This is a genomic window from Actinomadura citrea (assembly GCF_013409045.1).
In the GTDB taxonomy this organism is placed as follows: Bacteria; Actinomycetota; Actinomycetes; order Streptosporangiales; family Streptosporangiaceae; genus Spirillospora; species Spirillospora citrea.
Genome location: NZ_JACCBT010000001.1, coordinates 4389212 through 4837072, shown reverse-complemented (window position 1 = coordinate 4837072; position 447861 = coordinate 4389212). Strand labels below are relative to the sequence as shown.

432 protein-coding genes, 2 tRNA genes, 10 pseudogenes and 3 riboswitches (2 of these 447 only partly in view) are annotated in these 447861 nt (G+C 73.7%); of the genes and pseudogenes, 230 read left to right on the top strand and 214 right to left on the bottom strand.

The features are described 5' to 3' along the window. A protein-coding gene (locus BJ999_RS22665; RefSeq protein ID WP_179835151.1) for a DEAD/DEAH box helicase crosses the window boundary here: on the top strand, positions 1–2079 show its 3' portion. Its footprint begins 690 nt before the window's first position; 2079 of the gene's 2769 nt are visible here — the last part of the coding sequence; its start codon lies beyond the left edge, outside the window; it ends in the stop codon at positions 2077–2079. On the opposite strand, the gene BJ999_RS22660 is transcribed toward BJ999_RS22665, so the two are convergent. Beyond that, positions 2076–2912: an oxygenase MpaB family protein gene (locus BJ999_RS22660; protein ID WP_229810317.1), complete on the bottom strand. Its 837-nt coding sequence runs from the start codon at positions 2910–2912 to the stop codon at positions 2076–2078. The genes BJ999_RS22665 and BJ999_RS22660 overlap by 4 nt on opposite strands. 202 nt (positions 2913–3114) lie before the next feature. Here BJ999_RS22660 and BJ999_RS22655 point away from each other — a divergent pair, with 202 nt between their 5' ends. The 6 genes from BJ999_RS22655 (at position 3115) to BJ999_RS22630 (ending at position 7078) form a co-directional block, all read left to right on the top strand. Then, positions 3115–3474 (top strand): hypothetical protein, encoded by a 360-nt coding sequence (locus tag BJ999_RS22655; protein ID WP_179835149.1) that lies wholly within the window; start codon positions 3115–3117, stop codon positions 3472–3474. Between the two features lie 178 nt (positions 3475–3652). Further along, positions 3653–4621: an ABC transporter ATP-binding protein gene (locus BJ999_RS22650; protein WP_179835148.1), complete on the top strand. Its 969-nt coding sequence runs from the start codon at positions 3653–3655 to the stop codon at positions 4619–4621. Then, entirely contained in the window at positions 4618–5451 is an 834-nt protein-coding gene (locus BJ999_RS22645) for an ABC transporter permease (protein ID WP_179835147.1), read from the top strand. Before BJ999_RS22650 ends, BJ999_RS22645 begins: the two co-directional genes overlap by 4 nt. 130 nt (positions 5452–5581) lie before the next feature. Then, positions 5582–5728, top strand: a complete 147-nt coding sequence (locus BJ999_RS22640) for a hypothetical protein (protein WP_179835146.1) — start codon at positions 5582–5584, stop codon at positions 5726–5728. Positions 5729–5792: 64 nt separating this feature from the next. After that, positions 5793–6272 carry a MarR family winged helix-turn-helix transcriptional regulator gene (locus BJ999_RS22635; RefSeq protein WP_179835145.1) on the top strand — a complete coding sequence of 160 codons (480 nt, stop codon included), beginning with the start codon at positions 5793–5795 and terminating at the stop codon, positions 6270–6272. Between the two features lie 98 nt (positions 6273–6370). Further along, a complete protein-coding gene (locus BJ999_RS22630) occupies positions 6371–7078 on the top strand; it encodes a DUF4142 domain-containing protein (protein WP_179835144.1) in 708 nt (235 codons plus the stop codon). A gap of 18 nt (positions 7079–7096) precedes the next feature. On the opposite strand, the gene BJ999_RS22625 is transcribed toward BJ999_RS22630, so the two are convergent. Continuing rightward, positions 7097–7903: an NAD-dependent protein deacetylase gene (locus BJ999_RS22625; protein WP_179838742.1), complete on the bottom strand. Its 807-nt coding sequence runs from the start codon at positions 7901–7903 to the stop codon at positions 7097–7099. Positions 7904–8086: 183 nt separating this feature from the next. Between BJ999_RS22625 and nirB the strand changes: the two genes are divergently transcribed. The 5 genes from nirB to BJ999_RS22595 all read left to right on the top strand — a co-directional run bounded on the left by nirB (position 8087) and on the right by BJ999_RS22595 (position 14292). Then, complete coding sequence (nirB, locus tag BJ999_RS22620; RefSeq protein WP_179835143.1) at positions 8087–10588, top strand: nitrite reductase large subunit NirB; 2502 nt, start codon at positions 8087–8089, stop codon at positions 10586–10588. After that, the gene (locus BJ999_RS22615) at positions 10585–12057 is read left to right on the top strand and encodes an FAD-dependent oxidoreductase (protein ID WP_229810318.1); all 1473 of its coding nucleotides are present in this window, start codon (positions 10585–10587) and stop codon (positions 12055–12057) included. Before nirB ends, BJ999_RS22615 begins: the two co-directional genes overlap by 4 nt. A 25-nt stretch (positions 12058–12082) precedes the next feature. Next, positions 12083–13282, top strand: coding sequence for an amidohydrolase family protein (locus BJ999_RS22610; RefSeq protein ID WP_218935178.1), 1200 nt, complete (start codon positions 12083–12085; stop codon positions 13280–13282). Between the two features lie 14 nt (positions 13283–13296). Then, on the top strand, positions 13297–13953 hold the full coding sequence (locus tag BJ999_RS22600) for a biliverdin-producing heme oxygenase (protein ID WP_179835142.1): 657 nt from the start codon (positions 13297–13299) through the stop codon (positions 13951–13953). A gap of 150 nt (positions 13954–14103) precedes the next feature. Beyond that, a complete protein-coding gene (locus tag BJ999_RS22595) occupies positions 14104–14292 on the top strand; it encodes a hypothetical protein (RefSeq protein ID WP_089313228.1) in 189 nt (62 codons plus the stop codon). Positions 14293–14328: 36 nt separating this feature from the next. Here the strand turns inward: BJ999_RS22595 and BJ999_RS22590 are convergent, their stop codons facing one another. The 3 genes from BJ999_RS22590 to BJ999_RS22580 form a co-directional block, all read right to left on the bottom strand. Then, a complete protein-coding gene (locus BJ999_RS22590) occupies positions 14329–15747 on the bottom strand; it encodes an RNB domain-containing ribonuclease (RefSeq protein WP_179835141.1) in 1419 nt (472 codons plus the stop codon). Between the two features lie 102 nt (positions 15748–15849). Further along, on the bottom strand, positions 15850–16575 hold the full coding sequence (locus BJ999_RS22585; protein ID WP_179835140.1) for a Crp/Fnr family transcriptional regulator: 726 nt from the start codon (positions 16573–16575) through the stop codon (positions 15850–15852). Between the two features lie 205 nt (positions 16576–16780). Further along, positions 16781–17701, bottom strand: a complete 921-nt coding sequence (locus BJ999_RS22580) for a 5'-3' exonuclease (RefSeq protein WP_179835139.1) — start codon at positions 17699–17701, stop codon at positions 16781–16783. 85 nt (positions 17702–17786) lie between these two features. Here BJ999_RS22580 and BJ999_RS22575 point away from each other — a divergent pair, with 85 nt between their 5' ends. The 5 genes from BJ999_RS22575 (at position 17787) to BJ999_RS22555 (ending at position 24104) form a co-directional block, all read left to right on the top strand. Continuing rightward, positions 17787–18908, top strand: coding sequence for a M24 family metallopeptidase (locus tag BJ999_RS22575; RefSeq protein WP_179835138.1), 1122 nt, complete (start codon positions 17787–17789; stop codon positions 18906–18908). 253 nt (positions 18909–19161) lie between these two features. Continuing rightward, positions 19162–20391 (top strand): ABC transporter ATP-binding protein, encoded by a 1230-nt coding sequence (locus BJ999_RS22570; protein WP_179835137.1) that lies wholly within the window; start codon positions 19162–19164, stop codon positions 20389–20391. Between the two features lie 86 nt (positions 20392–20477). Beyond that, on the top strand, positions 20478–21767 hold the full coding sequence (locus BJ999_RS22565; RefSeq protein ID WP_229810320.1) for an ABC transporter substrate-binding protein: 1290 nt from the start codon (positions 20478–20480) through the stop codon (positions 21765–21767). A gap of 22 nt (positions 21768–21789) precedes the next feature. After that, positions 21790–23175: an ABC transporter permease subunit gene (locus BJ999_RS22560; protein ID WP_179835135.1), complete on the top strand. Its 1386-nt coding sequence runs from the start codon at positions 21790–21792 to the stop codon at positions 23173–23175. Next, on the top strand, positions 23172–24104 hold the full coding sequence (locus tag BJ999_RS22555; protein ID WP_179835134.1) for a carbohydrate ABC transporter permease: 933 nt from the start codon (positions 23172–23174) through the stop codon (positions 24102–24104). Before BJ999_RS22560 ends, BJ999_RS22555 begins: the two co-directional genes overlap by 4 nt. A 117-nt stretch (positions 24105–24221) precedes the next feature. On the opposite strand, the gene BJ999_RS22550 is transcribed toward BJ999_RS22555, so the two are convergent. Next, the gene (locus BJ999_RS22550; RefSeq protein ID WP_179835133.1) at positions 24222–25469 is read right to left on the bottom strand and encodes an ABC transporter ATP-binding protein; all 1248 of its coding nucleotides are present in this window, start codon (positions 25467–25469) and stop codon (positions 24222–24224) included. Positions 25470–25616: 147 nt separating this feature from the next. Here BJ999_RS22550 and BJ999_RS22545 point away from each other — a divergent pair, with 147 nt between their 5' ends. Beyond that, positions 25617–26639: a LacI family DNA-binding transcriptional regulator gene (locus BJ999_RS22545; protein WP_179835132.1), complete on the top strand. Its 1023-nt coding sequence runs from the start codon at positions 25617–25619 to the stop codon at positions 26637–26639. A 101-nt stretch (positions 26640–26740) separates the two neighbouring features. Beyond that, on the top strand, positions 26741–27181 hold the full coding sequence (locus BJ999_RS22540; RefSeq protein WP_179835131.1) for an Lrp/AsnC family transcriptional regulator: 441 nt from the start codon (positions 26741–26743) through the stop codon (positions 27179–27181). On the opposite strand, the gene BJ999_RS22535 is transcribed toward BJ999_RS22540, so the two are convergent. The 12 genes from BJ999_RS22535 to BJ999_RS22480 all read right to left on the bottom strand — a co-directional run bounded on the left by BJ999_RS22535 (position 27182) and on the right by BJ999_RS22480 (position 40703). Next, entirely contained in the window at positions 27182–28099 is a 918-nt protein-coding gene (locus BJ999_RS22535) for a TIGR03619 family F420-dependent LLM class oxidoreductase (RefSeq protein ID WP_179835130.1), read from the bottom strand. A 131-nt stretch (positions 28100–28230) separates the two neighbouring features. Continuing rightward, the gene (locus tag BJ999_RS22530) at positions 28231–29208 is read right to left on the bottom strand and encodes an N-acetylglucosamine kinase (protein WP_179835129.1); all 978 of its coding nucleotides are present in this window, start codon (positions 29206–29208) and stop codon (positions 28231–28233) included. Then, positions 29208–30464: a 6-phospho-beta-glucosidase gene (locus BJ999_RS22525; RefSeq protein WP_179835128.1), complete on the bottom strand. Its 1257-nt coding sequence runs from the start codon at positions 30462–30464 to the stop codon at positions 29208–29210. The genes BJ999_RS22530 and BJ999_RS22525 overlap by 1 nt, the downstream gene beginning before the upstream one ends. Further along, a complete protein-coding gene (locus BJ999_RS22520) occupies positions 30461–31291 on the bottom strand; it encodes a carbohydrate ABC transporter permease (RefSeq protein WP_179835127.1) in 831 nt (276 codons plus the stop codon). Before BJ999_RS22520 ends, BJ999_RS22525 begins: the two co-directional genes overlap by 4 nt. Continuing rightward, on the bottom strand, positions 31288–32265 hold the full coding sequence (locus BJ999_RS22515) for a carbohydrate ABC transporter permease (RefSeq protein WP_229810321.1): 978 nt from the start codon (positions 32263–32265) through the stop codon (positions 31288–31290). Before BJ999_RS22515 ends, BJ999_RS22520 begins: the two co-directional genes overlap by 4 nt. 2 nt (positions 32266–32267) lie before the next feature. Beyond that, positions 32268–33593: an ABC transporter substrate-binding protein gene (locus tag BJ999_RS22510; RefSeq protein ID WP_229810322.1), complete on the bottom strand. Its 1326-nt coding sequence runs from the start codon at positions 33591–33593 to the stop codon at positions 32268–32270. Between the two features lie 57 nt (positions 33594–33650). Beyond that, positions 33651–34862 (bottom strand): ROK family transcriptional regulator, encoded by a 1212-nt coding sequence (locus tag BJ999_RS22505; protein ID WP_179838737.1) that lies wholly within the window; start codon positions 34860–34862, stop codon positions 33651–33653. A 95-nt stretch (positions 34863–34957) separates the two neighbouring features. Next, positions 34958–35497, bottom strand: a complete 540-nt coding sequence (locus BJ999_RS22500; protein WP_179835126.1) for a DUF1707 and FHA domain-containing protein — start codon at positions 35495–35497, stop codon at positions 34958–34960. Positions 35498–35649: 152 nt separating this feature from the next. Then, positions 35650–36873 (bottom strand): acyl-CoA dehydrogenase family protein, encoded by a 1224-nt coding sequence (locus BJ999_RS22495; protein WP_179835125.1) that lies wholly within the window; start codon positions 36871–36873, stop codon positions 35650–35652. An 82-nt stretch (positions 36874–36955) separates the two neighbouring features. Then, positions 36956–38023, bottom strand: a complete 1068-nt coding sequence (locus tag BJ999_RS22490) for a DUF3616 domain-containing protein (protein WP_179835124.1) — start codon at positions 38021–38023, stop codon at positions 36956–36958. Positions 38024–38084: 61 nt separating this feature from the next. Beyond that, positions 38085–39263: a cytochrome P450 gene (locus BJ999_RS22485; RefSeq protein ID WP_179835123.1), complete on the bottom strand. Its 1179-nt coding sequence runs from the start codon at positions 39261–39263 to the stop codon at positions 38085–38087. Between the two features lie 60 nt (positions 39264–39323). Beyond that, positions 39324–40703: a KamA family radical SAM protein gene (locus BJ999_RS22480; protein ID WP_179835122.1), complete on the bottom strand. Its 1380-nt coding sequence runs from the start codon at positions 40701–40703 to the stop codon at positions 39324–39326. Between the two features lie 136 nt (positions 40704–40839). Here BJ999_RS22480 and kdd point away from each other — a divergent pair, with 136 nt between their 5' ends. Beyond that, the gene (kdd, locus tag BJ999_RS22475) at positions 40840–41892 is read left to right on the top strand and encodes an L-erythro-3,5-diaminohexanoate dehydrogenase (protein WP_229810323.1); all 1053 of its coding nucleotides are present in this window, start codon (positions 40840–40842) and stop codon (positions 41890–41892) included. A gap of 52 nt (positions 41893–41944) precedes the next feature. Next, the gene (locus BJ999_RS22470) at positions 41945–43276 is read left to right on the top strand and encodes a DUF2252 domain-containing protein (protein ID WP_179835121.1); all 1332 of its coding nucleotides are present in this window, start codon (positions 41945–41947) and stop codon (positions 43274–43276) included. Between the two features lie 31 nt (positions 43277–43307). Here the strand turns inward: BJ999_RS22470 and BJ999_RS42285 are convergent. From BJ999_RS42285 to BJ999_RS22455, 3 genes and pseudogenes are all read right to left on the bottom strand, one after another. Beyond that, positions 43308–43598 (bottom strand): annotated as a pseudogene (locus BJ999_RS42285) (SpoIIE family protein phosphatase); the annotation flags it as partial. 92 nt (positions 43599–43690) lie between these two features. Next, on the bottom strand, positions 43691–44329 hold the full coding sequence (locus BJ999_RS42280) for a hypothetical protein (protein WP_179835120.1): 639 nt from the start codon (positions 44327–44329) through the stop codon (positions 43691–43693). After that, entirely contained in the window at positions 44329–45096 is a 768-nt protein-coding gene (locus tag BJ999_RS22455; RefSeq protein WP_179835119.1) for a bestrophin-like domain, read from the bottom strand. The genes BJ999_RS42280 and BJ999_RS22455 overlap by 1 nt, the downstream gene beginning before the upstream one ends. Positions 45097–45370: 274 nt before the next feature. Between BJ999_RS22455 and kamD the strand changes: the two genes are divergently transcribed. The 6 genes from kamD to BJ999_RS22425 all read left to right on the top strand — a co-directional run bounded on the left by kamD (position 45371) and on the right by BJ999_RS22425 (position 51831). Beyond that, the gene (kamD, locus tag BJ999_RS22450) at positions 45371–46993 is read left to right on the top strand and encodes a lysine 5,6-aminomutase subunit alpha (RefSeq protein WP_179835118.1); all 1623 of its coding nucleotides are present in this window, start codon (positions 45371–45373) and stop codon (positions 46991–46993) included. Then, positions 46990–47829 (top strand): lysine 5,6-aminomutase subunit beta, encoded by an 840-nt coding sequence (gene kamE / locus BJ999_RS22445; protein WP_179835117.1) that lies wholly within the window; start codon positions 46990–46992, stop codon positions 47827–47829. The genes kamD and kamE overlap by 4 nt, the downstream gene beginning before the upstream one ends. After that, positions 47826–48221: a 3-aminobutyryl-CoA ammonia lyase gene (gene kal, locus BJ999_RS22440; protein WP_179835116.1), complete on the top strand. Its 396-nt coding sequence runs from the start codon at positions 47826–47828 to the stop codon at positions 48219–48221. The genes kamE and kal overlap by 4 nt, the downstream gene beginning before the upstream one ends. A 545-nt stretch (positions 48222–48766) precedes the next feature. After that, entirely contained in the window at positions 48767–50446 is a 1680-nt protein-coding gene (gene lnt, locus BJ999_RS22435; protein ID WP_229810324.1) for an apolipoprotein N-acyltransferase, read from the top strand. Positions 50447–50451: 5 nt separating this feature from the next. After that, positions 50452–51198 carry a polyprenol monophosphomannose synthase gene (locus BJ999_RS22430; protein WP_179835115.1) on the top strand — a complete coding sequence of 249 codons (747 nt, stop codon included), beginning with the start codon at positions 50452–50454 and terminating at the stop codon, positions 51196–51198. A gap of 90 nt (positions 51199–51288) precedes the next feature. Next, the gene (locus tag BJ999_RS22425) at positions 51289–51831 is read left to right on the top strand and encodes an FxsA family protein (RefSeq protein ID WP_229810325.1); all 543 of its coding nucleotides are present in this window, start codon (positions 51289–51291) and stop codon (positions 51829–51831) included. 3 nt (positions 51832–51834) lie between these two features. On the opposite strand, the gene BJ999_RS22420 is transcribed toward BJ999_RS22425, so the two are convergent. Genes BJ999_RS22420 through BJ999_RS22410 form a run of 3 tightly spaced genes read right to left on the bottom strand, consistent with a single transcriptional unit; the run spans position 51835 to position 55021 of the window. After that, entirely contained in the window at positions 51835–52644 is an 810-nt protein-coding gene (locus tag BJ999_RS22420) for an ABC transporter permease subunit (RefSeq protein ID WP_179835114.1), read from the bottom strand. Next, positions 52641–54095: a DUF1349 domain-containing protein gene (locus BJ999_RS43670; protein WP_179835113.1), complete on the bottom strand. Its 1455-nt coding sequence runs from the start codon at positions 54093–54095 to the stop codon at positions 52641–52643. Before BJ999_RS43670 ends, BJ999_RS22420 begins: the two co-directional genes overlap by 4 nt. Then, on the bottom strand, positions 54092–55021 hold the full coding sequence (locus BJ999_RS22410; protein ID WP_179835112.1) for an ABC transporter ATP-binding protein: 930 nt from the start codon (positions 55019–55021) through the stop codon (positions 54092–54094). Before BJ999_RS22410 ends, BJ999_RS43670 begins: the two co-directional genes overlap by 4 nt. Positions 55022–55157: 136 nt before the next feature. Between BJ999_RS22410 and BJ999_RS42270 the strand changes: the two genes are divergently transcribed. Both BJ999_RS42270 and BJ999_RS22400 read left to right on the top strand, forming a co-directional pair. Continuing rightward, the gene (locus BJ999_RS42270; protein WP_218935177.1) at positions 55158–56168 is read left to right on the top strand and encodes a sensor histidine kinase; all 1011 of its coding nucleotides are present in this window, start codon (positions 55158–55160) and stop codon (positions 56166–56168) included. Beyond that, positions 56165–56830, top strand: coding sequence for a response regulator (locus tag BJ999_RS22400; protein ID WP_179835111.1), 666 nt, complete (start codon positions 56165–56167; stop codon positions 56828–56830). Before BJ999_RS42270 ends, BJ999_RS22400 begins: the two co-directional genes overlap by 4 nt. 90 nt (positions 56831–56920) lie before the next feature. Here BJ999_RS22400 and BJ999_RS22395 read toward each other — a convergent pair whose 3' ends face one another. The 3 genes from BJ999_RS22395 to BJ999_RS22385 form a co-directional block, all read right to left on the bottom strand. Then, a complete protein-coding gene (locus tag BJ999_RS22395) occupies positions 56921–57265 on the bottom strand; it encodes an RNA polymerase-binding protein RbpA (protein WP_179835110.1) in 345 nt (114 codons plus the stop codon). 140 nt (positions 57266–57405) lie between these two features. Next, the gene (locus BJ999_RS22390; protein ID WP_179835109.1) at positions 57406–58011 is read right to left on the bottom strand and encodes an ATP-dependent Clp protease proteolytic subunit; all 606 of its coding nucleotides are present in this window, start codon (positions 58009–58011) and stop codon (positions 57406–57408) included. After that, positions 58008–58571 carry a ClpP family protease gene (locus BJ999_RS22385; protein ID WP_179838732.1) on the bottom strand — a complete coding sequence of 188 codons (564 nt, stop codon included), beginning with the start codon at positions 58569–58571 and terminating at the stop codon, positions 58008–58010. Before BJ999_RS22385 ends, BJ999_RS22390 begins: the two co-directional genes overlap by 4 nt. 186 nt (positions 58572–58757) lie before the next feature. On the opposite strand from BJ999_RS22385, the gene BJ999_RS22380 reads away from it, so the two are divergent. Beyond that, entirely contained in the window at positions 58758–59048 is a 291-nt protein-coding gene (locus BJ999_RS22380; RefSeq protein WP_179835108.1) for a type II toxin-antitoxin system Phd/YefM family antitoxin, read from the top strand. A gap of 36 nt (positions 59049–59084) precedes the next feature. Here BJ999_RS22380 and BJ999_RS22375 read toward each other — a convergent pair whose 3' ends face one another. Next, on the bottom strand, positions 59085–59900 hold the full coding sequence (locus tag BJ999_RS22375) for a glycerophosphodiester phosphodiesterase family protein (protein ID WP_179835107.1): 816 nt from the start codon (positions 59898–59900) through the stop codon (positions 59085–59087). A gap of 114 nt (positions 59901–60014) precedes the next feature. Between BJ999_RS22375 and BJ999_RS22370 the strand changes: the two genes are divergently transcribed. Beyond that, entirely contained in the window at positions 60015–60233 is a 219-nt protein-coding gene (locus BJ999_RS22370) for an EF-hand domain-containing protein (RefSeq protein ID WP_179835106.1), read from the top strand. Between the two features lie 18 nt (positions 60234–60251). On the opposite strand, the gene BJ999_RS41405 is transcribed toward BJ999_RS22370, so the two are convergent. From BJ999_RS41405 to BJ999_RS22340, 6 genes are all read right to left on the bottom strand, one after another. Beyond that, a complete protein-coding gene (locus BJ999_RS41405; RefSeq protein WP_229810326.1) occupies positions 60252–62087 on the bottom strand; it encodes an MFS transporter in 1836 nt (611 codons plus the stop codon). A 377-nt stretch (positions 62088–62464) separates the two neighbouring features. Beyond that, positions 62465–63016 (bottom strand): TrmH family RNA methyltransferase, encoded by a 552-nt coding sequence (locus BJ999_RS22360; RefSeq protein WP_179835105.1) that lies wholly within the window; start codon positions 63014–63016, stop codon positions 62465–62467. Continuing rightward, positions 63013–63627 carry a class I SAM-dependent methyltransferase gene (locus BJ999_RS22355; RefSeq protein ID WP_179835104.1) on the bottom strand — a complete coding sequence of 205 codons (615 nt, stop codon included), beginning with the start codon at positions 63625–63627 and terminating at the stop codon, positions 63013–63015. Before BJ999_RS22355 ends, BJ999_RS22360 begins: the two co-directional genes overlap by 4 nt. A 49-nt stretch (positions 63628–63676) precedes the next feature. Continuing rightward, positions 63677–64624, bottom strand: a complete 948-nt coding sequence (locus BJ999_RS22350) for a VWA domain-containing protein (RefSeq protein WP_179835103.1) — start codon at positions 64622–64624, stop codon at positions 63677–63679. Further along, positions 64621–65634 (bottom strand): DUF58 domain-containing protein, encoded by a 1014-nt coding sequence (locus BJ999_RS22345; protein ID WP_179835102.1) that lies wholly within the window; start codon positions 65632–65634, stop codon positions 64621–64623. Before BJ999_RS22345 ends, BJ999_RS22350 begins: the two co-directional genes overlap by 4 nt. After that, positions 65631–66647: an AAA family ATPase gene (locus tag BJ999_RS22340; protein WP_179835101.1), complete on the bottom strand. Its 1017-nt coding sequence runs from the start codon at positions 66645–66647 to the stop codon at positions 65631–65633. The genes BJ999_RS22345 and BJ999_RS22340 overlap by 4 nt, the downstream gene beginning before the upstream one ends. Before the next feature lie 759 nt (positions 66648–67406). Between BJ999_RS22340 and BJ999_RS22335 the strand changes: the two genes are divergently transcribed. The 3 genes from BJ999_RS22335 to BJ999_RS22325 all read left to right on the top strand — a co-directional run bounded on the left by BJ999_RS22335 (position 67407) and on the right by BJ999_RS22325 (position 70092). After that, positions 67407–67583 carry a hypothetical protein gene (locus BJ999_RS22335; protein WP_179835100.1) on the top strand — a complete coding sequence of 59 codons (177 nt, stop codon included), beginning with the start codon at positions 67407–67409 and terminating at the stop codon, positions 67581–67583. A gap of 112 nt (positions 67584–67695) precedes the next feature. Beyond that, positions 67696–68346 carry a LysE family translocator gene (locus BJ999_RS22330; protein WP_179835099.1) on the top strand — a complete coding sequence of 217 codons (651 nt, stop codon included), beginning with the start codon at positions 67696–67698 and terminating at the stop codon, positions 68344–68346. Positions 68347–68445: 99 nt separating this feature from the next. Further along, the gene (locus BJ999_RS22325) at positions 68446–70092 is read left to right on the top strand and encodes a DUF885 domain-containing protein (RefSeq protein WP_179835098.1); all 1647 of its coding nucleotides are present in this window, start codon (positions 68446–68448) and stop codon (positions 70090–70092) included. Positions 70093–70180: 88 nt separating this feature from the next. Here BJ999_RS22325 and BJ999_RS22320 read toward each other — a convergent pair whose 3' ends face one another. The 3 genes from BJ999_RS22320 to BJ999_RS22310 all read right to left on the bottom strand — a co-directional run bounded on the left by BJ999_RS22320 (position 70181) and on the right by BJ999_RS22310 (position 73141). Beyond that, complete coding sequence (locus BJ999_RS22320) at positions 70181–70528, bottom strand: hypothetical protein (RefSeq protein ID WP_179835097.1); 348 nt, start codon at positions 70526–70528, stop codon at positions 70181–70183. A gap of 219 nt (positions 70529–70747) precedes the next feature. Then, positions 70748–71662, bottom strand: coding sequence for an alpha/beta hydrolase (locus BJ999_RS22315; RefSeq protein WP_179835096.1), 915 nt, complete (start codon positions 71660–71662; stop codon positions 70748–70750). Between the two features lie 18 nt (positions 71663–71680). Continuing rightward, positions 71681–73141 (bottom strand): benzaldehyde dehydrogenase, encoded by a 1461-nt coding sequence (locus BJ999_RS22310; RefSeq protein WP_179835095.1) that lies wholly within the window; start codon positions 73139–73141, stop codon positions 71681–71683. 346 nt (positions 73142–73487) lie between these two features. On the opposite strand from BJ999_RS22310, the gene BJ999_RS22305 reads away from it, so the two are divergent. Beyond that, positions 73488–73560 (top strand) — tRNA-Cys (locus tag BJ999_RS22305). A gap of 41 nt (positions 73561–73601) precedes the next feature. After that, positions 73602–73674, top strand: a tRNA-Arg gene (locus tag BJ999_RS22300). Between the two features lie 49 nt (positions 73675–73723). Here the strand turns inward: BJ999_RS22300 and BJ999_RS22295 are convergent. Together BJ999_RS22295 and BJ999_RS22290 are read right to left on the bottom strand one after the other, a co-directional pair. Then, entirely contained in the window at positions 73724–74182 is a 459-nt protein-coding gene (locus tag BJ999_RS22295) for a hypothetical protein (protein ID WP_179835094.1), read from the bottom strand. Positions 74183–74373: 191 nt separating this feature from the next. Then, on the bottom strand, positions 74374–75099 hold the full coding sequence (locus BJ999_RS22290; RefSeq protein WP_179835093.1) for a TetR/AcrR family transcriptional regulator: 726 nt from the start codon (positions 75097–75099) through the stop codon (positions 74374–74376). A 95-nt stretch (positions 75100–75194) separates the two neighbouring features. Between BJ999_RS22290 and BJ999_RS22285 the strand changes: the two genes are divergently transcribed. Both BJ999_RS22285 and BJ999_RS22280 read left to right on the top strand, forming a co-directional pair. Further along, on the top strand, positions 75195–76202 hold the full coding sequence (locus BJ999_RS22285) for an ATP-binding cassette domain-containing protein (RefSeq protein WP_179835092.1): 1008 nt from the start codon (positions 75195–75197) through the stop codon (positions 76200–76202). After that, positions 76199–77026, top strand: a complete 828-nt coding sequence (locus BJ999_RS22280; RefSeq protein WP_179835091.1) for an ABC transporter permease — start codon at positions 76199–76201, stop codon at positions 77024–77026. The genes BJ999_RS22285 and BJ999_RS22280 overlap by 4 nt, the downstream gene beginning before the upstream one ends. Positions 77027–77172: 146 nt before the next feature. Here the strand turns inward: BJ999_RS22280 and BJ999_RS22275 are convergent, their stop codons facing one another. Both BJ999_RS22275 and rsgA read right to left on the bottom strand, forming a co-directional pair. After that, positions 77173–77688 carry a GNAT family N-acetyltransferase gene (locus BJ999_RS22275; RefSeq protein ID WP_229810645.1) on the bottom strand — a complete coding sequence of 172 codons (516 nt, stop codon included), beginning with the start codon at positions 77686–77688 and terminating at the stop codon, positions 77173–77175. Further along, complete coding sequence (gene rsgA / locus BJ999_RS22270; protein WP_179835089.1) at positions 77685–78782, bottom strand: ribosome small subunit-dependent GTPase A; 1098 nt, start codon at positions 78780–78782, stop codon at positions 77685–77687. The genes BJ999_RS22275 and rsgA overlap by 4 nt, the downstream gene beginning before the upstream one ends. Before the next feature lie 279 nt (positions 78783–79061). Between rsgA and BJ999_RS22265 the strand changes: the two genes are divergently transcribed. The 9 genes from BJ999_RS22265 (at position 79062) to BJ999_RS22225 (ending at position 90166) form a co-directional block, all read left to right on the top strand. Further along, positions 79062–80072, top strand: coding sequence for a hypothetical protein (locus BJ999_RS22265; RefSeq protein WP_179835088.1), 1011 nt, complete (start codon positions 79062–79064; stop codon positions 80070–80072). 119 nt (positions 80073–80191) lie between these two features. Further along, positions 80192–81373 carry a hypothetical protein gene (locus BJ999_RS22260; protein WP_179835087.1) on the top strand — a complete coding sequence of 394 codons (1182 nt, stop codon included), beginning with the start codon at positions 80192–80194 and terminating at the stop codon, positions 81371–81373. Between the two features lie 85 nt (positions 81374–81458). Beyond that, the gene (locus tag BJ999_RS22255; protein ID WP_179835086.1) at positions 81459–82196 is read left to right on the top strand and encodes a response regulator transcription factor; all 738 of its coding nucleotides are present in this window, start codon (positions 81459–81461) and stop codon (positions 82194–82196) included. Beyond that, complete coding sequence (locus BJ999_RS43105; RefSeq protein ID WP_268247864.1) at positions 82193–83683, top strand: HAMP domain-containing sensor histidine kinase; 1491 nt, start codon at positions 82193–82195, stop codon at positions 83681–83683. The genes BJ999_RS22255 and BJ999_RS43105 overlap by 4 nt, the downstream gene beginning before the upstream one ends. A 91-nt stretch (positions 83684–83774) precedes the next feature. Then, positions 83775–85112 carry a bifunctional glycosyltransferase family 2/GtrA family protein gene (locus tag BJ999_RS22245; protein WP_179835085.1) on the top strand — a complete coding sequence of 446 codons (1338 nt, stop codon included), beginning with the start codon at positions 83775–83777 and terminating at the stop codon, positions 85110–85112. Then, positions 85109–87241, top strand: coding sequence for a glycosyltransferase family 39 protein (locus BJ999_RS22240; protein ID WP_179835084.1), 2133 nt, complete (start codon positions 85109–85111; stop codon positions 87239–87241). Before BJ999_RS22245 ends, BJ999_RS22240 begins: the two co-directional genes overlap by 4 nt. Before the next feature lie 15 nt (positions 87242–87256). Next, positions 87257–89323, top strand: a complete 2067-nt coding sequence (locus BJ999_RS22235) for an ArnT family glycosyltransferase (protein ID WP_179835083.1) — start codon at positions 87257–87259, stop codon at positions 89321–89323. A gap of 62 nt (positions 89324–89385) precedes the next feature. Beyond that, positions 89386–89685, top strand: a complete 300-nt coding sequence (locus BJ999_RS22230; protein ID WP_179835082.1) for a 4a-hydroxytetrahydrobiopterin dehydratase — start codon at positions 89386–89388, stop codon at positions 89683–89685. Positions 89686–89692: 7 nt separating this feature from the next. Continuing rightward, a complete protein-coding gene (locus BJ999_RS22225; protein WP_179835081.1) occupies positions 89693–90166 on the top strand; it encodes a TIGR00725 family protein in 474 nt (157 codons plus the stop codon). A gap of 70 nt (positions 90167–90236) precedes the next feature. Here the strand turns inward: BJ999_RS22225 and BJ999_RS22220 are convergent, their stop codons facing one another. Beyond that, positions 90237–90926, bottom strand: a complete 690-nt coding sequence (locus BJ999_RS22220; RefSeq protein WP_179835080.1) for a TetR/AcrR family transcriptional regulator — start codon at positions 90924–90926, stop codon at positions 90237–90239. Positions 90927–91001: 75 nt separating this feature from the next. Here BJ999_RS22220 and BJ999_RS22215 point away from each other — a divergent pair, with 75 nt between their 5' ends. Next, the gene (locus BJ999_RS22215; protein ID WP_179835079.1) at positions 91002–92585 is read left to right on the top strand and encodes an ABC-F family ATP-binding cassette domain-containing protein; all 1584 of its coding nucleotides are present in this window, start codon (positions 91002–91004) and stop codon (positions 92583–92585) included. Here BJ999_RS22215 and BJ999_RS22210 read toward each other — a convergent pair. Genes BJ999_RS22210 through BJ999_RS22200 form a run of 3 tightly spaced genes read right to left on the bottom strand, consistent with a single transcriptional unit; the run spans position 92582 to position 95414 of the window. After that, the gene (locus BJ999_RS22210; RefSeq protein WP_179835078.1) at positions 92582–93373 is read right to left on the bottom strand and encodes an SDR family NAD(P)-dependent oxidoreductase; all 792 of its coding nucleotides are present in this window, start codon (positions 93371–93373) and stop codon (positions 92582–92584) included. The genes BJ999_RS22215 and BJ999_RS22210 overlap by 4 nt on opposite strands. A gap of 11 nt (positions 93374–93384) precedes the next feature. Beyond that, a complete protein-coding gene (locus tag BJ999_RS22205; protein ID WP_179835077.1) occupies positions 93385–93540 on the bottom strand; it encodes a hypothetical protein in 156 nt (51 codons plus the stop codon). Then, positions 93537–95414, bottom strand: coding sequence for a hypothetical protein (locus BJ999_RS22200; RefSeq protein ID WP_218935174.1), 1878 nt, complete (start codon positions 95412–95414; stop codon positions 93537–93539). Before BJ999_RS22200 ends, BJ999_RS22205 begins: the two co-directional genes overlap by 4 nt. 138 nt (positions 95415–95552) lie before the next feature. Between BJ999_RS22200 and BJ999_RS22195 the strand changes: the two genes are divergently transcribed. Continuing rightward, the gene (locus BJ999_RS22195; protein ID WP_179835076.1) at positions 95553–95981 is read left to right on the top strand and encodes a cupredoxin domain-containing protein; all 429 of its coding nucleotides are present in this window, start codon (positions 95553–95555) and stop codon (positions 95979–95981) included. A 3-nt stretch (positions 95982–95984) separates the two neighbouring features. After that, positions 95985–97298 carry a hypothetical protein gene (locus BJ999_RS22190; RefSeq protein ID WP_179835075.1) on the top strand — a complete coding sequence of 438 codons (1314 nt, stop codon included), beginning with the start codon at positions 95985–95987 and terminating at the stop codon, positions 97296–97298. A gap of 833 nt (positions 97299–98131) precedes the next feature. Here the strand turns inward: BJ999_RS22190 and BJ999_RS22185 are convergent. Continuing rightward, a complete protein-coding gene (locus tag BJ999_RS22185; protein WP_179835074.1) occupies positions 98132–98656 on the bottom strand; it encodes a pyridoxamine 5'-phosphate oxidase family protein in 525 nt (174 codons plus the stop codon). A gap of 101 nt (positions 98657–98757) precedes the next feature. On the opposite strand from BJ999_RS22185, the gene BJ999_RS22180 reads away from it, so the two are divergent. Beyond that, positions 98758–99228, top strand: a complete 471-nt coding sequence (locus BJ999_RS22180) for a PPOX class F420-dependent oxidoreductase (protein ID WP_179835073.1) — start codon at positions 98758–98760, stop codon at positions 99226–99228. On the opposite strand, the gene BJ999_RS22175 is transcribed toward BJ999_RS22180, so the two are convergent. Then, positions 99225–101555, bottom strand: a complete 2331-nt coding sequence (locus BJ999_RS22175; protein WP_179835072.1) for an ATP-binding cassette domain-containing protein — start codon at positions 101553–101555, stop codon at positions 99225–99227. The two genes, BJ999_RS22180 and BJ999_RS22175, sit on opposite strands and share 4 nt — an antisense overlap. A 61-nt stretch (positions 101556–101616) precedes the next feature. Between BJ999_RS22175 and BJ999_RS22170 the strand changes: the two genes are divergently transcribed. After that, positions 101617–102570: a helix-turn-helix transcriptional regulator gene (locus BJ999_RS22170; RefSeq protein ID WP_179835071.1), complete on the top strand. Its 954-nt coding sequence runs from the start codon at positions 101617–101619 to the stop codon at positions 102568–102570. A 33-nt stretch (positions 102571–102603) separates the two neighbouring features. On the opposite strand, the gene BJ999_RS22165 is transcribed toward BJ999_RS22170, so the two are convergent. Continuing rightward, positions 102604–103035, bottom strand: coding sequence for a MarR family winged helix-turn-helix transcriptional regulator (locus BJ999_RS22165; RefSeq protein WP_179835070.1), 432 nt, complete (start codon positions 103033–103035; stop codon positions 102604–102606). 98 nt (positions 103036–103133) lie between these two features. Here BJ999_RS22165 and BJ999_RS22160 point away from each other — a divergent pair, with 98 nt between their 5' ends. Both BJ999_RS22160 and BJ999_RS22155 read left to right on the top strand, forming a co-directional pair. Continuing rightward, positions 103134–103985 carry an NAD(P)H-binding protein gene (locus BJ999_RS22160; RefSeq protein WP_179835069.1) on the top strand — a complete coding sequence of 284 codons (852 nt, stop codon included), beginning with the start codon at positions 103134–103136 and terminating at the stop codon, positions 103983–103985. A gap of 60 nt (positions 103986–104045) precedes the next feature. Then, entirely contained in the window at positions 104046–104417 is a 372-nt protein-coding gene (locus tag BJ999_RS22155; RefSeq protein ID WP_179835068.1) for a VOC family protein, read from the top strand. A gap of 12 nt (positions 104418–104429) precedes the next feature. Here BJ999_RS22155 and BJ999_RS22150 read toward each other — a convergent pair whose 3' ends face one another. Beyond that, positions 104430–105806 carry a cytochrome P450 gene (locus BJ999_RS22150; protein WP_229810644.1) on the bottom strand — a complete coding sequence of 459 codons (1377 nt, stop codon included), beginning with the start codon at positions 105804–105806 and terminating at the stop codon, positions 104430–104432. A 217-nt stretch (positions 105807–106023) separates the two neighbouring features. Continuing rightward, positions 106024–106920, bottom strand: a complete 897-nt coding sequence (locus BJ999_RS22145; RefSeq protein WP_179835067.1) for a LysR family transcriptional regulator — start codon at positions 106918–106920, stop codon at positions 106024–106026. An 84-nt stretch (positions 106921–107004) separates the two neighbouring features. On the opposite strand from BJ999_RS22145, the gene BJ999_RS22140 reads away from it, so the two are divergent. The 9 genes from BJ999_RS22140 to BJ999_RS22100 all read left to right on the top strand — a co-directional run bounded on the left by BJ999_RS22140 (position 107005) and on the right by BJ999_RS22100 (position 114889). Next, positions 107005–108063, top strand: coding sequence for an aminotransferase class V-fold PLP-dependent enzyme (locus BJ999_RS22140; protein WP_179835066.1), 1059 nt, complete (start codon positions 107005–107007; stop codon positions 108061–108063). A gap of 83 nt (positions 108064–108146) precedes the next feature. Continuing rightward, positions 108147–109172: an NAD-dependent epimerase/dehydratase family protein gene (locus BJ999_RS22135; RefSeq protein ID WP_179835065.1), complete on the top strand. Its 1026-nt coding sequence runs from the start codon at positions 108147–108149 to the stop codon at positions 109170–109172. A 37-nt stretch (positions 109173–109209) separates the two neighbouring features. Further along, on the top strand, positions 109210–109905 hold the full coding sequence (locus tag BJ999_RS22130; RefSeq protein ID WP_229810643.1) for a glycosyltransferase family 2 protein: 696 nt from the start codon (positions 109210–109212) through the stop codon (positions 109903–109905). After that, positions 109902–110561, top strand: coding sequence for a TIGR04282 family arsenosugar biosynthesis glycosyltransferase (locus BJ999_RS22125; RefSeq protein WP_179835064.1), 660 nt, complete (start codon positions 109902–109904; stop codon positions 110559–110561). Before BJ999_RS22130 ends, BJ999_RS22125 begins: the two co-directional genes overlap by 4 nt. Beyond that, a complete protein-coding gene (locus tag BJ999_RS22120; RefSeq protein ID WP_179835063.1) occupies positions 110558–111190 on the top strand; it encodes a class I SAM-dependent methyltransferase in 633 nt (210 codons plus the stop codon). The genes BJ999_RS22125 and BJ999_RS22120 overlap by 4 nt, the downstream gene beginning before the upstream one ends. Next, a complete protein-coding gene (locus BJ999_RS22115) occupies positions 111187–112341 on the top strand; it encodes a molybdopterin-dependent oxidoreductase (RefSeq protein ID WP_179835062.1) in 1155 nt (384 codons plus the stop codon). The genes BJ999_RS22120 and BJ999_RS22115 overlap by 4 nt, the downstream gene beginning before the upstream one ends. Then, positions 112338–112814 (top strand): hypothetical protein, encoded by a 477-nt coding sequence (locus BJ999_RS22110; protein WP_179835061.1) that lies wholly within the window; start codon positions 112338–112340, stop codon positions 112812–112814. Before BJ999_RS22115 ends, BJ999_RS22110 begins: the two co-directional genes overlap by 4 nt. Continuing rightward, positions 112811–114229 carry a hypothetical protein gene (locus BJ999_RS22105; protein WP_179835060.1) on the top strand — a complete coding sequence of 473 codons (1419 nt, stop codon included), beginning with the start codon at positions 112811–112813 and terminating at the stop codon, positions 114227–114229. Before BJ999_RS22110 ends, BJ999_RS22105 begins: the two co-directional genes overlap by 4 nt. Positions 114230–114286: 57 nt before the next feature. After that, entirely contained in the window at positions 114287–114889 is a 603-nt protein-coding gene (locus tag BJ999_RS22100; RefSeq protein WP_179835059.1) for a DUF6058 family natural product biosynthesis protein, read from the top strand. 28 nt (positions 114890–114917) lie between these two features. On the opposite strand, the gene BJ999_RS22095 is transcribed toward BJ999_RS22100, so the two are convergent. Beyond that, positions 114918–115712 carry an SDR family oxidoreductase gene (locus BJ999_RS22095; protein WP_179835058.1) on the bottom strand — a complete coding sequence of 265 codons (795 nt, stop codon included), beginning with the start codon at positions 115710–115712 and terminating at the stop codon, positions 114918–114920. A gap of 71 nt (positions 115713–115783) precedes the next feature. On the opposite strand from BJ999_RS22095, the gene BJ999_RS22090 reads away from it, so the two are divergent. Next, positions 115784–116641 carry a LysR family transcriptional regulator gene (locus BJ999_RS22090; RefSeq protein WP_179835057.1) on the top strand — a complete coding sequence of 286 codons (858 nt, stop codon included), beginning with the start codon at positions 115784–115786 and terminating at the stop codon, positions 116639–116641. A gap of 112 nt (positions 116642–116753) precedes the next feature. Beyond that, positions 116754–117221 carry a DoxX family protein gene (locus tag BJ999_RS22085; RefSeq protein WP_179835056.1) on the top strand — a complete coding sequence of 156 codons (468 nt, stop codon included), beginning with the start codon at positions 116754–116756 and terminating at the stop codon, positions 117219–117221. Between the two features lie 111 nt (positions 117222–117332). Here BJ999_RS22085 and BJ999_RS22080 read toward each other — a convergent pair whose 3' ends face one another. Continuing rightward, complete coding sequence (locus tag BJ999_RS22080; protein WP_179835055.1) at positions 117333–118391, bottom strand: 3-oxoacyl-ACP synthase III family protein; 1059 nt, start codon at positions 118389–118391, stop codon at positions 117333–117335. A 151-nt stretch (positions 118392–118542) separates the two neighbouring features. Between BJ999_RS22080 and BJ999_RS22075 the strand changes: the two genes are divergently transcribed. From BJ999_RS22075 to BJ999_RS22065, 3 genes are all read left to right on the top strand, one after another. Continuing rightward, entirely contained in the window at positions 118543–119574 is a 1032-nt protein-coding gene (locus BJ999_RS22075) for an ACP S-malonyltransferase (RefSeq protein ID WP_179835054.1), read from the top strand. After that, positions 119571–121385, top strand: a complete 1815-nt coding sequence (locus BJ999_RS22070) for an acyl-CoA dehydrogenase family protein (protein WP_179835053.1) — start codon at positions 119571–119573, stop codon at positions 121383–121385. The genes BJ999_RS22075 and BJ999_RS22070 overlap by 4 nt, the downstream gene beginning before the upstream one ends. A gap of 142 nt (positions 121386–121527) precedes the next feature. Then, positions 121528–122103 (top strand): TerD family protein, encoded by a 576-nt coding sequence (locus BJ999_RS22065; RefSeq protein ID WP_089313140.1) that lies wholly within the window; start codon positions 121528–121530, stop codon positions 122101–122103. 77 nt (positions 122104–122180) lie between these two features. Here the strand turns inward: BJ999_RS22065 and BJ999_RS22060 are convergent, their stop codons facing one another. Both BJ999_RS22060 and BJ999_RS22055 read right to left on the bottom strand, forming a co-directional pair. Then, complete coding sequence (locus tag BJ999_RS22060; RefSeq protein ID WP_179835052.1) at positions 122181–122603, bottom strand: RidA family protein; 423 nt, start codon at positions 122601–122603, stop codon at positions 122181–122183. Between the two features lie 4 nt (positions 122604–122607). Beyond that, on the bottom strand, positions 122608–124368 hold the full coding sequence (locus BJ999_RS22055) for a class I adenylate-forming enzyme family protein (RefSeq protein ID WP_229810642.1): 1761 nt from the start codon (positions 124366–124368) through the stop codon (positions 122608–122610). 187 nt (positions 124369–124555) lie between these two features. Here BJ999_RS22055 and BJ999_RS22050 point away from each other — a divergent pair, with 187 nt between their 5' ends. Further along, positions 124556–125335 carry an HAD-IIA family hydrolase gene (locus tag BJ999_RS22050; RefSeq protein ID WP_089313137.1) on the top strand — a complete coding sequence of 260 codons (780 nt, stop codon included), beginning with the start codon at positions 124556–124558 and terminating at the stop codon, positions 125333–125335. Positions 125336–125371: 36 nt separating this feature from the next. Continuing rightward, positions 125372–125995: an IMPACT family protein gene (locus BJ999_RS22045; protein ID WP_179835051.1), complete on the top strand. Its 624-nt coding sequence runs from the start codon at positions 125372–125374 to the stop codon at positions 125993–125995. A gap of 22 nt (positions 125996–126017) precedes the next feature. Here the strand turns inward: BJ999_RS22045 and BJ999_RS22040 are convergent, their stop codons facing one another. From BJ999_RS22040 to BJ999_RS22030, 3 genes are all read right to left on the bottom strand, one after another. Next, positions 126018–126809 (bottom strand): alpha/beta fold hydrolase, encoded by a 792-nt coding sequence (locus BJ999_RS22040; RefSeq protein WP_179835050.1) that lies wholly within the window; start codon positions 126807–126809, stop codon positions 126018–126020. A 94-nt stretch (positions 126810–126903) separates the two neighbouring features. Then, positions 126904–128196 carry an RNA polymerase sigma factor gene (locus BJ999_RS22035; RefSeq protein WP_179835049.1) on the bottom strand — a complete coding sequence of 431 codons (1293 nt, stop codon included), beginning with the start codon at positions 128194–128196 and terminating at the stop codon, positions 126904–126906. After that, complete coding sequence (locus BJ999_RS22030) at positions 128193–128543, bottom strand: YciI family protein (protein ID WP_179835048.1); 351 nt, start codon at positions 128541–128543, stop codon at positions 128193–128195. Before BJ999_RS22030 ends, BJ999_RS22035 begins: the two co-directional genes overlap by 4 nt. 227 nt (positions 128544–128770) lie before the next feature. On the opposite strand from BJ999_RS22030, the gene BJ999_RS22025 reads away from it, so the two are divergent. After that, complete coding sequence (locus BJ999_RS22025) at positions 128771–129535, top strand: sulfite exporter TauE/SafE family protein (protein ID WP_179835047.1); 765 nt, start codon at positions 128771–128773, stop codon at positions 129533–129535. Between the two features lie 55 nt (positions 129536–129590). On the opposite strand, the gene BJ999_RS22020 is transcribed toward BJ999_RS22025, so the two are convergent. Then, complete coding sequence (locus BJ999_RS22020) at positions 129591–130562, bottom strand: GlxA family transcriptional regulator (protein WP_179835046.1); 972 nt, start codon at positions 130560–130562, stop codon at positions 129591–129593. Positions 130563–130569: 7 nt separating this feature from the next. Beyond that, positions 130570–131163 carry a cysteine hydrolase family protein gene (locus BJ999_RS22015; RefSeq protein ID WP_179835045.1) on the bottom strand — a complete coding sequence of 198 codons (594 nt, stop codon included), beginning with the start codon at positions 131161–131163 and terminating at the stop codon, positions 130570–130572. A gap of 181 nt (positions 131164–131344) precedes the next feature. On the opposite strand from BJ999_RS22015, the gene BJ999_RS22010 reads away from it, so the two are divergent. The 4 genes from BJ999_RS22010 to BJ999_RS21995 all read left to right on the top strand — a co-directional run bounded on the left by BJ999_RS22010 (position 131345) and on the right by BJ999_RS21995 (position 134807). Next, positions 131345–132655, top strand: coding sequence for a carboxylate-amine ligase (locus tag BJ999_RS22010; RefSeq protein ID WP_179835044.1), 1311 nt, complete (start codon positions 131345–131347; stop codon positions 132653–132655). Positions 132656–132791: 136 nt separating this feature from the next. Continuing rightward, positions 132792–133889, top strand: a complete 1098-nt coding sequence (locus BJ999_RS22005) for an iron-containing redox enzyme family protein (RefSeq protein WP_229810651.1) — start codon at positions 132792–132794, stop codon at positions 133887–133889. 17 nt (positions 133890–133906) lie between these two features. Continuing rightward, positions 133907–134608 (top strand): HemK2/MTQ2 family protein methyltransferase, encoded by a 702-nt coding sequence (locus tag BJ999_RS22000; RefSeq protein WP_179835042.1) that lies wholly within the window; start codon positions 133907–133909, stop codon positions 134606–134608. Then, positions 134583–134807 carry a CDGSH iron-sulfur domain-containing protein gene (locus BJ999_RS21995; protein WP_179835041.1) on the top strand — a complete coding sequence of 75 codons (225 nt, stop codon included), beginning with the start codon at positions 134583–134585 and terminating at the stop codon, positions 134805–134807. Before BJ999_RS22000 ends, BJ999_RS21995 begins: the two co-directional genes overlap by 26 nt. 67 nt (positions 134808–134874) lie before the next feature. On the opposite strand, the gene BJ999_RS21990 is transcribed toward BJ999_RS21995, so the two are convergent. The 6 genes from BJ999_RS21990 to BJ999_RS21965 all read right to left on the bottom strand — a co-directional run bounded on the left by BJ999_RS21990 (position 134875) and on the right by BJ999_RS21965 (position 140162). Then, the gene (locus BJ999_RS21990) at positions 134875–135126 is read right to left on the bottom strand and encodes a hypothetical protein (protein ID WP_179835040.1); all 252 of its coding nucleotides are present in this window, start codon (positions 135124–135126) and stop codon (positions 134875–134877) included. A gap of 98 nt (positions 135127–135224) precedes the next feature. Beyond that, a complete protein-coding gene (locus tag BJ999_RS21985; RefSeq protein WP_179835039.1) occupies positions 135225–136301 on the bottom strand; it encodes an NAD-dependent epimerase/dehydratase family protein in 1077 nt (358 codons plus the stop codon). Positions 136302–136466: 165 nt separating this feature from the next. Further along, a complete protein-coding gene (locus BJ999_RS21980; RefSeq protein WP_179835038.1) occupies positions 136467–137246 on the bottom strand; it encodes a methylated-DNA--[protein]-cysteine S-methyltransferase in 780 nt (259 codons plus the stop codon). Then, positions 137243–137947, bottom strand: coding sequence for an RNA polymerase sigma factor (locus tag BJ999_RS21975; protein WP_229810640.1), 705 nt, complete (start codon positions 137945–137947; stop codon positions 137243–137245). The genes BJ999_RS21980 and BJ999_RS21975 overlap by 4 nt, the downstream gene beginning before the upstream one ends. Positions 137948–138015: 68 nt before the next feature. Further along, a complete protein-coding gene (locus tag BJ999_RS21970) occupies positions 138016–138681 on the bottom strand; it encodes a response regulator (RefSeq protein WP_179835037.1) in 666 nt (221 codons plus the stop codon). After that, a complete protein-coding gene (locus tag BJ999_RS21965) occupies positions 138678–140162 on the bottom strand; it encodes a sensor histidine kinase (protein ID WP_268247863.1) in 1485 nt (494 codons plus the stop codon). Before BJ999_RS21965 ends, BJ999_RS21970 begins: the two co-directional genes overlap by 4 nt. Positions 140163–140291: 129 nt before the next feature. Between BJ999_RS21965 and BJ999_RS21960 the strand changes: the two genes are divergently transcribed. Next, positions 140292–142049 (top strand): sensor histidine kinase, encoded by a 1758-nt coding sequence (locus BJ999_RS21960; RefSeq protein ID WP_179835036.1) that lies wholly within the window; start codon positions 140292–140294, stop codon positions 142047–142049. Beyond that, positions 142046–142714: a response regulator gene (locus tag BJ999_RS21955; protein WP_179835035.1), complete on the top strand. Its 669-nt coding sequence runs from the start codon at positions 142046–142048 to the stop codon at positions 142712–142714. Before BJ999_RS21960 ends, BJ999_RS21955 begins: the two co-directional genes overlap by 4 nt. A 31-nt stretch (positions 142715–142745) precedes the next feature. Here the strand turns inward: BJ999_RS21955 and BJ999_RS21950 are convergent, their stop codons facing one another. The 4 genes from BJ999_RS21950 to BJ999_RS21935 form a co-directional block, all read right to left on the bottom strand. Beyond that, on the bottom strand, positions 142746–143570 hold the full coding sequence (locus BJ999_RS21950; RefSeq protein ID WP_179835034.1) for an ABC transporter permease: 825 nt from the start codon (positions 143568–143570) through the stop codon (positions 142746–142748). Positions 143571–143573: 3 nt separating this feature from the next. Further along, on the bottom strand, positions 143574–144491 hold the full coding sequence (locus tag BJ999_RS21945) for an ATP-binding cassette domain-containing protein (RefSeq protein WP_179835033.1): 918 nt from the start codon (positions 144489–144491) through the stop codon (positions 143574–143576). A gap of 210 nt (positions 144492–144701) precedes the next feature. Next, positions 144702–145463: a phosphatase PAP2 family protein gene (locus BJ999_RS21940; protein ID WP_179835032.1), complete on the bottom strand. Its 762-nt coding sequence runs from the start codon at positions 145461–145463 to the stop codon at positions 144702–144704. 111 nt (positions 145464–145574) lie between these two features. Beyond that, positions 145575–146255, bottom strand: coding sequence for a DedA family protein (locus BJ999_RS21935; RefSeq protein ID WP_229810639.1), 681 nt, complete (start codon positions 146253–146255; stop codon positions 145575–145577). A gap of 232 nt (positions 146256–146487) precedes the next feature. Here BJ999_RS21935 and BJ999_RS21930 point away from each other — a divergent pair, with 232 nt between their 5' ends. From BJ999_RS21930 to BJ999_RS21920, 3 genes are all read left to right on the top strand, one after another. Beyond that, positions 146488–147126 carry an HAD family hydrolase gene (locus BJ999_RS21930; protein ID WP_179835031.1) on the top strand — a complete coding sequence of 213 codons (639 nt, stop codon included), beginning with the start codon at positions 146488–146490 and terminating at the stop codon, positions 147124–147126. A 108-nt stretch (positions 147127–147234) separates the two neighbouring features. Then, positions 147235–147717 (top strand): helix-turn-helix transcriptional regulator, encoded by a 483-nt coding sequence (locus BJ999_RS21925; protein WP_179835030.1) that lies wholly within the window; start codon positions 147235–147237, stop codon positions 147715–147717. Positions 147718–147797: 80 nt separating this feature from the next. Then, positions 147798–150188, top strand: a complete 2391-nt coding sequence (locus BJ999_RS21920; protein WP_179835029.1) for an ATP-binding cassette domain-containing protein — start codon at positions 147798–147800, stop codon at positions 150186–150188. Between the two features lie 69 nt (positions 150189–150257). On the opposite strand, the gene BJ999_RS21915 is transcribed toward BJ999_RS21920, so the two are convergent. Beyond that, the gene (locus BJ999_RS21915; RefSeq protein WP_179835028.1) at positions 150258–151328 is read right to left on the bottom strand and encodes a tyrosine-type recombinase/integrase; all 1071 of its coding nucleotides are present in this window, start codon (positions 151326–151328) and stop codon (positions 150258–150260) included. A 138-nt stretch (positions 151329–151466) separates the two neighbouring features. On the opposite strand from BJ999_RS21915, the pseudogene BJ999_RS44050 reads away from it, so the two are divergent. The 4 genes and pseudogenes from BJ999_RS44050 to BJ999_RS44040 form a co-directional block, all read left to right on the top strand. After that, positions 151467–151646: pseudogene (locus BJ999_RS44050) on the top strand (DUF4158 domain-containing protein); the annotation flags it as partial. A gap of 10 nt (positions 151647–151656) precedes the next feature. Continuing rightward, positions 151657–152331 (top strand): DUF4158 domain-containing protein, encoded by a 675-nt coding sequence (locus tag BJ999_RS41395; protein WP_244984340.1) that lies wholly within the window; start codon positions 151657–151659, stop codon positions 152329–152331. A 2-nt stretch (positions 152332–152333) separates the two neighbouring features. Continuing rightward, a pseudogene (locus BJ999_RS44045) lies at positions 152334–153716 on the top strand (Tn3 family transposase); the annotation flags it as partial. Beyond that, positions 153601–154432 (top strand): annotated as a pseudogene (locus BJ999_RS44040) (Tn3 family transposase); the annotation flags it as partial. The pseudogenes BJ999_RS44045 and BJ999_RS44040, both read left to right, overlap by 116 nt. A 254-nt stretch (positions 154433–154686) precedes the next feature. On the opposite strand, the gene BJ999_RS44035 reads toward BJ999_RS44040, so the two are convergent. The 5 genes from BJ999_RS44035 to BJ999_RS21890 form a co-directional block, all read right to left on the bottom strand. Then, complete coding sequence (locus BJ999_RS44035) at positions 154687–154845, bottom strand: ClpX C4-type zinc finger protein (RefSeq protein WP_373292874.1); 159 nt, start codon at positions 154843–154845, stop codon at positions 154687–154689. A gap of 76 nt (positions 154846–154921) precedes the next feature. After that, positions 154922–155281 carry a helix-hairpin-helix domain-containing protein gene (locus BJ999_RS41380; RefSeq protein WP_218935170.1) on the bottom strand — a complete coding sequence of 120 codons (360 nt, stop codon included), beginning with the start codon at positions 155279–155281 and terminating at the stop codon, positions 154922–154924. Next, positions 155278–156165, bottom strand: a complete 888-nt coding sequence (locus BJ999_RS21900; protein WP_179835026.1) for an LLM class flavin-dependent oxidoreductase — start codon at positions 156163–156165, stop codon at positions 155278–155280. The genes BJ999_RS41380 and BJ999_RS21900 overlap by 4 nt, the downstream gene beginning before the upstream one ends. A 152-nt stretch (positions 156166–156317) precedes the next feature. Next, positions 156318–157661 (bottom strand): FAD-binding oxidoreductase, encoded by a 1344-nt coding sequence (locus BJ999_RS21895; protein WP_179835025.1) that lies wholly within the window; start codon positions 157659–157661, stop codon positions 156318–156320. A gap of 325 nt (positions 157662–157986) precedes the next feature. Then, positions 157987–158853, bottom strand: a complete 867-nt coding sequence (locus BJ999_RS21890) for a haloalkane dehalogenase (protein WP_179835024.1) — start codon at positions 158851–158853, stop codon at positions 157987–157989. Positions 158854–158990: 137 nt separating this feature from the next. Here BJ999_RS21890 and BJ999_RS21885 point away from each other — a divergent pair, with 137 nt between their 5' ends. From BJ999_RS21885 to BJ999_RS21870, 4 genes and pseudogenes are all read left to right on the top strand, one after another. Beyond that, positions 158991–159845 (top strand): MarR family winged helix-turn-helix transcriptional regulator, encoded by an 855-nt coding sequence (locus BJ999_RS21885; protein ID WP_229810638.1) that lies wholly within the window; start codon positions 158991–158993, stop codon positions 159843–159845. Between the two features lie 84 nt (positions 159846–159929). Then, positions 159930–160454, top strand: a pseudogene (locus BJ999_RS21880) (recombinase family protein); the annotation flags it as partial. A 73-nt stretch (positions 160455–160527) separates the two neighbouring features. Then, positions 160528–160986: a hypothetical protein gene (locus BJ999_RS21875; RefSeq protein WP_179835022.1), complete on the top strand. Its 459-nt coding sequence runs from the start codon at positions 160528–160530 to the stop codon at positions 160984–160986. A gap of 36 nt (positions 160987–161022) precedes the next feature. Further along, positions 161023–161727: a DUF72 domain-containing protein gene (locus BJ999_RS21870; protein ID WP_179835021.1), complete on the top strand. Its 705-nt coding sequence runs from the start codon at positions 161023–161025 to the stop codon at positions 161725–161727. Here the strand turns inward: BJ999_RS21870 and BJ999_RS21865 are convergent. Next, on the bottom strand, positions 161717–162799 hold the full coding sequence (locus tag BJ999_RS21865; protein ID WP_179835020.1) for a serine hydrolase domain-containing protein: 1083 nt from the start codon (positions 162797–162799) through the stop codon (positions 161717–161719). The two genes, BJ999_RS21870 and BJ999_RS21865, sit on opposite strands and share 11 nt — an antisense overlap. A 6-nt stretch (positions 162800–162805) precedes the next feature. Further along, positions 162806–163327, bottom strand: a complete 522-nt coding sequence (locus tag BJ999_RS21860) for a pyridoxamine 5'-phosphate oxidase family protein (RefSeq protein ID WP_179835019.1) — start codon at positions 163325–163327, stop codon at positions 162806–162808. 311 nt (positions 163328–163638) lie between these two features. On the opposite strand from BJ999_RS21860, the gene BJ999_RS21855 reads away from it, so the two are divergent. The 9 genes from BJ999_RS21855 to cydC all read left to right on the top strand — a co-directional run bounded on the left by BJ999_RS21855 (position 163639) and on the right by cydC (position 173450). Next, on the top strand, positions 163639–164076 hold the full coding sequence (locus BJ999_RS21855) for a nuclear transport factor 2 family protein (RefSeq protein WP_179835018.1): 438 nt from the start codon (positions 163639–163641) through the stop codon (positions 164074–164076). A 50-nt stretch (positions 164077–164126) separates the two neighbouring features. After that, a complete protein-coding gene (locus BJ999_RS21850) occupies positions 164127–164651 on the top strand; it encodes a GNAT family N-acetyltransferase (RefSeq protein ID WP_179835017.1) in 525 nt (174 codons plus the stop codon). Positions 164652–164803: 152 nt separating this feature from the next. Beyond that, the gene (locus tag BJ999_RS43665; RefSeq protein ID WP_179835016.1) at positions 164804–166048 is read left to right on the top strand and encodes a cytochrome P450; all 1245 of its coding nucleotides are present in this window, start codon (positions 164804–164806) and stop codon (positions 166046–166048) included. Between the two features lie 39 nt (positions 166049–166087). Next, positions 166088–166660: a TIGR03086 family metal-binding protein gene (locus BJ999_RS21840; RefSeq protein WP_179835015.1), complete on the top strand. Its 573-nt coding sequence runs from the start codon at positions 166088–166090 to the stop codon at positions 166658–166660. Between the two features lie 200 nt (positions 166661–166860). Continuing rightward, a complete protein-coding gene (locus tag BJ999_RS21835; protein ID WP_179835014.1) occupies positions 166861–167952 on the top strand; it encodes an MFS transporter in 1092 nt (363 codons plus the stop codon). Between the two features lie 116 nt (positions 167953–168068). Further along, on the top strand, positions 168069–169325 hold the full coding sequence (locus BJ999_RS21830; RefSeq protein ID WP_308427288.1) for a cytochrome ubiquinol oxidase subunit I: 1257 nt from the start codon (positions 168069–168071) through the stop codon (positions 169323–169325). Positions 169326–169338: 13 nt separating this feature from the next. Continuing rightward, complete coding sequence (locus BJ999_RS21825; RefSeq protein WP_179835013.1) at positions 169339–170082, top strand: cytochrome d ubiquinol oxidase subunit II; 744 nt, start codon at positions 169339–169341, stop codon at positions 170080–170082. Positions 170083–170091: 9 nt separating this feature from the next. Further along, complete coding sequence (gene cydD, locus BJ999_RS21820; RefSeq protein ID WP_268247862.1) at positions 170092–171717, top strand: thiol reductant ABC exporter subunit CydD; 1626 nt, start codon at positions 170092–170094, stop codon at positions 171715–171717. Then, complete coding sequence (gene cydC, locus BJ999_RS21815) at positions 171714–173450, top strand: thiol reductant ABC exporter subunit CydC (protein ID WP_229810636.1); 1737 nt, start codon at positions 171714–171716, stop codon at positions 173448–173450. Before cydD ends, cydC begins: the two co-directional genes overlap by 4 nt. Here the strand turns inward: cydC and pdxR are convergent. Beyond that, the gene (gene pdxR, locus BJ999_RS21810; RefSeq protein ID WP_229810635.1) at positions 173396–174973 is read right to left on the bottom strand and encodes a MocR-like pyridoxine biosynthesis transcription factor PdxR; all 1578 of its coding nucleotides are present in this window, start codon (positions 174971–174973) and stop codon (positions 173396–173398) included. The two genes, cydC and pdxR, sit on opposite strands and share 55 nt — an antisense overlap. A gap of 28 nt (positions 174974–175001) precedes the next feature. Here pdxR and BJ999_RS21805 point away from each other — a divergent pair, with 28 nt between their 5' ends. Next, on the top strand, positions 175002–175835 hold the full coding sequence (locus BJ999_RS21805; RefSeq protein WP_218935169.1) for a class I SAM-dependent methyltransferase: 834 nt from the start codon (positions 175002–175004) through the stop codon (positions 175833–175835). Between the two features lie 33 nt (positions 175836–175868). On the opposite strand, the gene BJ999_RS42230 is transcribed toward BJ999_RS21805, so the two are convergent. The 9 genes from BJ999_RS42230 to BJ999_RS21760 all read right to left on the bottom strand — a co-directional run bounded on the left by BJ999_RS42230 (position 175869) and on the right by BJ999_RS21760 (position 180194). Continuing rightward, on the bottom strand, positions 175869–176390 hold the full coding sequence (locus BJ999_RS42230; protein WP_179835011.1) for a gas vesicle protein K: 522 nt from the start codon (positions 176388–176390) through the stop codon (positions 175869–175871). Then, positions 176387–176593 carry a gas vesicle protein gene (locus BJ999_RS21795; RefSeq protein WP_229810634.1) on the bottom strand — a complete coding sequence of 69 codons (207 nt, stop codon included), beginning with the start codon at positions 176591–176593 and terminating at the stop codon, positions 176387–176389. Before BJ999_RS21795 ends, BJ999_RS42230 begins: the two co-directional genes overlap by 4 nt. Beyond that, complete coding sequence (locus BJ999_RS21790; protein WP_179835010.1) at positions 176590–177474, bottom strand: GvpL/GvpF family gas vesicle protein; 885 nt, start codon at positions 177472–177474, stop codon at positions 176590–176592. The genes BJ999_RS21795 and BJ999_RS21790 overlap by 4 nt, the downstream gene beginning before the upstream one ends. Beyond that, entirely contained in the window at positions 177471–177866 is a 396-nt protein-coding gene (locus BJ999_RS21785; RefSeq protein ID WP_373292869.1) for a gas vesicle protein, read from the bottom strand. The genes BJ999_RS21790 and BJ999_RS21785 overlap by 4 nt, the downstream gene beginning before the upstream one ends. 6 nt (positions 177867–177872) lie before the next feature. After that, positions 177873–178130: a gas vesicle protein GvpO gene (gene gvpO / locus BJ999_RS21780; protein WP_179835009.1), complete on the bottom strand. Its 258-nt coding sequence runs from the start codon at positions 178128–178130 to the stop codon at positions 177873–177875. A gap of 10 nt (positions 178131–178140) precedes the next feature. Further along, entirely contained in the window at positions 178141–178392 is a 252-nt protein-coding gene (locus tag BJ999_RS21775; protein ID WP_179835008.1) for a gas vesicle protein GvpG, read from the bottom strand. A 6-nt stretch (positions 178393–178398) separates the two neighbouring features. Continuing rightward, positions 178399–179187: a GvpL/GvpF family gas vesicle protein gene (locus tag BJ999_RS21770; RefSeq protein WP_179835007.1), complete on the bottom strand. Its 789-nt coding sequence runs from the start codon at positions 179185–179187 to the stop codon at positions 178399–178401. Continuing rightward, positions 179184–179621: a gas vesicle protein GvpJ gene (gene gvpJ, locus BJ999_RS21765; protein ID WP_179835006.1), complete on the bottom strand. Its 438-nt coding sequence runs from the start codon at positions 179619–179621 to the stop codon at positions 179184–179186. The genes BJ999_RS21770 and gvpJ overlap by 4 nt, the downstream gene beginning before the upstream one ends. A 201-nt stretch (positions 179622–179822) precedes the next feature. Continuing rightward, complete coding sequence (locus BJ999_RS21760) at positions 179823–180194, bottom strand: hypothetical protein (RefSeq protein ID WP_179835005.1); 372 nt, start codon at positions 180192–180194, stop codon at positions 179823–179825. 211 nt (positions 180195–180405) lie between these two features. Between BJ999_RS21760 and BJ999_RS21755 the strand changes: the two genes are divergently transcribed. The 7 genes from BJ999_RS21755 to BJ999_RS21725 are packed head-to-tail and all read left to right on the top strand — an operon-like array spanning position 180406 to position 184963. Beyond that, positions 180406–181026, top strand: a complete 621-nt coding sequence (locus tag BJ999_RS21755; protein ID WP_179835004.1) for a hypothetical protein — start codon at positions 180406–180408, stop codon at positions 181024–181026. Next, complete coding sequence (locus BJ999_RS43095) at positions 181023–181289, top strand: monovalent cation/H+ antiporter complex subunit F (protein ID WP_218935168.1); 267 nt, start codon at positions 181023–181025, stop codon at positions 181287–181289. Before BJ999_RS21755 ends, BJ999_RS43095 begins: the two co-directional genes overlap by 4 nt. 13 nt (positions 181290–181302) lie before the next feature. Beyond that, the gene (locus BJ999_RS21745; protein WP_179835003.1) at positions 181303–181596 is read left to right on the top strand and encodes a monovalent cation/H(+) antiporter subunit G; all 294 of its coding nucleotides are present in this window, start codon (positions 181303–181305) and stop codon (positions 181594–181596) included. 7 nt (positions 181597–181603) lie between these two features. Continuing rightward, positions 181604–182041, top strand: coding sequence for a Na(+)/H(+) antiporter subunit B (locus BJ999_RS21740; RefSeq protein WP_229810633.1), 438 nt, complete (start codon positions 181604–181606; stop codon positions 182039–182041). Further along, positions 182038–182760 carry a Na(+)/H(+) antiporter subunit B gene (locus BJ999_RS43090; protein ID WP_179835002.1) on the top strand — a complete coding sequence of 241 codons (723 nt, stop codon included), beginning with the start codon at positions 182038–182040 and terminating at the stop codon, positions 182758–182760. Before BJ999_RS21740 ends, BJ999_RS43090 begins: the two co-directional genes overlap by 4 nt. Then, positions 182757–183110, top strand: coding sequence for a sodium:proton antiporter (locus BJ999_RS21730; RefSeq protein ID WP_179835001.1), 354 nt, complete (start codon positions 182757–182759; stop codon positions 183108–183110). Before BJ999_RS43090 ends, BJ999_RS21730 begins: the two co-directional genes overlap by 4 nt. Further along, on the top strand, positions 183107–184963 hold the full coding sequence (locus BJ999_RS21725; RefSeq protein ID WP_218935167.1) for a complex I subunit 5 family protein: 1857 nt from the start codon (positions 183107–183109) through the stop codon (positions 184961–184963). Before BJ999_RS21730 ends, BJ999_RS21725 begins: the two co-directional genes overlap by 4 nt. 30 nt (positions 184964–184993) lie before the next feature. On the opposite strand, the gene BJ999_RS21720 is transcribed toward BJ999_RS21725, so the two are convergent. Further along, positions 184994–185647, bottom strand: a complete 654-nt coding sequence (locus BJ999_RS21720) for a hemerythrin domain-containing protein (RefSeq protein WP_218935166.1) — start codon at positions 185645–185647, stop codon at positions 184994–184996. Positions 185648–185728: 81 nt separating this feature from the next. Continuing rightward, entirely contained in the window at positions 185729–186550 is an 822-nt protein-coding gene (locus tag BJ999_RS21715; protein WP_179835000.1) for a LysR family transcriptional regulator, read from the bottom strand. A 120-nt stretch (positions 186551–186670) separates the two neighbouring features. On the opposite strand from BJ999_RS21715, the gene BJ999_RS21710 reads away from it, so the two are divergent. Beyond that, entirely contained in the window at positions 186671–187168 is a 498-nt protein-coding gene (locus BJ999_RS21710) for a nuclear transport factor 2 family protein (protein WP_229810632.1), read from the top strand. A 3-nt stretch (positions 187169–187171) separates the two neighbouring features. Here BJ999_RS21710 and BJ999_RS21705 read toward each other — a convergent pair whose 3' ends face one another. Further along, the gene (locus BJ999_RS21705) at positions 187172–187981 is read right to left on the bottom strand and encodes a TetR/AcrR family transcriptional regulator (RefSeq protein ID WP_179834999.1); all 810 of its coding nucleotides are present in this window, start codon (positions 187979–187981) and stop codon (positions 187172–187174) included. Between the two features lie 79 nt (positions 187982–188060). Here BJ999_RS21705 and BJ999_RS21700 point away from each other — a divergent pair, with 79 nt between their 5' ends. Next, positions 188061–190370 (top strand): ATP-binding cassette domain-containing protein, encoded by a 2310-nt coding sequence (locus BJ999_RS21700; protein ID WP_179834998.1) that lies wholly within the window; start codon positions 188061–188063, stop codon positions 190368–190370. Positions 190371–190413: 43 nt separating this feature from the next. Here the strand turns inward: BJ999_RS21700 and BJ999_RS21695 are convergent, their stop codons facing one another. After that, entirely contained in the window at positions 190414–190839 is a 426-nt protein-coding gene (locus BJ999_RS21695) for a VOC family protein (protein WP_179834997.1), read from the bottom strand. 106 nt (positions 190840–190945) lie between these two features. On the opposite strand from BJ999_RS21695, the gene BJ999_RS21690 reads away from it, so the two are divergent. Continuing rightward, on the top strand, positions 190946–191935 hold the full coding sequence (locus BJ999_RS21690) for a helix-turn-helix transcriptional regulator (RefSeq protein ID WP_179834996.1): 990 nt from the start codon (positions 190946–190948) through the stop codon (positions 191933–191935). A 46-nt stretch (positions 191936–191981) separates the two neighbouring features. On the opposite strand, the gene BJ999_RS21685 is transcribed toward BJ999_RS21690, so the two are convergent. Continuing rightward, the gene (locus tag BJ999_RS21685) at positions 191982–192500 is read right to left on the bottom strand and encodes a MarR family winged helix-turn-helix transcriptional regulator (RefSeq protein ID WP_179834995.1); all 519 of its coding nucleotides are present in this window, start codon (positions 192498–192500) and stop codon (positions 191982–191984) included. 275 nt (positions 192501–192775) lie between these two features. Here BJ999_RS21685 and rox point away from each other — a divergent pair, with 275 nt between their 5' ends. After that, a complete protein-coding gene (rox, locus tag BJ999_RS21680) occupies positions 192776–194218 on the top strand; it encodes a rifampin monooxygenase (RefSeq protein ID WP_179834994.1) in 1443 nt (480 codons plus the stop codon). On the opposite strand, the gene BJ999_RS21675 is transcribed toward rox, so the two are convergent. The 5 genes from BJ999_RS21675 to BJ999_RS21655 all read right to left on the bottom strand — a co-directional run bounded on the left by BJ999_RS21675 (position 194206) and on the right by BJ999_RS21655 (position 199294). Continuing rightward, positions 194206–195255 carry a hypothetical protein gene (locus BJ999_RS21675; RefSeq protein ID WP_179834993.1) on the bottom strand — a complete coding sequence of 350 codons (1050 nt, stop codon included), beginning with the start codon at positions 195253–195255 and terminating at the stop codon, positions 194206–194208. The two genes, rox and BJ999_RS21675, sit on opposite strands and share 13 nt — an antisense overlap. 126 nt (positions 195256–195381) lie before the next feature. Next, positions 195382–196509, bottom strand: coding sequence for a sensor histidine kinase (locus BJ999_RS43085; RefSeq protein ID WP_179834992.1), 1128 nt, complete (start codon positions 196507–196509; stop codon positions 195382–195384). Between the two features lie 95 nt (positions 196510–196604). Then, positions 196605–197144 (bottom strand): DUF1062 domain-containing protein, encoded by a 540-nt coding sequence (locus BJ999_RS21665; RefSeq protein WP_229810631.1) that lies wholly within the window; start codon positions 197142–197144, stop codon positions 196605–196607. Positions 197145–197423: 279 nt separating this feature from the next. Continuing rightward, positions 197424–198161, bottom strand: coding sequence for a VOC family protein (locus BJ999_RS21660; RefSeq protein ID WP_179834990.1), 738 nt, complete (start codon positions 198159–198161; stop codon positions 197424–197426). A gap of 77 nt (positions 198162–198238) precedes the next feature. Next, positions 198239–199294 carry a helix-turn-helix transcriptional regulator gene (locus tag BJ999_RS21655; RefSeq protein WP_179834989.1) on the bottom strand — a complete coding sequence of 352 codons (1056 nt, stop codon included), beginning with the start codon at positions 199292–199294 and terminating at the stop codon, positions 198239–198241. Between the two features lie 63 nt (positions 199295–199357). On the opposite strand from BJ999_RS21655, the gene BJ999_RS21650 reads away from it, so the two are divergent. Next, entirely contained in the window at positions 199358–200494 is a 1137-nt protein-coding gene (locus BJ999_RS21650; RefSeq protein WP_179834988.1) for an epoxide hydrolase family protein, read from the top strand. A 143-nt stretch (positions 200495–200637) separates the two neighbouring features. Beyond that, positions 200638–201150: a GNAT family N-acetyltransferase gene (locus BJ999_RS21645; protein WP_179834987.1), complete on the top strand. Its 513-nt coding sequence runs from the start codon at positions 200638–200640 to the stop codon at positions 201148–201150. A gap of 101 nt (positions 201151–201251) precedes the next feature. Here the strand turns inward: BJ999_RS21645 and BJ999_RS21640 are convergent, their stop codons facing one another. Beyond that, positions 201252–202109 (bottom strand): hypothetical protein, encoded by an 858-nt coding sequence (locus BJ999_RS21640; RefSeq protein ID WP_179834986.1) that lies wholly within the window; start codon positions 202107–202109, stop codon positions 201252–201254. After that, the gene (locus BJ999_RS21635) at positions 202106–202645 is read right to left on the bottom strand and encodes a sigma-70 family RNA polymerase sigma factor (RefSeq protein WP_179834985.1); all 540 of its coding nucleotides are present in this window, start codon (positions 202643–202645) and stop codon (positions 202106–202108) included. The genes BJ999_RS21640 and BJ999_RS21635 overlap by 4 nt, the downstream gene beginning before the upstream one ends. Before the next feature lie 623 nt (positions 202646–203268). Here BJ999_RS21635 and BJ999_RS43080 point away from each other — a divergent pair. The 5 genes and pseudogenes from BJ999_RS43080 to BJ999_RS21615 all read left to right on the top strand — a co-directional run bounded on the left by BJ999_RS43080 (position 203269) and on the right by BJ999_RS21615 (position 206752). Then, entirely contained in the window at positions 203269–203394 is a 126-nt protein-coding gene (locus tag BJ999_RS43080) for a zinc-ribbon domain-containing protein (protein ID WP_268247859.1), read from the top strand. Positions 203395–203928: 534 nt separating this feature from the next. Beyond that, positions 203929–204261, top strand: coding sequence for a hypothetical protein (locus tag BJ999_RS21630; RefSeq protein WP_179834984.1), 333 nt, complete (start codon positions 203929–203931; stop codon positions 204259–204261). Then, the gene (locus BJ999_RS21625) at positions 204249–205229 is read left to right on the top strand and encodes an AraC-like ligand-binding domain-containing protein (protein ID WP_179834983.1); all 981 of its coding nucleotides are present in this window, start codon (positions 204249–204251) and stop codon (positions 205227–205229) included. Before BJ999_RS21630 ends, BJ999_RS21625 begins: the two co-directional genes overlap by 13 nt. After that, a pseudogene (locus BJ999_RS21620) lies at positions 205229–205603 on the top strand (transposase); the annotation flags it as partial. The gene BJ999_RS21625 and the pseudogene BJ999_RS21620, both read left to right, overlap by 1 nt. A 231-nt stretch (positions 205604–205834) precedes the next feature. Continuing rightward, positions 205835–206752 carry an NADP-dependent oxidoreductase gene (locus BJ999_RS21615; RefSeq protein WP_179838710.1) on the top strand — a complete coding sequence of 306 codons (918 nt, stop codon included), beginning with the start codon at positions 205835–205837 and terminating at the stop codon, positions 206750–206752. A gap of 261 nt (positions 206753–207013) precedes the next feature. Here BJ999_RS21615 and BJ999_RS43660 read toward each other — a convergent pair whose 3' ends face one another. The 4 genes from BJ999_RS43660 to BJ999_RS21595 all read right to left on the bottom strand — a co-directional run bounded on the left by BJ999_RS43660 (position 207014) and on the right by BJ999_RS21595 (position 211309). After that, positions 207014–207760: a DUF6069 family protein gene (locus tag BJ999_RS43660; protein WP_179834982.1), complete on the bottom strand. Its 747-nt coding sequence runs from the start codon at positions 207758–207760 to the stop codon at positions 207014–207016. A gap of 5 nt (positions 207761–207765) precedes the next feature. Further along, entirely contained in the window at positions 207766–208764 is a 999-nt protein-coding gene (locus tag BJ999_RS21605) for an RNA polymerase subunit sigma-70 (protein WP_179834981.1), read from the bottom strand. Between the two features lie 326 nt (positions 208765–209090). Continuing rightward, positions 209091–210464, bottom strand: a complete 1374-nt coding sequence (locus BJ999_RS21600) for an FAD-binding oxidoreductase (protein ID WP_179834980.1) — start codon at positions 210462–210464, stop codon at positions 209091–209093. Continuing rightward, complete coding sequence (locus tag BJ999_RS21595) at positions 210461–211309, bottom strand: alpha/beta hydrolase (protein WP_179834979.1); 849 nt, start codon at positions 211307–211309, stop codon at positions 210461–210463. The genes BJ999_RS21600 and BJ999_RS21595 overlap by 4 nt, the downstream gene beginning before the upstream one ends. Positions 211310–211359: 50 nt before the next feature. On the opposite strand from BJ999_RS21595, the gene BJ999_RS21590 reads away from it, so the two are divergent. Further along, on the top strand, positions 211360–211902 hold the full coding sequence (locus tag BJ999_RS21590) for a MarR family winged helix-turn-helix transcriptional regulator (protein WP_179834978.1): 543 nt from the start codon (positions 211360–211362) through the stop codon (positions 211900–211902). A gap of 76 nt (positions 211903–211978) precedes the next feature. On the opposite strand, the pseudogene BJ999_RS42205 reads toward BJ999_RS21590, so the two are convergent. Then, a pseudogene (locus BJ999_RS42205) lies at positions 211979–212080 on the bottom strand (IS5/IS1182 family transposase); the annotation flags it as partial. A gap of 150 nt (positions 212081–212230) precedes the next feature. Here BJ999_RS42205 and BJ999_RS21585 point away from each other — a divergent pair. Continuing rightward, positions 212231–213325: a TIGR03857 family LLM class F420-dependent oxidoreductase gene (locus tag BJ999_RS21585; protein ID WP_179834977.1), complete on the top strand. Its 1095-nt coding sequence runs from the start codon at positions 212231–212233 to the stop codon at positions 213323–213325. Continuing rightward, positions 213322–214353 carry an oxidoreductase family protein gene (locus BJ999_RS21580; protein ID WP_229810630.1) on the top strand — a complete coding sequence of 344 codons (1032 nt, stop codon included), beginning with the start codon at positions 213322–213324 and terminating at the stop codon, positions 214351–214353. The genes BJ999_RS21585 and BJ999_RS21580 overlap by 4 nt, the downstream gene beginning before the upstream one ends. A gap of 104 nt (positions 214354–214457) precedes the next feature. Here BJ999_RS21580 and BJ999_RS21575 read toward each other — a convergent pair. Next, positions 214458–214967, bottom strand: a pseudogene (locus BJ999_RS21575) (GNAT family N-acetyltransferase); the annotation flags it as partial. Between the two features lie 333 nt (positions 214968–215300). Between BJ999_RS21575 and BJ999_RS21570 the strand changes: the two are divergent. Continuing rightward, positions 215301–215705, top strand: a complete 405-nt coding sequence (locus tag BJ999_RS21570) for a hypothetical protein (RefSeq protein ID WP_179834975.1) — start codon at positions 215301–215303, stop codon at positions 215703–215705. A 519-nt stretch (positions 215706–216224) separates the two neighbouring features. Here the strand turns inward: BJ999_RS21570 and BJ999_RS21565 are convergent. Next, the gene (locus BJ999_RS21565; RefSeq protein WP_179834974.1) at positions 216225–216872 is read right to left on the bottom strand and encodes a nitroreductase family protein; all 648 of its coding nucleotides are present in this window, start codon (positions 216870–216872) and stop codon (positions 216225–216227) included. 8 nt (positions 216873–216880) lie between these two features. Next, positions 216881–218260 carry an MFS transporter gene (locus tag BJ999_RS21560; RefSeq protein WP_229810647.1) on the bottom strand — a complete coding sequence of 460 codons (1380 nt, stop codon included), beginning with the start codon at positions 218258–218260 and terminating at the stop codon, positions 216881–216883. Positions 218261–218398: 138 nt separating this feature from the next. Here BJ999_RS21560 and BJ999_RS21555 point away from each other — a divergent pair, with 138 nt between their 5' ends. Continuing rightward, positions 218399–218848 (top strand): MarR family winged helix-turn-helix transcriptional regulator, encoded by a 450-nt coding sequence (locus BJ999_RS21555; RefSeq protein WP_179834972.1) that lies wholly within the window; start codon positions 218399–218401, stop codon positions 218846–218848. A gap of 130 nt (positions 218849–218978) precedes the next feature. Here BJ999_RS21555 and BJ999_RS21550 read toward each other — a convergent pair whose 3' ends face one another. After that, entirely contained in the window at positions 218979–219881 is a 903-nt protein-coding gene (locus BJ999_RS21550) for a LysR family transcriptional regulator (RefSeq protein WP_179834971.1), read from the bottom strand. 91 nt (positions 219882–219972) lie between these two features. Here BJ999_RS21550 and BJ999_RS21545 point away from each other — a divergent pair, with 91 nt between their 5' ends. From BJ999_RS21545 to BJ999_RS21535, 3 genes are all read left to right on the top strand, one after another. Beyond that, complete coding sequence (locus BJ999_RS21545; protein ID WP_229810629.1) at positions 219973–220374, top strand: DUF1330 domain-containing protein; 402 nt, start codon at positions 219973–219975, stop codon at positions 220372–220374. A gap of 209 nt (positions 220375–220583) precedes the next feature. Continuing rightward, positions 220584–221465 (top strand): PhzF family phenazine biosynthesis protein, encoded by an 882-nt coding sequence (locus BJ999_RS21540; protein WP_179834970.1) that lies wholly within the window; start codon positions 220584–220586, stop codon positions 221463–221465. A 357-nt stretch (positions 221466–221822) separates the two neighbouring features. After that, positions 221823–223139: an MFS transporter gene (locus BJ999_RS21535; protein WP_229810628.1), complete on the top strand. Its 1317-nt coding sequence runs from the start codon at positions 221823–221825 to the stop codon at positions 223137–223139. 335 nt (positions 223140–223474) lie between these two features. On the opposite strand, the gene BJ999_RS21530 is transcribed toward BJ999_RS21535, so the two are convergent. Beyond that, the gene (locus BJ999_RS21530) at positions 223475–224734 is read right to left on the bottom strand and encodes a tyrosine-type recombinase/integrase (protein ID WP_179834969.1); all 1260 of its coding nucleotides are present in this window, start codon (positions 224732–224734) and stop codon (positions 223475–223477) included. A 156-nt stretch (positions 224735–224890) separates the two neighbouring features. Beyond that, positions 224891–225412 (bottom strand): MFS transporter, encoded by a 522-nt coding sequence (locus tag BJ999_RS21525; protein ID WP_338070799.1) that lies wholly within the window; start codon positions 225410–225412, stop codon positions 224891–224893. A gap of 50 nt (positions 225413–225462) precedes the next feature. On the opposite strand from BJ999_RS21525, the gene BJ999_RS21520 reads away from it, so the two are divergent. The 3 genes from BJ999_RS21520 (at position 225463) to BJ999_RS21510 (ending at position 227254) form a co-directional block, all read left to right on the top strand. Next, positions 225463–225678, top strand: coding sequence for a hypothetical protein (locus BJ999_RS21520; protein ID WP_179834967.1), 216 nt, complete (start codon positions 225463–225465; stop codon positions 225676–225678). Between the two features lie 205 nt (positions 225679–225883). Beyond that, positions 225884–226759 carry an SDR family NAD(P)-dependent oxidoreductase gene (locus BJ999_RS21515; protein ID WP_179834966.1) on the top strand — a complete coding sequence of 292 codons (876 nt, stop codon included), beginning with the start codon at positions 225884–225886 and terminating at the stop codon, positions 226757–226759. 9 nt (positions 226760–226768) lie between these two features. Further along, positions 226769–227254, top strand: coding sequence for a MerR family transcriptional regulator (locus tag BJ999_RS21510; RefSeq protein ID WP_179834965.1), 486 nt, complete (start codon positions 226769–226771; stop codon positions 227252–227254). A gap of 424 nt (positions 227255–227678) precedes the next feature. Here the strand turns inward: BJ999_RS21510 and BJ999_RS21505 are convergent, their stop codons facing one another. Beyond that, on the bottom strand, positions 227679–228602 hold the full coding sequence (locus tag BJ999_RS21505; RefSeq protein ID WP_179834964.1) for a LysR family transcriptional regulator: 924 nt from the start codon (positions 228600–228602) through the stop codon (positions 227679–227681). 117 nt (positions 228603–228719) lie between these two features. Here BJ999_RS21505 and BJ999_RS21500 point away from each other — a divergent pair, with 117 nt between their 5' ends. The 3 genes from BJ999_RS21500 (at position 228720) to BJ999_RS41365 (ending at position 233470) form a co-directional block, all read left to right on the top strand. Further along, positions 228720–229598, top strand: a complete 879-nt coding sequence (locus tag BJ999_RS21500; RefSeq protein WP_179834963.1) for an NmrA family NAD(P)-binding protein — start codon at positions 228720–228722, stop codon at positions 229596–229598. 849 nt (positions 229599–230447) lie between these two features. Further along, the gene (locus BJ999_RS41370) at positions 230448–231668 is read left to right on the top strand and encodes a DUF4158 domain-containing protein (protein WP_218935165.1); all 1221 of its coding nucleotides are present in this window, start codon (positions 230448–230450) and stop codon (positions 231666–231668) included. Continuing rightward, on the top strand, positions 231665–233470 hold the full coding sequence (locus BJ999_RS41365) for a Tn3 family transposase (RefSeq protein WP_229810627.1): 1806 nt from the start codon (positions 231665–231667) through the stop codon (positions 233468–233470). The genes BJ999_RS41370 and BJ999_RS41365 overlap by 4 nt, the downstream gene beginning before the upstream one ends. A gap of 369 nt (positions 233471–233839) precedes the next feature. On the opposite strand, the gene BJ999_RS21490 is transcribed toward BJ999_RS41365, so the two are convergent. Continuing rightward, positions 233840–234820, bottom strand: a complete 981-nt coding sequence (locus BJ999_RS21490; RefSeq protein WP_229810626.1) for a recombinase family protein — start codon at positions 234818–234820, stop codon at positions 233840–233842. Between the two features lie 223 nt (positions 234821–235043). Continuing rightward, positions 235044–236123 carry a Gfo/Idh/MocA family protein gene (locus BJ999_RS21485; protein WP_179834962.1) on the bottom strand — a complete coding sequence of 360 codons (1080 nt, stop codon included), beginning with the start codon at positions 236121–236123 and terminating at the stop codon, positions 235044–235046. A gap of 114 nt (positions 236124–236237) precedes the next feature. On the opposite strand from BJ999_RS21485, the gene BJ999_RS21480 reads away from it, so the two are divergent. The 4 genes from BJ999_RS21480 to BJ999_RS21465 all read left to right on the top strand — a co-directional run bounded on the left by BJ999_RS21480 (position 236238) and on the right by BJ999_RS21465 (position 240686). Further along, positions 236238–236816 carry a TetR/AcrR family transcriptional regulator gene (locus BJ999_RS21480; RefSeq protein ID WP_179834961.1) on the top strand — a complete coding sequence of 193 codons (579 nt, stop codon included), beginning with the start codon at positions 236238–236240 and terminating at the stop codon, positions 236814–236816. Positions 236817–237268: 452 nt separating this feature from the next. Next, positions 237269–238660, top strand: coding sequence for a coiled-coil domain-containing protein (locus tag BJ999_RS21475; protein ID WP_179834960.1), 1392 nt, complete (start codon positions 237269–237271; stop codon positions 238658–238660). 47 nt (positions 238661–238707) lie between these two features. Next, positions 238708–239022 (top strand): hypothetical protein, encoded by a 315-nt coding sequence (locus BJ999_RS21470; protein WP_179834959.1) that lies wholly within the window; start codon positions 238708–238710, stop codon positions 239020–239022. A 290-nt stretch (positions 239023–239312) separates the two neighbouring features. Next, on the top strand, positions 239313–240686 hold the full coding sequence (locus BJ999_RS21465) for an amidase family protein (RefSeq protein ID WP_218935164.1): 1374 nt from the start codon (positions 239313–239315) through the stop codon (positions 240684–240686). Positions 240687–240917: 231 nt separating this feature from the next. On the opposite strand, the gene BJ999_RS21460 is transcribed toward BJ999_RS21465, so the two are convergent. Then, positions 240918–241493 carry a TetR/AcrR family transcriptional regulator gene (locus tag BJ999_RS21460; RefSeq protein WP_179834957.1) on the bottom strand — a complete coding sequence of 192 codons (576 nt, stop codon included), beginning with the start codon at positions 241491–241493 and terminating at the stop codon, positions 240918–240920. 88 nt (positions 241494–241581) lie between these two features. Here BJ999_RS21460 and BJ999_RS21455 point away from each other — a divergent pair, with 88 nt between their 5' ends. Next, positions 241582–243018 carry a DHA2 family efflux MFS transporter permease subunit gene (locus BJ999_RS21455; protein ID WP_179834956.1) on the top strand — a complete coding sequence of 479 codons (1437 nt, stop codon included), beginning with the start codon at positions 241582–241584 and terminating at the stop codon, positions 243016–243018. A gap of 487 nt (positions 243019–243505) precedes the next feature. Here the strand turns inward: BJ999_RS21455 and BJ999_RS21450 are convergent, their stop codons facing one another. Continuing rightward, positions 243506–244432 (bottom strand): AraC family transcriptional regulator, encoded by a 927-nt coding sequence (locus BJ999_RS21450; RefSeq protein WP_179834955.1) that lies wholly within the window; start codon positions 244430–244432, stop codon positions 243506–243508. A gap of 141 nt (positions 244433–244573) precedes the next feature. On the opposite strand from BJ999_RS21450, the gene BJ999_RS21445 reads away from it, so the two are divergent. The 3 genes from BJ999_RS21445 to BJ999_RS21435 all read left to right on the top strand — a co-directional run bounded on the left by BJ999_RS21445 (position 244574) and on the right by BJ999_RS21435 (position 247087). Next, positions 244574–245626 (top strand): saccharopine dehydrogenase family protein, encoded by a 1053-nt coding sequence (locus BJ999_RS21445; RefSeq protein WP_179834954.1) that lies wholly within the window; start codon positions 244574–244576, stop codon positions 245624–245626. 135 nt (positions 245627–245761) lie between these two features. Next, the gene (locus tag BJ999_RS21440) at positions 245762–246451 is read left to right on the top strand and encodes a helix-turn-helix domain-containing protein (RefSeq protein ID WP_179834953.1); all 690 of its coding nucleotides are present in this window, start codon (positions 245762–245764) and stop codon (positions 246449–246451) included. 93 nt (positions 246452–246544) lie between these two features. Next, positions 246545–247087 carry a dihydrofolate reductase family protein gene (locus BJ999_RS21435; RefSeq protein WP_179834952.1) on the top strand — a complete coding sequence of 181 codons (543 nt, stop codon included), beginning with the start codon at positions 246545–246547 and terminating at the stop codon, positions 247085–247087. A 115-nt stretch (positions 247088–247202) separates the two neighbouring features. Here the strand turns inward: BJ999_RS21435 and BJ999_RS21430 are convergent, their stop codons facing one another. Then, positions 247203–247763 (bottom strand): TetR/AcrR family transcriptional regulator, encoded by a 561-nt coding sequence (locus BJ999_RS21430; RefSeq protein ID WP_179834951.1) that lies wholly within the window; start codon positions 247761–247763, stop codon positions 247203–247205. 114 nt (positions 247764–247877) lie between these two features. Here BJ999_RS21430 and BJ999_RS21425 point away from each other — a divergent pair, with 114 nt between their 5' ends. Beyond that, positions 247878–248417, top strand: a complete 540-nt coding sequence (locus tag BJ999_RS21425; protein ID WP_179834950.1) for a cupin domain-containing protein — start codon at positions 247878–247880, stop codon at positions 248415–248417. A 74-nt stretch (positions 248418–248491) separates the two neighbouring features. Here BJ999_RS21425 and BJ999_RS21420 read toward each other — a convergent pair whose 3' ends face one another. Together BJ999_RS21420 and BJ999_RS21415 are read right to left on the bottom strand one after the other, a co-directional pair. Then, the gene (locus BJ999_RS21420) at positions 248492–249772 is read right to left on the bottom strand and encodes an FAD-dependent monooxygenase (RefSeq protein ID WP_179834949.1); all 1281 of its coding nucleotides are present in this window, start codon (positions 249770–249772) and stop codon (positions 248492–248494) included. A 12-nt stretch (positions 249773–249784) separates the two neighbouring features. Beyond that, the gene (locus BJ999_RS21415; protein ID WP_179834948.1) at positions 249785–250630 is read right to left on the bottom strand and encodes an alpha/beta fold hydrolase; all 846 of its coding nucleotides are present in this window, start codon (positions 250628–250630) and stop codon (positions 249785–249787) included. Positions 250631–250785: 155 nt separating this feature from the next. Here BJ999_RS21415 and BJ999_RS21410 point away from each other — a divergent pair, with 155 nt between their 5' ends. The 3 genes from BJ999_RS21410 (at position 250786) to BJ999_RS21400 (ending at position 254257) form a co-directional block, all read left to right on the top strand. Then, positions 250786–251640 (top strand): AraC family transcriptional regulator, encoded by an 855-nt coding sequence (locus BJ999_RS21410; protein WP_179834947.1) that lies wholly within the window; start codon positions 250786–250788, stop codon positions 251638–251640. 88 nt (positions 251641–251728) lie between these two features. After that, on the top strand, positions 251729–253258 hold the full coding sequence (locus tag BJ999_RS21405; protein WP_218935163.1) for a carboxylesterase/lipase family protein: 1530 nt from the start codon (positions 251729–251731) through the stop codon (positions 253256–253258). A gap of 102 nt (positions 253259–253360) precedes the next feature. Then, positions 253361–254257 (top strand): LLM class F420-dependent oxidoreductase, encoded by an 897-nt coding sequence (locus BJ999_RS21400; RefSeq protein ID WP_179834946.1) that lies wholly within the window; start codon positions 253361–253363, stop codon positions 254255–254257. Between the two features lie 215 nt (positions 254258–254472). Here the strand turns inward: BJ999_RS21400 and BJ999_RS21395 are convergent, their stop codons facing one another. Next, positions 254473–255099 (bottom strand): TetR/AcrR family transcriptional regulator, encoded by a 627-nt coding sequence (locus BJ999_RS21395; RefSeq protein WP_218936465.1) that lies wholly within the window; start codon positions 255097–255099, stop codon positions 254473–254475. Positions 255100–255202: 103 nt separating this feature from the next. Between BJ999_RS21395 and BJ999_RS21390 the strand changes: the two genes are divergently transcribed. Beyond that, complete coding sequence (locus BJ999_RS21390) at positions 255203–256372, top strand: FAD-dependent oxidoreductase (RefSeq protein WP_179834944.1); 1170 nt, start codon at positions 255203–255205, stop codon at positions 256370–256372. 25 nt (positions 256373–256397) lie between these two features. On the opposite strand, the gene BJ999_RS21385 is transcribed toward BJ999_RS21390, so the two are convergent. Next, entirely contained in the window at positions 256398–257939 is a 1542-nt protein-coding gene (locus BJ999_RS21385) for an FAD-dependent monooxygenase (protein ID WP_179834943.1), read from the bottom strand. Positions 257940–258112: 173 nt separating this feature from the next. Next, positions 258113–259114, bottom strand: coding sequence for a helix-turn-helix domain-containing protein (locus tag BJ999_RS21380; RefSeq protein WP_179834942.1), 1002 nt, complete (start codon positions 259112–259114; stop codon positions 258113–258115). 101 nt (positions 259115–259215) lie between these two features. Here BJ999_RS21380 and BJ999_RS21375 point away from each other — a divergent pair, with 101 nt between their 5' ends. Beyond that, positions 259216–260247 (top strand): saccharopine dehydrogenase family protein, encoded by a 1032-nt coding sequence (locus tag BJ999_RS21375; protein ID WP_179834941.1) that lies wholly within the window; start codon positions 259216–259218, stop codon positions 260245–260247. A gap of 85 nt (positions 260248–260332) precedes the next feature. On the opposite strand, the gene rpoB is transcribed toward BJ999_RS21375, so the two are convergent. From rpoB to BJ999_RS21355, 4 genes are all read right to left on the bottom strand, one after another. Further along, positions 260333–263809, bottom strand: a complete 3477-nt coding sequence (gene rpoB / locus BJ999_RS21370; RefSeq protein WP_179834940.1) for a DNA-directed RNA polymerase subunit beta — start codon at positions 263807–263809, stop codon at positions 260333–260335. A gap of 390 nt (positions 263810–264199) precedes the next feature. Further along, a complete protein-coding gene (locus BJ999_RS21365; RefSeq protein WP_179834939.1) occupies positions 264200–264736 on the bottom strand; it encodes a DinB family protein in 537 nt (178 codons plus the stop codon). Further along, entirely contained in the window at positions 264737–265774 is a 1038-nt protein-coding gene (locus BJ999_RS21360; RefSeq protein ID WP_179834938.1) for an NADP-dependent oxidoreductase, read from the bottom strand. It abuts the gene before it with no gap. A 16-nt stretch (positions 265775–265790) separates the two neighbouring features. After that, positions 265791–266384 carry a TetR family transcriptional regulator gene (locus tag BJ999_RS21355; protein ID WP_179834937.1) on the bottom strand — a complete coding sequence of 198 codons (594 nt, stop codon included), beginning with the start codon at positions 266382–266384 and terminating at the stop codon, positions 265791–265793. A 41-nt stretch (positions 266385–266425) separates the two neighbouring features. On the opposite strand from BJ999_RS21355, the gene BJ999_RS21350 reads away from it, so the two are divergent. After that, positions 266426–266626: a hypothetical protein gene (locus tag BJ999_RS21350; RefSeq protein WP_179834936.1), complete on the top strand. Its 201-nt coding sequence runs from the start codon at positions 266426–266428 to the stop codon at positions 266624–266626. 32 nt (positions 266627–266658) lie between these two features. On the opposite strand, the gene BJ999_RS21345 is transcribed toward BJ999_RS21350, so the two are convergent. Then, positions 266659–267009, bottom strand: coding sequence for an ArsR/SmtB family transcription factor (locus BJ999_RS21345; RefSeq protein ID WP_179834935.1), 351 nt, complete (start codon positions 267007–267009; stop codon positions 266659–266661). A gap of 126 nt (positions 267010–267135) precedes the next feature. Between BJ999_RS21345 and BJ999_RS21340 the strand changes: the two genes are divergently transcribed. Next, positions 267136–268332 carry an MFS transporter gene (locus BJ999_RS21340; RefSeq protein ID WP_179834934.1) on the top strand — a complete coding sequence of 399 codons (1197 nt, stop codon included), beginning with the start codon at positions 267136–267138 and terminating at the stop codon, positions 268330–268332. Positions 268333–268410: 78 nt separating this feature from the next. Here BJ999_RS21340 and BJ999_RS21335 read toward each other — a convergent pair whose 3' ends face one another. Continuing rightward, on the bottom strand, positions 268411–268851 hold the full coding sequence (locus BJ999_RS21335) for a DUF6069 family protein (protein WP_179834933.1): 441 nt from the start codon (positions 268849–268851) through the stop codon (positions 268411–268413). A gap of 162 nt (positions 268852–269013) precedes the next feature. On the opposite strand from BJ999_RS21335, the gene BJ999_RS21330 reads away from it, so the two are divergent. From BJ999_RS21330 to BJ999_RS21305, 6 genes are all read left to right on the top strand, one after another. Further along, complete coding sequence (locus BJ999_RS21330; protein ID WP_229810565.1) at positions 269014–270174, top strand: sensor histidine kinase; 1161 nt, start codon at positions 269014–269016, stop codon at positions 270172–270174. After that, positions 270162–270824, top strand: a complete 663-nt coding sequence (locus BJ999_RS21325; protein ID WP_179834932.1) for a response regulator — start codon at positions 270162–270164, stop codon at positions 270822–270824. The genes BJ999_RS21330 and BJ999_RS21325 overlap by 13 nt, the downstream gene beginning before the upstream one ends. 99 nt (positions 270825–270923) lie before the next feature. Next, positions 270924–271517, top strand: coding sequence for a TetR/AcrR family transcriptional regulator (locus BJ999_RS21320; RefSeq protein ID WP_179834931.1), 594 nt, complete (start codon positions 270924–270926; stop codon positions 271515–271517). A 22-nt stretch (positions 271518–271539) separates the two neighbouring features. Beyond that, entirely contained in the window at positions 271540–272094 is a 555-nt protein-coding gene (locus BJ999_RS21315) for a carboxymuconolactone decarboxylase family protein (protein WP_179834930.1), read from the top strand. Positions 272095–272326: 232 nt separating this feature from the next. Beyond that, positions 272327–272737 carry a YciI family protein gene (locus BJ999_RS21310; protein ID WP_218935980.1) on the top strand — a complete coding sequence of 137 codons (411 nt, stop codon included), beginning with the start codon at positions 272327–272329 and terminating at the stop codon, positions 272735–272737. Next, a complete protein-coding gene (locus tag BJ999_RS21305; RefSeq protein ID WP_179834928.1) occupies positions 272734–274011 on the top strand; it encodes an RNA polymerase sigma factor in 1278 nt (425 codons plus the stop codon). Before BJ999_RS21310 ends, BJ999_RS21305 begins: the two co-directional genes overlap by 4 nt. On the opposite strand, the gene BJ999_RS21300 is transcribed toward BJ999_RS21305, so the two are convergent. Continuing rightward, a complete protein-coding gene (locus tag BJ999_RS21300; RefSeq protein ID WP_179834927.1) occupies positions 274008–274460 on the bottom strand; it encodes a MarR family transcriptional regulator in 453 nt (150 codons plus the stop codon). The genes BJ999_RS21305 and BJ999_RS21300 overlap by 4 nt on opposite strands. 107 nt (positions 274461–274567) lie before the next feature. Here BJ999_RS21300 and BJ999_RS21295 point away from each other — a divergent pair, with 107 nt between their 5' ends. Next, on the top strand, positions 274568–275416 hold the full coding sequence (locus BJ999_RS21295; RefSeq protein WP_179834926.1) for an alpha/beta fold hydrolase: 849 nt from the start codon (positions 274568–274570) through the stop codon (positions 275414–275416). A gap of 45 nt (positions 275417–275461) precedes the next feature. Here BJ999_RS21295 and BJ999_RS21290 read toward each other — a convergent pair whose 3' ends face one another. Continuing rightward, entirely contained in the window at positions 275462–276028 is a 567-nt protein-coding gene (locus BJ999_RS21290; RefSeq protein WP_179834925.1) for a TetR/AcrR family transcriptional regulator, read from the bottom strand. 168 nt (positions 276029–276196) lie between these two features. Between BJ999_RS21290 and BJ999_RS21285 the strand changes: the two genes are divergently transcribed. From BJ999_RS21285 to BJ999_RS21250, 8 genes are all read left to right on the top strand, one after another. Then, positions 276197–277087, top strand: coding sequence for a Vgb family protein (locus tag BJ999_RS21285; RefSeq protein WP_179834924.1), 891 nt, complete (start codon positions 276197–276199; stop codon positions 277085–277087). A 67-nt stretch (positions 277088–277154) separates the two neighbouring features. After that, the gene (locus tag BJ999_RS21280) at positions 277155–278546 is read left to right on the top strand and encodes an MFS transporter (protein WP_229810566.1); all 1392 of its coding nucleotides are present in this window, start codon (positions 277155–277157) and stop codon (positions 278544–278546) included. Between the two features lie 51 nt (positions 278547–278597). Next, positions 278598–279383, top strand: coding sequence for an RNA ligase family protein (locus BJ999_RS21275; protein WP_179834923.1), 786 nt, complete (start codon positions 278598–278600; stop codon positions 279381–279383). Continuing rightward, on the top strand, positions 279370–280494 hold the full coding sequence (locus BJ999_RS21270; protein ID WP_179834922.1) for an AAA family ATPase: 1125 nt from the start codon (positions 279370–279372) through the stop codon (positions 280492–280494). The genes BJ999_RS21275 and BJ999_RS21270 overlap by 14 nt, the downstream gene beginning before the upstream one ends. A 131-nt stretch (positions 280495–280625) precedes the next feature. Further along, entirely contained in the window at positions 280626–281114 is a 489-nt protein-coding gene (locus BJ999_RS21265; RefSeq protein WP_179834921.1) for a phage holin family protein, read from the top strand. Continuing rightward, a complete protein-coding gene (locus BJ999_RS21260; RefSeq protein ID WP_179834920.1) occupies positions 281111–281524 on the top strand; it encodes a DUF3618 domain-containing protein in 414 nt (137 codons plus the stop codon). The genes BJ999_RS21265 and BJ999_RS21260 overlap by 4 nt, the downstream gene beginning before the upstream one ends. Before the next feature lie 21 nt (positions 281525–281545). Beyond that, on the top strand, positions 281546–282550 hold the full coding sequence (locus tag BJ999_RS21255; RefSeq protein WP_179834919.1) for a YihY/virulence factor BrkB family protein: 1005 nt from the start codon (positions 281546–281548) through the stop codon (positions 282548–282550). A gap of 77 nt (positions 282551–282627) precedes the next feature. Then, positions 282628–283194: a GNAT family N-acetyltransferase gene (locus BJ999_RS21250; protein WP_179834918.1), complete on the top strand. Its 567-nt coding sequence runs from the start codon at positions 282628–282630 to the stop codon at positions 283192–283194. A 16-nt stretch (positions 283195–283210) separates the two neighbouring features. Here the strand turns inward: BJ999_RS21250 and BJ999_RS21245 are convergent, their stop codons facing one another. Continuing rightward, a complete protein-coding gene (locus BJ999_RS21245) occupies positions 283211–284173 on the bottom strand; it encodes a helix-turn-helix transcriptional regulator (RefSeq protein WP_229810567.1) in 963 nt (320 codons plus the stop codon). Between the two features lie 79 nt (positions 284174–284252). Here BJ999_RS21245 and BJ999_RS21240 point away from each other — a divergent pair, with 79 nt between their 5' ends. Further along, positions 284253–285020, top strand: a complete 768-nt coding sequence (locus BJ999_RS21240; RefSeq protein ID WP_179834917.1) for an alpha/beta fold hydrolase — start codon at positions 284253–284255, stop codon at positions 285018–285020. Between the two features lie 130 nt (positions 285021–285150). After that, positions 285151–286191, top strand: a complete 1041-nt coding sequence (locus BJ999_RS21235; protein ID WP_229810568.1) for an alpha/beta hydrolase — start codon at positions 285151–285153, stop codon at positions 286189–286191. A 106-nt stretch (positions 286192–286297) separates the two neighbouring features. Here the strand turns inward: BJ999_RS21235 and BJ999_RS21230 are convergent, their stop codons facing one another. The 7 genes from BJ999_RS21230 to BJ999_RS21200 form a co-directional block, all read right to left on the bottom strand. Further along, entirely contained in the window at positions 286298–288136 is a 1839-nt protein-coding gene (locus BJ999_RS21230; protein ID WP_179834916.1) for a glycoside hydrolase family 3 protein, read from the bottom strand. A gap of 131 nt (positions 288137–288267) precedes the next feature. Then, positions 288268–289470, bottom strand: a complete 1203-nt coding sequence (locus BJ999_RS21225; RefSeq protein ID WP_229810569.1) for an AI-2E family transporter — start codon at positions 289468–289470, stop codon at positions 288268–288270. A 107-nt stretch (positions 289471–289577) separates the two neighbouring features. After that, complete coding sequence (locus BJ999_RS21220; RefSeq protein WP_179834915.1) at positions 289578–292781, bottom strand: DUF4132 domain-containing protein; 3204 nt, start codon at positions 292779–292781, stop codon at positions 289578–289580. 166 nt (positions 292782–292947) lie between these two features. Continuing rightward, positions 292948–293355 carry a DUF2255 family protein gene (locus BJ999_RS21215; RefSeq protein ID WP_179834914.1) on the bottom strand — a complete coding sequence of 136 codons (408 nt, stop codon included), beginning with the start codon at positions 293353–293355 and terminating at the stop codon, positions 292948–292950. A 119-nt stretch (positions 293356–293474) separates the two neighbouring features. Then, positions 293475–293891, bottom strand: a complete 417-nt coding sequence (locus BJ999_RS21210) for a (R)-mandelonitrile lyase (RefSeq protein ID WP_179834913.1) — start codon at positions 293889–293891, stop codon at positions 293475–293477. Positions 293892–293920: 29 nt separating this feature from the next. Continuing rightward, positions 293921–294799 (bottom strand): aldo/keto reductase, encoded by an 879-nt coding sequence (locus BJ999_RS21205; protein WP_179834912.1) that lies wholly within the window; start codon positions 294797–294799, stop codon positions 293921–293923. A 53-nt stretch (positions 294800–294852) separates the two neighbouring features. After that, positions 294853–295887, bottom strand: coding sequence for an alcohol dehydrogenase catalytic domain-containing protein (locus tag BJ999_RS21200; protein WP_179834911.1), 1035 nt, complete (start codon positions 295885–295887; stop codon positions 294853–294855). Between the two features lie 185 nt (positions 295888–296072). Between BJ999_RS21200 and BJ999_RS21195 the strand changes: the two genes are divergently transcribed. After that, positions 296073–296978, top strand: a complete 906-nt coding sequence (locus BJ999_RS21195; RefSeq protein ID WP_373292839.1) for a helix-turn-helix transcriptional regulator — start codon at positions 296073–296075, stop codon at positions 296976–296978. 117 nt (positions 296979–297095) lie between these two features. Here the strand turns inward: BJ999_RS21195 and BJ999_RS21190 are convergent, their stop codons facing one another. Further along, positions 297096–297689, bottom strand: coding sequence for a TetR/AcrR family transcriptional regulator (locus tag BJ999_RS21190; RefSeq protein ID WP_179834910.1), 594 nt, complete (start codon positions 297687–297689; stop codon positions 297096–297098). Between the two features lie 117 nt (positions 297690–297806). On the opposite strand from BJ999_RS21190, the gene BJ999_RS21185 reads away from it, so the two are divergent. Beyond that, complete coding sequence (locus BJ999_RS21185) at positions 297807–298628, top strand: SDR family NAD(P)-dependent oxidoreductase (RefSeq protein ID WP_179834909.1); 822 nt, start codon at positions 297807–297809, stop codon at positions 298626–298628. 40 nt (positions 298629–298668) lie between these two features. After that, positions 298669–300324 carry a TlrC/CarA/OleB/SrmB family ABC-F type ribosomal protection protein gene (locus BJ999_RS21180; RefSeq protein WP_179838698.1) on the top strand — a complete coding sequence of 552 codons (1656 nt, stop codon included), beginning with the start codon at positions 298669–298671 and terminating at the stop codon, positions 300322–300324. On the opposite strand, the gene BJ999_RS21175 is transcribed toward BJ999_RS21180, so the two are convergent. Continuing rightward, positions 300296–300853 carry a TetR/AcrR family transcriptional regulator gene (locus tag BJ999_RS21175; protein ID WP_179834908.1) on the bottom strand — a complete coding sequence of 186 codons (558 nt, stop codon included), beginning with the start codon at positions 300851–300853 and terminating at the stop codon, positions 300296–300298. The two genes, BJ999_RS21180 and BJ999_RS21175, sit on opposite strands and share 29 nt — an antisense overlap. Positions 300854–300957: 104 nt before the next feature. On the opposite strand from BJ999_RS21175, the gene BJ999_RS21170 reads away from it, so the two are divergent. Then, positions 300958–301365, top strand: a complete 408-nt coding sequence (locus BJ999_RS21170; protein ID WP_179834907.1) for a nuclear transport factor 2 family protein — start codon at positions 300958–300960, stop codon at positions 301363–301365. A 184-nt stretch (positions 301366–301549) separates the two neighbouring features. Then, entirely contained in the window at positions 301550–302050 is a 501-nt protein-coding gene (locus BJ999_RS21165; RefSeq protein ID WP_179834906.1) for a DinB family protein, read from the top strand. Between the two features lie 154 nt (positions 302051–302204). Here BJ999_RS21165 and BJ999_RS21160 read toward each other — a convergent pair whose 3' ends face one another. The 3 genes from BJ999_RS21160 to BJ999_RS21150 form a co-directional block, all read right to left on the bottom strand. Continuing rightward, positions 302205–302942, bottom strand: coding sequence for a dienelactone hydrolase family protein (locus BJ999_RS21160; RefSeq protein WP_179834905.1), 738 nt, complete (start codon positions 302940–302942; stop codon positions 302205–302207). Positions 302943–303210: 268 nt separating this feature from the next. Beyond that, the gene (locus tag BJ999_RS21155; protein ID WP_179834904.1) at positions 303211–303480 is read right to left on the bottom strand and encodes a helix-hairpin-helix domain-containing protein; all 270 of its coding nucleotides are present in this window, start codon (positions 303478–303480) and stop codon (positions 303211–303213) included. A 47-nt stretch (positions 303481–303527) separates the two neighbouring features. Beyond that, positions 303528–304388 carry a sigma-70 family RNA polymerase sigma factor gene (locus tag BJ999_RS21150; RefSeq protein ID WP_179834903.1) on the bottom strand — a complete coding sequence of 287 codons (861 nt, stop codon included), beginning with the start codon at positions 304386–304388 and terminating at the stop codon, positions 303528–303530. A 69-nt stretch (positions 304389–304457) separates the two neighbouring features. Here BJ999_RS21150 and BJ999_RS21145 point away from each other — a divergent pair, with 69 nt between their 5' ends. Then, positions 304458–305600, top strand: a complete 1143-nt coding sequence (locus tag BJ999_RS21145) for an alkene reductase (protein WP_179834902.1) — start codon at positions 304458–304460, stop codon at positions 305598–305600. Here the strand turns inward: BJ999_RS21145 and BJ999_RS21140 are convergent. From BJ999_RS21140 to BJ999_RS21130, 3 genes are all read right to left on the bottom strand, one after another. After that, on the bottom strand, positions 305597–305971 hold the full coding sequence (locus BJ999_RS21140) for a YybH family protein (RefSeq protein WP_179834901.1): 375 nt from the start codon (positions 305969–305971) through the stop codon (positions 305597–305599). The genes BJ999_RS21145 and BJ999_RS21140 overlap by 4 nt on opposite strands. A 96-nt stretch (positions 305972–306067) precedes the next feature. After that, on the bottom strand, positions 306068–306445 hold the full coding sequence (locus tag BJ999_RS21135; protein WP_179834900.1) for a VOC family protein: 378 nt from the start codon (positions 306443–306445) through the stop codon (positions 306068–306070). Further along, on the bottom strand, positions 306442–307230 hold the full coding sequence (locus tag BJ999_RS21130) for an arsenate reductase/protein-tyrosine-phosphatase family protein (RefSeq protein ID WP_179834899.1): 789 nt from the start codon (positions 307228–307230) through the stop codon (positions 306442–306444). Before BJ999_RS21130 ends, BJ999_RS21135 begins: the two co-directional genes overlap by 4 nt. Positions 307231–307279: 49 nt before the next feature. On the opposite strand from BJ999_RS21130, the gene BJ999_RS21125 reads away from it, so the two are divergent. Both BJ999_RS21125 and BJ999_RS21120 read left to right on the top strand, forming a co-directional pair. After that, the gene (locus tag BJ999_RS21125; RefSeq protein WP_179834898.1) at positions 307280–308659 is read left to right on the top strand and encodes an APC family permease; all 1380 of its coding nucleotides are present in this window, start codon (positions 307280–307282) and stop codon (positions 308657–308659) included. Beyond that, positions 308652–309107 (top strand): acyl-CoA thioesterase, encoded by a 456-nt coding sequence (locus tag BJ999_RS21120; RefSeq protein ID WP_179834897.1) that lies wholly within the window; start codon positions 308652–308654, stop codon positions 309105–309107. Before BJ999_RS21125 ends, BJ999_RS21120 begins: the two co-directional genes overlap by 8 nt. A gap of 147 nt (positions 309108–309254) precedes the next feature. Here BJ999_RS21120 and BJ999_RS21115 read toward each other — a convergent pair whose 3' ends face one another. The 3 genes from BJ999_RS21115 to BJ999_RS21105 form a co-directional block, all read right to left on the bottom strand. Next, positions 309255–310265, bottom strand: coding sequence for an ARPP-1 family domain-containing protein (locus BJ999_RS21115; RefSeq protein ID WP_179834896.1), 1011 nt, complete (start codon positions 310263–310265; stop codon positions 309255–309257). Positions 310266–310348: 83 nt separating this feature from the next. After that, positions 310349–311695, bottom strand: coding sequence for a VWA domain-containing protein (locus tag BJ999_RS21110; RefSeq protein WP_179834895.1), 1347 nt, complete (start codon positions 311693–311695; stop codon positions 310349–310351). A 55-nt stretch (positions 311696–311750) separates the two neighbouring features. Continuing rightward, positions 311751–312464 carry a TetR/AcrR family transcriptional regulator gene (locus BJ999_RS21105; protein WP_179834894.1) on the bottom strand — a complete coding sequence of 238 codons (714 nt, stop codon included), beginning with the start codon at positions 312462–312464 and terminating at the stop codon, positions 311751–311753. Positions 312465–312559: 95 nt separating this feature from the next. Here BJ999_RS21105 and BJ999_RS21100 point away from each other — a divergent pair, with 95 nt between their 5' ends. After that, the gene (locus BJ999_RS21100) at positions 312560–313504 is read left to right on the top strand and encodes an ATP-binding cassette domain-containing protein (RefSeq protein WP_179834893.1); all 945 of its coding nucleotides are present in this window, start codon (positions 312560–312562) and stop codon (positions 313502–313504) included. 15 nt (positions 313505–313519) lie between these two features. Continuing rightward, complete coding sequence (locus BJ999_RS21095; protein WP_179834892.1) at positions 313520–314344, top strand: ABC transporter permease; 825 nt, start codon at positions 313520–313522, stop codon at positions 314342–314344. Between the two features lie 10 nt (positions 314345–314354). Here BJ999_RS21095 and BJ999_RS21090 read toward each other — a convergent pair whose 3' ends face one another. Next, on the bottom strand, positions 314355–315395 hold the full coding sequence (locus BJ999_RS21090; RefSeq protein WP_179834891.1) for an EamA family transporter: 1041 nt from the start codon (positions 315393–315395) through the stop codon (positions 314355–314357). A gap of 154 nt (positions 315396–315549) precedes the next feature. Here BJ999_RS21090 and BJ999_RS21085 point away from each other — a divergent pair, with 154 nt between their 5' ends. Both BJ999_RS21085 and BJ999_RS21080 read left to right on the top strand, forming a co-directional pair. Next, positions 315550–318387 (top strand): hypothetical protein, encoded by a 2838-nt coding sequence (locus BJ999_RS21085; protein ID WP_179834890.1) that lies wholly within the window; start codon positions 315550–315552, stop codon positions 318385–318387. Between the two features lie 130 nt (positions 318388–318517). After that, the gene (locus BJ999_RS21080) at positions 318518–319639 is read left to right on the top strand and encodes a helix-turn-helix transcriptional regulator (RefSeq protein WP_179834889.1); all 1122 of its coding nucleotides are present in this window, start codon (positions 318518–318520) and stop codon (positions 319637–319639) included. A 29-nt stretch (positions 319640–319668) separates the two neighbouring features. Here the strand turns inward: BJ999_RS21080 and BJ999_RS21075 are convergent, their stop codons facing one another. Then, a complete protein-coding gene (locus BJ999_RS21075; protein ID WP_229810583.1) occupies positions 319669–320169 on the bottom strand; it encodes an ATP-binding protein in 501 nt (166 codons plus the stop codon). Positions 320170–320721: 552 nt separating this feature from the next. Between BJ999_RS21075 and BJ999_RS21070 the strand changes: the two genes are divergently transcribed. Together BJ999_RS21070 and BJ999_RS21065 are read left to right on the top strand one after the other, a co-directional pair. Continuing rightward, positions 320722–321606: a metalloregulator ArsR/SmtB family transcription factor gene (locus BJ999_RS21070; RefSeq protein WP_179834887.1), complete on the top strand. Its 885-nt coding sequence runs from the start codon at positions 320722–320724 to the stop codon at positions 321604–321606. After that, entirely contained in the window at positions 321603–322202 is a 600-nt protein-coding gene (locus BJ999_RS21065; RefSeq protein WP_179834886.1) for a dihydrofolate reductase family protein, read from the top strand. The genes BJ999_RS21070 and BJ999_RS21065 overlap by 4 nt, the downstream gene beginning before the upstream one ends. A gap of 137 nt (positions 322203–322339) precedes the next feature. Here BJ999_RS21065 and BJ999_RS21060 read toward each other — a convergent pair whose 3' ends face one another. Together BJ999_RS21060 and BJ999_RS21055 are read right to left on the bottom strand one after the other, a co-directional pair. Continuing rightward, positions 322340–322540: a DUF3040 domain-containing protein gene (locus BJ999_RS21060; protein WP_179834885.1), complete on the bottom strand. Its 201-nt coding sequence runs from the start codon at positions 322538–322540 to the stop codon at positions 322340–322342. A 57-nt stretch (positions 322541–322597) separates the two neighbouring features. Further along, the gene (locus BJ999_RS21055) at positions 322598–324196 is read right to left on the bottom strand and encodes a glycoside hydrolase family 10-like protein (RefSeq protein ID WP_229810570.1); all 1599 of its coding nucleotides are present in this window, start codon (positions 324194–324196) and stop codon (positions 322598–322600) included. 190 nt (positions 324197–324386) lie between these two features. Here BJ999_RS21055 and BJ999_RS21050 point away from each other — a divergent pair, with 190 nt between their 5' ends. Then, complete coding sequence (locus BJ999_RS21050) at positions 324387–325409, top strand: Rv2578c family radical SAM protein (protein WP_229810571.1); 1023 nt, start codon at positions 324387–324389, stop codon at positions 325407–325409. Between the two features lie 7 nt (positions 325410–325416). Here BJ999_RS21050 and BJ999_RS21045 read toward each other — a convergent pair whose 3' ends face one another. Beyond that, the gene (locus tag BJ999_RS21045) at positions 325417–326196 is read right to left on the bottom strand and encodes an NAD(P)H-dependent oxidoreductase (RefSeq protein ID WP_179834882.1); all 780 of its coding nucleotides are present in this window, start codon (positions 326194–326196) and stop codon (positions 325417–325419) included. Between the two features lie 117 nt (positions 326197–326313). Here BJ999_RS21045 and BJ999_RS21040 point away from each other — a divergent pair, with 117 nt between their 5' ends. After that, positions 326314–327288, top strand: a complete 975-nt coding sequence (locus BJ999_RS21040; RefSeq protein ID WP_179834881.1) for a GlxA family transcriptional regulator — start codon at positions 326314–326316, stop codon at positions 327286–327288. 4 nt (positions 327289–327292) lie between these two features. On the opposite strand, the gene BJ999_RS21035 is transcribed toward BJ999_RS21040, so the two are convergent. After that, positions 327293–328282 carry a S1C family serine protease gene (locus tag BJ999_RS21035; RefSeq protein ID WP_179834880.1) on the bottom strand — a complete coding sequence of 330 codons (990 nt, stop codon included), beginning with the start codon at positions 328280–328282 and terminating at the stop codon, positions 327293–327295. Between the two features lie 84 nt (positions 328283–328366). Next, positions 328367–329167 (bottom strand): SDR family NAD(P)-dependent oxidoreductase, encoded by an 801-nt coding sequence (locus tag BJ999_RS21030; protein WP_179834879.1) that lies wholly within the window; start codon positions 329165–329167, stop codon positions 328367–328369. 114 nt (positions 329168–329281) lie between these two features. Between BJ999_RS21030 and BJ999_RS21025 the strand changes: the two genes are divergently transcribed. The 4 genes from BJ999_RS21025 (at position 329282) to BJ999_RS21010 (ending at position 333322) form a co-directional block, all read left to right on the top strand. Beyond that, complete coding sequence (locus BJ999_RS21025) at positions 329282–329998, top strand: spermidine synthase family protein (RefSeq protein WP_179834878.1); 717 nt, start codon at positions 329282–329284, stop codon at positions 329996–329998. A gap of 155 nt (positions 329999–330153) precedes the next feature. Next, positions 330154–330741 carry a biotin transporter BioY gene (locus tag BJ999_RS21020; RefSeq protein ID WP_179834877.1) on the top strand — a complete coding sequence of 196 codons (588 nt, stop codon included), beginning with the start codon at positions 330154–330156 and terminating at the stop codon, positions 330739–330741. A gap of 214 nt (positions 330742–330955) precedes the next feature. Continuing rightward, positions 330956–332269, top strand: a complete 1314-nt coding sequence (locus BJ999_RS21015; protein ID WP_179834876.1) for an isochorismate synthase — start codon at positions 330956–330958, stop codon at positions 332267–332269. 30 nt (positions 332270–332299) lie between these two features. After that, positions 332300–333322, top strand: a complete 1023-nt coding sequence (locus BJ999_RS21010) for a helix-turn-helix transcriptional regulator (RefSeq protein ID WP_179834875.1) — start codon at positions 332300–332302, stop codon at positions 333320–333322. Positions 333323–333354: 32 nt separating this feature from the next. Here BJ999_RS21010 and BJ999_RS21005 read toward each other — a convergent pair whose 3' ends face one another. Both BJ999_RS21005 and BJ999_RS21000 read right to left on the bottom strand, forming a co-directional pair. Further along, on the bottom strand, positions 333355–334170 hold the full coding sequence (locus BJ999_RS21005) for an Fpg/Nei family DNA glycosylase (protein ID WP_179834874.1): 816 nt from the start codon (positions 334168–334170) through the stop codon (positions 333355–333357). Between the two features lie 21 nt (positions 334171–334191). After that, positions 334192–335223 carry a fatty acid desaturase family protein gene (locus BJ999_RS21000; protein WP_179834873.1) on the bottom strand — a complete coding sequence of 344 codons (1032 nt, stop codon included), beginning with the start codon at positions 335221–335223 and terminating at the stop codon, positions 334192–334194. A gap of 227 nt (positions 335224–335450) precedes the next feature. On the opposite strand from BJ999_RS21000, the gene BJ999_RS20995 reads away from it, so the two are divergent. Next, complete coding sequence (locus BJ999_RS20995; protein WP_179834872.1) at positions 335451–336239, top strand: tyrosine-protein phosphatase; 789 nt, start codon at positions 335451–335453, stop codon at positions 336237–336239. Positions 336240–336384: 145 nt separating this feature from the next. On the opposite strand, the gene menD is transcribed toward BJ999_RS20995, so the two are convergent. The 5 genes from menD to BJ999_RS20970 form a co-directional block, all read right to left on the bottom strand. Further along, positions 336385–338052 carry a 2-succinyl-5-enolpyruvyl-6-hydroxy-3-cyclohexene-1-carboxylic-acid synthase gene (gene menD / locus BJ999_RS20990; RefSeq protein ID WP_179834871.1) on the bottom strand — a complete coding sequence of 556 codons (1668 nt, stop codon included), beginning with the start codon at positions 338050–338052 and terminating at the stop codon, positions 336385–336387. After that, a complete protein-coding gene (locus BJ999_RS20985; protein WP_179834870.1) occupies positions 338049–338999 on the bottom strand; it encodes an o-succinylbenzoate synthase in 951 nt (316 codons plus the stop codon). The genes menD and BJ999_RS20985 overlap by 4 nt, the downstream gene beginning before the upstream one ends. A 568-nt stretch (positions 339000–339567) precedes the next feature. Then, positions 339568–339915, bottom strand: a complete 348-nt coding sequence (locus BJ999_RS20980; RefSeq protein ID WP_179834869.1) for a hypothetical protein — start codon at positions 339913–339915, stop codon at positions 339568–339570. 89 nt (positions 339916–340004) lie between these two features. Further along, complete coding sequence (locus BJ999_RS20975) at positions 340005–340322, bottom strand: hypothetical protein (RefSeq protein WP_179834868.1); 318 nt, start codon at positions 340320–340322, stop codon at positions 340005–340007. 238 nt (positions 340323–340560) lie between these two features. Continuing rightward, entirely contained in the window at positions 340561–340953 is a 393-nt protein-coding gene (locus BJ999_RS20970; protein WP_179834867.1) for a hypothetical protein, read from the bottom strand. 176 nt (positions 340954–341129) lie between these two features. Here BJ999_RS20970 and BJ999_RS20965 point away from each other — a divergent pair, with 176 nt between their 5' ends. Beyond that, positions 341130–341357, top strand: coding sequence for a hypothetical protein (locus tag BJ999_RS20965; RefSeq protein ID WP_179834866.1), 228 nt, complete (start codon positions 341130–341132; stop codon positions 341355–341357). A gap of 267 nt (positions 341358–341624) precedes the next feature. Then, entirely contained in the window at positions 341625–342020 is a 396-nt protein-coding gene (locus tag BJ999_RS20960; protein WP_179834865.1) for a hypothetical protein, read from the top strand. Positions 342021–342147: 127 nt separating this feature from the next. On the opposite strand, the gene BJ999_RS20955 is transcribed toward BJ999_RS20960, so the two are convergent. Next, entirely contained in the window at positions 342148–342645 is a 498-nt protein-coding gene (locus tag BJ999_RS20955; RefSeq protein WP_373292842.1) for a UTRA domain-containing protein, read from the bottom strand. A 387-nt stretch (positions 342646–343032) separates the two neighbouring features. Here BJ999_RS20955 and BJ999_RS20950 point away from each other — a divergent pair, with 387 nt between their 5' ends. Both BJ999_RS20950 and BJ999_RS20945 read left to right on the top strand, forming a co-directional pair. Continuing rightward, complete coding sequence (locus tag BJ999_RS20950; RefSeq protein WP_179834863.1) at positions 343033–344694, top strand: TROVE domain-containing protein; 1662 nt, start codon at positions 343033–343035, stop codon at positions 344692–344694. 142 nt (positions 344695–344836) lie between these two features. Next, positions 344837–345034: pseudogene (locus BJ999_RS20945) on the top strand (SAM-dependent methyltransferase); the annotation flags it as partial. Positions 345035–345371: 337 nt separating this feature from the next. On the opposite strand, the gene BJ999_RS20940 reads toward BJ999_RS20945, so the two are convergent. Further along, complete coding sequence (locus BJ999_RS20940; RefSeq protein ID WP_179834861.1) at positions 345372–346271, bottom strand: 1,4-dihydroxy-2-naphthoyl-CoA synthase; 900 nt, start codon at positions 346269–346271, stop codon at positions 345372–345374. 111 nt (positions 346272–346382) lie between these two features. Here BJ999_RS20940 and BJ999_RS20935 point away from each other — a divergent pair, with 111 nt between their 5' ends. The 3 genes from BJ999_RS20935 (at position 346383) to BJ999_RS20925 (ending at position 350265) form a co-directional block, all read left to right on the top strand. Further along, positions 346383–347546: an AMP-binding protein gene (locus BJ999_RS20935; protein WP_179834860.1), complete on the top strand. Its 1164-nt coding sequence runs from the start codon at positions 346383–346385 to the stop codon at positions 347544–347546. A gap of 73 nt (positions 347547–347619) precedes the next feature. Continuing rightward, positions 347620–348657, top strand: a complete 1038-nt coding sequence (locus BJ999_RS20930) for a cation diffusion facilitator family transporter (protein WP_179834859.1) — start codon at positions 347620–347622, stop codon at positions 348655–348657. A gap of 255 nt (positions 348658–348912) precedes the next feature. Further along, positions 348913–350265: an RNA polymerase sigma factor gene (locus tag BJ999_RS20925; RefSeq protein WP_229810572.1), complete on the top strand. Its 1353-nt coding sequence runs from the start codon at positions 348913–348915 to the stop codon at positions 350263–350265. A 79-nt stretch (positions 350266–350344) separates the two neighbouring features. Here BJ999_RS20925 and BJ999_RS20920 read toward each other — a convergent pair whose 3' ends face one another. The 3 genes from BJ999_RS20920 to BJ999_RS20910 all read right to left on the bottom strand — a co-directional run bounded on the left by BJ999_RS20920 (position 350345) and on the right by BJ999_RS20910 (position 353500). Next, entirely contained in the window at positions 350345–351547 is a 1203-nt protein-coding gene (locus BJ999_RS20920; RefSeq protein WP_229810573.1) for an esterase-like activity of phytase family protein, read from the bottom strand. 79 nt (positions 351548–351626) lie between these two features. Further along, complete coding sequence (locus tag BJ999_RS20915; protein ID WP_179834858.1) at positions 351627–352514, bottom strand: ABC transporter permease; 888 nt, start codon at positions 352512–352514, stop codon at positions 351627–351629. 2 nt (positions 352515–352516) lie between these two features. Further along, positions 352517–353500, bottom strand: coding sequence for an ATP-binding cassette domain-containing protein (locus BJ999_RS20910; RefSeq protein WP_179834857.1), 984 nt, complete (start codon positions 353498–353500; stop codon positions 352517–352519). 117 nt (positions 353501–353617) lie between these two features. Between BJ999_RS20910 and BJ999_RS20905 the strand changes: the two genes are divergently transcribed. Beyond that, on the top strand, positions 353618–354145 hold the full coding sequence (locus BJ999_RS20905; RefSeq protein WP_179834856.1) for a MarR family winged helix-turn-helix transcriptional regulator: 528 nt from the start codon (positions 353618–353620) through the stop codon (positions 354143–354145). Here the strand turns inward: BJ999_RS20905 and BJ999_RS20900 are convergent. The 4 genes from BJ999_RS20900 to BJ999_RS20885 all read right to left on the bottom strand — a co-directional run bounded on the left by BJ999_RS20900 (position 354097) and on the right by BJ999_RS20885 (position 358618). After that, positions 354097–354828 carry a sirohydrochlorin chelatase gene (locus BJ999_RS20900; RefSeq protein ID WP_229810574.1) on the bottom strand — a complete coding sequence of 244 codons (732 nt, stop codon included), beginning with the start codon at positions 354826–354828 and terminating at the stop codon, positions 354097–354099. The two genes, BJ999_RS20905 and BJ999_RS20900, sit on opposite strands and share 49 nt — an antisense overlap. Beyond that, on the bottom strand, positions 354821–356035 hold the full coding sequence (locus BJ999_RS20895; RefSeq protein WP_179834855.1) for a uroporphyrinogen-III synthase: 1215 nt from the start codon (positions 356033–356035) through the stop codon (positions 354821–354823). Before BJ999_RS20895 ends, BJ999_RS20900 begins: the two co-directional genes overlap by 8 nt. Next, positions 356019–356411 (bottom strand): nitrite reductase small subunit NirD, encoded by a 393-nt coding sequence (nirD, locus tag BJ999_RS20890; protein WP_179834854.1) that lies wholly within the window; start codon positions 356409–356411, stop codon positions 356019–356021. The genes BJ999_RS20895 and nirD overlap by 17 nt, the downstream gene beginning before the upstream one ends. Before the next feature lie 101 nt (positions 356412–356512). Beyond that, on the bottom strand, positions 356513–358618 hold the full coding sequence (locus BJ999_RS20885; protein ID WP_179834853.1) for a molybdopterin oxidoreductase family protein: 2106 nt from the start codon (positions 358616–358618) through the stop codon (positions 356513–356515). Between the two features lie 290 nt (positions 358619–358908). Between BJ999_RS20885 and BJ999_RS20880 the strand changes: the two genes are divergently transcribed. Further along, positions 358909–359403: an NUDIX domain-containing protein gene (locus BJ999_RS20880; RefSeq protein WP_179834852.1), complete on the top strand. Its 495-nt coding sequence runs from the start codon at positions 358909–358911 to the stop codon at positions 359401–359403. A gap of 69 nt (positions 359404–359472) precedes the next feature. On the opposite strand, the gene BJ999_RS20875 is transcribed toward BJ999_RS20880, so the two are convergent. Then, positions 359473–359721 (bottom strand): hypothetical protein, encoded by a 249-nt coding sequence (locus BJ999_RS20875; RefSeq protein ID WP_179834851.1) that lies wholly within the window; start codon positions 359719–359721, stop codon positions 359473–359475. A 188-nt stretch (positions 359722–359909) separates the two neighbouring features. Here BJ999_RS20875 and BJ999_RS20870 point away from each other — a divergent pair, with 188 nt between their 5' ends. Further along, positions 359910–361283 (top strand): nitrate/nitrite transporter, encoded by a 1374-nt coding sequence (locus BJ999_RS20870; RefSeq protein WP_179834850.1) that lies wholly within the window; start codon positions 359910–359912, stop codon positions 361281–361283. On the opposite strand, the gene BJ999_RS20865 is transcribed toward BJ999_RS20870, so the two are convergent. Then, positions 361231–361956, bottom strand: a complete 726-nt coding sequence (locus tag BJ999_RS20865) for a maleylpyruvate isomerase N-terminal domain-containing protein (protein ID WP_179834849.1) — start codon at positions 361954–361956, stop codon at positions 361231–361233. The two genes, BJ999_RS20870 and BJ999_RS20865, sit on opposite strands and share 53 nt — an antisense overlap. 179 nt (positions 361957–362135) lie before the next feature. Continuing rightward, the gene (locus BJ999_RS20860) at positions 362136–362552 is read right to left on the bottom strand and encodes a plectin (protein ID WP_179834848.1); all 417 of its coding nucleotides are present in this window, start codon (positions 362550–362552) and stop codon (positions 362136–362138) included. A 117-nt stretch (positions 362553–362669) separates the two neighbouring features. Between BJ999_RS20860 and BJ999_RS20855 the strand changes: the two genes are divergently transcribed. Next, positions 362670–363269, top strand: coding sequence for a TetR/AcrR family transcriptional regulator C-terminal domain-containing protein (locus BJ999_RS20855; protein WP_179834847.1), 600 nt, complete (start codon positions 362670–362672; stop codon positions 363267–363269). Positions 363270–363275: 6 nt separating this feature from the next. On the opposite strand, the gene BJ999_RS20850 is transcribed toward BJ999_RS20855, so the two are convergent. From BJ999_RS20850 to BJ999_RS20840, 3 genes are read right to left on the bottom strand one after another with little or no spacing between them, the layout of a single operon-like run. After that, a complete protein-coding gene (locus BJ999_RS20850; RefSeq protein ID WP_179834846.1) occupies positions 363276–363917 on the bottom strand; it encodes a LutC/YkgG family protein in 642 nt (213 codons plus the stop codon). Next, a complete protein-coding gene (locus tag BJ999_RS20845) occupies positions 363914–365389 on the bottom strand; it encodes a lactate utilization protein B (protein ID WP_373292845.1) in 1476 nt (491 codons plus the stop codon). The genes BJ999_RS20850 and BJ999_RS20845 overlap by 4 nt, the downstream gene beginning before the upstream one ends. Beyond that, positions 365386–366114 carry a (Fe-S)-binding protein gene (locus BJ999_RS20840; protein WP_179834845.1) on the bottom strand — a complete coding sequence of 243 codons (729 nt, stop codon included), beginning with the start codon at positions 366112–366114 and terminating at the stop codon, positions 365386–365388. Before BJ999_RS20840 ends, BJ999_RS20845 begins: the two co-directional genes overlap by 4 nt. Before the next feature lie 279 nt (positions 366115–366393). Here BJ999_RS20840 and BJ999_RS20835 point away from each other — a divergent pair, with 279 nt between their 5' ends. Then, entirely contained in the window at positions 366394–366597 is a 204-nt protein-coding gene (locus BJ999_RS20835) for a DUF5999 family protein (protein WP_179834844.1), read from the top strand. Positions 366598–366694: 97 nt separating this feature from the next. Here BJ999_RS20835 and BJ999_RS20830 read toward each other — a convergent pair whose 3' ends face one another. Then, positions 366695–367312 carry an alpha/beta hydrolase family protein gene (locus tag BJ999_RS20830; RefSeq protein ID WP_179834843.1) on the bottom strand — a complete coding sequence of 206 codons (618 nt, stop codon included), beginning with the start codon at positions 367310–367312 and terminating at the stop codon, positions 366695–366697. A gap of 51 nt (positions 367313–367363) precedes the next feature. Between BJ999_RS20830 and BJ999_RS20825 the strand changes: the two genes are divergently transcribed. Further along, on the top strand, positions 367364–367789 hold the full coding sequence (locus tag BJ999_RS20825) for a PPOX class F420-dependent oxidoreductase (protein WP_179834842.1): 426 nt from the start codon (positions 367364–367366) through the stop codon (positions 367787–367789). Here the strand turns inward: BJ999_RS20825 and BJ999_RS20820 are convergent. Together BJ999_RS20820 and gcvP are read right to left on the bottom strand one after the other, a co-directional pair. After that, positions 367786–368901, bottom strand: a complete 1116-nt coding sequence (locus BJ999_RS20820) for a tetratricopeptide repeat protein (RefSeq protein WP_179834841.1) — start codon at positions 368899–368901, stop codon at positions 367786–367788. The genes BJ999_RS20825 and BJ999_RS20820 overlap by 4 nt on opposite strands. A gap of 320 nt (positions 368902–369221) precedes the next feature. Next, complete coding sequence (gcvP, locus tag BJ999_RS20815) at positions 369222–372092, bottom strand: aminomethyl-transferring glycine dehydrogenase (protein ID WP_179834840.1); 2871 nt, start codon at positions 372090–372092, stop codon at positions 369222–369224. Between the two features lie 60 nt (positions 372093–372152). Next, a riboswitch (glycine riboswitch) is annotated at positions 372153–372264 on the bottom strand. Further along, positions 372265–372359: riboswitch (glycine riboswitch) on the bottom strand. It abuts the riboswitch before it with no gap. Positions 372360–372630: 271 nt separating this feature from the next. Between gcvP and BJ999_RS20810 the strand changes: the two genes are divergently transcribed. Beyond that, complete coding sequence (locus tag BJ999_RS20810; protein ID WP_179834839.1) at positions 372631–375105, top strand: lysylphosphatidylglycerol synthase transmembrane domain-containing protein; 2475 nt, start codon at positions 372631–372633, stop codon at positions 375103–375105. A gap of 9 nt (positions 375106–375114) precedes the next feature. Here BJ999_RS20810 and BJ999_RS20805 read toward each other — a convergent pair whose 3' ends face one another. The 8 genes from BJ999_RS20805 to BJ999_RS20770 form a co-directional block, all read right to left on the bottom strand. After that, positions 375115–375720, bottom strand: a complete 606-nt coding sequence (locus BJ999_RS20805) for a MerR family transcriptional regulator (protein WP_179834838.1) — start codon at positions 375718–375720, stop codon at positions 375115–375117. Positions 375721–376043: 323 nt separating this feature from the next. After that, positions 376044–376514: a bifunctional nuclease family protein gene (locus BJ999_RS20800; protein WP_179834837.1), complete on the bottom strand. Its 471-nt coding sequence runs from the start codon at positions 376512–376514 to the stop codon at positions 376044–376046. Positions 376515–376656: 142 nt separating this feature from the next. Further along, positions 376657–377388 (bottom strand): transcriptional regulator FtsR, encoded by a 732-nt coding sequence (gene ftsR, locus BJ999_RS20795; RefSeq protein ID WP_218935156.1) that lies wholly within the window; start codon positions 377386–377388, stop codon positions 376657–376659. Positions 377389–377427: 39 nt separating this feature from the next. Then, a complete protein-coding gene (locus BJ999_RS20790) occupies positions 377428–377958 on the bottom strand; it encodes an FHA domain-containing protein (protein WP_179834835.1) in 531 nt (176 codons plus the stop codon). A 311-nt stretch (positions 377959–378269) separates the two neighbouring features. Beyond that, positions 378270–379124 carry a DUF881 domain-containing protein gene (locus BJ999_RS20785; RefSeq protein ID WP_179834834.1) on the bottom strand — a complete coding sequence of 285 codons (855 nt, stop codon included), beginning with the start codon at positions 379122–379124 and terminating at the stop codon, positions 378270–378272. Next, complete coding sequence (locus tag BJ999_RS20780) at positions 379121–379453, bottom strand: small basic family protein (protein WP_179834833.1); 333 nt, start codon at positions 379451–379453, stop codon at positions 379121–379123. Before BJ999_RS20780 ends, BJ999_RS20785 begins: the two co-directional genes overlap by 4 nt. 22 nt (positions 379454–379475) lie before the next feature. Next, positions 379476–380399 (bottom strand): DUF881 domain-containing protein, encoded by a 924-nt coding sequence (locus BJ999_RS20775; RefSeq protein WP_179834832.1) that lies wholly within the window; start codon positions 380397–380399, stop codon positions 379476–379478. A gap of 85 nt (positions 380400–380484) precedes the next feature. Beyond that, a complete protein-coding gene (locus BJ999_RS20770) occupies positions 380485–381120 on the bottom strand; it encodes a LysE family translocator (RefSeq protein WP_179834831.1) in 636 nt (211 codons plus the stop codon). A gap of 93 nt (positions 381121–381213) precedes the next feature. Here BJ999_RS20770 and BJ999_RS20765 point away from each other — a divergent pair, with 93 nt between their 5' ends. From BJ999_RS20765 to BJ999_RS20755, 3 genes are all read left to right on the top strand, one after another. After that, positions 381214–382554 (top strand): aminotransferase-like domain-containing protein, encoded by a 1341-nt coding sequence (locus BJ999_RS20765; RefSeq protein WP_179834830.1) that lies wholly within the window; start codon positions 381214–381216, stop codon positions 382552–382554. A gap of 72 nt (positions 382555–382626) precedes the next feature. Next, positions 382627–384219, top strand: coding sequence for an ABC transporter ATP-binding protein (locus BJ999_RS20760; RefSeq protein ID WP_179834829.1), 1593 nt, complete (start codon positions 382627–382629; stop codon positions 384217–384219). A gap of 141 nt (positions 384220–384360) precedes the next feature. Then, a complete protein-coding gene (locus BJ999_RS20755; RefSeq protein WP_229810575.1) occupies positions 384361–385740 on the top strand; it encodes an aminotransferase class V-fold PLP-dependent enzyme in 1380 nt (459 codons plus the stop codon). Positions 385741–385747: 7 nt separating this feature from the next. Here BJ999_RS20755 and BJ999_RS20750 read toward each other — a convergent pair whose 3' ends face one another. From BJ999_RS20750 to BJ999_RS20740, 3 genes are all read right to left on the bottom strand, one after another. Continuing rightward, a complete protein-coding gene (locus tag BJ999_RS20750; RefSeq protein ID WP_179834827.1) occupies positions 385748–388246 on the bottom strand; it encodes a mannose-1-phosphate guanyltransferase in 2499 nt (832 codons plus the stop codon). Then, positions 388243–388926, bottom strand: coding sequence for a cardiolipin synthase ClsA (gene clsA, locus BJ999_RS20745; protein WP_229810576.1), 684 nt, complete (start codon positions 388924–388926; stop codon positions 388243–388245). Before clsA ends, BJ999_RS20750 begins: the two co-directional genes overlap by 4 nt. A gap of 130 nt (positions 388927–389056) precedes the next feature. Continuing rightward, complete coding sequence (locus tag BJ999_RS20740; RefSeq protein WP_179834826.1) at positions 389057–390223, bottom strand: sensor histidine kinase; 1167 nt, start codon at positions 390221–390223, stop codon at positions 389057–389059. A gap of 175 nt (positions 390224–390398) precedes the next feature. Here BJ999_RS20740 and BJ999_RS20735 point away from each other — a divergent pair, with 175 nt between their 5' ends. The 3 genes from BJ999_RS20735 to BJ999_RS20725 all read left to right on the top strand — a co-directional run bounded on the left by BJ999_RS20735 (position 390399) and on the right by BJ999_RS20725 (position 394112). Beyond that, positions 390399–391394 (top strand): hypothetical protein, encoded by a 996-nt coding sequence (locus BJ999_RS20735; protein ID WP_179834825.1) that lies wholly within the window; start codon positions 390399–390401, stop codon positions 391392–391394. Positions 391395–391444: 50 nt separating this feature from the next. Continuing rightward, positions 391445–391558, top strand: a riboswitch (TPP riboswitch). Then, positions 391554–393320 carry a phosphomethylpyrimidine synthase ThiC gene (gene thiC, locus BJ999_RS20730; RefSeq protein WP_179834824.1) on the top strand — a complete coding sequence of 589 codons (1767 nt, stop codon included), beginning with the start codon at positions 391554–391556 and terminating at the stop codon, positions 393318–393320. It overlaps the preceding riboswitch by 5 nt. A gap of 210 nt (positions 393321–393530) precedes the next feature. Continuing rightward, positions 393531–394112 (top strand): TetR/AcrR family transcriptional regulator, encoded by a 582-nt coding sequence (locus tag BJ999_RS20725; RefSeq protein ID WP_229810577.1) that lies wholly within the window; start codon positions 393531–393533, stop codon positions 394110–394112. A 7-nt stretch (positions 394113–394119) separates the two neighbouring features. Here the strand turns inward: BJ999_RS20725 and BJ999_RS20720 are convergent, their stop codons facing one another. Both BJ999_RS20720 and BJ999_RS20715 read right to left on the bottom strand, forming a co-directional pair. Further along, positions 394120–394956, bottom strand: a complete 837-nt coding sequence (locus tag BJ999_RS20720) for a metallophosphoesterase family protein (protein ID WP_179834823.1) — start codon at positions 394954–394956, stop codon at positions 394120–394122. Between the two features lie 26 nt (positions 394957–394982). Beyond that, the gene (locus BJ999_RS20715) at positions 394983–395360 is read right to left on the bottom strand and encodes a hypothetical protein (RefSeq protein ID WP_179834822.1); all 378 of its coding nucleotides are present in this window, start codon (positions 395358–395360) and stop codon (positions 394983–394985) included. A gap of 252 nt (positions 395361–395612) precedes the next feature. On the opposite strand from BJ999_RS20715, the gene BJ999_RS20710 reads away from it, so the two are divergent. Beyond that, entirely contained in the window at positions 395613–396587 is a 975-nt protein-coding gene (locus tag BJ999_RS20710; protein WP_229810578.1) for a DUF1838 family protein, read from the top strand. A 60-nt stretch (positions 396588–396647) separates the two neighbouring features. Here BJ999_RS20710 and BJ999_RS20705 read toward each other — a convergent pair whose 3' ends face one another. Together BJ999_RS20705 and BJ999_RS20700 are read right to left on the bottom strand one after the other, a co-directional pair. Then, complete coding sequence (locus BJ999_RS20705; protein ID WP_179834821.1) at positions 396648–397151, bottom strand: anthrone oxygenase family protein; 504 nt, start codon at positions 397149–397151, stop codon at positions 396648–396650. 17 nt (positions 397152–397168) lie between these two features. Then, complete coding sequence (locus BJ999_RS20700; RefSeq protein WP_179834820.1) at positions 397169–398017, bottom strand: NAD(P)H-binding protein; 849 nt, start codon at positions 398015–398017, stop codon at positions 397169–397171. Positions 398018–398099: 82 nt separating this feature from the next. Here BJ999_RS20700 and BJ999_RS20695 point away from each other — a divergent pair, with 82 nt between their 5' ends. Continuing rightward, complete coding sequence (locus BJ999_RS20695; protein ID WP_179834819.1) at positions 398100–399041, top strand: AraC family transcriptional regulator; 942 nt, start codon at positions 398100–398102, stop codon at positions 399039–399041. A 211-nt stretch (positions 399042–399252) separates the two neighbouring features. Here the strand turns inward: BJ999_RS20695 and BJ999_RS20690 are convergent, their stop codons facing one another. Further along, the gene (locus BJ999_RS20690) at positions 399253–400584 is read right to left on the bottom strand and encodes a hypothetical protein (protein ID WP_179834818.1); all 1332 of its coding nucleotides are present in this window, start codon (positions 400582–400584) and stop codon (positions 399253–399255) included. A gap of 195 nt (positions 400585–400779) precedes the next feature. Between BJ999_RS20690 and BJ999_RS20685 the strand changes: the two genes are divergently transcribed. The 6 genes from BJ999_RS20685 to BJ999_RS20660 all read left to right on the top strand — a co-directional run bounded on the left by BJ999_RS20685 (position 400780) and on the right by BJ999_RS20660 (position 405014). Further along, complete coding sequence (locus tag BJ999_RS20685; protein WP_276530300.1) at positions 400780–401511, top strand: GntR family transcriptional regulator; 732 nt, start codon at positions 400780–400782, stop codon at positions 401509–401511. 102 nt (positions 401512–401613) lie between these two features. Then, positions 401614–403056, top strand: a complete 1443-nt coding sequence (locus BJ999_RS20680) for a PTS ascorbate transporter subunit IIC (protein ID WP_179834817.1) — start codon at positions 401614–401616, stop codon at positions 403054–403056. Positions 403057–403140: 84 nt separating this feature from the next. Next, positions 403141–403443, top strand: a complete 303-nt coding sequence (locus BJ999_RS20675; RefSeq protein ID WP_179834816.1) for a PTS sugar transporter subunit IIB — start codon at positions 403141–403143, stop codon at positions 403441–403443. After that, entirely contained in the window at positions 403440–403922 is a 483-nt protein-coding gene (locus BJ999_RS20670; RefSeq protein ID WP_179834815.1) for a PTS sugar transporter subunit IIA, read from the top strand. Before BJ999_RS20675 ends, BJ999_RS20670 begins: the two co-directional genes overlap by 4 nt. Then, entirely contained in the window at positions 403915–404658 is a 744-nt protein-coding gene (locus BJ999_RS20665; protein ID WP_179834814.1) for a sugar isomerase domain-containing protein, read from the top strand. The genes BJ999_RS20670 and BJ999_RS20665 overlap by 8 nt, the downstream gene beginning before the upstream one ends. Before the next feature lie 98 nt (positions 404659–404756). Beyond that, a complete protein-coding gene (locus BJ999_RS20660) occupies positions 404757–405014 on the top strand; it encodes an EF-hand domain-containing protein (RefSeq protein ID WP_179834813.1) in 258 nt (85 codons plus the stop codon). A gap of 65 nt (positions 405015–405079) precedes the next feature. Here BJ999_RS20660 and pgi read toward each other — a convergent pair whose 3' ends face one another. Next, the gene (gene pgi, locus BJ999_RS20655) at positions 405080–406708 is read right to left on the bottom strand and encodes a glucose-6-phosphate isomerase (RefSeq protein WP_179834812.1); all 1629 of its coding nucleotides are present in this window, start codon (positions 406706–406708) and stop codon (positions 405080–405082) included. A gap of 297 nt (positions 406709–407005) precedes the next feature. On the opposite strand from pgi, the gene BJ999_RS20650 reads away from it, so the two are divergent. Both BJ999_RS20650 and BJ999_RS20645 read left to right on the top strand, forming a co-directional pair. Continuing rightward, positions 407006–408025: a lactonase family protein gene (locus tag BJ999_RS20650; RefSeq protein ID WP_179834811.1), complete on the top strand. Its 1020-nt coding sequence runs from the start codon at positions 407006–407008 to the stop codon at positions 408023–408025. A gap of 84 nt (positions 408026–408109) precedes the next feature. Beyond that, positions 408110–409489, top strand: coding sequence for an NADP-dependent succinic semialdehyde dehydrogenase (locus tag BJ999_RS20645; RefSeq protein WP_179834810.1), 1380 nt, complete (start codon positions 408110–408112; stop codon positions 409487–409489). Between the two features lie 44 nt (positions 409490–409533). On the opposite strand, the gene BJ999_RS20640 is transcribed toward BJ999_RS20645, so the two are convergent. From BJ999_RS20640 to BJ999_RS20600, 10 genes and pseudogenes are all read right to left on the bottom strand, one after another. Then, complete coding sequence (locus BJ999_RS20640; RefSeq protein WP_179834809.1) at positions 409534–410934, bottom strand: aldehyde dehydrogenase (NADP(+)); 1401 nt, start codon at positions 410932–410934, stop codon at positions 409534–409536. Then, positions 410931–412430 carry an amino acid permease gene (locus tag BJ999_RS20635; protein ID WP_229810579.1) on the bottom strand — a complete coding sequence of 500 codons (1500 nt, stop codon included), beginning with the start codon at positions 412428–412430 and terminating at the stop codon, positions 410931–410933. The genes BJ999_RS20640 and BJ999_RS20635 overlap by 4 nt, the downstream gene beginning before the upstream one ends. A 96-nt stretch (positions 412431–412526) precedes the next feature. After that, the gene (locus tag BJ999_RS20630) at positions 412527–413528 is read right to left on the bottom strand and encodes a proline racemase family protein (RefSeq protein ID WP_179834808.1); all 1002 of its coding nucleotides are present in this window, start codon (positions 413526–413528) and stop codon (positions 412527–412529) included. Continuing rightward, positions 413528–414457, bottom strand: coding sequence for a dihydrodipicolinate synthase family protein (locus BJ999_RS20625; RefSeq protein ID WP_179834807.1), 930 nt, complete (start codon positions 414455–414457; stop codon positions 413528–413530). The genes BJ999_RS20630 and BJ999_RS20625 overlap by 1 nt, the downstream gene beginning before the upstream one ends. After that, positions 414454–415878: an FAD/NAD(P)-dependent oxidoreductase gene (locus BJ999_RS20620; protein WP_179834806.1), complete on the bottom strand. Its 1425-nt coding sequence runs from the start codon at positions 415876–415878 to the stop codon at positions 414454–414456. The genes BJ999_RS20625 and BJ999_RS20620 overlap by 4 nt, the downstream gene beginning before the upstream one ends. Further along, positions 415875–416003 carry a 2Fe-2S iron-sulfur cluster-binding protein gene (locus BJ999_RS43075; protein WP_229810580.1) on the bottom strand — a complete coding sequence of 43 codons (129 nt, stop codon included), beginning with the start codon at positions 416001–416003 and terminating at the stop codon, positions 415875–415877. The genes BJ999_RS20620 and BJ999_RS43075 overlap by 4 nt, the downstream gene beginning before the upstream one ends. Before the next feature lie 68 nt (positions 416004–416071). Further along, positions 416072–416182, bottom strand: a pseudogene (locus tag BJ999_RS43070) (hypothetical protein); the annotation flags it as partial. Further along, on the bottom strand, positions 416179–417339 hold the full coding sequence (locus BJ999_RS20610; RefSeq protein WP_179834805.1) for an NAD(P)/FAD-dependent oxidoreductase: 1161 nt from the start codon (positions 417337–417339) through the stop codon (positions 416179–416181). The pseudogene BJ999_RS43070 and the gene BJ999_RS20610, both read right to left, overlap by 4 nt. Positions 417340–417428: 89 nt before the next feature. Next, positions 417429–418040, bottom strand: coding sequence for a helix-turn-helix domain-containing protein (locus BJ999_RS20605; protein ID WP_179834804.1), 612 nt, complete (start codon positions 418038–418040; stop codon positions 417429–417431). A gap of 76 nt (positions 418041–418116) precedes the next feature. Then, the gene (locus BJ999_RS20600) at positions 418117–419094 is read right to left on the bottom strand and encodes an ornithine cyclodeaminase family protein (RefSeq protein ID WP_179834803.1); all 978 of its coding nucleotides are present in this window, start codon (positions 419092–419094) and stop codon (positions 418117–418119) included. 178 nt (positions 419095–419272) lie between these two features. On the opposite strand from BJ999_RS20600, the gene BJ999_RS20595 reads away from it, so the two are divergent. From BJ999_RS20595 to BJ999_RS20580, 4 genes are read left to right on the top strand one after another with little or no spacing between them, the layout of a single operon-like run. Then, positions 419273–420478, top strand: a complete 1206-nt coding sequence (locus BJ999_RS20595; RefSeq protein WP_218935155.1) for a branched-chain amino acid ABC transporter substrate-binding protein — start codon at positions 419273–419275, stop codon at positions 420476–420478. 11 nt (positions 420479–420489) lie between these two features. Beyond that, positions 420490–421389, top strand: a complete 900-nt coding sequence (locus BJ999_RS20590; protein WP_179834802.1) for a branched-chain amino acid ABC transporter permease — start codon at positions 420490–420492, stop codon at positions 421387–421389. Further along, positions 421386–423149 carry a branched-chain amino acid ABC transporter ATP-binding protein/permease gene (locus tag BJ999_RS44180; RefSeq protein ID WP_179834801.1) on the top strand — a complete coding sequence of 588 codons (1764 nt, stop codon included), beginning with the start codon at positions 421386–421388 and terminating at the stop codon, positions 423147–423149. The genes BJ999_RS20590 and BJ999_RS44180 overlap by 4 nt, the downstream gene beginning before the upstream one ends. After that, positions 423146–423880, top strand: coding sequence for an ABC transporter ATP-binding protein (locus tag BJ999_RS20580; protein ID WP_179834800.1), 735 nt, complete (start codon positions 423146–423148; stop codon positions 423878–423880). Before BJ999_RS44180 ends, BJ999_RS20580 begins: the two co-directional genes overlap by 4 nt. Here BJ999_RS20580 and BJ999_RS20575 read toward each other — a convergent pair. Beyond that, positions 423864–425990, bottom strand: coding sequence for a thiamine pyrophosphate-dependent enzyme (locus tag BJ999_RS20575; protein ID WP_179834799.1), 2127 nt, complete (start codon positions 425988–425990; stop codon positions 423864–423866). The genes BJ999_RS20580 and BJ999_RS20575 overlap by 17 nt on opposite strands. A 213-nt stretch (positions 425991–426203) precedes the next feature. Between BJ999_RS20575 and BJ999_RS20570 the strand changes: the two genes are divergently transcribed. From BJ999_RS20570 to BJ999_RS20560, 3 genes are read left to right on the top strand one after another with little or no spacing between them, the layout of a single operon-like run. Then, positions 426204–427742, top strand: a complete 1539-nt coding sequence (locus BJ999_RS20570) for an aldehyde dehydrogenase family protein (RefSeq protein WP_179834798.1) — start codon at positions 426204–426206, stop codon at positions 427740–427742. Positions 427743–427751: 9 nt separating this feature from the next. After that, positions 427752–428909, top strand: coding sequence for an NAD(P)/FAD-dependent oxidoreductase (locus tag BJ999_RS20565; RefSeq protein ID WP_229810581.1), 1158 nt, complete (start codon positions 427752–427754; stop codon positions 428907–428909). Next, positions 428902–430044 (top strand): Glu/Leu/Phe/Val family dehydrogenase, encoded by a 1143-nt coding sequence (locus BJ999_RS20560; RefSeq protein WP_179834797.1) that lies wholly within the window; start codon positions 428902–428904, stop codon positions 430042–430044. Before BJ999_RS20565 ends, BJ999_RS20560 begins: the two co-directional genes overlap by 8 nt. Here BJ999_RS20560 and BJ999_RS20555 read toward each other — a convergent pair. The 3 genes from BJ999_RS20555 to BJ999_RS20545 form a co-directional block, all read right to left on the bottom strand. After that, entirely contained in the window at positions 430022–430948 is a 927-nt protein-coding gene (locus BJ999_RS20555; protein WP_179834796.1) for a LysR family transcriptional regulator, read from the bottom strand. The two genes, BJ999_RS20560 and BJ999_RS20555, sit on opposite strands and share 23 nt — an antisense overlap. A 96-nt stretch (positions 430949–431044) precedes the next feature. Continuing rightward, positions 431045–433078, bottom strand: a complete 2034-nt coding sequence (gene paaZ / locus BJ999_RS20550; protein WP_229810582.1) for a phenylacetic acid degradation bifunctional protein PaaZ — start codon at positions 433076–433078, stop codon at positions 431045–431047. A gap of 142 nt (positions 433079–433220) precedes the next feature. Beyond that, positions 433221–436442, bottom strand: a complete 3222-nt coding sequence (locus BJ999_RS20545; protein ID WP_179834794.1) for a hypothetical protein — start codon at positions 436440–436442, stop codon at positions 433221–433223. Positions 436443–436601: 159 nt separating this feature from the next. Between BJ999_RS20545 and mgrA the strand changes: the two genes are divergently transcribed. Genes mgrA through BJ999_RS43655 form a run of 3 tightly spaced genes read left to right on the top strand, consistent with a single transcriptional unit; the run spans position 436602 to position 438503 of the window. After that, positions 436602–437627 (top strand): L-glyceraldehyde 3-phosphate reductase, encoded by a 1026-nt coding sequence (gene mgrA, locus BJ999_RS20540; RefSeq protein ID WP_179834793.1) that lies wholly within the window; start codon positions 436602–436604, stop codon positions 437625–437627. 60 nt (positions 437628–437687) lie between these two features. Further along, positions 437688–438140 (top strand): YbhB/YbcL family Raf kinase inhibitor-like protein, encoded by a 453-nt coding sequence (locus tag BJ999_RS20535; protein WP_179834792.1) that lies wholly within the window; start codon positions 437688–437690, stop codon positions 438138–438140. A gap of 3 nt (positions 438141–438143) precedes the next feature. After that, positions 438144–438503 (top strand): DUF6343 family protein, encoded by a 360-nt coding sequence (locus tag BJ999_RS43655; protein ID WP_218935154.1) that lies wholly within the window; start codon positions 438144–438146, stop codon positions 438501–438503. Positions 438504–438512: 9 nt separating this feature from the next. Here the strand turns inward: BJ999_RS43655 and BJ999_RS20525 are convergent, their stop codons facing one another. Further along, the gene (locus tag BJ999_RS20525) at positions 438513–439412 is read right to left on the bottom strand and encodes a helix-turn-helix transcriptional regulator (protein ID WP_179834791.1); all 900 of its coding nucleotides are present in this window, start codon (positions 439410–439412) and stop codon (positions 438513–438515) included. A 108-nt stretch (positions 439413–439520) separates the two neighbouring features. Between BJ999_RS20525 and BJ999_RS20520 the strand changes: the two genes are divergently transcribed. The 5 genes from BJ999_RS20520 (at position 439521) to BJ999_RS20500 (ending at position 445890) form a co-directional block, all read left to right on the top strand. Next, positions 439521–440975 (top strand): MFS transporter, encoded by a 1455-nt coding sequence (locus BJ999_RS20520; protein ID WP_218935153.1) that lies wholly within the window; start codon positions 439521–439523, stop codon positions 440973–440975. 402 nt (positions 440976–441377) lie between these two features. Then, complete coding sequence (locus BJ999_RS20515) at positions 441378–442388, top strand: glycosyltransferase family 9 protein (protein WP_179834789.1); 1011 nt, start codon at positions 441378–441380, stop codon at positions 442386–442388. Between the two features lie 120 nt (positions 442389–442508). After that, positions 442509–443726, top strand: coding sequence for a glycosyltransferase (locus tag BJ999_RS20510; protein ID WP_179834788.1), 1218 nt, complete (start codon positions 442509–442511; stop codon positions 443724–443726). Between the two features lie 92 nt (positions 443727–443818). Then, on the top strand, positions 443819–445216 hold the full coding sequence (locus BJ999_RS20505; protein ID WP_179834787.1) for a PfkB family carbohydrate kinase: 1398 nt from the start codon (positions 443819–443821) through the stop codon (positions 445214–445216). Further along, complete coding sequence (locus BJ999_RS20500; RefSeq protein WP_179834786.1) at positions 445213–445890, top strand: SDR family oxidoreductase; 678 nt, start codon at positions 445213–445215, stop codon at positions 445888–445890. The genes BJ999_RS20505 and BJ999_RS20500 overlap by 4 nt, the downstream gene beginning before the upstream one ends. Before the next feature lie 209 nt (positions 445891–446099). On the opposite strand, the gene crcB (BJ999_RS20495) is transcribed toward BJ999_RS20500, so the two are convergent. Then, positions 446100–446462 carry a fluoride efflux transporter CrcB gene (gene crcB, locus BJ999_RS20495; protein WP_179834785.1) on the bottom strand — a complete coding sequence of 121 codons (363 nt, stop codon included), beginning with the start codon at positions 446460–446462 and terminating at the stop codon, positions 446100–446102. Further along, the gene (gene crcB, locus BJ999_RS20490) at positions 446459–446974 is read right to left on the bottom strand and encodes a fluoride efflux transporter CrcB (RefSeq protein WP_179834784.1); all 516 of its coding nucleotides are present in this window, start codon (positions 446972–446974) and stop codon (positions 446459–446461) included. The genes crcB (BJ999_RS20495) and crcB (BJ999_RS20490) overlap by 4 nt, the downstream gene beginning before the upstream one ends. 220 nt (positions 446975–447194) lie before the next feature. Between crcB (BJ999_RS20490) and BJ999_RS20485 the strand changes: the two genes are divergently transcribed. Beyond that, positions 447195–447861 carry the 5' portion of a SigB/SigF/SigG family RNA polymerase sigma factor gene (locus BJ999_RS20485; protein ID WP_179834783.1) on the top strand. 122 nt of this gene lie beyond the right edge of the window, so only the first 667 of its 789 coding nucleotides appear in the window; the start codon lies at positions 447195–447197; its stop codon lies beyond the right edge, outside the window.

Genomic DNA, 447861 nt, shown 5'->3' with positions numbered 1-447861 from the left:
GACCTGTTCGTCGACACCGGCAAGGGCGGCGACCGGCAGGCCAGGCTGAACCCGCAGCTGACCCGGATGGCGGTGGAGGAGGTCCGGCGCGCCAAGGTCAACCAGGGGCGCCGCACCGGCCGCCGCCGGGCCCCGCGCCCGCAGCGGTTCCGGCCGCCCGCCCGGCCCGATGTGATCGAGCGGCTGGAGCGCGCCGGGCTGCTCCCGGCGATCACGTTCATCTTCAGCCGCGCCGGCTGCGACGCCGCCGTCCTGCAGTGCCTGCACGCCGGGATCCGGCTGACCTCCAAGGAGGAGGCCGAGGAGATCCGCGCGCACGCCGAGCTGCGCACCGCCGACATCGCGACGGAGGACCTGCGGATCCTCGGCTACGGCGACTTCCGGGAGGCCCTGGAGCGCGGCGTCGCCGCCCACCACGCCGGGATGCTCCCCACGTTCAAGGAGATCGTCGAGGAGCTGTTCACCCGCGGGCTGATCAAGGCCGTGTTCGCCACCGAGACGCTCGCGCTCGGCATCAACATGCCCGCCCGCACCGTGGTGATCGAGAAGCTGGACAAGTGGAACGGCGAGGCCCACGTCGACCTCACCCCGGGCGAGTACACCCAGCTCACCGGGCGCGCCGGACGGCGCGGCATCGACGTCGAGGGCCACGCCGTCGTGGTGTGGGGCCCGAACGTCGAGCCCGCGTCCGTGGCCGGGCTGGCCGGCACCCGCACCTACCCGCTGAACTCCAGCTTCCGGCCGTCCTACAACATGGCCGTCAACCTGGTCGGCGCCGTCGGCAACGAACGGGCCCGCACGCTCCTGGAGGAGTCGTTCGCGCAGTTCCAGGCCGACCGCGCCGTCGTCGGCCTGGCCCGGCAGGTGCACAAGAACGAGGAGGCCCTGCAGGGCTACGCCAAGGCCGCCGAGTGCCATCTCGGCGACTTCATGGAGTACGCCGCGATGCGGCGGCGGCTGTCGGACCGCGAGTCCGAGCTCTCGCGCGAGCGCGCCGGGGCCCGCCGCGCCGAGGCCGCCCGGTCCCTGGAGCGGCTGCGTCCGGGCGACGTCATCCTCGTCCCGTCCGGGCGGCGCTCGGGCCTGGCCGTCGTCCTCGACCCGGGCGTCGGCCGCCGCTCCGACGGCCCCGCGCCGCTCGTGCTGACCGTGAACCGGTCGGTGCAGCGGCTGTCGATCCAGGACTTCCCGCGCGCCGTCGAGCCCGTCGAGCGGATCCGCATCCCGAAGTCCTTCAGCCCCCGCAACCCGCAGGACCGCCGCGACCTGGCGTCCACGCTGCGCAACAAGGTCCCCGACGACGTGCGCGAGCGCAAGCGCTCGCGCGCCGACTCGCCCGCCGTCGACGACGCCGAGATCACCCGGCTGCGCGCCGAGCTGCGGCGGCACCCGGTGCACGGCTGCGACAAGCGCGAGGACCACGCCCGCTGGGCCGAGCGCTACCACCGCCTGGACCGCGAGACCGAGCAGCTCCGGCGCCGCGTCGAGGGCCGCTCGCAGGTCATCGCCCGCACGTTCGACCGCGTCTGCGCCGTCCTGCAGCAGCTCGGCTACCTCGACGGCGACTCCGTCACCGCCGAGGGCCGCCGCCTCGGCCGCATCTACAACGAGCTGGACCTGCTCACCGCCGAGAGCCTGCGCGAGGGCGTGTGGGAGAAGCTCGGCCCGGCCGAGCTGGCCGCGTGCGTGTCGGCCCTCGTCTACGAGTCGCGGCAGCCCGACGACGCCACTCCGCCCCGCACGCCCCCCGGCCCGGCGCAGGACGCGCTGGCCGCCATGGTGCGGCTCTGGGGCGTGCTGGAGGGCGTCGAGCGCGACAACCGCGTCTCCTTCCTGCGCGAGCCCGACCTCGGCTTCGCGTGGACCGCCTACCGGTGGGCCAAGGGCGACGACCTCGACGAGGTGCTGATGGAGAGCGACCTCACCGCGGGCGACTTCGTGCGGGCCGTCAAGCAGCTGCTCGACCTTCTCGGCCAGGTCACCGACGCCGCGCCGCCCAACAGCCACATCCGCAAGACCGCCCGCCGCGCCATGGACGCCATGCGCCGCGGCGTCGTCGCCTACTCCTCCGTCGCCTAGGCGGCGCGGCGCCGCGCCCGCCGGGCCGAGAGCGTCCGGTCCACGCGGAAGGTGGCCAGCCTCACCAGCAGGGGCTCCGGCGGGCGCCTCAGCCAGGCGGGGGTCAGGCGGTGGCCGAGGCGGGCCGTCCGCAGGAGCGCGCCGGCCGTCCGGCGGCGGGCGGGGGTCCACGGCAGGCCGAACTGGCCCCGCAGCTCGTCGGGCAGGAGCGCGGCCGTCAGGAGGCGGAAGATTGCGAGCGCGGGGGCCAGGGCGCGCAGGCGGCGGGGCCACAGGACCGCGTCGGCGACCTCGCGGGCGGTGGCGGTGACCTCCAGGGCGGCGAGCGTGTCGGCCATGTAGGCGCGGAACGCGGCCAGGTCGGGCGGCTGCGTCTCCAGGGGGCAGCCGAGGACCTCGGCGACGACCCGCGCCTGCCGGTAGTAGGCCTCGGCCAGGCCGGGGTCGCCGCCCCGCATGACGTGCTCGTAGACGTGCAGGGCCGAGTCGATGAGGGTCGCGTTGACCCAGAGCTGCAGGTCCGGGTCGTTGCCGGAGTAGTCATCGCCGCGGACGGTCGTGTGGATGCCGCGCACCTTCGCCGCGATGCGCGCCACCTGCTCCGGCGTGCCGAAGGTGACGATCAGCAGGAAGTCGAGGGTGCCGAACAGCCGCGCCAGGGGGCGCTCGGCGAAGTCGCTGTGCTCGGCGACGCCGCGCGCCACGGCCGGGTGGGCGAGCTGCATGAGCAGGGCCCGGCCGGCCGCGAGGCCGACCAGGGGCTCGGCGGCCAGGGCCCGCAGCACGTCGCGGTCGGCGAGGCGGTCGGGCGTGATCTGGGACGGGGCGGTCACGGCGCCTCCCGGGGTCGGATCGTGCCCGGTCATCCTCGCGCACCTATTGGCAGATGGTCAATAACGTGCCGGATTCCGGTCCGGTGGCCCGGCGCGGAGGATGAAGAGAGCATCGGTTACCAAACCTGAGAGAAATGTCGTATGTGACGGCTGTCGATGGCACAATCAGGCGTTTCATCGGAACACGAGAAAGGCCCCGATCGTGGCCATCCGCGACAAGATGGGCGCCAACGCGGCCCACGCCCTGCAGCCGGGTGAGAACATCCAGGCGGTGTTCGGCGCTCAGACCACGAGCCAGTACTTCGCCCTGCTCTCGTACTGGATCATCATCTTCAGCAACGCCTACCGGGTCGTCGTGGTGACGGACCGGCGCATCCTCGTCTGCCGGTCCGGGCGGCTGCGCATGACGCCGGTCAACGAGGTCCTGCGGGAGCTGCCCCGGGGCACCCGGATCGGCCCGCCGAGCGGGCTGTGGTGGCGCTGCGAGACTCTCGGCGAGAAGCTGTACGTGCACAAGCGGTTCCACAAGGACATCAACGCCGCCGATGGGGTCGCCGCCTGACGTTCCCCCTGACGAGGCGCCCTCCCGGCTCGGGGAGGGCGCCTCGCCGTCTGCGCCCCCGGCGCGGCGCGCCCAGCCGGTGGGTGACGGATCGGCTCCAAGGAGGATCCGTCCGGAGCGGCGGGGCGCTAGTGTGATTCCGGTCACGGATCACTCACCGAGAGACGCCGGGAGAGGCATGATCGAGGCGGAGAACCTCACCAAGCGCTACGGCGACAGGACGGCCGTGGACGACCTGTCATTCACGGTGGTCCCCGGGCGGGTCACCGGGTTCCTCGGCCCCAACGGCGCCGGGAAGTCGACCACCATGCGGCTGCTGCTCGGCCTGGACCGGCCCGACCGCGGGGACGCCCGGATCCACGGCCGCCACTACCGCGACCTGAACGCGCCGCTGCGCGTCGTCGGGGCGCTGCTGGAGGCGCGGGCCGTGCACACCGGCCGCAGCGCCTACAACCACCTGCTGTGCCTCGCCCAGACGCAGGGCATCGGCAAGAAGCGCGTCGACGAGGTGGTCGAGCTCGTCGGCCTCGCCGGCGTGGCCCGCAAGCGCGCCGGCGGCTTCTCGCTCGGCATGGGGCAGCGGCTCGGCATCGCCGCGGCGCTGCTCGGCGACCCGTCCGTGCTCGTGCTCGACGAGCCCGTCAACGGCCTCGACCCCGAGGGCATCGTCTGGATCCGCACGCTCATGCAGCGGCTCGCCGCCGAAGGGCGCACGGTGTTCGTCTCCAGCCACCTGATGAACGAGATGGCCGTCACCGCCGAGCACCTCATCGTCATCGGCCGCGGCCGGCTGATCGCGGACTGCTCCACCGAGGAGTTCATCGAGCGCAGCACCGAGAAGGCGGTGATCGTCCGCAGCCCGGACGCGGCCCGCCTCGCCGACCTCGTCACCGCCGAGGGGGGCAAGGCCTTCCCGGACGGCGAGGGGCTGCTCAACGTGACCCACATGGAGGCGCCCCGCGTCGGGGAGCTCGCCGCGGCCGGGGGCATCGTCCTGCACGAGCTCACCCCGACCCGCGGCTCGCTGGAGACGGCGTTCATGGAACTGACCCGCGAGAGCGTCGAGTACGGCGGAGGCGGCGCGCCCGTCCCGGACACGGTCCCGCCCCCGAGCGCGGTCCCCGTCGAGGAGGGGGAGACCCGATGACCACGGCCACCACCACGCCCGCCGCGGACCCCGCGGCCCACCCGCGCCCCGGCTTCGGGCGGCTGCTCCTCTCGGAGTGGACGAAGATCCGCACCGTGCGGTCCACGCTGTGGACGCTCATCCTGCTCGTCATCGTGGACCTCGGCTTCACCGCGCTGCTGGTGGGCCTCACCGTCGCGCAGTGGGACAACACCGACCCCGCCGACCGCGCCTCGGTCGTCGCGGACCCGACCGGCTTCATCCTCGGCAGCGGGTTCTTCCTCGGCCAGCTGACCATCTGCGTGCTCGGCGTGCTGGTGATCGCCTCGGAGTACTCCACCGGCATGATCCGCGCGAGCCTGCTCGCGGTGCCGCGGCGGCTGCCCGTGCTGTGGGCCAAGGCCCTGGTGTTCGGGGCGGTCGTGTTCGTCCTCGGCGTCGCGGTGTCGTTCGTCTCGTTCTTCATCGGCTCGGCGCTGATCGGGGACAAGGTGCAGGTGTCGCTGGCCGACGAGGGCGTTCTGCGCGCCGTCATCGGCGGCGGCCTGTACCTGGCGATGCTCGGTCTGTTCGCTCTCGCGATCGGCGCCATCGTCCGGCACCCCGCCGGAGGCATCACCGGCGTCATCGGGTTCGTGCTGGTGCTGGCGCCCCTCGCCACGCTCCTGCCCGGCAGCATCGGCGACCACATCCACGCCTACCTGCCGTCCGAGGCCGGCCAGCTGATCGCCAAGTCCCGCCAGGGCACCGACGACCTGCTGACCCCCTGGCAGGGGTTCGGGGTCTTCGCGCTCTGGACGGGCCTGCTGCTCGCCATCGGCGCGGTCCTGCTCAAGCGCCGCGACGCCTAGCCGCCGGGGCCGTCCGGCCCGTCCGGGCCGCCTGCGGGGCGGCCCGGACGGGTCAGGCGTAAAGAGGTCAAGACCTAACGATTCCCCCGCGGGCTCCGAGTAACGGCGGGTCCCCGGGTAGTGGGAGGGCATGCAGGTCGACCCCGTGCCCAGGACTCCCGCCCGAAGGCCCTTCACGGGACCGCTCGCCGACGGGTTCTCCTGCGGGACGCGGATCGAGGCGGGCACCGCCGGCCGCCTGCGCCATCTCGCCGACCTCCTCCCGGAGGGGCGGTGACCGGCTGCGGACCGGTCCCGGACCGCGTTGGCGGACGCGGGACCGGTCCCTGTAGAAAGTCGTCATGAACGAGCGGCACGACGACGGCGTCGATGCGGTGACCTCGGCGCTGCTGACCGCGTCCCGCCTGCTGGTGGCGGTCTCGGTGCGCTCCCTGGCCGCGGCGGAGGGCGCCGTCACGCTGCCGCAGTTCCGGCTCCTGGTGGTGCTGTCCTCGCAGGGGCCGGCCAAGCTCGTGACGCTCGCCGGGCTCCTGGAGGTCAACCCCTCGACCGCGATGCGGATGGTGGACCGGCTGGCCGCCGCCGGTCTGGTGGACCGGCAGGCCAGCCCGGACAGCGGCCGTGAGGTCCGCATCCAGCTCACTCCGGCCGGGCGCGGCATCGTCGACGACGTGACCGCCCGCCGCCGCGCCGACATCGCCGCGGTGGTGTCCCGGATGCCGGCCGGGCAGCGGCGCGCCCTCGTGGACGCCCTGCGCGCCTTCACCGAGGCCGGCGGCGAACCGCCGGTCACCTCCCTGGCCCTGCTCGGCTGGACCTGAGGCCCGGCCCGAACCGGTCCGCCCCTGGTCGAACCCGCCCGCCCGGACGTGCGTACTGCGCATCGACGCCCCTCCCCTCGACCGAAAGGCGGCGGCGGATGCGAGAACCCCGACCGGTCATCGCGGCGGCGTGCGGCCTCGCCGCGGCGCTGCTCCTCGGCGCCTGCACGCCGATCGGCCGCCAGGCCGCCGACGGCGGCGCCGTGGCGCCGCAGGCGAACGCCCAGAACGCGGGCCAGTCCACCGTCGACACCCCGTGGGGGCCGCTCGGCCCCGCCGACCGGGACCTCGTCGTGCGGGTCCGGCAGGCGGGGCTCTGGGAGATCCCCGTCGGCCGGGAGGCCGAGCGCCGCGCCGCGCGGGCCGCGACCCGCCGCAACCTCGGCGAGATCGCCCGCCAGCACGCCCGGCTGGACGAGCTGGACCGCGCCATCGCCGCGAAGCTGAACGTCCCGCTGCCGAACCAGCCCACCCCGGACCAGCAGAGCTGGATGTCGGAGATCACTGGAAAGTCGGGCAACGACTACGACCGGACGGCCGTCGCCCGGCTGCGGATGGCGCACGGGCAGATCTACCCGGCGATCGCCGCCGTCCGCGGCAGTACCCGCAACACGCTCGTGCGGAGCTTCTCCGAGCAGTGCGAGACGTTCGTCCGCACCCATATGAGGCTTCTGGAGGGCACCGGATTCGTCACCGGCGACATGCTGCCCGACCCGCCCCAGGCCACCGGCGCGCCCCCGCCCGGGGACCCCGGCCACTCCCACAGCCCGGCGCCGGCAGCGACCTCGCTGCTGGGCGGGCGGTAGGCCGGGGGCGATCCCCGGTCAGGCGGGCAGCTCGGCGATCAGTTCGCCCAGGGTCGCGCCGAGCGGGGCGTCCAGCGTGACGAGCGCGTGCGGGTCGCCCCGGGTGGCGCCGCGGTTGACGATCGCCACCGGGACGCCGTGCCGCGCCGCGTGCCGGACGAACCGGTAGCCCGACAGCACCGTCAGCGACGACCCCAGCACCAGCAGCGCCCCCGCCCGCTCCGTCAGCGCGTAGCAGTCCCCGACGCGGGCGGGCGGCACGTTCTCCCCGAAGAAGATCACGTCGGGCTTGAGCGCGCCGCCGCACCGCTCGCAGCCCACGATCCGGAACGTCTCGACGGCCTCGTCGCGCAGGACGGCGTCGCCGTCGGGGTTGATCGTCTCGGCGCGGGCCGTCCAGCCGGGGTTGGCCCCGCGCAGCCGCTCGTCCAGCCGCTCGCGCGCCGACCGCTCGCCGCAGGACAGGCAGACGACGCGGTCCAGCGCGCCGTGCAGCTCGATCACCTCGCGCGCGCCCGCGGCCTGCTGGAGCCCGTCGACGTTCTGGGTGATGATCCCCGCCAGCAGGCCGCGCCGCTGGAGCTCGGCGACCGCGCCGTGCCCGGCGTTCGGACGGGCCCGCGCGATGTACCGCCAGCCGAGGTGGCTGCGCGCCCAGTAGCGGCGCCGCGCCGCCTCGCTCCCGATGAACGCCTGGTAGGTCATCGGCGCCGCGCGCCGCCGGCGGCCCGTCTCGCCGCGGTAGTCGGGGATGCCCGACTCGGTCGACAGCCCCGCGCCGCTCAGCACCACCACGTCGCCGTCCGAGACGAGGTCGGCCAGCATCGGCAGGCCGGCACGCGTCCCGTTCCCCACAACCTCCGTCACCCTTCCATGGTGCACGACCGTGGCGGGTCCGGTGCGCCCGGCGCGTCCGGCCTCGCGGGCGGGCCGGCTGTGAGGGCCACTTAACGCGGGGGTGACAGCGAAGATCCCTCCAAGTAATACGGGCCGCCGAGGATCGGGCCCATGGGAGCCGACAGCAGACCGGACAAGCGCCTGGTCGTCGCCGGCCACGGGCCGGCCGCGCACCGACTGGTGGAGGCGGTGCGCGAGCGCGACGCCGCCGGCACGTGGACGATCACCGTGATCGGCGAGGAGCCCCGCGCCGCCTACGACCGGGTGGCGCTGACGACGCATCTGGAGGGCGCCGACCTGGCCTACCCGGCGCACGACGGCGCGGTCGCCGTGCGGACCGGGGAGCGGGTCACCGGGATCGACCGCGCCGCCCGGACGGTCGCCACCTCGGCGGGGCGCGCCGTCCCCTACGACGCGCTCGTCCTGGCCACGGGGTCCTCCCCGTTCGTCCCGCCGGTCGAGGGCGGGGACCTGCCGGGTGTCTTCGTCTACCGCACGATCGACGACCTGGACGCGATCCGCGCGTACGCGCGGGGCAGGACCACCGGCGCCGTCGTCGGCGGCGGCCTGCTCGGCCTGGAGGCGGCCCGCGCGATCCAGGGCCTCGGCCTGCGCAGCGGCGTCGTGGAGGTGGCGCCGTGGCTGATGCCGCGCCAGCTGGACGAGGGCGGCGGCGCGATGCTGCGCCGCCACATCGAGGCGCTCGGCATGGCCGTGCACGCGGGCACCCCCATGCGCGCCCTGGAGGCGGGGGAGGACGGCTCGGTCCGGCGCGTCGTCCTGGAGGACGGCACGGTGCTCGACGCCGAGGTCGTGGTGTTCTCCGCCGGGATCCGCCCGCGCGACGAACTGGCCCGCGGCTGCGGCCTGCCGGTGGGGGAGCGCGGCGGGATCGTGGTGGACGCCTCCTGCCGCACCGAGGACCCCGCCGTCTTCGCGATCGGCGAGTGCGCCCTGGTCGGCGGCATGGTCTACGGGCTGGTCGGGCCCTGCTTCTCGATGGCCGAGGTGGTCGCCGACCGGCTGCTGTCCCCCGCGAGCACGGCGGTGTTCGAGGGCGCGGACATGTCGACGAAGCTCAAGCTGATGGGCGTCGACGTCGCCAGCTTCGGCGACCCGTTCGCCGGCCCCGAGCAGGGCGCGCTCGGCGTCACCTACACCGACCCCGTCGCCGGGGTCTACAAGCGGCTCCTCGTCAGCGACGACGCGCGGACGCTGCTCGGCGGCGTCCTCGTCGGCGACGCCGAGTCCTACGGCACGCTCCGCGCCCACGTCGGCGGCAGCCTGCCCGGCGCGCCCGAGCAGATGCTCTTCGGCGGTACCGAGGCGGCGGGCGGCGACCTTCCCGGCGCGACGGTCATCTGCTCCTGCAACAACGTCACCGCCGAGGGGATCCGCTGCGCGGTCGCCGAGTGCTCCCTGACCGACGTGGCCGGCGTGAAGGACCGCACCCGGGCCGGGACGAGCTGCGGCAGCTGCGTCCCGCTGGTGAAGCGGATCCTGGACGCCGAGCTGACCGCCGCGGGCATCGAGGTCAGCAAGGCGATCTGCGAGCACTTCGACTACAGCCGCGCCGAGCTGTTCGACATCGTCCGGGCCGGGCGCGTCGCGAGCTTCACCCAGCTCGTCCAGGAGCACGGGACGGGCCGCGGCTGCGACATCTGCAAGCCCGCCGTCGCCTCCATCCTCGCCAGCCTCGGCAACGGCCACATCCTGGAGGGCGAGCAGGCGGCGCTGCAGGACACCAACGACCACTTCCTGGCCAACCTGCAGAAGAACGGCACCTACTCGGTGGTCCCGCGGGTCCCCGGCGGGGAGATCACCCCCGAGAGGCTCATCGTGATCGGGGAGGTGGCGCGCGACTTCGGCCTCTACACCAAGATCACCGGAGGCCAGCGGATCGACCTGTTCGGCGCCCGCGTCGAGCAGCTGCCCGAGATCTGGCGGCGGCTCGTCGAGGCCGGGTTCGAGTCCGGCCACGCCTATGGCAAGGCACTGCGCACGGTGAAGTCGTGCGTGGGCTCCACCTGGTGCCGCTACGGCGTCCAGGACTCGGCCGCGATGGCGATCCGGCTGGAGATGCGCTACCGGGGGCTGCGCGCCCCCCACAAGCTGAAGTCGGCCGTGTCCGGCTGCGCCCGCGAGTGCGCCGAGGCGCAGAGCAAGGACTTCGGCGTCATCGCCACCGAGAAGGGCTGGAACCTCTACCTCGGCGGGAACGGCGGCATGCGGCCCCGGCACGCGGACCTGTTCGCCACCGACCTCACCGACGAGGAGTTGCTCACCTGCATCGACCGGTTCCTGATGTTCTACATCCGCACCGCCGACCGGCTGCAGCGCACCGCCGGGTGGCTGGAGTCCCTGGACGGCGGCCTGGACTATCTGCGCGAGGTCATCGTGGACGACCGGCTCGGCATCTGCGCCGACCTCGACGCGGCCATGGACCGCCACGTCGCGTCCTACTCCGACGAGTGGCGCGACACCCTGGACGATCCCGAGCGGCTCCGCCGGTTCGTCTCGTTCGTCAACGCCCCGCAGACCCCCGACCCGAGCATCGCCTTCGAGGTCGAGCGCGACCAGATCAAGCCCCTCCCGCTGGAGGTGAAGCGGTGAACCCCGTGGACGCGGCGCGCGTGGTCGTCATCGGCAACGGCATGGCCGGCTCCCGGCTCGTGGACGAACTGCGGTCCCGGGACGCCGTGACGCCCGTGACGGTGTTCGGCGCGGAGGCGCAGCGCCCCTACAACCGGATCCTGCTCTCGAACGTCCTCGCAGGGAAGACGCGGCCCGACCACATCAGCCTGGTCGACGCCGCCTGGTACGCCTCCCACGGCGTGGACGCCCGTCTCGGCGTCGAGGTCACCCGCATCGACCGCGCGGCGCGGACGGTGCACGCCTCGGACGGGACGGTCACCCCCTACGGCACGCTCGTCCTCGCGACCGGCAGCACCGCGTTCGTCCCGCCGATGCCGGGCCTGGAGGACGGCCTGCCGCGCGGCGCGGAGGTGTTCCGCACCCTGGAGGACTGCCGCCGCATCTCCGCCCTGGCCGAGTCGGCGCGCCGCGCGGTGGTCGTCGGCGGCGGGCTGCTCGGCATCGAGGCCGCGCGCGGGCTCACGGGCCGCGGCCTGGAGGTGACCGTCCTGCACCTGGCCGGGCACCTCATGGAGCGCCAGCTCGACCCGGCCGCGGGGCGGGTCCTGGCCCGCACGCTGGCGGCCCTCGGCATCGGCACCCGGCTGCAGGCCGCCGTCACGGGGCTGCGCACCGCCGGCGGCGCGGTGACCGGCGTCGAGCTGGCCCTGCCCGGCGGCGGGACGGAGGTCGTCGACGCCGACCTGGTCGTCCTGTCCTGCGGCGTCCGGCCGGAGGTGGGCCTGGCCCGGGACGCGGGCCTGGCCGTCGGCCGGGCCGTGATCGTCGACGACGAGCTGCGGTCGGTCACCGATCCGGCCGTCCGCGCCATCGGCGAGTGCTCCGAGCACCGCGACGAGGTGTACGGGCTGGTGGCGCCCGCGTGGGAGCAGGCGGGCGTGCTCGCCGGCCTGCTCGCCGGCACCGACCCCGCGGCGCGGTTCACCGGCGCCCGCCAGATCACCCGGCTCAAGGCCGCCGGGATCGAGCTGGCGTCCATGGGGGAGACCCACTTCGGCGACGACGACGAGGACGTGGAGGTCGTCCGGTTCACCGACGCCGCGCGCGGCACCTACAAGAAGGCCGTGATCCGGGACGGGCGGCTGATCGGCGCGATCCTGCTCGGCGAGACCTCCACCGCCGGGACGCTCACCCAGCTCTACGACCGGGCCTCGCCGCTGCCCGCCGAGCGCCTCGGCCTGCTGTTCCCCGGCGTCGGAGCGGCGCCCGAGGCCGAGTCGCCGGTGCGGATGCCGGACGCGGCGACCGTCTGCCAGTGCAACAACGTCAGCAAGGGCCAGATCCGCGCCTGCTGGCAGAGCGGCGCCCGCACGGCCGACGCCGTCGCGCGGGGCACCCGGGCGAGCACCGGCTGCGGCAGCTGCCGGTCCGCCGTCGAGGGCATCGTCGCCTGGCTGGAGGAGCAGGACACCGTGGACGTCGCTTGAGGGTGCGGCGGGTAGGCTCCGCCGCATGCTCGACGGACGCCCGCTGATCGACGCGCACGTGCACGCCGCCCGGCTGCCCACGCTCCGCCCGGCCTGGCGGAGCTGGGCCGAGGAGTTCGGTTCGTCCCACCCCTGGCAGGACCTCTACGACGAGGGCGGCGCGCTCGTGCCCGAGCGGGTCGACGCCTACTTCGAGGACGAGGGCGTCGACGTCGCCCTGCTGCTGTGCGAGTACAGCCCGCGGACCACCGGCACGCAGCCCATCGAGGACCTGCGGCCCCTCCAGGAGCACAACCCGCGGCGCTTCAGGCCGATCGCCAACGTCAACCCGCACCTGCACTATCCGATCGGCGCCGAGGTCGAGCGGCAGCTCGGGTTCGGCGCCGTCGCGCTCAAGCTGCACCCGGTGCACGGCGGGTTCGGCATCGCCGATCCCGAGCTCTACCCCGCCTACGAGGTGTGCCGCGACGCCGGCGTCCCGGTCGTCGTGCACTGCGGGACGAGCTCGTTCCCCGGCTCGGCCAACCGGTACGCCGACCCCACCGCGGTCGACGACGTGCTGCGGCTGTTCCCGGGTCTGACGTTCGTCCTCGCCCACGGCGGGCGCGGATGGTGGTACGACGCCGCCGCGTTCCTGGCGCTCTCCCGCGAAAGGGTGTGGATCGAGCTGTCCGGGCTGCCGCCCCGCCGGCTCCCCGAGTACTACGCCCGGCACGACCTGCGGCGCCTGGCCCGCAAGTTCGTCTTCGGCACCGACTGGCCCGGCGTGCCCGGCATCGCCCGCAACGCCCGTGCCATCGCCGCCCTCGGCCTGGACGAGGAGACCCTCGCGCTCGTCCTGGCCGGCAACGCCCTCCAGGTCTACAAGGGCCTGACCGTCCCGCCGTCCACCCGAAAGGACCATCGCATGCCCGACGCGGGCCCCTTCACCGACGACGTCGTGCGGCAGATCACGCGGCACATGAACGAGGACCACGCCGCCGACTGCCTGACGATCTGCCGCGCGCTCGGCGGGCGCCCCGGCGCGACCGCGGCCCGGATGACGGGCCTGGACGCCGAGGGCATCGAGTTCGCCGTCGCCGACGGCGGCGTCGAGCACCCGGTCCGGATCCCATTCGGCGAGCGGCTCACCGAGCGCCCGCAGGTGCGCCGCGAGGTCGTCCGCATGACCGAGCGCGCCCGCGCCGCGCTCGCCGGCGGGCTGGACGTTCCCGACGGGCCGTAGGTAAGGTAGCCGACATGGCGTCGGAAAAAGAGCCGTTCTCCGCGCGGTTGCGCGCCGCGACCTGGAGCGACCACGGCGACAACGAGACCTCGGACTACATGAGCGCGCTCGTCGAGGGCCGGCTCGCGCGGGACGAGTACGCCGTGCTGGTGGCGCAGCTCCATCCGGTCTACGACCTGCTGGAGCGGGCGGCCGACCGGATGGCCTCCGACCCCGTCGCCGGCGCCTTCGACCTTCCCGGCCTGCGCCGCCGCGAGGCGCTGGAGGCCGACCTGGCCTACTTCTACGGGCCCGGCTGGCGCTCGCGCGTCGAGCCGAACGCCTCGACGGCGCGTTACTGCGACCGGCTGCGCGAGGTGTGCTTCGACTGGCCGGGCGGGTTCGTGGCCCACCACTACACGCGCTACCTGGGTGATCTGTCCGGCGGCCAGTACATCGGGCTCCAGGTCCGCAAGACGCTGGAGCTGTCCGCCGGGGACGACGGCGTCCGCTTCTACCGCTTCCCCGGCAAGCCCAAGGCCTACAAGGACCGCTACCGCCGGATGCTGGACGCCGCCCCGTGGGACGCCGCCGAGCAGGCCCGCGTCATCGCCGAGGTCAAGGCCGCCTACCGGCTCAACGCCGCCCTCACCGCGGAACTGGACGAGCACCTGCGCCGCGACGCCGCGTGACCGGCCGCTGACCGGCGCGAACGCCCAAAAAGGTCGCAATTCGAATATCGGTCGGCCGAAAAGGGTGCGCGGTTTCGGGGGCGGGCTGGAGGAGATCCGGTAGGCAGCCGAGGGGCCCGCTGTGGGCCCCCGACCCCCACGGAGGCCGACATGCTCGCGATCGTCGCCGCGATCGTCTTCGCACTTGCCCTGCTGTTCGACCTGGCCGACATCTCCTCGGACGCCATCAACAACAGCACCCTGACCGTCCTCGGCCTGCTGCTGATCGCCCTGCACCTCGGCGGCGTCGGCACCGGCGCCTCCACGAACTGGCGGCCGCGCCGCCGCGGCCGCCGGTGACCGCCCGCCCCGCCCGCCGGCCGCGGTGGGCGGGGCTCACGACGCACGGGAGAAGCGGACCCGGCGCCGCGCCGGGTCCGCCTCCTCCAGCCGAACCCTGACCTGCTCGCCGAGCGGCAGATCCTCCCCCTCACAGCGACCGAACACCGGCGGCGCCACCAGTTGGACGCGCCCGCCGGTGCGGTCGCCGTTCACGTCCACCACCACCGCGTCGAACACGTCCCCGACGTGGTCGCGCAGGAGCAGCGCCTCGACCAGGTCGACGCACGCGTGGTCGATGTCCGCGCCGCGGCGCAGCGCCCGCTGCATCGCCTCGGGCAGGCGGGGCAGCGCCTCCCGCGCCCATCCCGGGACGGGGCGGTCCGCCGCCAGCGCCAGGCACACCTCCGTGGCGTACCGGTCGGCCAGCCGCCGGATCGGCGCGGTGACGTGCGCGTACGGGGCGGCGACGGCGGCGTGCGCGGCCTGCTCCGGCGGCGCCCCGTCGAAGGCGGTGTAGCCGGCGCCGCGCATCAGCCCCGCCGCGTCGTGCAGGAACGCCGCGTGCCGGGGGAGCGCCGGGTCCAGGGCGCGGACGATGTCCCCGTAGGGGGCGTCACCGGGCCAGGAGACCTTGAGCGCCCGGGCCGCCAGCCGCAGCCGTTCGACCGCCTCGGCGGGCGCGGGCGCCATGGTGCGCAGCAGCCCGACGCCGCCGTCCAGCATCAGCCGGGCCGCGGCCCGCCCGGTCAGCAGCGAGATCTGCGCGTTCCACGCCTCGGTCACCAGGTCGCCGCGCAGTTTCAGCGCCCAGCCGCCGCCCGCGTGCACGACCTCCTGCTCGGGCAGCGGCAGGCTCACACCGCCCCGCGCGGCCTCCGCCGCGATCAGCCGCTCGCCGATCTCGCCGAGCAGCGCGATCCGCGGGTCGCCGTCGCCGCGGCGGGCGGTGGCGTAGTCGAGCCGGTCGCGGCTGCGCACGAGGGCGCGCCGCACGTCCACGCCGGTGATCCGCCCGGCGTCGTCGATGTCGATCGTCCACGCCACGGCGGGGCGCTCCCGGCCGGGCAGCAGGCTCGCGCTCCCCTCCGACAGGGGGCGCGGATGCAGCGGCGCGTTCGCGTCCGGCAGGTAGAGCGTCACGCCGCGGGAGCGAGCCTCGGCGTCGAGCGCGCCGCCCGGCCGGACGAACCCGGCCACGTCGGCGATCGCGTACCGCACCCGGTGCCCGGACCCGCGCCGCTCCAGGTGCATCGCCTGGTCGAGGTCGAGTGAGCCGGGCGGGTCCAGGGTGAAGAACGGGACGTCGCGCAGGTCCACACGGCCGTTGGAGGGCGGCGCGGACGCGGCGGCCTCGGCGAGGGCGGCGGGCGGGAACGCGCCGGGCACCGAGAACTCGGCGCGGATCCGGTCGAGCCCCGCGCGGACCTCGGCGTCGGCCTCGGCGGTATGCAGTCGCAGCGGTCGGCGCGGCACACCACCGAGCGTACGGGACGAAACCGGCGATCCTGCTGTGAATCTACAATGTAAAGGCGCCGGGTTCGGCACCCGGGACGGGGCCCGCCGACCGGGCCGGCCTCACTCGTCCAGGAAGTCCGCGAACGCGCGCAGCCCCGGCGGGTCCTCCACGGTGATCTTGCGCCAGCCGGTGCTGACCAGCCCCTCGCGCCGCAGCGTGGACAGCGCCCGCGCGACGGTCTCCCGTGAGGCGTCCATCCAGCTGCCGAGCTCCTCCTGGGACAGCGGCGGCCCGATCGCGATCGCCCCGCCGGCGGCGGGCGGGGCGTGCCGGGCCGACAGGTCGGCCAGGCCCGCCAGCAGGATCGCCAGCCGCCGGGCGCCCTGCGCCGACACGTGGGCCCGCAGCCTGCGGTCGGCGTCGTCCAGCCGCCGCACGAACGTGCCGCTGACCAGCCGCCACACGCGCGGGTGGGCGTCCAGGAAGGCGGTGAACCGGGCCGCCGGGACGATCAGCGCCCGGACGTGGTCGAGCGCCTGCACGGTCGCCGACCGCTCGCGGCCGCCGAGCACCGCGCTCTCGCAGACCAGGTCGCCGGGCCCGCGCACGGCGAGCACGACCGCCCGGCCGTCCTCGCCTGCGCAGGTGACCTTCGCCCAGCCCGACTCGATGACGATGATGTGGTCGGAATCGTCGCCCTGGTAGCACAGGGGCGTCCTCGGCTGGTAGCTCCGGGCCCGCCCGGCGGCCCGGAGCGCCGCGCGCTCCGATCCGTCCAGCGCGGCCCAGAATCCGCCGCCGGGGCCCGCGGCGAGGCCGCCGCGGGGTCTGGTCCGCTCGCTCACGGCACGTCCGTCTCCGGTCCGGGGCTCGGATGAACCGGTACCCACGGCAATCGGGGGGAGTGGGGCGTTGAGGCCCGAGTGCCGCGGGTACCGGTCGCCTGCATGTGCCTATGAGAACCCCTCACCGCTCCGCATGCTGCACGCCGGGGACCGCGCTGTCTGTGTCATCTGACACTCTCGGCGCAAATTGCAGTGAAATCGGCGGTCAGCGGGGGAGCGCGTTCAGGAGGCGGTTGACCGGGCCGGACAGGTTCCACGTGTCGGCGAGCCGGACGAGGGCCTCGGCGTCCCGCGGCTCGGCGGGCAGCCGGTCCTCCAGGCCCGACAGCTCGGGGGCGTCGATGTCGGTGACGACCCGCACCACCGTCTCGGCGGCGGCCAGGTACTCGCGGGCCGCCTCCATCCGGCGGCGCGCGCCCGCCGGGAACCCCTCGTCGGTGCCGGCGTCCAGGGCCGCGAGGATTCCCTCGACCGATCCGAACCGGGTGACGAGCGCGGCGGCGGTCTTGTCGCCGACCCCGGGCACGCCGGGCAGCCCGTCGCTCGGGTCGCCGCGCAGCGTGGCGTAGTCGCCGTAGCCCCGGCCAGGGATGCCGTACTTGGCCGCGACCTCCTTCTCGCCCATCACCTGCAGGTTCCGGATCCCCCGCGCGGTGTACAGGACGCAGACGGGACCGCCGTCGTCGACGAGCTGGAACAGGTCGCGGTCCCCGGTCACGATGTCGACCGGCCCGTCGGCGGCGCCGCGAACGGCGAGCGTCCCGATGACGTCGTCGGCCTCGTAGCCGGGGACGCCCGCGCGCGCCAGCCCGAAGGCGTCCAGCACCTGCTCGATGACCGGGAGCTGGGCCTCCAGCGCGTCGGGCGTCTGGTCGCCGCCGTCCTCGGCCACCCGGTGCGCCTTGTAGGAGGGCAGCGCCTCCACCCGGAACGCCGGCCGCCAGTCGGCGTCCATGCAGCACACGATCCGCTCCGGCCGCCGGTCCTGGACGAGCCGGGCGATCATGTCGACGAGCCCGCGCACCGCGTTCACCGGCGTCCCGTCGGGGGCCGTCACCGATTCGGGCACCCCGAAGAAGGCGCGGAAGTACAACGACGGCGTGTCCAGCAGCATCAGCCCGCTCATGGGGCACATGCTGCCACGCGGGCCGGGTCGGCGGCGCCCGGACGCTCCTGGGATCCTGGTACCGGCCACTGAGAGGATCGAGGATATGGAGACGGATGTGACAACGGAGTTGTATCCGCGTGAGCGTGTCGGACTGGTGCGCGAGGCGACGGCGAAGGCGGGCCTCGGGGCGGTGCTGCTGACGCCCGGCCCCGACCTGCGGTATGTCACCGGGTACGACGCCAAGCAGCTGGAGCGGCTCACCTGCCTGGTGGTCCCGGCCGGCGGCGAGCCGTTCCTGGTCGTCCCCAGGCTGGAGCTGCCCGCCGCGCAGGAGTCGCCGGCGGGGTCCCTCGGCGTCGAGCTGGTGCCGTGGGACGAGACCGACGACCCGTACGCGCTGGTGGCTCGCCGCCTCCCGCGGGACGTGGGGAGCGTCGGCGTCGCCGACCGGATGTGGGCGGTGATGGCGCTGCGGTTCCGCGGCGCGATGCCCGGCGCCGAACAGGTCGCGGCCGGGGGCGTGCTGCGGGAGCTGCGGATCCGCAAGAGCGCCGCGGAGGTGGCGGCGCTGCGCGAGGCGGGGGAGGCGATCGACCGGGTGCACCGCCGGGTCCCGGGCCTGCTGAAGGCCGGGCGCACCGAGCGCGAGGTCGGCCGCGACATCGCCGACGCGATCATCGCCGAGGGGCACGCGCAGGTCGACTTCGTCATCGTCGGCTCCGGCCCGAACGGCGCCAACCCGCACGCCGAGCTGTCGGACCGGGTCATCCGTCCCGGCGAGCCCGTGGTGGTCGACATCGGCGGGACGATGCCGAGCGGCTACTGCTCGGACTCGACCCGCAACTACTGCGTGGGCGAGCCGCCCGCCGACTACCGCGCGTACTTCGCGGTGCTGGAGGAGGCGCAGCGGGCGTCCTGCGCGGCCGTGCGGCCGGGCGTGACGCCGGAGGCGGTGGACGCGGCGGGCCGCGACATCATCGCCGCCGCCGGGCACGGCGAGCACTTCTTCCACCGCACCGGCCACGGCATCGGGCTGGAGTCGCACGAGGACCCCTACATCGTCGCCGGCAACCGCGAGCCGCTGGAGCCCGGGATGGCGTTCTCGATCGAGCCCGGCATCTACCCCGGCCCGCACGGCGCCCGCATCGAGGACATCGTCGTGTGCACCGAGGACGGCCACACGCCGATGAACGTCACCGAGCGCGGGCTGGTGATCGTGGACTGACGCAGGTCCGCAGCGCCGGGTCCGCCCGGTCGCACGTGGGCATGGACGGTTCGCGTCCATGCCCACGTGCTGTTTTCGGGCAGCGCAAATTGAGACGGAAACGGCTCGGTAACGATCTCTGTATCAAATGGGTCAGACCGTGCCCCCGCCGGTTGCGATCGGGGTGTCCGGGCCTGTACCTCCTTGTTGCACTGTTACGCGGGAGTAAGTCATGTTCTTCCGCATCGACGTGCCGTGACGAAGAGGAGACGCCGTGGCAGAGGTCGACCTGACCAGCGTCGGGAAGGTCTATCCCGACGGCACGCGGGCCGTGACCGACCTGAACCTCCACATCGCCGACGGGGAGTTCCTCGTCCTGGTGGGCCCGTCTGGCTGCGGCAAGACCACCGCGCTGCGGATGGTCGCCGGGCTGGAGGACATCTCCGAGGGCGAGGTCACGATCGGCGGGCGGGTCGTCAACCGGGTGCCGTCCCGGGACCGCGACGTCGCGATGGTGTTCCAGAGCTACGCCCTCTACCCGCACCTGTCGGTGCGCGACAACATCGGCTTCGGGCTGTCGCTGCGCAAGCTGCCGAAGGCCGAGATCCGCGAGAAGGTCGACAAGGCCGCGCGGACCCTGGGCCTGACCGACTACCTGGACAAGAAGCCCCGCAACCTGTCGGGCGGGCAGCGGCAGCGCGTCGCCATGGGCCGCGCGATCGTCCGGGAGCCGCAGGCGTTCCTGATGGACGAGCCGCTGTCCAACCTCGACGCCAAGCTGCGCGTGCAGATGCGCGCCGAGATCGCCCGCCTCCAGCGGGACCTCGGCGTCACCACCGTCTATGTCACCCACGACCAGACCGAGGCGATGACGCTCGGCGACCGGGTCGCGGTGATGAAGAAGGGGCGGCTGCAGCAGGTCGCGGCGCCGCAGGAGCTCTACGACCGGCCGGCGAACCTGTTCGTCGCCGGATTCATCGGCTCACCGGCCATGAACCTGATCCAGGGCACGCTGTCCGGCGACGCGGAGAACCCGCGCCTGGAGATCGGCGGCCAGACCCTGACGCTCCCGGCCGAGGTGCTGACCGCGCGCCCGGCCCTCGCGTCCCACCTCGGCGGCGACGTCGTCGTCGGCATCCGCCCCGAGGACATGGAGGACTCCGAGCTCGTGGAGGCGCCCGAGGGGGCCGGGCTGGCCTCCACCGCCGACCTCGTGGAGGCGATGGGCTCGGACGTGCTGGTGCACTTCGCGATCGAGGCGTCCCAGGTCGTCACCGAGGACACCAAGGAGCTCGCGCGCGACGCGGGGACCGACGTGCTGGGGAACCTGGAGAGCCCCCGCACGGACCTGGTCGCGCGGTTCAGCCCGCGCACCCGCGTGAAGGTGGGCGACCCGGTGACGATCCGCGTCGACACCGGCCGCCTGCACTTCTTCGATATCGAGTCCGGCGCGTCGATCTGGGGAACAGGCGACGCCGCTCCGGCCAGGGAGGATGAAGAATGAGGGTCAGCTTTGCCGGTGGGGGGACCTCCCCCCGCACCCCCCGACACCGCTCCGCCGGCTTCGGCAGGCGCGCGACGGGAGCCGCCGTGGCGGCGGGACTGCTCCTGTCCGCGGCGGCCGCGTGCGGCGGCGACGACAAGGACGGGGACGGGTCGTCGCCCTCCGGCGGGGGTGAGCTGAAGGGCACCACCATCGAGGTCGCGGCCAAGTGGACCGGCCCGGAGGAGACGAACTTCCGCAAGGTCCTGCAGGCGTTCGAGAAGAAGACCGGGGCGAAGGTCAACTACGCCTCCACCGGTGAGAACACCGACGCCTACCTCGGCCCGCGCATCGAGGCCAAGAACCCGCCGGACGTGGCGATCCTGCCGCAGCCGGGCCTGATGCAGCAGTACGCCGGCAAGGGGGCGCTCAAGCCCCTGGGCGACGACGTGGTCTCGCAGGTCGGCCAGAACTTCGCGCCGTACTGGAAGGAGCTCGGCTCCTCCGACGGCAAGACCTACGGCGTGATCGTCAAGGCCGCCTACAAGTCGATCCTGTGGTACCGGCCGCAGGCGCTCGACGAGGCCGGCGTCCAGCCGCCGGCGGCGTGGGCCGACCTGACCAAGGCGGCGGGCACGCTGCAGGACGCGGGCACCACCCCGTTCACCCTCGCCGCGGGGCCGCAGGACTCCTGGACACTGACCGACTGGTTCGAGAACGTCTACCTGTCGCAGGCGGGGCCGGACAACTACGACAAGCTCGCCAAGCACGAGATCAAGTGGACCGACCCGAGCGTGGGCAAGGCGCTGCAGACGCTCGCCGAGATCTGGGGCAAGCCCGACTACCTGAACGGCGGCGTCGCGACCGCGACCAAGACCAAGTTCGACGAGTCGGTCACGCAGGTGTTCGGCCAGCAGAAGGCCGCCATGGTCTACGGCGGAGACTTCGCCGCCGCCAACATCGGCACCACCAAGGCCAAGGTCGGCACGGACGCCAAGGTGTTCGCGTTCCCGAAGGCCGGCGACACCGCCCCGGCGATCCTCGGCGGCGACGTCGCGGTCGCGCTCAAGGACGGCAAGGGCGCGCAGGAGCTGATGAAGTACCTCGCCTCGCCCGAGGCGGGCACGGTGTGGGCCGGGCTCGGCGGCTACCTGACGCCGAACAAGAACGTCAAGCCCGACGCCTACTCCGACCCGATCGCCAAGCAGCTGATCACCCAGCTCCAGCAGGCCGGCGACGCCGCCCGCTACGACATGTCCGACCTGGCGCCCGCCGCGTTCGGCGCCACGCCCGGCAAGGGGGAGTGGGAGGCGCTGCGCCAGTTCGTGCAGAACCCGACCGACGTCAAGGGCACGCAGGCCAAGCTGGAGGCCGAGGCGGCCAAGGCGTACAAGTAGGGCCTAGGTAGGGAAACCCTCGATGAAGGCTCCGAATGAGGAGGTGCCGCCGGCCGCGACGGCCGGCGGCGCCGCCGCCATCGACGCCACGCCCGGCCGTCCGGGCGCCCGCGGCGCGCGCGAGCGGCTGACCCCGCCGTCGTGGCTGGCACTGATGTTCCTGCTGCCGGCGCTGCTGCTGCTCGGCTTCCTCGTCGTGTACCCGATCGTCTACTCGGTGATCCGCAGCTTCTTCGACGCCTCGGGCGGCTCGTTCGTCGGCGTCGACAACTACACCGGCGTCTTCAAGGGGCACGACAACCTCGTGGCGGTGCGCAACACCGCCATCTGGGTCGTCGTGGCGCCGACGGTGGTGACCGTCATCGGCCTGGTGTTCGCCGTGCTCACCGAGCGGATCCGGTGGGCGACGGTGTTCAAGCTCGTGGTGTTCATGCCCATGGCGATCTCGTTCCTCGCCTCCGGCGTGATCTTCCGGCTGGTGTACCAGCAGGACCCGGACAAGGGCGTGGCGAACGCGGCCATGGTCGCGGTCCACGACATGTTCCGGCGGGACACCAGCTATCCGGGCGCCGGGCCCCGCAACGGCGGGAGCGCGCCGGTCCGCCAGGACGCCGGCGCCGTGGTCTCGGTGCGGCCGTACTCGGCTGGGCAGAGCGCGCTCGTCCCGCTGCTGAAGATCAAGCCGGAGTACCTGCCGAAGGGCGCCGAGCCCGCCGCGCCGCCCCCGGCCGCCGCGCCGGGCCAGCTGACCGGCACGGTCTGGTTCGACTTCACCCGGGGCGGCGGCGGGCAGCAGAACGCCCCGAACTCGGGTGAATCCGGCCTGCCGGGCATCAGGGTGGAGGCGGTCCAGGGCGGCAAGGTCGTCGCCAAGGCCACCACGGAGGCCGACGGAACCTTCACCATGAGGAAGGTGCCCGCCGGGACGTACACGATCCGGCTGCCCAAGGACAACTTCACCACGGCCTACCAGGGCGCCGAATGGCTCGGCGACACGCTCATCACCCCGGCGATCATCGGGTCGTACCTGTGGGTGTGGTCGGGCTTCGCGATGGTGCTCATCGCCGCGGGGCTCGCCGCCATCCCGCGCGACGCCCTGGAGGCGGCGCGGGTGGACGGCGCCACCGAGTGGCAGGTGTTCCGGCGGGTGACGATCCCGCTGCTCGCGCCCGTCCTGATGGTGGTCCTGGTGACGCTGGTCATCAACGTCCTGAAGGTCTTCGACCTCGTCTACATCATCGGCGGCGGCGATCCGAACGCCAGCGTGCTGGCGCTGCAGATGTGGACCGAGTCGTTCGGCGGCGGCAACGACCAGGGCTCCGGCAGCGCCATCGCCGTGCTGCTGTTCGTGCTCGTGCTGCCCGCCATGCTGTTCAACATCCGGCGACTGCGGCAGGAGCGCAAATGAGCACCGCGGAGAAGGCCGCGCAGGCGCCCTCCGGGGCGGAGGGCGGTGCGGCGGGGGCGCCGCGCCGCGGCCTGGCCGCGCGGGCCGTCGGCCGGGCCGGCGGCGGTGCCGCGCAGGCGCTGCTGGTCCTGATCGCGCTGTTCTGGCTGGTGCCGACCCTCGGCCTGCTGGTCGCCTCGCTGCGCTCGAACGAGGACAACAACGCCGACGGCTGGTGGAACGTGTTCGCCAAGCCGGCGCAGCTGACCACCGAGTCCTACAGCGCGCTGCTGGACAAGGGCGACTTCGTCGACTCGTTCTGGAACACGGTGCTGATCACCGTCCCGGCGACGTTGCTGGTGGTCGCGATCGCCTCGCTGGCCGCCTACGCGTTCGCCTGGATGGAGTTCCCCGGCCGGGACTGGCTCTTCCTCGGCGTCGTGGCGCTGCTGGTGGTCCCGGTCCAGGTCGCGCTGATCCCGGTCGCCAAGCTGTACGGCCACATCGAGTTCGGCGGCTTCCACATGTTCGGCTCGGTCACCGGCGTGGTGCTGTTCCACGTCGCCTTCGGGCTGCCGTTCGCCGTCTTCCTGCTCCGCAACTTCTTCGCGGCGATCCCCCGGGACCTGCTGGAGGCGGCGCGGATGGACGGCGGCTCGGAGTGGACGATCTTCCGCCGGGTGATCTTCCCGCTGGGCGGCCCGGCGATCGCCTCGCTCGGCATCTTCCAGTTCCTGTGGGTGTGGAACGACCTGCTGGTCGCGCTGGTGTTCGCCGACACCGGGTCGCAGCCGATGACCAAGTGGCTGCAGTCGCAGATGCGGCAGTTCACCGGCAACATCGACATCCTCGCGCCCGGCGCGTTCCTGTCGCTGGTCGTACCGCTGGTGGTGTTCTTCGCCTTCCAGCGCTACTTCGTCCAGGGGGTCCTCGCCGGCTCGGTGAAGTGACGGTGCTCGAACGGGGCGGTGCCCACGGCCTTGCTCAGGCCGTGGGCACCGCCCCGTTCCAGCGGACCGGTCCTTGCGGGGGACGAATCCTCACGCCCCTGGTCCGCTGCCCTCAGCTCAGCCGGACTTGCGCAGGTCCGCGGCGCCGTGCCGTTCGGCGGCGTCGGAGTGCCCGATGGCCAGGCCGCTGGACGGGTCGAAGAAGTGCAGGCGGCGCGTGTCGACGGCGAGGTCCACGTCCTGCCCCGGGCGCACGTGCGACCGGGAGTTGACGCGGGCCGTCCACAGCGCCTTGTTGTCGATCAGCGGGATCGTCATGTCGGCCTCGCCCTCCGCGGCGTCCTCGGCCAGGTCCGCGGTGTCCTTGTGCTCGACCGGCGGCGCGTCGATCGTGAAGATCACGTTGATCTCGCTGCCGAGTTCCTCGGTGACGCTGCTGCGCACCGCCATCGGCGCCCAGCCGGGCTGGGCGTGCGCGGAGTCCTCGAAGTCCGACGGGCGGATGCCGAGGATGATCTTCTGGCCGAGGTAGTCGCTCAGACCCGGCTTGCCGTCCACGACCGAGGCCGGGACCGGAAGCGTGTAGCCGGCGAAGGAGACCTGTGCCCCGCCGTCGCCGGTGTCGAGGTCGGCGAGCACGAAGTTCATCGCCGGCGAGCCGATGAACCCGGCCACGAACAGGTTGACGGGGTTGTCGAACAGCCGCTGCGGGGTGTCGACCTGCTGCAGCTTGCCCTCGCGCAGCACGCACACCCGCGACCCCAGGGTCATCGCCTCGACCTGGTCGTGGGTGACGTACACGGTGGTGACGCCGAGCCGCTCGTGCAGCTGGCTGAGGGAGGCGCGCATGGACACGCGGAGCTTGGCGTCGAGGTTGGACAGCGGCTCGTCCATCAGGAACGCCTGCGGCTGGCGCACGATCGCGCGGCCCATCGCGACGCGCTGCCGCTGGCCGCCCGACAGCGCGGCCGGCTTGCGGGACAGGTACTGCTCCAGCCCGAGCATCTTGGCGGCGTCGCGGACCTTCTGCTTGATCTCCGCCTTCGGCGTGCCGCGCAGCTTGAGGCCGAACGCGAGGTTCTGCTCGACCGTCATGTGCGGGTAGAGGGCGTAGTTCTGGAACACCATCGCGATGTCGCGGTCCTTCGGCGCGAGGTCGTTGACGACCTGGTCGCCGATGGAGATCTTCCCGCCGGAGATCTCCTCCAGCCCCGCGATCATCCGCAGCGCGGTGGACTTGCCGCAGCCGGACGGCCCGACCAGCACCATGAACTCACCGTCGCGGATCTCCAGGTCGAGCCCGTCGACGGCCTTGACTCCACCGCCGTACACCTTGTCGACCCGGTCCAGCACGATCTTGGCCATCCGTACCCCTTATGGAAACGTTTCCGCTGTTCCCCCGCCGAGCAGGGGATATGTCGTATTGGCTGGAGTAAACATCATGGAATCGTTTCCAGGGGAGACGTCATCGTGAGAAGATGATCGAAACGGGCGGAAAGGGGCGGCGCGCGGATGGCGGAACGGCGGTCGGCGACGATCAAGGACGTGGCCGCGGCGGCGGGCGTCGGCATCGCCACGGTGTCGCGGGTGTTCTCCGGGACGGGCTCGGCCAGCGCCGCGACCCGCGAGCGGGTGCTGGCCGCGGCCCGCGAGCTGGACTACCGGCCGAGCGCCCTCGGGCGGGGCCTGAAGCTGCGCCGCAGCGGCGGCATCGGCCTCGTCGTCCCCGACGTCACCGACCCGTTCTGCGCCGAGGTGGTCGCGGGTGTGCTGGCCTGCGCCCGGACCCTCGGCGAGCACGTCATCGTGGACGCCGCGCACGGCGATCCCTCCCGCGAGGCCGAGATCGTCGACCGGCTCGTCGAGCAGCGGGTCGACGGGATCATCGCGCTGCCCGCCGGGGACGAGGCCGACTGGCGCGCCGCGGCCCGGATCTGCTCCAGCGTCGTGTTCGCCGACCGCGTCCTGCCCGGGCTGCCCGACATCCCGTCCGTCCTGGCCGACGACGCGGGCGGCGTGCGGTCCCTCGCCGAGTACCTCGCGGGGCTCGGTCACCGCCGCATCGGGTTCCTCGGCGGCGTGCCGGGCCGCCCCGCGGGCGTGCGCGAGCGCGCGTTCCGCGACACCCTGGCGCAGCTGGGCGTGCCCGTGGAGGAGGACCTGGTCGTGGCCGCCCGCCCCGCCCGCGACGCCGCCTACGCAGCCGCCGCCGGGCTGCTGCAGCGGCGCGCGGACGTCACCGCCGTCCTGGCCGCGGGCCACCTGCTCGGCGAGGCCGCCGTCCTGGTCGCCCGCGAGCTGGACCTGCGCGTGCCGGCGGACGTGTCCATCGCGATGGTGGACGACGTCGCCTGGGCGGAGCTGTGCGACCCGCCGCTCACCGCCGTGGCCAGGCCCGGCCACGACATCGGCTACCGCGCCTGCGAGCTGCTGCTGCGCGAGCCCGCCCGGCGCGGCAGGGGAGGGCCCGTCCTGCTGCCGACGGAGCTGGTGGTGCGCGGCAGCTGCGGTCCGCTGCGCTCCGCGCGCCGATAACGCCGCCGCCGGGTCCGGAGCGGCGACCGGCCTCCGCGGGAAGGCCGATCCGTGATCGAAGGGGGGCCCATGCACCGGCCTCGGCGCGCTAGATTTCCCGCGTGGAGGAGATCGATCGTCAGATCATGGCCCTGCTCGCCGACGACGGGCGGATGAGTTTCACCGACCTGGCCAAGGAGACGGGGCTGTCGGTGTCGGCGGTGCACCAGCGCGTCCGGCGGCTGCAGAAGCGCGGCGTCATCAAGGGCTTCGCCGCCCAGCTGGACAACGGGCAGATCGGCCTGCCGCTGACCGCCTTCGTGTCGATCAAGCCGATCGACCCGGCCGCCCCCGACGACGCTCCCGACCGGCTGGCCCACCTGCAGGCGATCGAGGCGTGCCACTCGGTGGCGGGGGAGGAGAGCTACATCCTCAAGGTCCGGGTCGCCTCCCCGAACGAGCTGGAGGACCTGCTGCAGAAGATCCGCGCCGCCGCGAACGTCGCGACCCGCACCACGGTCGTGCTCAGCACGCCCTGGGAGGCGCGGCGGCCGCCCCTGTAGTCAGGTCCCGGGCGCGAACGCCTCCAGCGCCTCCAGGGCGCGGTCCAGCGACGCCTCCGGATCGGCGTCCGGCCCGGTGATCTCGGGGTCGAAGTTCAGGTCGACGAACAGCTCGGTGACGCCCTGCCGCGCCAGCGCCCCGAAGTCGCCGCGGATCTCCTCGAAGGCGCCGGTGAGCGGGCGCCGCTCCTCCCGCCCCGCGGGGCGGACCCGGACCGCGCCCCGGCACACGAACCGCAGCGCGGACGCGTCCCGCCCGGCCTCCTCGGCCGCCGCCCGCACCACCTCGACGGAGCGGCCGATCGCGGCGAGGTCGGCGCGGCTGGAGCTGACCCAGCCCTCGGCCAGCCGCCCGGCGCGCCGCAGTGCGGGGTCGGCCCCGCCGCCCAGCAGGATCGGGGGCCCGGACGGCTGGAGCGGGCGCGGGTCCATGGTCACGGGCGGGATGTCGTAGAACTCGCCCTGGAACCGCGCGGCGTCCCCGGGCCCGCCGGCCCACAGGGCGCGCAGGGCGGCGATGAACTCCTCGGCGCGGGCCCCGCGCCGCGCCATCGGGGCGCCGACCGCGGCGAACTCCTCCCGCATCCAGCCGATCCCGAGCCCGAGGTCCAGGCGCCCGCCGCTGACGTGGTCGAGGGTGGCGGCCTGCTTGGCGAGGATCGGCGGCGCGTAGAACGGCAGGTTCACGACCGCGACGCCGAGCCGCGCCCGGGTGGTGTGGGCGGCGAGGTAGGCCAGGGTGATCAGCGGGTCGGGGACGTTGCGGTAGGTGCGGTCCGGAGACCCGGCCGGATTGAGGACCCGCTGCAGCGTCCACAGCGAGCGGTAGCCGAGCTCCTCTGCCCGCCGCGCCACCGTCACCTGGTGGCGCGGGGTCGCCCACGCCCCCGACCCCGGCACCGCGAACCCGATCTCCATGGCGGCCCCCTCCCCGCACCGGCGGAACCTTACAACGTCAAGGGCGGCGCCGGTTCAGCGGGCCGAGAGCCCTGCAGGCCGCCCGTCCATCGCCATGGTAGGTACCCGGGCGCCGGCGGCCCGACCGTGGGTCAGCGGCGGCGGAACGCGGTGCGCAGGGCCGCGTGGGCGGACGGCGGGGCGGCGACGTGGTCGAGGGCGAGGAGCGCGGCGCCGAGGAGCGGGGGGTCATCGGGGATGAGCAGGCGGGCACGCGGCGCGAGGGCGGCGTAGCGGTCCGCGACCGCGTCCATCAGCAGCGGCCGGCGGGCCGCGAGGACGCCGCCGCCGAGGACGACGTCGGCGGGGGCGTCGAGCAGGTCCAGGCGGCGCAGCGCGACCGAGCCGAGGATCGCCACCTCCTCGGCGAGCCGGAGCACCACGCCGCGGGCCACCTCGTCGGCGGCCTCGGCGATGTCGAGCAGGACGGGCGCCAGGGCGGTGAGACGGTCCTGGCCGATCTCGCCGAGGTGGAGGGCGAGGCCCACGTCGATGGCGCGGGCCACGCCGAAGTGGGCGGCGACCGCGGCGGTCAGCGCCGTCTCCGGTCCCCGGCCGTCCTCGCCGCGGATGGCGTGCCACAGGGCCGAGCGGCCCAGCTCCCCGCCGCCGCCCCAGTCGCCGGTGTGGGGGCCGAGGGACGGGAACCGCGCGGTGCGCCCGTCGGGTGCGACGCCCGCGCAGTTGATGCCGGCGCCGCAGACCACCGCGACGCCCCAGCCCTCGGTGCCGGCGCTGCGCAGCAGCGCGAACGTGTCGTTGCCGACCGTCACGCTCGGCGCGGCGCCCCGGGCGAGCAGGAGCTTCTCCAGCCGCTCCTCCTCGCCCGGCAGGTCGACGTTGGCCAGGTAGGCGGCCAGGTGGACGACGTCGCCGGTCCGGACGCCGGCGGCCCGCAGCGCCCTGCCGATGTCGGCCGTCAGCGCGTCGAGCGCGGCGTCGAGCCCGGCGGCCTGCGGGCGGAACCCGTCGCCGCGCACGGTGGCGAGCAGCTCGCCGGCGGTGGTGGCGACGGCCGCGTCGGTCTTGCTGTTCCCGCCGTCGACGGCGAGCAGCACGCCTGCGGCCATCAGGCGGCCCACGGGAGGTGGGCGCGGTTGGCGGCGACCAGGTCGCGGGCCAGGCGCTCGGCCGTGTCCAGCTGGCCCACGAGCGGATGCGCGAGCAGCGCCGCGGCGACCCGGTCCACGCCGCCTCGCAGCGCCGCCTCCAGAGCCAGCTCCTCGTACGCCGACACATGGGCGACCAGCCCGGCGAGCAGTGGCTCCAGGGGCGGGACGGGCAGCGGCACCGGCCCGGACCCGGTGATCCGCGCCGGCACCTCGATGACCGCGCGGTCGTCCAGGAACGGCAGGGTGCGGTGGTTGCGCACGTTGACGACCTGCACGTCGCCGCGACCGCCGATCAGGGACGCGGCCAGCTGCACGGCCGCCTCGGAGTAGAACGCGCCGCCGCGCTCGCCGAGCCGGGCGGGCCTGGTGTCCAGGGCGGGGTCGGCGTAGGCCTCCAGCAGGTCGCGTTCGAGCGCGGCGACCTCCTCGGCCCGCGACGGCGCGCCGCGCTGCTCCCCGACGACGCGGTCGTGCTCGTAGAAGTAGCGCAGGTAGTAGGACGGGACGGCGCCGAGCGCCTGGAGGAACGGAGCGGGAAGGCCGGAGATCGCGGCGAGGTCGCCGGGGTGCCGGTCGAGCAGGTCCGGCAGGACGTCGTGCCCGTCCAGCCGGACCGACCGCACCCAGGTGAGGTGGTTGAGCCCGGCGTGGCCGAGGCCGACCCGGGCGGGCGGGACGTCCAGCAGCGCTGCCGCGCGCCGCTGGAAGCCGATCGCGACGTTGCACAGGCCGACCGCGCGGTGCCCGGCGTCCAGCAGGGCGCGGGTGACGATGCCGACAGGGTTGGTGAAGTCGATGATCCAGGCGTGCGGGGCGCGGGCGGCGACGCGCCCGGCGATGTCCAGCACGACCGGGACGGTGCGCAGCGCCTTGGCGAGGCCGCCGGCGCCGGTCGTCTCCTGCCCGACGCAGCCGCAGGCGAGCGGCAGCGTCTCGTCGACGTGCCGGGCCGCCTGCCCGCCGACGCGCAGCTGGAGCAGGACGATCGTCGCGTCCGTGACCGCCGCGTCCAGGTCGCCGGTGGTGACGACGCGGGCGGGATGGCCGGCGCGGGCGAGCATCCGCGCGGAGAGCCCGCCGACGAGCTCCAGCCGCCGGGCGTCGGGGTCGGCGAGCACCAGCTCCGACACCGGCAGGGCCGCGTGCGCCCGCGCGAGCCCGTCGACCAGTTCGGGGGTGTAGGTGGACCCGCCCCCGATGACCGTCAGCTTCAACCCTTCACTCCCGTCAAGGTCACGCCCTGGATGAACACGCGCTGGGCGAGGAAGAACACCACCAGCACCGGCAGGATCGTCAGCAGCGTCGCGGCCATGGTGAGGTTCCACTCGACGTGGTGGGCGGCGCGGAACGTGGCGACGCCGATGGCGAGCGTCCAGTGGTCGGGGTCGGCGTACACCAGCGGCCTGAAGTAGTCGTTCCAGCAGTAGAAGAACTGGAACAGCGCCACCGCGGCCAGGGCGGGCTTCGCCATCGGCAGGACGACCCGCAGCATCGTGCGCAGCTCGCCGCAGCCGTCCACGCGGGCGGCGTCGGCGTACTCGCGGGGGATCGTCACCAGGAACTGGCGCAGCAGGAAGATCGAGAACGCGTCCCCGAACAGCTGCGGGATGATCAGGGGCCACAGCGTGCCGGTCAGCCCGAACCGGGCCCACACGATGTACAGCGGCACCATGGTGACCTGCGGCGGCAGCATCATCGCCGAGATCACCACGACGAGCGCCAGGTTGCGGCCGCGGAACCGGAACCGGGCCAGCGCGTACGCCACCGGGACGCTGGAGACCAGCATGAACAGCGTGGACAGGCCCGCGTACACGGTGCTGTTGACGGTCCAGCGGATCATGTCGCCGCTGAACACCTCGGCGAAGTTGGCGAGGTGCGGGCCGCGCGGCCACAGGTCGCCGCTCAGTGCCTGCCGGTCGGTCATCACGGCGGTCAGCAGCATGAACGCCAGGGGCGCCAGGAACATCACGCCGATCGCGACGGCGGTGGCGTGCACGGCGAGCCACAGCAGCGCCCGGCGGGCGCGCCCTCCCGGGATCATTGCGCCTCCTCTCCGGCGAACGCGCGGAACCGGCGGAGCAGGAACACGGTGAACGCCATCGCGGTGGCGAACATGACGAGCGCCAGCACGCACGCGTAGCCCATGTTGAACTGGCGGAACCCCTGGTCGTAGAGCCATTGCGGGAACGTCAGCGTCGAGCCGTCGGGGTAGCCGGGGGAGTACTGGACGCCGGGCAGGTCGGCGCGCCCGGAGGCGACCTTGCCCGCCACCATCGGCTGCGTGAAGTACTGCAGCGTCTCGATGACGCCGGTGACGGCGGAGAACGCCAGGACGGGGGACACGGTCGGCAGCGTGATGTGCCGGAACCGGGCCCAGGCGCCGGCGCCGTCGATCGCGGCCGCCTCGTACAGCGACGCGGGCACGTTCAGCAGCGCCGCCAGCATGATGATCATGACGTCGCCGACCGCCCACAGACCGAGCAGCGTCAGGCCGGGCTTGGCCCAGGCGGCGTCGTTGAAGAAGTCGGGCAGCGGGATCCCGAGCCGCGCGGAGAGGGCCGGGAAGGGGCCGGTGCCGGGGTTCAGCAGGAACACGAACGCGACCGTGGCCGAGACGGGCGGGACCAGGTACGGCAGGTAGAGGATCGAGCGCAGCACGCCCGCGCCCCGCTTGATCCTGGTGAGCAGCTGGGCGACGCCGAGGCCGAACAGCACCCGCAGCGGGACGAGCACGGCGACCAGCCACAGCGTGTTGCGCATCGCCGTCCAGGCGTCGCGGTCGTGCAGCAGGTAGGTGTAGTTGTCGAGGCCGACGTACTCCAGCGTGAACAGGTTGTAGCGGGTGAAGGAGAAGTAGACGGTGGCGGCGAGGGGGTAGACGAAGAACAGGCCGAACCCGGCGAGCCAGGGGGACAGGAACGCCAGGACCCGGAGCCGCCGTCGGCGGCGTGCCCGCGCCGCCGACGTCTTGCCCCGCGCCCCGGGGAGCGGGAGGCGCAGTGAGCCGGATGCCACGGTCAGCCTCCGGCGAGCTTGAGGGAGTCGTCGACCTCGCCGTCGAGCTTCCTCAGCGCCCGGCCGAGGTCGCTCACCCTGCCGGGCTCCCACTCCTCCTGGGTGAACTTCTCGAACCGGACGACGTAGTCGTTGCCGTTCGGCGTCGGCGGCGTGGTGGAGCTGTTGGGGTTCTTGAAGACGTCCAGGAACGTCCGGAACTGCGGCGGCAGCGTCAGCTTCGGCGACGACAGCGCCGGGATCGTGGAGGGAACGTTGGCGAGCGCGTTGGCGAAGGTGACCAGCGCCCCGGTGTCCGTGGTGAGGTACCGGACGAACTCCCAGGCCGCCGGGGCATGCTCGGCGCCGCGCGGGATCCCGACGACGGTACCGGTGATGAACCCGCCGCCGTAGGCGCTCGCGCGATCGTCGGAGACGGGGACGGGCGCCGTGCCGTAGTCGAGCCCGGGCGCCTCCTCCTGGATGAACTTGGTGCGCCACTCGCCGTCCACGGCCATCGCCGTCCTCCCCTTCTCGAAGGGGTTGGACGACTCGAACTCCTGGCCCATCGAGCGCAGGAACTTCTTGACGTTGTCGTAGCCGTACCAGTCGATGAGGCTCTTGTTCCACTTCAGGTAGGCCTGGAAGGCGGGGTCGCCGGCGAAGTTGGCCTTGCCGTCGCCGGTCAGCCACGTGACGCCGAACTGCGGGGCCAGGTGCTGGACCTGGTGCTCGTAGTACTGGACGGACGGCATGAAGCCGGCGACCTTGATGGTCCCGTCGGGGGACCGGACGGTGAGCTTCTTGGCGAGCGCGGTCAGCTCGCCCATCGTCTTCGGCGGCTGCTCGCCCTTCATCAGCTTCTTGTTGTAGTAGAGGCCGTAGGCGTCGGCCAGCAGCGGCATCGCGCAGCGGGTGCCCTTGTACTCGGTGTAGCTCCGCACCGCCCGCGGGAACTGGTTCAGGTCCAGCCCGGACTTGGCGATGTAGGGCGAGAGGTTCTGCCACGCGCCGCTCTGGCACCACTGCCCGACGCTGTCGGTGGTGAAGGACGACACCACGTCCGGCGGGTTCCCGCCGCGGATGGCGTTGGTGATGCGGTCGTCGGTCTGGCCGTTGACGAGCTTGACGGTGATGGTGGGGTGGGCCTTGTTGAAGCCGGCGACGGCGTCCTGGAAGGCCTTCACCTCGTGCGGGGCGCTCCAGCCGTGCCAGACCTCGATGGTCTGCTTCTCGCCGGACGCCGGGCCCTTGCCGGACTGGTCGCCGCCGGCCGTGCACGCGGCCGCGAGAGCGAGCCCGGCGGCGGCCATGACCGCCGCAAGCCGGCGCGTTGTGGTGGTGGGCACTCCGGTTCTCCTTCGGGGGTGGGGAACGGCGTGGTGGAGGACGGCATGCGGGGAGGGTCAGGGGACGGTGGTGGTGAAGACCTCGTCGCGGGTCTCCTGGAGCGCCTGCTGTAGGGCCCCGGCCAGGACGGGGTTGCCCTGGACGGTGCTCAGCCGCACCTCGGGGCGCGGGATCGTCAGGCTGTGCAGGTGCTGTTCGACGCGCGCGCGGAGCGGTTCGCCGCCGGCGCGCAGGACGTCGCCGGTGAGGACGACGAGCGCGGGGTCGATGACGGCCACGACCGTGGCGAGCGTGGCGCCGAGCCTGGTGGCGAGCTCGGTGAGGGCGCGTTCCGCGCGAGCGCCCGCGTCCGTGGCCGTGCGCCTGCCCGCGGTCTCCACGTCGGCCGCGGCGCGGCTGAGCGCGGTGGCGGCGTCCCGTCCGCGGAAGCCGTGCTCGCGCATCAGCCTCAGTACGGCCGCGCCGCCGGTGAGGCTGTGCACGCCGCCGGTGTGGGTGCGGCGCACGTCCCGCATGAGCGGGGCGCCCACCGCGGGCATGTAGCCGATCTCCCCGGCGCCGCCGGTCGCGCCCCGGTGCAGCGCCCCGTTCAGCACGACGGCCATGCCGACGCCGTCGGCGACCCACAGCAGGACGAAGTCCGCCGCGCCCTCGGCCCGCCCGCGGGCCCGCTCGGCGAGCGCGGCGAGGTTGACGTCGTTCTCGATCGCGACGCGCACGCCGAGCCCGCCGCTCAGGGTGTCCACCAGGTCGGGGATGTGCCAGCCGGGGATGTGCGAGGCGTAGCCGAGGCGGCCGGTGGCGGGGTCGACGGCGCCCTGGATGCCGACGACGGCCCGGTCGAGGCGGTCCCGGGTGAGGCCGGCCGCCGCGGCGGCGCCGTCGAGCGCGGCGGCCATCCGGGCCACGACGTCCACGCCGGTGCGGCCGGGCGTGGGCAGGGTGTGCTCGCCGACGACCGTCCCGGCGAGGTCGGCGACGCTGGCGCGGATCCGCGCGGGGGTGACGTCGGCGCCCGCGACGTGGGCGGCGGCGCCGTTGATCCGGTACAGCTCGGCGGTGCGTCCGGGCAGGCCCTCGCGGACGCCGTCGCGGACGACGAGCCCGGCCTGCTCCAGCCGCGCGAGCAGCTGGGAGGCGGTCGGCTTGGAGAGGCCGGTGAGGTCGGAGATCTGCGGCCGGGTCAGCGGCCCCCGGGCCAGCAGCGCCTCCAGCGCGGCGCGGTCGTTGATCGCCCGCAGCAGGCTGGGCGTTCCGGGGACGGGCATGGACACGGCGGCTCCTCCGAGTTAAGAAGGTTTCCTAACTTGGAGGTGAAAGTAAAGACTCCCGCCGATGGCGTCAAGACCCGGGACGGGACGGGTTAGGGCGCGGTGACGATGAAGGCGGAGTTGCCGAAGCCGACCTCGTCGCCGGGCCGGACGCGGGCCGGGCCGGTCAGCCGGTACCCGTTCACGCGAGTGCCGTTCATCGACCCGAGATCGGAGATCATCCAGCCCTCGTCCGCGCGGTAGATCTCGGCGTGGAACCGGGAGACGGTGAGGTCGGTGAGGATGAACTGGCAGGCGGGGGCGCGGCCGACGACGATGCGGCCGAGCTCGCGCGGCGGGAGCATGAACCGGGGCAGCCGCGGCGCCCGCCACGCCGCCTCGATCCGCGCGGTCGCCTGCGAGACCGAGGAGATGAGGCCGGTCAGCCGGTTCACGACGCGGTTGCCGGTCGGCAGGTCGTGCACGATGTCGGCCAGCTCGGCCTTGCTGCGCGCCTGCAGCACCTGGTCGACACGGCGCTCGAACGTCTCGTTCGACATCCGGCCCTCGGCCACGCGGTCGCTGAGGACGCGCAGCACCCGGTCCCGTTCCGTGTCGGACGCTCTCACCGGGAATGAGGGCTGACCGTCCATAGCTGTGAGTATCCAGTCCCCGTCGTCGGCTGTCCAGAAAGGCCCGTCGGGCCGAGGGCGGGCGATCGCCCTCACCCGCCCTCCACCTTTCGACGCCGTCCCATCCCCGGAAGTTCGCGGAGGAACGGCGCCGAACGGACGCCGCGGGGCGCTCAGCGCGACAGCAGGTCGCGGGCGATGTGGGTGACCTGGATCTCGTCGGTGCCGGCGTAGATCTGGAAGGACTTGGCGTCGCGGGCGAGCTGCTCCACGCGGTACTCGCTCATGTAGCCGTTGCCGCCGAACAGCTGCACGGCCTCCTGCGCGACCTCGCTGGCGGCCTGCGCGGCGTACAGCTTCATCGCCGACGCCTCGGCCAGGGTCGGGGTGCGCCCGGCGCGCTGCATCTCGATGTGCCGGAACACCAGGTTCTGCACGTTGAGGCGCGCGACCTCCATCTTCGCCAGCTTGAGCTGGATGAGCTGGAAGTCGCCGATGCGCTGCCCCCACAGCTCCCGGGTCTTGGCGTACTCGACCGACAGCTTCAGGCACTCCTCGATGACGCCGAGCGCCATCGCGGCGACGCCGGCGCGCTCGGTGACGAAGTTCTGGCGGGCCGACTCCTTGCCGCCCTGCGAGCCGGAGGCCAGGAGCCGGTCGGCGCCCGCGCGCACGTCGTCGAGGAACAGCTCGCCGGTGGGGGAGGAGTGCAGCCCCATCTTGCGCAGGGGCTTGCTCTGCTCCAGGCCGGGCATGCCCCGGTCGAGGACGAAGGTGAGGATCTCCCGGTCCCGCGGGGCGGCCCCGTTGTCGAGTTTGCAGTAGAAGACGATCGTGTCGGCGTAGGGGCCGTTGGTGATGAAGGTCTTGCCGCCGTTGATGACGTACTCGTCGCCGTCCTTGCGCGCGGTGGCCTGCATCCCGCCGAACGCGTCGGACCCGGAGTTCGGCTCGGTGATCGCCCAGGCGCCGACCTTCTCCATGGTGAGCAGCGGGAGCGCCCAGCGCTCCTTCTGCTCGGGCGTGCCGCGCTTCATGATCGTCCCGGCGGCGAGGCCGAGCCCGACGCCCATCGCCGAGACCAGGCCGGGCGCGACCCTGCACAGCTCGATGACCGGCAGCATCGACATCGCCGCGTTGCCGCCGCCGGGCCGGTCGTCGCCGGACTCCTCGGCACCGGCGGCGTCACCCGGGCCCCCGCGTTCCCTGGCCAGCCGGGCGTGGAAGGACGAGCGGGCCATCTCGTCCATCCCGAACGTCTTGTAGAGGCTGCGGAGCAGGTCGTAGGGCGGCAGCTCGCCCGACTCCAGCGCGTCCAGGTTCGGGCGGACCTCCGCGTCGATCCAGCCGCGCACCGCGTCCCGGATCATCAGGTCTTCCTCGGACCACTCGATCATGCTCTGTCCCGCCCTCTCGACACCCGCCGCGTACCGGGCCCATCCAAGCAGAGATTGAAAGCGAGCACTTATTCGGGGGCCGCTAGCCGAGATGGACGACGTCGGCGAGGACGCCGCCGTCCGCCGTGAGCCGGCCGGGGGCGGGGCTGTCGTAGACGACGAGAAGACGGGTGCCGGGCTCGTCCAGCACGGCGATGCCCTCGGCGTGGTCGTCGCCGTCGCCATGGGGCAGCTCGCCCAGCACCACCAGCTCGTCGGCCGTGACGATCTCACCGGCGTCGGCGCGGGCGGCGCCCGCCCAGCGCACGAGGCGCACCGGGCCGTCCAGGTCCATGCTCGGCCCTGTGAGCAGCAGCAGATCGTCGCCGTGCGGGCACAGGTCGCGGATCCCGAGGCCGCCGAGGTCCAGGAAGTGGGTGCGGTAGGGCTCGCCGTCGTCGCCGACGGGCAGCGCCCGCAGGCGCCGCGGGTCCCTCGGGTGCGGGACGGGGCGGATCTCCACCAGTACCGCCCAGCCGCGCAGCACGGGCCCGCGCAGCCCGATGTAGAGGCGGTCGCCGTGCACGGCGACGCCCTCGATGTCCAGGCCGTTGTCCTTGCTCGGGATGGGCAGGAACGGCGCGAGGTGCGGGTCGTCGGCCAGCAGGTCGGCGATGGAGTCCTTGTCCAGGCCGAGGACGGCCGCGGTGCGGTCGCCGTCCTCGGCGACGGCGCGGGGCAGCCCGTCGTCGCCGGTCACCAGGGGGATGCGGGCCAGGATGAAGCGGTTGTCCTCCCGCACGACGGTGGCGAGGCGCTTGCGCGCCTTGGCGTCGCCGTTCCCCGGCTTGATCTTCTTGCGCTTGAGGCTGTGCGAGCCGATCGCCCACAGCCACCCGTCGGCGCGGGCGAGGCCCTCGATGTCGGCCTCCTCGTCGGGCCCGGCAGGGAGCGGGACGAGGTCGGCGAGGGCGACCGTGACCTGCCCGCCGTAGCCGGTGACGAGCCCGTCCCCGCCGGTGACGGCGGTGAGCCGCTCGATGGTGGCGGTCTCGTCGCCCGCCACCCACAGGCAGCGGCCGTCCTGGCGCACGGCGGACAGGTTGACGTGCGTCTCGGCCTCAAGGCTCTCCTGGCGAAAGCGCAGCTCGACCCGGCGTTCCACGATCATTAGGGCATGCTCCCACAGCCGCGCGAACCGGGGCGTGCGCGGAACGGTCCAGAACCGGCCCTCAGACGTCCCAGAGGACGTCCAGCCGCGCGGGCTTGCGGAACACCAGCCCGTGCGGCCGGGCGGGCCGGGAGGGATCGAGCCGCAGCCCGGGCAGGCGGTCCAGCAGCGCGGTGAGCGCGGTGCGGGCCTCCATCCGGGCCAGGTGCGCGCCGAAGCAGAAGTGGGGCCCGTGCGCGAACGCCAGGTGCTCGGCGGCGTTGCGGCGCCGCACGTCGTAGCGGTCGGGGGCGGGGAACACCGAGGGGTCGCGGTTGGCGCCGGCGATCGACACCCGCACGAGGTCGCCCGCGCGGACCGCCGCCCCGCCGAGCTCGGCGTCGCGGGCGGCGTACCGGTCGACGACCGAGGCCGCGGGCTCCAGCCGCAGCGACTCCTCGATGGCGGCGGGCAGCAGTTCCGGGTCGTCCAGGACGAGCCGGAGCTGGTCCGGGTGCCCGAGCAGGTGCAGCGCGGCGTTGGCGATCATCCCTTCGGTGGTGTCGATGCCGCCGAACATCAGGATCGCGGCGTTGGCGACGACCTCGGCGGTGCCCAGGTCGGCGCGGGCGGCCTCGGCCAGCAGCGACCCGGGGCGGGCCGCGGCGATCGCCTCCTCGACCGCCGCGCGCAGCAGCCGGTACGCCTCGTCCGCGCGCGCGGGCGCCGCGCCGCCCGCGGTGATGGCGGACACGGCCTCCACGAACGCGCCGTACCAGGAGCGGACGGTCGCGGCGTCCACCCCGTGCAGCCCGAGGGCCTCGGTGACGACCGCGACGGCGAGCGGCCCGGCCAGCTCACCGCGCAGCTCGGCGTGGCCCGCCGGCGCCAGGGCGCCGACGAGCCGGTCGGTCTCGGCCTGGACGAACGCGGTGAACCGCTCCCGCGTCCGCGCCGGTCGGAACGGCCGGGCGAACGCGTCGCGGTGCCGCGTGTGGACGGGGCCGTCCAGCGACAGCATGCTCGGCCCGACGACCTGCGCGGTGGAGAAGCGCGGGTCGTCCACGGTGTAGGCGGCCGCGTCGCGCATGACCTCCAGCGCCGGGCCGCGGGCGGTCACCAGCCAGCCGCCCAGCGCGGGCAGCCAGGAGACGGGCTCGCGCTCGCGGAGGCGGGCCAGGTGCGGGTGCGGGTCGTCCTCCAGGGCGGCTGCCGTCACCGACGCGCCGAGCGGGAAACGGGAGGTCAGGTCGAGGGTCACCCGCCTCAGTCTATTCCGCCACGTTTCGGATCTACAACGTAAAGGCGCCGGGCCGGCGGCTCAGACCGTCTGCGACCGCTGCCGCCACCAGTCCTGGCCCTCCTGCGGCAGCGTGTAGATCGGGTCGTGGTACTCGTAGCGCCGGGTCAGCGCGTCGGGGTCGGACAGCTCCAGGCCGGTGCGGTAGTTCTTCGTCCAGTAGGAGATGCCGCGCTCGCGGTCGTAGTCGGCGAGCTGGTGCACCCACCGCTTGCCGACATAGGGGACGTCGCAGACGATCCGCGGGGTGGCGAAGCCGGGCAGGTAGCCCATGATCGCGTGCTGCAGCCCCTGCGCCTCCCAGACCGCGAGCCGCCAGTGCTCGCTGCTCGGGATCATGTCGCACATGTACAGGTAGTACGGCAGGATCCCGGCCTCGTCGAGCAGCGCGAACGACAGGTCGAGCAGCGCCTCGGGCGTGTCGTTCACGCCGCGCAGCAGTACGCCCTGGTTGCGCACGTCGCGGATGCCGGTGTCGAGCATCGCGCGGGCCGCCTTGGCGACCAGCGGCGTCACCGACTGGGCGGCGTTGACGTGGGTGTGGATCGCGATCTGCACGCCCCGCGCGTTCGCCTTGGTGGCCAGGCGCTCCATCCCGGCGCGGACGTCGTCCTGGAGCCAGTGCTGCGGCAGCCCCATGAGCGCCTTGCTGGCCAGGCGGACGTCGCGGATGTTGTCGATGTCCAGCAGCGAGTCGACGAACGACTCCAGCCGCGCCCACGGCATGTTGGCGACGTCGCCGCCGGAGACGACCACGTCGCGGACGCCGGGGGAGCGGCGCAGGTAGTCCAGCATGGCGCCGAGCCGGTCCGGCGGCTTGATGGTGAACTTGTGCTTGTCGACGTTCGGCGTGGAGTTGCCGACCAGGTCCATGCGGGTGCAGTGCCCGCAGTACTGCGGGCACGTCGGCAGGAGCTCGGCCAGGACCTTGGTGGGGTAGCGGTGGGTGAGGCCCTCGACGGCCCACATCTCGGCCTCGTGCAGCGAGTCGCGGGAGGCGTGCGGGTGGGACGGCCAGTCGGTGCGCCGGTCGCTGAACACCGGGAGCATGTAGCGGCGCACGGGATCGGCGTAGAACGCCTCGGTGGAGGAGACGTCCATCGTGTTCAGCATCTGCGGGGGCAGCAGCATCGACATGGTGGCGCGCTCGGCCTGGTCGCGTTCCAGGTCGGCGTAGAAGCGCTCGTCGAGCAGGTCGCCCATGACCCGGCGCAGCTGCCTCACGTTCTTGACGCAGTGGGCGCGCTGCCACTGCGCCGACTCCCACTCGGCCTCCGTGACGTCCCGCCACCCCGGCAGGCGCCGCCAGTCGGGCTCTGTCAGCGGCCGGCGCCGGTAGGCGTACGGCTGGCGCGCGGCCTCCTCGGACTGGAGGGCGTCCGGGTGCAGGGCAGTGGTCATCGGTGACCGCCTCCTCGCCTCACATTGATCGCATAAAAGTCTTGTGTGCCGCCGACGTTACGGGAAGACTTTCGATGAAACCAGTGGTGCCCTGCATATCTTACGTAACACCACCCGATGTTGGGAGAAAGGCGGCATGGCGATGACCGGAGGCGGGACGGGGACGGCGGTCGGGCTGCACCGGGTGCTGGAGCCCGCGGGCGTCCTCCCGCAGGCCGCGCTCCGGCTGGACGCGGACCCGCGGATCCGGCCGGACGAGGTGCGGATCGGCGTCGAGCGCCTCAACCTGGACGCCGCGTCCTACCGCCAGCTGCACACCGCGCACGGCGGCGACCCGGACGCGATCCGCGCCGAGGTGCTGCGGATCATCGGGGAGCGCGGCAAGATGCACAACCCGGTGACCGGGTCGGGGGGCATGCTCGTCGGCGTGGTCGAGGAGGCCGGGCCGGACTCGCCGCTCGGCCTGAAGCCCGGCGACCGCGTCGCCACCCTGGTGTCCCTCACCCTCACTCCGCTGGCCGTCACCGACGGGCTCGCGGAGTGGGACGGGCGGTCCGAGCAGGTGCCGGCGCGCGGCCACGCGATCCTGTTCGCCCGCTCCATCGCCGCCGTCCTGCCCGACGACCTGCCGGTGCCGCTGGCCCTCGCCGTGATGGACGTGTGCGGCGCCCCGGCCCTCACCCACCGCGTCGTGTCGGCGCGCGAGGACGGCCCCGTGGTGGTGGTCCTGGGCGCCGCGGGCAAGAGCGGGTGCCTGTCGCTGGCCGCCGCGCGCCGCGCCGGCGCGTCCCGGGTGATCGGGCTGGTCCCCACCGCCGAGGAGCGGGAGCGGCTGGCGGCCTCGGGCCTGGCCGACGACGTCGTGCTCGCCGACGCCCGCGACCCGGTGGCGGTCGCGGCGGCCGTCGGTGAGCCGGCCGACGTCACCGTCGTCTGCGTGGACGTGCCGGGCTGCGAGCACGGCGCGATCCTCGCGACCGCGCCCGGCGGCACCGTCGTGTTCTTCTCGATGGCGACCTCGTTCCCGGCCGCGGCGCTCGGCGCCGAGGGGCTGGCCGCCGACGTCACGATGCTCATCGGGAACGGCTACGTCCCCGGGCACGCCGAGACCGCCCTGGAGCTCGTGCGGTCGGAACCCGCGGTGCGTGCGTTGTTCACCTCCCGGACCGGCGCGGATTCGGCAGAATGACCGGGAACATCCCGGCCGCGGCGGGGACCGTCCGATCATCGAGGGAGAGAGCATGGCGAGCATCACCGAGGAGCTGCGCGGGCGGGACCCGAAGGAGCGCCAGGCGCAGATCGTCGACGTCCTGGTCGACGCGTTCTCGGACCTGATGGAGCGCAGCCCCGCCGAGTTCCGCCGCCGCTTCCGCAAGATGGCGTCCGACCCGTTCGCGTTCTACCGGGGCAGCGCCTGCCTGTTCTACGCCGACATCGAGCACGACGACGACCCGTGGGCCGACGAGCGCACGTCCCGCGTGTGGATCCAGGGCGACCTGCACGCGCAGAACTTCGGCACCTACATGAACGACGACGGCGTCTTCGTCTTCGACGTCAACGACTACGACGAGGCCTACGTCGGCCACTTCACCTGGGACGTCAAGCGGCTGGTGGCCAGCCTGGCGCTGCTGGCGTGGCAGAAGGCGATCTCCGACGCCGACATCCGCCGGCTCATCGAGACCTACGTGCGCGCCTACGTCGACCAGGTCCGCAAGTTCGCCGCGCACGCGGGCGACGAGAAGTTCGCGCTGACGCTCGACACCACCGACGGCTACGTCCGCGACGTGCTGGTCGCCGCGATGGGCGGCACCCGGACCGGGCTGCTGAAGGGCATGACCGTCGTCTCCGGTTCCGAGCGACGGTTCCGCGACCGCCCCGGCGTCCGCCGCCTCGACGACGCCGAGCGCGCCGAGGTCGAGGCCGCCTACGCGGAGTACCTGAAGACCATCCCGAAGGAGAAGCGCTTCGGCAGCCTCACCTACGTGATCAAGGACATCGTCGGCGCGTCCGGGTTCGGCATCGGCTCGGCCGGGCTGTCGGCCTACAACATCCTCGTGGAGGGCAACACCCAGGCGCTGGAGAACGACGTCATCCTGTCGATGAAGCAGGGCAACGTCGCCGCGGCCAGCCGGGTCGTCGACGATCCCCGCATCCGCGAGTACTTCCAGCACCACGGGCACCGCACCGCCGTGTCGCGGCGCGCGCTGCAGGCCAACAGCGACCCGTGGCTCGGCCACACCCGGATCGACGGCGTCGGCTACGTCGTGCAGGAGCTGTCCCCCTACGAGGAAGACCTTGACTGGAGCGGCCTCACCGAGCCCGAGGACATGCTGTCGGTCCTGGACGACCTGGGCCGCGCCACCGCCAAGGTGCACTGCGTGTCCGACACCGACTCCGACCACACCCTGGTCGGGTTCCAGGTCGAGGACGCCATCGACGCGGTGATCGGCCGGGACGAGACGGCGTTCGTGGAGGCGATGGTGGCGTTCGGCACCGAGTACGCCGAGATCGTCCGGGAGGACCACACCTACTTCGTGGACGCGTTCCGCAACCACGAGATCCCCGGCCTGTAGGACGGGTCAGGCGCCCGGGGCGGATCAGGAGCAGCGCGATGTCGTCGTGGCCCGACATCAGGGCCACGACGCCGTCGGCGGTCTCCTCCAGCGTCCCGCCCGGGGAGACGGCCAGCGCGGAGGCGAGCCGGGCGATGCCCTCGTCGAGGGTGCGCATCCGGCTCTCCACCAGGCCGTCGGTGCAGAAGGCGAGCGTCGCGCCCGGCGGGATCGCCGCCGACGCCTGCGGGTACTCGGCCGGGTGCTCGTGGCCGGGCAACCCGAGCGGCAGCCCGTGGGAGACGGCGAAGTGCCGTGCGGTGCCGCCGGGGAGGGCCGGCAGCGGCGGCAGTCGCCGCCGAACCCGACCATGCCGCCGCGCCCGCCCTCGCGGCGGGCGTGGCGGTGAGCGCCGGGTCAGGTTGTGCGCCGGGCTCAGTGCGCGAAGGCGATCGCGGTGCCGGCGCTGATGACGACGGCGATGACGACCAGCACGAGGGAGGAGCGCAGCGGGTTGGGGCGCTGCGGCGGCGCCTTCTTCGGGCGGGGCGCCGTGTGCGCCCGCACCGCTGCGGGCTTCTTGGCCTTCTTGGGCGGTGCGGGCGCAGCCGCTTCGGGCCGCGTGAGCGGGCCCGGCGCGCGTGGAGGCGGGGCCGCCGGCCGGGGTTTCGGCACGGCCACCGGCGGCTCGGGCGCCGGGGGAGGGGGCTCCGGCGGCTCCGGCGGAGACTCCGAAGGTGGTGGAGGCGACGGGGGCTCGGGAGGTTCCGAGCTCTCGGGGGGCGGTTCCGGCGGGGGCGGGGGCGGCGGGGAGATCTCCGAGGGGTCGCAGCCGTTGGTGGAGCCGATGCCGATGCCGATGCCGATCTCGATGTCGACGCACACGCTGATCCCCGGCGTCGGCGTCGGGTGGGCCTGCGCGGAGGCGGGGAACCCGAGCATGACGGCGGGCACCGTCAGGGCGGGCAGAGCGAGGCCCGGCAGCGTCCGGCTCGGCGGCCTGCGGAGCGGCCGTGCGCGGATCGGCAGCGCCCCGGCCGGGACGGCGGCGGGCGGGGCGGGGCGCGGGCGCATCAGCCGCCTCCCGCGATGCGCTGCAGGTCGGCGTGCAGGCCGGTGAACGCCTCGGGCCCGACGGCGAGGGCGCCGGTGAACACGTGGGAGATGTCGACGGTGAGGTAGGCCCCCGCGGCGAGCAGCGCCGCCATCAGCGACAGCGGCACCAGCGCCATGCCGCGCGGGCGGGCGCCGGCGAGGAACGGCAGCAACAGGACCACGACGCCGGTGACGAGGGTGACGCCGAGCAGGCCGGCGGGCGGCGTCGTCCGGGCGTCCATGGCGCGCTGCCGCCGCGCCGCGGAGACCTCGCCGAGGTGGTCCAGGACGGCGCTGCGGGCGTCCTTGGCCTCGTCGGTGCCGGCCTGGACGGCGATGACCTCGCGGCGCAGCCCGTCGAGGTCGGCCCAGCCGCGGGCGCTGAGCCGGCCGTTCTTCATCAGCCGCCACTCGGGGCCGCGCACGAGTTCGACGTAGGCGATGAGCCCGTCCTGGACGCGCCGGGCGTCGGCCGGGGGAAGGCGCTGGGCGGCCCAGTACGCCTCGGCGATCGCCTGGCTCTCGGTGTAGGTGTTGGAGCGGGCGGAGTCCGACGTCGTCCACGGCACGACGATGGCGATCGCGAACGCCAGCAGGAACAGTGCGGAGAGCATCGCGCCGGTGTGGGAGGAGGTGGGGCCGTCGGGGGCGGCGTCCTCCGCGCTCCCGCTCGCTCGTCGTACCAGCCGGCTCGCCACGATGACGACGCCGACGGCGCAGGCCGCGGCCACGAAATAAACGATCATGCCCCTCCCGGAATCGGTCCGTCCTTGACCAAGGGTGAGCATAGCTTTACCCAGCGTCGTTACGGGTGGGTTGTCGTGGACCGTCACCTGGGGGTGAGATGACCGCTCGGAGGGGGAAGATGGGGCTGGCTGCCGACGGAAGGTCGCGGGAGATGTGGTGCCAGTTCTTGTGGAATACGGTGTCCATACCGGAAGATCTCCCGTAGTGAACTCGGTATGAAGGATGATTGTTCGGACCGGCCTGAGAGGGGCGGCTGCGTGAGGGGAGACGGCAATGGCGCCGCAGGGAAAGCTGGACCTCGATCCGGAGGCGGTGCGCACCGCCCGGCGCCTGGCCGCCAGGGCCGCCGAACCCATCATCGACATGGCCCGCTCCCACACCACGGTCTCGGTCGAGCGGGCGCTGCTGCGGCTGGCGGGCCTGACCGGCGCCGACGATGAGGGGCGCCCCTGGGCCAACCATCTCGCCGACGCCGTCCGCGACCAGGTCGGCCTTGAGCACGGGCTCGCCCTGCCGGTCTGGGACGCGCTGCTGGCCGGCCCGCACGGCTCCCTGGACGACCTGGCCCGGGCCGCCGCCCGGGGGCGGGTGTCGTTCCGGCTCCCGGCGGGCACCGACGCCGAGCACGCCCGCAAGGCCGCGGGCGAGGCGGCCCGCGGCGGCATGGCGCGCATCGACCGGCGCCGCGCCGAGCGCGACCGGCTGCTGGCCGAGCTGCCCACCCCCGACCGGGCCGACCCGGCCAGGCCGCTGGTCTACCTGATCGTGGCGACCGGCGACATCTACGAGGACATCCCGCAGGCGCAGGCCGCCGCCCGCGAGGGCGCCGACGTCGTCGCGGTGATCCGCTCCACCGGGCAGTCGCTGCTGGACTTCGTGCCCGAGGGCGCCACCCGGGAGGGCTACGCCGGCACCTACGCCACCCGGGAGAACTTCCGGCTGATGCGCGCGGCCCTGGACGACGTCTCCCGCGAGCTCGGCCGGTACGTGCGGCTGACGAACTACGCCTCCGGGCTGTGCATGCCGGAGATCGCGACGCTCGCCGGGCTCGAGCGCCTGGACATGATGCTGAACGACTGCATGTACGGCATCATCTTCCGTGACATCAACCCGCGCCGCACGTTCATCGACCAGCGGTTCTCCCGGCAGATCCACGCCCGGGCCGGCATCGTCATCAACACCGGCGAGGACAACTACCTCACCACCGCCGACGCCGTCGACGCCGCGCACACCGTGGTCGTCAGCCAGCTGCTGAACGAGCGGTTCGGGCACGAGGCCGGCCTCGCCGACGACCAGCTCGGCCTCGGCCACGCCTTCGAGATCAACCCGGCGATCCCCGAGTCGTTCCGGATGGAGCTGGCGCACGCCCAGCTCGTCCGGGAGCTGTTCCCCGGCGCGCCGTTGAAGTACATGCCGCCGACCAAGCACATGACCGGCAACATCTTCGCCGGCTACCTGCTGGACGCGTTCTTCAACCTCGCCGGCGTGATGACCGGGCAGTCGATCATCCTGATCGGGATGATGACCGAGGGCATCCACACCCCCTGGCTGTCGGACCGCGACCTGGCGCTGGAGAACGTCCGCTACGTCCGCGACGCCTGCGGGAACCTCGCCGAGGACTTCATGCCCCGCCCGGACGGGATGCTCGTCCAGCGCGCCAAGCAGGTGCTGTCGGAGTCGGTGGTGCTGCTGGAGCGCATCGCCGACGACGGGCTGCTCGACGCCATCGCCGAGGGCACGTTCGGCATCACCCGCCGCCCGCCCGACGGGGGCAAGGGCCTGGAGGGCGTCGTCCCGCGCGCCGACGGGTACTTCAACCCCGCCATCGAGATCCTCGACACCGAGGACCCCCACGCCGCCCGCTCCACCGCCGCCGACCAGGAGGTGCCCGCATGACGGTCGAGAGCCCCGGAACCGGTACCGGGACCCAGGCCCCCGCCGAGCCCGCCGACACCCGGCAGGTGATCCGCCCCTACGGCGACACCACCGGCGACGGCATGGTGCAGATGTCGTTCACCCTTCCCGTCCCTGCCGGGAAGCGCGCCGAGGCGGCCGCGCTGCAGCTCGCCGGGAAGATGGGCCTGGACCCGGCCAGCGTCGTCCACGCCAAGCCGATGGGCCCCGACTTCACCTTCTTCATCGTGTACGGCAAGGTGCGGCACCTCATCGACTACGCCTCCATCCCCGTCCCGGAGGAGCGCGCCTACCCGCTGCTGTCCTCCCAGGAGGTGAACCTGGCGATCCGCGAGACGCTGAACCGGCGGCTGGTGGTGGTCGGGGCCTGCATCGGCACCGACGCCCACACCGTCGGGATCGACGCGATCCTCAACGTCAAGGGGTTCGCGGGGGAGAAGGGGCTGGAGTACTACCGGGAGATCCAGGTCGTCAACATGGGCGCCCAGGTCACGGTCGAGGAACTGGTGGAGCGCGCGAAGGCCGAGGACGCCGACGCCGTCCTCGTTTCCCAGGTCGTCACCCAGCGCAACGCCCACCTGCACAACACCAAGCAGATGGCCGCGGCGTTCCACGCCGAGTACCCGACCGCGGTGGCCGGAGGCATGGGGCGGCCCCTGCTGGTCGTCGGCGGCCCCCGCTTCGACACCGTCACCGAGGCCGACCTCGGCGTCGACCGCATCTTCGGCAAGGGCACCACGCCCGCCGAGGTCGCCAGCTACCTCGTGCACGCCCTGCTCCCCGGCGAGCACCGGCCCACGACGATGGAGGAAGAGTGAGCGACCCCCGCGAGGGACTGACCGTCACCCACCGCCGCTACATCCCCTACTCGCACGCCCACTACGCCGGCGACCTGGTCGACGGCGCCTACGTGCTGGGCCTGTTCGGGGACGTGGCCACGGAGCTGTGCGTCCGCACCGACGGCGACGAGGGCCTGTTCGCCTCCTACTCCGACGTGCAGTTCCGCGCGCCCGTCCGGGCCGGGGACGTCCTGGAGACCACCGCCGTGCTGGCCCGCGCCGGCACCCGCAGCCGCGTGATGGACTTCGAGGCCCGCGTGGTGTGCCGGGGCCGCCCGGACAAGGGAGAGTCGGCGGCCGAGGCGCTGGCCGAGCCGATCGTCGCGGTCACCGCGACCGGGACCGTCGTGGTCTCGGCCCAGGGAGGCTGACCGGCGGCTCCGCACCATCGAAACCGTGATCGATCAGGCGCCGGCGAAATCGCCGAACGCCCTGATCATGGTGTTGAGCTGGGACAACATGGAGTAGCCGCAGAACATGCGGCGGTTGACAAGGTGGCGGAAGCCGGTAGTTTTGCTGCAGTCCAGCACGGGACTCACCGATCGGCCGCCCGAGGGGCCGCCGGGCGCCGCGCCGCGACGGGGACGGGGATCACGCCAGTGGTCGGCATCGTGCCCGCCCGAGCCAGCGCGGTGATCCGGGGCCGTGTCCGGGCGGAGCCGTCCGATCGCGCGGGGGGTTGGACCCGGGAAGGGCCCGGACATCCAGTAGAAAACGGAGCCTCGTTCCCACCGCCTGTGGGACGACTCCGGACCGATGGATGTCGCGGGCCCTCCTCCGTGTCCGGCCTCCGTGCCCGGCCCGCGTCCCGCACCTGGTGGACCGGCCGCTTCCCGCCACGACCTGGGCCCCTGGTCGCCGCGGGCGCCCCGGGCCGGTAGCGTTCCGGCAGAGACCCGAATGAACGAGGTGGGACGTGGCCCAGGAGACCCTCCCGGACCGGTCGCCGGCGACGGGGCCGGGCGACGGCCCGGGCGGCGAGCCCGGCACCGGGGCACCGCGCGGGCGGCTCGGCCGCCTGCGCCGCGGCCTGCGCTCCGGCGGCCGCGCGGGCTGGCCCCGCACGCTGCTGGCCGCGGCCGCCGGGCTGGTGATGTGGCCGGCCTTCCCCCCGTTCGACCTCACGCCCCTCGCGCCGGTGGGCGTCGCGCTGCTGACCCTCGCGCTGCTCGGCCGGTCCGCCCGCACCGCCGCCTGGCTCGCCTTCGTCGGCGGCGCCGCGTTCTTCGTTCCCGCACTGGAGGGCATCTCCCGGATCGGCCCGGACGGCTGGATCATCCTCAGCCTCGTCCAGGCCGCCTACTTCCTGCCCCTCGGCGCGGGGATCGCGATGGTCACCCGGCTGCCCGGCTGGCCGGTGTGGACGGCCGCGCTGTGGGTCGGCGAGGAGCTGATCCGCGGCCGCGTCCCCTTCGGGGGGTTCCCCTGGGCGCGGCTGGCGTTCAGCCAGACCGCCACCCTCCTCACCCCGTACGCGTCCGTCGGCGGCGCGCCCCTGGTCACGTTCCTGACGGCCCTGATCGGCGGGCTCCTCGCCTGCGCCGCCGTGGCCGTCCACCGCGCCCGGTCCCAGAGTGCCCGGTCCGAGGGAGCGGACGCCGACAAGCCGCCCCGGACCCGCGGCCGGGCGCTGCTGCCGGCCGCGGTCTGCCTGGCCGCGGTCGGCGCCGTCGTCGGCGGCGGGCTGCTGATCCCCACTCCCGCCGACGGCCGCCCGGTCACCGTCGCGGTCGTCCAGGGCAACGTGCCGCGCCTCGGGCTGGACTTCCTCGGCCAGCGCAAGGCCGTGCTGGACAACCACGTCAAGGCCACCCACGAGCTGGCCGCGCGGGTCCGTGCGGGGCGGCTCGCCAGGCCGCAGCTGGTGGTCTGGCCGGAGAACGCCAGCGACCTGGACCCCTACGCCGAACCCGACGCCTACAACGCCATCGACGGCGCGGTGAAGGACATCGGCGTCCCCGTCCTCGTCGGCGCCCTCACCGACACGCCCGACGGGGAGAAGGTCGAGAACCGCGGCATCGTCTGGGACCCCCGGACCGGCCCGGGCGACTACTACGTCAAGCGGCACCCCGTCCCGTTCGGGGAGTACCTGCCGTTCCGCGACGTCCTCACCAAGCTGATCACCCGGTTCGAGCGGATCCCCCGCGACTTCGCCAAGGGCGACCGCTCGGGCGTGATGAGGCTCGGGCCGGTGGACATCGGCGACGTGATCTGCTTCGAGGTGGCCTACGACAAGGAGGTCCGCGACGTCGCGCGCGGGAACCTGCTGGTCGTGCAGACCAACAACGCCACCTACGGCAAGACCAGCCTGCCGCCCCAGCAGATCGCCATGTCGCGGCTGCGGGCGGTCGAACATGGCCGTACGATCTTGGTAGCCGCGACGAGCGGGATCAGCGCCATCGTCGCCCCCGACGGCCGGATGGTCGACCGGTCCCGGGAGTTCGTCCCCGCCGTCCAGGTCGCGGCCGTCCCGGCGCGCACGGCGCGGACGGCGTCGGACCGGCTGGGGGAGGCGCCGGAGTGGGCACTGGCGCTGCTCGGGCTCGGCGCGGTCTGCGCGGCGGCATGGACAGCCAGGAAGAACGAGGGGAATTGACGCCGATGGAGATCCCAGCCGGCCTCGGCCGGGTGCTCGTGATCATCCCGACGTACAACGAGCGGGACAACATCGAGCGCATCGCCGGGCGGGTGCGCGAGGCCGTCCCGTCGGTGGACGTCCTGGTCGTGGACGACGCGAGCCCCGACGGCACCGGCGAGGCCGCCGACGCGATGGCGGAAGCGGACGAGCAGATCAGGGTGCTGCACCGGCAGGGCAAGGAGGGCCTCGGCCCCGCCTACATCGCCGGGTTCCGGTGGGCCGCCGAGCACGGCTACGACGTCATGGTCGAGATGGACGCCGACGGCTCCCACCAGCCCGAGGAGCTGCCGCGGCTGCTGTCGGCGCTGGAGGACGCCGACCTGGTCATCGGCGCCCGCTGGGTGCCCGGCGGCCGGGTCCGCAACTGGCCGAAGCGGCGCGAGGCGCTGTCGCGCGGCGCCAACACCTACGCCCGGGTGATGCTCGGCATCCCGCTGCACGACTCCACCGGCGGCTACCGCGCGTTCCGCGCCGCGACCCTGGAGAAGATCGGGCTGGAGGGGGTCGACTCGCGCGGCTACTGCTTCCAGATCGACCTGGCGCTGCGGGCCCTGCGGCAGGGGCTGCGCGTGGTCGAGGTGCCGATCACGTTCGTCGAGCGCGTCCACGGGACCAGCAAGATGAGCCGGGACGTGATGGCCGAGGCGGCGCTGCGCATCACCCAGTGGGGGATGAGCGACCGCATCGGCAGGCTCCGCGATCCGGGCTGAGGCGCGCCCGGGGGACGCGCGGGGAAACGAACGGGGCCGTCCCGGCGTTGAACCAGGGGAGAGGCTTTCGACGACCCCGAAGATGGAGCCATGCTGCCGCTGCTGATCGTCCTGGCGTTCCTGCTGGTGCCGGTCCTGGAGATCTTCGTGCTGATCCAGGTCGGCGGGGTGATCGGCGCATGGCCCACGGTCGGCCTGCTGATCGCCGAGACCGCCCTCGGCGCGTGGATCGTCCGCAGGGAGGGCCGCCGCGCGTGGCGGGCCCTGCAGGAGACGGCGCGGCGCGGGGTGCTGCCCGACCGGGAGGTCGCGGACGCGGCGCTGGTCATGGCCGGCGGCGTGCTGCTGCTGGTCCCCGGTTTCGTCACCGACGTGGTCGGGCTCGCGTTCGTGCTGCCCTTCACCCGCCCGCTCGTCCGCCGCGTCCTGTCGGCGTTCGCGGCGCGCCGGATGCGGGCCGCCGAGGAACGCGCCGCCACCATGTTCCCGCCCGGCGCCGCAGGGTTCGACCCGTTCGGACGGGGGCCCGGGCCCGACCGCGTCGAGACCCCGCCCGGACCGGTGGTCCGAGGCGAGGTCATCCACGACGACAAGGCCGTCGACGAGAACGGCGACAGGACGTCGCGCGCCTGACCGTCAGGCGTCGCGCGCGGCGAGCGCGGCGCCGCCCGCCAGCAGCGCCGCGGCCGCGTAGGCGGCCAGCACGCCGAGGCCCTCCCACGGCCCGATCGGAAGCCGGTCCACGCCCCGCGTCGCCTGGACGGCGAGCCCCGCCGTCATCGGCGCGGCCTTCTCCAGGCGCTCCCGCCACGCCTCGTCCCCGACCAGCCGGGTGACGACCGGCACGATCCACAGCAGCGCCAGCACCGCGCTGATCGCCGCCGCGGGCTCGCGCAGCAAGGTCCCCACGCCCAGGGCCAGCAGTGCCACCAGCACGAGGTAGAGGACGGTCCCGGCGGCCGCGCGGGCGGTGGGGCCGTCGGCGAGGGACAGCGGCGGGTAGCCGTTCGCCTCCGTGAAGCCGTTGCCGGGCAGGACGCCCCGCCCCGCCGCCAGCGACGCCAGCACCCCGGCCGTCCCGCCCGCGGCGACGAGCCCCGCCACCACGGCGGCCTTGGCGGCCAGCACGGTGATCCGTCCCGGTACCGCCGCCAGGGTCGCGGCGATCGTTCCCGCGGTGTACTCGCCCCCGACCGCCAGGACGCCGAGGACCACCGCGGCCACCTGCCCCAGTTGCACGCCCGACAGCGCCAGCTTCGGCGTGTCCTCCACGCACCCGGCGGGCGTCGTGCAGTGCGAGGTGTCCACCGTCCCGGTCACCGCCGCGCCCACCGCGGCGACCAGGACCGCCAGCGCCGGTGCGAGCCACGCCGTGCTCGGCACCGTGCGCAGCTTCGTCCACTCGGCGTGCAGCGCGTGCAGGCCCGTCCACGCCGGGCCGGTCATGCGTCCCGCCTCTCGACCAGCCAGGCGGCCGCGGCCAGGGCGACCGCCGTGTACGCGCACAGCACCCCGAGCCCCGCCCACGGGTCGATCGCCCGGTCGAACCGGTCGACGGTCTGCTGGATCGCGAATCCGGCCGCCGGGGTGAGGCGCTCCAGCCACCGCGCCGCCGACAGCGGCAGCCCGGTCGCCACGATCTGCGGGACGAGCAGGAGCAGCAGCACGATCGTGATCGCGGGCGCGCCGCGCCGCACGATCACCGCGACCGCCAGCGAGAACACGGCGATCACGGCGAACAGCGCCCCCGTGCCAGCGACCGCGCGCAGCACCGCACCGTTGGTCAGGGACGGTGTCGCCAGCCCGTGCGAGCGCATCACCGGCCCGGCGAGCAGCACCGCCCCGAACGCCGCCGCCAGCCCCGCCGCCAGCGACGCCAGGCCCGCCACGACGGCCTTGGCCGCCAGCACCCGGCCGCGCCGAGGGGCGGCCGCGAACGTCGTGCGCAGCATCCCGCGCCGGTACTCGGCCGTCACGAACAGCACCGCCAGCGTCACGATCGCCACCTGCCCGATCAGCGCGCCGGTGAGGGTCGTCTTGGTGACGTCGTGGGCGAACGCGTTGGGTCCCACATCGCCCGTGCCCTTCAGCGTCATCGTCGCTCTGGACCCGGTGCGGCCGTCCAGGGAGGGGTCGGCCGCCGGACCGCCCGGGGCGCCGCGGTCCCGCCACGCGGCGCCCGGCTGCGCCGGAGCCACCGCCACCTGGTCGAACGTCGCCCGGGTGGCGGAGGGCTGCCCGGAGACGCTCTCACCGCCGAACATCCGCCGCACCTCGACCTTGTCCGGGGCGGCCACGAACACGCCCGCCAGGGCCGTGCGCGGCAGCCCCTCCAGCCGGAGGGACCCGACGCGGCGCCAGTCGCGGCCGTCGGGCGAGGCGTAGCCCGTGACGGACGTCCCGGCGCGGGTCAGCCTGAGCCAGCGCGGCACGGTGCCCGTCCCGCCGCCGGCGCCGCCCTCCTTGTAGCCGCTCTGGAGGCGGACCCCGTGCCCCGGCGTCACCACCAGCGCCGCGTACGGGGTGCCGCTCCGCGTGCTTCCCCTGACCATGAGGCCGGCCTTGGCCCACGCGCCCCCGCCCTGCTGGGAGGTGACGCGCGCGACGACCGAGCCGTCCCCCGCCAGCGGCCGGTAGGTGTAGTGGCCCAGGTCGAAGGCCTCCAGCCGCGCCGGGTCGGACGGCCCGTCCCCGTGGCCGGTGGACTGGCTGCCCGCCGCCGCCAGCAGCGCCACCAGCACGGTCAGCAGCACCGACGCCAGCAGGGCCAGCATCCAGCGGCGGACGGTGCGCAGCTTGGTCCACTCGGCGACCAGCAGCCGCCCGAATCCGTCGCGGGCCCCGTCGTGGACCGCGCTGCGGTACGGCGCCGCCGCGGTGGGCCCCGGGGCGCTCACCGGGACTCCCGCCCCTGCGCGGCCTGGAACTCCACCGCGTCCCGGGTCAGCTCCATGTAGGCCTCCTCCAGCGACGCGCGGTGCTCGCCGACGCCGCTGAACCCCACCCCGGCCCCGGTGAGGACCGCGATGACCCGCTCGGCGGCCAGTCCCGTGACAATGACGGCGTCCGGGCCGGACGCCGTCACCGTGGCGCTCGCGCGGGCCAGGGCGGTCATGGCCTCCCGGCGCTCGGCGGTGCGCACCTCGACCCGGCCGCCGGACGCGGCCTCCAGCAGGTCCTTGACCCGGGTGTCGGCGATCAGCCGGCCCCGCCCGATCACCACCAGGTGGTCGGCGCCGCCCTCCAGTTCGCCCATCAGGTGGCTGGAGACCAGCACGGCGCGTCCCTCTGCGGCGAGCGACCGCAGCAGCCCCCGGATCCAGGTGACACCCTCGGGGTCCAGGCCGTTGACCGGTTCGTCGAACATCAGCACCGGCGGGTCCCCGAGCAGCGCCGCGGCGATCCCGAGGCGCTGCCGCATGCCGAGGGAGAAGCCGCCCGCCCGGCGGCGGGCCGCGCTGGCCAGCCCGGTCAGCCCGATCACCTCGTCCACCCGCCGGGCCGGCAGCCCGTTGGCGTGCGCGAGCCACAGCAGATGGTCGCGGGCGCGGCGGGCCGGGTGGAGCGCGGACGCGTCCAACATCGCCCCGAGCCGGCACAGCGGCGCCCGCAGCGACCGGTAGGGCCGGCCGCCGACCAGCGCCGTCCCGCCGTCCGGCCGGTCCAGCCCGATGATCATCCGCATGGTGGTGGACTTGCCGGCGCCGTTCGGGCCGACGAACCCGGTGACCTGCCCGGGGCCGACGGTGAACGACAGGTCGTCCACGGCGAGGGTGGGCCCGTACCGCTTGCGCAGGCCCCGCACTTCGATGGTTGCCTCCATGGACCGGGAGGTTACGGAGCGCCGCGGCCCCGGGTCATCACGCCGGGGAGGAGTCTTGGCGGGTCCGGGCCGGGGGACCGGGCGTCCCTCGCGGGAGGGACGCCGCCGCGGCGCCGGCCGCGCCACAATGGCGTCCGTGGGCGACAGCGACGGGACCTCCGGGCGGGGGCGGTGGCCGGCGGCCGGCGGCTGTCTCGCCGTGGCCGCCGCGGCGGAGGCCGTCTACCGCACCCACGGCTCGGGGGTGGTCCTGGCGCTGGCGCTGGTGGTGGACGTGTGCGCGACGCTCCCGCTGGCGGTCGTCCGCGACCGGGGCCCGGCGGCCGCCGCCATGATCACCGCCGCGGCCGCCGCGGCGTGCGTCCTGCACGGCGGCGCCGCCGTCGCCGCCCTCACCGCCCTCGCCGCCGTCTGGACGGTCCTGGTGCGCCGCCGCGTCCTGCGGCGCCGCGCCGAGTCCGCCGCGCGCGACGCCTCCCGGCGGGCGTTCGAGACCACCCTGCTGGAGCACACCGCGCGAGGCGAGCGGGCCCGCATCGCCCGCGAGCTGCACGACGTCGTCGCGCACCACATCTCGATGATCTCCGTGCAGGCCGAGACGGCCCGGCTGGCGGTCCCCGGCATGCCGGAGGACGGGGCCAGGCGGCTGCTGGCCATCGGCGACACCGCCCGCACCGCGCTCACCGAGATGCGGAGGCTGCTCGGCGTGCTGCGCGAGGACGCCGGCGCCGAGCCGACCCGCCGCCCCCAGCCGGGCCTGCAGCAGCTCCTCGACCTGGTCGACGAGACCCGCGAGTCGGGTGCCGCGGGCGTCCGCCTGATCGTCGGCGGGCACGTCGCGGTGCTGGACCCCGGGCTGGAGCTGGCCGCCTACCGGATCGTCCAGGAGGCCCTGACCAACGCCCGCAGGCACGCGCCCGGCGCCGCCGTCGACGTGGAGCTCGACTACGCCCCGGACGCGCTGCGCGTGAGCGTCCGCGACAACGGGCCCGGCCCCGGCGGCGGGACGGGCGGCGGCCCGGCCGGGCACGGGCTGCTCGGCATGCGCGAGCGGGCCGCCGCCGTGGGCGGCGACCTGCGCACCGGCCCGGGGCCCGCCGGCGGGTTCCTGGTGGAGGCGACGTTGCCGCTGGAGGAGGAGCCGTGAGCGTCCGCGTCGCGGTGGCCGACGACCAGGAGGTGGTCCGTGCCGGGTTCGGGGCCCTGCTGGGCACCCAGCCGGACCTGGAGGTCGTGGCGACGGCGGCCGACGGCGCCGCCGCGGTCCGGGTGTGCCGCGACCACCGTCCCGACGTCGTGCTGATGGACGTGCGGATGCCGGTCATGGACGGCATCGAGGCCACCCGCCGCGTCACCGCCGAGCCCGACCCGCCGCGGGTCCTGATGCTGACCACGTTCGACCTGGACGAGCACGTCTACGACGCCCTGGTCGCGGGCGCCAGCGGGTTCCTGCTCAAGGACGTCACGGCCGAGCGGCTGTTCGACGCCGTCCGGGTCGTCGCCGCCGGGGAGGCGCTGATCGCTCCGGCCGTCACCCGCCGCCTCATCGGGGAGTTCGCGCGGCTGCGGCCGCGCCCGCCGTCGCCGGGACCGGCCCTGGACGCGCTGACCCCGCGCGAGACCGACGTGCTGCGCCTGGTCGCCGCGGGCCTGTCCAACGCCGAGATCGCCGGCCGGCTGGTCGTCGGGGAGGAGACGGTCAAGACCCACGTCAGCCGGATCCTGCGCAAGCTCGGGCTGCGCGACCGCGTCCAGGCGGTCGTCGCCGCCTACGAGAGCGGCCTGGTGCTGCCCCGCTCGGGCCGGTGAGGGGCGGCCCGAGCCCCGGCGGCCCGCGGGCATGACGAAGGCCCGCACCCCCGCTGGGTACGGGCCTTCGACTCGAGCACTGTCAGCCGCTCACGCGGACTTCTTGCGCCCCGCTCGCAAGATCTCCAGGCGTTCGGCCAGGACCTCCTCCAGGTCCTCCAGGGTCCTGCGCTCCATGAGCATGTCCCAGTGGGTCCGCGGCGGCTTTCCCTTCTTGGTTTGGGGCAGCTCACCGTCGACCCGCAGCGCCGTGGCGCCGCAGTTGCGGCATTCCCAGGTGATCGGCACCTCGGCCTCGGCTGCGAGCGTCACGGTGAACCGGTGGCCCTTGGTGCAGGTGTAGTCCACCTCTTGGCGAGGGGCCAGATCGGTGTTGCGATCGTTCTCGTAGCTCGTCGCTCCGAGTCGGGTGCCGCGAAGTGCGCGCTCGGCCATCGTCACGTGCCTCCCAGACGGCTTGCGGTCTTGCCCTGACCAACGCTGAACACCGTGACAAGATTCCCCCACCCGGGGTGATCCAACCCTGCTGTTTGAGGCCGTCCCCCGCCGCCGGCGGGGAACACGCGGCTGGCGCCCTAGTGACGGGACGTGAGCACCTCGTCGATCAGCCCGTACTCCTTGGCCTCGGCGGCGGTGAAGAAGCGGTCGCGGTCCAGGTCATGGCGGACGGTCGCGGGGTCGCGCCCGGTCGCCTCGGCGAGGATCGCCTCGGTCTGCTCGCGCAGCCGCAGCACTTCCTGCGCCTGGATCGCCAGGTCGGTGGCGTGGCCGCGGGCCACCTCGATCGCCGGCTCGTGCAGCAGGATCCGGGCGCGCGGCAGCGCCTGCCTGCGCCCGGGCGAACCGGCCGCCAGCAGGATCGCCGCGGCCGACCCGGCCTGCCCGACGCAGGTGGTCTCGATCTCGGGCCGCACGTAGCGCATCGTGTCGCAGATCGCCAGCATCGCGGTGATCGACCCGCCCGGCGAGTTGATGTAGAGGGCGATGGGCCGGTCGGCGTCCATGCCCTCCAGCGCCAGCATCTGCGCCGTGACGTCGCCCGCGCTGATGTCGTCCACCGGCGCGCCGAGGAACACGATGCGCTCCTCGAACAGCTTGCTGTAGGGGTCGGTCTCCTTGCGGCCCTGGCCGGTGCGCTCCTCGAACTGCGGGACGAGGGAGCGCCGTTCCGCGCGTGTCATGTGCCCACCCGGTCGGTGCTGTCGATGACGTGGTCGACGAAACCGTAGTCGCGGGCCTCCTCCGCTGTGAACCACGCGTCGCGGTCGCCGTCGGCCTCGATCCGCTCCAGCGGCTGCCCGGTGTGGAACGCCGTGCGCTCCGCCAGGGTCCGCTTGAGGTACAGGGACTGCTCCGCCTGGATCTTGATGTCGGACGCGGTGCCGCCGATGCCGCCGTGCGGCTGGTGCATCATCACGCGCGCGTGCCGCAGGGCGTACCGCTTGCCCCGGGCCCCCGCGCACAGCAGCGTCTGTCCCATGGAGGCCGCCATGCCCATCGCGACCGTGGATATGTCGTTCGGGACGAACTGCATCATGTCGTAGATCGCCATCCCGGCGTCCACGACGCCGCCGGGGGAGTTGATGTAGATCGTGATGTCGCGCCGGGCGTCCTGCGCCGCGAGCAGCAGCAGCTGCGCGTTGGTCCGGTTGGCGACCCCGTCGTCGATCTCGCTGCCGAGGAACACGATCCGCTGCGCCAGCAGCCGCTCGAACAGCTGCGCGTCCGCCAGTTGCGGCATCTCGGCCACGCGGGCCCGCGACCTGCCAATGAACGTCTCCGCCTGCCGTCCGTCCTGTCGCCACGGTTCGCCGTCCACGTGCCCTCCTTGATCATCTGTACAGTTCGTACGCTACGTACGGACACTATTCCAGTGCCCGGGGAAGGGCCAGAGGGGAACGGGGTGTTTCGCTATACGATGAATCACGTGGATGTTCCGGTAACCGAAGCACGCGCCCAGTTCGCGGATCTGGTGAACCGGGTCGCCTACACCGGCGAGCCGGTCAAGCTCACGCGGCGGGGCAGGGTGATGGCCGCCCTGGTCTCCCCGGAGGACCTGGAGCTCCTGGAGACGGTCCGCTCCCAGCGCGCCGACCTGCAGGTCGGCGGGACCGTCCCGCCCGGGCAGCCGTCCCGTCCCGGGGAACGGCCCCAGCAGCAGCCTCAGCCCCCGATGCGCATCGCGGCGGAGTACCGCCCGCCCGGCTTCCGGCCCTGATCCCCGGTTCGCGGCCGGTCCCTCGCAGGGCCGGCCTCAGGACGGGGCGGCGGGCGGGTTCTCCCGCGGCCACAGGCCGCGCGAGTCCATCACGTCGCGGAGGGTGACCAGCTCGTCGGTCATGATGCCGTCGATGCCGAGGTCCAGGAGGCGCTTCATGGTGGCGGCGTCGTTGACCGTCCAGGCGTGGACCTGCAGTCCGAGCCGGTGGGCGTGGTCGATGAACGCCTCGGTGACGAAGGGGACGGGGCCGAGGCCGTAGGGCACCTGGGCGCAGGCGACGCCGGTGGCGGCGAGGCGGACGAGCTTGGCGGTGGGGCCCCCGATGGACTTGGCGCGCAGCGCCATCAGGCCGCGCGGGCCGAGCGCCATGCACACCTCGCGGTCGGTGAACCCGGGGAGCCGGGCGCGCATCTGCGCCAGCCGGCGGGTGGAGAACGACGTGATGCACACGCGGTTCCACGCGCCGGTGCGGCGCAGCGTCTCGGCGAGCGGGCCGATGACGGGCGCGTCCTTCAGATCGATGTTGACGCGCGCCTCGGGGAAGGAGCCGAGGACGTCCTCCAGGCGGGGGATGGGCTCGGTGCCGCCGATGCGGGCCTTGGCGACCTCGGCGTAGGGGAGCCGGGCGATGGCGCCGGTGCGGTCGGTGACCCGGTCGAGGGTGCGGTCGTGGAAGGCGACCACGACGCCGTCGGCGGTGGCGTGGGCGTCGGTCTCCAGATAGCGGTAGCCGAGGTCGGTGGCACGCTGGAACGCGGCCATCGAGTTCTCCGGGCGTCCGGCCGCGCCGCCGCGATGGGCGAAGGGGATCGGGCCGGGATGGTCGAGGAATTCGTACGAGCGCCGCACCCGTCCGATTATGGCCGACCGCACCGCCCGTTTTGACCTTACTGCGTAAAGGGCGGGGGCCGGGGCGCCGCTGCTAACGTCGGCGCCGCAATCGATCAGCGAGGGAGCACGAGCATGGCGGACGTGAACGACTACAGGGCGACCTTCGAGCTGGTGGACGTGGACGGTGACGGCTACATCTCGACGGCGGAGCTGAAGAACCTGATGACCCGGCTCGGGCAGGACGTCACCGAGACCCGCGTCGTGGAGGTGGTCGTGGCCGCCGACGCCAACCGGGACGGCAAGATCTCCCTGGAGGAGTTCACCGCGCTGATGGAGCAGTCCTCCCGGTGACGGCGGCGGCCGCGCGGGTCACCGCGCCAGGCGGCGCAGCGTGAGGGCGTTGTCGGTGCGGGTCATCGTGCGCCCGTCGGGCGCATTCTGGACGCGTTCGTGCTCGTCGCTGCGCAGGACCTCCCAGTCGCCGTCCGGCAGGGCGAGGGACGCCAGGACCTCGTCGGGCGTGGGCAGGTGCACGCCCGGGTGGGCGTCGGGGTCCCAGGGCGGGGGCCCGGCGTGCCCGACGACGAGCAGGACCCCGCCGGGCGCGACGGCTCCGGCGGCGGCCCGCAGGACCTCCTCGCGGGGCATGTCGGCGGGGGAGTGCAGGAACTGCGCCGAGACCAGGTCGTAGGAGCCCTCGGGGAACGAGGCGGCCAGGTCGCGGCGCTGCCAGTCGACGCGGTCGGCGACGCCGGCCTGAGCGGCGTGTCCGGCGGCGCGCTCGAGCGCGACGCCGGAGATGTCGACGGCGGTGACGCGCCAGCCGCGGCGCGCGAGCCAGACGGCGTCGGCGCCCTCGCCGCATCCGAGGTCCAGGGCGGTGCCGGGCTCGAGTTCGGCGGCCTCCTGCACGAGGACGGCGTTGGGTTCGCCGCTCCACATGGCGTGGTGTTCGGAGTAGCGAGAGTCCCAGTACTGCTGGGGATCGGTGGTGTCGTCCATGCTTCGATCGTGCGCGGTGACCCCGCCTGGAGGCGAACTGCGTTGCCGTTCCGGCAAGACGAGCAGGGCGAGCGGGACCAGGACGGCCGGGGCCGCGGCGACGGCGTAGCACGCCGGGAGCGGCAGCGCGTCCAGGGCCGCGCCCGTGGCGGCGGTGCCGCCGGACGCGCCGAGGTTCAGCGCGGTGTTGACCCAGGCCACGGCGCGGGTCCGGGCGCCGGGCGGCGCGTCGGCGTCGGCGAGGAGGTAGGCGGTGGTCAGCGTCGGGCCGACGAACAGCCCGGCGGCGCACACCGCCGCGGCCAGGATCGCGACGGACGGGGCGAGTCCCGCGGCGGCGAGGCCGAGTCCGAGCGGGCAGGCGAGCACGGCGAGCCGGGCCCGGCCGGGTGCCGAGCGGCTCAGCGCGCCGTAGGCGAGGCCGCCGAGGGTACTGCCGACGGCGAGCGCGGCCTCCACCCAGGCGACGGCGGCGGGCTGGTGGTGCCGCTGGGTGAACGCGACGGCCAGCAGGCCGGTCGACCCGAGGACGGCACCGGTGGCCGCTGCCGCGATGGCCGGTGCGAGCGGGAACGACCGCACGCGGGTCGTGCGGGGGTGCGGCTCCGGCCGCGGAGCCGCCGCGGGGGAGGCCGCCATCCCGGCGGTTCCGGCGGCGATGAGGACGGCCCCGAGGGCGACCCCGAGGGACGGCGCGGCGACGGCGGCGAGCAGTCCCGCCAGGAGCGGGCCGGTGACGAAGACCAGCTCCTCCGACACGGTGTCGAGGCTGTAGGCGCGCCTCAGGAGCGGGCCGTCCGGCAGGAGGGCGCTCCACAGCGTCCGCATGACCACGCCGACCGGGGGCGCGGTGACTCCGGCGGCGACGGCCAGGACGGTGAGCAGTGGGACGGGCGCTCCCGGCCGTGAGGTCAGCACGGCGAAGGCGGCGAGGACGAGGGCATAGGCGGCGGCCATGGGGACCAGGGCGCGGCGCGGCCCGTGCCGGTCGATGAGCGCCGCGCGGACCGGTGACATGACGGAGATGGTGAGGCCGAGCAGGGCCAGCAGCCCGCCCGCGCGGGCGTAGGAGCCCGTGGACGCCGTGAGCGCCAGCGTCAGGGACAGGAAGACGGTCCCGTAGGAAAGGCGTCCCAGGAACGCGAAGGCGAAGGTGCGGGAGGCGTGGGGCGTGCGCAGCACGGCTGCGTAGGAGGATGACACTGAGCGGTTCCTCGGAAGGGGGTTGCAGGGACGCCGGAGACCGCCACCGGACCGGCGGCGGTGGGGCGTCTACCCGTAGAGGAGGAACTGCATGGCCTGATCGTAACGGGCACGCTCGCCCGGTGCGAAATCCCCGGCCGGTTGCCCCGTGCGCTACCTCGCGGCCACCGCGGACCGCGCCGTCGCCGCTTCGCGGGCAGGTGCGCCATCCGTGCCTGGTCCCGCGCGGGCCGCCGCACGATCGGCCGACGAGTGGAACAGCGCCGCCGCCCGCCCGACGTGGCCGTTCGCCGGCGAATCAATCGCTCGTTCATGATGACGGGACGCTTCGGCGATGCATCAGGGGCGGTGCGGCGTGTGCTCCGAACGTGCTCGGGTCATGTGCTCCACTCGCGGCGGCGGGCTTCGGCGAGGGCGATGGCGGTGGCGACGGCGACGTTGAGGGAGCCGACGCGTCCGATCTGGGGGATGTAGGTGACGGCGTCGGCGGCGGTCAGGAGGGCGGGGGAGCAGCCGTGGTCCTCGCTGCCGATGGCGAGGCAGACGTCCCCGTCGAGGGGTGCCTCGTGCAGGGGCACGGCGTCGGCGGTCAGCTCCACCGCGACCAGGCGCAGGCCCTCCTTGCGGACGGCGGCGGCGGCCTCGGCGGCGGTGCCGGCGTGCTCCCAGGAGACGAGGCGGTCGGTGCCGAGGGCGGTCTTGGCCACGTTGCGGTGGGTGGGGGGCGTGGCGTTGCCGGCGAGCCAGAGGTGCTCGACGCCGAACACGGCGGCGCTGCGGATGATCGAGCCCATGTTGAACGGCTGGGTGACCGATTCGACGAGCAGGTCGAGGCGGGCGCCGGTGCGGCGGCGCCAGTCGCGGTTGAGGCGCTTGACGTCGGTGGGGCGCAGCTGGCGGCGTCCCTGCGCGGGGTCGGGGGTGCTCATCGGGTGTGGCCTTCCGTGCGGGGTGCGACGCGCAGGACGCGGTAGGCGGATCGGGAGGCGATCCGTTCGGTGGGGAAGCCCTGGGCCGCGAGCCACCTCTGGAGGGAGTCGGAGCCGAGGTGCTTCTGGACGACGAGGTGGGCGAGGCCGCCTGGGGCCAGGCGGGGGAGCCAGGCGAGGAGGAGGTCGTGCAGGGCGGCCTTGCCGATGCGGATCGGGGGGTTGGACCAGATCGCCGCGAACCGCAGCTCGGCGTCGGCCTCGTCCACCAGACTGAACCTTACATTGTCAAGGTCGGCGGCCTTAGCATTGCTCTCAGCGAGAGTTATGGCTCGCTGATTCACATCAACTCCCAAAACCCTCGCCTGGGGCGAGCGCTTGCCCATGGTGATGGCGATGGGGCCGTATCCGCAGCCGAGATCGAGCAGGTCACCGGTCGCCGGTGGGGCGGGGACGGTCTCCAGCAGCACGCGGGTGCCGGGGTCGATGCGGTCGGGGGAGAACATGCCGCTGTCGGTGTCGAGCCGCAGGTGCAGGTCCGGCAGGACGAGGTCGACGGTGCGGCGGCGGCTGGCGGCGCCCGGCCGCTCCGCGAAGTAGTGTTCCCCCACGTCCGCCGACCGTATCAGCGTTCGGGGCCCGCCCGTGCCGTGCGCGCGGTCAGGGGAGGCGGGAGAACCAGGCGAGTGAGACGCCGCCGGCGGCGAAGGCGAACAGCAGCGCGATGCCGACGTAGCGGGCGGCGACGTCGCGGTGCTCGGTCCTGAAGCCGAGGGAGCTGCCGATGTTGGCGTAGACCTCGCGGAGCTGGTCGGCGTCGGCGGCCTCGTAGGCCTTGCCCTCGGTGCTCTCCGCGAGGCTCTTCAGGGTCTCCTTGTTGACCGAGACGCTGGTGGTCTCGCCTTCGATGTCGACGGTGCCGTAGGGGGTGCCGAAGGCGATGGTGGAGACCGGGACGTGGGCGAGGCGGCTGGCGTCGACGGCCTCCTGCACCGAGCGTCCGGTGGTGTTGTCCCCGTCGGACAGCAGGACGATGTGGGCGGGCGGCGGGTCCTGGCTGGCCTGGGCGTCGAAGGACCGGACGGCCTGCAGGGAGGTGAACACCGCCTCGCCGATGGCGGTGCGCTTGGCCAGGACGAGCTGGTCGAGGGAGGCGACGGCGGCGTCGCGGTCGGCGGTCGGGGCGGCGATGAGGTTGGCGTTGCCGGCGAAGGCGACGACGCCGACGTTGAAGCGGCGGGGCAGGTCGCCGATGAACCGCTTGGCGGCGGCCTTGGCGGCGTCGAGGCGGCTGGGGGAGACGTCCCTGGCCATCATGGACAGCGACACGTCGACGGCGACCACGATGGTGGCGCGGTCGCGGGGGACCTTGACGGCGGTGGCGGGGCGCGCGAACCCGAACATCATGAAGGCGATCATGATGAGGAACAGGGCGGCCGAGACGTGCCGGCGCCACCCGGGGCGGCGGGGGGCGATCTGGGACAGCAGTGCGAGGTTGGTGAACCGGACGGCGTACTGGCGGCGGCGCAGTTGCAGGAGCAGGTAGGCGGCGACCACGAGCGGCAGGAGGCCGAGGAGCCAGAGCCGTTCGGGTGACAGGAAGGTCATGGGCGCACTCCCGCGTTGGTGACGGGCCGGCCTGCGGCGCGGCGCTGGCGGAGGGAGAAGCGGGCGACGTCGGCGATCCAGTCGCGGTCGGTGCGCAGGACGAGGTGGTGGGCGCCGCTGCGGCGCAGGGCGGCGCGGGTGCGGGCGCGCTGTTCGGCGGCCGCGGCGGCGTAGCGTTCGCGGACGCGGCGGCTGAGGACGATCTCGTGGACGGTGCCGGTCTCGGGGTCGGTCATCTCGACGAGGCCGACGTCGGGCAGGTCGAGTTCGCGGGGGTCGATGATCTCGATGGCGAGGACCTGGTGGCGGGCGGTGAGGCGGCGCAGGGGGCGTTCCCAGGCGGGTTGGCCGTGGGGGCCGTCGTCGGCGGTGTCGGCGCCGTCGGGGGCGAGGAAGTCGGAGATGACGACGCGCAGGCCGCGGCGGGTCTGGCCGCGGTCGAGGGAGGCGACGGCGGCGGCGAGGTCGCGGGGCGGGGCGATGGTGCCGGCACGTGGTCCGGCGCCGTCGTCGACGGACTGGGCGTCGAGGACGGCTTGGAGGAGGGCGTACATGGCGGCCTTGCCGGTGCGGGCGGGCCAGCGGCGCATGCCGTCGTCGTGGAGGAGGTAGGCGCCGACGCGGTCGCCTAGGCGGACGGTGAGGAAGCCGACGGCGGCGAGGGCGGCGACGGCGAGGTCGCGTTTGATCATGGTGCCGGTGCCGAAGTCCATGCTGGGGGTGAGGTCGACCAGGGCCCAGGCTTCGAGTTCGTGGTCGGCGATGAGGTCGCGGACGTGCGGGATGGTGGTGCGGGCGGTGACGGCCCAGTCCATGTGGCGGACGTCGTCCTCGCCGGGCTGGTAGAGGCGGGCTTCGGCGAGTTCGGTGCCGGGGCCGGGGAGCAGGCCGAGGTGCTCGCCGTTGAGGAGGCCGTCGAGGCGGCGGGTGACCTGGAGTTCTAGGCGGCGCAGGGTGCGTTCGGGGGCGAGGTGGGCGAGTTTGCCGCTGCGCCGGCGCCGGGGGGTCATGCGCTGGTCACCGCCGCCGCGCCGTGGTTCCAGACGACGCGGGGTGGGGGGACGGCGGCGAGGATCTGGTTGATGACGTCGGCGGTGTCGATGCCGTCGGCGAGGGCGTCGAAGGTGAGGACGATGCGGTGGGCCATGACGTCGCGGGCGACGGCGCGCACGTCGTCGGGCAGGACGTAGTCGCGTCCGGCGATCAGGGCGAGGGCGCGGGCCGCGGCGGCGAGGCCGAGGGTGGCGCGGGGGCTGGCGCCGATGTCGATGACGCCGCGCAGGTCGGGGAGGCGGTACTGGTCGGGTTCGCGGGTGGCCATGACGAGCCGGACGATGTAGTCGGCGATGAGTTCGTGGACGGAGACCTCCTGGGCGGCGCGCTGGAGGCCGGCGAGGCGGTCGGTGTCGAGGATCTGGGCGGCTTCGGGCGGGTCGACGCTCATGCGCTGGAGGATTTGGAGTTCCTCGTGGGCGGCGGGGTGGTGGACGTCGACTCTCATGAGGAAGCGGTCGCGTTGTGCTTCGGGGAGGGGGTAGACGCCTTCGGACTCGATGGGGTTCTGGGTGGCGAGGACGAGGAAGGGGCGGGGGAGGGGGTAGGTGTTGCCGCCGAGGGAGACCTGGCGTTCGGCCATGACCTCCAGGAGGGCCGACTGGACTTTGGCGGGGGCGCGGTTGATCTCGTCGGCGAGGACGAAGTTGACGAAGACGGGGCCGAGTTCGACGTCGAACTGTTCGGTGGAGGGGTGGTAGATGCGGGTGCCGACGATGTCGGAGGGGACGAGGTCGGGGGTGAACTGGAGGCGGGCGAAGGTGCCGCCGACGACGCGGGCGAGGGTGCCGACGGCGAGGGTCTTGGCGACGCCGGGGACGCCTTCCAGGAGGCAGTGGCCGCGGGCGAGGAGCGCGACGATCATGCGTTCGACCATGTGCTCCTGGCCGACGATGACCTTCTTGACTTCGGCGAGGGTGTACTGCAGGAGGACTGCGGCCTCGTCGACGTCGGTGGCGGCGATGGTCATGTGGGTGTCCCTCACTTGTCCGTCGTGTGCCCTGTCCTCGTGCGTCGGATGGGGGGCCTTACGACCCTACGCGATCACTTGTACCCGTTCGCCGGGGATACGTGCGTGCGGAGAGTGATCGGTTCGGGGTGGGGTCAGGGGGTGTTCTCGGGGCTGATCGTAGGGCGTGGTTGTTAGTGTTGCGGCCATGTCGAGGCCGTTGCCGCCGGGTGATCCCGCTCAGTTGGGGCCGTTCCGTCTGTCGGCGCGTTTGTCGGAGTCCGCTGCCGGGATCGTGTTCTTGGGGGTGGACGGTGAGGGGCGGCGCGCGAGTGTGGCGGTGTTGAACCGGGGTGCGGCGGGTGATGCGGCGGCGCGGGACCGGTTCCGTGCGGCGATCAATGCGGCGGTGCCGGGGCCGGGGCGTGCGGCGGGGGTCGGGGGTTCGGAGGGGGCGCCGGTGGTGGCGGCGCAGCCGGATGGGCCGGCGCCGTGGGTGGCGACGTCGTATGAGGCGGATCGTGCGGGGGCGGAGCGGTTTCTGGAGCCGGTGGCGTTCCAGGGGTCGGCGCGTGGGTGGTGGGGTGGGCGGCGTGGTCCGCAGTTCCAGCCGTATTGGTTGGGGTCGGGTGAGCCGGCGTTGGAGGGGCCGCGGCCGGTGCCGGGTGGGGGTCCGGTTCCGGTGGGGGAGCGTGCGCCGGAGCGGAATCTGGTGGCGGCCGTGGTGGGGTTGGCGGCGGCGTTGCTGGTGTTGGCGTTGTTGATGGGGGTGTTGTTCGCGTGTCAGCCGGTGGTGAAGGAGCCGCCGCCTCCTCCGCCGGAGCCGACGCCGTCGTTTCGGGTGCCGGAGCGGTCGCCGGTTCCCACGACGCCTGCTCCGTCGCCGTCGGTGTCGCCGCGGTCGCCGGGTCCGTCGTCACCTGCTCCGTCGCCGTCGTCGGGTTCGGGTGGGGGTGACGGCGCTCCTTTGTAGGGGTTTGTGGTGGTGTGTTCGCCCGCGTGGAGAGGGACGCTTTGTGTGGGGGAATAGGCGTTGCGTGGTGGTGCGGTGGGCGGACAGCATGGGGGGATGCTGGAGAGTTTGCTCGCGTTCGCGGGCGCGGCGGTGCTGATCGCGATGGCGCCGGGCCCGAGCACGGTGGTGATCATGCGTCAGTCGATGCGGTCGGGGCGGCGTGCCGGGCTGGCGACGGTGCTGGGCAACGAGACGGGCGTGCTGTTGTGGGGGGTGGCGGCGGCGGTGGGGCTGTCGGCTCTGCTGGCGGCGTCGCGGTTGGCGTTCGAGGGTTTGCGGGTCGCCGGCGCGGTGGTGCTGGTGTGGTTCGGGGTGCGGGCGTTGTGGCATGCGCGTCGCGGCGGTCCGGCCGCGGCGGGTGCGGGTGAGGATCTGGGCGCGGGGTCGGACGCGGGGGCCGGGGGTTCGGGGTGGCGGTCCTACCGGTTGGGGCTGGTGACGAATTTCGCCAATCCGAAGGCGGGGGTGTTCGCGGTGTCGTTCCTGCCGCAGTTCGTGCCGGAGGGGTGGCCGGTCGCGGCGGTGCTGGTGGGGTTCTCGGTGCTGTGGGCGCTGATCGACCTGGTCTGGTACACGGCGGTGGTGTGGCTGGTGGGGGCGGCGCGGCAGGTGCTGGGGCGTCCGGGGGTGCGGCGGCGGCTGGACCAGGTGTCGGGCGTGGTGCTGGTGGGGCTGGGCGTGCGGCTTGCGGCCGAGGCCCGCTGAGGCCTTGCCGAGGGCCGGTGCCGGGGGTCGCAGGTCGGGCCCGCCGGTTTGGCACAATCTCATGATCGCTTTTGGGGGCGGGGGTCGTAGCCTGGGGCGGTGACCGCTCTGGATGACCTTGCCGACCGCTATGTGGACGAGTTCGCCGCGCTGGATCCGTGCCTGGCGGCGCTGATGGGGATCGCCGGGCAGGACGCGCGGCTGACCGACTACGGCCCGGACGGGCTGGAGGCGCGTGCGGAGCTGACGCGGCGGACGCTGGCAGAGCTGGGCCGTGTCCCGGTGCGGGACGGGGCGGGGCGGATCGCGGCGGCGGTACTGCGGGAGCGTCTGGAGGTCGAGGCGGCGCTGGACGAGGCGGGGGTGCGGGAGCAGTTCCTGGACACCACCGACGGGCCCGTGCAGCGGCTGCGGATGGCCGTGGAGCTGCTGGACCAGGGGCCGGACACCGACTGGGAGGCCGTCCGCGCGCGGGTGGGGGCGCTGCCGGAGGCTCTGGCGGGGCTGCGGGCGTCGTTGCGGCGGGCGTGCGGGCGGGGCCGGGTGGCGGCGCGGCGGCAGGTGCTGCGCAGTGCCCGCGAGTGCGCGGACACTCCGGCGTATCTGGCGGGCCTGGCGGCGCGGTACGGGGACGGGCCGTTGCGGGGCGCCCTGCGGGAGGCGGCGTCGGCTGCGTCGGCGGCGCTGGAGGAGTTCGCGTCGTTCCTGTCGGGGGAGTTGGCGGCGCGGGCGCCGGAGCGGGACGCGCTGGGCGCCGACCGGTACCGGCTGGGGGTGCGGGACTTTCTCGGGACGGATCTGGACCTGGCCGAGACGTACGCGTGGGGCTGGGAGGAGCTGGCGCGGATCGAGTCGGAGATGGAGGCCGCGGCGGAGGAGATTCTGCCGGGCGAGCCGCTGCCGGCGGTGATGGCGGCGCTGGACGCCGATCCGGCGCACCGGGTCGGGGGCGCGGAGGCGTTCCGGGGGTGGATCCAGGAGTTGGCGGATCGGGCGATCGCCGATCTGGACGGGGTGCACTTCGACATTCCGGGGCCGTTGCGGCGGATCGAGTGCCGGATCCCGCCGGTGGAGGCGGGGATCTACTACCTGGCGCCGGCCGAGGACCTGTCCCGTCCGGGGACGGTGTGGTGGACGGTGGAGGATCCGTCCGCCGACATCGTGACCTGGACGGTGCCGACGACGATGTTCCACGAGGGGGTGCCGGGCCACCACCTCCAGTTGGGGGTGACGACGCTGAACCGGGGCCTGAACCGGTTCCAGCGCCTGTCGAGCGAGCTGCACCCGGGGCATTGCGAGGGGTGGGGGCTGTACGCGGAGCGGCTGATGGACGAGCTGGGCCACTACCGGGATCCGGCGCACCGGCTGGGGATGCTGGCGGGTGGGCAGCGGTTCCGGGCGGCGCGGGTGGTGCTGGACATCGGGTTGCATCTGGAGCTGCCGATCCCGGCGGGGTCGGGGTTTCACGAGGGGGAGCGGTGGACGCCCGAGCTGGGTTTCGAGTTCCTGCGGGCTCGTAAGGGGCCCGATCCCGATTCGGTGGTGGCGTTCGAGATCGACCGGTATCTGGGGCGTCCGGGGCAGGCGATCGCCTACAAGCTGGGGGAGCGGGTCTGGCTGGAGGCGCGGGAGGCGGCGCGGCGCCGGGAGGGTGCGGGCTTCGATCTGAAGGAGTTCCATCGGCGGGCGCTGGATCTGGGGCCGATGGGGCTGGACCTGCTGCGCGCGGAACTGTCGCGGTCGTGATCTGTGGTGCCTGCGGCCGGGCCTGCCGGCGAGGCAGAGGTCCGGTGCAAGGGGCCGGGCGGTGTCGGCGCCGGGGGGGGGTACGGGGTCAGACGGGTTCGGTGGGGTTGAGGCGGTTGCGGCCGGGGCTTTCCCATGCCTCGATGCCGGTTTCGCGGAGCCATCGCCGCTGGTTGGGGTGCCAGTCGGCCTCGGGGGTCTCGGCCGTGCCGAGGGCGTCGGCGCCCACGGGGGCGTGCGCGTCGTCGGCGACGGAGTCGGTGATCTCGTCGGATCTGCCGATGTGGCAGGCCCGCTCGTCGCCGGGTTCGACGATGGTCTTGTGGTAGCGGGGCGGCCACCGCAGCAGCAGGCGGCGTCCGCATGTGGGACACGCCCATTCCTCCACTCCGGTGTCTCCGGTCCGGAGGCGGCGCAGCTCGTGGGTCCGGTACAAGGTGCCTCTCCTCGACCGTCGGGTGAGTTTCGGCAAAGGTTCGTGCGTTAAGGATTTCCCACGTCCAGCGGGTTAAACGACGCGACCAGCGTCTTTATGGTCGAGGAGTCGGGACGTTCGGCCTGTCCGTAACCCGGGTTTACCTGGCGGTGACGGTGACGGCGGGGGGACCCGGCCGGGCCCCGGGACCGGATCAGGGGACGGGTTCAAGGGGCCGGATCAGGTGAGGGCGCTGCGCACGGCGGCGCCGATCAGCGCGACGGCCTCGGCGGGGCGGCGCGCGAACGCCCCCCATCCGAGGAAGCCGTGGTCCAGGCCCGTCCCGGGCACGAGCGCGACGGGCACGCCGGCCTCTCGCAGCCGCGCCGCGTACGCCTCGGCCTGCGGGCGCAGCCGGTCGTGCTCGGCGGTCGCGATCACCGCCGGGGGCAGGCCCGACAGGTCGGGGTCCAGCAGCGGCGACACTCGCGGGCCGGTGCGGTCGGCGCCGCGCAGGTAGGCGTCCAGGGCGCGGCCGGCGCCCGAGGGCGGGAACCGCAGCCCGTCGGGGTCGGGCAGCGGCGGCGGGACCTCGCGCAGGTCCAGCGCGGGGTACAGCAGGACCTGCAGGACGGGCCGGGCGGGCCCCGCGGCGCGCAGCAGCCCGGCGGCCGCCGCGGCGAGCTGGCCGCCCGCGCTGTCTCCGGCGACCCCGACCCGGGCGGGGTCCAGGCCGAGGCGGGCCGCGTTCGCCGCGACCCAGCGGACGGCGGCGACGGCGTCGTCCAGCGCGGCCGGGAACGGGTCCTCGGGCGGGCGCCGGTATCCGGCCGACATCCACGCCACACCGCTGGCCACCGCCAGGGCCCGCACGACCGGGTCGTAGGACTCGACGTCGCCGAGCACCCACCCGCCGCCGTGCAGGTACACCAGCACCGGCGCCGGGCCGTCCCAGGCCGGCCGGTACAGCCGGGCGGGGATCGGGCCCGCGGGTCCCTCCACCGTCAGGTCCGTGACGGTGTCGACGGGCGGGCGCGGGGAGCGGGCGAGGTCGGCGGCGTGCTCGCGGCGGGCGTCGCCGACCGTGCGGCCCGTCCCGCCGGGCGCGGCGAGGCGGGCCCGCAGGAACGCCAGGTACTCCGGATCGCGGCCCATCACCCCTCCTCGCCGGGGTCAGAAGGGGTAGGTGGCGATCTCGCCGCGGATCGTGACCCACTGCGTCTCGGTGAACGCCTCGATGTTGGCATCCGGGCCGCCGAACCGGGACCCGTTGCCCGACGCCGCCACCCCGCCGAACGGCACGACCGGCTCGTCGTTGACCGTCTGGTCGTTGATGTGGACCAGTCCCGTCGGGACGGCGTCGGCGATCTTCATTGCCTGGCCCACGTCGCCGAGGATGCCCAGCGACAGCCCGTATTCGGTCGCCGAGGCGAGCTCCACCGCCTCCTGCGGCGTGGAGAACGGCACCACCGGCGCGACCGGCCCGAACACCTCCTGCGCGTAGGCGGGCATGTCGGGCGTCACCTCGTCCAGCACGGTCGGGCGGTAGAACAGGCCTTCGTGGGTGCCGCCCGCCGCCAGCCGTGCCCCGGCCGCGACGGTCGCCTTGACGAGCTCGTCGACGTGCGCGAGCTGTCCGGCGTCGATGATGGGGCCGAGGGCGACCGGCCCGGCGGCCGGGTCGCCGACCGGGAGCTTGTCGGCCCTGTCTGCCAGCGCCGCCACGTACTCGGCGTGCAGGCTCTCGTGCACCAGGTGCCGCCCGGAGGTCATGCAGATCTGCCCCTGGTGCAGGAAGGCGCCCCACGCCCCCGCCGACACCGCGTCGGCGATCCGCGCGCCCGGCAGCACGATCAGCGCGTTGTTGCCGCCGAGCTCCAGGTGGGCGCGCTTGAGGAGCCGCCCGCACACCTCGCCGATCCTGCGTCCGGCGGCGGTGGAGCCGGTGAAGGACACCACCCGCACCTCCGGCGCCGCCACGACCGCCTCCCCGGCCTCGCGGCCGCCCGGCAGCAGGTGCAGCAGCCCGTCCGGCAGGCCCGCCTCCTGGAAGATCCGCGCGATGCTCACCCCGCCGCACACCGCCGTGCGCGGGTCCGGCTTGAGCAGCACGGCGTTGCCGAGCGCCAGCGCCGGCGCCACCGACCGCATCGCCAGGATCAGCGGGAAGTTGAACGGCGAGATCACGCTCACCACCCCGGCGGGGCGGCGCCGCGCCAGGCTCCACCGCGGCTGCGCCGACGGCAGCACCAGTCCCTGGGGGTGCGAGGCCAGCGCGGCCGACTCGTAGCACAGGCTCGCCGCGAAATGCGTCTCCAGTTCCGCCTTCGGGGGGATCGACCCCGCCTCCCGCACGATCCAGTCGCCGATCTCGGCGGCGTGCTCCTCGAACAGCCGGCCCGCCGCCCGCAGCACCGCGGCGCGCTCCTCGTAGGTGCGGGCCGCCCAGTCCCGCTGCGCCGCCGCCGCGGCCCGCGCCGCCCGTGCCACGTCCGCGGCGCCCGCCCGGCCCAGTGTGCCGAGCGTCCCGCCGGTCGCGGGCTCGCTCACCTCGAACACGCCGCCGTCGCCGGCCGCCGCCCAGCCGCCGTCGAAGATCTTCCCGGTCCACGCGCCAGGGTCGAGCAACGTCATCGTTCCTCCTCGCAAAGGGGTGCCGCGCCGAACTCCCACCCTCACCACGCGCGGCGAACGCCGGAACATCATCGTTCCGCTCAGTGGAAACCGGCCGGGCGGAAAACCCGTTGCGGCGCCCCCGCCGCGCAGGGCACTCTGATCATGCAGCACCCGCACGGGCCCGGCGAAGGCGGGCCCACGGCACCGCAGGGGAGGGACGGGAGATGACCCGCTGTCGCGGCGCACGCACCGCACCCCGGTCCCGAACCACCGGCCGGACGCCCCGCTGACCCACCGGTGTCGCCGGCCCGCCCCGCGCGAGGGGCGCCCCCGTTTCCTCACCGGCCCGCGAGGGCCGACCCGTGACGCCGTGGCCGAGCGGTTCAGGCGGCGGTCTGCAGAACCGTCACACGTGGGTTCGAATCCCACCGGCGTCTCCCGTCCCGTCCCCGCTGTCACCCTGGGGACGGGACGCCCCCTCCCCGTAGCTCAGCGGACAGAGCGCCGGCCTCCGAAGCCGGAAGCCGCAGGTTCGATCCCTGCCGGGGAGACACCGGCTCATCCCGCCGCGGGCGGGGGACCGGCCGGGCCGGGAGCAGGTCAGCGGCTCCCGGGCGTCCCCGGCACCGCCTCCGGCGCGGGCGGCCATACGAACACATGGGCGTACCAGGCGCCCGCGTCGTCCCGCACGGGCCGCCTGCCGTAGGTGGCGGCGATCGCGGCGACGTTGCAGCCCCGCCCGGCCTCCTCGCCGGGCAGTCCGCCGGGCGCTCCGCCCGGCCGCAGGACCTCGCCCAGCAGCAGCCGGACGGGCTCGTGCAGCTCCAGCCGCAGGACCAGTGACCCGCGCCGGCGCGGGTCGGCCCGCGCCACCACGTCCTGGATCAGCGGCGCCAGCCGGTCGGTCAGGCTCGCCGTCGCCGGCCCCAGCCCCCACACGTGCAGGGCGCCCTGCACGATCCCGCGGACGCTGCTCACCGCGGCCCGCCCGCCTGGCAGCGGCCACCGGCCGCTATGGGGGGTCGGTCGCGGGACATCCTGGGCGGGAACGACGGTCATGGGCCTCTCCTGATCACGAACGAGCTGCGGCCCTTCCGGGCCCCGGGCCGGCCGCGCCGGACCGAACACAATCGTCATCTCGCCGGATTCGTGCCCGGCCCGCCCCCGCTCAAGCGCCCCCCGTCCCTCCGATCCACCCAGCCGATCCCGGCGCGTTCCCGCGGACCCGTGCCCCGGGGGAGCAGAGCCGGTCAGGACGGGTCGGGCATGGCGCACGCGATGCAGTCCAGGACGCGCTCCAGCCCATACCAGAACTGCTCCTCGCCGGACATGTGGGGCAGGCGCGCGTCCTTCACGATGCGCTCGAACATCGGGTACCTGCCGGAGTCGAGCAGCTCGCGGACGTAGGGGGCGCTCTGCATCATCCAGCGCTCGGGCGTCATCCCGCTCTGGCGCATCTCCCGCATCCACTCGATCTCGCCGCGCACCGTGCGCTCGACGTAGCCGTTCAGCATGTCCAGCAGGGTGAGCATGTCGTCGATCGGGATGCCGACGTCCAGCGCGCCGAAGGCGAACTCCAGCAGCCGCAGCCGGTTGGGGCCGAGCGTGGCGCGCGGCCGGGCCAGGCCCGCCAGCCAGGCGTGCCCGCGCCACACCGCGCGGGTGTTCTCGGCGATCAGCGTCAGGTCGGCGCGCCAGTCGCCGCTCGGCCGCTCGGGGATGTCCATCTCCAGCAGGACGTGGTCGATCATCAGCTCGATCAGGTCCTCGCGGGAGGGCACGTAGCGGTACAGCGACATCGCGCCGGTGCCCAGGTCGGCTGCGATGCGGCGCATCGAGGCCGCCTCCAGCCCCTCGGCGTCGGCGATGCGGATCGCCGCCTCGGTGATCTGGGTGCGGCTGTACGCGGGGCGCGGTCCCCGGCCCTGCCGCTCGGGAATCGACCAGATGCTGACGTGCCGCTCGCCGCCTGTCAACGGACCTCCTCGTGACTCTCCCCGAGCATCCTAGTTGCGTACGACGTACCCAGTTGTCTACCGTAGCTGCGTACAACGTACCCAGAGGAGGGGTTGTGACCGACGAACCGATCGTGGTGGCCGAGGGGCTGCGCAAGCGCTTCGGGGACACCCAGGCCCTGGACGGCCTCGACCTGGCCGTCCCCGCCGGCACGGTCTGCGGGGTCCTCGGCCCCAACGGCGCGGGCAAGACCACCGCCGTGCGGATCCTGGCCACGCTCGCCGACGCCGACGCCGGGCACGCCCGCATCGCCGGCCACGATGTCGCCCGCGACCCCGACCGGGTCCGCGCCCGCATCGGCCTGGCCGGCCAGCACGCCGCCGTCGACGAGAAGCTCACCGGACGCGGCAACCTGCGCATGTTCGGCCGCCTGTACCACCTGACCCGCCGCGAGGCCCACCGCCGCGCCGACGAGCTGCTGGAGCGGTTCGGGCTCGCCGCCGCCGCCGACCGGCAGGTCGCCGGCTACTCCGGCGGGATGCGCCGCCGCCTCGACCTGATCACCAGCCTGATCCTGCGGCCCCAGGTGCTGTTCCTGGACGAGCCCACCACCGGCCTGGACCCCCGCAGCCGCGGCGAGATCTGGGACGCCGTCCGCGGCCTGGTCGCCGACGGCACCACCGTCCTGCTCACCACCCAGTACCTGGACGAGGCCGACCGGCTCGCCGACGACATCGCCGTCATCGACCACGGCCGCGTCATCGCCACCGGCACCCCCGACCGGCTCAAGGCCTCCATCGGCGACCGCCTCGACGTCGTCCTGGACGACCCCGCCATGGCCGGCCGCGCCGCCGCGCTCCTGCACACCCTCACCGGCAGCCACCCGGCCCTGGAGGGCGAACGCCTCTCGGTGCCGCTCACCGCCGGATCGGTGCGGCTGGCCGACGTCGTCCGCGAACTCGACCGCGCCGGCGTCACCGTCGGCGACGTCGGGCTGCGCCGCCCCACCCTCGACGAGGTGTTCCTCCGCCTCACCGGAAACACCCCCGACCCCGACACCCCCGACCCCGGTGCCGGGCGCGGCGCCGACACCGCCGCGCGGCGCAAGGAGACCGTCCGATGACCGCCTTCACCGCCCCCGCCTCCCGCACCGGACGGCTGCGCTGGGCGCTCGCCGACGGCCTCACCCTCATCGGCCGCGAACTCGGCCGCATCCGCCAGGAACCCGGCGAGCTCATCGCCGCCCTGATCTTCCCCGCGGTCATGGTCGTGCTGTTCGGCTACGTGTTCGGCAGCGCCATCTCCGTCCCCGGCGGCGGCAACTACCGCGAATACCTGATGCCCGGCCTGTTCGCCATGGTCACCTTCACCTCCACCATGGCCGTCACCATGCGCGTCGCCACCGACGCCTCCCGCGGCGTCATGGACCGGTTCCGCTCCATGCCCATGGCCCGCGCCGCCGTCCCGTTCGGGCAGACCGGCGCCGAGATCCTCAACGGCGTCCTCGGCATGGTCATCATGGCCGTCGCCGGCCTGATCGTCGGCTGGCGCGCCCACAACGGCGTCTGGCAGACCGCCGAGGCGTTCCTGCTCCTGGCGCTGATGCGGTACGCGCTCAGCTGGGCCGGCTGCTACCTCGGCCTGGTGGTCAAGAACGAGCAGACCGCCGACCAGCTCATCCCCCTGGTCTTCCCGATCACCATGCTGTCCAACTCCTTCGTCCCCACCGGCGGCATGCCCAAGGTCCTGCAGGTCATCGCCGAATGGAACCCCGTCAGCGCCCTCACCGCCGCCTGCCGCGAACTGTTCGGCAACCCCGGCGCGCCCGCCGGAGACCTCGCCTGGCCCCTCGCCCACCCCGTCCCCGCCACGATCGGCTGGGCGCTGCTCCTGCTCGCGGTGTTCGCGCCCCTGTCCGTGCGGACCTACCGCGTCCGCGGCCGCTGACCCCCTCACGGTCACCGGGCCACACCCGAAGCCGGGCCGCGGCCCGGCGACGGCGCCGCGGAACGGAACACCGAACCCCCGGCCGGCCGGGCCCCGCACGGGGGCCCGGCCGGCCGGGGGTTCAGCAGGTCAGCGCACGCGGCGGGTCAGACGCCGAACGGCGCCGGGTACCGCACCGTCCCCGACGGCACCGGGCCCGGCCCGTCCAGCACCAGCGCCATCAGCGCCTCGTCGGGCACCTCGAACGCCACCCCGACGCCCAGCGGCGACGCCCGCACGAAACCGAACCGCGGGTAGTACCCCGGATGACCGAGCACCACCACCAGCCGCTCGCCCCCGGCCGCCGCGCGGACCGCCGCCCTCTCCAGCACCGCCCGGACGGCCGCGCCGCCCGCGCCGCGCCCCTGCGCCTCCGGCAGGACCGCCACCGGCGCCAGCGCCAGAGCGCCCGCCCCGCCGACCGCGCACCGCGTCGCCAGCGCGTACCCGGCGACCCCGCCGTCCTCGCCCTCGGCCACCACCGACAGCTCCGGCACCCACGCCGCGTCGCGGCGCAGCGCGTCCACCAGATCCGCCTCGTGGACGGTCGGGAACGCGGCCCGCACCACCGCGCGGACCGCGCCCTGATCGCCCGCCGCCTCAGGCCTGGTCGTCCAGCTCACCTGTCCCGCCCCCGCTCCTTGTACATCTGCCGCTGCCACCTGCTGATCGCCTTGGTGCGGTTCTCCCGCTCGGCGCGCAGCCGCTGGTCGGTGCGCGAGGCCGCCCACGCGTTCTCGCGCAGCAGCTTGCGGTAGCTGTCGAGGCGGCGGCGCGGCAGCGTCCCGTCCTCGACCGCCTCCAGGACGGCGCAGCCCGGCTCGGAGCCGTGCGCGCAGTCGCCGAACCGGCACCGCGCGGCCAGCTCCTCGACGTCGGCGAAGGTGCGCTCCAGCCCCTGCGACGCCTCGAACAGGCCCACGCCGCGGAGCCCCGGCGTGTCGATCAGGACGCCGCCGCCCGGCAGCGGCAGCAGATCCCGCCGCACGGTGGTGTGCCGGCCCTTGCCGTCGGCCTCCCGGACCGCGCCCGTGGCCAGCGCCTCGGCGCCCAGCAGCGCGTTGCCCAGGGTGGACTTGCCCGCGCCCGACGGCCCGACCAGCACCACCGTCCCCGACAGGACGGCGCGGACGGCCTCCACGCCCTCGCCGGTCGCTGCGCTGCAGGCCACCACGTCCACGCCCGGCGCGGCGGCGGCGACCTCGGCGCGTTCCCCGGCGGCGCCGGGAACACGGTCGGCCTTGGTGAGCACGACCACCGGCCGCGCCCCGCTCTCCCAGGCCAGCGCCAGCAGCCGCTCGACCCGCCCCAGATCCAGCGGGACGGCCAGCGACACCGCGACCGCGACGGTGTCGACGTTGGCGGCCAGGACCTGGCCGCGCGAATCACGCGACGCCGACGACCGCACGATCGCGGTCCGGCGCGGCAGCAGCGCCGCCACCGCCGGCCGCCCGTCCGGGCCGCCGGCGAGCAGCGCCGCCCAGTCGCCCGTGCACGGCGCCGCCGCCGGATCTCCACCGGACCCGGTGGACAGGCCGGACCCGGTGGAGGCCCGTGCCGGGCCGTTCTCGGTGACCACATCGCACAGGCCACGGTCGACCGCGGCCACCCGCGCGGGGATCAGCCCCGCCGCGCGGTGAGAGGTGAACTCATGCTCCAGGGCGTCGTCCCAGCCGTAGGCGGCCAGAGGAGACGACCCCGTGAAAGAGGAAGACAACGGATCGGAACCCTTGCGTGAAGGGGCCCCGGCGTGACGGCGCCGCAGGCGGCGCGCAGTGAGTCGATCAGCCGGAGGCCCGGGAAACGAGGACAGGCTGAGTGCTGCGGGCAGCAGCCATCACTGCGACGGCCATAGGTCCTCATCCCCCTTCCGGTTCCATCCGGGACTCTACCGGCCCGCCCACGCCCGGCCAACCGGTTTTCTCACCCGCGCGGGGGAGCGGCCTCGGCCGCGGCGGGGAGGCCCGCCCGCCCCGGCCCGGCCACGATCGTGGCCATGGCCACCACGCTCGCCGCCCGCCTCTCGCCGCACGCCCTGGGACGCCGCCTCCCCGCGGCCGTGCTCGCCTGGGTCACCGCCTACGGCGCCCTGCGCGCGTACTGGGCCTCAGGGCACCGGCCGCACGACATGTCGCCCATCGGCACCGATCTCGTCGTCTTCACCGGATGGGCGGGCGCCGGACTGTGCGGGGCCGCCGCGCTCGCCCTGGCCGCCCTCGTCCTCTCGCGCGCCGACCGCCTCGCCCGCATCCCGCGCCTGGCGCTGGCGGGCGCCGCCTGGACCGCCGCGGCGTGCCTGGTCGGCTCCGGGGCGATGCTTCTGCTGGACGTGGTCGGCGCGGTCCTGCCCGGCCTGGGCCTGGGGTTCTACCCGCTCGGCGCGCTGTCGCGGGCCGCGGCCGTCACCGCCGGGGTCCTGACGGCCCTGTCCGCCCGCGCCTACACCGCCCGCACCCGCACCGGACCGGCCTGCGCCGCCTGCGCGCGTCCCGCGGCCGCGGCGGGCGCCCTGCCCCGCACGCCCGCCTGGGCGTACGGGGCCGCCTACCTCGCCGTCGCCGGATGCCTCACCCGCATCGCCGCCCAGGCCGTCGTCGGGTTCGCCGAGTCGCCGCTGTCGGGCGGCGCCTCGGCGGTGCTGTTCGAGGCCGGGTTCGTGCTCGGCGGCTGCCTGCTGCCCCTCGCCCTGGTCCACCCCTTCGGACGGACCTGGCCGCGCCGGGTCCCCGGCCTGTCCGGGCGCGGCGTTCCCCGGCGGCTGGTGCTGTGGCCCGGCGCCGCGATCTCCGGCGGCCTGGTCGTCTACTTCGGGCTGATGCTGCTGCAGATGGCCTGGGAGCGGCTCCACGGCCGCAACCCGTTCCCGCCCGATGGGGGCCTCGACCTGCCCGAGGCGTTCTTCTGGGTCGCCGTCCCCGCCTACTTCGCCTGGGGCGCCGGGATGGCCGCCGCCGCACGCGCCTACGCCCGCCGCACCCGCACCCCCTGCCCGTCCTGCGGCCGCTGACCGCACCGCCCGGGGCGCGCCCTTGCCCGGGGCGGCGGCGGATCGCGGCGCGGTGGCCGGAACTGGCGGCACTGTTCGGCAGTTATGGTGATTTGGGGGCGGGACCGCGATGAGGGGGCGTGACCGTGGACGACAACGACGAACGGCCGACCGGGCTCGACCGCGTCGACCGGGCCGACCGGGCCGCCGCCCGGCGGGTGCAGGAGATCTGGGACGGCCTGGCCCCGGCCGCCGCGCGGATCGCCACCGCGAGCGAACCGGTCCGCGACGCCGCCCGCGGCGCGGCGGCGCTCGCCGCCGACCGCATCCTGGCGCAGGTGTCGGGGACGCCGGTGATGAGGGCCGCCGAGCAGGCCGCGCGGGACGCCGCCGTCAAGGCCGCCCGCGCCGCCGCCGAACGCGCCGTCACCGAGGCCCGCGCCGCCGCCGCGGCCAACCCCGCCACCGCCGGCGCGTTCGAGGCCGCCACCGCCGCGATGACCCTCGCCGAGCAGGCCGCCCGCCACCCCATGGCCGCCGCCGCGCGCCGCCTGGCCGCCCAGAGCCCCCTCGCCCGCGCCGCCACCGCCACCGCCCTGGACGTCGCCGGCCGCACCGCCGCGGCCCCCGTCGTGCAGGCCGCCACCCGGATGGTCGTGGACGCCGCCGTCGACACCGTCGCCGACGCCGCCGTGGACGCCCTCATGGCCGCCGGCCGCGACGTCGTCGCCCGCGTCGTCCGCCAGACCGCCGAGCAGGCCGCCCGCGACCTGGCCGCCGCCCTGCGCGACACCGCCCGCGACGCCGCCGAGACCACCGGCGCCGCCGCCGACCTGGCACCGCTGGCCGACCTGGCCGCCCGCGCCGGCCGCGACCCCGCCGTGCGCGGCGCGGCCCGCACCGCCGCCGGCCTGCTCACCGCCGCCGCCGGCAGCGCCCTGGCCCGCACCGCCCGCGACCTGGCCGCCCGCGCCGCCACCGCCGCCGTGGAGGCCGTCCTTCGCGAACTGCTCCGCGACGCCCTCAAGCTCGCCCTGCGCGACACCCTGCGCGGCCTCATCGTCGAGGTGTCCCGCGACGTCGTCGTCGACGTCGCCAAGACCACCTGGACCACCGCCACCCGCCCCGCCCCGTCCGGCCCCGCCGACCCGGCCGCCGCGACCGCCGTCGTCATCGAGGCCACCGTCGAGCCCGCCACCGAGCCCACCCGGCCCACCGGGCCCGCCGGCGCCGGTGACGCGTGGGCCGAGGCCACCGACGACACCCCGGACAACGCTGACACCGCAGAGACCGGCGGCGCGCCCTCCGACCGCGAACGCTGAACCGCCCCTCAGAAGATTCTGAAAGAACCATGAGAAACCGCCACCGGTGGCCGGGCCGCCCACCGGGGCTGTTTACCGTGAGTACATGGAACCCGGCGCGCAGGACACACCGCCCCCGCGGATCCTCGTGGTCGACGACGAACCGGCCGTCCGCGAGTCGCTGACCAGCAGCCTGGAGTTCGAGGGCTACCGCGTCACCGGCGCCGCCGACGGCGTCACCGCCCTGGACCAGGTCGAGCGCGAGACCCCCGACCTGGTCGTGCTGGACGTGCTCATGCCCCGCATGGACGGCCTGACCACCTGCCGGCGGCTGCGCGCCCTCGGCGCCACCATGCCGGTGCTCATGCTCACCGCCCGCGACATGGTCGGCGACCGCGTCACCGGACTGGACGCCGGCGCCGACGACTACCTCGCCAAACCGTTCGACCTCGACGAACTGCTCGCCCGCGTCCGCGCCCTGCTGCGCCGCGCCGCCATGGCCGCCCCCGCCGCCCGCCCCGGCGACGTCTCCGGCGAGGTCCTGACCTTCGACGACCTGCGCATGAACACCCTCACCCGCGAGGTCGCCCGCGCCGGACGCCCCCTGGAACTGACCCGCACCGAGTACATGCTGCTGGAGATGTTCCTCACCCACCCCCGCCAGGTCCTCACCCGCGAGCAGATCCTGGAGACCGTCTGGGGGTTCGACTTCGAACCCGCCTCCAACTCCCTGGACGTGTACGTGATGTACCTGCGGCGCAAGACCGAGGCGGGCGGGCTGCCGCGGCTGGTGCACACCGTCCGCGGCGTCGGGTACGTGCTGCGCCCGGCGGCGTCCCCGTGAGCACCCGCGCGCCGGTCGCCCGGCGGCTCACCCGCCGGCTCACGCTGCGCGCCCGCATGGCGCTGCTCACCGCCGCGGCCGTCGCGCTCGCCGTCGCCGCCTGCGCCAGCGCCGGCTGGCTGCTGACCCGCAACCAGCTGTACCGCGAGCTGGACCGCCGCCTCGGCGCGGTGTCGGGCGGCCCGCCCGGCGCCCGGGACGGCTACCGCGACGGGCAGCCGCCCTTCCACGGCCCCCGCCTGCCGCGCCGCCCCGAGGCGATCCTGGCCGCCTGCCCGTCCGAGCCCACCGGCACCGGCGCCCAGAACCCGCCGCCCGGCCCCTACGAGATCATGCAGCTGGTCGGCGCCGACGGGCGGCGCTGCACCGTCCCCGGCGCCGGCGCGCTGAAGGTCACCGCCGAGGACGTGCAGGTCGCCCGCGGCGAACGCGACCACGCCTACCACGACGGCACCGGAGTCACCGCCTCCGGGACCGAGGACGACGTCCGGATCCTCACCCGCTCGTTCCGGCTGCCCGACGGCACCCCCGCCGCCGTGTCCTACGCCATCTCCCTCGACGAGGTCCAGGGCCCCCTGGACAACCTGGCGCTGCTGCTCACCGCCGTCACCGCCCTCGGCGTCCTGGTGTCCGCCGCCGCCGGCCTCATGATCGCCCGCGCGTCGCTGCGGCCCGTGGACGAGCTCACCGGCGCCGTCGAGCACATCGCCCGCACCGAGGACCTGGACACCCGCATCCCCGAGGAGGGCACCGACGAGATCGCCCGGCTCAGCCGCTCCTTCAACACCATGACCGCGGCCCTGGCCGCCTCCCGCGAACGCCAGCAGCAGCTCATCGCCGACGCCGGGCACGAGCTGCGCACCCCCCTCACCAGCCTGCGCACCAACATCGACCTGCTGCTGCGCGCCGAGGCCGCCGGCCGCGACCTGCCCGAGGAGACCCGCCGCAACCTGCTGGCCAGCGTCAGGGCGCAGATGCGGGAACTGTCCAGCCTCGTCGGCGACCTGCTGGAGCTCGCCCGGCCCGCCGACACCGCGCCCGTCCGCGAGACCGTCGCCCTGCACGAGGTCCTCGACCGCGCCGTCGAACGCGCCCGCCTGCGCGGCCCCGGCCTCACCATCACCTGCGACGCCCGGCCCTGGCACGTCCACGGCGACCCCGCCTCACTGGAACGCGCCATCGTCAACCTCCTGGACAACGCCGTGAAGTTCAGCCCGCCCGGCGGCACCGTCACCGTCGCCCTCGACGGCGGCGAGCTCACCGTCCGCGACCACGGACCCGGCATCCCCGCCGCCGACCTGCCGCACGTGTTCGAACGGTTCTGGCGCTCCCCGTCGGCCCGCAGCCTGCCCGGCTCCGGGCTCGGGCTGTCCATCGTCGCGCGCGTCGTCGCCGAATGCGGCGGAAGCGTCGCCCTCCGACCCGCCCCCGGCGGCGGCACCCTCGCCCGCGTCCACCTGCCCGGCGCCCCCGCCCCCGGCGACTGAACACCCCTCCCGGCGGGGCCCGGCGGGTTTCTCATGCGGCGTTAAGACACGGCTCACCGCCCTCCCACACCGGCGCCCGAACCTCGGTTCCATGAGTCACCTCATCACCGAACCGGGCACGCCCGCCGCGCCGCCCCCGCCGCCGCACGACCACGGCGGACGGGGACGGCTCGTCGAGGTGGTCGTCCCCGTCCACAACGAGGAACGCGTCCTGTCCGCCAGCGTCGAACGCCTGCACGCCTACCTCGCCGACACCCTCCCCTACCCCTTCCGCATCACCGTCGCCGACAACGCCAGCACCGACGCCACCTGGCCGATCGCCCGCGACCTGGCCGCCCGCCACCCCCGCGTCCGCGCCGTCCGCCTGCGCGACAAGGGCCGCGGCCGGGCCCTGCGCCACGTGTGGGGGACCAGCGACGCCGACGTCGTCGCCTACATGGACGTCGACCTGTCCACCGACCTGGACGCGTTCCTGCCGCTGGTCGCCCCCCTCATCTCCGGGCACAGCGACCTGGCCATCGGCTCCCGCCTGACCCGCGGCTCCGCCGTCGTGCGCGGCCCCCGCCGCGAGATCATCTCCCGCTGCTACAACCTGCTGCTGCGCACCGCCCTGGCCGCCCGCTTCACCGACGCCCAGTGCGGCTTCAAGGCCGCCCGCACCGAGATCGTGCAGGCGCTGCTGCCCTCGGTCGAGGACGAGGAATGGTTCTTCGACACCGAGCTGCTGCTGCTCGCCGAACGCAACGGGCTGCGCATCCACGAGGTCCCCGTCGACTGGGTCGACGACCCCGACAGCCGCGTCGACGTCCTGCGCACCGCCCGCGACGACCTGCGCGGCATGGCCCGCGTCGCCCGCCGCATGCTCACCGGCGCGTTCCGCGCACCCGTCGGCGGGCGCCCCGGCCCCGCCGCGACCACGGGCCGGGCCGCCGAAGCGCTCCCCGCCGGCATGGCCCGCCAGCTGCCCGCCTTCGCCGTCATCGGCGTCCTCAGCACCCTCGCCCAGCTCATCCTGTTCGTCCTGCTGCGCCTCTTCCTCGGGCCGCTGTGGGCCAACGCGCTCTCCCTGGTGGTCACCACCGTCGGCAACACCGCCGCCAACCGCCGCTTCACCTTCGGCGTCACCGGCAACCGCCGCGCGCTGCGCCAGCAACTCGAAGGCGGCGCCGCGTTCCTGCTCGGCCTGGCCCTCAGCACCGGCGGCCTGGCGCTGCTGCACACCGCCGCGCCCGGCGCCGGACGCGCCGTCGAGGTCGCCGCGCTCGTCACCGCCAACGCCCTGGCCACCCTCGTGCGGTTCCTGCTCATGCGCGCCTGGATCTTCCACCCGCGCCGCCTCGACGACCACCCCGACCAAACCACCGCAGGACCCGCCGCCGCACCCGCACCCGCATCCGCCGCCGACCGCACCGGAGGGACCACGGCATGACCTCCACCCTCGCCCCGCCGCCCGACACCGGGCACGCCGCGCCCCGCGGCCGCGCCCGCCGGCTGCTCCTCGGCGCGGACGGCGACCCCCGCTGGGCGCGCCCCGCCCTGTGGGCCGTCCTGATCACCGCCGCCGCCCTGTACGCGTGGGGGCTGTCGGCCGCCGGCGACGCCAACGCCTACTACTCCGCCGCCGTCAAGAGCGGCACCCAGAGCTGGAAGGCGTTCTTCTTCGGCTCCCTGGACGCCGGCTCCTACATCACCGTCGACAAACCGCCCATGGCGCTGTGGGCCATGGGCCTGTCCGCCCGCGTCCTCGGATTCGGGACCTGGAGCCTGCTGCTCCCGCAGGTCGCCGCCGGCGTCGCCGCCGTCGCCGTGCTGCACGCGACCGTCCGCCGCGCCTTCGGGCACGCCGCCGCGCTCACCGCCGCCGCCGTCCTGGCCCTCACCCCGATCACCGTCGCGATCAACCGCGACAACAACCCCGACACCCTCCTGGTGCTGTTCCTGGTCGCCGCCGCCTGGGCCTGCCAGCGCGCCGTCGACACCGGCCGGCTGCGGCCCCTGCTCCTCGCGGCGTTCCTCGTCGGATGCGGCTTCAACACCAAGATGCTGCAGGCGTTCCTGGTCGTCCCCGCGCTGGCCCTGGCCTACCTGGTCGCCGCGCGGCCCGGCCTGGCGCGCCGCGTCGGGCACCTGCTCGCCGCCGGGGCCGTCCTGGCCGCGTCCTCCCTCTGGTGGACGCTGCTGGTCGACGCCATCCCGGCCCGCTCCCGCCCCTACATCGGCGGCAGCACCGACGGCACCGCCTGGGACCTGGTCGTCGGCTACAACGGCCTCGGCCGCATCCTCGGCCAGGGCAACGGCCCCGGCGGGCGCGGCGGCCCCGGAGGAGGCGGCGGCTTCGGCGGCCGGTCCGGCGCCGGGCGGCTGTTCAACGACATCCTCGGCGGCCAGATCTCCTGGCTCATCCCGTTCGCCGTCCTCGCCCTGGCCGCCGGCCTCGTCCTGCTGCGCCGCCGCCCCCGCACCGACACCGCCCGCGCGGCGCTGCTGCTGTGGGGCGGATGGCTCGCCGTCCACTACGTGGTGTTCAGCTTCGCCCAGGGCACCTTCCACCCCTACTACTCCACCGCCATGGCCCCCGCGATCGCCGCGCTCACCGGCGCCGGAGCCGTCCTGCTGACCGGCGCCCACCGCAGGTCGCGGGCCTGGGCGTGGGCGCTGCCCGCAGGCGTCGCCGTCACCGGCGCGTGGGCGTTCGTCCTGCTGGAACGCACCCCGTCCTGGAACCCGTGGCTGCGGTGGGCCGTCGCCGCCGCCACCGTCCTGGCTGTCGCCGCCCTGATCGCGGGACGGGTCTCCGGCCGCGCCGGGACGCGCGCCACCGTCGCGGGCCTGGCCCTCGCCGTGACCGCGGGCCTGGCGGGCCCCGGCGCCTACGCCGTCTCGGCCGCCTCCACCACCTCCAACGGCACCAACCCCCTGGCCGGACCCGCGTCCGGCGGCGGCTTCGGCCCGCCCGGCGCCTTCCCCGGCGGCCGCGGCACACCCCCCGCCATGTCCGGCGGCCAGGCCCCCGGCGGCCAGGCCCCCGGCGGCCAAGCGCCCACTGGCCAGGCGCCCGGAGGGCAGATGCCGCCGTGGCAGGCCGGCGGGCAGAACGGGCAGGCCCCGGACGGACGGGCCGCGGGCGGACGCGGGCAGCAGCGACCCGGCGGGGCCGGCGCGCGCGGCGGATTCGGCGGCGGGCCCGGCGGCGGCGTCGACACCCAGATGATCGCCTACCTGGAGAAGAACCAGGGCGGCGCCACCTGGCTGCTCGCCGTCTCCAGCGCCCAGGAGGCCTCCTCGATCATCCTGCGGACCGGGCGCCCCGTCATCGCCATGGGCGGCTTCACCGGCAGCGACCCCGCCATGACCGTCGCCAAGCTCCAGCAGTACGTCAAGGAGGGCAGGCTCCGCTACATCCTGCTCGGCGGCCGCATGGGCCCCGGCGGCGGCGACACCGCCGTCACCGCCTGGGTCCAGAAGAACGCGACCCCCGTCGACGCGAGCGCCTACGGCGGCACCACCGGCACCGCCGCCGGAGGCTCCACCGGCGCCCGGCTGTACAAGCTCGGCTGAACAGGGAACACGCACATGACCACCACGATCCCGACCGCCCCGCCCGCGCCCCGCACCCCGCGCGGGTGGGGCGGTCTCCCGCGGCGGCTGCTGCGCGGCCCCGCCACCGACCCCGCCTGGGCCCGGCCCGCGCTGCTGGCCCTGCTCACCGCCACCGGCGTCGCCTACCTCTGGGGACTCGGCGCGTCCGGATGGGCCAACGCGTTCTACTCCGCCGCCGTCCAGGCCGGCGCCACCAGCTGGAAGGCGTTCTTCTTCGGCTCCTCCGACGCCGCCAACGCCATCACCGTCGACAAACCCCCCGCCGCGCTGTGGCCGATGGCCCTGGCCGCACGCGTTTTCGGAGTCAACACCTGGAGCATCCTCGTCCCGCAGGCGCTCATGGGCGTGGCGACCGTCGCGGTCCTGCACGCGGCCGTCCGCCGCCGCTTCCCCGCCTGGGCGGCCCTGCTCGCCGGCGCCGCGCTCGCGCTGACGCCGGTGGCCGCGCTGATGTTCCGGTTCAACAACCCCGACGCCCTGCTCGTGCTGCTGCTGACCCTCGGCGCCTACGCCGCGCTGCGCGCCCAGGAGAGCGCGAGCACCCCCTGGCTGCTGCTCGCCGCCGCCTGCACCGGGACCGGGTTCCTGGCCAAGATGCTCCAGGCGTTCCTGGTCGTCCCGGTGTTCGCGCTGGTCTACCTGCTCGCCGCGCCCACGCCCTGGCGGCGGCGGCTGTGGCAGCTGGCCGCCGCCGGGGGAGTGCTGCTGGCCTCGGCCGGGTGGTGGGTCGCGGCCGTCGCGCTGGTGCCCGCCTCCGCCCGCCCCTACATCGGCGGGTCGCAGCACGACTCCGTCCTGGAACTGGCCCTCGGCTACAACGGGCTCGGACGCCTCAACGGCGAGGAGACCGGCGGCCTCGGCAACCTCGACCAGGACGCCGGATGGGGCCGCATGTTCGGGCCCGTCATCGGCGGCCAGATCTCCTGGCTGCTGCCCGCCGCGCTCGTCCTGCTCGCCGCCGGGCTGTGGGCCACGCGCCGCGCGCCCCGCACCGACCCCGCCCGCGCCGCCCTGGCGCTGTGGGGCGGATGGCTCCTGCTCACCGCCTCGGTCTTCAGCTGGATGCAGGGCATCTTCCACGAGTACTACACCGTCGCGCTCGCACCCGCGATCGCCGCGCTCACCGGCATGGGCGCAGCGCTGCTGTGGGAACGCCGCCGCGCCCCCGGCGCCGCCGCGGTCCTGGCGGCGACCGTCGCCCTCACCGCCCTGTGGGCCTACGTGCTGCTCGGCCGGTCGCCGGACTGGCATCCCTGGCTCGCGCCCGCGGTAGCGGCCGCCGGGCTCCTGGCCGCCGCGGGACTGGTGGCCGTGCGGCTGCTGCGCGGTCCCGTCCTGGCCGGGGTCGCCGCCCTGGCGGTCCTGGCCTGCCTCGCCGGGCCCGCCGCCTACGCCGCCGAGACCGCCCGCACCCCGCACACCGGCGCCATCGTCACCGCCGGCCCCGCCACCTCCACCGGGTTCGGCCCCGGACGCGGCGGCCCTGGCCGGCGTCCCGGACGCGCCGGACCCGGCGGCTGGACCCGCGGACCCGGCGGGCCCCCGCCCCAGGGCCCCGGCACCACCGGACGCATGCCCGGCACCACCGGACGCGTGCCCGCCGGCCCCGGAGGCGGCGGGGGACCAGGGGGCGCAGGACCGGGCGGGGGCCCGGGCGGGCTCCTGAACGCCGGAACCCCCGACGCCGCCGTCACCTCCGCCCTCACCACCGGCTCCGCCTCCTACACCTGGGCCGCCGCCGCCGTCGGATCCAACACCGCCGCCGGCTACCAGCTCGCCACCGGCCGGCCCGTGATGGCCGTCGGCGGGTTCAACGGCACCGACCCCGCCCCCACCCTCGCCGAGTTCCAGCGCCTCGCCCGCCAAGGCGAGATCCACTACTTCGTCGGCGGAGACCGCGGCCAGGGAGGCGGCCGGGCACGCAGTGCCGGAAGCGGCAGCGACGCCGCCCAGCAGATCAGCGCATGGGTCGCCGCGCACTACACCCCCGCCACCGTCGGCGGCACCGTCCTGTACGACCTGACCCCCGCCGCGGGGTGACCGGGCGCCCCGCGGCGGGAAGGGAAGGAGGAGAACGGCACCAGCGAACAGGGAGTGACCCGATGGCCGACACGCTCGACGCCGCCGAAGTCGCCGACCGCCTGCGCGGCCTGCCCGCCTGGAGCCGGGACGGCGACCAGATCCGCAGGCAGGTCACCGCGCCCTCGTTCCCGGCCGGGATCGAGGTGGTCGCCGACGTCGCCCGCGCCGCCGAGGACGCCGACCACCACCCCGACATCGACATCCGCTGGCGCACCCTGACCTTCGCCCTGTCCACCCACAGCGCCGGCGGCCTCACCGGCAAGGACTTCGACCTCGCCGCGACGATCGACCGGATCGCCGCCCGGCACGGCGCCGGGTAGCGCCGCGATGGCCGTGCAGGTGGCGGTGTGCGGGCCGGGCGAGTGCACCGAACGCCAGTGGGACCTCGCCTACGAGACCGGCCGGATCCTCGCCGGGCGCGGCGCCGTGGTCGTGTGCGGCGGGCACGGCGGCGTGATGGCCGCCGCGGCCGCGGGCGCCCGCACCGCCGGCGGCATCGTGGTCGGGATCCTGCCCGCCGCCGACCGCGCCGCCGCCGGCCCCGACCTCACCGCCGCCGTCCCCACCGGCCTCGGCCAGGCCCGCAACAACGTCATCGTCAACGCCGCCGACGCCGTCATCGCCGTCGGCGGCTCCTGGGGGACCCTGTCGGAGATCGCCCTGGCCATGCGCGCGGGCCGCGTCCCCGTCGTGCAGCTCGGCGGCTGGCGCGTCCACGACGAGGACGGACGGCCCGTCGGCGGCATCGTGCACGCCGCCGACCCCGCCGCCGCCGTCCACGCCACCGGCCTGTGGCCCTAACCTCCGCGCCCCGCGTCCGCACCCGGGCCCGCGAAGCCGCGGCTTCGGCACGGCGAGGGGCGCCGGGCGCTCACGGACGCGAGTCGCGCACCCGGGCGGCGATGCCGTCCAGCAGGTAGGCCAGGCCGTGGGCGAAGGTGGCGTCCCAGTCGTTGCCGCTGACATGGCCGTGCTCGGCCAGGACCGGGTACCGGTCGCTCCGCTGCTTCAGGTGGTCGTCGGCGGCCCGCCGGACGGCCGCCTCGTCGCGCCCCTGCCACGCGGCCTGCATCATCGACGACCCGATGACGTAATTGGCCACGCCGTAGGCTGCCGCGGTCAGTTCCGGCCCGGTCAGCCCCGCCCGGACGAGCGCCGCGTGCAGGAACTCGGTGCGCTCCAGCACGTTCGGGCCCATCAGCGGACGGCCCAGAAGGGCGGCCGCCCACGGGTGGCGCAGCATCGCCGCCCGCCACCCGCCGATCAGCGCGGTGACGTCCGCGCGCCAGTCCCCGGACAGGGCGCCCGGTAGCCGGGCCTCCCCGAACACCGTGTCCAGCGCCAGGTCGAGCACGTCGTCCTTGGTCCGCACATGCCAGTACAGCGTCGTGGACCCGGTGCCCAGCCGGTCGGCCAGGCGCCGCATCGTCAGCCGGCCGATGCCCTCCTCGTCCAGCAGGGACACCGCCTCGGCCACGATGCGCTCCCGGCTCAGCGGGGGCCCCTCGCGACGGGGCCTGGGGTCCCGGAACCAGATGCGTTCGGCGTCACTCGATCCCATGCCGACCAGTCTAGTACGTTGTTCGAGTACTAGACCATTGATCCGGTACCGGGTCGACGTTCGGGAGGGACGGCCATGGGCCATATCGAGGTGAGCGAGGTGACCTACGCCCTGCCCGACGGGCGGCCCCTGCTCGACGGGGTCTCCTTCCGCGTCGGGGAGGGAGCGAAGGCGGCGCTCGTCGGCCCGAACGGAGCGGGCAAGACCACCCTTCTGCGCCTCATCGCGGGAGAGGTCCCGCCGTCCGCCGGCACCGTCGCCCACTCCGGCGGGCTCGGCGTGATGCGGCAGTTCATCCCCGGCGACCGCACCGTCACCGAACTGCTGCTGTCGGTGGCCCCGGGCCGGGTCCGCGCCGCCGCCGCGGCCCTGGCGGCGGCCGAGGAGGCGCTCGGAGGGGACGAGGCCGGCCAGCTCGCCTACGCCGAGGCGATCAACGACTACACCGACGCGGGCGGATACGACATCGAGGTCGTGTGGGACGCCTGCACCACCGCGGCGCTCGGCCTGCCCTACGACCGGGTCCGCGACCGCGGGGCCGCCACCCTGTCGGGCGGGGAGCAGAAGCGGCTGATGCTGGAGGCGCTGCTGCGCGGCCCCGACCAGGTCCTGCTCCTGGACGAGCCGGACAACTACCTGGACGTCCCGGGCAAGGAGTGGCTGGAGGAACGGCTGCGGGCCACCGCCAAGACGGTGCTGCTGGTCTCCCACGACCGGTGGCTGCTGGCCCGGGCGGCCGACCGCGTCATCACCGTCGAGGCCCGCACCGCCTGGGTGCACGGCGGCGGGTTCGCCGCCTACGCCGCCGCGCGCCGCGACCGGGCCGCCCGCCTCGACGAACGCCGCCGCCGCTGGGACGAGGAGCACGCCCGCCTGCGGCGCCTCGTGCACACGCTCCGGCAGAGATCGGCGAACAACGACGCCGTGGCCTCCTCCTACCAGGCGGCGCGCACCCGGCTGGCCCGCTTCGAGCAGGCCGGGCCGCCGCCGAGCGCGCCGCCCGAGCAGCGCGTCCGGATGCGGCTGCGCGGCGGCCGGACCGGCAAACGCGCCCTCGTCTGCGAGGGCCTCGAACTGACCGGGCTGATGCACCCGTTCGACCTGGAGGTCCGGTACGGGGAGCGGGTCGCGGTCCTCGGCTCCAACGGCTCCGGCAAGTCCCAGTTCCTTCGCCTGCTCGCCGGGCCGCCCGCACCGCAGGTGCCCCACCGCGGCCGGGCCCGGCTCGGCGCCCGCGTCGTCCCCGGCCTCTTCGTCCAGACCCACGCCCGCCCCGACCTGCACGGCCGCACCCCCGCCGAGATCATCATGACCGAGCACGCGTGCACCCTCAACGACGCGATGCGCGCCCTGGCCCGCTACGAACTCGCACCCGCCGGGCGCCGCCCGTTCCACACCCTGTCCGGCGGGCAGCAGGCCCGCCTGCAGATCCTGCTGCTGGAACTGTCGGGCTGCACGCTGCTGCTCCTGGACGAGCCCACAGACAACCTCGACCTGGCCGGCGCCCAGGCCCTGCAGGACGCCCTGGACGGCTACGCCGGCACCGTGCTGGCCGTGACCCACGACCGCTGGTTCGCCGCCGACTTCGACCGTTACCTGGTCTTCCACGCCGACGGCCGCGTCCGGGAGAGCCCCGAACCGGTCTGGCACGCGCCCTAGTGGGCGGAGAACCCGCCGTCGACGAAGATCGACTGGCCGGTGACGTAGGCCGACGACGGCGACGCCAGGAACACCGCCGCGCCGGCGAAGTCCTCGGCCAGGCCGTTGCGGCCGGCCAGCGTCCGCTCGGCGAGCGCCCGCACCTTCGCCGGGTCCGACGACAGGCGCGCGTTCAGCGGCGTCATCACGAAACCCGGCACCAGCGCGTTGGCGGTGACGCCGCGGCTCGACCACGCCTCGGCCTGCGAGCGGGCCAGCGCCACCAGCCCCGCCTTGGACACCCCGTAGGCGCCGCTGGTCACCGACGCCCGGAACGCCTGCTGCGAGGCGATGTGGATCAGCCGGCCGAAGCCGCGCTCGGCCATCCCCGGCCCGAACCGCTGCCCGAGCAGGAACGGCGCCTCCAGGTTCACCGCCATCGTGGTGTCCCACACGTCGGTGCCGAGCTCGTCCATCGGCGGCCGCAGGTTCACCCCCGCCGCGTTGACCAGGATGTCGGGCTCGCCGAACGCCGCCGCCGCGGCCTCGGCGGCCTCGGCGACCGCCTCGCGCGACCCCAGGTCGGCGCTCACCCGCGCGGCCCGGCAGCCGTGCCCCTCCAGCTCCCGGACGGTCGCCGCCAGCTCGGCCTCCCGCCGCGCCACGACCACCACCGAGGCCCCGGCCCGCGCGAGCGCCCCGGCGATCGCCCGGCCGATCCCCGAACTGCCGCCCGTCACCACCGCGACCCTGCCCTCCAGCGAGAACAGCTCGGACAGGTACGGGACGGGAGACGGACGGTCGCTCATGACCGCAGAGTCTACGGGGCGTCCGGCGGGTCCTCCGGCGGGTCGCCGCCGCGGCGGCGGTCCCGCCACACCACGAAGACGATCACCGCGACCACCACGAACGTCGGCACGAAGAACGGCACCGCCGTGATGATCGGATGGGACGCCAGCACCCCCTGCGCCGTCATGCGCCCGCCTTCGCGCGCGACCCGTCCCGGGCGGCCCCGGCAGGCCCGGGACGGTCCGGGAGCCGCCGCGCGATCCGCGCCACGCCCCAGCCCAGCGACAGCACCAGCGCCAGCGTGCACAGCAGCACCACCGCCGAGCACGCCGCCCACAGCCAGCCCGGCACGTCGGTCTTCAGCTCCCGCTGCAGGATCGTCCGCTCGCCCCGCAGGTCCCGGGTGAAGCGCGGCGGGGCGGGCAGTTCCTTCGCGCGGATCGCCGGGTCCTCGGGCAGGTAGACCGGGACGCCCGCCAGCGTCCGCCCGTCATGGACGCGCACCAGCGTCTTCCACTCGCCGTGCAGCGGCATCGGCTCGCTCGTCCGGTAGACGCCCTCGCGCACCTTCACCAGGCGGTCGACGTGCAGGCCCTGCCCCTGCCAGCCCGTCACCGTCACCCAGGCCGGGCCGTCGACGGCGGTCGCGGGGGAGAACTCGACGCGCGCGTCGGCGGTGCGGTGCGCGGCGTCGCCGCGGACGCCGGTGAGGGTGACCGTCGCCGTGCGGCCCTGCGGGACCGAGACGACCAGGCCGTTGGCGACCGCCGCCGCCACCGCCAGGATCGCCGCCGCGAAGAGCCCGCGCGCCACCGCCGGGCGCGGTGTCCGCCCGTGCAGCCCCTCGGCAAGCAGCGCCCCGCACACGCCGCCCGCGACACCGCCCACCACTGCCATCGCCATGCCCTCGGCCACGATGTCCGGCGTCCACGGCAGCCGGAACGCCACCTGCCCGTAGGCGTACTCGGCGCCGAACCCGGCCGTGCCGATCAGCACCCCCGACACCGCGCCCAGCGCCAGCGGCCGCCGCGCCAGCACCAGCGCCGCGACCTCCACGCACACCGCCTCGGCGAAGTACAGCGGCACCGCGGCCCACAGCTCGCCGATCACCCCGCCGACCAGGACCGACACCCCGCCGCGCACCACCATGTAGAACACCACGGCGAACACCGCGCCGCCGCGCCCGGCCCACAGCCGCGCCGCGACCAGCGCGCAGCCCGCCGCCAGCGCGATCAGCAGCGGCTGGTGGACGAGCCGGAACTGCGGCACCCCGAAGTCGTACTCGGCCTGGAACACCGACAGCCCGATCAGCAGCCCGCCCGCGTGCATGCAGCGCCGCACGTACCGCAGCCACCCCGGCGGCTGCCCGGTGTCCCCGCAGGCCCGGCGGCCCTCCCGCTCCAGCACCATCATCGCCACCAGCGACAGCCCAGCCCCGCCGATCAGCATCAGGTGCGTCGGCCCCCACAGCGTCACGTCCTGCCCGAAGATGCGGTGCCACACGTCGTCGAGGGGGAACCCCAGCAGCGCGTAGAAGCCGGCGCCGGCCAGCAGCACGCCGCCCGCCGGGGCGTGCCAGTCCCGGGTGATCCGCACCGACGCGGGCCCGGGGTGCTCGCCCTTGGGCAGCACGACGGCCAGGACCCCGGCGGTGAAGATGCCGAACAGGCCGATCAGGATGGGGTAGTGGGCGATGTTGGCCAGCGGCCCCTCGTCCCGGCCGTGCGAGATGTGCAGGGAGATGTCCCAGTACATTCCGAGCAGCGCGACCAGCAGCGACACCATCGCGACCGGGATCGGCAGCGCCGCCCACCCCGGGGTGCCGCGGCCCGGGCCGCGCGTCGCCAGGCCCGCCGTCCGCGCCAGCACGGCGACGCGGCCGCTGCGGTGCCCCCATCCGAGCACCAGCAGCGCCGCCGTCAGCACGGCGGCGGCGCCTGAGGCGATGAGGATCTGGTCGAGCGCCGCGCCGCCCGCCGGCTTGGCCGGCGCCTCGGCGAGCCGCGCCGCGACACCCGCGCCGCTGATCGTCGCGCTCATGCCCGTCACGTGCTCCAACACCGCTGCTCCCTTGACGCACGAACCGGGACGTCCCTGTATCGACGGGGACGAACCCCTTCCCGGAGTATGCCACTTCCCAATGTGTCATTGTCTAGTGTCACAATTTGTGGTGTGCACCACCGGAACGGAAGGGGAGACATGCGGCGGCGGACACGAACGAGAACGATCGCGGCGCTGATCACCGCCACGGCGGCGCTGACCGCGGCGGCCGCCTGCGGCGAGCCCGCGTCCAGGACCCCGCCGGGCGCGCAGTCCAGCGCCCCGCCCCCCGTGCGGGGAAGCGCACCGGCCGCGTCCGGGCTCTCCGCCGTCCGGATCGCCGTGACCGTGACCGGCGGGAAGGCGCACACCGCGCACCGCCGCGTGAAGGTCCCGCGCGGCGCCGCCGTCGAGATCACCGTCACCGGCGACACCGCCGACGAGTTCCACCTGCACGGCTACGACCGCGAGCTGGAGCTTCGGCCCGGGAAGGCGGCCACCCTGCGGTTCACCGCCGACACCCCGGGCGTGTTCGAGGCCGAGCTGCACCACTCCGGCGCCCGCGTGCTCGAACTCCAGGTCGGGTGACCCGTGCACGTGCTCGCCCACGGGCTCGGCGGCCGCACCGACCTGCCGCTGGACGCCGTCGCCGCCATCGCCGGCGGCGGCCTCGCCGTCGCGGCCTCCTTCCTCGCCCTCACCGCCGCGTGGAAACGGCCCCGGCTCCACCCGGACGCCGGGCGTCCGCTGCCCCCCGCCCTCGCCCGCGCGCTGGACTCGCCCGCCCTCACCACGGCCGGACGCGCCCTCGCGCTGGCCGCGGCCGCCCTGGTCGTCGCCGTCGCGTTCGGCGGACCCGGCTCCGACGCCCGCAACCTCGCGCCGTGGGCGCTGTTCGTGACGTTCTGGGTGGGACTGGTCCCCGCCAGCGTCCTGCTCGGGCCCGTGTGGCGGCGCGTCAACCCGCTGCGGACCCTGCACGCCGCGCTCTGCCGCGCCACCCGCACGCCGCCGTCGGGGCGGCGCGCCCTGCCCGCCCGGCTCGGCTACTGGCCCGCCGCCGCCTGGCTCACCGGGTTCGTCTGGCTGGAACTGGTCGCCCCGCACCGCTCCGACCCGCGCCTGGTCGGCGCCCTCATCCTCGCCTACGCCACCTTCAACCTGGCCCCGGCCTGGTGGTTCGGCCGCGACTGGTTCACCCGCGGGGACGGCTTCGAGGCCTACTCCAGCCTCCTGGCCCGCCTGTGCCCGATCGGGCGGCGCGGCGACGGCGCCCTCGTCCTGCGCACCCCGCTCACCGGCCTGATGAAGGGCGACCCCGAACCCGGCCTCACCGCGACCGCCTGCGTCCTGATCGGCTCCACCGGATTCGACGGCATCACCCGCACCACCTACTGGCGCGACAACGTCGACCCCTCCAGCGTCCCCGCCGGCACCCTAGGCCTGGCCGCCGCCGTCGGCGCCGTCGCGCTGCTGTACGTCGCGGCGCTGCGGCTCAGCGCACGGCTGACCGGCCAGGACCCCGCCGCCCCGCACACCCGGTCCGGGCCCGCGCGGTTCGCCGCGACCCTGCTGCCGATCGCCCTCGGCTACACCCTCGCCCACTACTTCTCGTTCTTCGTCCTGGAGGGCCAGACCACGTTCATCCTCGCCAGCGACCCCTTCGGGACGGGACTGGACCTGCTCGGCTCCACCGGCAACCGTGTCGACTACGACCTCGCCGGACCCACCCTCATCGCGCAGGTCCAGGTCAACGCCATCGTCCTCGGCCACATCGCCGGCACCATCGCCGCGCACGACCTCGCCCTGCGAGGCCCCGGCCCGGCCTCGCGGGGGCAGCCGCCCATCGCGGCCGTCATGGTCGCGCTCACCTGCGCCGGCCTGTTCGCCCTGCTGAGCGGCTGACCGCTTGCGCCGCTCGACCTCCCTGGCCGCCACGCCCACCGCGATCAGGACCGGCACCGCGACCTTCGCCGCCGCCAGCAGCGTGCGCGCCCACGACGGCGCCGACACCTCCGGCAGATCGGGCCACGGGACGTCCGGCCAAGGGACGTCCGGCCAGGGCACCGACGGCAGATCCACGTCGGGAAGCGCCACCTTCGGCCACGGGACCAGCGCCAGCAGCAGCTTCACCAGGACGCCCAACCCCAGGAGCGGGAACAGCACCCTGCCCACCGCCGCCGCGACATGGCGGGAGGCGTACAGCTCCGGATGCGCCCGCGCGAACGCCTCCCGCCTCGCCGCCCGCGTCCCCGCCGGAGGCTCGAACGCCACCGGCTCCCTGACCGCCGCCGTCTCCCCGGAGGTCCTCTCTTCGGCCCCCTCTTCGGCCTCCTCTACGGACTCGCCGTCCTCGCCCGCCTCGGGCACGCGCAGCACACAGCGGGCGGCCTGCCCGGTCACCAGGCCCATGGCGTCGAACGCGGCCACCACCTCCAGTTCCCCGAAGGGCAGTGTGACCTTCGGGAACCCCGTCGCCTCCGCCAGCCGCTCACCGTCGGCGTACAGGCGCGCCGTGTGGTCCCAGCCCGCGCGCTCGGTCTCGACCTCCAGCCTGCGGCCGCCGTGGACGAGCCTCCAGCGGCCGACGGGCGCGCCGCTCAGCGATTTACCCCCTGACATGCCGCCAGTCTCACCGGCGGCCACACCGGAGATCGACGCCCGAACGGCCAACGCCCGTAGACCAAAGTCGGCACAGGGCCCCGACCGTCCGCGCACCGCTCGGTCAGCGCGCGTGGTCAGCGCGCGAAACTCCACCGCATCGCGCCGTACGGCTCCACCGTTCCCACCGTGAACACCGTGTGGAAGGTGATCCGGTAGACGTGCCACGGCGGCGGCCCCGCGCTCTGCGCGCTGTAGGGCGCGGTGAACGCCTCACCCTCCACCTGCGCGGGCCATCCGCCGTCCCGGTACCCGGCCGCGACCGCCTCCAGGACCGGCGGGTCGGTGACGCGCTCCGCCTCGCCCTCCAGCACCACGTCCCCGACCGGGGTGCGGACCGACACCGTGCACGCCGGGTTCGCCGCCAGGTTGCGGGACTTGCGCGTACCGGGCCCGCTGACGACGTACAGGTCCCCGTCGTGCCACAGCGCGCCGACGCCCGCCGAGTGCGGGCGCCCGTCCGGGCGGACCGTGCCGAGGAACACCGGCGTCCCGGCCTTCGGCAGCGCCGCCCTCAGCGCGTCGCGCACGCCGTCCCACGCCAGCTCGCCGGCGCCGTAGATGTCGAGGTCGCGCGCCTCGACGGGATCGCGGTCGCTCATCGTCACCCCTCCTTCGTGAACCGCCCCTGCGGGAGCATCCGCAGGGGTGGACGGCGGGGCGGCGGGGAACTCATCGGTGCCCGGTTCCTAGAGTTGCGTCCATGGCTCCTTCGATCGCCACCGCGAACCGCGTCGACCGCTCCGAACTGCTGGAGTTCCTGCGTCCCCGCCACCACGCTCTGCTGTCCACCGCCCGCGCCGACGGCCGGCCCCAGATGTCGCCGGTGACCTGCGGCGTCGACGGCCAGGGCCGCATCGTCATCTCCACCTACCCCGAGCGGGTCAAGGCACGCAACGCCCGCCGCGACCCGCGGGTGTCGGTGTGCGTGCTGTCCGACGACTTCAACGGCCCCTACGTGCAGGTCGACGGCACCGCCGAGGTCATCGACATGCCCGAGGCCGCCGACGCGCTCGTCGACTACTACCGCTGCATCGCCGGGGAGCACCCCGACTGGGACGAGTACCGGGAGGCGATGCGCCGCCAGGACAAGTCCCTGATCCGCGTCACCGTCGAGCGGTGGGGGCCGATCGCGACCGGCGGGTTCCCCGCCCGCCTGGCCCCCGACAACTAGCGGCGGGCCGCGGCCGGCTCGGGCAGGCCGCGGCGCAGGAACTCCGCCGTGACAGAGGACGGCGAATCCAGCAGCTCGGCGGGGGTGCCGGCGAACACGACCTCGCCGCCGTGCCGGCCCCCGCCGGGTCCGAGGTCGACCACCCAGTCGGCGTGCTTGACGACCTGCGGGTCGTGCTCGACGACGATGACGGTCCCGCCGTCGTCCACCAGCCGGTCCAGCAGCGCCAGCAGCGCGCCGACGTCGGACATGTGCAGGCCCGTCGTGGGCTCGTCGAGCACGTAGACCGTGCCGGCGCGGTGCAGCCGGGTCGCCAGCTTGATGCGCTGGCGCTCGCCGCCCGAGAGCGAGCCCAGCGGCCGCCCGAGCGTCATGTAGCCGAGCCCCACGTCGTTGAGGGCGCGCAACCGCGCGGCGATCGCGCGTCCGGCCGGGTCGGCGTCCTCGCAGGCGGTACCGGTCGAGCCGGCGGGCTCGGCGAAGAAGGCCAGGGCCTCCTCGGCGGTCATCGCCAGGACGTCCACGATCGTGCGGCCGCGCAGGGTGTGCGCGAGGACCTCCGGGCGGTAGCGGCCGCCCCGGCACGCCTCGCACGTGGTGGTGACCGGGTCCATGAACGCCAGGTCGGTGACGATGACGCCGTTGCCGTCGCATCCGGGGCACGCACCCTTGGAGTTGTGGCTGAACAGCGCGGCGCCGGCGCCGCTCACCCGCGCGAACAGCCGGCGCAGCGGGTCCATCACGCCGACGAAGGTGGCGGGGCTGGAACGGCGCGACGCCGCGATCGCCGACTGGTCCACCACGACCGCGCCGGGGTTCCGGGCGGCGAACTCGTCCATGACCAGGGTGCTCTTGCCCGACCCGGCCACGCCGGTGACCGCCGTGAGCACGCCCGTGGGGAACCGCACCGTCACGTCCTTGAGGTTGTGGGTGCGTGCGCCGGTCACCGACAGCCATCCGCCCGGCTCCCGGAACGCGGCCTTGACCGGCGCCGTGCGGCCCAGCGCCCGCCCGGTCGGCGTCGCGGCCGCGCGCAGCCCCGCGACCGTCCCGGTGAACACGACCTCGCCGCCGCGCACGCCCGCGCCGGGCCCCATGTCGACCACGTGGTCGGCGACGGCGATCACGGCCGGGTCGTGCTCGACCACCAGCACGGTGTTGCCCTTGTCGCGCAGCCGCAGCAGCAGGCCGTTCAGCCGGTCGACGTCGCGGGGGTGCAGGCCCGCGCTGGGCTCGTCGAAGATGTAGGTCATCCCGGTCAGGCTGGACCCCAGGTGCCGGACGACCTTGAGCCGCTGCGCCTCCCCGCCCGACAGCGTCCGGGTCGGCCGGTCCAGGGACAGGTAGGACAGGCCGATGTCCGCCAGCCGCCGCAGCCGCGCGACGGCCTCCCCGGCGACCCGCTCGGCGACCGGGTCGGTGATCTCGCCGAGCGCGGCGACCAGGTCGCCGATCTCCATCCGGGACATCTCGGCGATGCCGCGCCCGCCGATGCGCGAGGCCAGCGCCGCCTCGTTGAGCCGCGCGCCTGCGCAGGCCGGGCAGGTGTCCTCGCGCACCACGCGGCGGGCCGCCTCACGCACCTTGGGCGGCAGGGACGCCAGGTCCCGCCTGAGGTAGAGGCGGTGGAACCGCTCGATCATGCCCTCGTAGGCGTTGTGGCCCATCGACCCGGTCCGGTTGCGGCGCTGCACCCGGAACCCCTTGCCGTGCAGGAGCAGGTCCCACTCCTCGGAGGTGAAGTCCCGCAGCGGCTTGTCCGGGTCGAACAGGCCCGACTCGGCGTACAGCTGCCACACGAACGTCCCCACGCCGAACGGCGGGAAGTCGACCGCGCCCTCGTTCAGCGACCGCCCGGTGTCCAGGAACCGGTCCAGGTCCACGCGCGCGACGTGCCCGAGGCCGTCGCACTCGGGGCACATGCCGCGCGGGTCGTTGAAGGAGTAGGCGGCGGCCTCCCCGGCGCTGGGCGTGCCGTGCCGGGAGAACAGGACCCGCAGGACGGGGGAGATGTCGGTGATGGTGCCGACCGTGGAGCGGGCGTTGCCGCCGATCGGCCGCTGGTCGACCACGACCGCGGGGGCGAGGCGGTCGATGACGTCGGCGTCGGGCCGCTCGTGGCGGGGCATCCGGTCGCGGGCGAACCAGCTGAGCGTCTCGTTCAGCTGCCGCTGCGACTCCGCCGCGACCGTCCCGAACACGATCGACGACTTGCCCGACCCAGACACCCCGGTGAACACCACGAGCCGGTTCTTGGGGATGCGCAGCGAGACGTCCTTGAGGTTGTTGTTCCTGGCGCCGGTGATGACGATGTGGTCCCCGTTCATGGCCGCAACGCTAGGCGGCAAAGAGGCCAGATCCTGGCCGCATTGGCCGCATACTGGGAGCATGTCGTCCGAACGCCTGCTGCGGCTGCTGTCGCTGCTGCAAACCCGCCGGGAGTGGAGCGGGCCGGAACTGTGCGCGCGCCTGGCCGTCAGCCCCCGGACCGTCCGCCGCGACATCGAGCGGCTGCGCGGCCTCGGCTACCCGGTGCACGCCACGCTCGGCGCGGCCGGCGGCTACGTCCTGGAGGCCGGGGCCGCGATGCCGCCGCTGCTGCTGGACGACGAGGAGGCCGTCGCGATCGCCGTCGGGCTGCGCGCCGCCACCGGGGGAGCGGTCGAGGGCATCGCCGAGGCGTCCGTGCGCGCGCTGGCCAAACTCGAACAGGTCCTGCCCGCGCGGCTGCGGCGCCGCGTCACCGCCCTGCACGCCGCGACCACCACCCTGGGCTCCCCGCCCGCCGGGCCGGTCGCCGCCCCCGAGACCCTGACGGTGCTGGCCGCGGCGTGCCGCGACCACGAGCGCGTCCGCTTCGCCTACCGCGACGCCGGCGACGAGGAGACCCGGCGCCTGGTCGAGCCGCACGGCCTGGTGTCGGCGGGGCGGCGCTGGTACCTGGTCGCGTTCGACGCCGTCCGCGACGACTGGCGGATCTTCCGCGTCGACCGCGTGTCGGGCCCGCTCCCGACCGGCGTGCGGTGCCCGCCGCGCGAGCTGCCCGCCGCCGACACGGCCGAGTTCGTCACCCGCTTCATGGCGGGATCGCGGCCGGCGACGCGGGCGGTGCTGCTCGTGCACGCGTCCGCGCGGGAACTGGCCGACCGGTTCCGCGTGACCGAGGCCGAGGTCGAGCCGATCGACGACCGCAGCTGCGTGCTGCGCACCTCCGCCGACTCCCTGGAGTGGACGGCGCTGCGCATCGCCTACCTCGACATCGACTTCGAGATCCGCGAGCCGGCCGAGCTGCGCGACCGCGTGGCGGCCATGGCGGACCGCCTGGCCCGCGCCGCCCGGTGACCCCCGGGCACCGGCCGCCCGGCCGGGGCCCGGTCAGGTCTCGTCGGCCGGCAGTGCCGCCGCGGCGCGGTGGATCTTCTCCAGGGCGCTCATCAGGTGCGCGCGCTCGGCGGCGGTGAGACCGGCGGTGACGGTCTCCTCAAGCGCGCGGCGCTCGGCCTCGACCGGTTCGCGCAGGGCGCGCCCTGCGTCGGTGAGCCACAGCCGGACCAGGCGGTTGTCCCGCTCGTCCCGCCGGCGGACGAGCAGGCCCGCGGCCGACATCCGGGTGGCGGCCTTGACGACGGTCGGGGTGGTGACGTGCAGCGCCGCGGCGATCTCGCCGGGCGTGCGGCCGTCGCGCTCCCACAGCGCGCGCAGCAGGAAGTCCTGCCCGTAGTGCAGGCCGTGCCGCCGCATCCCGTTCTCCGCCGCGGCTCGCAGCGCCTTGGACGTCCGGCTGTGCAGGTCCAGGAAGTCGGGCATCGCGGGCTCCCTCGCAGCAGATCGATTGGCGGCTAATCATTTACCGGCTAACGTTCAGCCGCGAACATCGATAGACGGCAAACGATTATGGAGGGCTCATGCTACTGGTCACCGGCGCCACCGGGAACATCGGCGGCGACCTCGCCCGCGAGCTGGCCGGCCGCGGCGCGCGGTTCCGCGTGCTCGTCCGCGACCCCGCGCGGGCCGCCGGCCTGCCCGCCGCCGAGCGGGTCGTCGCCGACCTCGGCGACGCCGCCACGCTGCCGCCCGCGTTCGCCGGCGCGGACCGGCTGTTCCTGCTCCCGACCGGCATCGGCCTGGAGCACACCGCGAACGCCGTCGCCGCCGCCCGCGACGCCGGGGTCCGGCACATCGTGCACCTGTCGTCCCTGACCGTGGTCGGCGACCCGGTGCCCGCCATGGGCCGCTGGCACCACGAGCGGGAGGAGATCGTCCGCGCGTCCGGCATCCCCTTCACGATCCTGCGGGCCGGCGCCTTCATGGCCAACGCGCTGGAGTGGGCGGCGACCGTCCGCGGCGGCGGGTACGTCCTGGACCCGACCGGCCCGGGGCGGTTCGCGCCGGTCGACACCGCCGACCTCGCGGCCGTCGCCGCCGCCGTCCTCACCGAGGACGGCCACCAGGGCCGGACCTACGCCCTCACCGGCGGCGAGCTGCTCACGGTCGCCGAGCAGGTCGAGATGATCGCCGCGGCCGCCGGGCGCCGGATCGAGGCCCGCCCGGCGCGGACCGCAGAGGAGGCCGTGCGGGCCCGGTTCCCCGGCGGCGCGCCCCCCGCGCTCGCCGACGGCCTCGTCGACTGGTACGCGCGCATGCGCGCCGGCGGCGCCGCCATCCGCACCGACACCGTGGAGCGGCTGCTCGGCCGCCCGCCCCGTACCTTCGCCGACTGGTGCGAGCGCAATGCCGACGCGTTCTCCGGTACCTGACAGAAGATGTCAGCTTCCCCTGGGAACCTGGGGGCTCACCGATCACGAAGGAGCCGATAGATGCCCGGAATCGCCGAGTTCGTCGCCGTCACCCTCGACTGCCCGGAACCCCCCGCGCTCGCCGCGTTCTACGCGGCGGTGACCGGAGGCGAGGTCACCTACGACACCCCGGAGGCCTCCGCCGTCAAACTTCCCAACGGCCTGGACGTCTACTTCCAGGGCGTCGCCGGGCACCGGCCGCCCACCTGGCCCGAGGGGGAGCGCCCCCAGCAGTTCCACCTCGACTTCTACGTCGACGACCTGGACAAGGCCGAGGAGACCGTCACCGGCCTCGGCGGCGCCAGACCCGACTTCCAGCCCGGCGGCGACCGCTGGCGCGTCCTGACCGACCCGGCAGGGCACCCCTTCTGCGTCTGCCTCCGCCAGAACTAGCCGGGCGCCGGACTAGCCGAGCACCCGCACCGGCACACCGCCGCGCGGGCGCATCGCGGTCACGCTCGTCGGCGTGGCGGCGGGGGAGACCAGGGACAGCCGCGTGCGGCGCAGCAGGCACGCCAGCATCGTCTTGATCTCCACCGTCGCCAGCGTCGAGCCGATGCAGCGGTGCGGGCCGCCGCCGAACGGCAGGTACGTCGCGGGCGTGGTGGGACGGTACAGCGCCGAGGACCGGTCCCACCGCTCGGGCCGGAACCGCCCCGCCTGCGGCCACACCTCCGGCATCCGGTGGGTGACGAACGGCGAGTAGAACACCATCGCCCCCGCCGGGACCCGGTACCCGCCGTAGGAGAAGTCCTCGACCGGGACGCGGGCGCTGAGCACGGCGGGCGGGAACAGCCGCAGCGTCTCGTTCACCACCCCGTCCAGGTACTCCAGCGCGGGCAGGTCGGCGGCCTCGACCGGCCGGTCGCCGACCACCTCGGCCACCTCCCGCCGCGCCCGCTCCTCGGCCTCCGGATGGGCCAGCAGCGCGTGCACCGCCCACGCCATCGCGGCGCTGGTGGTGTCGTAGCCGGCCGAGATGAGGCTGATGACCTGGTCCTGGAGCTCCTGGCGGGTCAGGCCCGCGCCGTCCTCGTCGCGCGAGGCCAGCAGCATGCCCAGCACGTCGTCGTACTCGCCGCCCTCGCGCAGCCGCCGCTCGATCTCCTCGTCCACCCGCCGGGTGACGAGCGCGCGCGACTCCGCGACGCGCCGCATGTAGGGGTTGGGCACCGACCGCAGCACCATCTGCAGCACGAAGTTGCGGTCGACGGCCGCGAGCGCGACCTGCAGGCGCCGCCCGATCACCTCGCTGTCGGCGGCGAGCCGGTCGCCGAACAGCACCTCCACCGTGCTGCGGCGGATCACCCCGCGCAGCTCGGCGTAGGCGTCCAGCGTCCGGCCGGGGCGCCAGGACTCCAGCGCCGCGTCGGTGTTGGCCGCCATCCGCGCCACGTACCCGGCGACGCGCCGGTGATGGAAGGCCGGCTGGACGAGCCGGCGCCGCCGCCGGTGGTCGGCGCCGTCGCTGACGATCAGCGCGGTCTCCCCGTTCACCGGCACCAGCAGGTCGAACGCCTCCCGCCAGCGGAACAGGCCCGAGTTGGCGAACACGAACGCGTTGGCGTCGGGGCCGAACAGGTGCACGAACGGCATCCGGCGCGTCCCGACGACCGCGACGGGGCCCGCCTCGGCGTGCAGGCGCAGCAGGCTCGCGCACGGGTTCCGCGTGAACCCGATCCCGTGCCGGACCGTCAGTGACGGCGAGGGGCCCCGCACCTTCCCGCCCGCCGTTCGGGCCTTGCGGGGACGGGGCGCGCGTACCGGGGTGTCGGGGGCCACGCGCCCCACTATCGCACGCCCCCCACCGTGTCCGCGCCGGTCCGCGACCGCGGAGGGCGCGTGTTCGCGGCCGTCGCGCCGCAGGCACCCTCGGTGCGGTTCGGCGACGACCGGATGCCCGCCCTGGCCGAGGCCGTGCCGGCCGCCGCGAGCCGCCTCACCGACCCGCACCGCCACCTCTCCCAGCCGCCCCGCCCCGTCCCAGCCTTCGCCCGCCCTAACCCGTTGCGCCGGGGGCGGCGGCCAGTTCGTCCAGCAGCGCCGCCACCGCGGGCGGCCGCGGACCCGCCGCGACGACCGCACTGATGCGGCGGCTGCCGACGTCGCGCACGTCGGGGAACGCCACGCCCGGCTCGGTGTGCAGGCCGAGCGCCAGCCCCGGCAGCGTCGTCACGGCCAGGCCCCGCGCGACCAGGCGCTGGATCGCGACATGGTCCTCGGTGGCGAACGCGATGTCGGGGACGAACCCGGCGCGCGCGCACGCCCACCGCAGATGGTCGCGGCACCGCGCGCAGCCCGACGCCCACGTCTCCCCGGCCAGGTCCTCCAGCCGCGGCGGCTCCGCCGACGCCAGCGGATGCGCCGCCGGAACCAGCAGCCGCAACGGGTCTTCGCACAGCACGACCTCCCGGAACCGCGCGTCGGTCTCGGGCGGCATGGACACGTGCCGGAACACCACCGCGATGTCGGCCTCCCCGGCCCGCAGCAGCGCCAGCGCCTCGGGCGGCTCGGCGTCCACCAGCGTCACCGACACCCCCGGCGCGCGGGCCCGCAGCCGGGCCAGGGCGTCGGGCATCAGCCCGCCCGCCGCCGTGGGGAACACCGCGGCCCGCACCCGGCCGGCGCGCAGCCCGGCGATCGCGGCGATCCGCTCCTCGGCGTCGCCCATGCGGGCCAGCACGTCCTCGACGTGCTCGACCAGGACCCGGCCCGCCTCGGTCAGCCGCACGCCCCGGCCGTGCCGGACCACCAGCGGGGTGCCGACCTCGGCCTCCAGGCGGGCGATGTGATGCGACACCGCGGGCTGGGTGTAGGCCAGGGAGCGGGCGGCGGCGGTCATCGACCCGAGCCGCGCCACCTCGCGCAGGATCCGGCCCCGGTGCAGGTCCAGCATCGCCGCAAGGTATCAACGCTGCTGATGGGACGCCAAGAAATCAGTACTTTGTGCTATGGCGTGCCGGTGCTCCACGATCGGGGCATGACCCTTTCCCTGCCAGAGGCGCAGCGCGAGTTCGGCGCCGGCGTCGCCTTCCTCAACACCGCCACCTACGGGCTGCCGCCGCGCGCCGCGCACGAGGCGATGCTCGCCGCCGAGCACGACCGGGCCGCCGGGCTGCTGGAACGCGGCGACCTGGACGCGGCGGTCACCCGGTCCCGGGAGGCGTTCGCGCGGCTGCTCGGCGTCCCGGCGGATCGGGTCGCGTGCGGCCCGCAGGTGTCCTACTTCACCGGGCTGGTCGCGGCATCACTGCCCGCCGGCGCCGAGGTGGTCGTCGCCGACGGCGACTTCACCTCGCTGCTGTTCCCGTTCGCCGCCCGCCCGGACCTGAGCGTCCGGTCGGTGCCGCTGGAGCGGATCGCCGAGCGCATCGGCGCGGGCACCGGGCTGGTCGCGGTGTCGGCGGTGCAGTCCGCCGACGGCCGCATCGCCCCCATGGAGGAGATCATCGAAGCGGCCCGCGCGCACGGGGCCCGCGTCCTGCTGGACGCCACCCAGGCCGCCGGATGGCTGCCGCTGCCCGCCGACCGCGTCGACTGGCTGGTCGCCGGCGGCTACAAATGGCTGCTCGGCCCGCGCGGGACCTGCTTCCTGACCGGCACCCGCGAGGCCCTGGACACCCTGCCCGCCATCGGCGCCGGCTGGTACGCCGGCGCCGACATCTGGGACTCCATCTACGGGCTGCCGCTGCGACTGGCCGACGGCGCCCGCCGCCTGGACCTGTCCCCGGCGTGGCAGTGCTGGGTCGCGCAGGCCCCCGCACTGGGCCTGCTGGAACAGGTCGGGATCCCCGCGATCCACGACCACGACGTCGCGCTGGCGCGCCGGTTCGCCGCCGGGCTCGGCCTCCCGCAGGGCGACTCGGCCATCGTGTCGGTGCCCGTCCCGGACGGCGCCGCCGACCTGCTGCGCCGCAACGGCGTCGTCGCCACCGTGCGCGCCGGGCGGCTGCGCTGCGCGTTCCACCTCAGCACCACCGAGGCCGACGTCGACAAGGCCGTCGGACTGCTCGCCCCGCTCGTCCCCGCCGCCGGGTGAAGTTCTTACAAGGTTCGAACAAGGTATCTTGACCGGCCCGTCCGGGCGGTCCCGGCCGCACCGCGCGCCCTACGTTCGTGCGCATGAACGTACTGCTCACCGGGTCGGCCGGGTTCATCGGCTCGCACATCGCCGAGGCACTGACCTCCGCCGGCCACCGCGTACGCGGGCTCGACACGCGCCCCGACGGGCTCGGCGACCCGCCCGCCGACGTCCGCGACGCCGCCGCGGTCGCGCGACGGCTGGAGGGCGTCGACGCCGTCTGCCACCAGGCCGCCAAGGTCGGCCTCGGCGTGGACGTGGCCGACCTGCCCGACTACACCTCCGTCAACGTGCAGGGCACCGCCGTGCTGCTGGCCGAGATGGCGCGCGCCGGCGTCGGCGTCCTGGTACTGGCCTCCTCGATGGTCGTCTACGGCGAGGGCGCCTACACCTGCGCCGTCCACGGCCTCGTCCGCCCCGGGCCCCGGCCGGAGGACGCGCTGCGCGCCGGGCGGTTCGAGCCGCCGTGCCCGGCGTGCGGGGAGCCGCTCGCCCCCGGCGCGGTCGGCGAGGAGACCCCGCCCGGCCCCCGCAACGCCTACGCCGACACCAAGCTCGCCCAGGAGCACCTGGCCGCGTCCTGGGCGCGCGCGGCTGGCGGGACCGTCGCCGCGCTGCGCTACCACAACGTCTACGGACCGCGGATGCCGCGCGACACCCCCTACGCCGGCGTCGCGGCGATCTTCCGGTCCCGGTTGATGGACGGGCGGGCGCCGCTGGTGTTCGAGGACGGCGCGCAGCGCCGCGACTTCGTCCACGTCCGCGACGTCGCCCGCGCCGGCGTGCTGGCGCTGGAGCGGGCCGCGGACGGGCCGCCCGAGCCCGGCGGCCTGCGCGCCTACAACATCGCCAGCGGCGATCCCCGCACCATCGGCGAGATGGCCGGCGCCCTCGCCGACGCGTTCGGCGGCCCCCGGCCCCGCGTCACCGGGGACTACCGGCTCGGGGACGTCCGCCACATCGTCGCCCGGCCCGACCGCGCCCGGCGCGAGCTCGGCTTCCGCCCGGCGGTGCAGTTCGCCGAGGGCATGGCCGAGTTCGCCCGGCCGCACGTCACCAGTTCGTAAGGGTCGCCGCCCCGTCACCGAAAGTAGCGTCTGAGCTGTGATCGATGTGGTTCTCCCGTGCCTGAACGAGGCCGAGGCGTTGCCCTGGGTGCTGGACCGGATGCCCGAGGGGTTCCGGGCCCTGGTGGTCGACAACGCCTCCACCGACGGCTCCGCGCGCGTGGCCGCCGACCACGGCGCCCGCGTCGTCGCGGCGCCGCAGCGCGGCTTCGGCGCCGCCTGCCATGCCGGGCTGCAGGCCGCCCGGACCGAGGTGGTGTGCGTGATGGACGCCGACGCCTCGCTGGACCCCGCCGACCTGCCCCGCCTGGTCGCCGCCCTCGGCGACCTGGAATCCGGCGGCCGGAGCCTGTCGCCGTCGAGCCTGTCGCCGCCGGGTCTGGTGCTGGGGCGGCGGCGGCCGACCGGGCCGGGCGCGTGGCCGCCGCACGCCCGGCTGGGCAACGCCGTGCTGGCCCGGTCGCTGAACCGGCGCGCCGGGACCCGGCTGCGCGACCTCGGGCCGATGCGCGCCGCCCGCCGCGACGCCCTGCTCGGCCTCGGCCTGCGGGACCGCCGGTTCGGCTACCCCCTGGAGATGGTGCTGCACGCCGCCCGCGGCGGGTGGCGGATCGGAGAGATCGACGTGCCCTACCGGCCGCGCACCGGCGCCTCGAAGGTGACCGGGACCCTCGGCGGGACGGTCCGCGCCGTCCGCGACATGCGCCGCGTCCTGGCGGAGGTCGCCCGATGACCGGCGCACCCGGGCCCGGTGACGCCGACCTCCTCGTCATCGCCAAGCAGCCCGTCCCCGGGCGGGTCAAGACCCGCCTGACGCCCGCCTACACCCCCGCCGAGGCCGCCGCGCTCGCCGAGGCGTCCCTGCGCGACACCCTCGCCGCCGTCGCCGCCGCACCGGCCCGCCGGCGGGTCCTCGCGCTCGCCGGCGACCCCGGGCCGTGGCTGCCGGACGGCTTCACCGTCATCGCCCAGCGCGGCGGCGGCCTGGACGAACGCCTCGCCCACGCCTTCGCCGACGCCTACGCGGGCCGCCCGCTGGTCCTGATCGGCATGGACACCCCCCAGGTCACCCCCGCGCTCCTCGACCGCGCCCGGCGCGCGCTCGGCCGCCGCGACGCGGTGTTCGGACCCGCCCGCGACGGCGGGTTCTGGCTGCTCGGGCTGCGCCGCCCCGCCGCGGCGCTGCTGCGCGGCGTCCCGATGTCGCGCCCCGACACCGGCGCGGTCCAGCTCGCGCGGCTGCGCGCCGCCGGCCTGCGGATCGCGACGCTGCCCGAACTCACCGACGTCGACACCCCCGCCGACGCCGCGGCCGTCGCCGCGGCCGCGCCGGGCGGCCTGTTCGCCGCCGCCGTACGGGCCCTCGGTCACCGGACCGTCCCGGCATGATCGGCGAACTGTACGAGGAGGCGCTGCGGGGACGCGCCCCGGTGGAGATCGAGCACGCCGACGGGCGCCGCCGGCCGCTGCCGGTGCACGACTGGCTGGCCGTGCGGCCCGGCGACGGCGGGCTGCTGGACCGCTGCGCCGGCGCCACCCTGGACGTCGGCTCGGGACCGGGCCGGCTGACGGTGGCGCTGGCCCGCCGCGGCCTGCCGGTGCTCGGCATCGACCTGGCCCCCTCCGCGGTCGCGCTGACCGTCGCGGCGGGCGGCCCGGCCCTGTGCCGCGACGTGTTCGGCCGCGTGCCCGGCGCCGGGCGCTGGCGCACCGTGCTGCTCGCCGACGGCAACATCGGCATCGGCGGCGACCCCGCCGTGCTGCTGCGCCGCGTCCTGGCGCTGCTGGCGCCCGGCGGGCAGGTGCTCGCGGAGGTCGGGCCGCCCGGCTCGTCCTCCCGGGTCGAGCCGCTGCGGCTGCGCTCGGACCGGTCGGTCGGCGAATGGTTCGCCTGGGCGCACGTGTCCGCCGACGCCGTCGCCGGGCTGGCCGCCAGGTGCGCCGCGACCGTCACCGAGTCCTGGGAGGACGCGGACCGGTGGTTCGTCACCCTGCGCTCCGGGGACGCGCGCCCATGAGACCCGCACTCGACCGGTACAGGCCGCCCGCGCCCACCGCCGTGCTGCGCGGGATCCCGGGACGGTTCACCAGCCGCCTGCACGACGAGCGGGTCGCCTCCTGGCTCGGCATCGCCCTGGGCGTCAGCGTCCTGGTCTCCTTCGGGACCGGGCTGGTCAGCCACTTCATGCAACAGCCCGCCGGGTGGATGCTGTGGCCGTCGCGGCCGGTGAACCTGTACCGGGTCACCCAGGGCGTGCACGTCATCGGCGGGCTGGCGACCGTCCCGCTGCTGCTCGCCAAGCTGTGGACGGTCTACCCGCGGCTGTGGCAGTGGCCTCCGGTCCGCTCGCTCGTCCACGGCGCCCAGCGGCTGCTGGTGTTCGTCCTGGTCGGCGCGGCGCTGTTCCAGTTCGTCACCGGGGTGCTGAACGTCGCCTACTGGTACGCGTTCCGGTTCTACTTCACCACCGCGCACTACTGGACGGCCTACATCCTGGTCGGCGCGCTGGTCATCCACATCGCCGACCAGTGGGCCAAGGCGCGCCGCACCGTGATGACCCGCCCCCAGGACGGCGTCGGACGCCGCGGCTTCCTGCTCACCGTCGCCGGCGCGAGCGGCGTCGTCGCGCTCACCACGGTGGGGGAGGCGGTCACCCCGCTGGCGCCGCTGGCGGTGCTGGCGCCCCGCCGCCCCGGCACCGGGCCGCAGGACGTCCCGGTCAACAAGTCGGCCGCCGCGACCGGCGTCACCGCCCAGGCCCGGGACCCCCGCTGGCGCCTCACCGTCACCGGCCGGGTCGCGCGGGAGGTCACCCTGTCCCTGGCCGACCTGCGCGCGCTGCCGCAGCACACCGCGCGGCTGCCCATCTCCTGCGTGGAGGGCTGGAGCGTGGAGGCGTCCTGGCGGGGCGTGCGGCTGCGCGACGTCCTGCGCCTGGCCGGTGTCGACGACGACGCGCAGGTGCGGGTCGAGTCGCTGGAACGCCAGGGCCTCTACCGCACCTCGCAGGTCGCCCCGCCGCACTGGCACGACCCGCTGACGCTGCTGGCCCTCGGCATGAACGGGGCGCCTCTCGCCCTCGACCACGGCTACCCCTGCCGCCTCATCGCCCCGAACCGGCCCGGAGTCATGCAGACCAAGTGGGTCCAAGGGCTGGTGGTGTCGTGAACGCCGGGACCGCCTCGAAGGCGGCGGCGTACGCGGCCGGCCTGGCGCTCATCGCCGTCGGGCTGCGCGGGATCGTGGACCAGGTCCCCCTCGCCCAGTGGGCGGAGTGGTTCGTCGGGGCGGCCGTCCTGCACGACGCCGTCCTGGTCCCGGCGGTGCTCGCCGCGGGGGCGCTCACCGGCCTCGTGCCCGCCGGCCGGCGCATCGTGCGCGCCGCGCTGGTCATCGGCGCCTGCGTGACCGTGGTCGCCATCCCCGTCGTGCTGGGCTACGGGCGCCGCGCCGACGAGCCGTCGCGGCTTCCGCTGCCCTACGGCCGCAACCTGGGGATCGTGCTGGGCGTCATCGCCGCCGCGGCGGCCTGCGCCCTCGTGGTCCGCGCGGTCACCGCACGCCGCAGGGCCGGGGGCGCATCCGGGCGCGGTGGGGCGACGCGCGCCCCGCGCCACTCCCGGAAGGAGGCGCGGCGGTGACGCTCACCGAGGCGCACGGCCGGGAGAAGGCGGCCGGGAGGCCGGCGCGACGCAGATGGCCGGGGTGGGTCGCCGTCGCGGTGTGGGCGGCCGGGATCGCGGCGGCGTTCGCCGTGGGCTGGTACCTGCGGCGCGCCGGTCTGGCCACCGAGGACCCGCTGCCGCCGCTGCACGCGCGGGCCCGGGGGTGGCCGCCGACGTGGCGGCTCCTGCCCGCCGCCGCCGTGGCGGCCCTGGCCGTGGCGGCGCTGCCCGCGCTCGCGGCCCGGCTGCCGTGGCGGGCGCTGCCGCCGGTCGCGTGGGCGGCCGCCGCCGCGTGGACGGTGGCCCTGGCCGTCTCCGACGGATGGGACGCGCTCGCCCGGCCGCTGGACGCCCCGACCGAGTATCCGGCGGGCCTGGCGCAGGTGCGCCCCGATCCGCTGGCCTGGTTGCAGACCTTCACCGAGCGGCTCGGCGGCTACACCACGCACGTGCGGGGGCATCCGCCGCTGCCGATGCTGGTGCTGTGGGCGCTGGAGAAGGCCGGTCTGGGCGGCACCGGGTGGGCGGCGGCGTTCATCATCGCGGCCGGGACGTCGGCGGCGGCGGCGATCGCGGTGACGGTGCGGTGCCTGGCGGGGGAGCGGACGGCGCGGGCCGCGGTGCCGTTCCTGGCGCTGGCGCCGCTGGCGGTATGGATCGCGACGGCGATGGACGCGTTCTTCCTGGCCGTCGCGGCCTGGGGCACGGCCCTGCTCGCGCTCGCCGCGCGCGGCGCGGGCGTCCGGGCGCTCGTCCCGGCCGCAGCGGGCGGGCTGCTGCTCGGCTGCCTGCCGTATCTGAGCTACGGGCTGCTGCCTCTGCTCGCGGTGCCGCTCGCGGTCGCGATGCTGGGCCGTCCCCGGGCGCGGGTGCTCGCTGCCGCCGCCGCCGGGCTGGTGGTGATCCCGGCCGCGTTCACGCTGCTGGGGTTCTGGTGGCCCGACGGCGTCCGCGCCACCCTGGACACCTACCTGCTCAGCCGCGGATCCGCGCAGCGCTCCTACGCCTACTTCGTGTTCGCGAACCTGGCGGTGCTGGGCCTGCTGACGGGCCCGGCGGTGGCGCACGCGCTGCCGCGCACGCTGGCGCAAATGGGCCGCGGCGCCCTGTGGCGGGATGTGCTGAGGCGGGATGTGCCGGGGCGGGGGGCGCGGTCCCGTGCGGTCGAGCCTGCGGCGGCGGTGGCGGTGCTGGCGGGTGCGGCGCTGCTCGCCGTGCTGGTCCTGGACGCCTCCGGCGTCACGCGCGGCGAGGTCGAGCGGATCTGGGTCCCGTTCGCCGCCTGGCTGACGGCCGCCGCCGCCCTCGACCGCCCCCGGGTGCGGGCGTGGCTGGCGGCACAGGCGGTGACCGCGCTGGCCGTGCAGGCGCTCGTGCTGTCCCCCTGGTGAACGCCGTGCGGTCATGTTTCGGCGAATGCCGAAACGACCCCGGGTTAGCGTCCGCGCATGAGCGACCCCGAAGTGAAGGCGCGGCTGGCGGCGCGGTTCCGGGAGGTCAACGGCGACCACCCGATGACCGCCGACGACGACGCCTACGTCACCGCCTGGTTCACCGACCTTGAGGCCCTGTGCCGCGCCACCGGCCGCGACGCCGACCAGGTGCGGCGGCTGATGCTGGCGGGCAGGCTGCCCCTGCCCGGCTACCTGCGCTCCGACGGCGCGGAGATGGTGCCGTCGGACCTGTTCGGCCTCGCCGAGCAGGCCGGAGGCCCCGACGCGCTGGAGGGCTGGTTCCTGGCTCACTGGGACGACCAGACCACCGCCAGGGAGGAGTGGGCCGCCTACCTGGACGGGCAGTACGTGTGCCTGCGCTCGGTGACGCCCCGCAACATCCAGTGCAAGGACGCCCTGGTCACCGCGATCGAGGCGGCGCCGACCGAGCCGGACGCCGGCACACCGGCGTGGACGCGGCGACTGCACGCCCTGGTCGACGAGCTCGACGCGCTGGAGCCGCCGTTCACCGCCTACGACCGCCTGCGGTTCGCGGGACCGGTGTCACGGGACCGGTGCGTCGACGCCGTGCGCGCCCGCCACCCCCGCGACGCCTGACGCCCCATCCGCCGTGGCGCCCGGCTCGTCACCAGGGGACGGGGCCGTCGTCGTCGAAGAACCCGCCGGTGGGGCCGTCTACGTCCAGGGTGGCGAGCCGGATCGCGACGGCGGCGCCCTGCGCGGCGGTGCGGGTGATGGTCCGGCCGCTCGCGCGGGTGAAGTCCACGGCGAAGTCGGTCGCGCACGCGCCGGGCGCGGCGGCGTTGACCAGGATCCCCTCCGGCCGCAGCCGCTTGGCGTACTGGATCGTCAGCATGTTCAGCGCCGCCTTGGACGCCGGGTAGGCGGCCGACCCCGGCACGTCCCAGAAATAGTGGCCCGGGTCGGTCATGGCGGCCATCGAGGACGTGCCGCTGGAGATGTTGACGATCCGCGCCGCGGGCGCCCGGCGCAGCAGCGGCAGCATCGCGTTGGTCACCCGCATCACGCCGAACAGGTTGGTGTCGAACACGCGGCGCACGGCGTCCATGTCGGCCTCGTCCGGGAGGTGCAGCGCGCCGCCGGAGATGCCGGCGTTGTTGACCAGCACGTCCAGGCGGCCGGGGGACGCGGCGATCGCGCGGGCCGCCGCCTCGACCGCGGCCGGGTCGGTGACGTCGAGGGCGACGGCGCGGGCGTCGTGCCCGGCCTCGCGCAGCGACGCGGCCGCCTTCTCGCCCAGGCCGGGGTCGCGGGCCCCGATCAGCACGGTCATGCCGCGTTCGGCGAGGCCTTCGGCGATGGCGCGGCCGATGCCCTTGTTGGCCCCGGTCACCAGGGCGGTCCTGGTGCCGTGAGAAGTGGTGCGGTGGGAAGCGGTGCGGTCAGGACTGGCGCTCATGTTCTGAAGCCCACCACCCGCGGGGGCGCGGGGGCCAACACCGATCGCGCCGCCATCAATACCCTGGAGGTATGGACGTGGTGGAGACGCGGGAGCTGGCCTACTTCCTGGCGGTGGCGCGGGAGTTGCACTTTGGCCGGGCGGCCGAGGGGCTCGGCATCGCGCAGCCGCCGCTGTCGCGGGCGATCGGCCGGCTGGAGCGGCGCCTGGGAGTGCGGCTGCTGGAGCGCACCAGCCGCCGAGTGACGCTCACCCCGGCGGGAGAGACCCTGCTGGCCGAGGGCGGCGCCGCGCTGGACGCCGTCGCCGCGGCGGTCCGCCGGACGCGGCGCGCCGGCGCCGCCGGGCCCCGGCTGGTCCTGGCGATGAAGCCCGGCGGGGACGGCGGCGGCCTCCTGCCGGAGATCCTGGCCGCCTACGAGCGCGAGCCGGATGCGCTGCCGGTGGAGATGCTGTTCGGGTACGGGGCGGCGGACGCATTGCGCGACGGCCGTGCCGACGCCGCGCTCCTGTACGCGCCGCGCCAGGACGTCACCGGCCTGGCCACCGAGGAGCTGATGGAGGAGCGGCAGGTGGTCGTGGTGGCCAGAGGGCACCGCCTGGCGGGCCGCGCCGAGGTCTCGATGGCCGACCTGGAGGGCGAGGTCCTGCCGCGGCGCCCGCACGCGGCGGGCCCCGGCGACGGGCCCGTGATCGGTGACGGCGGACAGCTGATGCAGCTCATCGCGCTCGGCCGGATGGTCGCGGTGCTCCCCGAGTCGATGCGCGGGCTGCTGCGCGAGGACCTGACGGCGGTACCGGTCCGCGACGCGGAACCGACCACGCTGGTACTCGCCTGGGCCGAGGCGTCCCGGTCCCGGGCCCTGGCGGCGTTCGTGCGCTCCACGGCCGCCGTCGCCGCCGCGTCCACCGCCTCCCACCTGCGCTGACACCACCGCGAAAAAACTCTGGAGAAATCTGGGGCGGGATGTCGATCCGGCGCCCGGCCGTGCGACGCGTCAGTGAAAGGCCGATGAGACAGCGCACGAAAGGACCGCCGCCATGAGCGCCCAGACCCCCACCGCCACCCGCGCCACCGCCACCCGCACGATCGCCCCTCGCACGACCGGTGCCCACGCCTCCGCCGGGGACCGCCGGACGCTGCGCAAAGTGCTGTGGGGCGCGCAGATCCTGATCGCCGCGTTCCTGCTCATCGCCTCGGCACTGCCGAAGTTCGCCGGGCAGGCCGATGCCGTCAGGACGTTCGAGGAGATCGGCTGGGGCCAGTGGCTGCGGTACGTGACCGGGGCCGTCGAGGCCGCCGGCGCGATCGGGCTGGTCGTCCCGCGGCTGGCGGGGCTCGCCGCGGCCGGGCTGATCGGCCTGATGGGCGGCGCCGTCCTCACCCAGCTGCTCGTGCTGGAGCCGGCGTGGGCGCTGCTGCCCGTCGGGTTCGCGGTCGTGTTCGCCGCCGTCGCCTGGGACCGCCGCGCCGAGTCCCGCCAGGTGCTGCGCCTGCCGAAGCGCTGACCGGGCGCCCGCGTGCGGCGGACGGCCCGCGAGCCCTGCGGCTCGCGGGCCGTCCGCCGTCACGCGCCCGCCTGCGGCCGGGGCGTGTGAAGGGTCCGGGCGTGTGAAAGGTCAGGGCGGTGGCCAGGTGATGAGGGTGTGCCCCCAGGTCAGGCCCGCGCCGAAGCCGGCGAGCAGCACCAGGTCGCCGGGGCCGATCCGCTGCGTCCGCACGGCGCGGTCGAGGGCGTAGGGGATGCTGGCGGCGCCGATGTTGCCGACCTCGTACCCGACGATCGCCAGCTGTTCCGGATCGAGCCCGGCGTCCCCGGCGAGCGCGGCGACCAGCCGCGGGTTGGGCTGGTGCGGGACGACCAGGGCCAGGTCGGCGGGCTTGACACCGGCGGCCTCGGTCGCCTCCGCCACCAGCCGCGGGAAGATCGCGGTGATGAAGTCGCGGACGGCGCGGCCGTCCATGCGGATGGTGTGGCCGAGCCCGGCGAGGGTCTCGGCGCTGGCGGGCAGCCGGCTGCCGCCCGCGGGGATGAGCACGTCGTCGGCGCCCGAGCCGTCCGATCCGAGGGTGATCGGGCCGATGCCGTACCCGGGCGGGGCGGGCCCGACGACCACGGCGGCGGCGCCGTCGCCGAACAGGGCGGCGGTGGCGCGGTCGTCGGGGTCGAGGAACCGCGAGTAGACCTCGACGCCGATGACCATCGCGTAGGGGGGCGCGCCGCGCTGGGTGGCCAGCCAGCCGATCGCGGTCTGCAGCCCGAACACGAACCCGGTGCAGGCGGCGGAGATGTCGAACGCGGCGGCGCGGCGGGCGCCCAGCATCGTCTGCACCCGGCAGGCGGTGGACGGGGCGATCACGTCGGGTGTGGAGGTGCCGAGCACGATCAGGCCGAGGTCGGCCGCGTCGAGCCCGGCGGCGCGCAGCGCCCGGCCGGCGGCGGCCGCCGCCAGGTCGGAGGCGGCCTCGCCGGGCGCGACGACGTGCCGCCTCTGGATCCCGGTGCGGCGCTCGATCCAGTCCGGTTCCAGGCCCAGCGAGCGGGACAGGTCGGCGCTGTGCACGACGTCGCGGGGCAGGTGGGCGCCGGTGCCGCGGACGGCCCATCCCCGCCCGCCGTCCCGCGCCGCTCCGCTGTCGTCCGCCCGGGCCGGCCGGTGCGTGTCGGGCACGGTCATGCGGGTCCTCCCCCCATCACCGGACTGGCGGTTGTCAGTCCCATCCCATAAGTGAATAATCCCATTTCAGGGTTTTGGTCCATAACTGAGAGCTAAGCGGCCGTTGTCTTAAAGGAAAAGGCAGCCTTCCTTCAAGGTAAGGAGACCCCGCGTGCCCGCACCCCGATTCCTCCCGGCCGAAGAGCTCGAACCCGACGACATCTGCGCCTTCCTGTTCCCCGGCACCGGCTCGGCGGGAGTTCCCGACCTGCCCGCCCTCGCCCGCACCGGACCCGGCGCCGCCCGCGCCGTCGCCGACGTCCTGGACGCCGTGCAGGAGGGCCTGCCCCCCAACGGATGGCCGCGCCTGCGCTCGATCCTCATGGACGATCCGGGCGGCTACCGGGAGGCGGCACGCACCCCCGGCGTCGCCCAGCTCGCCGGCTACGCCGCGTCCGTCGCCGTCGACCGCGCCCTGCGCGCGCACGGCGTCCATCCCCGCTTCGCGGTCGGGCAGAGCTTCGGAGAGATCGCCGCCCTGGTGTGCGCGGGCGCGTTCTCCATCGCCGACGGCGCACGCATGGGCGTGTCCGCCGTCGGCGTCCTGGCCCGTCACGGCGGGGGCGGCGGCATGGGGCTGCTGGAGGCCGGGGAGGACCGCACCCGCGCCTGCATCGAGGCCGCCGGCGAACCGGAAGTGGTCGTCGCGTGCCTGAACGCCCCGCAGGTCACGGTCGTCTCCGGACCCGACGGGCCCTTGGACGCCGTTCTGGGCGCCGCACGCGGCGAGGGGGTGAACGCCGTGCGGCTCGCGGTGCCCTACCTGTCCCACCATCCGGTGATGGCCGGCGCCGACGAGGAGTGGTACGCCATGATCCGCGGTTTCCCGCAGCGGCCCCTGGAATTGACGGTCCACTCGCCGGTGCGCGGCCGCGCCTATCGCGACGACGACGACCTGCACCGCGCCATGGCCGACTGCATCGTCAAACCCGTCCGGCTGCCGGAGGCCCTGCGCGCCGTGCACGCGGCGGGGGCCACGGTGTTCACCGAGGCCGGCGCGGGCAACGCGCTGTGCCAGTGCGCGCGGCTGACCCTGCCGGACGCGCGGACGATGGCGCCGCTGCGCGACCGCCCCCGCCACGGGCTGACCGGCAAGGCCGCCCCGGGCGTCACCCCCTCCGGCGAACGAAAGGACCCCTCGTGACCACCGACGTCGACGCTCTGCGGCAGTTCGTGCACGGCTCTTCCCTCGACGCCAAGACACGCGCGCGGCTGGAGGAGGCCGTCCCCGAGGAGTTCTTCACCGTCCCCGGCGGGCTCACCGCGCCCGACCGGCACGCGCTCACCTACGAGCGGCTCCGCCGCGCCGGGCTGGCGGCGCCGCCGGCCGGCGAGCTGCTGGCCGACCCGCCGGCGCTGTGCGCGCTGCTGGAGCGCGCCGCGATCGCCGACCCGCCGCTGTTCCACATGATGCTGCTGCACTACACGCTCGCGCTCGGCCCGATCGTGCGGTTCGGCGCCGGGCAGCAGGAGACGCAGCCGCTGCGCGAGTCGCTGGAGTCGATGGCCTCGTTCGGCACGCTGCTGATGACCGAGGTGGGACGCAGCAACAGCCACCTGTCGCCCCGCACCGTCGCCCGCCACGACCCCGCCACGGGCGGGTTCGTGCTCAGCACCCCGGACGTCCAGGCCGCCAAGTTCCCCACCAACACCGCCCACCCGGACCTGCCCAAGACCGCCGCCGTCTACGCCACCCTCGTCCACGGCGGCCAGGAGCGCGGCGTCTTCGTGTTCGCGGTGCCGCTGCGCGGGCCCGGCGGCGCCGTCCCGCCCGGCGTGCGGATCGTCCCGGCCCCCGAGACCACCGGACTGCAGATCGACTACGCCGCCGTCCTGCTGGAGGACGTCCGCGTCCCCTACGAGGCGTGGCTGCGCGACGGCGCGGGCATCGGCGCCGACGGGGCCTTCCACGACCCGCACGGACCCGCGGCGGCGCGGCTCACCCGGTCGATGGGCATCGCCCCGCCGGTGTGGCGGGCGGTCGTGTCGGCCTCCGCCGCGATCACCCGGGCGTCCGCCGGGATGCTGCTGGCCCACTCGGCGGGCCGCTCCACCCTCGGCCGGCTGGCGCCGCGCCGCCCGCTGACCGACTACCGCAACCAGCAGGAGGCGGTGCTGGGCGCGCTGGCGTCCGCCTACGCCCTCACCGCCGTCGCCGCGCACGTCACCACCCCGCGTCCGCCCGGCGAGGCCGCGGGCGAGGACCCGAACAGGTCGGCGGACGCGGCGGGCGGTCCGGCGACCGCGTGGGCGCCGTGGTCGGCGGTCGACCGGGACCTGGCGCTGCTGAAGGCCGCCGCGACCGTCCAGGCGCAGGAGACGGTGTCGGCGTGCCGGGTGCACAGCGGAGCCCCCGGGTTCGCCGCCGTCGAGCGCCTCAACGCCTACCGGGGTCTGACGCACGCCTACCAGAACGCCGGCGGCGACAACGAGCTCATCCTCTACGACACCGCGCGCGCGATGGCCGACCGCGACCGCTACGTCCCGCCCGAGCCGGAGCTCGGGCCGCCCGACGACGGCGACCTGGACTCGCCGCGCGTGTGGCTGTTCCTGGCGCGAGACGCCGAGCGCCGGATGCGCGACCGGCTCGCCGGACGGGTCGAGGCCGCCCTGCGCGACGGGCAGGACGCCTTCACCGCCTGGAACGGCAACCTGGCGCTGGCCGAGCGGACCGCCACCGCCTGCGCCGACCGGATCATCCTGGAGATCCTCGCCGCTGCCGCCGGCGCCGGGCCGCGGGCGCTCGGGCCCGTCCTGCGCCTGCACGCGTTGGACCGGCTGGAGCGCCGCGCCGCCGGCCTGCTCAACGAGGGGGTCGTCCCGCCGGGGATCCTGGACGAGCTGTGGGCCGCGCGGCGCCGCACGTGCGACGAGCTGGCGCCCCGCGCGGCGGAGCTGGCCGCCGCCTTCGACCTGCCCGCCCCCGTCACCGCGCCCACCGCGTTCCTGGCCTGAGGCCTTGCGCGCGGGAAGAAACGGCACGCCACGCCGCGAATTCGCCAAGGAGGCGGGGGAACCCGCGCAAGGTGACTACCGTTCTCGTTAGACAGACCGCACGCGGGTGATGGCGCCCGCAGCCGATACGGAGGTAGACACAGTGGGAGTCAGTCTGAGCAAGGGCGGCAACGTCTCGCTGACCAAGGAGGCCCCCGGACTGACCGCCGTCGTGGTTGGTCTGGGATGGGACGTGCGGACCACGACCGGTACCGACTTCGACCTGGACGCCAGCGCCCTGCTGTGCTCGGCGGAGAACAAGGTCCTGTCGGATCAGCACTTCGTGTTCTTCAACAACCTCAAGAGCCCCGACGGTTCGGTCGAGCACACCGGCGACAACCTCACCGGTGAGGGCGAGGGCGACGACGAGGCGATCAAGGTGAACCTGAGCGGGGTCCCCGCCGAGATCGCCAAGATCGTGTTCCCGGTGTCGATCTACGACGCCGACAACCGGCAGCAGAGCTTCGGGCAGGTCCGCAACGCCTTCATCCGCGTGGTGAACCAGGCCGACAACAGTGAGATCGCGCGCTATGACCTGTCGGAGGACGCCTCGACCGAGACCGCGATGGTGTTCGGTGAGCTGTACCGCAACGGCGCCGAGTGGAAGTTCCGCGCGGTGGGCCAGGGCTACGCCTCGGGCCTGTCGGGCATCGCCTCCGACTTCGGGGTGAACGTCTGACGTTCTCCGCACGTGGACGGGGCGCCCCCATCGGCGGGGGCGCCCCGTCGCGCGTCCGGCCCGGGCACCGGGTGCCGTCAGTCGGCGGGGACGACCGCGAGGGCCTCGATCTCCACCAGCAGGTCGTCGCGGACCAGGCGCGACACCTCGACCAGCGACGCGGCCGGCGCGACCTTCTCGGGGACGAACTCGGCGCGCACGGCGCGCACGACCGGGGCGCCGCCGGCGTCCCGCAGGAAGTAGCCGAGCCGCACGACGTGCTCCCAGCGGGCGCCGGCGGCGGTGAGCGCGGCCTCCAGATTGGCGAACACCTGCCGGGTCTGGGCCTCCAGATCACCGGGGCCGACCAGGTTCCCGGCCGGGTCCAGCGGGATCTGGCCGCTGATCACCACCAGCCGGCCGGGCACGTCGACGGAGACGGCATGGCTGTAACCGGGGCCGGGCGCCAGGCCCGGCGCGTCGATCTGGCGGTGGGCGGGGCGCGGTTCGTCGCTCGTCACAAGATCACGATACCGGCGGGCGGTCGAGCAGCTCCTCGCGCAGCCGGGTCTTGAGGATCTTGCCGCCGGGGTTGCGGGGCAGGCCCTGCTCGCGGAACCACACGTGCGCGGGCACCTTGAACGCGGCGATCCGCCCGGCCAGGAACTCGCGGAGCTCGCGCCCGGACACCGCGGCGCCGGGGCGCGGCACGACCACCGCGCCGACCTCCTCGCCGAGCACCTGGTGGGGGACGCCGATCACGGCGCAGTCGGCGACGGCGGGATGCTCGTAGAGGGCGGACTCGACCTCGGCGCAGTAGATGTTCTCGCCGCCGCGGATCAGCATGTCCTTGGCGCGGTCGACGATGTAGACGAACCCGTCGGCGTCCAGGCGGGCCAGATCGCCGCTGTGGAACCAGCCGTCCACGAAGGCCGCGGCGGTCGCGTCGGGCTTGTTCCAGTAGCCCTTGATGACGTTGGGCCCCTTGATGAGCAGCTCGCCGACCTCGCCGGTCGGCAGCTCCTCCCCGGCGGGCCCCACGACCCTGACGTCGCAGACCGCGACGGGCGGGCCGACGCTCTCGGGCCGCTCCAGGTAGTTCACGCCGCCGTTGTAGGTGGTGACCGAGGAGGTCTCGGTGAGGCCGTAGCCGTTGCCGGGCATCCGCTCGGGCAGCCGCTCCTTGATCTTGTCGACGAGGGCGGGCGCGGCCGGCGCGCCGCCGTAGCTGACGCCGGTGAGGCTGGAGGTGTCGAACTCGCCGAAGTCGGGGGAGGTCAGGACCTGCCAGGCCATCGTCGGGACGCCGCCGAACCCGGTGACCCCCTCCCGCTCGATCAGCTCCAGCGCCGTGCGGACGTCCCACTTGTACATCAGCACCACGGTGCCGCCCTGCAGGGCGCTGGACACCAGCACCGAGTGGCAGCCGGTGGCGTGGAAGAACGGGACGCTCAGCAGCGTCACGCGCGGCTGCGGCGCCGCGAGCTCCTCGACCGTGCGGCCGGCGCGCACCCCGGCCGACATGATCCCGTAGGCGAGGCTGACGGGGTTGCCGGCGATGTTGCGGTGCGTGCCGAGGGCGCCCTTGGGGCGTCCGGTGGTGCCGGAGGTGTAGAAGATCGTGGCCTCGTCCTCAGGGTCGAGCGGCACGTCGGGCAGCGGCACCTCGGGTGGGGACTCCTCGGAAGCGGACGCGGAGGTCGGATCGCCGATGACGTCCTCGAACACCTCCGTGCCCGCGGGCGCGGCGCCGCCCGCCCGAGCGACCAGGCACGCCACGCCCAGGCCCGGCAGCACGCCGGCGAGCCGCTGGGCGCGTTCGGCGTCGGCGACCAGGACCTTGGCGCCGCTGTCGGCCAGCCCGTACTCCAGTTCCCCCGCGCTCCACCAGGCGTTGAGCGGGACCACGACGGCTCCGGCGACGGCGGCGCCGAAGAACGCCACCGACCACTCGGGGTAGTTGCGCATGGCGATCGCGACCCGGTCGCCCTTGGCGATCCCGTACCGCTCGACGAGCCGCCGCGCGAACGCGGCCGCCCGCGCGTGGTGCTCGGCGAAGGTGAGCCGGTCGTCCCCGTAGACCAGGAAGTCCTTGTCGCCGTGGAGGCGGGAGATCTCCAGGACGTCGCGCAGGGTGGCCGGGGCGTTCTTCCACACGCGGGTCCGCACGCCGCGGATGCGCGCCTCGGCCATCTCGAACAGCTGCCCCGGCGCCGTCATCGCGGCTCTGACCTCGGCGATGCTCGCCGGCCGCCGCCCGGTGTCCTGCACGTTCCGGTCCTGCACGTCGCGCCTCCCGCGGGGTGGGGGCGCACCGCCGGGCGGCCCGTCCGCCGAACATGATTCGGTGCGCCGTGTCCGAAATGTATGGTCCGCGTCACACGCAGGTCAACGCCCCGGCGCCGCGGGCCCCCGGGGAGACCCGTCCGGGCGGACGGTCCCAGGGAAGATCCCTGCCTGCGACAATGGGGGCATGACCGAGCGCAAGCCGATCGAGTACTGGCTGTCGGACATGGACGGCGTCCTCGTGCACGAAGGCCGTCCCGTCCCCGGCGCCGAGGAGTTCGTCCGCCGCCTGGCGGCGTCCGGAAAGCCGTTCCTCATCCTGACCAACAACTCGATCTACACCCGGCGGGACCTGTCGGCGCGCCTGGCGGCGGCCGGCCTGGCCGTCCCGGCCGAGTCGATCTGGACCTCGGCGCTGGCCACCGCCCGCTTCCTGGCCGACCAGCGGCCCGAGGGCTCGGCCTACGTGATCGGCGAGGCGGGACTGACGACGGCGCTGCACGAGGCGGACTTCGTCCTCACCGACATCGACCCCGACTACGTGGTGCTCGGCGAGACCCGCACCTACAGCTTCTCCCAGATCACCCGCGCGATCCGGCTGATCGAGGGCGGCGCCCGGTTCGTGGCGACCAACCCCGACCCGATCGGCCCGTCCCCGGAGGGCTCGCTGCCGGCGTGCGGCGCCGTCGCCGCGATGATCACCCGGGCGACGGGCGTGGAGCCCTACTTCGTCGGCAAGCCGAACCCGCTGATGATGCGCACGGCGCTGAACGTGGTCGGCGGGCACAGCGAGAGCACCGCGATGATCGGCGACCGCATGGACACCGACATCGTCGCGGGGGTGGAGGCCGGGCTGGAGACGATCCTGGTGCTGACCGGCGTCACCCGCAAGGACGAGATCGCCCGGTTCCCGTTCCGCCCGCACCGCGTCGTGGCGTCCATCGCCGACCTCATCGAGCTGGTCTGACCGGCGTTCGGGCCCGGCCGTAGACTCGCGGACGCCATGCGCACGATCAGACGGGGCGGCTCGGTGGAGCTGGAGGTCCGCAGGTCCCGGTTCGTCTGCACGCTCGCCCGCGCCGCCGACGAGGCCGAGGCGGTCGCGTTCATCGCCGGGCACCGGCGGGCGCACCGCGACGCCACCCACAACTGCACCGCCTACGTCGTCGGCGAGCACGGCGAGATCACCAAGAGCAGCGACGACGGCGAGCCGGCCGGGACGGCGGGGATCCCGATGCTGGAGGTGCTGGTGCGGCGCGGGCTGACCGGCACCGCCGCGGTCGTCACCCGCCACTTCGGCGGGGTGAAGCTCGGCGCGGGCGGCCTGGTGCGCGCCTACGGGCAGGCGGTCTCCGGCGCCCTCGACGCCGTCGGCGTGGTGGAGCTGCGCCCGGTGGTGACGGTCACCGTCGGCGTGGACCACGCGCTGGCGGGGCGGTTCCTGGGCGATCTGCACGCCCGCGGACACCAGCCCGGCGACGTCCGCTACGGGACTGGCGTGGAGGCCGACGTCGCGGTGCCCGTCCCGGAGCTGGAGGCGTTCGAGGCGTGGGCCGCGGAGGTCACCGCCGGACGGGCCCGGACGCGGCGCGGCGCGACCGGCCACATCGAGGTGCCCGTCCTCTGACCGGGCCCGCGCTCCGGACGGCTCAGCCGGTGAGGAACCCGGCCAGGGCGGGGGCGAGCGCGGCGGGGTCGACGTCGTGGGTCTGGCCGTCCAGGGTGCGGTGCGTCCCGGCGGGCAGGAGCGCGGCGGTGCGGCGGGCGATGTCGCGCATCCAGGCGGGGCTGTCGCCGCCGTCCAGCACCAGGGTCGGGACGGTGACGCCTGCGAGCAGGTCCTCCGGCAGCTCGGCGCCCGTGGCGGCGTCGTCCATGACGGCCGAGTCGTAGGCGAGGGTGGGCGCGAGCGCCTCCATCGCGGGCCACATCGGCGCGCCCCGCATCTGGCGGACCATCTCCTCCGGCATCCCGACGGCGGTCATGAACAGGGCGAGGGCGTCCCCGCGGCGCCCGTCGGCCAGCATGCCGGTCAGCTCGGTGTTGTAGGCGCGGGCGCGGGTGAGGCGGTCGTCGTGGGCGGGGTTGAAGGGCGGCTCGAACAGCGCGAGCCCGGTGATGGGCAGGCCCTGCGCGGCGGCGCGCAGCGCCAGGACCGCGCCGGACGACATCCCGTACACCGCGGCGGACCCGCCGGCGGCCTCGATGACGGCGGCCAGGTCCTCGATCTCCCGCTCGACGGCGTAGGGAGGGGTGTCGCCGCTGTCGCCGCGTCCCCGGCGGTCGTAGGTGAGGACGGTGCGGTGCGGGGCCAGCAGCCCGGCGAGCGCGGCACCGGAGCCGCGGTCGTTGAGGGCGCCGCCGACATGGATCAGGGCGGGTCCCTCACCGGTCCGGTCGATGGCGATGCGGGTGCCGTCCTTGGAGTGCGTGGTGTCCATGAAGGGTTCCTTCCCAGGTGGCCGGCTTTGTGCGGCCGTTCGTCCCACCGACGAACGCGCCGCGCCGCGACGGACACCTCCGCGCGAACGTTTTTCAGCCGGACCCGTGCGGGGTGATCTCGGCGAGGCGGCGGGCGAGGTGGCGGCGCTCGGCGTCGTTGGCGACCAGGTCCAGCGCGGCGCGGTAGGCGGCGGCGGCCTCGGTGTCGCGGCCCATGCGGCGCAGCAGGTCGGCGCGGGTGGCGGGCAGCAGGTGATAGCCGTCCAGGGCGCCGGAGCGCTCCAGGTCCCCGACCAGTTCCAGTCCGGCGGCGGGGCCGTCGGCCATCCCGACCGCGACCGCCCGGTTCAGCCGCACCACCGGTGAGGGGACCAGCCCCGCGAGCAGTTCGTACAGCACGGCGATCTGGGACCAGTCGGTGGCGGCGGCGTCGGGCGCGGTGGCGTGGCAGGCCGCGATGGCGGCCTGCACCTGGTAGGGGCCGGGCGGGGGACGGCCGGGCGCGGGGCGCAGGGCGTCCTCCAGCAGGGCGACGCCCTCGGCGATCTCGGCGGCGTCCCAGCGGGAGCGGTCCTGGTGCTCCAGGGTGACCAGCGCGCCGGCCGCGTCGGTGCGGGCGGCGGCGCGGGCGTCGTGCAGCAGCATCAGCGCCAGCAGGCCGCGCGCCTCGGGCTCGGCGGGCAGCAGCGAGGCCAGCAGCCGGGCGAGGCCGATCGCCTCCCCGCACAGCGCACGGCGCTGCAGCGCGCCGCCGCCGGTGGCGCCGTAGCCCTCGTTGAACAGCAGGTACAGCACGCCGAGGACGGCGGTGGTGCGTTCGGGCAGCAGGTCGGGCGGCGGGACGCGGTAGGGGATGCCCGCGTCGCGGATCTTGCGTTTGGCGCGGGTGATCCGTTTGGACATCGCGGGCTCCTCGACCAGGAACGCGCGGGCGATCTCGCCGGTGGTGAGGCCGGCGAGGGTGCGCAGGGTGAGGGCGACGCGGGCGTCGAGGCGCAGCGCGGGGTGGCAGCAGGTGAACATCAGCCGCAGCCGGTCGTCGCCGAAGGCGTCCGGTTCGGGCCGCGGGGGCGGTCCGGCGGTGCGGGCGGCCTGGGCGAGCTTGCGGGCGCCGGCGGCGTCGCGGCGCAGCCGGTCCACGGCGCGGTTGCGGGCGGCGGTGGTCAGCCAGGCGCCGGGCCGGGCCGGGACGCCGTCGCGCGGCCAGCGTTCCAGCGCCGCGGCGAAGGCGTCCTGGGCGCACTCCTCGGCCAGGTCCCAGTCGCCGGTCACCCGGATCAGGGTGGCCACGACCTGGCCCCATTCGGCCCGGAAGGCCCGCGCGACGGCGTCGGCGGCGCCCGTTCGAGCGGTCGCAGGCGGCTGGGGCGAGGGGGCGGCGGTCACGTCGTCGCGGGGCCCGGTTCCTCGACCGGGCGGATCTCGATCTGGCCGAGGGCGGCCCACGGGTGGCGGGAGGCGATCTCGATGGCCTCCTGCAGCCCGCCGCACTCGATGAGGGAGAACCCGCCGATCTGGTCCTTGGTCTCGGCGAACGGACCGTCGGTGAGCAGCACCTCGTCGCCGCGGACCTTGACGGTGGTGGCCTGGTCGCTGGGCGCGAGCCCGGCGCCGCCGCGGATGACGCCGCGCCGCGCCATCTCCTGCGACCAGCCGCCGCAGCCGGTGGCGGCGGCCTGCTCGGGATCGGTGCCGGCGGTCTCGTCGCTGCAGATCATCAGCACGTAGCGCACGGTTCCTCCGCTGCCCGGGTGTCCTGGTGGACGGGTGTCCGTCCGCACAGCAGCATCCCAGACCCGTGGCGGCGCGCGGGCCGCCTTGATCGCGGCTCACCTGGTGGCGGTGTTGACCGGCGGGCGGGAGCTCGCACAATGTCGAGGATGGGTACTCCACACCGGCTCGGGGCGTTCCGCGGAACGCCGCCGCGGGGCGGGGGGCCGCACGCCGGGCGGCCGGGCCGGTGACGGGGCTGGAGCCGGGCGTTGCGGCGGGGCTGGTGCTGCTGGCGGTCGCGGCGGGCATCGGGATCACGGCGGTCGGGCCGGGCGGGGTGCTGGTCACCGCGGGGCTGTTCGCGCTGACGCCGCTGTCTCCGGCGCAGGTGGCGGGCACGGCGCTGGTCACCAACGTCGCGACGGGCGTGCTGGGCACCGTGGTGTACACGCGGTCGGGGCAGCTGCGCGAGCCGCCGACGCGGCGGACGGCGGTGCTGCTGTGCGGGGGTGCGGTCGCCGGTACGCCGGTGGGGGTGCTGCTGAACGGGCTGGTGACGGGCCGGGTGTTCGGTGTGCTGCTGGGAGCCCTGGTCGCGGTGACCGCGGTTCTGGTGCTCGCCCGGCGCCCGGGCGGGCGGGGGCCCGCGGTGGAGGGGCCGGGGTGGCCGGTGACGGCGGCGGTGGGTGCGGGGGTGGCGGCGGGCGGCGCGATGTTCGGGGTCGGGGGGCCGATGCTGTGCGTGCCGCTGCTGGTGGCGCTGGGGGTGCCGGTGCTGTCGGCGCTGGGGGCGGCGCAGGCCCAGTCGGTGGTGATCGCCGGTGCCGGGACGGTCGGGTACGTCGCGGCGGGCGCGGTGGACTGGCCGCTGGCGGCGCTGGTGGGCGTCCCGGAGTTGGCGGGGGTCCTGGCGGGGTGGGTGATCGCCCGGGCGGTGCCAGCGGCGGCGCTGAAGGGGGCGCTGGTGGTGAGCCTGCTGACGCTGGCTCCGTACGTGGCGCTGCGCGGCTGAGCCGCCGGGCCGCCGGGTCCGGTGGGGCGGGGCGGCGGGGTGGGGATGGGGGCGGTCAGGTGCGGGCGCGCAGGCGGCGCAGCATGCGGGCGTCGGTGAATCCGACGGCGCGGGCGGCGGTGTCGGTGGTGGCGCCCTGCCCGATGAGGTGCTCGGCGTGTTCCAGCCGCAGTTCCTGCTGGTAGCGCAGCGGGGTCAGGCCCGTGGCGGCGGTGAAGCGGCGGGTGAGGGTGCGTTCGCTGACGCCGGCCTCGGCGGCCAGGGTGTGCAGGGGCAGGGGGCGCGCGTAGCGGGCGTCGATGAGGTCCTGGGCGCGGTGGACGGCGTCGCTGACGTGGGCGCGGTGCCGCAGCAGGGCGCTGGCCTGGGGTTCGTCGCCGTTGCGGCGCGCGTACACGACCATGGTGCGGGCGATGCGGGCGGCGGCGCCGGGTCCGTGCCGGGAGGCGACCAAGTGCAGGGCGAGGTCGATGCCGGAGGCGATGCCGGCGGAGGTGATGACGCGGCCGTCGGTGACGTACAGCACGTCGCGCACGACGGTGGCGCGGGGGTGGCGGCGGGCGAGGGCGTCCTGGATCTCGTGATGGGTGGTGCAGCGGCGTCCGTCCAGGAGCCCGGCGTGGGCGAGGGCGAACGCTCCGGCGCAGACGCTGGCGACGGTGCCGCCCGCGGCGTGGTGGCCGGCCAGGCGGCGGGCGGTGTGGGCGGAGACGGGCGGGGCGTGGGTTTCGCGGCCGCCCCAGCGCCATCCGGGGACCAGGACGATGTCGCCTGCGGTGAGGGCGGGCCAGGCGGCGGGCGCCTGGAGGGGCACGCCCTGCGCGGTGTGCACGGCCACAGGCGCGGGTGCAGGCACGGCGGGGTGAGGTGGCGCGGTCTCCTGCGGGTCCCCGGGTTCGGGGTGGTCGGCGACGTAGGCGAGCCGGTAGGGCAGGCCGGCGTCGGCGGCGGTGCCGAACACCTGGGCGGGCCCGGCGAGGTCGAGCAGGTGCAGGCCGGGGACGAGCAGGAAGACGACGCGGGTCACGATCCGGTCAGCCTACCGGGGCGGGCGCGAGATCGTCGAGCGAGGCGATCGCGGCGAACCGTCCGGCCAGGGCGTACTCGGTGCGGGCGATGATCTGGTCGGTGGGCAGGGTGGCGGGGTCGGCGAGGATCTCGGCCAGGGCGCGGCCGGGCGGGGCGTCGCGGTGCTCGATGGGGAAGGTGGCGGTGGCGTCGGTGACGAAGGTGACGCGGTAGCCGAGGTCGGCGGCCAGGCGGGCGGTGGTCTCGCAGCACTGCTCGGTCTGGACGCCGCAGACCGCGACCTCGCCCACGCCGCGTTCGGTGAGCAGTTGCTGCAGGCCGGTGGTGGTGAAGGCGTTGCGGGAGGTCTTGGTCATGACGGGCTCGCCGGCCTCGGGGGCCAGGCCGTCCATGAGGCGCACGTGGCCGAGCGCGGGGTCGAAGGCGCCCCCCGAGCCCGGTTCGGCGTGCAGGATCCACACGACCAGGTCGCCGGCGGCGCGGGCGGCGGCGGCCAGGCGCGCGGCGCGGGCGGCGATGTCGGGCGCCGAGACCGCCTCCCAGTTGGGGCGGCGGCGGAAGGACTCTTGGACGTCGATGACGAGGAGCGCTCGGTTCATGAGGTCGATGCTGGCCGGGCGCGGCGGCGGCGGACAGGCATCATCGCGGCGGGACGCGGAACGATCCGGTCACTGCGGTGGAAGGAGACGGCGTAAAGGATCTCGGGCGGGGGAGGGAGGGGACGTTCTGGGCGGGAATCCCCCGAGGTGAGGGGGTCTGTACGAGTGAGGGGGACTCGGCATGGGCGGAGGCGTTGGGGGGCACGCGCCGGGCGTCAGTCTCGGGGTGGAGGAGGAGTTCCTGCTGGTGGACGCGGTCTCGGGGGAGTGCGTCGCGCACGCCGAGGACGTCCTGGAAAGAGCCGGGCCGCACCGGTGGCGGGCGTCGGGTGGATCGTTCCACACCGAGTTGCTGGGGTCGCAGGTGGAGGCGGTGACCGGGGTGTGCCACGACCTGGCGGGCCTGCGCGCGCAGCTGCGGTACGGGCGGGCGCGGCTGGCGGAGGCCGCGCGGGAGGGCGGCGCGCTGCTGGTGGCGTCGGGGACGCCGGTGCTGGGCGGGAGCCGGCCGCCGGCGGCGCGGGGCGAGCGGTTCGCCGCGATCGTGTCCGCCTACGGCGACGTGGTCGAGGACTACCAGGCGTGCGGGTGCCATGTGCACGTCGGCGTCCAGGACCGGGAGTCGGCGGTGGCGGTGGTGAACCATCTGCGGCCGTGGCTGCCGGTGCTGGTGGCGCTGGCGGCCAACTCGCCGTTCGACCGCGGGCGCCCCACCCGCTACGCGGCGCGCCGGATGATGGAGATGGCGCGGTTCCCGGGGGCGGGCGTGCCGCCGTGGTCGGTGTCGGCGGCCCACTACGACGCGCGGGTCGCGGCGCTGGTGGAGTCGGGCGCGCTGGTGGACGGGGCGATGACGTTCTGGCTGGCGCGGCCGTCGCCGCGGTGGCCGACGGTGGAGGTGCGGGCCGGGGACGCCGCGGCGACCGCGGACGAGGCGGTGCTGCAGGCCGCGCTGGTGCGGGGCCTGGTCGGCGCCGCGCTGGCGGACCTGGCGGCGGGCCGGGAGGCGCCGCGGGCGGACGGGCAGGTGTGCGCGGCGGCGCTGTGGAACGCGGCCCGGCACGGCCTGGACGGCGCGATGGTGGACCCGGTGTCGGGGCGGGCCGTCCCGGCGTGGCGGCTGGTGGACGCCCTGGTCGCCCGCGCGGCCCCGGCCCTGGAGGAGGCCGGTGACCTGGACGCCGTGTTCGCGCTGGTGGAGGGCGTGCGCCGCGCGGGGACGGGCGCGGACCGGCAGCGCCGCGCGGCGCGGCGGGGCGGTCCGCGCGCGGTGGTGGACATGCTGGTCCGGGTGACCGAGTCCGGCGGCCTGGCCGCGGCCGCGGGACCGGACGACGGGACCGACGGCGCGACGGGCGGGGGTGCGGGCGGGGCGGGAGGGCCGTGGGGCGGCCCCGCCGAGGGGACCGGGGGGCCGTCCGGTGCGACGCCAGGGGAGAAACCGGGCGTATGGGACGCGGGTGAGCGGGTACCGGAGCCGGACGCCCCTTGACGACGGAGGAGATATGACCGTTCACCAGGATCGACCGCCCTCTCGCGGTTTCGAGCCCGGCCCGGGGACCGGACGTGTGGCCGGCCCCGCGCCGGGCTCCGCGTCCGGCCACGGATCCGGACCGGCGCTCGGTCCCGTGCGGGCGCGCGCGGACCGGGCCCCGGTGCTCCCGGCGCCGCGCGGGCCGCTGTCGCGGGCCGTGGCGGCCGTCCTGGCCTCGGGTCCGCGCCCGGGCCCCCTCCACGACGACCCGCCGGAGATCCCGGAGATCGCCGGCCTGGTCGCCGAGGCGCGGTTCTGCGACCCCTACGGGGAGGACCTGCAGCTGGCGCTGCACACCTGCTACGAGCTGCACTACCAGGGGTTCGCGGGAGTGGACCCGGACTGGGAGTGGGATCCGGGGCTGCTGCGGCTGCGCGGGGCGATGGAGGCGGTGTTCCTGGCGGCGCTGCGCCGCGACGCGGGGCGCGCGGGCGGCCCGGAGGCGGCCCGGGACGTGCAGGGGGCGCTTGAGGAGCTGCTGGTCGAGCCGGTGGACGCGCGCGGCGTCTCCCACCATCTGCGCGACGAGGGCACCTGGGGGCAGATGCGCGAGTACGCGGCGCTGCGGTCGGTGTACCACCTGAAGGAGGCCGACCCGCACGCGTGGGTGATCCCGCGGTTGCGGGGGCGGGCCAAGGCGGCGCTGGTGGCGGTGGAGAACGACGAGTTCGGCGGCGGCCGTGCGGAGATGACGCACCAGGGCCTGTACGCCGATCTGCTGGACGACCTGGGGCTGGACCCGTCCTACGGCGCGTACGTGGACGCGGCGCCGGCGGTGGTGCTGGCGACGGTGAACATGATGTCGCTGTTCGGGTTGCACCGGTCGCTGCGGGCCGCCCTGGTGGGGCATTTCGCGGCGGCGGAGATCACCACGGCGCCGTCGGCGGGGCGGATGGCGCGGGCGCTGGAGCGGCTGGGCGCCGGCCCGCGCGCCCTGCTGTTCCACACCGAGCACATCGAGGCCGACGCCGTCCACGAGCAGGTGCTGCGCCACGAGGTGATCGGCGGGCTGCTGGCGGCCGAGCCGGGCCTGGCCGGGGACGTGGTGCTGGGCGTGCGCGCGACGGGCCTGCTGGAGGACCGGCTGGGCGACCACCTGCTGGGGTGCTGGCGGGCGGGCCGCTCGGCGCTGCGGCGCCCGCTCGCCGTGGCGATGAGCGACGCGCGGGCGGCCGCGCCGGTGGCCGGATGATCGGGGGAGGGCGGGCGATGCTGCTGTTCAGGCCGCCGGGCGTGTACCGGCCGCAGGCCGACACCTCACTGCTGACGCGGGCGCTGCTGGCGTCGCTGGCGCGGGCGGGGGCACCGCCGGGGGCGCGGGTCCTGGAGCTCGGCACCGGGACGGGCGCGGTGGCGCTGGCCGCGGCGCGGGCCGGCTGCGAGGTCGTCGCGGTGGACGCCTCGGCGCAGGCGGTGCTGGCGGCGCGGGTGAACGCGCGGATGCGGGGGCTGCCGGTGCGGGTGCTGCGCGGGGACATGTTCATGCCCGTCGCCGGACAGGAGTTCGACGTGATCGTCGCCAACCCCCCGTACGTGGCCGGGGACGTCGACCCGGCGTCGGTGCGGGGCCGGGCGCGGGCGTGGGAGGCGGGCCTGGACGGCCGGGTGCTGCTGGACCGGATCTGCGCGCAGGCCCCCCGGCATCTGTCGCCGTCGGGGACGCTGCTGGTGGTGCATTCGGCGCTGAACGGGGTCGCGGCGACGCTGGTGGGGCTGCGCCGCGCGGGGATGCGGGCGTCGGTGGTGGCGCGGCACCGCGAGCCGTTCGGTCCGGTGATGCGGCGCCGCGCGGACGGGCTGCGGGCGCGCGGCCTGCTGATGGACGGGCAGCGGCACGAGGACCTGGTCGTGGTGCGCGCCGACCGGATCGGGGAGGAGGCGAGCGATGAACGCGACCGGTGGGCCGCCTGAGGCCTCGGGCGGGCGGGAGCGGCGGCGGGTGCGGATCGTGCCGGGCGGCCCGGTGCTGGTGGAGGGCCCGGTGGAGGTCGTGCTGGAGGACGGGTCGACGGCGGTGTCGGACCGGTGGCTGGTCGCGCTGTGCGCGTGCCGCCGCAGCCGCACGTACCCGTTCTGCGACACCAGTCACCGCCGGCGCCGCCGCGACTGACTCCCGGCCGATCCGAACCCGGCCGATCGCGCCGCGGCCGGGCTCCCGGGCGCCGCCTTGCGGCGGGTCAGCCGCCGAGGCTGTCCAGGGCGGTGTCCAGCCGCTGGGCGAGGGCCTCGATCTGCTCCTCGTTGGCGCCGGTGTCGAGCTCGGCGATGACGGCGTCCCGCGTGGTGATCACCATCGCGTCCTCGGAGCCCTCGCCGCGGCTCGGGTCGGCCGGGACGACGGCGGCGCGGCCCTCGACGACGACGAGCGCGGCGCCGCGGTCGGGGGAGGCCAGCAGGGTGTGCAGGTGCTCGGCTGTGATCGTCGGCATCGGGTGACCTCCGGATCGGTTGGGTGGGCGGATCGGTGTCCGGCCGTCGAGCCGGACCGTGCCGCCGGTCCTGGTGCGTACAGGCGTGGTGGGCGTGGTCAGGGTCTGCGGCCGACGCCGGTGGCGAACTCGTGGCCGCGCAGCCGCCCTCCGGCGTCGGGGGCCAGCGGCGGGGTGTCGCGGCCGGCGCCGGTGCGCAGCCCTTCCAGGAACTCGGTGATCGCTTCGCGGGCGGTGTGCCGGGGCGTCCAGCCGAGCTCGTCGCGGGCCCGGGCGGTGTCCATGAGCGGGACCTGCAGGGCCAGGTCGAGCAGGGCGGGGGAGGCGGGCACCAGGTGCAGGCTCCAGGCGGCGGCGAGCGCGGCCCGCACGCCCCGCGCGGGCAGCCGCACGGTCCGGGCGCCGAGCAGGTCGGCGAGTTCGGCGGCGTCCAGGGCGGGGTCGGCGGCGAGGTTGAACGCGCCGCGGGCCCGGCCGGTGGCGGCGAGCCGGAACGCCTGCCCTGCGTCGGCGGAGTGCAGGACCTGCAGCCGCAGGCCGGGCAGGTCCGGAACGACCGGGATGAGGTCGGGGCGGGCGAGGCGTCCGGGCAGCAGCGGCCCGGCGAACAGGCGGCGCTGCTCGCTGGCGCTCTGCCGTTCGAAGATGAACCCGGGCCGCAGCCGCACGACGCGGCAGGCGGGGTTGGCGGTCTCGAAGGTGTCCAGGAGCCGTTCGACGTAGGCCTTCTCGCGGCTGTAGGCGGCCTCGGGCCACCCGTGGGTGGGCCAGGACTCGTCGACCGCGCGGTCCTTGGGGCCGGGGGAGTAGGCCCCGACGGAGGAGGAGTACACCAGCGCGGGCACGCCCGCGCGGGCGGCGGCGTCGAACACCCGGGCGCTGCCGACGGCGTTGGAGTCCCAGGTGACCGCGGGCCGGTGGGTGGGCTGGAACAGCCACGCCAGGTGGATGACGACGTCGGCGCCGCGCATCAGCGGGACCAGGTCGGTGTCGGTGACGTCGGCCTCGGCCCAGCGCAGCTTGCCGGTCCCGCCGGGGTCGGCCTCGCGGGCGGCTCCGGGACCGGGCTCGCGGCGGGCCAGTCCGGTGATCTCGGTGACGGCCGGGTCGTCGGCGAGCGCGCGGACGGTACTGGTCCCGATGTTGCCCGTGGCGCCGGTGACGACGACGCGCATGGCGGTCTCCCCCCTCGTCGGCGGTTCGCCCGCGGGATCGTCCCCGCAGGTGGACGGCCCCATTCCCGTCACGCGCCGATGTATGCCCTCCGCCGCGCCACCCGCCGCCGGGGCGGAGACAGGCCGGGCGGGGGCAGGCGGGGGGCGGGGGCAGGCGGGCAGGTGTCAGGCGGGGAGGGCGTCGCCGGGGCGGCAGTGCAGGCACGGCCGGTACCCGGCGGCCCGCGCGGCGGCCAGGTCCCGGAACCCGTGCCGGTGACCGGGGGTGATCCGGCGCGCGTCCGCGCAGGTCGGGTAGCACACGATCCCGGTGGTGTCGGAGCCCACCAGCCGCACGCCGCGCCGCGCCAGCTCGGTCACCTCCTCGACGTCGACGTCCTCGGCGCGCAGCAGCCGTTCCTTGGCGCCGGCGCCGAACACGTAGTCGCCCAGGGCGCCGTCCGAGCGGGTCACGCGGTGGCAGGGGATCAGCAGCGGGACGGGGTTGCGGCCCAGCGCCGACCCGACGGCGCGGACGGCCTTGGGCCGTCCGGCGTGCCGGGCCACCCACGCGTAGGGGCGGGTCTGCCCGCGCGGGATCTGCGCGGCGGCGCGCAGCACGGCGGCCTCGAAGTCGCTGAGGCCGCGCAGGTCCAGGCGCAGCGGGCCGAGCCGGCCGGTGCGCAGGGCGGGCAGCAGCCCGGCCGGGGGACGGTCGGCGGGCAGCAGCGGCCGCGCGAAGCGGGCGCGGAACGCCGCGGCGAACTCCCGATCGTCCATGCCGGCGCGCAGGTAGGCGACGCCGTGGTCGGTGAAGGCGACCTGCAGGCCCTCCAGGGGGCCGGGGACGTGGAGGCGGCGGGCGGCGATGCGGTCCAGCAGGGCCGGGGGCGCGTCGGCGGCCAGCTCCGCCAGTTCTCCGGCCAGCGGGTCGGGTGTGCCGCCGGCGGGGTCGGTGCGGTTCATCGATGGCCCCCTTTCTGCTCGGGGTCGGGCGCGGAGCGGACGGGTTCGGCGGTGCCGGGTGCGGTGCGCAGGGCGCGCAGGCGGGCCAGGCCGCGGGAGATGTGGGACTTGACGGTGCCCTCGGGCAGGTCCAGGACGGCCGCGATCTCGGCGACGGGCAGGTCGGTGACGTGCCGCAGCACGACCGCGGCGCGCTGCTGGTGGGGGAGGAGGTCCAGCAGGCCGGCCAGTTCGCGGCCGGTCTCGTGGCGGGCGGCGGCGTCCTCGACGCCCTCGCCCGGGTCGGGCGGGTCGGGGGCGTCCTCGATGGGGCCCGGCGCCGGGCGCCGGGCGGCCGAGCGCAGGCTGTTGCGCCACACGTTGGTCAGGATCGTCAGCAGCCAGGCCCGCGGCCGCAGCCCGGCGATGCGTTGCGCCTCGTAGCCGGTCAGCGCGCGGTAGGCGCGCAGGAACGCCTCCGCGGACAGGTCCTCGGCCTCGGCCCACCGCCCGCACAGCCGCAGCGCGGTGGAGAACACCGCACCCCGGTACGCCTCGTACAGGGCGGCGAAGCCCTCGTCGAGGTCGCGGGCGAGGGCGGCGGCGACCCGCGCCCCGGCGGTGTCGCCCACCGGGCCGCCCCTGTCGTCGCCCGCGGCGCTCCTGTCGTCGCCCGCGGCGGCGCCGGGGGCGTGGCTGAGAGCTTCGTCCGTAACCGTCACATCCGTTCAACACCGCCGTGACCGGCCCGGTTGCGGCCCGCGGTCGGCCGTTTCGGCGGGCCGGGCGGTCAGCCGAGCCAGCCGGGGCGGATCATCCCCGTCTCGTAGGCCAGCACCACCAGCTGCGCCCGGTCGCGGGCGCCGAGTTTGGCCAGGATACGGCTGACGTGGGTCTTGGCGGTGGCGGGCGACAGCACCAAGCGCCCGGCGATCTCCTCGTTGGACAGGCCCGCCGCGACCAGGTGCAGCACCTCGCGTTCCCGGTCGGTGAGCGCGTTGAGCTCGGCGGCGGGCGGCGGCGCGGTGATCCGGGAGGCGAACTCGGCGATGAGCCGCCGCGTCACCGTGGGCGCCAGCAGCGCGTCGCCGCGCGCCACCACCCGCACCCCGTGGATCAGCTCGGTCGGCTCGGTGTCCTTGACCAGGAACCCGCTGGCCCCGGCCTTGATCGCGCCGTAGACGTAGTCGTCCAGATCGAACGTCGTCAAGATCACCACGCGGACGTCGGCCAGCCGGGAGTCGGCGATGATCCGCCGGGTGGCCTCCAGCCCGTCCAGGACGGGCATGCGGATGTCCATCAGCACCACGTCGGGCCGCACCTCGCGGGCCCGCGCGACGGCCTGCTCCCCGTCGCCGGCCTCGGCGACGATCTCGATGTCGTCCTCGCCCTCCAGGATCGACCGGAACCCCGCCCGGACCAGCGTCTGGTCGTCGGCCAGCATCACCCGGATCACGCGTTCTCCTCCATCTCGCCCAGCCCGCTCATCTTCTCGCCCACAGTGCCTGGTTCGGCGGCGTCCAGCGGCAGCCGCGCCCACACCCGGAACCCGCCCCCCGGGCCCGGCCCGGCGGTCAGCTCCCCGCCGACCGACACCGCCCGCTCGCGCATGCCCCGCAGCCCGTTGCCGCCCCCCGCACCGGCACCGTGCCCGCCCTGCCCGATGTGCTCGCCGCGCGCGGGGTGCTCGGGGCCGGGCGGGTGCGTGGCGGGGCCGTCGCCGTCATCGTCCACCCGGACGATCACCTCGCCTTGGAACACCCGCACCTCGACCGCGACCGCTGCGGCCCCCGAATGCCGGACCGCGTTGGTCAGCGCCTCCTGCACGATCCGGTACCCCGCCAGCCCGACCGGGGCCGGCAGGTCGCTCAGCGCCGCCGTCCCCGGCGAGCCGGGCTCGGGCAGGTCACCGGCGCGGCGGACCGCCAGCCCGGCCGCGGCGGTCTGGTCCAGCAGCTCACCGACCCGCGCCAGCGACGGGGGCGGCGCCACCGGCCCCTGCGCCGCCCCGGGCCCGTCCGGCCCCTCGGCGTCGACCTGCCGCAGCACGCCCAGGATTCCGCGCAGCTCCCGCAGGGTCTCCTTGCTCGCCGCCTTGATCGCCTCCAGTGCCGTGTAGGCGCGGCCGGGGTCGTCGCGGCGGTGCAGCGCCGCCCCCGCCTGCACATTGATCAGCGAGATCTGGTGGGCGAGGACGTCGTGCAGCTCGCGGGCGATGCGCAGCCGCTCCGCGACCGCGCGGCGCCGCGCCTCGGCCTCGCGGTCGCGTTCGGCCGCGGCGGCGCGCCGCTCGGCGGCCTCGGCGAGGGCGCGGCGGCTGCGCACGTACTGCCCGATCGCCACCGTGATCAGCAGCCCCAGCGACAGCGACGCCACGCCGCGGGCGTCGGTGACCGCGTCGGGGTCGTCGCCCTTGCCGCGCGCCGACGCCGCCGCCAGGAAACCGGCGTTGACGACGATGACCGCGCCCAGCGACACCGCCAGCCGGCACTCCACGGCCGCGTTGAACAGCGCCAGCCACAGCACGATCGCGACGGGCCCGTCGGGGTACCCCAGCGGGTAGTACAGCGGCGGCACCGCCACGGCGACCACCAGGACCGCCACCGGGTGGCGGCGCCGCCATGCCAGCGCGACCGCCGCCACGATGATCAGCGCCAGGCCGCCCGGCCACAGGGAGCGGTCCCCGGGCTTGACCGCCGCCTCGCTCATCGTGACCGTCACCACCAGGACCGCCGCCGCCAGCAGCGCGTCGGCCGCCCGCCCCCGCGGCCACCACGCCCCGCCCGGCACCCTGCTCCCGATCCGGCCCGCGATCCCGGCCACCGCCCCGGCCCGGCGGGCGTGCCGCCGCGCGGGCTGCGCGGCCCCGGCCGTGCCCCGGGCGGGCTCGTCCAGGCCGGGCGCGCCGGGCCGGGGGCGGGGCGGGGTCGCTGTCACGCGCCAACCGTAGTTCAGCCCCGTCCCGCCCCGCGCCCCATCGAAGATCATTCCGGTGCGGGGGCGACCGGCCGCGCCCCTGACTTTCGTCAGTAACGGCCCAGTTCACCGGCCAGTAGCGTGGGGTCCGTGAACGACTCCGCGGCCCCCGGTCTCACGACGCCCGCGCCGCCCCTGACGTCCCGGGCGCGGGCGCTGGTCCGCCGGCCGTCCCGCGCCGCGCTGGTCAAGGACGTCCTGCTGTACGGGGTCCTGGCGTTCCCGATCGTGATCGGCATGATCCCCCCGCCGCAGCCCGCGCGGACGTCGTGGTGGCTGCAGGCGGCCGGCCTCGGCGTGCTGGCCGCCGCGATCGCGGCGGGGCGCGCCTGGCCCGCCCCGGCGCTGCTCACCGTGATCGCGCTGACCCTCGTCAACGGCAACTTCGTGTTCGCCATGCCCGTCCTGTCCTACCTGGCGGGCCTGCGCAGCACCCGCGCGCAACCGCTGCTGTGGGGCTTCACCGGGGTGTTCGTCGGCGGCGCGCTGCTGTCGGCGATCCGCGGCACGGAGGTCACCGCCTGGTTCCCCTCCACCGTCTGGCTCGTCCTGCTCGGCGTCCTGCCCTGGCTGGTGGGCCGCTACTGGCGCCAGTACCAGGAACTGCTGCGCGCCGGCTGGGAACGCGCCGAACGACTGGAACACCAGCAGCGCATCGTCGCCGAACGCGAACGGCTCCGCGAGCGCGCCCGCATCGCCCAGGACATGCACGACTCCCTGGGCCACGAGCTGGCCCTGATCGCCGTGCGCGCCGGGGCGCTGGAGGTCGCACCGGGACTGCACGACCGGCACCGCGCCGCGGCCGCCGAACTGCGCACCGGCGCCGCCGACGCCACCGACCACCTCCGCGAGATCATCGGCCTCCTGCGCGACGACCCCGCCGACGACCCCGCCGACGCCGAGGCCGGGGGACAGGCCCCGGCGCCGCCGCCGGCGCGGCCCGCGCGCGAAAGCATCCCCGACCTGGTCGACCGCGCCCGCGCCTCCGGCGTCCCCGTCCGCCTCACCGGCGGCGAGGCCCACGCCGGGCTCGCGCCGATGGCCGCGCTCACCGCGCACCGCGTCGTGCAGGAGGCCATCACCAACGCCGCCAAGCACGCCCCGAGCGCCGCCGTCACCGTCGCCCTCGCCCGGACCGGCACCGGCGGGACCACCGTCACGATCACCAACGACCCTCCGCCCGACGGGCCGCCGCTGCTGCCCTCCGGCGGCCGCGGCCTGACCGGCCTCACCGACCGCGTCCGCCTGCTGGGCGGGACCCTGCACGCCGCGCCCACCCCGGACGGCGGCTTCCGCGTCACCGCCGACCTCCCCGCCGACCCACCCGCCCGCGACCCGGCCACCGGCCCGGCCCAGGCCAGACCGACCGCGCGGGACGCGCTGCGCACCGCCCTCGGCCTCACCCCCGCGGCGGGGGAGTGGCCCTCCGAATCGGCCCGGCACCTGGCCCGCGAGCGCCGCCAGGTCCGCCGCGGCCTGATCACCGCGATCGCCGCCCCCACCGCCCTCATGGCGATCCTCGGCGCGATCATGGCCGGCTACTACGTCTTCGTCACCCTCAACTCCGTCCTGCGGCCCGCCGACTACGGGGCACTGGCCGTCGGCGACCCACAGCACCGCGTCGAGCAGGCCCTGCCGCCCATGCAGACACCCGACACCGGCACCGTCCGCGCCGCCGTCCCCGAACCCGCCGGCGCCGACTGCCGCTACTACCGGCCCGACGCCAACGTGCTCGGCGTCGGCCGCATCTACCGGCTGTGCTTCGCCGGCGGCCGCCTCATCGCCAAGAACACCTACGACACCCACCTGCTGAGCGCCCAGCGCACCCACGACCAGGAGGACCAGTGATCCGGGCCCTGCTCGCCGACGACGAGGCGATGATCCGCGCGGGCGTGCGCGCCATCCTGACCGCCGACCCCGGCATCGAGGTCGTCGCCGAGGCCGGCGACGGACGCGAGGCCGTCGACCTGACGCTGCGGCACCGCCCCGCGGTCGCCCTGCTGGACATCCGCATGCCGCGCCTGGACGGCCTGGCCGCCGCCGCCGAACTGCGCCGCCTCGCCCCCGCCACCGGCGTCGTCATGCTCACCACCTTCGGCGAGGACGAGTACATCGCCCGCGCCCTGGCCGGCGGCGCCAGCGGCTTCCTGCTCAAGTCCGGCGACCCCCGCGAACTGATCGCCGGGGTCCGCGCCGTCGCCGGCGGCGCCGCCTACCTGTCCCCGAAGGTCGCCCACCGCGTCATCACCCAGATCGGCGGCGGACGCCTGGACGGCCGCACCCGCGCCCGCCGCCGCATCGCCGCGCTCACCCCCCGCGAGCGCGAGGTCCTGGCGCTGCTCGGCGCCGGCCTGTCCAACGCCGGGATCGCCCGGCGGCTGCACATCGTCGAGGGCACCGTGAAGGCCTACGTCAGCGCGATCCTGACCCGCCTGGACGTCCGCAACCGCGTGCAGGCCGCCGTGCTGGCCTACCAGGCCGGCCTCGTCGACGGCATCGACGACCCCGACTGACCCCGACTGACCCGGCCGGCCCCGGTGCGCGTCAGGCGTCGCGGCGGCGCAGCACCACCACGCCACCGCACAGCACCGCAGCCGTCCACGCCACCAGGATCGCCAGCCCCACCGCCTGCGGGTAGGGGCCGTCCCCGGACATGAAGAACCGGCCGGCGCTGCTGGGCATCGAGTCCGACATTCGCCGCGCCACCCCCGACTCGTCCCCGCCGCCCAGCAGCATCGGCGCCACCAACAGGAACAGGAACGCCGTCGTCAGCGACGCCGCCGTGCCGCGCAGCATCGCCCCGACCGCCAGCACCAGCACGCTCACCAGCGCCAGGTACACCCCGGACTGCAGCGCGTCGGCCGCGAACTCCCCGGCCCGCAGCCGCCCCCACCGCCCGAGAACCGGATCGGCGACCACGGTCCCCGCCACGTTCAGCGCGACACCCAGCGGGAACGCCACCGCCGCGACCACCACCGCCTTGGCCCCCAGCATCCGGCCCCGCGGCGGCACCCACTGCAGCGTCGCCCGGATGCTGCCCGTCGCGTACTCCCCGGTGATCACCAGGATCGCCAGGGCCAGCACCACGAACTGGACCATGTCCAGCGCACCGACCGCCACGCCGCTGGCCGACACCACCCCCATGTCGTCATCGGGCAGCGCATTGGTGTTGTTGGACACCGTCGAGGACGCCAACGTGAACGCCATCACCACCATCAGCGCCACCGCCGACCCCAGCCCCCACCAGGTGGACCGCACCGACCACAGCTTCGTCCACTCCGCGGCGACCGCGCCGCGCCACCCGCCGCCCGAACCGCCGGCCGCCCGGGCGCCGCGTCCCGTGCCCGTCCGCACTACCGTCACCGCCATCGCTCAGACCCCCGTCCCCGCCGTGGCGCCGTACTCCACGCTCGCGCCCGTCAACTCCATGTACGCCTCCTCCAGGGACGCTTGCACCGCGCCCAGCTCCAGCACCGGCACCCCCGCCTCGAACGCGATCAGCCCGACGCGTTCCACGGCCAGCCCCGCCACCCGCAACTCCTCCCCGCCGGCGTGCCGCACCTGCCCGCCCGCGGCCGCCAACCGCCCCGCCAGCACCTGCGCGCGCGGGCTGCGGACGCGCACCGCGTTCCCGGGCCCCGCCGCGATCACCTCGGCCATCGGCGCGTCCGCCAGCAGCCGGCCCTTCCCGATCACCGCCAGGTGGTCCGCCGTCAGCTGCATCTCGCTCATCAGGTGCGACGACACGAACACCGTCCGGCCCTGCGCCGCCAGCGACCGCATCAGCCGCCGCACCCACACGACCCCGTCCGGATCCAGCCCGTTGACCGGCTCGTCGAACATCAGCACCCCCGGATCGCCCAGCAGCGCGCCCGCGATCCCCAGCCGCTGCCGCATCCCCAGCGAGAACGTCCCCGCCCGCCGGCCCGTGACCGCCTCCAGCCCCACCATCGCCAGGACCTCCTCCACCCGGCCCCGCGCGATGCCGTTGCTGCGCGCCATCGCCAGCAGATGCGCCCGCGCCGACCGCCCCGGATGCACCGCGCCCGCGTCCAGCAGCGCCCCCACCTCCCGCAGCGGATGCCGCATCTCCCCGTACCGGCGGCCCCCGACCAGCGCCTCGCCCGCGCTCGGACGGTCCAGGCCCACCACCATCCGCATCGTGGTGGACTTCCCGGCGCCGTTGGGGCCGAGGAACCCCGTCACCTTCCCCGCCGCCACCTCCAGCGACAGCCCGTCCACCGCCGCCCTGTCCCCGAACCGCTTCGTCAGGCCCCGCAACGTGATCATCAATGTCCTCCCCGTCCAGCCGTCCCGAACGACGCTAGACAGCGGGGGAGGACCCGCACACCGACCGGACGCCACCCTCCACCCCCGACTTTCGTCAGGAACCCGGCATCCACCCGACCCGGCAACGGCGCATGCGAACGGGCCGCCCCAGGCGGCGCCGAAGCACCACCCGAGACGGCCCGTGAAACCCTGCCCCGGCCCGACGACCGGCTAGCGGAGCGGACCCCGACGCGGCGGCACGCCGCCCATCACGTCCGGCATCGTCACCGACGCGTCGTCCACCGGGGCGACCGCGCCCGCCATCGGCGCCATCGCGGCCCGCGGCCGCGGCGACCCCAGCGGCACCTCGAGACCCGGCCCCCGCGCCGCCAACGGACCCGCCCCCAGCAGCACCGCACCCGCCGCCACGCCCCGCAGCGCCTCCACCAGCGGCCGCGCCGCCAGCACCAGCACCAGCGCCGCCGTCGGCGCCACCACCACGCCCACCAGGAACCCCGCCGCCACATCATGCGGGTAGTGCACGCCCACGAACACCCGCGAGAACGCCATCAGCGCAGCCAGCGGCAGCACCAGCGGCGCCATCGCCCGCCACGCCACCACGATCGCCGCCGCCGACGCCGCCGCGATCGTCGCGTGGTTGCTCGGGAACGACCAGTCGCCCTGCGCCGGGCACGCCGCGATGTGCACCGCACCCGCCACCGCGCGGCACGGCCGCTCCTCCTGGATGAAGCTCTTGGACACCTCGCTCACCAGATACGCCGACACCACCGCGAACGGCGCCGCCAGCGCCAGCCCCATCGCCCGCGCCTCCAGGCCCCGGGCCCGCCACCAGCCCACCACGAACAGCACCGCGAACAGCAGCAGCCCCGCGTCGGTGCCCACGTCCGCCGCCTCATGCACCCACGAGGGCGTGCCCTGCGCGAACTCGGTGATCTCCCGGTACAGATCGGCGCTGAAATCCGGCGCTCCCATGCTCTCCCTCACGCTCGCAGCGGCCCCGTGCCCGTCATCTGTCAGACACCGAAAAACCCGCTGATGTTCACCTACCGGCCACAGGAGGACAACCCTTTCACCTTAGGGGGATCACTCGCCGGGCATTGGCCCCACTCGTGCGGCCGGCCTCCGCTCGCCCAGCCCCGGCTCCGACCGCTCCGGCCCGGCGTCCACGGCCCCGCGCCGCCGCCGCGCGAACCGCACGGCCTCCACCGCCCCCGTCACCCCCAAGGCCAACCCGAGCCCGACCGCCACGCCCTTCAGCGGATCGTCCTCGAACGCCACCCCGCCCACATACCCCAGCAACGCCCCGTACAAGGCCCACGACACCGCCGCCACCGCCGCGAACAGCGAGAACGACCGCAGCCGGTACCCGACCGCCCCCATCGTCAACGTCACCGCCGTCCGCCCGCCCGGCACGTACCGCGCCACCACCAGGATCATCCCGCCCCGCTCCGCCATCGTCCGCCGCGCCCACCCGAACGCCGCATGCCGCCGCGTCCCCGGCCGCGCCCCCCGCACCAGCCGCCCACCCGCCCGGCGCCCCACCAAGTACGACACATGGTCACCCAGGAACGCGCCCGCCGCCGCCAGCACCACCACCGGCGCCAACTCCGGCTGCCCCGACGCCGCGTACACCCCCGCAGTGATCACCATGCTCTCGCTCGGCACCACCGGGAAGAACCCGTCGATCGCCGCCACCGCGAACAGCACCAGATAGAACCACGGCGACGTCACCGCCGTGTCCACCACGCCCATGAGTCCGTCCATGGGCACGACGCTAAGGAAGCACCACCACCCGGCGGATCCCGCATAAGACCCCGTTCACCCCCGACTTTCGGCAGGGGAGCAGCCCGCCCCCTCAAGAACCAAGGACGACCCCGCCCTCACCACAAAGAACGACCCCCACCCCACGCGACCTCCCACCCGACCACGCCCGGCAACGACCACGCCCGGAAAACGATTCGCGTCCCGGCGCCGCCTCCACCACACTTCACACCCTGTGGGACACCTGCACATCTTCGACATGGACGGCACCCTGCTGACCGGCACCACCGCCAACCTCGAAATCGCCCGCCACCTCGGCACCCTCCCCGAACTGCACGACCTCGAAGCCCGCTTCGCCGCCGGCACCCTCGACACCCGCGGCTTCTCCACCGAGATCCACCGCCTGTGGCGCCACCTCACCCCCGCCCTCGTCGCCACCGCCTACCGCGCCGCCACCTGGCTCACCCGCATCACCGACGTCTGCGCCGACATCCGCGCCCGCGGCGAACACTCCGCCGTCATCACCATGTCGCCCGACTTCTTCGCCCACCACCTCCTCGACCACGGCTTCGACGACGTCGTCGCCTCCCGCTTCCCCCCGATGCCCTTCACCGGCACCCTCGACCCCACCGGAATCCTCACCCCCGACGACAAGGTCCGCATCACCGACGACCTCCTCGCCCGCCACCGCCTCACCACCGACCAGTGCACCGCCTACGGCGACTCCATGTCCGACGCCCCCCTGTTCCGCCACCTCACCAACACCGTCGCCGTCAACGCCGACCACCACCTCGCCGGCATCGCCGCCCTCGACTACCGCGGCACCGACCTCCACGCCGCCTACACCCTCGCCCGCACCCTCCGCCCCGCCTGACCGCGCCGCGCCTGCCCGCCCCGCAAGCCCGCTGACCTGGGGGAGCAGGGCGACCAGACCCGGCCCCGGCGCACGCCCCACCCCGCCCCCCATGGCACGATCACCCACGTGACCAGCACACCCGCCGACCCCCACCACCTGCGCGACCTCGCGCTGCTGCGCCGCGTCCGCGACCGCATCGACCGCGAGTACGCCCAGCCCCTGGACGTCGAGGCACTGGCACGCGGCGCGAACATCTCGGCCGGCCACCTCAGCCGCCAGTTCCGCCAGGCCTACGGAGAATCGCCCTACTCCTACCTGATGACACGCCGCATCGAACGAGCGATGGCCCTGCTGCGCCGCGGCGACCTCAGCGTCACCGACGTGTGCTTCGCCGTCGGCTGCTCCTCCCTGGGCACCTTCACCACCCGATTCACCGAACTCGTCGGCATGCCCCCCGGCGCCTACCGCCGCCAAGCCGCCGACGCCGCAGCCGACGCCGGACCCACCTCCTCCGGCACCGCCGCCGGCGTACCGTCCTGCCTGGAAAAACAGGTCACCAGACCGATCAGGAATCGAGAAGCCCCCACCCCGACCCCGCCCCTAACCTGACACCCATCAGCACCACACCCGCACCACCGATCGGGTAGACAGGTGCCACCGCCACGCCCCACACAGGGAGACACGACACGATGAGCATGGCCACGAGCACGGACGCACACCCGCCCGCGCCCCACGCCGCCGACAGCCACGACCTGATCCGCGTGCACGGCGCACGCGTGAACAACCTCAAGGACGTCGACGTCACGCTCCCCAAGCGCCGCCTCACCGTGTTCACCGGCGTCTCCGGCTCCGGCAAGAGCTCCCTGGTCTTCGGCACCATCGCCGCCGAATCCCAACGCATGATCAACGAGACCTACAGCGCCTTCATCCAGGGCTTCATGCCCACCCTCGCCCGCCCCGACGTCGACGTCCTCGAAGGCCTCACCACCGCCATCATCGTCGACCAGCAGCGCATGGGCGGCGACACCCGCTCCACCGTCGGCACCGCCACCGACGCCAACGCCATGCTCCGCATCCTGTTCAGCCGCCTCGGCGAACCCCGCATCGGCTCACCCCAGGCCTTCTCCTTCAACGTCGCCTCCATCAGCGGCGCCGGCGCCGTCGCCTTCGAACGCGCCGGCAAGACCGTCAAAGAACGCCGCAGCTTCAGCGTCACCGGCGGCATGTGCCCCCACTGCGAAGGCACCGGCTCCACCAACGACTTCGACCTGACCGCCCTCTACGACGACACCCTCTCCCTCAACCAGGGCGCCCTCACCGTCCCCGGCCACAGCATGGACGGCTGGTACGGCCGCATCTTCCGCGGCTGCGGCTTGTTCGACCCCGACAAGCCCATCCGCGACTACACCCCCACCGAACTCCACGACCTCCTCCACAAGGAACCCACCAAGGTCAAGGTCGAAGGCGTCAACGTCACCTACGAAGGCCTCATCCCCAAAATCCAAAAATCGGTCCTCACCAAGGACCGCGCCTCGATGCAACCCCACATCCGCGCCTTCGTCGACCGCGCCGTCACCTCCGCCCCCTGCCCCGACTGCGACGGCACCCGCCTCAGCGACACCGCCCGCTCATCGAAGATCAACGGCATCAGCATCGCCGACGCCTGCGCCATGCAGATCAGCGACCTGGCCACCTGGGTCCGCGCCCTCGACGAACCCTCCGTCGCCCCACTCCTCAAAGCCCTCGGCGACACCCTCGACTCCTTCGTCGAGATCGGCCTCGGCTACCTCTCCCTCGACCGCCCCTCCGGCACCCTGTCCGGCGGCGAGGCACAACGCACCAAGATGATCCGCCACCTCGGCTCATCCCTCACCGACGTCACCTACGTCTTCGACGAACCCACCATGGGCCTGCACCCCCACGACGTCCAGCGCATGAACGACCTCCTCCTGCGCCTGCGCGACAAGGGCAACACCGTCCTGGTCGTCGAACACGAACCCGAGACCATCGCCATCGCCGACCACGTCGTCGACCTCGGCCCCGCCGCCGGCACCGCGGGCGGCACCATCTGCTTCGAAGGCACCGTCGACGGCCTGCGCACCAGCGGCACCATCACCGGCCGCCACTACGACGACCGCACCCCCCTCAAGACCGACCTCCGAACCCCCACCGGCACCCTGCAGATCCGCGGCGCCAACACCCACAACCTCCACGACGTCGACGTCGACATCCCCCTCGGAGTCCTCGTCGCCGTCACCGGCGTCGCCGGCTCCGGCAAGAGCTCCCTCATCCACAGCTCCATCCCCAAAGGCGCCGGCGTCGTCTCCATCGACCAAAGCCCCATCCGCGGCTCACGACGCAGCAACCCCGCCACCTACACCGGACTCCTCGACCCCATCCGCAAGGCCTTCGCCAAGGCCAACGGCGTCAAACCCGGACTGTTCAGCGCCAACTCCGAAGGCGCATGCCCCAACTGCAACGGCGCAGGCGTCATCTACACCGACCTCGCCATGATGGCCGGCGTCGCCACCACCTGCGAGGAATGCGAAGGCCGACGCTTCCAAGCCGACGTCCTCGACTACACCCTCGGCGGCAAGAACATCAGCGACGTCCTCACCATGCCCGTCGACCAAGCCGAACAGTTCTTCGCCACCGGCGACGCCCGCACCCCCGCCGCCCACCGCATCCTGCGCCGCCTCGCCGACGTCGGCCTCGGCTACCTCACCCTCGGCCAACCCCTCACCACCCTGTCCGGCGGCGAACGCCAACGCCTCAAACTCGCCACCCACATGGCCGAGGACGGCGGCGTCTACGTCCTCGACGAACCCACCGCCGGCCTCCACCTCGCCGACGTCGAACACCTCCTCGGCCTCCTCGACCGCCTCGTCGACTCCGGCAAATCCGTCATCGTCATCGAACACCACCAGGCCGTCATGGCCCACGCCGACTGGATCATCGACCTCGGCCCCGGCGCCGGCCACGACGGAGGCCGCATCGTCTTCGAAGGCACCCCCGCCGACCTCGCCGCCGCCCGCTCCACCCTCACCGGCCAACACCTCGCCGCCTACATCGAAAACTGACCCCCGCACACCACGGCCGCGCAGGAACACCACCCCTGCGCGGCCGACTCACGCACCCCCAACGCCGCATCAACCACCCCGCCGGCCCTCCACCGGACCCAGCAGCGGATGCACCCGCATCGCCGCCTCCAACTCACCCGGAAGCTCATCGCGATACCGACCCAGCGTCGACAGATCCGCATGCCCCAGCACCCGCCGCACCGCGTCCATGTCCGTCGCCGCCGCCAAAAGATGCGTCGCCGTCGTATGCCGCAACCCATGCGGCGTCACACTCCGCCGCCGCCCCGCATCCACCCGCTCCAACACCCGATCGATCACCCCCTGCACATCACCCCGCGCCAACCGCCGCCCCCGCCACGACAACAGCAACGCCTTCGGCTCCCGCCCCCGATCCAGCAACCCCCGCCCCTGCGCCAGATACGCGTCCAGCACCTCCGCCACCGGACGGGGGAGCGGCACATCCCGCGTCCGCCCGCCCTTACCGAAGATCCGCCAATACCGCGTCCCCCCGTTGACGAAGAAATCCTCCACATTCGCCGACGTCAACTCCGACACCCGCGGCCCCACCGCCGCCAGCAACAACACGATCAACCCGTCCCGCAACTCCGTCCGCTGATCCGGACGCCGCCGCACCACACCAGCCCCCGCATCCGGCGCATCCGCCAGACCACGCGCCGCCCCCAGCAACCCCTCCGCCTGCTCCACCGTCAACGCACGCCGCTCCGCCCGCAACCCACCCCGCTGCTTCGGCCGCACCGTCACCGCCTGCATCGGATTCAACTGCACCCACCCCGCCACCACCGCATGCCGGAAGAACGCCGACACCGAACGCCGGAACCGCGCCTGCGACGCCCCACTCTGCGACGGCGCACCCCCCGCCCCCACAGGCCGCGCCCCCCGGCGCCGCCGCTCATCAGGCTTACGCGCGAACCTGAGCAGAACCTCATCGACGTCCTCGCCCGTCAGATCGTCCAGCACCCGGTCCTCACCCGCCAGCGCCCCGAACGTCACCACGTCCCGCACATACACCTCCGCCGACGCAGGCGCCAGCGCACCCGTCGACGCCTTCGCACGCACCATCTCCGCATAGCGATCCACACACTCGGCCACGGACACACGCTGAACATCGGCAGGACGCACCCGCCGGACGCTACCCCCCACCACCGACAGAACCCCCGTAAGAGGGGGACAGCCGGAATACGCCGGAAGGGATCGCGGCCTGACGGTTGATCGTTAGGGTGATCGGCGTCCGGGTTGTCGCCGGTCCTGGGGTTGTGGGTGACCTCGATCGATCGGACCGCGTTTCCGGGGTTTGCGCGGGTGTTGTCGGCGCGGGAGTTGGCGGAGGCGTTCACGCCGACGGGTGCCGAGGTGGAGTGGGCGCGGTCGTGCACGGATGATGAGCATCATCTGCTGGCGCTGGTGGTGTGGTTGAAGTCCTACCAGCGGCTGGGGGTACTTCCCGAAGCTGGCCGAGGTCCCAGCGGCGGTGGCGGGTCATGTGCGTCAGGTGCTCGGGCTGGCCGACGACGAGGTGGCGTTGCGGCAGGCGGCTTCGGCGTCGGCCAAGCGGCACCGTGCGCTGGTGCGCAAGCGGCTGGGGGTGGCCTATGAGGCGGCCCGGGTCCGGCAGGTGGCCGAGGCCGCGATCCGTCGGGCGGTGCAGTCCAAGGACAACCCGGCCGACCTGATCAACGTGGCGTTGGAGAAGCTGGTCCGCGAACGGTGCGAGCTGCCGGGCTACACCACCTTGGACGCGATGGCCGCCTCGATCCGCGCGGAGGTCAACACCGGGTTCTTCGCGATGGTCGCCGGGCGGCTGGACCGGTCGGCCAGGGCGCGGCTGGCGCGGCTGCTGGTGGTGGATCCGGTGAGTCGGCGTAGCGAGTTCGACCGGCTGAAGGACGTGGCCAAGGCGGCATCGCTGGGCAAGTTCAAGCAGCGCTCGGCGCTGCTGGCCGACCTGGATGCGATCGGTCCGACCGGAGTGTGGCTGCAGGACGTGCCGGCCGGGAAGGTCGCGCACTTCGCCGGGCAGGCACGGGTCACCGACGCCGCCGACATGCGCAAGGTCGGCGCCGACAAGCAGTTGACGTTGCTGGCGTGCACACGGTCGCGAGCGGGGTCCGCGACGACGTGGTGACGATGTTCTGCAAGCGGATCGCGGCAATCCACAAGAGGGGCCGCGACCACCTGGAGGCGCTGCGCGAGGCGCACCGCGCCGAGTCCGAGCGGCTGCTGGGAGTGTTCGGCGAGGTGCTGACGGCGGCCCGGGAAGCGGGCGCCGGGACAGGCGCCGGTACAGCGGTGCCGGACGGAGTGGGCGCGGCGGCGGTGCCGGGGGCGCGGGTCGATGAGCGGCAGGCCGCCGAGCACGCCGGGCGGCTGGTGCTCAAGACGCTGGAGCAGGCGGGCGGGGTGGAGGCGTTGACGGCCGCGCACGAGGCGGTGTCGGCGCACCACGGCAACAACTACTTCCCGCTGCTGGACCAGCACTACCGCTCGCACCGCTCAGCGCTGTTCACCCTGGTGGAGGCGGTGGAGCTGGAGGCCACCAGCGCTGACCGCAGCGTGCTGGACGCGGTGGAGTTCCTGACCGCGCTGCGCGGCGCCAAGGCCGCGCTGGTGCCCGAGCAGTTCGTGGTGCAGCGGCCGGGGCCGGATGGGAAGCCGGTTGCGGTGACGTTGTCGATCGACGTCGACGCCTTCACCTCCCTGCAGTGGCGCAAGACCGTCCGGGACCCTGCGCGGCCGGGGATGCTGGTGCGCCGCCACCTGGAGGTGTGCGTGTTCACCTACCTGGCGGCCGAGCTGCGCTCTGGTGACATCGCGGTGGCCGGGTCGGACTCCTACGCCAACCTGCACGACCAGCTCATGTCGTGGGAGGAGTGCCGGCCGCTGGTGCCCGCGTTCTGCGCGCAGGCCGGGATCCCCGCCGAGGCGTCCGCGTTGACCCGGCATTACCGCGACGAGCTCGCCGCCGTCGCCGCGGCGGTGGACGCCGGCTATCCGGGCAACACCGATCTGCTGCTGGAGGGCGGCAGTCCGGTGCTGCGCCGCCGCAAGGGCGCCGAGCGGCGACCCTCGGCGCAGCAGCTGGAGGCGGCGATCCATGACCGGCTGCCGCAGCGGGCGCTGCTGGACATCCTCACCCGCACCGCCTACCTGCTGAGATGGCATCGCCACTTCGGTCCCGCGTCCGGATCGGATCCCAAGATCCGGGGAGACGTGATGGGCCGGTATGTGCTGACCGCGTTCGCGCACGGCACCCTGCTGGGGCCGACGCAGGTCGACGCGCACATGCGCGGGCAGGTCAGTGTGCACGAACTGTCGCTGGCGGGCAACAAGCACACCACCGCGTCCAAGATCGACGCGGCGTCGGTCGACGTCATCGACCACTTCAACCGGCTGGATGTCGCCTCGGTGTGGGGGGACGGCAAGTCGGCGGCGGCCGACGGCACCCAGATCGACACCTGCGAGGACAACCTGCTGGCCGAGACTTCCATCCGGTACGGCGGGTACGGCGGGATCGCCTACCCGGCACGTGTCCAACACCTACATCGCGCTGTTCTCCCACTTCATCCCGTGCGGGGTGTGGGAGGCGGTCTACATCATCGAAAGGCTGCTGAAGAACGCCTCGGAGATCCAGCCCGACACCATCCACGCCGACACCCAAGGCCAGTCCCTGCCGGTCTTCGGCCTCGGCGCCCTTTGGGCTTCGACCTGCTGCCCCGCATCCGCAACTGGCACGACCTGGTGTTCTTCCGGCCCACCGAGACCGTCCGCTACAGCCACATCGACACCCTGTTCGGCGAGGCGGCGGTGGACTGGAAGCTGATCGAGACGCACTGGAGCGACCTGCTGCGCACCGCGTCTCCATCCGGGAGAACAAGCTGTCGTCGGTGACGCTGCTGCGCCGGCTGGGCAACCATTCGCGCAAGAACCGCTTGTACCGGGCCTTCCGCGAGCTCGGCCGCGCGATCCGCACCATCACCCTGCTGCGCTATCTGTCCGAGTCGGAGCTGCGCGAGCAGATCACCGCCATCACCAACCGCACCGAGGCCTTCCACGGATTCGCCGACTGGCTGATGTTCGGCGGCAAGCTCATCGGCCACAACGACCCTGACCACCAGGAGAAGGTGGTGAAGTTCAACGAGCTGATCGCCAACTGCGTCATCTACTCCAACGCCTGCGACATCACCGAGGCCGCCAACGCCCTGGCCGCCGAGGGCCACCCCGTCGACACCGACGACCTGGCCACCGTCTCGCCCTACATCTCCCACACCATCCGCCGATTCGGCAGCTGGACCCTCAACCGCGCCCCACCCGACCAGACCCCACCACCCGCCTGGACCTGGAACCCCGCGTGCTGTTCGGTACACCGCCCACCTGATTGGGGCTTGATACTGGTGCCTTACCACCATCGGCCGTTGCGATGCGGATGGTGTCAGGTGGGGTCGTTGACCAGCGGATCTCGATGTGACGTGTGGCGCAGGTGTCATCCGGTGCGGAGCCTTCGGGGTTGGGCGCGGAGGATTTCGATGGCGGTGTGGGCGCAGCTGCCGCAGATCCAGACACCGGGTCCGGCGACGAGTGGGCCAAGGTCCTTGCAGCCGCAGAAGGAACAGGCACGGTCGGTGGTCTTGGAGCGGCCGATGCGGCGGTGCCGTCGCTGAACCGGCTGGATCCATTCCTCGAGTTCCTTCCTGATCCGGGCGACGTCTACCCCGAGGTCATTGAGGACGCGGTGGGCCGAGCACCGGAGTCGGTTGCCAGGCAGAACAGGACGTGCTCGGACCGGAACTGGGACTGGCCGCGCCGGGCGGCCAGTCGGCGGGCTTGGGTGATGGATTGTTCGGCTTCGCCGTCGCCGACTGGTCCACGGCGGACATGATGGTGTCGAGCAGGCACGGGTCCAGGGCCTCACCGCAGGCGGCCGACATCTGCTCGTACACTTCGATCGGGTCCCTGCCCGTCAGCTGTGCGCTGCGGGTGATCCCGACGCGGGCGAAGTAGCCGGCTACCGCCCGGCCAACGTTGACCAGATCGGTGAGGTCGGCCCCGGCCAAATCTTTCCGGTCGTGGGAGTTCACGGCGCCGCCTCCTTGGCCGGTGTCCGGAGCGTCTGGTCGAGGGCATCGGCGAGCAGGCCGATCTGCCGGGGATCGCCCGAGCAGGGCAGCAGTACCAGGTCGTCGGCGCCCGCCGCGGTCAGGCGGTCGATCTCCAGGCGTAGCCGGTCGGGGCCGGTCAGCAGGTCGGGCTGGATGTGAGGAAGGTAGTCGGGGCCGTAGTAGTGCGCCACGTAGGCTTCGGCGGTCTGGGCCGCGCCGGGTCCCAGGCAGAAGTAGCGCTCGACGATGATGCGCGGCCGTCCGGGTCGTGCGGCCCGGGTCCATTCCTGGTGGACGGCCTCGACGCCCTGTTCCAGGGTTCGCAGGCCGAAGGACGGGGCCACCCAACCGTCGGACAGGCGGGCGGCTCGAGCGAACCCGGCGGGTACCAGACCGGCCAGGAGCAGTCCGGGACGGCCTTCAGAGAGGGCGGGGACCGGGCCGGATGCTCCAGTCGTCTCCCCGCGCCACACGGCGCCCATCGCCGCGAGGCCCGCCTCGAACGCGGCGCCGCGCCGGGTCGCCGGTACATCGCTGGCGGCGTAATCCTCGGGCCAACCGCCCATGCCCAGGCCCACGGTCAGCCGTCCGGCGCACAGCCGCTCCAGCGAGCCGATCTGCTTGGCCAGCAGCACGGGGTTGCCCTGGTAACCGGTGTTGAGGACAGTGGTCATCAGCTCGATGCGCTCAGTTCGGACCGCCGCGGCGGCCAGCGCGACGAGCGGGTCCAGGTTGTCGTACACCAGCCGGTCGATCACCCCCAGGGAGGCGAAGCCGCGCTCCTCGCTTTCAGCGGCCCAGCGCCCGATGACCGTGGCGTCCGTGTCCGGCACGGCGGCGGGCAGCCCGATTCCGATCCGCAAGACTTCCTCCCGTGACTGTGGTCGTGTGCAGGTTGGGATGAGGTGCCGTACGGACCGGCGGCGCCACTGTCAAGGACACCGGCATGGCCCCGCACCGCGTCGGAGCGAGGCCCTGACCTGAACGGCCGGGGCGCGCGGATACGGCCGCGCCGTCATGTCGACGCCTCTTTCGGGGGGATGTTGAAGTTGATCCGGAAGACGTTGCCGGGGTCGTAGACGGCTTTGAGCTCGGTCAGGCGGGTGTAGTCGCCGGGCCGGTAGGCGGTGCGGACGATGGCCGGGTCGGTGTCCTCCACACCGGCGAAGTTGATGTTGGTGCCACCGGTGCTCCAGGGGCGCAGGTCCGCCAGGAACCGGTCGCGCGCCTCCCGGTTCCCGGGGGCGGGCGTCACGCCGGTGAAGAGGGAGAACGCCGCGTCCCTGCCGCCGACGCAGTTGGGGATCTCGGGCGGGCGGGCGTAGGCGCCGCCGAAATGCCGCAGCTCGGTGATGAACGGCGGCTGCGCGTCCGGTCCTGCGTGGGCCAGGAGCGTGTCGACCGCGTCCTTGCCGATCTCGTGCAGGAGCACGTTGCGGTCATAGGCCACGTAGGGGGCATCGGTGGGCTCGTGGTGGATGGTGCCGACCTCGGCGTAGGGCATGTCCCGCAGCGTGTCCATCAAGGTAGGACCGATCTCCCGCAGCGGCCGCACCAGATCCTCTCCGCCTTCGGCGCCGCTGAAGGCGATCCGTACATGCGTGACGAACCTGCCGCGCAACGGCGCCGGCACGCCGGGCAGGTCCGGGTTCTGTGCCAGCAGCACTGAGGAGGCCATGTGCTCCGGTAGCGAACGGGTCCATTCGGCGTAGGCGTGCAGGACGTCGCCGGTGGCATCGGCGGGGAAGTAGAGGCCGCCGCCGTACAGCCGCGACACCGGGAACAGCTCGATCTCCATGCCGACGACGACGCCGAAGTTGTCCTTGCCGCCGCGCACCGCCCAGAACAGATCGGGGTCGCTCCCAGGGCCGGCCTCGCGCAGACGGCCGTCGGCGGTGACCACGCGCAGCCGCCGTACGTGATCGGCGGCAAAGCCGAAGCGGCGGCCGAGCAGGCCCGCGCCACCGCCGGTCGTGTACCCGACCGCGCCCACGTTGGGGCTGGAGCCGTTGAGCGGCGCCAGGCCGTGCGGGGCGGCCCGCTCCACGACCTGCCGCCACCGCGTCCCTGCCTCCACCCAGGCGGACCTGGCCTGCGGGTTCACCTCGACACCGTTCAGCCGCCCGGTGTTGATCAGCACGGCGCCGTCCGCAGCCACCGACGGGCTGTGGCCGGTGGCCATCACGCCGACAGCCCGGCCCTGCGCCACCGCCATCCGCACGGCGGCGACTACGTCCTGCTCACCGGCCACGCCGACCACGCACGCCGGACGCGATTCCACAGCCCGGTTGAGCCCCACCCGCTCCTGGTCATACGCATGCTCACCAGGTCGAAAGATCTGGTCTGGAGATAGGTTCATGCAGGTCAACGTATCCACGCAATGGACGGCGGTCTTGTAGGAACCGGACACCATGCGCCCGGCGAAGTCACCGACCCCGCGATCCGCACCGCCCGAAACGGGGGTCGACCAGCATCGGAACGAAAAGTCGCGTTAGCGGGCCTGGTGGCGTCGGCATAGCGCGGATGGTCGTTCCGATCCGGGTGTGCGCTCAGGAGGGGTGGTCTGTGACCAGTTCGATCTCGATGGCCAGGACTCCCAGCGCTTCCTTCTCCGGGCCGTAGATACGGCGGATGTTGGCGAGCTGCTGGTCGTGTTGGTGGCGTTGCAGCTGCGCCGGGTCGGCTCAGATGAGGTGATGGCGGTTCAGCCAGCCGGCGATGGCCTGGCCGATGGCGTGGGGCTGGTCCTCGGGGGCCTGGTGGCCGGCGGGTCCGATCCCTTCGATTTCGAGTGCGGCGATGTTCTGGCGGGCCCAGTCCACGATCTCGGGGGAGGCGATACCGACACCCTCCTCGACCGTGAGGAGAAGTTTGGGCACCTCGGGGCTGCCGGCGAGCCATTCGCCGTAGGCGTCCATGCGCTCGGCCACATCGGCCGGTTCGCGGTCGTAGGGAATCTCGCGAGGCCACTGGAGCAGTGGAAGGCGCGACGCGGGGTCGGTGTAGGGCGCGCGGTAGACGTCGTGGTCCTCTGGGCTGAGGCCTGTCTTGATGGCGAACGGGTGGGGCAGGGCGAACTCGATGGCGGCATTCTCCTCCAGCAGTAGCCGCTCGCCGAGCCCGGGGGTGCGCAGCGCCTTGGAATGGTCGATCACGTCCTGCGGCAGCTCCGCCCACATCTGCGGCCGCAGGAACGTCTCCAGGACGGCGACGCCGCGCACCTGGTCGGGGTGGCGTGCGGCACGGTCCATGGCCAGTGCGCCGCCCCAATCGTGACCGACCAGGACGGCCTCCTTCAGCTCCATGGCTTCGAACCACGCGTCCAGGTAGCGGGCGTGGTCGGCGAAGCGGTAACCGATGTCGGGCTTTCCGGAGGCGCCCATCCCGATCAGATCAGGGGCCAGGACCTTGGCCCGATCGGCGACGTGCGGGATGACGTTGCGCCAGATGTAGGACGAGGTGGGGCTGCCGTGCAGGAACACCACGGGCGACTCCCCCTGCCCGGTCTCTGTGTAGGCGAGGTGGGAGTCGAGGACGGCGGCAGTGTGCATGATCGTGGACCTCTCGCTGGTTCGGCACCTGGAATCTAAATCTGCACTCCTCCAACTGTCAACATCCCAACTAATGCTGACGCAACCGTCACCAAGAGAAGCATCGGCTGCTAACATCAAGCCCGGAGGTGAGGCTCGTGCCCGACCAGGCGGGAAACGTCGTCGACGACGAATCCGGCCCGCTGCATGCGACCACCGGTCACCTGATGCGCCGCGCGTTCACGACCGTCACCGCTCACGCCGTGCAGGACGGCCCCCGAGCGCGCGAGTTCGTGGTGCTCGACATCCTCGCCGACGCGGACGCCCCCTCCCAGCAGGACCTCGCCCACCGACTCGGCATCAACCGCACGATCATGGTCAGGCTGCTCGATCGGCTCCAAGAGGCGGGCTATATCGTCCGCACCCGCAACCCAGCCAATCGCCGCACCTACATGCTGTCGCTGACCGAGGCGGGCCGTACCGCCCTGGACGACATGCGCCAAGCCGTCGCCGACAGCGACGCCCGGGTCACCGCCGCGCTCACCGACCTCGAACGGCGGCGCCTCACCGCGCTGTTGACGATGCTCGTCGCCGACGACGGGTCATCCGCCATCCACAGCGTCGAGCACCTGATAGCTCAAGCCCACTACCGCCTGCGCCGTCTTGGGGATCATCGGCTCGCCGCGCACGGCCTGCGCACCCGCCACTTCGCCTTGCTGCCCGCGCTGGAACGGCTCGCCCCCTGCCCGCAAGAGCAACTGGCCCGATACCTGCACATGACCGAGCCCGCCACCGCATCGCTCGTCGAGGAGCTGGTCCAGGCCGGCATCGTGGCCCGCGGCCAGGACCCGCACGACCGGCGCCGCTACGCCCTCCAGCTCACCGACCTCGGCCGCGCCCGCATTCCGGTAGTGCGTGAAGCCCTGGAGAGCATGGAACGCGACATCGACGACGTCCTCGGCCCGGACCGCGCGCAGGAACTTCGCGCCCTTCTCACCAAGCTCTTGCCGTAAGCAGATCGACACACCCCGCCCCATCTCGCAGCAGTAGGGCCAGCGTCGCCGGCGGGCGGCTGCCTTCAGGACGTCGTCGTCCAGACCGAGCAGCTGCTCGCGCTCAGCGTCCCGGCCGACCGGATCTACATCGACCGGGGCTTCTCCGGGACCACCCGCCGCAACCGCGCCGGGCTGGACCAGGCCCTGGCCGCGGTGTGGCCGGACAGCGTGTTCACCGTCACCAAGTTCGACCGGTTCGCCCGCAACATGGCCGAGGCCAACCAGATCCTCACCGACCTGTCCGACCGAGGCGTGCTGTTCGGGCTCGGCGGATCGGTCTACGACTGGAACGACCCGTTCGGCCGGCTGTTCCTGCAGACCCTGGCGATGGTCGCCGAGTTCGAGGCCAACCTCGGGCACCTGCGCACCCGCGAGGGCATGGCGCTGGCCCGCAGGAACGGCAAGCTCAAAGGCAAGCAGCCCAAACTCCCCGAGCCGGCGCGGCGGTCCATCCGCCGCCGCTACGCCGAAGGCGAGGTGTCGCTCGCCGACCTGGCCACCGAGTACAGCGTCGGCCGCTCCACCATCCACCGCATCATCCACGGCCCGCCGACCGAGCCACGCTGACGATCAACCAGCTACAACGCCGGTCCGTGATCCCTTTCCGGCGTATTCCGGCCGCCCCCCTAAGATCGACAACATGGGGGAGCGGGCACTGTTCGACCAGATCGGCGAGATCATCCGCGGATCCACCCCACCCCGCCTCGGCCACCCCCACATCCACGTCCGCCACAACGGCGTCAAAGCCTGGTTCGGCGACCCCGCACCCCAACGCGAGCACTACGAAGCCCAGATCATCCCCGCCGCACTCACCCCCGGCGCCCACCACCACGCCATCGAGATCGGCTTCCACGCCGAACACCCCGCCGAACCCGACAACCAGGCCGCCCTCACCCACCTGCTCACCACCGAACCCACCTGGCGCGCCGACCTCGGCGACGAACCCCGCACCGGCGCCTTCCTCGGCCGCACCACCTGGCGCCGCATCTCCGAAACCTGGCCCGACGCCGACCTCACCGGCCCCGACATCCCCTTCGAGATCGGCGTCCGCCTCGTCGACTACATCCGCGCCCTGGAACCCCACCGCAAACGGGTATGACCACCCGCACGCGTCCACCGGACAGGGGAGGGGCCCGTGCTCATCGGCACATCGGGATGGCAGTACGCCGACTGGCGCGACGTCCTGTACCCGCCAGGCCTCGCCCAACGGAACTGGCTCCGGCACTACGCCGACACCTTCACCACCGTCGAGAACAACAACGCCTTCTACCGCCTCCCCGCCCACGAGACCTTCGAGTTGTGGCGCGACAACACCCCGCCCGGCTTCGTCATGGCGGTCAAGGCCAGCCGCTACCTCACCCACATGAAACGCCTCAAGGACCCGGCAGAGCCGGTCGCGCGCCTCATGAACGCCGCCCACGGCCTGGGGGACAGGCTCGGCCCCCTCCTGCTCCAGCTCCCGCCCACCCTGCAGGCCGACACCGACCGCCTCACCGAGTGCCTGCACCGGTTCCCGGACGGCACCCGCGTCGCCGTCGAACCCCGCCACCCGTCCTGGTGGACGGACGACACCCGCCGCGTCCTGGAACACCACGAAGCGGCCCTGTGCTGGACCGACCGACTCGGCGAGGCGCAGACACCCCTCTGGCGAACGGCCGACTGGCTCTACCTGCGCTTCCACGAGGGACCCGCCGAACCCTGGCCGGAGTACGACGACGAGACCCTCCGGCGCTGGGCCGACGAACTCGATGGGGCACAGGACGCCTACGTCTACTTCAACAACGACCCCGGCGGCGCCGCCGTCCGCAACGCCCTCCGCTTCACCGACCTCACGACCTGATCTCGGCCGCGATCAGGTCCGCGAGCCGCCGCGCGGTGTCGAAGTGGGGAGTGAGACGGGTCTTGGTCATCGCGAAGGAGACGCCGGAGGCGGTTTCGGCATAGACGTAGCTGCCGCCCCCACCGACCCAGCCGAACGCGGTAGGCGTCTCCTCCGGCCGAGTGCCGACGCGGCCGAGCGGATAGCCCAACCCCAGCCGTACATGGTTACCGAAGACCTGGTCAGTGCCCTCGAAGGCCACCGCCGTCAACTCCGCCAACTGGCGCGAATCGATGAGCCGACCATCCAGGACAGCGGCGTTCACCGCAGCGATTCCCCGCGCCGTGAACGTCCCGACGGACGGGACGTCCGCCTGCAGGATCTCGCGGCTGTTTCCCATGGCCGCGGTCGGCTGCAGCTCCCAGGGCGCGAGAACGGCACCATCGTCAGGTGGCGCGACCGGGGGAGGAGCGGCGTCTTCGAGCCGCGCCAGCCGGGCCAGCTCGGCGCGGGGAACACCGAAGTACAGGTCACCGGCGACCCCCAAGGGCATGGCGACCCACTCGTCCAAGAGCTGCCGCATCGGTTTGCCCGTGGCCCGACGCGCGACCTCGCCGACGAGGAAGCCGTAGGTGAACGAGTGATACCCCGTCTCGGCCCCGGGCCGCCATCGCGGTTCGGCGCCGGCGATCGCGCCGCACACCCGCGACCAGTCCGTCAGGTCGGCGGGACCGATGTCCCGAGGCATCGCCGGCACTCCGGCCGAGTGCGTGAGCACGTGTCGAAGAGTCGCAGTCGCCTTGCCGCGTGCACCGAACTCCGGCCAAAGGTCGGCCACCGGGGTGTCGTATCCGACGGCACCGGTCCCGACGAGCAGGTGAGCGATCAGCGACGTCATGACCTTGCCGGAAGAAAAGCTGAAGAACGGGGTCTCCTTGGTCGCAATGCGCCCGGTCTGGCCGTCGGCCACTCCGGCGACGGCATCGACGACAAGGGCACCGCGGTGGTAGCAGGCCACCTGCAACCCGGTTTCGGCCCCGCTCTCAACGAGTGCGTCGAGGACGCTCTGGATCTTCCGCTGCAGTGAGGGCATCGTCCGTCACCGGCTCGGCCACGTGTAGCGAGTCTGGCTGGACGCCGGCAACTTGCCGAAGGCGAATCCGACGGCCGGCGCGACTCGATAGAGCGTCACGTCGCCGGCGATGACGGCGTCGCCCAACCCGTACCAGGTACCCTCTGGGCTGGTCAGATGGGCGCCGTACTTCCGCTCGAAGTCCGCGGTGGCCTGCCGGCGTTCCGAGCGATCATCCACTACAGATGCGAGACCCTCGATGACGACGTCCACACCGGTCAAGGCATTCGTGCCCGTCGTCAGCACACATCGGGCATTGTGCTCGAGATTTCGCGCCTTGCGCTCCTGACCGCCCGTGGTGAAGCACAAGCCGCCCAGACTCCAGGCCGCCAGCAACGGCGTCACGTGCGGTCGCCCGTCAGGCCGCACCGTGGAAAGCCAGAACACCTCCGCCTCACCGAGGACCGCGAACGCCGACGCCCACGGCGTCGCCTGCGCGCCTGGAGACGAGAACGGGCCCAGCTCGGTAGCCGGTTCACGGTCGACCATGTCACACCCTCAATTCGACGAGGCGTCCTCAGCCGTCCTGATGATGACCAGAACCCGCCGACAAACTCATCGGTCCGCGCGCGACGACGTGGTCGGCATGGCTCGACGCACTCCGCAGCAGTGGTTCGAGCGCATTTCTCAAACCAAACAGAATCCAGCTTCTGTCTGGTTTGTGCCTGAAAGGGCGGAATCTCGCGCGGAGTAGGGCCGGGTCCCGCTTTGATCCATTACCTGGGAGGTCATCGCCGCGGCAGGGAAGGCGCTGGCAAGGTTGCCCCGCCGAACCGACTGCACTTCGACGGAGGTCGACCATGTCCGGAACTGCTACGCCGACGAGCACGCGCGCCGTGGTGGAGGAGTTGCTGCGCCGGATCGGCGAGGGCGACCCCGAACGGATCGCCGCCCTGTACGCCGAGCACAGCGACTGGAAGCTCGACTGGCCCGAGGTCGAGCACGGCCGCGCCGCCACGCCCTGGATCCGGCACCGGTCCGGCCGCGCCGATGCCGCCGCGCACTATCGGCAGATCGCCGAGCACCACGTGCCGGAGAAGGTGGACACGCAGGTGGAGCGCATCCTGGTGGACGGCGATGACGCGGTGGTGCTGGGCGAGATCCGGCAGACGGCGCGGTCCACCGGGCGCGCCTACCGCGCCCGGTTCGCCCTGCACCTCACGGTCGAGAACGGCCTGGTCGTCCGGCACCACGTCTACGAGGACAGCCTCGCCGTCGCCCAGGCGTTCACGCCCTGACCGGGATCAATCCGGTTCCGTCGACGGCGACGTTGGGTCAGACTGGCCCGGTGGATGATCTCGCCCGGCCGCCGCGTCTGGTACCGCCCACAACGGCGGTGCGCGAGTCGTTCCTGACCGGGGAGAGGGCCGACCATCTGGCGACCGGCGACCCGACGGACTGGCTGGACGAGGCCCACCGCGACTTCGAGGCGTTCGCGGCGCGCCGGCGCGGCGTCCAGGAGCGTTGGGGCGTCCCGTCCACGACGTACTGGTATGTCTCGGGCGAGCACTACATCGGGACTCTCATCGTGCGGCATCGCCTGACGCCGGAGCTCGCGGAGGTCGGCGGGCACATCGGGTATCACGTCGTGCTCCCGTGGCGTCGGCGGGGCCACGCCACGCGGATGCTCGCGGCGGGGCTGGGCGAATGCCGCCGGCTCGGCCTGGAGCGCGTTCTGCTGACGTGCGCCGCCGGCAACGAGCCGTCCCGGAGGGTCATCATCGCGAACGGCGGCGTCCACGACGGCCGCGCCCGCGGCGAGGACCGCTTCTGGATCGACCTCGCCGCCGAACACGCATCCCGCACCGCGTGACCGCGCCCCCGCAGGCGCACCGATCGGAGTGGCCGATCGTCCGCGATTCTGATGGCAGCTGGTGAATTATTGACATTGCTGCGGCTATCTGCTGATGTTTTTTACGCCGCTGGACAACTTGATCGGACGGCTCAGTTCTGGAAGGACCGCGAGTGGCCCTCACGCCCCAGACCGCCTGCCCGCGTTTCCCGTTCGACCCACCCGACGATCCGCTTGGCCTGGCCGCAACCCACATGCAGCTCCAGGCGCACGGGCCGGTGTCCAAGGTGGCTCTGCCGCTGGGCCAGGCGGACGCCGAGGCATGGCTGGTCACTGGTCACGCCGAAGCTGTGCGCGTCTACAGGGACACCGACACCTTCGTGCGGGGCTCCGCCGATGGCATCTCGCCGTTCATGAAGGCCGCCCCGATCATCATCACCCTGGACGGTGAGGAGCACCGGCGCATCCGCGGCCTGGTCAAGGCCGCGTTCACCCCGTCCAAGGTACGCAGGCTGCGGCCCGAGATCGAGAACGCTGTGGCGGACCGACTCAGCGCGATGCTCGCCAGTGGGGAGCCGGCGGACCTTTCCGAGGATTTCGCTCTGCCATTGACGCTCGGCGTCATCGGCCACCAGTTCGGCATCCCAGAGGCCGACTACGAGCGGTTCCGGGCATGGAACGAGGCCATAGTCTCCGTCGCCCCGGACGCCCATCACACGGCCCCGGCAGCCATGGAGGCCATGGTCGGGTACATGGTGGCGCTCATGCGGCGGCGTCTCCGAGATCCGGGCGAGGACCTGGTGTCGGTCGTGGCCGCCAATGCCCAGGCAGCCGGTGTCGACGAGGCCTCGGCCGGGCTGCTGGCGGCGAGCGTGGTCACAGGCGGATGGGAGAGCACGGCTGGCGCCCTGGTCTGCGCCACGCATCGCCTTCTGACGACCGCCGATGGTCCGAACGGCAGCTCGCTGTACTCCCGGCTGGTGGCTGAACCGGTCCTCATCCCGACCGCTGTGGAGGAGATGCTGCGGATCGTCCCAAACGGAGTTCTCGGCGCTACCCAGCCCCGACGCGCGACCTGCGACACCGAGCTCGGCGGCGTACAGATCCGCGCCGGCGACCTCGTCATCCCGTCGCCTGACGCGGCCGCCTACGATTCGGCTGCTTTCGCCGCCCCGGAGACGATCGACCTAGCGCGTACCCCGAACCCGCACCTGGCGTTCGGGAACGGTCCTCACATCTGCATCGGTGCGCCGCTGGGCCGCCTCGAGCTCCAGATCGCCTTCGAGTTGCTCACCGAGCGGCTGCCCACCTTGCGGCCTGCGGTGCCGGCCAGCGAATTGGAGTGGCGGTGGGATGCCGGGTTCGTTCGGCGCCCTGCGGCGTACCCAGTCGCCTGGAGCCCCGTTTCTGCGACGTAGACGCTTGGTCGATAATGAGCATTATGTTAAGTAGAGGTGATGGAGATGGTGCCGGGCCGGTTCGTTCGCGCGTTGGACGTCTTCGAGGCCGTGCTCGCCGCGACGCCTGCGGGCCGGTGGCTCTCCCCCTCGCCGTGCGAGGGCTGGGTGGCGGTCGATTTGGCCGGGCATGTGACGGCCGGGCTGCTGGTGGTCGAGATGCGGGCCGCCGGACGTCCGCTGCCTGAGGACGATCCGGACTGGCGCGAGGTCGCCGGCGCGGACCCGGTGGCGTCCTGGCGGCTGGTGCGGGCGCGGATGACGGCCGAGTTGACCCCCGAGGCGTTGGCTCGTCCGGTGCGGCTGGCTCTCGGCCTGGAGATGACGCTGAGCGAGTGGCTGGAGGGTTATCCGCTGGAGCTGCTCGTCCACGCGTGGGATCTGGCGCAGGCCACCGGGCAGTCGGTCGTCTTCGCCGCCGATCTGGTCGGTCCCGCGCTGGCGACCGCTCGGCGGATGGCGCCCGGTGGTCGTGAGGCGGGCATGCTCGGCCCGGAGGTCGCCGTGCCCGACGGCGCCGACGACCAGGCGCGCCTGCTGGCGCTCTTCGGCCGCTCCCCCGCGGGTGTGTGAGGCAGCCGGCGATGATTACGGAGAGTAACGTTCTGCGAAGTTGTCGGGGCCTCTCCCCCGTCGATTTCCTGGTGCGCGGGCGGGTCTGTGCCGGTTAGGGTGCAGGCATGCGCCAACGACATTGATCTTCACCTGAGGCGGGGCTCGCGCGGAGGCTGTACGGCTACGCGTTCCTCGAGGACTTCGTTCTTCTGTACCCGGTGTACGCGGTGCTGTTCGCTGAGACCGGGCTCTCCCCCGCCGCCGTCTCGTCGTTGTTCGTGATCTGGTCGGTCACGACGTTCGCGCTGGAGCTGCCGTCCGGTTTGTGGGCGGATGTGTTCTCGCGGCGGTTGCTGCTGGTGGCCGCTCCCCTGCTGGCGGGTGCGGGTTTCGGGCTGTGGGCCTTCTTCCCTTCGTATCCGGCGTTCGCGGCCGGGTTCGTGCTGTGGGGCGCGGGGTCGGCGCTTCGTTCGGGGACGATGCAGGCGCTGGTGTACGAGGAGTTGGAGCGGGTGGGGGCGCCGGGCGCCTATGCGCGGCTGGTCGGGCGTTCTGAGGCGGTGTCGCTGCTGGCGGTGGTGGCGGCGTCGGCCGTGGCGTCGCCGGTGGTGGCGGCGTGGGGGTACCGGGGGCTGGGTGCGGCGAGTGTGGCGGCTTGCGTGGGGTGTGCGGTGGCGGGGTGGTTCCTGCCGGAGTCCGGGGGCGTCGGTGAGGGCGCGGAGGAGCCGTCGTTCGGGTCGGTGGTGCGTCAGGGGTGGGCGCAGGTGCGGGGTGAGCCGGCGGTGCGGCGGGCGCTGGTCCTGGTGATGGTGCTGGAGGGTGTGACCGCGCTGGATGAGTATGTGCCGTTGCTCGTGCGGTCGACGGGTGTGGCGGCGTCGGCGGTGCCGTTGCTGGTGCTGGTGGTGACGGTGGGTGATGCGGTGGGTGGTTGGTCGGCGGGTCGGGGTGTGCGGTGGCTGGCACCGGTGCTGGGGGTGGGTGCGGTGTGCCTGGCGGTGGGGTCGCTGGGTGGTCGGCCGGGTGGGCTGGTGCTGGTGGCGGTGGCGTTCGGGGTGTTCCGGTGGGCGATGGCGGCGGCGGACGCGCGGTTGCAGGCGCGGGTGGGTGATGGGGCGCGGGCGACGGTGACGTCGGTGGCGGGGTTCGGGGCGGAGGCGGTGGCGGTGCTGGTGTTCGCGGGGTATGCGCTGGGGTCGCGGTGGGCGGGTGCGGGCGTGTTGGTGGGGGTGGCGGCGGTGCCGTACGTGGTGGTGGCCGTCGTGCTGGGGTTGGGGGCGTGGCGTGGCCGTGTACATCCGGAGGCGTAGGCGGCGGGTGGGCGGTACGCGAAAGGCGCATGGCGGTTGAACGCTCTCGCCGGATTCGTGGGCGGTGGGTGCGGGCCGAGGATCGTGGGGTCGTTGCGGATCGATTCTTGGAGCGTGTGCTGATGGGTGCGGATCCGCTGGATCTGGCGCGGGTGCAGTTCGCGTTGACGGCCGGCACGCATTTCCTGTTCGTGGCGCTGACGCTGGGGTTGGCGACGCTGGTGGCGTTGACGCAGACGCGGGCGACGGTGTCGGGCAGTGCGGTGCATGCGCGGATGGTGCGGTTCTGGGGGCAGTTGTATGTCATCAACTATGCGGTGGGGATCGTCACCGGGTTGGTGATGGAGTTCCAGTTCGGGTTGAACTGGTCGGGGCTGTCGCGGGTGACGGGGAACGTGTTCGGTGCGCCGCTGGCGCTGGAGACGATCGTGGCGTTCTTCGTGGAGTCGACGTTCCTGGGGTTGTGGATCTTCGGGTGGGATCGGCTGAACCGGTGGGTGCATCTGGCGCTGATCTGGGTGGTGACGCTGACGGCGTATCTGTCGGCGTATTTCGTGCTGGTGGCGAACGGGTGGCTGCAGCGTCCGGTGGGGTTCGTGATGGTGGACGGTGTGGCGCGGCTGGACGATGTGGGGGCGTTGCTGGCGAATCCGACGGCGTTGCTGGCGTTCTTCCATGTTCTGTTCGGGGGGTTGCTGACGGCGGGGTTCTTCATGGCGGGGGTGAGCGGTTTTCATCTGCTGCGGAGGACGGCGGAGGTGGAGTTCTTCCGGCGGTCGATGCGGATCGGGTTGCTGACGGTGATGGTGTCGGTGATGCCGGTGGTGGTGTTCGGCGGGATGCAGTTCCAGTACGCGCAGCCGACGAAGACGGGTGGGCACAAGGCGGCGGCCGCGGTGGCGGATTTCACGGCGCGGTTCGGGCCGGATGATTACCGGGCGCCGGTGCTGGCGGGGGTCGGTGAGGCGCTGATGATGACGATGTGGATGCTGATGCTGCTGGTGGCGGCGGTGGCGTTGGTGAAGTTTCCGTTCGGGCGGTGGCTGGTGCGGGGGCGGGTGTTCCACGTGCTGATGATCGCTGCGGTGCCGCTGCCGTATGTGGCGATGGTGGCGGGGTGGGTGTTCCGTGAGGTGGGGCGGCAGCCGTGGATGGTGTACGGGGTGCTGAAGACGCGGGACGCGCTGTCGCCGGGTGTGGGGGCGGGGACGATCACGGTGTCGTTCGTGGCGTTCTCGGTGCTGTTCGCGGTGCTGTTCGGGGTGAACGCGTGGCTGCTGGCGCGGTTCGCGCGGCGGGGTCCGGAGGGGGCGGGGTTGGGTGCCTCTCCCCCGGTGGAGCCGGCCGCGCCGGTGATGAGCCCGACGTTCTGACAGGAGTCTGGTGATGGATTCTCTCGCGGTGGTGTTGCTGGCGGTGTTCTCGGCCGGGTATCTGGTGCTGGCGGGCGCCGATGTCGGGGTGGGGATGCTGCTGCCGTGGCTGGGGCGGGACCAGCGGGAGCGGCGGTTGGTGATCGCGTCGTTCGCGCCGTTCTTCCTGGGCAACGAGGTGTGGTTGGTGGCGGCGGCGGGTCTGGTGGCGGGTGCGTTCCCGGGGCTGGAGCACGGGTTGCTGGAGGAGTTGTATCCGCTGTTCGCGGTGCTGCTGTTCGGGTGGGTCGTGCGGGACATGGGGTTGTGGCTGCGGGGGCGGGTGGACGCGGCGGTGTGGCGTGGTGTGTGGGACGCGGCGATCGTGGCGGGGAGTTGGGCGCTGGCGTTGGCGTGGGGTTCGGTGCTGGGTTCGGTGCTGGCCGGTGGCGGGCTGGGGGTGGGGAGCGTTGCGGGGTTGCCGTTGGCGGTGCTGTTCGCTTGGCATGGGGCGGGGTTCGTTCGGTGGCGGTTGCCGGTGGGGTTGGCGGAGCGTGCGGGGCGGGTTCCGTCCCGGTACGGGTTGTCGGCGCTGGTGATGGCGGGTGCGCCGGTGGTGGCCGGGGTGCAGGTGGAGTGGTCGGAGGTCGTGGCCGAGGGTGCGGGGCTGACGATGACGGTGGTGGTGACGGTGGTGGTGCTGCCGTTGCTGTTGGCGTCGCAGGCGCTGGTGTGGTGGACGTTCCGGGGGCGTGTGGAGTCGCCCTCGTACTTGTAGGCGGGCCGGGTGAAGGGTGTCGAGGGGCGTCTGCTGCGGCGGGTTCCTGGCGGGGTGATGGTCCTGCTGGGGGTGCTGGCGGCGGGTCAGGGTGTTCTGCTGGTGGTGCAGGCGGAGTTGCTGGTGCGGGCGGTGGCGGGCCTGGATGCGGGGCCGTTGCCGTGGGTGGCGGTGGTGGTGGCCGGGCGTGCGGTGCTGGCGTGGGTGGGGGCGCTGGTGGCGGGCCGGGCGGCGGCGCGGGTGAAGCGGGGGCTGCGGGGTGCGCTGCTGGAGAGGGCGGCGGGTGATGCGGGGGCGCGGGTGACGTTGCTGACCCGGGGGTTGGACGCGGTCGATCCGTTCTTCACTGGTTATGTGCCGCAGGTGGTGGCGGCGTGTGCGGTGCCGGTGGTGGTGTTGGTGCGGCTGGTGGCGGCGGATTGGGTGTCGGCGCTGGTGGTGGCGTTGACGGTTCCGTTGGTTCCGGTGTTCGGTGCGCTGGTGGGGATGCGGACGGCGGCGTTGACGGGCCGGCAGTGGGGGTTGCTGCACCGGTTGGGGGGTCATTTCCGGGACGTGGTGGCGGGGCTGGGGACGTTGCGGGCGTTCGGGCGGACCGGTCATCAGTCGGTGGTGGTGCGGGAGCTGGCGGGTGAGCATCGGCGGGCGAGTGTGCGGGCGCTGCGGGTGGCGTTCTTGTCGTCGCTGGTGCTGGAGCTGGTGTGCGCGTTGTCTGTGGCGCTGGTGGCGGTTCCGGTGGGGTTGCGGTTGCTGGGCGGGGAGATGGCCCTGGCGACGGGTTTGCTGGTGTTGGTGTTGACGCCGGAGGTGTTTCTGCCGTTGCGGGCGTTGGGGCAGCGTTTCCATGCGAGTGCGGAGGGGGTGGCGGCGGCGCGGGAGGTGTTCGCGGTGCTGGACGCGCCGGCTGTTTCCGGGTGCGGTGGCCGGGTCGTGGTGGGGGCGGGGGCGCCGGAGATCGTGCTGGAGGAGGTGACGGTCCGTTACGGGGGTGCGGCGGAGGCGGCGTTGGATCGGGTGTCGATGCGGGTGGGACCGGGTGAGCGGGTGGCGGTGACGGGGCCGTCGGGGGCGGGCAAGTCGACGCTGCTTCTGGTTCTGGCGGGGCTGGTGTCCCCCGATTCGGGGCGGGTGCTGGTCGATGGGGTGGATCTGGCGGAGCTGGATGTGGAGGCGTGGCGGGCGCGTGTGGGGTGGGTGCCGCAGCGTCCGCATCTGTTCGCGGCGTCGGTGGCCGACAACATCCGGCTGGGTGATCCGGGTGCCGGGGCGGGGCGGGTGGTGGAGGCGGCGCGGGCGGCCGCGGCGGACTTCGTCGGGGAGTTGCCGGAGGGGCTGTCGACGGTGCTGGGTGAGGGCGGTACGGGGTTGTCGGCGGGGCAGCGGCAGCGGCTGGCGATCGCGCGGGCGTTCCTGTCGGGGGGTCCGGTGATGCTGCTGGACGAGCCGACGGCGCGGCTGGATCTGCACAGTGAGCGGGTGCTGGTGGATGCGGCGGTGCGGTTGCTGGCGGGGCGGACGGCGGTGCTGGTGGCGCATCGTCCGGCGTTGCTGCGGGCGGCGGATCGGGTGGTGCGGTTGGAGGGCGGCCGGGTGTGCGCGGGGGCCGGTGGGCGGGTCGGCGAGGAGGCGGCGTGAGGGGCGCGTCGGGGGTGTGGGGTGCGGTGCGTCCGCACGCGGTGCGGCTGGTGGCGGCGGGTGCGGCGGGTGCGGCGGCGGAGCTGTGCGGGCTGGGGTTGATCGCGGCGGCGGCGTGGTTGATCGCGCGGGCGTCGCAGGGGCCGGAGCTGGGGGCGCTGTCGGTGGCGATCGTGGCGGTGCGGGGGTTCGCGCTGGCGAAGGGGTCGCTGCGGTATGTGGAGCGGCTGGCGGGGCATGACGCGGCGTTGCGGGCGCTGGCGGAGTTGCGGGGTCGGGTGTTCGACGCGTTGGCGGCGGCGCGTCCTGGGGCGCGGCGGGTGCGGGACGGTGACGCGCTGACGCGGATGGTGTCGGATGTGGACGCCGTCCAGGACCTGTTGCTGCGGTGTGTGCTGCCGGTGGCGGCGTCGGTGGTGTGCGGGGCGGCGGGGGTGGTGGTGTGCTCGCTGGTGGAGGTGTCGGCGGCGGGGGTGCTGGCGGTGGGTCTGCTGGTGGCGGGGGTGGTGCTGCCGGCGGTGGCGGCGGTGGCCGGTGGGCGGGCGGCGGCGCGGATGGCGGAGGGGCGTGAGGTGCTGGCGGTGCGGTCGCTGGATGTGCTGGAGGGGGCGCGGGATCTGGCGATGTTCGGTGCGTCGGGCCGGTATGCGGAGCGGGCGCGGGATGCGGTGCGGCGGTTGGAGGGGGCGGAGCGGTCGGCGGTGCGGGTCGCGGCGGTGGTGGCGGCGGCCGGGTTCGTGGTGCAGGGCGTGACGGTCGCTGTGGTGGCGTGGGTGGGGTTGCGTGCGGGTGTGGACGAGGTGGGTGCGGCGGTGCTGGCGTTGACGGCGCTGGTGGCGGTGGAGTCGGTGCTGCCGCTGGCGGGTGCGGCGCAGCGGTTGCGGGAGGTGGCGCCGGCGGTGCGGCGGGTCGGGGCGGTGCTGGCCGCTCCCCCGGTGCCGGGCCCGGCGCGTCCGGTGGTGGTGCCGCGGGGGCCGCTGGAGGTGGAGTTGCTGGGGGTGCGTGTCGCCTACGGGGAAGGGGCGGCGGTGGAGGGGGTGGCGCTGGACGGGGTGGATCTGCGGGTGGAGCGGGGCCGGCGGGTCGCGGTGGTGGGGGCGAGCGGCGCGGGCAAGAGCACCCTTTTGGCGGTGCTGTCCGGGGATGTGCCGGTGGCGGCGGGTGCGGTGCTGCTCGGGGGCCGGGACGTCGGCGCGTATGCGCCCGGGGATGTGCGGGCGGCGGTGCGGGGGCTGGCGCAGGACGCGCATGTGTTCGCCGCGTCGGTGCGGGCGAATCTGCTGCTGGCGCGTCCGGACGCGGGTGAGGCGCAGTTGTGGGCGGCGGCGGAGCGGGCGCGGTTCGGCGAGGTGGTGCGGGCGTTGCCGGACGGGTGGGACACCGTGGTGGGGGCGGGTGGGCGCGGCCTGTCGGGCGGGCAGCGGCAGCGGCTGCTGCTGGCGCGGGCGCTGCTGGCCGATCCGCCGGTGCTGGTGCTGGACGAGCCGACGGAGGGGTTGGATCCGGTGGCGGCGGACGCGGTGACGCGGGAGCTGCTGGAGGCGCCGGGTGGCGGGACGCTGCTGCTGGTCACGCATCGGCTGGCGGCGCTGGGGGCGGCCGACGAGGTGGTGGTGCTGGATCGGGGGCGGGTGGTGCAGCGGGGCCGGCATGAGGAGTTGCTGGCGGTGGCGGGCGCCTACCGCGACCTGTGGGAGGCCGAGCTTCTGGCCGCCCGGGCGGTGGCGTGCTGACCGTGGAGGTGGTGGAGGGCGCGGGCGAGGGCGGTGATGGCGTCGGTGATGGCCGAGGTGGGGACGGCGGCGTATCCGAGGACCAGTCCGGGCGGGTGGGGGCGTTGCGCGTGCCATGACAGCGGGTGGGTTTTGACGCCGTGTTCCAGTGCGGCCGCGGCGAGGTCGGCGTCGTTGAGGCCGTCTGGGGGGTGGCGGGGGAAGGTGATGGTCAGGTGCAGGCCGGCGGCGGCGCCGTGGACGGTCGCGGTGGGCAGGTGCGCGGCGATGGCCTCGATCATCGTGTCGCGGCGCCGGCGGTGGCGGCGGCGCAGCAGCCGCAGGGTGCGCTCCATGTCGCCGGAGTTCATGAGTTCGGCGAGGACGTGTTGCGGGAGGGCGGCGTTGCCGAGGTCGGCGAAGCGTTTCTCGGCGATGACGGCGTCCAGGTGCGGGGGCGGCGGCAGGATCCAGCCGATGCGCAGTGCCGGGGCCAGGAGTTTGGAGACGCTGCCGGTGTAGAAGGCGCGGTCGGTGAGCATGGAGCGCAGTGCGGGGACCGGGGGCCGGTCGTAGCGGTGCTCGGCGTCGTAGTCGTCCTCGATGACCAGGCCGCCTGTGGCGGCCCAGTGTGTGAGGTCGCGGCGGCGGTCGCCGCCGAGCACGACGCCGGTGGGGAACTGGTGGGCGGGTGTGAGCAGGACGGCGGGGGCGCCGGTGGCGCGCAGGCGGTCGACGCGGATGCCGGCGGCGTCGACGGGGACGGGCGGGGTGCCCATCCCCCAGTGCGCCAGGTGCTGGCGGACGCCGAGGGAGCCGGGGTCCTCCACGGCGATCCGGTCGATGCCGTCGTGGGCCAGGACGCGGGCGATGAGGCCGAGGGCCTGGGCGGTGCCGGCGACGATGACGATGCCGTCGGGGTCGGCGTGGATGCCGCGGTAGCGGGCGAGCCAGGCGGCGACCGCGGTGCGCAGTGCGGGGGTGCCGCGCGGGTCGCCGTAGCCGAGGCCGGCGGCGGGCAGGTCGCGCAGGACGGTGCGTTCGGCGCGCTGCCAGGCCGCGCGGGGGAAGGCGGCGAGGTCGGGCAGGCCGGGTGACAGGTCGATGCGGGCGGGCAGGTCGCGCAGGACGTCGAACACGTCCGCGCCCGGTTTCCCCGGGAACGGTTTCTCCGGGGATGGTGCGGGGTCCGGTGGTGAGGTGGGATCTCTGCGGGGCGGGCCGGTGGTGGGTGGGGCCGGGGTGAGGGGTGCGGCGACGACGACGGTGCCGGCGCGGCCGCGTCCGGCGAGGTGGCCTTCGTCGGCCAGGCGCTGGTAGGCCTCGGTGACCGCGCCGCGGGAGACGCGCAGGTCGGCGGCCAGGACGCGGGTGGCGGGCAGGCGGGCTCCCACGGGCAGGCGGCCGTCGGCGATGGCGTCGCGGAGCCGTCCGGCGAGCCAGTCGGCGAGCCCGCCGGGCGGGGCGTCGGCGGGGTCGAGTTGCAGGAAGTCCGACCCTCGCGTTATGGACCTGTCGTGTTCGCCGTCATTGGACCTGTTCACCATGCCATTGTGCGGCCACGGTGGACCCATGGAAACCACGATGGCGAGCGGCCCCGGCGGCTATGTGCACGGGTACTCGGGGCGGGAGGCGCGGCGGCTGGGTGACCAGGCCGATGTCCTGGCCGCGTTGCTGCACGACGGGACCGCCTACCCGGCGGGCAGCCGGGTGCTGGAGGCCGGCTGCGGTGTGGGGGCGCAGACGGTGCATCTGGTGTCGCGCTCCCCCGGCGTGCGCCTGACCGCGGTGGACCTTTCGCGCGCGTCCCTGGACCAGGCCCGCGCCCGCGTGGAGGCGTCCTTCCCCGCGGCGCGGGTGCGGTGGCGGTGCGCCGACCTGCGGGACCTGCCGTTCCCCGACGCGGCTTTCGACCACGTGTTCGTGTGCTTCGTGCTGGAGCATCTGCCCGATCCGTGCGCCGCGCTGGCGGGGCTGCGGCGGGTGCTGCGGCCCGGGGGGACCCTGACCGTCATCGAGGGCGACCACGGGTCGGCGTTCTTTCATCCCGACAGCGCCCACGCGCGCGCGGCGATCGCCCACCAGGTCGCGTTGCAGGCCGCGGCGGGCGGCGACGCCCTGCTCGGGCGGCGGTTGGGTCCGCTGCTGGAGGAGGCCGGGTACGCGCGGGTCGGTGTCGTCCCGCGGACCGTCTACGCCGACGGGGCGCGTCCCGACCTGGGCCGGGCCTTCACCCGCGACACCTTCGCCGCGATGATCGAGTCGGTCCGGGACGAGGCCGTCGCGGCCGGGCTGGCCACCCCGGCCGACTTCGACCGCGGGGTCGCCGACCTGCACCGCGCCGCGGGCCCCGAGGGCACGTTCCACTACACCTTCTTCAAGGCGACCGCCGTGAACCCGCGGTGAAAGCGGTGACCGTGGCCCGCCGGGCCGGGCCGGTCAGTTGTCCGGCAGGAGGGGGCCGAGCGGGCCGAGGTCGAGGTTGAGGTCGTGGTCGTCCAGGTCGAAGTGGTCCTTGAGCCGGGTCATCGCCTCGTCCAGGCGCATCAGCGCCAGCCCCAGGTCCTCGATCTGCTGGTCGCTGAGGTCGCCGCCCTCGGCGCGGCGCAGCGCCTGCCGCTCCATCAGCTGCCGGATCAGCTCGACCAGGGTCAGCACCAGCTTCACCAGGTCCCGCTCGACCGTCTCGGGGTCGGAGCGCAGCCGCTGCATCGTGCGCGAGGACCGCTCCCGCAGGTCCGCCTCCCGTACGGGCGCGGCGCGCACCGGGGCGTCCGCGGAGGACTCGGTGCGTCCCGCCAGGATGTCGTCGGTGAAGGGGTCTCCCACCGCGGGGTCGCGCACCGACACCTCCCCGCTCACCGGCTCGCTGCTCCCCCGCCCGCGCTCGCCGCGCGTGCGGGGTTCACGGCCGGTCTCCCGGGGGGTGCGGTGAGGGGGCTCGTGGCCGGGTCGGCTCATGGTCGTTCCTCCTCGGGCAGCAGTTCGTCGCGGACGGAGGTGATCAGCGCCCGCAGGGACACCTCCACCAGGTCCACGCCCGCGATCGAGATGACCAGGTCGCCGGTGATGACGACACCGCCCGCCAGGAGCCGGTCCAGCAGGTCGACCAGCGCGATCCGCTCCATCGGGGCGTCGCGGCCCTGGTCCAGCAGGGCCGTCACATCGCCCCCGGCTCGATGAAGGAGTAGGGCGGCCAGGGCCCCGTCACCTCCACCTCGATGCCCGCCAGCTTCTCGGCGGCCGCCCGCGTGACCGCCAGGAACCCCTCCACCTGCTCCTCGTCCAGCAGGTAGGCGACGTTGAGGATCTGCGTGCCCGACCGGCCCGACAGCCGCGGGTCCTGCGGCGGGTGGTGCCGGGACGCCACGGCGTGGTCGGCGAGCTCGGCGTGCACCGCGTCGGCCTGCTCGCCGACCCGGCGCCCGGCGTCGGCGCGGCGTCGGCGCTCCTGCTGCCGGCGCCGCAGGTACGCGGTCCCGGCCCCGCCGGACGAGCCGCCCGCGGGATCTTCGGCCGGGGGCTCGGCGCCCGGCGCGGGCCCCTCACCGGCGCCGGGGCCGTCCTGCTCGGCGTCGCCGCGCAGCAGTTCGGGGTCGGCGTAGGCCTTCACGCCCCACTCCGAACGGCCGGTGATCAGGTCGAGGACCTCGGTGAAGCGGCCGCCCTCGTCCGAGAGCACCTCGGCGACGCGCGTGTCGTCGCGGTAGATGGTCGCGATCCGCACGGGCGCGGTGGGGGCGGCGTGCGCGGCCCGGTCCACCACGTCGTGGTGGGCGCGGGCGGTGGCCTCCAGCCACTCCAGGTCCTCCAGGTTGGCGCGCAGAGCCGCCTCGCCGTACTCGGCGAGCCGGACGGTGCTGACCAGGGCGGTCAGCCCGGCCGCGACGACGCCGCGCACCGGCGCGCCGGCCACCCCGGCGGTGTCGCCCAGCGCGGCCGGGTCCAGGCCCCGCGCCACCCCGTACAGGTAGACGCCGGTACCGGCCGGGTCGGCGGTGCCGTGGGCGCCGGCGGTCTCGCCGGCGAACCCGGGGGCGGTCATGATGGGGACTCCTTCCCGTCTCCGGTCGGTTCGGCGGCTCCGTCGGCGCCCGCCTCCAGGGCGGCCAGGCGTTCGCGCAGCCGCCGGTTCTCCTCCAGCAGCTCGCGGTCGCCCTGGCCGTCCACCTCCTTCTGCCGGGCCTTGGAGGACAGGGACGGGTCGTGCTCCCACCAGTCGATGCCCATTTCCTTGGCCCGGTCCACCGACGCCACCAGCAGCCGAAGCTTGATCGTCAGCAGTTCGATGTCCAGCAGGTTCACCCGGACGTCCCCGACGATCACGATCCCCTTGTCGAGGATGCGTTCCAGCAGGTCGGCCAGGTTGGCGCCCTGCCGTTCCCCGGCCATCGACCGCGCCGGGGAGCGCTGGCCCGTCCAGGAGATCTCACTCACAGCCGCTCAGTTCCTCTCGACTCGTCCGCGGGCATAGCGGCCGGCGCGCCGGTAGCTCACCAGCTCCCCGTCCTCGTCCACCTCGGTGTCGTAGACCGCGAGGATGTCCGCGGAGTCCGGGATGCGGTGGGTCTCCACGACCTCCACCTTGACGCGCCAGCCCTCCTCAGTGCGCTCCATTCCCACGACGCTCTCGGCCCGGCGGCCGGTCATCGCGGTGACGTGCTCCACCGCCATTGCGGCGGCCTTGGACGCGGACAACATGACCGGCCTCCTAGCCGCCCGGCTGGTAGCCGCGGGCGCGGCCCTCGTTCAACCGGTGGATCAGCTCCTCCTCGCGCTCGGCGGCCTCCTCCTCGGTGATCTCGCCGGCGGCGGCCTCGTCGGCCACCTGCTGCATCTCCGCGGCGATCCGCCCCGGGTCGTACAGCTGCGCCTCGGCCTGCTCGGTCAGGGTCTCGGCCAGCCACATCACGCCCTTGACGGGTGCCAGGGGCGCCGTGACCAGCCCGGTGAAGAATCCCATCGCCGCTCATGCCTCCGGAACGAAGTCGTAGGGCGGCAGGGGCCCGATCAGCCGGATGCGGATCCGGTCGCCGTGCTCCTGGCCCAGCTTCTCCACGGCCTCCTCGAACGCGGCGCGGCGGTCGGCGCGGACCAGGAACGAGGCGTCCAGGACGTCCTCCTCCCTGGCCGGGGTCTTGCGCGTGAACGCCTCGGCCGCCGAGGCCGCCCCGTCCAGCAGGACCTGCTCGTCGCTCTCCCGGAGCCGCTGCATCGACTGCGCGATCAGCTCGCCGAGCCGGACCCGGTCGTAGTAGACCGCGTCGGCGGCGTCGGCCGGGACCTCCCGCAGCCGCTGCGCCAGCTCGGCTACCTCCGGGTCGTTCTGCATGATCTCCCGCAGCACCGCGTCCTCGACGTAGGTGCCCTTGACGCGCAGCTCGACGCGGCCCTCCAGCTGGTCCAGGACCTGCCCGAAGCGGTCGGAGTTGCCGGCCAGCAGTTCCTTCTCCACCGCGTCGCGGTCGGCCAGCGCCGCCCCGAACCGGAACGGCAGGACCACGGTCCCGGCGTCGACCAGCGCGTTCAGCACCCGCTGGTGCGCCACCAGGTCGGCGCGCTCGCCCAGGGCCCGGTCGGCCGGCAGGTCGCTGACGACCGCGGCGGCCACACCGCCGTCCTCGACCAGCGACACCGTCCCGTCGTCCAGCCCGGCCAGGTCCGGTGGCAGCGCCACGCCCGACCGGGTCACCCCGTACACGTACTGCGGGATCCGGTTCCCGGCCTCAGAGCCGCCGGGGGTCTGAGGCGTGCTCATTCTTCCTCGTCCTCCTTCTTGCGCGACGAACGGCGCCGCGCGGGCTGCTTGTCGTCCTCGTCCTCGTCGGAGCCGCCGCCGAAGGTCTCCTTCAGCCGGTCCTGCGCCCCTTCCAGGGCGCCGCGCGTCTTCTTCTTGGCGCCGGACTCCTGCATGCCGCCAACGAACTCCGGCAGACCCTGCGAGGTGCCGTCGTGAGCGATGTCCAGACGGTTCACCGCCTCGGCGAACCGCAGGTAGGTGTCGACACTGGCGACGACGATCCGCACGTCGATCGTGAGGATTTCGATTCCCACCAGCGAGACCCGCGCGTACAGGTCGATGACCAGACCCTTCTCCAGGATCAGGTCGACCACGTCGGCGAGGCCGCTGCCGGAACCGCCGCGCTGCACGACATTGCTGCCCGAAGTCTGCTGGGCGATCGGCCCAGTCATGTGATCGCTCCTTCTGGGGGTTGACCCGTTGGGGGGTTGAGCATGACCCCCGGTGTACCCGCCTCGGCCTCCCTAAACAGGGGATCTGTTTCCGGTTATGTGCCGGTCAGGACGAAATGTCCGTGCCAGCACGTGCGACGCCCCCGCAGAACGGGTTCTGCGGGGGCGTCGCCCTCGTCGGAAATTCCGGGAGGCCGGAGGTCAGCGCTTCCGGGCGGTGAGACGCCCGACGACGATCCCGGCGACGGCCGCCCCCGCCACCGGCGCCGCCCGCAGGAACCGGCCGAGCGTGAGGAGCTTGGCCAGCCCCGCCGCGCGGCCGGGCAGCGCCGCCACCTGGCCGCCGGCCCGCGCGACTCCCGTCCCCGCGGTCTTCGCCGCGCCCTGCGCGGTGTCCTTTGCGGTGTTCGTCGTGCTCTTGGCAGTGGCCGTCGTGCTCTTGGCGGTGCCCTTCGTGGTGTCCTTGGCGGCCGTGCCGGCGGCCTCGGCCTTGCCCGCCGCCTTGCCCGCCGTCCTGCTGACGTTCTTGCTCGCTTGTCCGGACCCGTTGCCCGGGACCGAGGGGGTCTTCATCGTCCGTCCTTCCGTCGGGGGGATCTTCCTGCCGAACCGGTGTGCCGCCGCGGCGGTACACCGGCGAAGAATCACGTTCGTCGGCCGTAACGCGGCCTACCCCACCCGGCCACCGCAAACATGCGAACCGCCCGTGCACAGGGATCTGGCGGGGCGCGGCGGGCGGCCGGCGCCGACGGTTGGAACCCTCGCTCCGGGTATGCCGAAACCCATGCCACCCGATGAGCCGCCGTGCGCACCGGCACCGCCGCCGCGCCCCGGCCCAGCCCGGCAGGCCGCCGAGCCGCTGGCCTGGTGGACGGCGCTGCTGGCGGTGTACCTGGCGCTGGTGCCCGCCATCTCCCCCACCGAGATCACCGTCGGAGCGCTCACGGCCGCCGTGGGAGCCGCCGCCGCGGTCGCCGCGCGCCGGGTCCTGCTCACCACCGGCACCGCCCGCCCGCCCGGGAGCGGCCGCGAACCCGCCGCCGGCCGCGACGCGTCCCGGCGGCCCGTCGCGCCCGTCCGGCTGCTCCTCCCACCGCTGGCGCGGCTGCCCGCCCAGATCGTCGCCGACACCGCCCGCATCACCGTGCGCGGCGCGACCGGCGGGCACTGGACGACGCCGGCCGCCCCGCCCGGCCCCGCCGCCCGCGGCGCCGCGACCCTGCTGATGTCGGCCTCCCCCGGCACCTACGTCGGCGGCGTCGACCCCGAACGCGGGCTGCTGCGCGTGCACCGCCTGACCGGCCCCTCGCCGTTCGAACGGAGCCTGCGCCGCGCCGGGCTCATCGACGACCCGCCCGCGCAGGGGCCGCGCGAGGGAGGACCGCGCGAGGGAGGACCGCGGTGAAGACCGACGTCGCGGGCACCGCGCTGCCCGCCTTGGCCGTCATGGCCGGCGCGCTGCTGCCGGCGCTGCTGGCCACCCTGCGCGGACGGCCCGCCGGACGGCTGGCCGGGTTGATCGTCACAGGGCCGCTGGTCACCATGGCGCTGGTGCTGCTGGCCGCCGCCTACGGCCGGCCCGCCTACCTCGACGTCGCCCTGGTGCTGGCGCTGCTGTCGTTCGCCGGGTCCCTGGTGTTCGCCCGGTTCCTGAGCCGGACCCTGTGAAAGGGGGCCAGCGATGTCCCTGGACCTGCTCGCCGACGTGCTGACCTGGGCCGGAACCGCCCTCGCCGTCGCCGCCGGGATGCGGCTGCCCCTCACCCGCGGCGCCGCTGCCCGCCTGCACACCGTCGCGCCCGTCACCGTCCTGGCCGCGCCGCTGCTGATCACCGGGCTGGCGCTGCGGCCCTGGTCGTCCTGGCACGACGTCGCCAAGCTCGCCGTCATCGCCGTCCTGCTCGCCGCGACCGGCCCCGCCACGCTCGCCACCGCCGGGCAGGCCGTCGAACGCGCCGCCGGCCGATCGGAGTGAACCCGCCGTGACCATCGCGACCGCCCTCACCTCCGCGCTCACGACCGCGATCACGACCGCGCCGGCGCACGTGGCGGCGGACGCGCTGTCCGGGCCGCTCGCCGACGCCCTCATCGCCGCCGCCCTCGCCCTGGCCGCGCTCATGGCCACCGCCGTCGTCCTGACCCGCGACACCGTCCGCCAGGCGATCGTGCTGTCGGGCTACGGGATGGTCCTCGGCCTGCTGTTCCTCATCCTCCAGGCGCCCGACGTCGCGATGTCCCAGATCGGCGTCGGGACCGTCCTGCTGCCGCTGCTGGTCGTGCTGGCCCTGCACGCCACCCGCCGCTACCGCGACACCGGCGACGAACCACCCGCCCGGGACGGCACCGAACGCGGACAGGGCGCTGGAAGGAGCGGAGGACAGGGCGCGGGCGGACGCGGCGGCGGGCAGGCGCCCCGGTGAGGCCCCGCACCCGCGTCTCGCTGTTCGCCGCAGGCGCCGCCGGGACCGCCGCCCTGTTCACCGCCGGGACGCTCGGCCTGCCCGCCTTCGGCGGCTCCCTGCACCCCTACGCCGACCGCGCCGTCCACCAGGCCGTGCGGCGGGGCACCCCCAACGTCGTCTCCTCCGTCAACTTCGACCAGCGCGCCTTCGACACCCTCGGCGAGGAGCTCATCCTGCTGTCGGCCGCGCTCGCCGCCGTGGCGCTGCTGCGCGTCGTGCGCAGCGAGGACGAGCGCGACGGCGCCACCCGCCGGCACGGGCCCGCCGAGGCGTCCGACGCGCTGCGCATCGTCGGCCACCTGCTGCTGCCCCTCACCCTGCTCATCGGCGTCTACATCGTCGCGCACGGCGCCCAGTCCCCCGGCGGCGGCTTCCAGGGCGGCCTCGTCCTCGGCACCGCCATCCACCTGCTCTACCTGGCGGGCGACTACCCCGCCCTGCAGCGCCTGCGGCCCATCCCGGTGTTCGAGTCCACCGAGGCCGTCGCCGCCGCCGCGTTCGTCCTGCTCGCCCTCGCCGCCGCCGGGGCCTCCCCCGCCGCACGCGTCCCCGCCCTCAACACCGCCGTCGGGATCGAGGTCGGCTGCGCCCTGGTCCTGCTGCTCGGCAAGTTCTTCGAACAGGCCCTCCTGGTCCGCGAGCACCGCGGAACCGGCGACCCGCGGGAGCCCACGTGAGCACCGTCCCCTACCTCACCGCCGGCTGGATCATGCTCGTCGGCCTCTACGGCGTCGTCACCACCCGCGACCTCGTGCACGCCGTGGTGTGCCTGTCGGTCACCCAGTCCGGCACCTACGTGCTCCTCCTGGCCATCGGCTACCGCTCCGGCGCCACCGCACCGGTGTTCTCCGACCGCCCGCCGCCCCCCGCCGGCGGGCCCGTCACCGACCCCGTCGTGCAGGCCATGACCCTCACCGACATCGTCGTCGGCGCCACCGTCACCGCGCTGCTGCTCGCCCTGGCCGTCCAGGTCGCCAAACGGCGCGGCACCCTGGACCCCGGCGACCTGCGCCCCCTCGAACCGTGATCCTGCAGGCCACCGTCGCGCTGCCCGTCCTGGTCGCCGCCCTGCTCGCCGCCACCGGACGGTGGCTGCCGCGCCCGGCCGTCGACATCACCGCCCTGGCCACCGCCGCCGCCGTCACCGCCCTGACCGCCCTCACCCTCGCCCGCGCCCCCCACCGCCCGCAGGTCACCTGGCTCGGCGGCTGGGGCCCGGGCACCGGCGTCGGCGTCCCCCTGGCCGCCGACCCCCTCGCCGCCGCGCTCGCCTGCGTCGCCGCCGCCCTCACCCTGGCCGCGCTGGCGTTCTCCTGGCGCTACTTCACCGAGATCCAGGCGATCTTCCACGCGCTCATCCTGCTGTTCCTGGCCTCCATGTGCGCGTTCGTCTACACCGGCGACCTGTTCGACGCCTTCGTGTTCTTCGAGCTGATGAGCGTCGTGGCGTTCGCGCTCACCGGCTACCGCTCCGAGGAGCCCGCCACCGTCCACGGCGCCCTCAACTTCGGCATCGTCCAGTCCCTGGGCGCCTACCTCACCCTCGCCGGCATCGGCCTGATCTACGGCCGCACCGGGCAGCTCGGACTCGCCGCCATCGGCCGCCACCTGACCGGCGGCCCCCACCCGCGCCCGGACGCCCTGATCACCGCCGCGTTCGTGCTCATCTGCACCGGCTACCTGGTCAAGGCCGCCGCCGTCCCCTTCCACTTCTGGCTCGCCGACGCCCACGCCGTCGCCCCCACCCCCGTGTGCGTCCTGTTCTCCGGCGTCATGGTCGAACTCGGGGTGTACGGGGTCGCGCGGACCTACTGGGCCGTGTTCCCCGGGCTGGTGCCGCTGCGCGCCGTCGCCGTCCTCGGCGCCGCCGCGGCGCTGCTCGGCGCGGTCATGTGCGTCCTGCAGCACCACGTCAAGCGGCTGCTGGCCTACTCCACCATCAGCCACGCCGGGCTGCTGCTGGTCGGCGTCGCCGCCGGCACCCCCGCGGCGCTGTCGGGCACCGCCTACTCCCTGGCCGGGCACGCCGGCGTGAAGGGCGCGCTGTTCCTGGCCGCCGGGGCGCTGCTGAACCGGTTCCAGAGCGTCGACGCCCGCGACCTGCGCGGACGCGGACGCGTCATGCCCGTCACCGGCGCCGTCGTCCTCACCGGCGCGCTGTGCCTGGCCGGGCTCCCGCCGTCGGGGCTGTTCGCCGGGCACTCGGTCACCGAGCACGCCGTCCTGGAGCAGGGCTGGTGGTGGTTCACGCCCTTGTCCATCGCCGCGTCCGCCGTCACCGCCGGCGCCGTCCTGCGCGTGTGGCTGGTGGTGTGGCGCGGCATGCCCCTGCGCCGCGACCCCGGCGAAACCGGCTCCCGGGGCGGCGCGGCGGGAGAGCACGGACCCGCGGGGCAGGAAGAGCGGGAGGGGCCCGAGACGCCCTTCACCCTCGCGTCCATCCCCTGGGTCATGGTCGCGCCCGCGGTCGCGCTGCTGGCCGCGGGCCTGGCGATCGGGCTGCTGCCCGGCGGGCCCGTCGCCGACGCCGCCGCGATGTTCGCCGACCGCGACGCCTACGCCGCCCTCGTCCTGGACGGCCGCCTCACCCACCCGCACGCGCCGCCCGCCGAGCCCTGGACGCTCGCGGGCCTCGCCGGATCGGCCGTCACCGTGCTACTGGCGCTGGGGGTCGCCGCCGCCGGCGTCCGCCGCGCCGCCCCGACCCGCCCGGCGGGCACGGCCGCCGCACGCCCCGCACGGGGCCGCGCCCCACTGGCACGCGCGGTCGGCGCCGCCACCCGCCGCCTGCACGAACTGCACTCGGGCCACGTCGGCGACTACGCCGCCTGGCTTACCGCCGGCGTTGCCGTCCTGGCCCTGCTCACCGCACGCTTCTGAACCCCTGGCCCGCCCCCCGGCCGGCGCGGGTCAGATGCTCCAGAGGCGGCGCTTGCGGTAGCGGGGCTCCCACATCACCCGGTTCAGCTCCCGCAGCGGCTTGGGCAACGCCGTGAGGAACCGGCTGCGCTCCACCGGCCCGATCCCGTCCACCACCCACGGGACGAACAGCGGTGTCCCGGCCTCGCAGCGGCCCTGCGCCTCGGCGGCCAGCGCCCGCCACTCCGCAACCGCCAGTACCGACTCCGCCAGCGGCAGCGCACTCCTCTCCTCGTGCAGCAGGTACCGCTCCAACGCCTCGCGCAGCTCCCGCACCGCGGCCGGCAGGTCGCCCGCCCCCGCCGCGTCCTGCCCTGCCGCGCCTCCCATCGCCTCGTCGACGCGGGCGATCAGCGGGGCCAGCCGGGCGTGGTCGGCGCGTACCTCCTCCAGCACGGCCCGCTCGGCCCGGCGCCCCGCCACCGCGCGCTCCACCCGCGGCCACAGCCACCCGTCCTCCAGCTCCTGGTGCAGGCGGATCTGCTCCTTGAGGTTCTCCCAGCCCGCGCGCACGTGCGACGCCCGGCCCTTGCCCGCCGCCGCGGCCGCCGTGAGCCGGTCCAGGTCCCGGCGGAACGCGTGGTGGGGGGCGTACAGGAGGGTGCGGCAGGTCATGTCGCGCGGCTGGACCGCGAAAGTCTCCATACCTACAGGAGGCTTTCGGCGGCCCCGATGTGACGTCCGGCGCGTCCGAGAGACGCACTTCACACGCCGTGCGCCGCCCGGTCAGCCGTCGCCGGCGGCGAGCAGGTCCACGGCCGCGCGGGCGAACGCGCGGACCCGGGCCGTCTCGGCGCCCGCCCGCCACGCCAGGCCCCACTCCAGCGGCGGCGCGTCGTCGAGCGGCACGTAGGCGACGTCGGGACGCGCGTGGTAGCGGCGGGTGTGCGCGCCCACGCACAGCACCCCCTCACCCGCGCCGACGCGTGTGAGCAGCTCCGCCGCCGACGCCCCGGGCGGCTCGGGCAGCACGTCCACCCGGGCCAGATCCGCCCGCGACACCGCGGCGCGCCGCGCGAACGGATGCCCGGACGGGACGGCCAGCATGCGCGCCTCCCGCACCAGCACCGGACCGGCCGCCACGCCCGGCTCCTCCAGCGGGAACGCCGCCAGGCACACCTCGGCCCCGCCGTCGCGCAGCCACGCCGCGACCTGCCCGGGCCGCGCCTCCCGCAGCACCACCCGGCAGCCCGGCTCCCGCGCGCGCAGCAGCTCGGCCGCGCCGGCCAGAAGCTGCCCCGCCGCCGCGTCGGTGAACGCGGCCGTCAGCGTGCCGGTGACCCCGCGCCCCTCCTCGACGGCCCGCCGCACCGCGGCGCCGATCCGCTCCCACGCCGGACCGAGCTCACCGGCCAGCCGCGCTCCCGCCGGGGTCGGCTCCACCCGCCGCGACGTCCGGTCGAACAGCCGCGTCCCCACCCGGCGCTCCAGCCCGCGGATCGTCTGGCTGACCCGCGCCGTCGACACGCCCAGCCGCTCGGCCGTCCGCCCGAAGTGCAGCTCCTCGGCCAGCACCAGCAACGCCTCGATCTCATGCCGCTCCAGCACCCCGCACCCCCCGATCGTTAAGCGTGGATTCACGATCGTTGCACGATGCGGCGTTGATCGCCACGGCGCCCGCCGCGAGGCTGGACGCGCCACCGACACCCGACCCGCAGGAGAACAGCCGTGTACGTCACCCGCCCGCACGCCCTGGCCGCCGACGCCGGCGCCACCGAGCTGCGCGACCGCGCCGAGATCGTCGACGCGCTGTACCGGTTCGGGCTCGGCCAGGACCTGGCGGACCGCGCGCTGCTGGCCTCCGCGTTCGCCGAGGACTCCGTGCTGGACTTCCGCCCGGCCGCCGCGACGTGGGGCGGCGAGCCGCCGCTCATGACCGGGCGCGACACGATCGTCGACACGATCCTGCGCGGATTCGAAGGGCGGGTGACCACCACCCACCAGGTCGCCAACCCCCGCGTCGAGGTCGACGGCGGCACCGCCCGCCTGACCGCGCTGGTCGAGGCCCAGCACCTGCTCACCGCCGACCGGTCCGTGCACGCCCTGCTGAAGAACCTCTACGACGTCGACCTCGTCCGCGCCGGGGACGGGCCCGGCTGGGTGATGCGCCGCGTCGTCATCGACAACGTCTGGCTCACCGGCGACCCCGTCGCGATCTTCGGCTGACCTTCAGCCGTCAGCGGCCGCGCCGGGGTCGCCCTGGGCGGCGAGGGAGGCGGCGATGCCGTCCAGGACCAGCGCCAGGCCGCCCTCGAACGCCTCCCGCGCCGCCTGCTCCAGATAGGGGACGTCCTCGGCGCCGCCGAGGGCGTCCTCGGCGTTCAGCCGGGCCACCAGCGGGAAGCGCTCGGTGAACCCGGGCGCCAGCGCCTCCAGGGCCCCGGCCCGGCCGTACCACCACTGCTCCTCCGACAGGCCCGTGGCCCGCACCGCCTGCCGCGACTCGGCGAGGGTCTGTGCCGCGCCGCGCACCACGCTCGACAGCGCCGACACGGCGCGCCGCACCCGCCGCGCCGGAAGCCCGGTGGGGGCCAGCACGCCCAGCAGCGCCTCCAGCGCCCGGTACTCGTTCGGGCCGAGCACCGGGCGCGCCTGCGACACCTGCAGCATCCACGGATGCCGCAGGTAGAAATCCCAGGAGTCCTGCGCCCACCGGGTCAGCGCCGCCCGCCAGCCGTCCGCGGCGTCGTAGCCGCCGGGCAGCTCGGCCAGCGCGCGGTCGTACATCAGGTCCACCAGCTCGGCCTTGCCTGGCACGTAGGTGTACAGGGCCATCGCCGTGCGCCCGAGCCGCTCCCCGACCGCGCGCATCGACAGCGCCGCCATCCCCTCGGCGTCCGCGACGGCGATCGCGGTGTCCACGATCACCTCCACGCTCAGCCCCGGCCGCGGCCCCGGCCCCGTGCGGGGCGCGTCCGCGCCGCGCCACAGCAGGTCCATCGAGCGGCGGGGGTCGCCCTGCCCGGCGAAGACGACCAACGTGCATCTCCTTATGCCATAAACTATCGAAACCGAAGAATTCTTTACGCCCTAAGATATCAAGCGATTGAGGAAGCCCATGCCCCTCCAGCCGACGACCGCGCAGCCCGAGCCGCACGCCGGCGCGCTCCGGGCCGCCGACGCCCACGACGTGATCGAGGTCCGCGGCGCGCGGGAGAACAACCTGGCCGACATCAGCCTGGACGTCCCCAAGCGCCGCCTGACCGTGTTCACCGGGGTGTCGGGGTCGGGCAAGTCGTCCCTGGTGTTCGGCACCATCGCCGCCGAGTCGCGGCGCCTGATCAACGAGACCTACACCGCGTTCGTGCAGGGCTTCATGCCGAGCGTCGGCCGCCCCGACGTCGACGCGCTGCGCAACCTCAGCGCCGCGATCGTGGTCGACCAGGAGCGGATGGGCGCCAACTCCCGCTCCACCGTCGGGACGGCGACCGACGCCCACACCATGCTGCGCATCATCTTCAGCCGGATCGGCGAACCGCACGCCGGCACCTCCTCGGCGTTCAGCTTCAACAACGCCGAGGGCATGTGCCCCGACTGCGAGGGACTCGGCCGCGCCTCCCGCGTCGACCTGGACCAGCTGGTCGACCGGGACCTCTCGCTCAACGAGGGCGCCCTCACCGTCCCGGGGTTCGCCGTCGGGTCCTGGTACTGGAAGGTGATCGCCGACTCGGGGCTGTTCGACCCGGACGCCAAGCTGCGCGACTATACCCCCGCCCAGTGGGACGACCTGCTCCACAAGCCGCCCACCAAGGTCAAGAGCAGCGGCGTCAACATCACCTACGAGGGCCTGCTGCTCAGGGTCAAGCGCCTCTACCTGGACAAGGACACCGAGTCGCTGCAACCCCACATCCGCGCGTTCGTCGAACGCGCCGTCGCGTTCAGCGCCTGCGGGGCCTGCGGCGGCGCCCGCCTCAACCCCGCCGCCCTCGCCAGCCGCATCGCCGGGCTCAACATCGCCGACTGCGCCGCCATGCAGATCAGCGACCTGGCCGCCTTCCTACGCGAGATCACCGATCCGTCCGTCGGACCGGTGCTGGCCACCCTGCAGGGCACCCTGGACTCCCTGGTCGAGATCGGCCTGGGCTACCTCAGCCTGGACCGCGAGTCCCCCACCCTGTCGGGCGGCGAGGCCCAGCGCGTCAAGATGGTCCGCCACCTCGGCTCCAGCCTCAGCGACATCACCTACGTCTTCGACGAGCCCACCGCCGGCCTGCACCCCCACGACATCGCCCGCATGAACGACCTGCTGCTGCGCCTGCGCGACAAGGGCAACACCGTCCTGGTCGTCGAGCACAAACCCGAGACCATCGCGATCGCCGACCACGTCGTCGACCTCGGCCCCGGCGCCGGCGCCGAGGGCGGCCGGGTCTGCTACACCGGCGACCTCTCCGGGCTCCGCGCGTCCGCCAGCCTCACCGGGCGCCACCTGGACCACCGCGCCCGGCTGCGCGAGAAGGTCCGCGAGCCGTCGGGGCACCTGGCCATCAAGGGCGCGAACCTGCACAACCTCAAGGACGTCGACACCGAGATCCCCCTCGGCGTCCTCACCGTCGTCACCGGCGTCGCCGGATCGGGCAAGAGCTCCCTGATCCACGGGGCGCTGCCCGGCCGCGACGGCGTCGTCGTGGTCGACCAGTCCCCCATCCGCGGGTCCCGCCGCAGCAACCCCGCCACCTACACCGGGCTGCTGGACCACATCCGCGCCGCCTTCGCCAAGGCCAACGGCGTCAAACCCGCCCTGTTCAGCGCCAACTCCGAGGGCGCCTGCCCGGCCTGCAAGGGCATCGGGCTGGTCTACACCGACCTGGCGATGATGGCCGGCGTCGCCTCGGTGTGCGAGCAGTGCCAGGGCCGCCGCTACACCGCAGAGGTCCTCACCTACACCCTGCGCGGCAAGGACATCAGCCAGGTCCTGGCCATGCGCGTCGCCGAGGCCCGCGAGTTCTTCACCGCCGGGCAGGCCCGCGCCGTCCTGGACCGCCTCTCCGACGTCGGCCTGGGCTACCTCGGGCTGGGCCAGCCCCTCACCACCCTGTCCGGCGGGGAGCGCCAGCGCCTCAAGCTCGCCATCCACATGGCCGAGAAGGCCGCCACCTACGTCCTGGACGAGCCCACCACCGGCCTGCACCTGGCCGACGTCGACCAGCTCCTGGCCCTGCTGGACCGGCTCGTCGACGGCGGCAACACCGTCATCGTCATCGAGCACCACCAGGCCGTCATGGCCCACGCCGACTGGATCATCGACCTCGGTCCCGGCGCCGGCAGCGACGGCGGCCGCGTCGTGTTCACCGGCACGCCCGCCGACCTGGTCGCCGGCGCCGACACCCTCACCGCCCGCCACCTGCGCGACTACGTCCAGCAGGCCTGACCCGCCCCGGCCCGCCGGCACCCGGCGGGCCGCCGGGGCGACCTCAGCGCTGCGCGCCCTCGGCCAGCACCTCCAGGTAGTGCGGGTTGGACATCACGCCCAGCACGTTGCCGAACGGGTCCACCACCGACGCGGTCACGAACCCCGTCCCCTCGCCCCGCTCGGTGATCTTCTCGTGCAGCCGCGCGCCCATGCCCAGCAGCCGCTCCACCGCCGCCTCCAGGTCGTCCACGTGCCAGTACATAACCGCCCCGCCCGGACCCGCCGGCGGCCCTCCCGGACGGAACCGGGCGTCGACCAGCCCCAGCTCGTGCTCGTAGTCGCCCACCCGGAACTCGTAGTAGGCGGCGCGGCCGTCCGGGCCGGCGACGCGGTAGTACGGCTGGGCCCCCAGCAGGTCGGCGTACCAGTCCTTGGCCGCCTCCAGGTCGTCCGCCCAGAAGTTGATGGTGGCGAATCCCCGCAGCATGTCGTGCCTCCCGATCCCCGGGACCGGACGTTCCGGCCCCGATGCCCACGACGTTAGACGGCCAATAGGTCACCCAACGTCCTACTGGCGCGGCAGGATGGAAGACATGCGCGATCCGTCCGGACGGCTCCTCCAGATGCTGTCCCTCCTGCAGACGCCCCGCGAATGGTCGGGCACCGAGCTGGCCGAGCGGCTCGGCGTCACCGCCCGCACCATCCGCCGCGACATCGACCGCCTGCGCGACCTCGGCTACCCCGTCCACGCCACCCACGGCAACACCGGCGGCTACCGGCTCACCGCCGGCGCCGCGATGCCGCCGCTGCTGCTGGACGACGACGAGGCCACCGCCATCGCGATCGGCCTGCGCAGCGCCGCGGCGGGCGCCGTCTCCGGCATCGAGGACACCTCGCTGCGCGCCCTGGCCAAGCTCGAACAGGTCCTGCCCCACCGGCTGCGGCACCGCGTCGCCGCCCTCACCGAGGCCGCCGTGCCCCTCCCGCCGCAGGACGGCGCGCCGCCCGCAGCCGACCCCGCCGTCCTGGCCCTGCTCGCCGCCGCCTGCCTCACCCGCGAGAAGGTCCGCTTCACCTACACCGCCGCCGACGGCAGCGGCACCCGCCGGCTGGCCCAGCCCCACCGCCTCGTCACCGCCGGCCGCCGCTGGTACCTGGTCGCCCACGACGAGGACCGCGCCGACTGGCGCACCTTCCGCGCCGACCGCGTCACCGACCCCCACCGCACCGGCGTGCGCGGCCCCGAACTCCGCCTGCCCGGCGGCGCCGACGCCGCCTCCTGGGCCATGGACACCCTGGCCGGCGGATCGGGCACGATCCGGGCGCGGCTGCTGCTGCACGCCCCCGTCCAGGAGGCCGCCGAGCACGTCACCGCCTGGCAGGGCGTCCTGGAACCCGCCGACGACCGCACCTGCCTCCTGCACACCCGGTCGGACTCGATGCGCTTTCTGGCCTACCGCGTCACCCTGCTGCCCATCGACTACACCCTGCTGGACCCGCCCGAACTCGCCGACCACCTGGCCGTCATCGCCGACCGCGCCACCCGCGCCATCCGTCCCTTCACCGCACCCGCCGCCTCCTGAGCACCGCGCGAGAGCCGAACCGCCCGCCGGCGCGCGGCCGGGGACCTCAGCGCTCGCCGGACGGGGAGCCCAGGGTCGTGTCGCCGAGCGACTCCAGCAGCGTGCGCAGGGCGGCGGCGAGGTGCCCGCGCTCGTCCGGCGACAGCGCCGCCAGCAGGCGCTCCTCGTTGGCGGCGTGCAGGCCGACCAGCTCGTCCACGATCTCCAGGCCGCGCGGCGCCAGCCGGATCCGCACCGACCGCCGGTCACCGGTGTCGCGCACCCGCTCCACCAGGCCCTTGGCCTCCATCCGGTCGATCCGGTTGGTGATCGCCCCCGAGGTGACCATCGCCGCCCGCAGCAGCGCCCCCGCCGTCAGCTCGTAGGGGGCGCCGTGCCGGCGCAGCGTCGCCAGGACGTCGAACTCCCAGCTCTCCAGCCCCCGTGCGGCGAAGAACTCCTTCAGCTCCCGGCCGAGCAGCGACTGCGCCCGCGAGATCCGCCCGACGACGCCCATCGCCGACACGTCCAGGTCGGGACGCTCGCGGCGCCACTGCGCCAGGATCGCGTCCACCGCGTCCGCCATTCCCACCCTCCCGCGACAATCTCAATGTTGAGATTATCAATCGGGCAAGGCCCCGGGGGAACATGGCGCAGCACACGACCTGTGCGACGCGGGAAGGAGGACGGATTCACTCCTTCCATTTTCAACTTATAGCCGACCAGGGGGCTTGCGGCAAGACCCGGGTCGTGCCGCAGAATCGTCGGCCGAGGCCGGTACCTGCGTGAACGGGGACGCGGCGTGCGCCGGCGCACCGCCGGTGCAGCCGGCCGAGAACCGCTCTCAGACGGGGGAAATTCATGATCGACGTGATCGTGGTCGGCGGCGGGCCGACCGGCCTGATGCTGGCCGGCGAGCTGCGACTGCACGGCGTGCACGTCCTGGTCCTGGAGAAGGAGACCGAGCCGACCCCCTACGTCCGCGCCCTCGGCCTGCACGTGCGCAGCATCGAGGTGATGGACCAGCGCGGCCTGCTGGAGCGGTTCCTCGCGCACGGCAGGAAGTACCCGCTCGGCGGCTTCTTCGGCGCCATCAGGAAACCCGCACCCGACCGGCTCGACACCGCCCACCCCTACGTCCTCGGCATCCTGCAGCCCACCACCGACCGGCTGCTGGCCGAACGCGCCGCCGAGCTCGGCGCCGAGATCCGGCGCGGCTGCGAGGTGGTCGGGCTGAGCCAGGACGACGACGGGGTGACCGTCGAGCTGGCCGACGGGACGCGGCTGCGCTCGCGCCACCTCGTCGGCTGCGACGGCGGCCGCAGCACCGTCCGCAGGCGCCTCGGCGTCGGGTTCCCCGGCGAACCCTCCCGGGTCGAGACGCTGCTGGGCGAGGTGGAGCTCACCGCTTCGCCGGAGACGCAGGCCGCGGTGATGGACGAGGTCCGCAAGACCCAGAAGCGGTTCGGGATCATGCCCCTCGCGGACGGGGTCTACCGCGTCGGCGTGCCCGCCGAGGGCGTGGCACAGGACCGCTCGGCCCCGACCACCCTCGAGGAGTTCAAGCACCAGCTGCGGGCCGTCGCCGGCACCGACTTCGGCGCGCACTCCCCCCGCTGGCTGTCCCGCTTCGGCGACGCCACCCGGCTGGCCGAGCGCTACCGGGTCGGCCGGGTCCTGCTGGCCGGCGACGCGGCGCACATCCACCCGCCCACCGGCGGGCAGGGCCTCAACCTCGGCATCCAGGACGCGTTCAACCTCGGCTGGAAACTCGCCGCCGAGGTCGCCGGCACGGCGCCGGAGGGACTGCTGGACACCTACCACGCAGAACGGCACCCGGTGGCCGCCGACGTGCTGGACAACACCCGCGTGCAGATGGAACTGCTGTCCACCGAGCCGGGCCCCCTCGCCGTGCGGCGGCTGCTGTCGGAACTGATGGACTTCGACGAGGTGAACCGGTACCTCACCGAGAAGATCATCGCGATCGGGGTCCGCTACGACCTCGGCGGCGAGCACCCGCTCGTCGGCCGCAGGCTCCGGGACATCGGGCTGAAGAAGGGCCGCCTCTACGAGCTGATGCACGACGGCCGCGGACTGCTGCTCGACCAGACCGGCCGCCTCTCGGTCGCGGGCTGGGCGGACCGCGTCGACCACGTCGTCGACGCCGGCGAGGAACTCGACGTGCCCGCGGCCCTGCTACGCCCGGACGGCCACGTGGCATGGGTCGGCGACGACCAGACGGACCTGCTCGGCCCCATGGCCAGGTGGTTCGGCGCTCCCACCGCTCCGCCTCACAGGCCTTGAGACACCTCGGGGCCGGTGGCGAGGCGGTGGTCCAGGCGGTGGAGCAGCAGGACCATCGCCGCTCCGATGACGGCGAGGCCGGCGGTGTCGAGCGGGTGGCGGGTGTGGGAGACGAGGCCGAAGGCGGTATGGGCGACGAGCGCCCCGGTCACGGCGGCCAGCCGGTGGCGGGGCGTCCAGCCGTCCGCCGCGCCCCATCGGCGCAGCGCCCACGCGGCGGCGCCGGCGACCGCCGCGGCGGCGGCCATCGGCAGCGGCGCCCACGTGCGGGGCAGGAACGCCGGATGGTGCGCGCCGGCGAAGGGGAACAGCAGCGCCAGGAAGGCGAAGGCCGCGACGGCGCACACGGCGCCGAGCCGGAACAGGCCGGGGACGGGTCCCCCGGCACCGGCCGGACCGCGGCCCGCGCGGTGCGGGAGCACGGCGAGCGCCGCCACCGCCGCCGCGGCCGCCAACCCCAGGATCACCCCGGCGGCGCGCCCGGACAGCAGGTAGCCGGGGTCCTCCGACGGAGGCACCGACACCCGCAGCAGCCCCACCCCCAGCAGCGCCGCGGCGGCGGTGCCGACGAGCCCCGCGCGCCGCAGATAGGGCGTCCGGCCGAGGTCGCGGAACATCAGCTCGGCCAGCGCGATCGGCAGCAGGACGCTGAACACCGCGTGGTAGGGCAGGTTCAGCTCGGCGTAGGGGGCGTTGATCCCCCACGGCCTGGGCCCCCACCCGGCGGCATCGTACAGATGGGGGCTGGTGAGGCTCTGCAGCGCGAGCCCCTCCTCGACCAGCCCGTAGGCCAGGCCCATCAGCAGCAGGGCTCCCGTTCCGCCGCCCGTCCGGCGCACCGCCTCGCGGATCAGCAGGACCCCGGCCCCGTAGATCGGCACGTAGAGGACGACCAGCCACAGCATCCTCACGGGGATCGAGCCGAGGGTGAGCTCGGCGACGGCGGGCGCCAGGAGCACCAGCGCCAAGGCGGCGCGCCGCTGCCGGCGCCGCTGCGCGCGGCCCGCCCGGAGCGGCCGGTTTCGAGGAAGGACCATCCCCCGACGGTAGGGGCGGGACCCGCCTTCGCACCTCCGGCGGCGGACTGGTCTGAGCGCTCCGTCCTCAGACGGAGAGAAGGGGCTGGACCACTCCGAAGTCGTAGGCGACGAGCATCCGGATCGTCACGCGGTCTCCTCCAGCGGCAGGTGGGCGCGGACCCGGAATCCGCCCGCCGGATCGGGTGAGGCCTCCAGGGTCCCGCCGAGCAGCGCCGCGCGCTCGCGCATCCCGGCGACGCCCTGCCCGGCGCCCGTCCAGCCCGGCCGGCCGCCGCCCGTCCCGTCGTCGCGGACCTCCACGGTCAGCCGGCCGTCCCGCGCGCGGACCGTGACGACGGCGGTGGACGCGCGCGCGTGCCGCAGGGCGTTGGTGAGCGACTCCTGCACGATCCGGTACGCCGACAGGGCCACGCCCGGCGGGACGTCGGCGTCCTCCAAGCCGTCCCGGACCACGCGGACGGGGAGCCCGGCGGCCTCCACCGTTCCGGCGAGCCGGTCCAGATCCGCGAGGGTCGGCTGCGGCACCAGGGCGTCGCCGCCGGTGACCGCCGCGGTCTCCTCGTCCAGCAGGCGCACGGTGCGCACGAAGCGGCGGAGCTCGACCAGCGCCTCCCGCCCCGACGCCTCCAGGCTCCGCACCGCCTGCCGCGCCTTCTCGGGACTGGTGTCGAAGACATCGTCCGCGGCGGCGGCCTGCACCACCATCACCGACACCGTGTGCGCCAGGACGTCGTGCAGTTCACGGGCGATGCGGGCCCGCTCTTCCAGCACCGCCCGGCGCGCCTCGGCCTGCCGCCGCGCCGCCCATGCCCGTCCGAGCGCGCCCCAACTCCAGGCCAGGACCGCCGCGACCGGCCACAGGACCGCCGCGACGCCGTGGCCGCCGGCACCGGCCGACACACCGAGAACGGCCGCTGCGCCCGCCGCACCCCACAGCGAGGTCCGCGCGGGCCGCAACCAGGCGAACGTGCTCAGCACCACCAACGCGATCCCCTGCCCGGCCGCGGGAACCAGGAACTGCAGGGCGGCTCCGGAGAGCACCGCGACGGCGGTGACCACGGCGGGCCGCGCGCTCAGCCACCACAGCGCCGCGGCCTGGACGACGACGAGCGCCGTCACCAGCGGGCGCCCGGCCTCGGCCGGCACGCCGCGGGGCGCCAGGAGCAGCACCGGTGACAGCGCAGCCAGCGCGCCCGCCACCAGCGGCGCCTTCCACCGCGCCGGCAACGACGCCTCGAACCGGTCCCGCACGCCTGCAGACGCTACCAGCGCACGTGCCGCCACCGGCCCGGACGTTCGGGGGTGAAGCCGGGCGGGCCGGGTGGCCCGCCGCGGCCACATCCCCGCTAGTCCCCGGCCATCACCGTGAAGGTGAATCCGGTGCTCCGCGGACGGCGCAGCGGGGTGTCGGACTTGATCCGGCGCAGCACCTCGTTCCTGCTGAGGCCGAGCCTCTGCGCGATGAGCCGGTCCGGCCGCACCGGTACCGGATCCTCGAAGACGACCTCCACCTGGACCGGCCACGTCTCGTCGAGCCATGGCGACGGGGCGTCCAGCCGCCAGGCGCCCGTCCAGTCCAGGGCGAAGCGGTTGCGCCGGGCGAGCAGCGGATCCAGCAGCCTGGACGCCACCAGTTCCGGATCGTTGACACGGTAGCCGTGGAGTTCGGCCGGATCGAGGGACTTGACCGGCACCCGCTCGTGCACGGCGAGCTTGCTCGTCCGATCGCACGATACGCAGCGGACCAGCAGCCACACGTCCAGCAGCTTGCCGTTGGCGTTGACGCGGAACCTGCCCTCGCCGGTGCGGGCCGACTCCGACCGGCAGTCCGCGCACCGCAACGACAGCAGGGGCAGCCTGGTCCGACGAACGACCCAGGGCAGCACGATATGAGGTTGTGAAGACATGAGCCCTCTAGACCTGACACGAGGCCGATTACGCGCGACCTCAAACGCCGAATGACCGGGCGCGCAAGGGCAGCCCGGCAGAGCCGACGGGAGCGTCGGCTACAGGTGAGCGAAGAGACGTGTCAGGTCTGAAGAGCAGGCGGGGTCACGCGGTTCTGTCCTTTGTCTTCACTGCGACAGGGCGGCAGGCAATTTACGGGACGCGGAAGGAAGACTCAATCGGTTTTCCGTGTCGGCGAGGCCCGGCAGGGCTCTGCGTCAACCCCGGCCGAGGACACAGAACTCGTTGCCCTCCGGATCGGCCAGAACCGTCCAGGGCACGTCGCCCTGGCCAAGGTCGAGGTCCGTGGCGCCGAGGGCCCGCAGCCTCGCCACCTCCGCCTCCTTGTCGTCAACGGGGAAGGGCAGCAGGTCGAGATGCACGCGGTTCCACCATGTCCGCGCGCCGGGTTCGCGGAGGAGCTCCAGATACGGCCCGACACCCTCGGCAGAACGCAGCACCGCGTGATCATCGGTCACCTCGTGCAGGGTCCAGTCCAGCGCCTCGTCCCAGAACCGGGCCATGGCCCGCGGATCCGCACAGTCGACCACCACCGCGGCGATCGGCCCGGTGTCCCGGTAGCGCTCCCGAGGCTCCAGCACGCAGAACACGTTGCCCTCCGGATCGGCCAGAACCGTCCACGGGACATCGCCCTGGCCCACGTCCGCCGGCGTCGCACCGAGATCCTTCAGACGCGCGACCAACTCCGCATGGTGGGCCGCGGAAGTGGTGGCGAGATCGAGATGCACGCGGTCCTTCACCGTTTCCGGGTCCGGAACGGTGACGAGGTCGACGCAGACGGCAGTGGGGTCCGGCCAGACGAAGCCCTCGGGCTCCAGGTTGGTCACGCCGGGCCCCTCGCTGGACATGCCCCAGCCGAGCACCTCCGCCCAGAACCGGCCGAGCGCCGAATCATCCCGAGCCTTGAAGTTCACCTGAACGAGTCGCAGCGCCATGCCGCCCCACCCTATGCCCGGGCGGATGAGCGTCTCGAACCTGCAAACAGACCACCCCGAAGATGACCGGACGGCTGTCAGCCCTCCTCACGTGCGGGCGCGGTAGGGCCCGCGAGACCGGCAGACGCGGCCCCGTCCGCGCCGCCCGCCGGGTTACCGGGCGGGACGGTCACCCGCCGCGCGGTGCCCGACGCCGCCCGGAGCCGGTCGGCCATGGCGCCGATCCGCTCGGCCAGTTCCGGCGGGTCGTGCACCTCGAAATCGATGTCCATCAGTGCGACCCACACGACGATCTCGTCCAGGTTGTTCGCACCGCACCGCAGGACGCAGGTGCGGGCGTCAACGGGCTCGATCGTCCCCACCGTCGGCGGCATGTGCCCGGCCACGACCTGCGCGGCTGCGTGCACGGTCAGCCGCGCCCGGTAGCGGTACGGGGCGATGGACACCGCGCGCGAGGTGTAGGCGGCGAGGTCCTCGGCGGGCGGGTCCCGGGGGACGAAACGCGGCCCGTTCGGCGCCTTCAGCCGCAGCCGGTCGACACGGTAGGTCCGCCAACTCCCCTTGTCGACGTCCCAGCCCACCAGGTACCAGCGGCGTCCCGAGTTCACGAGCCGGTGCGGCTCGGCCGAACGGCGGCTCTCCCGGCCCTCGTGCGACCGGTAGTCGAACCGCAGCACCTCATGATCCTGGCAGGCCGCGGCAATGGCGGTCAGCACCTCGGGATCGACCGGGTCCGCCGCTCCCGTCATGGGCACGGTCATCGACCGGAGCGCGTGAACACGATGCCGCAGCCGTGGAGGAAGGATCCGTTCGAGCTTCGCGAGCGCCCGTACCGACGTCTCCTCGATCCCGGCGACCGAGCCCCCGGCGGCCGTCCGCAAACCCACCGCGACCGCGACCGCCTCCTCGTCGTCCAGCAGCAGCGGGGGCAGATCGGCCCCGGCGCCCAGACGGTAGCCCGGCGTCCCGGCCGTGGCGTGCACCAGGTAGCCCAGTTCGCGCAGCCGGTCCACATCCCGCCGCACGGTCCGCGTCGTGACGCCGAGCCGTTCGGCCAGTTCCGGGCCGGACCAGTCCCGGCGAGCCTGCAGGAGGGACAGCAGCCTGAGGAGTCGAGCCGAGGTCTCCAACATGTTCATGATTCTGCCTGCAGGCTAGGACCGAATCGGTCCTAGCCTGCTCCTAACGTACTGGACATGACAAAGATCAACCCGTTCCGCATCGACATCCCGCAGGCCGACCTGGACGACCTGCGCGACCGCCTGGCCCGCACCCGCTGGCCGGACGAACTGCCCGGCACCGGCTGGTCGTACGGGGTCCCGTCCGCCTACGCCAGGCAGCTGGCCGACTACTGGCGGACGGAGTACGACTGGCGCGCGCAGGAGGCGGCGCTCAACCGGTACCCGCAGTTCACCACCGGGATCGACGGCCAGAACATCCACTTCCTGCACGTCCGCTCCCCCGAGCCGGACGCGCTCCCGCTGATCATCACGCACGGCTGGCCCGGCTCGGTCGCCGAGTTCACGAAGATCCTCGGCCCGCTCACCGACCCCCGCGCCCACGGCGGCGACCCCGCCGACGCCTTCCACGTGGTCGCGCCCTCCCTGCCCGGCTTCGGGTTCTCCGGCCCCACCCGGGAGACCGGCTGGAGCCCTCGCCGGGCGGCCCACGCCTGGGCCGAGCTGATGCGCCGTCTCGGCTACGACCGGTACGGCGCCCACGGCGGCGACACCGGCTCGGTGATCTCCCCCGAACTCGGCCGCCTCGCCCCGGGCAACGTCATCGGCGTCCATGTCAACGGCGCGCTGGGCTTCCCGACCTTCCAGCCCGGCGAGTTGGACGGCCTGACCGAGGCGGAACAGGCGCGCCTGGCCCAGTACTCCGACCACGACCGCGCGGCCTATGCCATGGTCCAGTCGACCCGTCCGCAGACGGTGGCCTTCGGGCTGCACGACTCTCCCGCCGGTCAACTGGCCTGGATCGTGGAGAAGTTCAAGGAGTGGACCGATCCCGCGCACGCGCTGCCCGAAGAGGCCGTGGACCGCGACCAGTTGCTCACCGACGTCACGATCTACTGGCTCACCGGCACCGCGGCGTCATCGGCCCGCCTCTACAAGGAGGGCGCCGCCGACTGGGGCCGCCCGGTCGAAAAGTCCGATGTCCCCACCGGGGTGGCGGTCTTCCCCGGTGACGCCGGGGTCCGCCGCATCGCCGAACGCGAGCACAACGTGATCCACTGGTCGGAGTTCGACCGCGGCGGCCACTTCGCCGCGATGGAGGCACCGGACCTCTTGATCACTGACATCCGCACGTTCTTCCGCCTGGTCCGCTGACCTGTCCCGCGCGGCAGGACGGCGGCCGGAGAACCGTTCCGGGCGCTCGGCTCACTGGGTGCACGGTGAGCACGTCCGCGAAACCCCGATCGGCGGCCTGCCCGGCGCACACCGCCTGGACGTAGGTGACGAATCCTGGTGCCATGGCAACCATCCGGCCCCTCGCCGCGGAGGAAGGCGAGGCCCTTGCTGAGCTTCGCCGCGCTTTGGACACAGAGACGACGTTCATGCTCGCTGAGCCCGGCGAACGCGGCAACGAACTTCCAGACCGGTCGTACCGGTTCATCGCCGATGACGGCGGACGGCTCGTCGGAGTGATCGACGTCTTTGCGTCACGGTGGCGGCGGGCACGAGGCCGGGGTGCGATCGTGCTGGGCGTACGCTCCTCCCATCATGGACAAGGAGTCGGCCGCGGCCTGCTGGAGGCGGCGATCGCTCAGGCGCGGCTTCTGGGAATGTGGCGGCTGGAACTCACGGCCATGAGCCACAACCGGGTTGCGTTGGGTCTGTACGAAGCCTGCGGATTCCAGGTGGAGGGAGTACGGCGCTCCTCGGTGTGCGTGGATGGCGAGTTCGTCGATGAGTACTACATGGGGCTGGTTCTCCACCGGGTGATCCCGGTAGGGAGCCGAGCCTCGGCGGAAGGGGCACCGTGACGCTGCCCTTCACTGGCGGCCGCTGAAGGGGTACGGCCGTCGGCGCCCGCCGACCGCACGCCAACGCCGGCCCGGGCACGTCTGCGCGACCGCCCCGAACATCACCGACCGGGCGCCGTGTGCGGGTCGCGGGCCGTGCCTCTCCGCACCTGGTAGACACCGGCTGCGATCTCCTCCGACCGGTCGGCGATCCGGTCGCGCAGGCCGGGCTGCCAGCGGGTGAACTCGTCCCACACCACCCCTTCCAGCACCGCCAGATCGGGCAGCGAGACCTCGGACAAGTCTGCGCCGGACGCGTTCACCGGTTGCGCCGCCAGGTTATGGGCGAGGCTGCGGGCACGGCCGCAGGCACCATCGAGGTCGCGGACGAGGTGGGACGCCTGGGCGGCAGCGGAGTCGAGGTCGCGGGCGTCCCCGCAGTCGAGGGCGACGACGTGGTCGAGATCGCCGGTGAGGGTGCGAGCGCCGTCACGCACCTGGATGAGAAGGGTGGCGATGGTGCGGGCGGCGCCGCTGTGGCGGTGACGGGCGAGGTCGAGGTCGCGTGCGAGGTCACCGGCTCGGCCGACCGCTCGGGTGAGGACGCGAGCGACATCGTGGGTGCGGGCGCGGAGATCGTTCAGGTCGACGGTCCGGGAGAACGCGGGGTCTGGGTCGAGGAGAGCGGCGAGTATGCCGACTCCGAGGCTGGCGCGGTGAAGGTCGCGCTCCAGGGTGTGCGCCTGAGTGCGGGCGCGGATCTGGGTGGCGGCGCCATCGGAGAGTGGCGCCGCGCGGTCCTGGGCGTCGGTGGAGGTGCCGCCGAGCAGAGCGGACAGCGCGACGACCGGGTTGGTGTGCGCGCGCACATGATCCAGCAATTGGGCATCGGCGGCGCCGAGGGCGGCGTCCAGTTCGGTGTCGGTGAGCTCGTTGCTGAGTGCGTCGTCCGGCGGGAACGGGCCGTCAGAGGTGGTCACGGCTGGCGCCCCCCTTCGTGGCTGCCCGTCTCGGTGGTGCCGGTGGGCCTCGCCGACTGCTGCGGTGGCGCGGGCAGATGCTTTCTGAGCGTACGCCGGGCCTTCTTGAGCAGGTCCCGGGCCCTCTGCTCAGAAATGCTCTGATACGCGGCGATGGCGTGAGTGGGGATGTCGTCCAGGTGGAATGCCAGAACCGCCCGCGCGTCAGCGTCCAGCAGCCGAAGCGCGGCGATCAGATCGCGGGCCTGCTCGGTCAGCTCCGCGTGCCCGGTGCCGGGAGCGGCCGCCTCAGGCAACTGCCGGACCGGGACCTCCACGCGCCGCCGGGCTCGGTGGTTCCGCAGCGCCACCGAGCGGACCCAGGCGCGTGGATGGCGGATCTGCTCCCAGGTACCCTCCCGCACCATCCGCCACCCCTGCAGGAACCCCTGCTGAGCTGCGTCTTGAGCATCGTGCAGGCTGGCGCCGTCGCGCATCACGAACCGCACCACCAGATGGAACTCTGTGTCGAAGAAGTCCAGGAAGTCCTGCCGCATCGCTGCCATCCTGCCGCCCGTAGCCGCCTGGCCTCCGCCGCCGGCCGGGTCCGGCCCGCGGTGATGCGCGGCCTCCCGGTCCTGGCCATCACTCATCACCGGCCCGGCGGGACTGCTCCCGGCGGGCCCGCAGCCGGCCGTCCACCACACTGATCACCGCGGCGAGCACCGGCGCCACCGCAGCCAACTGGGTCAACATTCCCGATCCGCTCCCCTATCGTCCCGCCCGAGCGCCGAAGGTGGCGCTTCAACAGCGGCGGGCCGTCTCTCGTAAGAGGCCGCGGCGCAAGATCAACGGGAACCCCGGGCCAAGATTCTTCTCGGCTCGGTGCTCTACCCGTCTGGTGCGCTCGGGCGTCGTTCACGGCTGGAAGCGGGCCAGGCGGGGCAGGAGAGGGCGCGCCGTCCGCGAGGCCCTTCGGAAGAAGACCGGACCGAACCAGGCGCACTTCGCGCGCCATAGGTGGCTTCTGATGCCCTCTTACGTTTGCGTGCACCGTTCTTACATCTGAATGCACATTCTGCGCGGGAAATGGTGGATTCAGCAGCCGAAAGACAGTCAGGGCGTACAGTTCAGATCGCTGGCGGTAAAGGCCGTCCGCGAATCATCAAAGGAGAGAACGATGCGCAAGATCGCGATGATCATCCGCAGGGCGATGAACGTCGATCAGATCCCGTGCTCCGCCTGCGGCACCTACAACAGCGAGAACGCCAGAGTCTGCCAGGGCTGCGGCACCCGAATTGGCTGAGCTGGTGACAGACCGGGGCGTCCCGGTTTCGTCTCCCCTTGCCTGATGCAAGTCGGCTCCGGCGTTCGTTGCATTGCAGCGGACGTCGGGGTCTTTTATAAGCGACTCCGCCGGCGCGCACTCGCTGATCACCGTCCCGACCGCGACGCCGAACCGATCGGAGATGGACGGATGCGGGTCGACCGGGAACTGCTCCGCGGCGATCACCGAGAGGATTTCCGGAAGACGGTGTGCACACCGAGTCGCATCCTCGGCGTCGTCTCCTCCACGCGGAGCAGGTGGTTGCCTCAAGGCCGCCCGTCATCCCGGACCCGTGCGGGCATTCAGAGCCCGCAACCGGGCTGTCGCGGACCCAAGAACCCCGAAAACGGACGCGCCCACGTTCCGTCCATGTATTTACCTACGGCCCCCTGGCACCCTCTTCGCGATGAGGACCTCCTCTGGGCGGGCAACGCGAGTCTGCACGTCAAAGACCGCTCCTCACTCCCCAAGCGTGAATCGTCAAAGATCGAAAGCGGCAGGTGGGGAAGAGCGATGACCGAACCCCGCGGTCTCGCGGGCGGGGCGGAGGCGATGAGAAATGCACTGAAAAAGGAAGGCAACGACCGAATGCTGGACGTGGTGGATGGCTTCGGTCAACGGGGCGCCAGTGAAATGGTTGTCGGATCCGCCCTGCTGGTAGAGCAAACAGACCTGGTGCGCTTTCGGGCGTGGCTGAGCGTGGCGGCTGCGGCTGAAGGTCGTACCAATGGCCTGTCTCGGACCGGTCGGACTGGCGGCGCCGGCGTGATGCTGACCCGCGCGAACTGGCGTACCGGCGGTGAGACCGCCTCAGGCGCTGACCGGTGGCCCAGATGCGCACCGTGAGCACGGACGGGTTGCCTGCCAGTGAGCGGTTTGGCTTCTGGCATGAAGTGAGTTCCCGAACCTGGGTTCCCTACGAGCTCAGCTGCGAACCGAACCTGGAGATGAGTTTTCAAGCCCGTATGGATATCTGGGATCTGGGTTCCATACAGGTCGCTCTGATGACGACCACCCCATACGTGATCCACCGGACGCCGAAGCTCATCCGCCAAGACGACCCCGGGCTGTGCAAACTCGGGATCGCCGTGGACGGTGCGGGGAACGCCACGCAGAACGGCCGGGAGACGGCCTTCGGCGTCGGCGACATGGTTCTCTACGACACTTCGCGGCCGTACTCGGCGGCACTCTCGACGGACTCCCCCGTCGCTCGGCTGCTGGTCCTGCGATTCGCGCGTGCCCTGCTGCCGTTGCCGGCCCGGGATCTCGACCGCCTGACCGCCGTGCGCATTCCGGGCGCCCAAGGTGTCGGGGCGCTCGCCTCGACCTTCCTCCTTCGGCTCGCCCGGCACATCGACGAGTACAGCCCCGCCGACTCGGCCAGGTTGTCCGCCCTCGCGCTGGAAATGCTGACCGCGGCCCTCGCCCACGAGTTGGAGGTTGGCGACGCGGTGCCGCTGCACACCCGCCATCGGGCACTCTTGGCCCAGATCCACAACTTCATACAGCAGAATCTCGGTGACCCGGAACTGTCCCCGGCCTCGATCGCCGCCGCACATCACATCTCCCTGCGTCTACTCCACAAACTGTTCCACGAGCAAGGCCGCACGGTCGCCGGTTGGATCCGCGAGTGCCGTCTGGAACACTGCCGCCGCGACCTGGCCGAACCGCTGCTCGTCACCCGTCGGATCAGCGAGATCGCGGCCCGGTGGGGGTTCTCCAGGCCGCAGCATTTCACCCAGGCGTTCCGCAATGCCTACGGGTTGTCTCCGCGCCAGTACAGGGAGGAGCAGTACGGACGCGCAGGTAAATGAGGCGCCGTGGGACGCGCGCCCCGGTGCTGGCGGTCGGGGACGGTGCGCTGGGGCGCGCTGGGTGAGTCGTTCCCCAAAGCCGAGCAACAGCGCTGCTGGTTCCACAAGATCGATAACGTGCTGGGGGCGTTCCCGAAATCCGCGCGCCCGGGCGCCAAGCAGCACCTGGCGGAGATCTGGAACGCCGAGGACGAAACCTACGCCCGCCAGGCGGTGAAGGGCTCCGGTTCACGGGCCGATGGCCTGGCCACGGCTTTCAAGCTCATCGAGTCCGCCCAGACACGCTGGCGGGCGGTCAACGCACCCACCTCGTCGCCCTCGTCCGCTCAGGAGCAACCTTCACTAACGGCAAGCTGGTCGAACACCCCGACGACCGACCAGAAGGCGCCCAAGAACCTGATCCATTAGGTCTTGACCATGCTCCCGTCGCCTGCCCTTGTCCGTGTTCTGTGGCACCCGAGCTTCCGCGGTCTGTCACCACAGACGATCCGTCACCGCGGACGAACGGACCACTGAAACGCGTCGGGTTCCACCGGAGTGGGGAAAACACACAGGTCACAGACCTGCGCATGGAGCCAGCAAGCACGAGGTATACGGAGGTAGGGATGAAGGCAATCGTCGCGACTGATCAGGCCGCGGAAGCGGCCGGGATCAAGCTGGCGGAGCGGCCTGAGCCGACGCCGGCGATCAACGACGTCGTCGTTGAAGTCCATGCGTCGGGCTTCGTCCCGGCCGAGTGGGAGTGGCCCTCGACGTGGGTCGATCGCTCCGGGCACGACCGAGCCCAGGCGATCATCGGCCACGAGTTCGCCGGAGTGGTCACCTCCCTCGGCTACGGCACAACGGGACTCTCGCTGGGCCAGCGGGTGTTCGGGATCACGGACTGGCACCGCGATGGAACCCTGGCCGAATATGCGGCCGTGGAGGCACGCAACCTCGCGCCGCTGCCCGGGGCCGTCGACTTCACGGTGGGTGCGAGCCTGCCGATCTCCGGCCTGACCGCATGGCAAGGCTTGTTCCAGCATGGTCGGCTTCAGGCGGGGCAGAGCGTCCTCGCACACGGCGCCGCCGGCGCGGTCGGATCTGTGGTGACGCAGCTCGCCCGAGAGTTCGGCGCTTACGTCATCGGCACCGGGCGGGCGGCGGACCGCCAGGCGGCACTCGACTTCGGCGCGAACGAGTTCCTCGCCCTCGACGACGGGGATCTCGAAGACATCGGAAGGGTCGACCTGGTCTTCGATGTCATCGGCGGTGACATCCAGAGGCGCTCGGCGGGCATCATCCGGCCTGGCGGGACGCTGGTGTCGGTGGTCGGGCCTGCTGAGACCCGCCCCGTCGACGGTCTCGCGGTCGACTTCGTCGTCGAGTCCGTTCCGAGTCAGCTGGTGGAGATCGTCAACCGGGTGCGGGACGGGCGCCTTCGCACGCACATTGGGACCGTCGCGACCCTCGACGACGCCGTCCCCGTGCTCAACCCGACCAAGCGGCGCAAGGGCAAGACCGTCATTCGCGTGCGCCCCTGAGCTTCCTGGAACGGACGGAGCGGCAGGAGCCGACGAGGGGCAAATTCAGGCAGGCCTAGGCGTGGCCGCCTGTGACCGTGTTACCGCGCGGGCGTCAGGCATTGCGTGTCCCGGCGAGCCCGGTCACGGTGGCGGGCTCGTACTGGACGCCCACGTCGACCAAGAAAGGAAGCTGGAACAAAGGGGTGACAGCACCAGAAGCCAAGACCTAAGTGCGTATGCGCACGGCCTTGCGCCGCGCGTTGTCCCGTTGCGGGATCGTCAATCGGTCCGGGTGCGGAGGCTCCGCGCCAGGGTGGGGACCATCACCGTCGCAGGGACGAGGTGCAGCCCGAGGAGGGCGATGGCGGTGGCGGTGTCCGCCCCGGAGAACAAGGGCGGGGCCAGCGAGATCGCGGTCAGCGGCACTGCCGTCCACACGAATCGCGCGGCGGGGCGAGCGCTCCAACGAAGCAGAGCGACGGCGATGACGACGCCCACGACCGAGAAGAAGCCGGTCACCACGGCGAACCCGGACAACGGGATCGACTCGCCACCATCGGGGACCTCGAAGTCGACGCCGACGGCCTGGGCAAGCGCAGCGGCGAGAGTGGTGGCCACCGTCGCTGCCAGCGTGGCGACAAACCCGGTGCCGACGAGCCTGCGGAGTCGTTGGGTGTGGCTGGTTCGGCCCGATGCCGGGCCTGCGACGACCCCGCTGTCATTCATCCTGTTCATGTCATCCTCCAACGTTCGGTGACTGGGGTGGGGGTGGGTTGACCGCCATGTGACGGTCGTGGCCCTGGGGGTGACGATGCGTACCCTCGCCGTGCGACGGCCGGGGTTGCGCAGGGCGCGGACGCCGGTGCCGCAGAGCCAGAACCCGGCGTCGCGTCCCAGGACCGGCCCGAGGTCGCCGCCGCGCAGTTCCAGCTGCACCCGCCCGCGGGTGACGACGCCGAACGCGTCACACCACTGGGCAGCGGCCACCGCGACACGCGCGCCACCGCGCAGCGTGAGCGTCCACACCGGGACTAGTCCGTGCCGTCCGCCGGCAGGCGCTCCGGCAGCCCGAGTCGCGGGAACTGGTCGTCGTGGAACGTGACGATCTCGGTGATCGCCCCGCCGGTGATGCGCAGGACGTCGATCGTCAGCGGCAGGTACGCGCCCTCCCGCTCCCGCCAGAGGTAGAAGGCGATGGCGGGCTGCCGGTTCACGGAGGTCCGGACGGCGCGCAGGCCCTCCATGCCCTCGAAGCCGTCCTCGACCCAGTCGTTCACTACCGCGTCGCGGCCGACGTACAGGCCCGGCGTGGGCGGCATCGAGCACCGGACGTCGTCCCGCAGCAGTGCGGCGAGCCCGTCGACGTCCGTGGCCACACTGGCGTCGGTGAAGCGGCGCACCACCTCGCGGGTCCCGGCGTCCTGCTCGCCGCCGGTCCAGTCCTGCCGCTCGGCGGGCAGGTGCTCCCGCATGCCGGCGCGGGCCCGCTGCAGCGCGCTGTTCACGGAGTTGACGGAGTCCCCGAGGAGCTCCGCGACCTCCCTCGCCGGCCAGCCGAGCACGTCCCGCAGGATCAGCACGGCCCGCGGGCGCGGCGCGAGGTGCTGGACTGCGACCACGTACGCCAGCTCGATCGTCTCCCGCGCGACGGCGACGCTCTCCGGCTCGTCCGCGTCGCCCGCGGGCAGTTCGTCGAGCAGCCGGTCCGGGTAGGGCTGCAGCCACAGCACCTCGCCGCCGGTCGCGGGCTCCGGGCGGTGCTTGGCGAGCAGGTCCAGGCAGGCGTTGGTGGCGATCCGGTACAGCCACGCCCGGAACGTCGACCGCCCCTCGAAGGTCTCCCGCCGCCGCCAGGCGCGCAGGAACGTCTCCTGCACGGTGTCCTCGGCGTCCTCGAACGACCCGAGCATCCGGTAGCAGTGCACGTGCAGCTCCCGCCGGTGCCGCTCCGCCAACCCCGAGAACGCCGGCTCGTCGACCTCGCCCAGACCGCTCACGCCCAGCTCCTCCAGCCGCGTGTCCGCACTCATCACGTCATCCCTTCCCATCTCGTCGTGTCCCGTCATAGGTGTGACGGGTGCGGGCGCCACAACTCATCACCAGGGCCGGTCGGCACAGCTGAGCGCTTCATCCCTGATAGGCGGGTTTCGACGTGGTGAGAACGAACGAGGCCTGCGCCACTGGAGTCGCCCGGGAGGGCTGCAGCGCAGCTTGGTCAGGATTTTCCAGGTCTAGAGGACGGCGAGGGCGCGGGCTCCATCCCTTCCACGGTGGCCTCCGCGAGGACCCGGGGGCCTGGCAATCTCGCGTTGACGGAGGTGGCACCGGCCGCAAACCTGGTTCATGAGTTGCCCCATCAACCCCGGATCGGCCCTCCTGCGGGCGGAATGTTGTGGTTGAGACGGAAGATGTTCTCCGGGTCGTAGACGGCTTTGAGGTCGGTCAGGCGCTGGTAGTCCGTGGCGTTGTAGGCGGAGCGCACCTGCGCGGCGGCGTTCTCGCCGTTCATGAAGTTGAGGAACCGGCCGCCGGTGCTCCACGGCGCGATCGCCTCGAACATGCGCGCGTGCGCCGGCCGGATCTGGGTGATGTCGGCGCGTTCCAGCCGGGACACCACATTGAACAGGTAGCGCGCATCGCGGTTGCCGACGGCATTGGCCACGGCGGGCGGGTGGGCGAGCCTGCCGCCGAGGTGGCGCAGTTCGACGACGTGCGGCACGGGCGCATGGGGGCCTGCCAGGTCGAGGACGGCTTGCACGGCGGTGGCGTCGAGTTCGCCGAGCATGGCCGTGTCCGACTCGACCGCGCCCGGGGCGACGGGGTCGTTGTAGATCGACCCGGCTTCGGCGTAGGCCAGCTCACCGAGGGTGTCGCTCATCGGGCCGATGGCCCGCAGCGGCGCCACCAGGCGCTCACCGGCTCCGGGGTTGCCGGGCGAGAAGGCGATGCGGATATGGACGGTGTGACGGCCGCGCAACGCCTCCGGGATCGCTGGAACGTCGGGTAGGGAGATCAGCGCGACCGAGGAGTTCATCGCCTCCGGCATGGTGGCGGCCCATTGCAGGTAGGTGCCGAGCACATCGGCGGCCTTCTGGACGGGAAAGACCAGTGCTCCGCCATACAGCGTGGTGACCGGTATCAGACCGATCTCCATTCCGGTCACCACGCCGAAGTTGTCCCGGCCGCCGCGCAGTGCCCAGAACAGATCCGGCTCACAGTCCCGGGTGACGTGCCGCAGGCGGCCGTCCGCCGTGACGACCTCCAGGCCGCGCACGTGGTCGGCGGCGTAACCGAAGCTCCGCGACAGCAGGGCCAGGCCACCGCCGAGGGTGTAGGAGACCGCGCCCACGCGCGGGGCCGAGCCGGACAGGGGTGCCAGGCCCGCCGGTGCCGCTCTGTCGATCACCTGATCCCAACGCGTTCCCGCGGCCACCCACGCGGTGCCGGCATCGGCGTCCACCCGGACGGCGCTCATCCGCGCCGTGGTGATCAGCACCCCGCCCTCGGCGGCGACGGCGGCCGAGGCATGCCCCGTGCCCTGCACCGCCACCGGGAGCCCGCGACCGCTCGCATACGTCACCGCCGCCTGCACGTCGGCGGGTCCGGCGGCGCCCACCACCAGGTCGGGACGATGCCGGCGGGCGGTCTGCCAACCGGCGCGTTCCGCGTCGTACCCCTCGTCGCGGGGCGCGAGTACCGGCCCCGTCACCTGATCGGCCAGCCGGTTCATGACTCCTCCTTCTCGCCGCCGAGCCGAGTGGCCAGGAACCGGCCGGCACGCTCCAGCGCCGCCGCCGCCTCGGCTGACTCGTCGTCGAGCTGGAACACATGCGGTTGACGCGGAGCCACCTCCAACGTCACCGCGACCTCGTCGGCCCCGGCGCGTCCGGCCAGCCGGACGGCGTCGTCCAGCAGGAGCTCGTTCGAGCCGACCTGGATCAGCACGGGTGGCAGCCCGGTGAGATCGGCGAAGACCGGGCTCAGCTCGGGCGCCGACCTGTCACTGCCGGCGGCGTACTGGTCGAAGAGCCACGCGAGATCGGCCGGAGCGAAGAACGGGTCCACCCCGTCCTTGGACCGCACGCTCGCGCCGCCGAGCGTCAGATCGACCGCCGGCGAGAACAGGACCGCCGCCGCCGGCATCGGCAGGCCGGCGTCCCGGGCGCGCATCATGGTGACGACGGCCAGAGCGGCACCGGCCGAGTCGCCCGCGACCACCAACCGCTGCGGATCGACACCGGAGTCCAGCAGCTCGCGGTAGGCCGCCAGGCAGTCATCGGGTGCGGCCGGGAACGCATGCTCGGGCGCCAGCCGGTAGTCGAGCGAGACCGCCCGGCCGTCCAGGTGCCGCAGCAGCGCGGCCGTGACGTGGGCGGTGGCACGCGCCGACCCGACCACGAACCCTCCGCCGTGGAGATACAGCAGCACGTCCTCGCCCGCCGTGCCGGGCGTCGTGGTCCGCAGCCACAGTGCCGGCCGCCCGCCGAGTGTCGTCGCCGACGAGGCGACATCCGCAGGCAAGGGCCGGGTGAACATCGCCGCGAACTGCTCGCGCCGTTCGGCAGTGTCGAGCATCTCGTCCTCCAGAATTTTGTCAAGCCACCTGACAGTCAGGTGACCTTACCATGCTGCCTGATACTGTCAAGCGGCCTGACGAACTCGCCCGGAAGAAGGACCGCCCGCCGATGACGACGCGCTCGAAATACGGGAGCGGCAACCCGAAGCTCCCGCTCCCCACCCTGCTCACACAGGTCAGGGACATTGCGCTCGAGGGACTTCACCAGCAGCTGGCCGACGAGGGGTTCGAGGGGATCCGGTACGTCCACGGCTCGGTCTTCCGGCACATCGACACCGAAGGCTCGCGGCTGACCACGCTCGCCGAGCGCTCCGGACTCACCAAGCAGGCGATCGGCGAACTTGTCGGCGACCTGGAGGATCACGGCTACCTCGAGCGGGTCGCCGACGAGGCCGACCGCCGCGCGAAGATCATCCGGCTCACCGACCAAGGCAGGATGGCCCAGGCCGCAGCCGCCCGGATCCTCGCGGACGTCGAGCAGCGATGGTCGCGGCACCTCGGCAAGGACCAGGTCACCACGCTGCGGCGGGCTCTGGAACAGGTCATCGCCCTCGAAGCGGAGAGCAGTGCGACCGTGTCTCCTCCGAAGTAGGCGTGCCGGCACGGCGCCGCCGGGGACGGGTGGAATGCCGGGTCGGCGTGCCGCTGCGACCTCGGCATCGACACGACTGCACGTTCATCCCGCACCGTCGCCGCTTTCCGCAGCAACACGGCATCTGATCGTGCACGCGGCCGATCGGGATCAGCGTGCCGTCGAGGATGAGGTGGGCCGGCATCCGGATCCTGGCCGGTTCCATCCGCCACCGTTCCCGCGCTCGCGCGGCGGCGCCGAGAGGCAGGAGTTCTCGACCTGGACAGGCTTTCGGACAGGTGTCCATCTCGGGTACGGTCGAGGCCCGGCGCAGGCGAGGAGGGCCACGGTGGACGACTTGCCAGAGCTCGGTTGCTATGGACTGGCCGGGCATTCGGGAGCCCCACGTGACCTGCTCGGCGAGGTCGCCGAGGCCGAGGCCATGGGGCTCGGCTCGGTGTTCCTGTCGGAGCGCTTCAACACCAAGGACGCGGCGGTGCTGGCGGGAGCCGCCGCGGCGGCCGGCACTCGGATCGGCATCGCCACCGCGGCCACGAACCACAACACCCGCCACCCCCTGGTCACCGCGACGTTCGCCACGACGATGCACCGGATGACCGGCGGGCGGTTCGCGCTCGGTCTGGGCCGGGGCTTCGACATGCTCTTCGACGTGATGGGCCTGCGCCGCGTCACCCAGGCCCAGCTCGACGACTTCATCGGCATGATGCGCCGGCTGTGGCGGGGAGAGGCGGTCGTCGGGCATGACGGTCCCGCCGGAAGCTATCCGTACCTCAGCCAGGACTCCACCTTCCGCGAAGACATCCCGATCATGCTCATGGCGATGGGCGAGCGCTCGCTGGAGTTCGCCGGCCGGGTCGCAGACGGGGTCGTCCTGCACACCTTCTTCACCGACCAGACCCTGGCCCGTGCGGTGTCCTCGATCCGCCGGGGCGCCGCGGCGGCGGGCCGCGACCCCGCCTCGGTCCGGGTGTGGTCGGTCCTGGCCACGGTCGGCGACCATCTGGACGAGGAGGCCCGCTTGCGCAAGCTCGCCGGCCGCCTGGCCACCTACCTGCAGGGGTACGGGGACCTGCTGGTCCGGGTCAACCGCTGGGATCCGGCCGACCTGGCCCGTTTCCGCGCCGATGACCTGGTCGACGGCTACCCCGGAGCCTTCGACGCGCTCGCGACGCCGGACGAACTCCGCCACCTGGCCGGGTTGCTTCCCCCGACATGGCTGGAGGCGGCGGCGACCGGCTCTCCCGAACAGTGCGCGCGACGCGTCCTCGCCCAGTTCGACGCCGGCGCCGACAGCGTCGTCCTGCACGGCGCCACCCCCGCCGAGCTGGCTCCGATCCTCGACGCCTACCGGGCGCTGCGACCCGCTGACCGGTTCGAGGGACTCCCCCGCAACCCGGGCCGTGCCCCTGCGGGGGACGCGTGACGAGCGGCGAACCTGCCCGGCTCAACGCCGCCTGGCTGAGCGAGGTGCTCGGCGCAACGGTGACCGACGTCCGGTGGCGGCCGGTCGGGACTGGGCAGATGAGCGGCTGCTTCCGAGGCGAACTGACCGGGGACGGCGTGCCGGCACGACTGGTGGCCAAACTCCCGGCGGCCGACCAGGCCACACGGGAGATGCTCAAGGGCATCTACCGGACGGAGGTGCGGTTCTACCTCGACCTGGCCTCGACCGTGGCCGTGCGCACCCCGGCCTGCCAATACGGGATGCTCACCGAGGACGCCACCGACTTCGTCCTGCTCCTGGAGGACCTGCACCCCGGCGCGCAGGGCGACCAGCTCGCCGGCTGCACCGCAGCCGAGGCGCTGGACTGCGTGGTCAACCTGGCCGGGCTGCACGGTCCCCGCTGGTGCGACCCGGCCCTGCTGGACCTGGACTGGCTGCATCGCACCGGCCCGGACGACGGTGACGGGGTGACGGACGTGCTGGGCCCGGCCACCGAGATCTTCATCGACCGTTTCGCGGACCGGCTGGCCGCCGAGGACAAGGCGACCCTGCGGGACGTCGCCGTCCACGCCGGACCGTGGATCACAGCACGACCGGAGCGCTTCGCCCTCGTCCACGGCGACTACCGGCTCGACAACATCATCTTCGCGGCCGGCGGCGGGGCCGGCGTCGCCGCGGTCGACTGGCAGACCCTCACCGTCGGCCTGCCCGCCCGCGACCTGGCCTACTTCCTGGCCACCGGCCTCACCGTCGCAGACCGCCGAGCCCATGAGCGCGATCTGGTAGCCGCCTACCACCGCGCTTTGGCCCGCCACGGCGTGACCGGCTACTCCCTTGAGCAGTGCTGGGACGACTACGCCTTCGCCTTCCTTCAAGGCCCCCTGATCACCGTGCTCGGCTGCGCCTACGGTGCCCCCACCGAACGCGGCGACGAAATGTTCCTCGCCATGGCCGCTCGTTCCTGCGCCGCGATCCGCGATCACGGCTCTCTCAGCAAGGTGCCCTGACCCGTCCGCCGAGGCGGAACGCGCCTTCACCCTGGCGGAATCGACGGGCTGATCGCTGCACGGTGGCGGCGCTTCGCCGTGACTCCCGCTGTTGGGGTAGGTCCGGTCAACTCGTCGGCCAGGAGGTCCATGAGGAGACCGTCGTGCCAGGTGCCGTCGGTGTCGCGTTCGTACTGGCGCATGACACCGACCGCGCGGAAGCCGACCTTTTCGTAGCAGCGGATGGCGGCGGTGTTGGAGGCGGCCGGGTCGATGGTGATCCGGTGGTGGTCGTGGTCATCGAACAGGTGCCTGGCGAGGGTGCGGATGGCATCGGGGCCCAGGCCGCGCCCGTGCACGGACGGGTCGAGGTAGATGTCAATGCCGGCGTGCCGGTAGTCGGGGTCCTGTTCGGCGTGCCACTGGATCAGGCCGACGCTACGGCCCTCGTGCTCGATGACCAGCTTCCCGGTGTCGGGTTCGGCGAGCTCGCGGGCCACTTCGGCCGCCAGGTCGGGGCCGCCCCGCCACCACCGGCGGACCTCCGGCGTCGCGCGGACCGCCGCCAACGCGGGCACGTCGGCCACCGTCGCGGGCCGCAGCGTCACCGACTCACCGTGAAGGGTCTCGTGCATGGCCCGACGATATCCGCAGCACCGCCCACCGGCACCTCAGGCCACGGCAGGCTCGTTCGACCGTCCCGGTTGCCTGTTCAGCCCGCACGGCCGTTCGCGCTGCTCAGTCTCTGCCGCCCCGGGCGGCGTCGCGGGCGGCTCGCAAGTCCTCGCCCGCGCACATCCCCGAGCGCCGAGCTCCAAGGTCCGCCTATACGCTGCCTGTGCGATCCGGCCGACAGTCGGCGCGGCACGCTCCTTGCCAGATGCGCCGCGGCGCCCAGCGCGCACGGCCGGGCCTGGCTGATGTGCCGACAGCAGTCACAGACACCACCGGGCTTGGGTGTTCATACAGTGAGGATCATCGCTGGCTGGATGTTCATATATTTCTTCGGGGCTGATACGCGTGCTTTTGTGGACGAAATTACCGCTCGCGCAGTGATCTCGAAGGAGAAGCCGATGCCACCGGCCGATGCCCCTGGGGGGATCATCGATCTCTGGGAGCCCACAGCGGTTCACCATCTCACCGACAAGCACGTGGTCAGCGTGCTTGGCGCGGAACTGAGAGTGCACGGCTGCCGTCCCGCCGAGCGCGGTGGCGACTTCTATGTCTTGGAAGCGGCCAAAGACGAGGCATCCTCGCATGGCGGCACGGCGGTGGGGCTCGTGGTCATCGAGGTGGATCGCAACCAGCTGGTGAATGCCCGCTTGAGCAGCGATGAGGCGTTCGCCGGTCCGCGCCCGCGCCCGAGTGGCTGATCTGATCGCGATCGCTGAACGTGGCGCTGACCGCGCTGCGACACGCGGCGGACCCACGCGACCGCCGTGCGGGCCATGGCCGAGACCCCACGCCCCGGACCTGAACCCCACCTGACACCAGCCCCGAATGTTCTGTGGCCGAGCGCCGCCCCAGCCGAGCGCGGGGCGGCGCTTCGCCGTTTCAGCGCCGCGGTGTAGGTGGCGTGGACGGAGACCCACACGGGTTCCGCCTGGTTCGCGGGCGCGCCGGCCGGAGGCGGCAGGAGGTTGGGTGCGACGTGTCATCGCGCCGTTTTGCTGGTCAGGGGGGTACGGAGTTCAGTGACGTCACAGAGATGGCGGGTGCGACGCAAGGACGCCCGAGCGTTCGGCTCGGGCGTCGGGGTGCGGGGGTGCTGGGATGGGTTTAGCCGGCGAGCGGCGGCGAGAGTGTTGCCCCCGTCGGACGTTCGCGAACAGGCAGTCCTGGTCCGCGTTCTCTGCGGCTTGTGTCAGGTGCTCGGCCCGGCGGTCGGGCGCTCACCATCGCTCCCAGTGCAGGACCTGGTCGCGTGGGATGCGGGGCGCGGGTTTGAAGTCGGTGCCGATCGTGTAGGCGAGCGGGATGAACGCGGCGAGCATGACCTTGTTGTAGGGGACGCCCAGTGTGGCGGCGAGTTCGTGTTCGAGGGGTCCTTGGGCGGTGGTCCAGGTGGTGCCGAGGCCGCGGGCGCGGGCGGCGAGCATGAAGCTCCAGGTCGCGGGCAGGATGGATCCCCATGTGCCGGATTGGACGGCCGCCGACGCGTGATCGGTGCGTCCTTCGATGGCGGGGATGACGAACGCCGGGACGCGCTGGATGTTGTCGGTCAGGTGCCGTAGCCCATCGAAGACGCCCTGGGTGGAGCGCGGAGCATGGTTCATGCGCCGGATGTCGTGCTCGTTCAGTGGTTGCCCCTCCGCGGCGGCGAGCGCTCGGAGGAAGATGTCGCCCACCTTGCGGCGCAGGCGCGGCTCGGTCACCACGATGAAGTGCCAGCGTTGCCGGTTGCGTCCGGTGGGCGCCTGGGTGGCCAGGTCGATGCACTCTTCGATGAGTCTGCGCGGGACGGGCCGGTCGAGGTCGAGCCGCTTGCGGACGGCTCGGGTGGTGGACAGCAGTTCGTCGGGGGTCAGGTCGAGGGTCATCGTGGTCCTCAGGCTCGGGTGGAGGTCGGTGCGGTGCGCGTCGGCTCGGGTGCCCTAGGTTCGGCACGAACCCGCAGGCCGACATAGGCGGTGAACGCGCCGAGAAGCGAGAAGGCCCCGGCGCTCAGGAACGCCGCGCGGTAGCCGTCCAGCGGGGATGCCGGGATGGCCATCACGGCCGCCAGCACCGCTACGCCGATGCCGGCCCCGACCTGGACGGCGGAGGTGACCAGGCCGGAGGCCAGGCCCTGACGGTCGTCGGGCAGGCTCCCGACGGCGGCGATGTTGAGGCTGGGGAACGACAGGCCGTTGCCCACCCCGTGCACGATGAGCGCGGGCAGCAGCACGGTCGCATAGTCACCGGACGCGCCCGCCCGCAGGAACAGCAGGATCCCGGCGCCTTGGACGAGCAGCCCGAGCGCGGCGGAGCGCCGCAGACCCCAGCGCCCGATCAGCCCTCCGGCGAGGTTGGCGGTCACGACGATGGCCAACCCCATCGGGACGATCCCCAGTCCGGTGGCCAGCGCCGAGTACCCCAGCACGCCCTGCAGGTAGAGGACGGCCACGAACTGCCAGCCGATCGTCGCGCAGGCCCAGGCCAGCGCGGCCAGGTTCGCGGAGGTGAGCCGTCCTGAACGGAACACGCCCAGCGGGACGAGCGGATCCCGCCGGCGCCGCTCGATCGCCACGAACCCGCCGAGCAGCAGGAACGCCGCCCCGCCGGCAAGCCAGTTCGTTTCGGTGAGCGCGTAGACCAGCAGCAGGACGCCGCCGGTGACGGCGCCGGCGCCTGCCGCGTCGAATCCGGTGCGCGGGCCGTCGGTGCGTCCGGCCGGGATCACCCTGGGTGCGACGGCCAGCACGAGCAGCGCGACGGGCACCGGCAGGAAGAACACCAGCCGCCAGTTCACCTGGGTGAGCAGCCCGGAGGCGATCAGCCCGGCGCTGTAGCCGGTGGCCCCGGCCAGCGCGTACACGCCGAGCGCCCGGTTGCGGCGCGGCCCCTCGGCGAACGTCGTGGTGATCAGCGCCAGCGCCGCCGGGGCGGTCAGCGCGGCCGCGATGCCCTTCACCACGCGGGTGGCGACCAGGAGCCAGCCGTCCGAGAGCAGCCCGCCCGCCAGGCTCGCGGCCGCGAACACCGCCAGTGCCGCCAGGAACATCCGGCGCCGTCCGAACAGGTCGGCCAGTCTCCCACCGAGCAGCAGGAACCCGCCGTAGGCGACCGCGTAGCCGGACATCAGCCATTGCAGCGTGCTGTCGGGCAGTGCCAGATCGGTGCCGATGGCCGGCAACGCCACGCCCATCAGCGACAGGTCCATCGAGTCCAGGAACACCGCCGTGCACAACAGAACCAAGGCCGCCGTCGCCCGGCGGTCGGAACGCATCACCACAACACTCCATCTTTGAGCAGATTATCTGTCGGCAAACGATCGTGACCGTATGACCGTCAATGATCTGCTGTCAAACAATCGCCCGAAAGATGGTTCTGGTAGCCTCAGGCAGGTCGACAGAGCAGGAGACCCATGGCGTCCAAGACCGCCCGCCCGGCGTACTTTCCGGCACTCGCGGCCGAACGTCCCGACATCGCGATGTGCCGCGCCTCGGCGTACCTGGCCCGCGCCGCCGACGCCCACGCCACCCGGCACGGCCTCGGCGTCGGCCAGCATCTGGTGCTGAAGATGCTCGACACCGTCGGCCCCTGCTCCCAGCAGGTGCTCAGCGAGGAACTGCGCATCGACCGCAGCGTCATGGTGAACGTGTGCGACGACCTGGAGCAGTCCGGGTTCGTCCGCCGCGAACGCAACCCCGAAGACCGCCGCTCCTACGCCGTCACCCTCACCGACGAGGGCCGCAAACGCCTCGCCGAGGCAGAGAACACCGTCTCCTCCTACCTGGACGAAACATTCGCCCCCCTCACCACGAGCGAACGCGCCCAGCTCACCGCCCTCATCAGCAAGCTCATGCAGCTCTGATCCCCGGGGAGGCGCGGTCGCGGGTTCGGACATTCAGCAAGACCGCCGTCGTCATCACCGCGAAGTCCGCCGGGCGCAAGGTCTTCGGCCTCGCCACCGCAGACGTCCGTCTCGCTTGACCTCTCGCGCGTCAGTCCGACAGCCAGTGCAGCTCGTGCGCCAGGGTTTTGGCGACGGCACGGATGCGGCGGTGTAGTGGCGACTGCTCGCGTGGGAGAACCAGGTGGAGCGTCAGGCTGGGCGCGCCCCGCAGCGGTCGCCAGGTGAGACCGGCCGGTGACACCGTGACCGCGGCTTCTCCGGCCGGGGCGAGAGTGACCCCGTCGCGCAGGTCGCGCTGAGACATGTCGAAAGAGACTGCGGGCGTGTGGAATCGGGGGTGTGGCCGGGTGTCTCGGAAGAGTGCGGACAGCTGATCGTGGATCACGGGGTTGGCCGCACGGTCCGGGAGTCGCAGCGGATACGCGGCCGCGTCGGCGATCTCGATCTCCGGGTGTTCGGCCAGCGGATGGTGCTGCGCCAGCTGGACCCCGATGCGCGCCCGCCGCAGCAGGTACCGGCGCACGCCACGGCCCGGCTGTTCACCGCGGGTGATTCCGGCATCGATGCGGCCGTCGGCGCCCGCGGGGGAGATCTCCGGTGTCGCCATCGGGACCGCGCCGACCTCGAGTCCGCTGTTGCCGCGAATCAGCCTGTCCACCAGGGCCGGTGCCGTCTCGGCCCCGGCGCTGAGGCTGTATCCGATGCGCAGCGTGCCCAGTTCACCGGCCGCCGCGCTCCGGGCGGTGTCCCATGCCCGGTCCAGCGCCGCCAGCGCGGGCGGCGCGGACTCCGCCAAAGCCGCACCGGCCGTGGTCAACACGACGCTACGCGTGTTGCGAACCAGCAGGGCGGTACCGAGTTCCGCCTCCAATCGGCGCATCCGGGCGCTGAGTGCGGGCTGTGCGATACCGATCCGTGCGGCCGCGCGGGTGAAGTTCAACTCCTGCGCCAGCACCAGGAAGTACCGCAGGCTCACCGTATCCGGCGCCACGTGCCCTCCCTGCCGATTGATAACGATCCGTTCTGATTCTATCCCGTACCGGTCTTTCCCTCGACCGCATATCAAGCCCTAACCTGCGCATATGCGATTCAGCCGGCCGCAGTACCGGTCGCCGGGATCGATCGATCTGGGTGTCAATTCGAAGTCGGACGTGTCCGGCCGAACACAGGAGGCTTCCATGGCTAAGGGTTACTGGGTCAGTGTCTACCCCGCCATTTCCGACCCTGAGAGGCTGACTGCCTACGACAAGCTGGCCGGTCCGGCCGTCCAGGCTGGGGGCGGGCGGGTCCTGTCCCTCCTCCCGTCCCGTGGCGGTCGAGTCGTCGCCCACGAGGCCGGAATCACGCAACGCGTCGTTCTGATCGAGTTCGACAGCTTTGAACAGGCCGTCGCGGCATACGAGAGCGAGGCATACCAGAAGGCGCTGGTCGCCCTCCCCGACGGCTTCGAGCGCGACTTCCGCATCATCGAAGGCATCGACTGACCGGCGGGCCCAGCCATCGCTGAGCATCCGTCACCTGATACGCACGCCACCAGCGGTGCGGTCATCATCCACTATCCGGTGCAGGACGGCACCGGCTGAGGCAGGCCGGTACGCTCCGGGACGCGTTCGGTCGGCCGTTGCGGCCAGGTCCGGCTACGGCGGAACGCCGTTCGCGGTTGCCGGTTCGTTGAGCGTCAAAGGGTGGGCAGATGTCCTGGCCGGATGTCACGGTGGTTGATGCCTGCGTGCGGCGCGACGGCCGGGGCGGCAGCCCCACGGCCGTCACCGACGACGACCCGGCGGCGACGGACACGGACCGGCGTGCGGTCGCTGCCGCGGCCGGCACCTCGCACGCGGCGTTCCTCGGCCCGGGGCGGACGCCGGACGGTGGCCGGCCGGTCCGGTTCTTCACCGCCACCGCCGAACTGTCCGGCTGCGGCCACGGCACCGTTGCCGCGCAGGCCGTCCGGTTGACCCGCGCCGCGCTGGGCGAGCTGAACGACCGCCAACACACCGGCGGGCGCACGTTCGACACCGTCGCGATCCGCCGCCCCGCCGGCATCGAGGTGTGGTTCGACCAGGGCCTCGTCGCGCTGCGTCACCCGGCACCGGACGAGCGCGCCGCGATCGTCGCCGCGCTCGGGCTCACCGCGGACGACCCGCATCCGACCGACGCGCCACGGATCGCCGCGCCCGGCGCACCACGCATGCTGGTACCGGTCCACGACCGGTCGGCGCTGCTCCGAGTCCACCCACACCTCGGCAGGCTGACAGCGGCGTGCCGGAGGTACGGGCTCCTCGGCTGTTTCGTGTACGCACCGCCGGTGGGCGACCAGCCCGGTGCGGCGCGGATGTTCGCGCCGGCGATCGGTGTCGACGAAGACGTCGCCAACGCCAACAGCACCGGCTGCCTGGCCGCCCACCTGCTCGACACGACAGGGGCACAGACGGTCGCGATCGAGGTGGAGCAGGGTGACACTCTCGGTCGACCGGCCAGCGTGCTCGCTTCGGCCCGACGCGGGCCGGCGGGCATCACGACCCGGGTCGGCGGGTTAGCGGTGGTCCGCGACGGACACCGAGGCGACAACTAGACCGTCCTCTTCTGCGATCCGCGCATGGGGCTGGGCTGTCCGCTGCGGTCAAGCGTGCGCACGGTCTCGTGCAGCCACCGGTGGTTTTGCCCTTGCGCGGCGGGAGCTTCGCCACGACCTGGCCGTCCCCGGGAAGCCACACCAAACCACCCGCCTGCACGGAGAGATCGGCCACATCCCGCCCCGCGAACACGGGGCCAACTACTACCAGCAACACCAAACCAGCAGGTCACCGCCGCATTTTGAGTCTCCACCGCCCCGGGCGGTTCATCTTGCTTTGCCGTCCGCTGGCCGGACGGTCCTTGCCGTGGCGTTCAAAGGCGCCACGGCAAGACCACACAAACGAAAGGAACGACAATGTCCGACGTTTCGGGCACGGGTGGAGCCGACTCCGCAAGAGGGGGCCCGCCAGGCAGCGATCCTCAAGCGGCTCAGCAGGACCTCAACCTGTTCCGCTCGCTGCGCAACCACCGCAACTACCGGTTGCTCATGCCAGGTCAGGGCATCTCCAGTATCGGCGCTTGGATGCAGATGACTGCCCAGGACTGGCTGGTGCTGGACCTGACGCACGGCAGTGGCACCGCAGTCGGCATCACGGCCGGCCTGCAGATACTGCCGGCGCTGCTGTTCAGCTTGTATGGCAGTGTCCTGGCCGACCGGTACCCCAAGCGGCGCGTCCTCATGGTCAGCCAGGCGGTGATGGGCACGCTCGCGCTGGTGCTCGGCCTGCTCACTGTTGCCGGTTCCGTCAGCGTGTGGAATGTGTACGCTCTGGCGTTCGGCCTCGGCCTGGCCGTAACGGTGGACAGCCCGGCCCGGATGGCGTTCACCTTCGAGGTGGTGGGACCCCGTGACGTGTCCAACGCCATCGGCCTGAACAACGCGCTGTTCAACACAACGATGATTCTCGGCCCGGCCGTCGCCGGCGTACTGATCGCCGCCGTCGGCACTGGTCCGGTTTTCCTCATCAACGCCGCGTCGTTCGGCGCCATGGAACTCGGGCTCTACCTCATGCGTGAGGACGAGCTGTACGTCAAGGATCCGGTGCCACGGGCAAAGGGCCAGTTGCGCGAGGGCCTGCGCTACGTCCGGGAGCGCCGCGACCTGGTCATGCTGATGACCATCATGCTGTTCGTCTCCGCGTTCGGCATGAACTTCGCGGTGACCGATGCCCTGATGAGCCGAGAGGTCTTCCACACCGGAGCCTCGTCATTCGGCCTCGTCTCGGCGATGATGGCCGTCGGCGGGCTGGTCGGCTCGCTGCTCTCCGCCCGCCGGAGGCAGCCGAGTATGCGGGGCATGCTGGCCGCAGCGGCAGTCTTCGGGGTGCTGGTAACCGCGACCGGACTGATGCCGGGCTATTGGGCTTTCGTGGCCATGCAGCTGCCGACGGGCATGGCGTTGATGACGTTCACCACAACGGCCTACTCGCTCACGCAGCTGAGCGCTCCGGAGGAGATGCGCGGCAGGGTGATGGGTCTGTACCTGCTGGTGATCACCGGGAGCGCCCTGATCGGCTATCCCCTGATCGGCTGGCTGGCCGAGATCTTCGGGCCGCGTTCGAGCCTGATCATCGGCGGCCTCGCTTCCCTGGCCTCAGTGGTGGCCACCGTCGCCTTCATGGCGCCGGCCGCCGCAGGGCTGCTCGCACGCGGAACAGCACCGCGGCCCTGAACAACACCGTCGGCACACAGTGCCGGCTCAGCTCACACTCAACGAGTGCTCCAACCAAGGGCCCGGCGCCAGCCGGGCCCTGCTCATTTGGGCGGACTGCTCCCGAACGTGGCCCGCGCACGCGGGGATGGCTCGTCGGACACGGAACAGCGTTGGCCCGACGATAGGTCGGCCCCGTGCACGCGGGGATGATTCGTTCAACGCCCTGAGACCTGAGCCATCGTGGAGTCGGCCCCGCGCGCCGGAGGGATAGTGGCGTGGATGGACCACCTCGTGGCGGTCAGCGCGGGCCGACGAGCACTGCGAGCCAGGTGAGGGGCTTCGTGGTCGGCTGATCAGTGGATGGTCTGCTCCGGGAGGTCGGGGTGGAGCCAGTGGGGCAGCAGGTCGGCCAGGAGTCGGTCGCCGGTGCTGGCGAGTTCGGCGTTCTTTTTGGCTTTGGAGCGGCGGATCCAGTAGCGCAGGGTGGTCTTGGGGTCCTTGTGGTTGGCGTAGATCATGACGTGGTGCAGGCCGGCCATGACGCGTTCCTCACCGCCGGCCTGCTCCAGCGCGTCGAGCAGGTGAGTGATCCGGGAGGCGCGCCACACGTGCGGGGTGAGGTCGTCGGCGCCCAGCACGGCGGCGGCGCGCCCCAGCCGGGTGCTGATGCGGACGGCGTCGTGCCGGTCCAGGCGCCGCCCGGCGGCGTCGAGCAGCAGCGGGCCCATCGTGCGGCCGCCCAAGTAGGCGCGCAGCAGCCCGGCCAGCGCCGGCGGGATCTCCAGGTCCCGGACCTGGTGCCCCTTCCGCCGCACCCGCAGGAAGGTGCGATCGCCGGAAGTCTGCAGGTCCTCCACATCGGCCGCGCAGATCTCGCTGACCCGGCCGGCCACCACGTACAACAGTGTGACCAGCGCCAGGTCCCGCAACTGCGCGCGGTCCGAGCCGGGGTGCGGCTCGGGCGCATCAGGCGAGGCTTCAGAGGGCGCGGCGGCCCATGCGGTGGACCGGGCGGCGGCGAACACCGCGGCGACCTCGTCCTCCTCCAGGATCGGGGTCGCGGTGGAGGGGTCCTCCTCGTCGATGACCGGGCGGACGTCCTCGCTGACCGGGTTGGGGGGCGGCGGGTCCAGCACCCCGGCGGCGTAGGCGTGCAGGCTGGACAGCGTCTTGACGTAGCGGGCGATGCTGCGCGGCGTGAGCGGGTGCGCGGCGCGGCTGGTGACCCGGGCCCGCCACATCTGCAGGTGAGCGGTGCTCAGGCAGCCGACAAAGAAGCGGTCGTGGCCGAGCTCGCGGGCCAGCGGCGCCCAGACCGTCAGCAGGTCGTCACAGTAGCCGCGCCGGGTGGCCACCGAGGTCCGCCTGGCTGACGACAGCCACCCGACCACCACTGGCAGAGTGGCCGGGTCCAACACCTCCGCCAGCATGTGCAGCCGCCGCCGGTAGACCCGTTGCTTTCGGATGCGGCCGCCCGGTTGCGGGGAATCGGCCCACCCCACGCACCGCTCCCCCAGGTCGGCGTCCAGCGCGTTGAGCGCGTCGTGAAGCAGCGGCGGCACAGCGACCGCGGGTACCGACCGGCCCGCAGCGATCAGTCCGGCATCAGGCATCGGCGGGCTCCCCCTCGGGGTGTTGGTGTGGTGTGGCGAGAATCCCACACCTCGCGCCGCTGGCTGGGCTTGCGCGGCATCGTCGATAGGTATCGCCGCCGCGACATAGCTCCTCCGATCGGCTCGGCCGCCACAGTGGCAGTCGTTGCGTCGAGTTCATGACTGCTCGGGGCCTTTGGGGTGCTCCCGCAGACGCCATGCGAACGGTCCTCCGTTGCCATGCGAAGGGTCCTCCGTGGAAGCCGTCGAGTCGGACGGCCACGCAAAGAAGAACCGGAGGACTGTGATGACGGAACTTCGCATCCTGCTGGTGATCTTGGGACCGGGCGGGGTGCCGCTCGCGCTACTGCTGTTCCGCGAAGAGATCGTCGGCTGGGTCGAGCGCTGCTGCAGGCGAGACAAGGAAGATCTTTTCCGGATCATCGCCTCCGCCCGGTCCGGCCTGAGCAGCGACAGGGCGGCCGGTGTGGCGATCGCCGTGGCCAGGCCCTGCAGGACGCGTCCGGTGAGCAGCATCGCCGGTGTGGTTGCCAGCCCACCGACCAGCGACCCCGCGGCCGGGAGCGCCATGCCCGCGAGCAGCATCCGGTGCCGTCCGGACAGATCGGCCACGCGACCGAACAGCAACGTGACGTGCGCCGAGCCGGGCGCGTCCGAGGTGACACCGGTTCCGAAGATGACCGCCGCCGCTGAACGTCCTCACCCGGCACACCGTCACCTGGGGCAACGTGGGCGGTTTCGTCGCGTTCGCCACGGAGGCGTCGCTGGTGTTCCTGATGACGCTCTACCTCCAGAAGGTCCTTCTTCATCGCGATGGCCTGGGCATGGCCCCGGGCGGCGGGAACCCCAACATCGACGACCTGGCGCAAGCCGACAGTGAGATGGTCCCGCCGACGGTGATCCCGACAGCCCGGCTACTACAGGTGCTGGACGACTCGTCCTAAGCACCTCCACAATCCAGGGGCCAGCCGGACCTTAACGACCCTCCGCTCCCGAACATGTCCCCAGCCGCCAGGTCTCCCCCGTTTGGCTGGCAGCACGGACCCGGGCGGGGACTGGAGATCCAGGGTTCGCGGCGGACCGAAGGATCCTCAGCGAACCGAGGCCGCGCTTGCGTTCGAGCGCGCTCGAACTCCTAGCGTCGCCGGCATGACATCTCAACCAGGGACTCAGCGGACATGGATCATCACCGGCGCGTCGGCGGGCTTCGGCCGTGCCATCGCCGAGTGCGCCCTCGGGCGGGGCGACAACGTGGTGCTGGCCGTGCGGCGGCCCGGGTCGGTGGCCGACCTCGCCGACGCCCACCGCGACCAGGTGCTGGTCGCCGAGTTCGACGTGCGTGACACCGGGCGCGCCGGGGACGTCGTAGGGTCGGCGGTCGAGCGGTTCGGTCGGGTGGACGTGCTGGTGAACAACGCCGGCCGCGGGGTCGTCGGCGCGGCCGAGGAGGTCGGCGAGGAGGAACTTCGCGCGTCTTTGGAACTTCACCTGCTGGGTCCGGCGGCGCTCGTGCGGGCCGTCCTGCCGCACTTTCGCGAGCAGGGGTCGGGCACGATCGTGCAGATGAGCAGCCAGGGCGGGCGCATCTCCTTCCCCGGTGTCGGCGCGTACTCGGCCGGCAAGTTCGCGCTGGAGGGCTGGTCGGAGGCGCTGGCCGGCGAGGTCGCGCCGTTCGGGGTCCGGGTGATGATCGTTGAGCCGAGCCGGTTCCGCACCTCGTTCAACGCGCCCGACGTGCTCGGGGTCGCCGACGCCAGCGCCGTCTACACCGGGCTGCTGGGGGCCGTCCGCAACGACATGGCCAGCGCCGACGGGATCCAGGAGGGCGATCCGGTACGGGCCGCGGAGATCATCGTGGGCCTGGTCGCCGGTGACGAGCTGCCGCTGCGCCTTCCGCTCGGGCGTGAGGCGGTCGAGCGCATCGCAAGGTCCTACCGGCAGAACCTGGAGGAGCTCGAACGCTGGGCCCCTACCGCGCGTGCCGCCGACTTCCCCGGCGCCCCCGCGTCCGCCCGGCCGATCTAGAATGTCGCCATGGCCACCTACGATCTGATGTCGAGGGCGCTCGCCGCCCTCGACGAGGTCGACGGCCCGGTGTCGGTCGAGGTGATCCACCGCCTCGTTGACGTCAGCGCCGCCACCGACCCCATGACCATCACCGAGGTCGCCGACCTGCTCGACCTGTCGCCGCACACGCTGCGCTACTACGAGCGGATCGGGCTGGTCGAGGTGGCCCGCGACGCCAGCGGCCACCGCAGCTACGACGCGCAGGCGGTACGGCGACTGGTGTTCCTGACTCGTATGCGCCTGTCCGGGATGGCCATGCGCGACCTTCAGCACTACATGAGGCTGGCCGACGAGGGCGAGGGCACCGTCCCCGAGCGCCTTGACCTACTGCTCGAACACCGCGACACGATCCGCCGGCAGCTCAAGGAGCTGACCCTGTCGCTGGCGGCGACCGAATACAAGATCGCCACCTACGGCGGCCACACCGGCCCGTCGTCAGCGGGGAAGGCCTGACCCGTCGGCACTCAACCGCGCCGAACGGGTCCACCGCTCCCAGTCGGCACGGTCACCCTCGTCTTCATCACCTGGGCGAAGACATCGGCTCGACGCGGACGTCATGATCGGCGCCGACGGCATCCATTTGCGGACCCGGCAGATCATCGACCCGGACGCACCGAAGGCCCGGTACCCGGGCATCGTGGGGCGGAGACGAACGGCCTCGCCCGACTCGTCGTAGGGCTCCTCACCCCTACTTTTGCGGAGGGCAGCCAAGGGCGGGATCGGATCCCTCGATTGGATTTTCGACCACCGGATCGACTGGGCCGGGCGGGTCGACCACGCCCGTACGTGAACGTCTCTCAGGGCACCCGGAAAGGGCCACTGCGATGCGGGCGCTTGGCAGGTTCCGTTGGGCCGCCCGGAGCCTGACAGATCAGCATCACGCGCGACGCCGGTCGCGTGTTGCGGTCGGCGCGGGCTGCTCTGCCTGGGCGTCCTGGGCAGCTGCGACCGCGCAGGCTGCGCGCACGAAGGCAGCTACGGCTGGGGAGTGGGCGTCCTGCGGCCAGGCGACAGCCAGGGTGGAGTCGGGAATGTCGGTGACCGGGCGGTAGGCGATTTCGGGGCGGGGGTAACGCTGGGCCACCGAGGCGGGGGCGAAGAAGACGATGCTGCCGGTCTCGACGAGACTGAAGATCTCCGACAGATTCGAGGCCGGCCGCAGCGTGTCGTGGCGAGAGCGGTGTTCGACGGGCCGCGCGAGGTTGGCCGGTGTCCCTCCCAGAGTTTCGCGGCCCGCCAGGTCGTCCAGGCAGAGGGCGGTCCGAGCGGCCAGCGGGTCGGCGGCCGCGAGGGCGACCAGGACCGGTTCGGACAGGAGCGGTTCACTGTCCAGGCCGCGGTCGTCGAAGGGATGCAGGACGAGTCCCACATCGGCGCGGCCGTCGCGCAGAGCCTGCGGCTGCTCACCGAACCCGCCGAGGATCAGTTCCGGCGCCAAGGAGGCGCCGCCGGCGTTGTAGGCGTCCAGGATCTGCGGCAGCAGGCCGCCGTCGATGTCGGCCTTCAAGGCGATCCGCAGTCGCGGCGAGGTGCGCCCTGACTCCCGGACCCGGCGAGTGGCGGCTGTGACCGCTTCCAGGGCGGTCCGGGCATCGCGCAGGAGAACTTCTCCAGCTGCGGTCAGGTTCACCTGCCGAGTGGTCCGTTCGAACAGCCGCACCGCGAGTTGCCGCTCCAGGTCGCGGATCGCGCGCGAGAGCGGGGGCTGCGCCATGCCCAGCCGGTCGGCGGCGCGCCCGAAGTGCAGTTCCTCCGCGACCGCCACGAAGTAACGCAGCTGCCGCACCTCCAGATCACTCATACCTCCAGGGTATCAATCTGGCGGAGATTGATCCTTCGCCTTACGCATCGCGTCCGGTTGACTCGACATACGGCGTCTCACCCGTTTCGCCCTAATCGCCCTGTATGGAGGCATGTCGTGATCGTCGTCACCACACCGACCGGAGACATCGGCCGACAGCTGATCGACCGGCTCCTGGCCGCTGGGGAGGCGGTCCGTGTCATCGTCCGCGATCCCGCGCGGCTGCCGGAGCACGTGCGCGCCGGAGCCGAGGTCGTGCAGGGCTCCCACGGCGACGCCGACACCATCGCCAAGGCGCTCGACGGCGCCGACCGGATGTTCTGGCTCGTGCCCCCGGCCAACTTCCACGATGCCGGCGACGCCAGGCACTACTACCTCGAGTTCACTCGGCACGCCGCCCACGAGGCCGCGAGGCGGGATGTGCTGATGGTCGGCGTCACGTCCCTGGGAAAGGGATACGCGGGTGAGGCCGGGTTGCTGACGGCCGCGTTGGAGATGGACGCCATGATCGAGTCCGGCGGCGTCGCCTACCGGGCCCTGGCCCTGCCGTTCTTCATGGAGAACCTGCTGCGCCAGGCCCCCGCGATCAAGCAGGGAACGATCGCCATGGCGAACGACGCGGACCGACCACTGCTGACCGTCGCCACCCAGGACGTCGCGAAGGCCGCCGCCGTCCTTCTCCTCGACGCCTCCTGGAGCGGCCGGGCCCGCGTCCCCCTAGTCAGCCCCGACGCTCTGACCCCGGCGGCCATGGCCGAGATCGTCTCCAAGACCCTGGGGAGCACGGTGGACTACCGCCAGGTCGCCCTCGCCGACTTCCAGTCCATGATGGTGGAGCGCGGCGCAAGCCCTGCGCTGGCCAAGGACATGGCAGACATGGTCCATGCGCAGAACGACGGTATCTACGACGCCGAAGCGCGCGAGGGGAGTTTCGCCGCCGAGACCGGGTTCCGGCAGTGGTGCCAGGACGTCCTCAAGCCCGCCCTTATGGCTTGACATCACCTCGTCACGATCATGTCGGTCACGATCAGTCCCGACCACACGCGTCGTCGTCCTCGTCAAGCTCGGACACGTCCGGGTCGGGGTCGAGGCGGCGAAGCTGCTCGGCGCGGTACAGACACCCACCGGTCGGCACGGGGGTGTTCATCGTCTCCGCCACCTACGCTGCCTTCCGCGAGGGCGACCGTGGGATCCGTACGGTGCAGCTGCTGCGCTACCTCGTTCTTCTTGGAGCCCGAGCGCAGCCGCTTGAGCAGCGTGAGGCCGCCCGCACCGCCTACCAGCCCGGCCGCGAACCCGGATCGCCGTCGCAGCGGGAGCGAGGGCGCCGCCGCCCGCGAACTCGCCGCCCGCACCGCCCGGTGGGACACCGCCCTCGCCCGGCGCCCACACCAACTAGGAGGGCGAGCGCTACAACGAGGACGACCAGGACCCGCCGAGCGGTGCCCAGCGCGCGGCGTACATCGCCGGGGCCGCCGTCTTTGTCCCCCACCAGCTCCCAGTCGCCGTCCAGCAGCGTCCACGCGGCGATCAACTCCTCCGGCCCCACTCCCGATGCACCATGGATCCATTCGCTCGATCGGCCCCCCAAAGCCTGGAAAACCCTCGAACGCCCAGTGATGCGCTACCGCGTGGTAAAGGGGGTTGACGAGCATCGGAACGAAAATCCGCGCTAAGGCGACCCGTCGGGTCGGGCTAGCGCGGAAACTCGTTCCGATGCGTGCGACCTGGGCGTTTGTACTGGATATCGGGGTGGTTGGCGGCGGGGTGGGGTAACGGTCTGATCTTTGGTGGGGTTCGAGTGGTGGGTGGGTCCTACTTTCTGGGGCTATGCCAGTTGAGTTCTTGAGCGATGAGGAAGCCGCTGCCTACGGCCGGTTCACCGGGCCGCCGTCGCGGGCGGAGCTGGAAAAGCTGTTCTTCCTGGACGACGCCGACCGCAAGCTGATCGCCAAGCGGCGGGGCGAGGACAACCGTCTGGGGTTCGCGCTGCAGGTGACCACGGCCCGGTTCGTGGGCCGGTTTCTGCCCGATCCGCTGGACGTCCCGATCGAGGTGGTGGACTACCTGGCGGCTCAGCTCGGGATCGCTGATGCGTCGGTGGTGAAGTCCTATGCCGAGCGGCAGCAGACGGTGTTCGACCATCAGGACGACATCCGCAAGGCTTACGGGCTGCGGAGCTTCGCCGAGGCCGAGGACGAGTTCGTGGCGTGGGCGGATGCGCGGGCGTGGAACACCGGGGACGGCGTCAAGAGCGTCTTCGCCGAGGGGGTGACCTGGCTGCGCGGTGAGAAGGTGCTGCTGCCGGGGGTGACGACGCTGGCGCGGCTGGTGGCGCGGGTGCGTGAGCAGGCGGTCGAGCGGCTGCACCAGAGCTTGTACGCGGTGCTGTCGCCGCGGCAGCGGGCGGTGCTGGAGTTGCTGCTGGAGATGCCCGAGGGAGCGCGGACCTCGGATTTGGAGCGGTGGCGCAAGGGTCCGTCGGTGCCGTCGGGCAGGAACCTGGAGAAGGCGCTGAAGCGGGCGCAGGAGATCCTGGGCGCGGGGCTGGGCGCGGTGGATCTGCCGGCGGACGTTCCGCAGCGGCGGCTGGTGGACCTGGCCCGCTATGGGATGAGCGCGACCGCGACCACGCTTCGGCGGCACGGTCCGCCGCGGCAGTTGGCGACGCTGCTGGCCACGGTCATCTACCTGGAGGGCAAGTCGGTCGATGACTGCCTGGACCTGCTGGATCTGCTGATGACGACCGAGCTGATCGGCAAGGCCGAGACCGCGACCGACAAGGAACGCGCCCGCCAGCACCCGAAGCTGGCGCGGCATTCGGCGACGCTGGCGGCGGCGGTGGAGATGCTGCTGGAGGTCACCGAGTACGGCGAGGAGATCAGCCTGGAGCAGGTGTGGGAGTCGATCGACGCGGTGGTGCCGCGCCGTGAGATGCGGAGCGCGGTGGCGGCGGTGACCGGGATGGTGCCGCCGCCCGAGGCCGACGACGACGGGCCGATGCGGGCGCTGCTGGCCGAGCGGATCGCCACGGTGTCGGGGTTCTTGAAGACCTCACCGAGGTGATCGAGTTCGGTGCGACCGCCGAGGCGGCCCGGGTGCTGACGGCGACCAAGGCGTTGCCGCGGCTGCTGGACGGCCGCAAGAAGAAGGCCACCGAGGCCGACATCGACGCCGGCCTGGTGACCGGGTCGTGGAAGCGGCTGGTGCACCGGCCCGGCGCGCATGGCAGCACCGTGGACAAGAACGCCTACACCATGTGCGTGCTGACCCAGTTCCACCGCCACCTCAAGCGCCGCGACATCTACTCCCAGGCGTCGGCGCGCTGGCGCGACCCGCGCGCCGAGCTGCTGGCCGGGGACGCCTACGCCGCGGCCAAGGGCAGGGTGCTGACCGATCTGCGGCTGCCCGCCGACCCGGCGACGTTGCTGGCCGAGAACGCGATGGTGCTGCACATGGCGCTGGGTGATGTGGCCCGGCGGGTGGGCGGTGAGAGCGGTCTGAGCGTCGATGACCAGGGCCGTCTGCACGTGGCCAAGCTGGTCGCGCTGCCCGATCCGGCGTCGCTGACCGATCTGCGCAAGCGGGTGGCCGGGATGCTGCCGCGGGTGGACCTGCCCGAGCTGCTGCTGGAGACCATCGGCCGGGTGAAGGGGTTTCAGGCCGCGTTCACCTCGGTGGCCGGCGGGGTCAGCAAGCTGGCCGACTTCGATGTCTCGGTCGCGGCGTGCCTGACCTCCCAGGCGCTCAACATCGGGTACGCGCCGGTGATCAAGCCCGGCACGGCCGCGCTGGAGCGCGCCCGGCTGTCGCACGTGGCGCAGAACTACCTGTCGGCCGAGACGTTCTCGGCGGCCAACGCCCCGCTCATCGACGCCCAGGCAGGGATCGGCTTCGCCCGGCACCTCGGCGGGGGGCTGGCCGCGGCGATCGACGGGATGCGGTTCGTGGTGCCGGTCCCCTCGATCTACACCCGCCCCAACCGCAAGTACTTCGGGAACAGACGCGGCCTGACCTGGCTCAACATGACCAATGACCAGGGTGTCGGGCTGGGGGCGAAGGTCGTCACCGGCACTGTCCGCGATTCCCTGCACATGATCGACGTGCTGTTCCGCCGGGACGGCGGCCGCCGTCCCGAGGTCATCGTGACCGATACTGGCTCTTACTCCGACGTTGTCTTCGGCCTGGTCCATCTGCTGGGGATGCAGTACCGGCCGGCGCTGGCCGACCTGCCCGACCAGAAGGGCTGGCGGATCCAGGACGCCGACTACGGGCCGCTGTCCCGCTTCGCCCGAGGAAAGATCGACCTGAACAAGATCAAGCGGCACTGGGACGACATCCTGCGCGTGGTCGTGTCGATCTACACCGGGAAAGTCCGCGCGCACGACGTGATGAAGATGCTCCAGCGCGACGGCAACCCCACCCAGCTCGGCGAGGCGATCGCGCACTACGGCCGGATCTTCAAGACCCTGCACATCCTCACCTACGCCGTCGAGGAGCCCTGCCGCCGCGACATCAAAGGCGTCCGCAACCTGCAGGAATCCCGGCACGCCCTGGCCGGGAAGGTCTTCCACGGCCGCAAGGGCGAGATCTACCAGCGCTACTACAAGGGCATGGAAGACCAGCTCGGCGCGCTCGGCCTGGTCCTGAACTGCATCACGCTGTGGAACACCTTCTACATGGACAAGGCCCTGGAGCAGCTACGCGCCGACGGCTACCCGCTGCTGGACGAAGACGTCGCCCGCCTGTCGCCCTTCGGCCGCAAGCACACCAACGTGATCGGCACCTACTCCTTCACCGCCCCCGACCTCGGCCCCTCGGGCGCTCGCGAGCTCCGCGACCCCGACACCGACGATGAAGACGACTGACCCGCATCGGTGGCAGATGGCACCATCGATCCATGCCGTGGTGGAAGAGGAAACCCCGATGGCCCGTTGACACCGACCCGGCTCTGGCGCAGTTCCGGCAGGAACTCATCGGCGAGTTCGGCGAGGACGTCGCTTACCGGATCCGGCTCTCCCGGCAGGGGGCGCCCACCGAGTGCACTCCCACCTGGGCCCCTCTTCCTTCTTGGGAAGCCGTGGAACACGTCGGCCACCTGATCGGCGGGCCCCGCAGCGAGATCACTGCCAGCGACATAGAAGTCCAACCGGCCGGCAACCGCTGGGTCGTCCTGTGCCGCCCCGATGCCGGGCGGTTACGCTGACCACCCGCCGTCCGGGGGCTCGCCGACCGGCTCAGCGAGTCGAGGTAGACGCATCAGCTGGTCGTACTGCGTGACCGAGGGCGCGGGACGGGGTGTCGGCCGGCAGCGCGGCGAGCACGGCGTCCAGCTCGTCCCGCCCGTCCTTCTGCCCGTCGTCCTGGCCGTCGGTGTCGTGCTCGCGGAGCATCCGCATGACGGTGGCCGCCGACGGGTGCCGCCCCTTCTTCTTGCCCTGGGTGATGACCAGGTGCCCGGCGATAGCCCGCAGGCTCATCCCCTGCTCACGCAGGTGAAGGGCGTGGGAGAGCATCGCCTGGTCGGTGACGGCGGCGCCGCCGATGCGCTTGCCACGGGTGCGGGCGGACTCGTGGCCTTCCAGGGTCCGGTCTCGGATGTACTCGCGTTCCATCCCCGACAGGGCGGCCAACACGGTGAACACGATCCCCGACGGGTCGTGCGAGCCCTGCAGTTCGCCGGCGAGGAACTCCAGCCCGATGCCCGAGGCTTTCAGCTGCTCGGCCAGCGCGGCCAACTCGATGCCGCGACCCAGGCGCTTGTGCTCATGGACCACGAGCGTGACCGCGACTCCCGATGCCCGCATCTCCCGGGCCAAAGCGACCGCCTTATCGAGTTCGGGCCGGGTGGCGGCCCGAGTGGAGATCTTCTCGGCGAAGATCCGGGCGACGCCCGCCTTCTGGAGCGAATCGAGCTGGGTGTCCAGGGACTGGCGGGCCGTGGAAGCCCGGGCATAGCCGATCCGCGCGTGCCCGGCCGGTTCGGTGCCGGCCGACGCCGGGCGGGGCAGTTCGACCCACACCGAGCCCGGCTTACGGACGGCCGGCGTCGGGACGTTGAGCGCCTTGGCCAAGGAGGGCACGAGCCGGAACCGGGCGGTGTGGTACTGCACGGCCACCTTGCCCTTGCCGGTGCGGCACGGCGATCCGGCCGGGGCGGCGCAGGTCGACATGGGGCAGTCGTGGGCCTCCACGCGGATGAAGTCGTCCTCGTTCACCCCGAGAGTGTTTCATGTGGGTGTTTCACACAACCATTCTTTTGAAACAACCCATGAAACAGGATTCGGCCAGGACGGGCCTCGCCGAGAACGGTGTTTCATAGGCGACCACCTATGAAACACCGGCCACTGAACAAGCAGGAGGCTTCCACCGGACCCCTGTACGGAGAACACGGCGTGGTCGGGCATCAGCGCCCAGCCGCCGTCGCCAGGGCCGGGTGGGTTACGAGATTTCCTGGGTGGTTCCATCGGCTGCGGACCGTTCGATGGCGGTGAGGAGCCGGTGGTGGCGCAGGGCGGTCTCGAAGCTGGGGTGCGGCTGGCGGTCTCCGGCGATGGCCTGGGCGACTTCCTGGTAGAGGGCCGCGATGTTGGCCAGCGGACCGGAGCGGACGCCTTCGGGGACGGTGCGGTAGGCGTCGGGCACGGCCAGCGCGTCGTCTCCGATTCTGATGTCCCAGTCGCCCCAGTGGATGAACGTCCCGCGCTGGGCCGGGGTGGCGGTCAGTGTCGCGTCGCTGCCGACGAGCTTGAGCAGGAACGCGTCCTGTATGGGTCCGTTGCCGCCGTGCACGGCGACGGATGCGGTGGCGCCGCCGGTCAGCAGTCCATGCAGCAGCACGTGGCTGGGTGTGGCGTTGGGCACGGTGCGCTGCGTCCCGTCGACCAGCACGCGGTCGTGCGTGCGGGGCAGCCGCGCCGAGACCTCGGCCAGCGGGCCCGCGACCCGTTCGAGCGCGGCCAGGAAGTGGCCGGCCATGATGGTGAGGATGTTGGATCCCTCTGCGGGGTCGAGGCCGAACACCAGGTTCGGCCAGATGCGACTGCCGCCCCAGGGCGCGCCCTCGGCCACCAGCGCGACCGATTCGAGCGTGCCGATCCGGCCTTCGGCCAGCAGGTCTGCGGCGAAGCGGGCGCTCGGCGAGTGGTGCCCCTGGAGGACGACCGCGTGGACGACGCCCGCGGCGGTGGCGGCTTCGGTCAGCTCGCTCGCCTCGTCGGCATCGGCGCCCAGCGGCCACTCGGACACGACGTGCTTGCCGGCCTTGAGCGCGGCCCTGATCACGGCGGCATGCCCGGAGGCCTTCACCGAGACGACGACCAGGTCCACCTCGGGGTGCGCCACGAGCTCGCCCGCGTCGGCGAGAGCGTGCCGCACGCCGTGGGCGGCGGCCACCCGGTCCGCACTGGCCTGATGGGTGGTCGCGACCGCGGTCACCTCGAACTCCTCAAGTGCGGCGAGCGCGGGGAGGTGCGAGCCGTCCGCCCACCCGCTGGCCCCGACAACTCCGACTCGGATCATGCGTCACCCCTTAGTTATGTACCTTGCGGTATGAAACTAGAGCGGCGCGGTGTTCTGGCGCAAGGGGTAACGTACCGGTAGGTATAAAACTCGGAGGACAGCACGGAGGGTGGCATGCCCGGCGGACGCCCACGCTCGTTCGACGCAGACACCGCGCTCGACCGCGCCCTGGAGGTGTTCTGGCGGCACGGCTACGAGGGCACCTCACTGACCGACCTGACCACCGCGATGGGCATCAACAAGCCCAGCCTCTACGCCGCCTTCGGCAACAAGGAAGAACTGTTCGCCAAGGTCCTGGCCCGCTACCTCGACGGCCCCGGCGCCTACACCGCCGACGCGCTGGACGCGCCCACCGGCCGCGAGGTCATCGAACGGCTGATCCACGGAGCCGTGGACCTGACCGCGGGCCAGAACACCCCCCACGGCTGCCTGTGCGTCAACAGCGTGCACGCTCGCGGACCCGACGCGCACACCGCACGCCAGGACGCCATCGCGGTGCGCAAAGCCGGTGAGGCAGCGCTGCGCAGGCGGCTGGAGCAGGCCACCGATCTGCCCTCCCACTACGAACCAGCCGCCCTGGCCGCACTCGTCCACACCATCTCCGACGGCATCGCCGTCCAGGCGGCAGCCGGCCGAAGCCACGACGAGCTGCGGCAGATCGGCGACCTGGCGCTGCGCACCCTGCTGGACTGAAAGCCCTCAGACCACCGCCACGCCGCATCCAAGGCCCCCTTACCAGGGCACACAGAACGATCAGCCCCCAAAGGCAGACCACCCGGCGCCCTCAGCAGGACGTCCGTTCGACTGCCACATCAACCTCGAAACGCCGGGCCCCGGACGCATCAGAACGAAAAGTCGCGCCAGCGTCAATCCAGGCGACCGCCTACCGCGACTTTTCGTTCCGATGCTGGTCGCCCCCCGTAAAGCCGACTTGCAACCGATCACCAACCGCAACCGAGACCTCTCAATCAGCTACCCGGCGGCTGAGACGCGTTCGGGAGCGGAGGGCCGTCTCCCCACGAAGGCTCTAGATGTGATCTTGGTGGCCGAGAGCACTTAACGCCAGTTAAGTGCTCTCCTCATCGCATCATACGAAACGTTTCCGGAAACGATTGCTTGATGCGAATGAATGCTAGAGTCGGGTCGTGATCGACCAGGACGCTGAGCATGAGGACGGGCCCGCGACCGGCGACTCCGAGACGGACGCCGCGCTACGCGACATCGACGAGGTCGAGGGCCACGCTGCGACCGCGCAAGTCGGGGGCGCCGGCACCGCCGAGGACCCGAGCGCCGACGGGGACGCCGGCGGCGATTCAACGGCCCCCTACGGGAGGTGCCTGCACTGCGACGACCCGCTTCCGGCGCCGCTGCGCCGCGGCGGCCGCCGACTGGAGTACTGCCCCGCCCCCAAGAAGTGCCGCAGCCGGCACAACAACGCCCGCCGTAGCGCGAGCCGCAGCGACGCCGCCTCGGTGCTGCGCTCGCACGACCAGGTGGCGGCCCGGACGGCGCCCGCCCTGGCCGACGTGGGCCGGTTGCTGATCGAACACGCCGCCCGCCATCAGGCGCTGCTGGACGAACTCGGCGAGCGCGAGGAACTGGAGAACCAGATCGACGCGCTCACCGATCGCAACGCCGCCGTGGAGGCCGACGCCGGCCGCCGCATCCGCCAGGCCACCCAGCACGCCGATCAACGCATCGCCGAGGTCGAGGCCCAGGCCGCCCGCGATGTCGCCGCAGCCGAGCAGCGCGCGCATATCGCGCTGACCCGCGCCGACGACGCCGACGAGCGCGCCACCGAAGCGCAGCGGCTGGCCGACCAGCGGGTCGCCGAGCACGACCTGGCCCGCGGCCGCGCCGAGGAGCAGGCCGCGGCCGCCACCCGCGACACCGAACAGGCCCGGCACGCCCAGGCCGACGCCGAAGAAGCCCTCAGAGGCGCCGCCGAGGAGTTGCGGGCCGCCGAACAGCAGATCTCCCGGCTCAGTGCGGCGCTGCAGACCGCCACCGACGAACGCGACGCCCAGCAGCGCCGCGCCGAGCAGGCCGAGCAGCGCGCCACCGCCGACGCGGAGACGCTGCAGCAGACCAAGTCCGCGCTGGCCGACATCCGCCGCCGGCTCATCGACGTGGAGGCCGCTCACGAGGCCGCACTGTCCCAGGCCACTGCGGCGTCCACGCGAGCCGAGGAGCTCCGAACCCGCGCGGACAACGCCGAGCAGCGCGCTGACCGGGAAGTGCGCCGCGCCGACCAGGCCACCACCCGGGCCGACCAGGCGGCCGACCGCGCTGACCGCTTCGCCGCCGAGACCGACCGGCTCCGGACCGCGCTTCACCTGCCCCCGGTCGGTGACGTCGACGGGGTCCCCGGCGTACGCGCCGGAGGCGCCACCGTGACCGCCGCCTCCGGACTGCTCCACTTGGCGGGCGTGCACCAGCGACTCGACTCTGATGCCGCCGGCGAGCTCGCCCGCGCCATGCTCGCCCTCGCCGCGCACGTCCAGAGCCGGAGCGATGCAGCCCGAAGGTCCACCTGACCTGCAGCCCGGTCTGGCCTGGGCGCCGGCGACGGGCGATCCAGGCTGTGGAATCCCGCTTTCTGAAGGCTTTGGCGATTTCGAGCGGGCGCTCTGACCATGCCGACACCCACCTATTCGGTGTGAATTCCAGCCATGGCAGCATGCGGAACTGCGGCGCCGCCGAACTCTTCGGATCGGCGATGCTCAAGGCGGTCGATCCGCCCGTGACCACGCGTGAAGTGCTTGCTCCTGACCTCTACGACAGTTGGACCCTGCTCCAGCAACGTAGCTCTTTACTCATCCGCTGCCGCCGCACCGCCGAGGCCCCCGTTCCGATCCCGGCCCTGACGCCGCCCGGCTTGGGGGTCTTTGCGTACTAACCGGTTAAAAAGGCCCGCCTGGCCGGTAAGGACTACGCCAGCGTCGGTCGGCATATCCACATGGGCTAATAAAGGCCGACCGATACCTGAGATCGCAGGCCACAGCCCCTCTTCGACCAGCGCGCTCAGAGAGCGGATGCGACTTCTTTGACGCGGTGCTCCTTTTCTGGACTGTTCTCAGTGGTCGCCTAAAGCGGCCCCGCCGTACGGCGGACGCAAACCAGACAGGAGGAGGGCCGATGGAAGCGGCCTTTTTTGAGGAGTTGACCATTCGCGATCTGCTTCGAGCGATGGCGGCCGGTCTGCTGACCGCGGAGGAGCTCACCATCCGATGCCTGAAGCGCATCGAGCGGCTGAACCCCGTACTGCACGCGGTCATCAGCGTGAATCCGTACGCGCTGGCACGGGCACGCGAGATCGATCGTCTGCGGTCCTCGGGCTTTCCGCTCGGACCGCTCGCCGGGATTCCCGTCCTGGTGAAGGACAACATCGACACTCTCGGTCTGGCCACGACGGCGGGTTCCGAGGCCCTGCGTCACGCTTACCCGTACCGCGACGCGGAGTTGGTGGGGCGACTGCGCAAAAGCGGCGCGATCATTCTGGGCAAGACGAACTTGTCGGAGTGGGCCGCCTACCGCACCTCTGCCCCGCACAACGGCTGGAGCCCGGTCGGCGGTCAGACCCGGAATCCCCACGTCCTGGATCGGACACCCTTCGGGTCTTCGGGCGGTTCCGCGGTCGCGGCGGCGGCGAGTCTGGCCCCGCTGGCCATCGGCACCGACAGCTTCGGCTCCATCATCGCGCCTTCCGCGACGAGCGCCGTGGTCGGCTTCCGACCGTCCCTGGGACGGGTCAGCGGGGCCGGCATCGTGCCGATCTCGCCGCACCAGGACACCGCCGGGCCGATCACCCGGAACGTGGCGGACGCCGCCGCGGTCTTCGCGGTGATCGCGACACCCCGCTTCGCCTGCCGTCTGGAACCAGACCTTCCGGCTGGGACCAGGATCGGCGTGTGGCGCGGGAGGAGGTCGGCCGGCACCCACCCCGACGTGGATCGTGTTCTCGCGGAAGCCGCGGCGAGGCTGGAGGAACTGGGCGTGACCATCGTCGAGGTGGACGTGCCCGCACCCGACCCGTCCGGGGTGCTTCCCTACGAGTTCAAGAGGGGCATCAACGCCTACCTGAGCTCGGTCGGGGGCGAGCACCCTCGGAATCTCGACGAGCTGATCGCGTTCAGCCATCCGGCCGAGCGGAGGTCCGAACTCGGGTTCACCAGGTTCGAACGAGCGCAGGATTCGGACCTGGCCCGCTCACCGCGGGAGTACCTGGAGGAACGCCAACGGATCACCGAGGAGACCCGCGGAGGCGTTGACGCCCTCTTCGGGCGCCACGGCCTCCACGCGATCATGGCTCCGTCCAACGGCCGGGCTCCGAAGATCACCGAGCGCGGCCACGCCTGGGTGTTCTCCGGCGCTCCGGCGTCGGTGGGCGGGTATCCGAGCATCACGGTACCGGCGGGTTACGCCGACGCCCGGCTGCCGCTGGGCGTCTCGTTCATGGGTCGCAGGAACCGCGACGAGGAGCTCCTGGGTCTCGCCTACTCCTTCGAGCAGGCGACCCGAGCCCGCAAGCGGCCCCTGTACCTGCCCGCGCTCCCGGTCTGACGACCGGGCACGTTCGGCAGGTGTACATTCGCCGGCCCCAGCCATCCGCTGGGGCCGGTCCCTTTCGCCTCTCCCCCAGTTCCCAACCACAGGACGGCTCCGGCTGCCCGGGGCGCTGAGCTTCTCCTGCACCTGAGCATCCCTCGCCAATCCCCCACGCGCTACTCCGCCCCGCCGGCTGCGCAGGTATGCACCGCCCGGCCGATCCGCGTCTCCGCCAGAAGGCAGAGATCAGGCCTGCCCCAGCAACCGGTCGACCAGGCCGGCGATGTAGTCCGGGGTGAGCGGGCCCGCGCCGAACAGGACGCGGATGTACATCGGGGCCATGATGTGGTCGAGCACGTCCAGCACGTCGGGTGGATGCTCGCCGCGTTCGCCGGCGCGGTCGAGCATGGCCTGCACGAACCGGGTGCGTTCGGCGAGAAAGTCGTCACGCGCCTGCAGACCCCGTTCGCCCCTGTTCGACAGGGCGACGGTCAGGCGCAGCACCGCCAGGCCGTCGGGTCCCGTGATCTCGCGCGCCACCTGGGCCGCGTAGGCGTGCAGGTCACCGGCCAGGCTCCCGGTGTCGGGCATCGGCGACTGCGCGTTCAGGCGCGCGAGCGCCACATCGGTGAGCAGGGCCTCAAGGGTGCCCCACCGGCGGTAGACGCTGGTGTCGGCCACGCCTGCGCGGGCCGCGACGTCACCGACCGTGAATTCGCCGTAGCCGCGCTCGCCGACCAGGTCCGTGACGGCCTGGTGCACCGCCGCCCGGACACGGGCGCTGCGCCCGCCGGGCCGCCGGACCGGCCATCGTTCCTCCATGCCCACACCTTAGCGCAGCTCGCAGTTGCGTTTACGGGGCCCGGCGTCTAGTGTCCTAACGCAGTAGGGGACTGCTTTAGGAGGACGGATGAAGTCTGCACCGCCGGTGGCCGTGCCGAACCGGGCGGCGTTGCTCACGGTGACCTGCCTCGGGCAGTTCATGGTGCTGCTCGACAACACGATCGTCAGTGCGGCGCTGCCCGACATGCAGGAGCGGCTGCAAACCCAGCTGACCGGGCTGCAATGGATCGTCGACGCCTATGTGCTGCTGGTCGCCATGCTGTTGCTGTCCGGCGGCGTCTTCGCCGACCGCTTCGGCCGCAAGAGGATGTACCTGGCCGGCGTCGTGGTGTTCACCGCCGCGTCCGTCCTGTGCGCCGCCGCGCCCTCGATCGGCTGGCTGATCGTCGGGCGGGTGCTGCAGGGCGTCGGGGCCGCCGCGCTGAGCCCCGCCTCGCTGACCCTGCTCGCCGCCGCGTATCCGGTTCCGCAGGAGCGGGTCAAGGCGATCGGGCTGTGGGCCGGATTCAGCGGAATCGGCCTGGCCGCCGGACCAGTGGCCGGTGGTGTTCTGGTGGAGGCCTTCGGCTGGCCCGCCATCTTCCTCGTCAACGTGCCCGTCGGTGCGGTCCTGCTGGTCGCGGGCCTGCGCGTGCTGGACGAGTCCCGCAACCCGAGCGCGCCGGCGATCGACGTCCCGGGAACGGTCCTGTCCGTCCTGGGCGTGGGGGCGCTCACCTACGGGCTGATCGAGGGCGGCTCCCGTGGCTGGACCTCGCCCGTGATCCTGAGCAGCTTCGCCGCCGCAGCCGTGATCCTCGCCGTCTTCGTGCTCGTCGAAGGACGGGTTTCGGCACCGATGCTGCCATTGCGCCTCTTCCGGCAACGGCTGTTCACGGTCTCCAACACGGCGATGATCGTGGTCGGTTTCGCGCTCATGGGCTCGTCGTTCTTCTTCTCCCAGTTCTTCGTCTACGTCCAGGGCAGCTCGATCCTGCGAGCCGGGGTGCAGACCCTGCCCGCCACGCTCGCGATGGTCATCATCAGCCCGTTCGCGGGCCGGTTCGCCGCCCGGTACGGCTTCCGGATCATGGTCACCATCGGCCTGACGCTGGCCGGGCTGGGACTGCTGGCCCTGGGCTTCGTGCACGCCGACACCGGCTACGCGAACGTCTGGTGGCGGCTGGCCGTCATCGGTATCGGATTCGCCCTGACCATGTCCCCGCTGACCGGCGCCGCCATCCAGTCGGTCAGCCCCCAGGAGGGCGGCCTGGCGTCGGGCGTCAGCAGCACCACCCGGCAGATCGGCGCGGTCCTCGGCGTGGCGCTGCTCGGAGCCGTCGTCCGCACCCGGGAGTCCGGAGGCGCCACATTCGAGGAGGGCCTCAACAGCGCCTTCGTCGTGGCCGGCGCCGTCACCTTGGCCACAGCCGTGTTCACGGGCCTATGGCTGATCAGGAGCAACGAACCGTCACGGCCGGCGAGCCCGGCCCCGCGCGGTCACGAGAACACCACGAGTCACTGACGCGGCCAGGGATCCCGGTGGCAATCACCGAAATCCTAAGGACCGGCGGCCGGGGCCTGCAACGTGGTGGGGATTCTCGTTCCCCAGTTCGTCACGCCCTGTCCCAGGGTAGGCGTTGATCCTTTGCCGGGGCGGCGGCCGCGGACTGTGCAAGTGGGAAGGGCCCAACAGAGTCTGGTCCCGTGGCCTCAACCACGGGACCAGTCAATGCTGTGAGTACTGGCCTGGTAAGCCGGTCCTCTAGTTGCACGCCCCGCAGCCGCTTGGCGGCCCCGCGGGCGAGCTGGTCGTCGTCACGTTGAAGGCCAACGGCGACGCGGCGGACGATGCCGACGACACCGCCGGGGACGGTGAGGAAACGCCTCATGGGGATCGATCTCCTTTGCGTCGGCGCCCGTGTCGATACACGGGCGTCAGGGGTGACCGTCCGCCACCACCCGCGCCGGCTACGAAGGGGCCGGGGCGTGCCACACGCGGGTGTTGTTCTTCAGCCGGCGTGGTGCCGGTAACTGCCGGGCGGTGACCCGTACTGGCGTTTGAAGGCATGGGCGAAGGTGTACTGCGAGCTATAGCCGACCTGCTGGGCGATCGTGTTGACGGGCGCGTCGGAGGTGCGCAGGAGCCGGGCGGCGATGGTCATCCGCCACCATGTCAGGTAGGTGAGCGGCGGCTGGCCGATCAGATGGGTGAACCGCCGGGCGAAGGCGGCGCGGGACAGGCGTGCCTGCGCGCCCAGTTCCTCGACGGTCCATGGCCGGCCGGGGTCTCCGTGGATGGCGCGCAGGGCGGCGGCGACGGCGGGGTCGTGCAGGGCCGCAGCCCAGCCGGCGGCGGAGTGGCCGGAGACGCGCTGTTCTTCGAACCACGCGCGCAGGATGTAGAGCAGGAGAAGATCCAGCAGCGTGAGCAGGATGGTGTCGGAGCCTGGGCGGGCGTCGCCGTCCAGTTCCACGCCGAGGAGTTCGACCGCGGCGCTGAGTTCCCTGCGGCGCCCTACCCGCGTCGGTAGATGGATGACCTCGGGCAGATCGTTCAGAAGCGGATGCGGCCCGGATCTGTCCAGGAGGTAGGCGCCGCAGAGCATGACCACCGTCGGCGGCCGGTCGGCTGACGTCTCGTCGTCGCGTCCATCACGGAGTCCGGTGAGCGTTGTGGGCGGCTCGCTCACCGGGGTGGACGGGTCGTCGGCCAGACCGTGTGCGGATCCGCGCGGCAGGAACGCCACGTCGCCCGGCCCGAGCGCGATCGGCTCACCCTGCGACGAGAGAAGCCAGCAGGTTCCCTGGAGAACGATGTGGAACCCGGCGGACGGCACCGCCGGAAACCGCTGAGCGAAGGGGGCGGACCTGGTCACCCGGCCCGAGTGGGATCGACCAGTACGCGCCGCACTCACCACATCAGACAGAACATCCACGCAGCCAGAGTAACCAACGACTATCTCGCCGAAGACGATGACGCAAACTCACGAGCGCATCACGCATTCATCGTCTTGTATCAGCGCCTTACTGTGCTGGTTGGCTGAGCGACCGCGCAGCTCCCATCGTGAGGAGACGACATGAAGATCGCCGTTTATGGCGCGAGCGGATACCAGGGAAAGCTCGTGCTCACAGAGCTGGCACGACGCGACATCGAGGCGGTCCTGACCGGACGCGATCTCGCGCGCCTGGAGGAGGCCGCCTCAGCGGTCGGCCTCCCCGGCGCGGAACGACGCGTGGCCGGCACCAGCGACCATGGGGCGCTTGTGAGCGCGTTCCGCGGCTGCGACGGCGTCATCAACTGCGCCGGACCGTTCACCTCGTCGGGTGAGGCCGTGGTCCGCGCCGCGATCGCCGCCGGCTGTCACTACGTCGACACCTCAGGTGAGCAGCTCTACGTCAAGAAGATCTTCGACACCTTCGCAACGGAGGCGGAGAACGCCGGGGTCAGCGTCGTACCCGCCACCAACGACGGCTGCGTCCCGGTAGACCTCATGGCCCACATCCTGGCCGACCGTCTCGATTCGGTCGAAGAGATCATCACCACCCACGTGGTCGTCGGGGGCGGCGGCATGTCGCGCGGCTCGCTGCGATCGGTCGTCGAAACGATCGACGCCATCAAGGCGGGAGGCCTGGCCTACGACGACGGCGACTGGCGCCCCGGCGTGCGCGCCCGCCGCACCGCGATCACGCTGCCTGGACGGTCGGAGGCGACCCCGGTGATGGCCTTCCCTGTGTCGGAGGTGGTGACCATTCCCCGTCACATCCGGGTCCGGCGTGTCCAGGGCCTGACCGAGGCGGCGCTGGGCGATCGGCTGAACACCCCACTCACACCAGAGATCATCGAAAGCCTGCCTGAAGGACCCGATGAGGACAGCCGCCGCACCCAGCGCTTCAGCTACGTGCTCGACGCCACCGGTACCGACAGCCGCCGGGCCCGCGGCATCGTCCAGGGCCCCGACACCTACGGCACGACCGCGGTGATCGCCGTCGAAAGCGCCCGGCGTCTCATCGCCGATCCTGCCAAGCCGGGAGTACTCGCACCCGCCCAGGCCTACCACCCCATCGCCTTCCTCGACTTCCTCGCCCCGCATGGAATCCAGTGGATCATCGAGGACGCGCCGGCAACCTGACAATGAGCCTTCTCCGGTAAGGATCAGCGGTGACCAGCGGCCGGTGGGGGAAGTCGGTGTCGGCTCGCTCGACTCCCACGCGGTGCTGCCCGGTCTCAGTCCGGTGGAGCCGGGACCGTCTAGACTCCCGCCGTTATGGGGTTGATCTTCGACGCTGTTGCCGGCGAGGTCCCGCTGGTGCAACGAGTCTGGTCGGCACGCTGTGACGCCGCGACCGGTTTCGCCTCGGCGGCCAAGGGCTCCTCCATGATCGCGTTTGCGCGGAGCGGTGACAGGTTGACGGTGCACCTGCGCGGACCGGAGACCGGGGCCACACAACTGACCTGTCCGGAGGGCTCGGAGTTCTTCGGTGTTGAGCTGCGGCTCGGTGCCTATCTGCCCCTGTTCCCGCCTTCCGGTCTGGCCGACCTGAACGATGCCCTGTTGCCGACCCTGCCAGGCGGCCGGATCTTGCTGGACGGCCGAGACTGGGAGATGCCGAACGAGCAGAACGTCGACGTCTTCGTCAGCAGGCTCGTGCGAGCGGGTTTGCTGACCTTCGATCCACTCGTCGACGTGATCCGTCACGGCGAACGACCACGAGCCATGTCGGAACGGACGGCGCAGATCCGGTTCCGCCGGGCCGTCGGGATATCGCGCCGCAAGCTCGTCAGCATCGAGCGGGCACGGCACGCCGCGCGGCTCCTCGCGGCGGGGGCATCGCTCGCCGACGTGGTCACCGTCGGCGGCTACTACGATCAGCCGCAGCTCGCGCGGGCGATGCGGTGGGCGACCGGCCACACCCCAGGCGAGTTGAGGTCCGGCATTCCGTTCGTCGCGTTCTGATCCCGGCCCCGCCCCGCTTGGGCAGCACCTCGGGGCGGGCGGGATTCGGTTCGATACAAGACGGGCCGATCAGCCGGATGGTTGTCTCCGAGGATGCGAAAACTGATCGAATTCAACCATCTCTCGATCGACGGGAGGTTCTCCGGGGACGACTGGTGGGCCGGACAGATGAAGGTCGCCTCCAACGACAACCACTTCGACTATCAGCTCCGGCTGTTGGAACACGCGGCCGGTCTCGTGCTCGGACGGGTGACCTACGAACGCTTCGCCGCAACGTGGCCGACCATGACCGGAGACCTCGCCGACAAGTTCAATTCCCTACCAAAGCACGTCGCCTCCACCACGCTGACCGAGACCACCTGGAACGCCGAAGTGCTCGCCGGCGACGCCATCGACGCCGTCGCCCAGCTCAAAGAGTCCGGCGACGGCACATTGGTGAAGTATGGCAACGGCCCTTTCAGCCGGGCGCTCGTCGAGGCGGGCCTGCTGGACGAACTGCATCTGAGCATTTCGCCCTTTGTCGCGGGTTCCGGTGAGTCGCTTCTGTCGGGCATCAGCACGACTCCCATGAATCTGACGGGCGTGACCGACATCGGCAACGGCGCGGTGGTGCTGGCCTACACGCCGGGCCGGTAGCGGGGCACCCCGGCGTCGGCGGCCTGCGAGCTCAGGTCGGCGCCGCGATGTCGATGCTGCTCGAATCGCGGATGCGGTGAGCGGGGTTGTGGCTGACCTCAGCCGGCGTGCACCGTCATGACGGCAGGAAGATGGCGGTCGCCTCGTCGGCCAGTACGGCGGGGTGCGGGGCGTCCGGATCGGTTTGTGCCAGGTGCAACAGTCCGAGGATGGCCGCGTAGGCGACGCGTGCCCGAGAGGTCGCTCGGTCTGGCGGCAGGCCGAGTTCGCGGTAGGTGCGGTCCAGGAGTTCCAGCCGGGCCTGGTTCACCTGGCGAATCGCGTCCCTGACCCGGGGGTCGTTGCGTGCGCCGAGCAGGCTGAGGTGCACCGACGGCGCCAGCGGCTGGACGGCCTGCACGACGACGGTGAGCAACTCGCGCAGCCGCTGGGCCGGGTCGGAGATCGCGGCGAAGTCGGCAAGCGCCTCGGCGCCATGAGTTCGCACCCACTCCGCGAGTGCAGCCGCGATCAACTCGTCCCGGTTCCGGTAGTGCGCGTAGAAACTGCCCTTGGTCACGCCGAGTGTCCGCGCCAGCGGTTCGACAGCGACCGCGGCGAGCCCGCCGTTCGCGATCGCTTCCAGTGCGGCCCGCGCCCAGTCCTGGGCCGACAGCCGGGTCGAGTCGTTCACCACGGGACACAGGATACGCCAGCGTATTGACGGGTTCGCGAGCAGTGGATACGGTGGCGTATCAATACGCGTCCGTATCAATACGCATCCGTATCAAGGAGTGATCAGATGGAGCGCATGAAGGTTCGCCGAGTGGTCACCGGTCACGACTCCCAGGGCAGGGCGCGCGTGGTCGACGACCGTGATGTCGAGCCCATCACTTCGGAGCTGATGCCCGGCTGCGCGTTCTTCCGGCTGTGGGGCCGGGACGAGCGGCCGACGTTCCCCGACGACGGTTCGCCGCGCCGCGCCGAGGCGTGGTACCCGCCCCGTGATGGATCGCGCTTCATGATCAACACGGTCCCGCCGGGCGAGCTGGTCCCATCTCCGGATCTGGACATGGCCGCGGCTTTGGAGGATCTGGAGCGGCAGATGCCGGGCGCGATGGCCGCCAATGAGCCCGGCGCCCCGGGGATGCACACCACCGACACCATCGACTACGTCCTGGTCGTCTCAGGGGAGGCCACGCTGGAACTCGACGGCGGAGAGAAGACGGTGTTGCGGGCGGGCGATGTGGTCGTCCAGAACGGCACCCGGCACGCCTGGCACAATCACGGCACCGAGCCCTGCACGATCGTCGGCGTCGCCATCGGCGCGGACCGCGTCCCGCCCGCATAGAGGCACAGGTCGGTGATTCGATCCCTCACACCCGTTCTGCGAGCCCGGGTCGCCAGCAGGGCGGTGGGCATCCCTCACTCCACTCGCAGGTCGCCGTCCGGGGCGCCGGCGAGGACGGTCCGGGCACTCGGTGCGGTGGGCGGTGGCGGGTAGTCGTCGACGGTCATGGAGTTGTAGAGGCGGGCACTTTTGGTGGTGAGGCGGAGGAGGGCGCGGCTGGGGCCGGTGGGGAGGGCGGAGATCAGGCGGGCGCCCTGGACGAGTCCCGACACGCCGAGGCGTGAGGTGGGGATCAGGGTCTTCGCGGCGCTCAGCGCGACCGCACGACTGGCGCGGACGTGGTCCGCCATCGCGCGCTCGTAGGCGGGGAAGGCGTACTCGTGGTCGCCGTCCCCCCGCGCCAGCTCTCCGGCGAGGACGTACGCGCCGACGATGGCGAGGGTGGTGCTGCCTCCGACGGCCGGGCCGGGGCAGTAGCCCGCGTCGCCGACGAGCGTCACCCTCCCCCGTGACCAGGTGTCCATGTGGAGCTGGGTGATCGAGTCGAAGTAGAACGCCGGGGTGCGGTCGAGCTCGGCCAGCCAGCGGTCCACGTCGGGGTGAAGGCCCTCGAACGCACCGCGCAGCAACTCCTTCTGCCGGGGCACGTCGCGGTGGTGGTCGAGTTCGCGCTCGCTCCGGAACAGGAACAACGCCCGCGCGTCGCCGAGGTGCCGCGCGCCGTACATGCCGGCAGTGCGGCCGACGCCGACGTGCATGAGCAGTTCGCCGTCGAGGCCGGCGGTGTTCGGCAGGGTCAGCACTTCGAGGTAGGCCCCGATGAAGGTGCTGAAGCGGGACTCCTCACCGAAGGTGAGACCCCGCACGTTGGAGTGCAGGCCGTCCGCGCCGACGACGAGGTCGAAGCGGCGCGGCGGGGCGTTGTCGAACCGCACCTCGCCGTCGGGCGAGAGCGCGGCGATCGAGTCACCGAAGACGTACTCGACGTGGTCGCGTGTGGCGTCGTGGTAGATCTCGCTCAGGTCGTCGCGCATGACCTCGGCGTGCCGGTCGGAGGCGGCGCTGAAGATCTTGGAGAGGTCCGCCCGGACGGGACGCCGCGCGCCCTCCCGGTGGACGGTCATCCGGTGCGTGCCGGTGGCCCGCTCCTCGATGCGCGGGAGCACGCCCATCTTCTCCGAGATGTTCATCGCGGGCCGGAAGAGATCGACCGCGTGGCCGCCGGTCTTGCGCAGGGCCGGTGCGCGCTCGACGACGGTGACGGAGAAGCCGTGCCTGGTGAGCCAGTACGCCAGCACCGGGCCGGCGATGCTGGCGCCGGAGATGAGAACCCGCGTGGCATTCCTCTTCTTCATTCGGTCCCCCGGTCAGGCATGGGTCGCGGTGAAGGCCAGCAGGGAGGCCGCCGTCCGCGGCGGGTCCTCGAGGAGAGGCGAGTGCCCGAGACCGGGCAGCAACTCGACCTTCGCGCCCGGAACGGCGCGGTAGTCGGCGGCGGATGAGGATCGCCACCTGCGGTCGTCCTCGCCGAAGATCACCAGTAGCGGCTTGCCAACTGCCGTCAGCCGATCCGGCAGTGCCTGTTCGTCCAGGTAGGAGAGGGTGGCCCGCGTCGTCGCGGCGAGCGTGTGGTGGGTCATACTGCGCACGTCTCCCAGGAGCTCTTCCGGGATCTGGTAGCCGGCGCGGCTGAAACCAGTGCTCGCGAACCGGCGCAGCTGCTCGTCGGTCGGCGGCCACTGAGAGGGGTCGAGCGCCGCGGACTCCGGTGCGATGAAGGCGTTCAGGCTGGGTCCGGTGTTGACGAGCGCGAGCGCGGTCACCAGGTCGGGGCGCTGTTCGGCGAGGGCGGTGGCGGCCGCGCCGCCGCTGGAATGACCGACCACCACGGCGTGCTCGGCGCCGAGCCGGTCCAGTGCGGCGCCGACCCGACGCGCCTGGTCCGGGAGCGCGTAGCTGCCGTCGGCCGGTTCGGCCGACCGGCCGTGCCCGAGCAGGTCGACCCGGATGACGCGGTGAGATCCGGTCAGCAGCGGAACCATCGGGGCCCATGAGCGGGTCGAGGAGGCGGTCCCATGGATGAGCAGGAGTGCGGGGGCGTCGCGGGGGCCGTCCTGGCACACGTAGATGTCGCCGTCGTCCAGCGACAGGGTCGAACACTCGGTGGTCTCGGCGCCGTCGTTCACGGACGGGCCGCCGTCAGAAACAGTCATGCGCCCACTGTCTCCTCAGGTAAGTGCCGGAGGATTGGACGAATGTTCCCCTCGGCCGGCTCGCGTAGCTTTGGACCGTGCAGAAATTCGTGCACGACGCGGCTGTGTGGGATGTCGCATGCCCACGGCGGCCCAGCCGTGTAGCCGGTGTCACCATGGCAGGGTTCGGTGTCCGTGACCTGGACGCGCTCCAGATGGTCCCGCACCCGGCCGTGACGCTGCTCCTGGAGTTCGGCGCCGGTTCACCCGTCCTTGACTTTGCCGACGGGCGGCAACTGCGGGGAAGCATGGTCGCCGGCCCCGGGTTGGGGTCCGGCGGAGCGGTCCGCGTACGGGGAGAGAACGTCGAGTGCGTGCAGGTGCGCCTGTCCCCGGTCATCGCACGCGCGGTTCTGGGCGTCTCCCCCGCCGACCTCGACGGCGCCGTCGCGTCCCTGGGCGACCTGTGGGGTCGGGAAACGGCACGGATCTGCGAGCAACTGAGCGATGTCGCGTCGTGGCAGGATCGCTTCGCGTTGACGGACGCGCTGCTCGCCCGCAGGCATGAGGCGGGGCCGCCGGTGGACCCGGAGGTGGCCTGGGCCTGGCACCGGATCGTCGGCAGCCGTGGCCTGGCCCGGGTCGACGAACTCGCTGCCGAGGTCGGGTGGAGCCGTAAGCGGCTGTGGTCCCGGTTCCGGTCGCAGCTCGGCCTGCCGCCCAAGCGCGCTGTGAAGCTGGTCCGCTTCGACCATGCCGCCCACCGCCTGGTCGCGGGTGAAGGCGCGGCCCAGGTCGCGGCCGACACCGGCTACGCCGACCAGTCCCACCTGCATCGGGACGTCGTGGAGTTCACCGGGGCGACCCCCGCGACCGTGGTCGCTGAGCCGTTCCTCGCCGTCGACGACATCGCATGGCCCGGCCGCGGAACACCCGCCAAGCCCCACGTCCCAGGGATCTTCGTTCGATCGCCGACCGGAGGTGAGACGGCCACCGCCGTGAACGTCGCGCAGTCACCTGCGCTGGCCTGAACACCCTGAGACCGTTCGTAAAAGGTTTGCCTGCGGATGGTGTGCCCAGGGATGCTCTGCCGGACGGGAACGGGAAGGAAACCGCGAAGTGGTTGTCACCGCGTCCAGCAAGCTGTCAGCGTCCGAGCCGGAAGTCCGCACGGCGGCCGGCGTTGTACGCGGCAGGCGGGAGGCGGGCCTCGCGGTCTTCCGCGGCGTCCCGTTCGCCGAGCCGCCGGTCGGCGCCCTCCGATTCGCCGCCCCTCAACCGGTGCGCAGCTGGGACGGCGTGCGCCCGGCGGTGGCGTTCGGCCCGCCGCCCCCGCAGTCCGGCATGCTCGGGGCGTCCCAGGACGCCGCCGGCGACGATTGGCTGACGGTCAACGTCTGGACGCCGGATCCGGATCCGAGGGCAGGGCTTCCGGTGATGGTCTGGATCCCCGGCGGCGGTTACGTCATGGGCAACGCCGGCCTCCCGGAGTACGACGCCGGGCGCCTGGCCGGAAGCGGAACCGTGGTCGTGTCCCTCGGCTACCGCCTCGGCATCGAGGGCTTCGCGCAGATCGACGGAGCCCCCGCCAACCGGGGGCTGCTCGACCAGGTCGCGGCCTTGCAGTGGGTGCGGGACACCATCCGGGTGTTCGGCGGCGACCCGGACCAGGTCACGGTCTTCGGGCAGTCGGCGGGCGGCGGATCGGTCGCCGCGCTGCTGGCCATGCCGCGCGCCGCCGGGCTCTTTCACCGGGCGGTGGCGCAGAGCGTGCCGGGCACCTTCTTCTCCCCCGAACTGGCCGCCGACATCGCCGTCGCCTGCGCCGACGAGTTGGGCGTACGGCCCACGGCGTCCGACATGTCGGCGGTGGCCCCGGCCCGGCTGCCCGCCGCAGGTGACGCGGTCTCCGCCGGGATGGCCGGACGGCGGGAGCGCTGGGGGCAGATCACGCACCGGCCGATCCCGTTCGCGCCGGTCGTCGACGGTGACGTCCTGCCGGCCACCCCGTGGCGGGCACTGGCCGCCGGCGCCGCCCGCGACGTCGCACTCCTCGTCGGCCACACCCGTGACGAGCACCGGTTGTTCAGCCTGATCGACGGCGTGCTCGGCCAGGTCACGCACGAGCAGACCGAGACCGCCCTTCACCTGCTCGCCCCCGGCCCGGACGGCGCACGCCGGTATCGCGAGGCGTTCCCGGCCGCGACCGATGAGGAACTCTACGAACTGGTCAACGCGGACTGGCTGTTCCGCATGCCGAGCCTCCACCTCGCCGTCGCCCAGATCGCCGGCGGCGGCCAGGCCCACCTGTACGAGCTGACCTGGTCCGCCCCGGGAGCCGGCGGTGGCCTCGGCGCCTGTCACGGCCTGGACGTTCCGCTCGTCTTCGGCAACCTGACCAGCGGACGGCCTGCCATGCTGATCGGCGACGCGCCCTCACCGGCGGCGGAAGAGTTGTCGGCGCAGCTCCGCGGAGCGTGGAGGGCGTTCGCCGCTCACGGCGACCCGGGCTGGCCTGCCTACGACGCCCAGCACCGCCTCGCGCGGCTTTTCGACCAGCCGTCGACGACCGGTGCCTATCCCGAAGAGACTTCGCGGATGCTGTGGCAGGACCACGCCTTCCCGGCGCTCCCCCTGCTCGCGCGGTAGCTCCGTCCTTCTCGGGGTTGACATTGACATTGACGTCAACGGTTACCGTCCAACACCGAGATCAGGGACCTCGCCCTGGTCGCAGTGGAACACGGGGACGACGTGAAATTCGCGATCAGCTACAGCACGCCCTTCTTCGGCGTGGATCCCGACCGGATCACCGCCTACGCCCGGCACGCCGAGGAGTGCGGTTTCGAGGCGCTCTACGTGCCCGAGCACATCGTTCTCTACCCCGGCGCGCAGGTGGGCGGGATGGACCTGCCTCCCTCGCTGCCCTACGGCGACCCGCTGGACTGCCTGAACTTCGTCGCGGCCGCAACCGAGCGGATCCTCCTCGGCACGGGCGTCCTGCTGCTGCCGTATCACCACCCGGTGACGCTCGCCAAGCGCCTGGCGACGATCGACCAGCTGTCCAAAGGGCGGATGAGGCTGCTGACCGTGGGGCTCGGCGCGCTGCCCGGCGAGGCTCAGGCGGTCGGGGTCGACTTCCGCACCCGCGGCCGCCGCGCCGATGAGGCCATCCAGGTGCTGCGGCTGCTGTGGGCCGGGGACGACGACGGTGTCGGCTTCGACGGAGAGTTCTTCTCCTTCGAGAACCTGTGCAGCTTCCCCAAGCCCTTCGGCGGCACAGGCCTCCCGATCCATGTCGGCGGTTCCAGCCCGGCGGCCGCCCGCCGCGCCGGACGCCACGGGGACGGTTTCTTCCCCGGCGGCTCGCTGACCCCGGACCAGCGGGCCGCCCAACTGGAACTCGCTCGGTCGGCCGCGACCGAAGCGGACCGTGATCCGGCGGCCCTGGAGTACACCCGCTGGGGTTCGATGGACATGTCCGAGGAACGGGTCGAGGAGTTCGCCGGGCACGGTGTGACCCGCATCGTCGTCAGTGCCACCGCACCCGATCTGGAGCAGCAGCGCGAGCAGATGTCCGCCTTCGCCCGACGCTTCGGCCTCTCCCCCGGCGATGGCGCTGCGCCGAGCACGCGTCGAGGACGCCTGTAAGACGTCGAGGGCAGGGCGCCGTCCGCGGCGGAGGTGCCTTTCGGCCACGCCGCGCAACTGCAGGCGCCCCTCCGTCTGGCGGCGGGCGAGCCGCGGCTGCAACGGCGGTCGCCGGTCGGCGGCGTTCACGGGAGCCGGGCTCGCCGGCTGGGCACGCGAGGCCCGTGGAGGTTCCCTGGCCGACGGGGCCTCGGCAGCGCGGAGGCCCGGGAGTCTCAGGGGCCGGGGTCCCCGGGGCCGGCGAGTCCGTGGAGGAGCAGGTCGGTCAGGGTGTCGATGATCTCGTCGTCGGTGACGTCCGGGGCGTTGTCGCCCGCGGTGAGGACGGAGTAGCCGAACATCGAGAGCATGGCGCCGATGGCGGCGGCCACCAGCGCGGGATCTCCGGGGAGCGGGTGGCCCTGTTCGCGGAGCCATTCGAGGTGGTCGCGGAAGGTGCCGGTCTCGGCGGCCAGGGCCGTCCAGGCGTGTCCGGACGCGGGACCGTCGGCCATGATCGACTGTAGCCGGGCGGCGATCACCGGGAGGTGCTCCCGGTAGGCGCGCCAGGCGATCGCCAGGTGCCACCGCAGCTGGCCCCGGTCGGACAGGTCGTGGTCGCGGGGGTGCTCCGAGGCCGCGACCTCCGCGTCCGCCTGCTCCTCCAGATCGGCCATGAGGGCCTGGAGCAGTTCCTCCTTGCCGGCGAAATGGTCGTAGAACGACCCGGTGGCGCGGCCGGCCGCCGCCGTGATGTCCGTGATCTTGGTGTTCAGGTAGCCGCGCTCCATGAACACCCGACGCGCGGCGTCCTTGAGGGCGGCCCGGGTCTCGGCCGCCTTCGCCTTCCGCACGCCGCTCACGAGGCTCCTCCCGGACTCGCCGTTGACAGCAGACGCAGTATCCCAGATACTGAGCCACGATTCGCCGAATAATGATTCGGTGAACTTGGATTCAGGAGGAGCTGTGCGAGTCATCGTGATCGGTGGCGGGGTCGCCGGAGCGGCAGGCGCAGTCGCGCTGCGGCGTATCGGGGCCGAGGTGACGGTGTATGAGGCGTATGCCGACCCGGCGGGGCAGGTCGGTTCGTTCCTGAGCCTGGCGGCCAACGGGCTGCGGGGGTTGGACGCGCTCGGCTGCCTGGAGACCGTCCGGCAGGCGGGTTTCACCGTCCCCCGGCAGCGGCTGTGGGCCGAAACGGGCAGGCTGCTGGGCGACACCCCGCGCGGGCGGCCGGCCGGCGACTCCCTCATGAGCGTCACCCTGATGCGCGGCCGGCTGGTGGAGGCGCTGCGCGCGGAGGCCGTCCGGGCCGGGGCCCGGCTCGTGACCGGGCAGCGCCTGGTGGGCGCGGTCACCGAGGGATCGACGGTCCGGGCGGAGTTCGACAGCGGCCTCACCGCCGAGGCGGACCTGCTGGTGGGCGCGGACGGAATCTGGTCGGCGACCCGGCAGATCCTCGACCCCGGCGCGCCGGAGCCCCGGTACGCGGGGCTCTACTCGGCGTCCGGGGTCGCCCGCGGCGTCGACGTGGAGCCCGGCGTGTTCAACATGGTCTTCGGCCGCGGCGGTGCCTTCATCTACCTCGCCGCGCCGGACGGCGCGGTCTGGTGGGCCGCGCAGGTCGCCTCCCCCCGGCAGCCCGACCTGGCCTCGGTCGACCTGGACCTGCTCAAACGGCTCTACCAGCGCGAACGGATGCCCGCCGCCGTGCTCGCGGCGGCCACCGAATGGCACCGCCCCACCCTGATGCACGTGCTGCCCGAGATCCCGGTCTGGCGCACCGACCGGACCGTGCTCGTCGGCGACTCCGGCCACCCGGTCGGCGCCGGGCAGGGTGCTTCCATGGCGATCGAGGACGCCATCGTCCTGGCCCGGGCACTCCAGGAGAACGACGTCCCCGCCGCTCTGGCCGTCTACGAGCAGATGCGGCGGGCACGTGTCGCCAAGATGGTGAAATCAGCCAGCGCCAACCGCGACGCCAAGACCGCGGGCCCCATCACCCGCCGAGCCCGCAACCTCGTCATGCCCGTGGCTATGAAACTCTTCTACGAACGCGGCACCTCGTGGTTGTACACCCACGACGTGACCGAAGGCTGGCAGCACACCGAGCGCCTCGTCCCGTCCCAGACGTGAACCACGGGCGATGCTGCTCTCTCCCTCAGACACCGTCGGCGTCAGGAGCGCCGAACCAGTCGGAGAGCGCTTGGCGCAGCGCGGGCGCGGCGGTGTCGGCCGGTTCGTCGACGGCCGCGGCCCAGGCGATGCGGGCGTCCGGGCGGATCAGCAGGACGTCGGCCGGGCGCTCATCGGTCTTGGCGGTGCGGACGTCGACGCGGTGCTGCCGGTCCCGGGCCGCCTCGCGCAGGTCCGGCCGGTCGGCGAGGTCGAGCAGGACGGGCCGCGCGGAGCGCATGAGGTCGGCGACGCCGATGATGCCCTGGTCGGTGTGCAGGGTGAGATCGGGAGCGAAGGTGCCGGCCAGGGGATGGTGGGCGGCACCGGGCATCGGGTAGCGGATGTCGGCGCCGGAGAGAAGCGCTCCCATGCGGAGCAGCGGCTGCTCGTCGGCGAGCAGTTCCTGGAAGACCTCCCGGAGCGCTTCGGCGGCGGGATCGTGCCCGCGCCGCAGCGCCACCTGGGCCTGGGTGTGCAGCATGGTGCGGGCGCCGGCGAAGTGGCGTTCGCCGTGGTAGGTGTCCAGCAGGCCCGACGGCGCCCAGCCGTGGACGGCGGCGGCCAGTTTCCAGGCCAGGTTGACCGAGTCCAGCATGCCGGCGTTGATCGCCACGCCGGTGGCGGGGAACAGGTGCGCCGCGTCCCCGGCCAGCAGAACCCGCCCGAGACGGTAGTGCTCGGCCTGCCGGGCCTTGAAGGTGAACCGCGACAGCCGGTGCGCCTCCCCCACGGGCACGTCCGCGCCGAGCACGCGGCGGATGCTGCCCTGGAGTTCGGCCACGGTCATCGGCACGTCGTCGTCGTACTCGACGGCCTCGTCCTCGGTGGTGTAGAGCGACACGACCTTGGAGTCCGGAGACGAGCCGAGACCGAACAGACCGCGGTCGGTCTGGGTGAACCCCGCACGGATCGTGCCGTAGCCGGGGACGTCGAGGTCGCCGTCGCCGAGCACGGTCACCGTGTCGGGCAGGGTGACCTGGGCCAGCCGATTGACCTCCGGATAGGTCGTGCCGGGGAAGCCGATCCCCGCCCGGTCGCGGACGCGGCTGCGCGCACCGTCGCACCCCACCAGGTAGTGGGCGCTCACCTGGTAGGTCCCGTCCGGGCCGCGCACCTCCGCGGTCACCGCGGCATCGTCCTGGCTCACCCCGACCACCTGGTGCCCCAGCCGGACCTCGGTGCCGAGTTCGCCGGCGCGTTCGGCGAGCACCCGCTCCAGCAGCTGCTGCGGCAGCGGCAGCGCGTGCATCGGGGGATCCTGCAGGCGGGTGAAGTCCAGGTGCACCCCGCCGAAGGGGAACCGGGGGGCCGGAACAGGGGCGGTGCAGGCCGCTTCGAGGCGGTCCAGCAGCCCCCGGTAGCGCAGCAGCTCCAGGATCTGCCCGCCCAGGCCCCCGGCCTTCGGGGTGTCGCGGCGTTGCGGCTGGCGTTCCAGGACCAGCGGCCGCGCACCGGTCAACCGCAGCTCGCAGGCCAGCATCAGGCCGGTCGGACCGGCACCCACAATGATCACATCGGCGTCCATGCACTCTCCCTCGATTGAACGGCACGTGCCATCGGCCCGGCACATGCCGGGGCGTATTGAGATCGCGGCCGTGGTGCGGACCGCGTTGGAACCGGGCAGGCAGATCGGCTACGTCAGGAGCACGACGATCTGCCGGGGCGGATTCGCCGGGAGGCGTCCTGGAACGGGGGTCGCTACGTCTGGGATGTCGCGGCCTGCCGTTCGCTGGTCGTGGTCCCGTCGGCGGCGCCCTCGGCGCGTGAGCGGCGGAAGGTTCGGCGGTAGCTGTCGGGCGGGACGCCGACCGTGCGGTTGAAGTGGCGGCGCAGCGTCGTGCCGGTGCCCATGCCGGTGGCCGCCGCGATCGCCTCGACGCTGTCGTCGGTGGTCTCCAGCAGCTCCTGGGCGCGGCGGATCCGCTGGGTCAGCAGCCACTGCAGCGGGGTGGTGCCGGTGACCGATCTGAACTGGCGGCCCAGGTTGCGCGAGCTCATGGCGGCCCGGCGGGCCAGGTCCTCCACGGTGAGCGGGTGGTCCAGCCGTTCGATCGCCCACGGGAACAGCTCGGCGAGTGGGTGGTTCTCCTGTGCCGGCACCGGGGAGGGGACGAACTGGGCCTGGCCGCCGGCCCGGTGCGGCGGCACGACCAGGCGACGCGCGACCGCGTTCGCGACCGCCGAGCCGCGGTCGAGACGGACCAGGTGCAGGCACAGATCCATCGCCGCGGCTTTGCCGGCCGAGGTGAGCACGCTGCCGTTGTCCACGTAGAGGACGTCCGGATCGACCTGCACCCGGGGATAGCGCGCGGCCAGCGCCCCGGTGTGCGCCCAGTGCGTGGTCGCGCGGCGCCCGTCCAGCAGGCCCGCGGCGGCCAGCACGAACGCGCCGGTGCAGAGCGAGGCCACGCGCGCACCCGCCCGGTGGGCCGCGCGCACCGCGTCGACCAGGTCGCCGGGCGGTTCCACGTCGACGTCGGCCCAGCCCGGGACGATCACGGTGTCGGCGGTCGGCAGCCGGTCGAGGCCGTGGTCGGGTTCCAGCCGGAAGCCGCCGGCCCGTACGGTGCCCGGTCCGCAGCCGAGGAGGCGGTACCAGGGCTCGGTCACGTCGGCCGGTGCGCTGCCGAACACCTCGTAGGCCACCGACAGCTCGAAATGCAGCATCCCGTCGGTGACCGCGACCGCGACAGTCCTCATGTCCGGAATTGTACGAGGCATGGCGTTCCGGACGCTCGTGCGGGACGGCCGCCGCCGCCATGATCGGTCCAGTGGTTCGACCGAGGGCAACGGGAGAGACGATGGGTGCGGGTCAGACGGTCGCGGTGTTCGGCGCGTACGGGCACACCGGGCGGTTCGTTGTGGCGGAGCTGCGGGACCGCGGGTTCGTCCCGGTGCCGTCCGGCCGCGACGCCGGGAAGCTGCAAGCACTGGCGGAATCCTTTCCAGGGCTGGACGTCCGGCCCGCGTCGGCCGACGATCCGGCGTCGCTCGACCGCGCCCTGGCCGGCGCCGCCGCGGTGGTCAACTGCGCGGGACCCTTCGCCGCGACGGCCGGGCCGGTGATCGAGGCGGCGCTGCGCGCCGGCATCCCCTACGTGGACGTGGCGGCCGAGATCGAGGCCAACGCCGACACGCTCGCGCACTTCGCCGAGCGCGCCCGCGACGCGGGAGTCGCGGTCGTTCCCGCGATGGCCTTCTTCGGCGGACTCGGCGACCTGCTGGCCACCGCCGCGATGGGCGACTGGACCGCCGCCGACGAGGTGCACGTCGCCTACGGGTTGAGCAGCTGGCGCCCCACCACGGGCACGCGCGCCGCGGGCACGGTCTCCCACGAGCGGCGCGACGGGCGGCGGGTCCGCTTCACCGGCGGGAGGTTGGACTACCACCAGCACGTGCTCCCCTCGTTGAAGTGGACGTTCCCCGAGCCGATGGGCGTCCGGCCCGTCATCGGGGAGTTCAGCATGGCCGACGTCGTCACGATCCCCAGCCACCTGGCGGTCCCCGAGGTGCGCTCGTACATGACCGTCGAGGCGGTCGAGGACCTGTCGGCCCCCGACACGCCGGCGCCGGAGGCCGCCGACGAACGCGGACGCTCCGACCAGACGTTCCTGGTCGATGTCGTCGTGCGCTCCGGCGGCGAGGAACGGCGCGCGACGGCGAGCGGCCGGGACATCTACGCCGTCAGCGCGCCGCTGGCGGTGGAGGCGGTCGGCCGCATCCTCACGGGCCGGACCAGGACGACCGGCGCCGCCTCCGCCGGGGAGATCTTCGACGCGGCCGACTTCCTGCGCGCGCTGTCCGCGCACCTGTCGTTCGACCTGCGCCGATGACCGCTCTCGGGGACCGGGCGGCCCCCGGCCCGGGCGGCCGCCTCCCGCGATGGGGGGCGAGCGCTCGGGCCGGAGGCGCCGGCCGTCAGATCTCGTCGACGTTCATCGCGCCCTCGTTCGGGCGGCGGGAGAGGTCGATGCCGAGCTCCTCCGCGGCGCGGAAGACGTCCTCGTCGGTGTCGCGCATCTCGATGGACATGCCGTCGCTGGAGAGCACCTCGACGTTGAGGCACAGCGACTGCATCTCCTTGATGAGCACCTTGAAGGACTCGGGAATGCCGGGCTCGGGGATGTTCTCGCCCTTGACGATGGCCTCGTAGACCTTCACGCGGCCGAGGACGTCGTCGGACTTGATGGTCAGCAGCTCCTGGAGGGCGTAGGCGGCGCCGTAGGCCTCCAGTGCCCAGACCTCCATCTCACCGAAGCGCTGGCCGCCGAACTGGGCCTTACCGCCGAGCGGCTGCTGGGTGATCATGGAGTACGGGCCGGTCGAACGGGCGTGGATCTTGTCGTCGACCAGGTGGTGCAGCTTGAGGATGTAGATGTAGCCGACCGAGATGGGCTCCCGGTAGGGCTCGCCGGTGCGGCCGTCGAACATCCGCGCCTTGCCGGTGGGCATCACCATGCGGTCGCCGTCGCGGTTGACCAGCGTGGTGCCGAGCAGGCCGATGATCTCCTGCTCCCCGGCGCCGTCGAAGACGGGGGTGGCGACGTTGGTGCGCGGCTCGACGCGGTCGAGGCCCTTGTCCCTCAGCCGCCCGGCCCACTCCTCCTCCACCCCGCTGATGTCCCAGCCGCGGGAGGCGATCCAGCCGAGGTGGGTCTCCAGGACCTGTCCGACGTTCATGCGGCCGGGCACGCCCAGGGGGTTCAGGACGATGTCGACGGGGGTGCCGTCCTCCAGGAACGGCATGTCCTCCACCGGCAGCACCTTGGAGATGACGCCCTTGTTGCCGTGCCGGCCCGCGAGCTTGTCCCCATCGGTGATCTTGCGCTTCTGCGCCACGTACACCCGGACCAGCTCGTTGACCCCCGGCGGCAGCTCGTCACCGTCGTCACGGGAGAACACCCGCACCCCGATGACCTTGCCCTGCTCACCGTGCGGCACCTTCAGCGAGGTGTCGCGCACCTCACGCGCCTTCTCACCGAAGATCGCCCGCAGCAGCCGCTCCTCGGGCGTCAGCTCGGTCTCCCCCTTCGGAGTGACCTTGCCGACCAGGATGTCACCGGGCACCACATCGGCACCGATCCGGATGATCCCCCGCTCGTCCAGGTCGGCCAGGACCTCCTCGGACACGTTCGGGATATCACGGGTGATCTCCTCAGGACCCAGCTTGGTGTCCCGGGCGTCGACCTCGTGCTCCTCGATGTGGATCGAGGACAGCACATCGTCCTGCACCAGCCGCTGCGACAGGATGATCGCGTCTTCGTAGTTGTGGCCCTCCCACGGCATGAACGCCACCAGCAGGTTCTTGCCCAGCGCCATCTCACCGTCATCGGTGCACGGCCCATCGGCGATCACCTGACCGACCTCGACCCGCCGGCCCTCGTCCACGATCGGCTTCTGGTTGAAGCACGTGCCCTGGTTGGACCGCTTGAACTTCGACACCCGATACGTCGTCCGGGTCCCGTCATCGTTCATCACCGTGACGTAGTCGGCCGAGACCTCCTCGACCACACCCGCCTTCTCCGCAGTGATCACATCACCCGCATCGGTCGCGGCACGGTACTCCATACCCGTCCCGACCAGCGGCGCCTCACTACGCAACAGCGGCACCGACTGACGCTGCATGTTCGAACCCATCAACGCCCGGTTGGCGTCGTCATGCTCCAGGAACGGGATCATCGCCGTCGCGACCGACACCATCTGGCGCGGTGAGACGTCCATGTAGTCGACCTCGTCGGGCCGGATCGCCTCGATCTCGCCGCCCTTGCGGCGGACGAGCACGCGGTCCTCGGCGAAGGCGCCGTCGGAGTCGAGCGGCGTGTTGGCCTGCGCGATGACGTAGCGGTCCTCGACGTCGGCCGTCAGGTACTCGATCTCGTCGGTCACGCGGCCTTCGACGGCCTTGCGGTAGGGCGTCTCGATGAAGCCGAAGGGGTTGACGCGTGCGAAGGACGACAGGGACCCCATGAGGCCGATGTTGGGGCCTTCGGGCGTCTCGATCGGACACATCCGCCCGTAGTGCGACGGGTGGACGTCACGGACCTCCATGCTCGCCCGCTCACGCGACAGACCGCCCGGGCCGAGCGCGTTCAGCCGCCGCTTGTGGGTGAGCCCGGCCAGAGGGTTGGTCTGGTCCATGAACTGCGACAACTGGCTGGTGCCGAAGAACTCCTTGATGGAGGCCACCACCGGCCGAATGTTGATCAACGTCTGCGGCGTGATCGCCTCGACGTCCTGCGTCGTCATCCGCTCCCGCACCACACGCTCCATGCGGGCCAGCCCCAGACGCACCTGGTTCTGGATCAGCTCCCCCACCGTGCGCAGCCGCCGGTTACCGAAATGGTCGATGTCATCGACCTCGATCGGCACCGCCACACTGCCCAGGGTCGCCTCCTCCTCACCCGCATGCAGACGCACCAGATACTCGATCGTGGCGACCACGTCATCCTCGGTCAACGTCCCCTGGTTCATGTCCAGGTCCAGACCGAGCTTCTTGTTGATCTTGTAACGGCCGACCTTCGCCACGTCGTACCGCTTGGGATTGAAGTACAGATTCTCCAGCAGCGTCTGCGCCGACTCCCGCGTCGGCGGCTCACCCGGCCGCAGCTTGCGGTAGATGTCCAGCAGCGCGTCATCCTGCCCGGAGGTGTGATCCTTCTCCAGCGTCACATTGATCGACTCATACGAGCCGAACCGCTCCCGGATCCGCGCCTCGTCCCACCCCAGCGCCTTCAGCAGCACCGTCACCGGCTGCTTGCGCTTGCGGTCGATGCGCACACCCACGTTGTCGCGCTTGTCGATCTCGAACTCAAGCCAGGCACCCCGACTCGGGATCACCCGGCACCCGTAGATGTCCTTGTCCGACGCCTTGTCCAGCGCCCGATCGAAGTACACCCCCGGCGAACGCGTCAGCTGGGACGTCACCACCCGCTCGGTGCCGTTGACGATGAACGTCCCCTTGGGGGTCATGAGCGGGAAGTCGCCCATGAACACCGTCTGGCTCTTGATCTCACCGGTGGTGTTGTTGATGAACTCCGCCGTGACGAACATCGGGGCGGAGTAGGTCATGTCCTTGTCCTTGCACTCCTCCACGGAGTACTTCGGAGGCTCGAACCGGTGATCCCGGAACGACAGGGACATCGTCCCGGAGAAGTCCTCGATCGGACTGATCTCTTCGAAGATCTCCTCCAGCCCCGACTGCGTCGGGACGCTCTTACTTCCGGCCTTCTGGGCCGCCTCGACCCGGGCCTTCCAGCGCTCGTTTCCGACCAGCCAGTCGAAGGAGTTGGTCTGCAGGGCGAGCAGATCGGGAACCTCGAGAGGCTCGTGGATGCGTGAGAAAGAGACGCGGCGGGGACCGGCGGGTACGGCGGAAGCGGTGCGCGAGGCTGCCAACAGGTGTCCTTCCGAGGGCTCGCGGCGGGTTGACGGCGCGCACGCCGGACGACATCACGGCCGATACGGAGGGAGGGGACGTCGAGGCGAGCACGGAAGGGCAGCATAGAGCAGAATGCAGACAGATGTCCACACCTACATAAATAGTCAACCTCGATCCCGCAATCAGGATGCCACGCTCACACCGCCCCCGTCAAGGCCGTTCATCTCCAGCTCCTCGGACGGCGTCTGGGAGATGTCGGGCATCGCAGGCCGGCGCTGTCCCCCTCGATGGTGGCGCTGACGCTCTGGTCCTCGGAAGGTGATGCCAGGCTGGCGCGACAGCCTGCGCTTTTTCACCAGTTCGGCGTGGAGAGGTCGTGGGCACTGCGCCGGCTGACTGAAGCCGTTTCAGCGAGGTGAACGGTGCGCCGGTCGGTGTCGTGCGTGTCGAAGGATCAGTAGCTGACCGATCTCGGCGGCGTTCTTTGTCAGCTCGATGTTCACCCATGCGCACATGTCGGCGACGGTGTGGCCCGATCCTGCGGGCCAGGGGAACGCCGATTCGTCGTCGAGGCGGTCGGTGGCGGCCAGCCCCGTTCGCCACGCCTGGTGGATGTTCCCCAGCCATTCGGTGATCGAGGCGCAGGTGCCCGGCCAGCCGATGTCTTCGCGGGCCGGGATGTCGGTTCGTTCCAGGTGAGCGAGTGCTGTGGTCCACCACCAGCCGATGTGCCAGGTCAGCCATGCGATCGTGGGGGCCGGGACAGGAGTGGGCTCGACCTCGGCGAAGTCGGGAGCCCAACCGCCCTCGACCTGGTGCATCGTCCAGTGTGACGGCGCCGGTTCCCAGAACAGGTCGTCGTCGCGCCACTGCTGCACGTGGTAGTCGAGCAGTGCCCAAGCGGTGGACATCTGCTGTTGGAGTACCTGCTTGACCTCGGTCATTCAGTGCACCTTCGTTTCGGCCGCGTTCACCCTCACCAGCTGTTTGCCGAGGTTGGCGCCGTCGAAGAGGCGCTGCAGCGCAACGGGGGCGTTGGAGAGACCGTCGACGACGTCCTCGGCCCAGCGCAGGTCGCCGGCCGACACCCAGCCGGCGAGCCGAGACAGTGCTTTGGGGAAAAGCGGCTGATGGTCGAGGAACACGAAACCCTCCATGCGGGCCCGTCGAAACGCGAGTTGCATGTAGTTGGCGGGGCCCGCGCCGTATCCTGCGGCCGTGTAGCCGGACGAGATCGACCCGCACAGCGCGATGCGCGCATGGACGGCGAGCCGGTCGAGCGCGTTCTCCAGCAGCACACCGCCCACGTTGTCGAAAACGGCGGTGAGCCCGTCGGGCGCGAATTCGCGCAACGCATCCGGAACGCTGTCGGCGCGGTAGTCCACACAGGCGTCGAACTTCGCGACGTCCTTCACCCAAGCGACCTTCTCGGCCGAACCGGCGGTGCCGATCACCCGAGCGCCCAGAAACCGCGCGATCTGCCCGGCGAGGGAACCGACACTGCCGGCCGCGCCGGTGACCAGCACCGTGTCCCCCGCGGTGACGCCGAGCACCTCGGACATCCCGACGAAGGCCGTCAGCCCGCTCACCCCGAAGACGGTGAGCACGTGACGCGGATCAATCCCCTCCGGCACCGGGTTGACCCCGAACACGCCGCCCTCGCGCGCCACGACGTACTCTCGCCAACCCAGGTCGCCATAGACCCACTGCCCCTCCGGCAGCGCCGGATTTCGGGAGGTCACCACACGCCCGACACCGCTGCCGCGCATCACCTCGCCAATCCCGACCGGTGCCGTATAGGTGGTGCCGGGGTTGAGCCACGTGCGCTGAGTGGCGTCGATGCCGAGCCAGACGACCTCGACCAGAGCGTCACCATCGTCGAGTGCCGGTATGGGGCTGCGCTGCTCAGCGAAAGTGCCAGGGGTGATGCCGCCGGCGGGGCGTTCACGAAGCACCATCTGGCGGAAGGTCCGCACGGGCATGACTTCAGCCTCTCGGTCAGGGGGCCGAGCGTGTCGCTCGGCTGAACGTGGCGACCAGTTCGTCACTGACGGCATCCACGGGAGCGCCGTGCGCGACCCGCAGTCCTTCGGCATCGAGTGTGCGGCGGAGCATCGCGGCCATCATGACGAGGTCGAAGCCGCGCATCTCGCCGTTGCGCTGTCCCTCCTCCAGCAGAGCGATGACGTCGGCAAGCGACGCCGCCACGAGCTCGTCATAGGCGTCGGCCGCCGCTGTGGTGCGGTGGGCGACGACCGCGACCAGGGCGCGCGTCTCCACCGGTCGCCGCGCGTAATACAGAAGGAACCCGCGGACATAGGCCGCGAGCCGCTCCAGGACACTGCCCTGATCGCGCAGCACGGCGACCAGTTCTGGCTCCAGGCTCCCGACCACGCGAGCGACGACGGCGTCGAGGACCTCCTCCTTGGTCTCGAAGTTGCTGTGGTAGGCGCCGCGGCTGTATCCGGCCGTCTCCGCGATCGCCTCGACCGAGGTCGAGGCGACCCCGCGCTCGGCGAACAGCCGCATCGCCGACGCCACCAGCTCCTCACGCGTGCGCTGCCGCCGTTCGGCGCGCGTCTCTCGTGCCATGCCGACAAGATACATCACCGTATCCGCATACATAGCCGTATGTGAATTCCGCGCTGCTGGACGTGCGCACCGTGCAGGACGGGCCGGGGATCGGCTGGGATCTGCGCGGGTTCCGGCCTTCGGCGCAGGCGCATCTGGGCGAAGGCGGGGCGAAGACGGGCGGCGCCCGGGGCCGGTGCCGCTTCCTACTGTGCGCGGCGTCCGCGGAGCGGACGCCGAAGAACGCGCCCGTTTGCGGCTGATCGCATGTTGCGAGCGGGCCGGGGGCCCGCGCCTACGGCGCCTCGACCGTGCCGGTGATCGCGGTGTCGCTCGTTCGGCGCCGTGCGCCCAGTACCGAGTCGAGCAGGCCGGGGAACAGGGCGTCGAGGTCCTCTCGGCGCAGCCGTACCAGCCGGGATCGGCCCTGCACCGTCGTCCACGTCACGCCGGCCTCACGCAGCACCCGGTAGTGGTGCGAGAGCGTCGTCTGATGCACGTCGATCTCGGCGCCGATCGCGTTGCAGAAGTCCTCGCCCATCCGGTCGAGCCGCAGGACGAGATCCAGCCGCACCGGATCGGCCAGAGCGCGCAGCACCTCCACCAGCCGGATGGCCTCGGTCGCCGGCTGTGAAACCTCACGCATCGCCGCCCCCCTGTGTCCCGCACACCCGCACACTACCAACCCATGGATACATGGACAAGCATCCATATATTGCCTAGGGTGCCGCTCGGTACTTCCGAGAATCCTCTGGAAAGGCGGCACCGCCCGGTGTTGAAACGGCTGCTTCCTCTGGCCCTGGCGACCTTCGCCGTCGGCACCGACAGCTACGTCATCGCGGGGCTGCTCCCCGCCATCGCCACGGATCTGCAGGTCTCCACTCCCGCCGCCGGGCAGCTGGTGACGGTGTTCGCGCTGGTGATGGCCCTGTCGGCACCCGTCATGGGCGCGCTCACCAGTGGACTGGACAGGCGGTCCGCGCTGCTGATCGCGCTGAGCGTCTTCGTGGTCGGCAACGCCGTCACCGCCCTTGGCACCAGCTACGAGGTGGTGATGGCCGCTCGTATCGTCACCGCGGCCGGCGCCGGGATGATCAACTCCGCCGCCTCCAGCACTGCGGGGGCCATCGCATCCCCGGAACGCCGGGGCAGGGCACTGGCCTTCGTGTTGGGCGGTCTCACGCTGGCGACGGCGTTGGGCCTTCCTCTCGGTACCCTCATCGGCCGTACCGACTGGCACATCACCCTGTGGGCCGTCGCCGGGATCGGCCTCGTCGCGGTCATCGGAGTCGCGGCCGGCCTGCCCAAGGTGACGCTCCCCGCCGCCTCACTGGGCGACCGGCTGCGCCCGCTCAGGCAGGGCCGGGTCCTCGCGCTACTGGCCGTCACGACGCTGGTCTTCCTCGGCGCCTACACCCTCTACACCTACATCGGCCCGGCCCTGCAGGAGGCGACCGGCGGCTCCGAGTCGCTGCTCACCGTCATCCTGCTGGCCTGGGGAATCGGGGTCCTGGCCGGAAACATCATCGCGGGACGGCTGGTCGACCGGCACGACCCCGCGCACGTGTTGACCGGTCCCCTCGCCATTGCCGCGATCGCCCTTGGCCTCACTTCGGTGGCGACCGCCACGCTCGCGTCCACCCTGGCATGGGCCGCGATCTGGGGCGTGGCCCTGGGCCTCATCGTCGTGCCCCAGCAGCACCGGCTCATCGCCCTCAGCCCGGCCGCGGCACCGGTTCTGCTCGGCCTCAACTCCTCGGCCGTCTACGTCGGGATGGCCCTCGGCGGCGGCCTGGGCGGACTGGCCCAGGAGTGGTTTGCCATCGTGCCCGCCGGGCTGGGGCTGCCGGCCGCCGGTGTCACGACCCTGGCGCTGCTCTACCACCTGACCACCGCACGCCGCCGTGCGCCCGCGGCACCTCTGCCGACCCCCTCCACTTCGGAGAAGGCCGAGGCGTACCGCCCCTGATGACGCACAACGATCACGAGACGCCTGGGCATGGCCGCGGTCAGAGGTGCGCCTGTCTCACGGATCGGATCTCCCTGATCAGTGGTTCGGATCCCGATCAGGAACTCGCCGCGCGGGGGCCGCCGCTCGCGACGGTCGGGCCGAACGGCCGAGACCGGGGATCAGGACCGCGGCCACGACCAGGTGCATCGCCGCCAGGACGGCCACGGACGCGCCGTCGGCGGCGTCGCCGAGCGGTCCGGTCATCGACAGCACGAGCGCCACCAGGGCGATGACGGTCCACACGCGCCCCGGCCGCCCGGTCACGCGTTCCAGCAGCGCGAGCAGTCCCCAGGCGGCCAGCCCCGCGATCAGGCTGCCCGCGATCACCGGGCCCGCCCCGACCCGCTGGACCTCCCCGCCCATCTCGGCGGACGGGTCGAGCCCGGTCACCGGGCCGGTGACCACCCACAGCGCGAGGGGGGCGGCGACCGCTCCCGCCACGGTCAGCACCCGCCGTCCACCGGTACCTCCGGACATGTGCCTCTCCCTTCGTCGCGGCTCGTTCATGTCCGGCAGCGTGGCCGCCCGAGCGCGGCCGGCACATCGGGCGCGCGGCGAGAGCCGGTCCGCCCGCGGTACGGGCGGGCACCGACTTTGGTCGGGTGTCGGTGCCGCGGCCCGGTGGATAGCCTCGGCCCCGTGAGCGAGACGTTCGACCAGGCAAGGCCCGATGGCCGGCGCATGCTGTGGTGCGCGGCCGGCGTCGCCGCGGCGGCGGGGGCGCTGGGCGCGCTGACGCTGTGGGGCCGCTTCAGCGCGGACGTGGCCGGCGCCGTTCTGGCCCTGGACATCGCGGTCGCCCTGGTGAGCTGGCTGCTGTCGCCGCTGCTGCTCTGGCGGCCGGTGGGCGTCGCCCTGGCGCTGACCGTTCTGGCGGCCCTGTCCCCCACCGCCACACCGGCGGCCAGCATGGGCGTGTTGCAGGTCGCGCAGCGGCGCCCGTTCCGGGTGGCGGCGCTGGTCGGCGCGGCGGGAATCGCGGCGCACGTCGTGCAGGGGCTGTGGCAGCCGAACCGGGGGATCTCCTTCGGCTGGTGGCTGCTGCTCATCGCCCTCGGCTACGGCGCGATGGTCGGCTGGGGCGCGCTGGCGCGGGCGCGCCGGGAGCTGCTGATGTCGCTGCGCGAGCGGGCCCGCCGGGCCGAGGCCGAGCAGGGCCGCCGGGTCGCCGAGGCGCGCATGGCGGAGCGGACCCGGATCGCCCGTGAGATGCACGATGTGCTCGCCCACCGGCTGTCGCTGCTGGCGACCTACGCGGGCGCGCTGGAGTACCGGCCGGACGCCCCGCCGGAGAAGCTGTCGCATGCGGCCGGGGTGATCCGCGCCGGGGTGCACCAGGCGCTCGACGAGCTGCGCGAGGTGATCCTGCTTCTGCGCGCCGAGGACACCGACGAGGAGGACCGGCCCCAGCCCGTCCTGGACGACGTGCCCCGGCTGGTGGAGGAGTGCCGCGACGCGGGCGGGCAGGTGGAGCTGCGCGACGAGACGGTCGGCGCGTCCGCGCTCCCGGCGGCCGCCGGGCGCACGGCGTACCGGGTCGTGCAGGAGGGGCTGACCAACGCCCGCAAGCACGCCGTGGGACGTCCCGTCCGGGTGGTGCTGGAGGGGCGGCCGGGGGGCCGGCTCGTGGTCGACATCCGCAACCCGCTGGCCGAGGACGGCGCGGGGCCGCTCGCGCCCGGCAGCGGCACCGGGCTGGTGGGGCTGACCGAGCGGGTGCGGTTGGCCGGCGGGCGGCTCGACCACCAGGCCGCGGCGGGCGAGTTCCGGCTGCGCGCCTGGCTACCATGGCCCGCGTGACCCGCCCCCTGCGCGTACTGATCGTGGACGACGACGCCCTCGTCCGCGCCGGGCTGTCGATGATGCTGGACGGGACGGGCGGCATCACCGTGGCGGGCGAGGCCGCCGACGGCGACGAGGTCCCCGCGGCCGCCGACGCGCACGCCCCCGACGTCGTGCTGATGGACCTGCGGATGCCGCGCGTGGACGGCATCACCGCGACCCGCAGGCTGCGGGAGCGGCCGAACCCGCCGGAGGTCATCGTGCTGACGACCTTCGACTCCGACGAGAACATCCTGCACGCGCTGCGCGCGGGAGCCAGCGGCTTCCTGCTGAAGGACACGCCGCCGGACCAGATCGTCCGGGCCGTGCGGCAGGTCGCCGCCGGCGACCCGATCCTGTCGCCGCGCATCACCCGCCGACTCATGGACCGCGCGGCGGTGGAGGCCGGCGCCTACCAGCGCGCCCGCGCGGCGCTCGCCCGGCTGAGCCCCCGCGAGCACGAGGTGGTTCTGGCGATCGCTCACGGGCGTTCCAACGCCGACATCGCCGCCGAGCTGTTCATGAGCGTGGCCACGGTCAAGGCGCACGTGTCCAGCGTCCTGACCAAGCTCGACCTGGACAACCGCACCCAGATCGCGCTGCTGGCGCACGACGCCGGCCTCGCCTGACCTTCCTCGCCCCGCTCCCCCACGGTTCCGTCCTCTTGCGCTCCGTCGTGCCCGCATGACAATCTTGGAACGATCATTCCAAGATAGGGAGGCGGGGCGATGCCGGACGTCAAGCACTTCGATCCCGACGCCGTCCTGGACCGGGCGGTGCTGCTGTTCTGGCGGCGCGGCGCCGCCGCGACGGGGATCGCCGAGGTGGTGGCCGAGACCGGGATCAACCGGTCCAGCCTGTACGCGACGTTCGGCGGCAAGCGGGACCTGTACGTGGCGGCACTGCGCCGCTACGCCGACCGGCAGTCGCGCCCGGTGTTCGACCGGCTCGCCGCAGACGGGCGGGGCCTGCCCGGCATCGCCGCGTTCTTCGACGGGCTCGTCGCCGCGCGTTGCTCCGGCGAGTACGCCCGCTGGGGCTGCATGGTGTCCAACGCCCACGCCGCACAGGACGGGAGCGACGCCGGCGAGCGGGAGGTGCTCGCCGCCCACCACGAGGCGCTGTGCACCGCGATGCGCACCGCCCTTCTCGCCGCCCGCGAGCACGGGCAGTTGCGCGGCGACGTGGACGTCCGCACCGCCGCGCAGATGCTGGCGCTGCTGGCCTACGGGGTGAACCTGCGCTCCCGCGCCGGCGCCGGTCCCGGCGAGCTGGCGGACACGGTGGACGCCGCCCTGCGCTCCCTCTCCCCGCTTCCCTGACGCCCCTTTAAAGGAGATGACGATGGCCGAGTTCACCGTCTACGACGAGACCGACGCCCCCGCCGACGCCCGCCCGCAACTGGAGGCCGCCAAGAAGCGGATGGGGTTCGTCACCACGCTCAACGGCGTGATGGCCGAGTCGCCGGAGCTGCTCGCCGGCTACAACGCCCTGTCGGAGCAGTTCACCAGGTCGTCGCTGCCGGGGCACGCCAAGCACGCCGTGCTGATCACCGCCAGCGTGCTGAACGGCTGCGAGTACTGCGTGGCCGCGCACTCCACGGTGGCGCTGCGGGCCCGCGTCCCCGCCGAGGTCGTGGAGGCGCTGCGCGCGGGGCGGCCTTTGGACGATCCCGCGCTGGAGGCCGTCCGCCGCCTCACCGGTGCCATGGTGACGCAGCGCGGCTGGGTGGACGACGCGGACGTCGAGGCGTTCCTGGCCGCCGGCCACACCCGCCGGCACGTCCTGGACGTCGTCCTCGGCGTCGGCATGAAGACACTGTCCAACTACACCAACCACATCGCCCACACTCCGCTCGACCCGGCCTGGAAGGAGCAGGAGTGGACGGCGTCCTCCTGACACCGTCCCCTCACACCACGGCGGGCCGGGCTTCGGCCTCCGCGTCCGCGGTCGGAGCGGGCTCCGGGGCCGCGCCGCGGCGGGCCGGCGCCGCCACGAGGACGGCGAGCACGGCGAAGATCGCGGCGAGAAAAACTGGGAAGGTGTGTCGAAGACGGCTGAGCGGCTCCGACGTCTCCTGTGCGAGGCGCCACCGGGGCGCCGGGCCGGAGGGGAGACCACCGTGAAGTACATGCTCATGCTGTACGCGTCGCAGCGGGCCTACGACGAGATGGCGGGCAACGTGCCCGAGGACGAGGCCGTCTGGTCCGCCGAGGAACTGGCCGAGATGTACGAGTTCATGGAGAAGTTCAACCAGGATCTGGTCGAGTCCGGGGAGTTCGTGGACGCCCAGGGCCTGGCCGCGCCGGTCCACACCCGCCGCTTCCACATGAAGGACGGGGCGCCGGCCGTGACCGACGGCCCCTACCCCGAGACCGCCGAGGTGCTCGCCGGATACACCGTCATCGAGTGCGACAGCTTCGACCGCGCCTCGCAGATCGCCGCGCGGCTGGCGCAGTGCCCCGGCCCGGAGGGGGCGCGGGAACGGGCGTACGCTGACCTGCGGCCGATCGTCGACGGGCGCGCCGACCTGGAGCCGTGACCGCGCCTCAGGTGGGGACCTGGGACCTGCTGCGCCCGCTGGCACCGCAGGTCCTCGGCGCGCTGGTCCGCCGGTACGGGCACTTCGACACCGCCGAGGACGCCGTCCAGGAGGCGCTGATCGCCGCCGCGTCGCAGTGGCCGGAGCAGGGGGTCCCCGACGACCCGCGCGCCTGGCTGATCACGGTGGCGTCGCGCCGGCTGACCGATCTGCTGCGCGCCGAGCAGGCCCGCCGGCGCCGCGAGGACGCCCTGGCCGCGTGGACGCCGCCGGACGCCTGGCTCGTTCCCGCCGCCGACCGCCCGCCGCCGGGCGGCGACGACACCCTGATCCTGCTGTTCATGTGCTGCCACCCGGTGCTGGCGCCGGACCTGCAGATCGCGCTGACCCTCCGCTCGGTCGGCGGGCTGACCACGGCCGAGATCGCCCGCGCGTTCTTCGTGCCCGAGTCGACCATGGGGCAGCGCATCAGCCGCGCCAAGCGGCGCGTCCGCGACAGCCACCTCCCCTTCCGGATGCCCGCCGCGGACGAGCGTCCCGCCCGGGTCGCCGCGGTGCTGCGCGTCCTCTATCTGATCTTCACGGAGGGGTACGCGAGCACGGCCGGGGCGTATCTGTTCCGGGGAGAGGTGGCGGCCGAGGCGATCCGGCTGGCCAGGATCGTGCACCGGCTGCTGCCCGGCGACGCCGAGGCGGCCGGGCTGCTCGCGCTCATGCTGCTCACCGACGCGCGCCGGCCCGCCCGCACGGGGCCGGGCGGGGACCTCGTCCCGCTCGCCGAGCAGGACCGGAGCCTGTGGAACGCGGGGTACATCGCCGAGGGAGTGGAACTGCTGGCTGCGGCGCTGCCGCGCGGGCCCGCCGGCCCCTACCAGGTGCAGGCCGCGATCGCCGCGCTCCATGATGAGGCCGCGACGGCGCGGGAGACCGACTGGCCGCAGATCGCCGCCCTCTATGGGGTGCTGATGGAGCTGTCGCCCAATCCGATGGCGGCGCTCAACCACGCCGTGGCCGTGGCGATGGCCCGCGGGCCGGGCGCCGGGCTCGCCCTGCTGGAGGAGTTGCGGGACGACACGCGGATCGCCGGGCACCACCGCCTGCACGCCGTCCGCGCCCACCTGCTGGAGATGTCCGGCGACACCGCCGCCGCGCGAGCCTCCTACCTGGCGGCGGCCGAGCGCACCCACAGCCTCCCCGAGCAGCGCTACCTCCACGCCCGCGCCGCCCGCCTGGCGGGGACGGCCGTGCGGCCCGGTGGCCCGGCGGGCGACTAGCCGCGCATGCGGGTGATCGCCTGCGGGGTCAGGTGCCGCGCGAGTTCCTCGAGGAGGCCGACGATCTCGGCGACCCGTCGCGGATCGTCGGTGTCCAGGGCCGCCGCGAGGGCGGCGTCGACGGTGCTCGACCTGACCTCCTCCACCCTGGCGGAGGGCTGGGCCGCGGGGAGGATGCGGACTCGGCGGCGGTCGTCGGGATCGGGCTCGGTGACGACGGCGCCGGCTTCGCGGAGCCGGGCGACCGCCGCCGACACCGCGCTTTGCGGAAGGCCGGTGCGGGTGGCGACCTCTCCGACGGCGCTGCCGGGGTGCGCGCGCACGTCGCTCACGACGATCAGGACGGTCCGGACGCTGGTGGAGTGCCGGCCGATGCCCTCGGTGGGCAGTGCCTCCTCGCCGATCTTCATCAGGGTCCGCCCCAGCAGGAAAAGCTCGACTCCGTCCATGCCGCCAAGCTACATCATTCTTGATACATCAGGCTTGATGTATCTAGTTTGATGTTTTATGGTCGATCCTCGCAGGGGCGCCGCCCCTCCGACCGAGAGGACCTGCGATGGACACCGCCACGACCCCGATCCCGAGCACGGGCACGCTGCGGACCGACGGAGCCACGCTCTACTACGAAGTGCGCGGAACCGGCCCGATGCTGCTCGTCTCCCAGAGCGGCGAGGGGGACGCCGGGCGCAGTACGGACCTGGTCGACCGGCTCGTCTCCGACTACACCGTGGTGACCTACGACCGCCGCGGACTGTCCCGCAGCGTGCTGGACGACCCCGCCGAAGGAGTGAGCCTGGCCGCACACGCCGACGACGTCCACCGCCTGCTGGCCGAACTGTCGGACGAACCGGTGCTCATGCTGGGGTGCAGTCTGGGCGCCTCCATCGGGCTCCACCTGGCCGTCGACCATCCTGGCCAGATCAGCGTGCTCGTGGCCCACGAGCCCGTCACCCCGCGGCTGCTTCCCGCCGACCAGCGCGCCCACCACGAAGGGGAACTGGCGCACATCCAGCAGGTCCACCGCCGCGAGGGGCTGGCCGCCACGTTCACCGCGATCGCCGGCGTGCTGGGCATCGACCCCGCCGGCCCCGACGCCGAACCCGGCCTCACGCGCCACCCCATGACACCCCAGCGGGCGCGCAACTTCGACTTCTTCGTCGAGCACGACTTCACCGCGGTCATCGAGGACACCCTCGACGTCGCCGCGCTCACCGAGACCCGGACCCGGATCGTTCCGGCGGTCGGGCGCACCACCCCGCGCACGGTCTTCGACAACAAGTGCGCCTTCGCGCTGGCCGACCTCCTCGGCGCGGACATGCACGAGTTTCCCGGCGGCCACAACGGCAACACCACCCACCCCCGCGCCTACGCCGCCGCCCTGCGCACCGCCCTCAACGCCCGCTGAGCCCTCGGGCTGGAAGGCGGCCGCCCCGTTCCACGACGGCGGCGGTCATGGGACCGGCGCGGCCGTGAGGGCGCCGGCGCGGGCGGCGGCGCCCGCGGCCGCGGCGGCCCGGTCGGCGGCCTGCTCGTCGATCGGCTCCCCGGTGATGAACAGCCGGTAGTACAGGGGGGCGACGGCGAGGCGGACGACCTCGGCCGCGTCCGTGCCGGCGGGGACCTCGCCGCGCTCGACGGCCCGCGCGACGACGACGGCGGCCTGCTCGTGGCGCCGGGCGAAGAAGGCGTGCAGGGAGCGGGCGGCGTCGCCGCTCTGCGCCGCGGCCAGCACGAACGCGCGGGCGACCGGGCCCTCGACGGGATCGGCGAAGTTGGCCACGACGAGCCGGGCGAGGGCGCGCAGGTCGCCGGCGAGGGTGCCGGTGTCGGGGATCGGCCACGGTTCGGCGGCCGCGATGCCGAGGGCGTCGGCGATGAGGCCGTCGGCGTTCCCCCACCGCCGGTAGACGGTGGTCTTGTGCACCCCGGAGCGAGCCGCCACCGCTTCGACGGCGAGCCCCGGGTAGCCGTGCTCGGACAGCACGGCGAGGGTCGCCTCGCGAACGGCGTCGCGCACCCGCGCGGTGCGGCCGCCTGGGCGGGCGCTCCCGGGCCCGGAGGCGGTCACCGCGCGGCCCGGCGGTCCCGGCTGGTCTCCACGCCCCCGATCGTAACGCAACTCCGGTTGCGTTAACTTCGTCCTCGGACGGAAACAGCAGTGGAGGGACGAGGGGGGACGACATTCATGTCAGAGGGTTCGCACGCCACGATCAAGGAGTTCCGGGTGTCCGGTCCGGACGCGGGGCCGTACAGCGTCGCCGCCGGGCCGGACGGGGCGCTGTGGTGCACGCTCGTCCACGAGGGCCGGATCGCGCGGATGGCGCCCGACGGGGGCCTCACCGTGCACGGGCCCGTCCCCGCCGGACCGATGATCATCACCGCGGGTCCGGACGGCGCGCTGTGGTTCACCGCGTTCCACGGCGACGCGATCAGCCGGATCACCCCCGCGGGCGAGGTCACGTCGTTCGCCCTGCCCGAGGGGTGGGGTCCGTGCGGGATCGCGGCCGGGCCGGACGGCGCGCTGTGGTTCACCCGCATGCACGCCGGCGGCATCGGCCGGATCACCGTGGACGGCCAGGTCAGCGCTTTCCCGGTGCCCGGAGAGGGCGCGATGCCCTCGATGATCGCGGCGGGTCCGGACGAGGCCCTGTGGTTCACCCTCAACCAGGGCAACGCCATCGGGCGGATCGCGCCGGACGGGCAGGTCGCCGTCCACCCGCTGCCCACCGAGGGCTCCGCACCGGTCGGCATCGCCGCCGGGCCGGACGGCGCGCTCTGGTTCACCGGCATCGGCACCGGGCACATCGGGCGGATCACCACGGACGGGAAGGTCACCGAGTTCCCGCTGCCCGACCGGAGCGCCCGCCCGCACGCCATCGTCGCCGGGCCCGGCGGGGACCTGTGGTTCACCGAGTGGGCCACCGCCCACATCGGCCGCATCAGCCCCGACGGCCGCATCGACGAGCACCCGCTGCCGACGCCCGGATGCGAGCCGCACGGCATCGCGGTCGGCCCGGACGGCGCACTGTGGGTGGCGCTGGAGATCGGCGCGCTCGCCCGCGTCGCCGTCGCCTGACCCGCCGGCCCTCGGGGACGGGACGGTTCGAGCCGCACCGAAACGTCCGCGGGCCACCGTGGGCGGCATGGGTTCCCCAACGCACGCCGCCGAGGTCCCCGCCCGGCAGGCCGGCCCCGCGCCCCGGCGCGGGGCGATGCTCGCGATCCTGTGCGCCGGGATGTTCCTGGTGCTGCTGGACGTGACGATCGTCAACGTCGCGCTCCCCGGCATCGGCCGGGCGCTCGGCACCGGCCTGCCCGGCCTGCAGGGCGTCGTGGACGGCTACGCGGTCGCGATCGCGGGGCTGCTGCTGGGCGGCGGCGCCCTCGGCGACCGGATCGGGCACCGCCGGATGACGCTCACCGGGTTCGCGCTGTTCGGGCTGGCGTCGCTGGCCTGCGGGGCCGCGCCCGGCGCCGGCCCGCTCATCGCGGCGCGCGTCGCGCAGGGGGCGGGCGCCGCGTTGCTGCTGCCCGGCAGCCTCGCCCTGATCACCGCCTGCTACCCCGGACGCGCCGAGCAGGCGCGGGCCCTCGGGGTGTGGGCCGGGATCTCCTCCACGGCGCTGCCGGCCGGGCCGCTGCTGGGCGGGCTGCTGGTCGACACGATCGGCTGGCGGTGGATCTTCCTGCTGAACGCGCCGATCGCCGCGGCGGCGATCGGCGGCGTCCGCGCCCTGGTCCGCGAGCCCCGCCGCGCCCGGCCGGGCATCACGCTGGACCGGGCGGGGATGGTGCTCGCGCCGCTCACCCTCGGCGGCCTGGTCTGGACGGTCATCGCCGCTGGCCACGGCCACCGGGACGGCGCCGCCGCGACCGCCGCGCTCACCCTGGCCGCCGGGACGGCGTTCGCCCTGGCCGAGCGGCGCGCGGCCGCGCCGATGGTCCCGGGCGGGCTGCTGCGGGCCCCGGCCTTCCTCGGCGCCGGCGGCATCGCGCTCATCATGAACCTGGTCACCAACGGGGTCCTGTTCGTGGCGACGCTGCAACTGCAGCAGGCCGGGCACCGCTCCGCGCTGGTCTCCGGGGCGATGCTGCTGCCGATGGCCGTGCCGCTGGCGGTCCTGGCCCCGGTGAGCGGGCGCCTCACCGCCCGGTTCGGGACGCGGGTACCGCTCGCCGCGGGCACCGCCGTCGCGGCGGCCGGGTCCCTGTCGCTGCTCGGCGCCGGTCCCGGCGGCGGCTACGCGGCGCTGCTCCCGGCGCTGCTGGGCATCGGGATCGGGGACGGCCTGATCGTCACCGCGGTGGTCGCCGCCGCGATGCGCGCCGTCCCTCCGGCGCACGCCGGGCTGGCCGGCGGGTTCAACAACACCGCCCGGCAGGTCGGGACGGCGCTCGGCGTCGCCGTCTACGGGACGGTCGCGGGTCCGGCGCAGCACCCGGCGTTCGCCTCCGGCCTGCACGTCCTGGCCTGGGCGAGTGTGGCGCTGTGGCTGACCGCGCTGGCCCTCACCCGCGTCGTCCCGGCCCGCTGACGGACCGAAAACCGGTTGGCAGGACCGGCGGCCCGGCCCTAGAACGGTCGGATGCTGCACAAGTACCCCCGGACCCGGCACATCGCGGGCTCCCGGCTCCAACCGGGCGACCACGATCTCGCCGCCGTGCCGTTCGAGGCGATCGCCGGGCGGTTCCTGGTGGTGGAGGAGAAGCTCGACGGCGCCAACGCCGGCATCAGCTTCTCCTCCGGCGGCGGGCTGCGGCTGCAGAGCCGCGGCCACTACCTTGCCGGCGGGCCGCGCGAGCGCCAGTTCGGGCCGCTGAAGGCGTGGGCGGCGTCGGTTCAGCACGTCCTGCACGAGCGCTTGCAGGACCGGTACGTCCTGTACGGGGAATGGCTGTACGCCAAGCACACGGTCTTCTACGACGCGCTCCCCCACTACTTCTGCGAGTTCGACGTCCTCGACCAGACCGACGGGACGTTCCTGTCGACCGAGCGGCGCCGCGAGCTGCTCGCCGGGACGCCGGTGGTGTCGGTGCCCGTCCTGTACCAGGGCCCGCTGCCGGACATGGCGGCGCTGACGAAGCTGGCCGGCCCCTCCACGTGCCGCACCCCGCGGTGGCGGGACGCGCTGCGCGCCGCGGCCGAGGCGGGGGGCGCCGACCCAGGCCGCGTCGCCGAGGAGACCGACGCCTCCGAGGAGATGGAGGGCCTCTACATCAAGGTGGAGGAGGACGGGAAGACGGTGGACCGCTACAAGTGGGTCCGGCCGAGCTTCCTGACCGCGATCCTCGACTCGGGCACCCACTGGCAGGAGCGGCCCATCGTCGCCAACGGCCTGGCCGACCCGGAGGTGCTGTATGCGGGTGTTTGAGGAGCTGTGCCCGGCGCCGCCGCACTGGACCGTCCCGTGGGAGCGGATCCGGGACGCCTTCGCCTGGGTGCGCGACATGGCGGGCGTCCCGCAGGACGCCGTGTACCACGGCGAAGGGGACGTCGAGACCCACACGCGGATGGCGTGTGAAGCGCTTGCGGCGCTGCCGCGGTGGCGGGCCCGCCCGCCGCGGGAGCGGGTCCGCCTGTTCACCGCCGTGCTGATGCACGACATCGCCAAGCCGCACTGCACGGCCCTGGACGACGACGGGCGCATCACCGCGCGGGGCCACTCCCGCCGCGGCGACCTGATGGTGCGGCGCATCCTGTGGGAACTGGGCGCACCGGTCGCCTGGCGCGAGCACGTGGCGGCGCTGATCCGCCACCACCAGGTGCCGTTCTGGGCCCTGGAACGCCCCGACCTGCGGCAGATCGCGTTCCGCGTCAGCCTGCTGGCCCGCAACGACGACCTGCTGCTGCTGGCCTCCGCCGACATCCTCGGCCGGATCTGCCCCGACACCGAGGAGCTGCTGGACAACGTCGCCCTGTACGGGGAGTACTGCGCCGAGCAGGACTGCCTGGACGCACCGCGCGCCTTCCCCTCCGACCATGCGCGGTTCTGGTACTTCCGCAAGCCCGACCGCGACCCCGGCTACGCCGCCTACGACGACACGCGCTGCACCGTGACCGTCCTGTCCGGGCTGCCGGGCGTCGGCAAGGACCACTGGATCGCCGCGCACCGCCCGGACGTGCCCGTCGTCAGCCTCGACCGGCTCCGCGCCGAGATGGGCGTCGACCCGGCCGGCGACCAGCGCGCCGTGGCGGCCGCCGCGCACGAGCTGGCCCGCGAACACCTGCGCGCCGGGAGGTCGTTCGTGTGGAACGCCACCAACGTGTCCCGGCAGCAGCGCGACCTGTGCACCGGCCTCGTCGCCGGTTACCGGGGGCGGGTCGAGGTCGTCGCACTGGAGGCGCCGCCGCGGGTGCTGCGGGACCGCAACCGGGCGCGCAGCTCGCCCGTCCCGGACGCGGTGATCGACCGGCTCGTGCGCCGGTGGGAGACCCCGGACCCGACCGAGGCGCACCGGGTCGACTGGCTCAGCACGGCCTGAGCCGAGCGGCGGGGGCCCGTCGCGGCTGAACCCTGCCTGGTCACCGCGTGTCGGGGCGCTGCCACGTTTAGCCCATGCGCACGGGGAACGCCCTTTTCCAGGTTTCACAAAGTGGAGGGGGGCCTGGAGGCATGAGCATCGTGCGGCAGCAACATGACGGAGACGGCCAGGCCGGAACGACGGGCGCGCACCGGCAGGACTTCGGACGCGCACCGGAGTTCCGCGCCGAGCACCACGAGGCGGGAACGGGCGAGCTGGTCCGGCAGGCCGCACAGCAGGTGTCGGACCTGATGCGGGCCGAGATGCGCCTGGCCGTCGCCGAGCTCAAGGACAAGGGCCGCCACGCCGGCACCGGAGCCGGCCTGTTCGGCGGCGCCGCGCTGGTCGCGCTCTACGGGGTGGGGGTGCTGCTGGCGGCGGCGGTGGCCGCGATCGCGCTGGCACTGCCGGTGTGGGCGGCCGCGCTGATCATCGGCGTGTTCCTGCTGGTGGTGGCGGGCGTGCTGGCGCTGATGGGCCGGGCGCAGACCAGGCGGGCCACACCACCCAAGCCCGAGCAGGCCATGGACGAGGCGAAGCTGGCCGTGGCCGAACTGAAGGAGAGGGCGACGCACCGATGACGATGCAGGGCAAGCACGGCGCCGAGGCGGGCACCGAGGAACTGCGTCAGGAGGTCGACCGGGCCCGGCACGAGCTCGGTGAGACGGTGGAGCAGCTCGCGGCCAAGGCCGACGTGAAGGCCATGGCGCGGCAGAAGGTCGAGCAGGCGCGCGGCAGGGCCCGCGGCGCCGCGGCGTCGGCGCGGGAGATCGCGGGTTCGGAGCAGGGCAAGGCGCGGGCGCGCCAGGGCGGTGTGGTCATCGCCTCGGCCGGGGCGCTCGCGCTGGGCGCGGTGTGGTTGCGCCGCCGCCGCACGTCGCGGACCATGCCGCACCTGCGGCTGAGAGGCGGCCGCAAGGCCCCGGTACAGGTGCGGATGCGCCTCGGGCAGAAGCGCGCCGTCACTGTGCGCCGCACCGGTCGGTCCTGAGTGGCCGGGAAGAAGACACACATGCGCAAGCGACCTGGAGCCCCCACCGACCTGCCCGCGCGGTCGTGGGGGCAGACGCTCAAACGCACCCTCGGCGAGTTCCAGAAGGACGACCTCTCGGACTGGGCCGCCGCTCTCACCTACTACTCCATCCTGTCGATCTTCCCGGCGATCCTGGTGGTGGTGTCGCTGGTCGGTCTGGCCGGGCAGTCGGCCACCGACAACCTGGTCAAGAACGTCGGGAGCCTGGCGCCGGGCGCGGTCCGGAACCTGCTCGTCAGCTCGATCAGGCAGCTTGAGGGCGGCACCGGGGGCGCGGGCGTCGTCGCCGTGCTGAGCCTCGCGGCCGCCGTCTGGTCGGCGTCGGGCTACGTCGGGGCGTTCATGCGCGCCTCCAACGCCATCTACGACGTGCCCGAGGGCCGGCCGCTCTGGAAGACCGTGCCGCTGCGCATCGGGGTCACGCTGCTGACGCTGGTGCTGCTGTCGGCGTCGGTGATCGCGGTGGTGGTGTCCGGGCCGCTGGCGCGCAAGGTCGGCGACACGCTCGGGTTCGGCTCCGAGGCGGTCACCGTCTGGGGCATCGCCAAATGGCCGGTCCTGGTGGTGGTGGTCGGCTTCCTGTTCTCGCTGCTGTACTGGGCCTCCCCCAACGCCAAGCGCGGATTCCGCTGGGTCACGCCGGGGAGCGCGCTCGCGATCCTGCTGTGGCTGGTGGCGTCCGGACTGTTCGCGCTGTACGTGGCGAACTTCGCCTCCTACAACAAGACCTACGGCAGCCTCGCGGGGATCATCATCTTCCTGGTGTGGCTGTGGATCACGAACCTGGCGATCCTGCTGGGTGCCGAACTGGACGCCGAACTCGAACGCAGCCGCGCGATCGCCGCCGGGCAGCCCCCCAAGGAGGAGCCGTACGTGGAGTTCCGCGACACCCGCGCCTTCGACGAGGAGGAGCGCCGCGAGACCGGCGTCGAGGACGGCGCCGAGAACGGCACCGAGGACGAGCACGGGGCGCACCGGCTATAGCGCAGGTCGGCGGGCGGAGCATGTTTCCGGGGAATTACGGGTCGCACAAGACCGAATCCCCTGAATAGGATCATCGCATGCTCCGTCCCGCCTACCCGATCGAGACCGAGCGGCTGATCCTGCGGCCGTTTCGCGAGACCGACCTGGAGGGCCTGTACGCCTACCAGTCCCTGCCCGAGGTGGCCCGCTTCCTGTACTGGGAGCCCCGCTCCCTGGAGGAGTCGCGGTCGTTCCTGAAGCAGAAGATGAGCGCCTCCACCGTGGAGAAGGAGGGCGACTGGCTGGTCCTGGCAGTGGAGTGGCGCGAGACCGGCGAGTTGATCGGCGAGGTCAACCTGCAGTGGCGCAGCCGGGAGCACCGCCAGGGCGAGATCGGCTACATCTTCAACCCCGCCTACCACGGCAAGGGGTTCGCCACCGAGGCAGCCGAGGTGGTGCTGCGGCTGGGCTTCGAGGGGCTGGACCTGCACCGCGTCTGCGGGCGGCTGGACGGCCGCAACGCCGCGTCCGCCCGCGTCCTGGAGCGCCTCGGGCTGCGCCGCGAGGCGCACCTGGTGCAGAACGAGATCGTCAAGGGCGAGTGGAGCGACGAGGTCGTCTACGCGATGCTGCGCCACGAGTGGGACGCCCGCGCCGGTTCCTGACGGGCCCTGCCCGCGGTCACCGCGCGGCCTGCTCCCGCAGGGCCTGTGCCAGGTCGCGGACGTGGCCGCGCAGTTCCTCGGGCCGGCGGATGACGAACGGGAAGCCCACACCCGCCAGCATCCGCGCCATTCCGTCCAGGCGTTCGGCGCGCGTGGTCATCACCACTCCCCCGGCGGCCTCGGTCAACGTCGCGGTCGTGGCGGGGATGCGGCGCCGCGCCTCGGCGAGGGTCGTCTCCAGCAGCACTTCGACCTCGTGGGTGTAGGGCACGCGCGCCAGTGACCGCGTGACGTGCTGGACGGGGTCGACGTCATCGGGGATCTCGAAGCGGGCGGTGCCGGGCTCGGCGGCGGCGACGCGGTCGACGCGGAACGTGCGGATCTCCCCGCTGCGGTGGTCGTGGCCCGTGACGTACCAGCGTCCGGAGTGGAAGACCAGCCCGTAGGGGTCCAGGTCGCGCTCGGTCTCGGCGCCCTGCCAGGACCGGTAGCGGATCCGGACGCGGCGCTGCTCCCTCGCCGCCGCGGCGAGGGTCAGGACGGCGCCGGTGTCGGGCGCGGCCGAGTCCCGGGCGGCGAGGGTGAACCCGAGCGTGTCCCGCAGCGCCTGGACGCGGTCGCGCAGCGCCGCGGGCAGGACGCGCTGCACCTTGGCCAGGGCGCTCTCGGTGGCCTGCCCGGGCAGCCCCACCCGCCGTCCGGCCAGCAGCCCCAGCACCACGGCGGTGGCCTCGTCGTCGGTGAGCATGAGCGGCGGCAGCTTGTAGCCGGGCATGAGCCGGTAGCCGCCGTAGCGGCCGCGTTCGGCGACGACGGGGACGCCGAGATCGTCCAGGCGGGCGGCGTAGCGGCGGACGGTCCGCTCGTCCACGCCGAGCCGCCGCGCCAGTTCCGCCCCGCCCATGCGGGGGTTGGCCTGCAGCAGTTCCAGCATGGCCAGGACGCGGGTCGTCGGATGGGACGGCGCGGGGTGTGGCACGGGTCACTCGCTCAATCCGGGCGGTTTCTGTCCGGTATCGACCCTAGCGTGGGTACTGCATCCACCGAGAGGACGACCGATGACGACCACTGGCAAGACGACGTTCGTACTGGTGCCCGGGTACTGGCTGGGCGCCTGGGCGTGGGACGAGGTGGCGGCGGACCTGCGGGCCGCGGGCCACGAGGTGCGCGCGGTGACGCCGGCCGGGCAGGCCGAGCGGGCCTCCGGGGTCGGGCCCGGAGCCGACGTCGGCGCGCAGGTCGACGACCTGCTGCGGCTCATCGAGGACGGCGACCTGACCGGGGTCGTCCTCGTCGCGCACAGCGGAGCGAACATGGCGGTCACCGGCGCCGCCGACCGGATCCCCGAGCGCATCGCCCGGGTCGTCTACGTCGACACCGGCCCCATGCCGTCCGGCCTGGCAGGCATCGACTTCCACGACCCCGTCTCGCGCGCGGACCTGGAGAAGGCCGTCGCCGAGCACGGCGACGGCTGGAAGATCCCGGTTCCGGCGTTCGATCCGCAGGAGGACCCGGTCAACCTCGCCGGCCTGACCGGCGAGCACCTGGCGGCGATGCGCGAGCGCGGCACGCCCCAGCCGTTCGGCACCGCGACGCAGGCGCTCACCCGCCCCGACCCGCTGCCGACCACGCCCCGCACGCTGATCGCCACCACGATCCCGCTGGCCGCGGTCAGGGAGATGGGCGAAGGCGGTCACCCGGTGTTCTCGATGATGACCGGGCCCGGCTGGACGTACCACGAACTGCCGACCGGGCACTGGCCGATGTTCTCCCGGCCCCGCGATCTGGCCGCGCTGCTGGCCGGGACCGCCGCCGCCGGGGGCTGAATCACTCACTTCTCCACAGCCGCACCGAGAAATCTTGTAACCGGCCCACGTAGATCATTTCGGTGGAGGCGAGGACACTCTGCGGAAGTCGCACGGCCGCGGGGGTCGGGCCTGATCCGCGAGGTGAGCCTTGCACACGACACCGACCGTCCGCCGCCGACCGCACCGGGTGACCTGGCGGCGCTCGCTGGCCTCGGGGGCGATCACCGCCGTCCTGGCGGCCGGCCTCGGCGCGGTCGGCACCGGTCCCGCGCAGGCGTTCGCGGGACCGGTCAGGGCGGACGACGGGGCGCGCATCACCGCGGAGAAGAAGATCGCCTCCCACGAGGTCGACATCGCCATCGACTCCCCCGCCCTGGGCAAGGCGGTCAAGACCCGCATCCTGCTGCCGAAGAACTGGACGCGGAACGCGACGGCGACGTGGCCGGTGCTGTACGCCTACCACGGCGGCCAGGACGACTACACCTCCTGGACGCGCAACACCGACATCGAGGCGTGGGCGGCCAAGTACAACGTCATCGTCGTCATGCCGGAGGGCGACAACGGCTCCTACACCGACTGGTACAACTACGGCAAGGGCGGGACTCCCCGGTGGGAGACCTTCCACACCGCCGAGGTGCGCCAGCTGATGGAGCGCAACTACCACGCGGGCGCGCTGCGCGCGGTGATCGGCAACTCCTCCGGCGGTGCCGGCGCGATGTCCTACGCGGCCCGGCACCCGGGGATGTTCAAGTACGCGGCGTCGCTGAGCGGGATCCTGTCGATGCGCTCGATCGGGATGCCGGCGCTGCTGATGTTCACCAACGCGGGCAACGGCCAGGACCCGTTCGCGATATGGGGCGTCCCGTGGTCCGACGACGCCAACTGGGCGGCGCACGACCCGTACTCGCTGGCGCCCAAGCTGCGCGGCACCGGCCTGTACTTCTCCGCCGGCACGACCGGGCGCCCCGGCCCCGGCGACCCCGATGTGGCGCCGTGGGACATCGGCCTGCTCAGCGAGATCGCGGTCGGCGCGAACAACAAGGACTTCCAGAAGCGGCTGGAGCAGCTGAACATCCCCCACACCGCCCACATCTACGGCGACGGCCGGCACAACTGGCCGGCGTGGGTGCGTGAGGCGGGCGCGGTGTGGCCGACGCTGATGAAGTCGATCGGCGCCCGCCGGGTGTGACGCGCGCCCGCGCGTCCCTTGGTGCGAACCCGGCCCGGTTCCGGTGCGGCAGCGGCTGCCGTTCCGCGACCGGGCCGCCGCACGTGCGGCGGCCCGGTCCGGCGGGTCAGTAGTCCAGGCCGTGCCCGAACGGGTAGAGGACGGTGCCCGGTTCGTCGCGGGCGGGGACGGCGACGGGCAGCCGCCCGCGCGGGTCCAGCTCGCCGAACAGGACCTTGGCGGCCGACCGCAGCGCCTCGGCCGTGTAGGAGTAGGTCGCCAGGTAGGTGGTCGCCTCGGGGAACCAGGCGATGTCGTAGGGGTCGCGGACGGCGACGACGACGACCGGTCTGCCGGTGGCGACGAGCGCCTTGACGAGCTCCGTCTGCCCGGGCCCGTTGTGACCGGGCTCCTGCTTGACGTCCCAGGCGCGGTTGGTGACGGCGACGACCAGGTCCTGGTCCCGGGCGGCGGCGACGGCCTCGTCGATCTGGGCCTGACCGGGGCTGAGGCCGGTCTGCCGGATGGTCGCGGTGGCGCCGCGGCGGGCGAGCTCGGTGCCGAGGGACGCGGTGGTGGACACGCCCCATCCGGTGACCAGGACCTTGCGGGCGCCGGGGCGCAGGGGCAGGACCCCGGCGCCGTTCTTGACCAGGGTCGTGGTGCGGTCGGTGGCGCGCTGCGCGGCGGCCAGGTGTTCGGGCGTCCCGACGACCTGGCCGATCTTCGACTCGTCGGCGTAGGGGTCACGGAACAGGCCGCGCCGCTGCTTCAGCTCCAGGATCCGGTAGACCGACTCGTCGATGCGCTTCTCGGTCAGCTCGCCGGACTTGACGGCGTTGACGACCGCGGCGAGCTGGCGGGGGAACACGCCGTTGCCCTGGGCGTCGGCGGGCGGCTTCAGCAGGACGTCCACGCCGGCCTTGAGGGCCAGGACGGGAATGTTCTCGTCGCCGTACTTGTCGCGGACGCCCTGCATGTCCAGGGCGTCGGTGACGACGACGCCGCGGTAGTGGAGGCGGTCCCGCAGGATGCCGGTGAGGATGGGCCGCGAGAGGGTGGCGGGGTCGCCGGAGGGGTCCAGCGACGGCACGACGATGTGCGCGGTCATGATGGAGTCGACGCGCTGCTTGATCGCGGCGCGGAACGGGGGCAGGTCGAGCCGTTCCCATTCGGCGCGGGTGTGGTCGATGTGCGGGACGCCGGTGTGGCTGTCGGTGGTGGTGTCGCCGTGCCCGGGGAAGTGCTTGACGGTCGGGGTCACCCCGCCGGCCCGGTAGCCGCCGATCTGCGCGGTCACCATGTCCGACACCAGGGCGGGGTCGGAGCCGAAGGACCGGACGCCGATGACGGGGTTGGCCGGGTTGACGTTGACGTCGGCGTCCGGCGCGTAGTCCTGGTTGACGCCGATGGCGCGCAGTTCGCCGCCGGTGATGCGGGCGAGCGCGCGGGCGTCGCCGCTGCGGCGCCCGGCGGCCAGGGCCATGTTGCCGGGCGACTGCGTCGCGGGCGGCTGGACGCGGGCGACGATGCCGCCCTCCTGGTCGATGGCGATCGTGGCGGGGACGCGCAGCGGCTGCGCCGCGGCGGCGCGCTGGATGCCGTTGGAGAACGCGGCGAGCTGCCGCGGGTCGGTGACGTTGTCGCCGTAGTAGATGAAGCCGCCGGGGTGGTAGCGGGCGACGACCTGCGCGGCGTTGTCGACCCCGTACAGCCTGCGGTTGGCGGCGACGTCGGCCGGTTCCGCGGTGGTGGCGCTCTTGCCGTAGACCTGCAGGACGAACAGCTGCGCGGCCTTCTCCTGCAGTGACATCGACCGCAGGATCCGCATCAGCCGCGGATCCTTGCCGGCGTGCGGCGCGGCCTGCGCGGCGGACGCGTCCAATGCGCCGAGGCCGGTCACCGCGAGCGCTCCGGCCGTGATGCCGGCGAGCCACCGGCGCCGGCGCGTGCGGGGACGGTACATGACGGCTCCCTCCCGCCCCCGAGCTGCCTGATGATCAAGGTTCCTCCCGGCACGGTAGCCGCGGCGGGCGGCTCCCGTCCACGGCAATGCTCGACGATCCGCTCCGGAACCGGCCCCGATCCGGTAAAGCCTCAGCCGCGGCGCAGCCACCGCCACCAGCGCCCGGGGGGCGCGTCCGGCTTGGTCAGGGGATGCTCCTCCACCTCGTATCGGCGCACGTACGCGCCGGCGAACGCCTGGAGGCTGGCGCCGAGCGGGATCGCCAGCAGGATCCCGATGGGCCCGGCGACGGCGGCGCCGGCCAGGATGAGCCCGAACGCGACCGCCGGGTGCATGTCCAGGGTCCGGGCGGTGATGCGCGGTTGCAGCAGGTAGTTCTCCAGTTGCTGGTAGGCGATGATGAACAGCAGGATCCACAGCGCCGTGCTCGGTGACCTGGTCAGGGCGATGAGGACCGGCACGGCCCCGGCCAGGTAGGTGCCGACGGCCGGGATGAACTGGGAGACCACGCCCACCCACAGTGCCAGGGCCGCCGCGTACGGGACGCCGAGCCCGGCCATGGCGGCGTAGTGGGCGACGCCGGAGATGAGGGCGAGCAGTCCCCGGGAGTAGATGTAGCCGCCGGTCTTGTCGACGGCGATCTCCCAGGCGCGCAGGACCTCGCGCTGGCGGTGCGGCGGAAGCAGGGAGCACACGGTCCGGCGGAACCGGGGGCCCTCGGCGGACAGGTAGAAGGTGAACAGCAGGACGCCGAGGGTGTTGAAGAGGACGCCGAGGGCGGTGGTGCCGAATCCCCACACGTTCGCGGCGAGGTCCGACAGGTGCCGCGACAGCGCGCCGGTGACCGTGGGGAGCCGCTGGAAGACCGTCTGCTGCGACAGGTGCGTCCCGAACGTGGCGTTCACCCATCCGACGAACCGGCGGACGTAGCCGGGGAACCCGCCGATCAGGTTGGTGACCTGGGCCGCCAGCAGCGACCCGATACCGCCGAGGAACCCTGCGATGAGCAGCCCCACGACGACGAACATCGCCGCGGTCGCCAGGCCGCGGCGCCATCCGCGCGCGGCGAGCCAGTTCACCGCTGGCTCGATCGCGAAGGCCAGGAACAGCGAGATCAGCAGGAGCAGCAGCAGTTCGCGCAGCCGCCCCAACAGCCACAGGCCCGCCAGGAACGCCAGCACGCTCCCGCCGGCGAGCGCGAACGCCTTGGGCAGCCACGGCGGCATCTGGTGCGACCGTTGGGGGGTCTGCTCGGGGGTGGGGGCGTCGGGCGGTTCATGGGCCGGCGTAGCGCCGGGCGTGTCGCCGGGCGGCTGGCCGGGCGTCTGCGGCATTCCTGCACGTTAACGGCGTCCGGGCGGGCATTCCGGGCGCCCCGCACCGCGGCAGGCGCAAGCTTTGCCGGGATTTCAGCCCCCGCCGCGGTCACGCGGTGCCGCCGTCATCCCTGGGTGGCCGCGGTAAGTTCGGCGAGCAGTTCGCTGGCCTGGACGGCATCCAGGTCGCCGGTCACGTGGACGCCGCCGATCGTGACGAGCTCGGCGGGGTCGCGGTCGCCGATCGCGACCGCGGGCTCGAAGCCGAGCCCGGCGGCCACGCCGCCGGGAAGGGCGCGCGTCATCCCGCCGACGATGCCGGCGTCGGCGGGCATGTCGTGCTCCCAGCCGTCGTGCTCCAGGCGCAGGAGCCGCCCGAGCGGGACCGTGGCGCCGTCGAACCGGGCGAGGCGGCCGGTCCGGCGTTCCTCCTCGCCGAGGGCGTACACGGGGCGGTCCAGTTGCGGGAACGGCTGCGCGATCTCGTAGTCGCCGAACACCTGCGTCCAGGCGGCCAGGTCCCCCGCGGCCAGGTCGAGGCGGTGCGCGACGCGGACCCGGGCGGCGCCGTCCAGGACGAGGGCGTCGTCGGCGGAGTCGGCGAGCGTGCCGTCCTCGGCGACCCGGAAGGCCGTGCCGTCGCCGGTGAGCCACACCAGCCGCCGGACGATGTGGCGCAGCAGCGGGTGGCCGGCCAGGAGCCGCTGGAAGTCGGGCAGGGCCCAGGAGCGCCGCTGGACCATGGCGGACTCCAGCCTGCGCACCTGGCCGGCGGCCACGGCGCGCACGTCCTTGCGCAGCGCCGCGAACCGCTTGTGGGCGGCGGGGGCGAGGTCGGGGTCGTCCTTGGCGCCCGGTTTGGGCAGCGCCTTGCGCGGCCTGCCCGCGTCGTCCAGGACGTAGGGCCTGAGCTGCTCGTCGAAGCCGAGGGTGAAGCGGCGGGGCCCGTAGTCCAGGACGAGGGTGCCGGCGGCGTCGAGCCCGAGGTCGGGCACCAGGCGGTCGGCGAGTTCGTCCTCGGTGAGCCCGAGGCCGCCGGCGATCTGGTCGATCTTCTGGCGGGCGCGCTCCTTGAGGGCCGTGAACCGCAGCTTCTGGGAGATGCCGTGCAGGTGCAGGAGCGCGACGTCGGTGCCGATCTCGGCCAGGACGTCCAGGCCGGCGGCGGCGTTCCTGTGGCGGCTCTGGCCGGGCCACGCGCGGATCAGCGGGGTGAGGCGGCGGGCGGCCTCGTCGCCGCCGAGCAGGCCGAGCTGGGTGAGCGCCCAGCCGTCCCTGGCCGGGTGCCCGGCCGCCTCCCACCGCTCGAACACCGCCCAGGAGAAGGCGGCGAGCGACTCGGGGTCGCAGGCCCGTTCGACATCGGCGAGGTCGGGGCGCGCCCCGCCGGGGTGTTCGAGCGCGAGCGTGAGCAGCAGGTGGCGCGTCGCACCGGAGGGCAGCGCCCGGTCGCGCCGGACGGTCAGGATCTGCGGCAGCAGCGCCGGGTCGGCCCAGCCGCCGATCGTCGGCGCGCGCAGCGGGACCAGGTCGAGCGGGTCGGCGGTCATCAGGTCCGCGATCGCGGCGGCGGCGCGGTCGCCGTGGACGCGGGCGGCCTCCACGACCGCCTCCGCGCTCTCGTTCCCGGCGATGTGCAGCAGAGCGAGCTGCGCGGCGCGGCGCTCGCGTCCGGCCGGGCCCAGCGCCGCGGGGATGAGCTGCGGGACGGCGGCGATCCGGTGGCGGGCGAACCAGTCGTGGGCGACGGGCCGCGCCGACTTCAGCCGCAGCGCCCAGTCCGCCATGAGCGCGGCGATGCGCGGGGTGAGGAACGGCAGCAGCACCTCGCCGTCGGAGGCGGGCGCGTCCGCGGCGGCCTTGGTCAGCAGCGGGGCGGCGTCCAGTTCGTAGCGGGCCGCCATCTCCTTCTTGTACCAGGTGAGGGGCGGGTCACCGGCGGCCCATGCGGCGAACAGGGGCCGCACCAGTTCCTCGGGCCCCTCGGCGAACAGCTCCAGCGTCTGCCAGTAGGCCAGCCGCCCCGCCTTGTGGTCGAGGATCCTGCCGACCCAGCCGTCCCGGTCCCACCATCGGCCGGACGGCGACCAGGCCTCGCGTTCGCCGCGCTTCCAGCGGACGGCGGCGACGTCCGGCGGCACCAGCCCGTCGATCACCACGGCCCGGCGCTCGCGGCGCCGGCGGCTCCAGGGCGGGGTCACCAGCGAGGCGGGCAGCTCCCGCGCCGCGGCGTCGGGCACGCGCGCCGGCCCCGCCTTACCCCCCTCGCCCAGTTCGGGGTGGGTGAGCAGGTGCTCCTCCAGCAGTTCGGCGGCGACCTCGGCGGCCTTGCCGGTGCCCGCCGCCGCACCGCCCAGCAGCCGCGCCGCCCGCGCGGGGAACCGTTTCATCGCCGTCGCCAGCGCGGGCCTGACACGGTCCTGGTCGGCGCGGTCCACCAGGGCCTGGAACGCCTCGTCGGTGGGCAGGACCGCCAGCGCCTCGGCGCTGTTCTCGCGGGCCTTGGCGTTGTGCGCCGTGTCGTAGGCGTGGGCCAGCGGCGGCGCTAGGGCAGCGCCCACACCGTCCACGGCGGTGGTCACCAGTTCGGCGTTGCCCGCCTGCCATCCCAGGACGCCCAGGCGGGCCAGCTGCGCCGGGGAGGCGATGGAGCACCACAGCATCCAGGAGTACATGTAGTCCAGCGGGCCGCCGGTTTCGGCCAACGACTCCTCGACCCAGTCCTGCCGGGTGGGCACGAGGTAGGTGGTGACGGAGCGGAGCAGGATGTTGCCGCGGTACTCCGCCAGGCGCGAGACCGCCCGCTCGTACTCGGTGTCGTCCACGGCGGCGAGAACGGCCCGCATCCGGACCAGCGCACCGCGCATCCCCCACCAGTGGCCGTACTTCTCGTGCGGGTCCCGCAGCCGGACCCACGCCTCGTGCCGCACGCCCTGCTCGATCCACCGCCACGTGGGCTCGGCCTTGCTGAGGCCCGCGACCGCGGCGGCGGCGAACGCGGCACCGCGCTCGGCGCACCAGGCGTCCACGAGCAGGGTGTGCGATTCGTCCTGCCCGGACTCCTTGCGGACGGCGATCTGCCCGACGACCGAGGCGCCGAGCGGGTCGTCCTCGCCGCTCAGGTACCGCCGGGCCGCTGCGACGAGCCCGGGGTCGCTCCGCGGGTTGCCGAGCACGTCCTCGACATCGGCCGACCGCGCCCGGATCTTCTCGGAGAGCGCGTCGCCCGCCGCGGGGTCGAGCTTGAGCACGGTGCCGGGCGTGCCGCCCCGCCGCGGATGCAACCGGCGCCGCCACACCGCCGGAACGACCAACGTCTCCTCGTCCATGGCGCCTCACCGTAGGACCAGGCTCCGACAGGCGTCCTGGCGGTCGATCCAGGCGCCCCTGGCCGTGGCCGGAGCGGGCATCGGGATGCGTGTCCGGTCCGATGGTCTCGAGGTACGGCGTTGCACCCCGCTGGCACTTCACTGATCTCGGTGCTCGTCCGGCCGCTCACCCCTGAGCGGGCTGCGGGGTGAGGCGCATCGTGGTGGTCGCCGCCTGTGGACTGGTGATGCTGTCGACCGGAGCCGAGTAGCGGTGGTACTTCGTGCGGTAGGCGGCGTCGATCCGGTCGTTGAGGCCCGGGTCGACGCCGGTGCCGACGTCGGTGTAGGCGACGTCCTTGGTGACGCCGCCGGCCTGGATGCGTCCCTGACGGCGTTGGCGGGTGGCGCGGAACCAGACCGAGCCGGGCCCGTTCACCGAGCGGACGTACAGGTCGCCGTCGACCTCCACCATCCAGATCGTGCGCGGGCTGCTCAGCGAGCCCCCGTCGCGGCGCGAGGCGATCTGCATTTCGTCGGCGCTGTTGATACGGGCGAACTCGTCGTCGTTCCAGGTCGTTGCGGGCGAAGACATCGTCGTTCTCCTCAGCGGTCGGTTGTGGTGGGCATGGTCGCGGTCATCTCCTTCTCCCGTCCTCTCCTCCCTTCAGCGGTCCCGAGCCGTAGCCGGCCGGATGTCCGTCCCGGTGTCCGCTAGGTCGCCGGGGTACGGGGCCCCTGGTACTCGGCGTCGGTGACCTTCTCGCCCCACACCGTCTCGGGGCCGCCGTCCGGTCCGGGCCCCTCCCACAAGGCCAGGTGCTCCATGAAGGCGTCCGGGGTGGCGCCGTGCCAGTGCTCCTCACCAGCCGGGGTGTGGACGGTGTCGCCGGGACGGGCCTCGATGATCTGGCCGCCGCGCGACTGGATCAGGGCGACGCCCGACACGATGTGCAGGGTCTGGCCCATCGCGTGCGAGTGCCAGTCGGTGCGGGCGCAGGGCGAGAACCGCACCAGGTTGGCGCGCATCCTTGACGGCTCCTGCCCGGCGTAGATCACGTCCCACCACACGTCTCCGGTGAACCAGTCGGCCGGGGCCTTGCTGGTGGGCTGCCGCTTGAGAATCTCCATGGTCCTCCTCGTCGGAATCGGCGGTGCCATCAGGCCTCGGGGATGGGGCTGCCGTAGGCCTCCAAGGTGATGTCCCGGGGGTCGGGGCCGTGGCGGATGCCGGTGTCGAGGGCGTCCAGGGCCGCGCGTTCGGCGTCGGTGAGGTCGAAGTCGAACACCCCGAAGTTCTCGGCGATGCGTTCGGGCCGCACCGATTTGGGGATGGCCGAGCGTCCTTCCTGCAGGTGCCAGCGGAGCATGACCTGGGCGGGGGTCCTGCCGTGGGCGTCGGCGATCCCGACGATCACCGGGTCGTCGAAGGTGCTGGTCGCGGCGCCGGTGCCCCGGTAGCTGGTGATCCCGCCGATCGGCGACCACGCCTGGGTCACGATCCCCCGGTCGGCGTCGGCGGCCTGCACCTCGGGCTGGGTGAAGTAGGGGTGCACCTCCACCTGGTTCACCGCGGGCACCACGCCCGCCTCCTTCATCAGGGCGTCCAGGTGCTCGGGCATGAAGTTGCTGACGCCGATGGCGCGGACGCGCCCGTCCGACAGCAGCGTCTCCAGCGCCCGGTAGGCGCCCTGGGTCAGGTCGAAGCGGGTCGGCAGCGCCTGGTGGAGGATGAACAGGTCGATGCGGTCGACGCCGAGCTTGCCCGAGCTCTTGTCGAAGGCGTGCAGGGTCTCCTCGTGGCCGAAGTCGCTGATCCACACCTTGGTCTCGATGAACACCTCGTCCCGGTCCAGGCCCGAGCGGCGGATCGCCTCGCCGACCTCACGCTCGTTGCCGTAGGCGGCGGCGGTGTCGATCAGCCGGTACCCGGTCTCCAGGGCGGTCTGCACCGCCTCGGCGGTGGCGTCGGGCGGCGTCTGGTACACCCCGAACCCGAGAGCGGGCATCGAGACGCCGTTGTTCAAGGTCAAGATCATGAATCGCGCCTCCCGGTACGGTCGTCTACAGGTCGATCCGGGCCTCGGCCCCACTACGGCCGGACGAGGACCTTCAGCGCCTCGCGGCGGTCCATGGCCCGGTAGCCGTCGGGGACGCCGTCCAGGTCGACGGTGCGGTCGAAGACCTTGCCCGGCCGCACCGAGCCGTCCAGCACCGCCGGCATCAGCTCCTCGATGTAGGCGCGGGCCGGTGCCGGCCCGCCGGTCAGGGTGACGTTCGGGCCGAACAGGCTCGCGAACCCGACCGGCGCCTCCTCGTACTGCGGCGCTCCCACCCGGGAGATCACCCCGCCGGGCCGGACCACGCCGACCGCCTGGGTGTAGGCGGGCATGTGGCCGACGGCCTCCAGCACCTTGCGGGCGCCGTGCCCCCCGGTCAGCTCGCGGACCTTGGCGATGCCCTCGGCGCCGCGCTCGGCGACCACGTCGGTCGCGCCGAACTCGCCGCCCAGGTCGGTGCGGTCCTTGTGCCGCCCCATCAGCACGATCTGCTCGGCGCCCGACCGCCGGGCCGACAGCACCGCCAGCAGCCCGACCGCGCCGTCGCCGATCAGCACGACCGAATCGCCCTGGCCGACGCCCGCACGCTTGGCGGCGTGCCAGCCCGTCCCGTACACATCCGACAGCGTCAGCAGGTCCGGCAGCAGCTCCGAATCCTCACCGACCGGGGCTTTCACCAGCGTCCCGTCGGCCAGCGGCACCCGGACGGCCTCGGCCTGGCCGCCGCCGATCCCCTCCCTGGCCCAGAAACCGCCGTGCAGGCAGGAGGTCTGCAGGCCTTCGCGGCAGAACTCGCAGGTGCCGTCCGACCAGGCGAACGGCGCGATCACCAGATCGCCCCGCTTCACCGTGGAAACCTGCGAGCCGGCCTCCTCCACCACGCCGATGAACTCGTGGCCCATTGGGGACGCCTGGCCGGCGGGCATCGAGTGGTAGGGGTGCAGGTCCGACCCGCAGATGCAGGCCGTCACCACCCGCACCAGCGCGTCGGTCGGCTCGGACAGGACCGGATCGGGCACGGTGTCGACCCGCACGTCCCCGGCCCCGTACATGAACACTGCTCGCATATCCAACTTCCTTACGTCAACGCTGGTCAGAACCCCTACCCAGAGGAATCACGGTCCGAGCGGGGCAGGTCGGCAAAGCGACCCATCCCCAGCAAACGTTCTTTTGCCGGGCCCCGGGAGTGCCTGTCGTTCCAGGTAATGCCAGTACCTGCTGCGTCGACCGACGCCCGCATACCGTGAAGGGCATGGGCGAGAAGGGCATGGACGACCGCACCGAGATCAAGGAGTTCCTCGCCTCCCGCCGGGCCCGCATCACCCCCGAGCAGGCCGGGCTGCCCGCCTACGGCGGCAACCGGCGGGTCAAGGGACTGCGCCGCGAGGAGGTCGCCCTGCTCGCAGGGGTCTCGGTCGACTACTACGTCCGCCTGGAGCGCGGCAACCTGTCCGGCGCCTCCGACGGCGTCCTGCACGGCGTCGCCCGCGCCCTCCAACTCGACGACGCCGAGCGCGAGCACCTGTTCGAGCTCGCGCGCCGGGCCACCGGCCCCGCTCCCGCCACCCGCCGCAGGAGCCCGACCAAGCCCCCGCCGCCGGCCCTGCAGCACATGCTGGACGCGATCAGCGACGCACCCGCCTGGATCCGCAACGACCGCCACGACGTCCTGGCCACCAACCGCCTCGCGCGCGCCCTGTACGCGCCGATCCTGGCCGACCCGCGCCGGCCGGCCAACACCGCCCGCTTCATCTACCTCGACCCCGCCGCCAGGGACTTCTTCACCGACTGGGACAAGGCCGCCGACGACGTCGCCGCGATGCTCCGCGCCGAAGCCGGCCGCAACCCCCACGACCGCAACCTCACCGACCTGATCGGCGAGTTGTCCACCCGCAGCGAGGTCTTCCGCAAGCGCTGGGCCGACCACAACGTCCGCCACCACCGCGCCGGGGTCAAAAGGCTCCACCACCCCGCCGTCGGCGACCTGGAACTCCACTTCGAGGCCATGACGCTGACCTCCGACCCGGCGCTCACACTCCTCATCTACACCGCCGCCCCCGACACCCCCAGCGCCGACAACCTCCGCCTGCTGGCCACCTGGGCCGCCACCCAGGACCACCCCACGCCCACCCACCCCCACAAGGAGCAGCACCCCTGACGCGCCTGCTCGATCACAGGGTGAACCTCGCCATGATCACCGCGGACTCCGGTCGGCCCGTGGGTGCGCGGGCCGGGCGGGAACACCGGACCAGACCTGCGGCCTCTCTGACGCGGGTCAGGGGGCGAAGGCGCGGAGGGCGACGTCCACGAGCGCGTCGGCGTACTCGGGGCTGAGCGGGCCGGAGCGGTGCAGCCAGCGCTGGTAGAGCGGGGCGTACAGCACCTCCAGCACCAGGTCGAGGTCGGCGTCCGCGCGCAACTGGCCCGCCCGCTGGGCGCTGCGCAGTCGTTCCTTCTTGGCCTGGTCGAGGGGGCCGGCCAGTTTCTCGCGGTACAGGCCGGCCAGGTCGGGGTCATCGATGATCTGCGTGTTGAGCGCCCTGAGGGGCGTCTCGAACGCCGGGTCGGCGAACTCGGCGACCGTCGCCCGCATGACGGTCCTGAGGTCGGCCTCGATGTCGCCGGTGTCGGGGAGCCGGACGCCCTCCTCCCCCTCGCTGAGCGCCAGGAACGAGTCGAAGATCACCGCGCCCTTGGACGGCCACCAGCGGTAGATGGTCTGCTTGCCGACTCCCGCCCGCGCGGCGATCGCCTCGATCGTGACCTTGGCGTACCCGAGTTCGGAGACCAGTTCGCGCGCGGCGGCCAGGACGGCCTTTCGGGATCGCTCGCTGCGCCGCGCGGGGTTCGGTTTTCTGGTGCTGGACACGGCCGGGAGTATACCTCCGACGAGACGAGACGGTCCGTCTTGACTCAGCGGCGGCACATCCCCATACTCGTGTCATACGAGACGGACCGTCTCGTCTCCGAGGAGCGAGGAGCGTGCATGACGACCGCCCGGGTCTGGTTCATCACCGGTGCGTCGAGGGGCTTGGGCAGGGCGTTCGCCGAGGCGGCGCTCGCCGCCGGGGACCGCGTCGTGGCCGCCGCGCGCGACCTGACCCCGCTCGACGACCTGGCCGCCGACCACCCCGACCGCCTCGCACGGCTGACGCTGGACGTCCGCGACCGCGCCGCCGTGCGGACGGTGGTGGACCGTGCGGCGGCGACGTTCGGGCGGCTGGACGTCGTGGTCAACAACGCCGGGGCCATGCTGCTCGGCATGGTGGAGGAGGCGACCGAGGAGCAGATCCGCGCCCAGTTCGACGTCAACTTCTTCGGCGCGGTCTGGGTGGCCCAAGCCGTGGTGCCGCACCTGCGCACGCAGGGCTCCGGCCACATCCTGCAGGTCACCACGATGGGGACCGGCGGCGGGGTCGCGTCCGCCGGGTTCTACGCGGCGAGCAAGAGCGCGCTCGACTCGCTGAGCCAGGCGCTGGCGATGGAGGTGGCGCCGTTCGGGGTCAAGGTGACGATCGTGCAGCCCGGCGGGTACGGCACGGACCTGTTCACGCGCGGCACCACGGTGACCCCGCCGCTCCCGGAGTACGAGCCGCTGCGCGTCCGGCTGGCCGAGATGTGGGGCGAGGACGCCGGACCCGATCCGAGCACCGCGGCCCCCGTGGTCATGGAGCTCGCCGACCTGGACGAGCCGCCCCTGCGGCTGATCGTCGGCGCCGCCTCCTACGACATGGTCCAGCAGATGGACCGGGCACGGACCGAGGAGTACCGGGCCTGGGAGCAGCTCAGCCGTAAGGCCCCTGGCTGACCCTGAACGCTGTCCGCACCGACTGGAAGGAGGTGGCGCTCTGCGCGCCCCTGCCCAACTGGCACTCGACCAGATCACCAAGCGCTACGGCACCCGCGTCGTCCTGGACCGGGTCTCGCTCACCGTCAGGCCCGGCGAGCGGCTCGGAGTGATCGGCGACAACGGGTCCGGGAAGTCCACGCTGCTCAAGCTCATGGCGGGCGTCGAGCGTCCGGACAACGGCGAACGCGTGGCCGTCGCGCCCGGCGGAGTCGGGTACCTGCCGCAGTCGCTGGCGCTGCCGCCGGCGGCCACCGTCGCCGACGCCGTCGACCTGGCACTGGCCGACCTGCGCGACCTCGAGGCCCGGATGCGGGCCGCCGAACGTTCGCTTGGCGCGACGGACGCGCAGGAGCCCCCGGGCCTGGACGCCTATGCGGAGGTGGTGGCGGAGTTCGAGGCGCGGGGCGGATACGAGGCCGACCTTCGTGTGGACGTCGCGCTGCACGGGCTCGGGCTTCCCGGGCTCGACCGGGGCCGCCCGCTGGACACGCTCTCCGGCGGAGAGCTCTCCAGGCTGGCCCTGGCCGCCACGCTGGCCTCCGCCCCCGAGCTGCTGCTGCTCGACGAGCCGACCAACGACCTGGACGATCAGGCCACGGCCTGGCTCGAACAGCGCCTGCGCGCCCATCGGGGCACGGTCGTGGCGATCACGCACGACCGGATGTTCCTTGAGCGGGTGACCACCGCCGTGGTCGAGGTGGAGGGCGGGCACGTGCGCCGCTACGGCGACGGGTACGCCGGTTATCTCGCCGCCAAGGCCGCCGAACGCGCCGCGCAGGCGCGGGCCCACGAGGAGTGGAGGACGGAGCTGGACCGGCACGCCGCGCTGGTGGCCGCCAACGCGGGCCGGCTCGCCGCGATCCCGCGCAGGACGGTCAAGGCGGGCATGGGCACCGGCGCTTGGCGGGCGCGCTCGCGCACCCACGGCGCCGCCGGGCGCATCCGGCAGTCCCGGCAACGGCTGCGCCGGCTCAACGATCACCCCGCCGCGCCGCCCCCGGAGCCGCTGCGCTTCACCGCCGTCCCCGCCACCGGGGGCGCCGCCGGGGACGAGGTGGCCGCGCTCGACGGCGTGGTGGTGCCGGGGCGGCTCCGCCTGGAGTCCCTGACCGTCCACGCCGGTGAGCGGCTGCTCGTCACCGGCCCGAACGGAGCGGGCAAGACGACCCTGATGCGGGTCCTCGCCGGAGAACTGCGCCCGGACGCGGGCGAGGTGCGGCGGTCCTGCCGGGTCGGGTTCTTCCGGCAGGACGGGCCGACCGGCGCGGGGCACCGCACCGTGCTGCAGGCCTACGCGCACGGACGTCCGGGAAGCCCCGACGAGCACGCGGACGCCCTGCTCGCCCTGGGCCTGTTCCGGCCGTCCGACCTGGGGCTGCGCCTCGGGGAGCTGTCCCATGGGCAGCGGCGCCGGGTCGAGCTGGCGCGGCTGGTGGGCGAGCCCCGGGACCTGCTTCTGCTCGACGAGCCGACCAACCACCTGTCGCCGATGCTCACGGAGCAACTGGAAGAGGCGCTGGCCTCCTACCAGGGCGCGCTGGTGGTGGTCACGCACGACCGGCGCCTGCGCGCCGCGTTCACCGGCGCCCGCCTCGAACTGGCCGAGGGACGCCGGGTGCCGCCGGTCAGGTCAGGCCGTGCCGGACGATCGTGAGCAGGCGGCGGACCTGGCCGGGGTCGGTGCAGGAGGTGGCGATGGCGTGGGCCAGTGTCAGCACCTCGGCCACGGTGATGTCGCCGCGGACGTCACCCGCCCGCTGCGCTCGCGCGAGGAGGGTCTCCGCCGTGGAGGTCAGCGCGGCGTGCCAGCGCGCGAACAGCTCGGTGCGCCGCGCGTCGTCGTCGCCCGCGCCCGCGAAGGCCGGGGCCCGCCCGGTCGCGACCTGGACGGCGAAGGCCTCCAGCCAGGCGTGGAGCGCCTCGCCGGCGCCGGCCTCGGCCGGCAGGGCGGCGCCCCGGTCGCACAGGGCGGCGACCTCGTCGGCGTAGACGGCGGCGAGCAGGTCGTCGCGGGTCGGATAGTGCCGGTAGAGGGTCGCGTTGCCGACGCCCGCGCGCTTGGCGATCTCGTCCAGGGGGGCGCCCGGGCCCCGCTCGTCGAACAGCTCCCTGGCGGCCGCGACGAGCAGCCGCGCGTTGCGCTCGGCGTCGGCACGGCGCGCCCGGCCGGCGGCGGCGGTCATCGCGGCTCCCTGGTTGTCGAACGGGGACGTCCCCGGTTAGTCTAGCGGGGCATTAAACGGGGACCTCCCCGTTTAATGCCTCCGGCCGGACCTGAGGAGGAGCCATGGCGTTCACCGCCGACGACCGCACCGAGATCACCGAGCTGATCTCCATGCACGGCCACCTGTGCGACAGCGGGGATCTGGACCGGCTGGAGGAGCTGTTCACCCCCGACGTCGTGTACGACGTCACCGACTTCGGGCAGGAGCCCCTGCTCGGCGTTGCCGCATGCGCCGCCGCCGCGCGTGCGGTGGGCGAACTCAACCCCGTCGGGCATCACGTCACCAACATCGTCCTCACCGAGGCCGCCGGCGACCGGGTGCACGCGCGTTCCAAGGGGCTCGGCGTCAACGCGGACGGCACCGTCGGCAGCGTGACCTACGAGGACACCGTCGTCCGCACCCCGCACGGCTGGCGGATCAGCCACCGGACGGTCCGCGCGCACCGCACTCCCCTGGGCGGACGCCTGTGATTCCACGCCCTTGCCGCTCCGCCACCTTCCGGGCGGATCCAGGTCCCTCTTTGCCGGAACCGCAAGATTTCGTGCCGAGTCGCGGCGCCCCTGCCAAGACTGGCCGCAGAGCCACCACAGGCCTGCCGCCGACGACGCGCTGCGGCCCGGCGGTCGGCGCCGGTCCCGCGAAGAGGAGATCACCGTGCCCAGCACCACGCGCCGCGCCCGCCGCGGCGACACCCCGCCGCCCCGCACCGGCGGCGACGAGGCCGGGACCCTGCGCGGGTTCCTCGACTATCTGCGGACCTCGATCGCCGCGAAGGTCGAGGGTGCGCCCGAGCCGCAGGTGCGAGCGGCCGCGGTGCCCTCGGGCACCAACCTGCTCGGCCTGCTCCACCACCTGACCTTCGTCGAACGCTCGATGTTCCTCGGGGAGGACGTCACCGACTGGCAGGCGACGTTCCAGGCCGCGCCGACCGACGGCGTGGCCGACATCGTGGCCCGCTACCGGGAGGCGGTCGAGCGCGCGAACGAAGTGCTCGACGGGTGCACCGACCTCGGCGCACCCGTTCCCCGACGGCGGCCGGGGCGCACCGCCCCCAGCGTCCGCTGGGCACTGACCCACATGATCGAGGAGACCGGCCGCCACGCGGGCCACGCCGACATCCTCCGCGAACAGATCGACGGCGCGACCGGGCGCTGACCTCCCACCGGTGTCATCGCGTCAGGTGGTACCGCAGCGGCGAACCCCTCGGAGTGGTCGGCCGGCGGCCTCCGCCGTCCCGGCCGGGCGTACCGACGACGGCCGGTACGCCCGGCCGGCACCGCCTACCATTCTGCAGGCCGGCGGCCGGCGGCTAGCTCAGATGCCGGGTGAAGAACTGGGCCGCGGCGTCCCCCGCGAACTGCGGGACGCCGGTGTGCCCGCCCATGTTGGCGTGCAGTGTCTTCTCCTTGGCGCCGAAGGCGTCGAACAGGTCCAGGGCGGCCTGCCGGTCGTTGCCTTCGTCGTCCCACTGCAGCAGGACGTGCAGCGGAATGGTGACCTGGCGGGCCTCCTCGACAATGGTGCGGGGCACGAAACTCCCGGCGAACAGAACGGCGGCCGAGATGCGCGGCTCGACCACCGCCAGCCGGACGCCGATGGAGATCACTCCACCCGAGTACCCGACCGGGCCGTCGATCTCGGGCAGCGAGAGGAGGGCGTCCAGGGCGGTCCGCCATTCCGGGACCGCCTTGTCGACCAGCGGGAGGACGAGCCGGTCGACGATCTCCTCGCCGACCGGCTCGCCGGCCTCCAGCGCCCGGTGCAGGTCGGCGCGGGCCTGCTCGGCGGCGGCCGAGCGGGGGCGGTCACCGCTTCCGGGGAGCTCGATGGTGGCCGCGGCGAAGCCGTCCGCCGCGGAGTGCCGGGCTCGGGCCGCCAGTCGGGGGCGCATCCTGTGCAGTCCGCCGGGGTGGCCGATCAGGATCAGCGGGGCCGGCGCGGATGAGGATGCGGATCCGGGCGTCCACAGGATGCCGGGGATCTCGCCGAGGGTGAATTCGCGTTCGAGGACGCCGTCGTCGAGGCGCCGCTCGGAGGTGAAGTGCATGGTCGTGCCTTTCGGGAGTGCTCGTGAACGGCGCTCCCGGACGACCTACCGTCCGACCGTGACCCCGGAGGGGAGCACCCATGTCGCAATGTTCACGGGTACCACCTCCTCGTCCTCTGGCACGGCTTCCGGAAAAGTAGCAGTGGCCGCCGTGGTCCGCCAACGGGTTTTCGTGGAGGCTCCGTGGCCGGATGCCACGGAACCGCTCACCCGAAGGCTGAACGCCGCGTAGTCAGAGGCTTCGGGTCTGTGCGGGCACGGTGGGGAATCAGGGGCGGGTGCCGGCGAGGAGGCGTTTGCGTTCGGGGGTGTAGTGCCACCAGTGGCGGGCGGGCTTTCCGTCGGCCTGGTCGACGGCGGACATGACGGTGTCGAGCAGGCAGGGGTCGAGGCGGCGACCGTAGGCGGCCGACATCCGCTCGTACAGCTCGACGGGGTCCTGGCCTTCGAGTTGGGCGACGGCGGTGATGCCGATGCGGCCGAAGTAGGCGGCGACGGCCGGTCCCACGTTGGTCAGTTCGGAGAGTTCGCTGCTCATGGGGCCAACGTAGGACGGTTCGGGCGGCGCGGTCTTGTAGGAATCGGTCAGGGGACGGCGAGGTCGAGGGCGGTGAGGCGGGCGGGGTCGGCGATCATCTCGTAGCCGGTGACGCGGCCGTCGCGGACGGTGATGGCGATGGCGAGCAGGAGGCGGCCGTGCGGGGCGACGACGGCGCCGATCGTCCCGTCGACGAGGGCGGGTCCGGCGTATCCGGCGCGGCGGCCGAACAGCTGCATCTCGCGGGCGACGGAGTCGGCGCCGCGCAGGACGGCGGGGCGGCCGGGGGTGAGGGCGGCTCGGTCGGCGCGGCGGACGACGTCGGGGGCCAGCACGCCGAGGAGGGCGTCGAGGTCGCCGCTGCGGGCGGCGGCGAGGAACGCCTCGACGACGCGGCGCTGTTCGGCGAGTTCGGGTTCCGGTGGGGCGGCGGCGCCGCGCACGCGGTGGCGGGCGCGGCTGGCGAGTTTCTTGGCGGCGGCCGGGGTGCGCTCGACGATGGGGGCGATCTGGTCGAACGGGACGGCGAACACGTCGTGCAGGACGAAGGCGACGCGTTCGGCGGGTCCGAGGGTGGCCAGCACGACGAGCATGGCGCGGCCGACGGACTCGATGAGGACGGTCTCGGTCTCGGGGTCGCCGTCGTCGGGCTGGACGGGTGAGTGCCATCCGTAGGGTTCCTCGCGCCGGGAGGTGCGGGCGCGGAGCATGTCGAGGCAGATGCGGGCCACGACGGTGCGCAGCCACGCCTCCAGGTCGTCGATTCCGGCGGGGCCGGTGCGGTCGAGCCGCAGCCACGCCTCCTGGACGGCGTCGTCGGTCTCGCCGGGGTCGCCGAGCATCCGGTAGGCGACCGCGCGCAGGCTGGGGCGGTGCGCCTCGAAGCGTTCGGCGAGTTGGTCGTGCATCGGTCACCTTTCCGTGCCGCGTTGCGTCTGCTTCGTGGCATCCGAGAGACGACGACGGCAGGAAGACAGATGATCCGACATGACGAGGGTAGCGAGCCGGGCGGTTCGCCGCTGCTGCGGCCGGTGGCGCTCGGGGACCTGGAGCTGCCCAACCGGGTGGTGATGGCCCCGTTGACGCGGTCGCGCGCGTCCGGTCCCGGCCTGGAGCCGACTGAGCTGCACGCCGCCTACTACGGGCAGCGCGCCACGGCCGGGCTGATCGTCGCCGAGGGGGCGTGGGTCGGTGAGGGGGCGATCGGGTTCCCCGGCGTCCCCGGCGTCTACGGCGAGCGGCAGGTGCGGGGCTGGCGCCGCGTCACCGATCTCGTCCACGCGCTGGGCGGGCGCATCGTGCTGCAGTTGTGGCACACCGGCGCCCACTCCCATCCCGACCACCGGGGCGGAGCACGGCCCGCGGGGCCGTCGGCGGTCGATCCGGGCGAGGTGTGCTGGACGGCGGAGGGCCCCAAGGCGACGGTCACGCCCCGGGAGATGACACGCGCGCAGATCGAGGAGACGGTCGCCGAGTACGGCGCGGCTTCCGCGCGGGCGCGCCGGGCGGGGTTCGACGGGGTGGAGGTCGCCGCGAACGGCACGTTCCTGCTCGCGCAGTTCCTCAACCCGCGGCTGAACCGCCGCACCGACGCCTACGGCACCGACCGGGGCCGCCTGCTCCTGGAGGTCGTGGACGCCGTGACGGCGGCGTGGGACGGGCGCCGCGCCGGGGTGCGGCTGTCGCCGCACTGGACGGTGCACGACACCTCGCCCGGGGCGCGCCGCGCCGACTACCCCTACACCGCCGACGAGGCGACGCTCGCCGCCTACGACGCCCTGGTGGCGGAGCTCGGCACCCGTCCCCTGGCCTACCTTCACCTGCGCGGGAGAGCCCTGACCGGGCCGGACGCGGTGCCGGACTTCGACGAGTTCGCCCGCTACCGCAAACTGTTCGACGGTGCCCTGGTCGCCAATCACGGGTTCGGGCGGGAGTCGGGGAACGCGGTGGTCGAGGCGGGGATCGCCGACGCGGTGTCGTTCGGGCGGCCGTTCATCGCCAATCCCGATCTGGTCGCCCGGTTCGCGCTGGGCCATGCCGTGGTGCGCGAGGACGAGAGCACCCACTACGGCGGCGGGGCGCGCGGGTACGTCGACTGTCCGATCTGGGCGGGGTCCTAGGCGCCGGTTGCGGAGGGCGTGACGAACTCGGGCTGGTCCAGGACGCGCAGCCAGCTGCCGTCGGGCTGGCGGCGGACGACCTGCGCGCGGGCCCCCGCCCCGTCCTTGGGCGGGGTGGAGGTCAGGGCGAGGTCGCCGCTGATCAGGGTGGGCAGCGGCTCCTCGGGGGTGAACCGGGGGCGCACGTCCAGGACCTTCTCCCACAGTTCGCGGATGGCCTGGCGTCCGACGGTCTGGGAGCCGGGCGGGTAGGCCAACACCGCGTTCTCCTCGTAGAGGGCGGCGACTCCGGCCGCGTCGCCGGCGTTGGAGCGTTCGACGAACAGGCGGGTGATGTCCTCCGGCCGCATGGCCTTCTCGTACTCCGTCATGGTTCCCCCCAGGTTGCGTGTGCTGTCACCTCCCATCGTGGGCGCCATGGGGCGAGAAGTCCAAGAGATGCTTCTTCTGCATTCCAGAAGCGTCGCTTATGCGGGCTGGAACAGTTCGACCAGGTTCCCGGCGGGGTCGGCGAGCAGGATCTGGCGGCCGCCGGGCCCGGTGACCAGGTCGCTGCGGAAGGTCAGGCCCGCGGCGCGCAGCCGGGAGACCTCGGCGTCCAGGTCGTCGACGAGCAGGTGGATACGGTTGCCTCCGGCGACGGCGGCGTCCGCGGGTGTGGCGCGGGCGCCGGAGCTGGCCGGTCCCGACAGCAGGAGGCGCAGCGGGCCGCGCACGACGTCGGCGAACGCGGGCGCCGCGTCGCGGTTGAGGGCGAAGCCGAGGTGGGTGGTGTAGAAGTCGACGGCGGCCTGGACGTCGTCGACGAGGTAGCGGACGCCTGCGTACTTCTCGGGTTCCGTCATGGGTGTTCCTCCGTCATCCGCGCGGGTGGTGGGGTCTGGGCGAGGAGGGGCAGCAGGTGGCGGACGCGCGCGTCGAGGTCGGCCGCCGCCCGGCGGAAGGCCGCGAGCCCGGCCGGCGCCGCGGCGGCCGGGTCGGGAGTGCTCCAGTGGGCGTGCCGCGCGTGGTCGCCGAAGTCGGGGCAGGCTTCGCGGGCCCTGTCGCACAGGGTGATGACGCGGTCGAAGCGGCGGCGCAGGGCGTCCAGGCGGCGGGGCCGCTGCGCGGAGATGTCGATGCCGTACCGCTCGCGCAGGACCTGGACGGCGCTGGGGTGCATCTCGGGTCTGGGGCGGGTGCCGGCGCTGGCCGCGGTGACACGGCCGCCGGTGTGGTGGCTCAGGAGGGCCTCGGCGATGGGTGAGCGCGCGCTGTTGCCCGTGCACACGAACAGCACCGCCGGGGGCGCCTGGCGGTGCGGGCCGTCAGGGAACCGCGGTGGTGCGGGGGCGCACCGCAGCGCGGGGTGCAGGGCGGCGCCGGCGCCGGCGAGGGCGTGGGCGCAGCGGTCCAGGTCCAGGCGGTAGTAGCTGTCGCGGCCGTCGTGGCTGCTGCGGGAGGCGGTGACCAGGCCGCCGTCGCGCAGCAGCCGCAGGTGGTAGGAGACCAGGTTCTGCGACGCGGCGGCGATGTCGGTGAGCTCGCGGACGCGCAGGTCGCCGTCGGCGAGGGCGGTCAGCAGCCGCCAGCGCAGCGGGTGGGCGGCCAGCCGCACGAACGCCGGGGCGGCTTGACTCGGTGACGCCATGCCCGGACGATACATCAAATGAGCTTGATGGAATAGGCGGGGGTGGGCGATGGCGATCCGGCGCCGGAACCGGGGCCGGGCCGAGACGGCGGCGTCCGGATCGGCCGGGCCCGGACCGGGCGGGCCGTCCGCCGGGGGCGACCGGCTGGCGCGGCGGCTGGGCACCGGGGACGCGGTGCTGATCGGCCTCGGGTCGATGGTCGGGGCGGGGGTGTTCGCCGTGTTCGGGCCCGCGGCGCGGGTGGCGGGCACGGGCCTGCTGGTGGGGCTGGTGGTCGCGGCGGGGGTCGCGTACTGCAACGCGGTCGCCTCGGCGCAGCTCGCGGCGGTGTATCCGATGTCGGGCGGCACCTACGTGTACGGCCGCGAGCGCCTGGGCCCGTGGTGGGGGTTCGCGGCGGGCTGGGGCTTCGTGGTGGGCAAGACCGCCTCGTGCGCCGCCATGGCGCTCACGTTCGCCTCCTACGCGGTGCCCGGCCCGGGGTGGGTCCGCCGCGCGGTCGCGGCGGCGGCCGTGGTGGCGCTGGCGTCGCTGAACTATCGCGGGGTGACCAGGACGGCGCTGCTCACGCGGGTGCTGGTGGTCGCCGGCTTGGCGGTGCTGGCCGTCGTGGTGGCGGGGATCGCGGCGGGCGGGCAGGCGAGCGCGGCGCGCCTGGGCGGGTGGACGGCGGTGGGCGAGGGCGGCGTCCACGGCGTGCTGCAGGCCGCGGGGCTGCTGTTCTTCGCCTTCGCCGGCTACGCCCGCATCGCGACGATGGGCGAGGAGGTGCGGGACCCGGCCCGCACGATCCCCCGGGCGATCCCGGTGGCGCTGTCCATCGCGGTGGCGGTGTACCTGGTGGTGGGAGCGGCGGCGCTGCTGGCGGCGGGGCCGGACGTTCTGGCGGCCGCGGCGGCGCCGCTGGCGGCCGCGGTCGAGGCGGCGGGGGCCGGGGCGCTGGCGCCGGTGGTGCGGGCGGGCGCGGCGGTGGCGTCGCTGGGCGCGCTGCTGGCGCTGATCGCGGGGATCGGCCGCACGGCGCTGGCCATGGCGCGGCACCGCGACCTGCCGGGGTGGCTGGCGGCCGTGCATCCCCGGTACCGGGTGCCGCACCATGCCGAGGTCGCCGTGGCGGTCGCGGTGTGCGCGCTGGTGGCGGCGGCGGACCTGCGCGGGGTGATCGGGTTCTCCTCGTTCGGTGTCCTGGTGTACTACGCGGTCGCCAACGTGTGCGCGTTCACCCAGCCGGCGGCCGATCGCCGCCGGCCGCGGGCGCTCAACGTGCTCGGCGCCGCGGGGTGCGTGGTCCTGGTGGTGGCGTTGCCGTGGACGTCGGTGCTGGCGGGGGCGGCGATGTTCGCCGTGGGGCTGGGCGGCCGGTGGCTGGTGCTGCGGCGGCGGGGCCCGGGTGCACCCGGCGGCGTGCACAATGCCGGGTATGGGTGAGATCTTCGCGCATCGGTTGCGGGTTCGGTACAGCGAGTGCGATCAGCAGGGCGTGGTGTTCAACGGCCACTACCTGTTCTTCTACGACGTGGCGTTGACGGAGATGTGGCGGGCGCTGTTCGGCGACTACGCGCAGATGGTGGAGCAGGGCTACGACCTGGTGGTGGCCGAGGCGCGGATCCGGTTCCGGGAGGGCGCGCGGTTCGACGAGCTGCTGGAGGTGTCGATGCCGGTGGCGCATCTGGGGACGACGAGCATGATCGTGCGGCCGGTGTTCCGGGTGGATGGGCGGCTCATCGCCGACGGGGAGGTGCGGCACGTGTTCATCGACCCGGCGTCCAAGGCCAAGAAGGAGATGCCGCCGCAGGTGAGGTCGGTTCTGGAGCCTTACCTGGACGGAGTGGCGGGACAGGCGGCCGGCGCCTCGTCAGGTTCACTATCGCCTTGACGATGTCTCGAGCATCGCGCGTTTCCCGGATCTGGAATCGGGTTTCAGCCTGACGCGCCCGGCACAGTTCCCGCGGTTCTGATTCAACCGGGCGCCGCGCCCCGGGGGCAACCCCTTTTTCGTTCGGGGACGCCCCGGGGCGGGCGGTCAGCGGGCGAACAGGGACGCGTAGACGGTGCGGTCGCCGTCGGTGACGATCTGCCCGGCCAGGTGGGGGCCGGTGACGGTGGACAGCCGCAGGTCGAGGTAGCGCTCCTCCTCGCGCAGTTCGACGGGGCCGGCGGGGGCGTCGGCGAGCCAGCCGCCGATCTCGGTGAGGCGGGCGGAGCGGTCGCGTTCCAGGGCGGCGCGCAGCCCGGCGAGCCCGGCCGCCTCGTACGGCGCCCCGTCGTTGGGGGCGAGGTCGGTGGGGCCGAGGTCGTAGGGGGCCGTGTCGGGGCCGGGCGGGGCGGGTTCGGCGTGCCAGGCGGCGACGCCGTAGGCGAAGCAGACCAGCGCGGTCCACATCTCGGCGAAGTAGCGGGGGTCGGGTGCGATCTCCAGGCCGGCGAAGCGGCCGGAGACGAAGAACAGGGCGCCGAGCTGGCCGGGCTGCGGTTCCAGGCGGGACTGGAACTGGGTCAGCACGGCCCGCTTGCGGGACAGGATCTGCTCCAGGTGGCCGCGGCGGGGCAGGCCGTGGCGGGCGTTGAGGGCGGCGATGTCGTCCCACAGCTTGCTGTAGCCGGTGACGCCGCGCAGGTCCAGGGCGCGGGCGCGCAGTTCCAGCGGCAGGACGAAGAACCACTGGTCGCGCTCGCTGAGGTAGCCGCCCTGGCTCTGCTGGACGCAGCAGGCGTCGTCGAAGCGCACGGTCTGCCCGGCGGCCAGGAACGCCGACCGGCACAGGGCGTGGTTCTGGGCGTGGTCCTGGATGTAGCCGATGTGCAGGGGGACGATGGCGACGCCGGAGTCGGCGCGGTTGGCGAGTTCGACCTGCCCGTAGCCGACGACGCGGGTCAGTTTGAGGCCGGTGCGGGGCGGCACGAAGCCGCGGTGGGCGGGTCCGGAGATGGGCACCATGGTGAGCGCGCCGGCCTGCTGGGGGGTGCCCAGGCGGTGCCCGGCGAGGCTGAGGGGGCCGGGGACGAGGGTGTCGAGCGCCGTCATCTGGGTCATGCGGTGCTCCCTTCAGGGTGGTGGGGGCGTGCATCGCGCGTGCGTCGGGCGTGCGGGCGCGGCGCGTCCGCGCACGGGCCGGTTCAGGCGGCGATGCGGGCGGTGAGGGTGTCGGCCTGCCGGTCGAGGGCGTCCAGGCGGTCGTGCAGGGCGGCGCGCAGCCAGGGCGCGCCGGCGTCGCAGTGCCCGAACATCCAGGGCAGCAGTTCGGCGAAGTCGTCCTGGTGCCAGAAGCCGCGCTGGGGCAGGGCCGGGGCGGGGCGCCGCAGCGTCAGGTCGTCGCTGCCGGTGAACAGGGCGTGGCAGAACACCACGGGGGTGGTGATGCCGGCGTGCGGCAGGCTCGCCACGACCCTGGCCAGGTCGCCGGGGAAGACGTTCTCGTAGCCGTCGGAGACGACGGCGACCAGGTCGGGGCCGGCGCCCAGGGCGTCCAGGACGCCGGTGGCCAGGTCGGTGGCGCCGCGGGGGGTGCGCTCGTCGCCGCCGGTCTCGATGACCTCCAGCCGGGCGCACACCTGGGACAGCACCATGCGCAGCGCGGCGGTTTGGGACAGTGCGGCCCATTCGCGGTCGCCGTAGCCGCGCATGGACGCCGAGGCGTCCATGACCAGGGCGACGGTGCCGGTGAAGCGGGGGAACGCCGCGGCGGCGGCGCCGACGTAGCGGCCGAGGGCGGCGTAGAGGTCTTCGGCGGGCCCGCCCCGGTACAGGTGGACGAGGGTGGCGGCGATGTCGCCGCGGTTGGTGGCGGTGATGGTGGCGGGCCGTTCGCGGACGGTGTCGACGGGCAGCACCGGCTCCCCCACCGCGGCGGGGCCGCCCGCCGCGGCCGCGGCCGCCGCGTTGTCGGCGTTGTAGAGGGCCCGGACGCGGGCGGGCGCGGCGGCGGGGTGGGTGAGAAAGCGCAGCAGGCGCCGCTGGAGGTAGTCCGACGCGGTGTCGCCGCCGGCGATGCGGGAGGCGCAGCCGCGGGCGGTGGCGGTGCCGAGGGCGTGCTCGAAGCAGTCGCGCAGGGCGGGGCGGCGCGCGGCGATGAGCGCGTCGGCGGCGGGGTGCTCCAGGACGAACCGCAGCGCGGTGCGGGTGGTGTGCTTGTGGTTGGCGCGCAGCCGCCGCAGCGCGAGCAGGACGGTGATGACGTGGGCGGGCGGCAGGCCCAGGGTCAGGACGCGGGCGACGCGTGCCTGCACGGCGCGGGCGCGGTCGTCCAGGCCGGCCTGGGAGGCGGCCAGGATCTGCAGCAGCACGCGGGCGCGCTGCCAGGGCCGAACGCCGGGGGCCAGGCCGAGCAGGGCGTAGCCCTCGGGGTCGCCGGTGTGCGCGGCGCGGTGCAGGTCCGCGTCGTCCCAGCGCAGGAAGGCGCCCCGGGGCAGGCTCAGGGCGGTGTCGTGGTGGTGCAGGTGGGCAAGGAGCGTGGGGGTGTCCATGGTTGTTGGCCTCCGCAACCATGAAGTCTAGGAATGATCTGCGGTGGGCCGACACTCATTTTCCGGCCACCGGGCCTTCGGCGGCGGTGCCCGCGGTGCCGGCCGCGGGGGCGGCGGCGTAGCTGCCGAGGCCGTGTTCGAGCAGGTCGAAGGCGCGGGCCGCGGCGGCGTAGACGTCCTCGGCCATCTCCTGCAGGGTCTCCCCGGCGCTCTTGCGGTCGGCGATCTGCTCGACGAGCGTGTTCTGCACGGCGAAGATCATGGCGGCGGCGGCGCGGGGGGCGATGTCGTCGGGGCCGGCGCCGGTGGCCTCGGCGAGCAGGTCGGCGAGGCGGTCCTGGGCGCGGCGGCCGATCTCGCGCTGGCGGGCCATGAGGGCGGGGCTGTCGCGGACGGTGCGGGTCCAGACCTCCGAGCCCTCGTGGAAGGCGGTCTGGTGGCCGCGGGCGTCCAGGCCCTCGAAGAAGCGGCGGCGGAACAGCGCCACGGCGCCCTCGCCGGGGCGGCGGTCGCGGAAGTCGCGCCCGGCGGCCTCGATGACCTCGTCCTGCCGGTCGAAGAACAGGTCTTCCTTGGTCCTGAAGTAGTTGAAGACGGTGTTGACCGACACGTCGGCGGTGCGGGCGACGTCGGCGATGGTGACGTTGTCGAACCCGCGGGTCATGAACAGGCCGGTGGCGATGTCGGCGATGCGGCGCCGCGTCTCGCGCTTCTTGCGTTCCCGCAGCCCCAGTTCCGGCTCTACGCCGGGGACGTGGTCCTCACCCATGCACGGAAATATACCTTCACTGGCGTCACTGCAAATTTGGAGTGACTGCAAATTTGGGGTTACGCTAGCGGCCGTCGTTCTCAGAGGAGGTCATCGTGATCGAGGCTCGCGGGCTCGCCCGCACCTTCACCGGCGGGCACGGGACGGTCGAGGCCGTCCGGGGCGTGGACCTGTCGGTCGCGCCCGGGGAGGTCGTCGGGTTCCTCGGCCCCAACGGGGCCGGCAAGACCACGACGCTGCGGATGCTGACGACGCTGCTGGCGCCGACCGCGGGGACCGCGACCGTCGCCGGCCACGACCTGCGCGCCGACCCGGCGGCGGTGCGGCGCCGCATCGGCTACGTCGCGCAGGGCGGCGGCACCGACCCGGGCGTCCCGGTCGCCGAGGAGCTGGATCTCCAGGCCCGCCTGTACGGCGTGCGCGACCGGTCGGCGCGGATCACGCGGCTGTGCGCGCGGCTGGACCTGGAGGGCCTGGGGCCGCGTCCGGCGGGGTCGCTGTCGGGCGGGCAGCGCCGCCGCCTGGACATCGCGCTCGGGCTGGTGCACCGCCCGCCGCTGCTGTTCCTGGACGAGCCGACCACGGGCCTGGACCCGCAGAGCCGCGGCAACCTGTGGGACCACATCCGCGCCATGCGCGACGACGGCGCGACGGTGTTCCTGACCACGCACTACCTGGACGAGGCCGACGCGCTGTGCGACCGGCTGCTGATCATCGACCGGGGCCGCATCGTCGCCGAGGGCACGCCCGCCGAGCTCAGGCGCCGCGTCGCCGGGGACGTCGTCACGGTGGAGCTGGCGGAGGCGGCCGGCGTCGAGGGCGCCCGCAAGGCGCTGGCGGCGCACCCGGCCGTCCGCGAGGCCGCCGTGTCCGGCGCGACGCTGCGGCTGACCGTCGAGGACGGCGAGACGGCGCTGATGTCCCTGATCCGCGCGCTGGACGGCGCGGGGGTGGAGCTGGCGTCGCTGAACCTGGCCCGTCCCACGCTGGACGACGTGTTCTTCACCGTCACCGGCCGCTCGCTGCGCGACGCGGCCTGAACCGAGGAGTCCCCCATGTCTCTTGCACCGACCGCCTCTCCCGCACGGACCGCGGGGCCCGGCCGGGCCGCCGCCCTCGGGCGGGTCGCGTCCGACACCCGCCTGATCTTCCTTCGGTACCTGCGGCAGACGCTGCGCAGCAAGGTCGCGGTGGTGTTCGGCGCGGTGCAGCCGCTGCTGTACCTGGTGCTGTTCGGGCCGCTGCTGTCGGACCTGGTCGACGTCCGCGGGTTCGGCGCGGGCAGCGCCTGGCAGGTGTTCGTGCCCGGGGTGCTGATCCAGCTGGCGCTGTTCGGCGCCGGGTTCGCGGGGTTCGGGCTGATCGCGGACCTGCGGTCGGGGGTGGTGGACCGGCTGCGGGTCACCCCGGCCAGCCGGACCGCGCTGCTGCTGGGGCGGGTCCTGCGCGACACGGTCGTGGTCGCGTTCCAGGGCGCGGTGGTGGTGGCGGCCGGGCTGGCGCTGGGGCTGCGGGCCCCGGTGGGCGGGATCGCCGTCGGGCTGCTGCTGGTGGTGGCGCTTGCGGTGAGCGTGGCGTCCCTGTCCTACGTGGTGGCGCTGCGCACCCGCAGCGAGGACGCGTTCGCGCCGATCCTGACGACGGTCACGCTGCCGCTGATGCTGCTGTCGGGGATCCTGCTGCCGATGAGCCTGGCGCCGGGGTGGCTGGACGCGGTGTCGCGGTTCACGCCGTTCCGCTACATGGTGGACGCGGCGCGGGCGGCGTTCCTGGGCGACTACGCGACGGCGGCGGTCGCGGAGGGGGCGCTGGTGGCGGTCGCGCTGCTGGTGGCGTCGGTGGCGCTGGGCGCCCGCCGGTTCCGCCGCGAGAACGCCTGACCCGGCCCGGTCACCGGCGCAGGGCGGCGGCCCGGGCCTGCGGGCCCGTCCCGCCGCCCTGCGCGGCGTCCCGTGCACCGTCCCGCGGGTGGTCCTGCGGGCGGTCCGCGGGGGCGACGTTCAGGACCTCGGGGTGGGTGACGGCGGCGCGCTGGGCGATGTAGGCGCCGGCCAGCACGATCGCGCCGCCGGTCATCTGCGCGGCGGTGAGGCGCTCCCCGAGGGCGGCCCAGGCGATGAGGGCGGCGGCGACGGCCTCGGTGTAGCAGATGGCGCCGCCGACCTGCGCCGACAGTCGCTGCAGCCCGGCGACGCCGGCGAGGTAGGCCAGGACGGTGCTGACCAGGCCGATCCAGGCGACCAGCGCCCAGCCGGGCGCGGCGTGCCCGGCGACGGGCACCGGGGCGGGCAGCACCTGCCAGGGCAGCGCCCACGGCGCGGCCAGGGCGGTGAGGGCGACGGCGGCGACGGCGCTGCCGGCGGAGGTGATGACCACGGGGTCGACCTTCCCGGTGAGGCGGTCGACGATGAGGAAGTAGCTGGCCTGGCAGGCGGCGGCGCCGAGCCCTGCGGCCAGGCCGACCGGGTCGAGCGACAGCCCCGTCCACACCTGCACGACCAGGGCGAGGCCGGCCATGGCGATCGCGACGCCGGCGGCGGCGGTGCGGTGCACGGGGGCGCGGCGCACCAGCCGCAGCCACGCCAGCACGATGACCGGGCCGCTGAACTCCAGCAGGATCGCCACGCCGACCGGCAGGCGGGAGGCGGCCACGAAGTAGAACGCCTGGCAGCCGGCGACGCCGGTCAGGCCGTAGAGGGCCAGGGCGGGCAGGTGGGGGCGCAGGCCGCGGGCGGCGGCCCGGCCGCGCAGCAGGAACGGCAGCGGCGCCAGGACCAGCGCGGCGACGGTGATGCGCAGCCACACCGCCTGCAGGGGGCTGAGCCCGGCCTCGATGAGGGCCTTGCCGAACGGCCCGGACGCGCCGAAGCACACCGAGGACAGCACCGCCAGGGTCAGGCCCCAGGCGCGGGTCCGTGCGGCGCCGTCCATCCTCACCCCCGGGTCGCGCGGTGTGCCGCCGAGCCCGCTCCCGGCGGGCTAATGAGCATCCTGCCATAACGGTCCTTACACGTCGATCGCGGGATACCGGCCCGTAATGCAGGCGATGCCGGACGCGACGCCCGCTGCTACTACTATTCGCCGGATGAGCTGGCAGGCGGCCGGGGCGGGGCCCGGTGGAACCGGAGGGGGCCCGAGCGGCGATCTGTTCGCCTCGGTCGAGGGCAACGTGCGCGAACTGGTGGCCTCACCGTGGTGGCAGAGCGCCCAGCAGGCCGACCGGGCGGCGCAGATCGCCGCGCGGATGCTGTGGGGCGCCGGCGAATGGTGGCTGTACGGCGCGTGGGGACGCTGGTACCGGTGCGGCCTGGACGGCACCTGGCACCCCTGCCCGCCCCCCGCGCAGTTCGAGGACCGGCGCGTCGCCGTCCCCGCCCCCCAGGGCGCCGGGACGCCGCCCGTCCCGCCGCAGCTGTTCCCCACCGGCCCGGACCTGTCGGCCGGGCGCGTGGCGCCGCTGGGGTTCCTCGGGCCCGTCCCCGACACCGCCGTCGTCGCCCGCATCTCCCAGGCCCTGACCACCGCGCTGGCGGTCAACCCGCAGCAGTTCGCCCAGCGCGACCCGATGTTCCAGCCCGGCACGCCCAGCACCGTCGCCGCCGCGTGGGGCGCGCTGCTGTGGTGCGCGGGATCCCCGGTGGTGCTGACCGAGCACCCGCTGATCGAGTCGTTCATCCCGTTCCTGACGACCTCGGCAGACCACCTGCACTGGATGATGCCGCCGGACTTCGCCACCCTGGCCGGCTACTACGTCCACCGGCTCGGCGCCGGCGACGGCGGCGGCGCCGCGCACATCGCGCGCGTCATGTACGAGGTCGCCGCCGGGCTGCAGGCCGACCCGCGGTTCCGCCCCGGCGCCGACGCGCTGGCCGCGGTGACCGCGGCGTCGCTGCGGATGGTCAACCAGGACATGGCCACCGTCCGGTACGGGCCCGAGGCGATCCTGCAGGAGTGGCGGCGCCGCTGCCCCGCCGAGTTCGCCACCCCGATGGTCCGCGACACCGCGCCCGGGGAGTACCTGCGCCTGGCCCTGTACGACCTGCAGGAGATCGTCGCGGGGCTCACCGGGCCGCGCCCGGCCGCGGCGGGACGCAGCCACGACGAGGTCCGCCGCGCCGGGATCGCGGTGCTGGCCGCCGACCTGCAGGCCGCGCCGGGCGCGCTGCCGGCGCTGCAGCGCTGGCTGGACGCCGACAGCGCCCGCACGCTGCAGGCGGTGCTGGCCGACCCGGCCAACCCGCTGCGGTCGCTGTGGCCGCGCGACGGGCGGCTACCCGACGCGCTGCGCAGCGACGACTCCGACGCCCTGGCCGCGCTGCTGGCCACCAGCTACACCCTCGGGCTGACGTGGTGCCGGCTGGCGCAGGTGCCGCCGCCGGCGACGGGGTTCGCGGTGCCGCAGGCGGTCGCGGCGGAGCTGACGTCCCCGGCGATGCACACCCCGCCCTCCACCGACGAGCTGTCGGCGTGGGACATCATCAAGGCCGCCCGCGCCCACATGGCCGCCGAGCGCGCCACCTCCGGCGCCGACCAGCCGGTCGCGCCGGTGCCCGAGCCGGCGCAGGAGGCCCCGGGCCCGCCGCCGGCGGTGGCGCCGGCCCCTCCCCCCGCCGCCCCGCCGGTCCCCGCGCCCGCCGCGCCCGGGCCGCCCGTCCCGGCCTCGCTGGAACCGCCCTTCCAGTACGCTCCCCCGCCCCCGCCGCAAGCGCCGCCGGAGCCGGGCTCCCACCACGAGCAGGGCCCGCCCGAGCCCCCCTCGCCGTCCCCCGCGCCGCCCGCGTCGCCGCCGGACCCGTTCGGCGCGGACGTGCCGCCGCCGCGGATCGCGCCTCCCCCGGCGCCCGAGCCGCCCGCCCCGGCGCCCGAGCAGGCCCCCGAGCGGCCCGCGGTGAACGAGCCGGTCCCGGAGCCGGTGTGGCCGTCGGAGCCGCACGCGACGCAGCTGGACACCGACGCGTTCCGCACCCAGCTCGACCCGGGCCCGGCGTGGCCCGGCGCGGACGCGCCGCCGGCCCCCGACCGGCCGTCCCCCGTCCCGGCGCCCGCCCCGCAGGCGGACCTGCCGCCGCCTCCGGCGCCGGTGCCCGAGCCTCCGCCCCCGCTGCCGCCCGCGCCCGTGGCCGAGCAGGCCCCGCAGGTCGCCGAGGCCTACGGGATCCGGTTCCTGTGCGGCGCCGACGACATCGAGCGCGTCGTCACCGAGGTGCGGCGGCGCGGCAAGTGGGCGCGGCGGCTGCGCGGGCAGGAGGTGTCGAGCGCGTCGACGCCGGCGCTGCTGCTGATCGGCGCGCCCTCCAGCGGGCAGCGGCGGCTGGCGCGGATGGTGGCCCGCGCGCTGGCGGAGGTGGAGGCCTCCAGCGGCGAGGTCCACGCCGTCCACGCCGAGGACCTGCGCGAGCACGGCCCCGACGGGCTGCGCGCGGCGCTGGAGGACCACGCGGGCCACGTCCTGCTGCTGGACGGCCTGGACGGGCTGATCCTGGACGAGTCGCAGGGCCCGGCCTACGCCTCGGTGCTGTACCGGACGCGGCTGGAGGGCGTGAACGAGACGGCGCTGCTGGGCACGTGCGAGCCGGACCGCGTCGGGGAGCTGTCGGCGGCGTCGCCGGAGCTGGTGACGGACCTGCGGGCGGTGCGGCTGCCGGACCTGTCGGCGGCGCCGGCGCGCGCGACGCTGGTGCGGCTGCTGGCCGAGGAGCGCAGCCTGCGGCTGGGGTCGGACGCGTGGGCGGTGGTGAACCGCGAGGTGGGTTCGCTGCGCCCGCGGGGCCGGCTGACCGGGGCGCGGCTCGTGGAGGCCTACCTGGACCGCGCCGCGACGCGGCATCTGGGCAGCGCGCAGGCCACGCAGGCGATCGGCAGCGCGCTGTCGCTGACGGCGGCCGACTTCGAGGGCCTGGCGGTGGAGCTGTCGGGCCGCTGACCCCGCGCCGGGCTCACCACCGGGCGGCGGCCCGGCGGCTCGTCGTGCGGGGCCCGAAACCCCGCGCCGGTAAGGGTTTTAAGCCCCTGCGGGAGGGTGTATCGCCGGCGGGCGGGGTCACGATGGGGGCGTGGATCGCGTAGATCGGCTGCTGGCGCTCGTCGCGGAGTTGCGGGCGGCCTCACCCGAGCCGCTGGACCCGCCGGTGCTGGCGGCGCGGCTGGGGGTCAGCGAGCGGACCGTCCGCCGCGACCTGGAGCTGCTGACGCACGGCGGGCTGCCGGTGCGGGCCCGCAAGGGCCGCGGGTACGCGCTGCCCCCCGCCGCCGCGCGCGAGCCGCTGGGCGAGGTGGGGTCGCTGATGGGCCCGGTGCACGACACGCTCGCCGAGGCCGTGCGCTCCCGCCGGGTCGTGCGGCTGGCCTACACCGATCAGGCGGGGGCGCGCAGCTTCCGCGACGTGGAGGCGCACGGCCTGGTCGTGGCCCCCTACGGGGAGTACCTGGTGGGGTGGTGCCGCATGCGCGACGGGCCGCGGATGTTCCGGCTGGACCGGATCGGGGCGGCGGTCCTGTCGGGGCGGGGCGCCGAGGTGCGGGATCTGGACGACCTGCTGGCGGCGCTGCGGGTGCCGGTGCCGCGCCCGGCGGCCGGGGCGGGGCCGCGGGGCCCGGCGGGGGCGGCGCGGGCGCGGGGGTGGACGCTGGACCGGCTGGAGTTCGTGCGCTCGCGGCTGCGGGAGGCGGCGGCGCAGGTCCGCGGCGGCGGCGAGGGCGCGGCGGCGCTGCGGGGGGTGCTGGGGCATCTGGCGGAGTGGACGCGGTGGCAGGCGGCCGCGATCCGGTCGGCGGCCACGGGCGAGGAGCCGGTGCTGGAGGGCCGCCCTCCGCCGTTCCCGCCGGCCTTCGGGCGGGAGTTGCCCTATGACGCGCGGGAGCGGATGATCCAGGACGCGATGGCGCTGCGGTCGCTGGGCGATCTGGCGCGCGATCTGCAGCAGGTGCTGGAGGCGGTGGCGCACTGGGCGGCCGGCTGCGACGACGCGCTGTGGGAGGCCGAGCTGCCCGACCCGCGCCCCTACGGGCCGCCGGGGCCGCCGCGCCCGCTGGCGGACCTGCTGGCGGGCTGGCGGGGCCCGCTCGCCCACATCGAGTGGCATCTGGACCGGCTCACCGACGAGCCGCCCCTGCCGCCCGCGGGTGGCGAGGAGGAGGACGTGTGGGTGGTGGACCGCTGCCCCCTGCAGGCCTGACCCCTGTCCGGTGCGCCGGTCCCGGGGGGTCAGCCGGCCGGGGCGTCGGCGGTGAGGGCGGGGGCGTCCAGGGGGGCGAGGTCGCGGGTGAACCAGACGGTCTTGCCCGGCGGCGCGGGCCGGGCGCCGAACTCGGTGGCCAGGCAGGCGACCAGCAGCAGGCCGCGGCCGGCCTCGGACCAGTCCAGGACGGGGGGCGGCCCGGCGGGGGCGCCGGGCGCGCGGGGGTCGGCGTCGCCGACCTCGCCGGTGAGGCGGGCCCCGGCCTGGGTGGCCTCCAGGCGCAGGGCCAGGTGGACGGGCCCGGTGCCGTGCACGACTGCGTTGGTGACCAGCTCGTCCACGATGAGGACGACGTCGGCGACGTCGTCGGGGCCGGTGACGCGCCATCGGCGCAGCGACCGGCGGGTGAGCGCGCGCGCCCGTGCCGCGGCGCGGGTGTCGGCGGCCAGGTCCCAGGCCGCCGACTCGCCGCCGCCGTCGCTTTCCTCGGTTCCGCCGCCCGCAGGCCTGGTGGTCCCCGTCCTCATGGTGCGCACTGCCCCGTCTCCTCGTCTGTGCCGGGTCTGGCCGCCGGTCGGTGTGCGGGCCGGTGCGGGCCCCCGCGCGGTGACCGGACGGTCTCCCCGCATTCCCCCGCATCGACTCATATTCGTGGACGCTTCTCCCGGCAGGGTGGTGCACGGTCGCAGGCGACCCTCACCGCGGGGTGAGGGGAACTTCACGTGCGGGGTGGCGGTGGAGGAGGCACTGGCGCGGAGCCGCTAGAGTGGGGGCGTCGGTGTGGCATGTGTCCCCCGGGCTCTACCTGATGCCTTCGGGGAATACCGCCGGTCCCATGCGGTCCGGGCTGGAGCTTCGTTGTGCCTTTCGCCGTGAGGCGACCACCACACCGGCTTGAACGCCAAGGCCCCGGTGGGTTGATCCCGCCGGGGCCTTGGCGTTCGCGCGTCCGGCGGGCCGCCCGGCACGTCCACCGCGCCTTCTTCCTCCCTCTCGACCTGCCGGCCGCCTGGCGTCGCCGTCATGCGCCCCAAAATATTCCTTGACACGAATATTCGCCCTGGAGAATACTCTGCTGCATGGAGGAACTCCTCGGCGCACTGGCCGATCCCGCCCGGTGGAGGCTCGTGGCCCTGCTGGCCGAGCGGCCCCGCCCGGTCGGCGTCCTGGCGGAGCTGGCCGGCGCGCGCCAGCCGCAGACGACCAAGCACCTGCAGACGCTGGAGCGCGCCGGCGTCGTCACCTCCCAGCGCACCGGCCAGCGCCGCGTCTACGCGCTGCGGCCCGGTCCCCTGCGGGACCTGGCGGCGGCGCTCGGCCGCCTCGCCGACGACGCCGACCGGCCCGGCGGCGCGCTCGAGACCTTCCACCGCTACGGGGCCGGCCTGGGCGCCGAGCGGCTCGCCGCGCGGGAGGCGGGGTGGGCCGACGGCCGCACGTTCGCCTTCGCCCGGTCGCTGCCGCGGCCTCCCGGGCTGGTCTGGCGCCACCTCACCGAGCCGTCGCTGCTGGCGGGCTGGTGGGCGCCGCAGGACCTGCGGGTGTCCGCGCTCGTCTTCGAGGCGCGGCCGGGCGGCAGGGTCGTCCTGGAGTACCGCGACGCCGAGGACCCCGGCGGGTCGGACGCGGTCGCCGGGCGCGCCGAGGGCGTCGTCGACGAGGTGCGCCCGGGTGAGCGGCTGCGCTACCGGTCCTCCCCGGTGCTGCCGAACGGGGAGCCGGCCTTCACCGCTCACGTCGACCTCGGTCTGCGCTCCGACGGCGCCGGCACCGGCCTGGACGCCCGGCTCCGGATCACCGGCAGCACGGTCGAGTCCGCGGACTTCGTCGCGGGGATCGAGATCGGCTTCGGGCAGAGCCTGGACAAGCTCGCGGCGGTCCTCGCCGCGGCGTCCAAACACGACACCGAGCACGACACCGAGCACGACACCGAGCACGACGATGACACGAGGAGCACGAGATGACCGGCACTACCGGCCGCAGGGTGACCGCGAACCTGGCCCTCACTCTCGACGGGCGCTACCACGGCCCCGGCGGCCCCAGCGATTTCGGCGCGTTCGCGCCGTATGTGACCAGCGAGGTGGCCCGGGAGCACCTCACCCGCATCTGGCGGGGCGCCACGACGGCGCTGCTCGGCAGGGTCAACGCCGAGGGCTTCATGGGCTACTGGCCGGCGGTCGCCGCGGACGCGGACGCCGATCCGCGCGACCGCGGATACGCCAAGTGGCTCGTGGACACCGAGAAGGTGGTGCTGTCCACCACCGTGACCGAGGCGCCGTGGGAACGCACCCGCATGGTGAACGCGCCCGCCGCCGACGTCGTCGCGGGTCTGCGGACCGAGGGCGAGGGCGACATCCTGGTCAACAGCAGCGCCAGCGTCATCAAGCCGCTGCTGGCCGCCGACCTCGTCGACCGGCTGTACCTGATGGTCGTCCCTGAGATCGCCGGTGGCGGGGCGCGGTTGTTCGACGACGGCCTGCCGTCCACCAGGTGGGCGCTCGGCCGCCAGGAGACCGGCGAACTGGGCGAGCTGGCGATGGTCTACGACCGCGTCCGCTGACCCGGCGGGGACGGCGGTACCGGGGTGACCGCGGAGGCGGCTTGGCGCCCTCCGCGGTCACCCCGATGGCGTGCAGGGCCTCCCTGTCGGCCGTCTGGGAGCGGGCACGGGAGGGCCGGGGGCCGGGCGGGCTGCGTCTAGAGGATCGCGGCGGCGATTCCGGCGCCGACCGCGGCCAGGACGATGATGACGGCGGCCGCGGCGAGGACGATCGTGCGGGCGCGGCGGGCGCGGGGGGTGCCGAGGCGGGCGAGGCGCTGGGCCAGCCGCGGGTCGTCCTCCTTCAGGCGGACCTCGATCTGGCTGAGGATCCGCTGCTCCTCCATCGACAGCGCCATGCTTCATACCTCCGGGGGGTGGTCAGGTGTGAGATTCCTCCCCACGGAGCATGATCATTATCCCTCGGAGGCGGTGGCCGTTGCGCCGCGTCCGGGACGGCTCTCGTGGTGGAGGCGGTCCAGGGCGGTGACGGAGTAGGTGTAGGAGCGGCCGGGCTTGGCGGTGGGGTCGATGATGCCGCCGCCGCGGACGTCGGCGATGAGGCGGCGGGGGTCGACGGGCGCGCAGCCGGGCTTGGCGCCCTCGACGCGGTAGACGGCGTAGGAGGTGGCGCCCTGCGAGGTGCGCCAGGTGACCTTCACGCCCTTCACGCCCTTGCCGTCCTTGCCGGTGGCGGGGACGGCGGCGGTGCCCTGGACGGGCGGGGGCGCCTGCCCGCCGCGCCGGGCGGGGACGGGCGGGACGGCGGGACGGGTGTAGTGGTCGCCGCGGAGGCGGGCGGCGAATCCGCGCCGGTTGGCGGCGATGTCGGAGGCGCTGAAGAACACGTCGCCGCCGATCTGCGGGTACTTGGCGTTCAGGGTGAGGTGGCGCGACAGTTCGGCCGGTTTGCGCCAGGTGGCGTCCTCGCCGACGCGGTAGGCGGCCTGCCCGATGGTCAGCTGGACGCCGGTGCCCTTGACCTGGCGGGCCCACCAGGCGGCGAGTTCGGCGTAGTCGGCGCGGGCGTCGCCGATGGGCCAGTACAGCTGGGGGGTGACGTAGTCGAGCCACCCCTGCCTGATCCATTTGCGGGTGTCGGCGTAGATGTCGTCGTAGCTCTGCAGGGCGGCGGTGGACGACCCGTCGGGGTCGCTGCTCTTGTTGCGCCACACGCCGAAGGGGCTGATGCCGAACCGGACCCAGGGTTTGGCGGCGTGGATGCGGCCCGACAGCGACTCCACGAGGGTGTCGACGTTGCGGCGGCGCCAGTCGGCGCGTTTCATGCCGTTGCCGTAGGCCTTGAAGGCGGCACCGTCGGGGAAGTCGCCGTCCTCGGGGTAGGGGTAGAAGTAGTCGTCGAAGTGGACGGCGTCGACGTCGTACTTGGTGACGACGTCCATGACTGCCTTGGTGGCCAGGTCACGGACCTGCGGCAGGCCCGGGTCGTACCACAGGCCCTTGCCGTACTTGCGGACCCAGTCGGGGTGCTGCCGGGCGGGGCTCTTGGGCGACAGCTTCTTCAGGTCGTCCTGGCGGGACACGCGGTAGGGGTTGAACCAGGCGTGGAACTCCAGGTTGCGGGCGTGGGCCTCCTTGAGCATGAACGCCAGGACGTCGTAGCCGGGGTCCTTGCCCTGGGTGCCGGTGAGCCACTGCGACCACGGCTCGTACGGGGAGTCGTAGAACGCGTCGGAGTTGGGGCGGATCTGGACGAACACCGCGTTCATGTTCATCGCGGCGGCGGTGTCGAGGAGGCGGGTGAACTGCTTCTTCTGGTCGGCGGGTGAGGCGCCGGGGTCCTTGGGCCAGTCGGTGTTGCCGACGCTGGCGATCCACATGCCGCGCAGCTGCCGCCCCTTGGCCCCGTCGGGGGCGGGGACGCTCGGGCACTCGGCCTTGGCGCCGTCGCGGACGGGGCCGCCGTCCTCGCGCCCGGTCGTGCCGCCGAAGGCGGTGATGCCGCAGGCGGCGAGCGCGCCCGTCGACACTCCCGCCGCCAACGCCGCCGCCACTTGCCGGGTCCTGGATCGCCATGCCATAGCGGCCCATTGTTACGCACGCGCCGGGGTGCCACGCACGAAACGCCTTCGCCCGTGTGATCCCTCACCGTCCCGTTTCGCCTGTTCTCCGCGTTGCGATCTTCGAACACACGTTCCATACTGGCCGGACGTATCGTCACTCACGTGTTCGAGGAGGTGGGGGGTGCGCTGGGATCATCTCCGGCTGGACGGGGACGAGGGCCCCGCGCGGCCGCTGATCGAGCGCGGCGCGGTGGCGCGCACGTTCGACACCCCGGAGTTCCGCGGCATGACCTTCTACGAGGTCCGCGCCCGGACGGTCGTCAACAAGGTCCCCGAGGCCTCCCGCGTCCCGTTCCGCTGGACGATCAACCCCTACCGGGGCTGCACCCACGCGTGCAATTACTGCTTCGCCCGTAAAAGTCACGAGTATCTGGACCTGGATGCGGGCGCGGACTTCGACTCGCGGATCGTGGTGAAGGTGAACGCCGCCGAGCGGGTCAGGGCGGAGCTGGCGGCGCCGCGGTGGCGGGGCGAGCACATCGCGATGGGCACCAACGTCGACTGCTACCAGCGCGCCGAGGGCCGCTACCGGCTGATGCCGGGGATCATCGCGGCGCTGGCCGAGGCGGCCAACCCGTTCTCGATCCTGACCAAGGGCTCGCTGATCCTGCGCGACCTGCCGCTGCTGCGGGAGGCGGCGGCCCGCACGCAGGTCGGCACGGCGGTGTCGGTGGGGTCGCTCGACCGGGACCTGGGGCGGGCGGTGGAGCCGGGCGCGCCGCCGCCGCGGCGGCGGCTGGAGGTGTGCGCGGCGCTGAACGAGGCGGGCATCGGCTGCGGGGTGCTGATGGGCCCGGTCCTGCCCTACCTGTCGGACTCCCCCGCCCAGCTGGAGGCGGCGGTCCGGCAGATCGCCGACGCCGGCGCCACGTCGGTGTCGGCGATCACGCTGCACCTGCGCCCCGGGGCCCGCGAGTGGTTCCTGTCCTGGCTGCGCGAGCACCACCCTGAGCTGGTCGTGCCGTACGCGCGCCTGTACCGGGGCGGCGCCTACGCGCCCCGCGAGTACCAGGAGCGGATCGCGCGGCGGGTCGGTGACCTGGCCGCCAAGTACGGCGTCGGCGGCCGCGCGGCGCACCGTCCGGCCCGCACCCCTCCCCCTCCTTCGCCGCCGCCCCGCCCGCAGCAGATCGCCCTTCTGTGACGCCGCCCTACCCCGCCGGGGACGGGCGGCGGTGGATGGCGGGGTCGGTGCGGCCGGGGGCCAGGTGGGGGCGCAGGGTGAGGTCGTCGGCGTAGTCGCCGCCGTGCTCGCTCCGGTACGGGATGGGGTCGGCGGTGGGCAGGGCGTGCAGGCGGGCGTCCAGGGCGGCGGCGGCCGCGGTGCGGTCGGCCGCGGCGGCGCGGTCGGCGCCGGTGATGACCAGGGGCGGCAGGACGTCCATGCCGGTGTAGAACAGCGTGCCGTGCAGGAGGGGGAACAGGACGTCCTCGGCGGCGCCGTGCACGCCGCGGGGCCCCAGGCCGGAGGAGCGCGCGCCTGCGGTGGTGACGACCAGGGCGCGGCGCCCGGCCAGGCCGCCGTCGCCGTAGCGCAGGGTGCGGCCGGCGTCGTCGGTGACGCCGAACGCGAAGCCCTGGACGAACACGCGGTCGAACCAGCCCTTCAGGATGGCGGGCATCCCGTACCACCACAGGGGGAACTGCACGATCAGCGCGTCCGCCCAGGTGATGTTGTCGTGTTCGGCGCGGATGTCGGGGGCCAGGGCGCCGGCGGCGTGGGCGCGTTCGGACGCGGCGCCGACGATGAGGCGCTCGGCGGGGTCGTGGCCGAAGTCGGCGGGGCCGACCAGGGGGTTCCAGCCCATCGCGTACAGGTCGCGGTGGCGGACGCGGTGGCCGTCGCGGCGCAGGGTCGCGGCGCCGTGGTCGCGCAGGGCGCCGTTGAGGGAGCGGCCCTCGGGGTGGGCGAAGATCCATAGGACGTTCACGGCGCTGTCTCCCTTTCCTGGTGTCGTCGGTCGAGGTGCGGGGGTCACTCCGATGCTGCCGGGCGGGCGGTGGCGGCGGTGAGTGGCCGGTGGGCCATGGTGTGTAAGGATCGGGCCATGTCGGGCGGGGTCCACCTGGTGGCGGTGCTGGTGCGCGAGGGCGTGCTGCCGATGGAGCTGGGCATCGTCCACCAGCTGTTCGGGCAGGCCCGGTCGGCGGAGGGCGCGCCGCTGTACGAGGTGGTGTCGTGCGGGGTGGAGCCCGGGACGGTGCGGGCGGACGCCGATTTCGCGGTGGCGGTGGAACACGGGCTGGAGGCGCTGGAGGCCGCGGACACGGTGGTCGTGCCGGCGTCGCACGTGCTGGACGAGAGCCGTCCCGGGGAGGGGCCGGCGCCGGGGGCGCTGGCGGCGGCCGCGGGGCGGGGCGCGCGGGTGGCGTCGGTGTGCACGGGCGCGTTCGTGCTGGCGGCGGCGGGGCTGCTGGAGGGGCGGCGCGCCACGACGCACTGGCTGTCGTGCGCGCGGCTCGCGGAGATGTTCCCCGGGGTGCGGGTGGACGCGGCGGTGCTGTTCGTCGACGAGGGCGCGGTGCTGACCTCGGCGGGCGAGGCGGCGGGCATCGACCTGTGCCTGCACATGATCCGCTGCGATCACGGCGCGGCGGTCGCGGGGGACGTGGCGCGCCGCACGGTGGTGCCGCCGCACCGGGAGGGCGGGCAGGCGCAGTTCACGGCGCTGCCGGTGCCGCCGGCGCGGGCGTCCTCGACGGGCGCGGCGCGGGCGTGGGCCCTGGAGCGGCTGGAGCGGCCGGTGACGCTGGCGCAGCTGGCGGCGCGGGCGTCGATGAGCGTGCGGACGTTCACCCGCCGGTTCCGGCAGGAGACCGGCGTGTCCCCGCAGGTGTGGCTGACGGCGCAGCGGGTGCAGGCGGCGCGGCGGCTGCTGGAGGAGACCGACCTGCCGGTGGATCGGGTCGCCGAGCGGGCCGGGTTCGGGACGGCGGCGTCGCTGCGCCGGCACCTGCACGCCGCGATCGGGGTGTCGCCCTCCTCCTACCGCACGACGTTCCGCGGCGCGGGCGGCGCCTGAAGGGTCAGGCGCGCTCGGCGCCGAGCTCGACGGGTTCGGCGATGACGTCGACCATGGCGCCGTTGCGCAGCACGGTGATCGGCAGGGGCCGCCCGATCGCCTCGGCGAACATGAGCCGCTGCAGGGACTGGGCGTCGGTCACCGGCGCGCCGCCGGCGGTCAGGACCAGGTCGCCGCGCCGCAGCCCGGCCCGGTCGGCGGGGCCGCCCGGCACGACCTCGGCGACGCGCAGCGCCTCGCTGCGGCCGGTGCGCTCGCGCAGGTCGGCGGGCACCGGGACGGGCCCGGCGGCCAGACCGAGGAACGCGCGGCGCACGCGGCCGTCGCGGATGAGGGCGTCGATGATGCGGCGCGTGGTGGCGTTGACCGGGACGGCCAGGCCGAGCCCGATCCCGGCGACGGCGGTGTTGACGCCGACGACACGGCCGTGGGCGTCGGCGAGCGCTCCGCCGGAGTTGCCCGGGTTGAGGGCGGCGTCGGTCTGGATGACGTCCTCGATGACGTGCACGGCGGTACCGGTGCGGGTGGGCTGGGAGGTCGGCAGGGACCGGCCGAGGGCGGACACCACGCCGGCGGTGACGGATCCGGCCAGGCCCATGGGGTTGCCGACGGCGACGACGAGCTGCCCGACGACCAGCGCGTCGGCGTCGCCGAGGGTGACCGGGTCGGGGACGGGCCCCTCGGCGCGGACCACGGCCAGGTCCGACAGGGGATCGGTGCCGACGACGGTGAACGCGCCGGTACCGCCGCCGGCGAACGCGGCGTGACCGCCGGACGCGGCGCCGACGACGTGGGCGTTGGTGAGCAGGAACCCGTCGCCGGTGAACACCACGGCCGACCCGGCGCCCTCGCCGCGGCGGTGCCGGACGCGCAGGGCCGCCACGCGCGGGGTCAGGTCGCGGGCGACGGCGGTCACGACGCGCGAGTAGGCGTCCAGCGGCGGCTCGTCCCCGCCGGGCCGGTCCGCGCGGCGTTCGTTCTCGTGGGGGACCATCGCACCTCCCGATGATTACATCGTTACACCGTAACTGTGTGAGAGGAAGGTGTGTTCCCGGCCACGCCGCCCCGGCCCCCGGGGTCAGCGCAGGGTGGACAGGCCCCCGTCGACGTGCAGCACCTGCCCGGTGACGTAGGACGCGCGGTCCGACAGCAGGAACACCGCGACGTCGGCCACCTCCCACGCGGTGCCCTGCCGCCGCATGGGGATCAGCCCGGCGACCCGGTCACGGTCGGTGTTCCCCGCGGACGCCTCGCGCCCCATCACGGTGTCGATCAGGCCGGGCGCCACCACGTTGGCGCGCACCCCGCGGGGCGCGCCCTCGGCCGCGATGTGGCGCACCAGCCCGGTCAGGCCCGCCTTGGAGGCGTCGTAGGACGGCGACCGCGACCCCGGCTTGGTCCCGGCCAGCGACCCGATGAACACCATCGCCCCGCCCGCCTCCAGCGCCGGCATCGCGGCCTTGCCGACCAGGAACGGCGCCCGCAGGTTGACGTGCAGGACGCGGTCCCAGTCGGCCAGCGCCGTGCCCGCCAGCCCGTACCCGATGCCGATCCCGGCGTTGAACACCACCCCGTCCAGGCCGCCGAGGCCCTCGGCCGCCAGGGTCACGACACGGTCGCAGGCCGCCGGGTCGGTCACGTCCGCCGCCACCACGCAGGCCCGGCCGCCCTCCGCCCCGATCATCGCGGCGGTCTGCCCCGCGGCGTGCTCGTCGACGTCGGCGCACGCGACCATCGCGCCCTCCCGCGCGGCGGCGACCGCGATCGCGCGGCCGTTGCCGACCGGAGCGGCGGGATCCTCGCTGGGGCGCGTCCCCGCGCCGACGACCAGGATCCGGCGGCCCGGCAGCAGCCCGCCGGGCGGTTCGATGTCGGGCATGACCGGCACCGTAGCCGACGCCGCCGCCCCCGCCCACCCCCCCGCCGGCCCCGCCCGGCCCCGCCCGGCCCCGGGATCGCCCGGGCCGCTCTCCGCGGCGGCTAGGGTGCGGACATGGGATCGGCTGCGGACACACGCGGGGAACCGGCGAACGCGCCGACGACGGTCGTCGAGCGCGCCGCCGGCCTGGGCGGCGAACTGGTGCTGCGCCGGACGGGCGGCGACTACGAGATCATCAGCAACGGCGTGTTCCTGATGGACACCCGCAACGGCGAATCCGAACGGCTGCTGGTCCGCGCCGCCCTCGACGCGGCCGCGCGGCGCCCCGGCGACCCGGCGCGGGTCCTCATCGGCGGCCTTGGCGTCGGGTTCTCCCTCGCCGAGGCCCTCACCGGCGACGGCGTGGCGCACGTCACCGTCGTCGAGCGCGAACCCGCCGTCATCGCCTGGCACGCCACCGCGCTGCGGCCCTGGTCCCAGGGCGCCCTGCAGGACCCCCGCGTCACCGTCGAACGCGCCGACCTGCTCGACTACGTCACCGCCCCGGGCGCGGGCCCCTTCGACGCGGTGTGCCTGGACATCGACAACGGCCCCGACTGGACCGTCACCCCCGGCAACGCCCGCCTGTACGCGGCCACCGGCCTGGACGCCCTCGCGGCGCTGCTGACGCCCCGCGGCGTGCTCGCGGTGTGGAGCGCCAACGCCGCACCGGCGTTCGAGTCGCTGCTGCGGGACCGGTTCGGCTCCGTGCAGGCCCGTCCCGTCCCGGTGCCGCGCGGCGAACCCGACATGGTCTACCTCGCCCTCGACCCGCACGCGCCCGCCGGCTGAGAGGCGGCGCCGGGCGAGGGCGCCGGGCGAGGGCGCCGGCGCCCTCGGGTGGGGCGGCGACAAAGCGGAGACGCCCGATTCTGTAGGCCGCGCCGTCCACTCCGGAAAGGCAGTTCGCTAGGTTTCGGCCTGACACAACCGTTTTGGGAGGATCTGTGGCTACTGCCCACGCAACCCGGCGGCGCCCCGCCGTCCTGGGCGACCTGCTGCCCGGCTCGCTGGCCCGCGACGCCGCGCTCGTCATCGGCGCCGCCGCCTTCGTCGGCCTCGCCGCGCAGATCGCGGTCCCGCTGCCCGGCACCCCCGTGCCGGTGACCGGGCAGACCTTCGCGGTGCTGCTCGCCGGCGCCGCCCTCGGCTTCGGCCGCGCCGGCCTGGGCATGCTGGTCTACCTGCTGGCCGGAATGGCCGGCGTCCCCTGGTTCACCGACGGCACCTCCGGCACCGGATTCGCCACGCTCGGCTACGTCATCGGGTTCGTCGCCGCCGCCGCCGCCGTCGGACGCCTCGCCCAACTCGGCGGCGACCGCACCCCGCTGCGCACCGTCGGCACCATGCTCGCCGGAACCGCCATCATGTACGCCGCCGGCGTCCCCTACCTGATGGCCGCCCTGCACGTCGACCTCGCCAAGGCGATCGACCTGGGCGTCACGCCGTTCCTGGCCGGCGACGCGCTGAAGGTCCTGCTGGCCGCCGGGCTGCTGCCCGCCGCCTGGAAGCTCACCGGCGCCGCCCGCCGCTGACCCCACCCGGCGCGTCACCCCGCCGCGTCCCGTCCCCGCGCATGGGGACGGGACGAACGGGGCATACGCGCAACCAAGCCCCGCGGCCGTCCCCGCAACCGCGCACCGCCCGGCCGCTCCCGCCGCCCCGCGCGAGCCGGTGTGGCGCACACCTCACCACCCACCACCACCCCGCCCGTTTGAACAGGTTCAAATCTGGCGTACAGTGGCTCACGTGAAGCTCGCCGTGACAGCACCGGACCGACTCACCGTCCGCACCGTCCCGATCCCCGACCCGGGCGACCTCATCGCGCGGCTTCCCCACCCCTCCGCACTGGCCTGGATCCGCCACGGCGAGGGAATCGTCGGCTGGGGCGAAGCCGCCCGCCTCACCCTCCCCGGCGGCCACGACCGCTTCGACGCCGCCGCCCGCATGCTCCACGACCTGTTCGGCGCCGCCGCCGTCGACGACACCGTCAACGTCCCCGGCTCCGGACCCGTCGCCTTCGGCACCTTCGGCTTCGACCCCAAATCCCCCGACTCCACCCTCATCATCCCCCGCCGCATCCTCGGCCGCCGCGACGGCCGCGCCTGGCTCACCACCATCGGCGACGACACCGACCCCCTCACCCTCGCCAACCCGCCCCAGCCCCCCACCGGCCTGCACTGGAGCGACGGCGCCCTCCCCGAACACGCCTGGAAGCACGCCGTCGCCACCGCCGTCGACCGCATCCGCCGCGGCCACCTCGCCCCAGGCACCGACCCCGCACAACCCGGCCACCCCACCACACCACCGCCCCGCCCCGCCCACAACACCGGCCACCTCGGCAAAGTCGTCCTCGCCCGCGACCTCACCGTCCGCGCCGACACCCCCATCGACGCCCGCGTCCTGCTCCAGCGCCTCGCCGCCCGCTTCCCCGGCTGCTACACCTTCTCCTGCGCCGGCATGGTCGGCGCCACCCCCGAACTCCTCATCAGCCGCACCGGCGGCGACATAGAATCCCTCGTCCTCGCCGGCACCACCGCCCGCGGCACCACCCCCGCCGACGACCAGGCCCGCGCCGCCCGCCTCTTCACCTCCGCCAAGGACCGCGAAGAGCACCGCTACGCCGCCGAGATGGTCCGCGACGCCCTCACCCCCCTCTGCTCCCACCTCACCGTCCCCGACGAACCCGAACTGCTCACCCTCCCCAACGTCCTGCACCTCGCCTCCCCCCTGCGCGGACGCCTGGCCGCCGACCGCTCCGTCCTCGACGTCGTCGCCGCCCTGCACCCCACCCCCGCCGTCTGCGGCACCCCCACCGACACCGCCATGGACCTCATCCGCGAACTCGAGGGCATGGACCGCGGCCGCTACGCCGGACCCGTCGGCTGGGTCGACGCCCGCGGCGACGGCGAATGGGGCATCGCCCTGCGCTGCGCCGAGATCGACGGCACCCGCGCCCGCCTGTTCGCCGGCTGCGGCATCGTCGCCGACTCCGACCCCGACGCCGAACTCGCCGAAGCCCGCACCAAGTTCCGCCCCATGCAGTACGCCCTCCACGGCTGACCACCGCCCCCGCACCGGCACACTGGACCCATGCGCGCGAGCCGGCTGCTGTCCCTCCTCCTGCTCCTGCAGGCCAGGGAACGCATGACCGCCCGGGAACTGGCCGCCGAACTGGAAGTCTCCGTCCGCACCGTCTACCGCGACGTCGAATCCCTCAGCGCCGCCGGCGTCCCCGTCTACGCCGACCGCGGACCCGACGGCGGCTACCGCCTCCTCAACGGCTACCGCACCCGCCTCACCGGCCTCACCGCCACCGAGGCCGAATCCCTCACCCTGTCCGCCCTGCCCGGCCCCGCCTCCCAACTCGGCCTCGGCGACGTCCTCGCCGCCGAACTCAAACTCATGGCCGCCCTCCCACCCGACCTGCGCACCCGCGCCTCCCGCATCCGCGAACGCTTCCACCTCGACGCCCCCGGCTGGTTCCGCACCCCCGACGAGGTCCCCCACCTGCACGCCATCGCCGACGCCGTATGGAACCAGCGCCGCATCGAGGTGCTCTACCGCCGCTGGCGCCGCCCCCAGCAGGTCACCCGCCTCCTGGAACCCCTCGGCGTCGTCCTCAAGGCCGGCTCCTGGTACCTCATCGCCCGCCCCGCCCCCGGCGACCCGCCCGACGACCACACCGACGACACCACGGCGCACGCCCCCCGCACCTACCGCGTCTCACGCGTCCTCACCCTGCGCGCCCTCCCAGGCCACTTCGACCGCCCCCACGGATTCGACCTCGCCGCCTTCTGGGCCGCCTACGCCGAACGCTTCGAAGCCGACGCCTACCGCGAACACGCCACCGTCAAACTCTCCCCCGACGGCCTCACCCGCTCCCAGATCCTGCTCCCACCCACCATGGCCCGCGCCGCCCTCGACACCGCCACCCCACCCGGCCCCGACGGCTGGGTCCACGCCACCCTCCCCATCGAATCCGTCCGCCACGCCCACGTCGAATTCCTCAAACTCGGCGCCGACGTCGAGGTCATCGACCCCCCGGACCTCCGCGACATGATCGCCGCCACCGCCCGCGCCCTCACCGCCCGCTACGCCCCCGACGGAAACTGACGAGCACCCGGGGGCCGCGCCCCACTGCGCCCTCACACCGCCGGCGGCTGGCACCCCGGACACCAGAACAGATTCCGCCCCGCCACCTCCACCGTCGCCACCGCCGTCCCGCACACCAGGCACGGCAACCCCGCCCGCCGGTACACGTACACCTCACCGCCATGACCGTCCACCCGCGGCGCACGCCCCATCGCCTCGGGCATATGCTCCGGCCGCACCGTGTCGATCCGCCCCGCACGCACCCCCGCCGCCATCAACTCCACCAGGTCGTCCCACAGCGCCGCCCACCGCCGCGCACTCAACCGCCGCCCCGGCAACCGCGGATCGATCCCCTGCCGGAACAGCACCTCCGCCCGGTAGATGTTCCCCGGCCCCGCCACCACCGACTGATCCATCAGCAGCACCGCGATCGGCGTCCGCGCCCGGCCGATCCGCCGCCACGCCGCCTCCGGATCGGCGTCCCCGCGCAACGGATCGGGCCCCAGCCGGTCACGCAGCAGCTTCACCTCACCCGGCTCCAGTAGCTCGCAGGTATTAGGGCCCCGCAGATCCGCGTAACGCCCGCCGCCCTCCAGCCTCAGGCGCACGATCCCGACCGGAGCCGGCGCCGGACCCTCCCCGAACGTGTACTTGCCATAGATACCGAGATGCACATGCAGCGTCCGGTCGTCATCGAACCCCAGCAGCAGATGCTTGCCGTGCGCGTCCGCCGCCGACAGCACCCGCCCGTCCAGCCACCGCGCCCCCTCGGCGAAACGCCCCTGGGGACTCGAGGCGGCGACGGCGAGGCCGCCGAACATCCGCTGATGCTCGGCGGCCAGCCGGTGAATCGTGTGTCCCTCGGGCATGGCCCGGAGCATAGCCCCGCCCTAGCGGAGCGGCTCCCCGACCTCCCGCATGTGCCCCAGCGCCAACCGGTACGACTCCACCAGCCCCGTCTCCGCGTACGGCAACCCCACCGCCGCGCAGTGCTCACGCACCAGCGGCCGCAGCCGCCGCAGACTGCACCGCGGAACGCCCGGGAACAGGTGATGCTCGATCTGGTAGTTCAGGCCCCCCATCAGCCAGTCCGTCACCAGACCGCCCCGAACGTTCCGCGACGTCAGCACCTGCCGGCGCAGATGCCCCCACCGCTCCCCCGGCTCCGGCATCGCCATCCCCTTGTGGTTCGGCGCGAACACCGCACCCAGGTGCACCCCGAAGACCGCATGCTGAACCGCGACCAACGCAAGCGCCTGTCCCACCGGAAGCAACGCGAACGCCAGCCCCAGATACCCCACCGCGTGGACGAGCAGCAGCCCGCCCTCCAGAACCTGGTCCCGCCGCGAACGCCCCCGCAGGAACAGCAGGCTCCCCAGCTTCAGGTTCACGCCCTCCAGCGTCAGCAGCGGAAAGAACAGCGCGGCCTGGTGCCGCGCCACCCACCGCAGCACACCACGCTTACCCTCCGCCTGCTCGCTCGTCCACGCCAGCACGCCCTCCCCCACATCGGGGTCCTTGCCGACATGGTTCGGATTCGCGTGATGCCGGTTGTGCTTGTCGTTCCACCACCCGTGCCCCATCCCCAGCAGCAGGTTCCCCAACAGCAGCCCCAGCCACCGGTTCCCCCTCGCGCTCCCCGCGATCTGCCGGTGCCCCGCGTCATGCCCGAGGAACGCCGCCCGCGCCGACAGCACCGCCAGCGGAACCCCCAGCAGGACCGTCCACCAGCTGTCCCCCGCCCACGCGACCGCCGCCCACACCGCCGCGGTCGCCGCCAGGTTCAGCCCGATCACCCACGCGTAGTAGCCGCGCCGCCGATCCAGCAGCCCGCTGCCGCGGACGCGCCGCGCCAGCGGCGCGAAATCACTGCCGGCCGACCGCTCGGACGGTCGGGACGGAGCGGACAGGGTCGCGGGCATGGAGACTCCATTCACCAGGAGGCGGGACTTCGCGTGGAACGCGTGGAAGAAGACACCTCGAAAGCTACGGAGGGTGAGGCCGCCGGGTCGCCCCGCTGCGGAGCCATTCACCGTCTGGCTCCCAGGTCCCGGTACCGCCCCGCCCTGTCACCCGCCAAGTCGATCACCCGGGCACACCGGGCCCTGCACCCAAGTCAGGACAGGGCGGCCATATAGGGTCACAAGTCATGGACGACGACTCTCGGTGGATCGAACTGGACGGTGCCGTCAACGCCCGCGACCTCGGTGGCCTCCCCACGGCCGACGGCGGCGCCACCCGGCTCGGACGCGTCCTGCGCTCTGACAACCTCCAGGACCTCTCGGTCACCGACGTCCGGATCCTCCTCGACGACTACGCCCTCAAGAACGTCATCGACCTGCGCAGCGACGCCGAGGTGCGCCTCGAAGGCCCCGGCCCCCTCACCCGCGTGCCGTCCGTGACGATCCACCAGCTCTCGCTCTTCGCCGAGGGCGGCCGCCACACCGACGTCGCCGCCGACGTCGCCAAGGCCCTGCCCTGGCAGGAACGCCCGTCCGACGGCCCCGAACAGGACCGCTCGACCGGCCACTACCTCGGCTACCTCGCCGACCGCGGCGACTCCGTCGTCGCCGCCCTGCGCGTCATGACCCGCACCGACGGAGCCGCGCTGGTCCACTGCGCCGCCGGCAAGGACCGCACCGGAGTCGTCTGCGCCCTCGCCCTCGACGTCGCCGGCGTCACCCGCGAGGCGATCGTCGCCGACTACGCCCAGACCGGCGAACGCCTCGAGGCCGTCCTGCGCCGGCTGCGCGGCAGCGACACCTACGCCGCCGACCTCGACTCCCGTCCGGCCGACACCCACCAGCCCCACGCGGCCATCATGGAGAAGTTCCTCGCCCGCATCGATGAGCAGCACGGCGGAACCATCGGCTGGCTCGCCGGGCACGGCTGGACCACCGAGGACACCGACACACTTCGCGAGCGCCTCCTCGGCTGAGCCCGGCACCCTTTCCCTGCTGACTTCTCGTCGTTGTTGGTTTTTGTGAAGCGGGAATGGATGCACCCAACCCGGCGCCTTTACATTGTAATTTGAAGGTTGAAGTAAAGGAGAGTGCCGAGTCTCCGCCGGGTGTTCTTTCCGATCAGCCGAGGACGTCGCGGACGGCCGCCTGGGCGGCCTTGCGGAGGTCGGCGTGCAGGGCCGCGTTCGCTTCCCTGTCGGTGCGGGCCTCGATGATCCGCAGCCCATCCCCCGCCAGCGCCTTCGGCAGGTCCGCGGCCGCGGCGAGCCGCCGGTACGGGACGCCGTGCGCGGCGGCCACCGCCTCCAGGTCCACCTGGTGCGGGGTGCCGAAGACCCGCTCGAACGGGCCGCGCAGCGCCGCCTGCGGCAGCAGCGAGAAGATCCCCCCGCCCTGGTTGTTCACCACGAGGATCGCCAGGTCGGGACGACGCTCCCGCGGCCCCATGATCAGGCCGTTCTGGTCGTGCAGGAACGCCAGGTCGCCGAGCAGGGCGTAGGAGCGGCCGCTGTGCACCAGCGCCGCGCCCATCGCCGAGGACACCAGCCCGTCGATGCCGCTGGCGCCCCGGTTGGCCATGATCCGGATGCCGCGCCGCGGCCGCATCACCTGGTCCAGGTCGCGGATCGGCATGCTCGCCGCGGTGAACAGCAGCGACCCGCCCGGCAGCGTGGCGGCCATGTCGCGGGCCAGCCGCGGCTCGCTCACCTCCGGGACGGCGTCCAGGACGGCGTCCACCGCCGCGGCCGCGGCCTGGTCGGCCGCCCGCCACGACTTCAGCCACACGTCGTCGCCCGACACCACCGGGATCTCGACCTCGGGCGCCACCTGCGTCGCCGACCGGACCGGATCGGGCCAGTGCGCCAGGTCCGGCGCCAGGACGATGTGCTCCTCCGCGCGGCGCAGCAGCGACAGCAGCGGGCGCGACAGTCCCGGCTTGCCCAGCGTCACGACCACCTCGGGACGGTGCCGCTCCACGAACTCCGGGACGCCGAGCAGGAAGTGGTGCGACGACAACGCGTGGTCGCCGTAGCGGGCGTTGCCGTTCGGCTCGGAGAGCACAGGCCAGCCGGCCATCGACGCCGCCGCCACGTACCGCTTGACGTTCACCGCGCCGTCGCCGACCACCAGGACGCCGCGCCGCGTCGGCGGGACGTGCAGCACCGACCCCGGCGTCGCCGGACGCACCTTCGTCCACGCGCCGGTCGCGTCCCCGTCCAGGGGCTCGCACCACGTCTCGTCACCGTCGGGGATCAGCGGCTCGCGGAACGCCGCGTTCACGTGCACCGGCCCGGGGACGGGCGCCTGCGCCAGCCCCCATGCGCGGCTCACCAGCGACCGCCAGTACGCCACCATTCCCGGACGGTTCTCCGGGACGCCGATCTCGGCGCTCCACCGCACCGCCGTCCCGTACAGCTTCACCTGGTCGATCGTCTGGTTCGCGCCCGTGTCGCGCAGCTCCGGCGGCCGGTCCGCCGTGATCACGATGAGCGGGACGCCGGACTCGTGCGCCTCCACCACCGCCGGATGGAAGTTCGCCGCCGCCGTCCCCGACGTGCACACCAGCGCGACCGGCCGCCCCGACCGCTTCGCCATGCCCAGCCCGAGGAACGACGCCGACCGCTCGTCGATCCGCACGTGCAGCCGCAGGAGGCCGGCCTCCTCGGCCGCGTGCAGCGCCAGCGCCAGCGGCGCCGACCGCGACCCCGGCGCCAGCACCACGTCGGTCATCCCGCAGCGCTGCAGCTCGTCGACCAGGACGCTCGCCAGCGCGGTCGCCGGGTTCACGGCGCCACCTCGACCACCGCGGGGCCGTCCAGATGGGCCTGCGCGGCCAGCGCCCGGCTCCGCCAGGACGCGCCGGGCGCCTCCCAGCGGCGAAGCGCCTCCTCGTCCACCGCCGGCCGGCGCACCTCGAGCTCCCCCGCGACCGGACGCAGCGGATCGCGCACGACGTCGCCCTCCAGCAGCGACAGCGTCCCCAGCCCGCAGGCGTACCGCAGCTCCGGCAGGGCGGCGGCCAGCGCCACCCCGGCCGCCAGCCCCACCGACGTCTCCACCGCGCTCGACACCACCACCGGCAGCCCGCACGCCTCCGCGACGCGCAGCGACGCCGCGACCCCGCCGAGGGGCTGCACCTTCAGCACCGCAACGTCGGCGGCGCCCGCCGCGCGCACCTTCAACGGGTCCTCGGCGCGGCGGATCGACTCGTCCGCCGCGATCGGCACGTCCACACGCCGGCGCACCGCCGCCAGCTCCTCCAGCGTCGCGCAGGGCTGCTCGGCGTACTCCAGCTCCCACCGGTCCAGCGACCGGATCATCCGGGCGGCGCGGTCGACGTCCCAGGCGCCGTTCGCGTCGATCCGGACCCTGCCCTCCGGGCCGATCGCCGCGCGAACGGCCTCCACCCGGGCCAGGTCGTCGGCGTCGGTCTGGCCGCGCTCGGCGACCTTCACCTTCGCGGTCCGGCAGCCGGACTCGCGCGTCATCGCAAAGGCCCGCTCCGGGCCGACCGCCGGGATCGTCGCGTTCACCGGGATCCGGTCGCGGACGGGCGCCGGCCAGCCCTCCCGCGCGGCCTCGCGGGCCGCGGCCAGCCAGCGGGCGCACTCGGCCGGCCCGTACTCGGCGAACGGAGAGAACTCCCCCCAGCCGGCGGGGCCCTGCAGCAGGGCGCCCTCCCGCCGCGTCACGCCACGGAACCGCGTCCGCATCGGGATGGAGTACACCCGCACTCGCCGACCCCCTGACCTGCCCGTTTCATCACGGCATTTCCGAATCACACCGCGCGCTCGGACCCTTAGTAGTACCACCGAAAACGTATCGGATGGTGATGGCTGATGATGGCCCCGCCCGTTCCCGCCCGATACGGCCGCCTCGCCATGCCGGAGGGTGTCAACGGATCCGCCCTGGGCAAGGGCCGTCCCGTCCTGCCGAGCTCCTGCGGGCTCCCCCGCTTCGGCATCGAGCGCCCAACCGCGACCCCGCCTCGACCTGCGGGCGACCGCCCGTGCCTTCGGCCAGGTGGAGCGAAGGTGGTGGGGCCGGAAAGTGTCCCTAACAAGATCCAGAACACGCCGTTTTCGCAGGTGGCAGCATGCGGCCCGATGATCTTTGCTCTTCTCCGCCTGCGGTTGCGGCGGAGAGGGCATCTTCGGTGCCGGGTCGGGCTGTTGCAGCTGGCGAGGAGCGTCACTCAGGAAAGAGTCTCCAAGGACTCCCAGCGACTTGCGGCGGCGGAAGAGCGTCATGGCTGCCGGCCAAGCAGGTCGGGGACCGTAGTGTCCTGGCGTCTGCGGCCGTCTAGCTTGTCCGGCGGAACTCCTCTAGGCGCTTGGCGAACGCGTCAGCATCCTCATTCGGCTCCGGGTACATCTCGGCCGGCCCCTCGGGTGGGCGCCGTCCCTCGTCGTCAAGACCGGGCTCAGGCTCCGGTTCCACCCCGAGCTTCTCACCGGTGTCCAACGGCTCGGGCCCCGGGTCATGCTCGATCGTGAAAACACTGCCGTGCTCTACCCCGCGCTCCTCATGAATCGTCATGTACGCCGGAACCCGCGGAGCAAGAAACACCGTCACGACCTCGGTGTTCGCGGGGACGTTGTCGAACTCCTCGATCCAGGACCCATCAATCAGAGCCCGCAGGAACTCCAATGCCAGACGCTGGTTCCCCGGGCCCTGCTCCCCCGCCCACTCCGCTACGACTGCCCACGTCTGCTTGGTAAGCCGCAGCGGGCGCATGGCTACCCCTCCAGGCGCCTCAGCAGATCCTCGACGTCGGCCGGGGCGGCCGGTTCGGGCACCGCGTTCCGCTGGTCGCGGATCCGCTGACGCAGATCGGTGGTTGACTCCAGACGAACCATCCGGTCAACACTCTCCGCAAAGCGGGTGAGGTGGTCAATATCCTTCGTGTGGCCGTAGGCGGCAACCGTCCGGTACAACGACTGAAACACCTCACGCTGCTCGTCCGACGTGAGCGCATCCCACACTCCCATCGCGACCTTGACCTGCGGATCGTCCTTCGCCGGTACACCAGGGCGGGTCACATCAACGGGCTTCATCACGACCTCCGTCGCCAGGGATACATGTTCGTTGTAACGGGACGCTTCGACAAAGTAGAGGCGGCACGGTGATCGGGTCAGGTGTTGCGGGAGACGGTGGCCGATGTGGGCCCATCCCTCCGGCAGGTGAACCGGAGCGGCGCCCAACACGTCCCAGTGAACCAGCGCGGCTCAGAAGACCGGCATCCCCAACGCAGGCGCGCGAGCCCCACAAGCGACTCCACGCCACGCCCTCAGTTCACAACCTGACCGGCGCCGGACGAACACCCAAAGCTACTCCCAGGTCAGCGCTAGCGCTCCCAATCCCACCCCCAGGGAGAACGCCATGTCGCTCGCCGCACCCGCCACCTGCCCCGAGTTCGAGTGGAACCCCAACCAGACCAACATAGGCACGCACCTTCTCCGTCACACCCTCGTCATGGGCGCCGCCGCCGTGGTAATCGCAACAGGCTTCACGGCTGTCGGAGTGAAACACCGCAAGCCGCTCGGCGCAGACAAACGCAACAACCGCGACCACATCAAGAACGACCTCCTCGGCGCAGCCCAACGCCTCGCCCAGCACCACAAGCACCTCAGCGCCGAGGAACTCCGCGAACTCGATGAGATCGTGGACCAACTCGCGCGCGTTCACACCGATGCCGATGCGTGCCTACGCCTTCGCCGCAAGTACAGCGACCTCCCAGCACCGCCATGGGGCGCTCGCTACGCGTCTGGTGGGAACGCGCCGCCTGGTGGCTCAGACGCACCCTCTCCCACAAGAAGCAGCCCCACTACCAATGGGCTCCCTGACCGTAACCGGCGATCACCATGCCGCCCCACCACCAGCCGGGCGCACTCTCTCCATGGCGCTTTAGCGGACCAGAGCACTACAAGCAGGCCGAGAAACTCCTCAACGACATCCGGTACGAGAAGAACGAAACCGAACGGTCGAAGAAACTCCAGGAAGCCCAGGTCCACGCCACCCTCGCGCTCGTCGCCGCCCTCCAAGGTGGGCAGGTCGGCGACAAGCAACTCCAGCAGTGGAAGTTGTACTGAGGAGGGATCAAGCTCTAGCCCAGTTGATGGACGTGGCGACCATCTTCAGTTCGTTGTTTCCGCAGTTCGAACGAACTGTGTAGCACCTCGCCAACACGCTGGATCGCTAAGCAACTACCCCCTGCGTGGCGGGCGTTCCAAATACGTGGTTAAGGCAGCGGTACCGAAGCCATTCTGGCATCGCCACCGACTTGCCGCTACGCCTAAATGCAGGACGGTCTCTACTGTTTCCCGTCATCGCGATGGGAAGTCACCAAAGGAGAGACCATGCACAAGTCTGCTCGCACGGCACTCACCAGCGTTGCCTTCGGCATCGGCGGGGCGCTCTTCGGAGTCCTCGTCATGGCTCTGGCGCTTGGCATCTGGGACTCGGACCTGACCACCGCCTTCACCATCCGCGGCGCCAGGTTCCCCATCCGCACCGGGGCCATCGCCGGTTTCGCCGGTGGCTTCATCGGGGGCCTGGCCGGAAGCCGCATGAGGCGTGACGCCGCGGTCTTCGTCCTGTGCCTGTGCGGGGGCATCGGTCTGGTGGTCGCCTGTGGGGAGACCGTCGACGACCGCATCCTCCACTACTACACCGTCGGTTACGGCGTTGTACTGCTCAGCATCGGCATCAGCACCATGATCGCCAACCGCATCGCCGCTAGAAGGCGGCGGTGACCACCTGAGGTGTCCGGCCTGCCGGGCACCACTTGAAGGGGCCCGGCGAGCCGGGCCCCTTTCTTGATATCCAGCGCGATCAGTCCGACGCATTCGTCGGTGCGGCTAATCAAGTAGGTTATGTCCGTCACGGGTCCGGACGGCCGGGGTCCCGCCCGCCGTTCACGGGTCCTGCCGCCCAGCCGTATGAGAGGAGCTTCTGCTCTTCCACTGTGGGCGACCGGAACCTCGATGTCCTCGTCGAAGCGAACCGGGCCGTTACCGCGGTCGGCGAGTCGCAGATCCCGGAAGGGCCGGTGTCAGGCATCGCCAGGTCGACGCTGCCGGCATACCGCATGGGGATGTAGGAGACCGCGATTGGGATAAGCACGTCGTTGGCGAACATGTGCCGACGGCGGATCAGAACCTTCTCGTCTCCGGCGAGCCCGAAGAGTTCCGCGATCTCGGCCGGCGGGTCGACCTCCCCGACCTTCACTAACTCTGTCATCGGGCGGACGCCTGCGCGTTTGACCTGCTGACCCTGCAACGCGGCTGGTCTGCGGCGGACGCCCGCGGTGAGGCGATCGGGCGGCCCAGCCTCCGGCCGTGGGGCTCGCAGCGAAGGCAGCGCTGCGGAAAGGCGCACGCGAGCAGTCCTGCCAATATCGAGGTGCGAACGGTTCTGGGACGGGTTACCTTCTGATCAACGCGTCGGGCCCGGTGCCCGCACGGGTCGAAGACCATCGGTTACCTTAGACGGATTCCCCGGTGGTCATTCACACATCCGTGCGAGCGCCCGGCCCTGCGGGTCGAGCAGGACGTACAGGGGAGGGCGGGTCGAAGCCCGTCGGTTATCCGGATCCAAGGGTCGCAGGTTCGAATCCTGCCCAGCCGACAATGTCGGGTGGTAGCTCAGCCAGGCAGAGCATTGGACTAAAAACCCGGTGGGCACCACCACATCCGCCCTCCCCCACGCGCCGGCTCCTCCCCCACATCCGCCCCTGAGGCGGGTCGAAACTCCTGGAGGCCCATGATGGCCCGTGACCCTCTCGCGTCGATCTCCACCATCCAGACGCCGCAGAACCGGCCGATCCCCGGCCGCGAAACCGAGCAGGTCCGCAACAACGCCGGCGGCTACGGGTTCGCGAAGGACCTGTGGACCCGACTGGAGGACTTCCTCATCCTCGGCACCACCGGCGGCACCTACTACGTCGGCGAGGACAAGCTCACCGCCGACAACGCACAGGTCGTGTTCGACGCGATCGCCGCGGACGGTGTCCGTGTTGTGGATCTCGCGACGGAGATCTCCACGGCGCGTCCGCCGCGGCCTCCGAAGAACCGTCCCGCGCTGTTCGTCCTCGCCGCTGCGGCGGCTCGTGGTGACGCGGACACCCGGCAGGCCGTGAAGGCGTCGCTGGCGAAGGTCGCACGGACCACGGACCACTTCGCGTCGTTCTTCGGGTACTGGAAGAACCTCGGCGGTAAGGCCACTGGTAACGGGACGGCGCCGGTGATCGGGCGGGCGATGCGGACTGCGTTCGCGTCGTGGTTCCTCAACGGCGACGTCGACCAGGTCGCGTGGCGGGTGTGCAAGGCACGGCAGCGCAAGACCCCCGCGGGTGAGGCGTTCGCGCTGCGGGATGCTCTCCGCCTCGCGCACCCCAAGGCGGACTCGCCGGCACGGCGAGCCCTGTTCGGGTGGATCGCCGGGAATGTCTCCGACGGGGACGCCCGCGCGCTGGTGCCCGCGGTGGACGCGTTCCTGGCGGCGCAGGCTGTCACCAGCGTGGCCGACGCGATCGACGTCGTGCAGGACCGTGGCGTGCCGTGGGAGTTCCTCCCCGACACGGTTCTCACCGACGCGGGCGTGTGGGGCGAGCTCGTCGACACGATCGGGATGACCGCACTGATCCGGAACCTGTCCCGGATGACGCGGATCGGGACGCTGACCCCGATGGGGGACGCGACCCGGCGCGCCACCGAGCGGCTCACGAACGCCGACGCGCTCGCGAAGGCGCGGATCCACCCGATGGACCTGTTCCTCGCCCTGCGCGTTCACGGGGGCGGCCACGCGTATCCGAACCCGCGCGCCGACGTGCAGCACTGGACGCCGGTGCCCGCAATCGTCGACGCGCTCGAGGAGGCGTACGAGCTGTCGTTCGGGCACATGGAGCCGTCCGGCCGGCGCCTGCTTATCGCGGTCGACTCCTCGGGGTCCATGAGCTACCACCGCATCACCTCGGGTGGTGCACCGCTCGGGTCCTGCTATGAGGTCGCGAACGCGATGGCGGTCATCCTGAACCGGATCGAAGGGTCCAACGCTCACGTCATCGACGTCGACACCAGCGTCCACGCATCCCGGGTGACGAAGCGGACGAACCTGCGGGAGATCTCCCAGTGGCGGCCGTCGGGTGGCGGCACGGACCTCTCGCTGCCGTTCCAGTGGGCGCAGCAGCAGCGTCTCAATGTCGACGGGGTGGTCGTGTTCACCGACAACGAGACGTGGGCCGGCCGTCAGCATCCGTCGCAGGCGCTCGCCGCCTACCGGCAGGCCGTGAACAGCGACGTGCGGGTCGTGGTGGCGGCGATGGCTGCGAACGGGCACCGCATCGGTGACCCCCGCGACGAGGGCGTGCTGAACATGGCGGGCCTGGACGCCTCGCTGCCGATGGTGGTGAACGGCTTCATCCGTTGAGATTCCAGGGCGGATAGACGATCTGCCCTGGAATCTGTCTGTGGGTCAGGTGTAGACGATCTGTCATGGATGACGATGCCCGACGGGACATTGGGCCCACCGAACTCTCCCTGGCTGCGCCTACGACTTCTCCGCCGTCGCCAACGCCCACTTCCTTCAGCGTGTCGTGCGGTACATGGCCGGGCGAGGCATCCGGCAGATCCTCGACCTAGGCGCGGGGAAACCGAAGACGCAGGCCGGCAACAACGTCCACGAGATCCTTGGCGAGACGACCGGGGACGGCAGCGTCGTGTACGTCGGGAAGGATCCGAGAGCGCACCCGCATGCCCGCGCGATCTAGGGGCAGCGTGACGGCACTGGGTCCGTGGCCGCGGGCTTGCAGGACGTAGACGAGGTCCTCAACCTTCTTGCGGGCAACCGCACCTCGGGCACATCGAGCTCGGCAGGCTCCGGGTCCGGCACCTTGACGGACATGTTCGCTGCGATCGAAGCCGACGCGCGGGAGGCAGTGGAGGGCGGCGCGGCGCTGGTCTCGAGGGCCGCCGCGGCAGGCTCAGCGAGCACTGACGGGCTCCCCTCCCGCGCAGGGCGGGGGCGTCACGCCGCTCAACGTGGCGAATCAGCAGGTCAGAGCGTCACGAATGCCGCACCCCACGTCCCCAATCGCGCCCCGGGTCTTAGTAGTACCACGGGAAACGCGACCAATCGGGTTCGCGCTTCTCCAGGAACGAGTCCCGCCCCTCGGCGGCCTCGTCGGTGCCGTAGGCCAGGCGCGTCGCCTCCCCGGCGAACACCTGCTGCCCCACGAGACCGTCGTCGACGAGGTTGAACGCGTACTTCAGCATCCGCTGCGCCGTCGGGCTCTTGCCGTTGACCTTCCGCGCCCACTCCAGCGCCGTCGCCTCGAGCTCGGCGTGCGGGACGACGGCGTTCACCATGCCCATCCGGTGCGCGGCCTCGGCGTCGTAGTCGTCGCCCAGGAAGAAGATCTCCCGGGCGAACTTCTGCCCCACCTGCCGCGCCAGGTACGCCGACCCGAAGCCGCCGTCGAAGCTCGCCACGTCCGCGTCCGTCTGCTTGAACCGCGCGTGCTCCCGGCTGGCGAGAGTGAGGTCGCACACCACGTGCAGGCTGTGCCCGCCCCCGGCCGCCCAGCCCGGCACCACGCAGATGACGACCTTGCCCATGAAGCGGATCAGCCGCTGCACCTCCAGGATGTGCAGCCGCCCCGCCCGCGCCGGGTCGATCGTGTCCGACGTCTCGCCCTCGGCGTACCGGTAGCCGTCCCTGCCGCGGATCCGCTGGTCCCCGCCCGAGCAGAACGCCCAGCCGCCGTCCTTCGGCGACGGCCCGTTGCCCGTCAGCAGCACGCAGCCGATGTCGCTGGACATCCGCGCGTGGTCCAGCGCACGGTACAGCTCGTCCACCGTGTGGGGGCGGAACGCGTTGCGCACCTCCGGGCGGTTGAACGCCACCCGGACCGTCCCGTGGTCGACGGCCCGGTGGTAGGTGATGTCGGTGAAGCCGAACCCCTCGACCTCTTTCCAGGCGTCCGCGTCGAACAGCTCCGAGACCATGTCTTCCTCTCCGTCGGGCGACCGCGCCGCGGCCGGGGCGCGGCGCTCGGCACCATTCAACCGGCCCCGCGTTTGAACGCGTTCAGCGGGGTCGTCTACGCTGATGAGATCATGGATCGCCCGCTGCACGCCGTCGTCCTGCCACCCGGCCCCCGCCTGCTGGACGCCCTGGCCGGCGCCCTCGACGGCGGCCCCGCGATCTGCCCCCTGCCGCCGGACCTGCCCGAGGCCGCGCTGCGCGGCCTCCTGGACGCTCTGGCGCCGGACGCGATCGAGACGGCCGGCGGCATCGTCGCGCACTCCCCCGGCGGCGGGCGCGCACCGGTCGAGGCCGACACGGCCGTGCTCATCGCCACGTCCGGTTCCACCGGCGCCCCCAAGTTCGTCGAGCTGTCGGCCGGCGCGCTGCGCCACTCCGCCGCCGGCACCCTCGCCCGCATCGAGGCCGGTCCCGGTGACCGGTGGCTGTGCTGCCTGCCCACCAGCCACATCTCCGGCGTCCAGGTCCTCGTCCGCTCCCTCGTCGCCGGCACCGACCCCTGCATCGCCCCCCGCTTCGACGCCGCCGCCGTCGCGGCCGCCGAGGGGTTCCACGTCTCGCTCGTCCCCACGCAGCTGCGCCGGCTGCTGGACGCCGGCGCCGACCTGTCGCGGCTCGGCGCGATCATCCTCGGCGGCGCCGCCGCCTCGCCCGGCCTGCTGGCCGAGGCCCGCGGGCGGGGGGCCCGCGTGTTCACCACCTACGGGATGAGCGAGACCTGCGGCGGCTGCGTCTACGACGGCACGCCGCTGGACGGCATGCGCGTCGCGCTCGGCGACGGCGGCAGGATCCGCCTCGCCGGCCCTTCGCTGTTCACACGCTACCGGCTGCGCCCCGGACCGACCGCCGGGGTCCGGGACGGCGACTGGTTCCTCACCCAGGACCTCGGCGCGATCGAGGGCGGCCGGCTCCGCGTCCGCGGCCGCCTCGACGACGTGATCAACACCGGCGGGGAGAAGGTCGTCGCGGGCGAGATCGCCACCGCGCTGTCGCGCCACCCGAAGGTCCGCGACGTCGTCGTGGTCGGCCGCCCCGACCCCGAGTGGGGCGAGCGGGTCACCGCCGTCGTCGTTCCCGCCGCCTCCGGCCTGCCGGAGCTGACCGAGCTGCGCGCGTTCGTCCGCGAGACGATGCCCCCGTACGCGGCGCCGCGCGAGCTGGAGCTGGTGGAGTCGATCCCGCTGCTGGCGTCCGGGAAGCCCGACCGGGCCCGGCTGCGCGCCCCCGCGTCCTGACGGCGGCGCCGCGCGGGCGCGTCCCCGCCCTCGCGGCGCATGGCACGGCGACCACCTGGGCAGGGGACGGACCATGGCGGCACAGAGCGGCGGGCGGACCGCAGGGCGGCGGGACGGCGGCGGACCGCAGGACGAGAGCCTCCTGACCGTCGCCCTCGCGTTCGCCGCGAACCTCGGCATCGCCATCGCCAAGGTCGTCGCCGCGCTGATCACCGGGTCGGCGTCGATGGCGGCGGAGGCCGCGCACTCGATCGCCGACACCTTCAACGAGGTGCTGCTGCTGGTGGGACTGCGCCGCAGCGGGCGGCCCGCCGACCGCCGCCACCCGCTCGGCCACGGCAAGGAGCGCTACATCTGGACCCTGCTCGTCGCCGTCGCGATCTTCGGTATGGGCGCGCTGTTCTCCTACTACCAGGGCATCGAGACGCTCACCGGGCACCGCAGGGCCGCCGAGACCGGCGCGATCGTCGGGTACCTCGTGCTCGCCGTGGCGTTCGTGCTGGAGGCGGTCTCGTGGCAGCAGGCCGTCCGGCAGGTCCGGGCGGCCGCGCGGGCGGAGGACCTGCCGCTGCGCGCCTACATCCGCCGCACCGACGAGCCCACCTCGGTCAGCGTCCTGCTGGAGGACTCGGCGGCCCTCGTCGGCCTGGTCATCGCGTTCGGCGGCCTGGGCCTGCACCAGCTCACCGGGTCGGCGATCTGGGACGGCGTGGGATCCCTGCTCATCGGCGTCCTGCTGACCGCCGTCGCGCTCCTCCTCGGCCGGATCAACCTGAACCTGCTGACCGGCTCGCAGGCCGACCCCCGGATCGTCGCCGACGTCCGCGCGCGCCTCGGCCGCGCGGACGAGGTGGAGTGGGTGGTGGACATCGTCACCGTGACCTTCGGCGCCGACCGCGTCCTGGTCTGCGCCCGGCTCGACTTCCGCGACTCCCTCACCGCCGCCGAGGTCGAGCGCGCCTGCGTCCGGATGGCCCGCGAACTGCGCGACGCCCACAAGGAGATCGACGAGGTGTTCCTCGAACCCGTCCCCCGCGACGACCCTGAGCTGCGCGAACGGGTCATCGCGCGTTATGGTCGGACATTGAGGCCGAGGGACTCGGAGACGTAGTGGGCTTTCTCACGTCGCCACGACCCCGGGTCTTTACGAAGTAAGGTCGAAACGGACCGGTTCGGGTGGTGTGAAACCGCTGGCCGTGGGCACCACGACCGTCTGGATCGCTCCTCCACGATCCCCCGGCGGAGCGCCGCCCGGCGACGGAGCCGGGAACAACAGGCCCGTCCTGGGACGTTCCGTTAAGTGCGTGCGCCACGAGCGAACACAATCCGCGCCGCACTCACACACCGAAGGGAGGGGGGTGTCCTCATGCCGCGAAGCGCCGTCGAGACCCCGCTCACGGAGTCGCCGAGCCCCGCGCTCAACGACCTCCTGAAGCGTGGCCGCGCCCACGGGCGCCTCTCGCTCGACGAGGTGAGGGGGGCCTTCGAGACCGCCGGGATCAGCCCGGCCCAGGGCCGCTCCATCCTGCGCGAGCTGTCCGAGGCCGGCATCAGCCTGGCGGGCGAGTCCGACGCCGTCCGCAAGATGGCCGCGGCCGCCGACCACGCCGGCGGGGAGACCGCCCAGGACACCTCCGCCGCCCCGGGCGCCAGGAAGCGCGCCGCCCGCAGGGGCGCCGCCAGGAGCGCCGCCAAGTCCACCGGCAGGGTGACGCGGCCGGGCGGCCAGGCGGACGCCGCGGTCGACGAGGGGTTCGAGGTCACCGAGGTCGAGGCCGAGGAGACCTCCGCGGACCTGGACGACCAGTCGACCACGATGGGCGACTCCGTCCACACCTACCTCAAGGCCATCGGGCGCCGCCAGCTCCTCACCGCCGAGCAGGAGGTCGACCTCGCCAAGCGCATCGAGGCCGGCCTGTACGCCGAGCACAAGCTGGAGAGCGAGGACCTCTCCCCCGCCGTGCGCGCCGACCTGGAGTGGGTCGCCGCCGACGGCCGCCGCGCCAAGGCCCACATGCTGGAGGCCAACCTCCGGCTCGTGGTGTCGGTCGCCAAGAAGTACTCCGACCGCGGACTGTCGCTGCTGGACGTCGTCCAGGAGGGCAACCTCGGCCTGATCCGCGCCGTGGAGAAGTTCGACTACTCCAAGGGCTACAAGTTCTCCACCTACGCGATGTGGTGGATCCGGCAGGCGATCCAGCGCGGCTTCGCCGACTCGGCCCGCACGATCCGGCTGCCCGTGCACGTCCTGGAGATGCTCAGCAAGCTGAGCCGCGTCGAGCGCGACATGCACCAGCGTCTCGGCCGCGAGCCCACCCCCGAGGAACTGGCCGCCGAGCTGGACAAGAGCCCCGAGCAGGTCCGCGAGCTGCTGCGCACCAGCCGCCAGCCGATCAGCCTGGACTCCACCATCGGCGAGGACGGCGAGACCCGCATCGGCGACCTCATCGAGGACACCGACAGCCCCGAGGCGTCGGAGCTGGTGGACCGCCAGCTCATGGCCGACCAGCTGCGCCGCACCCTCGACATCCTGTCCCCGCGCGAAGCCAAGATCATGGCGATGCGGTTCGGGCTGTACGACGGGACGCCGCGCACGCTGGACGAGATCGGCAAGGCCCTCGGCCTGACCCGCGAGCGGATCCGGCAACTGGAGAAGGAGTCGCTGTCCAAGCTGCGGCACCCCAGCAACGCCCGCCCGCTGCTGGACTTCGCGGTCTGACCCGGCACCCGGCCCGGCACGCGAAGGGCCCGCGGGACCGTCACGGTCCCGCGGGCCCTTTCGCATCGCGCGGCGGCGGTCAGCAGCCCCGGGCGGCGAACGCCAGGAACTGGGTGGCCTCGCTCTGGTCGAAGTTGTCGTCGGAGCCGACCACCAGCGTGCACTCCCCCGACCTCAGGCGCGGCCCCCACGCCAGCGCCTCCAGGTTCTGCGTGGGGTCGACGTAGCGGCCGAGGTCGGCGACGAGGCGCTTGCGCGCCGGGCGGAACCGCCCGCCCTGGGCGAGGCCGTCGCGGCGCAGCACGTCCGTGGCGCCCCTCACGTCGAACTCGTACAGCCGGACCTTGTATCCGACGCCTTCGAGCCAGGACCGCTCCAGCGCCAGGAACCGGTGGTCGCCGGCGGCGAGGATCTCCGAGACGCCGCTGTCGGCGGCGCCGGTGGGCGGCTTCGGCGCGGCCGGGAGCCGGTCGACGGGGTAGGCGTACTGGGCGGTCACGCGTCCGGCGCGGTCCCACAGGGTGAGGCGGGTCGTGGCGCCGTGCCGGACGGTCGGCGGCTCCCCGTCCTCGTACCGGGGGCCTTCGACCATCGCGGCGATGCCGTGCGGGGTGAGCGTCAGCGCCTCGAAGCCGGCGTTGCGGCGCGGCCCCCGGTGCTCGGCGGTCAGCCGCAGCGACGGCGGGAGGGGCAGGGCGCCGGCGTACCGGCCGTCCCGCCCCGCCCACCGCAGCGACATCGGCGCCAGGGGGATCCCCTCGTGGGTCTCGTCCGGGCGGTCGCCCTCGTTGCCCCACAGGACGCGCCGGGACCGAGCGTCGAAACGGATCGTCTCCGGATCGACCGACCCCGGCTTGCCGAACGCGGGATAGGGGTGGCCGTCCGGGCCCCGCAGCGTGGACACCCCGGTGATCCTGACGCCGGTGAACGCGCCGGTGGCGGGGTCGATGGCCAGGCGGCCGGTGTAGAACCGGGCCGGGTCGTAGCGCCACCGGTCGTCGGAGACCAGGTACCAGGTCCCGGTGCGCGGGTCGCGGTCGATGCCCGACAGCCCGCCGACCGTGGTGCCCCTGAACTTCGCCATGTGCGGCAGGCGCCGCTCCCCCAGGAACCGCGTGATCCGCAGCCCCTGCGCCGCGGCCGCCGGCCGGGCCTTGTCCGCTGCCGCCGCGCGGACCGGTCCGTCCACGGTCGCCGCGCCCGCCACCGCCGCCAGGACGGCGGCCGTCGCCGCCGTCCCGCGCCATATCGTCCTGTGCCCGTTCACGTTGTCTGCCGTCACCCTTCACATCCGACCGAGTGCGCTGCGTTCGCGCACGCGGTCAGTATCCTTCATCACGGTGGGTGACGGCGGCGTTTTCTCAGTCGGCGCGGCGGAACTCCAGGATGGCCACGCCCATCAGCCCCACGCCCATGCCGAGGACGAGGAGGATCTCCAGCCATATCGGGACCACCCAGCCGCCCCAGGTGACGCCCGGGTCGAACGTCCGCATCAGCTGCGGCGAGACGTCCAGGTGGGAGAACACCGCGTGCCGCAGCGGGTCGACGGCGTAGGTGAGCGGGTTGAACCGGGTCAGCACGGTCAGCCACGCGGGGAGCCCGCTCAGCGGGTAGAGGGCGCCGGACAGGAACATCATCGGCATCATCGCCATCTGCATGAGGCCGAAGAACGACTGCATGCTGGTGATCCGCGCGGCCATCATGACGCCGAACCCGGTGAGCGCGAACGCCCCGATGAACATCAGCCCGAGCAGCTCCAGCAGCAGTCCCGGGTCGTAGGGGACCCCGGCGAGACCCGCCAGCAGCACGATCACCGCGCCCTGCAGGGTCGCCACCAGGGCGCCGCCGATGCACTTGCCGACGACGATGGCGCCGCGGCTCACCGGGGCGACGAGCATCTCGCGCAGGAACCCGAACTCGCGGTCCCACACGATCGACCCGGCGGAGAACATCGCGGTGAACATCACCGACATCGCGCACACGCCGGGGAAGATGAAGGTCTTCAGGTCGACGGTCCCGGTGGCGCCGCCGCCGCTGGCCATCAGGTTGGACAGCCCGGTGCCCATGACCAGCAGCCACAGCACCGGCTGGACGAGCCCGGACACCATCCGCAGCTTGTCGCGCCAGAACCGGATGAGCTCCCGGTGCAGGACGATCTTCACGGCGCGCAGGTCCTGCCGCAGGCCGCGCTCGGGCACCCTGACCCGGACGACCCCGGCGCCCGCCGCCCTTTCGGCCGTGTTCGCCATCGTCACCTCCTCATCGCGCGCATCGCGACGCGCATCCCGTCGCTCGCCGAGGCCTCGGCGTCGCGGATCGTGGTGCCGGTGTAGGACATGAACACATCGTCCAGGGACGGCCGCGCCACGTTCACCGACCTGATCGGGACGCCCAGCTCCGCGAACAGCCGCGGGACGAACGCCTCCCCGGAGGCCACCGAGAACGCGACCGCGCCCTCCGACACGACCGCCTCCAGCCCGAACCGGTCCTTCAGCGCGGCGATCGCGGCCTCGTCGTCGGCGGTCTGGATGCGGATCCGGTCCTTGCCGACGCCGGCCTTGAGCGCCTCGGGGGTGTCCAGCGCCACGATCCGCCCCGAGTCCATGATCGCGATGCGCTCGCAGAACTCGGCCTCGTCCATGTAGTGCGTCGTCATGAAGATCGTGATCTCCTCGGCCGCCTGCAGCTGCCGGATGTACTCCCAGATCGACGCGCGGGTCTGCGGGTCCAGGCCGACGGTCGGCTCGTCCAGGAACAGCACCCGCGGGGAGTGCAGCAGACCGCGCGCGATCTCCAGGCGGCGCTTCATCCCGCCGGAGTAGGTCTGCACCAGGTCGCGGCGCCGGTCCCACAGGTTGACCATCTCCAGCACCTGCCGGATCCGGTCGGCCGTCAGCGAGCGGGGCACCCCGTACAGCTCGGCGTGGAATCGCAGGTTCTGCTCGCCCGACAGGTAGCCGTCGAGCGTCGGGTCCTGGAACACCAGCCCGATGTTGCGGCGGACGTCGTCGCGCTCGCGCGCCACGTCGTGGCCGGCGACCCGCGCGCTGCCTCCGCTCGGGCGCAGCAGCGTGCACAGCATGTTGATCGTCGTGGACTTGCCCGCGCCGTTCGGGCCGAGGAATCCGAAGATCTCCCCTGGCCGCACGGTGAAGTCGATCCCCCGCACGGCCTCCACGTCGCCGAACCTCTTGGTCAGGCCGTCGACCTCGACGGCCGGTCCCCCGTCCGGCATGGGGGCCTCCCTCCGCGATGGAGTAAACACCCATATTTTGGGCTATCCAACGGTAGGGATAACCTATTTCTCAGGTCAAGAGAAATATGACCTGCCAAGAACCCCGAGGGAGCAGTCGTGGAGGACCGGCCCGATCCCCTGTGCGCGTCGCCCAGCTACCTGCTGTTCGAGACCGGGCGGCTCGTGCGGCGCACCTCCGCCCGGATGTTCCCCGACCAGCCGGGGCTGCCCTATCTGCTGGTGCTGTCGTGCGTGGCACGGCAGGGGCCGCTGTCGCAGCGGCAGGTCGCCGAACGGCTGCGCCTGGACGCTGGCGACCTCGTCGGCATCGTCGACGCGCTGGAGAGGGCGGGCCACGCCCTGCGCCGCCGCGACCCCGAGGACCGGCGCCGGTACGCGCTGGACGCCACCGAGGACGGGCGGCTGTTCCTCGGCGCGTGCCTGGACAACCGCGCCCGCCTCGACGACACCCTGTTCGCGCCGCTGTCGCCCGACGAGACACACCTGTTCAAGGAGCTGCTGCTGCGGATCCTCGCCCACCACGACGACCGGTTCGCGGGCGCCCCGGATCCGCGGCGCCGGCAGGGCGGGGCGGGTCAGCGGACGGGCGCCGGGATGGCGAGCGGCAGCACGGCCTCGTCGTAGCGGCGCAGGACCAGCCGGGCCGCCGCGCCGTGCGCGCCGAGCGGCGCGGCGACCACGTCGGCGCCGCAGGCCCGCATCCGGTCGTGGAACCGGCCGGGCGCCAGCAGGTAGGAAGCCACGGCGATCCGGCGGGCGCCGCCCCTGCGCAGCCCCGCGACGACCTCGTCCAGCGGCGGGCCTCCCGCCGCGACGAAACCGTGCGGGACGGGCCGCCCGAGCCGCCGCGCCAGCAGCCGGGCGGCCGCGCGCACGTCGGCGGCGCCCGCCGGATCGGCGGACCCCGCCGCGCCGAGGACGACGGCGTCCCGGCGGTGCGGCGAGGTCCGGTCCTGCTCGGCCAGCCGGGCGGCCAGCGCCCCGGCCAGCAGCGCGTCCGGGCCGAGCGGCCGGGACGTCACCGCCCCCGGCAGCAGGCGCCCCGCCCGGCCGGGGACGTCGACCAGCGCGTGATACCCGCGCGCCAGCAGCAGCGGGACCACGACCACCGGGCCGCCGCGCAGTCCCTCCGCCGCCTCCTCCAGCGACGGCTCGGACAGCTCGCCGTACGCCTCGGCCACCCGCAGGCCCGGCCGCATCGCCCGCACCCGGTCCAGCAGCGCCCGCACCACCGCGGGCCCCGCCGGGTCCCGGGTGCCGTGCGCGACCGCCAGTAGCGCGGGCGCCCCGGCGACGGCCTCAGCCACCGGCGCCCGCCGGGAGCCGGTCGATGATCCGCGGGTCGCACGCCAGCCGGTAGCCGCGCTTGACGACGGTCTCGACGATGCCGGGCCGGCCGAGGCCGCGCCGCAGCCGCGCCACCGCCATCTCCACCGCGTGCTCGTCGGCCTGCGGGCGGGCCTCCCGGGGCCGCGCCTCCCGCGCCCAGGCGTCCCTGATCCCGGGTGCGACGGCCAGCCGGCCCGGCAGCACCCCGCACAGCTCCGCCCGCGACACCACGTGCCCGGGGCGCCGCGCGAGGGCCCGCAGGATCGCCATGGGCGCGGGTGCGATGGGCCGCAACTGGCCGTCCAGGACGACGGCGTGCCCGCGCAGCTCCAGCGAGAACCCCCGCACCGACAGCCGCCGCGACCGGCGCCGCGGCAGGTCGGCGACCAGGGCCCGTACGAGCGCGCCGAGTCGGGCGCGTTCGGGCTGCACGGTCGGGACGCCGCGGTCGGTGAGGGCCTGCGCGGTGACCGGGCCGACGCACGCCGCCACGACATGGGTGCGCATGGCCTCCAGGAGGGCCTCCTCGAGGTCGTCCTCGGCGGCGACGGCGAGCGTCGCGGCGACGGCCGGAGCGCTGGTGAAGGTGATCGCGTCGATCGTGCCCGCGACCGCCTGCCCGACGAGGCGGCGCAGCTGCGTGGAGTCCTCGGACCGCGACCACCGGTAGACCGGGATCTCGATCACCTCGGCGCCGGCCGCGCGCAGCGCCGCGATCAGCTCCGGCTGGCGCTCCCCGTACAGCTGCACGGCCACGCGCGCCCCGGCCGGCTCCCGGTCCAGCAGGTGCCGGATCACCTCGGCGCACTCCTCCGAGTCCGGCGACCAGCGCTCCTGCAGTCCCGCCGAGCGGATCGCGCCGCGCGCCTTCGGGCCCCGCGCCAGGATGTCGGTCTCGGCCAGGCGGGCGATGAGGGCGTCGCGCATGCCGTGCCCGTCGGCCGCCTCCAGCCACGCCCGGAACCCGATCCCGGTCGTGACCACGACGTGGTCGAGCGGCCCGGCGAGGCACGCCCGGGTGGCCTCCAGCAGCTCGGCGTCGTCGGCGAGCGGGACCAGGCGGATGGCGGGCGCCAGCACGACCCTCGCCCCCCGCCGCTCCAGCAGCGTCGCGAGCTCCTCGTGGCGCCGGGCCGCGGTCACGCCGACGGCGAACCCGGCCAGCGGCTCACTGCCGGTGCTCATCGGTGAGCGCCACCTCCACCCGGTCCCCGGAGCGGCGGACCGGGAAGGTCGGGAGCGCCACCCGGGGGTCGTCCAGGCACGCCCCGGTCCGCAGGTCGAACACCTGCTTGTACATGGGGGACGCGACGGTCGGCGCCTCGTCCCTGGTGCCGAGGATCCCCCGCGACAGCACGTAGGCGCCGCTGAACGGGTCGAGGTTCGACAGCGCGTACAGGCCGCCGTCGAAGGTCCGGAAGATCGCCACCTGCGTGCCGTCCACCATCGCGCAGGCGCCCCGCTCGGGGGTCAGGCCGGCGTAGGAGCAGATGTCGAACCAGCGGGCCGCGGGGCGGCCCGCCCGCTCCCTGACGATCGTCGCTTCGGGTGTCGTGGTCATCGCGCGGCAACCTCCTGGCGGGGAACTGTCCGATGGTCCGATACTCGGAAGGGGCGGTTTCGCGGTTGGGTCTCCTTTGTCACCGCCGTGTTAAAAGAGGCTCACCGTGCGCCGGGGGCGCCGTCCCCCTCGACGGGCAGGGGCAGCAGGCGGACGGCGCACACCTTGAACTCCGGCATCCGCGAGACCGGGTCCAGCGCGGGGTTGGTGAGCAGGTTCGCGCGGCCCTCCCCCGCCCAGTGGAACGGGATGAAGACCGTGTCGGAGCGGATCGCGCCGGTCAGGCGCGCGGTCACGGTGGCCGCGCCCCGGCGGCTCTCCACCCGCACGCCGGCGCCTTCCTCGATGCCCAGGCGCCCGGCCAGGTCGGGGTGCAGCTCGACGAACGGCCCCGGCGCCGCCTCGGCCAGCGGCCGGACGCGCCGGGTCTGCGCGCCCGACTGGTACTGCGCGAGAACGCGCCCGGTGGTCAGGTACACCGGGTAGTCGGCGTCGACGTCCTCGGCGGCGCCGCCGTGCTCGACGGGGACGAAACGCGCCCGCCCGTCCGGGGTGGGGAAGCGGTCCAGGTAGGGCCTCGGCGTGCCCGGGTGGTCCGGCGACGGGCAGGGCCAGAACACCCCGCCCTCGGCCTCGATCCGCTCGTAGGTGATGCCGGAGTAGTCGGCGATGCCGCCCGCGCTGGCGCGGCGCAGCTCTCCGAACACCGCCCGCGGGTCGGTGCTCCACTTCCCCGGCGCCTTGAGCCGCTCGGCGAGCGCGGCGAGGATCTCCAGGTCGGTGCGCACGCCGTCCGGCGGGCGGACGGCGCGGCGGCGCCGCAGCACCCGGCCCTCCAGGTTCGTCATCGTCCCCGATTCCTCGGCCCACTGCGCGGTCGGCAGGACGACGTCGGCGCGCCGCGCGGTCTCCGACGGCACGAAGTCGGCCACCACCAGCAGATCGAGCGCGCCGAGCCGCTCCTCCACCGCCGCGGCGTCGGGCGCCGACACGACCGGGTTGGACCCGAAAAGCAGCAGCGCCTTCGGGCCGCCCGCGGTGCCGAGCGCCGACAGCAGTTCGTAGGCCGACCGTCCCGGCCCCGGCAGGTCCCCGGGGTCGACGCCCCAGACCCCTGCGACGTGCGCACGGGCCTCCGGATCGTCGATCCTGCGGTAGCCGGGGAGCTGGTCGGCCTTCTGGCCGTGCTCGCGCCCGCCCTGCCCGTTCCCCTGCCCGGTCAGGCACCCGTAGCCGGAGCCCTCGCGGCCCGGCAGTCCGAGCGCGAGGGCCAGGTTGATGAAGGAGCTGACGGTGTCGGTGCCGCGGGCGTGCTGCTCGGATCCCCGCGCCGTGAGGACGTGGGCGCGGGCGGCCCGGGCCAGCAGCCGGACGGCCTCGCGCATCAGCGGCACGGGCACGCCGGTGATGCGCTCGGCGCGGTCGGGCCAGTAGGCGTTGGCGACCGTCCGGACGGCGTCGAACCCGGTGGTGCGGGCCGCGATGTACTCCTCGTCGGCCAGGCCCTCGGCGAGCGCCAGGTGAAGCAGCCCGTTGGCGAGGGCGATGTCCGTCCCGGGCGTCGGCTGCAGGTGCAGGTCGGCCTGGCGGGCGGTGGCGGTGCGGCGGGGGTCCACGACGATGAGGGCGCCGCCGCCCTCGCGCATCCGCGTCAGGTGCCGCATGAAGGGCGGCATCGTCTCGGCGACGTTGGCGCCCGCGAGCAGGACCGCGCCGGACGACGCCAGGTCGGTGACCGGGCCGGGCAGGCCGCGGTCCATGCCGAACGCCCGCCCGGACGCCGCGGCGGCCGACGACATGCAGAACCGCCCGTTGTAGTCGATCTGGGAGGTGCCGAGCGCGATCCGCGCGAACTTGCCGAGCTGGTACGCCTTCTCGTTGGTCAGCCCGCCGCCGCCGAACACCGCGACGGAGTCCGGCCCGTGCAGGTCGCGCAGCCGCCCGGTCTCGGCGGTGATCCGGTCGAGGGCCTCGTCCCAGCCGCACGGCTCCAGCGGCGCGGCCCGGCCCCGGCGCATCATCGGCGCGGTCAGCCGGTCGGGGACGGTGAGCAGCTCCGCCGCCGTCCACCCCTTCTGGCAGAGCCCGCCGGCGTTGGCCGGCACGTCGTCGCGCGGCGTCACCCGCACGGGTTCCGAGCCGCCGTCGTGCAGGGTCATGCCGCACTGCAGGGCGCAGTACGGGCAGTGCGTGGGAGTCCCGGCCATGCGCCGAGACTCGGCCTGCCCGGTTTCGCCGCCGAGTCCCGGGTGTGACCCCGGCGTTAAATGGCGTTCACGCCGTGCGCCCCCCGATGTCAAGGGGTCCGGCCCGCCGGGACGCGCCACGCCTTGACGAACGCGTGTCAAGCGTTGTCGATCCCTGTCATGGCCCATTCGTTGCCTTTTGCCCGGTTGCCGAACGGATTCATGGTGGCCCGGCGATCTCGCGGACGGATGCGGCCCCCGCCCCGGGACGGCCGGAACCGGTCCGGGGTGATCACGCTTAACCTCGGAGCATGCCCGACCTTGCCTACTACGCCTCCCTGCCGCGGGCCCGCGGCGCCGCGGCGGCCCTGCTGCTGGACGACCTGGGGCGGGTGCTGCTGGTCAAGCCCACCTACAGCGAGGGCTGGTTCCTGCCCGGCGGGGTGATCGAGGCAGACGAGTCCCCCCTGTCGGCGTGCGTGCGCGAGTGCGGGGAGGAGCTCGGCCTCGTCCCCCGGCTGCACGGGCTGGCCTGCGTCGACTGGGGGTCCCCGCGCGACGACGGCGTCGACGCGGTCAACGTCTTCGTGTTCGGCGGCACCATCACCGGCGCGGAGATCGCGGCGATCCGGCTGCCGCCCGAGGAACTGTCCGACCACATCCTCGTGGCGCCCGAGAAGGTCCCCGAACTCGCGCCGCCGCACGTGTCGCGCCGGATGGAGCCCAGCCTGCGGGCCATGGCGACCGGCAGCGCCGTCTACCTGGAGGACGGCCGCGAGCAGGCGTTCGGGACCGCCCGCGCCTGAGCCCGGGCCGGGCGGTCGCCCCGGCACCCCTTCCCCTGCACCGGCGCCCCTTGCCTACACCGGCACCGCCTACACCGGCACCGCGTCCTGGATCGTGCGGGCGCGTTCGGGCTCGGCGGCGCGGGCGCAGTGGGCGCCGCAGTAGAAATGCCCGCCCACGTCCACGCCGTGCCCCATGATGCGGCACTGGCAGTGCTCGCAGATCGGCGCCATCTTGGTGACCGCGCACTCGAACGAGTCGAACGTGTGCACCTGGCCCTGCGCGTGCACCTCGAACGCCATCGCGTAGTCGTTCCCGCAGACCTCGCAGGTTCCCATCGTCGTGCCTCCGTTCCCCCGCCGCCTCCCTCCGTGCCTACCCGGGCGCGCCCCGGTCTACCCCGCGCCTCACAGCGGGCGGGACACGCTGTGCAGCGGAGTTATCACTGCCGTACGACCGGTCACACACGCGCGAAACCCCGGATTCCTACGGTCGGGCCGTCCGAGCGACCCAAGGAGACCGACTGATGACCGCCACCACCGAAGCCGCGCGCGCCGCGCGCGCCCATCCGCTGAAGGGCCGCTGGATCGACGACTGGCGCCCCGAGGACCCCGCCTTCTGGGCCGCCGGCGGTGCCCGGACCGCCCGCCGCAACCTCGTGTTCTCGATCTTCTCCGAGCACATCGGGTTCTCGGTGTGGACGCTGTGGTCGGTGCTGGTGCTGTTCCTCGGCCCCGCCTACGGCATCGACCCGGCCGGGAAGTTCACGCTCACCGCCGTCCCCGCGCTCGTCGGATCGGCGCTGCGCATCCCCTACACCCTCGCCGTCGCCCGCTTCGGCGGCCGCAACTGGACGATCTTCAGCGCCGTGCTGCTGCTCGTCCCGGCGGTGCTCGCCGCGGTCCTCATCGAGCCCGGCGTCTCGTTCACCACGCTGCTGGTCCTGGCGGCCGTCGCGGGCGTCGGCGGCGGCAACTTCGCGTCCTCGATGGCCAACATCAACGCGTTCTACCCGCAGCGGCTCAAGGGCTGGGCTCTCGGGATCAACGCGGGCGGCGGCAACCTCGGCGTGGCCGTCGTCCAGCTCGTCGGGCTGGCCGTCCTCGCCACCGCGGGCAAGGACCACCCCGGCCTCGTCGCGGGCGTCTACATCCCGTTCATCGTCCTCGCCGCCCTCGGCGCCGCGCTCGCCATGGACAACCTCGCGCACGCCCGCAACGACGGGCGGGCCATGCGGGACGTCTGCCGGGACGGCCACACCTGGATCATGTCGGTGCTCTACATCGGCACCTTCGGGTCCTTCATCGGGTTCGGCTTCGCGTTCGGGCAGGTCCTGCAGGTGCAGTTCAGGGCCGAGTTCGACACCCCGATCAAGGCCGCCTACCTGACGTTCCTCGGCCCCGCGCTCGGGTCGCTGATCCGCCCCGCCGGCGGGTGGCTCGCCGACCGGATCGGCGGCGCGAAGGTCACCTTCTGGACCTTCGTGGCGATGGCCGTCTCGGCGGTCCTCGTGCTCACCGCCTCGCAGCTGGGGTCCCTCGCCCTGTTCCTCACCGGATTCGTGCTGCTGTTCGCCTTCAGCGGCCTCGGCAACGGGTCCACCTACAAGATGATCCCGGCGATCTTCAGGGCGAAGGCGCAGGCCGGCGTCGCCGACGGCGGGGACCCGGACGCCGCCGAGCACGAGGCCCGCCGCCTCTCCGGCGCGCTGATCGGCATCGCGGGCGCCGTCGGCGCGTTCGGCGGCGTGCTGGTCAACATCGCGTTCCGGCAGTCGTTCCTGACCTACGGGACGGGCGACGGCGCCTACATCGCGTTCATCGCCTTCTACGCCGTGTGCTGTGCGCTCACTTGGCTGGTCTACCTGCGGGCCCGCCCGGGGAGGCCGGCGGGCGTCTGACGGCGGACTGCCGCCCCGAGCGCCGTCGCCGCGCCCGGCCGGGCCCCTCCCCGGGGTCCGGCCACCGCGGCGAGCGGCCCGAGGAGCGCAGCACCGCCTCCCACGCGTCCCCCGGCTCCAGCGGCAGGTGCGGGACGCCCCAGTGCCAGGCCGGCACCAGCAGGTCCGGGTCGCGCGGGCGGTAGTCGGTCCCGATCGCGCGGGCCATGTCCCAGGCGTGCAGGTGCCACTCCACGCACGCCGCGCCCGCGTGGTCGCCGACCGTGTACTTGGTGCCCCGGTAGATCAGGTGCGTCCGGTCCCACATGTCGGGCATCAGGTCGGCGTACGCCCCCGCCGAGACCCCGAACGCCAGGATCCGCTCCGGGCCGGGCTCGGGCGGCAGCACCGCCAGCTCCGCCGCGTTCTGCCGCGCCTGCTGCCTGATCAGCACCGCCGTGGCGGCGTCCTGGGCGAACAGTTTCGCCAGCCGGCTGTCGGGCGCGTCCTGGAGGTACTCCAGGAAGTTCTCCGCGACGCACCGCAGATGCCCCGCCAGATCGATCAGTTGCCAGTCGGCGCAGGGAGTCGGTACGTCCCAGTCCGCGACGGTCTCCGCCAGGGCGATGATCGCCTTCACCCCGTCCTGGTAGGACTCCAGTACGCGGCACCGGTCCGGCGGCGTGCGCTCCACGTGACATCCCCCAACGTCCAGAGCACCCTGTGCCCTCCCCGCCGGGACGCGCCGGCGCCCGTCACGCTGGCGCGACGTGCGGCGCGAGCACCCCCGGCGTTCCCCAGAGAGGGCAGACTCTCAAAGTTCGGTGGCCCGTGCCACCCGGTGACGCCGTGTCGCCACGCGTCCGCGGGAGCTCACACGCGCGCCGTGGGCCGCACCCTGAAGCTCAGCCGGTGCGCCTCCCGCGCCGTGCGCAGCCGGTCGACCTCGTCCGTCCACGGGCGCACCGCCGGACGCGCCTTGGCCTTGCGGTAGGCGATCTCGGCGGCGCGGCGCGCCTTGGCGTCCTGCGCCTCCGTCGAGTACACCTTCGGGCCCATCGCGACCCGCTCGGCCGCCTCGGCGGCGGCGAGCACGGCCGTCATCGCCCGGTCGAACGCGACCGTCAGCTCCCGCAACTCCGGCTCGGCGGCGCCGGCCGCCTGCGCGTCCCGCAGCGCCCGCTCCGCGTCGCCCGCCGCCGCGAGCCGGTCGTCGTACTCGGCGGCCAGCCGCTGGTCGGCCTCGTACGGCTCGGCGACGTCCTTGCTCACCCGGCGGCCCAGCGGCATGGCGGTACTCCCTCGACGGTCGTGCAGTGTTCGATCGACGTAAGCGTACGCGGGGTCCCGGCGTGTTGTGGCGGCGGACACCCGGCTTCGGCCCTTTACGTAGTAAGGTCTGTCCTCATGGTCAGGCAGCCCAGCATCAACGCCCAGAACCGCGCCCCGCTGACCACCGAGCGGATCGTCGAGGCGGCCCTGCACATCGTGGACGGCCAGGGACTCGGCCGGCTCACCATGCGCCGGCTCGGCGACGCGCTGGAGGTCGAGGCGATGGCGATCTACCACCACCTCCCCCGCGGCAAGGAGCAGCTACTGGACGGGCTGGTCGCGCACGTCGCGGCGGCCCCGGCCGACACGTCGGCCTCCGGACGCTGGCAGGACGTCCTGCGGGCGTGGGCGGGCGGCTACCGCGAACGCCTGCTGGCCCACGCGGGCGTTCTCCCCCTGGTCGTCACGCGCCGCAACCCGGTCGCGCTCACCGCCACCCTCGCGTCGTTGCGGGAGGTGCTGCGCCGCGGCGGCGTCGCCGAGGACGCCGCGGCCGTCGCCGCGCACACCCTGCTCGGCTACGTGATCGGCCACGCGGCCCTCGAGGTGCGCGGCACCGCCGAGGACGGCGCCGCCGCCCGGATCGCCTCCGGCGAGGGCGGCGAGGCCGGCGCGGTCGACTGGGACGCGCGCTTCCGCGCGGGCCTCGGCGTCGTCCTCGGCGGCGTGCGCTAGGAGCGGTCAGTCCTCGATGAGGATGATCTCCAGGTGCCGGGGGCCGTGGGCGCCCTCGACCCGCGTCGTCTCGATGCCGTAGGTGGCGGACGGCCCGCTGATCCACGTCAGCGGGCGCGCCGGGTCGAGCCGCCCGACCGCCTCCGGGACCGTTCCGACGATCTGGTCGGCGTGCACCACGCACAGGTGGTAGCCCGGGACGAGGGTGAGCGCCCGCCTCCCCTGCGCCCGGCCGCCGTCGAGGACGACCGTGCCCGTCTGCGCGACGGCCACCGCGCAGCCGGTGACGACGCCGTCCGCCGCGGCGAGCGTGTCGAGGTCGACCGCCGGGGCATCGGCCAGCGCCCGCACGCCGTCCAGCTCGGCGAGCCACCCGAAGGGCAGGTCGGCCGGGACCACGATCTGCTTGGCCTCCCTCCCCCACAACGCGGCCGCCACGGCCGTGCCCGCCTCGTCCGCGCCGACGTGCCGGACCGCCGCGCGGTTGTCGGCGACCCGCTCGGTGAACAGCGCGAGGACGTCGGCCCTGGTCTCGGCGTCGGCCGCGGCCAGCCGCCGGGCGTAGCCGCGCGGCACCGGCGGACGCGCGCCCCGGGACCCGGCGAGCGCCTCGCGGACCCGGCGCAGCACCTCCTCGCGCGAGCTCATGCCCGCGTCCTGTCCCACCAGCCGCGGAAGCTCTCGGGCGGCGGCGCGGGAAGGTCGCGGGCCTCGGTCCACTTGCCGAGCAGGCCGGGGAGGCGGCGGATCCGCCCGCCGCGCGACAGCAGCCGCGCCCACCGGGCGCCGCGCCGCACCGCCGCCTCGTGGCGGCGCGGGTCGCCCATCGTCCAGGCGAGGCCGCGCATCAGCGCCATCTCGGGCGTCGGGACGGGACGCCGCCGGCGCGACTCCACCACCTTCCCCCGCAGGTGCACCAGCATGTCCGGAATGTCGATCTTCACCGGGCAGACGTCGGCGCAGGCACCGCAGAGCGTGGACGCGTAGGGCAGCGAGGCGTCGGCGGCGCTCTCCACACCGCGCGTCAGCGGGGTGAGCACCGCGCCGATCGGACCGGGATGGACGGGCCCGTAGGGGCGCCCGCCCGTCCGCTCGTAGACGGGGCAGACGTTCAGGCAGGCCGAGCAGCGGATGCAGCGAAGGGCGGCGCGGCCGACCTCGTCCGCGAGGGCGCGGGTGCGGCCGTTGTCGAGCAGGACGAGGTGGAGGGCGCGCGGCCCGTCGCCCGGCGTGACACCCGTCCACGACGAGACGTACGGGGTCATCCGGTCGCCGGTCGACGAGCGGGGGAGGAGCTGAAGGAACACCTCCATGTCATCCCATGTCGGGACAACCTTGTCGATACCGGCGACGCTGATCAGCGTCTCGGGGAGCGTCAGGCACATCCGCGCGTTGCCCTCGGACTCCAGCAGGACCAGCGTGCCGGTCTCGGCCACCAGGAAGTTCGCGCCGGTGACCGCGACGCGGGCGCGCAGGAACCGGTCGCGCAGGTGGGCGCGGGCGGCGGCGGCCAGCGCCTCGGGGTCGTCGGCCAGGCCGGGCCCGGCGGCCGGGACCGCGCGCCGGAACAGCTCCGCGATCTCCGCGCGGTCACGGTGCGCGGCCGGGGACAGCAGGTGGGACGGCGCGTCCTCGCCGAGCTGCACGGCCATCTCGGCGACGCCGGTCTCGCGGACGGTCACGCCCGCGCGGGCCAGCGCGTCGTTCAGGCCGATCTCCCGCGTCGTCGCGGAGGCCGCCTTGACGACCTCCTTGGCCCCGGTCGCGCGGACCAGGCCGGTGACGACGCGGCGCGCCTCCGCCGCGTCCGCCGCCCAGTGCACGGTGCCGCCGGCCTCGGTGACGGCCCGCTCCAGCTCCTCCAGGTGGGAGTCCAGGTCGAGCAGCGCGTCGTCCTTGATCGCGCGCCCGGCCTCGCGCAGGTCCTCCCAGTCGGCGGTCTCGGCCGCCGCGGCGGCCTCCCGCCCCCGCAGCGCGGCCGTCGCGCCGCGCAGGTTGCGGCGCATCCGGGTGTCGGCCAGTTCCGGCCGCGCGGCGGCGGCGAACTTCGGCCTCGGCGCCGGGACGGGCCCGCTCCTGCCTGAGGAGGACGGCGTCGTCCCCGGAGAGGAGGCCGTCACGCCGGCCCCGTCTCCGCGAGGATCTCGGCCAGGTGCATCGTCCGGACCCCGCCGCGGAGCCGCGACAGCGCGCCGCCGATGTGGGCCAGGCACGAGTCGTCGACCGCGCAGACCACGTCCGCGCCGGTGTCGCGGACGTGCCTGACCTTGTCGGCCACCATCGCGACCGACACGTCCGCGTTCTTCATCGCGAACGCGCCGCCGAACCCGCAGCACTCCTCGGCGGACGGCAGCTCCACCAGGTCCAGGCCGCGCACCGCGCGCAGCAGCCGCACCGGCCGGTCGCCGACGCCGAGGATGCGCAGGGACCGGCAGGACGGGTGGTAGGTGACCCGGTGCGGGAAGTACGCGCCGACGTCGGTGACCCCCAGGACGTCGATGAGGAACTCCGTCAGCTCGTAGACGGCGAGGGCCTCGGCGGCGCGCGCCAATCCGGGGTCGCGGGCCGTCCGGGCGATCTTCGGGTAGTCGTCGCGGACGGTCGCGGCGCACGACGCGGACGGCGCCACCACGACCTCGCAGCCCTCGAACGCGGCGGAGTGGGAACGGGCGAGCCCGGCCGCCTCGCGGTGGTAGCCGGCGGTCCAGTGGAACTGGCCGCAGCAGGTCTGCCCCGGCGGGAACGCCACCTCGTGCCCGAGCCGCTCCAGCAGCACGGTCACGGCCTTCGCGGTGCCGGGGAACAGCACGTCGTCGAAGCACGCGACGGACAGCGCGACCCGCACCGGCCTCACTCCCCCAACCCCTGCAAAGCCCGTTCCCCCGCCGAACATGGTAAGGGTTTCAGGCTCCGGCGGCGTGTCGTTCTTCGTCCGTTATCGCGCGGGAGGGACGCTACTGCGTGGCACCCCGGAGTGGGAGGGATCACACCCGTCCGGTACTCCGGTACCAAGGGACAACCGTCCCAACGGGCTATGGCCGGTGGGGGCGAACCACTCCACACTGGGGTGCGTCAGAACAGGAAAGCACCACGACCTACCAGTAGTTGAGACCGGAGGCACGCCATGTGCCCGCACCAGCCGCCTTGTCCCTCCCACAACGCACCCGACCGCGACGCCGCACGCACGCTGGCCTCGCACCCCGAACAGGGGTGGAGCCTGCTGTGCAACGGGGTCGTGCTGTTCGAGGACACCGGTGAGCTGCTGCCCGACGGGGAAGTCATCGCGCCGCACCGGCCGACGGATGCGCAGGCCACGTCCGCCGCTTGAGCGGTCTCCACGGGGGACTAGTTCAAACGGGTGATCATCCTCGGGGGCACGCCCACCCACCACCGGCCTCTGGGCCCGCACCGGGCCCGGAGCCACTCTACTCCCGGCCCGTCCGCATCGGACGGGCCGCCCATCGTCTCAGCCACGGCTCCACCGCCCGGCCGACCGCCGCGGGGTCCTTGCCGAGGTCGTGCCGCTCCTTCGGCAGGATCGTGACCTGCGCCGCGTCCGCCGGGTCGGGGACGCCGAACGGGTCCCGGTCGCCGTTGACGACGAGGACCTCGACCCCCGCCGACCGCAGCTCGTCCACCCGGGTCTTCTCCGGCCTGCCCGGCGGGTGCAGCGGGAACGCCAGCGCCACCACGCCCGCCGCCCCGGCGGCCGCCGCCGTCCGGCACGCCACCCGGGCCCCGTTGCTGCGGCCGCCCTGCACCAGCGGGACGTCCCCGAACCTCTTCCGCAGGACCGCGACGACCTCCAGCCACGCCTCGTCCTGCTTGGCCGCCGGGCCGGGCGCCCGCCGCCCGGCGAGCCGGAACGGCTGCGTCACCCGGGCGACGGCGCCGCCGAGCCGCAGCGCCTCCGCCCGCACCGCCAGCAGGTCGGCCGCCTCCACCCCCCCGTTCGACCCGTGCGTCAGCACCAGCAGGAACGCCGGGTCGTCGACCACGTCCAGCACCATCTCGGCGGGCCCGTGCGCCGTCGCGACCTTCATGTGACTCACGGTAGCGGCAGCCGTGGATGAGCCGTGCGGCAGACTGGGCTCATGGAAACGATGACCGACAGCGAGTGGCGCGCGTTCGTCCTGGAGGGCACCCGCACCGGCAAGGCCGCCGTCACCCGCAAGGACGGGTCGCCGCACGTGACGCCGATCTGGTTCGTCCTCGACGGCGACGACCTGCTGTTCAACACGGGCCGCCACAGCGTCAAGGGCCGCGTCCTCGCCCGCGACCCTCGCCTGTCCGTCTGCGTCGACGACCAGACTCCGCCGTTCTCGTACGTGCTGATCCAGGCCGAGGCGTCCCTCGTCGAGGACCTGGACGAGCTGCTCCGCTGGGCGACCGTCATCGGCGGCCGCTACATGGGCGCCGACCGGGCCGAGGAGTTCGGGCGGCGCAACGCCGTCCCCACCGAGTACCTCGTCCGCGCCCGCATCACCAAGGTGATCGCCGAGCGCGCCATCGCCGGCTAGCCCTCGGTCCAGTCCGGGGCGGCCGTGCCCGTCGCCAGGCGGAACCGCTCGGCGAAGCTCTCGTGCAGCAGCGGCCCCCACCCGTAGTCGCTCGGCACCCGCACCGCCCTGCCGAGGGTCTCGCGGGCGTCGCCCGACCGGCGCTCGGCGTACCGGACGGCGAGCAGCGCGTACATGTGGTCGAGGGCGCCGAACGCCTCGCCGGCGAGGGCGGGCAGCGACCCGTCCGACACGGCGTGCTCGACGACCGGCTCCCACCACAGGTCGCCGTCACCGTCGTCGTCGGTGTCGCCGAAGTCGCGGCGCAGCCGCGCCCGTACCTGCCCCGCGGTGCCGGGCTCGGCGAGCCCCCGCCGCCATACCTCGCCCGCCTCGGCGCCCCGCCCCCGCAGCGGCAGCGTCCGTGCCAGCAGCTCGGTGGCCAGCGGCCCGAACTCCGGGTCGGGCGGCTCCTCCCCCAGCGCCGCGCCGAACGCGCCGATCGCCTGGTCGAGGTAGGAGATGCCGAGCGCGACGGCGAGCCGCCCGTAGGCGTAGGGGGCGGTGCCCCGGTCGATCAGCTTGAGCCCGGCGGTCAGGACCCGCTGGGCCCGGGCGGGCTCGTCGCGCTCCAGCAGCCGCTGGGCCAGGTCGTGCGCGGCGGGCGGCCCGTACTCGGCGTCCCCGGTCGCGATCACCGCCTCCCAGTGGTCGCGGGCGGTGTCGAAGTCGCCGGCGTCGTCGGCGATCCGGGCGAGGGCCAGGTGGGCGGGCGGCAGGTAGGCGGGGTTGCCGAAGTCGACCACGACCCGCCAGGCGGGCGCCGCCCGCTCGTGCTCACCGGCCCGTTCGTGGGTGAGCGCCAGGTGGTAGGCGGCGCGCGGCCCGTACTCGGGGTCGGCGGTGGCGATCGCGGCCCGGTCGGCCTCCCGGGCGCGCTCGACGTGCCCGGCGTCGTCCAGGACGACCGCCAGCCCCAGCGCCGCCCGCGCCCGGAAGGGGGTGTCGCCCAGCGCGAGCACCCTCTCGAACAACAGCGCGGCCCGCTCCGCCTCACCGTTCTCGGCGAGGCCGCGGGCCTCCTCGCACAGTCGCGCCGCGTCGTCGGATACCGCGTCCGGAGACTCGATCATCGCTCTTCTGCCCTCTGGGGGTCGGGGTCCGCAAAGAGCGTAGCGATCCGCCCTCTCCGACCACCTCCCGACACCCCGAAACCCCCGCCATGATCACAAATCCGTTCGACCGGACCGTCCCAAGAGGCACAGAGGCCACAGCGAGACGCGAACGGCGCTCGACCACCGTCCCGGCCACCGGCGACCTGAACCACCGCGATCGCGTCCGGAGGCAGGTCCGAGCGAAGCGAGAACCTGATCGCGCAGCGAGGCGGAGCGATGCCAGCGATCACACGGGTCTCTTCTGGGCAGGCGCCTGGGGGCGCCTGCCCAGAAGGAACTCAATCTTCATACGCCTCGGGGGGCGGGCAGGAGCAGACGAGGTTGCGGTCGCCGTAGGCCTGGTCGATGCGGCGGACGGGCGCCCAGTACTTGTTCTCCCGCAGGGACGGGAGGGGGTAGGCGGCCTCCTCGCGGCTGTAGGCGTGCTTCCAGTCGTCGGAGACGAGGCAGGCGGCGGTGTGGGGGGCGTTCTTCAGGGGGTTGTCCTCGGCGTCGTAGCCGCCGTCGGCGACGCGCTGGATCTCCCGGCGGATCTCGATCATGGCGTCGCAGAACCGGTCGAGCTCGGCGAGGTCCTCGGACTCCGTCGGCTCGATCATCAGGGTGCCGGCGACGGGGAACGACAGGGTCGGGGCGTGGAAGCCGTAGTCGATGAGGCGCTTGGCGACGTCCTCGGCGGTGATCCCCGTCTCCTTGGTGATCTTACGGAGGTCGGCGATGCACTCGTGGGCGACGAGGCCGTTGCGGCCGGTGTAGAGGATCGGGTAGTGCGGGGCGAGGCGGGCGGCGAGGTAGTTGGCGCCGATGATGGCGCCCTCGGTGGCGGCGCGCAGACCGTCCGGGCCCATCATCGCGATGTAGGCCCAGGAGATCGGCAGGATGCCGGCCGAACCCCACGGGGCGGCGGAGATGGGGCCGACGCCGGTGCCGGGGCCGGCCTCCTCGCGCAGCGGGTGGTTGGGCAGGAACGGGGCCAGGTGCTCGCGGACGCCGATCGGGCCGACGCCGGGGCCGCCGCCGCCGTGCGGGATGCAGAACGTCTTGTGCAGGTTGAGGTGGGAGACGTCCGAGCCGAACTCGCCGGGGCGGGCCAGGCCGACGAGCGCGTTGAGGTTGGCGCCGTCGACGTAGACCTGGCCGCCGGCCTCGTGCACGGCCGCGCACACCTCGGTGATCGTCTCCTCGAAGACGCCGTGCGTGGACGGGTAGGTCAACATGATCGCCGCGAGCCGGTCGCCGTGCTCGCCGAGCTTGGCGCGCAGGTCGTCGAGGTCGACGTTGCCTCCCTCGTCGCACGTGACGACGACGACCCGCATCCCGGCCATGACGGCGCTCGCGGCGTTGGTGCCGTGCGCCGAGGACGGGATCAGGCAGACGTCGCGGTGCTCCTCACCGCGGGAGGCGTGGTAGCCGCGGATGGCGAGCAGGCCGGCCAGCTCGCCCTGGGAGCCGGCGTTCGGCTGGACGGAGACCTTCGCGTACCCGGTGATCTCGGCGAGGAAGCCCTCCAGTTCGCCGATCAGCTCGACGTAGCCGGCGGCCTGGTCGAGCGGCGCGAACGGGTGGACGGCGGCGAACTGCGGCCAGGTGATCGGCTCCATCTCGGCGGTGGCGTTCAGCTTCATCGTGCAGGAGCCGAGCGGGATCATGGAGCGGTCGAGCGCGATGTCCTTGTCCTGGAGCCTGCGCAGGTAGCGCAGCATCGCGGTCTCGGAGCGGTGCGCGTGGAAGACGGGGTGGGTCAGGTAGGGGCTCTCGCGGCGCAGGGCGTCCGGGAACGCCTCGGGGACCTCGCCGGCCGCGGCGGCGCCGAAGGCCTCCAGCACGGCCGTGACGTGCGCGGGCAGCGTCGTCTCGTCGCAGGCGATGGCGACCCGGTCGGGCCCGTCCGGGCGCAGGTTGACGCCGCGCTCGCAGGCCGCCGCGACGACCTCGGCGGCGCGGCCGGGCACACGGGCCAGGACGGTGTCGAAGAACGAGTCGTGCACGACCTCGACGCCGCCGGCGCGCAGCCCCGCGGCGATCTCGGCGGCCCGGCGGTGCGTCCGCTGCGCGATCGCGGCCAGCCCCTCGGGACCGTGGTAGACCGCGTACATGCTCGCCATCACGGCGAGCAGGACCTGGGCGGTGCAGATGTTGCTGGTGGCCTTCTCGCGGCGGATGTGCTGCTCGCGGGTCTGCAGCGCCAGCCGGTAGGCGGTGGCGCCGTCCGCGTCGACGGACACGCCGACGAGCCGCCCGGGAAGCTGGCGCTGGATGCCCTCGCCGACCGCCATGTAGCCGGCGTGCGGGCCGCCGAACCCGTAGGGGACGCCGAACCGCTGCGCCGAGCCCACCGCGATGTCGGCGCCGAACTCGCCGGGCGGGCGCAGCAGCGTCAGCGCGAGCAGGTCGGCGGCCACGACGGCCTTGGCGCCGCGCTCGTGGGCCTGGGCGATGACCGGCTCCAGGTCGCGGACGGCGCCGGACGCGCCCGGGTACTGCAGCAGCACGCCGAAGAAGTCGCCGTCGGGGAGGCCGCGGGACAGGTCGGCGATGACGATCTCGATGCCGAGCGGGATGGCGCGGGTCCGGACGACCTCGATCGTCTGCGGGAGGGCGTCGGCGTCGACGAGGAACGTCCCGGGGTCCTTGCGCCTGGAGACGCGGTGCGCGAGGGCCATGGCCTCGGCGGCGGCGGTGCCCTCGTCCAGCATGGAGGCGTTCGCGACGGGCAGCCCGGTCAGGTCGCCCACCATCGTCTGGAAGTTCAGCAGGGCCTCGAGGCGCCCCTGGGAGATCTCCGGCTGGTAGGGCGTGTAGGCGGTGTACCAGCCCGGGTTCTCCAGCACGTTCCGCATGATCACGCCGGGCGTGGTCGTCCCGTGGTACCCGAGCCCGATCATGGACGTCAGGACGGTGTTGCGGGAAGCCAGCTCGCGGAGCCGGTCGAGCGCGGCGGTCTCGCTCAGCGCGGGCGGCAGCTCCAGCGGCCGGGACGTGCGGATCGCGGCGGGGACCGCCTGGTCGATCAGCGCCTCGGCGCCGGAGTAGCCGATGGCGGCCAGCATCCTCGCCTGGTCGTCCGGTGAGGGGCCCACGTGCCGGTCGGCGAACGCCGACCGCGGATGCTGCGGCGCGGCCACAGGGGCGAAGAACTGGGCGGTCATGGAGGGCCTCCTGGCTGCTGCGGTCGCTCAGGTCCACCGCCGGCGCCCGGCCGGCGGCGGGTCTCCCCCTCTGTCATCGGCACCTGAGAGCTTCACCCGCGCGGCGGGGTTTCCCCTTCGGTGAGCCGTCCCGCCCCGCGCGCGGGGACCGACGGCTGCTTTCCAGAGGTGCCTCGCCCGAGCGGTCCTTTTGCCTGAGAGGTTCCGGGGATGTTGCCCCTTCGGCGCCCCACGCTGGCGGCGTGGGGTCTCTCCCGCACAGGGTCGACGGCATGTCCTGGGTCGAACCCTACCCAAAGGCGCGTCCGCGACGTCGTTCCGGCTCGCCGCAAGGGGCCGCGCCCTCCGGCGGCGACGCCGTACCGGCGAGTATCATGTGCTGACTCACCTGGGACTCGACGGTCCCGGGCCGCACGGGGGCGGGGAGACGAGGCTGCGGGATGGACGCGCGTCCCGGCGGCGGCCCCGCGACTCGACGGCGCGCCGCCGGGTCTGGGACGCTGATCACGATGGCGGATGGTCAGGGCGGCGGTACGGCGTGACACAGACCCACGACGGAGCGGTGCGCCCGGCGCAGGGTGCGACCGCCGGCGCGCCCGTCGACGAGCCCGCCCAGCCGTACCGGATCCGCCGGCCCTCCGACGCCATCCGGTTCGCGGCGTCCGTGGTGGGGCTGGCGGCGGTGATGCTGCTGGTGTCGATCGCGCAGCAGACGACCCACGGCCTGCAGACCGACATCGCGCAGGGCACCGCGCACGCGCCGCGGCTGCTGCTGACGCTGGCGACGCTGGTGTCCAGCTTCGGGGTGCTGGCCGTGCCGATCGCGTTCGGGATCGAGCGGCTGTTCCACAAGGACGGCATGCGCGTCGCGATCGCGCTGCTGGCCGCGATGATCGCTTTCGGGATCACGGTGGGCCTGGACGACCTGGTGGTGCGGGCCGCGCCGGGCGGCGTGCTCGACTCGCTGATCTGGGGCGGCACCGAGACCGCGCCGGTGCACACCGACATCGCCCCGGTGATCGCGTTCGTCAGCGCGGTCGGGATGGCGGGCCGCGCCCGCTGGCAGGCCGCGACCTGGACCATGATCGGACTGGCGGCGCTGACGGGGCTGACCGCGTCCTACGCCTCCGTCGCCGCGCTGGCCGCCACCTACCTGCTGGGCCGCGCCATCGGCCACGGCACCCTCTACGCGGTCGGGACTCCGAACCCGCGCCCGTCCGGCGCGGCCGTGGTGGCCGCGCTCGAACGGCTCGGGCTGCACCCGCTGCGGGGGGCGCGCCTGGACGGCGCGCACCACGCCGACGAGACCCGCCGCTACGGCGTCGTCCTCGCCTCCTGCCCGCAGGAGGGGTACGGCGCCCGGCTCCCGGCGGGCCGGGGGCCGCACGGCGACTGGGACGTGGAGGTCCGCGTCCTGGACCGCGACCAGCAGACCGCCGGGCTGCTCTACCGGGTGTGGCGGTGGCTGCGGCTGCGCGGCGCCACGACGGGGCGGACGCTGCGGTCGCTGCGCCGTTCGCTGGAACTGGAGTCGCTGATGGCGTACGCGGTGGACGCCGCGGGCGCCCGGACGCCGCGGCTGGTCGGCACGTGCGAGGTGGGCACCGAGGCGGCGCTGCTGGCCTACGAGCACGTCCCGGGGCGGCCGTTCGGGGACGCCCCCGACGAGGAGATCACCGACGAGCTGCTGGCGGACGTGTGGCGGCAGTTCCGCTCCCTGCAGGCGGGGCGGCTCGCGCACCGGCGGCTGGAGGACGAGGCCGTGCTGGTCGGCGACGACGGCCTCGCCTACCTCACCGACCTGCGGTCCGGGGAGACGGCGGCCGGCGACCTGGCGCTGCGCCTGGACCTCGCGCAGCTGCTCACCACGCTGGCGCTGCGCGCGGGGCCGGAGCGGGCGGTGCGGACGGCGGCGCCGGTGCTGGGCGAGGAGGCCCTCGGCGGTGCGGTACCGCTGCTCCAGCGGGTGGCGCTGTCGCGGGCGACCCGCACCGCGCTGCGGCGTCACAAGGACCTGCTCACCCGCATCCGGGAGCAGATCGTCCGGCTGAAGCCGGAGACGGAGGCGCCCCCCGCCAAGCTGGAGCGGTTCCGGCCCCGGACCATCGTCAGCATCGTGGCGCTGTCGGTCGCGGCGTACATCGTCATCCCGCAGGTGACGAGCCTGGACATCGGCCGGCTGGCGGCCACGGCGAGCTGGCACTGGGTCGCGGCGGCACTGGGGGCGGCGGCGCTCACCTACCTCGCCGCCGCGTTCATGCTGATGGGGTTCGTCCCCGAGCGGCTGCCGCTCGGCCGGACGGTCCTGGTGCAGCTGGCCGCGTCGTTCGTGAAGCTGGTCGCGCCGGCGGCCGTGGGCGGCGTCGCCGTCAACACGCGCTACCTGCAGCGCTCGGGCGTCCGGCCCGCCCTCGCCGTCGCGAGCGTGGGCGCGTCCCAGCTCGTGGGGATGGTCACCCACATCCTGCTGCTGGTGCTGTTCGGGTTCCTGACCGGTTCGACGGCGAAGGCGACGCAGGACCTGGCCCCGTCCCGGACGATCGTGTTCGCGGTGCTCGGACTGGGGCTGCTCGCGGGGCTCGCGCTGACGGTGCCGCGGGTGCGGCGGGTGGTCGCCTCGCGGCTCGGGGCCATGTTCTCGGGCGTGGTGCCGCGCCTGGTGGACGTGTTGCAGTCGCCGCGGAAGCTGTCCACCGGGATGGGCGGCACCCTGCTGCTGACGCTGGCGTTCACGCTGTGCCTCGACGCGTCGATCCGGGCGTTCGGCGGATCGCTGCCGTGGACGACGGTGGTGCTGGTGTTCCTCACCGCGAACGCTGTCGGGTCTGCGGCGCCGACGCCGGGCGGGCTCGGCGCCGTCGAGGGCGCCCTCACGCTCGCGTTGACGATCTCGGGGCTGACGGCGGAGACGGCCACGTCGGCGGTGCTGCTCTACCGGCTCCTGACGCTGTGGCTGCCGGTCCTGCCGGGGTGGGGGGCGTTCGCCCTCCTGCAGCGCAAGGAGGCGCTCTGAGGCCTGGCCTCAGCCGGTGCGGCGGGCGCGCCGCCGGTCGGCGAGTTCGTCGTGGTGGTGTCCGGCGGGGTCATCGTCGCCGGTGGAGGCGCGTTCAGCGGGCAGTTCCGCCAGACTGCCCTCCACCTCCTGCCACACCCGTCCGAGCGCGATGCCGAACACGCCCTGCCCGCCCTGGAGGAGGTCGACGACCTCGTCGGGTGAGGTGCACTCGTAGACGCTGACGCCGTCGCTCATCAGGGTGATCTGGGCGAGGTCCTGGACGCCGCGGTCGCGCAGATGGGAGACGGCCGTGCGTATCTGCTGCAACGAGACGCCGGTGTCCAGGAGCCGCTTGACGACCTTCAGGACCAGGACGTCGCGGAAGCTGTACAGCCGCTGGCTGCCGGACCCCTGCGCCGACCGCACGCTGGGCTCCACCAGCTTCGTGCGGGCCCAGTAGTCGAGTTGCCGGTAGGTGATGCCCGCCGCGGCGCACGCCGTCGGGCCGCGGTAGCCGACATCCTCCGGTGGCGCCGACACCTGGGTGTCGAAGAGCAGGCCCTGCTCTCCGGCACGGCGGGACGCCACGCGCCTGTCGGGGGTCGCCTTGCCCTCGCCGCTGCTCACCGCCACGCGGACCTCCGGCTTCTATCATCCCGCAGCGGTTCGTCAAGGGGGTTTGACGAATTACACCACGGGTGTTCCACCAGCACGGTAGGTGCCGGTCAGGGTGTGGTCAACGTTCATCGTCGGCGCGTCGCATGCCCGGATGAACCGGCTTCACGTGGGCAAACTGCGCACCTTCGCCACCCGCACAGTCCATACCCCGATGGTTCCCCCGCAAAAACCGCCAGGTCCGGCGCAATGGGCGACCAATCGCCCCATGGCATGAACTCGCACTCCAGAGTGACATACGCCACAGGATTCACCCGCCCCCGGGGCGGGCGCGAGGCGGCCTAACCGGCGCGGCCGAAGTCCTCCGGAGTGATCGTGTCGAGGAACTCGCGGAACTTCTCGACCTCGTCCTCCTGCTCGTCGGGGATGGCCACGCCGGCCTCCTCCAGGACGTCCTCGCTGGCGAAGATCGTGGCTCCGGTGCGCAGGGCGAGGGCGATGGAGTCGGACGGGCGCGCGCTCACCTCGACGCCGTTGGAGAAGATGAGGTCGGCGAAGAAGATCCCTTCGCGCAGCGCGGTGATGTTGACCGTGCGGAGCTGGACGCTCAGGGCGTCGAGCACGTCGCGGAACAGGTCGTGGGTGAGGGGCCGGGCCGGCAGCACCCCCTGCTGGGCGAAGGCGATCGCGGTCGCTTCGACCGCCCCGATCCAGATGGGCAGGTAACGATCGCCCTCCGTCTCCTTCAACAGGACGATCGGCTGATTGGAGGGCATCTCGACCCGGACGCCGACGACCTCCATCTGCTTCACTGCGGCTCCCTGCTGGTTCTCGCTGTCTCGATCACCACGTGCAGCGGATCGATTCCTGACCGAACCATGTAGCCAACGTACACCCAGGCTCGGACAGCTCGCGGCGCACGGGGGGCGGCAAAATCCTCCACCGGCCGCGCGATCAGTGGTCGAGGCTCTCGCGCAGACCCGCGCCGACCAGCGCGGCGTGCAGCCGGACCGACAGCGCGGCGATCTCCCGCGCGGTCTCGGCGGCCTGCTCGTGCGCGCCGCGGCTGCGGCGGCGCAGCTGCGGCGCGACCATCTGCTCGATCAGGCCGACCTGCCGGTCGGCGGCGGCCTTGACGGCGCGCAGGTGCCGGACCTCGAAGCCGAACTCGCCGAGCGCGGCGGCCACGCGCGCGATGTTCAGCGCCTCGCCCTCGTAGTGGGCCCCGGTCCGGCGGACGAGGCCGTACTCCTCCAGGCGCGCGAGGAGGGCCTCGTCGATCCCGGCGCCGTCCAGGAGCTGCCGGCGGGTGAGCCGCACGGCGGGGTCCGGCGCGGTGGTGTCGGCGGCCACGAGCGTGCGGGGGCGCCGCCGGTCCGGCTCGGCCGGGCCGGGGGGGCGCGCACCGAGCGGCGGGACGCTCTCCCCGCGGTCGCGCGCCTCCAGGTGCTGCCTGATGACGCGCAGCGGCATGTAGTGGTCGCGCTGCGCGGTCAGGACGTACCGCAGGCGCTCGACGTCGGCCTCGCCGAACTTGCGGTAGCCGGAGGGGCTGCGCTCCGGCTCGACGAGCCCTTCGGACTCCAGGAAGCGGATCTTGGAGATGGTGATGTCGGGGAACTCGGGCCTGAGCAGCCCGAGGACGTCCCCGATCGTCATCGGGGACCGGGCCGGCTCCGCGCTCAAGGGCCCTCCCATCGTTCGCCGCGACCTCGCCGCGTTCCGTCAGCCGTGGGCCGGGTTGGTCAGGAACACCAGCCGGAACTTGCCGATCTGGACCTCGTCGCCGCCCGACAGCCCGGCCTGGTCGATCCGCTGCCGGTTGACGTAGGTGCCGTTGAGGCTGCCGGTGTCCCGGACGGAGAACGCGCCGCCCTGCCTCGCGAACTCGGCGTGCCGGCGGGAGACGGTGACGTCGTCCAGGAAGATGTCGCTCTCGGGGTGCCGTCCGGCGGACGTGCGGTCCTTGTCGAGCAGGAAGCGGCTGCCGGCGTTGGGCCCTCGCTTGACGACGAGCAGCGCGGTGCCCGGGGGGAGCGCCTCCATCGCCATCTGGTCGGGCCCGGCCGGCTCCTCGGCTCCGGCGTCGGTGTCCAGCGCCTCGAACCCCCCGATGGAGATCGTGGACGTGGACTCGCCCGGCGACTCCCGGGGAGGCGGTGGCGCCGAACTCCTCAGCGGAGTGCCGCAGTTCGAGCAGAAGCGGGCATCATCCGGGTTGGCGTGACCGCACTGCGTGCAGTAGACGCTCGGCATCGATCGGCTCGGCCTCCTACCATCGGCGTGCCGCCCGCGAGCCACCCGCCGTAGCGGGGGCCGCCTGCGCCACGCGCATCCTTCACCCAACCCACGCCGGGGACCCGCCCCCGACCACGGTCTCCAACTCACCGCCCCGCTCACGCGACGGTCGCCGCAACTTACGCGGGTATTACCCGAGGGGTCAACTGGAACGGTGAACCGGCTGCACCAAACTACATTCGTCGATGATCGCAGGTCCATGCCGCCGCGCGGACCGCCGCGATCACGACGTTGCGGCCCGGCGTCCGTTCACCGCCCCCCCGTTCCCTCTAGGGAGACCGTACCGCGCCGACGGCCACCTTCGCGCGCCGGGTGATCAGGACGCGGGCCCCGGCGCCCTCCAGCGTGCGGACCAGGCCCCCCGGGATGTTGAGCGCCGTCGTCATCGTGTGCGGGTCGCCGATCGCCAGGAACCGGTACGGGGCGGTGAGGAGCCTGCCGTCGGCGCGGACGCCGTCACGGTCGTCCAGAAAGTGGGTGTCGACGCCGGCGCGCACGTCACCGACCTGGATGACCTCGGCCCCGGCGTCGCGGAGCTCCTCCAGGGCGTCCAGCAGGTTGAGGGCCCGCACGCCGCGGCCGGGGTCGTCGATGCGCAGCTCGATGCCGGGGCCCTCGGCCGGGAGCGTGCCCGCCAGCAGGCCGTAGGTGGTCGCCCGCTCGCGCGCCTCCTCCAGGGCCGTCCCGCCCTCGGCGTCGCGCTCCAGCCGGGCCTTCGTCTCCTCCAGGTCGCGCAGGTCGCCCCTCAGCCGCTCGGAGCGCTGGCCCAGGTCCGCCAGGATGCCGACGAGCTCGTCCTGCCGCGCGGTGGCGAACGTGGTGTCGCGCTCGGTCGAGCGCACCTGGGCGGCGACCGCGAACCCCAGCACGAGGCACAGGAGCCCGCCGACGAGCTGTCCCGGGCTGACGCGCGGGCGCAGCAGATCGGCGAGGGCGCGCAACCCTCCGGGCTCCGGCGGATCCCGCTCCTCCCCGGGAGCCGGCTCCTTCTCGGGATCCTGCGCCTCCCCGGGAGCCGGCTCGTCCCCGGGAGCCTGCTCGTCCTCCAGGACCCGCTCGTCCTCCAGGACCCGCTCGTCGTCCGGTGCGGGCGCGTCGCGCCGGGTGACCTCACCGCCGGTCATGCGCCGAACAGCTTCCGCCGGATGGCCGCCGCGTTGGAGAAGATCCGGATGCCGAGGACGACCACGACGCCGGTGGACAGCTGCGAGCCGACGCCGAGCTTGTCCCCGAGGAAGACGATCAGCGCGGCGATCACCGTGTTGCTGACGAAGGAGACCGTGAAGACCTTCTCGTCGAAGATCCCCTCCAGCCGGGCCCGGACGCCGCCGAACATGGCGTCGAGCGCCGCCACGATCGCGATCGGCAGGTAGGGCTGGAGCCAGAGCGGGACGTCCGGCTGGATCAGGAAGCCCAGCGTGACGCCGACCACGAGCCCGATCAGCGCGATCATCGCCGGTTCCCCCCTCCCCCGCTCATCCGCCGTCCCCCTCGCGGGGGACGGCGTACCGCAGCCGGACCGCGCCGGCGGCGGGCAGCCGAACCTGGCCCGAGCGGCGCGTGCCGTACCTGATCCCGAACCGGTCGCGCAGCGCCGCGAGCCGCCGGTCCGCGGGCGAACCGGCGAAGGCGGCCCGCAGCCGCCCGGCGTCGCCGAGCGCCGTGACCTCGTAGGGTCCGCCGAGCGGCCGGTAGTCGACCATGATCGCCTCACCGGCGGCGCGGATCGCGGTGGTCGGGGTGAGCCGCTGGCCGTTGACTCCGATGGCCCGCGCGCCCGCCGCCCACAGCCCGTTCACCAGGACCTGGAGGTCCTGATCATAGACCCGGCCGCCGTCGGCGGCGTGGCCCGGCGCGGCCGGGGCGCCGCGCGGGGCGTCGTCCAGCGTGACCACGAGGCCCTCGCCGGCGACGGGGGTGGCGGCCGCCGCGGCGCCCGCCGCGGCCACGTCCCGCCGGACGCGGCGGCCCTCGGCGCTGCGGGCCAGCGCGGCGGCCCGGCGGCGCTCGGTGTCGGCCCGCAGCCGGACGAGCCGGCGCTGCAGGGCGTCGGTCTCGGCGGTGCGGGCGCGGATCTGGCCGACGAGTTCGGAGTGCCGCTCGGCGGCCACCGGTTCGCTGCGGTGGACCTCGACGCCGGCGACGGCGGCCAGCGCCCCGGTCAGGGCGAGGACGAGCAGGACGCCCGCGCCCCGGAGCCGTCCCGGCCGCGGCGCGGCCCGGCCGGAGGCGGCCCGCCGCGCCGCGGCCTCGGCGTAGCCCGGGTCGAGGTGCTTGCCGGCGAACAGGTCGGCGAGCAGCGACATGGAGGCGTCGGGGCGCCGGACGGGCGGCCGCGCCCGGTCCCCGGGCCGCCCGGCCTGCTCCCGCCTATCGGGCTCGTCCTGGCGTGCGATCACCGGCCCATCATGGCAAGGACCGGTACATCGGCGCGGGCCGCGTCCCCCGGAGGCCCGGGGCGTGCCGGGTCCGGGCGCGGGTGCCTCAGGCGGTCGCGGGGCGCAGGCCGATGTGGACGGCGAGGGCGGCCAGCACCGAGCCCATCAGGTAGCGCTGGGCGCGCCGCCAGCCGGGCCTGCGCGCGAGGAAGGCGGCGATGGAGCCGACGCCGAGCACGATGAGGGCGTTGACGGTGACGGCGATCACGACCTGGACGGCGCCGAGCAGCAGGATCTGGAGGGCGACGTGCCCGCGCCCGGGGTCGGCGAACTGCGGCAGCAGCGACACGTACAAGACGGCGATCTTGGGGTTGAGCAGGTTGGTGACCAGCCCCATGGCGAACAGCCGGCGCGGCGGGTCGGCGGGCAGGTCCGCGGGCGCGAAGGCGGTGGTGCCGCCCGGCCGCAGCGTCTGCCACGCCAGCCACAGCAGGTAGCCGGCGCCGGCCAGCTTGATCGCCGTGTAGAGGGGCGGCACGAGCGTGAAGACGGTGGTGAGGCCCGCGGTGGCGGCCGCGACGTAGACGAGGAACCCCGCGGCGACGCCGCAGAGTGATATCAGCCCGGCGCGGCGGCCCTGCGTCACCGACCGCGACACCAGGTAGATCATGTTAGGCCCCGGGGTGAGGACGAGGCCGAGGGCGAAGAGGGCGATGGCCGCGACGGCCCCGTACGAGATCATTGCGCTCCAGTCGACTCGAAGTTCTCCAAGAGTAGAAGTCGCGCTATCCTCGGTGCAATAAGAACATTGTTCTCGGTGCAATGCGGGGTTCACATGGACGACTTCCGGCGGGTCGCGGACGAGCTGGCCGCCGACATCGCGGCGGGCCGGCTGCGCCCGGGCGAGCGGCTGCCGCCGCAGCGCGCCTTCGCCCGGCGCCGCGGCATCGCGGGCTCCACGGCCAACCGCGTGTACCGGGAACTGGCGAGGCGCGGCCTGGTGGTGGGCGAGGTCGGGCGCGGGACCTTCGTCCGCGCGGGCGAGCGCCCGCCGGGGCCCGCGCTCGCCGAGCCCTCCGCCGCGCGCGTCGACCTGGAGCTGAACCACCCCGTGGTGCCCGAGCAGAGCGCCCTGCTCGCCGAGGGGCTGGAGCGCCTTCGCCGCCCGGACGTCCTGGACGCCGCGCTCGGGCCCGCGGGGGTCGCGGGGACCGCCGCCGCCCGCGAGGCCGCGGCGGCGCTGCTCGCCTCGCCCGGCCTGCGGCCCGCCCCCTCCGAGGTGCTGTTCGCGGGGAACGGCCGGCAGGCCATCGCGGCCGCCGTGGCGGCGCTGGTGCCGGCGGGCGGCCGGCTCGGCGTCGAGGCGCTCACCTATCCGGTGATCAAGGGGATCGCGGCCCGGCTCGGCGTGACGCCGGTCCCGATCGCGATGGACGAGCACGGGCTGCGTCCGGACGCGCTCGCCGACGCCCACCGCGCCGCCCCGCTCGGCGGCGTCTACGTCCAGCCGACGCTGCACAACCCCTGCGGCACCACGATGCCGGAGGGGCGCCGCGCCGAGCTGGCCGGCGCGCTGGAGCGGCTCGGCCTCCATGCCGTGGAGGACCGCGTCTGGGCGTTCCTCCCGGGCGGCGGGCCGGAGCCGCTGGCGGCGCACGCCCCGCATCGCACCGTGCTGGTCGACAGCCTCTCCAAGCGCCTGGCGCCAGGTCTGAGCCTCGGCTTCGTCGTCCCGCCCGCGGCGCTCGCCGGACGCGTCGCCACCGCGCTGCGCTCCGGCGCCTGGGGCCCGCATGGGTTCGCGCTGGAGGCGGCCGCGGGCTGGATCGCCGACGGGACGGTCGACAAGGTCGTGCGCGCCAAGCGCGCCGACGCCGCGGCCCGCCAGCGGATCGCGGCCCGGTGCCTGGAGGGCGCGGCCGTCCGGTCCGATCCCTGCTCGTACTTCTGCTGGTGGGAGCTGCCCCAGCGGTGGCGGGCCGAGACGTTCGTGGCGGCGGCCGCCCGGCGCGGCATCGCCGTCACCCCGGCCGCCGCCTTCGTCGTTGGCGGTGCCGCCGCCCCGCGCGCCGTCCGCTTCGGCCTGGCCTCCCCGCCGCCGGACGTCCTCTCGCGCGCCCTGCGGACCCTCGCCGGGATCGCCGCCGGGGACCCTGACGACGACGCCCCCGACTGACCGGTTCCGGCGGCTGGACGCGCACCGGAAGATCGTCCATCGTCGGGGTGGGGTCGCCCGGCGGGAGGACAGATGATCGAGGTCCGCGAGGTGGGGCAGCGAACGGCCGGGGGACGACGGACGCTGCGGGAGGTGTCGCTGGCGATCGGCGCCGGGGAGCTGGTGGCGATCATCGGCGGCAGCGGGGCGGGCAAGACCACCCTGCTGGACGCCATCGCGGGCGTCCGGCCGCCCGCCGAGGGCGAGGTCAGGTACGACGGCGGCGCGGGGGGCCCGGCCGCGGGCTCGCTGGGCTACGTGCCGCAGGACGACATCGTGCACCTGGAGATGCCGCTGCGGCGCACGCTGCGTTACGCGGCGGGGCTGAGGCTGCCCGCGGGGACGCCTCCCGAGCGCGCCGAACGCGCCGTGGACGGCGTCCTGGAGGCGCTCGCGCTGACCGCCCGGGCGGGGCAGCGCGTCGGGTCGCTGAGCGGTGGCGAGCGCAAGCGGGCCAGCATCGCGGTCGAGCTGCTGACGCGGCCGCGCGTGTTCTTCCTGGACGAGCCCACGTCCGGCCTCGACCCGGCGACCGCGGCCGACCTGATGCGGCTGCTGCGCGGGCTCGCGGACTCGGGGACGACGGTGGTGATCACCACGCACCATCCGCCGGACGTCCTGGTGTGCGACCGGGTGGCCGTCCTCGCCGGGGACGGGCGGCTGGCCTTCTACGGCGAGCCCGGCGAGGCGCGCGAGCGATTCCGGGCGGACCGGATCGAGGACATCTACCTGCGGCTGGCCGAGGTGGAGGCGCACGAGTGGGCGGGCCGGTTCGGCGCGCCCCCGGCGCCGGCGACCGGCCCGGCGATCGGCGCGTTCCGGCAGTGGGCCCTGCTCACCCGGCGCAGCCTGGACCTGCTCACCCGCAACCGGCTCACCCTCGCGGTGCTGCTCGGGTCGCCGCTCATGGTGATGGCGATGTTCGCGGTCCTGTTCCGGCCCGGGGCGTTCTCGCCGGGGTCCCCCAGCCCCGCCGCGACGGTGATGATCCTTTTCTGGATCGCGTTCGGCGGGTTCTTCTTCGGCCTGACCTACGGGCTGCTGCAGATCTGCAACGAGCTGCCCGTACTGCGGAGGGAACGGCTCACCGGGCTGCGGGTCGCACCGTACGTCCTGGCGAAGGCGGCCGTCCTGCTGCCGCTGCTGGCCCTGGTGGACGCGCTGATGCTCGGTGTCCTGCGGGCGCTGGACCGGCTGCCCGCGATGGGGTGGAGCACGTACGGGGAGCTGTTCGTCACGCTGCTGCTGTGCTCGCTGGCGGCGCTGGCGCTGGGCCTTCTGGTGTCGGCGGCGGTCACCGACCCGGCCCAGGCCACGATGGCGCTGCCGATGCTCTGCTTTCCGCAGGTGCTGTTCGTGGGCGCGATCCTGCCCGTCCCGGTGATGGCGGCGCCCGGACGGTGGCTCAGCTGCGGCATGTCCAACCGGTGGGCGTTCGAGGGGCTCGGGCACAGCCTCGGGGTGGAGCGGCTCTGGGCGACCGGGCGCTCGCCGCTGGGCCCGCCCCTGCTCGACTCCTACGGTGACACGTTCTCGCGGTCGCCGGCCGTGGACTGGGCGCTGCTGGGCGGGTTCACGGCGCTGTTCCTCGCGGGAGCCTGCCTGGTCCTCACCCGGAGGACATGAAACCCCTTCCCTGTAGGCCATTCAAGGCCACCACGGCGCTCTTGCATCGTCCCAGCCGATTCTGGACCGTTTAGTGAGGGATGCGGCTTTTGCGCACGGGGGTGCATGGTGAGCGCTTCGCCCGGTTTTGATGTCGACCTCATGCCCGGCTACGCGGAGACGCGGCGGCTGGACGAGCTGCGTGCCACCGAGTACGCCTACCTGGACGCGCAGACGTACCTGGACTACACCGGCTCGGGCGTCGCCGCCGCCGCGCAGATCCGCGCCCACGCCGAGCGCCTCTCCGGGCACTGCTACGGCAACCCCCACTCGGAGAACCCCACCTCCAGCGCCTCCACGGCACTCGTCGAGCGGGCCCGGCGGGCGGTCCTGGCGTTCTTCAACGCCTCCCCCGAGGAGTACGCCGTGGTGTTCACGCAGAACGCCACCGGCGCGTGCCGCCTCGTCGGGGAGGCCTACCCGTTCGGGCGCGGCGGCCGGCTCGTCCTCACCGGCGACAACCACAACTCGGTGAACGGGATCAGGGAGTTCGCGAGGGCGCGCGGCGCCGAGGTCGCCCACGTGCCCGCCGGCGGTCCCGACCTGCGGGTCCGCGAGGCCGAACTCGCCGCGGCGCTGGGCGACGGCGGCGGCCTCCTGGCCTTCCCCGCGCAGAGCAACTTCAGCGGGGTCCGGCATCCGCTGAGCTGGATCGACCTCGCCCACGCGCACGGCCACGACGTGCTGCTGGACGCGGCCGCCCTCGCGCCCGCCTGCCGCCTCGACCTGAGCCGGGTCCGGCCCGACTTCGTCCCGGTGAGCTGGTACAAGGTGTTCGGCTACCCGACCGGCGTGGGCAGCCTGGTCGCCCGCTGGGAGGCGCTGGCCCGGCTGCGCCGACCCTGGTTCGCCGGCGGGACCATCCAGGCGGTCAGCGCGCTCGGCGGCTGGCACGTGCTCGCGCCCGACGAGACCGCGTTCGAGGACGGCACCCTGAACTTCCTGTCCATCCCGGACGTGGAGTTCGGCATCCACTGGATCGAGGACATCGGCCTGGACCTCGTCCAACGCCGCGTCGGGTGCCTGACCTCGCTGCTCCTGCGCCGCCTCGCGGGCCTGCGCCACGCCGACGGCTCCCCCCTCGTCCGGGTGTACGGGCCGGAGGGCGTCGACGGCCGGGGCGGCACCGTCGCGTTCAACGTGCTCGACCGCCGCGGCGCCGTCGTGGACGAGCGGATCGTGGCCCGCGACACCGCCGCCGCCGGCATCTCGATCCGGACCGGCTGCTTCTGCAACCCCGGCGCGGGCGAGGGCGCGTTCGGGATCTCCGAGCACGCCCTGCGCCGGACCGCGAACCTGCGGATGCGGACGCTCGACGACTATCTGGGCGTGCTCGGGCTGCCGACCGGTGGCGCGGTCAGGGCTTCCCTCGGCCTCGTCTCGAACATCGCCGACGTGGAGCACCTCATCGCGTTCCTCGGCGCCCAGTACGCCGACCGGGAACCCGACGGGGCGGGCCTCAGGCCCCGCGACCGCTGCTGAGGTCCGTTCAGGAGCCCGCGCGCTCCACGACCGCGGCCCACTCCGCCAGGAGCGCCTGCGCGGCGTCGGCGTCCGGACCCTCGGCCCACAGGTGCGTCACCGCCTCCGCGGGGTCGGGCAGCACGAGGACCCAGCGGCCGTCGCCCTCCACCACGCGCACGCCGTCGGTGGTGTCGAGCGTCCGGGTGCCCGCCGCCTCCACGACGTGGCGCATCACGCCGCCCTTCGCGGCCCACGGCGTCGGGACGGAGCGGCGCAGCAGGTGCGCGTCCGGGATGCGGCGGTCGATCTGCGACAGCGTCAGCCGCGTCCGCGCGACCAGGCCGACCAGCCGGACGAACGCCGCGATCCCGTCCACGGTGCCGCTGAACTCGGGCATCAGGAACCCGCCGCGCCCGTCGCCCGCGAAGACCACGCTCGGCTGGGCGGCCGCCTTGGTCAGCACGTCCTGGGACGTGGAGGTCCACTCGACCTGCACGCCGTGGAACCGGCACACCTGCTCGGCGACCCGCGTCGTCGTCACCGGCAGCGCCACCTTGCCGCCGCGCCGCTCGGCCGCGACCAGGTCCAGCATCACCAGCAGGGCCCGGTCGTCGCCCACCAGCTCGCCGTTCTCGTCCACCAGGGAGATCCGCTCCCCCACCGGGTCGAACCGGACGCCGAACGCGGCCCGCGACGAGGACACCAGCTCGCCGAGCCGCTCCAGGTCGCGCATCCGCTCGGCGAGCGTCTCGGTCGGGTTGGCCTCGTCCAGGCCCACGTTGCGGGTGAGGACCTCCACGCCGACCTTCCCGAGCAGGTTCGGCAGCACGAGCGAGGCCACCCCGCCCGCGCAGTCCAGGACGATCTTCAGCCCCGCCTCGCGGACGCCGCGGATGTCGACGCGGCGCAGCAGGTCGCGGGTGTAGGTCTCCACGACGCGCGGCGGGTAGGTCAGCTCGGCGATCTCGCCGGGGAAGGCGCGGCGGTACTCCTGCCGGCCGAAGACGCGCTCCAGCTTGCGCTGCGCGCCCTGGGACAGGTCGGCGCCGTCCGGGTCCAGGAACAGGATGTCGACGCCCTGCGGGTCGCCGAGGGTGGTGCGGATGTAGATCCCGCCGACGCTGTCCTCGCGGCCGGTCTCGAACCGGGCGACGGTCAGCGGCGTCGCCTCCAGGTCCTGGACGTTGATGGCGCTCGCGGTGAGAGCGCTGTTCACGGCGCGTTTCAGGGTGCGGGCCGCACGCGAGACGTCCCGTCCGGTGACGACGGTCGTGCCCTTCTTCAGCGTCGTCGCGTAGGCGGAGGCGAGCCGTACCGCCAGCTCGGGGGTGATCTCCACGTTGACGAGGCCGGACACCCCCCGCGGCCCGAACAGGTTGCGCTGCCCCCGCGACTCCCAGATCACGCTGGTGTTGACGACGGCGCCGGCCTCGATGGTCTTGAACGGGTACACCTTCACGCCGCTGGACACGTACGCCTCGGCCTCGATGACGCACTCGTCCCCGATGACGGCGCCCTCCTCCACGCGGGCCCCGGCCATGATGTCGGTGTTCTTGCCGACGACGCAGCCCCGCAGGTTCGTGGACGGCGCGACGAACACGTTGTCGTGGACGATGGCGCGGTGCAGGAACGCGCCCTCCTTGACGACGACGTTGCTGCCGAGCACGGTGAACTCGCGCAGCTCGACGCCCGCCTCGACCTTCGCGTAGTCGCCGATGTAGAGCGGCCCCTTGAGGACGGCCTCGGCGTCCACCTCCGCGCCCTCGGCGACCCACACGCCCGGCGACATCTCGAAGCCGTCCAGGTCGATGCCGACCAGCCCGGACAGCATGTCCGCCTGGGCCTTGAGGTAGCTCTCGTGCGTGCCGACGTCCTCCCAGTAGCAGTCGGCCACGTACCCGAACAGGCGGGCGCCCTCGGCGAGCAGCTTCGGGAAGACGTCCCCGGACCAGTCGACCGGCTCGCCCTCCGCGACGTGCTCCAGCACCTCCGGCTCCATCACGTAGATGCCGGTGTTGACGGTGTCGGAGAACACCTGGCCCCAGGTGGGCTTCTCCAGGAACCGCTGCACGCGGCCCGCGTCGTCCACGATGATGATCCCGAACTCCAGGGGGTTCGGGACGCGCTTGAGCCCGATGGTGACGAGGGCGTCGTTCTCCTCGTGGAACCGCACCATGTCGGTCAGGTCGATGTCGGTGAGCGCGTCCCCCGAGATCACCAGGAAGCGGTCGTCGCGCAGCGCCTCCTCGGCGTTCTTGACGCTGCCGGCGGTGCCGAGCGGGACCTCCTCGGTCGCGTAGCTCAGCGACATGCCGAGCTCCTCGCCGTCGCCGAAGTAGTTGCGGATCAGCGCGGCCAGGAACTGGACGGTGACGACGGTCTCGCCGAACCCGTGCTTCTTCAGCAGCCGCAGCACGTGCTCCATGATCGGCCGGTTGACGAGCGGCAGCAGCGGCTTCGGCTGGTTGGCGGTCATCGGACGCAGCCGCGTCCCCTCGCCTCCCGCCATCACGACGGCCTTCATCGGGGGGTCTCAGCTCCCTTCTGGTCGCCGGCCGGCGGTTCCGCGCCCGGATCGCCCGTCCTGGACGCGGGGCCCGGCCCGGAGGCCGGGGGCGGTGAGGCGCGGCCGGCCAGCAGCAGTTGCCGCGTCTGCACCCAGTAGAGGACGGCCGCCCACCAGTACAGGGCGGTCCCCCAGCCGGCGAAGGCCCATCCGACGACCCGCGCCGCGGTGCCCGCGCCGCCGTCGTGGTCGCCGAGCAGCAGCAGCGGGAAGGAGTACAGCAGGCACATCGTCGCCGCCTTGCCGATGAAGTGCACGGGCAGCGTGCCGCCGTATCCGAGCCGCCGCACGATCGGCGCGATCGGCAGGATCGCCACCTCGCGGGCGACGAGCGCGAGCACCAGCCACAGCGGGATGATGTCGCGGATGGTGAGCCCGACGAGCGTGGCCAGGATGTAGAGGCGGTCGGCGGCCGGGTCGAGGACCATGCCGAGCTTGCTCGTCTGGTTGAACGCCCGCGCCAGCTTCCCGTCCAGCCAGTCCGACAGGCCCGCGAACACCAGCAGGCCGAGCGCCCACCAGTCCGCCTCGATCAGGACGAGCCACAGGAACAGCGGGACGCCCAGGAGCCGGGCGAGGCTCAGGACGTTCGGCGCCGTCAAGATCCGGTCCTGCGGGGCCTCCTGCAAAGTGCTCACCGACGTTGCCTCCCCTGGTCCCCTTGATCCTGACCCTATCCGTAAGGGGTGGAAAGCCCCCCGGCGGTCTCCGCGTCGGAGTCGGGAGGTTCCCGGCTAACGGGTGCCACCGGATTCCGCCGGGCGCACGTCACGCCTGGCGCGGGGCGACGGCGTCCACGAGCGGGAGGAAGGCGGTGACGACGAACCCGCCGGACTCGCCCGGACCCGCGTCCAACGTCCCGCCCACGCTGCGCGCCCGCTCGATCATTCCGAGGATCCCGAACCCCTCGGGCGGTCCGCCGGACGGCCCCCCGCCGTCGTCGGCGACCCGGACGACGAGCCCCCCGCCGTCGCGTGCCAGGCTCACCGTCGCGCGCTTCGCATCGGCGTGCTTGACAACGTTGGTCAGGGCCTCCTGGACGATCCGGTACGCGGCGACCCCCGTCTCCGGGGGCAGCGTCCCGACGTCCCCGTCCCGCAGGTCGATGTCGATCCCGCTGCTGCGCGCCGCGTCCACGAGGCCGGCGACGGCGCGGGGCCCCGGCAGCGTCCCGGGGGTGCCGACGTCGGTGCCGCGCAGGACCTGGAGCGTGCCGCGCAGCTCGGTCCGCGCGTCCCGGCACGTCGAGGCGATGGAGGCGAGCGCGTCGGCCAGCTCCTCCCGGTCGAGCGGCCGGTCCCCGCGCGCGAGGTGGGCCGCGGCGCCGGCCTGCACGCCGATCAGGGTGATGCTGTGGGCGAGGAGGTCGTGCAGGTCGCGGGCGATCCGCAGGCGCTCCTCGGCGACCCGCCGCCGCGCCTCCTCCTCCCGCGTGCGCTCGGCCCGCTCGGCCCGCTCGGTGATCGTCGCGAGCCGCGCCCGGTGCACCCGCCACACCTGGACGGCGATGACGACCGACACCACGGCCTCGATGACCGCGATCTGCTCGCGCAGGGAGCCGCCCCCCGCCCGCATCGCCATGCCGACCACGCAGACGCCGAGCAGGGACGCGACGACGCCGAGGACGATCCGCACCCGGCGCCCGAGCACCGCGTAGGCGAACAGCGCGATCACCTCGGCGGGCACCAGCGCGTGGTGCTGGTACTGCGCCAGGTGGTAGGGCAGCACCAGGGCCACCAGCGCCAGCAGGCCCGGGGCCGGCCACCGCCGGAACACCGCGAGCGGGACGTGCGCCGCCACCAGCAGCAGCACGCCCGGCGCGTCCAGTGCCCGGACGCCCGGCCACAGCACGGCGGCGGCCGCCGCCGCCCCCGCGAGCGCCGACGCCGCCAGGACGTCCCTCACCGTCACATCGCCCCGGGGCACCGTCACCACGCGCCCATTCTCCCCCACTCGCGTGATCCGCGCACCGCGGCCCGCGCCCACGCGAATGATCTTTCCCGGCGGCGCCTGCGGGGCCGGAGGCCCGCCCTATAGTTCTGCAGACCCCGTCACGAAGGGCTGACAGTTGTCCGTCCCCCCGCCTGCTGTCCCCTCGCCCGGACTCCGGATGACGCTCGGCGCGCGAGCCTACCGATGGCCGTTCCGCGCCCTTCTCGCCGCGCTCGCGGCCGGCGCGGCCCTCGTCCTGGCGACCCGCCCCGGCACCGGAATCCTCGATCCGGACAAGGCCCGCCAGATCCTGCCGCCCTGCGGCGGCGGCTGCCTGCTCGCCGCCCTCGCCGCCGTCCTCTGGGCGGCCCGGCTCCACCGGACCCGCCTCATCGTGAGCATCGGCGAGAAGGGGGTGGTCCTCCGCCGCGGCAGGCGGGAGGCGGCCGTCCCGGCCGGAGCCGTGGACGCGGTAGGGATCAGGTGGCCCGTCGGCGACCCGGTTTGGACGCTCTGGCTCGACCCGGAGCAGGCGCCGGTCGCCGCGGCCGTCGCCGAGGTCGAGGGGAATGCGGTGGCGCTGCTCGCCGGCGGGTCGCTCCCGTCCGGATGGCTCCCGGCCGTCCGGACCGCGACCACGGGCATCCTCGGCGCCGCCTGGCGCGTCGTCGACGATGAGGGCGAGGAGGTGCCGCCGCCCGCGGACGGCGCCCTGGCCCAGGCCCGCCACCTGGTCGTGGACGGCAGGGGCCGGTACCGCGACCGGCGCGGCGGCGCGGTCCTCGCCGTGGCCTGCGGCCGGCGCGGCGGGCGGACCATCGTGCTGTGCGACCCCCACGCCGCCGCGCTGCTGGTGTTCCGGGGCCCGTCCTGGCTGCCGGGCCGCGACCGCGTGCGCGTCCTCGACGCGGACGGCCGCCCCCTCGGATTCGTGCGCGGCCGGCGCGAGCCGTCCTTCCACACCGCCGGCGGGATGCTCCTCGGCAGCACCCGCGCGACCGGCGACGGCCACGTCGTCACCGGCATCGACGGCCGGCACTCGGCCACGCTGCGCATCGGCGACGGCGACGGCGCTGAGGCCCGGATGGAGTTGGAGCGGTCGCCGTCCGCCCCGGACCCCCTCCGCACCCTGGCCCTCGCCCTGCCCGTCGCGATCCGCGCGGGCGCGTTCTAGCCCATGGACGGCGGTTGCGGCAAGCGGGGCCGCGCGGGTTAACGTCGTGGGCGACAGATCGCGGGGGCCCGGCGTACCGGGCTGAGATAGCGGCTGGGACGGCCGCTGACCGCATGAACCTGACCGGGTAATGCCGGCGTAGGGAGAGATCGAGTCGTCATGACCGAACCTGTGGTTCCAGCTGCCCGCAAGACCTACCTCCAGGGCTCGCGCCCGGAGATCCGGGTCCCGATGCGGGAGGTGCCGCTGACCAACGGCGACGTCGTCGTCCTGTACGACACGTCCGGGCCGTCCACCGATCCCGAGCAGGAGACCGACGTGCGCAGGGGGCTGCCGCCGCTGCGGGAGTCCTGGATCGCCGAGCGCGGCGACACCGCCCCCTACCAGGGCCGGGCGGCGCGCCCCGAGGACGACGGGCGCCGGTCGTCGGCCCCTGCCGTCCCCGCGGGCGGGGGAGGCCGCCTCCCCCAGGCCGACGGCGAGGGCGTCCTGCCGCGCCGGCCGCGGCGCGCCACCGGCGGCGCGGTGACGCAGCGCGCCTACGCGCGGCGCGGGGAGATCACGCCGGAGATGGAGTTCGCCGCGCTTCGCGAGGGCGTGGCCCCGGAGTTCGTCCGGGACGCGCTGGCCGCCGGCCGCGCGGTGCTGCCCGCCAACGTCAACCATCCCGAGATCGAGCCGATGGTCATCGGGCGCGACTTCCTGGTCAAGGTCAACGCCAACATCGGCAACTCGGCCGTCGCGTCCTCGATCGAGGACGAGGTCGAGAAGATGACGTGGGCGACCCGCTGGGGCGCCGACACGATCATGGACCTGTCGACCGGCCGCGACATCCACACCACGCGCGAGTGGATCCTGCGCAACTCGCCCGTGCCGGTCGGGACCGTCCCGCTGTACCAGGCGGTGGAGAAGGTCGGCGGCGACCCGGCGGAACTCACCTACGAGGTCTTCCGCGACACCGTGATCGAGCAGGCGGAGCAGGGCGTGGACTACATGACCGTCCACGCCGGGGTGCTGCTGTCCTACGTGCCGCTGACGGCACGGCGCAAGACGGGGATCGTGTCGCGGGGCGGATCGATCATGGCGGCCTGGTGCCTGGCGCACCACGAGGAGAACTTCCTCTACACCCGTTTCGAGGAGCTCTGCGAGATCTTCGCCGCCTACGACGTGACCTGGTCGCTCGGGGACGGGCTGCGTCCCGGCTCCGTCGCGGACGCCAACGACGAGGCCCAGTTCGCCGAGCTGCGCACCCAGGGCGACCTGACGCGGATCGCGGCGCGGTTCGGCAACCAGGTGATGAACGAGGGTCCCGGGCACGTCCCGATGCACAAGATCAAGGAGAACGTGGACCTGCAGCAGGAGTGGTGCGACGGCGCGCCGTTCTACACGCTCGGGCCGCTGACCACCGACATCGCGCCCGGCTACGACCACATCACCTCGGCGATCGGCGCCGCGATGATCGGCTGGCACGGCACCGCGATGCTCTGCTACGTCACGCCGAAGGAGCATCTCGGGCTGCCGGACCGCGAGGACGTCAAGGCCGGCGTGATCGCCTACAAGATCGCCGCGCACGCCGCCGATCTCGCCAAGGGCCATCCGGGCGCGCAGGCGTGGGACGACGCGCTGTCGGAGGCGCGGTTCGACTTCCGCTGGGAGGACCAGTTCAACCTGTCCCTGGACCCCGGCACCGCCCGCGCGTTCCATGACGCGACTCTGCCGGCGGCGCCGGCGAAGACCGCGCACTTCTGCTCGATGTGCGGCCCGCACTTCTGCTCCATGAAGATCACGCGGGACGTGCGGCGGTTCGCGGCCGAGCGCGGCCTCGCCGACGGGGAGGCCCTCGCCGCAGGGATGCGGGAGAAGGCCGAGGAGTTCAGGGCCGCCGGCGGCCGGGTGAACCTCCCGATCTCGTCCGCCGACGCCTGACCGGCCGCAACACCACAGGAACGCCGGGAAGAGCGCAGGGCCCGCCGCGCACCGTGCGCGGCGGGCCCGGTCCGTGTCCGGGCGCGTCCGGCGCGTCCGGGCGCAGGCCGGGGCAACGGCGCGGATAGGATCGAGGGACCGTTCCAAAAGCCGCGGATCCTCCCGATCGCCGCAGGCCCGTTCCACCCCCGGGAAGGATCGACGACCCACGTGACCAGCGACGACACGCCGAAGGCGCGCCCGGTGCGGGCCGACGTGCGCCGCAACCGCGCGCGGCTGCTCGCCGCGGCGCGGGAGACCTTCCAGCGCCAGGGGGCGGGCGCCTCGCTCGAAGGCGTCGCGCGGCTCGCGGGTGTCGGCATCGGCACGCTCTACCGCCACTTCCCCACCCGCCAGGACCTCCTGGAGGCCCTGCTCGCCGACGTCTACACGGGGCTGGCCTCGGCCGCCCGCGACCTGCTGGACTCCCCCTCCCCCGACGAGGCCCTGCTGGCCTGGCTGCGGACGTTCGTCTCGGAGATCACCGCGTTCCCCGGCATGGCGGCCTCGGCGATGGTGTCGCTGCGCGACCCCCGGCTCGACCCCTCCGGCTCCCGCGCGGCGATGTCCGAGGCGGGCGAGGCGCTGCTCGCCCGCGCGCAGCGCGCCGGGGACGCGCCCGCCGACGCGGCGTTCGGCGACGTGCTGAGGCTGGCGGGCGCGATCGCGACGGTCGCCGAGCGGGACCCGGACGCCGCCGCCCGGCTGCTGGCGCTCGCCGCCACCGGCGTGGCGCCGGGCGCGGCCCGCTAGGACCCGGTCAGTCCGTCTCGGGGGCGGGCAGGACGCGGCGGGGGCCGCGCGGCGCGTCGGCCCGCCGGCGCCACTCGCGCGGGTACCCGACCGACACCTCGATGTGCGGGACGCCGCCGGTCCAGATCGTCCGGGGAATGTGCAGGTGCCCGTAGACGACGGACACCGCGCCGAACCGGCTGTGCCAGTCGGCGGTGCGCTCGGTGCCGCACCACTGGGCGAACTCGGGGTACCAGAGGACGCGGGTGGGCTCGCGGACGAGCGGCCAGTGGTTGACGAGCACGGTCCGCGTCCCCGGCTCCAGGTCGGACAGGCGCCGCTCGGTGTAGGCGATCCTGGCGTCGCACCAGGCGTCCCGGCCGGGATACGGGTCGGGGTGCAGGTAGACCTCGTCAGTGCAGACGACGCCGGCCTCGTGCGCGGCCTTGAGGGCCTCTTCCTTGCTGGACGCCCCGTCCGGCCGGAACGTGTAGTCGTACAGGATGAACAGCGGCGCCACCGTGACGGCGCCGTCCGGGCCGTCCCAGACGGGATAGGGGTCCTCAGGGGTCAGCACGCCCAGGCCGCGGCACATGTCGACGAGCCGGCGGTAGCGGGCCTCGCCGCGCAACTGAACGGGGTCGCCCTTGACGGTCCACAGTTCGTGGTTGCCTGGCACCCACACCACCGTGGCGAAGCGCTCGCCGAGGGTGCGCAGCGTCCACTCGACGTCGGCGAAGCGCTCGCCGACGTCGCCCGCCACGATCAGCCAGTCGTCCTCGGACGCGGGCCGCAGGCCCTCGACGAACGCGCGGTTCTCCGGGAACCCCACGTGCAGGTCGCTGATCGCGTAGACGCCGCCCATCCCGCGATCGTAAGCCCCACCGCCGCTCAGCCGTCGCCGGCGGGAAGGGTGAACAGGCGGATGTGGACGGGACGCGCGCCCGGCGGCGCGTCCTCCCGGCGGTGCGCGTGCTCGTGCGGCAGGCGGATGTAGGCCTCGAAGAACTCGGCCAGGCCCTCCTCGGTCATGTGGGCGAACCCGCGGGACGGCAGCGCCCGGGCCCGCTCCCGCTCGTGGGCCGCGGGAAGTCCGGCGAACAGCTCCATGTCCTCGGCGTGGCCGATGCGCATGAGCTCGGCCAGGACCGGCCGGTCCTCGGGCGGGAGGGAGTCCGGGGGGGCGTCCGGACGTCGCGGAGCCCCTCGGCCCGGCGCCACCAGCGCTCGCGACCGCCCGGCCGCTCCCGGATCTCCTCGATGAATCACGGTGGCCCCGCCTCACCAGGCGCACGCCGGCACCGAGCTGGCCCCCCTGGCGTGGTGGGAGTCGCGGTGGGTGCACCTCGTGGCGGACGTCCCCCGCGGCGCGCGCGTGCGGCTCGGGCTGCTCCTGGCCGCCGGCGCGGTCTTCGTCCCGTGGGGATCCACTGGGGCGTGCTGCTCCCATGAGCGTGACTCGGCGGGCAGGGGCTGCTTGCATGGCGGCGACCCCCATCACCCTTCACCCAGGGAGCCCCGATGCGACGCCGAATGACGGCCGCGCTCGCCGGCGCGGCCGCCGCGTGCCTGCTGTGGTCGGTGCCGGGCGCGGCAGCCGCCCGCCCTGCCTACGGCCCGTCCGCCCCCGGCCCGCTGTACGCGCAGGTCAAGGACCGTGACACCCGGCTGCAACTGCAGGTGCTCGGGCGCCCGGACGGCCGGGACATGCTGTACCGGATCTCGGGCTTCGTGTACGTGGACGCACCGGGCGACACCCTGGCGCCGGCACTGCGGCACGGGACGAGGCTGTTCGGGTTCGAGGGCTACAACGTCCGGCGCCTGTACCGCGAACCGGGCACGAACAGGCTGTACCAGCTCAGCCGCGAGATCGTCTTCTACACCGACCCGCAGGACCCGGCGAGAGTGCTGCGGGAATGGCGCAACCCGCTGGACGGCAGGACCTATCCGCTGGTCCCGGTGAACAACGACGACGTCGATTTCGGCCCGTTCCCGATCACGCCGGAGTTCAGGCTCGGGCCGCTGAAGGACGTCCAGCGCACGCTCGCCCAGGTGTCGGACATTCCGCCTCGCACGGACCTGAAGGCGCTGACCGGGGACGATTTCGGGCTCCCCGGTGGGATCTACACCGCGTGGGAGATGTTCGACTTCTACCTCGGGAAGCGGGAGGCCGCGCGCCGTGCGCACGGCGTCCCGAAGGGCGCGATGGAGGTGACCAGCAGCTGGACGCGGTCCAGCCCGTTCATCCCGTCGATGTGCATCGCGGACAGGGACGTGCGCGCCCGGCTGACGTTCCACGCCCGGAGCTGGACCCTCGATTCCTGGGACGAGCTGGAGCCCTGGCTGAAGGCCGAGGTCCAGCGGGACCACCCGCTCTACCGGAAGGCCCCCGAGGCGCCTGCGCGGTCGGAGACCTCCTGGACGTCGTTCTACCGCAAGCAGCTCGACAACGGCGCCCTCACATGGGCGGAGTGGTGCGCGAAGAACGGCCGGTAGAGGCAGAGGGAACGAGGCCCGTGCTCCGGAAAGGGGCACGGGCCTCGCGGATCCGCCAGGTCAGTTGTTCTTGCCCCAGACGTAGACGGCCAGGCTCATGGCGAGGAGGCTCGCCCAGCTGAACACCGCGCGGACGGTGTTCCACGCCGTCCAGCGGCCGGAGTAGTCCGACCAGATCCTCGCCGCCTCGGAGACGTCCTTCGGGATCGTGACGCCGTCCAGGTCGTTGTTCATCGGGATGTTCACCGCGAAGCTGGGGAGGAGCGCGCCCACGAAGTACAGGCCGGCCGCGGCGAAGAAGAGCAGGGCCGCCGACTTCTGGTCCAGGGTGAGCAGCAGGATCCCCGCCGCCGCCGCCAGCACCGGAACCAGGAGGAACATCGCCACGAAGACCGGGTTCTGGATCCGCTGGTTGATGCCCTGCATGGCGTCGATCGCCGAGGCGGGCCGCGCCGCGTTCAACCCGGGCATCACGCCGGTGGAGAAGCCGAAGAACGTTCCGGCCATCCCGGCCGCCATGATGATCGAGAGGGTCGCCGAGACGCCCGCGAGAGAGAATTTCATGATGTCCGATCCTCGGGTCAGTGGTTCCAGATGCCGCTGGCGGCGGTCGCGTCCGCGTACGCGGAGAAGTCGCGCGGCGGGCGGCCGAGGGCCCGCTCGACGCCGTCGGCGGGCCGGGCGTTGCGGCCGTCCAGCACGGTCGTGAACAGGTAGGTCAGCAGGCCGATGACGTCCTCGGGCACACCGTGCCCCCGGAGGGCCGCCGCGTTGTCGTCCGCGCTGACGGGAACGAAGGCGATCTCGCGTCCGGCGGCACGGCCGATCTCGGCGACCGCCTCGGCGAACGTGAGCGCCCGGGGGCCGGTCACCTCGTACACCTCGCCGGCGTGCCCGTCCCGGGTGAGCGCCTCGACGGCCACGTCCGCGATGTCGTCGGCGTCCACGAACGGCTCCGGGACATCGCCCGCCGGGAGGACGACCTCGCCGGCCCGCACGGGGTCGAGCAGGTAGTCCTCACTGAAGTTCTGCGCGAACCAGCTCGACCGCACGACCGTCCAGACCAGGCCCGACTCCTGGACGATCCGCTCGCACTCCTGAGCCTCGGGCTCGCCCCGCCCCGACAGCAGGACCACGCGCCGCACGCCCGCGCCCGCCGCCGCACCTGTGAACGCGCGGATGGCGTCGGGGGCGCCGGGCACGGCCAGGTCGGGGTAGTAGGAGAGGTAGACGTTCTCGACGTTCCGCAGGACGGGCGCCCAGGTGGACTCGTCCTCCCAGTCGAAGGGCGGCGAGGCCGACCGCGAGCCCATCCGGACCGGGACGTCCCGGGCCTCCAGCCGCTCGACGACGCGGCGGCCGGTCTTGCCGGTCCCGCCGAGGACGAGGGTGAGGCCGCTCTCGATGATGTCGGATTCGCTGTTCGTCATGCCCTTGAGTCAACAGGCAGGCGGTTCTGGCCACCATCGTTGAGAAGCTCGCCCGCATACGCGAGCGTCTACGCTGGCCCCCATGGACGCCCTGGCCGAACTCCTCGACGGTCCGCGCGCGCGGGGAGCGTTCATGCTGCGCTCGACCCTCGCGCCGCCCTGGTCGCTCCGGATCCAGGACGAGGCGCCGCTGACCCTGCTCTCCATGGTCAGGGACGAGGCGTGGCTGGTCCCGGACGAGGGCGATCCGCAGCGCGTCGGCCCAGGCGACATGGTCATCTTCCGGGGGCCGGACCCCTACACCGTCAGCGACGACCCGGCGACCGCGCCGCAGATCGTCATCCATCCGGGGCAGCTCTGCACCACCCCGGACGGCACGAGCCTCTCGGAGGCCATGGACCTCGGCGTCCGCGCCTGGGGCAACGACCCGGACGGGCCGGCGGTCATGCTGGTCGGCACCTACCAGATGCGCGGCGCCGTCACGCAGCGGCTGCTGGCCGCGCTGCCCCCGATGGCGGTCGTCCGCGGCGACACGTGGAGGTCGCCGCTCGTCGCCGTGCTGCAGGAGGAGATCGGCAAGGACGAGCCCGGCCAGGACGTCGTCCTCGACCGGCTCCTCGACCTGCTGCTCATCGCGACCCTGCGCGCCTGGTTCTCCCGCTCGGACGCCGCCGCGCCCGGCTGGTACCGCGCCCACGGCGACCCGGTCGTCGGTCCAGCGCTGCGGCTCCTGCACGACGACCTCGCGCACCCCTGGACGGTCGCGGACCTCGCGGCCGGGGTCGGGGTGTCGCGCGCGGCGCTCGCGCAGCGGTTCGCGAAGCTGATCGGCGAGCCGCCCATGTCCTACCTCACCGGCCTCCGCCTCGCGCAGGCCGCCGATCTGCTGCGCGAGACGGACGCGACCCTGGAGGCCGTCGCCCGCAGGGTCGGCTACGGCAACGCCTTCGCGCTGAGCACGGCCTTCAAGCGCGAGCACGGCGTCAGCCCGCAGGAGTACCGCACCGGGGCGGCGACGGCCTGACCGGCCGGTTCACTCCTCCCGGCGCAGTGTCGGCTCGGCGCGCACGACGGTGTCGTCGGCGGCCTGGGGGATGAAGGGGATCACGATCGCGTAGTCGGCGAGGACGGCTCGGGCGCCCTGCCTGGCGCGGTCTGCCGGGTCACGGGCCCCCTTGGGCGAGGCCAGGGAACGTTCTCACGGACCCTGGCCCGCACCACCGACATCCGGTCCGCTATCGCGGAACGTACAGCCGGATGTCGTCCACCTGCGCCGATCCCTCGTAGAAGTTCATGTGCGGGTCACCGATCATGAACCGGTCCGGGTAGGCGGATCCGGCCGGCCAGGTGTCGCGGTCGACCAGGGTGCCGCCCGGGCCCGTCCAGGTCCAGTCGGCGTTGAACCGGCCGTCGTACTCGCCGGGCTTCTGGTTGTAGTGCCAGATCGGCTCGCCGTCCTGGACGAACGAGCGCGTGTAGCGCAATGTCGCCCTGCCGACATGCGCGAAGACCCCGGACATCTCCATCGTGTAGGCGCCGCCGCGGCGCTCGACCGCGAACGTGTACGGCTCCGCCGGCAGCAGCTCGGGCTTCAGGTCGACGGTCGAGACGATGGCGCCGCCCTTGCGCAGCCCGCACTCGCTCTCCATCAGGTACTCGGTGCCCGGCATCGTCGGGTAGCGGCGGTCGTCGGTCATGAAGATCGCGTTGACGCCGTTGCCCGTCCCGGCGGAGTACGGCTCGTACTGCCCGGTCGCCGGGTCGCAGTACAGCAGGCCCTTGCCGGTGTACCGGTACCGGTTGTATCCGTCCATGGCGACCTTGCGATGGCCGTGGACGAACACGTTGTTGTGCGGCGCGACCCGCGGGTAGTCCATGATCGACATGTAGTAGAAGCCGTTGGAGTCGGTCCGGACGTCGGCCCACTCGCACTCGGGCCGGGTGTAGTCGCCGCCCGAGGCCCAGGGGAAGTTGGTCTTGCAGCCCGCCGGCGAGTAGCCGTTGACCCTGCCGTCCGGATAGTCCCAGGAACCGTTCCGCTGGCCGCCGAAGTCCAGGCCGCGCAGCGTCATCTCCACCCGGTACTCGGCGGGCAGGTCGCGGGTCGAGCGGATGACGACGCCCGCCTGGTGGGCCGGCTCGTCCAGCCGGGCCACGCCCTTGCGGGAGGTGAGCGTGGGCGGCGCGTCCGGCCGGCCGTCCCCGTCGGCGTCGCGGGCGGCCAGCTCGGCGGTGAGCCAGCCGCGCTTCCCGAAGGTGAACGACTTGCGGTAGGTCCTCATCTTCGCCAGCTGCTGCCGGAACGCCGGGCCGCCCATCGTGTCGAAGTAGGCGCCGTCGTTGTCGTACATGTCGACGTTGTACGGACTGGACGGACCGTCACCGTCCGGCTTCCAGGGGGCCTTCGCGTCGTCGATGTGCCGGTCGAACGGCTCGGAGGCGACCAGCCTCCAGCCGTCCCCCGTCCCCGGCCGGCCCGGGTCCGCCTGGGCCGGCGCCGCGCCGAGCGCCGCCGGCATGAGCATCGGCAGGGCCAGCGCCACTGCGCCGCGCACGAGCTTCCTCATCTGGCCGCCTTCCTCGCCGCGGCGAGCGCGGCGTTGACACGGTCGGGATCGGCACCGTCTGCCGATCTGCCGAGACGCTAGTTCGGGCCCTCCGGTCGTGACCACGGCAAACATCGCCAAAGTGGTATTGACCAGTCGCCATAATGGGACATACCGTGTGCGACGACAGGAATCGCGTCAAAGGAGGTGACAGGCGTGCCATCCGCCGGTGAGGCCCGGACCGCGAGCACGAAACGGCAGACGGTGCGCCGGGAGCTGCTCGCGATGCTGGACGGCATGGACGTCGGGGACGCGCTGCCGTCCGAGCGCCGGCTGGCCGAGGAGCTCGGCGTCTCGCGGCCGACGCTGCGCCAGGCCATCGACGGGCTCGTCGCCGAGGGCCTGCTCGACCGGCGCCACGGCAGCGGGACCTACCTGGCGGAACCCCGGATCGCCGTGTCGCTGACCATGACCTCGTTCACCGAGGACATGATCAGGCGCGGGATGAAGCCGGGCGGCAGGGTGCTGTCGTTCCGCACCGAGACCGCGGGGGCGCGGATCGGCCGCCGGCTGGCCCTGTCGCCCGTCGAAGAGGTATTTACCATTCGGCGGCTCCGGCTGGCCGACGAGGCCCCCATGGCCATCGAGACCCTCTACCTTCCGCGGGCGCTGATGCCGGACCTGCGGCGGAGCGACCTGGAAGGGCGCTCGTTCTACGACCTGCTCCGGGGCAACGGCGTCGTGATCGCCTCGGGCACCGAGACCATCGAGCCGACCGTCACCACCGCCGAGGAGGCCGCCGAGCTCGGCGTCCCGGTGCACATGCCGGCGTTCCTGTTCGAGCGGATCACCAGGGACGCGGGCGGCCGGCCGCTGGAGTACGTCCGGTCCCTCTACCGCGGCGACCGGTACCGGCTGGAACTGGACCTGCGACCACCGAGCCACTGACCGCCCGCCCGGGGCGCCGCGTCCCGGGCGCATGATCGTCCGTCCGCGCTGACGGGGGCGACAGCGCACCACCCATCCCCCGAGATGTGAGGCGAGTTCACCATGGACGTCATCAAGGACATCCTCACCTTCCTGGCCGACAACGTGTTCGGCCAGGTGCCCATCCTCATCGGGCTCATCACGCTGGCGGGCCTGCTCCTGCAGCGCAAGCGGTTCGAGGACGTCTTCGCCGGGGCGCTGCGCGCCACGATCGGCGTGGTCATCCTGTTCATCGGCGTGGAGGTCTTCACCGGGGGGCTGACGAGCTTCCAGACGGTGCTCGCCAGCGCGATGGGGACCACGCCGCCGAAGGCGGACAACAGCCTCGCCGACTTCCTCGCCGACCAGGGCGGGACGGTCGCGCTGGTGATCACGGTCGCGTTCCTGGCGCACGTGCTGGTCGTGCGGCTCTTCCCCGCGGCCCGGTACCTGTACCTGACCGGCCACCTGATGTTCTGGGTCAGCACGGTCACCGTCGCCTCCCTGGTGACGATCGCGCCCGGCGCCGACCAGCTCACGCTCGTGCTCTGCGGGGCCGGGTTCGTCGCCGCGTACTGGACGCTGCAACCACTGTGGATGCGGCCGCTGATGCGCCGCGTCATGCCGGACGACCGCTTCGGGTTCGCGCACACCAGCTCGCTCGCCTGCCTGATCACCGGCTACGCGGCCCGCCCGCTCGGCAGCCGCGAGAAGCACGACACCGAGAAGCTGAAGCTCCCGCGCCAGCTGTCGTTCTTCAAGGACGTCAACGTCAGCACCGCGCTGATCATCACCGTGATCATGCTGGTCGGGGTCGCGTTCGCCGACCACGGCGTGGTGACCAAGGCCGCGGCCGAGATGGACGACAAGCTTTCGCCGTGGGTGTGGGCGATCCTGGTGGGCCTGCGCTTCGCGGGCGGCATCGCGATCCTGCTGTTCGGCGTGCGGATGTTCCTCGGCGAGATCGTCCCGGCGTTCAAGGGGTTCAGCGACCGCGTCATCCCGGGCACGCGGCCCGCGCTGGACGCGCCCACCGTGTTCCCCGTCGCGCCGACCGCCGTCATGGTCGGGTTCGTCGCCTCCACCGCGGTGTTCCTGGTCTGCCTCGCGGTCTTCGCCGCCGCCGGCTGGTTCACCCTCGCCCCGCCCATGATCATGCTGTTCTTCGTGGGCGGCGCGGCGGCGCTGTTCGGCAACGTGGTGGCGGGCTGGCGCGGCGCGGTCCTCGGCGGGGTCATCACCGGTCTGATCCTGGCCGTCGGGCAGGCCGTCACCTGGGGCCTGTACGAGCGGACCGCGCCCGAGCTGGCGACGCTCGCCGACCCCGACTGGTACGCGATCGGCTGGCTGCTGAAGGCCGCGGACCCGGTCGTCGGCGGCAACTCGATCTGGCTCGTCCCCGCGGTCGCGGTCGGCGCGATGATCATCACCCTGCTGCTCCTCGGCCGCGCCGAGAAGCGCCGGGCGGCGGCGGACGAGCAGGAGGAGGAGAAGGCGCCCGAGAGCGCGGCCCCCGCGGAAGCCTGACGGGGGGAAGCCCGGCGGACGGCGGAGGCCTGACGGACGCCCGCGCAGGCCTGACCGACCACCCTACGAGGAGAGAAGGACGACATGGCACTGGACCGGCAACTGGAGATCCTCGCGGTCTGCGGCGTCGGCATGGGCTCAAGCCTGATGCTCAAGATGACCGCCGAGGACGCGCTGCGCTCGCTCGGCGTGGAGGCCCGGGTGGAGAACACCGACGTCTCCACGGCGCGCGGGATGTCGCCCGACGTGGTGATCGGCCAGGGCATGCACACCGGCGAGATCGCCGACCTGGCCCCCGTGGTGATCACCATCAGCGACTTCCTGGACAAGGAGGGCCTGGAGGCCCAGCTCAGGGAGCGCCTCACCGAGCAGGGATGGCTCTCGTGACGGCCCGTTCCGAGGGAGCGGCCACCGGATCCGCAGCGCCGGGCCCGGTCGTCGCCGCGACCGACGAGGCGACCGCGGGCGACTGGCGGGAGGCCGTCCGCGTGGCGGCCTCCGCGCTGGTCACCGCGGGCGCGGCGGGCGAGGGCTACCCCGAGGCGTGCGTCCGGGTGGTGGAGGAGAACGGCCCGTACATCGTGCTGACCAAGGGGCTCGCGCTCGTCCACGCCCGTCCCGAGGAGGGCGGCCTGGCCGTCGGCGTCGGCGTGACCCGGCTGGCCACGCCGGTCGAGTTCGGTCATCCCGACAACGACCCGGTCGACCTGCTGCTGGCGTTCTGCACGCCCGACCCCGACGCGCACGTCGGCACCCTGTCCGGGCTGGCGCGCGCCCTGTCGGGCGGACTCGCCGACCGCCTGCGCGCCGCGTCCGGCGAAGACGACCTGGCCCGCATCTTGAAGGAGGCTCTACCGAATGCCTGACGCGGCGTCCTCCGGGTTCCCCGCCAGGGTGCGCACCCTGCTCGACGACCTCGACGCGACCTCGGGCGGGGCGGCCGGCGACGCCGCCGCCCTGCTGCTCGACGCGATCGAGGCCGGCGGGATCGTGCACGTCGCCGGTGCCGGGCATTCCCTGGCGATGGTCTGCGAGACGTTCTACCGGGCCGGCGGCCTCGCCGCCGTCCGCCCGATCTGGGACCCCGACGTCTTCCCGCTCGACCACGCGCTGCGCAGCACCCGCGCCGAGCGACGGGACGGGGTGGGGCGCGCCGTCGTCGAGAAGGCCGCGCCCGCCCCGCCCGACGTGGCGGTGGTGTTCTCCACCAGCGGCCGCAACCCCTATCCGGTGGAGGTCGCGCGGGAGTGCGCGGCGCGGGGCGTGCCGGTCGTCGCGGTGACCTCGGCGCGGGCGTCGCGCGGCGCGGCGGCGAGGGCCGACACGACCCTCGCCGACCACGCGGCCATCGTCCTCGACACGTGCGTCCCGCCCGGGGACGTGCTGCATCCGGCGGGCGCGCCGCGCACCGCGGCGGTCTCCACCGTCCTCGCCGCGTACGCGTGGGCGCGGGTGCTCGCCGACCTCGACGACCTCGCGGCGGCGCGCGGCGTTGAGCCGCCCCGCTGGACGAGCGCGAACGTCCCCGGCGGCGACGAGGTGAACGCCGCGCTGCTGGAGCGCTACCGCCACCGAGTCCCCGAGTTGACGGGCGAGGGTTAGCGGGGAACCGAGGATCGTCCCGCGGCGTTTCTCATAGGGACGGGCCGACTCGCTGTGACAAGATGCGGGGCTGAGTTCGGACCGGAACGAGGAGCGAGATGACGACGAGACCGACCGGGGACGACCTTCTTGCCGTGTTCACGCGCGCGGACCTCGGCGGCGACGAGAAGCTCGACCTGATGGAGTTCACGCTCGGGCTGGAGGAGCTGGGGCTGTCCTGGACGCGGGCCGAGACGCAGGACAGGTTCGAGAGGGCGGACAGCAACCTCGACGGGTTCATCTCCTATGGCGAGTTCCGCGCCATCCTGGAGTCGCAGGGCTGGGTCGAGGGGCCCCTGCCCGGCGCGCGCGCCTGACGGCGAAGGGACGGGCCCGCCGGACGACCGGCGGGCCCTTCGCGTCTCTCAGGCCGGCGAGGACATCAGACCCTGCGGCCGCGCAGCTCCCGGTACCTGCGCACGAGCGCGCCGGTGGACGGGTCGGGCGCCTCGGACGGCGGCTCCGGCGAGGTCAGGGCCGGGGCGAGGTCCATCGCCATGACCTTGCCGAGCTCGACGCCCCACTGGTCGAAGGAGTCGATGCCCCAGATCGTCCCCTCGACGAAGACGATGTGCTCGTAGAGGGCGACGAGGGAGCCGAGGGTCTTCGGGGTGAGCTTCGGCGCGAGGAGCGTGCTGCTCGGCCGGTTGCCCGGCATGACCTTGTGCGGGACGACCGCCGCGGGCGTGCCGTCGGCGGCGATCTCCTCGGCGGTCTTGCCGAACGCGAGCGCCGAGGTCTGCGCGAGCATGTTCGCGATGAGCAGGTCGTGCATCCCCTCGCGGTCCTCGAACGGCTCGGCGAAGCCGATGAAGTCCGCGGGCACGAGCCGGGTCCCCTGGTGCAGCAGCTGGTAGAAGGCGTGCTGCCCGTTGGTGCCCGGCTCGCCCCAGAAGATCGCGCCGGTCTGCGCGATGACCGGGGCGCCGTCGGCCCGCACCGACTTGCCGTTGGACTCCATCGTGAGCTGCTGGAGGTAGGCGGGGAACCGCGACAGGCGCTGGCTGTAGGGCAGGACGGCCCGGGTCTGCGCGCCGAAGAAGTCGGTGTACCAGACGCCGAGCAGCGCCATCAGCACCGGCATGTTCGCCTCGAACGGCGCGCTCCGGAAGTGCTCGTCGACCTCCCGGAACCCGGCGAGCATCTCGCGGAACGCCTCGCCGCCGATCGCGATCATCAGCGACAGGCCGATGGCGCCGTCGAAGGAGTAGCGCCCGCCCACCCAGTCCCAGAACCCGAACATGTTGGCGGTGTCGATGCCGAACTCGGCGACCCGCTCGGCGTTGGTCGACACGGCGACGAAGTGGCGGGAGACGGCGTCGTCGCCGAGCCGCTCGGTGAGCCACCGCCGCGCGACCTTGGCGTTGGTGAGGGTCTCCAGCGTCCCGAACGTCTTGGAGCTGACGACGAACAGCGTCTGCTCGGGGTCGAGTCCGGCGAGCTTGCCGAGGATGTCGGCCGGGTCGATGTTGGAGACGAACCGGCAGGAGACGCCCGCGTCGGCGAAGTCGTGCAGCGCCTCGTAGGCCATGGCGGGGCCGAGGTCGGAGCCGCCGATGCCGATGTTGACGACGGTCGTGATGCGCTTTCCGGTGAAGCCCGTCCACTCCCCCGACCGGACGCGTCCGGCGAAGTCGGCCATCTTGTCCAGGACCGCGTGCACGTCGCCCGCGACGTCCTGCCCGTCCACCTTCAGCGCCTCGCCGGGAGGCAGCCGCAACGCGGTGTGGAGGACGGCGCGGTCCTCGCTGACGTTGATGTGCTCCCCGCCGAACATCGCATCGATCCTGGCGCGCAGCCCGGCCCGCTCGGCGAGCGCCGCGAGCAGCGCCAGGGTCTCGCCGGTGGCGCGGTGCTTGGAGTAGTCCAGGAACAGGTCCCCCGCGGTCACCGTCATCCGGTCGGCGCGGCCCGGGTCCTCCGCGAAGAGTTCGCGCAGGTGCCGCCCGGCGATCGCCGCCTGGTGCTCGGCCAGCGCGGTCCATTCGGGCGACTCGGTGATATCAGCCATTGCCTTCTCTCATCTCCTCGTGGGGGCGAGGGCGTACCCCCACGGGCGGGCGCCGAACGTCCCCCGGGCGCCACGCCGCTCCCCACCGGCGATCATAGGTCGACCGCGCGTGACCGTATCAGGGCCGTCCCCGCGCGCGCAGCGATCCGCCCCGTCCGCCCGCGCCCGCCCAGGCCGCGAGCGGGGTCGCCGGCAGGCTCCGGGAGTGCCCGGAGGAGCGACGCCGATCATGGACGGGACTAGGCTCGCCCTCGGCCGCCGAGGGCGGGGTGGATCGCGTTTCGAGGGGAGTCCCGGGTGAGCGAGCGGGCGTTCTGGGTGGGCACGTACACCGGCGCGGCCGGAGGCGGCGCCGGGATCTACCGGGTCGCGCGGGGCGCCGACGGGACGCTGCGGGCGGCCGTGCTCGCGGCGGAGGCGGTGTGCCCGTCGTACCTGGCCGTCCATCCCACCAAGGACGTCCTGTACGCGGTCCGGGAGGAGGACCGCGGCGGGGTGGTGGCCTACGAGGCGGCCGGACCGCGGCTGAAGGAGATCGGGGCGCGGGAGGCGGGGGCGCTGCCCTGCCACCTGTCCGTCTCACCGGACGGCGGCCGCCTCCTCGTCGCCGACTACGGGTCCGGGACGGTCCGGGCCTACCCGCTGGGCCCCGACGGCGGTCTCGCCGGGGAGCCGGACGTGGCGGACGGGCACGGCGGCGGGCCGAGGGCCGACCGCCAGGAGGGCCCGCACGCCCACATGACCGTCCACGCTCCCGACGGGACGGTCCTGACGACCGACCTGGGGGCGGACCTCGTGCGGTCCTTCCGGATCGAGGGCGGGGCCCTGAGGCTCGTCGGGGAGACGCCCCTTCCGGCCGGGTGCGGACCGCGGCACCTGGTCGTCCATCCGAGCGGGCACGTGCACGTGCTGGCGGAGCTGGCCGCGTCCGTCCTGGTCCTGAGGCCGGCCGACGGGTACGCGGGCCTGGAGGTCGTGGCGGAGTCGCCCGCGACGGCCGGTCCGGCGGGCGACGCGGCCCAGGGTGCGGCGATCAAGGTCGGCGACGGCGGCCGGTACGTCTACACCTCCATGCGCGGCACGGACGTGGTGACGGCCCACCGGGTGCTGGAGGGCGGCGCGGCGCTGGCGCCGGTCGCGGACGTCCCCTCCGGCGGGCACTGGCCGCGCGACCTGCACGTGGACGGCGAGTGGATGCACGTGGCGAACGAGCGGAGCGACGCGCTCGCGACCTTCCGGATCGGGCCGGACGGCGTCCCGGTGCCGGCGGGGCCGCCCCTGGGCGTCCCCTCGCCGGTGTGCGTGATCCCCGGCTGACCGCCGGGCCGGGCTGGCGTTTCCTGCGGGCCGGCTCGGGCACGCCCCGGGTGAACGAGTCCGACACTCAGGGAGCATCCCGACATGACGACGATCGCCACGACCAACCCCGCGACGGGCGAGGTCGAGAAGACCTTCGACGCGCTGACCGACGAGGAGGTCGACCGGCGCGTCGCGCGGGCGGCGGACACGTTCGCCTCCTACCGCTCGGTCCCCCTGGAGCGGCGGGCGGAGTGGATGAACGCCGCGGCGGACGTCCTCGACCGGGAGGCCGACCAGATCGGCGCCATGCTGACCACCGAGATGGGCAAGACCCACAAGGCGGCCGTGGCGGAGGCGCACAAGTGCGCGAAGGCGTGCCGGTACTACGCCGAGCACGCGGCGGAGTTCCTGGCCGACCGGCGCCCCGCCGACCCCGCGGACGTGGACGCGCGGGACGCCTACGTCCGCTACCAGCCGCTCGGGCCCGTGCTGGCGGTCATGCCGTGGAACTTCCCGCTGTGGCAGGTGATCCGCTTCGCGGCGCCCGGCCTGATGGCGGGGAACGTGGGGCTGCTGAAGCACTCCTCGAACGTCCCGCAGACGGCGCTGTTCCTGGAGGACCTGTTCCGCCGCGCCGGGTTCCCCGAGGGCGCGTTCCAGACGCTGCTGATCGGCTCGGCGAAGGTCGAGCGGGTGCTGCGCGACCCGCGGGTGAAGGCCGCGACGCTCACCGGCAGCGAGCCCGCCGGGCGGTCCGTCGCCTCCATCGCCGGGGACGAGATCAAGCCGACCGTGCTGGAGCTCGGCGGCAGCGACCCGTTCGTGGTGATGCCGTCCGCCGACCTCGAGGCGGCGGCGCGCACGGCCGCCGAGTCCCGGTGCCTCAACAACGGGCAGAGCTGCATCTCGGCGAAGCGGTTCATCGTCGACACCGGCTGTGCCGAGGAGTTCGAGAGGCTGTTCGTCGAGCGGATGCGCGCGAAGAAGGTCGGCGACCCGATGGAGGAGTCCACCGACGTCGGCCCCCTCGTCAGCGAGCAGGGCCGCGCCGAGGTCGAGGAACTCGTGGCCGACGCGGTCGGCAAGGGCGCCACCGTGCTGTGCGGCGGCGAGCGCCCGGACGGGCCCGGCTGGTACTACCCGCCGACGGTGGTCTCCGGGGTGACGCCCGGGATGCGGATGTACCACGAGGAGGTCTTCGCGCCGGTCGCGTCGCTGCTGCGCGTGCGCGGGGTGTCGGAGGCCGTCGAGGTCGCGAACGCGACGGGCTTCGGGCTCGGCTCGAACGCCTGGACGCGCGACGACGACGAGCGGGAGCGGTTCGTGCGGGAGCTGGACGCCGGGCAGGTCTTCATCAACGGGATGACGACGTCCTACCCCGAACTGCCGTTCGGCGGGGTGAAGCGCTCCGGGTACGGGCGCGAGCTGTCGGCGGACGGCATGCGCGCGTTCTGCAACGCCAAGACCGTCTGGGTCGGCTGACCGCACGTCCTCGGTCCGCTGCGCGCAGCGGACCGAGGACGGTCTCACCGGACGGCCTGCGGGACCTTCCACGGGTTGTCGTCGCGGAGCGGCGGCGGGAGCAGGTCCTGCGGCCAGCCCTGGTAGGCGACCGGCCGCAGGAACCGCTCCATCGCGGCCGTGCCGACCGAGGTGGTGGAGGGCGCCGTCGTGGCCGGGTACGGCCCGCCGTGCTGCATCGCGTGCGTGACGGACACACCGGTGGGCCACTGGTTCCACAGGACGCGGCCGCTTCGGCCGGCGAGCACCGCCGCGAGCGCGGCGAGGTCGCCGGTCTCCTCCGGCTCGGCGTGCAGCGAGGCGGTGAGCTGGCCGGGCAGGGCGGCCACGACGCCGGTGAGGTCGGCGAGGCGGTCGTAGGTGACGACGAGGCCGAGCGGCCCGAAGCACTCCTCCGCAGCGGCGTCGATGTCGGCCTGGAAGGCCGCCAGGTCCATGGTGAGCAGGCGCGGCGTCAGCGCGTCCGCCTCGTCCGGCCAGACGAGGCGCCGCACGCCGGGCCGGGCGCCCAGCGCGCCCGCCGCGGCCAGGTACCCGGCGCTGATCCGCTCGTTGAGCATCGGCGCGCCGGCGGCTTCGCGCAGGTGCGCCGCGATACCCGCCGGCAGCCCGGCGGGGGCGAACAGCAGGCCGGGGTTCGTGCAGAACTGGCCGGCCCCCAGGGTGAGGGACGCCGCGTAGCCCTCGGCGATCTCCTCGGTGCGGGCCTCGGCCGCGCCGGGCGTGACCACGGACGGGTTCACGCTGCCCATCTCGCCGAAGAACGGGATCGGCACCGGCCGCTCCGCCGCGATCCGCGCGAGGGCGAGTCCGCCCCGCTGGGAGCCGGTGAACGCGGCGGCGGCGACGCCGGGATGCCGCAGGGCCTCGACTCCGGCGTCCTCGCCCTCGACCAGGGCGAACACGCCGTCCGGGAGCCCGGCGCCGGCGATCACCTCGGCCGTCCGGCGCGACAGCCGGGGGTGGCCGGGGTGCGCCTTGACCACGACGGGGCAGCCCGCCGCCCACGCCGACGCGGTGTCGCCGCCGGCGACGCTGAAGGCGAACGGGAAGTTACTCGCCGCGAACACCAGCACAGGACCGACGGCCGTCCGGCAGCGGCGCAGATCCGGCCTCGGGCCGGTGGGCCACTGCGGGTCGGCCCGGTCGATGCGGGCGTCGTGGAAGGCGCCCTCCAGGACCTGCCCGGCGAACAGCTTCAGCTGGAACGTGGTGCGGGTCAGCTCGCCGTTCAGGCGCGCCTCGCCGAGGCGGCTCTCCTCGTCGGCGAGCGCGACCAGTTCGCCGCGGGCGGCCTCCAGCGCGTCCGCGACCGCCGCCAGGTGGGCGGCGCGTTCGGCCGGCGGCGACGCGGCCCAGCCTGGCGCGGCGGCGACCGCCGCGGAGACGGCCTGGTCCGGTGTCATGAACTGCTCCCTTCGTCCTCGGTGTTCGGGGCGGTGCGGGCTGACCGCGGCGCCCGGTTCTCCACCGAGTTGCGGTACCCGTACAGCGCGTAGACGATCAGGCCGAGCACCATCCACACCGCGAACCGGACCCAGGTGATCCAGTCGAGGTTGGCGATCAGCCAGATCGAGAAGGCGATGCCGACCAGCGGCACCACCGGCACCCAGGGGGTGCGGAACGAGCGCGGCAGGTCGGGGCGGGTGCGGCGCATCACCATGACGGCGATCGCGACGACGATGAACGCCATCAGGATGCCGATGTTGGTGAGGTCGGCCGCCTCCTTGATGGGCAGCAGCCCCGCGATGACGGCCGAGCCGAGCCCGACGAGCCAGATGACGCGGGTCGGCACCTGCCGGCGCGGGTGGTTCCGGGCGAAGTAGGAGGGCAGCAGGCCGTCCCGGCTCATCGAGAACCAGACGCGGGTGACCGCCAGCATGTTCGCGAGCGCGGAGGTGGTGATGCCGACGACGGCGCCGACCGCCACGACCGTGCCGAGGCCGGCCAGGCCGACCGAGGCGAGCGCGCTGGAGAACGGGCTCTTGACGTCGATCTGCCGGTAGTCCTGCATGCCGAGCAGCACGATGCAGACCAGCAGGTAGATGACCGCGGCGATGGCCAGCGAGATGACGATCGCCTTCGGCAGCACCTTCTTGGCCTCGGCGCTCTCCTCCGCCGCCGCGCTCATGGCGTCATAGCCGTACACGGCGAAGAAGGTGGTGGCGGCCCCCGCGACGGCGCCGCCGATGCCGAACGGCAGGAACGGGCTGAAGTTGCCGGCCGAGATGTGGAACGCTCCCGCGACGATGACCAGCGCGACGATGGCGAGCTTGACCACGACGAGGATCGTCTCGAACCGCGCGGACTCCTTCGTCCCGCGCGACAGCACGAACGCCAGGAGCAGGCACAGCAGCGCGGCGAACAGGTCGACCTTGTGACCGGCGCCGGTGCCGGGCGCCCCGAGCGCCCAGTCCGGGATGTCCAGGCCGATCTGGTCGAGGATGTAGGACAGGTAGCCGGAGATGGCGATCGCGACGACGGCGACGATCGCGGTGTACTCCAGCAGCAGGTCCCACCCGATCGCCCAGCCGATCGCCTCGCCGAGCGCGGCGTAGGAGTAGGTGTAGGCGGAGCCGGCCTTCGGGATGGTGCCGGCGAACTCGGCGTAGCAGAGCGCGGCGGCGGAACTGGCGATGATGGCGATCAGGAAGGAGATCATCACGCCGGGCCCGGCGTCGTCGTGGGCGACGACGCCGGCGAGCGAGAACACGCCCGCGCCGACGAGCCCGCCGAGGCTGAGCGCGACGAGCTGCCACAGCCCCATGGTGCGGCGGAGGCCGCCCGGGGTCTCCTCCTCCGAGGAGTCGACGGGTTTCAGGCGGAAGACTCCGGCCCGGGTGAACAGCGCGGACCCGGCCGGGCCCCGCGGTGGTCGTGTTTTCGGCATGGCTTGGGACATGACGGTCCCTCCCGACTGGTGCAGGGGAATACCAAGGTGGGTGTGGATCGGCGGTCAGGGGGCCGCCGTGAAGGGCTCGGGGAGCCGGCCGGCCCTCTAGAGGACGAAGCCCTCGGGGAAGGGGTCGGCGGGGTCGAGCAGGTAGGTGGCGGTGCCGGTGATCCAGGCCCGCCCGGTGAACTCGGGGATCACCGCGGGCAGGCCGCCGGCCTCGGCGGTGCCGACCAGGCGCCCGGTGAAGCGGGTGCCGATGAACGACTCGTTGACGAACTCGGTGTGCAGCGGCAGCTCGCCCCGGGCGTGCAGCTGGGCCATGCGGGCGGAGGTGCCGGTGCCGCAGGGCGACCGGTCGAACCAGCCCGGATGGATCGCCATCGCGTTGCGGGAGCGCCTGGCGTCCGACCCGGGCGCGAGGAACTGGACGTGCTTGCAGCCTCCGATCAGCGGGTCGGCCGGATGGACGGGGCGGTCGGTCCCGTCGATCGCCTCCATGATCGCCAGCCCCGCCCGGAGGATGTCCTCCTTGCGGGCCCGGTCGAACGGCAGCCCGAGCGGTTCGAGGTCGGTGATGGCGTAGAAGTTGCCGCCGTAGGCCATGTCGTAGCGGACGTCCCCGAGCCCGGGCACCGTCACCACGGCGTCCCGCCGGAGCGCGAACGAGGCGACGTTGCGGAGCGTCACGTGCTCGGCGACGCCGTCGCGGACCTCGACGCGGGCCTCGACGAGGCCGGCCGGGGTGTCCAGCCGCACGATCGTCTCCGGCTCGGTCACCTCCACCATCCCGGTCTCGACCAGGACGGTCGCGACGCCGATGGTGCCGTGCCCGCACATCGGCAGGAACCCGCTGACCTCGACGTAGACCACGCCCCAGTCCGCGTCCGGGCGGGTGGGCGGCTGGAGCAGGGCGCCGCTCATCGCGGGGTGGCCGCGCGGCTCGTCCACGAGGAAGCGGCGCAGCCCGTCCAGGTGCCGCACGGCGTGGCGGCGCCGCTCGGCCATCGTGGCGCCCGGGATGGGCGCGACGCCGCCGGTGACGACGCGCGTCGGCATCCCCTCGGTGTGGGAGTCGACCGCGCTGATCGACCGGGCCGAGCGCATCAGGCGGCCCGCCGCCGCGCGAGGGCCGCGATCGCGCGGTCCATGTCGGCGGTGACGGCGGCGCGGTGCTCGGGCACGAGCGGGCCGCGCGGCGGGCGGCAGGGGCCGCCGTACCGGCCGACCTGCTCCATGCCGAGCTTGATCGCCTGGACGAACTCGGTGCGCGAGTCCCAGCGGAACGCGGCGACGAGCGGCTCGTACAGGGCGCGGGCCTCCTCCAGCTTCCCGGCGGTGGCCAGCTCGTACAGCAGCGCCGACTCGGCGGGGAAGACGTTGGGGAAGCCCGCGAACCAGCCGGTCGCGCCCATCAGCAGCGCTTCGAGGGTGACGTCGTCGGCGCCGGCGACCACCTCCAGGCCCGGGGCCCTCTCCCGGATCTCCAGGACGCGGCGGACGTCGCCGGAGAACTCCTTGACCGCGACGACGCCGTCGATCTGGGCGATCTCGGCCAGCAGGTCCGGGGTGAGGTCGACCTTGGTGTCGATGGGGTTGTTGTAGACCATGACCGGCAGGCCGACGGACGCGACGGCCTCGAAGTGCGCGATGATCTCGCCGCGGTTGGCCCGGTACATCGTCGGCGGCAGGCACAGCACGCCGTCGGCGCCGTCCTCGGCCGCGATCTGCGCCCAGTGCCGGGCCTGGTGGGAGCCGGGACCGTGCACGCCGACCACGACGACGCCGTCCCGGCCGACCGCCTCGACGGCGGTGCGGGCGACGCGGCGGCGCTCGTCGTCGGTCAGCGAGGAGTACTCGCCGAGGGACCCGTTCGGGCCGACGCCGCGGCAGCCGTTGTCGACGAGCCAGCGGCAGTGCTCGGCGTACCGGTCGTGGTCGACGGCGAGCCCGGCGGGGGCGGCGGCGTCCTCGCGGTAGGGCAGGGCCGTCGCCACGATGACGCCGCCGAGGCTCTGGAGCTTGCTGTCGCTCATCGGGCGCTCTCTTTCTTGTCGGGTGTGTCAACTGGAGGGTTCGCGAGCTCGCCGAGCCGGATGGGCTGGGCGACGGGCCGGCGGTGGGGATCGCCTCCGCCCGCGCGGTCGCGGAGCAGTTCGGCGACAGTGGGGCCGCAGACGCGGGCCTGGCAGGGGCCGAGGCCGGCGCGGGTGCCGAGCCTGACGGCGCGGGCGGAGCCGGCGGCCTCGCCGTCCGCGGCGCGCAGGAGGGTCCCGTAGGCGGTCTCCTCGCAGCGGCAGACGATCGTGTCGGGGCGCAGCCAGCCGGGCCACGCCGCGCCGACGGGGTGCGCGGCGGCGAGCCGGCCGGCGAACGCGCGCGCCCGGTCGCGGCGCCGGCGCAGGGCGGCGGCCGCGCGGTCGCCGCGGTCTCCTCCCCCGGCGGCCCAGCCGGCGAGCAGCCCCTCGGTGCGGGCGGCGGGCGCCCCGGCGATGCCGGTGATCTCCCCGGCCGCGTAGACGCCGGGGACGCTGGTGCGCTGGTCGTCGTCGACGTCGGTGAAGGCGCCGCCGCGCAGCCGGCAGCCCGCGGCGACGGGCAGTTCGAGCTGCGGGCTGAAGCCGTGGGTGACGCAGAGCGCGTCCACCGCGACGGTGCGCTCGGTGCCGGGCACGACCGACCAGTCGTGGCGGAGCCGCGCCGTGACCGCCTCTTCGACGCGCCCGTCGCCCCGGGCCTCGATCACGGCGCGGCCCGTCCGGTACGGGACGCGGTGCCGGGCCAGCAGCCCCGCGTACCCGGCCAGCTCCGCCGCCTTGCCCGCCTGCGGCGCCAGCTCCCACGGGCGCGCCGCCCAGCCACGCGCCACGGTGGCGGCGGGGTTGGCCTCCAGCACCCCGAGGACGGTGGCGCCGGCCTCGACCAGCGACGCGGCGACCGGGAGCAGGAACGGTCCAGAACCGGCGATGAGGACGGGGTCGCCGATGACCAGGCGCTCCCCCTTCGCCAGCGCCTGCGCCGCACCGGCGGTGAAGACGCCGGGCAGGTCCCAGCCAGGGAACGGCAGGACGCGGTCATGGGCGCCCGGCGCCAGCACCAGCGCGTCCGGGCGCAGGACGTGCCGTTCCCGTCCGGCGCCGTCGGCCTCACCTCGCAGCACGTGGACGTGCGGCGGCCCCTGTTCGGTGCGGTCGACGGACCAGACGGCGCTCTCGGGCCACCAGGCGCAGCGTGGATGGCCGAGCACGCGGTCGCGCAGCCGCTCGAAGCCCCGCCACCCGTGGTGAAGGCGGCCGGGGCGGGTTGCGCCGAACGCGGCGGGCGGCATCCGGTGGTACTGGCCGCCGGGCTCCTCGGCCGCGTCGAGCAGCGTGACCCGCGCGCCGGCCCGCAGCGCGCCCGCCGCCGCGCCGAGCCCCGCGGGCCCGGCGCCGACGACCACGACGTGCCGGCTCACCGGGCGTCCCGGGACTGGGTCGCGACGACGTCGCCGTCGCGGGCGCGGCGGCGGCAGGCCCGCACGTCGCGGACGCCGTTGACGGTGAGGAGGCAGTCGAAGCAGGCGCCGATCCCGCAGAACACGCCGCGCGGGGCGCCGGAGGGCCCCGGCGCCAGGTTCGGCGGCCCGCGGCCAGCAGCACCCCGGCGAGGGTCTGGCCGGCGACGCCGTCCACGGGCTCGCCGTCCACGGTGATCCGCAGCGGGACGTCGGGGCGGCGCCCGGTCCGGTCGCCGCCGGCGGGGACGAGTCGCGCGCTCATCGGGTCTCTCCTTCGCACTGGGCGGCAGGCCGGTCCGCGCGGAACGGCGCCGCGTCGATCGCGGGGGCGCGGCCGAGCATGAGGTCGCGCAGGACGGCGGCGGTCCCGGCGGACAGGCCGATCCCGGCGCCCTCGTGCCCGGTGGCGTGCCAGAGGCCCTCAAGGTGCGGGTCGGCGCCGATGACGGGCAGGTGGTCGTCGACGTACGGGCGGAACCCTCCGTAGGCGCGCATCACCGGCACCCCGGCCAGGGACGGGAACAGCCGCAGCGCCTTGGCCGCGATGACCGACAGCACCTCGGGGCGGATCCGGTCGTCGAACCCGACCCGGCGGCGGGAGGATCCGAGGAGGATCGTCCCGGCCCGGGTGGACTCGACGACGGCGGACGCCTGCAGGTCCCCGGCGGCGCTGCCGACCGCGCTCACGTAGTCGGCGTCGTAGACCTTGTGGAAGACCGTCGGCGGCATCGGCGCGGTCACCAGGACCTCGCCCCGGCGGGGCCGGACGCCGAGCCGGACGCCGAGCCGCGCGGCGACCTCCCCCGACCAGGGCCCGGCCGCGTTGACGACCGCGTCGGCCTCGATCGTCCCGCCGGAGGTGCGGACGCCGGTGACACGGCCGCCGCGCCGGACCGCGCCGAGGACCTCGCACCCGGTGCGCAGGACGGCGCCGGCGCGCACCGCGGCGGCCAGGAGGGCGACGGCGGCCCCGGCGGGCTGGACCTGCGCGTCCTCGGGGTAGTGGACGGCCTTGGCGAAGTCGCGCGTCAGGTGGGGCTCGGCGGCCGCGAGGGCGGCGGCGTCCAGGTCCTCGGCGATCACCCCGGCCCTGCGCTGGGCGCCGGCGAACTCCGTCAGCGCCTCGGCGCCCGCGGGGGTGGTGGCGACGACGATGCCGCCCTTGGCGTCCCATTCGACGCCGCCGGCGTTCGGGTCGCCGTCCAGGACGGCGGGCCACAGCTCGCGCGACAGCCGCGCGAGTTCGAGTTCCGGGCCCGGCCCCTTGTCGGAGACCAGGATGTTGCCCTCGCCGTGGGCGGTGGTCCCGGCGGCGGGGCCGCCCCGGTCGGCGACGGTGACCGCGCAGCCCGCCAGGGCCAGCTCGCGGGCGCAGGCCGCGCCGATGATCCCGGCGCCCAGTACCACGACCCGCGTCATCGACCCTCCCGTTCGTCGTTCGTTAAACCGAACGATTCCGAGAGTAAGTGCGTCCCGCGCGCGATGTCAACGCGCGGGCGGCTCCGGATTCAGGGCGTTTCGACCAGATGGGACGGGGTTCCGGGCGAGGCGTGAAGCCGCTGGTCAGCGCTGTACTGCAGCAGCAGGACGGACCGGACGGGCCCCTCCACGGCGCTGTAGCTGTGCGGCAGGCGCGCGTCAAAGCCGACGTAGTCGCCCGGCCCGAGCTCGACGTCCCGGTCGTCCACCCGAACGGCGAGCCGCCCGGACTGGACGATCGTGTGCTCCATCCCCACGTGGCCGAGCGAGTCCTGCCGGCGGCCGGTCCTGACCTGCTGGTCGTACACCTCGAACAAGGCGCCGCCGGACTCGATCCCGCGCAGCGGCCGCAGGTCGACGCCCTCCCCGCTCAGCACCTCCACCTCCGCCGCCCGCACCACCGTGAGCCCGGACGGCTCCTGGTGGTCGAGCAGGTCGGAGATGGGGACCTCCAGCGCGCGCGACAGGCTGAACACGGTCTCGATCGTGGGGTTGCCGGCGCCCGCCTCAAGCTGGGAGAGCGTCGCCTTGCCGATCTTGGAGCGGCGGGACAGCTCCGACAGCGACAGGCCGAGCTCCAGCCGCGCGCGGCGCAGGTTGCCGGCCAGCACGTCCCGCACCGATTCCCCTGACGCGCCCACGCTCCCGCCCCTCGTCCGCTCACTCGGCTCACGTTCGCTCTATCGAACGGCCAGTGTACTCGGCGGGCCGGCGGGGTCAGAGCTCCACCAGCGTCCCGGCGCCGGCCTCGCGGGCGCGGTCGACGATGACGGAGGCCGCCGCCGCGTCCTGCACGCCGAGGCCGACGCTGTTGTAGAAGACGATGTCGGCGCCGGAGCGCCGCCCGGCGGCGAGGCCGGCGACGATCGGGCCCAGCGGGCGCACCCGGCCGGGGTCCAGCTCCCCCGCGCGCACGGCGGCCACCACGGGGCCGGCGTGCTCCAGTGCGGTCGTCACGTCGTCCACCACGACCGATGCGGCGCGGGTGAGGACCTCGCCGTCCACCTCCGCCCGGTCCGGAGCGAAGGACCCGACGCTCACGACCGTGCACCCGGGATCGAGCCACGCGCCGAGGACGACCGGCTCGGCGCTGGTGGTGGCGGTGACGACGATCTGCGCGCCCCGGACCGCCTCGCGGGCGGACGCCGCGGCCCCGACCGGCAACTCCAGGTCCCGCGCGAGCTCGGAGGCGGCGGTGCAGGTGTCCGGCCGGCGGCAGGCCAACGTCACCTCGGTGAGGGGACGCACCATGGCCATCGCCCGCACGTGCGCGCGGCCCTGGACGCCGCAGCCGACGACCGCGAGGCGGGTGGCCCCCGGCACCGCGAGATGGTCGGCCGCCACCGCGCTCGCCGCCGACGTGCGCAGCGTCGTCACGGCCTCGCCCTCGATGATCGCGACGGGCCGCCCGTCGACCGGGTCCTGGACGGTCACCAGGGCCGCCACGGTCGGCAGCCCGCGCGCCGCGTTGCCCGGGGTGACGCTGCCGAACTTGGCGACGGCGCCGGCGCCGGGCAGGCGGGAGAGGTAGCCGAAGGCGACGTCGCCGTCCGGCCCGTCCAGCAGGACCCGCGGCGCGAGCCGCGCCCGCCCGCGGCCGAGCGCGGCGAACGCCTCCCGCTGCGAGGCGATCGCGGCGGGCAGGTCGAACACCGCGCGCACGTCGGCCGCGGAGAGCAGCAGGACACCGGCCATGGGGAGATCCTTTCCAGGCCGCGGCCGCGCTGTCGAGTGGCCAGAGGGCAAGCGGTGCTTACCGATCAGTGCATGAGATCGCATGCTTGCCCGTCTCGACGCCCGTGCCCCGACGTTTCACGCTTTCACCATCCCGGACCACGAGGACCTGCCGGCCACGAGCGACGGAGAGCCGCCGATGACTCCACTGACCCCGCGGGACCGCGGACGCCGGTTCCGGATGTTCACCGCGGCGGGCGCCGGCCTGCTGCTCGTCCCGCTCGCCGCGGCCTGCGGGTCGGGCGGCTCCGGCGGCTCGGGTGCCATCAAGATCGGCGTCCCGGCGCCGCTGAGCGGCGACTCGGCCTCGGCGGGGCAGGACATCCTCGCCGCGGCCAAGGTCGCCGCCGACGAGATCAACAAGGCCGGCGGCGTGGACGGCCGCAAGATCCAGATCGTGGAGGCCGACGACCAGTGCAGCGCCCAGCAGGGCGCGCAGGCCGCGCAGAAGCTGCTCAACAGCGGGGTCGTGGCGGTCGCCGGCGGGTACTGCTCGGGCGCGGCGGTGCCCGCGATCCCGATCTACGGCAGACGCGGCGTCCCGTTCGTGATGGACGCCTCCACCAACCCGTCCCTCACCGACAGCGGCAAGGGCAAGGTGTTCCGCACCTGCGGGCGCGACGACAACCAGGGCCTGGTCGCGGCCAAGTTCATGACCGGGCCGCTCGGCGCCAGGCGGATTGCGCTGCTGCACGACAGCACCACCTACGCCAAGGGGCTCGCGGACGCCGCGGCGAACTCGGCGAGGCGGGCGGGCGGCCAGGTCGTCTACGAGAACGCGCTGCAGCCCGGCCAGTCCGACTACGGCCCCGTGCTCACCAAGATCGCCTCGACGCGGCCGGACGTGCTGTACTTCACCGGCTACTTCGCCGAGGCGGGGCTGCTGATGAAGCAGCGCAAGCAGCTCGGGCTGAAGTTCACGCTCATGGGCGGGGACGCCACGACCGACTCCACCGTGCTGAAGACCGCGGGCTCGGCGGCCGGCGGCTACATCGCCACCACCGCGCCGCTGGCCAAGGACCTGCCGGCCGCCGCGACGTTCGTCTCGGCGTACAAGGCCGCGAACAACGCCGACCCGGGGCCGTTCTCGGTGTACGAGTACGACGCGGTGAAGGTCGTCGCGAAGGCGATCGACGACGCCGGGTCCACCCGGGGCGCCGCGATCACCGAGGCCCTCCACAAGATCAAGGACTTCCCGGGCATCACCGGACCGATCACCTTCGACGCCAAGGGCGACCGGACCGACCCGCTCTACATCACCGTCCAGGTCCAGAACGGCGCGTTCACCGCCTACAAGAAGCTCGACGAGAGCGGCGCCACCTGGGTGGACGCCAAGACCTCCTGATCAGGGGCCCGATGAGCGAATTCGTCCAGTACCTCGTGAACGGCCTGACGATCGGGGCGTTCCTCGCGCTGATCGCGCTGGGCTACTCGATGATCTACGGGGTGGTCCGGCTGATCAACTTCGCGCACGGCGACGTGTTCATGATCGGCGCGTTCGCCGGGTTCGGGACGCTGACCGCGCTCGGCGCGACCGGCGGGATGGCGCTGCCCGCCATCCTCGCCGCCGTCGTGGTCGGCGCGCTGACCACCGGCGTCGTCGGCGCCGGCATCGCCAGGGCCGCCTACGTGCCGCTGCTGTCGTCCCCGCGCCTGGCGCTGCTGATCGCCGCGATCGGGGTGTCGCTGGCACTGGAGGAGGGGGTGAAGGTGCTCACCGGCGCCCGGTTCAAGTCCTACCCGCACGCGCTGGACGGCGGCCGGATCCTCAGCGGCGCCGTCCACGTCACCTGGGGTCAGCTCGTCCTGGTCGTGCTGTCGGTGGCGCTGATGGCGGCGCTGTGGGCGTTCGTCACCCGGACCGTGACGGGGACCGCGATGCGCGCGCTGGCGATGGACCGCGACGCGGCCCGGCTCCAGGGGATCAACGTGGAGCGGCTGATCCTGACGACGTTCTTCATCGGGTCGCTGCTCGCGGGAGCGGCCGGCGTCATGTACGGGCTGTACTACGTGCAGATCAGCTTCGGCATGGGGTTCCTCATCGGCCTGCGCGCGTTCACCGCCGCGGTGCTCGGCGGGATCGGCAACCTGCCGGGGACGATGGTCGCGGGCGTGTGCATCGGCCTCGTGCAGTCGTTCTCGGCCGGCTACGTCTCGTCCCGCTGGACGGACGTCATCATCTTCGGGCTGCTGATCGCGGTGCTGGCGCTGAGACCCACCGGCCTGTTCGGCGAGCGCGTCGTGGAGCGCGCGTGAGGGCGCGGGCGCCGCGGCCCGCGAGCGGGGAGGCGGCCGTCCGGTACGGCGGCTGGCCGCTGCTCATCGCGCTGGCGCTGGTCGCCGGGCAGACCCTCGACGACTACGCGCTGACCGTCGCCGGGACCATCCTGGTCTACGCGATCCTCGGGCTCGGGATCAACATCGTCGTCGGGTACGCGGGCCTCCTCGACCTCGGGTTCGCCGCCTTCTTCGCGATCGGCGCGTACGCCTCCGGGCTGCTGACGCTGAAGCTGGAGTGGGGCTTCTGGCCGACGCTGCCGGTGGCGGTCGCCGCCGCCGCGGTCGCCGGGGCGGTCATCGGCTACCCGACGCTGCGGCTGCGCAGCGACTACCTCGCGATCGTCACGCTCGGCTTCGGGGAGATCATCCGGATCACGGTGATCAATCTGGAGGTCACCGGGGGCCCCAACGGACTGACCGGGATCCCCCCGGTGACGGTCGGCGGGCGGGAGATCGTCACGCCGAGGGACTTCTTCCACCTCGCGCTCGCGTTCTTCGCCGTCGTGCTGGCCGCGACGGCGCTGCTGGCCCGGTCGCGGCTCGCCTACGCGTGGCGCGCCATCCGGGCCGACGACACCGCCGCGGAGGCGGTCGGCGTCCCGGCGCGGCGGGTGAAGCTGCTGGCGTACGTGCTCGGCGCGATGGTCGGGGCCGTCGCGGGCCCGCTCAACGCCGCTCAGCTCGGCACCGTGGACCCCTCCAGCTTCACGTTCCTGACCTCTCTGATGATCCTGCTCGTGGTCATCATCGGCGGGATGGGAAGCCGGCCCGGCGTCATGGTCGGCGCGGTGGTGATCGTCGCGCTGCCGGAGGTGCTGCGGACCGTCCAGGAGTACCGGGGGCTGTTCTTCGCGCTGCTGCTCATCCTGATCGTGCTCCTGCGGCCGCAGGGCGTCTGGCCGTACCGGCCGCGCCGCCTGCGGCTCCCGGCGAAGGCGGGGCCCGCGCCCGAGCCTCCTGCCGCGCGGGGCACACTGCTGGAGGTGGACGGCCTGTCCCGGCGCTTCGGCGGCGTCACGGCCGTGGACGGGCTCGCCCTGCGCGCGGACGCCGGCCAGGTCGTGAGCGTGATCGGCCCGAACGGCGCGGGCAAGACCACCGCGTTCAACTGCGTCACCGGGATGATCGCGCCGTCGGCCGGGACGGTCGTGCTCGCCGGGCGGGACGTGCGCGGCCTCGCCCCGCACCGGGTCGCCGCCGCCGGCCTCGCGCGCACGTTCCAGAGCATCCGGCTGTTCGAGGAGATGACCGTCGCCGAGAACGTGCTGATCGGCCGGTTCGCCCGCGACCGCGCCCTGCTGCGGCCGCTGTCGCGCGCCGACCTCGACACGGTCCGCCGCTGCCTGGACTTCGTCGGGCTGCTGGAGGCGGCCGACCGCCCGGCGGGCGGGCTCGCCTACGGCGACCGGCGCAGGCTGGAGATCGCGCGGGCGCTCGCGGGCGATCCCAGCGTCCTGCTGCTGGACGAGCCCGCCGCGGGCGCGAACCCGACCGAGAAGCGGGCGCTGATGGGGCTGATCTCCCGCATCAGCGCGCTCGGCGCCGCCGTGGTGCTGATCGAGCACGACGTGGCGCTGGTCATGTCGATCTCCGACCGGGTGACGGTGCTGGAGCACGGGCGGACGATCGCGGTGGGGCCGCCGGAGGAGATCCAGGAGGACCAGCGGGTCATCGCCGCCTACCTCGGCGTGCCGGACGACCCGGAGACCGACCTCGTCCCGGAGGTGCTGCGGTGACGCTCCTGCGGGTCGGCGACCTGCGCAGCCGGTACGGCCAGGTCGAGGCGCTGTCCGGGATCTCCTTCGAGGTCGGCGAGGGCGAGATCGTCGCGCTGCTCGGCAGCAACGGCGCCGGCAAGACCACCGCGCTGCGGACCGTCACGGGCCTGCACCGGGCCCGGTCCGGGCGGGTCGAGTTCGACGGGCGCGACATCACCCGGCTCGCCGCGCACAGGGTCGTCGCGGCCGGGCTCGGGCACGTCCCGGAGGGGCGTCGCGTGTTCCCGGCGCTGACCGTAGCCGAGAACCTGTTGCTCGGCGGGTACCTGCGGCGCCGCGACCGGGCGCTCGTCGCGGCCCGCCGGGACGAGGTCTACGCGATGTTCCCGCGCCTCGGCGAGCGGCGCGGGCAGCCCGCGGGGCTGCTGTCGGGCGGCGAGCAGCAGATGCTCGCGATCGGCCGGGCGCTGATGCTGCGGCCGCGGCTGCTCGCCCTGGACGAGCCGACGATGGGGCTGGCGCCGCAGACGGCGCAGCAGGTGCTGCGGGTCGTGCGGGAGATCCGCGACCAGGGCGCCACGATCCTGATCGTCGAGCAGAACGCCCATCAGACGCTCCGCCTCGCCGACCGCGCCTACGTCCTGGAGACCGGCCGGATCGTGCTGGAGGGCCCGGCGTCCGCGCTCGCCCGGGACGACCGGGTGAAGGCCGCCTACCTGGGCGGCGACCCGGTCATCGAGGCACCGTGAGGAGCCTCCGCGCCGCCTCCTCGATCGCGGCCTCCGACAGCAGGACGTGGTGGGCGGCGTCTCCCAGGGGGATGAAGCTGTCCTCGCTCGTCACCCTGGCCGTGCGTCCCCTGAAGCCGGCGTCGGCGAGCGCGGTCAGGACTCCCTCGGAGACGCCCCCGGTGCGGCGCGTCTCGTCCGCGACCAGGACGGCGCCGGTGGCGCGGGCCTCGCGCAGCAGGTCCTCGGCCGGGAGCGGGGCGAGCCAGCGCAGGTCGACCACCCGGCACCGGACGCCCGCGGCCTCCAGGCGGCGGGCCGCCCGCAGGCTCATCCGCAGGCCGTTGGCGAAGGTGACGACGGTGAGGTCGCCGCCGTCCCCGTAGGTGCGGGCGCGGCCGATCGGTACCGTCCCGCCGGCCGGGGCCAGCCACCCGCCATCGCCGTCCTCGTGCAGGTCGCGGGCGTGGTAGAGCGCGATCGGCTCCAGCATCGCGCACACGCGCCCCTCGCGCTCGGCGGCGTCCGCGCACGCGCGCAGCATCCCCGCGGCGTCGTCGGGCCGAGACGGTGACGCGATGACGAGCCCCGGGATGTCGCGCAGGGCGGCGACGGCGTTGTCGTTGTGGAAGTGGCCGCCGAACCCCTTCTGGTAGGCGTAGCCCGCGATCCGCACGACCATCGGGTTGCGGTACCGACCGGAGGAGAAGAACGGCAGCGTCGCCGCCTCGCCCCGGATCTGGTCCGCGGCGTTGTGCAGGTAGGCGAGGTACTGGATCTCCGGGACCGGCAGCATCCCGGCCGTCCCGAACCCGAGCGCGAGGCCGAGGACCGACTGCTCGTCCAGGATCGTGTCGAACACCCGCGCCGCCCCGGCCCGCTTCACCAGCCCGCGCGTGACCCCGTAGACGCCGCCCTTGCGGGCCACGTCCTCGCCGAAGACGAGCATGCCGGGCCGCTCGTCCAGCAGGTCGCCGAGCGTCCGGTTGATCGCCTGCGCCAGCGTGACCGGCTCCCCCTCCGCGCGTTCCGCTCCTCCGCCGGGGCGGGTGTACCGCAGCGGCGCCATGACCTCCGCGGCGGACGCCAGGCGCGGGGCGCGCGCGACCTTCTCGGCCAGCGCCGTGACCTCCGCGCGCTTGGCCTCGTAGCGGCCGACGATGTCCTTCGCGGTCGCGACGCCGCGGTCGACGAGGAGCCGCGCGGTCTGCAGGAGCGGGTCGCGCTCCAGGTCGGACGCCATCTCGGCCGGGGTCCGGTAGGACGACTCGACGTCGGAGCCTGCATGGCCCATCAGGCGGACGGTCCGCAGGTGCAGGAAGGCGGGACGGCGGCGTTCGCGGACCCAGCGGGCCGCCCGCGCCGCCACGGCGTGGGCGTCGGCGAGGTCGCAGCCGTCCGCGTGGAAGTAGGCGAGGCCGGGCCGCGAGCCGTACGCGGCGTGGATCCAGCCGGGCGCCGTGCGGACGCTGATGCCGATCCCGTTGTCCTCGCAGACGAACAGGAGCGGCAGGGGAAGGCCCTGGTAACCGCAGTTGACGGCGGCGTTGACGGCGCCGGTGGCGGTGGAGTGGTTGGCGGAGGCGTCCCCGAAGCTGCACACGGTGAGGGCGTCGCGCGGCCACGGCGAGTCCAGGCCGAGCCGGGCGGCGCGTTCGATCGCGAAGGCCACGCCAAGCGCGCGCGGGAGATGCGAGGCGATGGTGGAGGTCTGCGGGATCACGTTCAGCGGGCGGCTGCCGAACACCTTGTGGCGTCCGCCCGCGATCGGTTCCTCGGCGGCGGCGACCAGCCCGAGGAGGACGTCGCGGAGCGGGTTCTGGCCGGGGACCTGGCGTGCCCGCTCCAGGAAGAACGCGCCCGACCGGTAGTGCAGGAGCGCCGGGTCGTCCGGGCGGAGGGCGCCGGCGACGGCCGCGTTCCCCTCGTGGCCGGACGAGCCGATCGTGTAGAAGCCGTGGCCCTGTGCCCGGAGGCGGCGGGCGGCGAGGTCCAGGTGCCGGCTGCCGAGTTGCGCGTCGAACAGCTCCAGGCAGCGCTCGCCGGTGAGCGCGCCCGGCGGGGCGGGCGCGCCGGACGGCACCAGGGTCGCGGCCGCCTCGAGGAAGTGGACGTCGGCGGGCTCGGGCATGCGTGCTCCTGCCTGCGGATCGGGACGCGTGTCGAGCATCGGACGCGGCCCCGGCCGCGGCCAAGCCGCGCGAGCCCGCGAACTGGTGGGGAGTTGGCCAAGGATCGCTTAACGACGTCCCCGGGAGAGCCTCAGCCCGGCTTGGCCTCGCGGTAAGGAAGCCGTGCTCTGACCGATCTTGGCGCGGGCGGGCGGCCCGTTCAGGCTTGAACCGTGCTCTCCTCCGTCATCGGCGGCGCCCGGATCCCGGCGGGGCCCCGCTCGTACCGCTCCACCGACCCGTCCCGCACGTCCGAGACCGTCGCCGAGGTGTCCCTCGCGGACGCCGGCGACCTCGTGCGCGCCTGCCGGGCGGCCCGCGAGGCGCAGGACGCCTGGCGGGACGTGCCGGCGCCCGTCCGCGGGCAGGTGGTCGCCGCGATCGGCCGGCTCGTCGAGGCCAACAAGGCGGCCCTCGCCGCGACCGTCACCCGGGAGGTCGGCAAGCCCCGGGCCGAAGCCCTCGGCGAGGTCCAGGAGATCGCCGACACCTGCGCGTTCTTCCTCGGAGAGGGGCGGCGGCTGTACGGGCAGACCGTCCCGTCCGAGATGCCCGACAAGCAGCTGTTCACCTTCCGGGACCCGGTCGGCGTCGTCACCGTCATCACGGCGGGGAACTTCCCGGTCGCGGTGCCGTCCTGGTACATCGTCCCCGCGCTGCTTTGCGGGAACGCGGTGGTGTGGAAGCCCGCCGAGTACGCGGCGGCCTGCGCCGACGCCTTCTACGAGCTGTTCGCGCACGCGGGGCTGCCGGACGGGGTCCTCAACGTCGTCCACGCCGACGGCGCCGAGACGTTCCGCGGCCTGGAGCAGGCGCTGGACGAAGGACTGGTCGACAAGGTCGGCTTCACCGGCTCCACCGAGGTCGGGTCGCGGATCGGGGAGCTGTGCGGCCGCCACCTCCAGACGCCGTGCCTGGAGCTCGGCGGCAAGAACCCGATGGTCGTCGCCGAGGACGCCGACCTGCCGCTCGCCGTCGAGGGCGCCCTGTTCTCGGGGTTCGGGACGGCCGGGCAGCGCTGCACCTCCCTCGGGACCGCGATCGTCCACGCGTCGGTGCACGGCGAGTTCGTGCGGCTGCTGGACGAGGCGACGCGGGCCGCGGCCGTCGGCGACCCGGCGGGCGACGTGCTGTTCGGGCCGCTGATCAGCGAGCGGTTCGCGGACGGCTTCGAGAAGGTCCTCGGCTGGATCGGGCCGGGCCACACCGTGCACGGCTCGTCGGCCACCGGGCGGATCACGGCGGCCGCCCCGCGTGAGGGCTTCGCCGGAGACCCCGAGGCGGGGCTGTTCTACCACCCGGTGATCGTCGACGGGGTGGGGCCCGGCGACGAGCTGTTCATGAACGAGACGTTCGGGCCGATCATCGGCGTCACCGCCTACCGGACGCCGGACGAGGCGATCGCCCTCGCCAACGCCCCCGGCTACGGCCTGTCCGCGTCGATCTACACCACCGACCCGGCGAAGGTCTTCGCGTTCCGGCGGCGGATCTCGGCCGGGATGGTGAGCGTCAACAACTCCACCTCCGGCGCGGAGGCGCACCTGCCGTTCGGCGGGAACGGGCGCTCGGGCAACGGCAGCCGCCAGTCGGGCATGTGGGTGCTGGACCAGTTCACCCGCTGGCAGTCGATGAACTGGGACACCTCGGGACGGCTGCAGAAGGCGCAGATGGACGTCCTGGAGATCGCCCCCGACCTCGGCTTCCGGCTGTAGGGGCCGGCCGTGGAGACCGAGACGGAGACCGAGGCCGACGTCGTCGTCATCGGCGGCGGCGTGATGGGGACGAGCGTCGCGTTCCACCTCGCCGAGGCGGGGGTGCGGCGCGTGGTGCTCGTCGAGCGGGACGGGCTCGGATCGGGCTCGACGTGCAGGGCGGCGGGCGGCGTGCGCGCCCAGTTCTCCGACGAGGTCAACATCCGGCTCGGCGCCCGCAGCCTGGAGGCGTTCACCCGGTTCTCCAGCCGTCCCGGCCAGGAGATCGACCTGCACCAGGTCGGGTACCTGTTCCTGCTGTCGCGGCCCGAGGACGTCGCGGCGTTCGAGGCGGGCGTCGCCCTGCAGAACGAGCTGGGCGTCCCGAGCCGGATGGTCACGGTCGCGGAGGCCTGCCGGCTGTCGCCGCTGGTCGTCCCCGACGGGCTGCTGGCCGCCGCGTTCTCCCCCGACGACGGGCACTGCACGCCCGAGTCGGTCGTCCTCGGGTACGCGACGGGCGCGCGGCGGCACGGCGCGGCGATCCGCACCGGATGCGAGGTCGTCGGCATCGAGACCGGCGGCGGCGAGATCAGTGCGGTCCAGACCTCGCGGGGGCGCATCCGCACGCCCGCCGTCGTCTGCGCGGCCGGGGCCTGGTCGGCGGCGGTCGGGCGGATGGCGGGCGTCGACCTCCCGGTCGAGCCGCTGCGCCGCCAGATCGTCTTCACCGAGCCGCTCCCGGACCTGCCGCGCCCGGTGCCGATGACGATCGACTTCGCGACGTCGCTCTACTTCCACGCCGAGGGCGAGGGCCTGATGCTCGGCATGTCCGACCCCGACGAGCGCCCCGGCTTCCTGCTGGACCGGTCCGACGCGTGGCTCCCCCGGCTCACCGAGGCGATCGGCGCCCGCGCGCCGCGCCTGCTCGACGTGGGGCTGACGGGCGGCTGGGCGGGCCTCTACGAGGTGACGCCCGACCACAACGCGCTCATCGGCGAGGACGCGTCGGTGTCGCGGTTCCTCTACGCGACGGGCTTCTCCGGTCACGGCTTCCTGCAGGGCCCGGCGGTCGGCGAGGTCGTCCGCGACCTGTACCTCGGCCGCGCGCCCTTCACCGACGTCGCCCCCCTGCACGCCGCGCGGTTCGCCGGCGACGCCCTCCGCCCGGAGATCAACTGTGTCTGACGTGCTCGCGCTGATGGACGAGTGGGGCCCCGAGCGGGTCGTGTGCGTCTCCGACGCCCGGACCGGGATGCGGGGCGTGCTCGTCATCGACAACACCGCCCGGGGCATGGGCAAGGGCGGCATGCGGATGAGCCCGTCGGTGACGGTCGCGGAGGTGGCGCGCCTCGCCCGGGTCATGACCTACAAATGGGCGGGCGTCGACCTGTTCTTCGGCGGCGCCAAGGCGGGGATCGCGGCGGACCCCGGGTCGCCCGACCGGGAGGCGGTCCTGCGCGCGTTCGTGCGGGCGCTGTCGCAGGAGATCCCCCGCCGGTACGTGGCCGGCCTCGACATGGGGCTCTCGGAGCGGGACGCCGCGATCGTCCAGGACGAGCTGGACGACCGGGGCGCGGCCGTCGGCACCCCGCACGTCCTCGGCGGCATGCCCTACGACGAGCTCGGCGTGACCGGCTTCGGGGTCGCGGAGGCCGCCGACGCCGCGGCCCAGCACGCCGGGATGTCCCTGCGCGGCGCGCGGGTCGCGGTGCAGGGGTTCGGCGCGGTCGGCCACGCGGCGGCACGGCGCCTGCACGAGCTCGGCGCGGCCGTCGTGGCGGTCTCGACCGTGCACGGAGCGCTGCACGACCCGGACGGCCTGGACGTCGGGCGGCTCCTCGCCCTGCGCGCCGAGGCGGGCGACGCGGCGGTGCGGGAGTACGGCGGGCGGCTCCTGGCGCCCGGCGCCGAGCTGTCGGTCCCGGCCGACGTCCTCGTCCCGGCCGCGCTGCAGGACGTCATCGACGAGGAGGCCGCCGCGAACGTCCAGGCGGCGATCGTGGTGGAGGGCGCGAACCTGCCCACCGGGCGGGCGGCGCAGCGCGTCCTCGCCGAGCGCGGCGTGACGGTCGTGCCGGACTTCGTCGCGAACGCGGGCGGCGTCGTCGCGGCGGGGTTCGCGATGGACGCCCGCTACTCGGCGTTCCGCCCCGATCCGGACGCGGTGTTCGCGGCGGTCTCGGCGAAGATGCGCGACAACACCGGCCGAGTCCTCGACACCGCCCGGACGCAGGGCACGACGACGCACCAGGCCGCCGTCGCGCTCGCGCAGGAGCGCGTCCGCGCCGCGATGGAGCTCAAGGGCCGGTGGCGCCGCTGACCTCGCTCTGGACGCCCCGGGCGATCTCGATGAGGCCGCGCATGGCGTCCTTGACGAGCGGGTTGGTGTTGCTGGCGCGGCGCAGCACGGTGACGTGCCGCCGCGGGCTGCGGCGGCTGAGCCGCAGCGTCCTCAGCCCCGGGGCGGGGACGCAGCCGAGCGCCGGGACGAGCGCGATGCCGAGGCCGCACCCGACCAGCCCGCACACCACGGCGTAGTCGTTGCTGCGGAACGCGATGTCGGGGATGAACCCGGCGGTGCCGCACAGCCGCAGCAGCGCCTGCGCGCCCGCGCTCTCCGGGCGGCTCGCGATCCACGTCTCCGACCGCAGGTCCCGCAGCCGGACGGTGCGCCCCCCGGCGAGCGGGTGGTCCCGCGGGACGCACAGCACCAGGTTCTCGTCCATCACCGGCGTCTCCACGATCTGGTCGGGCCAGGTGCGCGGGAACAGGTCGTACCGGTAGGCGAGCTGGAGGTCGAGGTCGCCGTCGAGCAGTTCGGGCAGCAGCTCGTCCGGCTCCCCCTCGGCCAGCGTGATGTCGATGCCGGGCCGCACCCGCGACAGCTCCGCCAGCACCCGCGGCAGGATGCGGGCGCTGGCGGTCGGGAAGCTGCCGAGCTGCAGGGCGCCGCGCTCGCCGCTGGCGACCGCGCGCAGCTCCCGCTCCAGGGTGTCGAGGGCCGACAGCACGTCGTTGCCCTTGCTGACCATCAGGAACGCGGCGCTCGTCGGGCGCACGCTGCGCGCCCGGCGCTCGAACAGCACCAGGCCGCAGGCGCGTTCCAGCGCGGCGATCTGCTGGGAGACGGCGGACGCGGTGTATCCGAGGTTGCGGGCCGCGTCGGCGAACGAGCCGGTGCGGACGACCTCGCGCACGGTCTGGATGTGCAGGGGACTGATCATGGACGCACCCCGTTCAGCGCCGAACGTGACCGTCTCCCCCGCAGACGCCTCCCTCCATGCGTATCATCCCGCGGGCCGGCTCCCCAGACCCGAAGATCAGTCGTGCCGCGGGCGCTTGGCCACCAGCGTCAGGACGTCGTACTTGGCGACCGAGGCGCCCACCTGGTTCGTGACGTCGGTGTCCCAGCGGACCTCGCCGTAGTCGGCGCCCTCGCGCGGCGAGATCTGCTTGGCCGTCAGGGTGACGGTCAGCTCGTCGCCCGGCTTGACGGGCGTGAGGAACCGGAGGTTCTCCAGTCCGTAGTTCGCGAGGACGGGCCCCGGGGACGGCTCCACGAACAGGCCGGCCGCGAACGACACGACGAGGTAGCCGTGCGCGACGCGCCCGCCGAAGAACGGGTTCGCCCTGGCGGCCTCCTCGTCCATGTGGGCGTAGAAGGTGTCGCCGGTGAACTCGGCGAAGTGCTCCACGTCGTCGAGGGTGACGACGCGCGGGCCGCCGACGGCGGTGTCGCCGACGCGCAGGTCCTCCAGGTGCTTGCGGAACGGGTGCTCGTCGGTGACGGTCCGGTCGGTGCCGGGGACCCAGCGCCCGGTGATGGAGGTGAGCATCGCGGGCCCGGCCTGGACGGCGGTGCGCCGCATGTGGTGCACGACCCCGCGGATCCCGCCCATCTCCTCGCCGCCGCCGGCGCGCCCGGGCCCGCCGTGGACGAGCGGGGGCAGCGGCGAGCCGTGCCCGGTCGACTCCTTGGCGTCCTCGGCGTTCAGCACGAGCAGCCGGCCGTGCCACGGCGCGGCGCCGAGCACCACCTTCCGGGCGAACTCCGCGTCGCCGGTCACGACCGACCCGGCGAGGCTGCCGCGCCCGCGCACGGCCAGCTCGACCGCCTGCTCGGCGCCCTCGTACGGCATCAGGGTGCTGACCGGGCCGAACGCCTCGACCTCGTGCGGCTCCGCGCGGCCGGCGTCGTCGGCGCGCAGCAGCACCGGGGAGATGAACGCGCCCCGCTCGGCGTCGGCGCCCACGACCTCGACCCGCTCGGGGTCGCCGAACACGACGCGGCCGGCGTCCATGAGGGCCTTCAGGGAGCGCCGCACCTCCTCGCGCTGGTCGAGCGTGGCGAGGGCGCCCATCCGCACGGACGGGTCGGAGGGGTTCCCGACCGTGACCTTCGCGAGCCGCTCCCGGACGGCCTCGGCGACGTCGTCCATCAGCGCGGCGGGGACGAGCGCCCGGCGGATCGCCGTGCACTTCTGGCCCGCCTTCACGGTCATCTCCGTGACGAGCTGCCGGACGTACAGGTCGAACTCCTTCGTGCCGGGCGTCGCGTCCGGTCCGAGGACGGAGCAGTTCAGCGAGTCGGCCTCGGCGTTGAACCGCACCGCGTTCCCCACGATGACGGGGTGGGTGCGCAGCAGCCGGGCCGTGGACGCCGATCCGGTGAACCCGACGATGTCCTGCTCGGTGAGGTGGTCGAGAAGATCGCGCGGCTCGCCGCAGACCATCTGCACCGACCCCTCGGGCAGGATCCCGGCCTCGACGATCAGCTCGACCAGCCGGGCGGTCAGGTAGGCGGTCTGGCTCGCCGGCTTGATCAGGCTCGGCACCCCCGCGAGGAACGCGGGCGCGAGCTTCTCCAGCGGGCCCCACACCGGGAAGTTGAACGCGTTGATCTGCACCGCGACGCCGTGCGACGGCGTGCACAGGTGCTGCCCGACGAACGTCCCGCCCTTGCCGAGCGGCTCCACGTCGCCCTCGACCAGCACCGTGTCGTTCGGCAGCTCCCGCTTGCCCTTGCTCGCGTAGGCGAACAGGACGCCGATGCCGCCGTCGACGTCGAACCTCGCATCGTTCAGCGTCGCGCCCGTCCTGGCCGAGAGGGCGTACAACTCCTCGCGCTGCTCCCGCAGATGGGACGCGAGCGCCTTCAGCAGGGCCGCGCGATGGTGGAACGTCAGCTCCCTCAGCACCGGGCCGCCGACCGACCGCCCGTACTCCAGGGCGGCGCCCATGTCGACCCCCGCCGAGGAGATCCGGGCGACCTCCTCCCCGGTGACGGCGTCGTGCAACGGCGCCCCCTCCTCCTCCGGGGCACGCCAGGAACCCGACACATAACTGCGCAGCACGACCACTGGGACCTCCTTGTCCAGATCTCAAACCATTCTTGCCACTTCACAGCTCCCCTCACCCTCGCAGACATGACAGCCGGGGCCCCGATCCTTTGTGTACTCGCGCGCCGCCGCGCTCCGCGGCGGGCTGTGGCGCAGGTCACGTACTGGGGACGACACTCCAGGCGTCCTGGCGGACCTCCACGTGGGCGGACCGGCGCAGCCCGTCCAGGAGGTCCCGCCATTCGCCGGTCCACCCGGCGGCCAGGCCGCCCATGCGGACGACGCCGACGGCGAGCAGGTGCGAGGCCGCGTAGTCCCGTCCGGTGAGGGCGCGGGCGGCGGGCAGAAGCCGGCCGGGCCCGCCGCTCCCGCGCGCACCCCGGCCGCCCAGCGCGTGGTCCAACCGCCGGTCGGCGATCCTGGAGGCCAGGACGGGGCGGCCGCGGAGGAGGTCCGCCAAGGCCACGAGCTCTTCGGCGACCCGCTCTGGGGAGGCGTCGCCGCCGGTCAGGCGAGCCGAGATGAGCGCGACGTCCACGGCGTCGGCGAGGTGGAGGGGGTGCCCCGCGAGCATTTCCACCACACGGCGGGAGAGCGGCGCGTTCGGGTGACCGGCGGGCAGGCCGCCGATCGCGTGGGCCACGGCCGCGATCCGCGCCCGCGCGCGGTCGCCCGGCTCCGCGGCGAGCAGGGCGGACAGCACGCCGAGCGCCTCCTCCGCCACCGAGCCCGCCCGCACCAGGGCGTTGAGCACGAGCAACTCGTCGTCCCCGGCGGGGTCGGCGGGATCGGCGACGGCCGCGAGGACGGCGTCGAATCCGCCGGTGTACCAGCGCGCCCACGCGGCGAACGCCTTGGACGCCCGGAACCGGACGCCGGGGCCGTCCGCCGCCGCGCCGAGCCTGCGGACCAGCGCGGCGTAGGCGGGGCGGTGCGCGGGCGCGTACTCCGTGGGTTTGGCCTGGAAGAGCGTGCGCAGCAGCTGCTCCGAGGTGTACGGCCCGGCGGCGGCGTCCAGCGCGGCGAGCGCACGAGGGTCCTCCGGCATACGGCGGAGCGCCGCCGCGACCGCGACACGGACGTCCCGGTGAAGGCCCGGGTCGTCCCACGCGCGCAGCAGGGCCTCCGCCGCGCCGGGGACCCGCAGCCGCTCGATCAGCCGGGCCGCCTGCTTGCGTACGGCCACCGTGCCGCCCGGGCCGGTCAGGGCCTCCGCCAGGACGGGACCGAGGCGGGACGGCGGAACCGACGCGGCGGCCCGTGCCAGCGCCGCCACCGCGACCGCCGATCGCGGTCCCCGGGCATGGCGCAGGAGCACCGCGAGGGCCTCGGCAGGGCGGTCCGCGGCCGCCATCGCCTCCAGAGCGGCCTCGGCGAGGGCGGGCTCCCCGTCCCCGTCCGCACGGGCGACGAGGTCGTCGAGGCAGCCGGGGAGCCGTCCGAGCGAGGCGACGGCGGCGATCCTGGCGTCGACCGGTTCCGCCGGGGAGGCCAGGAGCTCCCGCACGCGCCCGACCTGGCGCGGTGTCCAGCGGCCGGGGTGCTGCGGCTGGATCGCCGGGACCCCGCCCGGGCCCCCGAACCGGCCCGTCCGGGAGCGCTCCAGGGCGGGCAGGAGCAGATCGGTGCGGCGGCCGGCGACGACGCGCCAGACCTCGGGCAGGACGATCGCGGAGGCGTCGGCGGCCGCCAGTGCCGCGGCCCGCCGCTCGCGCTCCGCCGGGTCGGCGAGCCACAGCGCCGCGGCCTCGCGGGCGAGCGGCTCGGGCGCCTCGCGGACCGCCGCCCGCAGCAGCTCCTGGAGGCCCGCCAGCGCGAACGCCCGCCGCCCGAGAGCCCTGGCCAGCGCGATGACCACCACGTGATCACCCGGTTCGGGGCGCAGCTCCGCGAAGAGGTCGCGCTCCCGGCCGCGGGGAAGCACGCGGTCGAGGCGGTGGCCGTCGAGGACCTCCGTCCCATGCCGGGCCACGAGCCGGGCCAAGGCGCCGATCGCCCACCGGACGAGCGCGGGCCGCGCCGAGTGGGCGAGGACGCGGCCCGCCAGATCCCGCAGCCTCCGCCGGGTGGCCGGGGAGGAGTCCCGCGCGCCGACGGCCGCGGCGGCGATCTCCTCCAGCGGCCCGGCGAACGCCTCGTCCAGGAGGCGGACCGGAACGCGGGCCAGGGCGGCGATGAGGTCCGTCCTCAGCGGGTCCCGCTCGTTGCGCGTGCGGCGCGCGAGTCCGGCGACGAGGTCGCGCAGGCGCGCGGCGTCGCCGGTGCGGGCGGTCGCCTCGACCAGGAGGGTGCGGGCGAGCCCGCGCAGCCGGGGGTCCCCGCCGAGCGCCGCCTCCCTCAGCGGCCCGGCCGCCTCCTCGTACGGGAGGTGGGCCGTGAGCTCCAGCGGTATCCCGGGATCGTCCAGCCGGGACCGCGCCGAGTGCCACACCGAGCCGTGCCGGCGGAGCATCCGGCGGGCCTCGCCGGCCGCCCGGTCCGGGGGCAGGAGAGCGAGCAGCGGCCGCGCCGCCAGGCCCGCCCGCCCGTCTCCTCGGGCGAGGTCGTAGACCTCCGCCCTGCGGCCCGGCGGGACGTGCGCGAGGAGGTCGCGCAGCGAGTACGGGTCGGCAGGGACGAACTCCCGGAGCTCCGATGAAGGCAGGCGGCCCACATGCTCGAAGTACGAGGCCGGGTACCGGTTCCGGCGGCCCGCCCGCCGCACCACCCGGGCGGCCCTGACCGCGTCCGCTCTGAACAGTGCGGGGAGGAGGGTGCTCGGCAGCTGCGTCAGCGCCAGGCGGGAGCCGTTCGCCTCCAGCAGTTCCAGGAGCCCCGCCGGCTCGTGGCGGGCCAGTACCGGGAGGCCGGCCTTGCACCGCCTCCACCAGGACCATTCATGCGCCTGTTCGCGGCCGCGGGCGAGGAAGGCCCCGGGATGCCGTGCGGCCAGCGCGCGCCATCCGGTGACCGCGTGCTCCAGGTCGGGCAGCGACCGCGCGACCGTCTCGCTCGTGCAGGCCGGCAGGATGGCCGCGGCTTCGCGGTCGCCCCAGCGGGCGCGGACGTCCGGGAGGAGCCGGTCGGCGAGCGCCGCGCGTCGGGAGTGGCGGAGCGTCCTGTAGAGCGCGCGGCGCAGGTCGGCGGGCGCGTCGTCCAGCACCGCCGCGGCGGCGTCGTCGGAGACGGGCAGCGTGCGGACGGCCCGCAGCGCGGCGCGGCGCAGCGCCATGTCGGGGCCCGCGAGGACGCGTTCCAGGTACGGCAGATCGCGCGCCGCCAGGGCGATGTGCAGGGCGGTCCGGCGTTCGTACGGCCCGCGGGCCGCGAGGACGGCGAGGGTCTCGCGGAGTTCGGGGGTCCCGGCGAGACGGCGGGCCCGCAGGGCGAGCTCCCGCATGCGGTGCGGGTACGGCAGGGCTTCGAGGGCCGGTTCCCAGACCGGCTCGGCGGGGCTCAACGGCCCGGGCGGCGTCCGCCCTTCCTGAAGATCATGGTGCCGATGATGGCGGACCGGCGGCACGCTCGGCAAGCCGCCTGTCCTGAAATACTTCCGACCATGACCTTTAAGGCAGACAGTGAGCGATACGAGCGCATCCCCTACCGGCGGTGCGGGCGGAGCGGGCTGCGGCTCCCGGCGATCTCCCTGGGCCTGTGGCACAACTTCGGCGACGACCGGCCGCTGGACGTCCAGCGGGCCATCCTGCGGCGCGCGTTCGACCTCGGCGTCACCCACTTCGACCTCGCCAACAACTACGGCCCGCCGTACGGGTCCGCGGAGACCAACTTCGGCCGGATCCTGCGCGAGGACCTCGCCCCCTACCGGGACGAGATCATCATCTCGACCAAGGCGGGCTACGACATGTGGCCCGGCCCGTACGGCGAGTGGGGGTCGCGCAAGTACCTGCTCGCGAGCCTCGACCAGTCGCTGCGCCGGATGGGCGTCGACTACGTCGACATCTTCTACAGCCACCGCTTCGACCCGGAGACGCCGCTGGAGGAGACGATGGGGGCGCTGGACCGGGCCGTGCGGTCCGGCAAGGCCCTGTACGCGGGGATCTCGTCCTACTCCCCCGAGCGCACCGCCGAGGCGGCGGCGATCCTGCGGGAGATGGGGACCCCGCTGCTGATCCACCAGCCGTCCTACTCGATGCTGAACCGCTGGATCGAGGGCGGGCTGCTCGACACGCTCGGCCGGGAGGGCGCCGGCTGCATCGCGTTCTCGCCGCTGGCGCAGGGGATGCTGACCGGCAAGTACCTCGACGGCGTCCCGGAGGGGTCCCGGGCGAGCAAGGGCACATCGCTGTCCACGAGCCTGCTCACCGAGGACAACCTGCGGCACGTCCGGACGCTGAACGCGATCGCCGAGGGGCGCGGGCAGTCGCTCGCCCAGATGGCGCTGGCCTGGTCGCTGCGGGACGGCCGGGTCACCTCGGCGCTGATCGGCGCGAGCAGCGTCGCGCAGCTGGAGGAGAACCTCGCCGCCCTCGGCCGGCTCGACTTCACCCCGGACGAGCTCGCCGCGATCGACCGGGACGCCGTCGAGGCGGGGATCAACATCTGGGCGCCCTCCAGCGCGGGCTGACCAGCCCGGGGACCGGGCCGGCGCGTGCATCGACCGGGCGTCACGGGGCACGAGCAGCGCATGGAAGAGATGACGCTGAGAAGCACCGCGTTCGGCGACCACACGCTCATGCCCTCGGACTTCTCCCACGACAGCGGGGACCTCTCGCCGCCGCTGGAGTGGTCGCCCGCGCCCGAGCGGGTGGTGGAGCTGGCCCTGGCGTGCGAGGACCCCGACGCCCCGTCCGGCGCGTTCGCGCACTGGCTGCTCGCCGGCATCGATCCGGTGACCACCGGCCTGGACGCCGGGGAGCGGCCGACCGGAGCCGTCCTCGGGCGCAACGACTACGGCGCCGAGGGCTACGGCGGGCCGAAGCCCCCGGTGGGCGACGATCCGCACCGGTACTTCTTCCGGCTGTACGGGCTGGCGGAGCCGTCCGGGCTGCGGGACGGCTTCACCGTCGAGGACCTGCGCGCCGCCGTGGAGGACAAGATCGTCGCGTCGGGGACGCTCGTCGGCACCTACGCCAGGTGAGCCGTGGGCGGCACCGGAACGGACGGGCCCGACCGGAACGAGCCTGACCGAAACGAGCCCGAGCGGCACGAGCCCGAGCGGCACGACCTCGGCCGGGAGGACCCCGGCTGGCACGGCCCCGGGTCGCACGGGCCGTATCCGCACGAGCAGCCGCGCGGGGACGAGCCGATGACCGCGCGCAGCCCGCTGCTGCTGCGGGCCGTGCTGTCCGCGGTGGCACTGGTCGGCGCGGTGGCCGCCGCGATCGTGTTCACGGTGAACGCCTCGGGCGGCGGCTCCTGGACCGCGGCGGGCATCTGCGCCGCGGTCGCCGTCATCGCCGCCGTCGACCTGGTGGTGATCGCCCAGCGGGCCCGGCACTGAGCCCGGCGCTCAGTGCCGGTGGTCGAGGGCCGCTGCCGCGGGGTCGGCGAGCAGCCGGTCGATCCGCTCCCGGCTCTCCTCGTCGGTCGGCGTGTAGACGACCAGCCGCGCGTTCGGAGACGCGGTGATGTCCATGCTGGTGGTGCGGGTGCGGATCTCACCGGCGGCGTGGTGCCGGAACACCTTCACGCTCGGCCCCGGCAGCGCCACGTCGTGCGACGCCCAGAGCCGCGCGAACAGGGGGCTGGCCGCCTGCAGCCGCCGGACCAGTTCCTTCCAGCCCGGCTCGTCCAGATGCCTGCTGTAGCGGTGCCGGAAGACGGCGACGTGGTCGGGCGCCGCCTCCTCCAGGTTGGCGACCGGGTTGCAGCACGGCGGCAGCGTGAACACCATCCACAGGGAGTTGCGCTCGCACGGCCGGGCCGTCGGCACGAGCGGGAGGATCGCGGAGTAGGCCGAATTCCAGGCCAGGATGTCCGAGCGGGCGTTGGCGACGGCCGCCGGCATGGGAACGAGCGCGTCCAGGATGCCCTGGACGTCCTCGGGCAGGCTCCCGGCCTCCTCCTCGACCGCCGCGTCGGGGACGTCGGCCAGCCGGTAGAGGTGCTCGCGCTCCGCGCCGTCCAGCCGCAGGGTGCGCGCCACCGCGTCCAGTACCTGGGTGCTGGCGTTGATCGGGCGGCCCTGCTCCAGCCACGTGTACCAGGTGACGCCGACCCCGGCGAGCTGGGCGACCTCCTCGCGGCGCAGGCCGGGCGTGCGGCGGCGCAGGCCCGGCGGCATCCCCACGTCCTCGGGGGTGATCCGCTCGCGCCGGCTGCGCAGGAACGCCGCCAGTTCCGTGCGGCGGCGCGGCCCCGCGCCGCTCCCGTTGCGGCGGGCGGCGGGCGCCGCGGGCGCACTCGTCATCGTCACTCCCCCAGCCTGGCCCCGCACGGCGTCCTCTTCCAGGTGCTGTCAGTACCGGTATCGGCAGGCTCTCGTTACCGGTACCGGCCCGTCCGCATGATCGTCCTCATGACACAGACAACCGATCTGCGCGGGATCATTCCCGAACGGGGGTCGCGGAACGGGTCCGGCGGGCTCACGCTCGCCGTCATCCTGCTCGGCCAGTTCATGGCCATTCTCGATGTGAACATCGTCAACGTGGCCCTTCCGACGATGCGCGCGGACCTGCACGCCTCGGGTGCGGGGCTGCAGCTCGTCGTGGCGGGCTACGTCGTCTCCTACGCGGTGCTGCTGATCACGGGTGCGCGCCTCGGCGGCATCGCGGGCCACCGCCGCCTGTACCACCTCGGCCTCGCGTCGTTCACCGCGGCGTCGCTGGCGTGCGGGCTGGCGCCCTCCACCGGGACGCTGGTGCTGTTCCGCTTCCTGCAGGGGGCGGGCGCCGCGCTGCTGACCCCGCAGGTGATGTCGATGATCCAGCGGGACTTCGCCGGCGCGGCCCGGGCACGGGCCCTCGGCTTCTACTCGGCGGTCATCGCGGGCGGCGTCGTCGTGGGGCAGGCGGCCGGGGGCCTCCTGGTCGGCGCGGACCTGTTCGGCTCCGGCTGGCGGACGGTCTTCCTCGTCAACGTGCCGATCGGCGCCGCGCTGCTGCTCGCCGGGCCGCGCGTGCTGCCCCGCGACGAGACGGCGCGCCGGACGCGGCCGCTGCGGGCCGAGCTGGACCTTCCGGGGCTGCTCACGCTGGCCCCCGCGGTGCTGCTGTTCGTCGTCCCGCTGATCATGGGACACGAACTGGGGTGGCCGCCGTGGGGCTGGGCGGCGCTGGCCGCCGGCGCCGCGTTCGCGGCGGCCTTCCCCGCCGTGGAGCGGCGCGCCGCGAGCGCCGGCGGACGGCCGCTGATCTCGCCGCGGGTGCTGCGCGCCCCGCTGCTGGTCCCGGCCTGCGTGGCGATCGTCTTCGCGCCGGCGAGCTGGGGGACGTTCCTGTTCACCACCACCCTGCACCTGCAGGGCGACCTGCGGATGTCCCCGCTGGATTCGGGGCTGGCGTTCGTGCCGTGCGTCACCGCGTTCGGGCTGGTGGGGCTGAACTGGCAGCGGCTGCCGGCCCGCTGGCACCGGCGCGCCGTCCCGGCCGGGTTCGCCGTGGCGGGGGCGGGCTACCTGTTCGTCGGGCCCCTCGCCGGAGGCGGCCTCGCCTACGAGGTGCTCACCGTTGTCATCGGGTTCGGGCTCGGGGTGATGCCGATCGTCATGACGACCGCGCTGCAGCACGTCCAGCCCGGCGACGCGGCCGACGCCAGCGGGCTGCTGCTCACGCTGATGCAGCTGGCGCAGGTGATCGGCATCGCCACCGTCGGGACGCTGTTCCTCACGCTGGCCGAGTCCGGCGGGTCCACCCGGCACGCCGAGTACGGCACCGGCTGGGCACTCGCCGCCATGGTGCTGCTCGGCGCCCTGTGCGCGCTCTCCCTGATCCGCGACCGGGCCCCCGCTCGGTCCTCCTCGCTCTCCGGGTGACTCGGCCCGGGCCGCGTCGGCGAGCCCGGCGCGGCCCTCCGGGCCGGCGAGCACGACGACACCAAGCGCATGGACCGGCCCGCACGCCCCCCGTATTTCCCTCTATGTAAGCAGATGTAGCATCACCTGCACCTTTTATTACCCGCGACTCTTCTGGCATCAGCGTTTAGGGGCACAGTTCCCGGCAATGTCCGGAATTACCTATAGGGGATTCCGCTCCGGCCGGTCCGTCCCGGGGCGCGGTGCCTAGGACGAAGGCACCCGTCCTCTCCCCTGCCGAACGCTGCGCCGAAACGGGGTGCTCATGCGGGTGCTCGGAATCAACGCGATCTCCCATGATCCGGCCGCCGCGCCCATGGCGCCCGGCGCCGTCGGGCTGGTCCTCGGCGGAAGGCGGCGCCGATGAGGGTCCTCGTCGCACGACAGGACAACATCGGCGACGTCCTGCTCGCCGGCCCCGCCGTGCGGGCGGTCGCCGAACGCGCCGACGAGCTCGTGCTGCTGTGCGGGCCGCGAGGGCGCACCGCGGCCGAGATGCTGCCCGGCGTCGACCGCGTCATCGAGTGGCGCGCCCCGTGGATCGACCCGGACCACGTGCCCGTCGAGCAGGCCGACGTGGACCGCCTCGTCCGCGAGCTGAAGGGGTTCGACCGGGCACTGGTCCTGACCTCGTTCCGCCAGTCGCCGCTGCCGCTCGCGCTGCTGCTGCGGCTCGCCGGGACGCCCTGGATCGGCGGCATCAGCGAGGAGTACCCGGGGTCGCTGCTGGACCTGCGGCACCGCCCCGACACCGACGTGCCCGAGCCGCTGCGCATGCTCGCCCTGGTGGAGGACGCCGGGTTCCCCGCTCCCGCCGACACCCGGCTGCGGGTCCGCGGCCCGCTGCCCGACGTCGACCACCTCACCGGCGGGCCCGGCTACGTGGTGGTGCACCCGGGAACCTCCGTCCCCGCGCGCGCCTGGCCGCCCGGGCACTGCGCCGAGGCGGTGCGGCTGCTCGTCGCGGCGGGTCGCCGGGTGGTCGTGACCGGCGACAAGGACGAGAAGGAACTGACGGCGCTCGTCGCCGGGGAGGACGGCCTCGACCTCGGCGGGCGCACCAGCCTGCCCGAGCTGGCGTCGGTGCTGCGCAGCGGCTGCGCCGTCGTCGCCGGCAACACCGGCCCCGCGCACCTGGCGGCGGCCGTCGGGACGCCGGTCGTCTCGCTGTTCGCGCCGACCGTCCCGGCGGCCCGGTGGGCGCCCTTCGGGGTCCCGCTGGCGCTGCTCGGCGACCAGCAGGCGCCGTGCAGGGACACCCGCGCCCGCGACTGCCCCGTGGACGGCCACCCCTGCCTGTCGTCGGTCGGCCCCGACGAGGTCGCCGCCGCCGTGGAGATCGTGGCATCGGACGAGGAGGTGCCCGCCCGATGAGAGTGCTGATGTGGCACGCGCACGGATCGCGGGCGACGAAGCGCGGGCTCACTCCGTCGACCGGTACGGGCTCCCGCGGTTCCTGCGCGACCGGCGGCGAACTCTTCAGGAGGTAACGCGATGAGGATAGCCATGATCTCCGAGCACGCCAGCCCCCTCACCGCCGGGAAGGGGCCGGGCGGAGCGGACGGCGGCGGGCAGAACGCGTTCGTCGCGGAACTGGCCGCCCGACTCGGCGGGCAGGGGCACCTCGTCACCGTCTACACGCGCCGGAACGCGGACGCGCTGCCCGAGCGGGTCGGGTTCGCGCCGGGCGTGACCGTGGAGCACGTCCCGGCGGGCCCGGCCGGGCCCATCGCCAGGGACGACCTGCTGCCGTGGATGCACGACTTCGGGAGGTACCTGCAGCGGCGCTGGGCCGCGGACCCGCCCGACGTCGCGCACGCCCACTTCTGGCTGAGCGGCCTCGCGGCCGTCCAGGCCGCGCAGGCGGCGGGGGCCCGCCGCGTCCCGGTCGTGCAGACCTACCACGCGCTCGGCACCGTCGAGCGGCGCCACCGGCGCGGCGGCGACACCGGTCCCGCCTCCCGGGTCCGGCTGGAACGTGCGCTCGGGTGCGCCGCCGACGCCGTCGTCGCCACCTGCTCGGACGAGGCCGGCGAGCTGACCGCGATGGGCGTGCCCCGCGACCGCGTCCGCGTGGTGCCGTACGGGGTCGACCTGGACCTCTTCTCACCCGAGGGGCCCGTCCGCGGCGGGCGCGGACGGCACCGGCTCGTCGTGCCGGCGCGGCTCGCCGAGCACAAGGGCGTCGACACCGCCATCCGGGCGCTGGCGCATCTGCCGGACGCCGAGCTGCTGGTCGCGGGCGGGCCGCCCCGCGACGGCCTCGACGGCGACCCCGAGGTGCGCAGGCTGCGGCGGGTGGCGGCGGACGCGGGCGTGGCCGGGCGGGTGGAGTTCCTCGGACGGCTCGGCCGCGACGAGGTCCCGCCGCTGCTGCGCTCGGCGAGCCTCGTCGTCACCCTGCCCTGCTACGAGCCGTTCGGGATGGTGCCGCTGGAGGCGATGGCCTGCGGTGTCCCGGTGGTGGCGACGGCCGTCGGAGGGCACCTCGACACGGTCGTGGACGGCGTCACCGGCGTCGTCGTCCCGCCGCGCGACCCGGAGGGGGCCGCCGGGGCGATCCGGCGGCTGCTGGACGATCCGGCCGAGCGCGCCGCGATGGGGCGTGCGGGCCGCGGGCGGGCGCGTGAGCACCACTCGTGGGCCCGGGTCGCCACCGACACCGCCGAGGTCTACCGGCACGCCGCCGCGCTGGGCGGGGTGGCGGCCTGATGACCGCCGCGATCCGCCTGCGGTGCGGGGCGGTCGACGACGCGCCGGCGGCGCGCCATGCCTGAGCGGAGCCTTCGCGGGAAGGAGGGGCCATGACGGCGCCACTGGTCGTGGTGGGCGACGTCCTGCTCGACATCGACGTCGTCGGCAGCAGCAGCCGGCTCTGCCCGGACGCGCCCGTCCCCGTCGTCGAGCAGGCCGAGGAGCGGCCCCGCCCCGGCGGCGCGGGCCTCGCGGCGCTGCTGGCCGCGGCGGGCGGCCGCGAGGTGGTGCTCGTCACCGCGCTCGCCGACGACGACCCGGGCCGGCTGCTGCGCGCGATGCTGGAGCGGCACATGGAGGTGGCGGCGCTCCACCTGCACGGCGGGACGCCCTGCAAGCTGCGCATCCGGTCCGGCGGCCACTCGGTGGCGCGCCTGGACGCGGGGGACGGGCAGGCCCTCGACGGGCCCGTCGGCCCTCGCGTGGCCGAGGCGATCGCCGGGGCGGGCGCCGTGCTGGTCTCCGACTACGGCCGCGGTGTCTCCCGGCACCGCGCCGTCCGGTCCCTGCTCGGCGAGCTGCCCCCGAGCGTCCCCGTCGTGTGGGACCCGCACCCGCGCGGCGAGCCGCCGGTGCCGGGGGTACGGCTGCTCACCCCGAACGAGGAGGAGGCCGCCCGGCTCGCCGCGGCCGACGGCGCCGACATCACCGGCTTCGGGCTGCCGGCCGCCGGGCGGCGCGGCCGCCACCTCGGCCGCTCCTGGGGCATCGACGGCGTCGCGATCACACTCGGCGCCGAGGGCGCGCTGCTGTGCGACGGGTCCGAGGCTCCGTTCCTCGCGCCGGCCCGGCCCGCCCGCGGCGACTCGTGCGGGGCGGGCGACAGCTTCGCCGCCGAGGTCGTCGGCGCGCTCGCCGACGGCGCGGACCTGCCCGCGGCCGTCACCGAGGGCGTCGACCGGGCGTCGGAGTTCGTCCGTGCGGGCGCCGCCGCGGCCGTCGCGGCGCAGCTCGCCGAGACCGGCACGGCCCGGCTCGTGCCCGAGCGCGGCGAGGACGCCTGGGACGTCGTCGAGCGGACGCGGCGGGCGGGCGGCACGGTGGTGGCCACCGGCGGCAGCTTCGACCTGCTGCACGCGGGCCACGTCAGCCTGCTGCAGCAGGCGCGCAGGCTCGGCGACTGCCTGATCGTCTGCGTCGACTCCGACGCGTCGGTCCGGCGCCGCAAGGGGCCGTCCCGCCCGGTGACGCCCGCCGCGGACCGCGTCCGGGTGCTGGAGGCGCTCAGCGACGTCGACGCCGCGCTGGTGTTCGACGACGACACCCCGGTGCCGCTCCTGGAGCGGCTGCGCCCCGACCTGTGGGTCAAGGGCGCCGACCACGCCGGGGCGGCCCTGCCCGAGGCCGAGACGATCCGGGCCCACAACGGCGAGGTGATCCTGCTGCCCCTGCTGGAAGGGCGCTCCACCACGCGCCTGCTGACGACCACGAAGGGAAACGCGTCATGAACGTTCTCATCACCGGCGGCGCTTCCGGACTCGGCGCGGCCGTGGCGCGGAGGGTCGCCGACGACGGCGGGCGGCCCCTGATCCTCGACCGGCACCCTCCGAAGGAGGAATTCGAGCACATGCAGGCCGACCTGGCCGACCGGCGGTGCGCCGAGCGCGCCGTGCACTGCCTGGCGCGCGCCGCCGGCGGGCTCCACGCCGTCGTCACCGCCGCCGGCATCGACGCCTGCGGAACCCTGTGCGAGGTCCCCGCCGAGGACTGGGAGCGGGTCGTCCAGGTGAACCTGCTCGGCACCGCCGCCGTCGTTCGCGCCGCGCTTCCGTACCTGGAGAACGAGCCGCACGGGCGGGTCGTCACGGTCGCGTCCACTCTGGGGTTCCGCGCCGTGAGCGACGCGACCGCGTACTGCGCGTCCAAGTTCGGCGTCGTCGGCTTCACGCGGGCGCTCGCCGCCGAGACGACGGGGAGGGTCGCCGTCACCATGGTGGTGCCGGGCGGGATGGACACCGCGTTCTTCGACGGCCGGCCCGAACGGTACAAGCCCGGAGCCGACGCCGAGCTGAACCGGCCCGAGGACGTGGCCGCGACCATCGCGTTCGCGCTCGCCCAGCCGGCCGGCTGCGAGGTGCGCGAGCTGGTCGTGTGCCCCTCCCACGAGCTGTCGTGGCCGTGACGGCCGGCCCTGCGGCGCCGCTACGGCCGCCGTCCGTCCCCTGTCGGGGCCGTGTGTGCCCGTGGCGGAAGGAGGCCGTTCCCAGACGGTGACAGTCCAAACACCCATCGGTTTACCGAGATGCCCGCTTGGGCAGAGTCTTCTCGCGGCCCACTCGCGAGCTCGGAGCCCAGTGCACCGAACTGCGAGCTTGGGCCGCACCAGGTTTCTCAACCGGGGACGGCCTGGGCGATCGCCATCCCGCAGTACGCCGCGCCGAGCCCCGCGGCGATACTGGCCCCGGCATTGACCACGGCGTGCAAGCGCGCCCCTTCCTCGGCGAGGCGCAGCGTCTCGTAGCCGAACGTGGAGTACGTGGTCAGGGCGCCGCAGAAACCCGTCCCGGCGAAGGCCATCACGCCGTCGTGCGCAGGCAGCGCCGCCAGCAGGCCCAGGGTGAACGACCCCGCCATGTTGACGGTGAACGTCCCCCACGGGAACACCGAGTCGTGCCGGGCCTGGACGGCACGGTCGGTGAGGTAGCGCAGCGGAGCACCGAGCGCGGCGCCCAGCACGATCAGCACGATGGTCACTCGCCGCCCGCCTCGCCCTGCTCGGTGCGACGGATCCGCGCGACCGCCTCGCGGCGTCGCCGCCGGGTCGTCAGCCGGGTCACCCGGACGCCCGCGTAGACCGCCGTGAGCGCGGCCGCGAGCGTCCCGGCGAGGTAGGCCGGCGCGACGAGCGGCGCGCCGTGGTCCACCAGCTCCTGGACGTCGACGACATAGGTCGAGAACGTGGTGAAGCCGCCGAGCACCCCCACCCCGAGGAACGGGCGCACGAGCCGGTGCGCCCTCCACGTCTCGGTGACGAGGACCATCAGCACCCCGATCAGGAGGCACCCCGAGACGTTCACCCAGAAGACGGCCCACGGGAACTCCCCCGCACGGTGGGGGAACGCGCTGCCGAGGCCGTACCGCGCCAGAGCCCCCAGGGCACCGCCGGCCGCGATCGCCGCCAGAACCCCCCACGGCCCTTCGCTCAGCTCGGACCGCTGCCTCGGAACATGCAGGTCGACATCGGAATCGACAGGACGGCCGGTCACGGGCGCACACTCCTACCAGTAGCCACGACGCACTCACCGGTAGGGACCGTTGGCGGAACATTCCGCGGTTCGCCGTCCAGGCACGGCGGGCCCCACCGCCGTTCCCCCGTCTCCGGGTCGTTTCGAGACTACCGGCACTGTGTGACCGGAGTCTCCCAGGGTAATGGCACGGGACCAACGATCCTCCTACCCTCACCGGCCCTGCTGGAAGGGAGCGCGTATGCCGTGGGCGGAGTCCACCGGCCGGTTCGACGACGGACAGACCGAGACGCTTCTCAAGGAAATGAACCGGCTCCAGGTGACCGACCCCCGGCGGGAACGGTTGCGCGAACGCATCGTCGCCCTGCACAACCCCCTGGTCCGCAGCGTGGCGCGCCGCTACGCCAACCGGGGGGAACCGCAGGACGATCTGCAGCAGGTCGCCTATCTGGGCCTTGTCAAAGCCATCAACCGTTTCGATCCCACTGTCGGGGACCGGTTCGTCACCTACGCCTACCCGGTGGTCACCGGCGAGGTGAAGCGGCACTTCCGCGACAAGACGTGGGGGATCCGGGTGTCGCGCCGCATCCAGGAGCTGCGGCCGGTCCTGCACCGTACCGTCCAGGAGTTCACCCGCGAGCACGGCCGCTCCCCCACCACCGCGGAGACCGCGGCGCTCATGGGCGTCACCGAGGACGAGGCGGTCGAGGTCATCATCGCCTGCGACGCCTACCGCCCGCTGTCGCTGGAGGCGCCGGCCGACGGGTCCCCGGACGGCGAGGCCGGCACGGTCGGCGAGTACCTCGGCTCCGAGGACCCGGCGCTGGAGGCCTTCATCGACGGCCACGCCCTCAGGCCCCTCATCGACGACCTGCCCGAGCGCGAGCGCACGATCCTGCTGCTGCGGT

Bases quoted from the DNA above. Each gene is read 5' to 3' on its own strand.
- BJ999_RS22650 (WP_179835148.1), top strand. From the start codon at position 3,653: ATGATCGAGGCGGAGAACCTCACCAAGCGCTACGGCGACAGGACGGCC.
- BJ999_RS22645 (WP_179835147.1), top strand. From the start codon at position 4,618: ATGACCACGGCCACCACCACGCCCGCCGCGGACCCCGCGGCCCACCCG.
- BJ999_RS22640 (WP_179835146.1), top strand. From the start codon at position 5,582: ATGCAGGTCGACCCCGTGCCCAGGACTCCCGCCCGAAGGCCCTTCACG.
- BJ999_RS22635 (WP_179835145.1), top strand. From the start codon at position 5,793: ATGAACGAGCGGCACGACGACGGCGTCGATGCGGTGACCTCGGCGCTG.
- BJ999_RS22630 (WP_179835144.1), top strand. From the start codon at position 6,371: ATGCGAGAACCCCGACCGGTCATCGCGGCGGCGTGCGGCCTCGCCGCG.
- BJ999_RS22625 (WP_179838742.1), bottom strand. From the start codon at position 7,903: ATGCTGGCCGACCTCGTCTCGGACGGCGACGTGGTGGTGCTGAGCGGC.
- nirB (WP_179835143.1), top strand. From the start codon at position 8,087: ATGGGAGCCGACAGCAGACCGGACAAGCGCCTGGTCGTCGCCGGCCAC.
- BJ999_RS22610 (WP_218935178.1), top strand. From the start codon at position 12,083: ATGCTCGACGGACGCCCGCTGATCGACGCGCACGTGCACGCCGCCCGG.
- BJ999_RS22600 (WP_179835142.1), top strand. From the start codon at position 13,297: ATGGCGTCGGAAAAAGAGCCGTTCTCCGCGCGGTTGCGCGCCGCGACC.
- BJ999_RS22595 (WP_089313228.1), top strand. From the start codon at position 14,104: ATGCTCGCGATCGTCGCCGCGATCGTCTTCGCACTTGCCCTGCTGTTC.
- BJ999_RS22580 (WP_179835139.1), bottom strand. From the start codon at position 17,701: ATGAGCGGGCTGATGCTGCTGGACACGCCGTCGTTGTACTTCCGCGCC.
- BJ999_RS22575 (WP_179835138.1), top strand. From the start codon at position 17,787: ATGGAGACGGATGTGACAACGGAGTTGTATCCGCGTGAGCGTGTCGGA.
- BJ999_RS22560 (WP_179835135.1), top strand. From the start codon at position 21,790: ATGAAGGCTCCGAATGAGGAGGTGCCGCCGGCCGCGACGGCCGGCGGC.
- BJ999_RS22555 (WP_179835134.1), top strand. From the start codon at position 23,172: ATGAGCACCGCGGAGAAGGCCGCGCAGGCGCCCTCCGGGGCGGAGGGC.
- BJ999_RS22550 (WP_179835133.1), bottom strand. From the start codon at position 25,469: ATGGCCAAGATCGTGCTGGACCGGGTCGACAAGGTGTACGGCGGTGGA.
- BJ999_RS22545 (WP_179835132.1), top strand. From the start codon at position 25,617: ATGGCGGAACGGCGGTCGGCGACGATCAAGGACGTGGCCGCGGCGGCG.
- BJ999_RS22535 (WP_179835130.1), bottom strand. From the start codon at position 28,099: ATGGAGATCGGGTTCGCGGTGCCGGGGTCGGGGGCGTGGGCGACCCCG.
- BJ999_RS22530 (WP_179835129.1), bottom strand. From the start codon at position 29,208: ATGGCCGCAGGCGTGCTGCTCGCCGTCGACGGCGGGAACAGCAAGACC.
- BJ999_RS22520 (WP_179835127.1), bottom strand. From the start codon at position 31,291: ATGATCCCGGGAGGGCGCGCCCGCCGGGCGCTGCTGTGGCTCGCCGTG.
- BJ999_RS22505 (WP_179838737.1), bottom strand. From the start codon at position 34,862: ATGCCCGTCCCCGGAACGCCCAGCCTGCTGCGGGCGATCAACGACCGC.
- BJ999_RS22500 (WP_179835126.1), bottom strand. From the start codon at position 35,497: ATGGACGGTCAGCCCTCATTCCCGGTGAGAGCGTCCGACACGGAACGG.
- BJ999_RS22495 (WP_179835125.1), bottom strand. From the start codon at position 36,873: ATGATCGAGTGGTCCGAGGAAGACCTGATGATCCGGGACGCGGTGCGC.
- BJ999_RS22490 (WP_179835124.1), bottom strand. From the start codon at position 38,023: ATGATCGTGGAACGCCGGGTCGAGCTGCGCTTTCGCCAGGAGAGCCTT.
- BJ999_RS22480 (WP_179835122.1), bottom strand. From the start codon at position 40,703: ATGACCACTGCCCTGCACCCGGACGCCCTCCAGTCCGAGGAGGCCGCG.
- kdd (WP_229810323.1), top strand. From the start codon at position 40,840: ATGGCGATGACCGGAGGCGGGACGGGGACGGCGGTCGGGCTGCACCGG.
- BJ999_RS22470 (WP_179835121.1), top strand. From the start codon at position 41,945: ATGGCGAGCATCACCGAGGAGCTGCGCGGGCGGGACCCGAAGGAGCGC.
- BJ999_RS42280 (WP_179835120.1), bottom strand. From the start codon at position 44,329: ATGCGCCCGCGCCCCGCCCCGCCCGCCGCCGTCCCGGCCGGGGCGCTG.
- BJ999_RS22455 (WP_179835119.1), bottom strand. From the start codon at position 45,096: ATGATCGTTTATTTCGTGGCCGCGGCCTGCGCCGTCGGCGTCGTCATC.
- kamD (WP_179835118.1), top strand. From the start codon at position 45,371: ATGGCGCCGCAGGGAAAGCTGGACCTCGATCCGGAGGCGGTGCGCACC.
- kamE (WP_179835117.1), top strand. From the start codon at position 46,990: ATGACGGTCGAGAGCCCCGGAACCGGTACCGGGACCCAGGCCCCCGCC.
- BJ999_RS22430 (WP_179835115.1), top strand. From the start codon at position 50,452: ATGGAGATCCCAGCCGGCCTCGGCCGGGTGCTCGTGATCATCCCGACG.
- BJ999_RS22425 (WP_229810325.1), top strand. From the start codon at position 51,289: ATGCTGCCGCTGCTGATCGTCCTGGCGTTCCTGCTGGTGCCGGTCCTG.
- BJ999_RS22420 (WP_179835114.1), bottom strand. From the start codon at position 52,644: ATGACCGGCCCGGCGTGGACGGGCCTGCACGCGCTGCACGCCGAGTGG.
- BJ999_RS22410 (WP_179835112.1), bottom strand. From the start codon at position 55,021: ATGGAGGCAACCATCGAAGTGCGGGGCCTGCGCAAGCGGTACGGGCCC.
- BJ999_RS22395 (WP_179835110.1), bottom strand. From the start codon at position 57,265: ATGGCCGAGCGCGCACTTCGCGGCACCCGACTCGGAGCGACGAGCTAC.
- BJ999_RS22390 (WP_179835109.1), bottom strand. From the start codon at position 58,011: ATGACACGCGCGGAACGGCGCTCCCTCGTCCCGCAGTTCGAGGAGCGC.
- BJ999_RS22385 (WP_179838732.1), bottom strand. From the start codon at position 58,571: ATGCCGCAACTGGCGGACGCGCAGCTGTTCGAGCGGCTGCTGGCGCAG.
- BJ999_RS22370 (WP_179835106.1), top strand. From the start codon at position 60,015: ATGGCGGACGTGAACGACTACAGGGCGACCTTCGAGCTGGTGGACGTG.
- BJ999_RS22360 (WP_179835105.1), bottom strand. From the start codon at position 63,016: ATGAGCACCCCCGACCCCGCGCAGGGACGCCGCCAGCTGCGCCCCACC.
- BJ999_RS22350 (WP_179835103.1), bottom strand. From the start codon at position 64,624: ATGACCTTCCTGTCACCCGAACGGCTCTGGCTCCTCGGCCTCCTGCCG.
- BJ999_RS22345 (WP_179835102.1), bottom strand. From the start codon at position 65,634: ATGACCCCCCGGCGCCGGCGCAGCGGCAAACTCGCCCACCTCGCCCCC.
- BJ999_RS22340 (WP_179835101.1), bottom strand. From the start codon at position 66,647: ATGACCATCGCCGCCACCGACGTCGACGAGGCCGCAGTCCTCCTGCAG.
- BJ999_RS22330 (WP_179835099.1), top strand. From the start codon at position 67,696: ATGCTGGAGAGTTTGCTCGCGTTCGCGGGCGCGGCGGTGCTGATCGCG.
- BJ999_RS22315 (WP_179835096.1), bottom strand. From the start codon at position 71,662: ATGGGCCGCGATCCGGAGTACCTGGCGTTCCTGCGGGCCCGCCTCGCC.
- BJ999_RS22310 (WP_179835095.1), bottom strand. From the start codon at position 73,141: ATGACGTTGCTCGACCCTGGCGCGTGGACCGGGAAGATCTTCGACGGC.
- BJ999_RS22295 (WP_179835094.1), bottom strand. From the start codon at position 74,182: ATGACCGTCGTTCCCGCCCAGGATGTCCCGCGACCGACCCCCCATAGC.
- BJ999_RS22280 (WP_179835091.1), top strand. From the start codon at position 76,199: ATGACCGCCTTCACCGCCCCCGCCTCCCGCACCGGACGGCTGCGCTGG.
- BJ999_RS22265 (WP_179835088.1), top strand. From the start codon at position 79,062: ATGGCCACCACGCTCGCCGCCCGCCTCTCGCCGCACGCCCTGGGACGC.
- BJ999_RS22255 (WP_179835086.1), top strand. From the start codon at position 81,459: ATGGAACCCGGCGCGCAGGACACACCGCCCCCGCGGATCCTCGTGGTC.
- BJ999_RS22245 (WP_179835085.1), top strand. From the start codon at position 83,775: ATGAGTCACCTCATCACCGAACCGGGCACGCCCGCCGCGCCGCCCCCG.
- BJ999_RS22240 (WP_179835084.1), top strand. From the start codon at position 85,109: ATGACCTCCACCCTCGCCCCGCCGCCCGACACCGGGCACGCCGCGCCC.
- BJ999_RS22235 (WP_179835083.1), top strand. From the start codon at position 87,257: ATGACCACCACGATCCCGACCGCCCCGCCCGCGCCCCGCACCCCGCGC.
- BJ999_RS22230 (WP_179835082.1), top strand. From the start codon at position 89,386: ATGGCCGACACGCTCGACGCCGCCGAAGTCGCCGACCGCCTGCGCGGC.
- BJ999_RS22225 (WP_179835081.1), top strand. From the start codon at position 89,693: ATGGCCGTGCAGGTGGCGGTGTGCGGGCCGGGCGAGTGCACCGAACGC.
- BJ999_RS22220 (WP_179835080.1), bottom strand. From the start codon at position 90,926: ATGGGATCGAGTGACGCCGAACGCATCTGGTTCCGGGACCCCAGGCCC.
- BJ999_RS22215 (WP_179835079.1), top strand. From the start codon at position 91,002: ATGGGCCATATCGAGGTGAGCGAGGTGACCTACGCCCTGCCCGACGGG.
- BJ999_RS22210 (WP_179835078.1), bottom strand. From the start codon at position 93,373: ATGAGCGACCGTCCGTCTCCCGTCCCGTACCTGTCCGAGCTGTTCTCG.
- BJ999_RS22205 (WP_179835077.1), bottom strand. From the start codon at position 93,540: ATGACGGCGCAGGGGGTGCTGGCGTCCCATCCGATCATCACGGCGGTG.
- BJ999_RS22195 (WP_179835076.1), top strand. From the start codon at position 95,553: ATGCGGCGGCGGACACGAACGAGAACGATCGCGGCGCTGATCACCGCC.
- BJ999_RS22185 (WP_179835074.1), bottom strand. From the start codon at position 98,656: ATGAGCGACCGCGATCCCGTCGAGGCGCGCGACCTCGACATCTACGGC.
- BJ999_RS22180 (WP_179835073.1), top strand. From the start codon at position 98,758: ATGGCTCCTTCGATCGCCACCGCGAACCGCGTCGACCGCTCCGAACTG.
- BJ999_RS22175 (WP_179835072.1), bottom strand. From the start codon at position 101,555: ATGAACGGGGACCACATCGTCATCACCGGCGCCAGGAACAACAACCTC.
- BJ999_RS22170 (WP_179835071.1), top strand. From the start codon at position 101,617: ATGTCGTCCGAACGCCTGCTGCGGCTGCTGTCGCTGCTGCAAACCCGC.
- BJ999_RS22165 (WP_179835070.1), bottom strand. From the start codon at position 103,035: ATGCCCGACTTCCTGGACCTGCACAGCCGGACGTCCAAGGCGCTGCGA.
- BJ999_RS22160 (WP_179835069.1), top strand. From the start codon at position 103,134: ATGCTACTGGTCACCGGCGCCACCGGGAACATCGGCGGCGACCTCGCC.
- BJ999_RS22155 (WP_179835068.1), top strand. From the start codon at position 104,046: ATGCCCGGAATCGCCGAGTTCGTCGCCGTCACCCTCGACTGCCCGGAA.
- BJ999_RS22145 (WP_179835067.1), bottom strand. From the start codon at position 106,920: ATGCTGGACCTGCACCGGGGCCGGATCCTGCGCGAGGTGGCGCGGCTC.
- BJ999_RS22140 (WP_179835066.1), top strand. From the start codon at position 107,005: ATGACCCTTTCCCTGCCAGAGGCGCAGCGCGAGTTCGGCGCCGGCGTC.
- BJ999_RS22135 (WP_179835065.1), top strand. From the start codon at position 108,147: ATGAACGTACTGCTCACCGGGTCGGCCGGGTTCATCGGCTCGCACATC.
- BJ999_RS22125 (WP_179835064.1), top strand. From the start codon at position 109,902: ATGACCGGCGCACCCGGGCCCGGTGACGCCGACCTCCTCGTCATCGCC.
- BJ999_RS22120 (WP_179835063.1), top strand. From the start codon at position 110,558: ATGATCGGCGAACTGTACGAGGAGGCGCTGCGGGGACGCGCCCCGGTG.
- BJ999_RS22115 (WP_179835062.1), top strand. From the start codon at position 111,187: ATGAGACCCGCACTCGACCGGTACAGGCCGCCCGCGCCCACCGCCGTG.
- BJ999_RS22100 (WP_179835059.1), top strand. From the start codon at position 114,287: ATGAGCGACCCCGAAGTGAAGGCGCGGCTGGCGGCGCGGTTCCGGGAG.
- BJ999_RS22095 (WP_179835058.1), bottom strand. From the start codon at position 115,712: ATGAGCGCCAGTCCTGACCGCACCGCTTCCCACCGCACCACTTCTCAC.
- BJ999_RS22090 (WP_179835057.1), top strand. From the start codon at position 115,784: ATGGACGTGGTGGAGACGCGGGAGCTGGCCTACTTCCTGGCGGTGGCG.
- BJ999_RS22085 (WP_179835056.1), top strand. From the start codon at position 116,754: ATGAGCGCCCAGACCCCCACCGCCACCCGCGCCACCGCCACCCGCACG.
- BJ999_RS22080 (WP_179835055.1), bottom strand. From the start codon at position 118,391: ATGACCGTGCCCGACACGCACCGGCCGGCCCGGGCGGACGACAGCGGA.
- BJ999_RS22050 (WP_089313137.1), top strand. From the start codon at position 124,556: ATGACCGAGCGCAAGCCGATCGAGTACTGGCTGTCGGACATGGACGGC.
- BJ999_RS22045 (WP_179835051.1), top strand. From the start codon at position 125,372: ATGCGCACGATCAGACGGGGCGGCTCGGTGGAGCTGGAGGTCCGCAGG.
- BJ999_RS22040 (WP_179835050.1), bottom strand. From the start codon at position 126,809: ATGGACACCACGCACTCCAAGGACGGCACCCGCATCGCCATCGACCGG.
- BJ999_RS22015 (WP_179835045.1), bottom strand. From the start codon at position 131,163: ATGAACCGAGCGCTCCTCGTCATCGACGTCCAAGAGTCCTTCCGCCGC.
- BJ999_RS22010 (WP_179835044.1), top strand. From the start codon at position 131,345: ATGGGCGGAGGCGTTGGGGGGCACGCGCCGGGCGTCAGTCTCGGGGTG.
- BJ999_RS22000 (WP_179835042.1), top strand. From the start codon at position 133,907: ATGCTGCTGTTCAGGCCGCCGGGCGTGTACCGGCCGCAGGCCGACACC.
- BJ999_RS21995 (WP_179835041.1), top strand. From the start codon at position 134,583: ATGAACGCGACCGGTGGGCCGCCTGAGGCCTCGGGCGGGCGGGAGCGG.
- BJ999_RS21990 (WP_179835040.1), bottom strand. From the start codon at position 135,126: ATGCCGACGATCACAGCCGAGCACCTGCACACCCTGCTGGCCTCCCCC.
- BJ999_RS21985 (WP_179835039.1), bottom strand. From the start codon at position 136,301: ATGCGCGTCGTCGTCACCGGCGCCACGGGCAACATCGGGACCAGTACC.
- BJ999_RS21980 (WP_179835038.1), bottom strand. From the start codon at position 137,246: ATGAACCGCACCGACCCCGCCGGCGGCACACCCGACCCGCTGGCCGGA.
- BJ999_RS21950 (WP_179835034.1), bottom strand. From the start codon at position 143,570: ATGGCGGTGACGGTAGTGCGGACGGGCACGGGACGCGGCGCCCGGGCG.
- BJ999_RS21945 (WP_179835033.1), bottom strand. From the start codon at position 144,491: ATGATCACGTTGCGGGGCCTGACGAAGCGGTTCGGGGACAGGGCGGCG.
- BJ999_RS21940 (WP_179835032.1), bottom strand. From the start codon at position 145,463: ATGGGAGCGCCGGATTTCAGCGCCGATCTGTACCGGGAGATCACCGAG.
- BJ999_RS21935 (WP_229810639.1), bottom strand. From the start codon at position 146,255: ATGGACGGACTCATGGGCGTGGTGGACACGGCGGTGACGTCGCCGTGG.
- BJ999_RS21920 (WP_179835029.1), top strand. From the start codon at position 147,798: ATGAGCATGGCCACGAGCACGGACGCACACCCGCCCGCGCCCCACGCC.
- BJ999_RS21895 (WP_179835025.1), bottom strand. From the start codon at position 157,661: ATGAACCTATCTCCAGACCAGATCTTTCGACCTGGTGAGCATGCGTAT.
- BJ999_RS21890 (WP_179835024.1), bottom strand. From the start codon at position 158,853: ATGCACACTGCCGCCGTCCTCGACTCCCACCTCGCCTACACAGAGACC.
- BJ999_RS21875 (WP_179835022.1), top strand. From the start codon at position 160,528: ATGGGGGAGCGGGCACTGTTCGACCAGATCGGCGAGATCATCCGCGGA.
- BJ999_RS21865 (WP_179835020.1), bottom strand. From the start codon at position 162,799: ATGCCCTCACTGCAGCGGAAGATCCAGAGCGTCCTCGACGCACTCGTT.
- BJ999_RS21860 (WP_179835019.1), bottom strand. From the start codon at position 163,327: ATGGTCGACCGTGAACCGGCTACCGAGCTGGGCCCGTTCTCGTCTCCA.
- BJ999_RS21855 (WP_179835018.1), top strand. From the start codon at position 163,639: ATGTCCGGAACTGCTACGCCGACGAGCACGCGCGCCGTGGTGGAGGAG.
- BJ999_RS21840 (WP_179835015.1), top strand. From the start codon at position 166,088: ATGGAGATGGTGCCGGGCCGGTTCGTTCGCGCGTTGGACGTCTTCGAG.
- BJ999_RS21825 (WP_179835013.1), top strand. From the start codon at position 169,339: ATGGATTCTCTCGCGGTGGTGTTGCTGGCGGTGTTCTCGGCCGGGTAT.
- BJ999_RS21805 (WP_218935169.1), top strand. From the start codon at position 175,002: ATGGAAACCACGATGGCGAGCGGCCCCGGCGGCTATGTGCACGGGTAC.
- BJ999_RS42230 (WP_179835011.1), bottom strand. From the start codon at position 176,390: ATGAGCCGACCCGGCCACGAGCCCCCTCACCGCACCCCCCGGGAGACC.
- BJ999_RS21790 (WP_179835010.1), bottom strand. From the start codon at position 177,474: ATGACCGCCCCCGGGTTCGCCGGCGAGACCGCCGGCGCCCACGGCACC.
- gvpO (WP_179835009.1), bottom strand. From the start codon at position 178,130: ATGTTGTCCGCGTCCAAGGCCGCCGCAATGGCGGTGGAGCACGTCACC.
- BJ999_RS21775 (WP_179835008.1), bottom strand. From the start codon at position 178,392: ATGGGATTCTTCACCGGGCTGGTCACGGCGCCCCTGGCACCCGTCAAG.
- BJ999_RS21770 (WP_179835007.1), bottom strand. From the start codon at position 179,187: ATGAGCACGCCTCAGACCCCCGGCGGCTCTGAGGCCGGGAACCGGATC.
- gvpJ (WP_179835006.1), bottom strand. From the start codon at position 179,621: ATGACTGGGCCGATCGCCCAGCAGACTTCGGGCAGCAATGTCGTGCAG.
- BJ999_RS21760 (WP_179835005.1), bottom strand. From the start codon at position 180,194: ATGAAGACCCCCTCGGTCCCGGGCAACGGGTCCGGACAAGCGAGCAAG.
- BJ999_RS21755 (WP_179835004.1), top strand. From the start codon at position 180,406: ATGCCACCCGATGAGCCGCCGTGCGCACCGGCACCGCCGCCGCGCCCC.
- BJ999_RS21745 (WP_179835003.1), top strand. From the start codon at position 181,303: ATGTCCCTGGACCTGCTCGCCGACGTGCTGACCTGGGCCGGAACCGCC.
- BJ999_RS21720 (WP_218935166.1), bottom strand. From the start codon at position 185,647: ATGGAGACTTTCGCGGTCCAGCCGCGCGACATGACCTGCCGCACCCTC.
- BJ999_RS21700 (WP_179834998.1), top strand. From the start codon at position 188,061: ATGCCCCTCCAGCCGACGACCGCGCAGCCCGAGCCGCACGCCGGCGCG.
- BJ999_RS21695 (WP_179834997.1), bottom strand. From the start codon at position 190,839: ATGCTGCGGGGATTCGCCACCATCAACTTCTGGGCGGACGACCTGGAG.
- BJ999_RS21690 (WP_179834996.1), top strand. From the start codon at position 190,946: ATGCGCGATCCGTCCGGACGGCTCCTCCAGATGCTGTCCCTCCTGCAG.
- BJ999_RS21685 (WP_179834995.1), bottom strand. From the start codon at position 192,500: ATGGCGGACGCGGTGGACGCGATCCTGGCGCAGTGGCGCCGCGAGCGT.
- rox (WP_179834994.1), top strand. From the start codon at position 192,776: ATGATCGACGTGATCGTGGTCGGCGGCGGGCCGACCGGCCTGATGCTG.
- BJ999_RS21675 (WP_179834993.1), bottom strand. From the start codon at position 195,255: ATGGTCCTTCCTCGAAACCGGCCGCTCCGGGCGGGCCGCGCGCAGCGG.
- BJ999_RS21660 (WP_179834990.1), bottom strand. From the start codon at position 198,161: ATGGCGCTGCGACTCGTTCAGGTGAACTTCAAGGCTCGGGATGATTCG.
- BJ999_RS21655 (WP_179834989.1), bottom strand. From the start codon at position 199,294: ATGTTGGAGACCTCGGCTCGACTCCTCAGGCTGCTGTCCCTCCTGCAG.
- BJ999_RS21650 (WP_179834988.1), top strand. From the start codon at position 199,358: ATGACAAAGATCAACCCGTTCCGCATCGACATCCCGCAGGCCGACCTG.
- BJ999_RS21645 (WP_179834987.1), top strand. From the start codon at position 200,638: ATGGCAACCATCCGGCCCCTCGCCGCGGAGGAAGGCGAGGCCCTTGCT.
- BJ999_RS21635 (WP_179834985.1), bottom strand. From the start codon at position 202,645: ATGCGGCAGGACTTCCTGGACTTCTTCGACACAGAGTTCCATCTGGTG.
- BJ999_RS43080 (WP_268247859.1), top strand. From the start codon at position 203,269: ATGCGCAAGATCGCGATGATCATCCGCAGGGCGATGAACGTCGATCAG.
- BJ999_RS21630 (WP_179834984.1), top strand. From the start codon at position 203,929: ATGACCGAACCCCGCGGTCTCGCGGGCGGGGCGGAGGCGATGAGAAAT.
- BJ999_RS21625 (WP_179834983.1), top strand. From the start codon at position 204,249: ATGCGCACCGTGAGCACGGACGGGTTGCCTGCCAGTGAGCGGTTTGGC.
- BJ999_RS21615 (WP_179838710.1), top strand. From the start codon at position 205,835: ATGAAGGCAATCGTCGCGACTGATCAGGCCGCGGAAGCGGCCGGGATC.
- BJ999_RS21605 (WP_179834981.1), bottom strand. From the start codon at position 208,764: ATGAGTGCGGACACGCGGCTGGAGGAGCTGGGCGTGAGCGGTCTGGGC.
- BJ999_RS21600 (WP_179834980.1), bottom strand. From the start codon at position 210,464: ATGAACCGGCTGGCCGATCAGGTGACGGGGCCGGTACTCGCGCCCCGC.
- BJ999_RS21595 (WP_179834979.1), bottom strand. From the start codon at position 211,309: ATGCTCGACACTGCCGAACGGCGCGAGCAGTTCGCGGCGATGTTCACC.
- BJ999_RS21590 (WP_179834978.1), top strand. From the start codon at position 211,360: ATGCTGCCTGATACTGTCAAGCGGCCTGACGAACTCGCCCGGAAGAAG.
- BJ999_RS21565 (WP_179834974.1), bottom strand. From the start codon at position 216,872: ATGACCCTCGACCTGACCCCCGACGAACTGCTGTCCACCACCCGAGCC.
- BJ999_RS21560 (WP_229810647.1), bottom strand. From the start codon at position 218,260: ATGCGTTCCGACCGCCGGGCGACGGCGGCCTTGGTTCTGTTGTGCACG.
- BJ999_RS21555 (WP_179834972.1), top strand. From the start codon at position 218,399: ATGGCGTCCAAGACCGCCCGCCCGGCGTACTTTCCGGCACTCGCGGCC.
- BJ999_RS21545 (WP_229810629.1), top strand. From the start codon at position 219,973: ATGCGATTCAGCCGGCCGCAGTACCGGTCGCCGGGATCGATCGATCTG.
- BJ999_RS21540 (WP_179834970.1), top strand. From the start codon at position 220,584: ATGTCCTGGCCGGATGTCACGGTGGTTGATGCCTGCGTGCGGCGCGAC.
- BJ999_RS21535 (WP_229810628.1), top strand. From the start codon at position 221,823: ATGTCCGACGTTTCGGGCACGGGTGGAGCCGACTCCGCAAGAGGGGGC.
- BJ999_RS21530 (WP_179834969.1), bottom strand. From the start codon at position 224,734: ATGCCTGATGCCGGACTGATCGCTGCGGGCCGGTCGGTACCCGCGGTC.
- BJ999_RS21515 (WP_179834966.1), top strand. From the start codon at position 225,884: ATGACATCTCAACCAGGGACTCAGCGGACATGGATCATCACCGGCGCG.
- BJ999_RS21510 (WP_179834965.1), top strand. From the start codon at position 226,769: ATGGCCACCTACGATCTGATGTCGAGGGCGCTCGCCGCCCTCGACGAG.
- BJ999_RS21505 (WP_179834964.1), bottom strand. From the start codon at position 228,602: ATGAGTGATCTGGAGGTGCGGCAGCTGCGTTACTTCGTGGCGGTCGCG.
- BJ999_RS21485 (WP_179834962.1), bottom strand. From the start codon at position 236,123: ATGATCCGAGTCGGAGTTGTCGGGGCCAGCGGGTGGGCGGACGGCTCG.
- BJ999_RS21480 (WP_179834961.1), top strand. From the start codon at position 236,238: ATGCCCGGCGGACGCCCACGCTCGTTCGACGCAGACACCGCGCTCGAC.
- BJ999_RS21465 (WP_218935164.1), top strand. From the start codon at position 239,313: ATGGCGGCCGGTCTGCTGACCGCGGAGGAGCTCACCATCCGATGCCTG.
- BJ999_RS21460 (WP_179834957.1), bottom strand. From the start codon at position 241,493: ATGGAGGAACGATGGCCGGTCCGGCGGCCCGGCGGGCGCAGCGCCCGT.
- BJ999_RS21455 (WP_179834956.1), top strand. From the start codon at position 241,582: ATGAAGTCTGCACCGCCGGTGGCCGTGCCGAACCGGGCGGCGTTGCTC.
- BJ999_RS21445 (WP_179834954.1), top strand. From the start codon at position 244,574: ATGAAGATCGCCGTTTATGGCGCGAGCGGATACCAGGGAAAGCTCGTG.
- BJ999_RS21440 (WP_179834953.1), top strand. From the start codon at position 245,762: ATGGGGTTGATCTTCGACGCTGTTGCCGGCGAGGTCCCGCTGGTGCAA.
- BJ999_RS21435 (WP_179834952.1), top strand. From the start codon at position 246,545: ATGCGAAAACTGATCGAATTCAACCATCTCTCGATCGACGGGAGGTTC.
- BJ999_RS21425 (WP_179834950.1), top strand. From the start codon at position 247,878: ATGAAGGTTCGCCGAGTGGTCACCGGTCACGACTCCCAGGGCAGGGCG.
- BJ999_RS21420 (WP_179834949.1), bottom strand. From the start codon at position 249,772: ATGAAGAAGAGGAATGCCACGCGGGTTCTCATCTCCGGCGCCAGCATC.
- BJ999_RS21415 (WP_179834948.1), bottom strand. From the start codon at position 250,630: ATGACTGTTTCTGACGGCGGCCCGTCCGTGAACGACGGCGCCGAGACC.
- BJ999_RS21410 (WP_179834947.1), top strand. From the start codon at position 250,786: ATGGCAGGGTTCGGTGTCCGTGACCTGGACGCGCTCCAGATGGTCCCG.
- BJ999_RS21385 (WP_179834943.1), bottom strand. From the start codon at position 257,939: ATGGACGCCGATGTGATCATTGTGGGTGCCGGTCCGACCGGCCTGATG.
- BJ999_RS21380 (WP_179834942.1), bottom strand. From the start codon at position 259,114: ATGAGGACTGTCGCGGTCGCGGTCACCGACGGGATGCTGCATTTCGAG.
- BJ999_RS21375 (WP_179834941.1), top strand. From the start codon at position 259,216: ATGGGTGCGGGTCAGACGGTCGCGGTGTTCGGCGCGTACGGGCACACC.
- BJ999_RS21365 (WP_179834939.1), bottom strand. From the start codon at position 264,736: ATGACCGAGGTCAAGCAGGTACTCCAACAGCAGATGTCCACCGCTTGG.
- BJ999_RS21360 (WP_179834938.1), bottom strand. From the start codon at position 265,774: ATGCCCGTGCGGACCTTCCGCCAGATGGTGCTTCGTGAACGCCCCGCC.
- BJ999_RS21355 (WP_179834937.1), bottom strand. From the start codon at position 266,384: ATGGCACGAGAGACGCGCGCCGAACGGCGGCAGCGCACGCGTGAGGAG.
- BJ999_RS21345 (WP_179834935.1), bottom strand. From the start codon at position 267,009: ATGCGTGAGGTTTCACAGCCGGCGACCGAGGCCATCCGGCTGGTGGAG.
- BJ999_RS21335 (WP_179834933.1), bottom strand. From the start codon at position 268,851: ATGTCCGGAGGTACCGGTGGACGGCGGGTGCTGACCGTGGCGGGAGCG.
- BJ999_RS21325 (WP_179834932.1), top strand. From the start codon at position 270,162: ATGGCCCGCGTGACCCGCCCCCTGCGCGTACTGATCGTGGACGACGAC.
- BJ999_RS21320 (WP_179834931.1), top strand. From the start codon at position 270,924: ATGCCGGACGTCAAGCACTTCGATCCCGACGCCGTCCTGGACCGGGCG.
- BJ999_RS21315 (WP_179834930.1), top strand. From the start codon at position 271,540: ATGGCCGAGTTCACCGTCTACGACGAGACCGACGCCCCCGCCGACGCC.
- BJ999_RS21310 (WP_218935980.1), top strand. From the start codon at position 272,327: ATGCTCATGCTGTACGCGTCGCAGCGGGCCTACGACGAGATGGCGGGC.
- BJ999_RS21300 (WP_179834927.1), bottom strand. From the start codon at position 274,460: ATGGACGGAGTCGAGCTTTTCCTGCTGGGGCGGACCCTGATGAAGATC.
- BJ999_RS21295 (WP_179834926.1), top strand. From the start codon at position 274,568: ATGGACACCGCCACGACCCCGATCCCGAGCACGGGCACGCTGCGGACC.
- BJ999_RS21285 (WP_179834924.1), top strand. From the start codon at position 276,197: ATGTCAGAGGGTTCGCACGCCACGATCAAGGAGTTCCGGGTGTCCGGT.
- BJ999_RS21280 (WP_229810566.1), top strand. From the start codon at position 277,155: ATGGGTTCCCCAACGCACGCCGCCGAGGTCCCCGCCCGGCAGGCCGGC.
- BJ999_RS21275 (WP_179834923.1), top strand. From the start codon at position 278,598: ATGCTGCACAAGTACCCCCGGACCCGGCACATCGCGGGCTCCCGGCTC.
- BJ999_RS21270 (WP_179834922.1), top strand. From the start codon at position 279,370: ATGCGGGTGTTTGAGGAGCTGTGCCCGGCGCCGCCGCACTGGACCGTC.
- BJ999_RS21265 (WP_179834921.1), top strand. From the start codon at position 280,626: ATGAGCATCGTGCGGCAGCAACATGACGGAGACGGCCAGGCCGGAACG.
- BJ999_RS21260 (WP_179834920.1), top strand. From the start codon at position 281,111: ATGACGATGCAGGGCAAGCACGGCGCCGAGGCGGGCACCGAGGAACTG.
- BJ999_RS21255 (WP_179834919.1), top strand. From the start codon at position 281,546: ATGCGCAAGCGACCTGGAGCCCCCACCGACCTGCCCGCGCGGTCGTGG.
- BJ999_RS21250 (WP_179834918.1), top strand. From the start codon at position 282,628: ATGCTCCGTCCCGCCTACCCGATCGAGACCGAGCGGCTGATCCTGCGG.
- BJ999_RS21240 (WP_179834917.1), top strand. From the start codon at position 284,253: ATGACGACCACTGGCAAGACGACGTTCGTACTGGTGCCCGGGTACTGG.
- BJ999_RS21230 (WP_179834916.1), bottom strand. From the start codon at position 288,136: ATGTACCGTCCCCGCACGCGCCGGCGCCGGTGGCTCGCCGGCATCACG.
- BJ999_RS21225 (WP_229810569.1), bottom strand. From the start codon at position 289,470: ATGCCGCAGACGCCCGGCCAGCCGCCCGGCGACACGCCCGGCGCTACG.
- BJ999_RS21220 (WP_179834915.1), bottom strand. From the start codon at position 292,781: ATGGACGAGGAGACGTTGGTCGTTCCGGCGGTGTGGCGGCGCCGGTTG.
- BJ999_RS21215 (WP_179834914.1), bottom strand. From the start codon at position 293,355: ATGTCTTCGCCCGCAACGACCTGGAACGACGACGAGTTCGCCCGTATC.
- BJ999_RS21210 (WP_179834913.1), bottom strand. From the start codon at position 293,891: ATGGAGATTCTCAAGCGGCAGCCCACCAGCAAGGCCCCGGCCGACTGG.
- BJ999_RS21205 (WP_179834912.1), bottom strand. From the start codon at position 294,799: ATGATCTTGACCTTGAACAACGGCGTCTCGATGCCCGCTCTCGGGTTC.
- BJ999_RS21200 (WP_179834911.1), bottom strand. From the start codon at position 295,887: ATGCGAGCAGTGTTCATGTACGGGGCCGGGGACGTGCGGGTCGACACC.
- BJ999_RS21195 (WP_373292839.1), top strand. From the start codon at position 296,073: ATGGGCGAGAAGGGCATGGACGACCGCACCGAGATCAAGGAGTTCCTC.
- BJ999_RS21185 (WP_179834909.1), top strand. From the start codon at position 297,807: ATGACGACCGCCCGGGTCTGGTTCATCACCGGTGCGTCGAGGGGCTTG.
- BJ999_RS21175 (WP_179834908.1), bottom strand. From the start codon at position 300,853: ATGACCGCCGCCGCCGGCCGGGCGCGCCGTGCCGACGCCGAGCGCAAC.
- BJ999_RS21170 (WP_179834907.1), top strand. From the start codon at position 300,958: ATGGCGTTCACCGCCGACGACCGCACCGAGATCACCGAGCTGATCTCC.
- BJ999_RS21160 (WP_179834905.1), bottom strand. From the start codon at position 302,942: ATGCACTTCACCTCCGAGCGGCGCCTCGACGACGGCGTCCTCGAACGC.
- BJ999_RS21155 (WP_179834904.1), bottom strand. From the start codon at position 303,480: ATGAGCAGCGAACTCTCCGAACTGACCAACGTGGGACCGGCCGTCGCC.
- BJ999_RS21150 (WP_179834903.1), bottom strand. From the start codon at position 304,388: ATGCACGACCAACTCGCCGAACGCTTCGAGGCGCACCGCCCCAGCCTG.
- BJ999_RS21145 (WP_179834902.1), top strand. From the start codon at position 304,458: ATGATCCGACATGACGAGGGTAGCGAGCCGGGCGGTTCGCCGCTGCTG.
- BJ999_RS21140 (WP_179834901.1), bottom strand. From the start codon at position 305,971: ATGACGGAGTACGAGAAGGCCATGCGGCCGGAGGACATCACCCGCCTG.
- BJ999_RS21135 (WP_179834900.1), bottom strand. From the start codon at position 306,445: ATGACGGAACCCGAGAAGTACGCAGGCGTCCGCTACCTCGTCGACGAC.
- BJ999_RS21130 (WP_179834899.1), bottom strand. From the start codon at position 307,230: ATGGCGTCACCGAGTCAAGCCGCCCCGGCGTTCGTGCGGCTGGCCGCC.
- BJ999_RS21125 (WP_179834898.1), top strand. From the start codon at position 307,280: ATGGCGATCCGGCGCCGGAACCGGGGCCGGGCCGAGACGGCGGCGTCC.
- BJ999_RS21120 (WP_179834897.1), top strand. From the start codon at position 308,652: ATGGGTGAGATCTTCGCGCATCGGTTGCGGGTTCGGTACAGCGAGTGC.
- BJ999_RS21115 (WP_179834896.1), bottom strand. From the start codon at position 310,265: ATGACCCAGATGACGGCGCTCGACACCCTCGTCCCCGGCCCCCTCAGC.
- BJ999_RS21110 (WP_179834895.1), bottom strand. From the start codon at position 311,695: ATGGACACCCCCACGCTCCTTGCCCACCTGCACCACCACGACACCGCC.
- BJ999_RS21105 (WP_179834894.1), bottom strand. From the start codon at position 312,464: ATGGGTGAGGACCACGTCCCCGGCGTAGAGCCGGAACTGGGGCTGCGG.
- BJ999_RS21095 (WP_179834892.1), top strand. From the start codon at position 313,520: ATGTCTCTTGCACCGACCGCCTCTCCCGCACGGACCGCGGGGCCCGGC.
- BJ999_RS21090 (WP_179834891.1), bottom strand. From the start codon at position 315,395: ATGGACGGCGCCGCACGGACCCGCGCCTGGGGCCTGACCCTGGCGGTG.
- BJ999_RS21085 (WP_179834890.1), top strand. From the start codon at position 315,550: ATGAGCTGGCAGGCGGCCGGGGCGGGGCCCGGTGGAACCGGAGGGGGC.
- BJ999_RS21075 (WP_229810583.1), bottom strand. From the start codon at position 320,169: ATGAGGACGGGGACCACCAGGCCTGCGGGCGGCGGAACCGAGGAAAGC.
- BJ999_RS21070 (WP_179834887.1), top strand. From the start codon at position 320,722: ATGGAGGAACTCCTCGGCGCACTGGCCGATCCCGCCCGGTGGAGGCTC.
- BJ999_RS21065 (WP_179834886.1), top strand. From the start codon at position 321,603: ATGACCGGCACTACCGGCCGCAGGGTGACCGCGAACCTGGCCCTCACT.
- BJ999_RS21060 (WP_179834885.1), bottom strand. From the start codon at position 322,540: ATGGCGCTGTCGATGGAGGAGCAGCGGATCCTCAGCCAGATCGAGGTC.
- BJ999_RS21040 (WP_179834881.1), top strand. From the start codon at position 326,314: ATGTCGGGCGGGGTCCACCTGGTGGCGGTGCTGGTGCGCGAGGGCGTG.
- BJ999_RS21035 (WP_179834880.1), bottom strand. From the start codon at position 328,282: ATGGTCCCCCACGAGAACGAACGCCGCGCGGACCGGCCCGGCGGGGAC.
- BJ999_RS21030 (WP_179834879.1), bottom strand. From the start codon at position 329,167: ATGCCCGACATCGAACCGCCCGGCGGGCTGCTGCCGGGCCGCCGGATC.
- BJ999_RS21025 (WP_179834878.1), top strand. From the start codon at position 329,282: ATGGGATCGGCTGCGGACACACGCGGGGAACCGGCGAACGCGCCGACG.
- BJ999_RS21010 (WP_179834875.1), top strand. From the start codon at position 332,300: ATGCGCGCGAGCCGGCTGCTGTCCCTCCTCCTGCTCCTGCAGGCCAGG.
- BJ999_RS21005 (WP_179834874.1), bottom strand. From the start codon at position 334,170: ATGCCCGAGGGACACACGATTCACCGGCTGGCCGCCGAGCATCAGCGG.
- BJ999_RS21000 (WP_179834873.1), bottom strand. From the start codon at position 335,223: ATGCCCGCGACCCTGTCCGCTCCGTCCCGACCGTCCGAGCGGTCGGCC.
- BJ999_RS20995 (WP_179834872.1), top strand. From the start codon at position 335,451: ATGGACGACGACTCTCGGTGGATCGAACTGGACGGTGCCGTCAACGCC.
- BJ999_RS20975 (WP_179834868.1), bottom strand. From the start codon at position 340,322: ATGAAGCCCGTTGATGTGACCCGCCCTGGTGTACCGGCGAAGGACGAT.
- BJ999_RS20965 (WP_179834866.1), top strand. From the start codon at position 341,130: ATGCCGCCCCACCACCAGCCGGGCGCACTCTCTCCATGGCGCTTTAGC.
- BJ999_RS20960 (WP_179834865.1), top strand. From the start codon at position 341,625: ATGCACAAGTCTGCTCGCACGGCACTCACCAGCGTTGCCTTCGGCATC.
- BJ999_RS20950 (WP_179834863.1), top strand. From the start codon at position 343,033: ATGGCCCGTGACCCTCTCGCGTCGATCTCCACCATCCAGACGCCGCAG.
- BJ999_RS20940 (WP_179834861.1), bottom strand. From the start codon at position 346,271: ATGGTCTCGGAGCTGTTCGACGCGGACGCCTGGAAAGAGGTCGAGGGG.
- BJ999_RS20935 (WP_179834860.1), top strand. From the start codon at position 346,383: ATGGATCGCCCGCTGCACGCCGTCGTCCTGCCACCCGGCCCCCGCCTG.
- BJ999_RS20930 (WP_179834859.1), top strand. From the start codon at position 347,620: ATGGCGGCACAGAGCGGCGGGCGGACCGCAGGGCGGCGGGACGGCGGC.
- BJ999_RS20925 (WP_229810572.1), top strand. From the start codon at position 348,913: ATGCCGCGAAGCGCCGTCGAGACCCCGCTCACGGAGTCGCCGAGCCCC.
- BJ999_RS20915 (WP_179834858.1), bottom strand. From the start codon at position 352,514: ATGGCGAACACGGCCGAAAGGGCGGCGGGCGCCGGGGTCGTCCGGGTC.
- BJ999_RS20910 (WP_179834857.1), bottom strand. From the start codon at position 353,500: ATGCCGGACGGGGGACCGGCCGTCGAGGTCGACGGCCTGACCAAGAGG.
- BJ999_RS20895 (WP_179834855.1), bottom strand. From the start codon at position 356,035: ATGAGCACCGGCAGTGAGCCGCTGGCCGGGTTCGCCGTCGGCGTGACC.
- nirD (WP_179834854.1), bottom strand. From the start codon at position 356,411: ATGACCACGACACCCGAAGCGACGATCGTCAGGGAGCGGGCGGGCCGC.
- BJ999_RS20885 (WP_179834853.1), bottom strand. From the start codon at position 358,618: ATGGCCGGGACTCCCACGCACTGCCCGTACTGCGCCCTGCAGTGCGGC.
- BJ999_RS20880 (WP_179834852.1), top strand. From the start codon at position 358,909: ATGCCCGACCTTGCCTACTACGCCTCCCTGCCGCGGGCCCGCGGCGCC.
- BJ999_RS20875 (WP_179834851.1), bottom strand. From the start codon at position 359,721: ATGGGAACCTGCGAGGTCTGCGGGAACGACTACGCGATGGCGTTCGAG.
- BJ999_RS20870 (WP_179834850.1), top strand. From the start codon at position 359,910: ATGACCGCCACCACCGAAGCCGCGCGCGCCGCGCGCGCCCATCCGCTG.
- BJ999_RS20860 (WP_179834848.1), bottom strand. From the start codon at position 362,552: ATGCCGCTGGGCCGCCGGGTGAGCAAGGACGTCGCCGAGCCGTACGAG.
- BJ999_RS20855 (WP_179834847.1), top strand. From the start codon at position 362,670: ATGGTCAGGCAGCCCAGCATCAACGCCCAGAACCGCGCCCCGCTGACC.
- BJ999_RS20850 (WP_179834846.1), bottom strand. From the start codon at position 363,917: ATGAGCTCGCGCGAGGAGGTGCTGCGCCGGGTCCGCGAGGCGCTCGCC.
- BJ999_RS20835 (WP_179834844.1), top strand. From the start codon at position 366,394: ATGTGCCCGCACCAGCCGCCTTGTCCCTCCCACAACGCACCCGACCGC.
- BJ999_RS20830 (WP_179834843.1), bottom strand. From the start codon at position 367,312: ATGAAGGTCGCGACGGCGCACGGGCCCGCCGAGATGGTGCTGGACGTG.
- BJ999_RS20825 (WP_179834842.1), top strand. From the start codon at position 367,364: ATGGAAACGATGACCGACAGCGAGTGGCGCGCGTTCGTCCTGGAGGGC.
- BJ999_RS20820 (WP_179834841.1), bottom strand. From the start codon at position 368,901: ATGATCGAGTCTCCGGACGCGGTATCCGACGACGCGGCGCGACTGTGC.
- gcvP (WP_179834840.1), bottom strand. From the start codon at position 372,092: ATGACCGCCCAGTTCTTCGCCCCTGTGGCCGCGCCGCAGCATCCGCGG.
- BJ999_RS20790 (WP_179834835.1), bottom strand. From the start codon at position 377,958: ATGCCGAGCGTCTACTGCACGCAGTGCGGTCACGCCAACCCGGATGAT.
- BJ999_RS20785 (WP_179834834.1), bottom strand. From the start codon at position 379,124: ATGACCGGCGGTGAGGTCACCCGGCGCGACGCGCCCGCACCGGACGAC.
- BJ999_RS20780 (WP_179834833.1), bottom strand. From the start codon at position 379,453: ATGATCGCGCTGATCGGGCTCGTGGTCGGCGTCACGCTGGGCTTCCTG.
- BJ999_RS20770 (WP_179834831.1), bottom strand. From the start codon at position 381,120: ATGATCTCGTACGGGGCCGTCGCGGCCATCGCCCTCTTCGCCCTCGGC.
- BJ999_RS20765 (WP_179834830.1), top strand. From the start codon at position 381,214: ATGGACGACTTCCGGCGGGTCGCGGACGAGCTGGCCGCCGACATCGCG.
- BJ999_RS20760 (WP_179834829.1), top strand. From the start codon at position 382,627: ATGATCGAGGTCCGCGAGGTGGGGCAGCGAACGGCCGGGGGACGACGG.
- BJ999_RS20755 (WP_229810575.1), top strand. From the start codon at position 384,361: ATGCCCGGCTACGCGGAGACGCGGCGGCTGGACGAGCTGCGTGCCACC.
- BJ999_RS20750 (WP_179834827.1), bottom strand. From the start codon at position 388,246: ATGAAGGCCGTCGTGATGGCGGGAGGCGAGGGGACGCGGCTGCGTCCG.
- BJ999_RS20735 (WP_179834825.1), top strand. From the start codon at position 390,399: ATGACGCTCGGCGCGCGAGCCTACCGATGGCCGTTCCGCGCCCTTCTC.
- thiC (WP_179834824.1), top strand. From the start codon at position 391,554: ATGACCGAACCTGTGGTTCCAGCTGCCCGCAAGACCTACCTCCAGGGC.
- BJ999_RS20720 (WP_179834823.1), bottom strand. From the start codon at position 394,956: ATGGGCGGCGTCTACGCGATCAGCGACCTGCACGTGGGGTTCCCGGAG.
- BJ999_RS20710 (WP_229810578.1), top strand. From the start codon at position 395,613: ATGCGACGCCGAATGACGGCCGCGCTCGCCGGCGCGGCCGCCGCGTGC.
- BJ999_RS20705 (WP_179834821.1), bottom strand. From the start codon at position 397,151: ATGAAATTCTCTCTCGCGGGCGTCTCGGCGACCCTCTCGATCATCATG.
- BJ999_RS20700 (WP_179834820.1), bottom strand. From the start codon at position 398,017: ATGACGAACAGCGAATCCGACATCATCGAGAGCGGCCTCACCCTCGTC.
- BJ999_RS20695 (WP_179834819.1), top strand. From the start codon at position 398,100: ATGGACGCCCTGGCCGAACTCCTCGACGGTCCGCGCGCGCGGGGAGCG.
- BJ999_RS20690 (WP_179834818.1), bottom strand. From the start codon at position 400,584: ATGAGGAAGCTCGTGCGCGGCGCAGTGGCGCTGGCCCTGCCGATGCTC.
- BJ999_RS20680 (WP_179834817.1), top strand. From the start codon at position 401,614: ATGGACGTCATCAAGGACATCCTCACCTTCCTGGCCGACAACGTGTTC.
- BJ999_RS20675 (WP_179834816.1), top strand. From the start codon at position 403,141: ATGGCACTGGACCGGCAACTGGAGATCCTCGCGGTCTGCGGCGTCGGC.
- BJ999_RS20665 (WP_179834814.1), top strand. From the start codon at position 403,915: ATGCCTGACGCGGCGTCCTCCGGGTTCCCCGCCAGGGTGCGCACCCTG.
- BJ999_RS20660 (WP_179834813.1), top strand. From the start codon at position 404,757: ATGACGACGAGACCGACCGGGGACGACCTTCTTGCCGTGTTCACGCGC.
- pgi (WP_179834812.1), bottom strand. From the start codon at position 406,708: ATGGCTGATATCACCGAGTCGCCCGAATGGACCGCGCTGGCCGAGCAC.
- BJ999_RS20645 (WP_179834810.1), top strand. From the start codon at position 408,110: ATGACGACGATCGCCACGACCAACCCCGCGACGGGCGAGGTCGAGAAG.
- BJ999_RS20640 (WP_179834809.1), bottom strand. From the start codon at position 410,934: ATGACACCGGACCAGGCCGTCTCCGCGGCGGTCGCCGCCGCGCCAGGC.
- BJ999_RS20635 (WP_229810579.1), bottom strand. From the start codon at position 412,430: ATGTCCCAAGCCATGCCGAAAACACGACCACCGCGGGGCCCGGCCGGG.
- BJ999_RS20630 (WP_179834808.1), bottom strand. From the start codon at position 413,528: ATGCGCTCGGCCCGGTCGATCAGCGCGGTCGACTCCCACACCGAGGGG.
- BJ999_RS20625 (WP_179834807.1), bottom strand. From the start codon at position 414,457: ATGAGCGACAGCAAGCTCCAGAGCCTCGGCGGCGTCATCGTGGCGACG.
- BJ999_RS20610 (WP_179834805.1), bottom strand. From the start codon at position 417,339: ATGACGCGGGTCGTGGTACTGGGCGCCGGGATCATCGGCGCGGCCTGC.
- BJ999_RS20600 (WP_179834803.1), bottom strand. From the start codon at position 419,094: ATGGCCGGTGTCCTGCTGCTCTCCGCGGCCGACGTGCGCGCGGTGTTC.
- BJ999_RS20595 (WP_218935155.1), top strand. From the start codon at position 419,273: ATGACTCCACTGACCCCGCGGGACCGCGGACGCCGGTTCCGGATGTTC.
- BJ999_RS20590 (WP_179834802.1), top strand. From the start codon at position 420,490: ATGAGCGAATTCGTCCAGTACCTCGTGAACGGCCTGACGATCGGGGCG.
- BJ999_RS20575 (WP_179834799.1), bottom strand. From the start codon at position 425,990: ATGCCCGAGCCCGCCGACGTCCACTTCCTCGAGGCGGCCGCGACCCTG.
- BJ999_RS20555 (WP_179834796.1), bottom strand. From the start codon at position 430,948: ATGATCAGTCCCCTGCACATCCAGACCGTGCGCGAGGTCGTCCGCACC.
- BJ999_RS20545 (WP_179834794.1), bottom strand. From the start codon at position 436,442: ATGCGGGAGCTCGCCCTGCGGGCCCGCCGTCTCGCCGGGACCCCCGAA.
- mgrA (WP_179834793.1), top strand. From the start codon at position 436,602: ATGACCTTTAAGGCAGACAGTGAGCGATACGAGCGCATCCCCTACCGG.
- BJ999_RS20535 (WP_179834792.1), top strand. From the start codon at position 437,688: ATGGAAGAGATGACGCTGAGAAGCACCGCGTTCGGCGACCACACGCTC.
- BJ999_RS20525 (WP_179834791.1), bottom strand. From the start codon at position 439,412: ATGACGAGTGCGCCCGCGGCGCCCGCCGCCCGCCGCAACGGGAGCGGC.
- BJ999_RS20520 (WP_218935153.1), top strand. From the start codon at position 439,521: ATGACACAGACAACCGATCTGCGCGGGATCATTCCCGAACGGGGGTCG.
- BJ999_RS20515 (WP_179834789.1), top strand. From the start codon at position 441,378: ATGAGGGTCCTCGTCGCACGACAGGACAACATCGGCGACGTCCTGCTC.
- BJ999_RS20510 (WP_179834788.1), top strand. From the start codon at position 442,509: ATGAGGATAGCCATGATCTCCGAGCACGCCAGCCCCCTCACCGCCGGG.
- BJ999_RS20505 (WP_179834787.1), top strand. From the start codon at position 443,819: ATGACGGCGCCACTGGTCGTGGTGGGCGACGTCCTGCTCGACATCGAC.
- BJ999_RS20500 (WP_179834786.1), top strand. From the start codon at position 445,213: ATGAACGTTCTCATCACCGGCGGCGCTTCCGGACTCGGCGCGGCCGTG.